Source organism: Streptomyces venezuelae, from assembly GCF_008642375.1.
Taxonomy (GTDB): domain Bacteria; phylum Actinomycetota; class Actinomycetes; order Streptomycetales; family Streptomycetaceae; genus Streptomyces; species Streptomyces venezuelae_G.
The window spans coordinates 6,349,483-6,750,000 of sequence record NZ_CP029194.1 but is presented as its reverse complement, the minus strand read 5'-3'; the positions used below and the strand labels follow the sequence as shown (position 1 = coordinate 6,750,000).

The window sequence follows — 400,518 nt, the reverse complement described above, 5'->3', positions numbered from 1 at the left end:
CCACAAGGGCTGGCAGGACTTTCAAAGGAACCTCGCCATCCGAAGATGGACGGGGTATCAACTAATCTGGCGTTGATTTTTGGCACGCTGTTGAGTTCTCAAGGTGCGGACGCTTCCTTTGTACTCACCCTCGCGGGCTTTCCTCCGGGCTTTTCCTTCGTTCCGAAGCTTATCAGATCTTTCCGATCCGATTTCCCCGGCGCTTTCCGGTCCCTTTCGCTTTCGCTCCGGGGCCTTTCGGCGTGGTCACTACTTTAGCTGATTTCTCGGGCGACTCATAATCGAGTCATTCGAATCAAATTTCGGAATACCGAAATAAGCCCCTGCTGGGGAATCATCGAGAGTAGTTGGGTGGCCACTACGGGGTGCTTGAACAAGCAGGCCCGTGTCTTGCGGCTCGGGCTACGTTAGTTGCTCGCAGGGCCGGAGTCAAGGCGGCGTTTCCGGGGCGTGTGGGGGCGGTACGGGCTGACGGTCGGGTCGTCGGTGATCCAGAAGCGCCAGGGGTGCGGGGCGCCGTCGCCGCCCACGCCCGTGCGGGGGCCGCTGCTGATGGTGTCGGGGGTCGGCGGAGTGCCGGTGAGGAGGGTCAGGGGGGTGTCCGGGTCGGCGGCGCAGGTGTCCGTGCCGTTCAGGGAGAGGGCGATGTCCAGGGCCGTGGCCAGGCGGGCCGGGCCCTTGGCCAGCTCCCTGTCCTGGCGGGCCGAGCGGCGGCGGGTGCGGGCCTGCTCCGCGCCGGTCAGGATCTCGCCGGCACGCAGGAGGACTCCGCTCGCCTCGCCCTCGGGGCCGCAGACCAGGTTGAGGCAGTGCCACATGCCGTAGGTGAAGTAGACGTACGCGTGTCCGGGTGGGCCGAACATGACGGCGTTGCGGGCGGTGCGGCCGCGGAAGGCGTGCGAGCCGGGGTCGATCGCGCCGGCGTACGCCTCCACCTCCGTGAGGCGCAGTTCCACCCGGCCCTCCGGGGAGGTGCGGACGAGGGTGCGGCCGAGCAGGTCGGGGGCGACCTCCAGGACGGGACGGTCGAAGAAGGCCCGCGGGAGGCGCGTACGGGAGGGGGTGTCGCTCATGGCGGCCGAGCGTAGTGGCGGGCGGCGGGGAACCGGCTACGGTCGTCGCGCGTATGTAGAGGTCAGTACCGAGAAGGAGTGGATGTCATGGGTTTCAAGAAGCTGCTCGCGAGCCTGGGTGCCGGTGGGGCCACCGTGGAGACCGTGCTCTCCGAGGCGAACGTGGTTCCGGGTGGTGTCGTCCAGGGTGAGGTGCGGATCCAGGGCGGCAATGTCGACCAGCAGATCGAGGCGCTTTCCGTCGGGCTGCAGGCGCGGGTCGAGGTCGAGGGTGGCGACCAGGAGCACAAGCAGGACATCGAGTTCCTCAAGGTGCGGCTGGGCGGTGCCTTCGAGGTGAAGGCCGGAGCGGTGCACGTGGTGCCGTTCGGTCTGGAGGTGCCGTGGGAGACCCCGGTGACGTCCGTCTCCGGTCAGCAGCTGCACGGCATGAACATCGGTGTGGTCACCGAGCTGGAGATCGCCCGGGCCGTGGACTCCGGCGACCTGGACCCGATCAACGTCCACCCGCTTCCGGCGCAGCAGGCGATCCTGGACGCCTTCATCGGTCTGGGCTTCCGCTTCAAGAGCGCCGACATGGAGCGCGGGCACATCCGGGGGACGCGGCAGAAGCTGCCCTTCTACCAGGAGATCGAGTTCTTCGCGCCGCAGCAGTACCGCGGTCTGAACCAGGTCGAGGTCAGCTTCGTCGCCGACGAGCGCGAGATGGACGTCGTCCTGGAGATGGACAAGAAGCCCGGTCTGTTCGGCGAGGGCAGCGACTCGTTCCGTGCGTTCAAGGTGGGGCTGCACGACTTCCACACGACCGACTGGGCGGCGTACCTGAACCAGTGGCTCGCCGAGGTCGGTGGCCGTCGCAACTGGCTCTAGCAGTAGGTACGGGCGATACGGAGGTTTCCACGTGTCCGAGGGCAAGAGTGCGCCGCTTCCTCATGACTTCCACCCGCCGGTGGCGGAGTTCACGGTCGTGAGTGACGACGTCACGCCGGGCGGAGTCCTGAAGGACGCACAGGTGTACGCGGCGGGGAACACCTCTCCGCACCTGCGCTGGGAGGGCTTCCCGGAGGGGACGAAGAGCTTCGCCGTCACGTGCTTCGACCCGGACGCCCCGACGGGCAGCGGGTTCTGGCACTGGGTGCTGTTCGACATCCCGGTGTCGGTGACGGAGCTGCCCGTCGGTGCCGGGTCGGGGTCGTTCGAGGGGCTGCCGGCCGGGGCCGTACACGTCCGGAACGACTACGGCGCGAAGGAGTTCGGCGGCGCCGCTCCCCCGGCCGGGGACCCCGCGCATCGTTATGTCTTCACGGTGTACGCCGTGGACAGCGCGAAGCTCGGGCCGGACGACGGTGCCTCGCCGGCGGTCATCGGTTTCAACCTGCGGTTCCACACGCTGGGCCGCGCCCAGTTGGTCGCCGAGTACGCCGCTCCCGAGGCAGTCTGATCGTTCGTTTGTTGTTTGCCCGCTTCTGGTCTTGGAGAGATCAGAAGCGGGCATCTTTTGTTGCACGGGAAATTACGTTGTCCGACCCCGGCCGGCCCGGCCATCGTTGATCCAGGCCCCACGCCCCGCTCCGGGGCGGGGCCGGCACACGGGAGGTGGGCACAATGCGGGACACGCTGGTACTGAACGCGAGCTTCGAGCCGCTTTCGACGGTCACACTCAACCGTGCGGTGGTGCTTGTCCTGCAGGACAAGGCCGTCGTCGAGCAGGCCCATCCCGAACTGCGGGTGCGAGGTGCCGCCGTCGATCTTCCGGTGCCGCGGGTGATCAGGCTCTGCCGGTACGTACGGGTGCCCTTCCGAAGACACGCCCCGTGGTCGAGGCGGGGGGTGCTGGTCCGGGACCAACACCGGTGCGCGTACTGCGGGAGGAGGGCGACGACCGTCGACCATGTCGTGCCGCGTGCCCAGGGGGGCGGGGACAGTTGGCTGAACACCGTCGCTTCCTGCGCCGAGGACAACCACCGCAAGGCCGACCGGACGCCGGAGCAGGCGGGGATGCCACTGCTGCACGAGCCGTTCGTTCCGTCGCCGGCGGACGCGATGCTGCTCGCGCTGCGGGCCGGTGAGCGGTCGGCGCTGCCGGAGTGGCTCGCGAACTCGGCCGCGTAGACCGTCTCGTACGGTGCCAGCCGTCTCGTACGGCTCGAGCCCGCCTTCCCTGTGGGGAGGCGGGCTCTTCCGTGGACCGGGCGGAGCCGGTTACTTCAGTGTCAGCTGGAGGATCGCGACGATGCCGACGGCGATGATCACCCCGCGCAGGACGGAAGGCGGCAGCTTGCGGCCGACCTTGGCGCCGATCTGGCCGCCGATGGTGGAGCCGACGGCGATGAGGAGGACGGCCGTCCAGTCGAACTCGGCGACGAAGAGGAAGAAGACGGCCGCGACGCCGTTGACGAGGGCGCCGAGGATGTTCTTGACGGCGTTGATCCGCTGCAGGGTGTCGTGGAGCAGCAGGCCCATGAGGGAGAGGTAGAGCACTCCTTGGGCGGCGCCGAAGTAGCCGCCGTACATGCTGGCGAGGCAGAGGCCGACGAGAAGGACGGGGCCGCCGTCGGGGTGGGCCACGGTGCCGGTCTGTTCGCGGCGCCGCTGTACGGCGGCGGCGATGCGGGGCTGGAGGAGGACCAGGACGAGCGCGAGGCCGATGAGGACCGGGACGATCGCGTCGAAGGCGTCGGACGGCAGGGCGAGGAGCAGGATCGCGCCGATGAGGCCGCCGAGGAGGGCCACGCCGCCGAGGCGGATGATGCGGGCCTTCTGGCCCTTCAGTTCGCGGCGGTAGCCGATGGCCCCGCTGATGGAGCCGGGGACGAGGCCCAGGGCGTTGGAGACGTTCGCGGTGATCGGGGGCAGTCCGGTCGCGAGGAGGACCGGGAACGTGATGAGCGTTCCCGATCCGACGATGGTGTTGATGGTGCCGGCGCCGATGCCGGCGGCGAAGACTGCCAGTGCTTCCCAGATGGACAACGCCATCTCCTTACATGGTCAGTGAGTCGCCTCCCCGCTCTGAGGTCGTCAGGGTCGAGGGGCTCGCACCGATCATGCACGAACTTTAGGTGTACGTGTCAGTCAACCGGGGGCTCTTCTCGCCTGGCGGCCGGTACGTCCTTGGTGTTGAAGCCGGGGACGCCGCCGCCCATGTTCCCGAAGGCGCCGGAGAGGCCCTTGAGGGCGTCGCCGATCTCGCTGGGCACGATCCAGAGCTTGTTGGCGTCGCCCTCGGCGATCTTCGGGAGCATCTGGAGGTACTGGTACGAGAGGAGCTTCTGGTCGGGGTCGCCGGCGTGGATGGCCTCGAAGACCGTACGGACGGCCTGGGCCTCGCCCTCGGCGCGCAGAGCGGCTGCCTTGGCCTCACCCTCCGCGCGGAGGATCGCCGACTGCTTCTCGCCCTCGGCGGTGAGGATCTGGGACTGGCGGGTGCCCTCCGCGGTGAGGATCGCGGCGCGCTTGTCGCGCTCGGCGCGCATCTGCTTCTCCATCGAGTCCTGGATGGAGGTCGGCGGCTCGATCGCCTTGAGCTCGACGCGGTTGACGCGGATGCCCCACTTGCCGGTGGCTTCGTCGAGGACGCCGCGGAGCGCGGCGTTGATGTCCTCGCGGGAGGTGAGGGTCCGCTCCAGGTCCATGCCGCCGATGATGTTGCGCAGGGTGGTGACGGTGAGCTGCTCGATCGCCTGGATGTAGCTGGCGACCTCGTAGGTCGCGGCCCGGGCGTCGGTCACCTGGTAGTAGATGACCGTGTCGATGTTGACGACGAGGTTGTCCTGGGTGATCACCGGCTGCGGCGGGAACGGGACGACCTGCTCGCGGAGATCGATCCTGTTGCGGATCGAGTCGATGAACGGGACGACGATGTTCAATCCGGCGTTGAGGGTGCGGGTGTAGCGGCCGAAGCGCTCCACGATCGCCGCGCTCGCCTGCGGGATGACCTGGATCGTCTTGATCAGGGCGATGAAGACAAGCACCACCAGAATGATCAGGACGATGATGACTGCTGACATCGTGTTCCCCGTGCCCTTCGCTACCGGTTGACTGCCGGACGGCTTTCGATGATCGAGTTTCCCAGACGGCGGAACGTCATGGGCGAGGTTCGGTCACATCACGACGGCCGTCGCGCCGTCGATCTCCACGACGTCGACCTGGTCGCCCGGTTCGAAGGTCAGTCCGCTGTCGAGCGCGCGGGCGGACCAGATCTCGCCGGCGAGCTTGATGCGGCCCCCGCCGGCTGCGTCGACCCGCTCCAGGACGACGGCCTGACGCCCCTTCAGGGCGTCGATGCCGCTGGCCAGTCGGGGCCTGTCGTCGCGGTGGCGGGCGGCGATCGGGCGGACCACCGCGATCAGGGCCACCGAGGCGACGGCGAAGACGATCACCTGCGGGGTGACGCCGAAGCCGAGCGCGGCGGTCACCGCCCCGGCGACCGCGCCGACGGACAGCATGCCGAACTCCGGCATCGCGGTCAGGACCAGCGGAATGCCGAGCCCCACCGCGCCGATCAACCACCAGACCCACGCGTCGATGTCCACGTGGTCATGGTAGGGCGGTGGGGTCCCTCCGGGACAGGGCGCGGGCGGCTGTGCGGGACGCCGGCGCTCCGGTCCGCTACTTCAGGGGCAGGCCCTGGGCGGTCCAGCGGTCGCCGACGCGCTCGACGACGAGCGGGAGGCCGAAGCAGAGCGAGAGGTTACGGGAGGTCAGCTCCATCTCCACCGGGCCGGCGGCGAGGACCTTGCCCTGACGGATCATCAGGACGTGGGTGAACCCGGGGGCGATCTCCTCGACGTGGTGCGTGACCATGATCATGGAGGGGGCGTACGGGTCACGGGCGAGGCGGCCGAGACGGCGGACGAGGTCCTCGCGGCCGCCGAGGTCGAGACCGGCGGCGGGCTCGTCGAGGAGGAGCAGCTCGGGGTCGGTCATCATCGCGCGGGCGATCAGGGTGCGCTTGCGCTCGCCCTCGGAGAGGGTGCCGAACTTGCGGTCCAGGTAGTCGTTCATGCCGAGGCGGTCGAGGAAGGCCTTGGCGCGCTGCTCGTCGACCGGGTCGTAGTCCTCGTGCCAGGTGGCCGTCATGCCGTACGCGGCGGTGAGGACGGTCTGGAGGACGGTCTGGCCCTTGGGCAGCTTCTCCGCCATGGCGATGCCGGCCATGCCGATGCGGGGGCGGAGTTCGAAGACGTCGGTGCCGACGCCGCCGAGCTGCTCGCCGAGGATCGTGGCGGATCCCTTGGTGGGGAAGAGGTAGCTGGAGGCGATGTTCAGAAGGGTGGTCTTGCCGGCGCCGTTGGGTCCGAGGATCACCCAGCGCTCGCCCTCCTTGACCGACCAGGAGACCTCGTCCACCAGAGCCCGTCCGTCGCGGACCACGGATACGTCCACCAGCTCCAGTACATCGCTCATGAGCGCGTTGTCTCCCCTTGCGGTCGAGTCGTGTCGTCGCCTTGCACCGATGGGCGCGGCGTCCAGGGGAAAACCTACGTTATCGACGGAGCGGGCCGGTCCCTAGGGCGTCCTTTGAGTCCTTAGTCTGGGGGGATGCTTTCGGAACCACGCTCAGGACGCCTGGCCGCCTGGGGCAATGCCCTGCTGGCCGGGGCGGTGTCGCCGGACGACGCGGCGCTGGCCATTGTCGGGGAGGACGCGGTGCACCGCGTGGAGGGGCTGCCGGGTGAGGCGGCGCCGGTGGGGCTGACGCTGGCGCTGGGCCGGCTGCGGCAGCTCGGGGTGACCGGGTGGCGGGTGGCACTGCCCGCGCCGGGGCATCCGCTGGGGTTGAGCGGGCCGCCGGATTTCAACGCGCGTGCCCTGGAGGCCGCGGAGGCCGTGGTCGGCTTCGGCGCACCGTACGGTCTCGTGCCGGAGGTCTCGGAGGCGGGGCCGGCCGGTGACGTGCACGTGGAGGTCGTCTGGCGCTGCCTCGCCGTGCGGGAGGCTCCGCCCGCGGACGTGCCGTCGCTCGGCGAGGCCGAGCGGGAGCTCGCCGAGGCGCTGCGGGATGCGACGGCCGTGCTGACGCGGCTGGACGTCGCGGCCTCGGGTCCGGCGGCCGACGCGGCACGCGAGGCGTACCGGGCGCGGGCGGAGGTGGGGCGGGAGGTGCTCGCCCCCGGCTATCCGCCGCGGGCCGTGCGGGTCCTTGAGCTGGCCCAGCGGATCGGTCTCCTTGTGGACCTGGCGTACGACCACGGGCACGGGGGTGCGGTCAGCGCCTCGGAGATGGCGGCTCGGGGGGAGGCGCTGCGGCCGGTGGAGCGGGTGGCGCGGCGGGCTCAGGTCGCCGCGTACAACTCTTATGTGGAAGAGAGGGAGCGCGAGAGGGAGCGGGAACGGGGGTTCTGAAACCCCGGCCCCCTCGTCGGGGCCCGAGCGCTTCGCGCGGAGGCTGGGGAAAAGGGGCCGGCCCCCGGGGGATCTTCCGGGGGCCGGTGGTTCTGGGGTGGCTCAGCCGTTGAGGGCGTGGTTGCCGAAGGCCGGGTTGAGCAGGCCGATCACGTTGACCGTGTTGCCGGAGACGTTCACGGGGACGTGGACCGGGACCTGCACCAGGTTGCCGGACGCGACGCCCGGCGAGTTGAGGGCCTTGCCGTTGGCCTCGGCGCCGTGGGCGGAGGCGACACCCGCACCGGCGGCGATGATGCCACCGGCGACCATGGTGACGGCAGCGGCCTTCTTGAGGTTCTTCACTTGGTACATCCTCCTGGTCATCGCTGCGGCCGGTCCGCCGCAGCACGCCATGGAGAACGCCGCCGCTCCCGTCGGGTTGCGCCGAACGGGGGATATACACACGACGGTATGAATGACTGAACGGTCGTGCGCCCCGGCGCGCTGGGGGGCGCGTCAGTCGGTGAGGCCGTGGCGGACTGCCCAGAGGGCGGCCTGGGTGCGGTCCGCCAGGTCGAGTTTCATCAGGATGTTCGAGACGTGCGTCTTGACCGTCTTCTCGGAGAGGACGAGCGCGCGGGCGATCTCTCGGTTGGACCGGCCGTCCGCGATCAGGCCGAGGACCTCGCGCTCGCGCTCGGTGAGGGTCGTGCCCCGCCCCGTACCGCTCGGCTGGTCCTCCTGGCTGAGGAGTGCCTCGGCGACCTCCGGCTGGAGCAGGACGTGTCCGGCGTGGACGGAGCGGATGGCACCGGCCAGGGCCTCGGGGTCGATGTCCTTGTAGACGTATCCGGAGGCTCCGGCGCGGAGCGCGGGGACGACCGTGCGCTGTTCGGTGAAGCTCGTGACGATGAGGACCCTGGCCGGGTTGGCGAGCTCGCGGAGCCGCTTCAGCGCCTCGATGCCGTCGGTGCCGGGCATCTTCACGTCCATGAGGACCACGTCGGGGCGGAGCTCCTCGGCGCGGGCGACGCCTTCGGCGCCGTCGGAGGCCTCCCCCACCACCTCTATGTCCTCCTGCACCTCGAGGAAGGTGCGCAGGCCGCGGCGGACGACCTGGTGGTCGTCGACCAGCAGGACACGGATCGGCTTGTCAGCCACCGGGAACCTCCATCTCGATCGTGGTGCCCTCGCCGGGGGCCGAGGTCACGGTGAGTCCGCCGCCGACGCCGCCCGCCCTGTCCCGCATGGAGACCAGGCCGAGGTGGCGCCCCGCGCTGCGGACCGTGCGCGGGTCGAAGCCCTTGCCGTCGTCGGTGACGGTGAGCCGCGCGCCCGGGCCGCTGCGGGCCAGGGTGACGGTGACGAGCTCGGCCTCGGCGTGGCGCAGGGCGTTGTGCAGGGCCTCCTGGGCGACGCGGAGCACCGCCTCCTCCTGGGCCGCGGGCAGGGCGCGGATCCCCGGGCTCTCGAAGGTGACCCGGGCCGTGTGCGCGCGGTCCATGACCTGGATCTGGGTGCGCAGGGTGTGGACGAGGCCGTCCTCGTCGAGCGCCGCCGGGCGCAGTTCGACGACCGCCGCTCGCAGCTCGTCGGCCGCCTCGGCCGCGAGGACGGCGACCTGCTGGAGCTCGTCCTTGGCCCGGGCCGGGTCGCGGTCGACGAGGGCTGCCGCCGCCTGGGCCGTGAGCCGGAGGGAGAAGAGCTTCTGGCTCACGGCGTCGTGGAGCTCGTGGGCGAGCCGGGAGCGCTCCTCCGCGATGGTGAGCTCGCGGCTGCGCTCGTACAGCCGGGCGTTGGTGAGGGCGATGGCCGCGTGCTGGGCGAGGATCGAGAGCAGTTCCTCGTCCTCCGCCGTGAAGCCGCAGCTTCCCGTCTCCTTCGGACAGCGCTTGTTGGCGAGGAAGAGGGCGCCGAGGATCTCGTCGCCGTCCCGCACGGGGAGGCCGAGGAAGTCGGACATCTCGGGGTGGGCCGCGGGCCAGCCCTCGAAGCGGGGGTCCTCGCGCACGTCGGCGAGGCGCTCCGGCTCGGCCTTGTGGAGCATCGCCGCGAGGATGCCGTGCTGCCTCGGCAGCGGGCCGATCGCCTTCCACTGCTCGTCGCTGACGCCGTCGACCACGAACTGGGCGAAGCCGCCGTGGTCGTCCGGGACGCCCAGCGCCGCGTATTCGGCGTCGAGGAGCTCGCGGGCGGAGGCGACGATCGTCTTGAGGACGTCGCGGACCTCCAGGTGGCGGCTCATCGCGAGGAGGGCGGTGCTCACGGCGGCGAGGCCGGAGCTCGGTCGGTGGCTCATGTGTTCACCGTACCGGCGGGGTGTGACCGTGCGTATCCGCCCGGGGACCGCGTGGGAGGGGGACCCGGGACCTAGGACCCATGGCCTCGGCGGGCCGGGCGCCCGGCCGAGGCGGCGGGGCCCGGTCGTGCCGGAGGGTGGGGTCCGGCGGCGTCCGCGGATCGTGCGGGGCGCCACGGATACATAGGGGGACGGGGTCATGGCTGTCGCGATCGTCACGGGGGCGTCGAAGGGGCTCGGCCGGGCGCTTGCCCACGCGCTTGCCGGACGGGGCTGGGACCTCGTCCTGAACGCCCGGACCGCGGGAACGCTGGCGGAGAGCGCGGCCGCTCTCCGCGCGGCGCACGGCGCGCGGGTGGTCGCTCTGCCCGGCGATGTCGGGGACGCCGCGCACCGGCGGGCGCTGGTGGCCGCGGCCCGGGACCTCGGCGGGCTCGATCTGCTGGTGAACAACGCCGGCGTGCTGGGCGCCGCTCCGCTCCCGCGCCTCCAGGACCAGCCGCTGGACGGTCTGCGGGCCGCCCTGGAGACGAACGTCGTCGCGGTGCTCGGTCTGGTGCAGGAGAGCCTGCCGCTGCTGCGGGCGAGCGACGCGGGGGCGGTGATCATGCTCAGTTCGGAGGCGGCCGTCGAGCCGTACGCGACGTGGGGCGGGTACGGGGCGTCGAAGGCCGCCGTCGACCTGCTGGCGGGCGTGCTCGCCGTCGAGGAGCCCGCGCTGCGGGTGTGGGCGGTCGACCCGGGTGACATGGAGACGGACATGTACGCGGCCGCGGAGCCCTCGGGGATCGGTACGCGGCCCTCTCCGGACTCCGTCGTGCCGGGCTTCCTCCGGCTGCTCGACCGGCGGCCGGCCAGCGGGCGGTGCGTGGCACCGGAGCTGGCGCGGGAGTCAGTGGGGTGAGGGTGTGAAGGGGTGAGGGGGTGAAGGGGCGCCTCCGGTCGTAGGCCGGGGGCGCCCCTTCTCCTCCCTGCGGAGGACCTGGCGAAGGCCTGTGGAGGGCCTACGGAGGACCTGCCTCACCGTCTGCATTGCTGTCGCAACGCGTGGTGAGTTTGTTACGTGCCCGATGTGAGCCCGCGCATAGGACCCACATCACTTACGAAGACCCCTAGTGGACGCCGCGAGGCCAGATAGACGTGGAGGAATCTGGCCACACAGGGCATTCCATGGCCCGTGCACGGGCCCCTGATCCACTACCCGGGATCGTACGTCACACCTTTGCCACACGTTTTTGCTGCCGCTAAGAATTGCCCCCGTCGCCGCCGAAGCAGGCGCAGCGCCGCCCCCGGCGAGCGACCCCCCAGCGATTCGAAGAGGTAGTCCTGATGTCTGCGAACACTCCCGGCCACAGTCGTGGTCTGAAGAAGACCCACAAGGCCACGATCGCCGGCGTCGCCGCTCTGGGCGCGGCCGCGCTCACCCTCTCCCTCGTACCGGGCAACGGTGGCTCCACCGAGACCGAGCCCCAGGCCCTCTCCCACACGCAGCAGGTCGCCTGGTCGTACGACGCCGCCAGCCCGCAGGCGAAGGCGCTGGCCGCCAGCGTCACCGAGCAGCAGACCACCATCGGCCTGAAGGCCAAGCAGGAGGCCGACGCCAAGGCCAAGGCCGCCGCGAAGGCGAAGGCCGACGCCCAGGCCGCCGCCAAGGCCAAGGCCGCCGCCAAGGCGAAGGCCGACGCCCAGGCCCGGGCCAAGGCCGCCGCGAAGGCGAAGGCCGCCGCCAAGGCCAAGGCGGACGCGAAGAAGCGCGCCGCGGAGAAGGCCGCCGCGAGCCGTTCCGTCGCCCGCACCCCGGTCTTCGCGAACAACCTCGACGGCTGGATCCGCGAGGCGCTGTTCATCATGGACAAGCACAACATCCCGGGCACGTACAACGGCCTGCACAAGAACATCATGCGTGAGTCCAGCGGCAACCCGCGGGCCATCAACAACTGGGACATCAACGCCATCAACGGCGTCCCGTCGAAGGGCCTGCTGCAGGTCATCTACCCGACCTTCAAGGCCTACCACATCCCGGGCACCAAGTTCGACCAGTACGACCCGGTCGCCAACCTCGTCGCCGCCGCCAACTACGCGGCCGACCGCTACGGCTCGATCGACAACGTCAACAGCGCGTACTGATCCGCTGTCGCACCTCCTGTACGCCGAAGGGCGGCACCCCCTGTGCGGGGTGCCGCCCTTCGGCGTACTGCCTCGGTCGTTACTTGCGCATGACCTCGGGCTCGTGGCGGCGCAGCAGCCGCGCCACGACGAAGCAGCAGACGACCGCCATCAGGAGCTGGATGCCGAGGTCCAGGCTCCACTGGCCGACCGTGTGCTCCCACAGGGGGTCGGTGTCGGTCGGGTTCTTGTGGTCCCACGGCGGCATGAGGCGGGCCAGGTCGAGGGTGGTGCCGGCGCCGGCGATGCCCCAGCGGGAGGGCATCAGCCAGGCGAACTGCTCCAGGCCGGGCGAGCCGTACACCTGGAAGAGGATGCCGGTGAAGACGACCTGGATGATCGCGAACATGACGAGGAGCGGCATGGTCTTCTCGGCGGTCTTCACGAGCGCGGAGATGACCAGGCCGAACATCATCGAGGTGAGGCCGAGGGCGATCACCTGGATGCAGAGCTCGACGGCCGGGGGCATGAAGAGGCCCTCCGCCGGCAGCGCGCGGGTGGAGAAGCCGATGCCGCAGATGATGACGCCCTGGAAGGCCGTGATGAGGCCGAGGACGATCACCTTGGACATCAGGTACGCCGAGCGGGAGAGGCCGGTGGCGCGTTCCCTCTCGTAGATGACCCGCTCCTTGATCAGTTCACGGACCGAGTTGGCGGCGCCGCTGAAGCACATGCCGACCGCGAGGATCAGCATGATCGTGCCCGCGTCGCCGTTGAAGCGGGACGGCGGCGTCGGCGAGCCGAGGCCGAAGTCCGCGGGGATGACGACCGAGACCGCGCCGAGGACGGCCGGCAGGATCACCATCAGGCCCAGGAAGCCCTTGTCGGAGGCGATCACCGAGACGTAGCGGCGGATCAGCGTCCACAGCTGGGAGCCCCAGCCCTGCGGCTTCGGCGGGCGGGCCATCGCCTGCTGCGGCATCTGGACGGGCTGCGCGGCGACGGCGTCGATGTCCGCGGCGTACATCTGGTAGTGCTGCGAGCCCTTCCAGCGGCCCGCCCAGTCGTAGTCGCGGTAGTTCTCGAAGGCGGAGAAGACGTCGGCCCAGGTGGAGTAGCCGAAGAAGTTCAGCGCCTCCTCCGGCGGGCCGAAGTACGCCACCGAGCCGCCGGGCGCCATGACGAGGAGCTTGTCGCAGAGGCCGAGCTCGGCCACCGAGTGGGTGACGACGAGGACCGTGCGGCCGTCGTCGGCGAGGCCGCGGAGCAGCTGCATGACATCGCGGTCCATGCCCGGGTCGAGGCCGGAGGTCGGCTCGTCCAGGAAGATCAGCGACGGCTTGGTGAGGAGCTCCAGGGCGACGGAGACGCGCTTGCGCTGGCCACCGGAGAGGGAGGTGACCTTCTTCTCCTTGTGGATGTCGAGCTTGAGCTCGCGCAGGACCTCGTCGATACGGGCCTCACGCTCGGCCTCGGCGGTGTCGCCGGGGAAGCGGAGCTTGGCCGCGTAGCGGAGCGCCTTCACGACGGTCAGCTCCTTGTGCAGGATGTCGTCCTGCGGGACCAGACCGATGCGCTGGCGCAGCTCGGCGAACTGCTTGTAGAGGCTGCGGTTGTCGTAGAGGACGTCGCCCTCGTTGGCCGGGCGGTAGCCGGTCAGCGCCTTGAGCAGCGTGGACTTTCCGGAGCCGGACGGGCCGATGACGCCGATCAGCGACTTCTCGGGGACGCCGAAGGTGACGTCGCGGAGGATCTGCTTGCCGCCGTCGACCGTGACCGTGAGGTGGCGGGCCGAGAAGGAGACGGAGCCGGTGTCGACGAACTCTTCGAGCTGGCCGCCGACGATACGGAACGTCGAGTGGCCGACGCCGACGATGTCCTGCGGGCCGAGGACGGCGGAGCCGCCCTTCGGGATCGGCTGGCCGTTGACGTACGTGCCGTTGTGCGAGCCGAGGTCGCGGATCTCGAAGCGGCCGTCGGGCGTCGCGTGGAAGTCGGCGTGGTGCCGCGAGACCTGGAGGTCGGAGACGACCAGCTCGTTCTCGAGGGCACGGCCGATGCGCATGACGTGGCCGAGGTTGAGCTGGTGGAACGTGGTGGGGCTGCGGTCTGCGTAGGCCGACGACGCGGCCACCGGTCCGCCGCCGGGAACCTTCTGCGCGAGCTGCTCGACGGGGCCACCCTGCCCCGGGTGCCCGGCCGGGCCCTGCTGGTGCGGGACCTGCTGGTGCGCGGGGGCGTGTCCGCCCTGCGCACCGTGCTGCGGCCAGCCCTGCTGCTGCGGGGGTGCCTGGTGCGTGGCCCAGTCGGCCTGCGCCGCGGCGGCGGGCTGATGGGCCGGGGCCTGATGAGCCGGGGCCTGCTGCTGCGGTACGGCGGCCGCGCCGGAGGCCGCGAGATTCAGCCGGGGGCCGTCGGTCGCGTTGCCGAGGTTGACGGCCGATCCGGGGCCGATCTCCATCTGGTGGATCCGCTGCCCGTGGACGAACGTGCCGTTCGTGGAGCCGTGGTCCTCGATGACCCAACTCCGGCCGCCCCAGCTGATGGTGGCGTGACGCCACGAGACCCTGGCGTCGTCGATGACCAGGTCGCCCTGAGGGTCCCTGCCCAGGGTGTACGACCGGGACGGATCGAGCGTCCAGGTCCTGCCGTTCAATTCCAGTACGAGTTCTGGCACTCCGAGCCCCACTACTTGTCCCCCGATGTACCCCCGTGTTCGGGAGTCCAGGGATGGCGAATCATCCTGGGGAACTATTTCAGGCCCGGTCCCGTATCGGAAAGTCGGGCCGTGTGAAGACCTTCGAGGCATGTCGTCGACCACTCGGGTGTCCGCTGGGCGGGACGGGGGGTCAGGTGGCACGCGGTGCCCGATACGGTGGAACCACCATGAGCGCATCGCAGACCTCAGACGTTCCCACCCTTCTCGTCAAGATCTTCGGCAAGGACCGTCCCGGGATCACCGCCGGACTCTTCGACACCCTCGCCGCCTACTCCGTCGACGTCGTGGACATCGAGCAGGTCGTCTCCCGCGGCCGGCTCGTCCTGTGCGCGCTCGTCACCGAGCCGACCGTCGCCTCGCAGGGCGAGCTGAGGGCGACCGTCCACAGCTGGGCCGAGTCCCTGAAGCTCCAGGCCGAGATCATCTCCGGTACGGGTGACAACCGGCCGCGCGGTGAGGGACGCTCGCACGTCACCGTGCTCGGCAACCCGCTCACCGCGGAGCAGACGGCGGCCATAGCGGCCAGGATCGCGGAGTCGGGCGGCAACATCGACCGTATCTTCCGCCTCGCGAAGTATCCGGTGACGGCCGTGGAGTTCGCCGTCTCGGGCTGCGAGACCGAGCCGCTGCGGACCGCGCTGGCGACCGAGGCCCACACCATCGGGGTGGACGTGGCCGTGGTCTCCGCCGGGCTGCACCGGCGGGCCCAGCGGCTCGTCGTCATGGACGTCGACTCGACCCTGATCCAGGACGAGGTCATCGAGCTCTTCGCGGCGCACGCGGGGTGCGAGGACAAGGTCGCCGAGGTGACGGCGGCCGCGATGCGCGGCGAGCTGGACTTCGAGCAGTCCCTGCACGCGCGGGTGGAGCTGCTGGCCGGGCTCGACGCCTCCGTGGTCGACAAGGTCCGCGCGGAGGTGCGGCTGACGCCGGGGGCCCGGACCCTGATCCGTACGCTCAAGCGGCTCGGCTACCAGGTGGGCGTCGTCTCCGGCGGGTTCACGCAGGTCACCGATGATCTGAAGGAGCGGCTCGGCCTCGACTTCGCCTCGGCCAACACGCTGGAGATCGTGGACGGCAAGCTCACCGGGCGGGTGACCGGCGAGATCGTGGACCGTGCGGGCAAGGCGCGGCTGCTGCGCCGGTTCGCCACGGAGGCGGGTGTGCCGCTGGCGCAGACCGTGGCCATCGGCGACGGGGCCAACGACCTGGACATGCTGAACGCGGCGGGTCTCGGGGTGGCGTTCAACGCCAAGCCGGTGGTGCGCAAGGCCGCGGACACGGCGGTGAACGTGCCGTTCCTGGACACCGTGCTCTATCTGCTGGGGATCACGCGCGAGGAGGTCGAGGTCGCCGACGGCGGCCAGGACCTGCTGCACTGAGCCATCGGTTCGCCCGTACGGAGAGGGCCCGGTCGTCGTCGGACGACCGGGCCCTTTCGCGTACGGAGCGGGGGTACGGCTCGTCAGTCGTGCGGGGCCCAGAAGTGCACGAGCCGCGCGGTGCCGAGCTCGACCGCCTTCCAGGAGCCGTCGAAGGTGAGGACGGCGAACGCGGAGGCGGGGAAGCCGCTGCGGTTCATGCGGGACTGGGCGTCGCCGTCCGCGTCGCCCGCGAGGGCGTCGGCGAGGCCGTGCATCCCGGGGTTGTGGCCGATGAGGAGGAGGTTGCGGACGTCTTCCGGGGTCTCGTTGAGCAGGGCGATGAGCTCGCCGATCGAGGCCTCGTACAGTCGCTCCTCGTACACGGTCTTGGGGCGCTGCGGCAGTTCGTGCACGGCCAGCTTCCAGGTCTCCCTGGTTCTGAGGGCGGTCGAGCAGAGGGCCAGGTCGAAGGCGATGCCGGTCTCGGCGAGCTTGCGGCCCGCGACGGGGGCGTCCGTGCGGCCTCGGTCGGCGAGGGGGCGCTCGTGGTCGGACTCCTGGTTCCAGTCTGCCTTGGCGTGGCGGAGCAGCACGATCCTGCGGGGTGTATCGACGCTCATGGTCAACAGCTTCGCACGGAACGGCCTGCGGTGACTCAGGGAGCGAGCGTTTGCTGGAGCTGCTGAAGGACCCGGCCGACCCCCTGGTCGTCAGCGGTCGCCTGGGCCCCACCCGGCCCCGCTATGAGCAGGAGCAGGGCGGCGAACGCGACCACGGGGAGGGCGAGCGCCCACCAGGGCAGCCGGGTGTCGACGCGGGTCGGCAGGGGCCGGGTGCTGGTGTGCGTACGGGCCGACATGGCCGCCTCCGAGGGGGTGGGAGAACCGTGCGCCGTCGTCTCCGACGGTTGTCTCCAACCTACGGACCGGGAGTCCGCCGGCCCATCAGGTGATCCACCCACTTCACCCTGACACTCGCCCCCTAGGGGATGCGGGGGTTAACCCCACCCCGGGGGGTCACGGGGAGGCGAGAGAGGCGATCACACCGATGACCACCGTGATGCCGAGCATCGCACCGAGCACGATGAGCAGCTTCTTCTGGCCGTTCTGGGGATTGGGTTCGAGGACTGGCATGGGACCAGTCTCGCATCTCAGCATTCGTCCTCGACGGTCCGGTCCCGCCCCGCGAGGGTTCCGATGATCATCTGCGGGACCATCAGGCCGCCCATGAGGGCGATGGGCAGTCCCCAGCCGCCGCTGTGCTGGTAGAGGACGCCGACGAGAAGGGGGCCGGGGATGGAGATGAGGTAGCCGACGCTCTGGGCGAAGGCGGAGAGGCGGACGACGCCGGCACCGGTCCGCGAGCGCATCCCGATCATGGTGAGGGCGAGCGGGAAGGCGCAGTTGGAGACGCCGAGCAGGACCGCCCAGATCCAGGCTCCGGCGGCCGGGGCGAAGAAGAGGCCGGTGTAGCCGGTGAGGCCGCACAGGCCGAGCGCGACGACGATCGGCCCCTGGGTCTTCATCCGGGTCGCGAGCCGGGGGATGACGAAGGCGAGCGGGACGCCCATGACCATGGTGACGGCGAGGAGCACGCCCGCGGTGGAGGCGGGGACGCCTGCGTCGCGGAAGATCTGCGGCATCCAGCCCATGGTGATGTAGGCGCCGGTGGCCTGGAGGCCGAAGAAGCAGCCGAGGGCCCAGGCGGTGCGGCTGCGGGTGACGCGCGGCGCGGGGGCCTGGGTCGCGGTGGTGGTCCTGGTCTCCTCGGGGGCGCGGTCCCGGTCGCGTACGAGCGGGATCCAGGGCAGGACGGCCAGTGCGGCGACGGCCGCCCAGACGCCGAGGCCGATGCGCCAGTCGCCGCCGAGGGCGGCGGTCATCGGGACGGTCGCGGCCGCGGCCATGGAGGTGCCGAGGGCGAGGGCCATGGAGTAGAGGCCCGTCATGCTGCCGATGCGGTCGGGGAAGTACCGCTTGACGATGACCGGCATCAGGACGTTGCTGACGGCGATGCCCATGAGGGCGAGGGCGCTGGCGGCGAGGAAGCCGACGGTGCCGCCGGCGAAGGGGCGCAGGATCAGGCCGGTGAGGATCGCGGCCATGCCCGCGCAGACGACGGCGGCGGGGCCGAAGCGGCGGGCGAGGCGCGGGGCCGTGATGCCGAAGATCGCGAAGCAGAGCGGAGGGACCGAGGTGAGGACGCCGGCGACGGTGCCGCTCATGTGGAGGTCCGCGCTGACCTCTTCGAGGAGGGCGCCGAGGCTGGTGATGGCCGGGCGCAGGTTCAGCGCGGCGAGGACGAGTCCGACGGTGACGAGGCCGAGGGTCCAGCGCTGCGCCCGACCCGCTGCGGGAGAACCGCCGGCCACGGCGGCTCCGGGCGGGACCGTGGTGGCCGCCGGGACGATGGTCGTGGCCGGTCGCGCGGTGGGGTCGAGGGTCTTCGGCTCGTCAGGCATGAGGCCATCATAGAATCATGGGATGATTGGTTGTCCAATCTCGAACGGTTCGCTGTCGAACGAATGGGAAGGTGTTCCATGGCCCTCGGTCATCCGCGGCGCGCAGGACTCTCCGATCAGGTGATCGCCGAGCTGCGGAACCAGATCACCTCCGGCGAGTGGCCGGTGGGTTCGCGCATCCCGACCGAGCCCGAGCTGGTCGAGCAGCTGGGCGTGGCCCGCAACACCGTGCGCGAGGCCGTCCGGGCGCTCGCGCACAACGGACTTCTCGACATCCGCCAGGGGTCGGGGACGTACGTCATCGCCACCAGCGAGCTGGCGGGCGTCATGCACCGGCGCTTCGCCGGCTCCGACCCCCGGCACGTCGCCGAGCTGCGCTCGACCCTGGAGTCCGCCGCCGCACGCTTCGCAGCCGAGCGGCGCACGGAGCGGGACCTGAAGCAGCTCGACGCCCTGCTCGCACGGCGCGAGGAGGCGTGGGGGTCGGGTGACGCGGAGCGGTTCGTGACGGCCGACGCGGCCTTCCACCACGCGGTCGTCGCCGCCTCGGGCAACGACGTGCTGACGGAGCTCTACGCGGACCTGGGCGATCTCCTGCGGGACTGGCTGCGCGACGACGTGGGGCAGGAGCTGCGGCCGGAGAACCACATGGACCACGCGCGCCTGGTGGACGCGATCCGCGAGGGCGACGCCGAGCGGGCGGGGACGGAGGCGGCCGGTTACCCCTTCATGTGCCTGAAGAGCCCGGCACCGGAGCCGGTTCCCGCGCCGGAGCCGGTTCCGGCTCCGCCGGCTGGTGCGTGACCCAGGCGGACCGGACCTCCTTCCAGCAGCGGCCGGAGACCTGGGCGTAGTCCGCCGGGCCGACGTCGACGGGGGCGCTGTCGGTGTCGACGTCCCACCAGCGTTCGCACTCGACGTGGAGCCGGACGCGGTCGGTGGCGGGGTACGGGTTCTGGCAGTACGCGGTGACGCGGGAGCCCTGGACGACGGTGCGGCAGGACGCCCCGAAGTTCTCCGGCTCGTCCGCGGGCGGGGCGGCCGCGGGGAGCTCCTCGGCCGGGGCGGGAGCGGCGCGCACCTCGGCGGCGACGGCGATCCCGGTGAGCAGAACGGCGACCGAGGCGAACGCGCCGAACCCGTGACGTATCGCGCGCATGCCCGTACCTCCTCCCCGTCAGCAGCAGAACATCACGCTCTGCCCCAGTCTGAGGTGATTCGCGCTACTTTTCGAGTCGGGGAGCGATCGGGCCTGGTCGGGGGCCGGATCGGGGCCTGCTCGCGGACATGGTCGCGAGCCTCGTCACGGGCTTGATCGGGGCCTGATCGCGGGCAGGTCGCCGGCCTCGTCACGGGCCTGGTCGCGGCACGGGAAAGGCCCGCGCGTCCGCCCCGGCAAGGGGGGACGCGCGGGCCTTCTGCCCAGCGGTGAGCAGCGGGCGCTTACGCGCCGATCGCGTGCAGACCGCCGTCGACGTGGATGATCTCGCCCGTCGTCTTCGGGAACCAGTCGGAGAGCAGGGCCACGACGCCGCGGCCGGCCGGCTCCGGGTCCTCGAGCTTCCACTCCAGCGGGGAGCGGCTGTCCCACACGGCGGCCAGCTCGCCGAAGCCCGGGATGGACTTCGCGGCCATCGAGCCGATCGGGCCCGCCGAGATCAGGTTGCAGCGGATGTTCTGCTTGCCCAGGTCACGGGCCATGTAGCGGCTGGTGGCCTCCAGGGCGGCCTTGGCCGGGCCCATCCAGTCGTACTGCGGCCAGGCGAACTTCGCGTCGAAGGTGAGGCCGACGACGGAGCCGCCCTCGCTCATCAACGGCAGCAGCGCCATCGTCAGCGACTTCAGGGAGAAGGCGGAGACGTGCATGGCGGTGGCCACGGACTCGAACGGCGTGTTGAGGAAGTTGCCGCCGAGGGCGTCCTGCGGAGCGAAGCCGATCGAGTGGACGATGCCGTCGAGACGGTCGCCCAGGTGCTCACGGACCTGGCCCTCGAGGCGGGCGAGGTGCTCGTCGTTGGAGACGTCGAGCTCCAGCACCTTGACCTTGTCGGGGTGGGGCAGCTTCTTGGCGATGCGCTCGGTCAGCGTCGGCCGCGGCCAGGCGGTGAGGATGATCTCCGCACCCTGCTCCTGGGCCAGCTTCGCGGTGTGGAAGGCGATGGAGGACTCCATCAGCACACCCGTGATCAGGATGCGCTTGCCCTCGAGGATTCCGCTCATGGTGATCAGTGACCCATGCCCAATCCGCCGTCAACCGGGATGACGGCTCCAGTGATGTACGAGGCGTCGTCGGAGGAGAGGAACTTCACCGCTGCGGCGATCTCCTCCGGCTGCGCGTAACGGCCCAGCGGCACCTGGGACACGATGCCCGCGCGCTGCTCGTCGGTGAGGACCGCGGTCATGTCGGTGTCGACGAAACCAGGGGCGACGACGTTGAACGTGATGTTGCGCGAGCCGAGCTCACGCGCGAGGGAGCGGGCGAAGCCGACCAGGCCGGCCTTGGAGGCGGCGTAGTTGGCCTGGCCCGCGGAGCCCAGCAGACCGACGACCGAGGAGATCAGGACGACGCGGCCCTTCTTGGCCCGCAGCATGCCGCGGTTGGCGCGCTTGACGACCCGGAAGGTGCCGGTCAGGTTGGTGTCGACGACGGAGGTGAAGTCCTCCTCCGACATGCGCATGAGGAGCTGGTCCTTCGTCACGCCGGCGTTGGCCACGAGGACCTCGACCGGACCGTGCTTCTCCTCGATCTCCTTGTACGCCTGCTCCACCTGCTCGGCGTCGGTGATGTCGCACTTGACGGGCAGGCAGCCGAGCTCGACCAGGGCGGCCGGGGGCTCGCCGGAGCGGTACGTGATCGCGACCTTGTCGCCGGCCTCGGCGAACGCGCGGGCGATGGCGAGGCCGATGCCCCGGTTTCCTCCGGTGACGAGAACCGAGCGGCTCAACGGATCACCCTTTCGATAGCGGTCTGGTAGCCGAAAACCTATCGGTATCGCCCCCGACATGAGGAATCGACCTCCGACAGTGGCGTAGGGGCGTCACTGTCGGATCCCTACAGCTCGGAGCGGGTAGGGGTCCACCGGGAAGGACCTGAGGAGCGGCCCGCGGGGAGCGCTCGTAATGGGCCCACTCGGCCGCCTTTCCCATGATTGACTTCCGGAACAGCTCAACCGACGTCTTCCGATCACCGAGAGCGAGGCCGCTCGTGGTCCATCAGATCGACCCTTCGTTCGTCGCGCTGCCCCTGCGGGCGCTCGCCGACGCGGCGCTCGCCCGGGCGCGTGCGCTCGGCGCCGAGCACGCGGACTTCCGCCTGGAGCGGGTGCGCAGCGCCTCGTGGCGGCTGCGGGACGCCAAACCGTCCGGTTCCTCGGACACCACCGACCTCGGCTACGCGGTGCGGGTGGTGCACGGCGGGGCCTGGGGCTTCGCGTCCGGGGTCGACCTGACCATGGACGGGGCGGCGAAGGTCGCCTCGCAGGCGGTCGCCATGGCGAAGCTGTCCGCCAAGGTGATCGCGGCGGCGGGCTCCGACGAGCGCGTGGAGCTGGCCGAGGAGCCCGTGCACTCGGAGCGCACCTGGGTCTCCTCGTACGAGATCGACCCCTTCTCCGTCCCCGCCGAGGAGAAGAGCGCGCTGCTCGCCGACTGGAGTGCGCGGCTGCTGCGGGCGGAGGGCGTGGCGCACGTGGACGCCTCCCTGCTCACCGTCCACGAGAACAAGTTCTACGCGGACACGGCGGGGACGGTCACGACCCAGCAGCGCGTCCGGCTGCACCCGCAGTTCACGGCCGTCGCCGTCGACGGGACGACCGGTGAGTTCGACTCGATGCGGACGATCGCGCCGCCGGTCGGGCGGGGCTGGGAGTACCTGACGGGCACCGGCTGGGACTGGGACAAGGAGCTGGACGAGATCCCGGGGCTCCTGGCCGAGAAGATGCGGGCGCCGAGCGTCGAGGCCGGGCGGTACGACCTGGTCGTGGACCCGTCGAACCTCTGGCTGACGATCCACGAGTCGATCGGGCACGCCACCGAGCTGGACCGGGCCCTCGGCTACGAGGCGGCCTACGCGGGCACCTCCTTCGCCACCTTCGACCAGCTGGGCAAGCTGGCGTACGGCTCGTCGATCATGAACGTGACGGGTGACCGGACCGCCGAGCACGGGCTCGCGACCATCGGTTACGACGACGAGGGCGTCGAGGCGCAGTCCTGGGACCTGGTGAAGGACGGCACGCTCGTCGGCTACCAGCTGGACCGGCGGATCGCGAAGCTCACGGGCCTGGGCCGGTCGAACGGCTGCGCGTTCGCGGACTCCCCCGCGCACGTGCCGGTGCAGCGGATGGCGAACGTCTCGCTCCAGCCGGATCCGGGCGGTCTGTCGACCGAGGACCTGATCGGCGGGGTCGAGCGGGGCATCTACGTGGTCGGCGACCGGTCGTGGTCGATCGACATGCAGCGCTACAACTTCCAGTTCACCGGGCAGCGCTTCTTCCGCATCGAGAACGGCCGGCTCGCCGGGCAGCTGCGGGACGTGGCCTACCAGGCGACGACGACCGACTTCTGGGGCTCGATGGAGCAGGTCGGCGGCCCGCAGACATACGTCCTCGGCGGCGCCTTCAACTGCGGCAAGGCCCAGCCGGGCCAGGTCGCCGCGGTCTCCCACGGCTGCCCCTCCGCCCTCTTCCGGGGTGTCAACATCCTCAACACGACGCAGGAGGCCGGTCGATGAACGCGCGCCACCAGATCTGCCGGGGGTCCGGGGGTCGTCCCCCGGGCAAGCACAGTCTCAACACGACGCAGGAGGCCGGTCGATGAGCCGCGTCAGCAAGCCGTACGAGATCGTCGAGCGGGCCCTTGAGCTGTCCCGTGCCGACGGGTGTGTCGTCATCGCCGACGAGGAGTCCTCCGCCAATCTGCGCTGGGCCGGGAACGCGCTGACCACCAACGGTGTCACCCGCGGGCGCACCCTCACCGTCATCGCGACCGTCGACGGCGCCCAGGGCACCGCCTCCGGTGTCGTCTCCCGGTCGGCCGTCACCGTGGACGACCTGGAGCCGCTGGTCCGGGCCGCCGAGGCCGCCGCGCGGGCCGCCGGGTCCGCCGAGGACGCGCAGCCGCTGGTCGAGGGCGTGCCCTCCTCCCCCGACTTCACGGACGCCCCGGTCGAGACCTCCTCCGCCGTCTTCGCCGACTTCGCCCCGGCGCTCGGCGAGGCCTTCGCCCGGGCCCGGGCCGGCGGCCGTGAGCTGTACGGCTTCGCCAACCACGAGCTGACCTCGACCTACCTGGGTACGTCGACGGGGCTGCGGCTCCGGCACGACCAGCCCAACGGGACGCTTGAGCTGAACGCCAAGTCGCCCGACCGGTCGCGCTCCGCCTGGGCCGGTCGCTCGACGCGGGATTTCAAGGACGTCGACCCGGCCGCGCTCGACGCGGAGCTGGCGACCCGGCTCGGCTGGGCGGAGCGGCGGATCGAGCTGCCCGCCGGGCGGTACGAGACGCTGCTGCCGCCGACGGCCGTGGCCGACCTGATGATCTACCAGCTGTGGTCGTCCACGGCCCGGGACGCGGTGGAGGGCCGTACGGTCTTCTCCAAGCCCGGCGGTGGCACCCGGCTCGGCGAGACCCTCTCCCCGCTGCCGCTGACCCTGCGCAGCGACCCGAACGAGCCGGGCCTGGAGTCCGCGCCGTTCGTGATCGCGCACTCCTCCGGCGACGACTCCTCCGTCTTCGACAACGGTCTGCCGGTCGGGCCGATCGACTGGGTGAAGGCCGGAAGCCTGGCCCACCTGATCACCACCCGGCACACCGCGGGCCTTACTCGGTTGCCCGTGGCGCCCGGGGCGGGGAACCTGATCCTGGACGCCGGCGGCGAGCGGTCGCTGGAGGAGATGGTGGCCTCGACCGAGCGTGGCCTGCTGCTGACCTGCCTCTGGTACATCCGCGAGGTCGACCCGGCGACGCTGCTGCTGACCGGGCTGACCCGGGACGGCGTGTACCTCGTCGAGAACGGCGAGGTCGTCGGCGAGGTGAACAACTTCCGGTTCAACGAGTCGCCGGTGGACCTGCTGTCGCGGGCCTCGGAGGCGGGCCGGACGGAGAAGACGCTGCCGCGCGAGTGGAGCGACTGGTTCACCCGGGCCGCGATGCCCGCCCTGCGGGTGCCGGACTTCAACATGAGCTCGGTCAGCAAGGGGGTCTGACCCACCTAGACTGAGTCGTCGTACCACCTACAACCTGAGGAGACTGACGGTCGTGACGGACATCGTCGACGAGCTGAAGTGGCGTGGGCTGTTCGCCCAGTCCACCGATGAGGACGCACTGCGCAAGGCTCTCGCGGACGGTCCGGTCACGTTCTATTGCGGGTTCGACCCGACCGCGGCCAGTCTCCACGTCGGTCACCTGGTGCAGGTGCTCACCGTCCGCCGGCTCCAGCAGGCCGGGCACCGTCCGCTGGCACTGGTCGGCGGGGCCACCGGGCAGATCGGTGACCCGCGGCCGACGGCCGAGCGCACCCTGAACGACCCGGAGACGGTCGCGAACTGGGTGAACCGGCTGCGCACGCAGATCGAGCCCTTCCTCTCCTTCGAGGGGGAGAACGCGGCGGTCATGGTGAACAACCTGGACTGGACCGCCGGGATGTCGGCGATCGAGTTCCTGCGGGACATCGGCAAGCACTTCCGGGTCAACAAGATGCTGACCAAGGACTCCGTCGCCCGGCGTCTGGAGTCCGAGCAGGGCATCAGCTACACGGAGTTCAGCTACCAGCTGCTCCAGGGCATGGACTTCCTGGAGCTGTACCGCCGCTACGGCTGCGTCCTCCAGCAGGGCGGCTCGGACCAGTGGGGCAACCTGGTGGCCGGTCTCGACCTGATCCACCGCATGGAGCCCGGCGCCGAGGTGCACGCGCTCGCGACGCCGCTGATGGTCAAGGCGGACGGCACCAAGTTCGGCAAGACCGAGGGCGGGGCCGTCTGGCTCGACCCGGAGATGACCACGCCGTACGCGTTCTACCAGTTCTGGCTGAACGTGGACGACCGCGACATCTCGACGTACATGCGGATCCTCTCCTTCAGGTCCCGCGAGGAGCTGGAGGAGCTGGAGGCGCAGACCGCCGAGCGGCCGCAGGCGCGGGCCGCCCAGCGGGCGCTCGCGGAGGAGCTCACCACGCTCGTGCACGGCGCCGAGCAGTGCGCGGCCGTCATCAACGCCTCGAAGGCGCTGTTCGGGCAGGGCGACCTGGCCGAGCTGGACGGGGCGACACTCGCCGCCGCCCTGTCCGAGCTGCCGCACGCGCGCGTGACCGAGCTCGGCCAGGTCGTGGACCTGTTCACCGAGGTCGGGCTCGCGCCGAGCAAGTCGGGCGCGCGCCGCACGGTGAAGGAGGGCGGGGCGTACGTGAACAACGTGAAGGTCACCGCCGAGGACGCCGAGGTGTCGGCGGACGAGCTGCTGCACGGCCGCTGGCTGGTGCTGCGGCGCGGCAAGAAGAACCTGGCGGCGATCGAGTTCGCCGGCGCGGAGGGCTGATCCGCCCGCACGCCGAAGAGGCCCGGTACGGCAGCTGAGCTGCCGTACCGGGCCTCCCGGTCTCACGGGGGTGTCACGCCCGCTGTCTGTTCCCCTTGATCGAGACCCAGATCATGTCGCCCACCCCGACCACGGCGACGGCGCCGATCAGCTGGAGCAGGTGGCGGGTCCAGTCGATGCCCTTGGTGTCGTTGACACCGATCCAGGTCGCGACCGCGTTGCCCAGCACGCTGCCGAGAATGCCGAACACGGTCGTCAGCCAGAGCGGGATCTGCTGCTTCCCCGGCAGGATCGCCTTCGCGATCAGGCCGAGGACGAATCCCACGATGATCGCCCACAACCAACTCATCGTCGCCTCCTCCTTTTGCGCATGTGGGCCCAGTCTCCGGCCGTCCGCCATTCGGCGCATGTCGGACAGCTCCATTCGTGCCCCGGTCTCGTCGGCGTGGAGGGCCGGGCGTACGGTGGAGCGAGGTCCGGGCCGGGGAGGGTCCGGCGCGACCGGTGGGTGGTGGACGACGATGCCGAAGCGTGGCGGAAGCGAGGTCTTCCGGATCACGGGGGCCCGTCAGGGGCTCGCCGACGACGTCCGGGGGCGACAACGGCGGTACATCATCTCGATGACCGTCCGAACGCTCTCCGTGATCGCCGCGGCGGTGCTGTGGAACGTCGAACGGCACGTGGCGATCGTGGCGCTCGCCCTCGGGATCCTGCTCCCCTATATCGCCGTGGTCATCGCGAACGCGGGCCGGGAGTCGGCTCCGTCCCTTCCCTCCACCTTCGTACCTGCTGCGGTGCGTCCCGCGCTCGGCGCGGCGGGGACGGTCGAGGCGGCCAAGGGTGCCGGGGCGGAGACTCCGCACGGCGGCCGGAACTGATCACGGACAGTGGCCGGAAACCTCAAGAAAAGCTCAGATCAATCGCGACGTTCCAGTGCACCGCACCCCGTGTGCCGTGACATACTGCCTACGCGCTCCGCATCCCCCGTCGGAGCGACGGACCGATGCCGGGCAGCTCCCCCCGTGGCTGCCCGGCATCGCCCTTGCTGGACAATGATCAGGTGAGTGAAGAGAAGCCGATCTGTTCCGCCAAGGGCTGCCGCGTCGACGCCGTCTGGGTCCTCGCGTGGAACAACCCCAAGCTGCACACGCCCGAGCGCCGGAAGACCTGGCTCGCGTGCGACGAGCACCGCGAGCACCTCTCCCAGTTCCTGGGGGTACGGGGTTTCCTCAAGGACGTCGTCCCGCTGAGCGAGTGGGAGCCGGCCGAGGGCTGACGGCCCCGGTCTCAGCCGCCGATCGCCGACATCGGGCGGTCGGGCTGGAGGAAGCTCGGGTCGTCGAGGCCCGAGCCGGCCTTCTTGCCCCACATGGCCTGCTTCCAGATCCGCGCGACCTCTTCGTCCGGCGCGTCCGAGCGGAGGGTGGCCCGCAGGTCCGTCTCCTCGGTGGCGAAGAGGCAGGTGCGCACCTGTCCGTCGGCGGTGAGCCGGGTGCGGTCGCAGGCCCGGCAGAACGGGCGGGTGACGGAGGCGATGACGCCGACCGTGTGCGGTCCGCCGTCGACGACCCAGCGCTCGGCGGGGGCGGAGCCGCGCTCGTCGGCGCCCTCGGCGGTCAGGGTGAAGCGGGTGCGGAGGGACTCCAGGATGTCCCCGGCGGTGATCATGCCGTCGCGCTTCCAGCCGTGCTGGGCGTCGAGGGGCATCTGCTCGATGAAGCGGAGCTCGTAGCCCTCTTCGATCGCCCAGGCGAGCAGGTCGGGGGCCTCGTCGGCGTTGAGCCCGGGCATCAGGACCGCGTTGACCTTCACCGGGGTGAGGCCGGCGTCCCGCGCGGCGGCCATGCCGTCGAGGACGTCGCGGTGGCGGTCGCGGCGGGTGAGGGTCTTGAAGACCTCGGGGCGCAGCGTGTCCAGGGAGACGTTGACCCGGTCCAGGCCGGCGGCCTTGAGGGCGGTGGCCGTGCGCTTGAGCCCGATGCCGTTCGTCGTGAGGGACATGCGGGGGCGGGGCTCCAGGGCGGCGCAGCGCTCGACGATCCCGACGAGGCCGGGGCGGAGCAGCGGCTCGCCGCCGGTGAAGCGGACCTCGGTGACGCCGAGGTCGGTGACGGCGATGCGGATCAGCCGGACGATCTCGTCGTCGGTGAGGAGATCGGGCTTCGCGAGCCACTGGAGGCCCTCTTCCGGCATGCAGTACGTGCAACGCAGGTTGCACCGGTCGGTGAGCGAGACGCGCAGGTCGGTGGCGACCCTGCCGTAGGTGTCGATGAGCACTGTGGGCCCCCTCCCCGTCTTGCGGATGCGTGTGGTCCGAGCCTACGTGAGGCCGCGGACAACGAGCAGGGCAGATTGTCACGGGACCGGCGCGGCCGCGTCGTAGAACCCTACGACGCGGCCGGTGGATCGCTGCGGAACGTATACGAGACGTCGCGCTCGGGTCAGTGCTTGACCGCCGCGGCGACCCCGACGCCGGTGAGGGACTTGACCTCCAGCTCCGCGTACTTGCCCGCGTCCGGCTCCTCCTTGGAGAGGAGCGAGCCGAGCCAGCCGAGGAGGAAGCCGAGCGGGATCGAGACGAGGCCGGGGTTCTCCAGCGGGAACCAGTGGAAGTCCACGCCCTTGAACATCGAGGCCGGGCCGCCGGAGACGACCGGCGAGAAGAGGACGAGCACGACGGAGGAGATCAGTCCGCCGTAGATCGACCAGAGAGCGCCCTGGGTGGTGAACCGCTTCCAGAAGAGCGAGTAGAGGATCGTCGGCAGGTTGGCCGAGGCGGCGACCGCGAAGGCGAGGGCGACCAGGCCGGCGACGTTGAGGTCGCGGGCGAGGGCTCCGAGGGCGATCGACACGATGCCGATGAGGACGGTGGACCAGCGGGCGGCCCGCATCTCCTCCTTCTCGGTGGCCTTCCCGCGCTTGATCACGTTCGCGTAGATGTCGTGCGCGAAGGACGAGGAGGAGGCCAGGGTCAGTCCGGCGACCACGGCGAGGATGGTGGCGAAGGCGACGGCGGAGATGACGGCGAGGAGGATCGCGCCGCCGGTGGAGCCGGCGCCGCCGCCGACCTCCAGGGCGGTGAGCGGGGCCGCCGTGTTGCCCGCCTTGTTGGACGCCCTGATGGTGTCGCCGCTGAGCAGGGCGGCGGCGCCGAAGCCGAGGACGATCGTCATCAGGTAGAAGGCGCCGATGATGCCGATGGCCCAGTTGACCGACTTACGGGCGGCCTTCGCGGTCGGCACCGTGTAGAAGCGGATCAGGATGTGGGGCAGGCCGGCCGTGCCGAGGACGAGCGCGATGCCGAGGGAGAGGAAGTCCAGCTTCGACAAGGCGCTGACGCCGTACTTGAGGCCGGGGTCCAGGAAGGCGTCGCCCTTGCCGCTGTTGGTGGCGGCCGCGCCGAGCAGCTCGGAGATGTTGAAGTTGAACTTGAGGAGGATGAGGAAGGTGATCAGGAGGGTGCCCGCGATGAGCAGGACCGCCTTGACCATCTGCACCCAGGTGGTGCCCTTCATGCCGCCGATCGTCACGTACACGATCATCAGGACGCCGACGAGGGCGACGATCGCGATCTTGCCGCCGTCGCTGGTGATGCCGAGCAGCAGTGAGACGAGCACGCCGGCGCCCGCCATCTGCGCGAGCAGGTAGAAGATCGAGACGACGATGGTGGAGGTGCCGGCGGCGGTCCTGACGGGCCGCTGGCGCATCCGGTAGGCGAGGACGTCGCCCATGGTGAACCGGCCGGAGTTGCGCAGGGGCTCGGCGACCAGGAGCAGGGCGACGAGCCAGGCGACGAGGAAGCCGATCGAGTAGAGGAAGCCGTCGTAGCCGTAGAGGGCGATGGCGCCGCTGATGCCGAGGAAGGACGCGGCGGACATGTAGTCGCCGGAGATCGCGAGGCCGTTCTGGAAGCCGGTGAACTGGCCGCCGCCGGCGTAGAAGTCGGCGGTGCTGCGGGTCTGGCGGCCGGCCCAGACGGTGATGATCAGGGTCGCGACGACGAAGGCGCCGAAAAGGGCGATGATCAGCGGCCGGTGCTCGCTGGTGGCGTTGCCCGCCGCGAGCAGGACGGTGGAGCTCATGCGTCGCCCTCCATACGGTTCCGGATGGCCTCGGCCCGGGGGTCGAGGCTGTTCGCCGCGTGCCGCGAGTAGAGCCAGGCGATGAGGAAGGTGGTCAGGAACTGGCCGAGGCCCAGGACCAGCGCCACGTTGATGTTGCCGAAGAGCCTGGTGCTCATGAAGTCGCCCGCGTAGTTGGAAAGCAGCACGTAGAGCAGGTACCAGGCGATGAAGGCGAGGGTGAGGGGGAAGGCGAAGGAACGGTAGGTACGGCGCAGTTCGCCGAACTCCTCGCCCTCCTGCACCTCGACGAACTGCTCCGTCGTGGGCGGCACGGGACCGTGGTCGGTGTCCGTTCCGTTTCTGGGCGGCGGCGGTGCTTCGGTAGCCACGGAATCTCCTCGTGACGCGGGGGCGGACGACATGCTCAAGGGGGCCTCACCAGGGGTGCGGGAACGGGGGCACCGATCGGAGCCCCTCCCCTGTCCAACGGCACGGAGCCGGATGCGAAGTGGTTCACGCGAGGGATTTATTCGCACAGATCTTCATGAAGTCTTCTCAACTCATTGAAGCGGCGCCAAGATCAGCGATAGCTTCACTCGTCATGCACCTGTCCGCGCGTAAACCCGCGCGTGGACAGTACATACGGATGATGTGGAGAACCCATGGCTCATCTGGGATCGAGGCGCGGCCGAGCTCTTGCTCTGCCTGCTGGTCTCGCGCTCACGGCCTCGCTCGGCTTCCTTCCCTCCGGCGCCGCCTCCGCCGCGGATCTGAGTGACGCTCCGGCTGCGGCCGTCGCCGCGACGAACGGGCCGAAGCTCTCGTACGTCGTCAACGTCGCGGGTGGTCGCTGGACCGCCGCCTCGGTGAAGAAGGCGATCGCCGCCGCCGGCGGAGAGGTCGTCATCTCGTACGACAAGATAGGCGTGATCGTCGTCCACTCGCAGAACCCCGAGTTCGCGAAGACGATCCGCCAGGCGCGGGGCGTGGTGTCGGCCGGTTCGACCCGTACCGCCCCGCTCTCCGTCCAGACCGACACCTCGGTCGACGAGGGCGCTCAGACGCTGTCCGCGGCCGAGGCCAAGGCCGCCGCGGCCACGGCCACGGACGACCAGGACCCGCTGGAGCCCCTGCAGTGGGACCTGCCCGCCATCAAGGCGGACAAGGCCCACGAGAAGACGCTGGGCAGCAAGCGCGTGACCGTCGCCGTCATCGACACGGGCGTCGACGACACGCACCCGGACCTGGCGCCGAACTTCGACGTCAACGCCTCCGCGAACTGCGTGTCCGGCAAGCCGGACACCACCGCCGGCTCGTGGCGCCCCAACCCGGGCGAGAGCGACCACGGCACGCACGTCGCCGGCACGATCGCCGCCGCCAAGAACGGCATCGGCATGACCGGTGTCGCCCCGGGCGTCAAGGTCTCCGGCATCAAGGTGTCGACCCCGGACGGCTTCTTCTACACCGAGGCCGTGGTCTGCGGCTTCATGTGGGCGGCCGAGCAGGGCGTCGAGATCACGAACAACAGCTACTACACCGACCCGTGGATGTTCGCCTGCAAGAACGACGAGGACCAGAAGGCCCTCATCGAGGCGGTCACCCGTGCGACCCGGTACGCGGAGAAGAAGGGCACGGTCAACGTCGCCGCGGCCGGCAACTCCAAGTTCGACCTGGCTGCCGACTCGATCGTCGACAACAGCAGCCCGAACGACACCACGCCTGGCGACCGGGTCATCGACCCGAAGGAGTGCCTCGACTACCCGGCCATGCTGCCGGGCGTCGTCACGGTCTCCGCGACCGGAGCCAAGGACCTCAAGTCGTCCTACTCCAACTACGGTCTCGGCGTGATCGACGTCGCCGCCCCCGGCGGTGACCGCACCGAGTACCAGACCCCGGACGCCCCGGCGGTCAACGGCCGCATCCTGTCGACCACGGTCAACGGCGGCTACAACTACAAGGCCGGCACGTCGATGGCCGCGCCGCACGCGGCGGGCGTCCTCGCGCTGATCAAGTCGACGCACCCCTACGCGAGCCCGGCGGCCCTCAAGGCGCTGCTGTACGCGCAGGCCGACGACCGCGCCTGCACCAACCCGTACGACATCGAGGGCGACGGCAAGATCGACGCCGTCTGTGAGGGTGGCAAGAACAAGAACGGCTTCTACGGGGCCGGTCTGATCGACGCGCTGGACGCTGTCCGCCGCTGATGATCCACGAGGGCCCTGGTGCGGTGTGCCGCACCAGGGCCCTTTTGCATGGCACTGAGTGCCACGTGCTGCCATGTGCCGTGCCATAGTGCCGCCATGGACAACACACCGCGTTCCGGTACGGAGTTGCTGTGGTCGGCCCTCGGCGGCGATCCCGCCCTGGTGGACCGCGTGGAGTACGGCGGGACCTCCGGGCTGCTGCCCGCGCGGCTGCCGGTGATGGACCTGGCGCGGGCCGCGGTCGCGGTCTGCTCGCTCGCCGCGGTGGAGCACGCGGGGCTTCCGGGGCCGGTGCGGGTGGACGACGGGGCGGTCGCCACGGCGTTCGTGAGTGAGCGTCATCTGCGGGTCGACGGGCGGGCGCCGGTGAACTTCGCGCCGTTGTCGCGGTTCTGGCGGGCGGCGGACGGTTGGGTCCGTACGCACGCCAACTATCCGCACCATCGGGCGGCGTTGCTCGCGGCGCTGGGAGTGGCGGACTCCGTCGGTGCCGTCGATGCCGTCGATGCCGTCGCGGCGGTGATCGGCGAGCGGAAGGCCGTCGAGGTCGAGAGCGCGGTGTACGCGGCCGGGGGCCTGGCCGTCGCCCTGCGCACGCCCTCGGAGTGGGCGGAGCACCCGCAGGGCCGGGAGGTGGCGGCGCGGCCGCTGCTGACCCGGGAGCGGCTCGACGAGGCCCCGCCGCGGCGCCGCTCCGGTCCGCTGCGGGTGCTCGATCTGACCCGGGTGATCGCCGGTCCCGTCGCGACGCGGACGCTGGCGCTGCTCGGGGCGGACGTGCTGCGGATCGATCCGCCGGGCAACCCCGAACTGCCGGACCAGCACGCGGACACGGGTGTCGGGAAGCGGACCGCGGCCCTCGACCTGGAGCGGCCGTCGGACCGGCGTACCTTCGAGGAACTCCTGGACTCCGCGGACGTGTTGGTCACGGGCTACCGGCCGGGCGCGCTCGACCGGTTCGGCCTCGACCGGCCGGGCCTGGTGACCGCGCGGCTTTCCGCCTGGGGCGACTACGGGCCGTGGGGCGGGCGGCGCGGCTTCGACTCGCTGGTCCAGGTGGCGACGGGGATCGCCGTGACCGAGGGCTCGGCGGAGGAGCCGGGGGCGCTCCCGGCGCAGGCCCTGGACCACGGGACGGGGTATCTGCTCGCGGCGGCGGTGCTGCGGTCGCTGACGGAGCAGCGCGCGGAGGGCGGCGGCCGGCTCGTACGTCTGGCACTCGCCCAGACGGGCCACTGGCTGACGACCGCGCTGCCGCGGTACGAGCCGGAGCGGTACCTCACGGAGTCGGAGGGCCCGCTCGGACGCCTCCGGCACGCGCTGTCGCCGGTCGCGTGCGAGGGCGGCCCGACGGGCTGGTCCCGGCCGCCGGGCCTGGCCGGGGCGGACGCTCCGGAGTGGCCGGGGGCCTGAGGCCTGAGGCTTGGGGCGGGTCGGGTCGGGGCGGGTCGGTGGCGGGTGCCGGGTGGTGCGGGCCGGTTCGTGGCCGGCGCCGGAGGGGGATCCCCCACCCCGCCCCTTCCCGAAACCCTGCCGGAGGCTGGTGGGGGTCGAGGTAGGTCCCGGGGGCCTGCGCCCCCGGACCCCCCTGACGGCGCTCGGCAGCTTCGCGCCGGGCTGGAGCCTGCCCGGGCCGGTCAGGACCGGGCCGAGCCGGGATGGGCCGGGCCGAGCTGGGCCGAGCCGGGCAGGGCCAGGCAGGGCAGGGCCAGGCCGAGCCGAGCTGGGCCGAGCCGAGCCGGGCAGGGCCGAGCAGGGCAGGGCCAGGCCAGGCCGGGCCGAGCAGGGCAGGGCCAGGCCGGGCAGGGCCAGGCCGAGCCGAGCTGGGCCGAGCCGGGCAGGGCCGAGCAGGGCAGGGCCAGGCCGGGCAGGGTCGGCTGGCCCTACCTAGGCCGGTCTGAGCTGCGCCATGCCGGGGCGGGCCGGCCGGGCACGGCCCCGTGGGGTTACGGCTTGATCAGGACCTTGAGGGCTGTGCGGTCTTCCATGGCCTTGTAGCCGGCGGGGACGCCGTCCAGGTCCACCGTCAGGTCGAAGACCGGGGACGGGTCGATCGTGCCCGCCAGGACGTCCGGGAGCAGTTCCGGGATGTAGGCGCGGACCGGGGCCACGCCGCCGCGGAGGGCGATGTTGCGGTCGAACATGACCGAGAGGTCGAGGCCGGTGCCGCTGCCGTGGGGGACGCCCACGTAGCCGATGGAGCCGCCGTCGCGGGTGATGGCCACCGCGGTGCGCATGGACTGTTCGGTGCCGACCGCCTCGATCACGCCGTGGGCGCCCTGGCCGCCGGTGAGTTCGCGGACCGCGGCCTCGGCGGCCTCACCGCGCTCGGCGACGACGTCGGTGGCGCCGAAGGCGCGGGCGATGTCCGTGCGGGCGGTGTGGCGGCCGAGCGCGATGATCCGCTCGGCGCCGAGGCGCTTGGCGGCGAGGACTCCGCAGAGGCCTACGGCGCCGTCGCCGACGACCGCGACCGTGGAGCCCTTCGTGACGCCCGCGCCGAGGGCCGCGTGGTGGCCGGTGCCCAGGACGTCGGAGAGGGCCAGGAGCGCGGTCAGGAGGTGGTCGTCGGAGGCGGCTTCGGCGGGCAGCTTGACGAGGGTGCCGTCCGCGAAGGGGACACGGACCGCTTCGCCCTGGCCGCCGTCGGAGCCGACCGAACCCCAGAAGCCGCCGCGCGGGCAGGAGGTCTGGAGGCCCTCGGCGCAGTACTCGCAGGTGCCGTCGGACCAGACGAAGGGCGCGACGACGAGGTCGCCGGCGGCGAAGCCGGTGACCTCCGGGCCGGCCGCCTCGACGATGCCGAGGAATTCGTGGCCGATGCGCTGGCCGGGCTGCCGCGCGGACTCGCCGCGGTAGGCCCACAGGTCGCTGCCGCAGACGCAGGCGCGCAGCACGCGCAGGACGACGTCGGTGGGGTCCTGGATCACCGGGTCGGGCACGTCCTCCACGCGCATGTCGAACGGGGCGTGGATGGTGGTGGCGCGCATGGGGGGCGGTCCTTGCTGTCAGATGGTTGTACGACGTTCACCGTACATCGCCGCCAGCACTCCCACCGTCAGCAGGTACTGCGCCGCGATGTAGGTCAGCATCACCCAGAAGTCGGGCGCCGGCAGCTGGGGCCACTCGGCGACGCCGGTGGCGATGAGGGTGTCGGACAGCAGGAACAGGGCGCCGCCGAGGCCGGCCAGGAGGCCGAGGGCGCTCGCGCGGTACGCCATCGCGGTGAGCAGCAGCGAGTACCCGGCGACGGGGATCCGCAGCTCGGCGGGAAGGTCGGGCCAGAGGAGCACGACGGTGGTGAGCAGCGCGACCGCATATCCGGCGCCGAGGAGCGGAGACGTACGCCTCCGTCCGAAGTGGGCCAGGTAGCAGACGTGTCCGGCGGCGAAGGAGCCCATCCCGACGAGGAAGGCCCAGTCGGCGTCGGAGAGCAGGAAGACGTCGCCGCCCCAGCCGAAGAGGAGCGCGGCGGTCAGGAGCTTCGGGGCGCCCCTGGTGACGGCGTACGCGGCGAGCAGGGGCATCAGGAGCGGCTTGGCCAGCTGGTGGCCGAGTTCGGCACCCGCGAGGAGCGAGCCCAGGTCGACGACCACGGCGAGGCCGAAGGCGGCGAGCAGGGCTTGGGAGGCGGGTGAGGGGGTCGAGGAGGGTGCTGGGGGTGCGGTGGTGGTGGTTCGGGTGGGTGTCCGGTCGGTGGTCATGCTGCCGCCTCCGGCGTCGCGGCGGGCTGCGCGGATCGCTCCGGCGCCGGTCCCGGTTGCCAGCCCGGGCCGCGGAAGACCCGGCCGGCCCGCTCTCGCCAGTCGTGCGCGGAGCGGACGTCGCGGGCGATGGCGGCGTACTCGTGGGTGGCGACGCGCAGGGGGTTGTACGTCTCGATGTTCTTGGTCAGCCCGTAGACGGGCCGGTCGGTCTCGCCGGCCCAGGAGCCGAACATCCGGTCCCAGACGATGAGGATCCCGCCGAAGTTCCGGTCCAGGTAGCCGCCCTGGGAGGCGTGGTGGACGCGGTGGTGGGACGGGGTGTTGAGGACGTACTCGAAGGGGCGGGGCAGCTTGCCGACCCGCTCGGTGTGGATCCAGAACTGGTAGACGAGGTTCACCGAGGAGCAGAAGGCGAGCGCACCCGGGTGGACTCCGAGCGCGATCATCGGCAGATAGAACGGCCAGGAGGTGAAGCCGGTCCAGGGCTGGCGCAGGGCGGTGGAGAGGTTGAACCTGCGGCTGCTGTGGTGCACGACGTGGCTGGCCCACAGGACGCGGATCACGTGGTGCCCGCGGTGCGACCAGTAGTAGAAGAAGTCCTGGGCGAGCAGCATCAGCGGGATCGTCCACCACAGGACGGGCACGCGGAGCGGAGTGAGCTCGTGGACGGCCGCGTAGATCGCGACGATCGGGATCTTCCACACGAGGTCGACGAAGAGGCTCCCGAGTCCCATGCCGATGCTGGTGGCGGCGTCCTTGGCCTCGTACCCGGCGGCGTCGTCGTCCGGGCGGAGGCGGTAGCTGACCATCTCGACGACGGTGAGCAGGACGAACGCCGGTATGGACCAGAGGACGACATCGGGCAGGTTCGGCATGCCGACGACGGTAGGGGTGACGGTCGGGGTGCGGATAGACGTGGTTACCAACAAGTATGCGAGACGAGTTGTCAGCAAGCCTTGGCACCTTCCGACAAGGAGCCCCGAGCGGCCTAGATTCCCGTCGCTCCCAGCAACGAACCGGCGCCGTAGGTGACCGCCATCGCCAGGGCGCCGCCCGCCACGTTGCGGAGGATGGCGGGGCCGGCCGGGGCCTCGCCCAGGCGGGCGCTCCACCAGCCGGTGAAGGTCAGGGCCGCGAGGACGGAGACGACCGTGACCCAGAGGCGGGCGGAGGCCGGGGGAAGGACGATCGCGAGGAGGGGCAGCAGGGCGCCGACGGTGAAGGCGAGGAAGCTCGCGGCGGCCGCGTGCCAGGGGATCGTGAGCCGGTCCGGGTCGATTCCCAGCTCCACGCGCGCGTGGGCGCGCAGGGCGTCCCGGGCGGTGAGCTGTTCGGCGGCCTCGCGGGCCACGTCGGCGGAGAGGCCGCGGGCCGCCAGGAGGCCGGTCAGTTCGGCGAGTTCCGCTTCCGGGTCCTCGCGCAGTTCGCGCTTCTCCTGGGCGAGGGCGGCCTCCTCGGAGTCGCGCTGGGTGGAGACCGAGACGTACTCCCCCGCCGCCATCGACATCGATCCGGCGAGCAGTCCCGCGAGACCGGCGGTGAGCAGCGCCGCCTGGGACTCGGTGGCCCCGGCGACGCCGACGACGAGGCCCGCGGTGGAGACGACTCCGTCGTTGGCTCCGAGCACGGCCGCCCGGAGCCAGTTGAGACGGGAGCCGAGGCCTCCGCCGTGGGCCTCGTGTGCGGAGGCTTCGGTGTCCTCGGGTGCGTCGGTCACGTCAGGAGCGTCGCACCCGTCGGGTCACCAGACGCGGACCGACCCGCCCGGGGCGAAGGCCGGGCTCGTGGCGCCCGCCGGCACCTCCTTCAGCGGTTCGGCGATCTCCGCGACGGTCGGGCCGTGGACGGCGGCGAGCCGGTCGAGGAGGGCGAGGTCGAAGCCGTAGACGCGGGCGGCGTTGCCCCCCACCATGGCGGCGACCTCCTCCTGGGGGAGACCGGCGTAGGCGATGCGGAGGCCTTCGCGGGAGTACGGGGTGGTGCCCTCGTCGTGCGGGTAGTCCGTGCCCCACATGATCTTGTCCAGGCCGATCCGCTCGCGCAGCGGCACCTCGTGGGGGCGCATGAAGCTCGCGCCGACGAAGCAGTTGTCGCGCCAGACCTCGCTGGGACCCTTGCCCATGGACTCCGCGAGCCCGGCGCCGAACTTGGACTCGGCGGTGGAGGCCTTCGTCGCGGCCGACACCAGACGCCCGTGGTAGTAGTCCAGCATGTCGAGCACGCCCGGGATCCATCCCGAGCCCTGTTCGGTCAGGACCAGCTTGAGCCCCGGGTGGCGCCGGAACGCGCCGCCGAAGACCAGGTGCCACAGGGCCCGGTGGGAGAACCACGTCGTCTCCACCATGAAGACGGCGCGGGCCGCGGGCTCCTCCCCGAGCGGCGGCGACGCCGAACCGCCGTGGTGGTTGACCGGCACGTCCAGCTCCGCGCAGACCGCCCAGATCGGGTCGTACGTCTCCGAGTACAGCTCCGGGACGGGCGAGCCCGGCGGGACGCCGGGGAGCAGGATGCCCCCGGTGAGCCCCGCCTCGCGGGTGCGGCGGATCTCCGCGGCCGCCGCGTCCACGTCGTTGAGGAGGATCTGCGCCACGCCCGCCCTGCGCCCCGGCGCGTCCGCGCAGAAGTCGGCCAGCCAGCGGTTGTGCGCCTGGAGCCCGGCCCAGCGCTGCTCGTACTCGGCGCGGGTGGGCGGCTGCGCCATCAGCGAGGCCTTGGGGAAGAACGGCGGGATGGTGTTGGGGAAGACGACCTCGGCGACGACGCCGTCCTCCTCCAGCTCGCGCAGCCGGCGCTGCGAGTTCCAGTTGCGGTCGGCGGTGTCGGCGAGGAGGTCCTCGTACGGATTGACGTACGTCGCCGCCCAGGCGTCGAAGTCGTCGTGGTGTCTCTTCTCCAGGTACGGCCGGTAGTCCAGCAGGTCGGCGCCCGCGTGGCAGTCGGCCGAGATGACGGTGTACCTGTCCTGGTCGTCCATCTCAGTTCGCCCCCAGCACCGGGAAGTCGTGGTCCGTCAGCCAGTGGCGGCCGACCTCGCGCGAGCGGGCCCAGGAGGCCTCCACGGCCGCCTGGTCGGCCGGCTGGCCGAGGTCGGCGGGGGTGGGGCCGATCCGGCGGGCGATGGGTTCGAGGGCGGGGAGGTCAAAGCCGAAGACCTCCGCCGCCGCCAGGCCGAGCATCCGCCGGGTCTCCTCGACCGGGATGTCGTGGAAGGTGTTCCGCAGCCACGCGCGCGTGGCGGGCCAGGTCCCCTCCGGGTGCGGGAAGTCCGAGCCCCACAGGATGTTGTCGACGCCGATCTCGTACCGCTGGGCGAGCTCGCGCCGCTTGGTGTTGGTCGCGCAGACGAAGACCTGCCGGTCCAGGTACTCGCTCGGCGGCCGCTTCATCTCCGCGAACGGGGACAGTTTCTTGCCGCCGTGGGCGCCGAGGTAGAGCCGGTCCATGAACCAGAGCAGGTTGGGCAGCCACCAGCAGCCGGACTCGGCGACGCCGAACCTCAGGCCGGGGTGGCGCTCGAAGACCCCGGACCAGAGCAGGAACCAGAGGGGCCTCGCCGGCCAGAAGGTGACCTCGGAGACGTAGATCCCGAGGTGGTCGCCGTACTCCTCGCGGGGCGCGGCGCCGGAGTGGGTGACGACCGGCATGCCGGTCTCGGCGGCGGCCTCCCACACCGGGTCGTACCGGCGGTCGTGGTACGGCTCCTTGTCCACCCACATGGAGGGGATCATGAGCGCGCCGAGCCCGGACTCCTTGGCCCGGTGGATCTCGGCGACGGCCTTGGCGGGCTCGGCCGTGATCGGCAGCAGCGCCACCCCGCAGTGCCGCTCGGGGTTCTGTCCCACGAACTCGGCGAGCCAGCGGTTGTGCGCCTGCGCGCCCGCCATGCCGAGCTCCGGGTCCTGGTCGCCGGAGAGACCGAGGCCGACGCCGAAGGGGGCGGCGGTCTGGCTGTCGACGGCGTCCGCGTCGGGGAACACGACCTCGGCGGCGACCCCGTCGCCGTCGAGCTCCTTGAGCCGCTGGGCGGCGTCCCAGCCGCCGCGCAGGCCCTCCTCGTTGTCGTGGAACCACTTGTCGGCGAAGGCCTCGTTGCGCACGCCGAGGCGGGTCATCGCCTCGCGGCGCGCCTCGCGCCCGGCGAGGAACTCGTCGAAGTCCCGGTGGAAGCGGCGGTCGAGATAGGGCCGGTACTGCTCGGTGGGCAGTCCGGCGTGGCAGTCGGAGGAGATGATCAGATAGGGGTCCTCGTACGTCATGTGTCGGCGTCCTCAGTCTCGGTCGGTCCGGTCGAGGATGAAGCTCTCCAGGTACGACGGGTTGGCGCGGTCGAGCATCGACCGCGAGCGCGCCCGGATCTGGTCGTCGCTGTGCTCGCTCTCCGGCAGCATCCAGAACCGGTCGGCGCGGATGCCCTCGACGACCAGCTCGGCGACGTCCTCCACCGGCGTGAAGGCGATCTCCTGCCCGGCCTCCTTCATCGCGGCCTCCCACTGGTCGAGGCTGCGGTACGGGCTCCTGCGCGGGCGCTCCTTCGCGAAGCGCTCGGGCCGGTTGCGGTGCGACTCCCACAGGCCCGTGCGGAGCATGTGCGGGCCGGGGAACAGTACGGAGGCGCCCACCCGCGCGTGCTCGGCCCGCAGGTGGGCGTAGAGCGACTCGGTCATCGTGACGACGGCCGCCTTGGTGACCGCGTACACGGAGGCGGTGGGCAGCGGGGCGATGCCCCCGTCGGCGGAGGAGGTGTTGACGACGTGGCCGGGCTCGCCGCTCGCGATCATGCGCGGGAGGAAGGCCTGGATGCCGTGGAAGACGCCCCAGATGTTGACGGAGAACGCCCATTTCCAGTCGTTCGGTTCGTGCTCCCACATCCGGCCCTCGGCGCCGGAGCCGACGCCGGCGTTGTTGCAGAGGACGTGGACCGCGCCGAAGGTGTCGAACGCCGCGTCCGCGAACGCCCGGACCGCGCCGGGGTCGGAGACGTCGACCGTGCGGGCGAGGATCTGCGCCCCGCCCGCCATCAGTTCGTCGGCGGCCTCCGCGAGGGCGCCCGGCTCGACGTCCCCGAGGACGACGGACATGCCCTCGGCGGCGAAGCGGCGGGCCATGGCGAGCCCGATGCCGCTCGCCGCGCCCGTGACGACGGCGACCTGTCCCGCGCGCAGCTCCATCAGACACTTCCTTCCGGGGGGCCGTCGAGGATCTGCAGCGGGTCGTCGTACCGCTGGTGGACGTAGGGCAGCAGCGCCTGCGCGGAGACGCGTTCGGCGACCGTGCCCCGCTGGTCGGTGGTCTTCTCGCCGATCGTGATCTCGACGAGCCGGCGTACGGGCAGGTCGGCCACCGGGTCGTACATGGACTCGCGCAGGACCACGTCACCGGTGACCCGCTCCAGCTTCCGCACCTTCTCGTTGCGGACGCAGTGGACGAGGACGGGGTCGGCGTCGAAGCCGGTGCCGTCCACCCCCGGCAGGAACTTGAAGTAGAAGTCGGTCTTCTCGACGGGCTCCGGCAGCGGCAGCGGGCCGGAGACGGCGCCGCGCACCTCGACGAAGGCGATGCCGTGCCGGGCGAGGGCCGCGCGGACGACGAGGCCTTCGCGCTCGACCGTGACCTCGCCCAGCTTCTTCGGCTCGCCGAAGACCTCCCGCCCGCCGATCAGGGCGCGCTCGTGGGTCATCGGCATGACCAGCGGGTACCAGCCCTCGCGGTCGCCGTGGGCGGCGGCGACCGCCACGGAGCCGGCGCCCAGGGGGTAGCCGGTGAGGTCGACCCGGCTGATGTTGGCGCGGACGAGGGGGCGTGCCGTGGGTTTCAGCGGGGGCGGCAGGATCGCCGCGACGACGTCGGGGTCGGTCTCCCAGACGGCGACCACTCCGGTGGACCAGATGTCGGGGAGCTTCGCGCTCTTCGTGCGCGCCGCCGCGATCTCGGCGTCGGTGCGGGCGCCGTACCGTACTCGTGCCATGACGTACCACCCTTCGGGAAGGTCCTCTGGACAGTCGGCCTGTAACACAGTTACACCGTCGCCGATGAAGGGTAAAGACCCGTGCACGCCGAGGAGTTGGGGGAGAGCGATGGCACGCTCGGCACTGAGCCGCGACGAAGTCCTGGACACCGCCGCCGCCCTGGTGAGGGAGCACGGCCCGGCCGCCCTGACCATGCGCAGGCTCGCCGCCGAGCTGGGCACGGCGGTCACCTCGATCTACTGGCACGTCGGCAACCGCGAGTCGCTCCTCGACGCGCTCGTCAGCCGGACGGTCACCGACCTCGGCACGATCCGCCCGCGCGGGAAGACCCCCGCCGAGCGGATCGTCTCGGTCGCCCGCTCGCTGCGGCGCGCCCTGCGCGAGCGCCCGCACCTGGTGGCGATGGTCCACGAACGGGGCCTGACGGAGCGGATGTTCCTGCCGGCCCAGCGCGCCCTGGCCCATGAGGCCCACGCTGCGGGGCTGCGCGGGGCGCACGCGGCGCGGGCCGTCCGCGCGCTGCAGTTCCAGGTCGTCGGCTACGTCCTGGTGGAGCGCAACCGCGAGCGGGCCCCCGCGCAGTCCCCCGCCGAGGAGGAGCTGTGGCGCGAGGAGACGGCCGGGTCGGACGCCGAGCTGGCCCGGGCCCTGGCCGCGCCGATCGACACGGAGGCGCTCTTCGTCGACTCGGTACGGGCGCTGGTGGACGGTCTGCTCGCCGGGGCCTCCGGGGACACCGGGGACGGGGCTGTCGGTCGCGGGCCGTATTCTCTTTGACCATGCTCGACGACCGTACGACAGCAGCGACGTGGCCGGCCGCCTACCCACAGGGGTACGCGGTCGTCGACGTGGAGACCACCGGCCTCGCGCGCGACGACCGGATAGTCTCTGCTGCCGTCTACCGGCTGGACGCCCAAGGGAACGTCGAGGACCACTGGTACACGCTCGTCAACCCCGAGCGCGACCCCGGGCCCGTCTGGATCCACGGGCTGACCAGCGACGTCCTGGAGGGCGCGCCGCTCTTCCCGGAGATCGCGGCGGAGTTCGCGGACCGGCTCGACGGCCGGGTCCTGGTCGCGCACAACGCGATGTTCGACTGGCAGATGATCGCCAGGGAGTACGCGCGCGCCGAGCGGACCGCGCCCGTGCGGCAGCGCCTGTGCACGATCGCGCTCGCCAAGGAGCTGTCGCTGCCGCTGCCCAACCACAAGCTGGCGACGCTCGCCGCGCACTTCGGCGTCGTCCAGCAGCGCGCGCACAACGCGCTGGACGACGCGCGGGTCCTCGCCGAGGCGTTCCGGCCGAGCCTGCACGCGGCGGCCGAGCGGAACGTCCGGCTGCCGCTCCTGGAGTGCCGGCCGCTGACGGAGTGGGCCGGGGCCCCGGCGCAGCCCCGGATCGGCCACCAGGGTTCGTACGCGGCGCCGTCGTCGTCCGCGTACCGCATGAACTCCTGGCGCCCCTCCCGGAAGCGCCCCGCCTGCCCGTACCCCAACCCCGGGCGGTACGAGACGGACCGGCCGCTCAAGCAGGGCATGCGGGTGGCCTTCTCCGGCGACACCTCCGTCGACCGGGAGCTCCTGGAGGACCGCACGGTCGAGGCCGGGCTCCATGTCGCCACCAGCGTCTCCCGGCTGACGAGCCTGCTCGTCACGAACGACCCGGACGCGCCCACCTCCAAGACGCTGAAGGCGAAGTCCTTCGGGACGCCGGTCGTCGACGAGGCGGCCTACACGCAGCTGCTGCGGGACGTGGCCCCGGCAGACGGGTGACGCGCGGGGCCGGGTGGGCGTGGCTCGCTGCGCCCGCCCGCCGGGAGCTCCACCCTGTGGCGCATGGCACGTTGTGAGGTCTGCGGAAACGATTACGGCATGTCCTTCGAGGTCCATGCCCAGGGCGCGATTCACGTCTTCGACTGCTTCGCGTGCGCCATCCACCGCATGGCGCCCATCTGCGAGCACTGTCGCGTCCAGATCATCGGGCAGGGCGTCGAGAGCGAGGGCAGCTGGTACTGCGGCGCCCACTGCGCCCGCGCGGAGGGAAAGGTGGGCATCGTCGACAGGGTGTGACCGGCCGGTCCACGACTCCAAACCGGCACATCGTTCTGAGGAAACGATCCTGGGCGCGCGGCCTCCCCGGGTCGGCCGAACCCCGCCGCACGCACCCCATGACCCCGGTTGTACCGTCATGGGGTGTACCGCTTCCTGTTGTCCCGGCAATGGGTGATCCTCACCCTCATCGCCCTCGTCCTCGTCCCCACGATGATCGAGCTGGGCTTCTGGCAGTTCCACCGGCACGAACGCCGTGTGGCCCAGAACGCCCTGATCGCCGACAACCTCAAGGCGAAGCCGGTCCCGGTCGAGGAGCTCACCTCTCCCGGCCACACCGTCCCGCGCGCCGACTACTGGCGGCAGGTCACCGCCACCGGCACCTTCGACACCGCCCACGAGGTGGTCGTCCGCCGGCGCACCTCCACCGACGACAAGGTGGGCGTGCACGTCCTGAGCCCGCTGGTCCTGAGGGACGGCCGGATCCTCCTGGTCAACCGCGGCTGGGTGCCGGCCGCCGCCGAGCAGCGCGCCTACCCGCCGGTGCCCCCCGCGCCCAAGGGCGAGGTCACCGTCACCGGCCGGCTCAAGGCGGACGAGACGACCGGCGCCAGCGGCATCAAGGACCTCAAGGGTCTGCCGGACCGCCAGGTGATGCTGATCAACAGCGAGCAGCAGGCCGCGCTCATCGGCCGCGAGGTCCTCGGCGGCTACCTCGAACTGATCACCCCCGAGTCGGCCGGCGGCACCCCCGAGCCGATCGCCGAGCCCGATCACGAATCGATCGGCGCGCACATGGCGTACGCGGTGCAGTGGTGGCTCTTCGCCGCCGGGGTGCCCGTCGGCTGGGTGATCCTCGTACGCCGGGAGAGGCAGGACCGGCAGGCCGCGGCCCGCGCCGAAGCCGCCGGTGACGGGGGTGGAGAAGGCGACGGAGAAGGTGACGGGGACGCGGCCGGGGACACGGCCGCGGTCCAGGCCACCCCGTCCCTCTGATTGACGGGCGTCACTTCCGGGAACAGCCCAAAGCGTGACGCAACGTATCGACGACTACGCCCTCATCGGCGATCTCCAGACCGCCGCGCTCGTCGGCCGTGACGGGTCGATCGACTGGCTGTGTCTGCCCCGCTTCGACTCGGCCGCCTGTTTCGCCGCGCTGCTCGGCGACGAGAACAACGGCCACTGGCGGATCGCACCCAAGGGTGCCACGACCTGCACGACCCGGCGCTACGCCGAGGACTCCCTCGTCCTGGAGACCTACTGGACGACCCGCACCGGCACCGTCAAGGTCGTCGACTTCATGCCCCAGCGGGACGTGTCCCCCGACGTCATGCGGATCGTGGAGGGCGTCAGCGGCACCGTCGAGATGAGCTCCGTCCTGCGGCTGCGCTTCGACTACGGCTCGATCGTGCCCTGGATGCGCCGCGCCGACGGCCACCGGGTCGCGATCGCCGGGCCCGACTCCGTCTGGCTGCGCAGCGAGCCGGCCGTGAAGACCTGGGGCCAGCAGTTCGCCACCTGCTCCTCCTTCACCGTCACCCCGGGCGAGAAGGTGGCCTTCGTCCTGACCTGGCACCCCTCGCACGAGCCGCGCCCCGACCTCGTCGACCCCTTCGAGGCCCTGGAGCTGTGCCTCGCGGACTGGCGGGAGTGGTCCGCCCGCTGCACCTACCGGGGCCCCCACCGGGAGGCGGTGCTCCGCTCCCTGATCACCCTCAAGGCGCTCACCTACGCCCCGACCGGCGGGATCGTCGCCGCCCCCACCACCTCCCTGCCGGAGGAGCTCGGCGGCGTACGGAACTGGGACTACCGCGCCTGCTGGCTGCGCGACTCCTCCCTCACCCTCGGCGTGCTGCTCGCCGCGGGGTACGTCGACGAGGCCGTCGCCTGGCGGGACTGGCTGCTGCGCTCGGTCGCCGGCGACCCGGCCGACCTCCAGATCATGTACGGCCCCGCCGGGGAGCGGCGGCTGCCCGAGACCACCCTGCCGTGGCTGCGCGGCTACGCCGACTCGATGCCGGTACGGACCGGGAACGCGGCCGTGGAGCAGTTCCAGCTCGACGTGTACGGCGAGGTCATGGACTCGCTCTTCCGCGCGCGGCAGGCCGGCATCCCCGCGAAGCGGCACGCCTGGAGCCTCCAGCTGAGCCTGCTCGGCTTCCTGGAGTCGACCTGGCGGGACCCCGACGAGGGGCTGTGGGAGGTGCGCGGGCCGCGCCGCCACTTCACCCACTCGAAGGTGATGGCCTGGGTGGCCGCCGACCGGGCGGTGCGCACCCTGGAGGCGCAGCCCACGCTGCCGGGTGACGCGGCGCGCTGGCGGGCGATGCGCGACGAGATCCACGCCGAGGTGTGCGCGAAGGCGTACGACCCCGTCCGGAACACCTTCACCCAGTCGTACGGCTCGCAGGAGCTGGACGCCGCCACGCTGCTCATCCCCCAGGTCGGCTTCCTGCCGCCGGACGACCCCCGGGTGGTCGGGACGGTGGACGCCGTACAGACGGAGCTGCTGCACGGCGGGTTCCTGAACCGCTACAGCACGGCCACCGGAGCGGTGGACGGGCTCCCGGGCCAGGAGGGGACGTTCCTCGTCTGCTCGTTCTGGCTTGCGGACGCGCTGCGGCTGACCGGCAGGACCGAGGAGGCGCGCAAGCTCTTCGACCGGCTCGTCTCCCTCCGCAACGACGTGGGGCTCCTCGCGGAGGAGTACGACCCGGTTGCCGGGCGCCAGCTGGGCAACTTCCCGCAGGCCTTCAGCCACATCGGGCTCGTGGGCACCGCCCTCGGGCTCGCCTTCGAGGAGGAGGCGACGGAGCCGGTGGCGAAGGAGGCGGAGGGGGCGCAGGAGGGGCCGCAGGAGGGCGCGGAGGCGGCGGAGTAGGTCAGGATGGGGTCCATGGATCTTGGACTGAAGGACCGTGTGTACGTGGTGACCGGCGCGACACGGGGGCTCGGCAGGGCCTCGGCGGAGGCGCTGCTCGCCGAGGGCGCGAAGGTGCTGATCACCGGGCGCGAGGAGAAGTCGGTCGCGGACGCCGTGGCCGAGCTGGGCGGGGGTTCGGACGGGGCCGTGGTCGCCGGTTTCGCCGCCGACAACGCCGACCCGGGGACCCCCGCCCGGCTGATCGCCGAGGCGCGGGCTCGGTTCGGCGGCTTCGACGGCATCCTGATCAGCGTCGGGGGCCCTGCGCCCGGCTTCGCGGCCGACAACACCGACGAGCAGTGGGCGGCCGCCTTCGACACCGTCTTCCTCGGGGCCGTACGGCTGGCGCGCGCCGCGGCCGAGACGCTGACCGAGGGCGGAGTGATCGGCTTCGTCCTGTCCGCTTCGGTCCACGAGCCGATCCCCGGCCTGACCATCTCGAACGGGCTGCGCCCCGGGCTCGCCGGCTTCGCCAAGTCCCTCGCCAACGACCTGGGCCCGCGCGGGGTCCGGGTCGTCGGGCTGCTCCCGAGCCGGATCGACACGGACCGGGTGCGCTCCCTCGACGCGCTCTCCGGAGACGCGGACGCGGCCCGCGCGGCGAACGAGGCCACGATCCCGCTGCGCCGCTACGGCACCCCGGAGGAGTTCGGGCGCACGGCGGCCTTCCTGCTGTCGCCGGCCGCCTCGTACCTGACGGGGCTGATGCTCCCGGTGGACGGCGGGGCGCGCGCCGGCTTCTGAGCCGACGAGCCGCTCCCCGGCTCAGGTGACCCTGCGGGCCCGGTGCTTCACGGCCCGCAGGCGGGCCTCCGTCGGCAGTGCCGCCAGCCCCGCGGACGTACGGGCGTGTCCGAGGGCCGCGGTGCCGAGGGTCCTGAGGGCGTCCTCCGGGGAGGCGTACGGTTCCAGGTCGAGGGCCACGCGGGTACGGGGTGCCCCGCGGCGCCCCGTGAGGGAGACCTTGGCCCGGGCCACGCCCTCCTGGGCGGCGGCGTCCGCCTCCAGGACGGTCTCCAGGGCCCGGCCGCGGAGGATCGCCTCCTCGCCGTCGCCGGTGTCGACGAGGACCTCGCGGAGCCGGGCCCGCCGGAACTGGACGAGCAGCCACCACAGGGCGAGCAGGACGACGAGCCCGAGGGCCGCGATGACCACCGGCCACCACCAGCTCTCCTCGCGCCACCGCTGCCGGTCCGCGGCGGAGAGCAGGACGTCGGAGGGGCCCGACCAGGGCCACCAGGACGGTACGGACAGGTCGAGGGCGGCGGCGAGGACGGCGCCGCCGCCGAGGACGAGGAGCAGCCCGGCGAGGCCGAGCAGGGCGCGGTTGACGCGCCGGAGGACGACCGTCACCGGCCTTCACCCCTTCCTGGGCGGTCGGGTCACCCGTACGGTCAGCGCGGGCGGGTGGGCGAGGCCGAGCTCGTCGACGCCGGTGGCGAGGACGGTCTCCACGTCGGTGCGGACCTCGTCGAGCGCCCGGAAGTGCGAGACCGCCCGGACGCCGACCTTGGAGCGGCCGACGCGGACCCGGACGGACTGGACGCCGGAGACCTCCATGGCGCGGTCGCGCAGGGTGAGGGCGGCGGCCTCGCGGTCGAGCCCGGCCCGTACGTCGGCGTGCTGGCGGCGCATGGGGAGGACGGCGCGCAGTCCGGGGGTGACTGCCAGGATCAGCAGCCAGACGCCCAGCAGGACGGCGATGACGGCACCGACGACGACGGTGGTGCCGTCGAGGGGATCGCTCGCGAGCGCCTCGGCGAACTCCCGCCGCCAGGCCATGGCGGAGCGCTCGGCCCGGACGGCCGCCACGTCGTACAGCAGCAGCCCGGCCCCGCCGAGGACGACGGCCGCGAGCAGGGCGGCGGGGATGCGCCGGACCGACCAGAAGCGGCGGACGCGCCCCCCGGCGGCGTCCGCGAGGACGGGCACGGAGTCGGCGGGCCCGGAGTCGGCGGGCCCGGAGTCGGCGGGCCCGGTCTCGCCGGAGGCCGGGGCCCCGGGGTGGGGTCCGGGGCCGTCGGGGTCCGGGGCCGGGGTGGTGGTCATGAGAGGCGGCCCCTTGGGGTGGTCTCGCGCGTGTGCGGGGAGTGGAGGCGTTCCACATGGACGGCGACCTCGTGGACCTCCATGCCGACGAGGCCCTCCACGCGGCTGCGAACCCTGCCCCGGACGGCCCCGCACTGGCGGCCGATGTCGGACGGGTAGGCGAGTTCGAGGCTCACCGAGACCCGGGCGACGTCCCGGTGGACGACGACCGAGGCGTGCGGAGCCGAGCCGCCCTCGGGGACGGCGTCCAGCGCCTCCCGTGCGGCCTGGGAGGCGATCTTCGCGACGACCCGGTCGGCGATCGTGGTCGCCCCGCGGTCACGTACCGGGTCCACTGCCACCCCGGGTCACCGCCGCCGGTCGCCGCGCTCGCGGCCCCGGAACAGATCGCCGGGTTCGAGGTCGCCGTCGAGGAACCGGCCGGCCACGAAGCCGATCGCGCCCAGGGCCGCGACCAGCAGGAACGCCCCGAAGCCGCCGAAGTACCCGGCGAAACCCAGGGCCATGCCGGCCACCAGGCCGACCACCGCCATGCTCATTTCCTGTCCCCTTCCGAGGATGTCCGAGGGCTACTGGAGTCTCGACTCCGGTTCGTCCTCCTCTTCGTCCGGGAGCTTCACGTCGCTGACCGCGATGTTGACCTCGACGACCTCGAGACCGGTCATCCGCTCCACGGCGGCGATGACGTTCTCCCGGACGTCGCCGGCGACGTCGGCGATCGAGACGCCGTAGTCGACGACGATCTCCAGGTCGAGCGCGGTCTGCACCTCGCCGACCTCGGCCTTCACCCCGCGGGTGACGCTCGCCTTGCCGCCGCCCCCGCCGGGTACGCGGTCGCGTACGGCGCCGAAGGTGCGGGAGAGCCCGCTGCCCATGGCATGGACGCCGACGACATCGCGTGCGGCGAGGCCGGCGATCTTCTCCACGACGCCGTCGGCGATCGTGGTCCGGCCCCGGGAGGCCGGGGCACCGCCGCCGCGCTTGGTCACGGAGGTGCGGCGCTGTTCTTCGGACGTGATGTCACCGGAGTGTGCACTGTCCACCATCAGATTTCGCCCCTTCTGGGATATTTCGGGGTTCTTTGCCCACACTAAGGGCGGCTGCCCGGTCTCGCCCCGGGGATACGGCAGGCTGGGGCAATGACGACGGCTGAGGGTTGGACGGCTTCGGTACGTGACCGGCTCGCGCCCGGTCGGCTGCTGCCGCTGGGCGCGCCGGAGGACGGGGCCTGGATCACGGAGCGCGCGGCGCGCACGGTCCTGGACGGGGCTGCGGCGGCGGTACGGGGAGTGGTGCCGGGCGAACTCCGCATCGGACCCGACACAGAGGCCGGCGCGGACGCCGGCGCGGGCGCCGGAGCCGAGCCGGGGGCGGCCTTTCCGGTGCCGCCCGGCGCGCTGCCGCCGGGGGCGCTGCGGATCTCGGCGGGCTTCGGGGCGGTGGCCGGGCGGGCGCTTCCGGAGCTCGCCGCCGAGCTGCGTACGGCCCTGCTCGGGGCGGCCGAGGACGGGCTCGGCCTCGTCGTGGCCGCCGTCGACCTGCGGGTGACGGAGCTGCTCGACGCGGCTCCGGAGAAATCCGGTCCCGCCGCTCCCCCACCCGGGCGAACCTCCCCCGCCACGGACGACCCCGCCGCGCTCGCGGTGCTGCGGGTCGACGGGGTCGCGGGGGTGACGGACACGCTGGGCCCGCCGGTCCACCGGGCCTCCGGCCGGGTGCGGGTCGAGCTGGCGGTGACGGCGGGCCGCCGCCCTCTGGACGTGGCCCGCGCCGCGCGGAACGCCGTGACCGCCGCGGCCGGTGAGGCGACGGCGGTCACGGTGCTGGTCTCGGAGCTGCGGTAGGAACCGCGGCGGGATGGGTGGCGTCAGTCGCCGAGGCCCGCGAGGTCGCGCAGACGGCGCGCCTGGGCGGCGCGCTCGGCGGTGCGCTGCTCCTCGTAGGAGCGGCCGGCGGCAGCCTGGAGGAGCGCCTTGGTCTCGTTGACCGCGGCGCGCGGCGCCCCGAGCAGGGCGGCGCTGAGGTCCCGTACCGCCGCGTCGAGCTCGTCCGCGGGCACGGCGATGTTGGCGAGACCGATGCGCTCGGCCTCCGCCGCGTGGACGAAGCGGCCGGTGGCGCAGATCTCCAGGGCGCGGGCGTAGCCGACGAGCGAGACGAGGGGGTGCGTCCCGGTCAGGTCCGGGACGAGACCCAGGCTGGTCTCGCGCATCGCGAACTGCACGTCCTCGGCGACGACCCGCAGGTCGCAGGCGAGGGCGAGCTGGAAGCCCGCGCCGATGGCGTGCCCCTGGACGGCCGCGATCGACACGAGGTCACTACGGCGCCACCAGGTGAACGCCTCCTGGTACTCGGCGATCTCCGCGTCGAGGTCCGCGTCGGAACCGCGCGCGAGATCGAGGAAGGACGGCTCTCCGTCGAAGCCCTCGGGCGTGAACGCCTGCCGGTCGAGCCCCGCGGAGAAGGACTTTCCCTCCCCGCGCAGGACCACGACCCGCACGCTGCCGGGCAACGACCGGCCGGCTTCTGTCAACGCCCGCCACAGAGCGGGAGACTGAGCGTTGCGCTTCGCCGGGTTGGTCAGGGTCACCGTGGCAACGGCGTCCTCGACGGTGAGCCGTACACCGTCCTTGTCGAATACGAGCTCAGAGTCGTCGAGCGTAGTCATGGGGCGCCTCCGGTTCCGGTGCAGCACTTGCGAGGATGCTAAGTGACTGCACAGTAACCACCTGGCCGACCGTGCGGTCGACCGGGTGGCCACCGAGAGACCCGGTGGCCGGTCGAGCCGCCCCGATGACTCAGACCGAGGCTGCCTTCTTGCCTCGTGTCGCTCCGCCGCGTCCACGCAGCGTGACTCCGGACTCACTCAGCATCCGGTGGACGAATCCGTAGGAGCGGCCGGTTTCCTCGGCCAGCGCCCGGATGCTCGCACCGGAGTCGTACTTCTTCTTCAGGTCTGCCGCGAGCTTGTCGCGCGCGGCGCCGGTCACCCGGCTGCCCTTCTTCAGAGTCTCGGCCACCCGTGCCTCCTCATGGGAAGTGCGCTCTGGACTTCTCATGATCACCCCTACCCGGCGTCCTGGCCACCCATTCGACAAGGTCCGTGCGGCCGGGTTGCGGGAGCAGCACGCGCTCGCCACGACCGGAGGCACAGATTCCGCACAGGGGGAAAGCGGGCCCCGCGCCGCCCGGGACGGGAAGTGCCAGGTCAAGGCCACAGAGGGAACGCACGTACGGCGCGGGTCTGCCGGAAGGATTCGGCAGAGCACCGCGCCGGGGTGTACGAGACGCCCTCACTCAGATGAAGGATCACCCATGAGCCGAATGATCCAGCCCTGAATGATCACGTCGGGCCCCGGAGCACGCCCGAGGGCGCTTCCGGAGCCTCGGGCCGGGTCAGGCCAGGGCCACGAGGTCCGCGTAGTCCGCGCCCCACAGGTCCTCGACACCGTCCGGGAGCAGGATGATCCGCTCCGGGTCGAGCGCCTCGACCGCGCCCTCGTCGTGCGTGACGAGGACGACGGCGCCCTTGTACGTCCGCAGGGCGCCGAGGATCTCCTCGCGGCTGGCCGGGTCGAGGTTGTTGGTGGGCTCGTCGAGCAGGAGCACGTTCGCCGAGGAGACGACGAGGGTCGCGAGCGCGAGACGGGTCTTCTCGCCGCCGGAGAGCACACCGGCCGGCTTGTCGACGTCGTCTCCGGAGAAGAGGAAGGAACCGAGCGTCTTGCGGACGTCGACGAGGTCGAGGTCGGGCGCGGCGGAGCGCATGTTCTCCAGGACGGTCCGCTCGGGGTCGAGCGTCTCGTGCTCCTGGGCGTAGTAGCCGAGCTTCAGGCCGTGGCCCGGGGTGACCTCGCCCGTGTCGGGCTGCTCGACACCGCCGAGGAGGCGCAGCAGGGTCGTCTTGCCCGCGCCGTTGAGCCCGAGGATGACGACGCGGGAGCCCTTGTCGATGGCGAGGTCCACGTCGGTGAAGATCTCGAGCGAGCCGTAGGACTTGGAGAGCCCCTCGGCGGTCAGCGGGGTCTTGCCGCAGGGCGCGGGGTCCGGGAAGCGGAGCTTGGCGACCTTGTCGGAGGCGCGCACGGCCTCCAGGCCGGAGAGCAGCCGCTCGGCGCGCTTGGCCATGTTCTGCGCGGCGACGGTCTTGGTGGCCTTGGCGCGCATCTTGTCGGCCTGCGAGTTGAGGGCGGCGGCCTTCTTCTCGGCGTTCTGGCGCTCGCGCTTGCGGCGCTTCTCGTCGGCCTCGCGCTGCTGCTGGTAGAGCTTCCAGCCCATGTTGTAGACGTCGATCGTGGAGCGGTTGGCGTCCAGGTAGAAGACCTTGTTCACGACGGTCTCGACGAGGTCGACGTCGTGGGAGATGACGATGAAGCCACCGCGGTAGGTCTTCAGGTAGTCGCGCAGCCAGATGATCGAGTCGGCGTCGAGGTGGTTGGTCGGCTCGTCGAGGAGGAGCGTGTCGGCGTCCGAGAAGAGGATCCGGGCGAGCTCGACGCGGCGGCGCTGACCGCCGGAGAGGGTGTGCAGCGGCTGGCCCATGACCCGGTCGGGCAGGCCGAGGGCGGCGGCGATGGTGGAGGCCTCGGCCTCGGCCGCGTAGCCGCCCTTGGTCAGGAACTCGGTCTCCTGGCGCTCGTACTGCCGCATGGCCTTGTCGCGGGTGCCGCCGGTGCCGGTCGCGATGCGCTCCTCGTTCGCCCGCATCTTCTTGAGGAGGGTGTCGAGGCCGCGGGCGGAGAGGATGCGGTCGCGGGCCAGGACGTCCAGGTCACCGGTGCGCGGGTCCTGCGGGAGGTAGCCGACCTCGCCGGAGCGGGCGATGGCGCCGGCGGCGGGCTGGCCCTCGCCCGCGAGGCACTTGGTGAGGGTCGTCTTGCCCGCTCCGTTTCGGCCGACGAGGCCGATGCGGTCGCCCTTGGCGACACGGAAGGAAGCGGACTCGATGAGGACGCGGGCGCCGGCGCGCAGCTCGATGCCGGTGGCGGTGATCACGGACAGACTCCAGGGCGATGGGAACGGCGGAAGGACGGTTGATGACGGGCTTCGACGCCGCTAATGCACGGGGAGAGTGGCCATACGGCCAGTCTAACGGGCTCCTGCAACTGGTTTTCGGCCATGTGGGTGTCCTATGGCGTGATCGGAGCTTTCTCACATTTCCTTGCATTTCGGCTGGATCTCTCAAAAGGGGCGAGAGATAGAAGATCGGCTGATACTCGGCGCAGGGCGGCGGCCACTGCCGCGGCAGTGACGCGGAGGGTGGTGGACCGTGCAGTTCGACGACGACGCCGACCTGGACACCTCGGAGGTCAAGGACGTCCGGAACAGCCGCATCCCCGGCGGCAGGGCGACGGTCGGCGGCGGCATCATCGGCCTCATCGCGCTGGTCCTGGGCGTGCTCTTCGGGGTCGGACCCGAGCAGTTCGGGCTCTCCGAAGGCGGCGAGGAGCCGGTGGCGACCTCGTCCTCCGCGGCCCAGGTGAACCAGGCCTGCAAGAAGGGCGCCGACGCGAACACCCGCGAGGACTGCCGGATCGTCGCCGTCGTCAACAGCCTCCAGGACTTCTGGCGGACCGAGTACGCGCGCCGGGGCGGTACCTACGGGAACGCCGCCACGGTGATGTTCACCCAGCGGGTCGGGACCGCCTGCGGCTCGGCGACCTCGGCCGTCGGGCCCTTCTACTGCCCCGGGGACCGCCAGGTGTATCTGGACCTGGGGTTCTTCGAGGAGTTGCGGACCAAGTTCGGGTCGAGCGGCGGACCCTTCGCCCAGGCGTACGTGGTGGCGCACGAGTACGGCCATCACATCCAGAACCTGATGGGCACCCTGGGCCGCGCCCAGGACGGACGGACCGGCGCGAACTCCAACGCCGTCCGGGTCGAGCTCCAGGCCGACTGCTACGCCGGGGTGTGGGCGCGGCACGCGACGACCACTCCCGACGACAGGACGGGCCGCCCGCTGCTGACCCGGCTCACGGACGCGGACATCCAGGACGGTCTCGACGCGGCGGCCGCGGTGGGCGACGACCGGATCCAGGAGAAGTTCCAGGGCCGGGTGACCCCGGAGAACTGGACGCACGGCTCGGCGGCGCAGCGGCAGCAGTGGTTCTACCAGGGCTACCGGACCGGCGACATGGCCCAGTGCAACACCTTCCGCTGAGATGTCGACACCGGCTGCCAGACTGAGATCCAGGTCACATTCGGCTGAATCGAGAGGAAGTGATCGGGATGGCTGAGGCACCCCACATCTGTCCGACGCTGACGTACGAGGACGCGAAGGGCGCGATCAAACTGCTCACGGAGGGCTTCGGCTTCACGGCGAGTGCCGTGTACGAGGCCGAGGACGGGCTGATCGCGCACGCGGAGCTGGCGTACGGGAACGGCATGGTGATGCTCGGCAGCAAGGGCACGGGCAGCGAGTTCGACAAGCTGATGGGCCGCGCGGGCCCCGTGGGCGTCTTCGTGCACGTGGACGACGTGGACGAGCACCACGCGCGGGCGGTCGCCCACGGCGCCGAGATCGTGATGCCGCCCACGGACCAGGAGTACGGCTCGCGGGACTACATGGCCCGGGACGCCGAGGGGAACATCTGGAGCTTCGGGACCTACACGCCCGGCGCCTCGGAGTAGCCGGGCGCCGGACGTCGGGCGGACACCGCGCTCCGGTCAGGCACCGCCGGTGTGGACCTGGAAGGCGGCCCTGCGGACCGCCTTGGACAGGGCCGGGTCGGGGTGGGCGGCGGCCAGGGCGACCAGGACCTGGACGGTCCGGGGGTGGCCGACGGCCCTGACCTCGTCGAGCAGCGCGGGGACGGTCCCCTGGACGGCGGATTCGAGGTGGCGGACGAGCAGCTCGCTCTCGCCGTGGTCGGCGACGGCCGCCGCCGTGTCCACCCAGAGCCAGGTGGCCTCCTCGCGGGTGAGCACTTCCTGCGCGTCGTCGGGGTCGGCGCCCTCGTACTCCGCCAGCCAGAGCAGTGCGTACGGACGCAGGGAGGGTTCGGCGACGGTGGCCCGGACCTCGGCCTCGGCGGGGGCTCCGACGACCCGGAGCGCCTCGAAGGCGAGGCCGCGCAGGAGGGCGTCCTCGCCGCGGGCGACGGCGAGGAGTTCGGCCACGGCGCTGGAGAGCGTGCGGGCCGCGAGCCAGGCGCGGTACTCGGCGCGGGCCGGTCCCGGGGTGAGCCGGGCGCAGCCGCGGAGCATGTCCTCGGCGGACTGCTCGATGTTGCCCGCGGGGCTCTGCGCGGCGACGCAGATCTGCTCCAGCTTGACCCAGACCGCCCAGTTCCCGAGCGGGGTCAGGGTGGCGTGCCGGGCGTCCGTGCCGGGGTCGAGGGTGAGCGCGCCGACGGCCGCGAGGCCCTCCAGGGCCCAGTCGAGGAGTGCGGGGAGCCCGTCCGTGCCGGGGGACGCCTCGGGGGCGCTCGCCGGGTCGGGCGTCTGCTCGGCGACCGGGACCTCGCAGCGCTCCTCGCGCAGCTCCTCGACGCGCTGGCCGAGCAGATCGAGGAGAACCGGAACGAGCACCGGGCCCTGGGAGAGCTGGAGCAGCGAGAGGACCTGCGGGACCGCCTCGACGACCTCGGCGACCGCGCTCGGCGCGACGCCCTCGGGGGCCGGGTGGACCAGCGACCAGGCGTCGAAGAGGGCGACCCAGCCGCGCAGGACGGCGGAGTCGTCCCGGTCCCAGGCGTGCAGCCGCCAGCCGGGGCGGGCGGTGTCGCCGTGGAGCTCGACGAGCCCCGCGAGCCGGGCGCGGTCCCAGCCGGCCCGGATCTGGCCGGGCGTCAGGTCCAGTGCGGCCGCGGCCCGTTCCTGGGCGGTGGCGGCTTCGCCACCGGCACGGAGGGCGGCTTCGGGTCCGCGCTCGACGGCGGCCCAGCGGGCGATCCGTACGGCGTCGGCGAGGACGTGCCGGGCCTGGCGGGCGAGTTCCGCGCGGGGCGGAGTGCCCTCGGGCGGCCGCGGCGCCGGCCGGGTGCGCCGGTTCGTCACGGCCCGTCGGGCGGTGGCCAGCGCCCGCGGGCGGACGAGTCGGAGTCTGGAGTTGCGCGCCAATGGTTCATCGGGCTTTCGAGACGTCACGGGGGCAGTCTTCCCGCTGACGGCCCGAAAGCCCAATCGGAATCCGCAGCCCCGTCAGAACGGCCGCCGCGGCGGCCGTCGGAGCAGGGGAATGTGCGCCGTCAGAGCAAGGGGGTGAGGAAGCGGCGCAGGGCCTCCTCGTAGCGGACGGGGCCGGCGTTCCACATCGCCGCGTGCGGGGCGTGCCGGACCGTCTGCAGGGAGACCAGGTCGGGGCGGCGGGCGGCGAGCTCGACGGAGGGCTCCCAGGGGGCGATCGTGTCGTCGGGTCCGTGCAGCAGGAGGACCGGGACCTGCAGGGCGCCGGGTTCCGACGCGGCCCGGAGGCGGTCCCCGTGCACCCCCGTCCGGCCCTGGGCCGCGCGGACGGCGAGCGGGAGCAGGGGTCCGGGGACGTGGCGGGCCGCGGCGAGGTTGCGGAGGGTCGCCTCCCAGTCGAGGACCGGGGAGTCGAGGACGAGGCCGCTGATCCGGTCCCGTACGCCCGACTCGGCGGCGGCGCGCAGGGCCATCGCGGCGCCGGTCCCCCAGCCGTGCAGGACGACCTTCTCGGCGCCGCGGCGGACGGCGTACCGGATGGCGGCGTCGGCGTCCCGCCACTCGGAGTCGCCGAGGTGGGCGAGACCGTCCGGGGAGGCGGGCGCCCCCTCGTCGCCGCGGTAGGTGGGGATGAGGACCGGGATCTTGCGCCGGTTGAAGAAGGGGACGAGGTTCAGGGGGTGCTCGCGGGTGGTGCCGAGGCCGTGCAGCGCGATCACCCATGTGCTGCGCGGGCCGGCCACGAGCCAGCCGGGCAGTGGACCCAGCTCGCCGGGGATCTCGACGTCCTCGTGGGCGATCCCGAGGGCGCTGACCGGTGTGCCCCGGTGGAGCTGGGGGGTGAGGCGGACGCGGACGCCGGGGCCGAGGGCGCCGAGCTCGACGCGTTCCAGGCGGCGGACGACGGTGTCGGCGGTGTGCGGGACGCGGTCGAGGACGGGGCCGAGGACGGCGTGCAGGCCGGGGGCCTCCATGCCGTACGTGCCGGGGCGCAGCGAGGCGAGGCTGCGGGTGAGGGTGATCCGTTCGGGTCCCGTGGCGTGCACGGTGAGTCTGGGGTCTCCCGGGAGTGGTCGTCCGGACGGCACCTTGAGGGCGACGTCGCTGGCGTACCGGCCGGCCGCTACCGCGGCCGCGCCGACACCGATCAGGGTGGTGACGGCCGCTGCCGTCGCTGTAGCCGGGCGCACGCTCCCAGTGTCGGCAGGTCCCGGGCGGCCTGCCACCGGGCGGACCCGGCCGGGGACTCCTCCGTCCACAGGGACGGCAGAGAGCTGCCCTGCACAGGGGACGGCAGAGAGCTGCCCGGAGAGACCCCTGGCATCCCTCCGGCGAGTGACGTGGGTCTCCTCTGCGGGGTCCCCCGGTCGGATGGTCCGGTCCAGAGAGCGGAACGGGGCGGCGAGGGGCGGGCCGGGCCGGAGCGCCGGTGGCCCGTGAAGGCCTGGATTACCCGGGGTTGCAGGGTGACCGCATCGTGGACACCCGCTCCGGCGGGGAGCTAAGCGGAATGGCTTGACACCGGTTGGGGACACCACGTCGCCCGCCCCAGTTCACCTTCCGTTCACTCAGGTTGCTTACGTTCGTCGAGCCACTGACGTCAAACGATTGCCTGGGTAAATGGAACACATCACGCTGCTGCTCGCCATTGTGGTCGTGACAGCTCTCGTGTTCGATTTCACGAACGGTTTCCACGACACCGCCAACGCGATGGCCACGACCATCTCGACCGGTGCCCTGAAGCCCAAGACGGCGGTGGCCATGTCCGCCGTGCTGAACCTCGTCGGCGCGTTCCTGTCCGTGGAGGTCGCCAAGACGATCTCCAAGGGGCTCGTCAACGAGGAGGGCATCCAACCCGAAGTCATCCTCGCCGCGCTCGTCGGCGCGATCCTCTGGAACCTGGTGACCTGGCTGGTCGGACTGCCGTCCAGCTCCTCCCACGCCCTGATGGGTGGCCTCATCGGCGCGACCATCGCCTCCATCGGCGTCAGCGGCGTCAACGGCGGGGTCGTCGTCAGCAAGGTACTCATCCCGGCGGTCGCCGCCCCGCTCGTCGCGGGCCTGGCCGCGATGTTCGCCGCCCGCCTGACGTACCGCATGGACAAGAAGGCCGACAAGAAGACGACCGAGAAGGGCTACCGGGCCGGTCAGATCGCCTCCGCCGGTCTCGTCTCCCTCGCCCACGGCACCAACGACGCCCAGAAGACCATGGGCATCATCACCCTCGCTCTGGTCGCCGGCGGCGTCCTCGCGCCCGGCTCCAACCCGCCGGTCTGGGTCATCGTCTCCGCCGGTACGGCGATCGCGCTCGGCACCTACCTCGGCGGCTGGCGCATCATCCGCACGATGGGCAAGGGCCTCACCGACCTCCAGCCGCAGCAGGGCTTCGCCGCCCAGACCAGCGCGGCCACGGTCATCCTCGCCTCCTCCAGCCTGGGCTTCTCCCTCTCGACCACGCACTCCTGCTCCGGCGCCGTCATGGGCGCGGGCCTGGGCCGCAAGGGCGGTGTCGTCCGCTGGTCGACCGCCACCCGGATGTTCGTCGCCTGGGGCCTGACCCTGCCGGCCGCCGGCCTGGTCGCCGCGGTCGCCGAGTTCGTCGCCCGCCAGGGCGACTGGGGCGTCTACACCGTCGCGGCCTTCCTGGTCGCCTCCTGCGTCGCCATCTGGGTCCTCTCCCGCCGCCAGGTGGTCGACCACACCAACGTCAACGACGTCGAGACCGAGCCCGCGGGAGTCGTGACCACCGCCATCGCGGCCGTCACCCCGCCGCCGGCCGCCGGTTCCGTCGCCGCCGTCGCGGACGAGGACCTCAAGACCACCATCCCGGCGCCGGTTCCCACGGACCCGGCCGCTCCCCCGGCCCCCGCCGCAGCGGTGTAAGGAACGAACGACATGAAGATCGACTGGGCAGCTCTCGGCTCCGTCTTCGGGGTCAGCCTCGTGGCGACCGTCGCCCTCGTGGGCCTCTTCACCCTCGGCATCATCGGCCTCTCCAGGCAGGAGCAGGCCGCGGCCCAGGGCGGTTCGGCCCTGATGGCCCGCACCGGCGCCTACGCCTGCTTCGCGCTGTGCGCGGCGGCCGTGGCGTACGGCATCTACCTGATCGTCGCCTGACGGTCCCCTCTTCTCACCGCGGCCGGGCGGTCCGCACCTTCGGGTGCGGACCGCCCGGCCGCGGCCGTCCCGTGGTCCGTGTCTGTGGTGCTTCGCACAGTGACCTGTCGCAGGTCAAGGGTGAGTTGACGGGTGTTCGCGGGCCGTGGTGGACTGCCGAGGCCATTACGGCGGCAGCAGAGGAAGTCCGGTGCGAATCCGGCGCGGTCCCGCCACTGTGACCGGATCCGAGAGGTCCGGGAGTCAGGAACTCTCGCCGCCGGTCACGTCGATCCAGGGCGCGGACCCTGAGTGAGGACATGCGCCCATGCCCGGCCGCATCAGAGCCAGCCGCCTCTCCCCGGGCGGATTCGCGTACGGCGCCGCCCTCGGGCTCGCCGTCGACCAGCTCGTCGGCGATCCCCGCCGCGGACACCCCGTCGCCGCCTTCGGCCGGGCCGCCGCCGCGGTCGAACAGCGCCTCCACCACGACCACCGCGGCTGGGGTGCCCTGCACACCGCCGTCTGCGCCGGCTCCACCGCCGCCCTCGGCGCCCTCGCCGCCCGGGCCGTCCGGGACCGGCCCGCCGCCGCCGTCGCGCTGACCGCCGCCTCCGTCTGGGCCGTCGTCGGCGGTACGACGCTGGGGCGGGAGGCCCGCGCGATCGGCGGGGCCCTCGCCGTCGGGGACCTGGAGGTCGCCCGGGAGCGGCTGCCGCACCTGTGCGGGCGCGACCCGCAGTCCCTGGACGGTCCCGCGATGGCCCGCGCGGTCGTCGAGTCCGTCGCCGAGAACACCTCCGACGCCGTGGTCGGCGCCCTCTTCTGGGGCGCGGTCGCGGGCGTGCCGGGCCTCCTCGCCTTCCGCGCCGTCAACACCCTCGACGCGATGGTCGGCCACAAGTCGCCGCGCCACCGGCGCTTCGGCTGGGCCTCGGCCCGCCTCGACGACGTGGCCGGCTGGCCCGGGGCCCGGCTGACGGCCGCCGCGGCGACGCTCGCCGGAGGGAACCCGCGGGGAGCCGTACGGGCCTGGCGGGCGGACGCGGCGAAGCACCCGAGCCCCAACGCGGGCCCCGTCGAGGCCTCCTTCGCGGGCGCCCTCGGCGTACGGCTCGGGGGGACGCTCTCGTACGGCGGGCGGGTCGAGCACCGGCCCGTGCTCAACGGAGAAGGGCGGCCCGTCGAGGTCGCCGACATCGACCGGGCGGTCCGGCTCTCGCGCCGGGTGACCGCACTGACCCTGGCCGCCTGTGTCGGCGGCCGCATGATCATCGGTGCCGTGAAGCGGAGGAACGCATGAGGGGTGGGGGTCTCCTTGTCGCCGGGACCACGTCCGACGCCGGCAAGAGCGTCGTGACGGCCGGCATCTGCCGCTGGCTGGTCCGCAAGGGCCTGAAGGTGGCGCCGTTCAAGGGGCAGAACATGTCCCTGAACTCCTTCGTGACCCGCGAGGGCGCCGAGATCGGGCGGGCCCAGGCCATGCAGGCGCAGGCCGCCCGCGTCGAGCCGACCGCGCTGATGAACCCGGTGCTGCTCAAGCCGGGCAGCGACCGCTCCAGCCAGGTCGTCCTGATGGGCAAGCCGGTGGGCGAGCTGAGCGCCCGTGGCTACCACGGCGGGCGGCAGAAGGAACTCTTCGAGCCGGTGATGGCGTGCCTGGAGGAACTCCGGGGCATGTACGACGCCGTGATCTGCGAGGGGGCGGGCAGTCCGGCCGAGATCAATCTGCGGCGCACGGACATCGTGAACATGGGCATCGCGCGGGCCGCGCGGCTGCCCGTCGTCGTGGTCGGCGACATCGACCGGGGCGGGGTCTTCGCCCAGTTCTTCGGGACCACGGCGCTGCTCTCCCCCGAGGACCAGCAGCTCGTCGCGGGATACCTCGTGAACAAGTTCCGCGGTGACGTGACCCTCCTTGAGCCGGGGCTCGACATGCTGCACGGGCTGACCGGGCGGCGGACCTTCGGTGTCCTGCCGTACGCGCACGGGCTCGGCATCGACGAGGAGGACGGGCTCCGTGTCTCGCTGCGGGGCACCGTCCGCGAGTCCGTCGTCGCGCCGCCGGTCGGCGCGGACGTGCTGCGGGTCGCCGTGTGCGCCGTACCGCTCATGTCGAACTTCACGGACGTCGACGCGCTGGCCGCCGAGCCGGGCGTGGTGGTGCGGTTCGTGGACCGGCCCGAGGAGCTCGTCGACGCGGACCTGGTCGTCGTGCCCGGGACCCGGGGGACCGTGAAGGCGCTCGCGTGGCTGCGGGAGCGGGGGCTGGCCGGTGAGCTGGTCCGGCGCGCGGCCGAGGGGCGGCCGGTGCTCGGGATCTGCGGCGGCTTCCAGGCGCTCGGTGAGCACATCGAGGACGAGGTCGAGTCGAAGGCCGGGGCCGTCGACGGGCTCGGGCTGCTGCCCGTACGGGTGCGGTTCGCGCGCGAGAAGACCCTGGCGCGGCCGGTGGGCGAGGCGCTCGGGGAGCGGGTCGAGGGGTACGAGATCCACCACGGTGTCGCGGACGTGCTCGGTGGCGAGCCGTTCCTCGACGGGTGCCGGGTCGGCTCCGTGTGGGGTACGCACTGGCACGGCTCGCTGGAGAGCGACGGCTTCCGGCGGGCGTTCCTGCGGGAGGTCGCGGCGGCGGCGGGGCGGCGGTTCGTGCCGGCCCCGGACACGTCTTTCGGCACGCTGCGGGAGGAGCAGCTGGACCGGCTCGGCGACCTGATCGAGGAGCACGCGGACACGGACGCGCTGCTGCGGCTGATCGAGGAGGGGGCCCCGGCGGGGCTGCCGTTCGTGCCGCCGGGTGCGCCGTGAGCGCGCGGCGGAGCCGCGCGGGGACTGCGCCCGGCCTCCGGCCGGGCTCGGGTTCGCACCCGCACCACCCGTGCGGCTCGACGAAGAAGGTGCGGGTGGCCCCTGTGGGTGGTCACCCGCCGTCGGCGGCTGCCGGCGAACGACGCGGGCTTGATGGAAGGAAGACTCGATGAGCACCCGGTATCCGTTCACCGCCGTCGTCGGCATGGACGATCTGCGGCTCGCGCTGCTGCTGAACGCGGTGAGTCCGGCCGTGGGCGGTGTGCTCGTCCGGGGTGAGAAGGGGACCGCCAAGTCCACCGCCGTCCGGGCACTCGCCGATCTGCTGCCGGTCGTACCGGTCGTGGCCGGCTGCCGGTTCAGCTGCGACCCGTCGGCTCCTGACACGGGCTGTCCTGACGGGCCCCACGACGCCCCCCACGGGGCCGAACGGGCCGCGCGGATGGTCGAGCTGCCCGTCGGCGCCTCCGAGGACCGGCTCGTCGGCGCGCTCGACATCGAGAAGGCGCTCGCCGAGGGCGTGAAGGCCTTCGAGCCGGGGCTCCTCGCCGCGGCGCACCGGGGCATCCTGTACGTCGACGAGGTCAACCTGCTGAGCGATCACCTGATCGACCACCTCCTCGACGCCGCCGCCATGGGCGCCTCCCACGTCGAGCGCGAAGGCGTCTCCGTGCGCCATGCCGCCCGCTTCCTGCTCGTCGGGACCATGAACCCCGAAGAGGGTGAGCTGCGGCCGCAGTTGCTCGACCGCTTCGGGCTGACCGTCGAGGTCGCCGCCTCCCGCGTGCCCGAGCTGCGGGTGGAGGTCGTCCGGCGGCGGCTCGCCTTCGAGGACGACCCGGCCGCGTTCGCCGCGCGCTGGGCGGACGAGGAGACCGCGCTGCGGGACCGGATCGTCGCCGCCCGCACGCTGCTGCCGAAGGTGGCCCTCGGGGACGCCGCGCTGCTCCAGATCGCCGCTACCTGCGCCGCGTTCGAGGTCGACGGCATGCGCGCCGACATCGTCATGGCGCGGGCGGCGACCGCCCTCGCCGCCTGGGCCGGGCGGACGGAGGTCACCTCCGAGGACGTGCGGCAGGCCGCGCTCCTGGCCCTCCCCCACCGTCGCCGGCGCAACCCCTTCGACGCGCCCGGTCTCGACGAGGACAAGCTCGACGAGACGCTGGAGCAGTTCAAGGGGGACGACGAGGATCCGGAGCCGGAGGGCCCTGGTGACGGCGGTCCCGGTGACGACGGTCCCGGCGGGGGCGGTCCTGACGGCGGCGGTCCCGACGGCGGGGGCATTCCGCCGCAGGGCGACGCGCCCGAGGACGTCCCGGCGTCCGGGGACACCCCCGCGCCCGCCGAGGCTCCCGCGTCCGCCCCGCAGGGCTCCGGCGCCGGTGAGCGCGGCGCCGTCAAGGCCGCCGAGCCCTTCCGTACGAAGATGCTGAGCGTGCCCGGACTCGGCGAGGGCGCCGCCGGGCGCCGTTCCCGGGCCCGTACCGAGCACGGCCGTACCACCGGGGCCACCCGGCCCCGGGGTGCGCTGACCAAGCTGCACCTCGCGGCGACCGTGCAGGCGGCTGCCCCGCACCAGCGGGCGCGCGGGCGGACCGGTCCCGGGCTCGTCGTCCGGCGGGACGACCTGCGGCAGGCGACCCGCGAGGGGCGCGAGGGGAACCTCGTGCTCTTCGCCGTGGACGCCTCCGGCTCGATGGCGGCCCGTCAGCGGATGAGCGCCGTGAAGGGGGCCGTTCTCTCCCTGCTCCTCGACGCCTACCAGCGGCGCGACAAGGTCGGTCTGGTCACCTTCCGGGGCCGTACCGCCGACCTCGCGCTGCCGCCGACCTCGTCCGTGGACGCGGCGGCCTCTCGTCTCGAACAGCTTCCGACGGGTGGCCGTACGCCGCTGTCGGCCGGGCTCCTCAAGGCCCACGACGTCCTGCGGATCGAGCGGCTGCGGGACCCCTCGCGCCGCCCGCTGCTCGTCGTCGTGACCGACGGCCGGGCGACCGGCGGCGGCGCCGACCCGGTGGCACTGGCCGCCCGGGCGGCCCGGCTGCACGCCGCCGACGGCACGGCGAGCGTGGTCGTGGACTGCGAGACCGGGCCGGTGCGGCTCGGGCTCGCCGGGAGCCTCGCACGCGAACTCGGCGGCACCGCCGTCACCTTGGACGAGCTGCGCGCCGACTCGATCGCCGGCCTCGTCAAGGACGTACAGGCAGCAGGACAGGCAACGCAGACACCATGGAGGGCCGCTTAATGCCGCAGGGACAGCCGACCGTCGTGCCCGACGACGGTCTCACCACCCGTCAGCGCCGCAACCGCGCACTCGTGATGGTGCACACGGGCGTCGGCAAGGGGAAGTCGACCGCCGCGTTCGGCATGGCGCTGCGCGCCTGGAACCAGGGCTGGCCGATCGGGGTGTTCCAGTTCGTCAAGTCCGCCAAGTGGAAGGTCGGCGAGGAGAACGCCCTCAAGGCGCTCGGCGAGACCGGCAAGGGCGGCACGGTCACCTGGAACAAGATGGGCGAGGGCTGGTCCTGGATCCAGCGCGAGGTCGCCGAGGGCGAGCAGTCGCACGAGGACAAGGCCCGCGAGGGCTGGGAGCAGGTCAAGCGCGATCTCGCCGACGAGCGCTACAAGTTCTACGTCCTCGACGAGTTCGCCTACCTGCTGCACTGGGGCTGGATCGACGTCAAGGAGGTCGTCGAGGTCCTCCGCGACCGTCCGGGGACCCAGCATGTCGTCATCACCGGCCGCAACGCACCGCAGGAGCTCCTCGACTTCGCCGATCTCGTCACCGACATGTCCAAGGTCAAGCACCCGATGGACGCCGGTCAGAAGGGCCAGCGGGGCATCGAGTGGTAGCACGTCTCGTCATCGCCGCGCCCTCCTCGGGCGCGGGCAAGACCACGGTCGCGACCGGCCTGATGGCCGCGTTCGCCGGCCGTGGGCTCGCCGTCTCCCCGCACAAGGTCGGGCCCGACTACATCGACCCCGGCTACCACGCGCTCGCGACCGGCCGCCCGGGCCGCAACCTCGACGCGTACATGTGCGGTACGGGGCAGATCGCGCCGCTCTTCCTGCACGGGGCGCGCGGCTGCGACCTGGCCGTCGTCGAGGGGGTCATGGGCCTGTACGACGGGGCCGCCGACCAGGGCGAGCTGGCGTCCACCGCTCAGGTGGCGAAGCTGCTCAAGGCGCCGGTGGTGCTCGTCGTGGACGCGTCCTCGCAGTCGCGGTCGGTGGCGGCGCTCGTGCACGGCTTCGCGTCGTGGGACCCGGAGGTGCGGATCGGGGGCGTGATCCTCAACAAGGTCGCCACCGATCGGCACGAGCATTTGTTGCGGGAGGCGCTCGGGGGGTCGGGGGTTCCCGTGCTGGGTGTGCTGCGGCGGGCGCCCGCCGTGGCGACTCCGTCGCGGCATCTGGGGCTTGTGCCGGTGGCCGAGCGGCAGGCTGCGGCCGTGGAGGCGGTGGCCGCGCAGGCGGAGCAGGTGCTTGCCGGGTGCGACATGGAGGCATTGTTGGCGTTGGCGCGGTCGGCGCCGTCGTTGGACGCCGAGCCGTGGGTGCCTGGGGCCGGGGCGCGGCTGCACGCCGGTGGTCCCGTGGTGCCCGCCCTCCCCCGGAACTCCGCCTGGGAGGTGCCCCCGGCCCTGCGGGACGACTGCCCACCACGGCGGGTGGCCGTCGCCGGAGGGGCCGCGTTCACGTTCTCGTACGCCGAGCATGCCGAGTTGTTGACCGCTGCCGGGGCCGAGGTCGTGACCTTTGATCCGCTGCGGGACGAGGCGCTGCCCGAGGGGACCTCCGGGCTCGTCATAGGTGGCGGGTTCCCCGAGATGTACGGGGCCGAGCTGTCCGCGAACGAGCCGCTGCGGAAGGCCGTCGCCGAGCTCGCCGCGGCGGGGGCGCCGATCGCCGCCGAGTGCGCCGGGCTGCTCTACCTCGCGCGGTCGCTCGACGGCAGGCCCATGTGCGGGGTGCTCGACGCGGACGCGCGGATGTCGGAGCGGCTCACCCTCGGGTACCGGGACGCCGTCGCCGTGAGCGACAGCGTGCTGGCCCCGGCCGGGGCGCGGATGCGGGGGCACGAGTTCCACCGGACCGTGATCGAGCCGGGCGCCGGGGCGCTCGCCGCCTGGGGGCTGCGGCAGCCGGAGCGGCGTGTCGAGGGCTTCGTGCAGGGCGGGGTGCACGCCAGTTACGTGCACACGCACTGGGCGGGGTCGCCGGAGGCCGCCGCGCGCTTCGTGGAGCACTGCACGTGAGATCAGCCGCCGGAGACGCCCACCACGAGCCAGATGAAGCCCACGCCCCCGACCGTGCAGAGCAGGGTCGAGCGGGCGGGGTGTTCATGGTGGGCCTCGGGCAGGATCTCGGCGGCGGCGAGGTACAGCAGAGCGCCGCCGAAGAAGCCGAGATAGGCGCCGAGAAGTTCCTCCGGAAGGGTGAACAGCAGGGTGGAGGCGGCGCCGAGGATCGGGGCGACCGCGTCGGCGACGAGCATCCCGACGGCCCTGCGGCGGGCGTTCCCGTAGAGGCTCGTGATCGTGTACGTGTTGAAGCCGTCGGCGAAGTCGTGGGTGATGACGGCGAGGGCGACGGTCGCGCCCATGCCTCCGCCGACCTGGAAGGCGGCGCCGAGGGCGATGCCGTCCATGAGGCTGTGCAGGACCATCGCGGCGGCCGCGGTGAGGCCGACCTGCGGGACCCGCTCGTCGGCCCCGACCCCGTGTGCCGCCTGGCGGACGGCGAGGAGGCGCTCCACCACGTGGGCGAAGAGGAAGCCGCCGACGAAGAGCAGCAGGGCCTCCGGGACGCCGAACACCTGCTCCCCCGCGGCCTCCAGGGCCTCCGGCAGGAGGTCGAGTCCGACGACGCCGAGCATCAGCCCGCCGGCCAGGCCGAGGACGAGGTGGCGGCGGTCGGTGACCCGCCCGGCGACCCACCCGCCGAAGAGCGTCATGAGGAACGCGCCGAGCGCGACGACCACAGCCATGGGCCTTTGCTACCGGATGCGGCGGTCTGCGCGCACCTCGGTGTCGGGGCCCGGCCGGGCGTTCCGGTGGACGACGTGCTGGCGCTGGTCGACGCCGTGCTGCGGGAGGCGGGGCTGACGCGGGCGGCCGTGCGGTCGCTGGCCACGCTGGACGCGCGGGCCGCGGAGCCGGGGGTCGCGGGCACGGGCGCGGAGCTGGGGGTGCCGGTGCGGGGTTTCCCGGCCGGCGAGCTGGCCGCCGTCCCCGTACCGCATCCGTCGGCGCTGCCGCGGGAAGCGACGGGGACGCCGTCGGTGGCGGAGGCCGCCGCGCTGCTCACGGCGGGGGCGGGGGCCGGCAGGCCGACCGGGGCCGCTGGGCGGGCTGATGGCGTGCGGGCCGTGTTGCTCGTGCCGAAGCGGAAATCGCGGAGTGTTACGTGCGCGATTGCCACGTGCATACCGGTTTGTCCGCACGAACATGCCCCAGGCGTACGGTTGTTGCACCTGACTCACGGGTACATCGCTCGCGAGCCTGGCTCACCCCCCACCATCCCCACCCCCCACACGACGGCGGCCATGGACATGCACACGCAATCCGACGCCCACGACCTGCGCCACCACGGTGACGCCGAGGTCCGGGACGAGAAGCTGATCGATCTCGCGGTGAACGTCCGGACGAACACTCCTCCGGACTGGCTGCGCAAGAGAATCGCCGATTCACTGACCGGCCTCGCGGCCTATCCCGACGGCAGAGCCGCGCGGGCCGCGGTCGCCGTGCGGCACGATCTGCCGCCCGGCAGGGTGCTGCTCACCGCCGGCGCCGCGGAGGCCTTCGTCCTCCTCGCGCGGGCGCTGCCGGTGCGGCGGCCCGTGGTGGTGCACCCGCAGTTCACCGAGCCGGAGGCGGCGCTGCGTGACGCCGGGCACGAGGTGGGCCGGGTGCTGCTCCGCGAGGAGGACGGTTTCCGGCTGGATCCGGCGGCGGTGCCCGAGGACGCGGACCTGGTGGTGATCGGGAACCCCACGAACCCGACCTCCGTCCTGCATCCCGCCGCCACGATCGCCGCCCTGGCCCGGCCCGGCAGGACGCTCGTCGTCGACGAGGCGTTCATGGACGCGGTGCCGGGCGAGCGGGAGTCGCTGGCCGGGCGGACCGACGTGCCCGGGCTCGTGGTGCTGCGCAGCCTCACCAAGACCTGGGGGCTCGCGGGCCTGCGGATCGGGTACGTGCTCGCCGACCCGGAGACCGTCGCCCTGCTCGAACGGGCGCAGCCGCTGTGGCCGGTGTCGACGCCGGCGCTGGTGGCGGCGGAGGCCTGCATGTCGCGGATGGCGCTGGCGGAGGCCGAGCACGCGGCGCACCGGATCGGTGTGGAGCGGGCGCATCTGCTCGCCGGTCTCGCGGAGTTCGACGAGGTGCGGACGGTCGCCGGGGCGGAGGGCCCCTTCGTCCTGCTGCGGATCGACGGGGCGGACGCGATACGGGACCGGCTGCGGCTCCTGGGATTCGCGGCCCGGCGGGGCGACACGTTCCCGGGTCTCGACCGGAACTGGCTGCGGCTCGCGGTCCGGGACCGGGCCACGACGAACCGTTTCCTCCAGGCCTTGGACCAGGCGCTCCTGCTGAACGGCTGAGGCCCGGCGTACGGGCAGAGGTACCCGGCGTACGGGCAGAGGTGCGGGAAGGGCTGCGGGGAGGGCGACGTCGTCACCGTCGCCCTCCCCGCAGCCCCGTTTCCCCTAGGGTTCCCGCTTCCCCTCCGGCGCCCCCCGGCGCCTCCCCCTCGGGCCGTCAGCCGCGGGAGCGGGCACGCGAGCGGGTGACCGCCAGCGCGCCGCCGCCGGCCACCAGAAGGGCGAGCGCGCCCGCCGCGATGTACGTGGTGGAGGAGCTGCCGCCGGTCTCGGCGAGGTTCTCGGTGGGCGTGGTGCCGCCGTTGTTGGTCTTCACGCCGCCGTCGCTGCTCGGCTCGGCAGTGGGCTGCTCGGAGGGCCGCTCGCCGGGCTCCTTCGTGGGCTGCTCGGTGGGCTTCTCCGTGGGCTCCTTCGTCGGCTCCTTGGTGGGCTCCTCCGTCGGGGCCGGACCGTCGGGCGTCTCGCAGGTGGCCTCGGCGAGCGTCACGGTGCCGTTGACCTCGGCCACGCCCAGCTTCAGCGGGTCGACCTCCACCTTGAGCTCGAGGGCCGTCGCGGCCGCCGTGCGGGAGGTCGTGGAGGTACGCGAGAGGTCCAGGGTGACCTGGCCGATGCCCGGCACGGCCACCTTCGTCTGTCCGCCGGTGGAGAGGGTGGTCTTCTTGCCGAAGACGATCACGTGCCCGAGGACGTTGGACTCGGCGACCGGCTCCTTCCCCACCTCGCACAGCGCCTTGGAGGTGACCTTCTCGACCTCGATGAGGGAGAGCAGCGGAATGCCGGGGACGTGGACCTGCGCCTTGACCAGGTTCACGTACCCCTCGGCCTTCGTCTCGTCGACGGTGGCCTTGGAGGTCGCGACGTCGGCGGCGAGGATGTCGATCGGCTCTCCGCCCTCGGCCCCCTTCACCTTCACGGTGAGCGCCGTCTTGTTCTCGGTCTCGGGCGCCTCGACCTCGTTGAGGGAGGTACGCACCGGCACGTCCACCGTCTTGCCGAGGAGGGAGACGTCGAGGCCGGCCCGCAGGACGACGGCGGTGGCACGCCCTTCGCCGCCCGTGGCGTGCGCCGGGGCCGCGAGGAGCACGGGGCCGACGGCCAGGGCGGCGACGGTCGCGGCGGCGGCGGTGCGGCGTACGGGCGTGCGGAAGGTGTTGCTGTTCAAGATGTGGAACCCCCACAAGAGACATGGCGTCGCCGGCCGCTCACCACGGGGACGGTGGGTCGGCGCGGCCTCGGCGACTTGAGACACCGGAATCTTTACGCACGGAGAGTGAACCGACAGTCGCCTGGCGTGAGTTCACTCCAAAGGGGGGTTTCCGCGTTCATATTCGATTTTTCTCTATACAACCGTTCCCGCACGCCCCGCGTCTTTCGTACGAGCGGACAAGTGCGGGCTCAGACGAGAGGTCTCGGGTGAAAGTGGAAAACGACCCGCTACGTCCCGAGGTAACGGACCGTCAACCCGACGCCCTGGAGCGAGGTCAGCTCGCGCGCCAGTAGCCGAGCGCGTGGACGCGCTCCTTGGGCAGGGCGAGCTCCTTGCGGGCGTACGCGGCGAGGGTGCGGGTCGTCGTCGTGTCGCAGGCGATCCAGACGTACGAGGCGGCGTCCGCGAGTTCGGGCAGCTCGGCCTTCACGCGGGCGACGAGATCGGCGCCGCCGCCCTGGCGCGGGACCCGGCGCAGCTCGTGGTGCGCGGGGTCGAGCCGGACCGGCAGCTCGTCGTCGGAGGCGTGCTGCGTCTCGAACCAGACGGTGGCGGGGACCCCGGGGAGCGCGTCGAGCAGGGAGTTGACCGCGGGCAGGGAGGCCGGGTCGCCGACCACGAGCAGGCGCGCGGGCAGCGGGTCGGGCGCCTCGAAGCCGGTGCCCTGGAGCGTGGCCTCCACGGTGTCGCCGGGGGCGCAGGTGCGGGCCCAGTGGCTGGCGACGCCGTCGTGGAGGGCGAATTCGAGGCTGAAGGTACCGGCGGCCGGGTCGGGGTCGACCAGGGTGTAGGCGCGCTGGTGCGGCTTTCCCGCGTCGTCGAACCAGAGGCGCACCCACATCGTCGGATGGACGCCGGCCGCGGCGAGCAGGCCTCCGTCCGTGAAGCCCACCCTGCGGTAGTCGTCGGTGACCTGCTCGGCCCCCGTCACCGTGAACGTGAAGTCCTTGCCTCGGAACAGCTTGAGGACCGCCCCCTGCCAGCCATGCCCCACCGTGATCTCCTCCCCTGGAGTCCTGTAGATTTACTTAGGTCAGCCTAACCTAAGGTTCCGGGGAAGACCGGAAGAGATACGGACGAGATCGGGGTCTCCGTGAGCATCGAGGTCTACCGGGACGCCTGGGGCGTCCCTCATCTGCGCGCCGCGGACCCGGAGGAACTCGCCTTCGCCCAGGGGCGGGTCACCGCCCGCGACCGCGCCTGGCAGCTGGAGGTCGAGCGGCACCGGGCCCAGGGCACCACGGCCGCCTTCCTCGGCGCCGCCGAACTCGGCTGGGACACCTTCGTCCGTCGGGCCCGGCTCGCCGACACCGCCCGCCGCTGCTTCGAACGGCTCGAAGCCTCCGACGCACCGACGGCGGCGTGGATCCGGGCGTACGTGGACGGGGTCAACGACGGCCTGGCGGACGGGGCCTCGCGCTCGCCCGAGTTCGCGGAGACCGGCCTCGTGCCCGGGCGGTGGGAGCCGTGGACCCCGCTGGCCGTCTGGCTCTCCACCCACATCCTCTTCGCCGGCCTCCCCACCAAGCTGTGGCGGGACGAGGTCGCCCGGCGGCTCGGCGAGGAGTGGACGGAGCTCTTCGCGACGGACGGCCCCGGCACCGCGGGCTCCAACGGCTGGGTGGTGTCCGGCGAGCGGACCGCGAGCGGCGCGGCCCTGGTGGCCGGCGACCCGCACCGGTTCATCGAGGCGCCGGGCGTCTACCAGCAGATCCGGCTCGCCTGTCCCGCGTACGACGTGGTGGGCCTCGCCGTGCCCGGCATCCCCGGGCTCGCCCACTTCGGCCACACCGGCTCGGTGGCCTGGGCGATCACCAACGCCATGGCCGACTACCAGGACCTGTACCGGGAGCGGCTCCGACGGCTGCCGGACGGGGGCGTGGAGGCGCTCGGCCCGGAGGGCTGGGCCCCGGCCGCCGCGCACACGGAGAAGATCGAGGTCGCGGGCGGGCAGCCGGTCGTGATCGAGGTGGTCGAGACGGACCGCGGCCCGGTGATCATCGACGGAGGCGGCGGGCAGCGGTCCCCGGACTCCGACACCTCGGACACGGACGCCTCGGGCTCAGATGCCCTGAACGCCGACGCCCCGGACGCCGACGCCCCGGACACCGAAGCCGGCGTCTGGGAGGCCGTCAGTCTGCGGCATCCGCCGCGCGTCACCGGGGAGCTCGGCTTCGGGGTGCTGCCCGCGCTGCTGCGCGCCCGGACCGTCGGGGACGTGGACGCGGCCGTCGACGGGTGGGTGGAGCCGGTGAACGTGCTCCAGGCCGCCGACACCCGCGGCGGGCTGCTGCACCGGGTCGCCGGGCACGTGCCCGTACGCGACCGGGCCAACTCCCTGCGCGTCGTGCCGGCCTGGGACCGGGCCCACGACTGGGCGGCCGAGCCCGCGCCGCTCCCCCGCGCCGAGGTCCGCGGGCACGCCGTCATGGCCAACGCCCGGGGGCTCGCCGCACCCCTCGGCATCGAGTTCGCGCCGCCGCACCGGGCGGTCCGGATCGGCGAGCTCCTCGACGCCTCGGCGGACTGGACCCCGGAGACCACGACCGCCGTCCACCGGGACACCGACAACCCCTCGGCGGCCCGGCTCCTCACGGCCGTGGAACGAGCGGCCGACGGTCTCTCTCCCGCCGCCTCCACCGTCCGCGGGCGGCTGCTCGGCTGGGACCGGCGGATGGAAGCCGAGAGCACCGACGCCGGGCTCTACGCCGCCGTGCGCGGGGCCGTGGTGCGCCGGCTCGCCGGGCACGAGGCCTTCGCTGCGCTGCGCGAACCCGCCCCGTACCCGGAGCTGTTCCGCCCCTGGCTGGCCCTCGGGCCCCGGGTCGCCTTCGCCCTGGAGACGCTGCTCACGGCCGGTCCCGTGCCCGCCGGGGACGTCGACCGGATCGTGCGCGAGGCCCTTGAGGAGGTCGGGGCCGGTGAGCCGCCCGCCGCCTGGGGCGTGACGCACCGCCTCGCGCCCTGGCAGGCGCTTCCCGACGCGGACGACGCGCGGTGGCCGGGGCTCGCCGGGGACCACGACTGCGTCCTGTCCACGTCGAGCGTGCCCGGTTGGACCGACCGCAGCGCCCGCGCCTCCGCCGCCCGCTACGTCTGGGACCTCGCCGACCGCGAACGGAGCGGCTGGATCGTGCCGTTCGGGGCGTCCGGGGTGCCCGGCGACCCGCACCACAGCGACCAGCTCCCCCTCTGGCTGCGCGGCGAACTCGCCCCCGTCACCACCGACTGGCAGAACCTCACCAAGGAACAGGGATGACCACCACCACCGCCGCCACCTACGTCCACACCGTCGAGGGCTTCGGGACCGTCACCGTCCGGCCCGTCGACCCCGACCGCGACGCCCCGCTCCTGCACGGCTGGGTCACCGAGGAGCGGGCCCGCTTCTGGGGCATGAACGGAACCACCGTCGAGCAGGTCAGGGACATCTACGCCCACCTCGACTCGCTCACCACCCACCACGGCTTCCTGGTCGACCTGGACGGGGAGCCGGTCGCGCTGTTCCAGACGTACGACCCCGAGGCGGACCGGGTCAGCGAGTGCTACCAGGTGGAGCCCGGGGACATCGGCGTCCACTTCCTGATCGCGCCGAGCGCGACCCCCCGGCCCGGCTTCACGGCCGGACTCATCGGCGCGCTCGTCGCCTTCTCGCTGCGGGACCGCACCCGGATCGTGGTCGAGCCGGACGCCGCCAACGAGAAGGCGATCGCCCGCATGGCGCGAGCCGGATTCGAGCTGGGCCCGGAGGTCGTGCTGCCCGAGGTGGACCTGCCGGAGGTCTTCATCCCGGAGAAGCGGGCCCGGCTCGCCTTCCTGAGCCGCTAGGGGGTGCCCGGCGCCCTGATCCGCCGGACAGGCCCTACGGTGTCCGGCCGGGTGGTCAGCCGATCACCCGGCCGTTGACGACGACCCGGCGCGGGGCCGCGAGCACGCGGACGTCCGCGCGCGGGTCCTCGCCGTAGACGACGAGGTCGGCGGGGGCGCCCTCCTCCAGGGAGGGGCGGCCGAGCCAGGCCCTGGCCCCCCAGGCGGTGGCCGAGAGCGCGTCGACCGGCGGGATGCCGGCCTTCGTCAGCTCCTCGACCTCCTCGGCGACGAGGCCGTGGGCGAGGGAGCCGCCCGCGTCGGTGCCGACGAAGACGGGGACGCCCGCGTCGAAGGCGGCGCGGACGGTGTCGTACCGCCGCTCGTGCAGCCGGCGCATATGGGCCGACCAGCGCGGGAACTTCTCCTGGCCGCCGTCGGCGAGGTGCGGGAAGGTCGCGATGTTCACCAGGGTCGGGACGATGGCGACGCCCCGCTCGGCGAAGAGCGGGATCGTGTCCTCGGTGAGGCCGGTGGCGTGCTCGATGCAGTCGATCCCGGCCTCGACCAGGTCGCGGAGCGAGTCCTCGGCGAAGCAGTGCGCGGTGACGCGGGCGCCGAGCCGGTGCGCCTCGGCGATGGCCGCCTCGACCTCGGGGCGCGGCCAGCAGGCGGTGAGGTCGCCCGCCTCGCGGTCGATCCAGTCGCCGACGAGTTTGACCCAGCCGTCGCCGCGCCGGGCCTCGCGGCCGACGTACGCGACGAGGTCGGCGGGCTCGATCTCGTGGGCGTAGTTACGGATGTAGCGGCGGGTGCGGGCGATGTGCCGGCCCGCGCGGATGATCTTCGGGAGGTCCTCGCGCTCGTCGATCCAGCGGGTGTCGGAGGGCGAACCCGCGTCGCGGATCAGGAGCGTGCCCGCGTCCCGGTCGGTGAGGGCCTGCTTCTCGCTGGTGGCGTCGTCGACCGGGCCGTGCCGGTCGAGCCCGACGTGGCAGTGGGCGTCGACCAGGCCGGGCAGGGCCCAGCCCTCGACGGTCACCGCCTCGGCGGCGGGCCGGTCGTAGGTGATCCGGCCGTCGACGCACCAGAGTTCGTCCCGTACGTCCTCAGGGCCGACGAGCACCCGCCCCTTCACATGCAGCACCGCGTGATCGCTCATGGCTGCACTGTACGAGGGCGGGTGCGCGGCAGGGACCCCCGATCGGGGGGTCACTCGTCGATCGCGCTCCCGTAGCGGGCGTCCAGGTAGGGCCCGCCGAAGGAGGCGACGCCGAAGCTCCACGAGCCGGTCGCGCCGAGCCCTCCCGCACGCGCGGGGAAGACCCAGACGTGGCCGTCCGAGGTGTTCTCGCCGGGGGCCGCCGCGAGCAGCGAGAAGCGGCCGTCGGCGTTGGGGTCGACGAGCCGGACCTGGCCGCCGAAGCGGTCGCCCCGCTCCACACCGCCCGGGACGGAGGGCGAGTCCTGCGTCCAGGAGGCGGCGCCGGTGCCGGTCAGACCCCGGGCGGTGCCGCGCAGGACGGTGACCATGCCCGCGTCGGCGACGGTTCCGACGTCCTCGCCGGGGGCGCCGATCGCGAGGTCGGCACAGCCGTCGCGGTCGGTGTCCCCGAGAGAGAGGTCGGCGCCCCAGCCGTCGCCGCGCTCGGAGACGCCCGGCACACCGGCGGAGTTCTGGGTCCACCACTGCGGCGGGGTGCCGACGCCGGTGGCTCCGGCGAGTCCGGTCCGGCCGCCCCGGTAGACGCCGACGAGGCCGCCGGTCATGGACTCGCCGCCGTCGTCGGGGCTGTGCGGCTCGCCGGTGACGAGGTCGTCGTAGCCGTCGCCGTCGATGTCGCCGGAGGCGGTGACCGGTCCGCCGCGCAGATCGCGCTGGTGGGTGAGGTGATCGCTCCGTCCGGCGAGGTACCAGGACCAGCCGTGGCCGGGTTCGGCGCCGGTGGTGACTCCGCCGATGACCAGGTCCGCGTAGCCGTTCCTGTCGTAGTCGCCGGTGGTGACGGACTTGGCGACGAGGTCCCGGAGCGGCGCCGCGGCGGCGCGCCCGCCGCTCCCCGCGAGGGCGGCGCGGTTCAGCGGCTCGGCGCTGTGCGCGCGGGGGCCGGTGGCGGCTCGCCGCTCGCCCGACAGGGCCGCGGCGCCGAAGAGATGCCGCTCCGCGGCCCGGCGGTCGAGGACGATGAGCTGGTCCCCGGAGGTCTCGGCGGTGAACCGCGCGGCGCCGAGGGCGGAGCCGAAGCGGTTCCCGGCGACCGCGCCGAGGAGGCTGTCGAGCCAGCGGCTGTCGGTGCCGACGAGTCCGTGCGGGGAGCCCCAGAGGACGATCACGCCGCCGACGTCCGCGCGGGTGCCGATGTCCTCGCCGGGGGCGCCGATCACGGCGTCGTCGTAGCCGTCGCCGTCGAGGTCGCCGGTGGCGACGGCGGCGCCGAAGGAGTCGCCCGCCTCGGCGCCGCCGGGCACCCCGCGGGTGTCCTGGCTGACGATCGTGGCGGCGCGGGTGTCGATGCCGTTCGGCGAGCCGTACTGGACGGTGACGAGTCCGGCGCCCCGCTTGCCTCCGACGGTCGCGCCGGGGGCTCCGATGAGGACGTCGTCGAAGCCGTCGCCGTCGAAGTCGTGGTTGCGGTCGTCGGCGCGGGTGCCGCCGGGCACGCCGGCCCAGGCGGCGGGGGCGGTGGCGATGCCCGCGCCGGTGACGAGGAGGAGCGTCGCCGCGGCGAGGGCGGCGGCGGAACGGTGCTTGCGCATGGAGCGTCTCCTGGAGTCGGAGGGTTCCGGGCGGCTGCGGGGGTGCGCCGGACGGGGCCCGTGCCCGGTCCGTCGTCCTGTTGGACACCTGATGTCCCTTGACGGTTGCACCGGGACGAAGATCCCTTTTGTACAGGTGGGACAAGGGGGTGCGGGGCCGTCCGTCGGTACCCTGATCGGAAGTTCCGCCCGCACGCACCGAGTCGAAGAAGGCACCGCCGTGACCGTGACACACCCGCTCCTGGACCTGGCCCCGCTGACCGCCGCGCACTTCGCGTCGATCGAGCGGCGGGTGGCCGCGCTGCTCTCCACGGAGCAGGACGTGGTGATCACCCAGGGCGAGGCGCTGCTCCCCCTGGAGGGGTGCATCCGGAGCGGGGCGCGGGCCGGTTCGACCGCGCTGAACGTCGTCACCGGTCCGTACGGGCAGACCTTCGGCAACTGGCTGCGGGACTGCGGGGCGACCGTGGTCGACCTGGAGGTGCCCTTCCACACGGCTGTGACGGCCGAGCAGGTCGAGCGGGCACTCGTCGAGCACCCGGAGATCGACTTCGTGTCGCTCGTGCACGCGGAGGCGGCGACCGGGAACACCAACCCGGTCGCGGAGATCGGCGAGGTCGTCCGGGCGCACGGCGCACTGTTCTACCTGGACGCGGTGGCGTCGATCGGTGCGGAGCCGGTGCTGCCGGACGCGTGGGGCGTGGACATGTGCATCATCGGCGCGCAGAAGGCGATGGGCGGCCCCGCGGGCGTCTCGGCGGTCTCGGTGAGCGCGCGGGCCTGGGAGCGGTTCGCCGCGAACCCGGCGGCGCCGCGGCGCTCGTACCTCTCCCTCCTGGACTGGAAGGAGCGGTGGATCGACGGTGGCCGGAAGGCGCTGCTTCACGCTCCGGCGCAGCTGGAGATGCTGGCCCTCGAAGCGTGTGTGGAGCGGATCGAGGCGGAGGGTCTGGACGCGCTGATGGCCCGGCACGCCTCGGCCGCGGCGGCGACCCGGGCGGGCGCGCTGGCCCTGGGCGGCGGCCTGGAGCCGTACGTGTACGAGGCGAAGGACGCGGCCCCGGTCGCGACGACGCTGCGCGCGCCGGCCGGCGTGGACGCCTCGGAGCTGGTCGCGAAGGCCCTCTCCGCGGATCCGTCGCTGCCGCTGATCGCGGGCGGCGGGGCGCTGGCCAAGGAGATGATCCGGGTCAACCACTACGGGGTGGACGCGACTCCGGGTGCCGTGCAGTCCTCGCTCGCGGCGCTGGGCGCGGCGCTCGGCGACACGGGCCGCGCGGTGGACCTGGAGGGCGCGCGGCGCGCGGTCACGGAGGCCTGGAAGTAGCGGGCGGGCGTAGGGGTACGCGAGAGGGGCGGGGTCCGGTGCCGGACTTCCGCCCCTCTCGCGTATCCCGCTTCCCGTACGCCTGTTACAGCGCGGGGTAGTCCGTGTAGCCGCGGTGGTCGCCGCCGAAGTACGTGGCGGTGTCCGGGGTGTTGTACGGGCCGCCGGCCTTGAGGCGGGCCGGCAGGTCGGGGTTGGCGAGGAACAGCGCCCCGTAGGCGACGAGGTCGGCGGTGCCGTCCTCGATGAGGGCCAGGGCGTCGGGGCCGGTCGGCCCCTCGGTGGCCGGGTTGAGGATGAGGGTGCCGGAGAAGGCCTTGCGCAGGGCGAGGGTCAGCTCGCGGACCTCGGGCGCGGGCTCCATGACGTGCAGGTAGGCGATTCCGATCGGGTCGATCGCCTCGACGAGTGCGGGGTAGATCTCCTCGGTGTCGGTCTCGGCGATGTCGTTGTAGGTGTTGGCCGGGGAGACGCGCAGGCCGGTGCGTTCGGGGCCGATCTCGGCGGCGACGGCCTTGACGACCTCGACGGCGAAGCGGATGCGGTTCTCGACCGGGCCGCCCCACTCGTCGGTGCGGTGGTTGGAGCCGGAGGCGAGGAACTGCTGGATCAGGTAGCCGTTGGCGCCGTGGATCTCGACGCCGTCGAAGCCTGCCTCCACCGCGTTGCGCGCGGCGGTGGCGAAGCCGGCGATCGTCTCCCGTACCTCGTCGGCGGTGAGTTCGCGCGGGGCGACGAAGTCGATGAGCCCGGAGCCGGCGAAGAGCTGTCCGGCCGGGGTGACCGCGGAGGGGCCGACGGGGTGGAGGCCGTCGCCGAGGACCTGCGGGTGGCTGATCCGGCCGGCGTGCATCAGCTGGACGAAGATCCGGCCGCCGCGCTCGTGGACGCCGTCGGTGACCTCGCGCCAGGCGGCGATCTGCTCGGCGCTGTGCAGGCCGGGGGTGTTGGGGTAGCCCTGGCCGATGGCGGTCGGCTGGGCGCCCTCGGTGATGATGAGGCCGGCCGAGGCGCGCTGGGCGTAGTACTCGGCGACGAGCGCGGTGGGGGTACGGCTCTCGGCCTCGGCCCGGCTGCGGGTCATGGGGGCCATGGCGATGCGGTTGGCGAGACGGGTGCCGGCGAGGTCTACGGAGTCGAAGGCGGTGGTCATGACGGGTCCCTCACATCATTATGTGGTCGGCCAACTAATGGGGCTGCCGCCACTGTAACGCATTCATTGGCCGACCAAGGTAATCTTGTGGGAGAGCCGTCCCGAGGAGCGCCCATGCAAGGAACCGACCCCGTCTGTACCGAGTCGGTACCGTCCGCCGCCCGCGGCGGACCCGTCAGCATCGCCCTGGCGCGGGTGGCCCGGATGCACCGGATCGCCGCCGGACGGCGGCTCAAGGAGCTCGGCCTCTATCCGGGCCAGGAGATGATGATGATGCGGCTCTGGGACTGCGGGCCCGTCCGCCAGTCCGAGCTGATCCAGTCCCTGGGCCTCGACGCCTCGACGGTGACCAAGATGCTCCAGCGCCTGGAGCAGTGCGGCCACGTCCGCCGCCGCCCGGACCCCGCCGACCGGCGCGCGGTCCTGGTCGAGCCGACGGACGAGGGGCGGGCCCTGCGCACCGGCGTCGAAGGCGTCTGGTCGGACCTGGAGAACCTCTCCCTCAACGGCCTCGGCCCGGACGACCGGGCCGAGCTGGCCCGGCTGCTCGGCCTCGTGTCGGAGAACCTGCGCGAGGAGGCGGGCGAGGAGGGCGCCTGCCCGCCGCTGCCGGGCGGCTGCTGACGGCGGGCGGGGGCCTGTCCGGCGGATCAGGGTCGGACCATGATCCGCCGGACTGGCCCCAGGGGTCCCTTCCGGTCGGCGGCGGGGCTCAGCCCGCCAGGATGTCCAGGGCCCGGTCGACGTCCGCCGCCGTGTTGTAGAGGTGGAACGAGGCCCGCAGGTTGCCCGCGCGCGCGGAGAGCAGCACGTCGGCGGCGCGCAGCGCGTCCGCGCGGTCGCCGAGACCGGGGACCGCGACGACCGTCGAGTCGTCCATGACCGGCGCGTGGCCGAGCTCGACGAGTCCGGTGCGGAAGCGGGCCGCGAGGCCCTTGTTGTGGGCCTCGATGCGGTCGATGCCGACCTCTTCGAGCAGCGCGAGCGACCGGGCCGCCCCGTGGTACGAGAAGAAGGCCACGGGCTCGTCGAAGCGGCGCGCGGAGCGGGCCAGTTCGCGGACGGGGCCGTAGCTGTTCACCCAGAGCTCCTCGCCCGTGACCCAGTTGGCGTGGATCGCGAGCAGCGAGTCCTGCGCCTCCTCGGTGACGGTGAGGAAGGACGCCCCGCGCGGGCAGAGCAGGTACTTGTACGCACCCGAGACCGTGTAGTCCCAGTCGCCCGCGTGCAGCGGCAGCCAGCCGGCCGACTGCGTCGCGTCCAGGAGCGTCCGGGCGCCGTGGGCGGCCGCCGCGGCCCGTACCGCCGCGAAGTCGGCCGTGCGGCCGTCCGCCGACTGCACGGCCGAGAAGGCGACGAGCGCCGTCTCGGGACGGACGGACTCGGCGAGCAGCTCCAGGGGCACGAAGCGGGTCTTGAGGTCGCCGCGGATCGTGAAGGGGGTGATGACGGAGGAGAAGTCCCCTTCGGGGAAGAGGATCTCGGAGCCCGAGGGCATCGACTGGGCGATCATCCCGCAGTGCACGGCGACGGAGCTGCCGACGGAGACGCGCTCGTGCGAGACGTGGGCGAGCCGCGCGAAGGCCGCCCTGGCCTCGTCGACGATGTCGAAGCTGCCCGCGCCGTCGGAACGGCCGTCGGCGGTCTGCTCGGCGAGGAGCGTGACGGCGTCGATCGTCCGGCGGGGCAGCAACCCGCAGGCGGAGGTGTTCAGATAGGTCTTCTTGGGTGCGAACTCGGCGCCGCCGAGCGGCTGGTGCAGGGAATCCATGTGCCCACCCTGGATTCCCCACGATCACCCGTCAATGGAGATCCGACCGTGGGGAATCCCCAAGAAGCGCTTATCTTCGCAGGTCAGACATGGTCTGACCGTCAGGCGCGCGGGACCTCGCAGCCGTCCGGGCCGCAGGCCTCGGCTTCGTCACCGCCGCCGACCGGCTGGAGGACGCGGCCCTGCCAGGCCTGCTCCAGGGCCTGCGTGAAGACCTCGGCGGGCTGGCCGCCGGAGACGCCGTAGCGGCGGTCCAGGACGAAGAACGGCACGCTGTTGGCGCCGAGTTCGGCGGCCTCGCGCTCGTCCTCCCGTACGGCGTCGGCATAGGCGGACTCGTCGGCGAGGACGGCCCGGACCTCGGCCTCGTCGAGACCGGCCTCGACGCCGAGCGTCGCCAGGGTCTCGGTGTCGAAGACGGAGCGCTCCTCCGCGAAGTTGGCGCGGTAGGCCAGGTCGAGCAGCTCGCTCTGGCGGCCGCGCGCCTTGGCCAGGTGGAGCAGCCGGTGGATGTCGAAGGTGTTGCCGTGGTCGCGGCCGTCGGTGCGGTATCCGAGGCCCTCGGCGTGCGCGTTGTCGGCGACGTGCTGCTCCATGGCGCGGGCCTCGTCGAGGGTCCGGCCGTACTTCTTCGCCAGCATCTCCAGGACCGGGCCCGTGTCGCCCTTGGCGCGGTGCGGGTCGAGCTCGAAGGAGCGGTGCACGACCTCGACGTCGTCGCGGTGGGCGAAGGCGGCGAGGCCCTTCTCGAAGCGGGCCTTTCCGACATAACACCAGGGGCAAGCGATGTCCGACCAGATTTCGACGCGCATGTGAGGGATCTCCGAGGGGGTTGCCTGTACGGGTGTTCGTCGATGGGAACGCCGCCGCCGGTCCGGTTCATTCCATTTCAGGCGCCGGTGTGAGGCGGCGCACCCGCCGCCACCCGGCTGAAGGAGGTCCGGTACGCGCTCGGGGTGAGGCCGGTGCGCCGCAGCAGGTGCTGCCGCAGCGAGTCCCCCGTGCCGAGGCCGCTCTCGCGGGCCACCCGCTCCATGCCGAGGGAGGTGGTCTCCAGGAGCTCCTTGGCCCGCTCGACGCGCTGGTGGAGCAGCCATTGGAGCGGGCTGACCCCGGTCTCCGCGTGGAAGCGGCGCGAGAGGGTGCGGACGGAGGTCCCGGCGTGCCGGGCGAGGTCGGTGAGGGTGAGCGGCTCGTCGAGGCGTCCCATGGCCCACGCGCGCGTGTCGGCGAAGGAGACCCCGCGCTCGGGCGGCAGCGGGGTCTGGGTGAACTGGGTCTGGCCGCCTGGCCGTACGGGCGCGACGAGGGCGAGCCGGGCGACGGTGTTGGCGACGGCGGCGCCGTGGTCGGTGCGGATGACGTGGAGGCAGAGGTCGATGCCCGCCGCGTATCCGGAGGAGGTGAGGAGGGGGCCGTCCTGGACGAAGAGGACGTCGTCCTGGAGGTCGACGGCGGGGTGCCGCTCGGCGAGCAGCTCCCGGTACGCCCAGTACGTCGTCGCCGCCCGGCCGTCGAGCAGTCCGGCCTCGGCGAGTGCGAACGCGCCGGTGCAGATGGAGGCGATCCGCTTGCCCGCGGCGGCGGCGCGGCGCAGCGCGTCGAGGATGCGCGGGTCGGGGTGGGTGTACGAGCCGCTGCCCGCGAGGACCACGGTGTCGGCCGCGTCCACGGCGTCGAGGCCGTGCGGGACGAGCAGGTCGAGGCCGCCGGTGGTGGCGACGGGACCGGGGTCGGGGGCGCAGATGACCGTCTCGTACCCGGGTCGGCCGTCGAGCTCGACCTTGCCGAACAGCATCTCCGGGATGGCCAGGTTGAACATCGAGACGGGCGGGGCGGCGATCACGGCGACGCGCCGGACACGGGAAGGGGCCGGCATGGCCAGAACCTCCGGGCATATGGCATTCGGGCCACTACTCTACGTCCCCACCGGTCACCAGAGTGGGGGACATGTCATCGCCCGAGCTCACCGCAGTCCCCGACGTCCGCCGCGGCACCCCCACCGGAAGCCCCTCCCCCGCCCCGGCGCTGACCGCCGCGACGCTCGGGTTCGCCCTCATCACCCTCGACACCTCGGTGGTCAACGTCGCCCTGCCCGCGATCGGCGCCGACCTCGGCACGGGCATGACCGGTCTCCAGTGGGTGGTCGACGCGTACACGCTGGTGTTCGCCGCGCTCCTGCTGTCCAGCGGGGCGCTCGCCGACCGGTTCGGGGCGGCCCGGGCGTACGGCGTCGGGGTCGTCGCCTTCACCCTCGCCTCGGCGGCCTGCGGTCTCGCCCCCGGCCTCCCCTCGCTGCTCGCGGCCCGGGCGGTGCAGGGTGCGGCGGCGGCCGTGATGCTGCCGGCCTCGCTGGCGCTGGTGCGCGAGGCGTACGGCGACCCGGGGCGGCGGGCCCGGGCGGTCTCGCTGTGGGCGGCGGGCGGGACGGTCGCGGTGGCGCTCGGCCCCGTCGCGGGCGGCGCCCTGACGACGGCCTGGAGCTGGCGCGGGATCTTCTTCGTCAACCTGCCGCTCGGGCTCCTGGCGCTCGCGCTGCTGACCCGGGTGGGGCGCTCGGAGCGGCGGCCCGCGCCGCTCGACCTGCCGGGGCAGCTGACGGCGGCGACGGCGGTCGGCGCGCTGACCTTCGCGGCCATCGAGGGCGGCACGGAGGCCTGGTGGGCGCTGGGGGTCGCGGCCGTCTCCCTGGCGGCCTTCCTGCTGATCGAGGCGCGGCGGCGCCATCCGATGGTGCCGCTGGGGCTGTTCCGGAACACGACGGTGGCGGTGGCGGTGACGGCGGGCGCCGCGAACAGCGTGGCCTTCTACGGGATGATCTTCGTCTTCGGTCTCTTCTTCCAGCAGGTGCTGGGCCTCTCGGCGCTGGGCGCGGGGCTGATGTTCCTGCCGATGACGGGGCTGCTCGCCGGGGTGAACCTCCTGTCGGCGAAGACCGCGGCCCGGTACGGGGCGAGGCTGCCGATCGTGGTGGGCCAGGCGGTCGCGGTGGCCGGCCTGCTCGGCCTGCTCGTGGTGGACGCGGACACCCCGCGGGTCGCACAGGCCCTGCTCCTCGTCCCGCTCGCCCTGGGCGCGGGCTTCTCGCTGCCGCCGCTGATCGCCTCGATGATGGAGGCGGTGCCGGCGGAACGCGCGGGCACGGCGGCGGGCCTGCTCAACGCGGTCCGCCAGACGGCGGGCGCGCTCGCCATCGCGGTCTTCGGCTCGCTGGCGGCCCGGGACACGGCCGCCATGGCGACGGCCCTCCGGACGAGCCTGCTGATCAGCGCGGGCCTGCTGACCCTGACGGCCCTGGCCTCGCTGCGCCTGCCCGGCCACCGCGCCTGAGACGCTCAGGGCCTGGCGCTCAGAGGCTCGGGCGCTGAGGTGCTCAGGGCCTCAGGAGGGGCTCTTGCGGTACTGCCCCGGCGCCACCCCGTACTCCCGCTTGAAGGCCTTGGCGAAGGCGAACTCCGAGGAGTAGCCGGAGCGTTGGGCCACCACGCGGAGAGGGAGGTCGTCCGAGCGCAGGAGGCGGCCCGCCGCCGTCATCCGCCACCAGGTGAGGTACGCGAGCGGGGGGCGGCCGACCAGGGCGGTGAAGCGGCGGGCGAAGGGCGCGCGGGAGAGGCCGGTGAGGGCGCCGAGTTCCTCGACCGTCCACGGCCTCGCGGGGTCGTCGTGAAGGGCGCGGAGGGCTGCCGCCACCGCCGGGTCGCCGAGGGCGGCGGACCAGCCGGTGGACCGGTCGGCGCGCTCGGACAGCCACCACGTGCGGAGCAGGTACAGGAGCAGGGTGTCGAGGAGGGCGGGGACGATGGCGTCGGATCCCGGCTGCGGCTCGGCGAGTTCCGCGCCGAGAAGGTCGACGGCGGCGCGCAGCCTGGGGTGGGCGCCGACCCGGGCGGGGAGGTGGACGTACGGGGGCAGTTCGGTGAGGAGCGGGTGCGCGCGGGCCCGGCTGAGCTGGTAGGCGCCGCAGAGCAGCAGGGTCTCCTCGGGGCCGGCCGGTCCCGGGCCGGACTCGCTCGGCCAGGTGCCGTCGGGGGCCGGCAGGGCGTCGACCAGCGGGGTGCCGGGCCGGTCGGCGAGGCCGTGGCCGGTGCCGTGGGCGAGGAGGACGACGTCGCCGGGGCCGAGCCTGACGGGGGCGCCGTCGTCCGGGGGCAGCAGCCAGGCGGTGCCCTGGAGGACGACGTGGAAGCCGGCGCCCTTGCTCGGGGGGAAGCGGAAGCCCCAGGGCGCGCAGCGGACCGTGCGGGAGGAGTGCGGCCGGCCGGTGCGCATGGCGGCGATGGCATCGCTCAGTACGTCCATCCCGGCACCGTACTCTCCGTCGCGGTGGCGAGACGACGGGACATCGTCGGGAGCCGGAGGGATATGGATCGTCTCGACGGCCCGGCCTACGGTCGAAGGCATGACGACGAACACGGCAACAGGCAGGACGACCAGGGCCGTTCTCTTCCACGAGCTCGGCGGCCCCGAGGTGCTCACGGTGGAGGAGGTGCCCCTGCCGGATCCCGGGCCCGGCGAGGTGCTCGTACGGGTCGAGGCGCTCGGGATCAACCGCGCCGAGGCGCTGTTCCGCGCGGGCACCTACTACTACCCGGCGGCGCTGCCCGGTTCGCGGCTCGGATACGAGGCGGCGGGGGTGGTGGAGGCCGTCGGCGCGGGGGTCACCGCGTACGCCCCGGGCGATCCGGTGATGGCGGCGGCCAACTTCGACTTCGGGACGCACGGCGTATACGCGGAGCGGGTGGTGCTGCCGGAGGAGTACCTGGTGGCCCGGCCCGAGGGAGCGGACGCGGTGACGGCGGCGGCCGTCTGGCTGACGCACTCCACCGCGTACGGCGGGATGGTGGCGACCGGCGGGCTGCGCGCCGGCGACCACGTGGTGATCACGGGTGCGTCGAGCGGGGTGGGGACGGCCGCGATCCGGACGGCGCTGCGTGTCGGCGCGGTGCCGATCGCCACCACGCGCGACGAGGCCAAGCGGAAGCGGCTCCTGGAGCTCGGGGCCGCGCACGTGATCACCACGGACACGGAGGACCCGGTCGCGGAGGTGCGCCGGATCACCGGCGGGGCGGGCGCGGACCTGGCCTTCGACGCGATCGGCGGGCCCGGCCTCGCCCGGCTCGGGGACGCACTGCGGCCCGGGGGCACCACGGTCCTGTACGGCTGGCTGGACCCTCGGCCGGTCGAGCTGTCCATGAACTGGCCGCAGACCGTGCACACCTACAACAACGGAGTGTCCGTGGGGACGGCGGAGGGGCGCCGCCGCACGGCCGGGTTCATCGGCCCGGGGCTGCTCGACGGCTCCCTGGCGCCGGTGATCGCCGAGACCTTCGAGGGCCTGGAGCGGATCGCCGACGCCCACCGGCTGATGGAGTCGAACACGCACGTCGGGAAGATCGTGGTGCGGGTGGAGCACTGAGCGTCAGCGCCTCGGCACTCCCAGCGGGTTGCCGTCGCGGAGCTCCGGCGGGAGGAGGTGGTCGGGGGTCGACTGGTAGGTGACCGGCCGCAGCCAGCGCTCGATCGCGGTCGCGCCGACCGAGGTGCTGGTGGAGGTGGTGGCCGGATAGGGGCCGCCGTGGTGCTGGGCGGCGGCCACGGCGACGCCGGTGGGCCAGCCGTTGACGAGGACGCGGCCCGCGAGCGGGGTGAGTTCGGCGAGGAGCGGCGCCGCGGCCACGTCCTCCTCGGCGATGTGCAGGGTGGCGGTGAGGTTGCCCGGCAGCAGGCCGAGGACGGCGGTGACCTCGTCCCCGGTGGAGTAGCGGGCGACGACGGTGACCGGTCCGAAGCACTCCTCCAGGAGGAGGCCGTGGCCGCTCCCGGCGTCGGTCCCGGCATCACCCCCGGTGAGCCGGTCGGCGTCGACGGCGAGGACACCGGCGCTGACCGTGTGCTCGCCGCCCGCGCCCGGGGTGACGGGGGTCCGCACCCCGTCGAGGGCGCCACGCTCGGCGACCCCGGCCACGAAGGCGTCCCGCATGCGGTGGTCGAGCATCACGGCCGGTTCGGTCTCGCTGACCCCCGCGGTGAGCGCGGCGAGGAAGCGGTCGCCCGCCTCGCCCTGGGGCGCCAGGACGAATCCGGGCTTGGTGCAGAACTGGCCCGCGCCCAGGGTCATGGAGGCGGCCAGACCGGCCCCGAGCTCCTCGGCGCGCTCCTCGGCGGCGGCCGGGGTGATCACGACCGGGTTGAGGGAGCCGAGTTCACCGTGGAAGGGGATGGGGACGGGCCGGGCGGCGGCGGCGTCGAAGAGCGCCCGTCCGCCGCGTACCGAACCGGTGAAGCCCGCCGCCGCGACGAGGGGGTGGCGGACGAGCTCCACGCCCGCGTCGAAGCCGTGGACGAGGACGACGACGTCCTCCGGGAGGCCTTCCTTGGCGGCGGCCCGGCGCAGCAGCGAGGCGCAGAGTTCGGAGGTGGCCGGGTGGTCGGGGTGGGCCTTGACCACGACGGGGCAGCCGGCCGCGAGGGCGCTCGCGGTGTCGCCGCCGGGGACGGAGAAGGCCAGCGGGAAGTTGCTGGCGGCGTAGACGGCGACGACGCCGAGCGGGATCTTCCAGCGGCGCATGTCGGAGCGGGGCGGGGTGGCGTCCGGGTCGGGGAGGTCGATCCGGACGTCGAGGAAGGAGCCCTCCGTGACGACCTCGGCGAAGCTCCGCAACTGGGCGGTGGTCCGGGCGAGTTCGCCGCCGAGGCGGACGGGTCCGAGGGCCGTCTCGGCGTCGGCGGCCTCGATGACGTGCTCGCGCGCCGCGTCGAGGAGGTCGGCCGCGGTACGGAGGAAGGCGGCCCGCACCGTGCGGTCGGCGAGCGCGGCCCGGGCGCCGTGCGCGGCGCTGACCGCGCGGTCGACCTCCTCCGCTGTGGCCTCCACCGCAACCTGCTCGCGCGGCTTCCCCGTCCGGGGGTCCACACTCCACACTGGTTCTGCCGCCACCGCCACGCCCCTGTTCGCTATTCTGAACAGCGTTCTCGTAGATGAACGCGTCTGCGAGGGACTCTATTGACGGCCCGACCGTCTCCACAAGGGGCCGGGGCGGCCACCGGGACGACCGGACAACGGAAAAAGGGGCGAGGGTCATGGCGACTGCCGACGCGGGTGGGGCACAGGTGAAGTCCGCGGTGCGGACCGTGGAGCTGCTGGAGTACTTCGCCGGGCGCCCCGGGATGCACTCGCTCGCCGCCGTCCAGGAGGCCGTCGGCTACCCCAAGTCCAGCCTGTACATGCTGCTGCGCACCCTGGTCGAGCTGGGCTGGGTGGAGACGGACGCCACCGGCACGCGGTACGGCATCGGGGTGCGGGCGCTGCTCGTCGGCACCTCGTACATCGACGGCGACGAGGTCGTGGCCGCCGCCCGGCCGACGCTGGACCGGCTCTCCGACGACACCACGGAGACCATCCACCTCGCGCGGCTCGACGGCACCAACGTGGTCTATCTGGCGACCCGTCAGTCCCAGCACTACCTACGGCCGTTCACCCGGGTCGGGCGCAGGCTGCCCGCGCACTCGACCTCGCTCGGCAAGGCGCTGCTCGCCACCCACACCGACGAGCAGGTGCGCAAGCTGCTCCCGGAGACGCTGCCGGCGCTGACCGAGCACACGATCACCGACCGCGAGGAGCTCATCGAGGAGCTGCGCGTCATCCGCGAGCAGGGCTTCTCGGTGGACCGCGAGGAGAACACGCTGGGGCTGCGCTGCTTCGGCATCGCCATCCCCTACCGGACCCCGGCGCGGGACGCGATCAGCTGCTCGGTGCCGGTGGCGCGGCTCACCCCGGCCCATGAGCAGATGATCAAGGACGCGCTCTTCGACGCGCGGGACCGGCTGACGCTGGCGACCCGCCGCCTCTGAGCCCCCGGGGGATTCAGCCGCGCTCGGCGAGGGCCTGCCGCCAGACCGGGCTGTCCACGTAGTGGTTGTCGTACTGCTCCGAGGACGCCTTGATCTCCTCGAAGCTCGCCTCGCCGCGCATGACCCGGCCGAGCAGGCGCAGGTAGTCGAATCGGGCCATGCCGGGCGTGAAGGCGAAGAGGACGTCGGCCTCGGCGCCCGGCGCCGCCGCGAAGGCGTGCGGGGTGTGCGGCGGGACCAGGAGGAAGTCGCCCTCCTCCAGGACGGTCAGCTCCTCGCCGACGAGGACCTGGAGCGAGCCGCCGAGGACGAAGAACATCTCCGAGGCCTTGGTGTGGAAGTGCGCCGGGGCGCCGACCGCACCCTTCGCGAAGGAGGAGCGGTAGCTGGTGAGCTGCCCGCCGGTCGTGTCGGAGTCGGCGAGGAGCGTCATCACGCTGCTCGGGTCTGCGGTGGTCTCCGCGGTGGCGGCACGGGTCAGGAGCGGGGCGAAGGTCGCGATCTCGTTCATGATCACAACTTTAGTGGGCCATTGACCGCCGCGAAGGGGTCAATTGATCATCAGAATCATGGGTCAATTCCGCTCCGGGCAGGAGAGCCTCTCCCCCGCGCGGCGGAGACGGTTCGCCACTGGGCAGGACGTGGCGCCGGTGCCCCTCGCGGGAGCGTGGAGCCATGACACCGACCGGGTACCGACCCTCCCTGCTCCGCCGCGTGCTGCGCATCGTCGCGATCGCCGCCTGCCTGCCGTACATCTCGCTCAAGGTCGTCTGGGTGGCGGGCGGCGAGCTCGGCATCCCGGCCGGGAGCGAGCTCCTGGAGCACCCGACCCTGCTCGCGGTCGCCAACTCGGTCTCGGTCCTCGCCGACGCCGTCGTCGTCGTCCTCGCCCTGCTGCTCACCCAGGAGTGGGGCCTGCGGGTACGGGCCTGGCTGCTCGCCTTCCCCATGTGGGCGGCGACCGGACTCCTCGCCCCGATCATGGCCGGGTACCCGGCGCAGCTCGCGGTCGCGCTGTTCACCGGCGACGAGCAGGCGGCCGCGCCCAAGGAGCCCTTCCTTGACGGCTGGGTCTTCGCCGTCGTCTACGGCGGCTTCATCCTCCAGGGCCTCGCCCTCGGCACCCTCTTCGTCCTGTACGCACGGGACCGCTGGGGCCACGTCTGGCGCGGGCGGCTCGGCGAGCTGTCCGCCCGCACCTCCGGGCCCGGCGTCCGGGCCGTCGCCCTCGCCGGCGCGGTGGTCGCGCTCCTCCCCGCGACGGTCCAGCTGATCTGGCTCTCCGGCTCGGCCACGGGCCTCTCCGCCCGGCGGGCCGCCGAACGCGACGCGGACTTCTACGTCCTGAGCGCCGTGCACCTCGCCTTCCTCGTCGCCGCCGTCGTCTTCACCTTCCTCCTCGTCCTGCGCCGGCCCGCGCGGCTGGGCGTGCGCCCCGTCCTCGCCCTCGCCTGGGTGTCCACCGGCGCGATGGGCTGCTGGGGCGCGTACATGTCGCTCGTCGCGCTCCAGCCCGAGAGCGATGTCGCCAAGCAGCTCCCGGCCCTCGCACAGCTGTCCTACGCTGGCCAGATGATCACCGGGTTCCTGCTGGCCGCCTCCGTGGCCGTCTTCCTGCGGCGGCGGAGCGCCGAGGCGTGAGGCGGTGCGCGGTCGCCCTGTTCGGGCAGCGGGCCAGGCTGCGCTGGCTCCATCTGATCCTGGGCGGCGCGCTGTTCATGCCGTACTGGCTGGTCGGCACCGTCTTCCTGGCGGCCTTGCTCGACTCCCCGGGGATGTTCGGGGGCAGCCTCGCCGTGCAGTTCGGGGCGTACGCGGTCGGGCTGCCGCTCGCCGCGGTCACCGCGCTGTTCCCACTGGCCCGGCCCATGTCGGTGGCGGTGGCGCGGGCGCTGTGCGGGGTTCCGGCCGACCGGTTCGCGGACGGTCCGGCCCGCGGCCGCGAGGCGAAGGCCCGGACGGCCGGCTGGTTCACGCTGCACGTGGGCGCCGGCGCGCTGATCAGCGGGGCGTCGCTGGCCGTGCCGCCGTTCGCGGCGTCGCTGGCGGCGCTGCCGTTCTCGGCGGCCCTGCGGGAGTCGGAGCTCGGCCGGTTCTGGGGGCTCGACCGGCCCTGGCTGCTCTGGGCGGCCCTCCCCGGCGGACTGCTCATGCTGCTCGCGCTCGCCGCCACCGCCGCCGCGACCGGGGCGCTGCTCGCCCGGCTGGCGCCCCGGCTGCTCGGGCCGAGCCCCGCGGACCGGCTCGCGGTGGCCGAGCGGCGCGTGGCGGAGGCGGAGTCGCGCAACCGGCTCGCCCGCGAGCTGCACGACTCGGTCGGCCACGCCCTCAGCGCGGTCACCCTCCAGGCGGGCGCGGCCCGCCGGGTCCTCGACACGGGCGACGCGGCCGACCTCGAGTTCGTCCGGGAGGCGCTGACCGCGATCGAGGAGACCACCCGGCGCACGGTCGGGGAGCTGGACTGGGTCCTCGGCCTGCTGCGGCGCGGCGCGGAGGTGGAGGAGGGGGTGGGCCCGGGGCTCGACGCCCTGGAGGCCCTCGTGCGCGGCGCCGGACCGCGGGTGGCGCTGACGGTGGATGGGGCCCTCGGCCCCGTACCGGAGGCGCTGTCCCGGGAGGCGTACCGGATCGTCCAGGAAGGGCTGACGAACGCGGCCCGGCACGCGGGCGGCACGCCCGTCAGCGTACGGCTCGACGCCCGTACCGAGGAGTTGGAGATCACCATGGAGAATCCCCTGCCCGAGCGGCCCCCGGTCGCCCGGCCGCACGGCGGACGCGGCCTGCGCGGGGTCGGCGAGCGGGCCCGGCTGCTCGGCGGCACCGCCGAGGCGGGGCCGGTGGACGGCGTGTGGCGCCTCGCGGTGAGGATCCCCCGGTGAGCGCGGCGAGCGCGGCGATTCGGGTGGTCGTCGCCGACGACGAGCGGATGGTGCGCACGGCCCTGCGGGTCATCCTGGACGCGGAGCCCGACCTGGAGGTCGTCGGCGAGGCGGCGACCGGCGCCGAGGCGGTGTCGGTGGTGCGGGCGGCGCGGCCGGACGTCGTACTGATGGACGTGCGGATGCCGGAGATCGACGGGATCCGGGCCACCGAGCAGATCCTCGCGGGGATGGCGGAACGGCCCCGGATCGTGGTCGTGACGACCTTCGAGAACGACTCCTACGTGTACGACGCGCTGCGCGTCGGCGCGGCCGGCTTCCTGCTGAAGCGGGCGGCGGCGGAGGAGCTGGTGAGCGCGGTCCGGCTGGTCGCCCGGAGTGACTCGCTGCTCTACCCGGCGGCGGTACGCGGCCTGGCGGCCGAGCACGCCCGCCGCGCGCCGGCGGCGGCGCCCTGGGTGGCACGGCTCACCGAGCGGGAGGCGGAGGTGCTGCGGCACGTGGCGACGGGCCTGACGAACGCCGAGATCGCCGAGCGGATCGGCGTGGGCCCGGCGACGGTCAAGTCGCACGTGGCGGCGCTCCTGGCGAAGCTGGGCGCCCGGGACCGCACGCAGGCGGTGATCCTGGCGTACGAGTCGGGATTCGTTCGGGCGGGGTGAGGCGGCGGTACGGCCCGGCGGCCGGGGTGAGGCGTGGTGCGGCCCGGCGGGCGGGACGAACCAGGATGAAGGTTCGCTGAGAAACCGAACACATCCGGAACGTCGGCCGCCGGCTCGTTCGTCCCCCTTGGTGCGATGAACAAGACGATCAGGCACACGTCGGTCTTCGTCCTCGTCCTGGTGCTCGCCCTCCTGGGCCGGGCCACCTGGGTGCAGGCGTACGAAGGCAAGGCGCTGGCGGACGACTCGAAGAACCGGCGGAAGACCATCGCGCAGTACGCGCAGCCGCTGGGCAACATCGTCGTGGCCGGTTCGCCGGTCACCGGCTCGAAGAAGACGGAGGGAGGCGATCTCGCGTACAAGCGCACCTACACGGACGGCGAGCTGTACGCGGCGGTCACGGGCTACAGCTCGCAGGCGTACGGCGCCACGCAGCTGGAGGGCATCTACGACGACGTCCTCGACGGCACCGACGACCGGCTGAAGAACCCGGTGGACGCGGTGACCCGCTCGCAGCAGAAGCCCGGCACGGTCGTCACCACGATCGACCCGGACGTGCAGAAGGCCGCCTACAAGGCCCTCGGGAACAAGAAGGGCGCGGCCGTCGCGGTCGACCCGGCCACCGGCCGGATCCTGGCCATGGTGTCCACCCCGTCGTACGACCCGTCGAAGATCGCCGGGACGGCGGACGGCGCCGCCTGGAAGGAGCTGATGGCCGACGAGGACAAGCCGATGGTCAACCGCGCCCTGCGCCAGCCCCTCCCGCCCGGCTCCACCTTCAAGCTGGTCGTCGCGGCGGCGGCCCTGGAGGACGGCCTGTACGGCTCGGTCGACGCGGCGACGCAGAGCCCCGACCCGTACACCCTGCCGAACACCCGGACCGTGCTGAAGAACGAGAACGCCTCCGCCCCCTGCGAGAACGCCACGATCCGTACCGCACTCCGGTACTCCTGCAACAACGTGTTCGCCAAGATGGCCGCGGACCTGGGGCAGGACAAGGTGAAGGCGATGGCGGAGAAGTTCGGCTTCAACGACGCCGAGCTCGACGTCCCGGTCCGCGCCTACGCGAGCGTCTACCCCTCGGGCATGGACTCCGCCCAGACGGCGCTCACCGGCATCGGGCAGTTCGACGTGACCGCCACCCCGCTCCAGATGGCCATGGTGTCGGCCGCGATCGCCAACGACGGCCTCCTGGCCGCCCCGCACATGGTCTCGGAGGTCGTCGACTCCGACGGCGACGCCCTCACCTCCTACGACGACGGGGACACCACGCGGGTCGTCTCCTCCTCGACGGCGGAGCAGCTGCGGAGCGCGATGCGGACGGTGGTGGACAAGGGCACCGGCACCAACGCGGCGATCTCCGGGGCCGAGGTCGGCGGCAAGACGGGCACGGCCCAGCACGGCGAGAACAACAGCAAGACGCCGTACGCCTGGTTCACCTCCTACGCGAAGGACCCCTCGACCGGGAAGCAGGTCGCCGTCGCGGTGATGATCGAGGACTCGGGCGCGGCCCGCTCCGAGGTCAGCGGCAACGGCCTGGCGGCCCCGGTGGCGCAGAAGATGATGGCCGCGGCGCTGAAGTGACACGAGGGGGGGTGTCCTGCCGATCAGGCCGCGAGCCCGGCCCGATCGGCAGGACACCCCCTGAGAGGGCCCGATTGGCTCAGGGCCCCCGCCACGCGATATGCAGGGGCACGCTCGTTTCCGAGCGCGCATTCGAATCACCGACGTGGTTCGTCGACCCTGCTTCCCCTCGCGGAGGACCGCCGTGCGCCTGCCCCGTTCCCTGTCCGGCTGGACCATGGCGGTCTTCGGCGTGCTCGCCGCCGCGCTCGGCGTCGTGGGCCTGGTCGCCCCGGACGCCCTGCTCACGGTCATGGGCTTCGAGCCGGTGCCCGAGGGCGGGCGGACGGACGGCGATCACACCCTGGTGTTCCTCACGGCCTCCTCGATGGCCGCGCTCAACATGGGCGTCTATTACGTCCTGGCCGCGCTCGCCGACTGGAAGCCCTTCTTCCGCTGGACGGTCCCCTTCCGGCTCCTCACCTGCGCGGTCTTCACCCTCGCCGTCGTCACCGGCCGCGCCCCGGCCGGCTTCCTCGGCGTGGGCCTGTGGGAGGGGCTCGGGGCCGTGGTGACGGGGGCCGCGCTGCGGTACGAGAAGCGGGGCGGCGCCGCCGAGCGCGGATGAGCCGAATAGGGCGGGTGACCGATCCGGAAGGGCCTCCTCAGAGGCCAGGCTGCGGCCATGCGTTGGTATCTGACAGGCACCGTCGTGTCCGGATTCGGTACGACGGCCCTATGGCTGGTCTCGGGGATCTGGGTCAAGTCCCTGACGGGTTCGGACAGCCTTGCGGCGCTCGCCGCCTTCGCCCTGTGGGCGCCCGTCCTCCTCGGGCCGCTGCTCGGCACGCTCGCCGACCGGGTGCGGCGGCGGCCGCTGCTCGTCGTCCTGAACACGGCGATGGCGCTCCTGCTGCCCGTGCTCCTGTGGGTGGAGTCGGCGGACCGGGTGTGGCTGCTGTTCGCGGTGCTCGTGCTGTACGGGGCCCAGGGCGCCGTCCACGAGGCCGCCGAGCAGGCCCTCGTCGCGACGACGCTCGACGAGGAACGGCTCGGCACCTTCAACGGGCTCCGGATGACCGCGAACGAGTCGGTGAAGCTGATCGCGCCGCTCGTGGCGGCGGGGCTCTTCGCCCGGTACGGAGGCGGCCCGGTCGCCCTCCTCGACGCGGCGAGCTTCGCGCTCGCGGCGGTCCTGTTCGCGCTGATGCCGGTCCGGGAGGAGCGTCCCGCGCGGTCCGCGAGGCGGCACTGGTGGCGGGAGACGGCCGAGGGCGTCCGGCTCCTTCGGGCCTCGCCGGTGCTGCGGCCGCTGGTGGCGACGGGCGGGTTCACGATGCTGCTCGCCGGGGTGAACGGGGCCGCGATCTACGCCGTGGTGGACAGCGGGCTCGGGCGCTCCCCCGCGTACGCCGGTGTGCTGTACACGGTCCAGGGCGCCGGCTCGGTCCTCGCGGGCCTGCTCGCGGGGCCGCTGCTGCGCCGGGTCCCGGAGCGGGTGCTCGCCGCCGCCGGTCTCGGGCTGTTCGCGGTGGCGGTGGGCGTGCGGGCGCTGCCGTACGGGGCGTCGGCGCTCGCGGCGAGCGCGGTGATCGGCCTGGGGATGCCGTGGGTCCTCGTCGCCGTCATGACGGCGGTCCAGCGGGAGGCCCCGGCGGAGGCCGTGGGCCGGCTGGCGGCGACCGCGAACACCCTGGTCTTCGCCCCGAACGCACTGGCCATCGCCTTCGGCGCCGGTCTGGTCGCGGTGGTCGACGTCCGGATCCTCCTGCCGCTCCTCGCGCTCGCGGGAACGGCCTGGGCCGCCGGCCTCGCGGCGGGGGGCCGGCGCCGCGAGGGCGGCTTCAGGCGCTTACGGGCCGACGGGCTCGCGGTGCGGGGTGGGCAGGGGGCGGGGAGCATGGAGGGAGGCGCGTAGGGCGGCGGGAGGAGGCAGTGTGACGGCCGGTTCCTTCCCGGAGACGGCGGGGCGGGCGGGTGTGCCGTTCGACGCCAAGGGGCTCCTCGACATCCTCGGGGTCGCGGCCATCGTCATCGACGCCCGCGGCCGGATCGTGCTGTGGAGCCCGCAGGCGGAGGCCCTCTTCGGCTACCGCGCGGACGAGGCCCTCGGCCGGTACATCGCCCGGCTGATCGTCGGCGCCGAGCACCGCGAGGAGGCGCTGCGCCTCTTCGGCGAGGTGTTGCGCGGCGGCGCGACCTGGGCGGGCACCTTCCCCGTACGGCACAAGGACGGCAGCAGCCGCGAGGTGGAGTTCCGGAACATGCGGCTCACCGACGACCTCGGGGGGCTGTACGCCCTGGGCATCGCCGCCGACCGCGCCGTCGTCGAGCGCGTCGAGACCCGCCTCGCCCTCTCCGACCGGCTCGTCTCCCAGTCGCCGATCGGTCTCGCCGTCCTCGACACCGACCTGCGGTACGTCCTCGTGAACCCCGCTCTGGAGCGGATCAACGGCGTCCCGGCCGAGCTGCACATCGGGCGCCGGATCGCCGACATGCTGCCGCGGATCGACGCGGCGGCGCTGGAGGGGGCGCTGCGCGAGGTCCTCGCCACGGGCCGGCCGCTGCTCGACCACCCGACGGCGGGGCGGACCCCGGCCGACCCCGAGCACGAGCACACCTGGTCGGTGTCCTTCTACCGCCTGGACGGGCCCGAGGGCCAGGTCCTGGGGGTCGCGACCTCGGTGATCGACGTGACCGCGCGGCAGGACGCCGACGCGGAGGCGGACCGGTCCCGTCGGCGGCTCGCGCTCGTCGCGGACGCCTCGGCGCGGGTCGGCACCACCCTGGAGGTGGACCGGACGGCCGACGAGCTCGCCGGGGTCGTGGTGCCGGAGCTCGCGGACATCGCGGCCGTCGACGTCCTGGACTCCGTCCTGGCGCTGCGCAGGCCCGGGGCGCCCGAGGCGGGCCCCGAGCTGTTCCGCGCGCTCGCGGTGAAGGCCTCGGGGCCGACGGAGGCGCTGCCGGCCGCGGACCCGCCCGGGGCGGTGGCGATGTACGGGGCGGACCGGCTGGTCACCCGCTGTGTGCACACGGGGCTGCCGGTCCTCGTCGAGCACGTCGGGCCCGGTGACCTGCCCCGGATCGCCCGGAACCCGGAGGCCGCGGATCAGCTCCGGCGGGCGGGGGTGCACTCGTACCTGGCGGTGCCGCTGATCGCGCGTGGGGAGGTGCTCGGCGCGCTCGACCTCAAGCGTGACCGCAATCCGCTGCCCTTCGACAGCGACGACGTGCTGCTCGCGACGGAGCTCGCCGCCCGCGCCGCGGTCAGCATCGACAACGCCCGCTGGTACCAGAGCGTGCGGAACTCGGCGGTGACGCTGCAGCGCAGTCTGCTGCCCGGCAAGCCGCCGGAGCGCGCGGGTCTTGAGGTCGCCACCCGGTACCAGCCGGCGCAGGCGTCGAGCGAGGTCGGCGGAGACTGGTACGACGTGATCGCTCTGCCCGGCGACAAGACGGCGCTGGTCGTCGGGGACGTGATGGGCAGCGGGATCGACGCGGCGGCGACCATGGGGCGGCTTCGCGCGGCCACCAGTGCGTTCACGGACCTCGGGCTGTCGCCGGCGCAGGTGCTGCGGCATCTGGACCGGATCACGGCGGGCCTTGAGCACTACATCGCGACCTGCCTCTTCGCGGTGCACGATCCGCGCCTGGGCCGGGTCCGGATCGCGAACGCGGGCCATCTGCCGCCCGTGCGGATCCCGGCGGCCGGCCCGGCCGAGCTGGTGCGGGTCTCGACCGGGGTACCGCTGGGGGTGGGCGGCGGCACCTTCCGGACGGTCCGCATCCCCTTCCGTCCCGGGGACGTGCTCGTGCTCTACACGGACGGTCTCGTCGAGACCCGTGACGCGGCGATCGACGACCGGCTCGCGGTGCTCGTGGGGCTGCTCGACGAGGCGCGCGGGCCTCTGGAGGAGACCTGCGACATGCTGCTCCAGGCGCTGCGGCGGCCGGGCGCACCGGACGACGTGGCGCTGCTCGTCGCGCGGAGCACGGCATGAACGCGCGGAAGGACCGGAAGCCGCGGGACGGCAGGACGGGGCTGCGGAGCGTCGCGGGCCAGGTCTTCGCCCTGGAGGCGCTGATCGCCCTCCTGGTCATCGCGGCGGCGGTCTTCGTCATCTTCCACCAGGCGCAGCGGGACACCGAGCGGGACGCCCGGATCCGGTCGCTCTCGGTCGCGGAGGCCTTCGCGAAGGCGCCGGGCGTCGACGAGGCGCTGACCTCGCCTGATCCGACGGCGGAGCTCCAGGCCCGGGCGGAGGCCACCCGCCTGGCGACGGGCGTCGACTTCATCGCCGTCCTGAGCCCGGCCGGGGTGCGGTACACGGACTCGGAGCCGGAGCTCATCGGCCGCGTCGCCACCGGGGACCTCACACGCGCCACGGTCGACGGCGAGTCCTTCACCGAGCTCTTCCGGGGCGCGCCGAACGACGCGGTACGGGCCGTGGTCCCGGTGGTGGACGAGCAGGGCAAGATCGTCGGGATGGTCAGCAGTGGCATCGAGGTGGAGAGCATCACGGACGCGCTGCAGGGGCGGCTGCCGCTGCTCGTCGGCGCGGCGGCCGGCGCGCTGGCGCTCGCCGTGGGCGGGGCGGGTCTGGTGAGCCGGCGGCTGCGGCGGCAGACGCACGGCCTCGGGCCCGCCGAGATGACCCGGATGAAGGAGCACCACGAGGCGGTCCTGCACGCCGTGCGCGAAGGAGTCCTGATCGTGGGCCCCGACCACCGGCTGCTCCTCGCCAACGACGAGGCGCGGCGGCTGCTCGCGCTGTCCGCGGACGCGGAGAAGCGGCACGTCTCGGAGCTCGGCCTCGATCCCCGTACGGTCGAACTCCTCACGTCGGGCCGGGCCGCCACCGACGAGGTGCACCGGGCGGGCGACCGGCTGCTCGCGGTGAGCGTGCGCCCCACGCTCACCGCCGGCGCCGAGTCCGGGAGCGTCATGACGATGCGGGACACCACCGAGCTGGCCGTCGTGACCGGCCGGGCGGCGGTGGCCCGCGGCCGGCTCCAGCTGCTGTACGAGGCGGGGGTGCGGATCGGGACGACACTGGAGGTCGTACGGACCGCGGAGGAGCTGGCGGAGGTGGCGGTGCCGCGGTTCGCGGACTTCGCGACGGTGGAGCTCCTCGAACCGGTGCTGCGCGGGGAGGAGCCCCCGGAGGACGCGGCCACGATGACGGAGATGCGGCGGACGGCGCTGAGCGGGCTGCGGCCTGACCAGCCGCTCCAGCCGGTCGGGGAGACCATCCACTTCGAGGTGACCGGCGCCCCGATGGCGGTCGCGCTGGCCGCGGGGCACGCGGTGGCGCAGCCGGAACTGGCGGCGGCGGAGGCCTGGCGGGCGCAGGACCCGGAGGGCGCGGCGCAGGCCCTCGCGTACGGGATGCACTCGCTGCTCACGGTGCCGCTGCTGGCCCGCGGGGTCGTCCTCGGGATGGCGAACTTCTGGCGGGCGGACACCCCGGAGCCGTTCGGGGAGGAGGACCTGTCGTTCGCGGAGGAGCTGGCGGCGCGGGCGGCGGTGGCGATCGACAACGCGCGCCGGTTCACGCGGGAGCACGCGATGGCGGTGACGCTCCAGCGGAGCCTGCTGCCGAGGGTGCTGCCGGAGCAGAGCGCGGTGGACGTGGCCTACCGCTACCTCCCGGCGAAGGCGGGGGTGGGCGGCGACTGGTTCGACGTGATCCCGCTGCCGGGGGCGCGGGTGGCCCTGGTGGTGGGCGACGTGGTGGGGCACGGGCTGCACGCGGCGGCCACGATGGGGCGGCTGCGGACGGCCGTGCACAACTTCTCGACGCTCGACGTGCCCCCGGACGAGCTTCTCGGTCACCTCGACGAGCTGACGGCCAGGATCGACCACCGCGAGTGGGAGGGCCCGGATGCCGAGGGGCGGCGGCGGGACGAGGGCATCACGGGCGCGACCTGCCTGTACGCGATCTACGACCCGGCTTCCGGGCGGTGCACGATGGCGAGCGCGGGGCATCCGGGACCGGCGCTCGTCGGCTCGGACGGGCGGGTCGAGTTCCCGGAGCTGTCGCCGGGGCTGCCGCTGGGGCTCGGCCTGGGGGACGTGCCGTTCGAGGCGACGGAGCTGCGGCTGCCGGAGGGGAGCAAGCTGGTGCTCTTCACGGACGGGCTCCTGGAGGACCGGGGGCGGGACCTGGACACGGGGCTAGGGCTGCTGCGGTCCACGCTCGCGCGCCCGGACCGGAGCCCGGAGCAGACCTGTGCGGACGTCCTGGCGACGCTGCTCACGCCCTCGCCGCGCGACGACATCGCGCTGCTCGTGGCGCGGACCCGGCTGCTCGACCGGGAGCGGATCGCGGAATGGGAGGTGGTGCGGGACCCGTCGGCGGTCTCGCCCGTACGGAACGCGGCGGCGGCGAAGCTGTCGGAGTGGGGGCTCGACGGGCTCGCGTTCACGGCGGAGCTGGTCCTCAGCGAGCTGATCACGAACGCGGTGCGGTACGGCGCCGATCCGGTCCGGGTGCGGCTGCTCCACGACCGCACGCTGATCTGCGAGGTCTCGGACGGCAGCAGCACGTCCCCACACCTGCGGCACGCGACGACGACCGACGAGGGCGGACGCGGGCTGTACCTGGTGGCGCAGTACGCGGAGCGCTGGGGCACGCGGTACGGCCGGCGCGGCAAGACGATCTGGGCCGAGCTGCGGGTGGACGACACGGACGAGGGTCCGATCGCGGCGACGGTGGTGCCGGACCTGGACGCGCTGGAGGACCTGGCCTGGTGAGGGGCGGGCCCGGCGCCCCCACCGGGAGGTTCGTGGTATACCAGGCAGTGGTATACCAGATGCCCCGGTACAGCAGCCCGCGAGGAGACCCCCGTGACCACCCCGCCCCAGCCGACCGGCACCGCGACCGTGTTCCACGACGTACGGCTGCCCTCCGGCGGCCCGGCCCGCGAGCTGATCGCCGTGGCCGGCCTGCTCGTGGACGAGGTCCCGCCGGGCGCTGTCGTCGAGCGGGTCGACGGGGGCGGCCGGCTGGCCCTGCCGACCCTGGTCGACGCCCACATCCACCCCGACAAGACGTCCTGGGGCGAGCCCTGGCACAGCAGGCGGCCGGCGCACGGCATCGCCGAGTACGTCGCCGGGGACGTGGAGCTCGCCCGCGCGCTCCCGACCCCGGTGGCCGAGCGGGCGCTGCGGCTGATGTCGCACGCGGCGGCCCAGGGCACCCGGGCGATGCGCGCCCACGCGGACGTGGCCCCGGCCTACGGCCTCTCCGGGATCGAGGGGGTCGCCGAGGCGGCCCGGAAGCTGGCCGGGACCGTCGACGTGGAGCTGGTCGCCTTCCCGCAGCACGGCGTGGTCCGCACCCCGGGGGTCGCCGAGCTCCTGGCGGAGGCCGCCGCGAGCGGTCTCGTCACGCACATCGGCGGCATCGACCCGGCGGGTTTCGACACGGCCGGCGGCCATGAGGGCGACCAGCTCGGCACGGTCTTCGCGCTCGCCGAGAAGCACGGCCTCGGGCTCGACATCCACCTCCACGACCGGGGCGAGCAGGGCCTCGCCCCGCTGCGGGACATCGCCGCCCGCACCCGGGCCCTCGGCCTCCACGGCCGGGTGAGCGTCGCGCACGCCTTCGCGGTCGCGGGCCTCGCCGCTCAGGAGCTGGACGGCACGGCGGACCTGCTCGCGGAGGCCGGGATCTCCCTCACCACGGTCGCCCTGTCGGAGACGACGATCCTGCCCTTCCGCCGCCTGGCGGAGCGCGGGGTACGGGTCGGGCTCGGCTCGGACGGGGTGCGGGACAGCTGGAGCCCGTTCGGCGACGCGGACATGCTGCACCGCGCCTGGCTCGCCGGCTGGGTCACGGACGCGCGGCTCGACGAGGACCTGGAGGCCTGCTTCCGCCTCGCGGCCGACGGCGGCGCCGAGCTGCTCGGTCTCCCGAAGGCCGACCTGGGCACGGGCTCCCCCGCCGACTTCATGCTCGTCGACGGCGAGTGCCTCCCCCAGGTGGTGGTCGACCGCCCCCGCCGCGACCTGGTGGTCCGTGCGGGCCGGGTCGTGGCGAGGGACGGCCGCCTGGTCTGACCGGCGCGGACTGCGCGCGGCCGGGTCGCGCGCCCGTCTGCGAAGATCGGGCGACGGCAGCCCCGACCCCGCCGGACTGGAGCCCTCCCCATGACCGCCTCTCGCCCCGACGCCCCCACGTCCCTGCGGGAGCAGGTGTACGTGGAGCTGCGCGAGCGGATCATCGAGGCGGAGTACCCGGCGGGGACGCGGCTCGTGGAGCGGGAGATCGCCGACGAGCTGCGGGTCTCCCGGGTGCCGGTGCGCGAGGCTATGCAGCGGCTGGAGTCGGAGGGGTTCCTCTCCGTGCAGCCGCGCCGGGGTGCGGTGGTGACGGACTTCGGCCCGGAGGACGCAGCGCACCTCTTCGACGTACGGGAGAACCTGGAGGGCCTGGCCGCCCGCCTGGCCGCCCGGCACGCGAGCCCCGAGGAGCTGCGCGAGCTGGAGGAGCTGCTCGCCCGGGCGAGACGGGCGGCGGAGTCCGGACGTCTCCGCGAGGCGGTCGCGTTCAACGCCGACTTCCACCGGGCCGTCGTCGAGCTCTCCGGCAACCCCCTGCTGGTGGACCTGATGGCCCCGCTCGACTCCCGGCTGCGCCGGCTCTTCCGGCTCACCTCGGCGCAGTCGGACGGCGAGCCCATGTGCGGGGCCCACGAGCAGCTCTACGAGGCCGTCCACGACCGCGACGAGGCCGCCGCGGAGTCCTTGGCCCGCGCCCACGTCGCGGCCACCCGCACCTCGGCCCTGCGGACACTCGAGAACCGCTGGAACCAGGCCGGTTGACCCGCTCGGCCAGGGTGCGCGGATCTCACACACACGGACGCACCCTCCTCAGGCGACCTGCCTCACCGGGAGCGGCAGCGTCTCGCGGCTGAACCCCGACCGGATCACGTCCCTGACGGCCCTGCCGGCCCTTCCCGCACTGGTCGCGGGGATCGGTCACGCGCCGGCCGTGCGCCGCCTGCGCGCGGAGCGCCGCACCCCCTGGCCCAGCTTCCGCAGGGCCGTGCGGACCGCGTCCAGGTCCGTGTCCGAGGCCAGTCCCGCGTGGTAGAGCCGCAGTTCGGTCGCGCCTTCGTCGCGGGCCCGTTCGGCGTCGCGGGCCAGGTGGTCGGGGGCGCCGCCCATGCCGGTGACGACGGACAGGTTGGCGGCGACGACCGTGCCGGGGCCGGCGTGGGCCGCGAAGGCGGCGACCTTCGGGGGGCGGGCGACCACGCCGTCCGCGAGGGCGAGGACGTGTGCCGGGTCCGTGCCGGCGTCGGCGCCGCAGCGGTACGGGTCCGGGTCGGCGTGCAGCAGGACGCGGAAGCCGGGCGGGGCGGCGGCCCGTACCGCGGCCACGGCGGCCTCCTGGAAGGAGCGGGCGGTCCCGGCGCGCCAGGCCAGGACGGGGGGCTCCAGGGCGCCGAGGCCGAGCGCCGGGCCTGAGCCGGCCCAGACGGGGGCGAGGGCCCGGCGGACGGCGGCGGCCAGTTCGTCGGGGTCGGCGCCGCCGTTCCCGTACCCCTCGCGGCAGGAGGGGCAGAAGCAGAGGGACATCAGGTACTGCTCGCGGTCGCCCAGCGGGACCCCGGAGGTCTTGTCGTGGGCGTGCAGATGGGCGAGGCCGTACCAGCCGCAGGACTCCAGCTCGGTGCCGGCCGTGCCGGGGCGCACGGCGGCCTCGGCCGCCAGGCCGACGAGCAGGGCGCGGACGTCGGGGCGGGCGATGCAGGGGGCCCAGGGGTAGCGGTCGCCGTAGGCGTTGACGACGGAGGTCTCGGGGTGTTCGGCGCCGAGCCGGGAGTTGTGGGCGAGGACGACCCAGCTGTGGACGTCGAGTCCGGTTCCGGCAAGCACCTCGGCGGCCCGGCCGTAGGAGTCGCCGGGGGCCCAGTCCCCCGCCGGGTACGGGCGGAGCGCGCGGCCCGCCCAGCGGTCCGGGTCCGGCGGGTAGAGCACGGCGGCGTGCTCGGCGGTGACGATCCGGTGGGCCGGGTGGCGGGGGCTCAGCGCCCGGGTGGAGTGGTAGGCGGCCGCGAGGGTGACCTGCGCGACGCCCAGCTCCGCGAGGAGCCCGGGCGCGGCGGGGTCGCCGTCGACGTCCCAGGGGTAGAGGAAGGCCGCCGCTCTCATGCGCCGGCCTCCTTCAGGAGGGTCCGGCCGCGCTCGACGAGCCGGGCGAGTTCGGCGAGGTGTTCGGGGGCGGGCTCGCTCAGCGGCGGCCGTACGCCTCCGACGTCCAGCCCCTCCATCCGTACCGCCGCCTTGACGAGCGAGACGGCGTAACCCCGGCCCTGGGCGCGGAGTTCGACGAGCGGCCGGTAGAAGCCGTCGACGAGCAGGTCCACCGTCGCGTCGTCGCCGGTGGTGAGGGCCCGGTGGAAGGCGAGCGCGAGATCGGGGGCGAAGCAGAAGACGGCGGAGGAGTAGAGGGTGATGCCGATGCCCCGGTAGGCGGCGCCGGTGAGTTCGGCGGTCGGCAGGCCGTTGAAGTAGAGCAGGTCGAGGCCCTCGGAGCGGACGGCGCTGACGATGCGCTGCATGAGGTCGAGGTCGCCGAGGCCGTCCTTGAGGCCGATGACGCCGTCGGTGCGGGCGAGGGCGACGGCCGTCTCGGGGGTGAGGATCGCGTTGTCCCGCTGGTAGACGATGACGTCGAGCGAGGTGGCGGCGGCGAGTTCGGTGTAGTGGCGCAGCAGTCCGGCCTGGTCGGCCACGACGAGGTACGGGGGCATGGCGAGGAGTCCGTCGGCGCCGGCCTCCTCGGCGAGCCGCGCGTACCGGACCGCGAGCGCGGTGCCGTAGCCGGTTCCGGCGACGACGGGGACGCGGCCCGCGGCCTCCTCGACGGCGGCGGCGACGCAGACCCGGAACTCCTCCGGGGTGAGGGCGTGGAACTCGCCCGTGCCGCAGCAGGCGAAGACGGCCGCGGCGCCCGCGTCGACGCCCGCACGGACGTGGGCGCGGAAGACGTCGAGGTCGAGGGAACCGTCAGGACCGAAGGCGGTGACGGGGAAGAAGAGCAGGCCGTCGAGCCGGCCGGCGAGCGAGGCAGTGGTCACGGGCGCTCCCAGGAAGTCCGTCGCGTACAGCCGCCCCTCTGCACGATCGTGCACAGTTCTGACTGTCATCCATATTCTTGAACACCGACGTGCTGCACGCTAGAACAGCCCGGAAGGGGCGGTCAAGAAGGGAACGCGCCGTATCGCGGAGTCTTGACGCTCCGTCGGACCGCTCCCTACCGTGTCCACGGTTGTGAACGACGCCCAGCTGTCTGGCAGTCAAAGCCAGTCGGCCACCCGACGGAGGAGAACCACTCCATGTCCGCACCCCGCACCGTCCTCCTCACCGGCGCCGCCGGCGGCGTCGGCACGCTGATGCGGGAGCTGCTGCCCCCGTACGGCTACGAGCTCCGCCTCCTGGACGTCGCCCCCGTGCAGGGAGCACCGGACGCGATCGTCGCCGACCTCGCGGACCGCGCGGCGCTGCGCGAGGCGGTCCGGGGCGTCGACGCGGTCGTGCACCTGGCGGGGATCTCCCTGGAGGCCGACTTCGACAAGATCATGGCCGCCAACATCGCCGGGACGTACCACCTCTACGAGGCCGCCCGCGAGGAGGGCGTCCGGCGGGTCGTCCTCGCCTCCAGCAACCACGCCGTCGGCTTCACCCGCCGCCCGCGCGAGGGCGAGCCGGTCGTCCCGGTCGACACCCCGCACCGCCCCGACACCTTCTACGGCCTCTCCAAGTGCTTCGGCGAGGACCTGGCCCAGCTCTACTGGGACCTGCACGGCATCGAGACGGTCTCCGTGCGCATCGGCTCCTGCTTCCCCGAGCCCACCTCGGTGCGGATGCTCTCGATGTGGCTCAGCCCCGCGGACTGCGCCCGCCTCCTGCACGCCTCGCTCACCGCCGGGTCCGTGGGCCACACCGTGGTGTACGGCTCCTCCGCCAACACCCGTGCGTGGTGGGACCTCTCGACGGCCCGGGCCCTCGGCTTCGATCCGCAGGACGACTCGGAGGCGTACGCGGAGAAGATCGTCGCCGACAAGGGCCTTCCCGAGGAGGGCAGCGCCGACGACCTCTACCTGGGCGGCCACTTCTGCGTGAACCCGCCGCGCTGGCCGCACTGACGGGGAGGGAGGACGTACGCAGGACCCGGCCGGACTTAAACGGGGGAGCCGGCCGGGGCCCGGGTCACGGGTTGCGCGCTGGCAGACCGGACATGTCCACGGTAAGCGCGCACGAAGATCATCGCGAGCCGTTGAACGCGGCCTCTGTCCGGATTGCGCGGCCCGCTCACGCGACGCCCCGCACGCCCCTCACCTGCGGCCCTCTCGCCTGCACGCGCTCCACCCGGACGCGCCGGGTCACTCGCCCGCCCGCAAGGTCCGGGACGGGGACTCGCCGTACTTCTCGCGGTAGCGCGCGGCGAACCGGCCCTGGTGGGCGAAGCCCCAGCGCCAGGCCACCTCGCTCACGGTCACCTCGTCCGGCGCGGCCGTCCGCAGCTCCTCGCGGACCCGGTCGAGACGGACCTCCCGGACGTACGCCATCGGGGACATCCCCACGTACTCCCGGAAGGACTCCTGGAGGCGCCGCACGCTCACCCGGGCCAGGGCCGCGAGTTCGGTGGTCGTGAACGGGTGCTCGGGGCGCTCCCGCACCGCGTCCATCGCGCGCTTGACCGGCGCAGGGCGGCGCGCCTCCCCCGGGTGGGCGAGCGCCTCGCGCCAGGGGTGCTCGGCGGCCAGGAGCAGGCCGTTGAGCAGCGCCTCCTGGAGCGGCCGCGCGACCAGCTCGTGGTGGGCGAGCCCCTCCCCCGCGAGCGCCTCGTAGGCGACCTGGCGGGCGAAGCGCACCCAGCTCAGACCGGGGCCCCGCGAGATGTCCAGGCGGGGCGCGAAGGCGAGCGGCCCGCTCGCCGGGCGCCCGAGGAGGCGCTCCAGGCGGTCACGGAGCTCGGCCGCGCCGATCTTCACGGAGAGGGTCCGGCAGTCCCCGCTCCAGCGGTCGAGGAAGGTGTCCCCCGCCGGGTCGAGGAGCAGTGCCTCGGTGGCCGTCGCGACGATCCCCGTGCGGCTGCCCTGACGCATCTCCATCCTGCCGCTGAGCGGGGCGTTGAGGTGGTACGCGCCGAGCTCGCCGAAGCTCATCCGCACGTCGGTCCCGCAGCTCAGGTCGCCGATGACCAGCGGTCCGAGGGCGACGGTGTCGAAGCGCGCAGCGAAGGGCCTCTGCCGGTCGACCACGTCCATGCGGTTCGCGTAGTAGCGCGCGTCGAGCTCCTCGCGCGCCTCGTCGACGTCCTCCGTGCGGAACGAACTCCCGCCCACTGTCCCCATGGGTCGAAAGAATATTCATATGACGGATCTGACCGGGAACGGCAGGATGCCCGGCATGCCGAGACCCCAGGGATTCACCTACGAGCGCCGCGGCGACGGCTCCGTCGTCCTCACCCACCACGGCCGCGCCGCGGGCGTGCTGCGCGGCGGGCGGGCGGAGAAGTTCCTGGCGGAGGTGGAGGCGGGGGACGCCCAGCTGGTCATGGCCCGGTGGACGGGCGCGTACCGCTTCGGCAACGAGCGGCAGGCCAGGAACCACCCTCGTAACCAAGGTGGCCCAACCCGCCGAGGGTAAGGGAACGGCAAAGCGGTCCGGATCGTTACCCCTGGCATGACCGCTATGACCCCCGGCTCGAACATCCCTCTCACCGCCGCGCGCGTGGCGGTGGACGTCGCCGCCCCGGTGCGGCTCGACGTCTCGGGCCTGCTGCTCGGCGCCAACGGCAAGGTGCGCTCGGACGACGACTTCATCTTCTACAACCAGCCCGCCGGGCCCGGTGTGACCTACCGCTCCGGCGGCGGCACCGCGCCCGACGCGATCGTGGTGGACACGGGCGCGGTCCCGGCCGGCATCGAGAGGATCGTCGTCACGGCGAGCCCCGACGCCGCGGGCCAGACCTTCCAGGGCATCGAGCCCACCGCGACCGTGCGGAACGCGGACGACGGCACGGTCCTCGCCACCTTCACCCCGCCGCGGCTCGCCACCGAGACCGCGCTGGTGGTCGTCGAGATCTATCTGCGCAACGGCGCGTGGAAGGCCCGGGCCGTGGGCCAGGGCTACGCGAACGGGCTTGCCGGCATCGCGACGGACTTCGGCGTCTCCGTGGACGACGAGCCCGCCGCCGCCCAGGCCCCCGCCCCGGCGCCCGTCGCCCCGCCGGCCCCGCCCGCGCCGCCCGTCGCCGCCCCGCTGGACCCGCGGATCGCGGCCTCGGCGCCCCCGGCTCCGGCCGCTCCCCCGGCAGCCCCCGCCGCCCCCGTCTCCACCGGCAAGATCAACCTCGACAAGGGCCGGGTCAGCCTCCAGAAGAACCAGACGGTGTCCCTGGTCAAGGGCGGCCGGCCGCTGCTCTCCCAGGTCAAGATGGGCCTCGGCTGGGAGCCGGCCTACCGCGGCAAGGACATCGACCTGGACGCCTCCGTCATCGCGTACGGGCCGCAGCGCAACCACCTGGACAGCTGCTACTTCGGCAAGCTGTCGATCCTCAACGGCTCGATCAAGCACTCCGGCGACAACCTCACGGGCGAGGGCGCGGGCGACGACGAGGTGATCGTCGTCGACCTCGGCCGGCTGCCCGCCGACGCCACCGGCCTCGTCTTCACGGTCAACTCCTTCTCCGGCCAGAAGTTCACCGAGGTCGCCAAGGCCTACTGCCGGCTGATGGACGCGGCCACCGGCGAGGAGCTGGTCCGCTTCGACCTCACCACCGCCGAGCCGCAGACGGGCGTGATGATGGCCAAGCTGATCAAGCAGTTCAGCGGCGAGTGGGAGATGACGGCGATGGGCGAGTTCGTGAAGTCCCGGACGGTCCGGGGCATGGTGAAGCCCGCCGCCCAGTCGCTCTGAGCGGCGGGCTCCGCCCCTGGGGGGTGCTGTCCTGCCCCTCCCTTACGAGAACAGCGCACTGTAACCGTTGAGGGCGGGCTGACCGCCGAGGTGGGCGTAGAGAACGGTCGAGTCCCGGCCGATCTCTCCCCGCTCCACCAGGTCGATCAGGCCCGCCATCGACTTCCCCTCGTACACGGGGTCGGTGATCATGCCCTCGGTGCGGGCGGCGAGCCGCATCGCGTCGAGGGTGGCCTCGTCCGGGAGGCCGTAGACGCCGGCGTGGTAGCGCTCGTCGAGCTCGACGTCGGCCGCCGTCACCTCGCGTTCGACGCCGATGAGCGCGGCCGTGTCGCGGGCGATCCGGGTGATCTGCTCGTGTGTCGGGCCGGGCTTCGCCGAGGCGTCGACGCCGAGGATCCGGCGGGCCGGTCCGCCTTCCTCGGCGAGCGCGGCGAAGCCCGCGACCATCCCGGCCTGCGTGGAGCCGGTCACCGAGCAGACGACCACCGTGTCGAAGTGGACGCCGAGCTCGCGCTCCTGCTCGGCCACCTCGTACGCCCAGTTCGCGAAGCCGAGCCCGCCGAGCGGGTGGTCGGAGGCACCCGCCGGGATCGCGTACGGCTTCCCGCCGCTCTCCTCGACCTCCCGCAGGGCCTGCTCCCAGCTCTCCTTGAAGCCGATGCCGAAGCCCGCCCGCACGAGGCGCACGTCGGCGCCGGCGAGGCGGCTGATCAGGATGTTGCCGACCTTGTCGTAGACGGGGTCCGGCCAGTCGACCCAGCTCTCCTGCACGAGGACGCAGGCAAGCCCGGCGCGGGCGGCGACGGCGGCGACCTGGCGGGTGTGATTGGACTGGACCCCGCCGATGGAGACGAGGGTGTCGCAGCCCTGGGCGAGGGCGTCGGCGACCAGGTACTCCAGCTTGCGGGTCTTGTTCCCGCCGTACGCGACACCGGAGTTGCAGTCCTCGCGCTTGGCCCAGAGCGTGGCGCCGCCGAGGTGGTGGGTGAGCCGTTCCAGGGGGTGGACCGGAGAGGGCCCGAAGAGGAGCGGGTAGCGTGCGAAATCGGTGATCGGCAAAACGGCTCCCGGTGGGTCCTGTGGGTGGGCTGCTGGTCGACGCCCCTGAAGGCGCTACACGTGGTCCTCGGGCGCCGGGATGCCGGTGACCTCGGCCACCTCGACGGCGTCGTCCGCGAGTTGTTCGAGCGCCGCCCAGATCTCGGTGGTGATCCGGACCGCGGCCTCCGCGTCCCCGCTCTCGCACGCGTCGATCAGCCGGGCGTGCAGCTCGGCGGAGCCGCAGCTGCCGGAGTCGCCGAAGAGCCGCCGCTCGACGCGGCGGATCAGCGGGGTGTAGCGCGCGATGGTGGCGGCGGCGGCGTGGTTGCCGCTGGCGACGACGAGGACCTGGTGCAGCTCGTCGTCGGCGCGGAGCGCGGCCTCGACGTCGGAGTCCCGGACGGCCGCGGAGAATCGCTCGTTGGCCTCGCGCATGGCCCGGACGCCCTCGGGGCCGAGCAGCGGGACCCCGGTGCGGGCGGCGAGTTCGTGCATCACGCGCACGACGGAGGCCGCGTCCCTGACCACCCGGCTGACCGGCCGGGTGACCCGGGTGTAGCTCTGCGGTTTGGTCTCGACGAGCCCCTCGATGCAGAGCCGGGCCAGGGCCTCGCGCACGGGCGCGCGCGAGAGCCCGAGGAGGCCGGCGAGGTCGGCGTCCTTCAGCGGGGCGCCGGGGGCGAGGTCGCCGCGCACGATGGCCTCGCGCAGTGCCTCGTACGCCCGGTCGCGCAGAAGGGTCCGACCCACGGGCCGCAGTGCGTCCATGGGCTGACATGTTAGATGTCAGCCCATGGACCTGACCAGGGGTCAGAGGGGCAGACCGGGTGGTCCGGAAGGGCAGGCCGGAAGGCCGGCCGGGGCCGGACCCGGAGGCCGGACCAGAGGGTCGGACCACAAGGCCTGCCGGTGGCTCAGCGGCGGGGCTGGCGGCGCCAGGGGCCGGTGATCGCGAGCAGGATGCCCGGCTCCTGGATGTTGGCGAAGAGCGTCCCGCCGTCGGGCGAGAAGCAGACCCCGGTGAACTCCGCGCCGTTGAAATCGTTGCGGGCGATCGGGTACGTCCGGCCGGAGTCGGTCGCGCCGAAGAGGTGCTGCAGGCCCCGGCCGTCCTCGGCGATCACGATCCCGCCGTGCGGGGAGACGGTGATGTTGTCGGGGCCGTCGAAGGCGCCGTCCTCGCCGGGCGCGGCGTTCACGCCGAACAGCACCTTGAGGGTGAGGGTGCGGCGCCTGGGGTCGTAGAACCAGACCTGGCCGTCGTGCGAGGGGCCGGGGCTCCACTCCTCGCGCGCGAAGGACGAGACGACGTACGCGCCGCCGTCGGCCCACCACATGCCCTCCAGCTTGCAGCCGCGGGTGACCCGGCCGTCCGCGAACTGCTTGCGGACGGGGACCGTGCGGGCGTCGCGGTCGGGGACGTCGACCCAGTCCACGCCGTAGACGGTGCCGATCCGGGTGGCCTGCGAGAGGTCCGCGACGAAACGGCCGCCGGAGTCGGTGCACTTGAAGGCCTGGAGCACACCGGCGTCGTCGGCGAGCGTACGGAGCTTTCCGCGCCCGTGCTCGAAGCCCTTCGGCGGCACCCAGCGGAAGAACAGGCCGAAGGGCAGGGCGGCGTCCTCGGTGAGGTAGGCGTGGCCGCGCTTCGGGTCGATGACGACGGCCTCGTGGTCGAAGCGGCCGAAGGCCTTGACCGGCTTCGGGTCGAGGTTGGCGCGCCGGTCGCGCGGGTCGACCTCGAAGATGTAGCCGTGGTCCCTGGTCATGCCGTTGACGCCCGCGAGGTCGGAGTTCTCCTCGCCGGTCAGCCAGGTGCCCCAGGCGGTGCTGCCACCCGCGCAGTTGGTGGAGGTGCCGGCGAGCCCGACCCACTCCGCGACGGTGCCGTCGCGGTGCACCTCGACGACGGTGCAGCCGCCGGGGGCGGCCGGGTCGTAGACGAGTCCCTCGGTGAGCGGGACCGGGTGCGGCCAGTTCGAGCGGGGGCCGTAGAGCTCGTGGTTGTTGACGAGGTACGTGGTGCCGCGCGGGCCGGCGAAGGCCGCGGTGCCGTCGTGGTTGGAGGGCGTTAACTCACCGCTCTCCAGGCGGGTGACGCCGCTGTGCGTGACGACGCGGTACGAGAACCCGGCCGGCAGGGCGAGGATGCCCTCGGGGTCGGCGACGAGCGGCCCGTACCCGAGCGCGTGGCCCGCGCCGTGCCCGGCTCCGTACACCTCCGGCTCGTCGGAGGCGAGCGCCTCGGGTGCGGTGGCGAGAGCACCGACGACTCCGGTGAGGGCGAGCCCCGCACCGGCGACGGCGGACTGCTTGGTGAACTCTCGGCGATTGAGGGGCATGGCGTAAGGGTCTCCCTAAGGCGGGTGGATCACATGGGCCACCCTCCCGTGCCCCCACGAACGCGAGCTAAACGCCACGGGAACGCCGGCCGGGCATCGCAGGAGCGGTCACCGACCGACACCCGCCGGACCCGACGCGGCGCCGCCCGGAAACGGGCCGGCGGCACCGCACGGCACCGCCCACCCGACCCGCGCCGCCCGGCCGGTCAGGCCGGGCCGCCCGACCCTCGCCGCCCGGCCCGGCTGCCAAGGCCCGGACCGTCAGGAGCCCGACCGCGAGCGGGCCTTGAAGGCCGACTTGCGGGCCTCCTTCGCGGCCGTCTTGTCCCGGTGCAGCCGGCCCATCGCCTCCAGGACCTCCGCCGTCGCCGGGTGCTCCACCCGCCACGCCGCCTCGAAGAAGCCGCTGTGCCGGCCGGTGAGCCCCTCGATCAGCTCCTGGACCTCCTCCAGGTCGCCGTCCGCGTCGAGCTGCGCCGCGATCGTGTCGATCGCCAGCCAGAAGATCATCGACTCCGAGGGCGCGGGCACGTCCGCCGCGCCCCGCTCCGCGAGCCAGACCCGCGCCAGGCCGCCGAGCTCCGCGTCGTCCAGGACCTCCCGGACCGCCGGCTCCGCCTCCGTGCCCACCAGGGAGAGCGCCTGCTGGCAGTGGAGGCGGCGGAGCGGCGAACCCGCGTCCGTGCCCCGCGCGGCGTGCAGCAGCTCCCGCGCCGCGGTCTCGACGTCGCGGCCGGAGAGCCACGCGGCGGTCTCGGCGCGCGCGGCGTCCTCCGGGTAGCCCGCGATCCCGCCGAGGAGCACGTCGGCGCCCTTGTCGGCGAGGTCGCCGACGGCGGGCGCGTCCACACCGGCGTCGAGCATCCGGGCCCGGACGCCGTAGAGACCGAGCGGGGTGAGCCGGACCATGCCGTAGCGCGAGACGTCCTCGTCGTCGAGCGGCGCGGCGGGCTCCTCACCCTCCTCGGCCATCAGGGCCTCGTCGACGGGCTGGTACTCGACGAGTCCGATGGCCTCCAGGAGGCGGAACTGCTCGTCGAGCCGCATCATCGCGTCCGAGACCTGCTCCAGGACGTCGTCGGTCGGTTCGCCCATGTCGTCGGGGACGACCATCGAGGCGGCGAGCGCGGGCAGCGGCACGGGCCCGTCGCCGGGTCCGCCCTCGCTGACGGTCAGCAGGTAGAGGTTGCCGAGCACGCCCTCCAGGAACTCGCCCTCCATCTCGGGGTCCCAGTCCAGCGACTCGAGGTCGATCTCGCCGTCCTCGCCGACGATCGTGTCCAGGTCGTCGAGGACCGGCACGACGGCGTCGGCGAAGACCGCGTCGAAGCCGTCCAGCCAGATCGTGAGGACGTCCTGGGGCGAACCGCCGGTGACCAGGGCCAGGTTCTCGCCGGGTCCCGCCTCGCCGGGCGTCTCGTCGTCCGCGCCGTCCTCGACCGACACGAGGCCGGTGTCGACGGCGAGCCGCCAGGCGTCGGCCGCCAGCATCTCGGCCTCCTCCACGGCTTCCTCGTAGGCCTCCGTGTCCGCGAAGGACCCGGCGCCCTCGTCGCCGTCCGCCTCGACGGTGAGGCCCAGGATCTCGACGGCGTCCTGCAGTTGCTCGTCGACGAGCTCACCGCCCGCGCCGACCCGCGTCTCGGGGCCGGCCCAGCGGGCGAGCCGCACGGCGCGGGCGAGGAGGGGCGCGGCCAGGGCGTCCCGCGCCAGCTCCGCGTCCGCGGGAAGCCGAACGGGGGGAAGGGTGGGCTGCTCCGCTGACATGTGGGGTGTCTCCTCGACGCGTACGGGTGGGACCCGGGGTGGGACCGGGGGGGGTGGGACAGGAGGGGGGACCGGAGGGGGACTCCGGGGAAAGAGCGGTACTCAGCGTAGACGCATCCGGGGGGTCGTCCGCCGGTTCACAGAACCGTCAGCCTTCGTACACCCGTCGACTCTTGACAAGTTCCCCCCTCTCGCAAGAGATTGACGCGCGTAGATTTATCTGCCGTTCCTCCAAGCACCCTCCGGAGCCCTTGATGCCTTCCTCCATACCGAGATACGCCGCCATCTCCGCCGTCGTCTCCGCCGCCCTCGCCGCCGGCCTGCTCGCCGGTTCGACGAACGCCGCCGCCGACGACAGCGCCACCGGCACGCGCATCCACGACATCCAGGGCACCACCCGCGTCTCCCCCCTCGTGGGCAAGCAGGTCACCGGCGTGACCGGCATCGTCACCGGCGTCCGCACCTACGGCTCGCGCGGCTTCTGGATCCAGGACCCCGAGGCCGACGCGAACCCGGCCACCAGCGAGGGCCTGTTCGTCTTCACCAGCTCGGTCCCGACCGTCGCCGTCGGCGACGCGGTCAGCGTGAACGGCACGGTCACCGAGTACGTCCCGGGCGGCCTGAACTCCGGCAACCAGTCGCTGACCCAGCTCTCCAAGCCTGTGATCACGGTGGTCTCGAAGGGCAACGCGGTCCCGGCCCCGGTGACGATCTCCGCCTGGTCCGTCCCCGACGAGTACACCCCGGCCGGCGACCCGGCCGCCGGCGGCTCGATCAACGGGCTGACGCTCGACCCGGAGACGTACGCCCTGGACTACTACGAGTCCCTGGAGGGCACCAACGTCCGGATCGGCTCCTCGCGGGTGGTCGGCGCCACCGACCCGTACTCCGAGCTCTGGGTGACGGTGAAGCCCTGGGAGAACCGCAACTGGCGCGGCGGCACGGTCTACGGCTCGTACGAGTCCCAGAACACCGGCCGGCTCCAGATCCAGTCGCTGACCCCGATCGCCCAGCAGCCCTTCCCGAAGGCGAACGTCGGCGACCGGCTGACGGGCACCACCGAGGGCCCGCTCGACTTCAACCAGTTCGGCGGCTACACGCTGACGGCCCGCACGCTCGGCACGGTCGAGGACAACGGCCTGGAGCGCGAGACCACGGACAAGCAGCACAAGAACGAGCTGGCCGTGGCGACGTACAACGTCGAGAACCTCGACCCGACCGACCCGCAGGAGAAGTTCGACGCCCTCGCGAAGGCGGTCGTCGACAACCTCGCCGCGCCCGACATCCTGGCCCTGGAGGAGATCCAGGACAACAACGGCGCGAAGAACGACGGCACGGTCGCCGCCGACCAGACGGTCAAGAAGTTCACGGACGCGATCGTCGCGGCCGGCGGCCCGGCGTACGAGTGGCGCTCGGTCGACCCGGAGAACAACAAGGACGGCGGCGAGCCCGGCGGCAACATCCGCCAGGTCTTCCTCTTCAACCCCGAGCGGGTCTCCTTCACGGACCGGGCGGCCACCGACGCGACCGCCGCCACCGCCGTGACCGGCCGGAAGGGCCACGCCGCCCTGACGGTCTCCCCCGGCCGGATCGACCCGGCGAACACGGCCTGGGACAGCAGCCGCAAGCCGCTCGCGGGCGAGTTCGTCTTCCGCGGCCGCACGGTCTTCGTGATCGCCAACCACTTCGGCTCGAAGGGCGGCGACGAGTCCCTCGTCTCGCACCACCAGCCGCCGAACCGTTCCTCCGAGGCGAAGCGACTGCTCCAGGCGCAGGCCGTCAACGCCTTCGTGAAGGACATCGTCGCCCTGGAGAAGCAGGCCGACGTGCTGGTCGTGGGCGACATCAACGACTTCGAGTTCTCCGGGACGACGCAGGCGCTGACGGACGGCGGCGCGCTGTACCCGGCCGTGAAGTCGCTGCCCCGCTCCGAGCGGTACTCGTACGTCTACCAGGGCAACAGCCAGGTCCTCGACCAGATCCTGACCAGCCCGGGCGTGCACCACTTCGAGTACGACAGCGTGCACATCAACGCCGAGTTCGCCGACCAGGACAGCGACCACGACCCGCAGGTCCTGCGCTTCCGCCCGTAGTACCGACCCGGTCGGTCACACGCCCGCGCTGAGGCTCAGCGCGGGCGTGTACTTTCGCACTCGGCTGCCGGCGATCCCGGGGTAGTTCGCCACCGCCGCCCAGGCCTCGCCGACCGGGCCGGTGGCCAGACTCATCAGCCACGCCGTGTGGGCCTGCTCGCTCTCCCACTCGGCGAGGTCGAGGGCGCGGGTGCCGTCGACGGAGAGGTGGAACTGGGCGCCGATCGCGCCCGGTATCCGCTGCGACCCCTCGTCCTGGGCCAGCGCGGTGAACACGCTGTCCACCCAGGCTCTCTGGCGTCCGGCGTCCGGCCCGTCGAACTCGACCTCGACGGCCGCGACCAGGCCCGGTACCGCCCCCGCACTCTCCTCGTTGAGGACGGCGGTCCTGTACGGCGGCGCGTAGCGGTGCGGCTCGACCCGCTCGATCCCGGGGACGGCCGCGTCGATCTCGGCGTCCCGGTCGTCACGGCGGGTGCGGACGAAGTCGTCGTAGGCCTCCTGGGTGGCCCACTGCGCGTAGTGGAGCAGCGTGTCGCCGTCCGCCCCGCGGTAGACGGTGTATCCGAGCAGCCTCGGGTCCGGCCACTCCCGGCTCTCCCAGGCCTTGCGGACGGCCTCGACCGCTGCGCGCTGGCGCTCGGGGGTGCCGACCGACCAGGTGTTGACGAGGACGGCTTCGACGCCGGGACGGTGGATCTCGGGACGGGCGTCGGGGTGTGCGACGGCGTTCATGGAGGGCTCCCTCTTTTCAGTTGGCCATACCGTCTCGCTTCGGCCATGAACGCGGCATGAAATCCCCTTGTGTGAGACTCGGCAGCATGATTCTCCGCCTCGCCACCCGCGCCGAACTGCCCGCCGTCCTCGCCCTCCTGGCAAACGAGGAGCAGGTCGTCGACCCTGCCACGATCGTCGTCACCGAGGCGTACGAGCGGGCCTTCGCGGACATCGGGGCGGATCCGCGCAACGAGATGCTGGTCCTCGTGGACGGCGAGCTCGTCGTGGGCTGCCTCCAGATCACGTACATCCCGGGGCTCGGCAAGGGCGGCGCCGAGCGCGCCCTGGTCGAGGCCGTGCGGATCCGGGCCGACCGGCGGGGCGGCGGTCTCGGGCGGGAGCTGATGGAGCGGGCCGTGGCGCGGGCCCGCGCGCGTGGCTGCGCGCTCGTCCAGCTGACCAGCGACAAACGGCGGACGGAGGCCCACCGCTTCTACGCCTCGCTGGGCTTCGCGCGCAGCCACGACGGTTTCAAGCTGCCCCTCTGAAGGAGAGGTCGGGGACGAGCCGGGTGACGGGCCTGGTGACGGGCCGGGTGGCGGCTCAGCCGAGCAGGTGCCCGCCGCCGTCCACGAGGAGCACCTCGCCGGTGATGTACGAGGCGTGGGCCAGGTCGAAGACCGCCCGCGCGATGTCCTCGGGGCGGCCGACCCGGCGCAGCGGGACGACGTCCGCGACATGGGCCTTGGCCGCGTCGGCGCCGTCGACCCCGTCGAACCAGGGGGTGTCGATGAGTCCGGGTGCGACGGCGTTGACCCGGACGTCGGGCCCGAGGGTCTTGGCGAGGAGCTTCGTCATGTGGTTGACGGCCGCCTTGGAGACCGCGTACGGGATGGAGCTGCCGCCCGGCCGGACGCCGGCCTGGGAGGAGATCGTCACGACGCTGCCGCGGGTCTTCCGCAGGTGCGGGACGGCGGCGGTGACGGTCTGCCAGACGCCGATGACGTTGACGTCGTAGAGGTGCCGCCAGACCTCGGGCGAGGCGGCTTCGAGGTCGTCGTGCGGGATGAACCGGGTGGTGCCGGCGCAGTTGACGAGGATGTCGAGGCGGCCGAGGCGCTCGACGGTCCGCTCGACGAGCTCCTTGGCCTGAATCTCGTCGGAGACGTCGGCCTGCAGGTAGACGGCGCCGGGCAGTTCGGCGGCGAGGCGTTCCCCCGCCTCGACGGAGCGGGCGGAGTTGACGACGACCCGGATGCCGGCCTCGGCGAGGCGGCGGGCGACGGCGGCCCCGATGCCCGAGGACGAGCCGGTGACGAGTGCGACGCGCTGTTCGCTCATGCTGTGTTGTTCTCCATGTCCCCCTGTCGCGCCCGCCGATCATGCCAGAGCGACCCACTCTTCAGCAGTGCTTATCTCTCGAACCAAGAAGAACTACGTGGACCTTCACGGTCATTCACGCCCAGACTGTCCGGATGAGCACTGAACGCCCCTTCGGCCGCGCGCTCTGCGCGATGATCACGCCCTTCTCCCGCTCCGGCGCGCTCGACCTCGACCGGGCCGGCGAGCTGGCCGCGCACCTGGTGGCGGAGGGCTGTGACGGCCTGGTCCTCAACGGCACCACCGGCGAGTCGCCGACCACCTCCGACGCCGAGAAGGCCGAGCTCGTCCGCGCCGTCCGGGCCGTGGTGGGACCGGGCCCGTCGCTGCTCACGGGCATCGGGACGGCCGACACCCGCCACACCGCGGAGCTGGCCCGCGAGGCCGAGAAGGCGGGCGCCGACGGGCTGCTCGTCGTCACCCCGTACTACAGCCGCCCTCCGCAGGCGGCCGTCGAGGCGCACTTCCTCAAGGTCGCGGACGCCACGGAGCTGCCGGTGATGGTCTACGACATCCCGGGCCGCACGGGCACGCGCGTCGAGCCGGCGACGATGCGGCGGCTTGCCGGGCACCCGCGGATCGTGGCGGTGAAGGACTGCTCGTACGACTTCCTGGCCTCGGCCCGGCTGATCGCGGAGACCGGGCTCGCGTACTACTCGGGCGCCGAGGAACTGAACCTGCCGCTGTACGCGGTCGGCGGCGCCGGCTACGTCAGCACGGTGGCCAACGTGGTGCCCCGGCAGCTGCGCGCGGTCCTGGACGCCTTCGACGCCGGCGACACCGCCGGGGCGGCCCTGCTCCACGCCCGCACGATGCCGCTGGCCGAGCTGATGATGGCCTCGGGGCTGCCCGGCACGGTGACCGCCAAGGCGCTGCTCGGAGGGCCGGTGCGGGAACCGCTGCAGCCCGCCGACCGGGAGACGGTCGACGGGCTGCGGGGTGCGCTCGAAGCGCTGCTTCAGGCGGAGTCGGTCGTGTAGGTCCGGCCGAAAATCGCGGCGTGCTCCAGGACGTCCTCCAGCGGGTCGTCGATCTGCCCGGTGTGGAGGGAGAGGCTGGGGCCGTTGGTGACGGTCGGGCCGTGGTGCGTGTGCGTCTCGTCCGCCTGGGCCGTGCCGGCGGGCAGCAGTACCGCCACCGCCGTGAGCACCCCGGCGACCGTGGGCTTCGTCCTCATGTCGACTCCTCGCCTTGTCTGCGTACAGTGACCCTGCGTCCTGCCTAACGTCGGCTGTTGACGCAGAGTCACCGCATCAGTTGTGGCTGTGGAGGATCTCGTTCAGTCCGCCCCAGACCGCGTTGTTCGGGCGGGCCTCGACGGCTCCGGTGACCGAGTTGCGGCGGAAGAGGATGTTCGAGCCGCCGGAGAGCTCGCGGGCCTTAACGATCTGGCCGTCGGGCATGGTGACCCGGGTGCCGGCCGTGACGTACAGACCGGCCTCGACGACGCACTCGTCGCCGAGGGCGATGCCGACGCCCGCCTCGGCGCCGATCAGGCAGCGCTCGCCGATCGAGATGACGACGTTGCCGCCGCCGGACAGGGTGCCCATGGTGGAGGCGCCGCCGCCGATGTCGGAGCCGTTGCCCACGACGACGCCGGCGGAGATCCGGCCCTCGACCATCGAGGTGCCGAGGGTGCCTGCGTTGAAGTTGACGAAGCCCTCGTGCATGACGGTGGTGCCGGCGGCGAGGTGGGCGCCGAGGCGCACGCGGTCGGCGTCGGCGATGCGGACCCCGGCGGGGACGACGTAGTCGGTCATCCGCGGGAACTTGTCGATCGAGGTCACCTGGAGGTGCAGGCCCTCGGCGCGGGCGTTGAGCCGGACCTTCTCGATGTCGTCCACGGCGACCGGGCCGAGCGAGGTCCAGGCGACGTTGGCGAGGAGGCCGAAGACGCCGTCCAGGCTCTGGCCGTGCGGCTTGACCAGCCGGTGGCTGAGCAGGTGCAGGCGCAGGTAGGCGTCGTGCGCGTCGAGCGGCTTGTCGTCGAGCGAGGAGATGACGGTACGGACGGCGACCACCTCGACGCCGCGGCGGGCGTCCACGCCGAGGGCCTTGGCGGCCCCGTCACCGAGGGCGTTCACGGCCTCGTCGGGGGTGAGCCGCTCGGTGCCGGCGGGGCCGGGCGCGTCGGTCAGCTCGGGGGCGGGGAACCAGGTGTCGAGAACGGAGCCGTCACCGGCGATGGTGGCGAGGCCGGCGGCGACGGCGCCGGTGGTGCGAGGAGCAGTGGTCATGACGGAAAACCTAACGGTCGGGCCCCCGCGCGGGCCAACCGGTCTCAGGTGTCGGTCGAGCGCGTCGGCGGGGAACGGGACCGGGGGGGAGCACCGGGGAGAGGACCGGGGAGGGGTTGAGAAAATATATAGATCGGTCTACTTTACAGCCATGGGACAGAAGGGCGCCGAGACGCGGGACCGACTCCTCGACGCGACACAGGAGTTGGTGGAGACGGCCGGGTACTTCGGCACGGGGCTCAACCAGGTCATCGCGGTCAGCGGCGCACCCCGCGGCTCGCTCTACTTCCACTTCCCCGGCGGCAAGGACCAGCTGGTCGGCGAGTCCGTCCGGCGGGCAGGGCAGGCGATCGGCGACGCCCTGGGCGAGCCGGCCGGCACCGACCCCTCACCGGCGGAGTTCGTCGAAGGCGTGCTGCGCCACCTGGGCGACCGGCTCGCGAAGTCGGACTGGCGCAAGGGGTGCCCGGTGGCCACGGTGGCGCTGGAGACGGCCGCCGTCAACGACCCGCTCCAGGAGGTGTGCTCGGAGGTCTACTCCTCCTGGGAGACGGCCCTGCGCGCACGACTGTCGAGCCGCCCGGACGCCGACGACCTCGCCGTCACGGTCCTGGCCCTGGTGGAGGGGGCGCTCCTGCTGGCCCGGGCGCACCGCAGCAGGGACCCGCTGGAGCGTGTCGCCCGCCAGGTCCACACTCTGCTGGGCTGACCGAGGCCCGCCGCGCGACGGCGGGCCTTCCTTCTGCCCAAAAAATATGTAGACCGATCTATTCAGTGTTCATCAACCTCTCCAAGGAGTCTCATGGACGCGATCGTCTTCGGCGCGACCGGCTTCGTCGGCCGCTCCCTCGTCGCCGAACTGCTCACCCGGGGCCTGCGGGTGGCGGCAGCCGTACGCAAGGACACCCTCACTCCCTGGCTGACCTCCCAGGGCGTGGACACCGCCGGTCTTGAGATCGTCACCGCCGACATCACCCGGCCGCTCTCGGGGCTGCCCGAGGCGCGGGACGTCTACAACGCCGCCGCCCGCTTCGCCTTCGGCCTCGGCGCGGAGGAGGCGCGGGCGACCAATGTCACCGGGGCGCTCCACGTCCTCGAATGGGCCGCCGCGCTGCCCGGGCTGCGACGCCTGGTGCACATCAGCGGCTACCGGGTGAGCGCGGCCGACGGCCTCGCCGACTACGCCGCTCTCGGCGCGTACGAGGCCTCCAAGTCCGAGGCCGACCTCGCGGTACGCACCCGGGCCCGCGAGCTGGGGGTCCCGCTCACGATCGCCAACCCCAGCACCGTGATCGGGCCGGGCCAGTACGTCGGCCTCGCCTCCCTCGTCGAGGACCTGTGGCGCGGGCGGCTCCCCGCGCTGCCCGGCGGCCGCGACACGTTCCTGCCGATCACCACCGTCGACTACTTCGCACGGTTCCTGGCGGAGGCCCCCTCCGCGCCCGCGGGCCGGCACTACTGGGTGCTCGACGACAGCACGCCCCTCCTGCCCGACCTGATCCGGACGATCGCCGAGCACACCGGCGTCCGCGCCCCCCGCCGCACCGTCCCCGCGGGCCTGCTGCGGCGGCTGCCGCCGACGCTGACCGGAGCCGATCCCGAAACGCTGTCCTTCCTGTCGAACGACCGCTATCCGACGGCGTCCGCCCGCGCCTTCGCCGCGAGCGTCGGCCTGGAGATGCCTCCGGCCGCCGACGCCCTGCGCGATTGGGCCGACGACCTGGTGGCGGCGCGGTTCGGCGGAGCCTCGCCCTGGCTCCGCCCGTACGGCTTCCACGCCGTGGCGGGCAGTCGCACCTGGGTGACCGGCGAGCGGCATCGCCCCGCCCATGTCCTGCTGCACGGCCTGCCGATGAACGCCGACCTCTGGGCGCCCCTCGCCGCCCTCCTTCCCGGTCCGGTCCTCGCCCCCGACCTGCCGGGCCTCGGCCGTTCGGCCGCGACGGACCGGCCGGTGGACGCGTGGCTGGCCGACCTGCTGAGCCCCGTGTCGACGCGCCCGGTGCTGGTCGCGCACTCCGCAGCCTGCGGGCCCGCGCTCCGTTTCGCCGCCGACCACCCGGACCGCGTCAGCGAGCTCGTCCTCGTCGCCCCGGCGTTCCTCCAGGCCCCCGCGGCGCGGCTCGCCCGCTCGGGCCTGGCGGCGCCGGTGCTCCGCCGCATGTCCGCCGCCCGGCTGGCCCGGACGCTGGGCGTTCCCGAGGGGGCGGAGGTGGAGAGCGCGGCGGCGGACCTGCGCCGTCGCGGGGTGGCGCGCCGGGTGGCCGCGGCGCTGCGCACGGACGCCGCCGAGCGCCGTCGCTCGCGGGCGCTGCTCGACCGGGCGGGCGTGCCGGTCCGGATCGTCGTGGGCGCGAAGGACCCGCTGGTCGCGGCCGTCGACCACCCGGTGACCGAGATCGCCGGAGCCGGCCACTACCCCCAGCTGACGCACCCGTCCCAGCTGGCGCACCACCTGGCCGCCGGCTCCGCCCCGGACGCCGGATGAACCGACGGCCGGGATCCCCTGCAGGCAGGCCCGCCTACCGGCCCGGCTCCAGCACCCGCGCCAGCATCTCGCGCGCGTACTCCTCGTCGTACGTGCCGCCGGTGAGCAGGACCTGGAGGCAGATGCCGTCCATGAGGGCGACCAGGGCGCGCGCGGTGGCGGGATCGGTCCGGGCGGAGAGCGCGGCGACGACGGACTCGGTCCACTCGGCGGCGACCGGGCGCAGGACGGGGCGGCGCAGGGCGGCGAGGTAGAGCTCGTACTCCAGCTCCACGCCGGTGCGTTCGCCGCCCAGCCACTCCGCCAGGAGCCGGGCGAGCGCGGTGGCGAGGCCGGTGGCCGGGTCGGCGAGGGCGGGGCTCTCGCGGAGCTGTCGCCCGAAGCCCTCGTTGGCCTCGCGGAGGGCGGCGACGAGGAGTTCGTCGAGGGAGGCGAAGTGGTACGTGGTGGAGCCGAGCGGCACGTCCGCCTCGGCGGCCACGGTGCGGTGGCTCAGTCCGGCGAGTCCGGACCGGCCGACGACCCGGAGGGCCGCGGCGACGATCCGCTCGCGCCGCCCGGGGTCGTGGCGGCGGGCGCGGGCCATCAGTGCGCGCCCCCGAGGTTGAGGACGGCCACCCCGGCGACGATCAGCACGATCCCGGCGATCTTGGCGAGGCTGAGGGTCTCGCCGAGGAAGAGGATGCCGATCGCGGCGACGGCGGCGGTGCCGACGCCGGACCAGATGGCGTACGCGGTGCCGACCTGGAGCGTCCTGAGGGCCTGCGCGAGGAGAGCGAAGGCGATCAGGTAGCCGGCGCCTGTGACGAGCGAGGGCCACAGCTTGGAGAAGCCGTCGCTGTACTTCATCGAGGTGGTGGCGAGAATCTCCGCCACGATGGCGCCCGCCAGGAGTCCGTATCCCATGCGTACGATCGTACCCATCGATGCGTACAGGCGTACACATGAAATACGTACGGGTGTGCGCATCGGCTGCGGATACGGTGTCCCGCATGACGTTCCCCCCAGTGCCGCCGTACGGCTACGGCTACCCGCCTCCGCCCCCGAGACCCGGGGTCATACCCCTGGCACCGCTCACCCTCGGGACGATCCTCTCCGGCACCTTCGCCGCCTTCGGGCGCCACTGGAAGCAGCTGCTCGGCGTCACCGCCGCCGTCTACGGCACGGCGCTCCTCTTCGTCGGCGCGGCCATCGGCATCGCGTACGCGGCCGTGAGCGACCTCTTCCCCGCGGTGTTCGACCTGCCCGCGGGCCAGGAGCCGCGGTGGGACGACGTCCGGCCGCTGATCGTCGCGTTCGTCCTCGTCTGGGTCGCCGCCCTGATCACGATCGTCTGCGCCAACGCCCTGATGGCGGCGGCCTGCCCCGCCGTGATCCAGGAGGCCGTCCTCGGCCTCCCGACCCGCTTCGGCGCGCTCTGGCGCCGGTCCTGGTCCCGGCTGCCGGCCGTCCTGGGCACCGTGCTCCTGACGAGCCTCGCCCTGATGCTGCCGTACGCGATCGTCCTCGCGGGCATGGTCGGCATGTTCCTGGCCCTGTTCGCGGCCGACTCGAGCGGCACCCCGGACGGCAGCTACCTCCTGCTGCCCTTCCTCGCCTTCCTCCTGGCCCTGCTCGTCACCCCGCTCGCGCTCTGGATCTGGGTGAAGTTCAGCCTCGCCCCGGCGGCGGCGGTCATGGAGGGCCAGGGCGCGATCGCCTCGATGCGCCGCTCCTCGGCCCTGGTCCGCGGCTTCTGGTGGCGCACCTTCGGCATCATGCTGCTCGTCGCGGTGGCGACCACCCTCGTCAGCTGGCTGATCCAGCAGCTGCTCTCGATGCTGGCCTCGGCACCGATCGCGGCCATCGACTTCTCCGGCGGCGGCGAGAGCGCGGTGATCGCCGCCTTCGCCGTGATCTTCGCCTTCGTGCTCGTCGGACAGCTGGTCAGCCAGCTCGTCGTCTCCGTCTTCCCCCCGCTGGTGACGTCCCTGATCTACGTCGACCTGCGCATCCGCAAGGAGAACCTGGCCCCGGACCTCGCCCGGGCCGCCGGCTTCTCCCCCGGGCCCGACATGGGCCAGCGCGCCGACTGGGGCCGGCGGCACTGACGCGGGCCCCGCGTACGCGAAACGGCCGTGCCCCGAAGGGCACGGCCGTTCACACGAGTCCGTCTCTCAGACGTTGAAGCCGAGCGCGCGCAGCTGCTCGCGGCCGTCGTCCGTGATCTTGTCCGGACCCCACGGCGGCATCCAGACCCAGTTGATCTTCAGCTCGCTGACGATGCCGTCCGTCGCGGACTTCGCCTGGTCCTCGATCACGTCGGTCAGCGGGCAGGCCGCCGACGTCAGCGTCATGTCCAGCGTCGCGACGTTCGAGTCGTCGATGTGGATGCCGTAGATCAGACCGAGGTTGACCACGTCGATGCCCAGCTCGGGGTCGACGACGTCGTACAGCGCCTCGCGGACTTCTTCCTCGGAGGCCGGCTTCATGGTGGCCCCAGCGTTCTCGGTCATGCCGACTTCCTCACAGACTTCTCGTCGTCACCCAGCGCCTGGGCGGTCGCGTCCTTCCACGCCATCCAGCTGAGCAGCGCGCACTTCACCCGGGCCGGGTACTTGGAGACGCCCGCGAACGCGACCGCGTCCTCCAGGACCTCCTCCATCGCGTCGTCCGGCTCGATCTGGCCCTTGGACTGCATCAGCTCCAGGAAGGTGCCCTGGATCTTCTGCGCCTCGGCCAGCTCCTTGCCGACGAGCAGCTCGTTCAGGACCGAGGCCGAAGCCTGGCTGATCGAGCAGCCCTGACCCTCGTACGAGACGTCCGCGATCCGCGAGCCCTCGTACTTCACGCGCAGCGTGATCTCGTCGCCGCACGTCGGGTTGACGTGGTGCACCTCGGCGTCGCCGTCCCGCAGACCGCGCCCGTGGGGGTGCTTGTAGTGGTCCAGGATGACGTCCTGGTACATCGAATCCAGCTTCACGACCGACCCCTACCCGAAGAAGTTCCGTACGTGCTCCAGACCCGCGACGAGGGCGTCGACCTCGGCCGGCGTGGAGTACAGATAGAACGACGCCCGCGTGGTCGCAGGAATTCCGTACCGCAGGCAGACCGGCCGCGCGCAGTGGTGGCCGACCCGGACCGCGATGCCCTCTTCGTCGAGCACCTGACCCACGTCGTGCGGGTGGATGTCGCCCAGCGTGAAGGAGATCGCCGCGCCGCGGTCCTCGGCCGTGGTGGGGCCGATGATCCGCAGGTCCGGGACCTCCTGGAGGCGCCGGACGGCGTACTCGGTGATCGCGTGCTCGTGGCGCGCGATGTTCTCCATGCCGATCGCCGACAGGTAGTCCACGGCCGCGCCGAGGCCGACGGCCTGGGCGATCGGGGGCGTACCCGCCTCGAACTTGTGCGGAGCCGGAGCGTAGGTCGAGGAGTGCATCGAGACGGTCTCGATCATCTCGCCGCCGCCGAGGAAGGGCGGGAGGTCCTCCAGGAGCTCCTGCCGTCCCCACAGCACGCCGATGCCGGTCGGGCCGCACATCTTGTGGCCGGTGAAGGCCACGAAGTCGGCCTGGAGCGCCTGCACGTCCAGGACCATGTGCGGGGCCGCCTGGGAGGCGTCGATGCAGACGAGCGCACCGACCTCCTGGGCGCGGCGGATGATCGTCTCGACCGGGTTGATCGTGCCCAGCAGGTTCGAGACCAGCGTGAACGAGACGATCTTGGTCTTCTCGGTGATGACCTCTTCGATGTTCGAGAGGTCGAGACGGCCGTCGTCGGTGAGGCCGAACCACTTCAGCTTCGCGCCCGTGCGCTGCGAGAGCAGCTGCCACGGCACGATGTTGGAGTGGTGCTCCATCTCCGTGATGGCGATCTCGGTCTCGTGGTCCACGCGGTAGGGCTCGTCGGCCCAGCCCAGCATGTTGGCCACGAGGTTGAGCGACTCCGAGGCGTTCTTGGTGAAGATCACCTCGTCGCGGCTCGGCGCGTTGATGAACGCCGCGACCTTGTCGCGGGCGCCCTCGTACAGCGCCGTCGCCTCCTCGGCGACGAGGTAGACGCCACGGTGCACGTTGGCGTTGTGGCGCTCGTAGTACTCGTTCAGCGCGTCGAGGACCTGGCGCGGCTTCTGCGAGGTCGCCGCGGAGTCCAGGTACACGATCTTCTTGCCGTCGTGGACCACGCGATCCAGGAGCGGGAAGTCCTTGCGGATCGCCTCGGTGTCGAGGAGGCCGGAGAGCCCCTGATGGGCAGATGTCACGCGGATGCGCCACCCTTCACGTACTTGTCGTAGCCCTCGGCCTCGAGCTGGTCGGCGAGCTCGGCGCCGCCGGACTCGGCGATGCGGCCGTTCGCGAACACGTGAACGAAGTCGGGCTTGATGTAGCGCAGGATGCGCGTGTAGTGGGTGATCAGCAGCGTGCCGACCTCGCCGGTCTCGCGGACGCGGTTGACGCCCTCGGAGACGATGCGGAGCGCGTCGACGTCGAGGCCCGAGTCGGTCTCGTCGAGGATCGCGATCTTCGGCTTGAGGAGCTCCAGCTGGAGGATCTCGTGGCGCTTCTTCTCACCGCCGGAGAAGCCCTCGTTGACGTTGCGCTCGGCGAAGGCCGGGTCCATCTGGAGCTGCTCCATCGCGGACTTGACCTCCTTCACCCAGGTGCGCAGCTTGGGGGCCTCGCCGCGGACGGCGGTGGCGGAGGTGCGCAGGAAGTTGGAGACCGAGACACCGGGGACCTCGACCGGGTACTGCATGGCCAGGAAGACGCCGGCGCGGGCGCGCTCGTCGACCGACATCTCCAGGACGTCCTCGCCGTCGAGGGTGACGGTGCCGCCGGTGACCGTGTACTTCGGGTGGCCGGCGAGCGAGTACGCCAGGGTCGACTTGCCGGAGCCGTTGGGGCCCATGACGGCGTGGGTCTCGCCCTGCTTGATGGTCAGGTCGACACCCTTGAGGATCTCCCGGGGGCCGTTCTCGGCCTCGACGGAGACGTGCAGGTCGTGGATTTCAAGCGTTGCCATGGGTGACTCAGGACTCCTGGGTGACGGAGACGAGCACATCGTCCCCTTCGATCTTTACGGGGTATACGGGCACGGGGCGCGTCGCGGGCAGGCCCGAGGGCTTGCCGCTGCGGAGGTCGAAGCTCGACCCGTGCAGCCAGCACTCGATGGCGCAGTCCTCGACCTCGCCCTCCGAGAGGGAGACGTTCGCGTGCGAGCAGATGTCGTTGATCGCGAACACCTCGCCCTCGGTGCGCACGACCGACACCGGCGTGCCGTCGACCTCGACCCGCTTCGGGGTGTCGGTCTCCAGCTCGCTCAGCGCACAGACTCGGACGAAGGCCATCAGACGGAGGCCTCCAGCTCGGCCTCGATCTTGGCGAGGAGGCGCTCCTGGACGTCCGGCAGACCGATCTGCTGGACCAGCTCGGCGAAGAAGCCGCGAACGACGAGGCGGCGGGCCTCGGTCTCCGGGATGCCGCGGGACATCAGGTAGAAGAGCTGCTCGTCGTCGAAGCGGCCGGTGGCCGAGGCGTGACCGGCGCCGGCGATCTCGCCGGTCTCGATCTCCAGGTTCGGCACGGAGTCGACCCGGGCGCCGTCCGTGAGGACCAGGTTCCGGTTGAGCTCGTACGTGTCGGTGCCCTCGGCGGCGGCCTGGATGAGGACGTCGCCGATCCACACCGCGTGCGCGTCCTGGCCCTGCAGCGCGCCCTTGTAGGCGACGTTGGACTTGCAGTGCGGGGTGTTGTGGTCGACGAGGAGGCGGTGCTCCTGGTGCTGGCCGGCGTCGGTGAAGTACAGGCCGAAGAGCTCGGCCTCGCCGCCGGGCGCCGCGTACGCCACGCGGGGGTGGATGCGGACGACGTCGCCGCCGAAGGTGACGACGACCGACTTGAAGGAGGCGTCGCGGCCGACCAGCGCGTTGTGCTGGGCGACGTGGACGGCCTTCTCGTCCCAGTCCTGGACGGAGACGACGGTCAGCTTCGCGCCGTCGCCGAGGACGTAGTCGACGTTGGCGGCGAGCACCGCGTCACCGGTGTGGTCGATGACCACGACGGCCTCGGCGAAGGCGCCGAGCTCGATCACCTGGTGGCCGAAGGCGACACCGCCCTCGCCGTGCACGGCGATGCGGATCGGCTCGGTGAGGACGGCCTCCTTGGCGACGGTGACGACCGAGGCCTTCTCGAAGGAGGAGTACGCCTGGGCCGCGACGCGGTCGACGGGCTTGCCGGCCTTGCCGAGCCGCTCGTCGTCACGGCCGACGGTCTCCACGGTGACGCCCTCGGGGGCCTCGATCTCGACCTTGACGCCCTCACCGGACGCGACGGCGGTGCCGTCGTGAAGGCCGCGCAGCCGCGCGAGCGGCGTGAAGCGCCACTCCTCCTCGCGGCCGTGCGGGACGGGGAAGTCCGCGACGTCGAAGGACGGGGGCGCGCTCATGCGCGTGGCGACGGTGGACTCGGCGGCCACCGCGATCGAGCCCGCGGTGGTGGAGCCCGCGGGGATGTTCTGAGCCTCAGCCATGGCTGTCGTGTTGCTCTCTTCCTGCGTAAAAGAAATCAGTCGCTGCGTTCGGTGGGGCGGGGCCTTTAGCCGACCGCGCCTTCCATCTGCAGCTCGATCAGCCGGTTGAGCTCCAGGGCGTACTCCATCGGGAGCTCCTTGGCGATGGGCTCCACGAAGCCGCGGACGATCATCGCCATGGCCTCGAACTCGGTGAGACCGCGGCTCATCAGGTAGAAGAGCTGGTCCTCGGAGACCTTGGAGACGGTGGCCTCGTGGCCCATGGAGACGTCGTCCTCGCGCACGTCCACGTAGGGGTACGTGTCCGAGCGGGAGATCGTGTCGACGAGCAGCGCGTCGCAGAGCACGTTGGACTTGGAGCCCGGGGCACCCTCGCCGATCTCGATGAGACCGCGGTAGGAGGTGCGGCCGCCGCCTCGCGCCACCGACTTGGAGACGATGTTCGAGGAGGTGTTCGGGGCCATGTGCACCATCTTGGCGCCGGCGTCCTGGTGCTGGCCCTCGCCCGCGAAGGCGATGGACAGCGTCTCGCCCTTGGCGTGCTCGCCCATGAGGTAGACGGCCGGGTACTTCATGGTGACCTTGGAGCCGATGTTGCCGTCGACCCACTCCATGGTGGCGCCCTCGTAGGCGACGGCGCGCTTGGTCACCAGGTTGTAGACGTTGTTCGACCAGTTCTGGATGGTCGTGTAGCGGCAGCGGCCGCCCTTCTTCACGATGATCTCGACGACGGCGCTGTGCAGCGAGTCCGAGGAGTAGATCGGGGCGGTGCAGCCCTCGACGTAGTGGACGTAGGCGTCCTCGTCGACGATGATCAGCGTCCGCTCGAACTGGCCCATGTTCTCCGTGTTGATACGGAAGTAGGCCTGGAGCGGGATCTCGACGTGCACGCCCTTCGGCACGTAGATGAACGAGCCGCCGGACCACACGGCCGTGTTCAGGGAGGCGAACTTGTTGTCGCCGACCGGGATGACGGTGCCGAAGTACTCCTTGAAGAGCTCCTCGTGCTCCTTCAGCGCCGTGTCGGTGTCGACGAAGATGACGCCCTGCTCCTCCAGGTCCTCGCGGATCTGGTGGTAGACGACCTCGGACTCGTACTGGGCGGCGACACCGGCGACGAGGCGCTGCTTCTCCGCCTCCGGGATGCCGAGCTTGTCGTACGTGTTCTTGATGTCCTCCGGCAGGTCCTCCCAGGACTCGGCCTGCTTCTCGGTGGACCGCACGAAGTACTTGATGTTGTCGAAGTCGATGCCGGAGAGGTCGGAGCCCCAGGTCGGCATGGGCTTCTTGCCGAAGAGCCGCAGACCCTTGAGACGCAGGTTCAGCATCCACTCGGGCTCGTTCTTCTTCGAGGAGATGTCGCGGACGACGTCCTCGTTCAGACCGCGCTTCGCGGTGGCACCGGCCGCGTCGGAGTCGGCCCAGCCGTACTCGTACCGACCCAGGCCCTCAAGCTCGGGGTGGCTGATCTCGGTGGTCATGCGGGGTTCCTCCCGGCCGTGCTGACAGATGCTGATGAGTTGGTCTGTGGGGCGCTGTGCGGGATGAACGTCGTACAGACGCCGTCACCATGCGCGATGGTGGCCAGACGCTGGACGTGCGTTCCCAGGAGGCGGGAGAAGAACTCCGTCTCCGCCTCGCACAGCTGCGGATACTGCTCGGCGACGTGGGCGACCGGGCAGTGGTGCTGGCAGAGCTGCTCGCCGACCGGCGCGTTCCGCGCAGTGGCAGCGTACCCGTCCGCCGTCAGGGCCTTGGCGAGCGCCTCGGTCCGCCGGGCGGGATCGGCCGTCTCGACGGCTTCCCGGTACGAGTCGCCCTGGGCCTCGATCCGGTCGCGGGCGAAGGCGGCGACGGCCGCCTCTCCTCCCGCGTTGCGCTCGATCCAGCGGAGCGCCTCGACGGCCAGGGAGTCGTACGACTGGTCGAACTCGTCCCGGCCGCAGTCGGTGAGCGCGAAGATCTTCGCGGGGCGGCCGCGGGCGCGGGTCCCGTAGACGCGCTTCTCGCGGGCCTCGACCACGTTCTCCGCGACCAGCGAGTCGAGGTGGCGACGGACGGCGGCCTGCGTGAGGCGGAGCCGTTCGGCCAGGTCGGCGACGGTCGAGGGGCCGTGGTCCAGGATCGACCGCGCGACCCGGTTGCGCGTGGAACGCTCTCGGGTCGCGAGTTCCTCCACCGGAGCCGCGCCAACGTTTTTCACAACGTCATTGTTGCGTAATTAATCGGCGACTGACAAGCGCCGTCGGCGGCGACGGCGGTGCCGTGCGTCACTCAGGTAAGGCTTACCTGACCTGCGGAAACGATCATTCGTAGGACGAATCCGCCCCGTGGGACAAGGCCGAGCGGGGTCCGACGGGCCCCATGCCGGGAGGACCTCCGCCCCCTCTCTAGACTTCCGCACATGGGAAATGAGTCCGTCGTCCAGGTACGTGGCCTGGTCAAGCGGTACGGAAACAAGACCGCCGTCGACGGCCTCGACCTCGACGTACGGGCCGGCACCGTCACCGCCGTCCTCGGCCCCAACGGGGCCGGCAAGACCACCACCGTCGAGACCTGCGAGGGCTACCGCCGGCCCGACGGCGGCACCGTCCGCGTCCTCGGCCTCGACCCGGTCGCCGACGCGGCCGCGCTGCGCCCCCGGATCGGCGTGATGCTCCAGTCGGGTGGCGTCTACTCGGGCGCCCGGGCCGACGAGATGCTCCGCCACATGGCGAAGCTGCACGCCCACCCCCTGGACGTGGACGCCCTGATCGAGCGGCTCGGCCTCGGCTCCTGCGGCCGCACCACCTACCGACGGCTCTCCGGCGGCCAGCAGCAGCGCCTCGCGCTCGCCATGGCCGTCGTCGGCCGCCCCGAGCTCGTCTTCCTCGACGAGCCGACCGCCGGACTCGACCCTCAGGCCCGCCGCGCCACCTGGGACCTCGTGCGCGAACTGCGCGCCGACGGCGTGACGGTCGTCCTCACCACCCACTTCATGCAGGAGGCCGAGGAGCTGGCCGACGACGTCGCCATCATCGACGCCGGCCGGGTCGCCGCCCAAGGCAGCCCCGAGCAGCTCTGCCGCGGCGGCGCCGAGAACACCCTGCGCTTCACCGGCCGCCCCGGGCTCGACCTGGGCTCCCTGCTCAAGGCACTGCCGGACGGCACGGCCGCCGCGGAACCCCTCCCCGGCACGTACCGCATCACCGGCACCGTCGACCCGCAGCTGCTCGCCACGGTCACCACCTGGTGCGCCCAGCACGGCGTCATGCCCGAGGGCATCTCCGTCGAGCGCCACACCCTCGAAGACGTCTTCCTGGAACTGACCGGCAAGGAGCTGAGGTCGTGAGCACGGGTACCTACTCCCCGAAGCCCGGTGCCGCCCCCGTCGGGCGGATGATCGCGGCGCAGACGGCCCTGGAGACCCGGATGCTGCTGCGCAACGGCGAGCAGCTCCTCCTGACGGTGATCATCCCCTCGCTGCTCCTCGTCCTCTTCTCCACGGTCGACATCGTCGACACCGGCGCCGGCGAGGCCGTCGACTTCCTCGCCCCCGGCGTCCTCGCGCTCGCCGTGCTCTCGACCGCCTTCACCGGCCAGGCCATCGCGACCGGATTCGAGCGGCGGTACGGGGTGCTCAAGCGCCTCGGCGCCTCACCGCTCCCCCGCTGGGCGCTCATGACCGCCAAGACGCTCGCCGTCCTCGTCACCGAGGTGCTCCAGGTCGCGCTCCTCACCGCCATCGCCCTGGCACTCGGCTGGTCCCCGCAGGGAAACCCGCTCTCCGTCCTCCTGCTCCTGGTCCTCGGCACGGCCGCCTTCTCGGGCCTCGGACTGCTCATGGCGGGCACCCTCAAGGCAGAGGCCACCCTGGCCGCCGCCAACCTCGTCTTCCTGCTGCTCCTGGTGGGCGGCGGGGTCATCGTGCCGCTGGACAAGTTCCCGGAGCCCGCCCGCTCGCTCCTGGAACTGCTCCCGATCTCCGCCCTCTCCGACGGCCTGCGGGACGTCCTCCAGAACGGCGCGACGATGCCCTGGGGCAACGCGCTGATCCTGACGGTCTGGGCGGTCCTCGGCCTCGGCGCGGCGGCGAAATTCTTCCGCTGGGAGTAGCCGAAGAGGTTCAGAGGGTGACGTTTCCCGACAAGCCACCCCCCTCGTGAAAGCGTGCACAAGCCCCGTCCTACGATGGGCCCGTGCTGACCCCCCTCGCCTACATCGCCCAGCGCTGGACCCCGTCCCCCCGGACGCTCCGGCGCGCCGCGCTCTCCGCCGTCGTGATGAGCGTCCTCATCATCGTCACCGGTGGCGCGGTCCGGCTGACCGGTTCCGGTCTCGGCTGCGACACCTGGCCGAAGTGCACGGAAGACAGCCTCATCGTCACGCCCGAGCAGGGCTACCGCGGCCTGATCGAGTTCGGCAACCGGATGCTGACGTACGTCCTGTCGGCGGCCGTCGGCTGGGCGATCATCGCCACCCGGTCCACCAAGCCGTGGCGCCGCAACCTCACCCGCTGGGGCTGGGCGCAGTTCTGGATCGTGATGAGCAACGCCGTCATCGGCGGCATCACGGTGTGGATGGGCCTCAACCCGTGGACCGTCGCCGGCCACTTCCTCGCAGCGAACGCCCTGCTCACCGTGGCCGTCATCACCTGGCACCGGACCGGCGAGGGCGACACCCCGCCCCGGCCGCGTGTGCCGGGACCGGTCCGCAAGCTGTCGTGGGCGATCACGATCACCTCGGGTCTGCTGATCGCGCTCGGTACGACCGTGACCGGCGCCGGCAAGCACGCCGGTGACAGCAGCGACGTCCCGCGCATGCCGTGGGACTGGACGAACGCCGCCCACCTCCACGCCATCGCCGCCTGGGTCGTCTGCGCGCTCGCGCTCGCCATGTGGCTGGTGCTGCGCGTGGTGGACGCCCCGGACGACACCCGGGCGCGCGCCCGCGACCTGCTGATCGTGCTGCTCGCGCAGGGCGCGATCGGCTACGTGCAGTACTTCAGCGGGGTCCCCGAGATCCTGGTCGCCGTCCACATGCTCGGCTCGTCGCTGATGTGGATCGCGGTGCTGCGACTCGCCCTGAGCCTGCGCGAGCGCCCGGTCCCCACGGCGGACATCCCGGCGCAGAACGACTCCGCGCTCGCGAGCGCCTGAGAACACCCCGGACCGCCCGGGCCCCCGCCGCACGGCGGGGGCCCGGGCGGTCCGGCTATGCGGACACCGGCGCGCGGAGCAGCGCCGCGGGCAGGTAGCCGGAGCGGACCGCCGGCTCCCAGCCGTGCGCCAGGTGGGCGAGGGCGGCCAGGGCGACGGTCCCCACCGGCAGCAGGCTCCTCGGCTCGGGATCGGCGCCGACGCCCGCCCGGTGGGCGTCGAGACGCTGCACGAGGGCCTTCTCGAAGGCCTCGCGGTCGTCGTCGAGCAGGACGCGCAGCAGCCGCTGGTCCGGGCTCAGCGCCCCGGCCGCGTCGAGTCGCGCCGCCGCGGCCGCCAGCTCCTCCGCACCGGGCCGGCGCACCGGTACCTCGCCGGGCACGGCGCCGGGCACCGGCCCGTGCTGCACCGTCAGGTAGGCGCACAGGGCGTCCATCTCGGCGAGGTCCGCCGGCTCCGAGACCGAGTCGAAGCGCGAGTACGGCACGCCGGAGCGGATCGCGGGCGCGTAGTCCTCGTGGAGCAGCGGCCCGATCACCCGTCGGCGCTCCCAGGCGAGCCCGCTGATCAGGCAGAGCGCGAAGGCGTCCGTCCAGGTCCGCGCGGTGGGCACCCGGTGTCCCCGGTCCCAGCTCTCGTCGAAGAGCTGGTCGTCGCTGCTCAGGGTCTCGTCGACGAGAGGCAGCGGGACGTCCCAGTCCCCTTCGGGGAAGCAGCCGAGCCCCAGGACGCCGAGTGCGCACTCCGCGGCGGTGAGCAGCGCCGCGCGGGACGGGTCGGCGGCGAGCTCGGGGTCCTCCAGGGTGCGGGCCCCGAGGTGGTCGAGGAGTTCGTCGCGGGTCTCCCCGAGACCGTTCAGCGACATGCCGCTGCCGTACCGGAGGTCGTGCCAGCGGCCGAAGATCCGCCCCCTGATGCCGTCGAGCGCCCGCTCGATCCTCGCTCCGTCGACCTCGTGCACGGTCGTCTCTCCCATGGTTGCCGCCTCCCCCATGATCGTTTCCATCTGCCGCGCACGCTACCAACGGCGACTGACAACGGGTCCGAGGCGGTAGACGCGGCGGGCGTTCCCCGCCGCGATCATCGTGGCGACGCGCTGGGCGTCCGCGGCCGACCAGGCGCCTTCCATCACCCACTCCCCCAGCACCCGCGTGAGCGCCGAGCGGAAGATGCCCGCCGCGACCACGTGGAGCTCGGGCAGTCCGTGGGCGCCGCTGGAGAAGAGCAGCTTGCCGAAGGGCGCCGCCTCCAGGACCTCGGCGAGGACGGCCGCCGCCCGGGCCCCGGTGTGGGCGAGGGCCGGGCCGAGGTCCGCGTACACGTGCGGGTGGACGACGGTCAGGTGTGCCGCCGCGCGGTGGTGCGGGTAGGCGTGCAGCAGGACGAGGTCGGTGCCGAGCCCCGTCGTGGCGGCGGCGAAGGCGCCGAGCACGGCCGGATCGAGGTCCCGGGCATGCAGCTGGAGCGGGCGTCCGGCGGTGACGGCGATCCAGAGGAGGTGCCGCAGCAGGACGGGGTCGGTGAGCGGCCCGCCGGCCGGACGTCCGGCCAGCCAGCGTCCGGCGGCCCCGCGCACCTCCCCCGGTCCGGGCGGCCCGGGCGCCGTCGCGAGCCCTCGGCGTACGCCCTCCACCGAGGTGAAGGCCACGGCGTTCACGGCGGCGCCGTGGACGGCCTCGGCGAGGTTGGCCAGGAACGCGTCGACGGTGCCCGAGGTGTCGGCGACCTGTTCGGCGAGGGATTCGAGGCGGACGATCTCGTGGGCCTCCGCGCCGGCCGCCGCGGCGATCTCCGCCGGCCGGGTCAGGTCACCGGCCGGCCCCGTGTCCACGAGGTACGTGGAGATCCCGGAGGCCCTGAGCAGCCGTCGGCCCGCCTCGACGACGCCGAGCTCACGGCGGCGGGCGAGGTAGCGGGCGGGCGGGCAGTGGGGTTCGAGGCCGAGGAGCGGCGGGCACCAGCGCCGTACCGCGAAACCGGTCTGCGTGTCGAAGAACGTCGTCCCGGCGGCGGGCAGCCCGGGCGGAGCGCCGCGCCGGTCGCCGAGGTGCGCGCCGAGGCGGGTCTCGAAGGTGCCCAGGCCGAGCTCCGTACGGAGCACTCCCTGGCAGTACTGGTCCACCAGGCTCGGCGTGTCGATCATCTCGGGGGGCTCCCTGTGTGGACGTGTCTCCACACGTCCTAACGGGTGAGCCCCGCGCGAGGTTGTTGCCTCAGCTGTTGGAGGGGCCGCCGATCTGGATACCGGCCATCCGGCTCCACTCGTACGGGCCGGTGACGACCTTCGCGGCGAACTCGCCGTCGAACTCCTCGTGGAGCGTCAGACCGGCCTTCTCGGCGGCCTGCTTCGCGATCTCGTAGCTCGGCGCGACGAGGTCGCCCCAGCCGCCGTCGGTGCCGACGAGGACGATCCGGGTGCCGGCCTGACCGATGTGCGCGAGGTGCCCCTCGGTGCCGCCGTGCTCCTTGGAGAAGGCCTTGATCTCCTTGGCGAGCCGGGCCGCCTTGCGCTCTTCCTGCTTCGTTTCTGCCATGAAAAGGATGCTACCGAGGGGTAGATCTACTGGCGACGGCCGGGTCACGTGGCCTATCCCACGTGACCCGGCCGCCGGCCGAGCAAATCATCTGAGCGGAATCCGCCGCCGGAGGGGCCTAGCGGAGGAAGGGATCCACCGCGACCGCCACGAAGAGCAGCGAGACATAGGTGATGGACCAGTGGAAGAGGCGCATCTCCTTGAGCTTCGCGCCGGTCGCTCCCGACTTCGCGCGGTTGAGCAGCCCGTGCGCCTCCCACAGCCACCAGCCGCCGGTGAGCAGCGCGACGGCCGTGTAGAACCAGCCGGTGTAGCCGAGCGGGGTGAGGAGCAGCGAGACGGCGACCATCACCCAGCTGTAGGCGACGATCTGCTTGGCCACGACCTTGTTGGAGGCGAGGACCGGGAGCATCGGCACGCCGGCGCGGGCGTAGTCGTCCTTCACCTTCATCGACAGCGGCCAGTAGTGCGGCGGCGTCCAGAAGAAGATGACGAGGAAGAGGATGATCGCGGCCCACGACATCGAGTTGGTCACGGCCGACCAGCCGATGAGGACCGGCAGGCAGCCGGCGATGCCGCCCCAGACGATGTTCTGCGCGGTCCGCCGCTTGAGGATCATCGTGTAGATGACCACGTAGAAGAGGAGCGCGCCGAGCGAGAGCGCCGCGGAGAGCCAGTTGACCAGCAGGCCGAACCAGAGCGTGGAGATCACCGCGAGGCTGAGGCCGAAGACGAGGCCCTCACGCGGCGTGAGCACGCCGGTGACGAGCGGACGCTGCGAGGTCCGGTCCATCAGGGCGTCGATGTCGCGGTCGATGTACATGTTCAGCGCGTTGGCGCCGCCCGCGGACAGGTAGCCGCCGAAGCAGGTGGCGAGTACCAGCCACAGGTTCGGCACGCCCTGTTCGGCGAGGAACATCACCGGAACAGTGGTGATGAGCAGCAGTTCGATGATCCGCGGCTTGGTCAGCGCCACGTATGCCTTGACGCGGGCCCCGAACGGCCGATGGCCCCCCGGGCTGGGAGTCAAGACGACCCCTGCGGGTCGGGACTCGACGGCCGTCACGCACACCCCTGACAGAGAAATTCCCAGCAAGCTCCCCGCATGAAGACGGGGTGAAGCTTGCGCGTACCACGCCACTGTAGACGTTGCCCAGACGCCGATCTTCGCGGGGGTGGGGTCGTGTTGGAGGGGTGTGTCCCAAGGCGTGGACACCGCTCGGGAGGCGAACTCACACGGCCACCGGCAGTCTTGCTCTGTCCGCTCATTTGAGGGGCCCACGCACGAAAAGAGGGGGCTTCTTCGGGGGTAGGCTCGACACCGCCGGTACACCCTCAGTCACCGGCTTCAGAACATGTGGAGAGGAGCCCTGACCCAGGGTGAGCACTAAGCCGACCACCACAGACCTCGAGTGGACCGAATTGGACCAGCGGGCCGTCGACACCGCCCGCATCCTGGCCGCGGACGCCGTACAGAAGGTCGGCAACGGCCATCCCGGTACGGCGATGAGCCTGGCGCCCGCCGCGTACACCCTCTTCCAGAAGGTGATGCGGCACGACCCGGCCGACCCCGAGTGGGTCGGGCGCGACCGGTTCGTCCTCTCCGCCGGCCACTCGTCCCTGACCCTCTACACCCAGCTGTACCTGGGTGGCTTCGGTCTCGAGCTGGACGACCTGAAGGCCTTCCGCACCTGGGGCTCCAAGACCCCCGGTCACCCGGAGTACGGCCACACGGCCGCCGTCGAGACGACCACGGGCCCGCTGGGCCAGGGTGTCGCCAACGCCGTGGGCATGGCGATGGCCGCCCGCTACGAGCGCGGCCTGTTCGACCCGGAGGCCGCCCCCGGCACCTCGCCGTTCGACCACCGGATCTACGCGATCGCCGGTGACGGCTGCCTCCAGGAGGGCATCTCCGCCGAGGCGTCCTCGCTCGCCGGCCACCAGAAGCTCGGCAACCTGATCCTGCTGTGGGACGACAACCACATCTCGATCGAGGGCGACACCGAGACCGCCGTGTCCGAGGACACGATGAAGCGGTACGAGGCGTACGGCTGGCACGTCCAGCGTGTCGAGCCGAAGTCCAACGGCGACCTGGACCCGGCCGCGCTGTACGCGGCGATCCGCGCCGCCGAGGCCGAGACCGAGCGCCCGTCGTTCATCGCGATGCGCTCGATCATCGCCTGGCCCGCGCCGAACGCGCAGAACACCGAGGCCTCGCACGGCTCGGCGCTCGGCGACGAGGAGATCGCGGCCACCAAGCGCGTCCTGGGCTTCGACCCGGAGCAGACCTTCGAGGTCACCGACGAGGTCATCGCGCACACCCGCTCGCTCGGCGACCGGGGCCGTGAGGACCGCGCCGCCTGGGAGAAGTCGCTCGCCGAGTGGCGTACGGCCAACCCGGAGCGCGCCGCCGAGTTCGACCGCATCCAGGCGAACGAGCTGCCCGCCGGCTGGGAGGAGAAGCTCCCCGTCTTCGAGCCCGGCAAGGGTGTCGCCACCCGCGCGGCCTCGGGCAAGGTCCTCCAGGCGCTCGGCGCGGTCGTCCCGGAGCTGTGGGGCGGCTCGGCCGACCTGGCCGGCTCGAACAACACGACGATCGACAAGACCTCGTCGTTCCTGCCCGAGGGCAACCCGCTTCCGGAGGCCGACAAGTACGGCCGCACGATCCACTTCGGCATCCGCGAGCACTCGATGGCCGCCGAGATGAACGGCATCGCGCTGCACGGCAACACGCGGATCTACGGCGGCACCTTCCTGGTGTTCTCCGACTACATGCGCAACGCCGTGCGTCTGTCGGCCCTGATGCACCTGCCGGTGACGTACGTCTGGACGCACGACTCGATCGGTCTGGGCGAGGACGGCCCGACCCACCAGCCGGTGGAGCACCTCGCCTCGCTGCGCGCGATCCCGGGTCTGAACGTGGTCCGTCCGGCCGACGCCAACGAGACGTCGATCGCCTGGCGCGAGATCATGAAGCGGCACACCAAGGTCTTCGGCAAGGGCGCCCCGCACGGCCTCGCCCTCACCCGCCAGGGTGTGCCGACCTACGCGCCGAACGAGGACGCGGCGAAGGGCGGCTACGTGCTCTTCGAGGCCGAGGGCGGCCCCGCCGAGCTCGTGCTGATCGCGACCGGCTCCGAGGTGCACCTGGCCGTCGAGGCCCGCGAGCAGCTCCAGGCCGCCGGCGTCCCGACCCGGGTGGTCTCGATGCCCTCCGTCGAGTGGTTCGAGGAGCAGGACCAGGCGTACAAGGACTCCGTCCTGCCGCCGTCGGTCAAGGCCCGCGTCGCCGTCGAGGCCGGCATCGGTCTCACCTGGCACCGGTACGTCGGGGACGCCGGCCGGATCGTCTCGCTGGAGCACTTCGGTGCCTCGGCGGACGCGAAGGTCCTCTTCCGCGAGTTCGGGTTCACGCCGGAGGCGATCGTCGCCGCCGCGCGGGAATCTCTCGACGCCGTCGCGCGCTGACGCGAATACGTACGACTTAATGGAGATGCAACTCTCATGACAGACGCTCTCAAGCGCCTCTCCGACGAAGGCGTCGCGATCTGGCTGGACGACCTCTCGCGTCAGCGGATCACGTCCGGCAACCTGGCCGAGCTCATCGACCAGAGCCACGTGGTCGGTGTGACGACGAACCCGTCCATCTTCCAGAAGGCGATCTCCGAGGGGCACGGCTACGACCAGCAGCTCGCCGACCTCGCCGCCCGCAAGGTGACCGTCGACGAGGCCATCCGCATGATCACGACGGCGGACGTCCGCGACGCCGCCGACATCCTGCGGCCGGTCTTCGAGGCGACCGACGGCCAGGACGGCCGGGTCTCCATCGAGGTCGACCCCCGTCTTGCCCACGAGACGGTCGCCACCATCGCCGAGGCCAAGCAGCTGGCCTGGCTGGTGGACCGCCCCAACACCCTGATCAAGATTCCGGCCACCAAGGCGGGTCTGCCGGCGATCACCGAGGTCATCGGCCTCGGCATCAGCGTCAACGTGACGCTGATCTTCTCGCTGGAGCGCTACCGCGCGGTCATGGACGCCTACCTGGCGGGTCTCGAGAAGGCCCGCGAGCGCGGCCTCGACCTGTCGAAGATCCACTCCGTGGCGTCCTTCTTCGTGTCCCGCGTGGACTCGGAGATCGACAAGCGCCTGGACGGCATCGGCACCGACGAGGCGAAGGCGCTCAAGGGCAAGGCCGCCCTGGCCAACGCCCGCCTGGCCTACGAGGCGTACGAGGAGGTCTTCTCCTCCGACCGATGGAGCGCCCTGGACAAGGCGCAGGCCAACAAGCAGCGTCCGCTGTGGGCCTCGACCGGCGTCAAGGACCCGGCGTACAAGGACACGCTGTACGTCGTGGACCTGGTCGCCCCCGGCACGGTCAACACCATGCCGGAGGCCACCCTGGAGGCCACCGCCGACCACGGCGAGGTCGCCGGTGACACCGTGCGCGGCACGTACGACCGGTCCCGTGAGGAGCTGGCGGCCATCGCGAAGCTGGGCATCAGCTACGACGAGGTCGTGCAGCTCCTGGAGGACGAGGGCGTCGAGAAGTTCGAGGCGTCCTGGAACGACCTTCTCAAGTCCACCGAGGCGGAGCTCTCGCGCCTCGCACCTTCGGAGGCGTAAGCACTTTGAGCGCAGTCCACGGAGCCAACCCGCTCCGTGACGCCGCAGACCGACGGCTCCCGCGTATCGCGGGGCCGTCGGGTCTGGTGATCTTCGGCGTCACGGGCGATTTGTCCCGTAAGAAGCTGATGCCTGCCGTCTACGACTTGGCCAACCGCGGCCTGCTGCCGCCGGGCTTCTCGCTCATCGGCTTCGCCCGCCGCGAGTGGCAGGACGAGGACTTCGCGCAGGAGGTCTACGAGGCCGTCAAGCAGCACGCGCGCACCCCGTTCCGCGAGGAGGTGTGGCAGCAGCTGATCCAGGGCATGCGGTTCGTCCAGGGCGACTTCGACGACGACGAGGCCTTCGAGAAGCTGAAGTCCACCGTCGAGGAGCTGGACAAGGCGCAGGGCACCGGCGGCAACTTCGCCTTCTACCTCTCCGTGCCGCCGAAGTTCTTCCCGCTGGTGGTCCAGCAGCTGAAGAAGCACGGCCTGGCCGACCAGAAGAACGGCTCCTGGCGCCGTGCGGTCATCGAGAAGCCCTTCGGCCACGACCTGGTCTCCGCCAAGGAGCTCAACGAGGTCGTCCACGAGGTCTTCCCGCCCGATGCGGTCTTCCGTATCGACCACTACCTCGGCAAGGAGACCGTCCAGAACATCCTGGCGCTCCGCTTCGCCAACACCCTCTTCGAGCCGATCTGGAACCGGTCGTACGTCGACCACGTGCAGATCACCATGGCCGAGGACATCGGCATCGGCGGCCGGGCCGGGTACTACGACGGCATCGGCGCCGCCCGTGACGTCATCCAGAACCACCTGCTCCAGCTGCTCGCGCTGACCGCGATGGAGGAGCCCGCCTCCTTCGACGCCGACGCGCTCGCCGCCGAGAAGACCAAGGTCCTCGGCGCGGTGAAGATCCCCAAGGACCTGGGCGAGTCCACGGTCCGCGGCCAGTACGCGGCCGGGTGGCAGGGCGGCGAGAAGGCCGTCGGCTACCTCCAGGAAGACGGCATCGACCCCCAGTCGAAGACCGACACCTACGCGGCCGTGAAGCTGGAGATCGACAACCGCCGCTGGGCGGGCGTCCCCTTCTACCTCCGTACGGGCAAGCGCCTCGGCCGCCGCGTCACCGAGATCGCGGTCGTCTTCCAGCGCGCCCCGCACTCCCCCTTCGACCACACCGCGACCGAGGAGCTCGGGCGGAACGCCATCGTGATCCGGGTCCAGCCGGACGAGGGCGTGACGATGCGGTTCGGCTCCAAGGTGCCCGGCACCCAGATGGAGATCCGGGACGTGTCGATGGACTTCGCGTACGGCGAGTCCTTCACGGAGTCCAGCCCCGAGGCGTACGAGCGGCTCATCCTCGACGTCCTGCTCGGCGACTCGAACCTCTTCCCGCGCGTCGAGGAGGTCGAGCTGTCCTGGAAGATCCTCGACCCGATCGAGCAGTTCTGGGACAAGCACGGCAAGCCCGCGCAGTACCAGTCCGGGACGTGGGGTCCGGTCGAGGCGGACGAGATGCTCGCACGAGACGGACGGAGCTGGCGCAGGCCATGAAGACCGACCTGACGGACACCACGTCCTCCAAGATCAACAAGGCGCTGGTGCTCGGGCGGCGGGCGATCGGCACGCCGGCCGTCGGCATGGTGCTCACCCTCGTCATCGTCACCGACGAGGAGAACGCCTACGACGCGCTGAAGGCGGCCAACGAGGCGTCCCGCGAGCACCCCTCGCGGACCCTCGTCGTCATCAAGCGGGTCTCGCGCTCCCCGCGGGACCGTGCCAAGGCGCGGCTCGACGCCGAGGTCCGCCTCGGCGCCGACGCCAGCACCGGCGAAACGGTTGTCCTCCGGCTGTACGGCGAGGTCGTCGACCACGCCCAGTCGGTGGTGCTGCCGCTGCTCCTCCCGGACGCGCCCGTCGTCGTCTGGTGGCCGGTGAACGCGCCGACCGACCCGGCGAACGACCCGCTGGGCGCGCTCGCCCAGCGCCGGGTGACCGACACGTACGCCGCCGAGCAGCCCATCCAGGAGCTGACGGCGCGGGCGGAGACGTACACCCCGGGCGACACGGACCTCTCGTGGACCCGGATCACGCCGTGGCGCTCGATGCTCGCCGCCGCGCTCGACCAGGTCGTGTGCGAGGTCACCTCGGCCGAGGTCGAGGGCGAGGAGTTCAACCCGAGCGTCGAACTGCTCGCGATGTGGCTGGCCGACCGGCTGAAGGTGCCGGTGCGGCGCTCGAAGTCGACGGGGCCCGGTCTCACCTCCGTACGGATGGAGACCAGCTCCGGGCCGATCGTGCTGGACCGGCCGGACGGCTCGCTCGCGACGCTCTCCATCCAGGGTCAGCCCGACCGGGGCGTGGCGCTCAAGCGCCGCGAGACGGCCGAGCTGATCGCCGAGGAGCTGCGCCGGCTCGACCCGGACGACACCTACGCGACGGCGCTCAAGTTCGGTCTCGAACGGCTCGACGAGGAGGCGGCGACCGTCGCTCCGGAGCCCGCTCCCGAGTCCGGTCCCGAGTCCACGGCCGAGGCCGTCGTGGAGTCGGCCCCGGCTCCGGCGAAGCCTGCCTCCAAGAAGGCCCCGGCCAGGAAGGCGGCGGCCAAGTGAGCACCCCCCAGCTGGTCGTCCACCGTGACAAGGAGCTGATGGCGCAGGCCGCCGCGGCCCGGCTGATCACGAAGATCGTCGACGCCCAGGCCGCCCGCGGCTCCGCCTCGGTGGTGCTGACCGGCGGACGCAACGGCAACGGTCTGCTGGCGGCGCTCGGTACGGCGCCCGCGCGGGACGCGATCGACTGGTCGCGGCTCGACCTGTGGTGGGGCGACGAGCGCTTCCTGCCCGAGGGCGATCCCGAGCGGAATGTCACCCAGGCCCGCGAGGCGCTGCTCGACCGGGTCCCGCTCGACCCGGCGCGGGTGCACGCCATGCCGGCCTCGGACGGTCCGTACGGCTCCGATGTCGACGCGGCCGCCGCCGCGTACGCGGAGGAGCTGGCCGCCGCCGCGGGTCCCGGTCCGTTTCGATCAGCGGCTGCCACCGCGGGCGGCGGGGTGCCGACCTTCGACGTGCTGATGCTGGGCGTCGGCCCGGACACGCACGTGGCCTCGCTCTTCCCCGAGCTGCCGGCGGTCCGCGAGACCGAGCGGACGGTGGTCGGGGTGCACGGCGCTCCCAAGCCGCCGCCGCTCCGGGTCTCCCTGACGCTGCCCGCGATCAGGGCGGCCAAGGAGGTCTGGCTGCTCGCGGCCGGCGAGGACAAGGCGAAGGCCGCGGCCATCGCGCTGTCGGGCGCGGGCGAGGTGCAGGCCCCCGCGGCGGGCGCCTACGGCCGCTCGCGCACGCTGTGGCTGCTCGACGCCGCGGCCGCCTCGGAACTCCCGCGGAGCCTGTACCCGCCGGCTTCCGCCTGATTCCGCCCGCTTGTTCGACCGCACGCCCCGGAGGCCCGGTTCACCCCTCGGTGGACCGGGCCTCCGGCGTCGGTACGGGCTCGATGAAGGGCGCGAGGAGGTCGGGTACGGCCTCGGCGGCGAAGGTCAGGCCCTGGCTCTCACCCGCGTCGTAGATGTCGTACGCGCCGTCGCCGGCCGCCGTCGTGGCGGTCAGCGTGAGGATGCCCGCGCGGCGCTGGAAGTACGACTGCTTGACGGTCCAGCCGATGACGCCGGAGCGCTGAAGGGCGACCGTGGTGCGCCGGACCGTGCCCGAACGGGTCACCAGATAGTCGCCGGTGACGCCGTGTCCGAGACTGCGGTACGCGTCGAGGGCGAGGAGCACGGCGAGCGGGGTGAGGACGACGGCGCAGCCCGCCGCCACGTACAGCAGGACCGGGGTGAGGAGGAGCCCGAGGCCGGCGAGGAGGACGACCGGGGCCGCCACGGTCCACAGGGCCCAGCGCAGCCGGCGGGTGCGGGCGGCGCCCGGGTGGGCGGCGAGCGGCGTCCCGGTGGGCGGCTCCGGCTCGCGCAGGACCCGGGCGGCGACGCGGTCGGCGAGCTCCCGGGGCACGGCCGGCAGCAGGGTCTTGAGGTCGGTGTGCTTGTCCCCGTCGTCCTTCGCGAGGCCGGTGGCGACGGCGTCGACGCGGGCGGCCCCGGCCAGGCGCACCCCGAGCGGCTCGACGACCTCGATCCCGCGCAGCCGACGCTCCTCGATGGAGACCGAGCGCGCGGTGAGGAGCCCGCGGCGGACGCGCAGGGTGCCGCCGGGCTCGCGCTCCAGGCGGTAGTTCCACCACATCTCGACCCAGAGCCCGAGGGCTCCGACGGCTCCGACGAGGGTGGCGACGAGGACCAGGTCGACGAGCATCCAGGCGAGGGAGACGTCCCGGAAGCGGTCCCCTATCCAGTCGATGACCTCGGCCTGGGCGCCGAACCACTCGCTGACCTGCATGACGGATCCGGCGGCCGCGCCGCCGAGGGCCGGGGCGACGAAGGAGAGCGGAGCGTAGCGGATCCAGCGCGGGTCGACGGTCGCGAGGGCGCCGTCGTCGGGCCGGCCGGCGGGGTCGGTGGCGGCGCGGGCGAGGAGTTCCTGGCGGAGGAGCTCGCCCTCGGCGCGGGTGACCAGGTCGAGTTCGAGCGTGGACTCGCTGCCGCCGGTGCTCTCGCCGGTGCCGATGCGGACCTTGACGAGGCCGAGGAGGCGCTGGAGGGGGTTGGCGGTGAGGTCGACGCTGCGGATGCGCTCGCGGGCCAGGGAGCGGCGCTTTATCAGGAGGAGCCCGGTGTGGAGTTCGACCCGCTCGGGGCCGATCCGGTAGCGGGTGCGGCGCCAGCGGACATAGTCGGCGGCGGTGCCGCCGAGGACGAGGAGGAGCGCCCCGGCGAGGACCCAGGCGAGGGCCTGCCACAGCGGCCTGGACCCGGCGAGGCCGACCGTCGTGGGCAGTCCGGCGCCGCCGGCCACACCGCACAGGACGGCGGCGGTGGCCAGCAGCATGCGCCGGTCGAGCCGCCGCCAGTCCTCGCCGGGTCCGGGCCCGTTCATGTGGCGTCCCCGGGGGTGGCCTGGGTGAGGGCCGTGAGCCGTTCGCCGAGTTCGGCGGCGAGCTCGTGGTCGAGGCCCTCGATCCGTAGGGCGCCCTTCGAGGAGGCGGTGGTCACCGTGACCGTGCCGAGCCGGAAGAGCTGCTCCAGCGGGCCACGTACGGTGTCGACCGTCTGGATCCGGGACATCGGGGCGATCCGCCACTCCTGCCACAGAGCCCCGGTGCGGACGTAGACGGCCTCGTCGGTGACTTCCCAGCGGTGAACCCGGAACCACCATGCGGGAAAGAACGCGGCGCAGCCGAGACCCAGGGCCGCGACGGCCCCGGCCGCGAGCAGCAGCCAGAGCCGGGCCGGCCCGATGAGCGCGCCGAGGACGGCGAGGACCACCACCGGCACGGCGGTGGTCACCAGGAGCTGGCTCCGCCACCAGGCGACGGCCCGCTCGTCCACGGCGTTCCTGGGCGGCCGCAGCCGCACCGCGTTCTCCCCCCTCATGCGATCAGCCCCGGTCGCGCAACGCGCGGTAGGCCGAGACGAGCCCGGCGGTCGAGCTGTCGAGCTGCTCGCCGCCCCGGACCCCGTCGGCACCCGTCAGGACCGGCTCGATCTTCTTGGCGAGGACCTTGCCGAGTTCGACGCCCCACTGGTCGAAGGAGTCGATGTTCCAGATGGCGCCCTGGACGAAGACCTTGTGCTCGTAGAGCGCGATCAGCTGGCCGAGGACGGACGGGGTGAGCGCGTCGGCCAGGATCGTGGTGGTCGGGTGGTTGCCCTGGAAGGTCTTGTGCGGGACGAGCTCCTCGGGGACCCCCTCGGCCCGTACCTCCTCGGGCGTCTTGCCGAAGGCGAGTGCCTGGGTCTGGGCGAAGAAGTTGGCCATCAGCAGGTCGTGCTGGGCGACGAGGCCGGGAAGCAGGTCGGCGACGGGCCGGGCGAAGCCGATGAAGTCGGCCGGGATGACCTTGGTGCCCTGGTGGATCAACTGGTAGTAGGCGTGCTGCCCGTTGGTGCCGGGGGTGCCCCAGACGACGGGGCCGGTCTGCCAGTCGACCGGGTTGCCCTCGCGGTCCACGGACTTGCCGTTGGACTCCATGTCGAGCTGCTGGAGGTAGGCGGTGAACTTGGACAGGTAGTGGGAGTACGGCAGTACGGCGTGGGACTGGGCGTCGAAGAACGCGCCGTACCAGACGCCGAGGAGGCCGAGCAGCAGCGGCGCGTTCTCCTCGGGCGGGGCGGTGCGGAAGTGCTCGTCGACGAGGTGGAAGCCGTCGAGCATCTCGCGGAAGCGCTCGGGGCCGATGGCGATCATCAGGGAGAGGCCGATGGCCGAGTCGTAGGAGTAGCGGCCGCCGACCCAGTCCCAGAACTCGAACATGTTCGTGGTGTCGATGCCGAACTGCTCGACCTTCTCGGCGTTGGTCGAGAGGGCCACGAAGTGCTTGGCGACGGCCTCCTGGCCGGCTCCGAGACCGGCCAGGAGCCAGTCGCGGGCGGAGGTGGCGTTGGTGATCGTCTCGATGGTGGTGAAGGTCTTCGAGGCGACGATGAAGAGGGTCTCGGCCGGGTCGAGGTCGCGGACGGCCTCGTGGAGGTCGGCGCCGTCGACGTTGGAGACGAAACGCAGCGTCAGGTCCCTCTGGGTGAAGGAGCGCAGGACCTCGTAGGCCATGGCGGGGCCGAGGTCGGAGCCGCCGATGCCGATGTTCACGATGTTCTTGACGGGCTTGCCGGTGTGGCCGGTCCACTCGCCCGCCCGGACCTTGTCGGAGAAGGCGGCCATCTTGTCGAGGACGGCGTGGACACCGGGGACGACGTTCTCCCCGTCGACCTCGATCACGGCCTCTCGCGGGGCGCGCAGCGCGGTGTGGAGGACCGCGCGGTCCTCGGTGGTGTTGATCTTCTCGCCGCGGAACATGGCGTCGCGCAGCTCGGCCACGCCGGTGGCGGCGGCGAGTTCGCGCAGCAGGGTCAGCGTCTCGTCGGTGACGAGGTGCTTGGAGTAGTCCAGGTGGAGGTCGCCGACCCGCAGGGTGTGGTCGGTGCCGCGGGCCGGGTCCGCGGCGAAGAGCTCGCGCAGGTGGGTGTCGCCCAGCTGCTCACGGTGCTTGCCGAGGGCGGCCCACTCGGGCAGCCGGTTCAGCCTGGTGCGGCCTTCGTTGTTCATCTCGGACATCGCCCACTTCTTCTCGTATGTCTGCCCCGCTGCCCCTCCAACCTAATTGATCAGAGGGGCCGACGACGCTATGGCGAGCACGAAGTGGTCCGCACGCCCCGGCGAGGGCCACGGCGCGTATCCGTCAGGTCCGGTCCGGTCCGCTCGGCGACGCGGCGGGCGAGAATGCCGGCGGCCCGGGGACGACGGAACGGGCCTTGTCCGCGAACTCGGTTCGCGGACAAGGCCCGTTCGTCACATCGTCACACCACGCTCAGATCTCGCCGCGCAGTTTGGCCAGCGCCTCGGCGAGGATCGCCTCGCCGTCCGCGTCGCTGCGCCGCTCCCGCACATAGGCGAGATGAGTCTTGTACGGCTCGGTGCGCGGCGGGTCCGGCGGGTTGTCCCGGTCCTGACCTGCCGGGAAGCCGCACCGTGGGCAGTCCCAGGTCTCCGGGATCGCCGCGTCGCTGGCGAAGCTCGGCTGCGTCTCGTGCCCGTTCGAGCACCAGAAGGAGATGCGGGCGCGCGGCGCCGATTCGCCCCGCTCGGCCTCGCCCATCGGCCCCGCTCCGACCCGGCTTCCCCGGATCGCGTTGCCACTTGCCACGGTCGTAACTCCCTGCGTGATGGTGCTCGAAGATGCCCCAGTCTACGTAAGGCCCAACGCGCGTCCAGTGATTGGAGTTACCCGTCCAACTTCATCAGAAGGCCAAGTACCACAATGCAGGCGAACCAGAGCAGACCGACCACAACCGTGATCCGGTCAAGGTTGCGCTCGGCGACCGAGGAGCCACCGACGGACGACTGCATGCCGCCACCGAACATGTCGGAGAGGCCGCCGCCCTTCCCCTTGTGCATCAGCACGAGCAGCATCAGCAGCGCGCTGAAGACGATCAGGGCGATCGAGAACCCCATAACCACGGCTGGACCAACTTCCTCGGACTTATACGGACGGGGGCCGGGCACCTGCCCGACCCCCGCAAGGGTACGACGTAACTCCGCTACCGCATACTCACCGGTGAGGTCACTGGTCGCGGAAGCGCACGATCTTGACGAACTCGTCGGCGTCCAGCGCCGCGCCGCCCACCAGAGCGCCGTCGACATCCGGCTGCGCCATGATCGCGGCGACGTTGCCGGCCTTGACCGAGCCGCCGTACTGGATGCGGACCTTCTCGGCCAGCTCCTGCGTGTACAGCTCCGCGAGACGGCCGCGGATCGCCCCGCAGACCTCCTGCGCGTCCTCGGGGGTGGCGACCTCGCCGGTGCCGATGGCCCACACCGGCTCGTAGGCGATCACGATGGTCTCGGCCTGCTCGGCCGGGACGTCCTTCAGGCCGCCGTCGATCTGGGCCAGGGTGTACTCGACCTGGTTGCCCGCCTTGCGGATGTCCAGGCCCTCGCCGACGCAGAGGATCGGGGTCACGCCGTGCTTGAAGGCGGCCTTCACCTTGGCGTTGCAGACCTCGTCGTTCTCGGCGTGGTACTGGCGGCGCTCGGAGTGGCCGACGGCCACGTAGGCGCACTTGAACTTGGCCAGCATCGAGCCCGAGATCTCACCGGTGTAGGCACCGGCGTCGTGCGCCGACAGGTCCTGGGCACCGTACTTGATCTTGAGCTTGTCGCCGTCGATCAGGGTCTGGACGGACCGCAGGTCGGTGAAGGGGACGAGGACCGCGACCTCACAGGCGTCGTAGTCCTTGTCGGTCAGGGCGAAGGCGAGCTTCTGGACGTGGGCGATGGCCTCGAGGTGGTTGAGGTTCATCTTCCAGTTGCCCGCCATCAGCGGGGTGCGAGTGCTCATTTAGGGGTCAGTCCTCCAGTGCGGCGAGGCCGGGCAGCGTCTTGCCCTCGAGGTACTCGAGGGAGGCGCCGCCGCCGGTCGAAATGTGGCCGAATGCCTTCTCGTCGAAGCCCAGCGTGCGCACGGCGGCGGCGGAGTCGCCACCGCCGACGACCGTGAAGGCCGGGGAGTCGACGAGCGCCTGGGCGACGGCCTTGGTGCCCTCGGCGTAGTCGGGGTGCTCGAAGACGCCCATCGGACCGTTCCAGAAGACGGTGCCGGCGTCGGCGAGCTTCGAGGCGTAGAGCTTACGGGTCTCCGGACCGATGTCCAGGCCCTCCTCGTCCGCCGGGATGGCGTTCGCGGCGACCGTGGTCGGGTTGGCCGGAGCCTTGGTCTTGAGGTCCGGGAACTCGGGCGAGACCAGGACGTCGACGGGGAGCACGAACTCCACGCCGCGCTCCTCGGCACGCTTCAGGTAGTCCAGGACGGCCGGGATCTGGTCCTTCTGGAGCAGCGAGATGCCCACCTCGTGGCCCTGGGCCTTGAGGAAGGTGTACGCCATGCCGCCGCCGATGAGGATGCGGTCGGCCTTCTCCAGGAGGTGGTCGATGACCCCGAGCTTGTCGGAGACCTTGGCGCCGCCGAGCACGACCACGTACGGCCGCTGGACGTCCTCGGTGAGCTTCTTGAGGACGCCGACCTCGGTGGCGATGAGGTAGCCCGCGGCGTGCGGGAGGCGCGCCGGGAGGTCGAAGACCGAGGCGTGCTTGCGGTGCACGGCACCGAAGCCGTCGCCGACGTACAGATCGGCGAGGGCGGCCAGCTGGTCCGCGAAGGCGCCGCGCTCGGCGTCGTCCTTCGAGGTCTCGCCGGCGTTGAACCGGAGGTTCTCGATCACGGCGACCTGGCCGTCGGCGAGGCCGGCGACGGTGGCGGTGGCGGACTCGCCGACCGTGTCGGTCGCGAAGGCCACCTCGGCGCCGAGCAGCTCACCGAGACGCGCGGCGGCCGGGGCGAGGGAGAACGCCGGGTCCGGGGCGCCCTTGGGGCGGCCCAGGTGCGAGGCGACCACGACGCGGGCGCCGGCGCCGGCGAGCGCCTTCACCGTGGGGACGACGGCGCGGATGCGGCCGTCGTCGGTGATGGTCGTGCCCTCGAGGGGCACATTGAGGTCGGCGCGGACGAACACCCGCTTGCCGGAGACGCCTTCGGCGAGAAGCTCGTCGATCGTCTTCATCTGTCACAGACTCCTTGGTACGCGGTGGAGCACACAAACAGGGCTCGCACAGCGCGGCATTGCGCTGCCCGAGCCCTGCTCACATCGAAAGCCTGCCCTGAACCCTAGAGCTTAGAGCTGGCCGCCGACGAAGACGGTGAGGTCGACGAGACGGTTGGAGTAGCCCCACTCGTTGTCGTACCAGCCGAGGATCTTGACCGTGTTGCCTTCCTGGACCATGGTCAGGGAGGCGTCGAAGGTGCAGGACGCCGGGTCGCTGACGATGTCCGAGGAGACGATCGGGTCCTCGGTGTAGTAGAGGATGCCCTTGAGGTCGCCGTCGTCGGCGGCCTTCTTGAACGCGGCGTTGACCTCGTCCTTGGTGACCTCGCGGTCCAGGGTGACGACCAGGTCGGTGGCGGAACCGGTCGGGACCGGGACGCGCATCGCGATGCCGTCGAGCTTGCCCTTGAGCTGCGGGAGGACCAGGGCGGTGGCCTTGGCGGCACCCGTCGTGGTCGGGATGATGTTCTCCGCGGCGGCGCGGGCGCGGCGCAGGTCCTTGTGCGGGAAGTCCAGGATGCGCTGGTCGTTCGTGTACGCGTGGACCGTGGTCATCAGGCCCTTGACGATGCCGAAGTTCTCGTCGAGAACCTTCGCCATCGGCGCGACACAGTTGGTGGTGCAGGACGCGTTCGAGATGACGTGGTGCTGGGCCGCGTCGTACTTGTCCTGGTTGACACCCATGACGATGGTGATGTCCTCGTCGGAGGCCGGAGCCGAGATGAGGACCTTCTTCGCGCCGCCGGCGATGTGCTTCTCCGCGTCGGCCTTCTTCGTGAAGATGCCGGTCGACTCGATGACGATGTCGACGCCCAGCTCACCCCACGGGATGTCGGCCGGGTTGCGCTCGGAGAGCACCTTGATGGTGTGGCCGTCGACGGTGATGGTGTCGGCGGTGTGGGTGACCTCGGCCTTGAGGCGTCCCAGGATGGTGTCGTACTTCAGCAGGTGTGCCGTGGTCTCGGTGTCACCCAGGTCGTTGACAGCCACGATCTCGATGTCAGCACCCTGATCAAGGAGCGCGCGGAAGTAGTTCCGGCCGATGCGGCCAAAGCCGTTGATGCCTACGCGGATCGTCACGAACCGATCTCCTCGTTAGCTACGCCGGTGTACTCGACGCCGGCGAGAATTTTGTTTTTTAGGGATGTCCCCGACCGCTTACGACCCTACCCCTCCAGGGGGCTCGGGGTGACATCGCGCGCATCCGCGCGTGCCCGGAAAGTGAGGGAAAATGGCCGACGGCCCGTACCTACCAACGGGTACGGGCCGCCATGGGACCTTTGTCCCCACTACTCTCCGTCAGCGCCGGAGCACGTCGAGGGCGCGCCCGACGAGCCGTCCGCGCTCGGTCGCGCCGGGCACGTGCTCCAGGCCGTAGCCGAGGAGGACGGTGTCGCGCGTGGTGACCGCGGCCTGGGAGTGGAAGAGCGCGGCGGAGCGCGTCCAGTCCGTGCCGTTGCCGGGGCTGCCCTCCGGTGCGCCCGGGACGGTCCAGGCGCCGAGGCCGGTCTCGAAGCCCTCCGCCTCCGTGGTGGCGCCGGTGACGAGCCGGGTGTCGTCGACGAAGGCGCCGGTCTCGCCCGTACCGGGGTCGGAGACGTACGAGATCGAGAGCTCGACCCGCTTGCCGGCCCAGGCGCTCAGGTCGACGGAGGCCTGCCGCCAGCCGTTGGAGGGGCCGGTGAAGGCGTTCCAGGTGCCGCTGGTGCCGTTGGGCGCGCAGCCGTCCTCGCCGACGGTGAGGTAGCGGGCGAGGAAGGGGTGGTCGCGGACGTAGTAGCCCTCGCCGCAGTCCGCCGGGGGCGTGGCGGAGGTGCCGCCGCCCAGGTCGGGCAGCGTCGTCCAGTCGTCCTGGCCGACGGTGTGGGCCTCGACGATCAGGTTGTCGTAGCCGGGCTCGGTGTCGTAGCTGACCTGGAAGTCGAGGCGCGGCGCGGCGCCGGCGGTGACACCGGTGAGGTCGACGGTCCTGCTGAGCCGGGCCCAGGTGCCGTCGGAGTGCTTGACGGCCGCGAAGGTCGCGCCCTCCGCGGGTTCGAAGGGGGTGCGGACGCCCGGGTAGTCACCGGCGGAGGCACTGCTCGCGAACTGCGGGAACTCGTCCGGCTTCAGGGTGTCCGAGGTGACGGTGTACGCGCCGGCGTTGTCCAGCGGGTTGTCGGCGGCGGCGCCGAGGCGCGCGCCGACGCCCGCGAAGGCTCCGGTACCGGCGAAGGCGGGCGGCTGCCCGAGGCCGGCCCGGTGGTAGGCGCCGAGGTAGTACTGGGCGAAGTCGTTGGTCTCGGCCCGGCCGACCACGGTGAGTCCGCCGGACTTCTCGCCGGCGTTGATCAGCTTGCCGCCCTCGTTGAGGTAGGCGCGGACGGCGAGCTGGGTGGGCCCGGAGGGCCGCTCGGCGCCGGTGTACCAGACGACGGTACGGAAGTGGGAGAGCACGCCGAGGGCGTCCGGGGCGCCCTGGGTGGCGACGTCCCAGACGGCGGCCTTGCGGCCGTTGTCGGCGAGCGCCTGCACGTAGGCGGCGGTGTGCTTCGCGGCGGTGGTGCCGCCCTCGTCGGCGAGGACGAGCACGTCGCCGCGGGGCCGCTCGGCCACCTTGTAGGTGAAGGGGGCGGAGGACGTGGCCCGGCCCTCGCGGGTGCGGGCGGTGAAGCGGACCTCGACGGTGTCTCCGGGCCGGGCGCCCTCGACCTCCGCGCGGTACTCGTCGAAGTAGAGGTTGTCCTCCCCGCCGTAGGTCTCGCCGCCCTTCCAGGCGTCGAGCTCCTCGCGGTGGGTGCGGCCGCCGTTGATCCGGTAGGTGAGCGTCTTGCCGCGCAGGGACTTGCGCGCGGTGACGGCGACCTCCTGCTCCCCGCCGCGGGCGTAGGAGGTGGTGAAGGCGGCCGGGGAGAAGTCGGGGGCCTCCGTGCCGACCGGGGAGACGGGCCGGTCCGGGCGGGCGGCGCTCTCGGCGACGGCGAGCGCGAAGGGGATGTTCTTGGCGAACTCGGCCTGGATCAGCTTCTCGTCGTCCGGGAAGGTGAAGACGGAGGCGCAGTCGGCCGGGTTCCAGGCGTCGTTCGGGTCGACGCGGGAGGCGGTGGCGCAGGTCGACATCTCCGGGGTGAACATCTGCATCCGGTTGACGTTGGCCGCGTGTCCGTCGGCCTCGCCGTTGGTGATGTACAGCTCCGAGGAGACCTGCGGCCGGTAGCCGGGCACGGCCGACTTCTGCGGGGTGCCGGCGAGCGCCTTGAGGGCGATGTCGTCGGGGGTGTCGGTGGCGACCTGCCAGCCGACGCCGTACAGGATGAGCTGGGCGGCCGAGTGGTAGTTGATGCCGTACGAGAAGCCGATCCGCTTCTGGAAGGCGTCCAAGGCCTTGGTCTCGGGCTCCGACATGGGGCCGGTGCCGCGGAAGGTCTCGTCGGCCGGGTCGGGGGACGAACCCTCGTTGTCGTAGCCCCACTTGTAGGCGAAGTTGCGGTTGAGGTCGACGCCGTCGCCCGGCGCGATGCGCCCGTCGCCGTCGTTGTCCCGGAGGTTCTTGCGCCACTGCCGGTTGCCGGGGTCGGCGTGGGTGAAGTCGTAGCCGTCCGGGTTGGCGGAGAGCACGAACCACAGTTCGGTGGTGTCGACGATCCGGGTGATCCGCTCGTCCTCGCCGTAGCCGTCGAGGTAGTGGTGGAGCAGCCGCCGGGTCATCTCGGGGGTGATCCACTCGCGCGCGTGCTGGTTGGACATGTACAGCGTGGCGGGCTTGGAGCCGTCCTTGGCGCGCTGGGCGCCCTTGCTGACCTTGAGGGCGAGGATGTCCTGGCCCTTGAGGGTCTTGCCGATGGAGACGACCTTGGTGATGCCGGGGTTGGCCCGGGCGGTGTCCAGGATCTCCTGCTTGAGGCCGTTCGGGCCGCTGTACGGGCGGAAGACGCCGTCGCCCGCGGCGGCGACCCGCTTCTCGGCCTGGGCGCTCAGGTCGTGCTCGGCGAGCTCGACGCCCTGGCCGCGCAGCTGCCCGGCCTGCCGGTCGGTGAGGAAGAGTTCGACCGTCGCGGAGCCCTTGTCGGGCACCTGCTCGGTCATCTCGTGGGCGTCGGCCCCGGCTTCGAGGAGCAGCGGAACCTGCTCCTTGGTGACCTCGGCCCGCCATACGGAGAGGGCGTCGCCGCCGTCCCGGTCGTTCGGCTGCGCTCCGGCGACGGGTGCCGCCGCCACTCCCGCGATCAGCAGTGAAGCCGCGGCGAGGATCGATCTCGCTCTGCGTCTCATGAGCCCCCCTTGCTGTTGCCTGCCACGAAGGTGAACAGACGCCAGGCTCATGGGCGCTCATGGGCCTGTCAAGGGTGCCTCGCGGGTGTACGAAAAAGCTGCCGGTGCCTCAGAAAGGCACCGGCAGCTCGGATTTCGGGATTCCGCACGATGAGACAGGCGGGACAGACGTGACGGGCGGGACGGCCCGTCAGCCGACCAGGCTGTCGTCGAGCTCCTCGGTCAGGTTGGACTCGGTCCCGGGGATACCCAGGTCCTGCGCCCGCTTGTCGGCCATCGCGAGCAGCCGGCGGATACGCCCGGCCACCGCGTCCTTCGTGAGCGGCGGGTCGGCGAGCGCGCCCAGCTCCTCCAGCGAGGCCTGCTTGTGCTCCATGCGGAGCCGGCCCGCGGCGGCGAGGTGCTCGGGCACCTCCTCGGCGAGGATCTCCAGGGCGCGCTGCACCCGGGCCCCCGCGGCGACCGCGGCGCGTGCCGAGCGGCGCAGGTTCGCGTCGTCGAAGTTGGCCAGGCGGTTGGCGGTGGCGCGGACCTCGCGCCGCATCCGGCGCTCCTCCCAGGCCAGCACCGACTCGTGCGCGCCGAGCCGGGTGAGCAGGGCGCCGATCGCGTCGCCGTCGCGGACGACGACCCGGTCCACACCCCGTACCTCGCGGGCCTTCGCCGCGATGGAGAGCCGGCGGGCCGCGCCGACCAGGGCGAGCGCCGCCTCCGGTCCCGGGCAGGTGACCTCCAGGGAGGAGGACCGGCCGGGCTCGGTCAGCGAGCCGTGGGCCAGGAAGGCGCCGCGCCAGGCCGCCTCCGCGTCACAGGTCGCACCGGAGACCACCTGCGGGGGGAGACCCCGGATGGGGCGGCCCCGGCCGTCCACGAGGCCCGTCTGGCGGGCCAGCTGGTCGCCGCCGGCCACCACGCGCACCACGAAGCGCGAGCCGCGCCGCAGCCCACCGGGGGCCATCACGATCAGTTCGGAACTGTGTCCGAAGATCTCCAGGATGTCCCGCTTCAGGCGGCGTGCCGCCATCGCCGTGTCCAGCTCCGCCTCGATCACGATGCGGCCGCTCACCAGGTGCAGCCCGCCCGCGAACCGCAGGATCGACGAGACCTCTGCCTTCCTGCAGCAGGTCCGGGTGACGGGGAGCCGGGAGATCTCGTCCTTCACCGCTGCCGTCATCGCCATGGGCCGATCCTTCCATGCATCCGAAAAATACGGTCGTACGCGGCGGCCAACAGCTCCGGGTCATGCTTCGCGGAGCCGTCGGGCCCGGCCACCGGCGCCAGCTCGACCGCGGCACCGAGCCGCTTGGCGGCATCGGCGAGGGACTCGCGATCGGGCACGGCTGCCTCGTCGGCGAGCACCACGTCCAGGGCGAGTTTAGGGGCGTGTCGTCCCAAAACCTCCAAATGACGCTGCGGAGAGAAGCCCTCTGTTTCTCCGGGTTGCGGAGCGAGGTTCAGCGAGAGCACCTTCCGGGCCTTCGTCTGCGCGAGGGCGTCGAGGAGTTCGGGGACGAGGAGATGCGGGATCACGGAGGAGAACCAGGAGCCCGGACCCACGACCACCCAGTCCGCGTCGAGCACGGCCGCGACCGCCTCGGGCACGGCCGGCGGGTCGTTCGGCACGAGGTGCACGGACTGCACGTCGCCCGGGGTGAGCGCCACCGTCGCCTGACCGCGCACGGTGTCCACGTCGTCCGGCCGCGCCGGGTCGTGCCCCTTGACCAGCGCCTGGAGCTCCAGCGGTACGGCGGACATGGGCAGCACCCGGCCCTGGGCGCCGAGCAGCCTGCCCACCAGGTCGAGGGCCTGGACGGGGTCGCCGAGCTGCTCCCAGAGGGCGACGATCAGCAGGTTGCCGACGGCGTGGCCGTTGATCTCGCCCTTGGACTGGAAGCGGTGCTGGATGACCCGGGCCCAGGTCTGGCCCCAGTCGTCGTCCCCGCAGAGCGCGGCGAGCGCCTTGCGCAGGTCGCCCGGGGGCAGCACGCCGAGCTCCTCGCGGAGCCGGCCGCTGGAGCCCCCGTCGTCGGCGACGGTGACGACGGCGGTGAGGTCGCCGGTGATCCGGCGGAGGGCGGCCAGCGAGGCCGACAGGCCCATGCCGCCGCCCAGCGCGACGACCTTCGGCTGGGCGCCGCGCCTGCGGAGCGTGCGTCGCGCGGTGAGGGTGGAGGCGCGACGACGGTACGGCTTCACTCGCGCCCCATGTCCCGGTGCACGACGACGGTCTCGACCCCTTCGGCGGCGATGCGGGCGGCGAGCCGCTCGGCGGTGGCGACGGAGCGGTGCTTGCCGCCCGTGCAGCCCACGGCGATCGTCACGTACCGCTTGCCCTCGCGGCGGTAGCCCGCGGCGATCAGCTGGAGGAGCTCCGTGTAGCGGTCCAGGAACTCCTTGGCGCCGGGCTGGTTGTAGACGTAGTTCGACACCTCTTCGTTGAGGCCGGTGAAGGGGCGCAGCTCGGGGACCCAGTGCGGGTTCGGCAGGAAGCGCATGTCGACGACGAGGTCGGCGTCGACCGGCAGGCCGTACTTGAAGCCGAAGGACATGACGGTGGCCCGGAGCTCGGGCTCCTCGTCCCCGGCGAACTGGGCGTCCATCTTGGCGCGCAGCTCGTGGACGTTGAGGCTGGAGGTGTCGATCACCAGGTCGGCGTCGCCGCGCAGCTCGCGCAGCAGGTCGCGCTCGGCGGCGATGCCGTCGGTGATGCGGCCGTCGCCCTGGAGGGGGTGGGGCCTGCGGACCGACTCGAAGCGCCGGACCAGGGCCTCGTCGGACGACTCCAGGAAGACGATCCGGCGGGTGACCTGCTTGGCGTCGAGGTCGGCGAGGGACTCCCGGAGGTTGTCGAAGAACTGCCGGCCGCGGACGTCCACGACGACGGCGATCCGGGCGACGTTGCCCTGGGAGCGGGCGCCTAGCTCCACCATGGTGGGGATCAGCGCGGGCGGCAGGTTGTCCACGACGAACCAGCCGAGGTCCTCCAGACACTTCGCCGCGGTGGAGCGGCCGGCTCCGGACATGCCGGAGATGATCACCAGTTCGGGAATGGCCGCCTCGGCGCCGTTGTCGCCGGGGGTCTCCTTCGTGCCCGTACTCACGTGTCCTGCTCCGTCTTCTCGGTCCTGCTCGTCGTGCTGCTCGTGCTGTTCGTGCTGTTCCTGCGCGGTCATGCCGTGCCGCCCCCGTCGTCTTCCATGATCTCTCCTGTCGCCGTGTTCACGGCGGGTGCGGCCGGGGCCGCCTGAGCGAGGGCCACGACGACCGCCTCCGCGGTTTTCAGGCCCATACCGGGGACCTCGCGGATCTGCTCGATTGTCGCCTGCCGGAGCCGCTTCACCGAGCCGAAATGCTTGATCAACGCCTGCTTCCGCGTCTCACCGAGGCCCGGGACGGCGTCGAGGGGGCTGGTCCGGATGCGTTTCGTCCGCTTGGAGCGCTGGTAGCGGATGGCGAAGTCGTGAGCCGTGTCACGTACCCGCTGGAGGAGGTAGAGGCCCTCGCTGGAGCGGGGCAGCACCACCGGGTCGTCGTCGCCGGGGAGCCAGACCTCCTCCAGCCGCTTGGCGAGCCCGCAGACCGCGATGTCGTCGATGCCGAGCTCGTCGAGGGCGCGCCGGGCGGCGGCGACCTGCGGCTGGCCGCCGTCGACCACCACCAGCTGGGGCGGGTACGCGAAGCGCTTGGGCCGACCGTCGTCCTGGGCGTCCTCCGCCGGGACCTCCCCGTCCCCGTCGACCCGTCCCCCGCCTTCGGCGGGGAGACCCCATTCGCCGGTCTTCTCCTTCTCGGCGAGGTAGCGCTTGAAGCGGCGGCTGATCACCTCGTGCATCGAGCGGACGTCGTCCTGCCCCTCGAAGCCCTTGATCTGGAAGCGGCGGTACTCGCCCTTGCGGGGCAGTCCGTCCTCGAAGACGACCATCGAGGCCACGACGTCCTCGCCCTGGAGGTGCGAGATGTCGAAGCACTCGATGCGCAGCGGGGCCGAGTCCAGGTCCAGGGCCTCGGCGATCTCCTCCAGGGCCCGGGAGCGGGTGGTCAGGTCGCTGGCGCGCTTGGTCTTGTGCAGGACGAGTGCCTGCTGGGCGTTGCGCGCGACCGTCTCCATCAGGTCCTTCTTGTCGCCGCGCTGCGGGATCCGCAGCGAGACGTTGGAGCCGCGGCGGCCGGCGAGCCAGGCGGTGACGGCCTCGGTGTCCTCCGGCAGCGCCGGGACCAGGACCTCCTTGGGGACCGTGTCGCCGCTCTCCTCCCCGTACAGCTGCTGGATCGCGTGCTCGACGAGCCCGGCCGTGTCGACGGCCTCGACCTTGTCCGTGACCCAGCCGCGCTGGCCGCGCACGCGCCCGCCGCGTACGTGGAAGATCTGGACGGCGGCCTCCAGCTCGTCCTCGGCGAGGGCGATCAGGTCGGCGTCGGTGGCGTCGGCGAGGACGACCGCGCTCTTCTCCATGGCCCGGCGCAGGGCCTCTATGTCGTCGCGGAGCCGGGCGGCCTTCTCGTACTCCATGTCCTCGGCCGCGATCATCATCTGCTTCTCGAGGCGGCGGATGTACGTGCCGGTGCGGCCGGCCATGAAGTCGCAGAACTCCTCGGCCAGTTCGCGGTGCTCGTCGGGCGTGACCCGGCCGACGCAGGGGGCCGAGCACTTGCCGATGTAGCCGAGGAGGCAGGGGCGGCCCGCCGAGGCCGCGTTCCGGAAGACGCCGGCCGAGCACGTGCGGACGGGGAAGACCCGCAGCATCAGGTCGACGGTCTCGCGGATCGCCCACGCGTGCGCGTACGGCCCGAAGTAGCGCACGCCCTTCTTCTTGTGGCCGCGCAGGACCTGGACGCGCGGGAACTCCTCGTTGAGCGTGACCGCCAGGTACGGGTAGCTCTTGTCGTCCCGGTACTTCACGTTGAACCGGGGGTCGTACTCCTTGATCCAGGAGTACTCCAGCTGCAGCGCCTCGACCTCGGTCGAGACGACGGTCCACTCCACGGAGGCGGCGGTCGTCACCATGGTGGCCGTGCGCGGGTGCAGGCTCACGAGCGGCTGGAAGTAGTTCGCCAGCCGCTGACGCAGGGACTTCGCCTTCCCCACGTAGATCACCCGGCGGTGCTCGTCGCGGAATTTGTAGACCCCCGGCGAGTCGGGGATCTGCCCCGGCTTGGGGCGGTAGCTGGAGGGGTCTGCCATGGTCCCCACCCTACTGGCGGGGACCGACACTCCGGCCTCGCACGCTCGTTGGCGAAGCATGGCGAACCAGGTGACGGGACGGGCCGCGGGGCGGCTGGCGGACCGGGTGTGCGTGATCACGGGAGCGGCGAGCGGGATCGGCCGCGCGACGGCGGAGCGGTTCCTCTCCGAGGGGGCGCGCGTGGTGGCCGCGGACCTCGACGGGAAACGGCTGGCGACGCTGGAAGGGGTGGTTCCCGTGATCGGCGACGTCTCCGTCGCACAGGACGCCCGGCGGATGATCGACACGGCGGTGGAGCGCTACGGACGGCTCGACGTGCTCGTGGCCAACGCCGGCGTCATCCCGCTGCTCGACATCACCGAGGCCGAGCCGGCCGACTTCGACGCGGTCATGGCCGTCGACGGCCGGGGCATGTTCCTGACCTGCAAGTACGCGATCGAGGCCATGCTCGTCTCGGGCGGCGGGGCGATCGTGTGCACGTCGTCGATCTCGGGGGTCGCCGGGCAGGCGCGGCAGGCGGTCTACGGCCCCGCGAAGTTCGTCGCCACCGGGCTGACCAAGCACCTGGCGGTGGAGTGGGCGGAGCGCGGGATCCGGGTGAACGCGGTGGCCCCGGGCACGATCGAGACGGAGCGGGTCACCGCCGCCCGCGTGGAACCCGGCGGCCCCGAGTACCTCTCCGAGGTTCTCGGCGCCCATCCGATGGCCCGCTTCGGCACCCCGGAGGAGGTGGCCGCCGCCATCCTCTTCCTGGCCTCGGACGAGGCGTCCTTCATCACAGGTGCGATCCTCCCGGTGGACGGCGGCTACCTGGCCCGCTGAGCGGGCCACCCGCCGGGGCGCCGCTCACGGCGCGTGTGCGACGATCACGCGTCGCACACAACACCCTGGGGGTTGCACACCGTGAAACTCGGCAGAATCAAGGGGCTGGGCCGGGCGGTGGGCGCCCTCCTCGCGCTCGCTCTGGGCGGCTCGTTGCTCGGCGCCGCTCCCGCCACCGCCGCGTCGGCGGACTTCGAGTACAAGGTGACGCGCAACGCCGACACGTACCTCGACGTGCCGGGTACGGAGATCGCGTTCGACGCGCTCGCCGGCGAGCGGTCGGTCCTGTGGTCCCGGTACTTCTCCACGGGCCCGGTCTCGGCGCTCGCGGCCGGTGACAACATCGGCAACACCTTCGCCATCCGCTGCCGCAACGCGGACGGCACGGCCCTGCCGGCCGAGACGGAGGCCGGGGCCTTCTGGGCGGCGAACCTGGTGCCGCCGAACGAGACCTCGCTGACCGCGGGCCTCCGCTGGATGTTCATCGCCCCCGCGGACGGCAGCTACACCTGCCGTCTGTCGATCCTCTCGTACTCCTCGATCATCACCGGCGGCCGCACCGTCACGATGCGCGTGCCGGCCGGGGCCGAACTGGCCAGGGCCACCTACTCCTCGATGTCCCGCTGGACGCTGCTCGCCGGCAGCGGCACCACGGTCGCCCGCGGCTCCACCGTCTCCACCCTCGGCTCCACGAACACCCCGACGGGCGAGGACATCATCGTCTACCAGGACGCGGAGCTGACGACCTGCGTGGCCGACTCCGGGATCTGCTCGGGCGGCACCGACGACTACACCTTCACCCGCGCCGAGACCTGGGTCGAGGCGCAGCCCAAGAACGCGGACGGCGCGCTGTGCGGCGGCCCGGTCAAGGGACCGGTCGCGGTGTGGAACATCACCGACGCCAAGCACCACCAGACGGCGGCCAACACCCTGCGCCTGACGAAGGCACAGCTCGGCGGCTGCACCCAGATCCGGATGACGCTGAAGGTGCGGAACGTCGACGGCAACCCGCTGAAGATCCACGACGGCCACGCCTCGGGCCGGATCGCCGCCACGCACGGCGCGGCCTACAGCTACTGACCCACACCCCGCCAGGGCCTGCCCCGAGAGGGGGCAGGCCCGGCGCGCCGGCGACCGGGTGGCGGCTCAGGACTCCCGTGCGGCGCGCCGGCGGCGTATCGCCGTCGTGCCGATCAGGGCGAGCGCCAGGACCGCGCCCGCGCCCGCCGCGGTGGAGGCCGTCGTGACGGCGGGGTCCTCGTGCGGCGCCGGTGCGTCCGCCTGCGGCCTCGCCGGTACGGCCGCCTGGGGCGCGTACCCGCCCGCCGCGCCCTTCTTCGCGTACGCCGAGCCGGGGAGCTTGTCCCCGTACGCCTCGGCGACCCGCTCCCGGTAGGCGGCCAGGCTCGTCCCGTTCTTCCCGACGGCCCGCACCGCGTCCTCGTCCAGCGGCAGCACCTTCGCGCCCTTCTGGACGTACCAGGCGTCGATCTGCGGCTCCCGGAAGACAAGGCCGCCGGGCAGCACGCGCCCGCCCTGCTCGGCGTACCGGATCTCGTCGTCGCCGGTGGCGATGTTCACGACCTGCCAGCCGGCCGGCTGCTTCACGGTCCACAGCGAGGCCTTCCGGCCGTCCGCGGCGACGGCCCGGCTGGCCCGGAACTCGACGCGGGCGACGGGCGCCCCCGCCTTCCCCGCGACGAAGTCCGGGGAGAGGATCCGGACCGGCACGGATCCGCCCTCGACGCTCGGGGCGGCCGCCGAGCGGGCGAGCGCCCCGTCCCGGGCGAAGAACCGGGACAGGGTGTCCAGGGTCTGCGGCGCGGAGGCGGCCTGCTCGGGGGTCGGCGCGGCCGGCAGACCCTCCGCGGCGGCGGCCGGGAGCGCCCCGAGGGCGACGAGGGCGGCGGCGGTCAGGAGACCGGCGCCGATGGCACGTCCGTTCATCGTCGTCACGCCCCGATCCGGTAGAGCGAGTGGGTCCAGGAGAAGGAGTTGTTGTTGACGTACCAGGAGTGCGAGGCCCAGTTGTAGCGGTCGCTGGAGGGCCAGGGGTCGCCCCAGTAGACCCAGCTGTCGGCGTCGTCATAGCCGTAGATCACGTGCATGTGGCCACCGCCGCTCGACCACTGGATGCGGGTCTCGATCGGCCGGTCGGCGTTGATCTCGGTCTGCACGGTCGGGTAGCGCAGCCAGCCGGTCACGTACGAGCCGGGGTTGACGCCCGCCCACCGGAGTCCGGTCTGGACGTTGCCGAGGGTGGCCTGGTTGTTGGGGCAGTCGTAGCCCTGCTGGCGGTTGAAGGCGGCGTTGCAGAACTGGTTCTGGCTGTAGTTGCGGCCGAACCAGGTGGCGATGGTGTTGCCGCCCGCCGCCCAGCACCAGTTGGTCTTCTGCTGGGCCTGCATGGTGATGTTCAACCGCTTGGATCCAAGGGCGGCGACGTCCTCACCGGCGGGCGCGGCGGACGCCGAGGTGGTGGGGACGAGGAAGAGGGCGGCTGCGGCGAGTGCCGCGAAGGACGGTTTCCTGCTGCGCATCGCGTTCCTCCCGTGGAGGGGGGTGGGGATGTGGGGAGTGGAGGAGCGCGTCCGGACGCTGGTCAGGAGCATCGGCCGTTGTCGGGAGCTGGTCAACACGCTTCAATGCGGGGTGACATCGGACTGTGAACGGTGTGACCCGGGTGTGAACGGACGCCCTCGGCCCACCTGCCCGCCCACCTCTCGCGGCGCGACGGTCCGCTCCCCCGTCGTGAACGTTCACTGAGGAGCCCTCGTGAGCCACACCGAGGCCGATCTGGTGCAGCTGCTGCACACCGGCCCCTTCCATCTGGCGCTGCGCACCGCGCTCGCCGTGCGCGGGCTGCCTCTCCAGCGGGTCCAGCATCATCTGGCGCACCGGGGCGTCAGGGTCGGCGTGACGAGCCTGAGCTACTGGCAGCAGGGCGCCCGACGGCCGCAGCGGCCGGAGTCCCTGAAGGCCGTGCGCGCTCTGGAGGAGGTGCTCCAGCTGCCCGGGAACTCGCTCCTGCGGCTCCTGTCGGACGACGCGGCCGGCCGGGCCGAGGTGGAGCGCCCGGCGGGCCGCGCGTACCGCTCGTTGGTGGAGGTGTCCGGCTCGGTCGAGGAGCTGCTCGCGGAGCTGGAGTCCCCGGCGGACGGGGGGCTGCACACGGTGGGGCACCACGAGCGGGTGCGGATCGGGGCGGCGCGGGAGCTGGTGGGGCGCGAGTCGCAGCACGTCGTGCGGGCGCACCGGGACGGGGTCGACCGCTATCTGGCCATCCACCACGGGGATCCGGGGTGCGATCCGTCGCGGGTGGTGGTGCGGGCCGTGGAGAACTGCCGCACCGGGCGAGTGCGGTGGCACGCGGAGACGGGCCTGGTGGTCGCGGAGCTGCTCTTCGACGCGCGGCTGCGGGCCGGGGACACGCACCTGTTCTCGTACGGGTTCGAGGACGGCACGGCGGGGCCGAGCGGGGAGTACATGCGCGGCTTCAGCTTCGCCGGCGGGCAGTACGTGCTCCAGGTGCACTTCGACGAGGCGGCGCTTCCGGTGCGGTGCCGGAGGTTCGCCCAGACCTCGGCGGGCGCGCCGCGCGGCGGCCGTGCGGAGCTGACGCTGAGCGGCCGGCACCGGTCCGTGCACCTCGTGGAGCAGGGGGTGCGCCCGGGGATCCTGGGGATCGACTGGGACTGGTCCTGAGGGCCGGGGGCTGGGGGCTGGGGCTGGGGCTGGGGCCCAGGGCTGGGGGGCGGGGCTGGGGGCGGGGCTGGGGGGCGGGGCTGGGGGGCGGGGCTGGGGGGCGGGGCGCCGTTTCGGTGTGCCCGGCTCCGGGGCTCAGGCCTCGGGTCCGGCGACCAGCTCGCCGTTCTCCACCCGGACCGGGACCTCGGGGAGCGGGACCGTGGCCGGGCCCTTGAGCGCCTTGCCGGTCGTCACGTCGAAGCGGCTGCCGTGGCACGGGCAGTTGCCTTCGTTGTCCTCGATCTTGTCGAGGACGCAGCCGGCGTGGGTGCACTGGGCGCTGAAGGCCTTGTACTGGCCCTTGGCCGGGCAGCTCACCAGGAGCCGCTGCTCGCGGTAGAGCTTGGCGCCGCCGACCGGGACCTCGTCCGGGGCACCGAGGGCGACGGGGGCGGTCGGGGTCGGGACCACGGCGTGGCCGAGCTTCGACTCGGTGGAGCAGGCGGCGACTCCCAGCCCGGCGGCGCCGGCGAGGGCGGCACCCTTCAGTACGGTGCGGCGGCTGGACTGGCCGGACATGAGCGCTCCACGGTGGGATCGGGGCAAGGCGTGACCGAACCGACGATACCGGCGCGCCTTCGCGGGCTGTCGGCCGGGCCGGACCTGAAAGGCGGGGCCCCGGGTGGGGCCCCGCCTCCGGGTCAGGCCTTGCGGGCCCGGGTCGTCGCCTTCTTGGCGGTGGCCTTGGTGGCCGCCGCCTTGGTGGCGGTGGACTTGACGGCGGTGGACTTCGCCGCTGCCGTCTTGGCGGCCGCCTTCTTCGCCGGGGCGGCGGACTTCTTGGCGGGCGCCTTCTTCGCCGCCGCCTTCTTCGCTCCCCGCGGCGCAGGGACGGACCCGCCGGCGTCGCTGATCCGGTCGGCGTCGAGGATCTCGCGGAGGAACTTGCCGGTGTGGCTCGCCGGAACCGAGGCGACCTCCTCCGGCGTGCCCTCGGCGATCACCAGGCCGCCGCCGCTGCCGCCCTCGGGACCCATGTCGATGACCCAGTCGGCGGTCTTGATGACATCGAGGTTGTGCTCGATGACGATCACCGAGTTGCCCTTGTCGACCAGGCCGGAGAGGACCTTGATCAGCTTCGAGATGTCCTCGAAGTGCAGACCCGTGGTCGGCTCGTCCAGGACGTAGACCGTGCGGCCCGTCGAACGCTTCTGGAGCTCGGAGGCGAGCTTCACGCGCTGGGCTTCGCCGCCGGAGAGCGTCGGGGCGGACTGTCCGAGGCGGACGTAGCCCAGGCCGACCTCGTTGAGCGTGCGGAGGTGGCGCGCGATGGTCGGGACGGCCTCGAAGAAGTCGAGGGCCTCCTCGATCGGCATGTTCAGGACCTCGGCGATGGACTTGCCCTTGTAGTGGACCTCCAGGGTCTCCCGGTTGTACCGGTCGCCGTGGCAGACCTCGCACGGGACGTAGACGTCCGGGAGGAAGTTCATCTCGATCTTGATCGTGCCGTCGCCGGAGCAGTTCTCGCAGCGGCCGCCCTTGACGTTGAAGGAGAACCGACCGGGCAGGTAGCCCCGGACCTTGGCCTCCATCGTCTCCGCGAAGAGCTTGCGGACGTGGTCGAAGACCCCGGTGTAGGTCGCCGGGTTCGACCGGGGGGTGCGGCCGATCGGGGACTGGTCGACGTGCACGACCTTGTCGACGAGGTCGTCGCCGTCCACGCGCGTGTGCCGCCCGGGCACCGACTTGGCGCCGTTCAGCTCACGCGCCAGGTGCGTGTAGAGGATGTCGTTGACCAGGGTCGACTTGCCGGAGCCCGAGACGCCCGTGACGGCCGTGAGGACGCCCAGCGGGAAGGAGACGTCGATGTCCCGCAGGTTGTTCTCGCGGGCCCCGTGGACGGTGAGCCGACGCCCGGGGTCCACCGGGCGGCGGATGTCCGGGGTGGCGATCACGCGGCGGCCGGACAGGTACTGCCCGGTCATGGACTCCTCGTTGGCGAGGAGCTCCTTCAGGGAGCCGGAGTGGACGACCTTGCCGCCGTGCTCGCCGGCGCCGGGGCCGATGTCGACGACCCAGTCGGCGACCTTGATGGTGTCCTCGTCGTGCTCGACGACGATGAGCGTGTTGCCCATGTCCCGGAGCCGGACCAGGGTCTCGATGAGGCGGTGGTTGTCGCGCTGGTGGAGGCCGATGGACGGCTCGTCGAGCACGTACAGCACGCCGACCAGGCCGGAGCCGATCTGGGTGGCGAGCCGGATGCGCTGGGCCTCGCCGCCGGAGAGCGTGCCCGCCGCCCGGTTGAGGGAGAGGTAGTCGAGGCCGACGTCGACGAGGAAGCGCAGCCGCTCGTTGACCTCCTTGAGGACCCGCTCGGCGATCTTCTTGTCGCGGGCGTTGAGCGTCAGCCGGGAGAGGAACTCGGCGCAGTCGCTGATGGACATCGCGGAGACCTCGGCGATGGACCGGTCCATGACCGTGACCGCGAGGACGATCGGCTTGAGGCGGCTGCCCTCACAGGTGGGGCAGGGCACCTCGCGCATGTAACCCTCGAAGCGCTCGCGGCTGGAGTCGCTCTCGGCCTCGGAGTGGCGCCGCTTGACGAAGGAGACCGCTCCTTCGAAGGCGGGGCTGGTCCAGGCGCGCTCGCGCCCGTACCGGTTGCGGTAGCGGACCTCGATCTGGGTCTTGTGGCCGTACATGAGGGCCTTCTTGGCCCGCTGCGGAAGGCCTGCGAAGGGGATGTCGGTGCGGAAGCCGAGGGCCTGGGAGAGGCCGTCGATCATCCGGCCGAAGTACTCCTTGGTGTGCCCGTGCGACCAGGGGTGGATGGCGCCCTCGTCGAGCGACTTGTCCTCGTCCGGGACGATCAGCTCGGGGTCGACCTCCATGCGCGTGCCGATGCCGGTGCAGTCGGGGCAGGCACCGAAGGGCGAGTTGAAGGAGAAGGAGCGCGGCTCCAGCTCCTCGAAGGACAGGTCGTCGTACGGGCAGTAGAGGTGCTCCGAGTACATCCGCTCGCGCTCGGGGTCGTCCTCGGGGAGGTCGACGAAGTCGAGCACGACCATGCCGCCGGAGAGGCCGAGCGCGGTCTCGACGGAGTCGGTGAGGCGGCGCTTGGCGCTGTCCTTCACCGTGAGGCGGTCGATGACCACCTCGATCGTGTGCTTCTCCTGCTTCTTCAGCGTCGGCGGCTCGCTCAGCTGCACGGTCACGCCGTCGACCCGGGCGCGGCTGTAGCCCTTGGTCTGGAGGTCGGCGAAGAGGTCGACGAACTCGCCCTTCCGCTCGCGCACGAGCGGCGACAGGACCTGGAAGCGGCTGCCCTCGGGGAGGTCCAGGACCTTGTCGACGATGGCCTGCGGCGACTGGCGGGAGATCGGCCGACGGCACTCGGGACAGTGCGGCTTGCCGATGCGGGCGAAGAGCAGACGGAGGTAGTCGTAGACCTCCGTGATGGTGCCGACCGTCGAGCGCGGGTTGCGCGAGGTCGACTTCTGGTCGATGGAGACGGCGGGCGACAGACCTTCGATGAAGTCGACGTCCGGCTTGTCCATCTGTCCGAGGAACTGCCGGGCGTAGGAGGAGAGCGACTCGACGTAGCGGCGCTGCCCCTCGGCGAAGATCGTGTCGAACGCGAGGGAGGACTTGCCCGATCCCGAGAGCCCGGTGAAGACGATGAGGGAGTCACGCGGGAGGTCGAGCGAGACGTTCTTGAGATTGTGCTCGCGAGCGCCACGAACGATGAGACGGTCGGCCACGCCGGTCCGCACCTTTCTTGAGAGAGCGGATGTCCTGACACACCCAACAACCAAGGATGCCGGATGCTTCCACCGAGCCTATAGCACGCACATTCGATTTCCGGCCGCGTGGAGACCGCTTCACCCGAACGAGTGGCGGCGCTAGGGTCGGCGCCATGATCGACCACGAACGTGATCTCGCCTCTGTCAAAGCAGCGACCGACCGACTCCTGGACGACGCCGCCTCCTGGGACAACGCGGCGACGGCCGAGCCGTCACGGCTTCCCGGCTGGACGCGCGGCCATGTCCTCGCCCACATCGCCCGGAACGCCGACGCTCTGGTGAACGTCCTCCAGGGCCGTCCCATGTACGCCGACGCCGCCACCCGCGACGCCGACATCGAGCGCGACGCGGACCGGCCGCTCGCCGTCCAGCTCGCCGACGTGCGCGAGAGCGGCGACGGCTTCCAGGCCGCGGGCGCCGAGCCCGCCGACTGGAGTCGCACCGTCGAGCTCCGCAACGGCGTCACGGACAGCGCCTCCCGGATCCCCTTCCGCCGCTGGGCCGAGGTGGCCCTGCACCACGTCGACCTGGGTGTCGGCTACGAGCTGGAGGACCTGCCCGAGGAGTTCGTCCAGCGGGAGATCGACTTCCTCGCGGAGCGCTTCACCGGCCAGGCGACCGTGCCGCCGACCCGGATCGTGGCGACGGAGGGCACGGGCACCTGGACCACCGGCTCCGTCGAGGGCGCCGAGGTGACCGTGACCGGCCCCGCCCCCGAGCTCCTCGGCTGGCTCGCCGGCCGCCGCGACGGCTCCGCGCTCAAGACCGAGGGCGGCCCGCTCCCGGCGCTCCCGCCGCTGTAGCACCCCCTGGTGCCGGTGGGCGGAGCTAGGCTGAGCCCATGACGTACAGCGGAAGTGTGAAGGTCGGCGGACCGGCGGACGTGCACGAGCTGACGGACCTGATGATCTCGAAGGTCGCTGTCGGCCCGATGGACAACAACGCATACCTGCTGCGCTGCCGGGCGACCGGCGAGCAGCTGCTGATCGACGCGGCCAACGACGCCGACACGCTGCTCACGCTGATCGGTGACGACGGCATCACCGCCGTCGTCACCACCCACCGGCACGGCGACCACTGGCAGGCCCTGGCGGAGGTCGTCGCCGCGACCGGCGCCCGGACCTACGCGGGGGCGGACGACGTGGAGGGCATCCCGGTCGCCACCGACGTGCCGGTCGCGGACGGCGACACGATCCGGGTGGGCCGGGTCGAGCTGACCGCCCGCAGGCTGGTCGGGCACACGCCCGGCTCGATCGCCCTCGTCTACGACGACCCGCACGGCCACCCGCACGTCTTCACCGGCGACTGCCTCTTCCCCGGCGGGGTGGGCAACACCTGGAAGGACCCTGAGGCCTTCGCGAGCCTCCTCCACGACGTGGAGACCAAGCTCTTCGGCGTCCTCCCGGACGAGTCCTGGGTCTACCCGGGCCACGGCAAGGACACCACGCTCGGTGACGAGCGGCCGCACCTCGCGGAGTGGCGCGAGCGCGGCTGGTGAGCGGCCGTCGTACCGACAGCGCGCGGCTCACCGGCCGCGCGCTTCCGTACGCCCCCGTAACCGGGACGGCCGCCGGGTAGTTGGCGCCACATGCGCCCCAGTCACGCTCCGTCCCCACCCGCTCCCCCGGCTCCACCCGCTCCGCCGTCGATGCTCCGGCTCGCCACCGCCTCGCTCGTCGGCACCGCCATCGAGTTCTTCGACTTCTTCGTCTACGGGACCGCCGCCGCCCTCGTCCTCGGGCCGCTCTTCTTCCCGACCTTCTCCCCGCTCGCCGGGACCCTGGCCGCCTTCGGCACCTTCGCCATCGGCTTCGTCGCCCGCCCGCTGGGCTCGGTCCTCTTCGGGCACGTCGGCGACCGGTACGGCCGCCGGCCGGTCCTCTTCGCCTCGTTGCTCCTGACCGGCTGCGCCACCGTCGCGGTCGGCTGCGTCCCCGCGTACGAGACGCTCGGCATCGCCGCGCCCCTGCTCCTGCTCACCCTCCGCTTCCTCCAGGGACTCGGCCTCGGCGGCGAGTGGGGCGGCGCCGTCCTGCTGACCGCCGAGCACGCGCCGCCGAACCGGCGCGCGCTGTGGGCGAGCTTCCCGCAGATCGGCCCTGCGGTCGGCTTCCTCCTCGCGAACGGGGTGATGCTGGCGCTCACGGCGGGCCTGAGCGACGCGGACTTCCGCTCCTGGGGCTGGCGGGTGCCGTTCTGGGCGGCGGGGCTGCTCGCGGCCGCCGGGCTGCTGCTGCGTTCCTCGCTGGCGGAGACCCCGCAGTTCGAGGAGCTGTCCGCGTCGGGCCGGCGGGCGAGCGCCCCGCTGGCCGAGGTCGCGCGCGACCACTGGCGTCTCGTGCTGCTGACGGCCGGGGCGCTCGCCGTCGGGTACGCGGTGTTCTACACCGTCTCCACCTGGGCCCTGACCTACGGCACCGAGCGGCTCGGGGTGAGCAGCACGGTCATGCTGACCTGTGTGATGGCCGCGGTGGCGGTCAAGGGCGCGGCCACGCCCTTCGTGGCCCTCCTCGCCGACCGCTGGGGCCGCCGCCCGCTGTGCCTCGCGGGGTGCGCGGCCTCGGCGCTCTGGATGTTCCCGATGGTGGCCCTGCTGCACACCGCGGAGCCGTTCCTGATGTTCCTCGGCTTCCTGGGCTCGCTGCTGGCCTTCATCACGATGTTCGCGGTGATCGCCGCGTACCTCCCGGAGCTCTACGAGCCCCGCGTCCGCTGCACGGGCGCGGCCGTCGGCTACAACCTCGCGGGCGTCCTCGGCGGCGCCCTCACGCCGATCGTCGCCACCGCCCTCTCGGCGGACGGCGGCTCGGGCCCGCCCTGGGGTGTAGCCGCCTATCTGACCGTGGTGGCCCTGATCAGCCTGGGCTGCTTCGCGCTGCTGCCGGAGACGCTGCCGGAGCCCTCCGAGGCGGTGGAGGCCGCACCGGCCTGAAGGCCGGGAACACAGGAGCACGAAACGGCGACGGCCGGCCGGGGGCGGGTGCCCCTGGCCGGCCGTCGCCGTGGGTGACGCGTCAGGCGTCGATGCTGTCCTTCTGGACGCCGTCCGCGTCCTCGACACCGTCGGTGCCGGCCGCGCTCTCGGCAGCGGCTCGCTCCGACTGCTTCTTGGAGGCGATCAGGCTGGTGATCGTGGTGACGACCAGGACGCCGCCGATGACCGCCAGCGAGAACCCGATGGAGATCTCCGGGACGTGCACCCCGGACTCGTGCAGGGCGTGCAGGACGAGCTTCACGCCGATGAAGCCGAGGATCACCGACAGGCCGTAGCTGAGGTGGACCAGCTTCTTGAGCAGGCCGCCGATCAGGAAGTACAGCTGCCGCAGGCCCATGAGGGCGAAGGCGTTGGCGGTGAAGACGATGTACGGGTCCTGGGTCAGGCCGAAGATCGCCGGGATGGAGTCGAGGGCGAAGAGGATGTCCGTGGTGCCGATGGCGATCATGACGACCATCAGCGGGGTCAGGACGCGCTTGCCGTTGACGCGGATGAAGAGCTTGGTGCCGTGGTACTTGTCGGCGACGCCGAACTTCTTCTCGACGGACTTGAGGAGACGGTTCTCCTCCCAGTCCTCCTCTTCCTCGTCGGCACGCGCCTCCTGGATGAGCTTCCAGGCGGTGTAGATCAGGAACGCGCCGAAGATGTAGAAGACCCACGAGAAGTTCGCGATGACCGCGGCGCCCGCGACGATGAAGACCGTGCGCAGGACCAGGGCGATCACCACACCCACGAGCAGCACGCGCTGCTGGAGGTGGGACGGGACCGAGAACTTCGCCATGATCAGGATGAAGACGAAGAGGTTGTCGACACTGAGCGACTTCTCGGTGACGTAGCCGGCGAAGAACTCCCCGGCCGCCTGGCTGTTGCCGAACACCAGCAGACCGACTCCGAAGAGCACGGCGAGCACGACCCAGACGATCGTCCAGATTCCGGCTTCCTTGACCGAGACGTCATGGGGCTTCCGCCCGATGAAGAAGTCGGCTCCGATGAGGGCGACCAGACCGAGAATGGTCAGCACCCACAGGGTCATTGAAACGTCCACTGCGCCTCCGGCGTCGTACGGCTACTTGATCAGCGTCGTCGCTGCCGGAGGTCTCTTCCACCCGGGCGGTTCGCACCACGTCCGGGCCGACGCCCCGGGATCGGATCACCGAGGATCCGTCCGTATTGACGGGTACGCCGCGCATGGGGAGTACTCCCCTCCGCACCACGAACACTACCCGAAAGACCAAGAGAAGGTAAAGGGCAGGGTAAAGAGCCACCAAAAGGCCAGGTCAGAGCCAGGTCGAGGCGTGGCCGGAGCCAGGTCAGGGCCGCTTTGCCGGACGGGCCTCCGCGACCTGGGCGAGCACCTGACGGAGGACCCGGCTGCCCGGCGGCAGGAGCGGGGGCTCGTACGACCACGCGTGACCGACCCAAGGATCGGCGAGGTGGTCGTCGGGGACGGGGGTGAGGCGCAGCAGTGAGCGCCACAGGGGATCGAGCACGGGGCCGTACTCGGCGGCGTCCTCCCGGTCGGCCACGATCAGCAGATGGACACCGACGCCCGGGCCCTCGTCGGCCAGGTACCGGAGCCGGGTGACCGCCCGGTCGTCGAAGCCGTGCGGGAAGTCGTGCACGATCAGGAGCTGCCGGGCGTCGTCCAGACCGGGCGGCAGCGCGTCGACCGCGCCGTTCCGCAGGGCCATCTGGAGAAGGTCGACCCGCTCGGTGAGCTGGTCGAGGACGGCCGTGACGCCCGCCGCGCCCCGGGCGGGCGGGGCGGCGAGCACGCCGGTGTCCACGAGCGGCGCGAGCGCGGCGGCGCCGGCCCCGGCCGCGTCCACGACATGGACCGCGAAGCCGCCCGGCGGGTGGACGGCGAGCAGTCTGGCCGCGTGCGCGACCGCGCTGTCGAGGGCGAGCCGCCGCAGCTCCGTCTCGTCGAGGAGGCCGGCCGCCTCCGAGCGGCCGCGCCCGCTGTCCACCCAGAGCCCGCGCTCCATCGGGAGCCGGACGAGCATGGGGATCCGCAGCTCGGTGCGCTCGGGCAGGTGGAGGTCGCCCAGGCGCACGGCCATCGGCTCCTCCGCCGGCGGGCGGTAGGCGTGCCAGGCCGGGTTGTCCCAGCGGGCGTAGGCGGGCGGCAGTGCCGGTTCGACGACCTCTGACTCGACGGCGAGCTGGGCGAGGTCCCGGTCCAGGACCTCCCGTGCCCGCTCCACGAGCTCGTCGTGACGGGCGCGGGCGGCCGACCGCGCGGCGTCGTTCGCGCCGCCGACCCGGGAGCGGTAGTCGGAGAGCGTCTCGTCGAGCTCCCGGTCGAGCCGGGACTCGGCGAACTCGCAGGCGCTGCGGTAGGCGGCGGCGGTACGGGCCAGGTCCTCGAACATCCCCCACACCTGGTTGTACAGGCGCTCGTCCATGGACCAGCCGGCCGCGTCCCCGGCGACGGGGGTGGGGGCGGACTGCCCCTGCGACGCCTGCGGAACGGAAGCAGGGGCGGGCGTGGGAGCCGGCTCCGGCGTGGCGGGCCGGCGCCGGGGGTGGGTGTAGCTGATCGGGCCGCCGGAGGTCTGGGCCGGCCCGGGAACGGCGGGGGTGGGCTCGGAGGCGGGAGCCGGAGTCGCGGTCGGAGCCGGAGTCGCGGTCGGAGCCGACGCCGGCGCCAGGATCGACGCGGCCAGGTCGGCGGGGCGCTCCAGGCCCTGGTCGCCGAGGAGGGCGGCGAGGCCGCCCTCGTACCCCTGGCCCATCGCGCGGACCTTCCAGGCGCCCTGGCGGCGGTAGAGCTCCAGGGCGACGACGGCGGACTCGCTGTCGAGCCCGGTGATCGTGTAGCTGGCGATCTCGGTGCCGTCGGGGCCGGTGACGGCGACGAAGGGGGCGGCGGCCTTCCCGAAGGAGGTCGGTCCGCCGGCGCCCACGGGCAGTGCCAGGAGGACGGAGACGCGGTGGACGGCGTCCGGGACGGCCGCCAGGTCGACGGCGAGGCGCTGATCGGCCCCGGCCTGCCGGGGGACGTCCACACCGGGGAGCGAGGGGGCGACGGGGTGGGCGATCCACTCCACGCCCGGGACCCTGCCCTGCTCGTCGCCGAGGGCGGCTCCGGCGACGACCGGGTGACCGGCCGACACCCTGATCTCCAGTCGGGTGTCGGGCAGGGGGTGGTTCTGCCCCCGGACCAGCTCGGCCGTCATCGGCTCTTTCCCCTCAGCGGTTCCCGGTACGAAGTGGTGCGGACGTGCTGTCATGCGGTGGCGCGGGCGTGCGGTGGTGCGGGCGTGCAGTAGCGCGGTCGTGCGGTGGTGCGGGACAGCTCCCGGCGGCCTGGTGCCTCCGGGAGCTGTGGGTGCGTCCTGCGCGGCCCTGACTACAGGTGCGGCAGGATCGCCGGCATCAGGTCCTGGAACGTCCGGCCGTTGGCCGGGTTGCCCAGGGCGGTCATCTGCCAGCCGGAGCCGACCCGGTGCACCTTCGCCATGATCTGCGCGGTGTAGTTGCCACCGCCGTCCAGGGTGTAGCGCGCGAGCTCCTGGCCGTTCGTCTCGTCGACGATCCGGCAGAAGGCGTTCTGCACCTCCTGGAACGTCTGACCGGTGAAGGAGTTCACGGTGAAGACGATCGTGTCGATGTGGACCGGGACCCGCTGGAGGTCGACGAGGATCGCCTCGTCGTCCCCGCCCTGGCCCGCGCCGCCGACGAGGTTGTCACCGGTGTGCTTGACCGAGCCGTCGTCGCTGACCAGGTGGCGGAAGAAGACCACGTCCACCGGCTGCTTGTCCGCGAAGAGGACGGCCGAGGCGTCCAGGTCGATCTCCTGCGTGCGCTTGCCGAAGAGACCGCGGCGCGGCGCCGCCTGCCAGCCGAGCCCCATCCGCACCTGGCTGAGGCTGCCTCCGCCCTGCTTCTCCAGGCTGATGGCCTGACCCTTGGTCATGTTGACCGTCACGCGCTTGCCCCTCTCGTTGCGTTCCCCGCGCCCGCTGTCCGGTGCGTGCGGTTGTCCAGCACCCTACGCAGAGGCACTGACACCGCAGAGCCGCGGTCCGGATTTGTGTCGGTCTTGCAACACACCGGACCGCGTCCGGTCAGGCGAGACCCGCCTCCTTCATCTGGCGCAACTCCTTCTTCAGCTCTCCCACTTCGTCACGGAGCCGGGCCGCGACCTCGAACTGCAGCTCGGCGGCGGCGGCGCGCATCCGGTCGGTCATCTCCTCGATGATCGCGGCCAGTTCGGTGGCCGGCCGGCTTCCGAGCTCGACCGTCGAGCCCGCCGCACCGGACTTGCCGGCCTTGCCCCGGCCCTTGGGGCCGTGCGCGGCGAGCGAGGGAACGGGCGCCTTCGCGGCCTTCCCGTCCTTCGTCTGGCGGTAGCCGCTGCCCAGGAGCTCCTCGGTGTCGACCTCCTCGCGGGCGATGGTCGCGACGATGTCGTTGATCTTCTTGCGCAGCGGCTGCGGGTCGATGCCGTGGGCCGTGTTGTACGCGACCTGCTTCTCGCGGCGCCGGTTGGTCTCGTCGATGGCCTGCTCCATCGCCGGGGTGATCCGGTCCGCGTACATGTGGACCTGGCCCGAGACGTTTCGCGCGGCACGGCCGATGGTCTGGATGAGGGAGGTGCCGGAGCGCAGGAAGCCCTGCTTGTCGGCGTCGAGGATGGCGACGAGGGAGACCTCGGGGAGGTCGAGGCCCTCCCGGAGGAGGTTGATGCCGACGAGGACGTCGTACTCTCCGGCGCGCAGCTCGCGCAGCAGCTCGATGCGGCGCAGGGTGTCGACGTCGCTGTGGAGGTAGCGGACCTGGATGCCGAGCTCCAGGAAGTAGTCGGTGAGGTCCTCGGCCATCTTCTTGGTGAGGGTGGTGACGAGGACCCGCTCGTCCTTCTCGGCGCGCAGCCGGATCTCGTGGACCAGGTCGTCGATCTGGCCCTCGGTCGGCTTGACGACGACCTCGGGGTCGACGAGCCCGGTGGGGCGGATGATCTGCTCGACGAAGCCGTCGCCCCGGGAGAGTTCGTAGGTGCCGGGGGTCGCCGAGAGATAGACGGTCTGGCCGATCCGCTTCTGGAACTCCTCCCACTTCAGCGGGCGGTTGTCGAGGGCGGAGGGGAGCCGGAAGCCGTGGTCGACGAGGGTCCGCTTGCGGGAGGCGTCGCCCTCGTACATGGCGCCGATCTGCGGCACGGTGACGTGCGACTCGTCGATGACGAGCAGGAAGTCCTCGGGGAAGTAGTCGAGGAGGGTGTTCGGCGCGGAGCCGGGCTCGCGGCCGTCGAAGTGCATCGAGTAGTTCTCGATGCCGGAGCAGGAGCCGATCTGCCGCATCATCTCGATGTCGTACGTGGTCCGCATGCGCAGGCGCTGGGACTCCAGGTGCTTGCCCTGCTTGTCGAGCTCGGCGAGGCGGACCTCCAGCTCGCGCTCGATGTCGTTGACCGCCCGCTCCATGCGTTCGGGGCCCGCGACGTAGTGGCTGGCGGGGAAGACGTACAGCTCGCGGTCCTCGCTGATGACCTCGCCGGTGAGCGGGTGGAGGGTGGAGAGCGCCTCGATCTCGTCGCCGAACATCTCGATGCGGACGGCCAGCTCCTCGTACACCGGGAAGATCTCGATGGTGTCGCCGCGGACCCGGAAGGTGCCGCGGGTGAACGCCAGGTCGTTCCGGGTGTACTGGATGTCGACGAAGCGGCGGAGCAGCTGGTCGCGGTCCATCTCCTCGCCGACCTTGAGCGGGACCATGCGGTCCACGTACTCCTGGGGCGTGCCGAGGCCGTAGATGCAGGAGACGGAGGCGACCACGACGACGTCCCTGCGGGTGAGCAGGGAGTTCGTCGCGGAGTGGCGGAGGCGCTCCACCTCCTCGTTGATCGAGGAGTCCTTCTCGATGTACGTGTCCGACTGGGGGACGTACGCCTCGGGCTGGTAGTAGTCGTAGTACGAGACGAAGTACTCGACCGCGTTGTTCGGCAGGAGTTCGCGGAACTCGTTCGCCAGCTGGGCGGCCAGGGTCTTGTTCGGCGCCATCACGAGGGTGGGGCGCTGGAGCTTCTCGATCATCCACGCGGTGGTGGCCGACTTGCCGGTGCCGGTGGCGCCGAGGAGCACGACGTCCTTCTCGCCCGCGCGGATGCGCCGCTCGAGGTCGGCGATGGCCGTCGGCTGGTCGCCGCTGGGCTGGTAGGAGCTGACGACCTCGAAGGGCGCCACCGAACGTTCGATCTTGGAAACGGGCCGCATGGAACCACCGTACGACCCGGCACCGACACTCGGGCGGTGATCCGCTCACCGCCCGTCGCGGAGGTGTCCCGTCACCGGTCCCGTCACCAGTCCTGGGAGCGGTGGCCGCCGCGGGGGACGCTCCGGCGGGCGGCGCGGCCGGCGGGGCGGGCCGACCAGTTGGCGGGCTCGCCGTAGGACGGCACGTGGCGCGGGGCCGGCACGCCCGGGCGGTGCACGCTCTGCGCGGCGGGCCGCTGCCAGTCCGGGTCGCCCATCACGAGCAGCGGGTCGAACATGACGACCACGGCGGCCAGGATCAGGAAGACCGCCGGGCCGATCAGCATCGGCAGGAGCAGCGAGGTCGCGGTGTCGCCGGTGCCGACGGGCGTCTCGGTGCCCTGGATGTGGACGCTGACCGCCGCCATGGCGGTGTAGTGCATACCACTGACGGCTCCGCCCATCACCAGGCTCGCGCCGAGGCTGGCCAGAAATCCATGGACGGATACGGCCGCCCAGAGGGCCGCGGTGGCGGCCACGACGGCGATGACCACGGAGAGGGCGACGGTGAGCGTGTCGTACTCGATGCGGCCGTGGAGGCGCATGCCCGCCATGCCGAGGTAGTGCATCGTGGCGACGCCGAGGCCGGTGATCGTGCCGCCGGTGACGAGTGTCAGGGCGGTCGCCCCGCGGTAGCCGACGATGAAGATCCCGATGCCGACCATGAGGACGGCCACGCCCAGGCTGGCGAAGGTGATGGGGCGGTCGTAGCTGATCGGGGCCTGCTGGACGGAGAAGCCCATCATGGCGATGAAGTGCATCGTCCAGATGCCGGTCCCGATGGAGGTGGCGCCGAGGGCGAGCCATCCCGCCTTGAAGGTGTCGCGGTGGCGGAGCGACCTCGTGGTGCACCTCAGGCCGAGGGCGCCGCCTAGGCAGGCCATGATGAAAGCGGCCACCGGAGTGACGAGCCCGTAGCTGAATCCGTCGACCGTGCCCTGCATGAGCGTGTGTCCTCCACCCCTGGTGCCACGTCGTCCGAAAACAGTCGGTACCGCTGGGTAGTACTACCGGGGCGAGATTATGGCGCGCCGGGGGCCTCTCGACCATGTGACCGGGGAATTTCCACTCGTGAGACCGGAGCGAGACCGGTCCGTGATCTCCGCAGTGGCCCGGCGCCCCTTCGTGACGCCTCCCGCCCCGGTCCCCGAGCTGGTCGGGCCCGCTCCGGTCGCTTGTCGGTGGCGGGTCGTACCGTGGGCGTCATGGACATCGAAGCGGAGCCGACGGGCGGCGAACCGGCCGTCGCAGTGGAGTGGACGGTCGTGGAGAGCGACATCGGTCCGCTCTTCCTCGCCGCGACCGGGCGGGGGCTGGTGCGGGTCGAGTTCCACGCCGACGCGGCGCGGCGGGTGCAGATGCTCGACCGTCTGCGCGGGCGGTTCGGGGTGGAGCCGGTGGAGTGCGCCTCGGGGCTGCTCGCCGAGGCGATACGCCGGCTCGACGCGTACTTCGCGGGCGACCCGCGCGCCTTCGACCTGCCGCTGGACTGGAGCCTGACATCCGGCTTCAACCGGCAGGTGCTGCGCGAGCTGACGACCGTCCCGTACGGCACGGTCGTGGGGTACGGGGAGCTGGCGCGGCGCGTGGGGCAGCCGGGCGCGGCGCAGGCGGTCGGAGCGGCGATGGGCGCCAATCCGCTGCCCGTGGTGGTGCCGTGCCACCGGGTGGTGGAGAGCGACGGCGGTCTCGGGGGCTTCGGGGGCGGTCTGGAGACGAAGCGGCAGCTGCTGGCGCTGGAGGGGGTGCTGCCCGCGCCGCTGTTCTGAGGGGGACGTTCCCATCGGATGGGACGACTGGCACACTCACGTAAGTGACCAGCTCCCCCGACGCCCCTGACGTCACCTTGCCTGACGGGATATCCGCTCCCGTCACCGCGGCCGAACTTCCCGCGCTGCGCCGACGGGTGCAGGCCGTGCTCATCGCCACCCAGATCCTCGGCGGCCTCGGCATCGCCATCGGCGTCGCGCTCGCCGCCGTCCTGGCCAAGGACGTCAGCGGTACGGAGGCTCTGTCCGGGCTCGCCTCCACGGCGACGGTGGCCGGTCCCGCGCTGCTCGCCATGCCGCTGGCCGCGCTGATGGCCTCGCGGGGGCGCCGGGCGGGGCTCGTCCTGGCGTACCTGCTCGGGGCGCTCGGTGCCGTGGTGGTGGTGCTCGGCGCGGCCGTCGAGAGCTTCCCGCTGCTCCTTCTCGGCCTCGTCGGCTTCGGCGCCGGCTCCTCGGCCAACCTGGCGGCCCGCTTCGCCGCCGCCGACCTCGCCGAGCCCGACCGCAGGGCCCGGGCCATCTCCACCGTGGTGTGGGCGACCACGATCGGGGCGGTGCTCGGGCCGAACATCGCCGCACCCGCCGGGGAGAGCGTGTCCGGCCTGGGCATCCCCGCCACCGCGGGGCCCTTCGTCTGGGCCGCCGGCGTCTTCGTCGTCTCGGCGGCGGTCGTCGCCCTCCTCCTGCGCCCGGACCCGCTGCTCACCGCCCGCGCCCTCGCGGATCCCGGGGCGGCCGAGCGGCCGGAGGGCCGCTCCCTGCGCGCAGGGATGCGGGCGGTACGGGAATCGCCGCAGGCCCGGCTCGCCCTGGTCACCGTCGCCGCCTCGCACACCGCGATGGTCTCGATCATGTCGATGACCCCGGTCGCACTGACCCACCACGGCGCGGGCATCCAGCTGATCGGCCTCGTGATCAGCGGGCACATCGCGGGCATGTACGCCTTCTCGCCCGTGATGGGCTGGCTCTCGGACCGGCTGGGCCGGCTGTCGGTGATCGGGCTCGCCGTCGGGCTGATCGCCGTGGCGGCGCTCATCGCGGGCACGGCGGGACCGAGCCACGGCCGGACGGCCCTGGGGCTCTTCGTCCTCGGCCTCGGCTGGTCCGCCGGTCTGGTCTCCGGCTCGGCGCTGCTCACCGACTCGGTGCCGCAGGCCGCGCGGGCGGCCGTCCAGGGGCTCTCCGACTTCGTGATGAACACGGCCGCCGGTGTCGGCGGGCTCGCGGCCGGTCTGATCGTCTCGCAGGCGGGCTACGGGCCGCTCAACGCGATCGCCGCGTGCCTGCTGCTGCCGATGGCGGCGCTCGCGGTCCGCGGCGCCCTCCGGAAGGCCTGAACCGAGCACGGCGGCCGGCGGTACGGCGGCCTGCCGCACGGCGGCCGGCTGCACGGCGGTCAGCGCGGCAGCGCGGGTGACGAGGCCCCGCGCGCCAGCCGCCGTGGCTCCCCCGTGCCGTCGGCCGGTACGGACCAGACCGCTCCCCCGTATCCGTACGCGAGGGTCCCGGGGTCCGTCCACAGAGCCTGGTCGTCGATGCCTCGCCGCTCGGCGACGGGGTGCTCCCGTCCGGAGCGCAGGTCGTACACGTACAGCCGCCACGGCTCGCGCGGGCCTTCGGAGACCCGCTTCTTGAAGGCGAGACGGGTTCCGTCCGGGGAGAGCGACGGGCATTCGACGTTCTCCCGCAGGGTCCGGGCCGACCAGTTCGCCATGTCTCCCTCGACGAGATGGGTGCGCCCGCCCGTCGAGACGGTGGCGTAGAAGCGGTTGTCGTCGGCGGCGAAGGAGACGCCCCAGTAGTTGACGTCGGGGGCGTGGTACCGGCGTCCGTCGAGGGTCAGCGGAATCTGCTCCATGTTCTTCACCAGGTATCCCGTGCGCAGGTCGAGGATGGACGTGCGGGTGGAGAAGGACGAGCGCGCGTAGGAGTCGCCGGTCGCGAACATCGTCCAGGCGAGCATCCGCCCCGAGGCGGAGACCCGGGCCCGGCTGGGGATGCCCGGGAGCGCGATCCGGCGTGTCTCGCGCAGCCGGTCGTCGAGCACCAGGGCGTACGAGCGGGCCGGGACGCCCGGCCGGCGCACCAGGCAGAGCGCGGTGGGCCCGGCCGCGTGGAAGCGGTCGCAGGCCGGCCCGCCGGCGACCCGGCCGCCGGACGCGGAGGGGTCCAGGCGGGCGACGCGCCCGGTCGCGGTGTCCCTGAAGTGGAGCGCGCCGGGACGGGCCCCGTCGAGGGTGAAGCCGGCCACCGGGGTGCCGGTGGCCCCGGTCTGCCGCCCGGAGGCCGCCCGCAGGGTGTAGGCGGTCGCGCCGCCGCCGAGCAGCACGAGCGCGAGGACGAGGATCCACGCGCGCGCGTGGCGGGACAGGCGGACGTCGGTCTCGGCGTGCATGGGTCAGTCCTCTCGGAGGGGCGTGGGTTCGGCGGGCCGGTCGCTCGCGGGCAGGAATCCTGCGGCGCAGCACAGGGCGGCGGCGAGGGCCAGGCCCGCCGCCACGAGCGCCGTGCGCGGCCCGCTCGCCGTCCAGACGGCGCCGAACGCGACGGCGGCGCCGAGCCGGGCCAGCGCCTGCGCGGTCTGCACGAGCGCGAGGCCGCCCGCCTGGCGCCCCTCGGTGAGGAAGGGGCCGGTCAGGGCCATCAGGACGCCGTCGGTGGCCGCGTAGAAGATGCCGATGAGTACGAGGACTCCCCCGAGGAGGAGGACGTCCGTCACGGGGGCGAGGAGCAGCCCGTACGCGAGGAGCAGGGCCCCGTGGCCGTACAGGAACGGCCGGCGGCGGCCGATTCGGTCGGCGAGGCGGCCCGCCGGGACGGCGAGCAGCAGATAGACGCCGGCGGCGCCGAGCGGCAGGAACGGGAACCAGGTGGCGTCGAGTTCGAGCCGCTGCTGGAGCAGCAGGTAGAGGAAGGCGTCGCCCACCGTGGTGGCTCCGAGGAGGGCGGCGCACAGGAGGATCCGCCGGTACGCGGGCGAGCGCAGCGCGCTGAAGACCCCGCCACGCGCGCGTGGCGCCGCTTCTGCGCCGGGGCGGGGACCCGGCGACGCCGGCCGCAGCGGCGGCTTCGGGCTTCGCCGACGCCCCGGGACGCACAGCACCCACAGCAGGACGCCGAAGGCCCCGACGCAGAAGCTGACGGCGAAGACCGCCTCGTAGGCCTCCGCCGTGGCCCACAGGAGGGCGAAGGCGGCCAGCGGGCCGAGGAGGGCCCCGGTGGTGTCCATGGCGCGGTGGGTGCCGAAGGCGCGGCCCAGCTCCTCGGGCGGGCTGTGCAGAGTGATGAGCGCGTCGCGCGGAGCCGTGCGGACGCCCTTGCCGAGCCGGTCGGCGGCGATGGCCCCGGCGATCCCGGCGGCCGAGCCGCCCGCGAGGAGGAGGCCGAGCCGGGAGCAGGCGGAGAGGGCGTAGCCGAGCCCTCCGACCTGTTTGTGGCGTCCTCCTCGGTCGGCGGTGGCTCCGCCGAGGATCCGTACGAGCGCGGTGGCGCCGGTGGAGAGCCCGTCGAGCAGCCCGAACTGGAGCGGGGAGAGGCCGAGTCCGACGACGAGGTAGAGCGGCAGCACGGCGGTCACCATCTCCGAGGAGATGTCGGTGACCAGGCTGACCGCGCCGAGCGCGAGGACGGTGCCCGGGACGCGCCGCCTGCCCCGCGAGGGGGTGGGCGGCGCGTCGCGGCGACCGGTGGTCGCGAGGTACATCAGTGGCAGGTGTAGGTCGGGCCGGAGTCCTTGACCTGGTTGTCGGTGCCGACGTACTGCCAGGTGTAGGTGGTGTCGGTGAGGTCCAGTTTCAGGACGCCGTACGGACCGCTGATCCGCTTCTGGCTGTTGGGCTGGACCGTCTCGATGTCGTAGGGCTCGGCGCCGCCCATGCCGCCGACGATCTCGACGATGCCGTCGGCGGTGGCCCGGCCTTCGGGGTCCTGCGGGGCGAAGCGCTCGTAGTGGTGGTCGTGTCCGTTGAGCACCAGGTCGGCCTTGGCGCCGTAGAGGATCTTCCAGACGGGCTTGGAGACCGGGTCGTTGCCGTGGCCGCCGGAGGAGTACAGCGGGTGGTGGAAGTAGGCGGCGAGGCAGCCCTTGGTGTTCCGCGCGAGGTCGTCCTTGAGCCACTGGATCTGCGCGGGGTCGTCGAAGGAGTTGGAGTCGAGGGCGACGAAGTGCCAGTTGCCCTGGTCGTAGCTGTAGTAGGGCTTCCCCTGGGGGTAGGCGATCGCTCCGAAGTACGACTTGTAGCCGGCGAGCGGGCCGGCCGGGTCGTAGGTCTCGTGGTTGCCGGGCACGGGCCGGGTCTTCGCCTTGAAGGCGCCCCACGTCTTGTCGTAGTAGGCGCGGAAGTCGGAGAGCAGGGCGTCGTCGTACTGGTTGTCGCCCATGGTCAGGTAGAAGGACGGGGCGATCCGCTGCGCGAGGGCCGCCGTCTTGGGGTGGGCGCAGGAGCTGCTGGAGGCCGTGCACTGGGCGGCGATGTCCCCGGCCGCGACGACGGTGAAGGCGCCGGTGGGCGGGGGCGTGGTGCTGGTCGTGCCGTAGACCTCGACCGTGAAGAGGGAGTAGCCGTACGAGGTGCCGCGGGCGGTCCCGTAGACGCGCAGGTAGCGGCCCTGGCCGGTGAGTCCGGTCCAGTCGTCCGAGGCGCCGTTGCCGGCGGTCTCGGTGGCGAGGCGGGTCCAGGTGGTGCCGTCGGCGGAGATCTCGACGCGGTAGGCCTTGGCGTAGGCGGCCTCCCAGACGAGCTTGACGCGGGAGACGGTGGCCCCGGCGCCGAGGTCGACCCGGATCCACTGCGGGTCGACGCCCTCGGCGCTGGCCCAGCGGGTGGTGGAGACGCCGTCGAAGGCCTTCTCCGGGCCGAAGGTGCTGTCCTCGACGGAGGAGGAGGTGGCCGGCCGGCCCTGGGAGATCAGTGTGTCGGCGGCGGCGCCGGCCCGGTCCGGATGGGCGAGCAGGAGTCCGCCGACGAGCAGCAGGACGGCGGTGAGGACGAGGGTCAGACGGGTGGTGGTGAAGGAGGTCGTGAGGGTGGTGGTGGGGGTGCTGCGCGGTGGTGTGGAGGCGAACAGGCGCATACCTGGGCTCCCTGGCCTGAGGGGTCGGCGAGAGCTGGACACCGGTGCGGAGCACGACGGCCCTGCCGCGTGGCGATGCGGGCGCCACGCGGCGGGGTGGTGCTCGGCGGCCGGGTCAGAGCTCTCGCTGAGCGCGTCACACCCGTAGGGTCGGGCGCCGCGCCAAGCCGCTGGCCGGGATGCTAGCCGATAGGAAGGTTTCCTACCAGACTTTCAACTCCCACTGCCCGCAAGGCCGTCGGAGCCGCCGCCGCGGGCACCCCAGGAGGCCTCAGAGGCTGATGTGGTACGCCTTGCGGAGGGTCTCGTGCACGGTCCAGGTCGTCCGGTCGCCCTCGCGCAGCACGCATGCGTCGCCGGGTCCGATCTCCAGGGTCTCCCCGCCCTCGACGACGACGGTCGCCCGTCCGCTGACCACCACGAAGAGCTCGTTGGCCTCGGTGTCGGTGACGACGCCGGGCGTGATCTGCCAGATGCCGCGCAGCTGCTTTCCGTCAGCGGACTCCCACAGCACCTTGCCCGTCACCTCGGGCGTGCCGGAGACGATCTGGGCGGGGTCGAGCGGGTCCGCCTCGAGCTCCGCGTCGGGGATGTGCACGGCGAAGGAAGGCACGTCATGTGTCGTCATGGGCGGTGACTGTAGCGGGGGTCCGGAGCCGCCCGAGGACCGGGATCTGATGGAACAGATCACTCCGCTTCGCCTCCTACCAGGCGACTTACCCGAATACGCCGACGGCGACGGATTCCGCACCACGCTCCCGGTGAGGCGCGCCGGGGCCCGTGGCGGTCCCCGGCCGCCGGAGCGGCGCCGCCGTCACGGATTCCGCAGCCGTGGCCGAAGGTGCCGCGGTGTGTGGCAGGAGCTCGCCAGCGAGGTTTGCGGGACCCGTGGTCGCGCCAGGAATGGGACATGTCCACACAGGTGTCCGAAGAGGTACGGGAGGCGCTCCACGAGCGGCGTCCCGTCGTCGCGCTGGAATCGACGATCATCGCCCACGGCCTGCCCCGCCCGCGCAATCTGGCCGTCGCCCTGGAGCTGGAGGAGCTCGTACGGGCCGGGGGCGCCGTCCCCGCCACCGTCGCCGTGATCGACGGCACCGCCCGGGTCGGCCTGGACCGCGCGGCGCTGGTCCGGATCGCAGAGGACCCCGCGGTGCGGAAGCTGGGCCACCGCGATCTGGCCCCGGCCCTGGCGACCGGGGTGACCGGGGCGACGACGGTCTCGGCGACGGCATGGCTCGCGGACGCGGCGGGCCTACGGGTCTTCGCGACCGGCGGCCTCGGCGGCGTGCACCGCGAGTGGAGCGAGACGCAGGACGAATCGGCCGACCTGCGCCTGCTCGCCGAGGTCGGGATCACGGTGGTGTGCGCCGGGGTGAAGTCGATCCTCGACGTGCCGGCGACGCTGCAGCGCCTGGAGACGCTGGGGGTGACGGTCGTCGGGTACGGCACCGAGCACTTCCCCGGGTTCTATCTGTCCTCCTCGGGCGAGCCCGTCGACTGGACCCTGCGGAGCCCGGAGGAGGTGGCGGCGGTCATACGGGCCCAGGACGCGCTCGGCGGGCGGCAGGCCGCGCTCGTCGTGGCCAACCCGGTGCCGGAGGCGGAGCAGTTGGACCCGGCGCTCCACGACCGGGTCCTCGCACGGGGGCTCGCGGCGGCGAAGGAGAAGGCGATCACGGGGCAGGCGGTGACGCCGTTCCTGCTCGAATACCTGACGGTGCACACCGAAGGGGCGTCCCTGGAGGCGAACCTCGCGGCGGTCCGGGGCAACGTCCGGCTCGCCGCCCGGATCGCGACGGCGTACCGCTCGGGGATACCGAGCGCGGGGGCGACCGGCGCGGGCGGCCGGTGAGGCGGCCGGGGCGCGCGCTGCTGGTCGTCGGGGACGTGGTGACGGACGTCGTCGCCCGGCACCGGACGCCCCTCGCCGCCGCGACGGACACGGCGGCGGAGATCCGGACCCTCCCGGGCGGCGCCGGAGCCAACGCGGCCTGCTGGGCGGTGCGTTCCGGCTGCGAGGACGTACGGCTGCTCGGCCGGGTCGGGACGGACGCGGCGGAGTGGCACGAGCGGGCGCTGAGACGGGCCGGGGTGCACCCCTTGCTGGTCCGGGACACGGAGGTCGCGACGGCCACCGTGATCGCGCTCGTCGACACCTCGGCCGAGCGGACCTTCCTCACCGACAGCGGCGCCGCGCTGCGCCTCTCCCCCGGCGACTGGACGGCCGGCCTGCTCGACGGAGTGGCCGCTCTGCATCTGTCCGGCTACCTGTTCTTCGCCGCGACGAGCCGCGAGACGGCCCGGCGTGCGCTGCGGGACGCACAGGAGGCGGGCGTCCCGGTGAGCATCGACCCGGCCTCGGCGGGGTTCCTCGCGGAGCTGGGGGTGGACGGGTTCCTGACGGCCACGGCGGGCGCCGACGTCCTGCTGCCCAACGCCGACGAGGCCCGACTGCTGGCCGGGGGCCGTGAACCGGAAGCGGCGGCCGCGGAGCTGAGCCGGCGCCACCCGCTGGTCGTGGTCACTCTCGGAGCGGCGGGCGCGCTGGTCGCCGAGGACGGCGCGGTCACGGCACGAGTGGCGGCGCCTCCGGTGCCCGCGGCGCTGCGGGTGGACTCGACGGGCGCGGGCGACGCCTTCACCGGGGCGTTCCTGGCGGCCCGGCTCGCGGGCGCGGACGCCGCGAAGGCCGCGGAGGCCGGATGCCGTGCGGGCGCGGAGGCGGTCACTCTCGTGGGAGGCCGCCCCCCGGACTCCCCTTAGCCCCGGACTCCCCTCGGCCCCGGTCAGCTCCTTGGCCCCGGCCAGCTCCTTGGCCCCGGTCGGTCCTCGTCGGTCGCTGTCAGCCCCTGCCGCCCAGCCCGGTCCAGGCCGGGTGGCGCGGGTCGTCGGCGCGCACGACGGCGTCGGCGGTCGCGACGGGGTCTACCTCCGTCTCGTACCGCGCGAACGCGGGCAGCGTCCAGGACTCCTCGGTGCGCCGGGCGAGTGCGCCGGGCGAGAGACGCAGGTGCACGGTGAGATCGAAGGGGAACCAGTGGCCGAGGAGGAACGGCCCGTGGAGCAGCAGCACCCCGCCGGGCGGCAGCGTCACGTACGGGCTGCGGGTCGCCCGGTCCGTGGCCGGGTCCCACAGGTCGGGCAGCACACGTCCGGTGCCGCCGGGCTCCAGCGGGGCGAAGACCTCGCGCCAGAGGGCCCCGATGTCGGTCCACCCGTCGTAGTACGCGTCGGGGTCCCTCTTCCCGTACTCGTACCGGAGGGAGGCGGGCCGCAGGAAGCCGCCGGTGCCGGCCACGTGGACGGCTCTGCCGCGTGCCCGGAGTGCCTCGGCCAGGAGTCCGGCGAGCTCGCCGCCGGGTGCGGCGGGCGGCCCGTCGATGCCGACCTTGAGCCATGGCCCGCCGTCGCCGGGCGTGGCCGCGTCCAGGTGCCCGGCGAGCGTGCCGGCCAGCCGTTCCCAGGTGATCGCCTCGTATCGCATCCCGCTCATCCTGCCCGCCACTTCCCGCATCCCGGCACATTCCGCGTCGTCACGGCTTGACCTTGTCACTGGCGTCACTGTTCGACCATCGGATTCATGGACACCACCACACCCACCAGGGTCGTCGTCGTCACGGGCGCGGGCACCGGCATCGGCCGGGCCACCGCGCGCGCCTTCGCCGGACAGGGGGCGACGGTCGTCGCCGTCGGCCGCAGGAAGGAGCCACTGCGGGAGGCCGCCGAGGGACACCCCGGGATCCACCCGTTCGTCGCGGACGTGACGGCGGAGGGGGCCGCCGAGGAGATCGTCGAGGCGGCCGTGACCGCCCACGGCCGCCTCGACGTCCTCGTCAACAACGCCGGGATCTCCTCCGGCGGCCCCCTCGGCACCCTCGACCGCTCCGTGATCACCCCGCTCCTGGAGACGAACCTCGTCGCCCCCGTCCTCCTCACCCAGGCCGCCGTCCCCGCGCTCAAGGAGTCCCGGGGCGTGGTGGTGAACGTGTCGACGGCGGTCGGGCAGCGCGGCTGGCCCGCCAACTCCGTCTATCCGGCGACCAAGAGCGCCCTGGAGACCCTGACCCGGTGCTGGGCACTGGAGCTCGCGCCCGCCGGAGTCCGCGTGGTGGCCGTCGCCCCCGGCGCGATCGACACCCCGATCGCCGACCACATGGGCCTCTCCCCCGAGCGGTTGGCGGCGCTGCGGGCCTGGCAGCTCACGCACACCCCGCTGGGGCGCCTCGGCAGGCCCGAGGAGGTCGCACGGGTGATCACCTCGCTCGCCGCGCCCGACTCGGGTTTCGTGACCGGCGTCATCCTGCCCGTCGACGGGGGCGCGCTGGTCACGTGATACGACTGCGGGCGGAGGTGGCGTCCTTGCGCATCGGTGAACTGGCCCGGCGGACAGGGGTGTCGCCGCGCGCGCTGCGCCACTACGAGCAGGCGGGACTGATCGCGTCGACCCGGGCGGACAACGGATACCGGGTGTACGGGGAAGGCGCCGTCGCGCGCGTGTCCAACATCCGCTACCTGCTGGCCGCCGGGCTCACGCTGGACGACGTGTCCGCGTTCCGCTCCTGCCTCGACGGCGACATGCCCTCGGCCGTGCCGTCCGCCCGCGGGCTGGAGATCGCCCGCGAGCGACTGGCCGTCCTCGACGCGCGGATCGCGGCGCAGACCGCGGCCCGGGACCGGCTGGCGGCCGCCCTGGCGGACGCTCAGCCCTGGTCTCAGGCCGGGGCGCAGGCCGGGGCCGGCTCGTCGATCGAGAGCGGTGCCCCCTTGGGCAGCAGGTAGGTCACGTACAGGACGACGGGCTCGCTGCCGAGGTTGCGGCCGACGTGGACGTGCTCCCCGCCCGAGGCTTCGACGAACGCCCCGCCCGCCGAGGTCACTTCGACCGAACAGTCGTCGAGGGTACGGGTGAGCGTGCCGGCCTGGACGACGGCGATGACCTGTCCGGGATGGTGGTGCCAGCCGGTCGAACCACCGGGGGCGATGGTGATGGTCCGGACGACGACATCGGTGTCGCCCTCGGGCGGCTCGACCTTCAGCTCGCCGTCCGAGGTGCCCTTGGCGAGCACGGTTCCACTGACGCCGCTGCCGGGCGAGGCCACCGTGGCGGACGGTACGACCGCCACCGCGGCGCCCGTGCCCGCGACGGGACGACTTCTGCGGCGGCGCGCGACGCGCGCCGCCTCGCCTATGTCCAGCCCCAGCCCCATGGAATCGCCCTCCGAGTTCGCGGGGCGGCCGTACGTTCCACGACCGCCGAAACGGCCATACGCTACCCGGAGGCGGGAGGTCCGGGTCGGGAATTCGATCAAGGAACGCGGGTCAGCGCGCCTGCACGGCCGATGCGGTACGTTCGAGGGTTGCCCGCCCCGACTCGATCGCCGCGGCGAGCGTCAACTCCCCCTCGGCGAGGGCCCGGCAGGTCGCCACGTCGGTCCGCAGCCGGGCATCGGGGGCGCCCGTCGCCCCGTCCCCGTACGTCCCGTCCCCGTACGCCACGCTCCCGTCGCCCCCGATCCGTACATGGAACTCCCCCTCGTCCAGGCTCACCTGGACGACCCCGGGGCCCAGTTCCGCGAGCGGTCCGAGGAGCGGGATCGCGTACCAGTGCGCACGGACGGCGTCGGTCGGCCGCGGTTCGCCCAGCTCGGGCGCCCCCCACGCGGCGAGCGAGCGCAGGACGGGCAGCAGGTCCCGGCCGCGCGGGGTGAGTTCGTACACGGACGCCGAGGCGGGCGGGGGCAGTCGGCGGCGGGTGACGAGCTCGGCACCCTCCATGTCCTTGAGGCGTCCGGCGAGCATGTCGGTGCTGACGCCCGGGAGGTCGGCGTGGAGGTCGGTGTAGCGGCGCGGACCGGCGAGGAGTTCGCGGACGACGAGCAGGGTCCAGCGGTCGCCGACGAGGTCGAGGGCGCGCGCTGCGGCGCAGTGCTGGTCGTAGCTGCGGCGGCGTGGCTGACGTGGCATGCGACGCAGTCTAGACATGTTGTTGGACTTTCCAAGCTCTAACTTGGTAAAACCAAGCAACACTGATTCCGGGGACCTGGGGAGGTCGGACATGGAGTTCCGGCAGTCGAGCAAGCTGAGCGAGGTCTGCTACGAGATCCGCGGTCCGGTGATCGAGCACGCCAACGCGCTGGAGGAGGCGGGCCACAGCGTCCTGCGCCTCAACACCGGAAACCCGGCGCTCTTCGGCTTCGAGGCGCCCGAGGAGATCGTCCAGGACATGATCCGGATGCTCCCCAAGGCCCACGGCTACACGGACTCCCGTGGCATCCTCTCGGCCCGCCGCGCCGTCGCCCAGCGCTACCAGGCCATGGGCCTGCCCGAGGTCGACGTCGACGACGTCTTCCTCGGCAACGGTGTGTCGGAACTGGTCTCCATGGCCGTCCAGGCCCTCCTGGAGGACGGCGACGAAGTCCTGATCCCCGCCCCTGACTTCCCGCTCTGGACGGCGGTCACCACCCTCGCCGGCGGCAAGGCGGTGCACTACCTCTGCGACGAGTCGGCCGACTGGTACCCGGACCTCGACGACATGGCGTCGAAGATCACCGACCGGACCCGGGCCGTCGTCATCATCAACCCCAACAACCCCACCGGGGCGGTCTATCCGAAGGAGATCGTCGAGGGCATCCTCGATCTCGCCCGCCGCCACGGCCTGATGGTCTTCGCCGACGAGATCTACGACCAGATCGTCTACGACGAGGCCGTCCACTACCCGGCCGCCTCCCTCGCCCCCGACCTGGTGGTCATGACCTTCGGCGGGCTCTCGAAGACGTACCGGGTGGCGGGCTTCCGCTCCGGCTGGCTGGTCGTCAGCGGACCGAAGCAGCACGCCAGGAACTACCTGGAGGGCCTCACCATGCTGGCCTCCATGCGGCTCTGCCCCAACGCCCCCGCCCAGTACGCCATCCAGGCCGCGCTCGGCGGCCGGCAGTCGATCCACGAGCTCACCGCCCCCGGCGGCCGGCTGCGCGAACAGCGCGACCGGGCCTGGGAGAAGCTCAACGAGATCCCCGGCGTCTCGTGCGTGAAGCCGAAGGGCGCGCTGTACGCCTTCCCGCGCCTCGACCCCGCCGTGCACAAGATCCACGACGACGAGAAGTTCGTCCTCGACCTGCTGCTGCGGGAGAAGATCCAGGTCGTCCAGGGAACGGGCTTCAACTGGCCGCGCCCGGACCACTTCCGCATCCTGACCCTGCCGTACGCCGACGACCTCGACGCCGCCATCAGCCGCATCGGCCGCTTCCTGAGCAGCTACCGCCAGTGACGTCCCGCCCCCCGGCTGTCATGATCTGAGGGTCCGAAGGATCTTCGGACGCGGACGAGCGAATCGGCCGAGGACTGCGGCCGGAGAATCGGGGAGGGTCGGCCGGTCATGGATGTGGCGCTGATAGCCGTGATGGGAACTCTGCTGGGCGTGGTCGCCACGCACTGGTTCCAGGGCCGGACCACGGAGCGGACAGCCGCGCTCGCCCGGAACGAGCAGTTGCGCCAGGAGCGGATCGAGACGTACAGCGCCTTCGCGGGCGCGGTCGTCGACTACCGGCACAGCCAGAACGACCGCTGGTTCCGGGCGGCCATGAAGCCCGGCTCGAAGGAGGCGGAGGAGTCCCGCCACGCCTCGTACCGGCAGCGCACCGCCGCCCGACAGGCACTCTTCCGCGTCCAGTTGGTCTGCGACGACCCGGAGACCCGACGGCTCGCCGAGGCGGCCTTCGTGGAGTCCCACTGCATGCACGACGCGGTCGACGAGGCGGATCGCGCCCGCCGTTCGGAGAGGGCCAAGGAGTCGCTCGCCACGTTCATCGCCGCCGCCGCGCCCGGCGTCCGCTGAGGGGAGGCGGGACGTGGACCTCGTCGCACCCGTCGTCGTGGAGCCGCTGCGGCGGCGCCGCTGCTCGGAGTGCCTCCAGGGGCCGCTGGAGCGGATGGTCGTCGAGTTCAACACACTGGTCTGCCTGGACTGCGCCGACCTGGGCCATCTGGTGTTCCTGCGCAGGGGGGACGCGGCGCTCACCCGGCGCGCCAGGGAGGGCAGCACCCTCTGGGCGGTGGTGGTACGGCACAACAAGCGCCGTACGCGGTACGAGCGTCAGGGCCTGCTCGTAGAGGAGGCGGCGCTGGCACGGGCGGAGGCGGCCTGCCTGGCGGACGCGGAGGCACGGGCCAGGCGACGGGCCCGGGACGCGGCGCGGCGGGCGGCGGTCGACGCCGAGATCACCGCGACCCTGCGGGCCGAGATCCTCCGCCTGTTCCCGTCCTGCCCGGGGGACCGGGCCACGGAGATCTCCGAGCACGCCTCGGCGAAGGGCAGCGGGCGCGTGGGGCGCACGGCCGCGGGCCGGTCGCTCGACCGGGGCGCCGTCACCGCCGCCGTACGCGCCTCCGTACGGCATGTCGACACACCGTACGACAGCCTGCTGATGCAGGGTGTTCCCCGGCACCAGGCCCGGACGAGGGTCGCTCCCGCCATCGAGGCGGTGCTCCGGGCCTGGCGCCACGGCGCCGAGGACACGCGCGGCCCGGGACGCGGCTGACGGCTCGGGTGTCAGCGCGCGTCGGTCGGGGCGCGCAGGGCGGACCCTGGGTCCGGTCCCCGGCGCGGGGAGGGGACCGTCAGGCCTGGTCCCCGGCGCGGCGGGCGCGGCGGTACATCAGGGCGCCGCCGAGCAGCAGCGCGGCGCTCCCCGCGGCGGCGTAGCCGACGGTCTCCGAGCCCGTCGCGGCCAGCGCGACGTCGTCGGACTCGCTCTGCGGTGCGTGAGCGGGGGCGGGCACGGGCGCGGGGGCGGGCTTCGGGGTCTCCTCGGCGCGCGGAACCGGCACGTTCCTGACGGGGGTCTGCGGGCGCGGCGTCGGCTTCTCGATCGGCTGGGCGGGCTTGCCGGGGCCGTTGACCGCGGTGTTGCCGACGGCCGGGTTGCCGATGCCGACGACGTTGACCGAGTTCCCGCTGACGTTCACGGGAAGGTCGATCGGCAGCTGGAGGCCGTTGCCCGAGAGGATGCCGGGGGAACCCTCGGTGTGGGTCTCGGCGGTGGCGCCACCGCCGTTGGAGGAGCCGCCCCCAGCGGAGCCGCCCTCGGAGCCGCCGCCCTGCTCGCCGCCGCGCGGGGTGCCGGGCAGGTCCTTGTGCGACCGGCCGCCGTCCTCCTCGCCGTAGCCGCCCGGCTCGGGCGCGGCCGACTTGTTGGCACAGCTGTTGCCGGCCGCCGGGTTGAGCAGCCCGATGACGTTGACCGTGTTGCCGCAGACGTTGACCGGTACGTGCACGGGCAGCTGGACCGTGTTGCCGGAGACCACCCCCGGCGAACCGACCGCGGCGCCCTCGGCACCGGCGTCTGCATGGGCGGCGCCCGCCGAGAGCGCGAGCGCCCCACCCGTGACCATCAGTGTGGCCAGACCACTTCGGCGAATCTGCCTCATGGCTTCCTGCCTTCCGGAGGTGTAAACGGGCAAGCGCCCGTACCGGAATCAACGCGACAAACACGGGTGCCGGATCCGGCCGTTGGCGTGATTCACTCCTTCGAGTGGGGTGCCTTGGGGAGCCGTTCGAGTGTCGGCCCCCTTCCCGTCACCTTCCCAGGAGGTCGGTGAGGGCGCCTACCGGGTCCGGATCGGGCTCGCCGCGCGGCCACCAGTCCTCGCGGCCCGCGTCCGACTCGTAGCCGTACCAGAGGCCGTCCCGGCCCAGCCTGAGCTGGAGGGATTCCGTCGAAAGCCGGTTGCGCCAGGGGCGGAAGGCGGGGAAGTCGGCGGCGAGCAGCGCGGGTCGGGCCCGGTCGAACGGGCCGGCCGGCGGGTCCCAGGGCTCCTCCAGGACCGCGAGTCCGGCGGCGCCGCCCTGCCGCCAGGCGGCGACGGCCCGGGCCAGGTCCGTGGGTGTGCGGTCCAACGCGTAGGCCAGGTCGCGGTAGAGAGCGCGGGTCGAGGCGGTGAGCCCGGAACCGGGGTGCGCTGCGGCCAGCCGGACCGCGTCCTGCCACGGGGTGAGCGCGGCGACCGGGTCGTGTCCGGTGGCGAGGAAGGTGTGGGCGCGGACCGCGGCCTCGCTCGCCAGGAGGTCGAGGGCGAGCGGATCGGGGGCCTCGGGATCGGGCGGGAAGACGGCCGGACGGCCCGGCCGGTCGGGAAGCGCCAACGGCCGGGGAAGCGGCAGGAGTCCGGCCGCCGTCGCGGCGAGCGCGGCGCGGGCGGGGACCGTCGGCATCGGCGGCGCGGCGGCGGTCGTCTCGGCGGCGGACCGGGCGGCGTTGCGCCGGGTGAGCTCGGCGAGCAGCTCCTGCTCGCCGCGACCGCGCATCAGGAAGAGGACGAACGGGTCCTCGTCGAGGAGTCTCGCCGCCTGGTAGCAGAGCGCGGCGGCGTGCTTGCAGGGGTAACCGTCGTCCGGGCAGGAGCAGTCGGGGACGAGGTCCCCCGGCGCGGGCAGCAGGCCGGTGACGGCCTCCAGGGCGTGCGGCACGTCCTTGTCGAGGAGGGCGGCGATGTGATCGGGGCGGGCGGTGGCCTCGTCGAGGAACCGCTCCCAGCCGTCGTCGCCGAGGGTCCGCATCCTGATCTCGGTGCGGTACGGGCGGGTGCGGCTGCCGTGGACGTAGGCGACGACCCGGCCGGGGGTGACGGTGATCGCATCGACGTGGCCGCGCCCTGCGTACGCCTTCCCGCGTGCGAGGCGCGCCGGGTCGAGGGCGGTGCCCTCCAGCGCCTCGACCCAGGCGTTCCCCCACCATGTGGCGGCGAACCGTCCGTCGGGCGCGTCGCGGGGCGCGACCTGCGGGAAGCTCCGGCGGCGGTCGTCGTGACGGGGCAGGCCCCCGCGGGCGGAGCGCAGGTGGTTCACGCGTGCCTCCTCAGGGACACCAGGTCGGCCAGCTCGCGGTCGGTCAGCTCGGTCAGGGCGGCCTCGCCGGAGCCGAGGACGGCATCGGCCAGGGCCCGCTTGGCGAGCAGCATCTCGGCGATGCGGTCCTCGACCGTGCCCTCGGCGACGAGGCGGTGGACCTGCACCGGCTGGGTCTGTCCGATCCGGTAGGCCCGGTCGGTGGCCTGCTCCTCGACGGCCGGGTTCCACCAGCGGTCGTAGTGCACGACGTGGCCGGCGCGGGTGAGGTTGAGGCCCGTCCCCGCGGCCTTCAGGGAGAGCAGGAAGACGGGGATCTCGCCGGCCTGGAAGCGGTCGACCATCCGCTCGCGCTCGGCCACCGGGGTGCCGCCGTGGAGCAGTTGGGCCTGGATGCCGCGCGCGGCCAGGTGATCGGCGAGGAGCCTGGCCATCGACACGTACTGGGTGAAGACGAGCACGGAGCCGTCCTCGGCGAGGATCGTGTCGAGGAGCTCGTCGAGCAGGGCGAGCTTCCCGGAGCGGCCGGCCAGCCGGGCGGTGCCGCTGCCGCGCGGCGCCTGCTCCTTGAGGTACTGCGCGGGGTGGTTGCAGATCTGCTTGAGGGAGGTCAGCAGCTTCATGACGAGCCCGCGGCGGGCCATGCCCTCGGCGGCCTCGATCTGCGCCATCGTCTCGCGGACGACCGCCTCGTACAGCGAGGCCTGTTCCCGGGTGAGGGACACGGGATGGTCGGACTCGGTCTTGGGCGGCAGCTCGGGGACGATCCCGGGGTCGGACTTGCGGCGGCGCAGCAGGAAGGGCCGTACGAGCCGGGCGAGCCGCTCGACGGCCTCCGCGTGCTCGATCTCCTCGTTGTTCTCGACGGCACGGGCGTGGCGGGAGCGGAAGGCCTTGAGCGGGCCGAGGAGACCGGGGGTGGTCCAGTCGAGGAGCGCCCACAGTTCGGAGAGGTTGTTCTCCACGGGGGTGCCTGTCAGGGCGACCCGCGCCGGTGCCGGGATCTCGCGCAGCGCCTTCGCGGTCGCGGAGAACGGGTTCTTGACGTGCTGCGCCTCGTCGGCGACGACCATGCCCCACTCCCGCTCGGCGAGTTGGGCGGCGCTGGTGCGCAGGGTGCCGTAGGTGGTGAGGACGAAACCGCCGTCCACGCCGTCGAGTCCGCGGTCGGCGCCGTGGAAGCGGCGCACCGGGGTGCCGGGGGCGAACTTCTCGATCTCCCGCTGCCAGTTGCCGAGGAGGGATGCCGGGCAGACGACGAGGGTGGGGGCGCGGCGGGCGCGGCGCAGGTGGAGGGCGATGAGCGTGACGGTCTTGCCGAGGCCCATGTCGTCGGCGAGGCAGCCGCCGAGGCCGAGCGAGGTCATCAGGTCCAGCCAGGCGAGGCCGCGGAGCTGGTAGTCGCGGAGGGTGGCGGTCAGGCCGGGCGGGGCCTGCACGGTCTCGGGGCCGGCCATGAGCCGGTCCCGGAGGGCGGCGAGCGCCCCGACGGGGACGGCGGGGACGGTCTCGCCGTCCACCTCCGCGGTGCCGGTGAGGGCGACGGCGAGCGCGTCGACCGGTTCCAGCAGGCCCAGCTCGCGCTTGCGGGCCTTGCGGACGAGGTCGGGGTCGACGACGACCCACTGGTCGCGGAGGCGCACGACGGGCCGGTGGGCCTCGGCGAGGAGGTCCATCTCCCGCTCGGTGAGGGGATCGCCGTCGAGAGCCAGCTGCCAGTTGAACCGCAGGAGCTCCTCGCTGTCGAAGAAGGCCGTGCCGTCGGTCGCGGAGCCGGGCGCGGAGAGGGCGGGGCGGACGACGGCGGAGGCGCTCAGCGAGCGGGCCAGCTCGCGCGGCCAGTGGAGGGCGATCCCGGCGTCGGCGAGCCGGGCCGCCGCCGGGCCGAGCAGTTCGTACAGCTCGTCCTCGCTGACGGCCAGGACGTCGGGCACGTCCCGCTCCAGGAGCCGGGCCAGCGGGGGCCAGACGCGGGCGGCCCGGCGCAGGGCGAGCACCGCGTCGATCCGGGCGCGCGGCCCGAAGTGCTCGCCTTCCCCCGCCCACAGGGCCAGGGCGTCGATGACGAGGGTCGGGTCGGCGAGGCTGTGGATCTGGAGGACCGCGGCGGCGGCCTGACGCTCGGCGCCGCCCTCCTCCCCCGCGGCGGTGTCGGCGATGTCGAACAGCTCGTACCCCGACAGGTCGAGGCGGAGCGAGACCCGTACCCCCGCGTCCATCCCGGCTGCGGCCTCCGCCGCCCAGGCACGCGCGCGGGGCAGGTGCTGCGGCGCGCGGGCCGCGAACGGCGCCCCGACCGCGTGGGCGGCGGCCGGCGTACGGGGCAGGGTGTCGGCGACCGCGTCGAGGAAGGCGCGCACGAGCGCCTCGGGATCGGGCAGGCGGAGCGGGCCGGGTCCGGGGGCGGGCACGGCGTGCGCCTCGTACGGCATGGCCGCGGCGACGGCCCGCAGGTGGGCGATGTCGTCGGCGTCCAGCGGGCCGGCCCGCCAGGCGTCCATGTCGTCGGCGGTGAGGCCGGGCAGCAGCCTGCCGCGGGCGACCAGCTGGAGGGCGTGCAGGGCGGCGGCCCCCCAGCAGGCGGTGGCGGGGTGCGCGGCGGGGTGGCGGCGGGCCGCGACGAGATGGGGCAGCGCGGCGGCGACGGGGAGGGTGACGGCGGGCACGGCCCGTGAGCGGGCGCCGCTTCCGTGCCTCCGGACGACGGTCAGCTCGACGCGCTCCGCGCCGCTCTCCGCCGGGTCCGGCAGCGCGTCGCCGTCGGGGGCCCAGAAGGCGACGCGGCCCTCGCGGGGCAGGGCGGCCGACAGGAAGACGGCGGCGCTGGTCGTCCAGGTGTGTGCCACGGCTCCGCGCTCCTTCCCACCGGGTGACGAGTGTCCGACCGGATCTCCGACCTTACGGCGGGGGTCTGACAACGGCCGTCAGTCGGGTTCGCCCGAGCGGCCCAGCAGCGGATGACACGGGCCTCCGGGGGCGCGAGGGTGGCTTGGACCGGGTGCACCCGAGGTGCCGCCGGAGCAAGACCCGGACTCCGACAGAAGAGGAACCGCCATGTCCGTTCGCCGGCGTCTCACGACCGCCACCGGGGCCGTGCTGCTCACTCTCTCCGTCGCCGGCTGTTCGAGCCTGGACCGCACCATGGTCGGCACGCTCTCGTACGAGACGGAGCGCGACGTCGTGGTGACCGTGACGAGCCCCTCGGTGAACGGCTGCCACCGCCTTCTCGTCCCGAGAGGGGCGACCAGGGTCGAGAACGACACCCTCGTCGACATCAGGCTGTACCCGACGCGCGACTGCAAGGGGAAGCACAACATCTACCTCCCCACCAGCACCAGCAACGAGATCGCGCCGGGCGCCTTGCCGTGGCGCAGCTACAGCGTCATCCACTGACCGGTTCCCCGCACCCCTCCGCAGGGTCCATCCTGGAAGAGCCCCCTTCGGGGCTCGGACGGGAGATGGTGACCGTCATGCGTTCCGGGAACGAACCGGCGACCGCGCGCAGTCCCCTGCGCATGCGGTTCTGGCTGGCTGTGTGGGGACTGCTCTGGGCCGTCTTCGGCACGACCGTCTTCTCACTGGTGGGCCGTCCCGGCTGGGCGGCGGCATGCGGGGTGCTCTTCCTCGTGGTGGTGTGCGACCTGGCGATGGTGCTGCACCACATCCACCAGGGCCCGCACTGGCAGCCGGGCCGGAACATCCCGCCGTACGAACCCGATCACGGCGGCACGGGCCGCTGAACGGCGGCCGTCAGTTCCGCGTGTCGAACCCCGCCGCCTGGAGGTACTCCGGCTTCGGGTCGAGCGCGGCGGCGAGCCGGAAGTGCCGGGTGGCCTGCGCGGTCTGCCCGGAGCGCTCGAAGGTGCGGGCCAGGGCGAAGTGGGCGAACGCGTTGTCCGGCTCGCGCTCCAGGACCAGCTCGAACTCCAGCTGGGCCGGACGGAGCTGGGCGGCGGCGAAGAACGCCCGGGCCCGCAGCAGTCGCGCGGCCGTGTTCTCGGGGTGGGCGGCGATCACCGAGTCCAGCAGCTTCACGGCGCCACGCGGGTCCCGCGCGGCCAGCAGATGCTCGGCGGCGCGGAAGTCGATGACGTGCGTTTCCGGGTTCGTGTCGGCCACGATGGCATCCTTCCCTCGATGAGGTGAGGGAACACCGAACCCGGCGGGCGCATTCCGCCGACACTCCGCCCCGCACCGGCCCGGGCGCCGGGGGACGGGCCTCAGGCCGGGGCGGCGGCCCGCCGCTCCAGCTCGTCCCAGACCTTCCGCACCTGCGGTTCCAGCGACTCCAGCGGACCGTCGTTGTCGATCACGAGGTCCGCGATCGCCAGCCGCTGAGCACGCGCGGCCTGGGCGGCCATCCGGGCGCGGGCCTCGGAGGCGTCCATGCCCCGGAGGCGTACGAGCCGGTCGAGCTGGGTCTCGGGGGACGCGTCCACGACCACGACCAGGTCGTACAGCGGCGCGAGTCCGTTCTCGGTGAGCAGGGGTACGTCGTGGACGACGACGTCTCCGGCGCCCGCCCGGCTCTCCAGCTCCGCCGACCGGGCCCCGACCAGGGGGTGCACGATGGCGTTCAGGGTGGCCAGCCGGTCGGCGTCGGCGAACACGATGGAGCCGAGCTTCGGACGGTCGAGCGTCCCGCTCTCGGTCAGGACGCCGTCCCCGAACGCCTCCACGACGGCCGCGAGCCCCGGTGTCCCGGGTTCGACGACCTCGCGGGCGATCCGATCCGCGTCGATCAGCACGGCCCCGTACGAGACGAGCAGCCGCGACACTTCGCTCTTGCCGGCGCCGATCCCGCCGGTCAGGCCCACCTTCAGCATGAGCGGCAGCTTAGGGCCTGGCCGGCGAGGACGGCGCGTCGCCCCCGGAGAGGGCTATGCGTCGCCCTCCCGCTCGGCGAGGAAGCGCTCGAACTCGCGGCCCAGCTCGTCGGCCGACGGCAGGTCGACCGGCTCGGCGACCAGGCTGCCGCGGGTCTCGGCGCCGGCCACCGCGTCGTACTGGTGCTCAAGGCCCTGGACGAGCGCGACGAGCTCCTCGTCGCCCTCGCCGATCTGGCGGTCGATCTCGGTCTGGGTGCGGCGGGCCTCCGTCCGCAGCGCGTGGGCGACGCCGGGGAGCACGAGGCCGGTGGCGGCCGTGACGGCCTCCAGGACGGTGAGGGCGGCGTCCGGGTACGGCGAGCGGGCCACGTAGTGCGGGACGTGGGCGGCGACCCCGAGGGTGTCGTGGCCGGACTCCGAGAGCCGGTACTCGACGAGGGACTCGGCGCTGCCGGGGACCTGGGCCTCGTCGAAGGGGCTGGCGTGCCCCGGCATCAGGTCCGTGCGGGTGCCGTGCGGGGTGAGGCCGACGGGGCGGGTGTGCGGCACGCCCATGGGGATGCCGTGGAAGTTGACCGCGAGGCGCACGCCGAGCCGCTCGACGATCTGCCCGACGGCGGCGGCGAACCGCTCCCACTCGACGTCGGGCTCGGGGCCCGAGAGGATCAGGAAGGGTGCCCCGGTGGCGTCCTGGACGAGGCGGACCTCGATGGACGGCGTCTCGTACGCGGTCCAGCGGTCGCGCCGGAAGGTCAGCAGGGGGCGGCGGGCGCGGTAGTCCACGAGCCTGTCGTGGTCGAAGCGGGCCACCAGCTGGTGGGGAAGGGTGTCGAGCAGCCGCTCGACGATCTGCTCGCCCGCCTCGCCCGCGTCGATGTAGCCGTCGAAGTGGTACAGCATGACCAGCCCGGCCGACTCCTGTGCCAAGGCCAGGTCCACGACGGCCAGGCCCTTCGGGTCCCATTCGTACAAATCCTGGGGATCAAGCACGATTACCGCTCCTCCTCGTGTTCTCTCTGGCAACGCCGTGAGCCGCACCACCATTCCCGCGCGGGCCGATCTTCCGGAGGAGGAGTCCGACGGGCCCCGGCGGGGGAGCGGAAACGACCGAGGCCCGCTCCCCCGAAGGGGAGCGGGCCTCGATTCGCTAGCGGCTAGCGCTCAGCGGAGAGCCTGTTCAGCTCTGGCCGCCGGCGAGCTTCTCGCGGAGGGCGGCGAGCGCCTCGTCCGACGCCAGGGCGCCGGAGTTGTCGTCCGACTCCGAGGAGTACGAACCACCCGAGATGCCCGCACCGGCGTTGCCGGCGGCCGGGGCGGCAGCGCCCTCGGCAGCGGCGGCCTCGTCGGCCTCGCGGGACTTGATGACCTGAGCCTGGTGCTGCTCGAAACGAGCCTGCGCCTCGGCGTACTGGGTCTCCCAGGCCTCGCGCTGGGTCTCGAAGCCCTCGAGCCAGTCGTTGGTCTCGGGGTCGAAGCCCTCGGGGTAGATGTAGTTGCCCTGGTCGTCGTAGGACGCGGCCATGCCGTACAGGGTCGGGTCGAACTCGACCGAGGCCGGGTCGGCACCGAAGGACTCGTTGGCCTGCTTCAGCGAGAGGCTGATGCGACGACGCTCGAGGTCGATGTCGATGACCTTGACGAAGATCTCGTCGTTGACCTGGACGACCTGCTCCGGGATCTCCACGTGGCGCTCGGCCAGCTCGGAGATGTGGACCAGACCCTCGATGCCCTCGTCCACGCGGACGAACGCACCGAACGGAACCAGCTTGGTGACCTTACCCGGGACGACCTGACCGATCTGGTGCGTACGGGCGAACTGCTGCCACGGGTCCTCCTGCGTCGCCTTCAGCGACAGGGAGACACGCTCGCGGTCCATGTCGACGTCGAGAACCTCGACGGTGACCTCCTGGCCGACCTCGACAACCTCGGACGGGTGGTCGATGTGCTTCCAGGACAGCTCGGAGACGTGCACGAGGCCGTCGACGCCACCCAGGTCCACGAAGGCACCGAAGTTGACGATCGAGGAGACGACGCCGGAGCGGACCTGACCCTTCTGCAGGGTGGTGAGGAACGTCTGGCGAACCTCGGACTGGGTCTGCTCGAGCCAGGCACGGCGGGACAGGACCACGTTGTTGCGGTTCTTGTCCAGCTCGATGATCTTCGCCTCGAGCTCCTTGCCCACGTAGGGCTGGAGGTCGCGGACGCGACGCATCTCGACGAGGGAGGCCGGCAGGAAGCCACGGAGGCCGATGTCGAGGATGAGACCACCCTTGACAACCTCGATGACGGTACCGGTGACGATGCCGTCCTCTTCCTTGATCTTCTCGATGGTGCCCCAGGCGCGCTCGTACTGGGCGCGCTTCTTCGAGAGGATCAGGCGGCCTTCCTTGTCCTCCTTCTGGAGAACCAGGGCCTCGATCTCGTCGCCGACCTTGACGACCTCGTTCGGGTCGACGTCGTGCTTGATCGAGAGCTCGCGGCTCGGGATGACGCCTTCGGTCTTGTAACCGATGTCGAGCAGGACCTCGTCCCGGTCGACCTTCACGATGACGCCGTCGACGATGTCGCCGTCGTTGAAGTACTTGATCGTCTCGTCGATCGCGGCGAGGAAGGCTTCCTCGTTACCGATGTCGTTGACCGCAACCTGCGGGGTGGTGCTGGTGGCGGTGGTCTCGGTGCTGCTCGTCATGTGGGAAAGGGCTCCGGTTACGGACAGAAAGTCGTAGGTACTGCTACGCCGAGAGCCCGTATCGCACCAAGAAGCCGGACAGCAATGAAGCCCCTGCCCGGAAACCGGAAGGCGCCTCGAAAACCGAGGGGACATACAACAGGTACGAGCGCGGCCTGCTCCGTCTGAGGCGCGCAGGCCCGCAGCGCAACCTTTAGCATACGGGGGCGGCCGGACAGGGTCAATGCGCGAAGCGCGCACCCGGGGCAGATCCGCGCAAACCCGGCACTATTTCTTGCCGCCACGCCGGATCCACGCCGCATCGACGGGGGCGGCCGCACGGCTGCACTGAGCGCAAACTACATCGGCGGGCGAGATGAACCAAGAGTACGAACAGCACGAGGGCCAGGACGCGGCCGAGGACGATGCCGAGGCCACCCGGCGTGACGCGGGGGACGCGGAGAGCAGCCGGGCGAGCCGCGGCTGGTGGGACCGGAACGCGGACGAGTACCAGAGCGAGCACGGGGCCTTCCTCGGCGACGACCGGTTCGTGTGGGGACCCGAAGGACTCGACGAGGCGGAGGCCGAGCTGCTCGGGCCGGCCGCTTCGCTGAAGGGGCGTGACGTCCTGGAGATCGGCGCGGGGGCGGCGCAGTGCTCGCGCTGGCTGGCGGCGCAGGGGGCGCGGCCGGTGGCCCTCGACCTCTCGCACCGGCAGCTCCAGCACGCGCTGCGGATCGGCGGGGACGTGCCGCTGGTGGAGGCGGACGCCGGGGCGCTGCCCTTCCGGGACGGCTCCTTCGACCTGGTCTGCTCGGCTTACGGCGCGGTGCCGTTCGTCGCCGATCCGGTACGGGTCTTCCGCGAGGTCCGCCGGGTGCTGCGGCCCGGTGGCCGCTGGGTCTTCTCGGTGACGCACCCGATCCGCTGGGCGTTCCCGGACGAGCCGGGGCCCGAGGGGCTGTCGGTGGCGGCCTCCTACTTCGACCGCACGCCCTACGTCGAGCAGGACGAACAGGGCCGGGCCGTGTACGTGGAGCACCACAGGACGCTCGGGGACCGGGTGCGGGACGTGGTGGCCGGCGGTTTCCGGCTCGTGGACCTGGTCGAGCCGGAGTGGCCGGCCTGGAACAGCCAGGAGTGGGGCGGCTGGTCCCCGCTCCGGGGCAACCTGATCCCGGGCACGGCGATCTTCGTCTGCGAACGCCAGGATTAGTCCTATGAACAGGTGGGTCCTGTGGACAACCGGACCCGGCTTTTCTCGGCTCGTACGAGACTGAGTGCGTGATCCGAAACGACGCACTCGACCTGCTCCCCGTCCGCCATGCCGTCCCCGAGCTGCTGGCCGCGCTCGCGGAGCGCGGCACGGCAGTGCTCCACGCGCCGCCCGGCACCGGCAAGACCACGCTGGTGCCGCTCGCGCTCGCGGGGCTCATAGGGGACGGACCGAAGCGGCGGGTGCTGGTGGCCGAGCCGCGACGGATGGCGGTGCGCGCGGCGGCCCGGCGGATGGCCTGGCTGCTCGGCGAGGAGGTCGGCGGCACCGTCGGATTCTCGGTGCGCGGTGAGCGGCGAGTGGGTCCCGCGACCCGGGTCGAAGTGGTGACCACGGGTCTCCTGCTCCAGCGGCTGCAGCGCGACCCCGAGCTGGCGGGCGTGGACGTGGTGCTGCTCGACGAGTGCCACGAGCGGCACCTGGACGCCGACACGGCCCTGGCCTTCCTGGTGGACGTGCGCACGGCCCTGCGGCCGGAGCTGAAGCTGATCGCGGCCTCGGCGACGAGTGACGCGGAGGCGTGGGCGGAGCTCCTCACGGTCGTGGACGGCGGTGGCCCCGCGCCGATCGTACGGAGCGAGGGCGAGGGGCACGGATACACGGTCCGGTTCGCGGCTCCCCCGGCCGGGATCCGGCCCGCGCACGGCACATGGGTGGACCCGGCGCTGCTGCGGCATGTGGCGGCGACGGTCCGGCTGGCGATGGAGCGGCACGAGGGGGACGTCCTCTGCTTCCTTCCCGGTACGGGGGAGATCGCGCGGACGGCGGGGCTGCTCGCCGGTCTGGACGCGGAGGTGCTCCAGCTGCACGGGCGGGCGCCGGCAGCGGTGCAGGACGCGGTCCTGAAGGGTGCCGGGCCGGGCGGGCGACGGCGGGTGGTCCTGTCGACCTCGGTGGCGGAGTCGAGCCTGACGGTGCCGGGGGTCCGGATCGTCGTGGACTCGGGGCTCGCGCGGGAGCCCCGGATGGACCACGCGCGGGGGCTGGGGTCACTGGCGACGGTGCCGGTGTCGGTCGCGGCGGCGACCCAGCGGGCAGGGCGCTCGATGCGTGAGGCCTTCGGCACCGTCTACCGGTGCTGGGCGGAGGCCGAGGACGGCAGCCGGGCGCGTTTTCCTTCGCCCGAGATCAGGATCGCCGATCTCGCGGACTTCGCCCTGCGGGTCGCGTGCTGGGGCGATCCGACGGCGGAGGGGCTCGCCCTGCTCGACGCGCCGCCCGCCGGGGCGATGGCCGCGGCCCGGTCCGTGCTGGCGGCGGTGGGCGCGGTGGACGAGGACGGCCGGGCCACCGAGCGCGGCGGACGGCTGTCGCGGCTCGGCCTCCACCCGCGGCTGGGGCGGGCCCTGCTCGACGGTGCCGCCGAGGTGGGCGTCCGGCGGGCGGCGGAGGTGGTGGCGCTGCTGAGCGAGGAGCCTCCCCGTGAGTACGGGGACGATCTGACGGCGGCCTGGCGGTCGGCGCGCCGGGGCGGGGACGGGTACGCGGCCCGGTGGAAGGCGGAGGCGCGGCGCCTGGAGCGTTCGGCCGGCGAGGTGGCCGAAGCGGGGAGGGAAGGAAGGGCGGGGGCCGGCTCGCGGGCGGGCGGTGAGGACGCCGTGGCCGGGCTGGTGACGGCGCTGGCCTTTCCGGAGCGGGTGGCGAGGGCCCGTGAGCAGGACGGCTATCTGATGGTGTCGGGCAGCGGGGCCCGGCTCACCGAGGGTTCGGGGCTGCGGTCCACTCCGTGGCTGGCCGTGGCGGTGGCGGACCGTACGGCTCGGGACGCCACGGCGCGGGTGCGGCTGGCGGCCGTGGTCGACGAGGGCACGGCCCTGTGGGCGGCGGGGCATCTGCGGGCCACGGGCGAGGAGGTCCACTGGGAGGACGGCGACGTGGTGGCGCGGTCGGTGGACCGACTGGGCGCGGTCGAGCTGACCGTGCGGCCCCTGGGGTCAGGGGCCGAGCCTGCTCTCGTGCGGGAGGCGCTGCTCGACGGGCTGCGGCGGGAGGGGCTCGGGCTGCTGCGGTGGAGCCGGGACGCCTCGGAGCTGCGCGAGCGGCTCGCGTTCCTGAACGGGGAGCTGGGCGGGCCCTGGCCTGACGTGGCGGACGGGGCGCTGGTAGACCGGGCCGAGGAGTGGCTGGAGCCCGAGCTGTCCCGGGCCGCGCGCCGGGCCGATCTGGGGCGGATCGACGCCGGGACGGCCCTGCGGCGGCTGCTGCCCTGGGCGACGGGGGAGGCGGGCCGGCTGGACGAGCTCGCACCGGAGCGGATCGAGGTGCCGAGCGGTTCGCGGATCCGGGTCGAGTACGGCGACGGGCGGCCAGTGCTCTCGGTGAAGCTCCAGGAGATGTTCGGCCTGGCCGAGACGCCCCGGGTGGCGGGCGTGCCGGTCCTGGTCCATCTGCTCTCCCCCGCCGGGCGGCCGGCGGCCGTCACCGCGGACCTGGCGTCGTTCTGGCGGGAGGGCTACCGCGCCGTGCGTGCGGAGCTGCGGGGCCGGTATCCGAAGCATCCGTGGCCGGAGGACCCTTCCGCGGCGGAACCGACCCGGCACACCAGCGCGCGGCTCAGACGGGAGCGGTGACGGGCCCGGGCGGCGGGAGCGGCGCCGCCGGCGCCGACGGGCGGCGGGAGCGGGCCTCCAGCCAGAAGGCGAGGGCGAGGAGGGCGAGGGCCAGGACGGTGAGGCTCCAGGGCATGTAGGAGACGAGCGTCATGACCATCAGACGGTTGGAGCCGACCATCTCGACGATGCTGTCGACGTAGTCGCCGCGCATCTTCACGTGGCCCTCGAAGACGGTGATGGTGTCCTGGCCCATCAGAGCCTTGGCGTTGCGGAGCTCCTCCCGGTGGATCTCCTCGCCGTTGACCGGGGCGCCGGTGACCGGCTCCACCCAGAACATGCGCTTGGTCGTGTACCAGCGGGTCAGGCCGGAGTCGGCGAGGACCTGCGGGGTGATGCCCTTGACCGGCATGGTCTTGGGCATGGGGACCTTGGTCCAGGGGACGGTCTGCTCGAAGTAGTAGACCTCCAGGCCGCGGAAGGTCTGCGTGCCCTTGTAGTGGATGGGGGCCGAGGTCCGGGTCTGGGCGTCGAAGTACTGGTAGTCCCGCTTCTCGGTGAGGAAGGGCCACTTGAACTCGATGCCCTCGCGCCGGACCGGGTCGCCGTCGACCGTCTCGCCGGTGGCGTTGACCGGGTCCTGGGTGTGGGCGTCGAAGATGTACCGCTCGGGGATCTTGGAGACCATCTTGCCGTCGGGGCCCGTGACGTAGGCGAGGGCGTCCCAGACGACGACGTCGCGCCCGGCGTCGCGTTCGATCCGCTTCGACTCCTCCACGTTGCCCTTGAGGGTCTGGATGATCGTGATCTTCTCGACCTTCTCGGCCTTGAGTGTGGAGTAGTTGAGGAGGGTCGCCGGCCGGGCCTCCAGGACGGTCTCCTGGTACTGGTTCGGGGGGATCTTCGCGAGGCGCGGGAAGGCGTACCACCGCAGGGTCGGGGCCATCGCGGCGCAGCAGACGGCGAGGGCGAGCAGGACGAGGCTGGCTCGGCGGCGCACGGTCGCCCCCTACTTCTTCGGGCCGGGATCGGCGGTCAGCATCGGTTTGGGCGAGGTGGGCCCGTCGGGCGGCAGATCGACCAGGGAGACGAGGAGGACGAAGAGGAGGACTGGGGCGAGTCCGATGGCGACGGCGACAAGGGCGCGCATGGTCGGCCTCCCGCTGCTCGATCTGATAGGGCGTCAGGGCTGGGGCACCGTAGCAACGCGGCCGTGAGATGAGAACACGTTGCACCCGGGTAACGCGGAGCGCCGCCCCTCGCGTCCGGTGCGGACGGAGGGGCGGCGCTGGAGGACGCGACGCGGGGAGCGGTCCTTCGGTCAGGCCGGGGTCGACGGGGAGGAAGTGGCCTCGGGCGAGTCGGTCGGAGATTCTGGCGTGGAGGGCGTGGGATCCGGGGTCGACGGCTCGGGGGTGGGCTCGGGCGCCGTGACCGTGAGCTCGACGAAGACGCTGCCGCCGCCGGGCGCCGTCAGCTTGAGGAAGTACGTGCCGGCCTTGTCGCCCGCGAGCAGGTCGCCGGGGGCGAGGGTGATCAGACCGTTCGCGTCGGTCGTGAAGGCCTTGGTCCTGGCCGTCGTGCCCGCCTCGCCCTTGAAGTACGGGCCCTCGGCGGCCGCGTCGGTCGCGGTCTTCGAGGTGACGACGAGTCCGGTGACGAGGACGCCAGGGGCGAGCGCACCCTTGTCGGTGGCCTTCACCCGCAGCTGCTGGGTGAACCCGGTGCCGGTGGTGGCGGGCAGGGCGGCCTCGCCGTCGAGCCGCGTGAGGGTGTCCGCCTGACGGGCGGTGACCGTCGCGGTGAACTCGACGGCGGCCAGGGTGCGGCTCACGACGGTGGCGCGGACCGTGAAGGAGCCGAGCTTCTCGCCCGCCCGCAGCGCGGGAGAGGAGGCGAGGCCGCTGGAGCCGGTGGTGACGGTGGCCGTGGTCGTACCGCCGGCGAAGCGGGCGTCGGTGGTTCCGACGATCTCGAAGCGGATGCCCGCTCCGGTGACCGGCGCGCCCGAGGCGTCCAGCGCCGCGACCCTGGGAGCCTTGGCGAAGACGTTTCCGGTCGTGGCCGTCAGCGCACCGGTCGCCACGGGAGCGATCCGCGCGACCTTGACCGCCGGCGGGACGGTGGGGTTCGTCGTCGGCGGGTCGGTCGGCTTCGTGGGCGGGACCGTGGGCGGAGTGGTCGGCGTCGGGGTCTCGCCCGGATCCGTCGTCGTCGGCGGGGTCTTCGGGGGCGCGCCCGTCTCGGACGGCTTCGGGTCCGGCGTCACCGACTCCGGCGCGGACGTCGTCGGCGCGGGCGTCGTCGGGAGGGGCGAGTACGGCGGGTTGGTCGCGGGGCGGTTGCCCCGGCCGCGGTTGTCGCTGCGGTCGACCGGCAGCACTCCCGTGCCGTCCGGGACCTGGTGGGTGCCCCGCTTGTAGTACTCGAACCAGGACAGGACCGTGTTCAGGTACTCCCGCGAGCGGTTGTAGCTGAGGACGGCGCGGTCGAGGTCGGCCTTGAGCGCGAGGTTCCGGTCGTTGGCGCAGAGGTAGAGACCGGCGGCCTGCGCGGCGTCGTAGATGTTGTTGGGGTCCTTCTTGCCGTCGTTGTTGGCGTCCTGACCCCAGGTCGCCCAGGTCGACGGGATGAACTGCATCGGGCCGACGGCACGGTCGTGGATCTTGTCGCCGTCGTAGGCGCCGTCGTCGGTGTCCGAAATGTTGGCGAAGCCGACACCGTTGAGGGCGGGGCCGAGGATCGGCGACAGGGTCGTGCCGTTGGCGTCGACCCGGCCGCCGCGCGCCTGCCCGGACTCGACCTTGCCGATGCCGGCGAGCAGCTGCCACGGCAGGTTGCAGGCGGGGTCGGTCGAGCGGATCGACGCCTCGGCGCGCTTGTAGGCGGCGAGGACGGACGCGGGTATGCCGGCCTCCGCGGGCCCGGTGATCACCGGCAGGTTGGTGGGCAACCCCGGCTTGTTCGGGGTGTTCAGGGGCGGCAGTTCGGTGAAGTACGGGGAATCACCCGTCGCGGAACCGTCGGACGGCGGCGTCGTGGTGTCCCCGGCGCCGATGGCCCGGTCGCCTCCGGCGTTGTCCGCGGGCGGCGGGATCATCTCCGGCGCCTGCGAGGCGGCGAGCGCCGCGACCGCCGCGGCCACCACCGCACCGCTCGTGGCCCCCTTGCGCAGCCGGCGGCCCAATTGCGCTGCCATACCTGTGGTCCCCTCCCCATCGACTGCGTCCCACGCTCCCCGCGTGTGACCTCCGGCGACCTTATGCCAACTCCGTACCGCCGGGTACTGACGCCTGACCGTGTTTCACGCTTTCGTCACCTCTCGGCCTCCTGTCCATCGGAGCCGGACCGGTGACCTCCGCACACATACGGGCCGAACGGCCGGAAACGGGAACCGACCTGCGGCTCCTGCACCTCTTGCACTGCGGCCGTCGCCCGCCCCGGCCGGCGCCACCGGAATCGAGTGGGAGTCCCGTTGCCGTTCACGCTGAGCCATGCCGCCGCCGTCCTGCCCGGGCTGCGACGCGACGGGACCGCGCGCGGACCGCTGGTCGCCTCCGCGCTCGTCGCGGGCTCCTTCGCGCCCGACATGACCTACTTCGCGGCCACGGCGGTGCCCGGGGCGATGGTCTTCGGCGACGTCACCCACTCCCCCGTCGGGATCGTCACGGCCGACGTGCTGATCACCGCGGCGCTCGTGGGCCTGTGGCTGATCGTGCGCGAGCCGCTCGTCGCGCTGCTGCCCGCCCGGTGGCGCGGGCGGTTGTACGAGCTCCTCCGGGGACGTCCCTGGCGGGACCGGCACACGGCGGTCCTCGCGGGCTGGTTCTTCCTCTCGGCGGTGCTCGGTTCGACGACCCACGTGGTCTGGGACTCCTTCACCCACCTCGACCGCTGGGGCACGCGGGCGATCCCCGTCCTCGGCGACGTCGTGGCCGGGTTCCCCGTCTATCTCTACGCGCAGTACGGGGGTTCCGCCCTGGCCCTCGGGCTCCTCTGCTGGTTCGTGCTCCGGGCGCTGCGCTCCACCGCGCCGGGCACGGAGCTGCCCGCCCGGGTGCCGGTCCCGGGCCCGCGGGGACGGCTCCTCGCGGTCGGCCTCATCGGCGGCTGCGTCCTCGCCGGTGTCGCGCACCGGGTGCTGCGGTGGGCGGCGTACTGGGGCTGGGGCCGGATCGAGACGCCCCTGGACGTCATTCCGACGGCCTGCTTCGGGGCCGGCGCGGGGCTCGCCGTCGGTCTCGTGCTGTACGGGACGGGGGCACGGCTCCTGGGGACGTCCCCCACTGCTGCGGAGGGTGCGCCGGGGCCGGAGGGTGAGGTCCCGGTGCACCGGACGGAACGCTCCCGTCCGAGGTCTCGCTGATCCGGTACCCGGGAGTGAAGCCACGGGCCGCCGTGCTGCCGGCGAGTCCGCGGTGCACGGCGAGGGCGACGCCCTCCAGGGTGCGCACCCCGTACCGCATGGTGGGGTTGTCGTGGCTGAGCAGGGCCAGCCGGTAGTCGAGTGTGGCGGTGGTGCCCGTGCCGTTGCTCAGGGCGATGCCGATGCTGTGGACGCGCCACCCGTGGGTGGCGCGGGGCAGCCATCCGTTCTTGAGGTGCACCTTGACCGAGCCGGGCGCTCCGGCGGTGACGCCCCAGGCCTGGCTGCTGACGACCTGGCCCATCAGGTCGAGTGCCTCGGTACGGCGGGAGACGGCGGCGAGCATGGCCAGCTGGTCACGGGCGGTGGTGCGGGTGAGGCCCCAGTAGCGGTCGTGGCCGAGGACGGTGTCCTGGGCGCCGGCCTCGCGCAGCACCCTGTTCAGGCGGGCGCGTGAGAGGCCTTGCCAGAGGTCGGTGGCGGCGGTGTTGTCGGAGCGGGTGATCATGGCCTTCATCCGCTGGGCCTCCAGCCGGGTGGGGGCGCGGCCCAGTTCCTCGGCCCGGCCGAGGACGGCCTGCATGATGAGGACCTTGGCGATGCTGGCGGAGTCGTAGAGCCGAGTGTCTCCGAGCCCGCAGCGCAGTGCGCGCCCGGGGGCGTGGACGGCGACCGAGACCGTGCCGTCGCGCCCCTTGAGCGCCGCGGCGATGTCCTGGGACATGCGGGCGGCGAGGGCGGGTTCGCGGGACGAGGTGCAGAGTGCGGGCGCCCGGTGTGCCTCGGCGGGCCAGGCGGTGCCCGTGGCTCCGAGGAGGGCGCCGAGGAGAGCCCAGGCGCGGAGGTGGGAGCGGCGGCGCGTGATCATGCTTCCCAGTCTTGGGAGCGGGGGTGCGTGGGCGCGCCCTGAGTGGTCCACCTGGCGCACGCCCTTCGGGGCCGGTCCCGCACGTGCACCGCGCACGGTGGTGCGGGCTCAGGCACCGGGAGCCTAGGCCCGGCAGGGGGCGCCGTCCCGTGTGCCCACCCTCCCCCAGAGGGGGACCCCCAGCCCAGCGGGACGATTGCCCACACGGGGGTGGGTACGGGGAGGGGTACGCATCGGCGCCGCGCGCACCGGGGTGTACGACAAGAGCGCCGCCCGTGGTGGGCGGCGCTCCTGGTGGTGCGTGTCAGTGGGCCGCCGAGTCCCAGTTCGGGCCTACGCCTACCGAGACGTCGAGCGGGGCTCGGAGGTCGGCTGCGGCGGACATCTGGGCGCGGACGAGGGTCTCGACCTGGTCCCGCTCGCCGGGGGCCAGTTCGAGGACGATTTCGTCGTGGACCTGGAGGAGCATCCGGGAGGCGAGGCCGGCCTCGGTGAGCGCGCGGTCGACGTTCAGCATGGCGACCTTGACGATGTCGGCGGCCGTGCCCTGGATCGGTGCGTTGAGCGCCATCCGCTCGGCGGACTCGCGGCGCTGCCGGTTGTCGCTGTTGAGGTCGGGCAGGTAGCGGCGGCGGCCGAGCATCGTCTCCGTGTACCCGGTGGCGCGGGCCTCGTCGACGACCCGGCGCAGATAGTCCCGGACCCCGCCGAAGCGCTCGAAGTAGGTGTCCATCAGGCCGCGGGCCTCGCCCGGGTCGATGTTCAGCTGCTGCGCGAGGCCGAAGGCGGAGAGGCCGTAGGCCAGGCCGTACGACATGGCCTTGATCTTGCGGCGCATCTCGGCGTCGACGGCGGACCGCTCGACGCCGAAGACCTGGGAGGCGACCGTGGTGTGCAGGTCCTCGCCGGAGGCGAAGGCCTCGATGAGGCCCTCGTCCTCGGAGAGGTGGGCCATGACGCGCAGCTCGATCTGGCTGTAGTCCGCGGTCATGAGGGCTTCGAAGCCCTCGCCGACGACGAAGCCGTGCCGGATGGCCCGGCCCTCGTCCGTGCGCACCGGCACGTTCTGCAGGTTCGGGTCGGTGGAGGAGAGGCGTCCGGTGGCGGCGACGGTCTGGCTGAAGGTGGTGTGGATGCGGTCGTCCGCCGCGATCGTCTTGATCAGGCCCTCGACGGTGGAGCGCAGGCGGGCCTGCTCGCGGTGGCGGAGCATGATCACGGGCAGGTCGTGCTCGGTCTGGGCGGCCAGCCAGGCGAGCGCGTCGGCGTCCGTCGTGTACCCGGTCTTGGTCTTCTTGGTCTTCGGCAGGTTCAGCTCGCCGAAGAAGACCTCCTGGAGCTGCTTGGGCGAGCCGAGGTTGAACTCGTGGCCGACGGAGGCGTGCGCCTCCTTCACGGCCTGCTGCACGGCCCCGGCGAACTGCTGCTCCATCGCCTCCAGGTGGTCGCGGTCGGCGGCGATGCCGTGCCGCTCCAGGCGGGCGAGGAGGGCGGAGGTGGGCAGCTCGACGTCGTGGAGGAGCTCGCGCGCCCCGACCTCGCCGAGCCGCTCGTCGAAGGCCTCGGCGAGGTCGAGGACGGCCCGCGCCTGGGTCATGAGGGCCTCGGCCTCGGCGGTGTCGTCGGCGCCGAAGGCGAGCTGGCCGTCGGCGGCGGCGGCCGGGGCGAGCTCGCGGTGGAGGTACTCGACGGAGAGCGCGTCGAGCGCGAAGGAGCGCCGGCCGGGCTTGACGAGGTAGGCGGCGAGGGCGGTGTCCATGGTGACGCCCGCGATGCTCCAGCCGTGCTCGGGGAAGACCCGCATGGCGCCCTTGGCGTTGTGCATGACCTTGGGGCGGTCCGGGTCGGCGATCCACGCGGCCCAGGCCCGCTCGTCCGTCTCGTCGAGCGCGCTGGGCTCGAACCAGGCGGCAGCCCCGCCGGCGGCGGCGAGGGCGATCTCGCTCACGTTCCCCGTGCCGAGGGCCCAGCTGTCGACGGTGGCGATGCCGAGGGGCTCGGTGCCGTGCTCGGCGAGCCAGGGGGCGAGCTCGCCGGCGCCGAGGACGGTGCCGTCGATCTCGACGCCCGCCTCCGGGGCCGGGGCGGTGGCCTCGGCGGCACCCGGGTCGACGGCGAGGAGCCGCTCGCGCAGCGAGGGGTTGCGGATCTCCAGGGTGTCGAGGACGAGCGCGACCGCCCCGCGGTCGTACGGCTCGCGGGCGAGGTCCGTGACGCCCTTCGGCAGCTCGACGTCCGTGACCATCGCGGTCAGGCGGCGGTTGAGCTTGACCGACTCCAGGTGGTCGCGGAAGTTCTGCCCGGCCTTGCCCTTGACCTCCTCGGCGCGCTCGACCAGCTCGGCGAAGGAGCCGAACTGGTTGATCCACTTCGCGGCGGTCTTCTCGCCGACGCCGGGGATGCCCGGGAGGTTGTCGGACGGGTCGCCGCGCAGGGCGGCGAAGTCGGGGTACTGCGAGGGGGTCAGGCCGTACTTCTCCTGGACCTTCTCCGGGGTGAAGCGGGTCAGCTCGGAGACGCCCTTGGTGGGGTAGAGCACGGTGGTGTGCTCGCTGACCAGCTGGAACGAGTCGCGGTCACCGGTGACGATCAGGACTTCAAAGCCCTCGGCCTCGGCCTGGGTGGCGAGGGTCGCGATGACGTCGTCGGCCTCGAAGCCGTCGACCGCGAAGCGCGGCGCGTGCATCGCGTCGAGGAGCTCGCCGATCAGCTCGACCTGCCCCTTGAACTCGTCGGGGGTCTTCGAGCGGTTCGCCTTGTACTCGGGGAACTCGTCGGACCGCCACGTCTTGCGGGACACGTCGAACGCGACGGCGAAGTGCGTGGGCGCCTCGTCGCGCAGGGTGTTCGCCAGCATCGAGGCGAAACCGTAGATCGCGTTCGTCGGCTGGCCCGTCGCGGTGGTGAAGTTCTCCGCGGGCAGCGCGAAGAACGCGCGGTACGCCAGGGAGTGCCCGTCCATGAGGAGGAGTCGCGGGCGGTCCGCTTCGGTCTTCTCGGTCTTCTTCGATGCTGTCTCGGCCACGGAACGATCCTCCCACGCCCCACTGACATTCCCGGTCGCACGTGCCCCGCCGCCCCGCCCGGCCCCCCGCGCCGTCGGTGGCGCGTGACAGGATCGGAGGCGTACGCCGCAGGATTACCGCTCAAGGGAGAGCGCGATGGTCAGCAAGCCGCCGGCCGGTGACCCGGTACAGGACGCACCGCAGGTCACACCGCCGCAGCACGCCGCAGCAGGCCTGCCCGCCATCGGGCACACCCTGCGGATCGCGCGGGAGCAGATGGGGCTCGGCCGCACCGCCCGGACCCTCCTCAAGGTCAACCAGAAGGACGGCTTCGACTGTCCCGGCTGCGCCTGGCCCGAGGAGGACAAGCGGCACGTCGCGGAGTTCTGCGAGAACGGCGCGAAGGCGGTCGCCGAGGAGGCGACGCTGCGCCGGGTGACCCCGGAGTTCTTCGCCGCGCACCCGGTGGCGGACCTGGCGACCCGCAGCGGGTACTGGCTGGGCCAGCAGGGCCGGATCACCCAGCCCATGCTCCTGCCGGAGGGCGGCGAGCGCTACGAGCCGGTGACCTGGGAGCGGGCCTTCGCGATCATCGCCGAGGAGCTCCGGGCCCTGGGCTCCCCCGACGAGGCGCTGTTCTACACCTCGGGCCGGACCAGCAACGAGGCCGCGTTCCTGCTCCAGCTCTTCGCCCGTGAGTTCGGCACGAACAACCTCCCGGACTGCTCCAACATGTGCCACGAGTCCTCGGGTTCGGCGCTGACGGAGACCATCGGGATCGGGAAGGGCAGCGTCTCCCTGGAGGACCTGCACCGGGCGGACCTGATCGTCGTGGCGGGGCAGAACCCCGGCACGAACCACCCCCGGATGCTCTCGGCCCTGGAGAAGGCGAAGGCTGCGGGCGCGAAGATCATCTCGGTCAATCCGCTGCCCGAGGCCGGTCTGGAGAAGTTCAAGAACCCGCAGACCCCGCAGGGCATGCTCAAGGGCGCCGCGCTCACCGACCTCTTCCTCCAGATCCGGATCGGCGGCGACCAGGCCCTCTTCCGGCTCCTCAACAAGCTGGTCCTGGAAACTCCCGGGGCGGTCGACGAGGAGTTCGTACGGGAACACACCCACGGGTACGAGGAGTTCACGGCGGCGGCGCGGGAGGCCGACTGGGACGAGACGCTCGCCGCGACCGGGCTGACGCGCGCCGAGATCGGGCGGGCCCTGGAGATGGTGCTCGCCTCGGAGCGGACGATCGTCTGCTGGGCCATGGGGCTCACGCAGCACAAGCACTCCGTGCCGACCATCCGCGAGGTGGTCAACTTCCTTCTGCTGCGCGGGAACATCGGGCGGCCGGGCGCGGGCGTGTGCCCGGTGCGCGGCCATTCGAACGTGCAGGGCGACCGCACGATGGGCATCTTCGAGCGCCCGGCGCCGGCCTTCCTGGACGCCCTGGACAAGGAGTTCGGGATCGTCTCGCCGCGTCATCACGGCTTCGACGTGGTCCGCTCGATCCAGGCGCTGCGCGACGGCGAGGCGAAGGTGTTCTTCGCTATGGGCGGCAACTTCGTGGGGGCGACGCCCGACACGGAGGTGACGGAGGCGGCGATGCGCAACGCCCGTCTGACCGTCCACGTGTCGACGAAGCTGAACCGCTCGCACGCGGTCACGGGCACGCGCGCGCTGATCCTGCCCACGCTCGGGCGCACCGACAAGGACGTGCAGAAGAGCGGCCGCCAGATCGTGACGGTCGAGGACTCGATGAGTCTGGTGCACGCCTCGCGCGGCAACCTGCCGCCGGCGAGCCCGCACCTGCTGTCCGAGCCGGCGATCGTGGCGCGCATGGCCCGGGCCGCCCTCGGGGCCGGATCGGCCACGCCCTGGGAGGAGTTCGAGGCGGACTACGCCACGATCCGGGACCGCATCGCGCGCGTGGTGCCCGGCTTCGAGGACTTCAACGCCCGCCTCGCGGCGAACGCGGGCGGTTTCGCGCTGCCGCACGGCCCGCGCGACGAGCGCCGCTTCCCCACGAAGACCGGCAAGGCCAACTTCACGGCCGCGCCCGTCGAGCACCCGAAGGTGCCGGAGGGCCGGCTGCTGCTCCAGACGCTCCGCTCGCACGACCAGTACAACACCACGATCTACGGCCTCGACGACCGCTACCGGGGCATCAAGGGCGGCCGCCGGGTCGTCCTCGTCCACCCCGAGGACGCGGCGGCCTTCGGGCTCGCCGACGGGGCGTACACGGACCTGGTGAGCGAGTGGACGGACGGGACCCAGCGGCGGGCGCCCGGGTTCCGGGTGGTGCACTACCCGACGTCCCGGGGCTGCGCGGCCGCCTACTACCCGGAGACGAACGTCCTCGTGCCGCTGGAGTCCACGGCGGACGTCAGCAACACACCCGCCAGCAAGTCCGTGATCGTCCGTCTGGAACAATCACAGTCAGCCTAAGCGTTTGCTCAGGCGCTCAAGCGATTGCCGTACGAAGACGAACGGAGCCGGGCCATGGGTGAACAGCAGCACGTGAAGTTCCCGCAGGAGGTCATCGACGAGTACGCGGTACTCGGCGTCGACCTGCCGGCGCTCTTCTCCGCCGGGCACCTCGGCAACCGGATGGGCGTGCAGATCGTGGAGGCCTCGGCCGAGCGGGTCGTCGGCACGATGCCGGTGGAGGGCAACACGCAGCCGTACGGGCTCCTCCACGGCGGCGCCTCTGCGGTGCTCGCCGAGACGCTGGGATCCATCGGTTCGATGCTGCACGGCGGGGTGTCGAAGATCGCGGTCGGCGTCGACCTGAACTGCACCCATCACCGCGGGGTGCGCAGCGGCGTCGTGACCGGAGTGGCGACCCCGGTGCACCGCGGGCGGTCCACCGCCACGTACGAGATCGTCATCACCGACGAGCAGGACAAGCGGGTCTGCTCGGCGCGGCTGACCTGCCTGCTGCGCGAGGTCACCGCGAAGGACGCGGGGATCGTCGCGGGCGGCTGACGGGCAGGACGGACGATCAAGGGGCGGCACCCACGGGTGCCGCCCCTTCGCCGTCCCACCCTTCACCGCCCCCTCTTCGATTCCACCCATTGTTACTCTCCGTGATCTTCATTCGGGAGGTGAACGGGGGAAATTCGGGCGGAACGGAAGGGCCGATTCGTCCGCTGAGCTTTCTGCCACTGTCCGATATCCGGAGAGTCCGCTGAGCGGACCGTCAGTACCAAGAATCGCTCAAGCCCCTTAGCGGAACTGCGCGTTCTCACTATGTGAACACTGCATTACCGGCTGCTATGCCCCGATATTCCCCCCCGCCGCGCACACTCTTTCCCCGTCGGCATAACAAGACAGTCACATCCTGTCCTCGGTCCTCCCCGACCCTCCCCACCTGCGCTTAGAGTCACCGCCAGTCACCGCGCCGCCGGGCGCGTCCTACGGCACGGCCCTAGTACCACCCCAGTACGGCCCGGCGTTCGACAACGGCACCCCTCGCTCCGCAGCTTCACGGCACCGCCTCATCCGAGGGGGCCGCGCCAGGGAAAGGACCCTTCGTGCGAAACCGTTCGATGCTCATACTCACCACCGCGGTCACCGCGGGAGCCCTCACTCTCACCGCCTGTGGTTCGCGCGACGACAAGGGCGGCGAGAAGGGCGGCAGCGACGGCGGCAACGTCACCGTGACCATCGGTCTCGACGCGCCCCTCACGGGTGAGCTGTCCGCCCTGGGCCTCGGCATCAAGAACTCGGCCGACCTCGCGGTCAAGACGGCCAACGAGAAGTCCTACGTCAAGGGCGTGACCTTCAAGCTGGAGTCCCTGGACGACCAGGCCCAGCCCTCCGCCGGCCAGCAGAACGCGACCAAGTTCGTCGCCGACAAGTCCGTCCTCGGCGTCGTCGGCCCGCTGAACTCCTCCGTCGCCGAGTCGATGCAGAAGGTCTTCGACGACGCCAAGCTGGTGCAGGTCTCCCCGGCCAACACCAACCCGGCGCTGAGCCAGGGCATCAACTGGAGCAGCGGCGACAAGAAGCGCACCTACAAGTCGTACTTCCGCACCGCCACCACGGACGCCATCCAGGGCCCGTTCGCCGCGCAGTACGTCTTCACCGAGGCCAAGAAGACCAAGGCCTTCATCATCGACGACAAGAAGACCTACGGCGCCGGCCTCGCGGGCACCTTCAAGGGCGAGTTCGAGAAGCTCGGCGGCAAGGTCCTCGGCACCGAGCACATCAACCCGGACACCAAGGACTTCTCCGCGGTCGCCACCAAGGTCAAGAGCTCCGGCGCCGACGTCGTCTACTACGGTGGCGAGTACCCGGCCGCCGGCCCGCTGGCCAAGCAGATCAAGGAAGCCGGCGCGAAGGTCGTCGTCGTCGGCGGCGACGCGATCTACAGCCCCGAGTACGTGAAGCTCGGCGGCGCGGCCGCGACCAACGGCGACATCGCCACCTCCGTCGGCGCGCCGATCGAGTCCCTCGACTCCGCCAAGGAGTTCCTGGCCAACTACAAGGCCAAGGGCTACAAGGAGGCCTACGAGGCCTACGGCGGTTACGCCTACGACTCCACCTGGGCGATCATCGAGGCCGTCAAGAAGGCCACCGAGGGCAACGGCGGCAAGGCCCCCGAGCGCGCCGCGGTCGTCGAGGCCATGCAGGGTGTCTCCTTCGAGGGCGTGACCGGCAAGGTCTCCTTCGACGAGTTCGGTGACACCACCAACAAGCAGCTGACGGTCTACAAGGTCGAGGGCGGCGCGTTCAAGCCGGTCAAGTCCGACACCTTCGGCGGCTGATCCGCCACCCCACTCCGCACCACCACCAGCACCACTCAGCACCACTTTCACCGCGCGGGGGGCCGCACCAGGCTCCCCGCGCGGTGTCACATCCGTCGAAAGTCTCGGAGGACAATGCGGTGAACGAACTGCCGCAGCAGCTGGTCAACGGCCTGCTACTGGGATCCATGTACGGGCTCGTCGCCGTCGGCTACACGATGGTCTACGGCATCGTCCAGCTCATCAACTTCGCCCATGGCGAGATCTTCATGACCGGCGGCTTCGGGGCGCTCACGGTCTGGCTCATCCTGCCCGGCGGCACCAGCATGTGGGTCGCGCTGCCCGTCATGATCATCGGTGCCGTGATAGTCGCGACCACCATAGCCGTCGGAGCGGAACGGTTCGCCTACCGTCCGCTACGGGGCGGCCCCCGCCTCGCCCCGCTCATCACGGCCATCGGCCTCTCGCTCGCCCTGCAGTACGCGGTGTGGGTGTGGTACCCGGAGGCGAAGTCCGCCCGGACCTTCCCGCAGATCCCCGGCGGTCCGATCGAGCTCGGCCCCGTCACCATCCAGACCGGTGACGTCTTCCTGCTCATCGCCGCCCCGATCTGCATGGCCGTCCTCGCCTTCTTCGTCATGCGGACCCGTGTCGGCCGCGGCATGCAGGCCACGGCGCAGGACCCGGACACCGCGAAGCTCATGGGCGTCAACACGGACCGGATCATCGTGATCGCGTTCGCCCTCGGTGCCGCGATGGCCGCCGTCGGCGCGGTCGCCTACGGCCTCAAGTACGGCGTCGTCGACTACAAGATGGGCTTCCTCCTCGGACTCAAGGCCTTCACGGCCGCCGTCCTCGGCGGTATCGGCAACATCTACGGAGCCATGATCGGCGGAGTCGTCCTCGGTGTCGCCGAGACCATGGCGACGGCGTACGTCAGCCACATCCCCGGTATGGAGCAGCTCGGCGGCCAGTCCTGGGCCGACGTCTGGGCCTTCGTACTCCTCATCGTCGTACTCCTCGCCCGGCCACAAGGCCTCCTGGGCGAGCGCGTCGCGGACAGGGCGTGAGCACCATGACCACCATCTCCGAGAACACCCAGGCGGCATCCGTCGCCAAGCAGGACGAGGCGACCGGCCTGATCGGCTTCCTGCCGGCCAAAGCCGCCCGCGCCCTCGTCCTGGGCGGCTCCGTCCTCACCGTCGCCAGCTGCTTCCTCGCCTGGACCTGGACGGACACGTTCCCCGGCGACCTCACGTACTACGGCTCCCCGGCCGGCCTCCAGCTCCAGGTCCTCGTCCTGGGTCTGCTCACCGCCCTCTTCGCCCTCTCCTCCTACGGCGTCAAGGGCACCCGCTGGCTGACCCCGGCCGGCGCCGACGCGGCCGTCAAGGTCGCCGCGCTCGCCACCTTCGGCACCACCTGGTACACCGTCGCCGCGATCAGCATCTCGCTGGGCGGTCCGGTCAACCTGGAGCCGGGCGGCGCGATCGTCGCGCTCACCTCCCTGCTCACCCTGCTCGGCGCCCTCGCCCTTCCCTTCGTGCGGCCCTCGGTGCACCCCGTGGACCCCGAGGACACCGGCTGGGACCAGTTCAAGCACCGCGCCGGCAACGGCTGGACGGCCTTCAAGGGCGCCTTCGCCTCCACCGGCACCGCCCGCAAGCTGCCCCCGATGCACTCCTCGGTCGAGATCCTGATCATCACGGGCATCCTCGCCGTGGCGCTCGGCGTCTTCACCTACGGCGTCGGCACCGAGTACGACGAGCTGTTCGTCGGCTTCCTGATCACGGCCGGCCTCGGCTTCGCCGCGGTCAACAAGTCGGGCCTCATGCAGCAGGCCACGCAGCTCACCAAGAAGCACCAGAACCTCACCATCGCGGGTGCGTTCATCGCGGCGGCGCTCTTCCCCTTCACCCAGACCGACGACCAGTACGCGACGCTCGGCGTCTACATCCTGATCTTCGCCACGGTCGCCCTGGGCCTGAACATCGTCGTCGGCCTCGCCGGTCTCCTCGACCTCGGTTACGTCGCCTTCCTCGGCGTCGGCGCCTACGCGGCCGCCCTCGTCTCGGGCGCCCCGACCTCCCCGTTCGGCGTCCACCTCCCCTTCTGGGCCGCCGTCCTGGTCGGCGCCGGAGCCTCCCTGGTGTTCGGTGTCCTCATCGGCGCCCCGACCCTGCGGCTGCGCGGCGACTACCTCGCCATCGTGACGCTCGGTTTCGGTGAGATCTTCCGCATCGCGGTGATGAACACCGACGGCACCTCCGGTCCGGACATCACCAACGGCTCCAACGGCATCGCGTCCATCCCGAACCTGAACATCTTCGGGTTCGACTTCGGCGCGGAGCACGCGATCGCCGGCTTCACCATCGGCCGCTTCGCGAACTACTTCTTCCTGATGCTGCTGATCATGGCGGTCGTCGTGCTGGTCTTCCGGCGCAGCGGCGACTCCCGTATCGGCCGCGCCTGGGTCGCCATCCGCGAGGACGAGACCGCCGCGCTCGCCATGGGCATCAACGGCTTCCGGGTCAAGCTCATCGCCTTCGCGCTCGGCGCCTCGCTCGCCGGTCTCGCCGGCACCGTGCAGGCCCACGTCACCTACACGGTGACCCCGGAGCAGTACCTCTTCGCCGGTCCCATCCCGCCCAACTCCGCCTTCCTGCTCGCGGCCGTCGTCCTCGGCGGCATGGGCACGATGAGCGGTCCGCTGGTCGGTGCCTCGCTGCTCTTCCTGATCCCCAACAAGCTGCAGTTCATGGGCGAGTACCAGCTCTTCGCCTTCGGCGTCGCGCTGATCCTGCTCATGCGCTTCCGCCCGGAGGGCATGATCGCCAACCGGCGCAACCAGCTGGAGTTCCACGAGAACGACGAGACGCCCGCCACGCCCGCCAAGGCAGGTGCCTGAACCATGACGACCACCACGAAGACCGCCGACGCCACCACCGCGCCGACCGCAGGCGAGGCAGTTCTCGACGCGCGCGGGGTCACCATGCGCTTCGGCGGCCTCACCGCCGTACGCGATGTGAACCTGACCGTCAACAGCGGCGAGATCGTCGGCCTCATCGGCCCCAACGGCGCCGGCAAGACCACCTTCTTCAACTGCCTCACCGGCCTCTACGTCCCCACCGAGGGTGAGGTCCGGTACAAGGGCACGGTCCTGCCGCCCACGTCGTACAAGGTCACCGACGCCGGCATCGCCCGTACCTTCCAGAACATCCGTCTGTTCCACAACATGACGGTCCTGGAGAACGTCCTCGTCGGACGCCACACCCGGATGAAGCAGGGCCTCTGGTCGGCGCTTCTCCGTCTGCCCGGCTTCAAGAAGGCCGAGGCGGAGGCGACCGAGCGGGCCATGGAGCTCCTGGAGTTCATCGGCCTCCAGGACAAGGCGCAGCACCTCGCCAAGAACCTCCCGTACGGAGAGCAGCGCAAGCTGGAGATCGCCCGCGCCCTCGCGAGCGACCCCGGTCTGATCCTGCTCGACGAGCCCACCGCCGGCATGAACCCGCAGGAGACGCGGGCGGCGGAGGAACTCATCTTCGCCATCCGGGACATGGGCATCGCCGTGCTCGTCATCGAGCACGACATGCGGTTCATCTTCAACCTCTGCGACCGGGTCGCCGTGCTCGTCCAGGGCCAGAAGCTGATCGAGGGCGACAGCCAGACCGTCCAGAGCGACGAGCGGGTCATCGCCGCGTACCTGGGCGAGCCCGTCGCGGAGAGCACGCCGGAGGTGGAGGCCCCCGCCGAGGAGGCCCCCGCGAAGGACGCGCCCTCCAAGGACGCGCCCGCCGAGGAGGACGCGCCTTCGGACGAGGACGCTCCTTCCGAGGAGGACGCGCCTTCGGACGAGGACACGGCTTCCGAGGAGGACGCCGACGAGGCCCCCGCCGAGGACGCCCCCGAGGCCGCCGACGCCCCGGAGTCCTCGGAGGACACCCCGCACGACCCTGCTTCGGGCAAGGAGAACGACGCATGACCGCACTGCTCGAAGTCGAGGACCTGCGCGTCGCCTACGGGAAGATCGAGGCCGTCAAGGGCATCTCCTTCTCCGTCAACGCCGGTGAGGTCGTCACCCTCATCGGCACCAACGGCGCCGGGAAGACCACCACCCTGCGGACCCTCTCCGGGCTCCTCAAGCCGGTCGGCGGCCAGATCAAGTTCGAGGGCAAGTCCCTCCGCAAGATCCCCGCACACAAGATCGTCTCGCTGGGTCTGGCCCACTCCCCCGAGGGCCGGCACATCTTCCCCCGCATGACGATCGAGGAGAACCTCCTCCTCGGCGCCTTCCTCCGGAAGGACACCGCGGGCATCGCCAAGGACGTCCAGCGCGCCTACGACCTCTTCCCGATCCTGGGTGAGCGTCGCAAGCAGGCGGCCGGCACGCTCTCCGGCGGCGAGCAGCAGATGCTCGCCATGGGCCGGGCGCTGATGTCCCAGCCGAAGCTGCTCATGCTCGACGAGCCCTCCATGGGTCTCTCGCCGATCATGATGCAGAAGATCATGGCGACGATCGCGGAGCTGAAGGCCCAGGGCACCACGATCCTGCTCGTCGAGCAGAACGCCCAGGCCGCGCTCGCCCTGGCGGACCAGGGTCACGTCATGGAGATCGGCAAGGTCGTGCTCTCGGGCACGGGACAGAACCTGCTCCACGACGAGTCCGTCCGCAAGGCATACCTCGGCGAGGACTGACCGGACCGGTCCGCACCACAGACGGAAGGCCCGCCCCACAGTGACGTGGGGCGGGCCTTCCTTTCGTACGAGTACGAGTACGAGTACGAGTACGAGTACGAGTACGGGGCTACTGCCCCTTGGCCGCCTTCTTCTCCTCGGCGTCCTCGATGACCGCCTCGGCGACCTGCTGCATCGACATGCGCCGGTCCATGGAGGTCTTCTGGATCCAGCGGAACGCGGCCGGCTCCGTCAGCCCGTACTGGGTCTGCAGGATCGACTTGGCGCGGTCCACCAGCTTGCGGGTCTCCAGGCGGAGGGAGAGGTCGGCGACCTCCTTCTCCAGGGCGCGCAGCTCGGCGAAGCGGGAGACGGCCATCTCGATGGCGGGCACCACGTCGCTCTTGCTGAACGGCTTGACCAGGTACGCCATGGCGCCGGCGTCCCGGGCGCGCTCGACGAGGTCGCGCTGCGAGAAGGCGGTCAGCATGAGGACCGGGGCGATGGATTCGCCGGCGATCTTCTCGGCGGCGGAGATGCCGTCGAGGACGGGCATCTTGACGTCGAGGATGACGAGGTCGGGGCGGTGCTCGCGGGCGAGCTCGACGGCGGTGGCGCCGTCTCCGGCCTCACCGACGACCGTGTAGCCCTCCTCCTCCAGCATCTCTTTGAGGTCGAGGCGGATGAGCGCCTCGTCCTCGGCGATGACGACACGGGTCGTCAGCGGCGGGACGTGCGACGGCTCGGCGTCGTCGGCGGGCTGGGGCGACTCGGGGGCGGTCACGCGGGCTCCTCGTTCGATGGCCTCGTTCCGGAGGCGGATACAGCTCCCCATGAGCCTACCCACCTCCTGTAAGGTAGGGGCACGGCGGGTGATCACCGACCTTCGTTTCGAAGGATGCCCCGGTAGCCCAGCGGAAGAGGCAGTGGTCTCAAACACCATACAGCGTGGGTTCGAATCCCACCCGGGGCACTTTACCTTTGATTCCAAGGTTCGAGACGAAGAGGTCCGCGCTCCGCCGGACGGCCTATGTCAGGGGCTCGCCGATGTGGTGGACCCGCACCAGGTTCGTCGAACCGGCGACACCTGGCGGGGAACCGGCCGTGATGACCACGATGTCGCCCGGACGGCAACGCCCGATCCTCAGCAGCTCCTCCTCGACCTGGGCCACCATCGCGTCCGTGGAGTCGACGTGCGGGCCGAGGAAGGTCTCGACGCCCCACGTGAGGTTGAGCTGCGAGCGCGTGGCCGGGTCCGGGGTGAAGGCGAGCAGCGGGATCGGCGAGCGGTAGCGGGAGAGCCGCTTGACCGTGTCGCCGGACTGCGTGAAGGCCACCAGGAACTTGGCCCCGAGGAAGTCGCCCATCTCGGCTGCGGCCCGGGCGACGGCGCCGCCCTGGGTGCGGGGCTTGTTGCGCTCCGTCAGCGGCGGCAGCCCCTTGGCGAGGACGTCCTCCTCCGCGGCCTCGACGATCCGGCTCATGGTGCGGACCGTCTCGATCGGGTAGCGGCCGACGCTGGTCTCGCCGGAGAGCATGACGGCGTCGGTGCCGTCGATGACCGCGTTCGCCACGTCGCTCGCCTCGGCGCGCGTGGGGCGGGAGTTGTCGATCATCGAGTCGAGCATCTGGGTGGCGACGATGACCGGCTTCGCGTTGCGCTTGGCCAGCTTGACCGCCCGCTTCTGGACGATCGGCACCTGCTCCAGGGGCATTTCGACGCCCAGGTCGCCGCGGGCGACCATGATGCCGTCGAAGGCGGCGACGATCTCGTCGATGTTCTCGACGGCCTGCGGCTTCTCGATCTTGGCGATGACGGGCAGCCGGCGGCCCTCCTCGTCCATGATCCGGTGGACGTCCACGATGTCCCGGGCGCTGCGGACGAAGGAGAGGGCGATGACGTCGGCGCCGGTGCGCAGGGCCCAGCGGAGGTCCTCGATGTCCTTCTCGGACAGCGCGGGCACGGAGACGGCGACACCGGGGAGGTTGAGGCCCTTGTGGTCGGAGACCATGCCGCCCTCGATGACCAGGGTGTTCACCCGGGGGCCTTCGACGGAGGTGACCTCCAGGGTGACGCGGCCGTCGTCGACGAGGATGCGCTCGCCCGCGGTCACGTCCGCGGCGAGGCCGGGGTAGGTCGTCCCGCAGCAGTGGCGGTCGCCCTCCATCGGCTCGACGGTGATGGTGAACTCGTCGCCGCGTTCAAGGAGTACGGGACCTTCACGGAAGCGGCCGAGGCGGATCTTCGGGCCTTGAAGGTCGGCGAGGACACCGACGCTGCGGCCGGTCTCGTCGGAGGCTTTGCGTACGCGCTGGTAGCGCTCCTCGTGCTCGACGTACGTGCCGTGACTGAGGTTGAAGCGGGCCACGTCCATCCCGGCCTCGATCAACGCCTTGATCTGGTCGTATGTTTCGGTGGCGGGCCCAAGGGTACAAACGATTTTCGCTCGGCGCATGAGTCGAGCCTAGGCCTTACCCATCAGTAGGAAATTGGTGCGGCATGACTACTCAACAACCTTTCCATGAAAGGTTGTTGACAAGTCTTGAATCTGTGCACCGGGGTGCTCCGATGAGCGATTTTCGTGCCTCCGCGCCCCTTGTCTCAGAGTGCGGGCGGCACCATCGTGAAGCGCGCGACGACCTCCGCCGTGACCGTCTGGCGCTGCGGTTCGAGGTCCAGCGGAGGAGCCTCGCCGGCCCGCTCCGTCGCGAAGCCCGCCGGTGCCGCGGCGAAGACCGGGGACATCGGCGACAGGCCGGCGCCCGCGAGTCCGGCGTCCGAGAGTTCGAGGAGTGAGGCCAGCGAGGTGCCAAGGGCCGACGCGTAGGCCCGCGCCCGCTGCACGGCCTCCGTCACCGCGAGGCGCCGCGCCTCCGCGTAGGCCGGGGAGTCCGGCCGCAGCTCCCACCACGGGCCGTCGACCCCCGTCATCTCCACGTCGGCGAGCCGGGTCACCAACTCCCCGAGAGCCGTGAAGTCGGTCAGCTCGGCCGTCAGGCGCACCCGGCCCACGTAGGCGTGCACCCGCTCGCCGCGCCCGCGCCTGCCGAGCTCCGGCGAGAGGGAGAACCGGCCCGTCTCCAGCTTCTCGACCGCATCCCCCTGCGCCTTGACGAGGTCGAGTACCTGCCCGTTCCGCCGGGTCAGCTCGGCGAGCGTCGCCGAGCGGTCCGTACCGCGCGCGGAGACCGTCACCCAGATCCGGGCGAACTCGGGATCGACCTCCAGCCGCCCCTCGCCACGCACCGTCACCTGCGGGGCCTGCGAGGTCGCGTGTTCCTGCGTCACGTCCTGACTCCTCCATGTTCGGCAACGATCGTCCACCGAACACTTTCCCACTCCGTAACCCGAAAGGGCTGTTGCCGACGTGCCGCCTGAGCCAGAATCTACGCGCGTTGTGCGTGCCGATCGTGCGCCGTGAGCAACGCCGTCGAACCAAGGAGAAACACATGCCGTTGAACCGCCGGACGTTCCTGGAGAGCTCCGTGGCCGTCGGGGCCGGAGCCGCCCTCACCGCGGGTGTCGCCGCCCCCGCCGAGGCCCACGAGCGCCGTCCCAAGCCGGCGAAGCGGTACGCGTTCACCGTGATGGGCACGACCGACCTGCACGGCAACGTCTTCAACTGGGACTACTTCACGGACAAGGAGTTCGACGACAAGGCGCACAACGACATCGGTCTCGCCAAGATCTCCACCCTCGTCGACCAGGTCCGCGCGGCGAAGGGCCGTCGCAACACCCTCCTCATCGACGCCGGCGACACCATCCAGGGCACCCAGCTGTCCTACTACTACGCCAAGGTCGACCCCATCACGAAGGCCGGCGGCCCGGTCCACCCGATGGCCCAGGCGATGAACGCCATCGGCTACGACGCCGCCGCGCTCGGCAACCACGAGTTCAACTACGGCATCCCGGTGCTCCGGAAGTTCGAGGAGCAGTGCGACTTCCCGCTGCTCGGCGCCAACGCGCTCGACGCGAAGACCCTGCGCCCGGCCTTCCCGCCGTACAGCATGCACCGGATGTGCACCCCGCACGGCAGGGACGTCAAGGTCGCGATACTCGGCCTGACCAACCCGGGCATCGCCATCTGGGACAAGGCGAACGTCTCCGGGAAGATGGTCTTCCCCGGCCTGGAGGAGCAGGCCGCGAAGTGGGTGCCGAAGCTGCGCTCGATGGGCGCGGACGTGGTCGTCGTCTCGGCGCACTCCGGCTCCAGCGGCACCTCCTCGTACGGTGACCAGCTCCCCCACATCGAGAACGCGGCCGGGCTCGTCGCCGAGCAGGTCCCGGGCATCGACGCGATCCTCGTCGGCCACGCGCACACCGAGATCGCCGAGTACCGGGTGAAGAACAAGGAGACCGGCAAGGACGTCGTCCTGTCCGAGCCGCTCAAGTGGGGCCAGCGCCTCACCACCTTCGACTTCGACCTGGTGTGGGAGAAGGGCCGCTGGGTCGTCGAGAAGGTCGCGGCGCAGGTCCTCAACTCCAACACGGTCGCCGAGGACCCGAAGATCACCGGGCTGCTCGCGGACGAGCACCGGAAGGTCGTCGCGTACGTCAACCAGGTCATCGGCACCTCCACGGCGGTCATGACCACGGCCGACGCGCCGTGGAAGGACGAGCCGATCATCGACCTGATCAACGTCGTCCAGGCGGAGACGGTGAAGGCGGCCCTCGCGGGCGGCGCGCACGCGGCGCTGCCGGTGCTCTCACAGGCCTCCTGCTTCTCGCGCACGGCGCGCATCCCGGCCGGCGCCATCTCCATCAAGGACGCCGCCGGGCTCTACCCCTTCGAGAACACCCTGGAGGCCCGCCTCCTGACGGGCGCCCAGCTGAAGGAGTACCTGGAGTACTCGGCGAAGTACTACGTCCGGACGGCGGCGGACGCGCCCGTGGACACCGCGAAGCTGACGAACGCGGACGGCACGCCGGACTACAACTACGACGCTGTGTCGGGTCTGACGTACGAGATCGACATCGCGAAGCCGGCCGGGCAGCGGATCGTCGGTCTTTCCTTCGAGGGCAAGCCGCTCGACCCGGCCGCGAAGTTCGTCCTCGCCGTCAACAACTACCGGGCGAGCGGCGGCGGCGCGTTCCCGCACATCGCGAACGCCCAGCAGCTGTGGGCGAACTCGGACGAGATCCGCAACACCATCATCCAGTGGGTGCAGGCGAAGGGGACGGTCGACCCGGGTCTGTTCGCGTCGGTGGACTGGAAGCTGACCCGGGACGGCGTGCCGGTCTTCTAGTCGTCACACGTTCTGAGTGAGAGGCGTCAGCTTCCGGTCCTGGGCCGGGATGCTCGGCGCCTCTCGCGCTTCCAGGCCGAAGCTGGTGAAGGCGGTGCGGCGCGGCAGCGGGTAGGGCTCCTTGCCGGTGACCGCATTGAGGATGACCGCGCTGCGCCAGGCGGCGAGGCCGAGGTCGGGGGCGCCGACGCCGTGGGTGTGCTTCTCGGCGTTCTGGACGTAGACGGAGCCGGTGACGGAGGCGTCGAGGACCAGTCGGTACTTCTCGTCGATCCGGGCCCGGCCGGAGGCGTCGTGCCGCAGGTACGGGTCGAGTCCGGCGAGCATCCGGTCCACGGGGCGCTCGCGGTAGCCGGTCGCGAGGACGACGGCGTCGGTGGTGAGCCGGGAGCGGCTGCCCTGCTGGAGGTGTTCCAGGTGCAGTTCGACCTGGGTGGTGGCGACGCGGCCGGCGGTGCGGACCCGGACGCCGGGGGTGAGGACGGCGTCGGGCCAGCCGCCGTGCAGGGTGCGGCGGTAGAGCTCGTCGTGGATGGCGGCGATGGTGTCGGCGTCGATGCCCTTGTGCAGCTGCCACTGGCGGGGCACCAGTTCGCCGCGTACGGGCTCGGGCAGCGAGTGGAAGTAGCGGGTGTAGTCCGGGGTGAAGTGCTCCAGGCCGAGCTTGGAGTACTCCATGGGCGCGAAGGCCTCGGTGCGGGCCAGCCAGTGGATCCGCTCGGCTCCGGCGGGGCGGGCGCGCAGCAGGTCGAGGAAGACCTCGGCGCCGGACTGGCCGGAGCCGATGACGGTGACGTGCCCGGCGGCGAGGAGCGTCTCGCGGTGGGTCAGGTAGTCGGCGGAGTGGATCACGGGGACGCCTGGGGCCTCGGCGAGCGGCCGGAGGGGCTCGGGGACGTACGGCTCGGTGCCGACGCCGAGGACGACGTTCCGGGTGTAGGCGCGGCCGAGGGCCTCGGCCTCGCCCTCGGGGTCGATCTGGGTGAAGTCGACCTCGAAGAGGCGGCGCTCGGGGTTCCAGCGGACGGAGTCGACCTGGTGGCCGAAGCGGAGGCCGGGGAGCCGCTCACTGACCCAGCGGCAGTACGCGTCGTACTCGGCGCGCTGGATGTGGAACTTCTCCGCGAAGTAGAAGGGGAAGAGGCGCTCGCGGCTCTTCAGGTAGTTGAGGAAGGTCCAGGGGCTGGCGGGATCCGCGAGGGTCACCAGGTCGGCGAGGAAGGGGACCTGGAGGGTGGCGCCCTCGATGAGGAGGCCGGGGTGCCAGTGGAAGGCGGGACGCTGCTCGTAGAAGGTGGTGGCGAGGCCGCCGGGGATTCCGTGCGCGAGGGCGGCGAGCGAGAGGTTGAAGGGGCCGATGCCGACGCCCACCAGGTCGTGGGGGCGGTCGAGGTCGTCCTTGGAGGTGCTGCCGGTCATCGGTGCGCGCTGCCTTCCACGAGGGTGATGAGCTGGGCCAGGTCGCCGGGGGTGGCGTGGGGGTTGAGCAGGGTGGCCTTGAGCCAGAGGCGGCCGTCCGCCTCGGCGCGGCCGAGGACCGCGCGGCCCTCGGCGAGGAGGGTGCGGCGGATCGCGGCGACGGCCTCGTCGTCGGCCTCCGCAGGGCGGAAGAGGACGGTCGTGAGGGTGGGCCGGGCACGCAGGTCGAGGCCGGGGGTCTTCTCCACGAGGTCGGCGAGGTCCTGGGCGAGGGCCATGCACACGTCGACGAGGGCACCGAGGCCGGAGCGGCCGAGGGCGCGGAGGGTGACGGCCGTCTTGAGGACGTCCGGGCGGCGGGTGGTGCGCAGGGAGCGGCCGAGGAGGTCGGGAAGGCCGGCCTCGGTGTCGTCGTCGGCGTTGAGGTAGTCGGCGGTGTGGCCGAGGACGGCGAGGTCGGCGGCGTCGCGTACGGCGAGGAGTCCGGCGGCGGCCGGCTGCCAGCCGAGCTTGTGCAGGTCGACGGTGACGGTACGGGCCCGGTCGAGGCCGTCGAGGAGCCGGCGGTGGGTGCGGCTGAGGAGGGCGGGGCCTCCGTAGGCGGCGTCGACGTGGAGCTCGGCGCCGTGGGCCGCGCAGACGTCGGCGAGCTCCGGGAGCGGGTCGATCAGGCCCTCGTCGGTGGTGCCGGCGGTGGCGGCGACGAGGACGGGGCCCTCGGTCTGCGCCAGGGCCTCGGCGAGGGCGGCCGGTTCCAGGACGCCGTGGGGGGTGGGGACGGTGACGGGGGCGGGGAGGCCGAGGAGCCAGGCCGCGCGGTGGAAGGAGTGGTGGGCGTTGGCGCCGACGACGGTCCGGACGGGACGGTCGTGTCCGGCGTGGCGTTCGCGCGCGAGGAGCAGGGCGAGCTGGTTGGACTCGGTGCCGCCGGTGGTGACGAGGGCGTCGGGGTGCCGCGCCGCCGGGAACGCCTCGGCGGCGAGGGCGGCCGTGACCAGGGCTTCGAGGGCGGAGGCGGCGGGGGCCTGGTCCCAGGAGTCCATGGACGGGTTGAGCGCGGAGGCGGCGAGGTCGGCGGCGGCGGCGAGCGCGAGGGGCGGGGTGTGGAGGTGGGCGGCGCAGAGCGGGTGCGCGGGGTCGGCGGCGCCGGCGGCGAGGGCGCGGACGAGGGAGCGGAGGGCTTCGTGGGGGCCGGTGCCGGTCTCGGGGAGTACGGCCCCGAGGGCCCCCACCCGTGCCGCGACGGCCTCCGGGCCGCCGGCCGGAAGGGGGCCGCCCCGCTCCTCGGTGCCGACGCGCAGGGCGTCGAGGACGGTGTCCAGGAGGGGGCGGAGGGCGTCGGCGCCGGGGGTTCCTCCGGCGAGGGGTGGGGGTGCGGCACACATGGACGACAGGGTGCCGGGGGTTGTCGGGGTTTGTCCGAGGAGTCGGTCCTTGTGACCCGAACGGGGGACAAGGGCCTGGACGGGGCGGCGCGCCGGTGTGCGGGCGGTGGGGCCGGGTGCGGCCCGGTGGTGGGTCGTGCCCACCCTCCCCCGGAGGGAGGACCCCCAGCCCCTGCGGAACGACTGGCCACAACCCGGGGGCACCGCGGGGCGGCCGGTGCGGGCCGCCCCGCGTGGTGGCGGCCCGCGTCGGTCGGTTGTCAGGCCCCCCGGGCCCTCAGGGCTCGGCGGAGGTCGTCGAGTTGGTCGGCGAGCTTGCGGTGGAGGGCCGGGATCATTTCGTCCTCGGCGAGGTGGCGGTCGCCCAGGGCCAGGGACTCCGCGTCGATCGCGTACGACGGGAAGGCGTACCGGCCGGCGGCCTCGGCCATCGCGGGGCCGCGCCGGGCGCCGAGGGCGGTGGCGGCGGGGTAGAAGCGGGGCACGTACTCGCGGACGAGCTCGGTCTGTTCGGGCTGCCAGAAGCCCACGGCCGTGGCCGTGAAGAGGTAGTTGGACAGGTCGTCCGTGTCGAAGAGCGCCGACCAGGCCGCGGCCTTCGCCTCCGGGGTCGGGAGGGCGGCCCGGCAGCGGGCCGCGCCCTCCTGGCCGGTGGCGCTCGGGTCGCGCTCCAGCTCGGCGGCGATCACCGTCTCGTCGGTGGCGCCGAGGACGGCGAGGCGGGCGAGGATCCGCCAGCGCAGCTCGGGGTCGAGCTCGGGGCCGCCGTGGACGGTGCCCTCCTCCAGCCAGGAGGCGATCTTCTCGGGGGTGGCGGCGCTGTCGACGAAGGTGCGGACGGCCGTGAGGCGCAGGCCCGGGGCCTCGCCGTCCTCGGTGCGGCGCAGCAGCGCGCGGGCGATCTCGCCGATCGTCGCGAGGGCGGCGGGGCGCTCGTCCTCGGCGACGTACCGGTCGGCGATCTGGGTGCGGGCGAAGGACAGGACGCCCTGGACGAGGGAGAGTTCGGTCTCCTCGGGGAGGTGGGCGAGGGCGGTCCGCAGGTACTCGGCGGGGGCGAGGTCGCCGTCGCGGACCATGTCCCGCAGCGCGTTCCAGATCACGGCGCGGGTCAGCGGGTCGGGGACGGCGGAGAGGCCCCGCAGCACGGTCTCCGCGGAGACCTCGTCGAAGCGCAGCTTGGCGTAGGTGAGGTCGCCGTCGTTGAGGGTGACGAGGGCGGGGCGCGGGCCCGTCAGTTCGGCGGGGGCGGCCTGCGGGACGTCGAGGGCGAGGCGCTCGCGGAGGGTGAGCTCGCCGTCGGGCCGCCGGTCGTAGACGCCGGCCTCGATGCGGTGCGGGCGGCTGCCGTCGCGGTCGACGGTGAGCCGCCAGCGGGTGCCCTCGCCGTCGAGGCGGGGGGTGAGGGTGTCGACGCCCGTGGTGCGCAGCCACTGCTCGGCCCAGCCGTGGACGTCGCGGTCGGTGGCGGCGGCGAGGTTGTCGATGAAGTCGGCGAGGGTGGCGTTGCCGAACCTGTGCCGCTTGAAGTGGATGTTGATGCCGGCGAGGAAGTCCTTCTCGCCGAGCCAGGCGACGAGCTGGCGGAGGGCGGAGGCGCCCTTGGCGTAGGAGATGCCGTCGAAGTTGAGGAGCGCGGAGGCGGTGTCGGGGACGGCCTCGGGGTCCGGGGCGACAGGGTGGGTGGAGGGCCGCTGGTCGGCCTCGTAACCCCAGGCCTTGCGGGTGACGCCGAAGTCGACCCAGGTGTCGGGGAAGAGGTCGGCGCAGGCTTCGTTGACGGTCTGGAAGCCCATGTACTCGGCGAAGGACTCGTTCAGCCAGATGTCGTCCCACCAGCGCAGGGTGACGAGGTCGCCGAACCACATGTGGGCCATCTCGTGGGCGATGACCATGGCCCGGGTCTGGCGCTCGGTGACGGTGACGGCGGAGCGGAAGACGAACTCGTCGCGGAAGGTGACGAGTCCGGGGTTCTCCATCGCGCCGGCGTTGAACTCGGGGACGAAGGCCTGGTCGTACGAGTCGAAGGGGTACGGCTCGTCGAACTTCTCGTGGTAGCGGTCGTAGCAGGCCTTGGTGACGGCGAGGATCTCGTCGGCGTCGGCGTCGAGGTGGGGGGCGAGGGAGCGGCGGCAGTGGATGCCGAAGGGGAGCCCGGCGTACTCGGTGCGGACCGAGTGCCAGGGGCCGGCGGCGACGCAGACGAAGTAGGTGGAGAGCAGCGGGGTGGGGGCGGCCTGCCAGCGGCCGTCGGGCTGCTGCTCGGTGATGCCGTTGGAGAGGACGGTCCAGCCCTCGGGGGCGGTGACGCCGAGCTCGAAGACGGCCTTCAGGTCGGGCTGGTCGAAGGCGGCGAAGACGCGCTGGACGTCCTCCATGAAGAGCTGGGTGTAGACGTACGCCTCGCCGTCGGTGGGGTCCGTGAAGCGGTGCATGCCCTCGCCCGTGCGGGAGTACCGCATGGTCGTGGTGACGCTCAGCTCGTGCTCGCCCTCGGTGAGGCTCAGCGGGAGCCGGTTGCCGTCGAGGGCGGCGGGGTCGAGGGCCTCTCCGTCGAGGGTGGCGGAGTGCAGGATCTCGGGCTTGAGTTCGACGAAGGTGTCCCCCGCGGCGCGGGCCGTGAAGCGGATGCTGCTCTGCGAGTGGAAGGTCTCGTCGCCGGTGGTGAGGTCGAGGTCCACGCGGTAGTGGTGGACGTCGAGGAGCTGGGCACGGGTCTGCGCTTCGTCGCGCGTCAGTACGGACATGGGCCCTATGCTGCCCGATGCCTTCCGCATCGGGCAGGGGTGGTGCGCTTCCTCGTGATCAGGCGAGTCCGGAGCCGTTCAGGTGGGCGAAGGCGGCGGTGAGGCGGGGGCGGTCGTAGCCGGCGGGGCCGGCCGCGCCGCTGGAGAGCAGCGTCTGCAGGAGGATCCGGGCCTTGGCGGGGTCCAGGGGGCCCGCGGGGATCAGTCCGTGGTGCAGGAGGTCGTACTCGGAGCCGGGGCCGCGGTAGGTGTGCGAGAGGGTCGCGCCGCCGCCCGTGCGGGAGGCGAGGACGACCGGGATGCGGCGGGCGAGCTCGGCGAGCGGGTCGACGAACCAGGCGGGGACGTGGCCGGCGCCGAAAGCGGCGACGACGAGGCCCTGGAAGCGGTCGTCGACGGCTTCGAGGAGTTCGCCCCGGTCACCCTGGGAGAGCGTCAGGAGGGCCACCCGTACCGACGGGTCGAACTTCAGCGGGCAGGCCGCGGCGGGGACGGCCGGGCGGAGCAGGATCCGGGGCTCGCCCTCGACCACGGTGCCGATCGGGCCCGCGCCCGGCGAGGCGAAGGTGGTGACCGAGGTCGTATGGGTCTTGCGGGCGAGGCGGGCGGCGTGGATCTCGTCGCCGAGGACGACGAGGACGCCGAGGTTCCGGCAGGCGGGGTCGGCGGCGACGGCGAGCGCGGCGGCGAGGTTGGCGGGGCCGTCGGCGCCGGGCAGGTCGGGGCGGCGCATGGCGCCGGTGACGGCGATCGGCTGCTCGGTGGTGCAGAGCAGGTCGAGGAGGAAGGCGGTCTCCTCCAGGGTGTCGGTGCCCTGGACGACGACCACTCCGGAACCCTCGGCGACGGTCTTGCGGACCTCCTCCGCCAGCGCGGCGAGGTCCTCGTGGGTGATCGAGGAGCTGGGGACGCGCCGGAAGTCGCGGAGGACGACGCCCTCGGGGGCGCCCAGCTCGGCGAGGACCTCCTGGCCGGTCATGCGGGCCGCGTCACCTCCCCGCGCCGAGATGGTGCCGCCGAGGGTGAAGACCGTGACGCGTGCCATCAGCGTGCTCCGTCCGCGATCGTCTCGTGGTGGCGGATGACCTCGGCGATGACGAAGTTGAGGAGCTTCTCCGCGAAGGCCGGGTCCAGTTTCGCGCTCTCGGCCAGTTCCCGCAGCCGGGCGATCTGGCGGGCCTCGCGGGCGGGGTCGGCGGGCGGCAGCTTGTGCTCGGCCTTGAGGACGCCGACCTGCTGGGTGCACTTGAAGCGCTCGGCGAGCATGTACACGACCGCGGCGTCGATGTTGTCGATGCTCTCGCGGAGCCGGGTCAGCTCGGCCCGTACGGAGTCGTCGACCGGGCGGGGCGGGGTGGAGTCACTCATGATCTGCGAGCTTAGACGGATCTTGGCAGGATCGTGGGCGGGTGTTCGGGATCCGGTACGCGGTTGCTCCAGCCGCCGTGGACGGACCGCCCCTGCTGCTCGCGGAAGCGGATGGGCGCGGTGCCGACCCGGCGGGTGAAGAGCCGGGAGAAGTAGGCGGGGTCGTCGTAGCCGACGCGGCGGGCGACGGCCGCGACGGGGAGCTCGGTGGCGGCGAGGAGCTCCTTGGCGCGGCCGAGGCGGACGGTGAGCAGGTAGTCCTTGGGGCTGCAGCCGGCGGCGCGGCGGACGGCGGTGCGCAGTTCGGCGGGGGTCATGCCGTGCCGGGCCGCGTGTTCGGCGACGGAGAGCGGCTGGAAGGCGTCGCGGGCGAGCGCGGCGAGGACGGGGTCGCCGTCGGCGTTGGTGTCGGCCCGGGCCCGGCGCAGGGCGACGAGCAGCTCGTGGACGGCGGCGCCGGTCTCGACCTCCAGGAGGGGGTTGCCGGGGCGGGCGGCCCTGGCTATGCGGCCGATGGCGGCGCGGGCGGGGGCGGCGTCGGAGAGGGGCACGACGGGCCGGTCGGGTTCGATGTAGCCGAGCTCGGTGTAGGTGGCGGTGGCGGGTCCCGAGAAGTCGACGAAGGCCTCGTCCCAGCCGGTGCCGGAGTCGGCGGCGTAGTGGTGGGGGGTGCCGGGGGTGAGCCAGATGAGGGCGGGGGCGGTGACGGCGGTGCGGCGGCCGTCGGCGCCGAGGTACCAGCCGCTGCCGGCGGAGACGACGACGGCGACGTGGTGGTCGAGGGTGCGCGGTCCGACGGTGGGGAGGGTGCCGTGCTGGAGGCCGACGCCGAGGCAGACGAGGCCGAGGCGGTGGTGGACGGGGCTGGGCGTGAAGTAGCGCATCCAGGTGTGGTACATGCGGCTTTCCCTCTCCTGGGCCCGGCCCGTCGGGCCCTCCCTAACGTCCAAACTGCGACGATCTTTGTCCATGGACCGGTCCGCCGCCAGAGGGCGAGGGTGAGGCCATGAGCACGTTCGCTGTGGGTGACGAGGACTTTCTGCTCGACGGGCGGCCGGTGCGCCTCCTCTCGGGAGCGCTGCACTACTTCCGCGTGCACGAGGCGCAGTGGGAGCACCGGCTCGGGATGCTGCGGGCGATGGGCCTCGACTGTGTCGAGACGTACGTCCCCTGGAACCTGTACGAGCCGGAGCCCGGCCGGTACGGGGACGTGGAGGCGCTCGGCCGGTTCCTGGACGCGGTGCAGCGGGCCGGGATGCGCGCGATCGTGCGCCCGGGTCCGTACATCTGCGCCGAGTGGGAGAACGGCGGACTGCCGCACTGGCTGACGGGGCCGCTGGGGCGTCGGGTGCGGACCCTCGACCCGGAGTTCCTGGCGGCGGTGGACGTCTGGTTCCGGCGGCTGCTTCCCCAGGTGGTGGAGCGGCAGATCGACCGGGGCGGCCCGGTGATCCTGGTGCAGGTGGAGAACGAGTACGGGAGTTACGGCAGCGACCAGGGCTATCTGATGTGGCTGGCGGAACTGCTGCGCGCGTGCGAGGTGAGCGTGCCGCTCTTCACCTCGGACGGGCCTGAGGACCACATGCTGACGGGTGGTTCGGTGCCGGGGGTGCTCGCGACGGCGAACTTCGGCTCGGGGGCGCGGGAGGGCTTCGCGGCGCTGCGGCGCCATCGGCCGTCGGGGCCGTTGATGTGCATGGAGTTCTGGTGCGGCTGGTTCGACCACTGGGGCACGGAGCACACGGTGCGGGACGCGGTGGACGCGGCGGCGGCGCTGCGGGAGATCCTGGAGTGCGGGGCCTCGGTCAATGTGTACATGGCGCACGGCGGGACCAACTTCGGCGGCTGGGCGGGGGCGAACCGGACCGGTGAGCTGCACGACGGGGCGCTGCGGGCGACGGTGACCTCGTACGACTACGACGCTCCGGTGGACGAGGCGGGGCGGCCGACGGAGAAGTTCTGGCGCTTCCGCGAGGTGCTCGCACCGTACGCCGAGGGGCCGCTGCCCGAGGTGCCCGAGCCGCCGGCGCGGCTCGCGGCCCCGGTGCGGGGCGTCCTCGGTGAACGGGCGCCGCTCGACGAGGTCCTTGAGGTGCTCGGCGACGAGGAGTCGCGGGCGCCGCTGCCGCCGACCTTCGAGGAGCTGGGCGTGGACCGGGGTCTGGTCCGCTACCGGGTGGAGGTCCCGGGGCCCCGGCAGCCGTACGCGCTGGGGGTGACGGGGCTGCGGGACCGGGCGACGGTGTACGTGGACGGGGTCCCGGCGGGAACGCTCGGCACCGAGAACGGCGAGGACGTGACGCTCGCCGGGCCGGTCGCCGGGCCCGCCGTGGTGGACCTGTGGGTGGAGTCGCTGGGGCGGGTCAACTACGGGCCGCGGCTCGCGGAGCCGAAGGGGATCACGGGCGGGGTACGGCACGAGCGGCAGTACCTGCACGGCTTCCGGGCCCGGGCGCTGCGGCTGGACGCCTTCGAGGCGGCGGCGGTGGCGAAGGTGCCGTTCGGGGAGGTGACCGGGGAGACCGGGCCGGACGCCGGGGGTCCCGGTCTGTACCGGGCGGTGGTGCAGGTGACGGGGCCGGGTGACGCGGACCTCTCCCTCCCGGGCGGGACCCGCGGCTTCGTCTGGGTGAACGGCTTCTGCCTGGGCCGGTACTGGAACGCCGGCCCGCAGGAGTCGCTGTTCGTGCCCGGCCCGGTGCTGCGCGAGGGCGCCAACGAGGTGTGGGTCCTGGAGCTGGAGGGCGGGGCGGCGCCCTCGGTCGAGCTGGCCTGAGACGGGTCGGCGGGACAGGCCGGCGAGACGGGAGGGCCCCGGGGCGCACCGCCCCGGGGCCGTCCCTTTCACGGGTTACAGCGCGGCTTTCACCGGTTACAACGTGGCCGCGGCCGACTTGATCGCGGCGGCGAAGGTCGAGACCTCCGTGTAGACACCGGGGTAGCCGGCCCGCGCGCAGCCCTCGCCCCAGCTCACGATGCCGACCTGGATCCAGGCGCCGGCGTTGTCCTTGCGGAACATCGGGCCGCCGGAGTCACCCTGGCAGGTGTCGACCCCGCCCTGCTCGTACCCGGCGCAGATCTCCTCGGCGGGGACGAGGGAGCTGCCGTACGAGGCCTGGCAGGAGGCGTCCGAGACGAACGGGACGTTCGCCTTGCGCAGGTAGCGCTGCTGCGCGCCGCCCTCACGGGTGCCACCCCAGCCGGCCACGGTGAACGTGCCGCTGTTGTACGCGGTCGTCTCGGCGATCTTGAGGGTGGGGACCGAGGTGATCGGCGAGGCGAGCTTGATCAGGGCCCAGTCCTTGCCCGTGCCGTTGTAGCCGGGGGCCTGGAGGACCTTGGTGGACTTGACCTTGATCGCGCTGCTGCTCTGCAGGTCCACGACTCCGGCGGTGGCGGTGATGCTGGTGTTGTTGCCGGAGCCGCTCACACAGTGGGCGGCGGTGAGGACGATCTGCGGGGTCAGCATCGAGCCGCCGCAGCCCATCGAGAGCCTGACCATCCAGGGGAACTCGCCCTGGGCGGCGCGGACGCCGCCGACGACGGGCGCCGGGGCGGCGGAGGCGGTGGTGGGCTGGAGGCTGACGGCGGCCAGGACGACGGCGCCGGCGGCCGCGAGTTTCTGGAGGGCGCTGACCAGACGGTTCTTCTTCACGCGTGCTCCTTTTTTTCATGGGGGGTTGGACCCGACGGGGATGACATGCGCCCGTCAAGCCATGCCCGGATTATGGACAGCGCTCAACTGCCGCCACAAGAAAGCCTTTTCGGCCAGAACCGGTGAGGGGACCGTACAGTGGACGGGAGGGGGGATCCGGTATGCCGAACCGTCAGGGGGCCGACCGTGTCGGCCACGGCTTCCCGCACCGCGCGGCGGTCCGGGCGTCGCTCACCGCGCTCTACCGGCGCCTCTCCACCGACGGTGTGCACCGGTTTCCGGTGAGCGTGCCGGCCGCCGACGTGGCCATCGGCGACGACGAGGACCTCCATCTGGGCACGCAGCGGGTGGCCCGCGCCCTGGTCCACCACCTCCGGCTCCCCGACGCCCGCATCGTGGCGACTTTCCGCCCCATGGAGCACGCGGCGACCGTCGAGCTCGCCGCCGGACCCGAGTACTTCGTCGAACTCAACGACCGCTTCAGGACCCGCCGCCGGGACATCGGCGCGGCCCTCGCCCACGAGGTCACCCACGTCCTGCTGCACCGGCTCGGACTCGGCTTCCCCGGCACGCCGGAGAACGAGATCCTCACCGACGTCGTGACCACCTACCTGGGCGCGGGCTGGCTGCTCCTCGACGCGTTCCGCCAGGACGGGGTCGAGAGCCAGAAGCTCGGCTATCTGACCCCGGAGGAGTTCGGCTACGTCCTCGCCAAGCGGGCCGAGGTCTTCGGGGAGGACCCCTCGCCGTGGTTCACGAGCGCCGTGGCGTACGAGGCGTGGGTACGCGGCCGTGCCGAGGCCGCGAAGGAGCTGCGGCAGCCGCCGCTCGCCGCGGCGGGCTGGGCGGAGCGGCGGCGGTACGGCAGGGAGCGGCGCCACGGCGGGGCAGCGGCGGGAGCCCCGTACGCCTTCGACGGCGGCGCCCCGGCGGCCGGGGTCTCCTTCGCCTGCCCGGTCTGCCTCCAGCGGCTGCGGGTCCCCACGGGGCGGAGCCTGCGGGCGCGGTGCGGGGTGTGCGGCTCCGTCCTGGAGTGCGCGGCCTGACGGCCGTACGGGGAATGGATTTGCGCCATGTGCGGACGGCGCGTCAGGGTCGGCGCATGAGTACGTTGTTCGACGCCATCCGAGCCGGGGACGAGGACGGGGCCGTACGGGCCCTGCGGAGCGGGGCGGACCCCGAGAGCCGGGAGGACGGGGAGACCGCGCTGTACCGGGCGGCCGTCGGAGACGAGCCCGGGATCGTCCGGGTGCTCCTCGCCGCCGGGGCCGATCCGGGGCGCCGCAGCGGGGAGGAGGAGAGCGACCTGCCGCTGTGCGGGGCGGCCTGCGGCGGGCACGCCGAGGTGGTCAGGGCGCTGCTCGCGGGCGGCGCGGAGGCCGACCAGGAGGAGGAGTTCGGCTTCACGGCGCTCGCCTGGGCGCTCCGGCTCGGGCACGCGGAGACGGCGCGGGTGCTCCTGGAGCACGGGGCCGATCCGGACCGGCCGGGGCCCGACGGCTTCCTCCCGCTGGTCGCCGCCGCCCGGCGCGGCTCCACCGCCTGCGTCCGGGCGCTGCTCGACCACGGGGCGGCTGCCCCGGAGGCCGCGCTGCGGGAGGCCCGGCGGTGGATCGGCACGGACATCGCGGCCGAGCTGCGGCGGGGGCTCGTCGCGGGGAACGACGGCGGGCAGACGTACGAGGCGGTCGTCCGCCGGGTGCGGGAGGACGGCGGGGTGACGGTCGTCGTGGAGCTGCTGCGGGAGGACGGCGCGCCCACGCGCGGCGACGAGCGGCAGACCGGTCACGCGGCGATCGCCACGCTCCTGGAGGCGGCGATCGGGCTGCGCACCCCGCACGAGGAGCTCGCGGCGCGGGCGCTGCGCTGCGGGGACCCGGAGCTCGACGCCTGGACGACGGCGGTGGCCGAACTGGCCGGCCGGGCGGACGAGGAGACCTTCGTGACGGCGGCGGGCTGGTGCGCCTACCGCGATCCGCTGCGCCGGGCGCTCGGCGCGCGGGTGCTCGGCGCACTGCCGGGCTTCGGGGCGAGCGCGCTGCCGGTGCTGCGGCGGCTGGCCGCGGAGGCCGTGCCCACGGCGCGGGAGCCCCTGCTGTCCACGGTGGTCGCGCTCGGGGAGTGCGGGGACCCGGCGGCCGTACCGGAGCTGCTCGCGGCGGCCGGGCATCCCGAGGCGGCCGTGCGGCGCGCGGTCGCGGGGGCGCTGGCCGGGATCGTGCCGGCGGGGCACACCGAGGCCCTCGGGGTGCTCCTGGCGCTGAGCCGGGACGGCGACTCCCGGGTGCGGGACTGGGCGACGCTCGCGCTCGCCGAGCTGCCCGACGACACCCCGCTCGTACGGGAGGGGCTTGCGGAGCGGCTCGGCGACGACGATCCGGAGACGGCGGCGGAGGCGGCCCGGGGTCTGGCGATCCGCCAGGACCCGCGGGCCGTGGACGCGCTGGCGTCCGCCCTGGCGGACGGCGACCCGGACGGCGCGGCCCGCGAGACGGCCCTCGCCGCCCTCGAACACGTCCGGGACCCACGGGTCAGGACCCGCCTGGAGTGGACGGCCCCGCGCCGGGGCTGAGTCTTCCCGGCTCGCGGGGCCCGAGGCGGCCCGACGCCGAGGTTGGAGCGGCCCGACGCCGAGGTTGGAGCGGCCCGACGCCGAGGTTGAAGCCTCCCAGCGACGGGGCTGGCGCGCCCCCGCAGCGGGGCTGACGCGGCCCCGCGGGCGCGTTTTCGCGTGCGCGGTTCATCCCCGTGCGAGCACGACCCTCCCGTACGGCCCCGGCGGCTGCTACCTTCCTCCCGAGTCGCCTAACAAACGTTTGGTGGGCCCGTCCGCCCGTCAGTCGTACGCCCGTCAGTCCGTACGTCCATGAGGGAGTCCCGCCATGCCCCTGTCCCGACGCACGCTGCTCACCACGACCGGCGCCGCCGCCCTGTTCACGGCGCTGCCGACGAACGCCCAGGCCCACGCGCATCCGCGAACGCCCCGCACCGCCATCCGCCAGATCCCGCTCCAGGGCGCGGTCAACGTCCGCGATCTCGGGGGGTACGTCACCTACGACGGCGGCCGGGTCCGCCACGGCCTCGCCTACCGGGGCGACCACCTCGCGAAGCTCACCGACGCCGATCTCGCCACGCTCGCCGGGCTCGGCCTCGGCACGGTCGTCGACCTGCGGATCCCGCTGGAGGTCTCGTACGACGGCGCCGACCGGCTCCCCGCCGGCGCCGTCGCGGTCGCCCGGCCCGTCACCGACAACGGTCTCTTCGGGCGGCTGACGGCCGCGATCGGCTCCCGCGACCCGGTGCGGCAGGAGGAGATGCTCGGCGGCGGGCGGGCAGCCGCCTTCATGAGCGAGGTGTACCGGACCTTCGTCACCGACGCCGCGAACCGGGCCGCCTTCGCCCAGACCCTGCGGGACCTCGGCGACCGCCGCCGGGGGCCGCTGCTCCTGCACTGCACCTCGGGCAAGGACCGCACCGGCTGGACCGGCTATCTCCTGCTCACCCTGCTGGGCGTGCCGACGGCGGCGGCCCGCGCCGACTACCTCGCCTCGAACACCATCCGCGCCGCCCACGACGCCAAGGTGCGCGAGGGGCTCCGGCAGGGCGGGTACATGCAGAACCCGGACCTGATCGTGCCGCTCCAGGAGGTGCGTCCGGAGTACCTCGACACCGCCCTCGACCAGGTCCGGGCCTCGTACGGAAGCCTGCTCCGTTACGTGTCCGTCGGCCTCGGCCTGGAGTTCCGCGACGTGCTGGCACTGCGGGAACGGCTCGTGCTCGACGCCTGACGTCCGCCGCGGGCGGCTCCGGCCCCGGCCACGGCACCGCGCCCGGCACCCGCGCCGGAGCCGGAGCCCCGGCCCGCGCCGGAGCCGCGACCCGCACCGGAACCGCGGCCCGTGGACGTGCCGCCGGAGCCGGAGGCGCGCCCCGATCCCGTCGACGCGGCCGTGGCCGTGCCCGTACCGCCGCCGGCCGCGGGACGGCGACGACGGCCGCGGCCGCCCCCGCTCCCGGTGCCGCCGGCACCCGTCGCCTTGCGCGGCGGGGTCGGCTGCGGCGTCTCGATGACGACCGGGACGCCGGAGGGCTCGCGGGCGCCGGTGAGGTCGGTCAGGTGCTGGTCGCTGGACTTGATCTGCGCCGTGCGCGGGCTGATCCCGGCGTTCGACATCAGCCGGCCCATGTCCCGCTTCTGCTCGGGCAGGACCAGGGTGAAGACGCTGCCGGACTCGCCGGCGCGGGCGGTACGGCCGCCGCGGTGCAGGTAGTCCTTGTGGTCCATCGGCGGGTCGACGTTCACGACCATGTCGAGGTCGTCGACGTGGATGCCGCGGGCCGCCACGTTCGTCGCGACGAGCGTGGTGACCTGGCCGGTCTTGAACTGGTCCAGGGTCCTGTTGCGCTGCGGCTGCGAGCGGCCGCCGTGCAGGCCGGAGGCCCGTACGCCGTTGGCGAGGAGCCGCTTGACCAGGCGGTCCACGGACCGCTTGGTGTCGAGGAAGAGGATCGTCCGGCCGTCGCGGGCCGCGATCTTCAGCGTGACGGCCTTCTTGTCGGTCTCGTCCATCACGTACAGGACGTGGTGCTCCATGGTGGTCACCGCGCCGGCCGAGGGGTCGACCGAGTGGACGACCGGGTCGTCCAGGAACATCTTGACGAGCTTGTCGATGTTCCGGTCGAGCGTCGCCGAGAAGAGCAGCCGCTGGCCGCCCGGCTGGACCTGCTTGAGGAGCTTGGTGACCTGCGGCAGGAAGCCCATGTCGGCCATCTGGTCGGCCTCGTCGAGGACCGTGATCGCCACCTGGTCGAGACGGCAGTCGCCGCGGTCGATGAGGTCCATGAGGCGGCCGGGCGTGGCGATGAGGACCTCGGCGCCGCGGCGCAGCGCGGAGGACTGCCGGGAGATCGACATGCCGCCGACGACCGTGGTGATCCGCAGGCGCAGGGCGCCGGCGTACGGGGTGAGGGCGTCGGTGACCTGCTGCGCGAGCTCGCGGGTGGGCACCAGGACCAGCGCGAGGGGCGCGGTCGGCTCGGCGCGGCGGCCGGCGGTGCGGGCGAGGAGCGCGAGGCCGAAGGCGAGGGTCTTGCCGGAGCCGGTGCGGCCCCGGCCGAGGACGTCGCGCCCGGCGAGGGAGTTCGGCAGGGTCGCCGCCTGGATCGGGAACGGCTCCGTCACACCCTGCTCGCCCAGAATCCGCAGGAGGCCCTCGGGCATGTCCAGGTCGGCGAAGGAGGCCACCGCGGGGAGCGCGGGCGTCACCGTCTCCGGCGGGGTGAACTCGCTCGGCGGCGGGGGCGCCGTGGGACGACGGCCGCCGCGGGCGCCCTTCGGCTGCGACGTGGACTTCGCCTGGGTGCTGCGGGGGCTGCGCTTGGGGCGTTCGGAGCGGGTCATGCGTGCCTTCCTGGCCGGTGCTCGCGGCACAGCCGGGGCCCGCACCTGCGCGATGCGGGCCCCGGCTGTTCGTTCCGGAACACGCGAACGGGCCCCGGCTGCTTCTCCCGGAACACGCGATACGCACTCCGGATGTCTCTACCGGAACAATAGTGCGCCTCAGGACCTTCCCGCCCCGCCCGACCGATGCCCGGACGGATCAGCCCAGGCCCGGACGCCCCGACGTGGGCGACCTCACAGTCGTCACGCGCGTACGGCGACTCCGTCCAGCACCATGGTCAGGTACTGGCGGGCGATCTCCTCCGGGCGGTGCTGTCCGCCGGGCCGGTACCAGGACGCCGCGACCCAGACGGTGTCGCGCACGAAGCGGTAGGTCAGCCGGATGTCGAGGTCGGCGCGGAACACGCCGGCCGCGACGCCGCGCTCCAGGGTGCCGAGCCAGGCCTTCTCGAACCTCTCCTGCGACTCCACGAGGTACTGGAAGCGGGGCAGGTCGGTGAGGTGCCGGGACTCCTTCTGGTAGATGGCGACGGCGGCGCGGTGCCGGTCGATCTCCCGGAAGGACTCGGTGACGAGGGCCTCGATGGTCTCGCGGGGCCCGAGCCCGGCGTCGAGGACGGCGTCGTATCCCTGCCACAGCTCGGTCAGGAAGGTGGAGAGGATCTCGTCGAGCATCGACTCCTTGGAGTCGAAGTGGTAGTAGAGGCTGCCGGCGAGCATGCCGGCGGCGTCCGCGATCTTGCGGACGGTGGTGGCGTTGTACCCCTGGGCGGCGAAGACCTCGGCCGCCGTCTCGAGGAGCTCACGACGCCGCTCGGGCCCGGCGCTCACCGGGGTCTTCTTCTTGCTGGCAGTGTTCGGCACCTGTCCATTCTGGACCCGGCGCGGTGCGCCGGGTTCCCGCCCTGCCCAGGAGGCGGCGGCGTCAGGAGGCGACGGCGCGCTCGGCCGCGCTGCGCTCGACGCAGAACTCGTTGCCCTCCGGGTCGGCGAGGGTCGCCCAGCCGGTGCCGTCGGCGTTCCGCCGGTCGTCGAGCAGGGTGGCGCCGAGGGCGAGCAGGCGCTCGACCTCCTGGTCGCGGGTACGGTCCTGCGGCTGGAGGTCGAGGTGGACGCGGTTCTTGACCGCCTTGACCTCGGGGACCTGGATGAAGAGGAGGTTCGCGCCGGGCGACTCGACGGCGGCCTCGGGGTCGCCGGGCAGGTCGTCGTCGGCGAGCTTCGCGTCCAGGGCGGCGGCCCAGAAGCTCGCCAGGGCGTAGGCGTCGGTGCAGTCGATGGTCACGTGGCGTACGAGAGAGGTCATGGTTCCATGATCCCCCGGGCGGCCGGGAGTCGACCAGCGGATGTCCCCTGCGCCCGCTCTGCGGTGGCGAGTTGACGACCCTCGCACCGGTGACGGGGCCCGCGGCTCAGGAGCGGACGATGCCCTGGGCCCGGGCGGCGGCGAGCCAGGCGGGGAAGTCGGAGACGAGCCGGTCGTACAGCTCCGCGTCCGGGACCCGGTGCGGCTCGCGGCCCGCGTGGAAGAAGCCGGCGTTGTCGACGGGCCGCTTCGCCGGCACGTCCAGCTCGTCCAGCTTGCGGAGGAAGTCGAACTGCCGGCTGCCGGGGTCGCCGAAGCCGATGAACTGCCAGAAGATCGGCAGCCGGGCCGCCTTGCACACGTACCGCTCGGCGGCCGGTTTGTTGATCGGCCCTCCGTCGGTCTGGAAGACGACGAGCGCGGGCGCGGTGGAGCCGCTGTCCAGGTAGTGGTCGATGACGGCGTCCATGGCGAGGTGGTAGCTGGTCTTGCCCATGTGGCCGAGTCCGGCGACGATCCGGTCGATGCTGCCGGCGTGGTCGTCGAGCCGGATGTCGGTCTCGGCGTCGATGTCGGTGGAGAAGAAGACGACCGGCACACGGCCGTCGTCGTCGAAGTGCGCGGAGAGCCCGAGGACCCGGTCGGCCAGGGCCTGGACGGTGCCGTCGGCGTAGTACGGCTTCATCGACCCCGAGTAGTCGACGACCAGGTAGACGGCGACCCGCTGCCCCCCGATGCCGTGCCGGCGGAGCGACTCCCCCGCCGACTTGTAGAGGCTGACCAGCGCGGGCGCGGTCGCCTCGACCTTCTGCAGGCTCATGGCCATGGGCGCTCCTTCTCCAGGCGTTCGATGTCCGCGAGCATGGCGTCGGCCAGGTCGCGCTCGGCCGCGTAGTACCGCTCGGCCCAGGTGAGGGTGAGCCGGGGGTACTCCCACGCCTCGTCGGTCCCGGCGTCCGCCGCGTCGGCCTCGGCGCGCAGCCGCATGGACTCGGCGTACTCCCGGTGTCCGGCCAGGATCTCGCGCATCCGCTCGGGTTCGAGGAGGTGGCCCAGCCAGAGCCGCAGCATCGGCCCGTGCTTGAGGACGGGCGGGTCGAGGGGGACGGTGCCGGCCCAGGTGCGGACGGCGGCGAGGCCCTCGTCGGTGATCCGGTAGACGCGCTTGTCGCGCGTGCCGGTCTCCGGTGCGACCAGGCGGGAGGTGGCGTAACCGGTCTTCTCCAGCCGTTTGAGCTCGCCGTAGATCTGGCTGAACGACGGGCTCCAGTAGAAGAGGCCGAGGGACCGGTCGGACCACTTCTTGACGTCGTAGCCGGACAACTCCCGCCCGAAGGAGAGCAGTCCGAGGACGGCCCAGCTGGTCGCGGGAAGCCCCGGCACGGTCTCGTCATCCACCACGACGGGAAGTCTACGGCCCTTCCCTCCTCCGAATATGCCTGCTAGAAGTATTTCGATTAGGCATAGACGTCTGGCCGCCGCCTCGGGAGGAGCCCCGGTGAAGTTCTCCATGATCTTCGAAGCGCAGCTCGTCGACCCCACCCCCGCACGCGAACGCGCGGTCATCCACGACTGCGTCGAACAGGCCGTCCTCGCCGAGGAGATGGGCTTCGACCGCGTCTGGGCGGTCGAGCACCATTCCCTCACCCGGTACGCCCACATGAGCGCGTCCGAGATCTTCCCGACCTGGGTCGCCGCCCGCACGCGGACGATCCGCGTCGGGCACGGCGTGGTCACCATGCCCTTCGGCTACCAGCACCCGGTCCGGGTCGCCGAACGCGCCGCCATGCTCGACGTGCTCTCCGGCGGGCGCCTCGACGTCGGCGCCGGCCGGGGCGCGACCCGCCAGGAGATGCGGATGTTCGGGGTGGACCCCGCCGACACCCGGCCGCAGACGGAGGAGGCCCTGCGGATCTTCGCCGCCGCGTGGCGCGAGCCGGAGTTCGAGTGGCACGGCTCCCTCGACATCGGCCCCGGCGCGGTCCTCCCGCGCCCCGTGCAGCAGCCGCACCCGCCCCTCTTCATGGCCTGCTCGCAGCACGCCTCCCTGCGCCAGGCGGCCGAACTCGGCATCGGGGCCCTGGTGATGGGCTTCGCCGGCGCCGAGGACGTCCGGGCGATGCGCGCGGTGTACGACGAGACCATCGCCACCAGGGACGGCTCGCGCTTCGTCTCCACCGAGGTCAACGACCACTTCTCGGCGCTCTGCCCGACGGTCGTCCTGGACGATGCCGACCGCGCCCTGCGGCTCGGCACGCGCGGCCAGCGCTTCTTCGCCGAGTCGATCGCCCACTGGTACGGGGGCGCCCCCGCGCCCACCGGATACGCGGAGGACGAGGACCACACGGGCGCGCTGGCGGAGGAGCGGCGGAAGCTGGTGGCCCGGCTGCACGAGGCGAGCGTCCCGGCCCGGCCGGTCGACACGGGCACGTACAACACCGACCACGCCTACGGGGACGCCGCGACCGCGATCGCCTACGTGGAGCGGCTGCGGGAGATCGGCGTCGACGAGGTGATGTGCCTGATCCAGATGGGCACGGTGCCGCAGGAGGTCTGCCTGGAGACCATCCGCCAGTGGGGCACGAAGGTCATCCCCCACTTCCGCGCACCGTCCGAGTGATCCTCGCCCGCCCGGACACCACGAACACTGGGCAGCGCCCACCAAGGCGCACCGAATCACAGCGAGCAACCGTACGCGCCGCCGAACCCACGACGTGTCCCACGACGGACAGCTGCGGACCTGCAATGGGAGCACCGCGGCGCCCACCCAGTCGTCCGGTCGGGGACATTCGGGGGGCGCCGCGCTCAGTTCCGCACGTCGTTGTACGGGACGTTCTCAGGGTGATCCGGCGGGATCAGACCGTCAGCGAACGGTCCGTCGGACGGATCGGGGCCGGCAGGGAGCTGGCTCCGGTCAGGTAGCGGTCCACGCCACGGGCGGCGGAGCGGCCCTCGGCGATGGCCCACACGATGAGGGACTGGCCGCGACCGGCGTCACCGGCGACGTACACGCCATCGACGTTGGTGGCGAAGTCCGCGTCACGGGCGATGTTACCCCGCTCATCGAGGTCCAGACCAAACTGCGCGACCAGGCCGTTCTCCACGTCCGTGCCGGTGAAGCCCATCGCGAGCGTGACCAGCTGGGCGGGGATCTTGCGCTCCGTGCCCGGCTTCTGGGTCAGCTTGCCCTCGACGAACTCGACCTCGACGAGGTGCAGGAACTGGACGTTGCCGTCCTCGTCGCCCTCGAAGTGGGTGGTGGAGACGGAGTAGACCCGCTCGCCGCCCTCCTCGTGCGCGGAGGTGACCTTGTACAGCATGGGGAAGGTCGGCCAGGGCTGGCCGGCGTTCCGGTCCTCGCCCGGCTTGGGCATGATCTCCAGCTGCGTGACCGAGGCCGCGCCCTGGCGGTGCGCCGTACCGACGCAGTCCGCGCCGGTGTCGCCGCCGCCGATGACCACGACGTGCTTGCCCTCGGCGGTGATCGGCGGGGCCACGAAGTCGCCCTCGACGACCTTGTTGGCCAGCGGCAGGTACTCCATGGCCTGGTGGATGCCGCCCAGCTCGCGGCCCGGGACGGGCAGGTCGCGCGCGGTGGTGGCACCGGCGGCGATGACCACGGCGTCGAACCGCTTGCGCAGGTCCGTCGACGTCAGGTCGCGGCCGATCTCGATGCCCGTGCGGAACTTGGTGCCCTCCGCGCGCATCTGCTCGATGCGGCGGTTGATGTGCCGCTTCTCCATCTTGAACTCGGGGATGCCGTAGCGCAGCAGGCCGCCGATGCGGTCGGCACGCTCGTACACGACCACGGTGTGGCCGGCCCGGGTCAGCTGCTGGGCGGCGGCGAGACCCGCCGGGCCCGAGCCGATGACGGCGGCGGTCTTGCCGGACAGGCGCTCGGGCACCTGCGGCTTGACGTCGTTCGCGTCCCAGGCCTTGTCGATGATGGAGACTTCGACGTTCTTGATGGTGACGGCCGGCTGGTTGATGCCCAGCACGCACGCCGACTCGCACGGAGCCGGGCACAGGCGGCCGGTGAACTCCGGGAAGTTGTTGGTGGCGTGCAGGCGCTCCTGCGCCGCCGACCAGTCCTCGCGGTAGGCGAAGTCGTTCCACTCGGGGATGAGGTTCCCGAGGGGACAGCCGTTGTGGCAGAACGGGATGCCGCAGTCCATGCAGCGGCCGGCCTGCTTGCTGATGATCGGCAGCAGGGAACCGGGAACGTAGACCTCGTTCCAGTCCCTGACTCGCTCGCCCACCGGGCGGGTCTTGGCGACCTCGCGTCCGGTGGTCAGGAAGCCCTTGGGGTCAGCCATTGGTCGCCGCCTCCATCATCTTCTCGGTGGTCTCGGTCTCGGAGAGACCTGCGAGCTCAGCGGCGTCCTTGGCGGCGAGCACTGCCTTGTACGTGGTGGGGATGATCTTGCTGAACCGGGCCGCCGCGGCGTCCCAGTCGGCGAGGAGCTTCTCCGCGACCGTCGAGCCGGTCTCCTCCTGGTGGCGGCGCACGACATCGTGCAGCCAGTCCTTGTCGGCGTCCGACAGGCTCTCGATCGCCCCCAGGTTCCCGGAGTTGACGTTGTCCCGGTCGAGGTCGACGACGTAGGCGACACCGCCCGACATGCCGGCCGCGAAGTTGCGTCCGGTTTCGCCGAGGACGACCGCCGTACCGCCGGTCATGTACTCGCAGCCGTGGTCGCCCACGCCCTCCGAGACGACCAGGGCGCCGGAGTTGCGGACGCAGAAGCGCTCGCCGGTGCGGCCGCGCAGGAACAGCTCGCCGCCGGTCGCGCCGTAGCCGATGGTGTTGCCCGCGATGGTCGAGTACTCGGCCAGGTGGTCGGCGCCACGGTCCGGGCGGACGACGACGCGGCCGCCGGAGAGGCCCTTGCCGACGTAGTCGTTGGCGTCGCCCTCCAGGCGGAGGGTGACACCGCTCGGCAGGAAGGCGCCGAAGGACTGGCCGGCGGAGCCGGTGAAGGTGATGTCGATGGTGTCGGCGGGCAGGCCCGCGCCACCGAACTTCTTCGTGACGTGGTGGCCGAGCATCGTGCCGACGGTCCGGTTGATGTTCCGGATGGCGACCTGGGCGCGGACCGGCTGCGCCTCCTCGGCGGAGGCGGCGTTCAGGGCCTCGGCGGCGAGCTGGATCAGCTCGTTGTCGAGGGCCTTCTCCAGACCGTGGTCCTGCTCGATGAGGGCGTGGCGGACCGCGCCCTCGGGCAGCTCCGGCACGTAGAAGAGCGGCTCCAGGTCGAGACCCTGCGCCTTCCAGTGGGTGACGGCGCGGCTGGTGTCGAGCAGCTCGGCGTGGCCGACGGCCTCTTCGATCGTGCGGAAGCCCAGCTCGGCGAGGAGCTCGCGGACCTCCTCGGCGATGAACTCGAAGAAGTTGACGACGTACTCGGCCTTGCCGGAGAACCGGTCGCGGAGCGCCGGGTTCTGGGTGGCGATGCCGACCGGGCAGGTGTCCAGGTGACAGACGCGCATCATGACGCAGCCGGAGACGACGAGCGGCGCGGTCGCGAAACCGAACTCCTCGGCGCCGAGCAGCGCGGCGATGACGACGTCGCGGCCGGTCTTGAGCTGGCCGTCGGTCTGGACGACGATGCGGTCGCGCAGGCCGTTGAGCAGCAGGGTCTGCTGGGTCTCGGCGAGGCCGAGCTCCCAGGGGCCGCCCGCGTGCTTCAGCGAGGTCAGCGGGGAGGCGCCCGTTCCGCCGTCGTGGCCGGAGATGAGGACGACGTCCGCGTGGGCCTTGGAGACACCGGCGGCGACCGTGCCGACGCCGACCTCGGAGACCAGCTTCACGTGGATGCGGGCGACCGGGTTGGCGTTCTTGAGGTCGTGGATCAGCTGAGCCAGGTCCTCGATGGAGTAGATGTCGTGGTGCGGCGGCGGCGAGATCAGGCCGACGCCGGGCGTCGAGTGACGCGTCTTGGCGACCCACGGGTAGACCTTGTGGCCGGGCAGCTGGCCGCCCTCGCCGGGCTTGGCGCCCTGGGCCATCTTGATCTGGATGTCGTCGGCGTTGACCAGGTACTCGCTGGTGACGCCGAAGCGGCCGGAGGCGACCTGCTTGATCGAGGAGCGGCGCGCCGGGTCGTACAGGCGGTCCGGGTCCTCGCCGCCCTCACCGGTGTTGGACTTGGCGCCCAGCTGGTTCATGGCGATGGCGAGGGTCTCGTGCGCCTCGCGGGAGATGGAGCCGTACGACATGGCGCCCGTCGAGAACCGCTTGACGATCTCGCTGACCGGCTCGACCTCGTCGATCGAGATCGCCTCGCGGTCCGAGGTGAAGCCGAAGAGGCCGCGGAGCGTCATGAGGCGCTCGGACTGCTCGTTCACCCGGTCCGTGTACTTCTTGAAGATGTCGTACCGCTTGTTGCGCGTGGCGTGCTGCAGGCGGAAGACGGTCTCCGGGTCGAACAGGTGCGGCTCGCCCTCGCGGCGCCACTGGTACTCGCCGCCGATCTCCAGGGCGCGGTGCGCCGAGGGGACGCCGGAGACGGGGTACGCCTTGGCGTGGCGGGCGGCGACCTCCTTGGCGACGACGTCGAGACCGGCGCCGCCGATCTTGGTGGCCGTGCCGTTGAAGTACGTGGCGACGAAGCCGGCGTCGAGGCCGACGGCCTCGAAGACCTGGGCGCCGCGGTAGGAGGCGACGGTCGAGATGCCCATCTTGGACATGACCTTGAGGACGCCCTTGCCGAGCGCGTAGATCAGGTTCCGGATGGCCTGCTCGGGCTCCAGGCCCTCGATGAAGGTGCCGGCGCGGACCAGGTCCTCGACGGACTCCATGGCGAGGTACGGGTTGACCGCCGCGGCGCCGTAGCCGATGAGCAGGGCGACGTGGTGGACCTCGCGGACGTCACCGGCCTCGACCAGCAGACCCACCTTGGTGCGCTGCTTGGTGCGGATGAGGTGGTGGTGGACGGCCGCGGTGAGCAGCAGCGAGGGGATCGGTGCGTGCTCGGCGTCGGAGTGCCGGTCGGAGAGCACGATCAGGCGGGCGCCGCCCTCGATCGCGGTGTCGGCCTCGGCGCAGATCGCCTCGATGCGGGCGGCGAGGGCCTCGCCGCCGCCGGAGACCCGGTAGAGACCGGAGAGGGTCGCGGCCTTCATGCCGGGCATGTCGCCGTCGGCGTTGATGTGGATGAGCTTGGCCAGCTCGTCGTTGTCGATCACCGGGAAGGGCAGGGTGACGCTGCGGCACGACGAGGCGGTGGGCTCCAGCAGGTTGCTGCCGGGGCCGAGCGAGGAGCGGAGGCTCGTCACGAGCTCCTCGCGGATGGCGTCCAGCGGCGGGTTGGTGACCTGCGCGAAGAGCTGGGTGAAGTAGTCGAAGAGCAGCCGCGGGCGGGCGGACAGGGCCGCGATCGGCGAGTCCGTGCCCATGGAGCCGAGGGGCTCGCCGCCGGTGTTGGCCATCGGGGCGAGGATGACGCGGAGCTCTTCCTCGGTGTAGCCGAAGGTCTGCTGGCGGCGGGTGACCGAGGCGTGGGTGTGCACGATGTGCTCGCGCTCGGGGAGGTCGGAGAGCTCGATCTCGCCGGTCTCCAGCCACTCCGCGTACGGGTTCTCGGCGGCGAGGCCGGCCTTGATCTCGTCGTCCTCGATGATCCGGTGCTCGGCGGTGTCGACGAGGAACATCTTGCCGGGCTGGAGGCGGCCCTTGCGGACGACCTTGGCGGGGTCGATGTCGAGGACGCCGACCTCGGAGGAGAGGACGACGAGGCCCTCGTCGGTGACCCAGTAGCGGCCGGGGCGCAGACCGTTGCGGTCGAGGACCGCGCCGACCTGGACGCCATCGGTGAAGGTGACGCAGGCCGGGCCGTCCCAGGGCTCCATCATCGTGGAGTGGTACTGGTAGAAGGCGCGGCGGGCCGGGTCCATGGAGTCGTGGTTCTCCCACGCCTCGGGGACCATCATCAGGACCGCGTGCGGCAGGGAGCGGCCGCCGAGGTGGAGCAGCTCCAGGACCTCGTCGAAGGAGGCCGAGTCGGAGGCGTCCGGGGTGCAGATCGGGAAGATCCGGTCCAGCGAGCCCTCGCCGAAGACCTGGGATTCGAGCTGCGCCTCGCGGGCGGTCATCCAGTTCCGGTTGCCCTTGACGGTGTTGATCTCACCGTTGTGGGCGACGAAGCGGTACGGGTGGGCCAGCGGCCAGCTCGGGAAGGTGTTGGTGGAGAACCGGGAGTGGACCAGGGCCACGGCGGAGGCGCAGCGGCGGTCCGACAGGTCCGGGAAGAAGGGCTCGAGCTGGCCGGTGGTCAGCATGCCCTTGTAGACGATCGTGCGGGCGGAGAGCGACGGGAAGTAGGTCGCGGCCTCGCGCTCGGCGCGCTTGCGCAGCACGAACGCCTTGCGGTCCAGCGCGATGCCCGTGTTCTCGCCGTCGGCCACGAAGACCTGGCGGAAGACCGGCATGGTGGAGCGGGCGGAGGCGCCGAGCAGCTCGGGGGCGACGGGGACCTCGCGCCAGCCGAGGACGGTGAGGCCCTCTTCGGCGGCGATGGTCTCGATCTTCGAGACGGTCTCGTCCGTGCCGTCCTCGGGGAGGAAGGCGATGCCGACGGCGTACGCGCCGGCCTCGGGGAGCTCGAATCCGGCGACCTCGCGGAGGAAGGCGTCCGGGACCTGGAAAAGGATGCCGGCGCCGTCTCCGGAGTCGGGCTCGGAGCCGGTGGCGCCGCGGTGCTCGAGGTTGCGCAGTACGGTCAGCGCCTGCTCGACCAGCGCGTGGCTGGCTACACCGGTGAGGGTGGCCACGAACCCGACACCACAGGCGTCGTGTTCGTTACGGGGGTCGTACATCCCCTGCGGAGCAGGGCGACCGTCCATGGGCGACCAGGCGTCGGAACGCATCGGCTCTCCCGTCGTCGTCGTGGCTGGGGGCACCTCCCAGAGCACGTCTGGGAGAGCTACTGCCGAGGGACGACGTTGGCCCTCCGCGAAATTTCGTGCAGGTTACATGATGGCTGGCTTCTCGCGAAGTGGATAGCTCGTTCCAACATGCGGACACCACCGACACGCAGTGGTGGTGTGTTCTCACCTGTGGGGTGCGGGAACAGGGGCTGTTCCACGGGGGACGGGCCGGGGGAGCCGGAGGGATCTCCGGGCTTCCGGCGGTCCGTCGCTGAGCGGGCACCGTTGCCCGCCTGGGTGGGCCTCATTGCCCGACGACGCTCATGCCTCATTCCCGTTGGTCACGAGTTCGAAACCGCCGAGTAACCGGCTACTTATGTGGCGTCGTGCATAGTGTCTCATCGCGGCGACGGATCGAGCCAGGGATATACGTCACAGCCGATTCATGCCCTACGTCCCGAAAAAGTGCCCTGAAATGCCGGAAAGGCCCCTTGAAGGGGCCTCCCGGCGGTCTCTACGGGTACGGAATCCGTTCCGATGCCCGGAGGCGGCGCCACCGCCGTCGGGGCGGCGGCACCGTCACCACGACGCCACCACGACCCCGCTGTCACTCCGCTACAGCGCTGCCCCGAAGAGCATCCCGAGCCCGTAGGTGACGGCGGCCGCGGCCCCGCCCAGGGTGAGCTGCCGCATCCCGCTGAAGAGCCAGCCGCGGGCGGTCACCCGGGCCACCAGCGCCCCGCAGGCGAAGAGCCCGAGGAGCGCGAGCAGCACGGCGGGCCAGAGCGCGGTCGCCCCGAGCAGGTACGGCAGCACGGGGAGCAGGGCACCCAGCGCGAAGGAGCCGAAGGACGAGACCGCGGCGACCATCGGCGACGGGAGGTCGTCCGGGTCGATGCCGAGCTCCTCGCGGGCGTGGATCTCCAGGGCCTGCTCGGGGTCCTTCGACAGCTGCATGGCGACCTCGCGGGCGAGCGCGGGCTCGACGCCCCGGGAGACGTAGAGGGCGGCGAGCTCCTCCATCTCGTCGATCGGGTGCTTGCGCAACTGGCGGCGCTCGACATCCAGTTCCGCCTGGACGAGCTCCCGCTGCGAGGCCACGGAGGTGTACTCGCCGGCCGCCATGGAGAAGGCTCCGGCGGCGAGCCCCGCGACGCCGGTGATGACCACGGTCTGCGTGGACACCGCGCCGCCGGCGACGCCGGTCATCAGGGCGAGGTTGGAGACGAGACCGTCCATCGCGCCGAACACCGCCGGGCGCAGCCAACCGCCGTTCACGTCGCGGTGCGTGTGGTTGTCGCGGTGCGCCTCGTGCAGTGGTGCCTGAGCTTCGATGATGGACATGGCTCTCCCCTCGTTCCGGCGGGCCGGGTTGCACCCGCCGCCCCCAACACCCTCGAAAATACGCGCGATGTAAGGGGTCCGCCAGCAAGGCAGGCCGTACTTACTAAGGCCCGCCTCACCGGGTGCACCGGATTTCGACGTGGCGTCAGCCGGGTGACAGAACCGTTTCTTCGGCGAGTTCGCGGCCGTCGGTGGCACAGATCCAGGCATCGGGGCGCCGAACTGCTGCGTCCCCACCGAGGAAGGGGCCGCGACAATGACGACCACGGCATGCGACACGCGTGAACGGGCGAGGGGGGCGCTCCTCGGCCTCGCCGTCGGCGACGCCCTGGGAGCCCCCGCCGAGAACATGCGCCCTTCGGAGATCCGCCGCCGATGGGGCCGCATCGAGGGCTTCGTGACGGACCGTCCGGCGGGCACCGACGACACCGAGTACGCGATCTTCTCGGCCCTGCTCCTCGCCCGGCACGGCTCGGCGCTCACCGTCCACCACGTCGAACGGGCCTGGCACCACTGGATCGCCGACCTCGACGAAGGCCCCTTCCGCGGCGCGGGCTTCTCGGAGCGCGGCACGCTGGAGAACCTCCGCCGGGGGCTCGCCGCGCCCATCTCCGCCCAGCACCGCCACGCCTGGAGCGACGGGCTCGCGATGCGCGCCGCGCCGTTCGGGGTCTTCGCCGCCGGCCGCCCGGCGGAGGCGGCGCGCCTCGTCGCGATCGACGGCAGCGTCAGCCACGAGGGAGAGGGCATCTACGGGGGCCAGGCCGTCGCGGCGGGCGTCGCGGCGGCGATGGCGGGCGCGGGCGTGACCTCGGTCATCGCGGCGGCGCTCTCCGTCGTCCCGATGGACTCCTGGACGGCCCGCTCCCTGCGCCGCGCGGTCGTCGCCGCCCAGCGCGTCCAGCCGGACCCGCTCACCCGCGAGCGGCAGGTCCGCTCGGCGGTCGTCATCGGCGGCTACCCGTGGACGGACCTGGCCCCGGAGGCGGTGGGCCTGGCCTTCGGCGCCTTCGCGGCGGCCCGCGGGGACTTCCGTACGGCGGTCCTGACCGCGGTCAACATGGGCCGCGACGCCGACACGACGGCGGCGGTGGCGGGCGCCCTGGCCGGCGCGGCGGGCGGCCTGAGCTCCATCCCGGACGACTGGGCCACGGCCATCGCCCCGGTGACGGGCAGCTGCCTGCCCTCCATGCGCGGCTACCACATCCTGGACGTCGCGGACCTGCTGACCCCGGAGGGGGAATCCTGATGAGCGGAAACACGACGAGCAGCCGTCCCACCGCTGTGGGCAATCCTCCCGGAGGGCATGGTGGTCCCCCCTCCGGGGGAGGGTGGGCACAGCCCCCGATGCCGGGTTCCGGCCCCCTGCTCGCCGCCCACCAGGACCTGCTGGTGCCCTTGGAGCCCGGCGCCGAGTCACCGGACCTCACCGCGCAGGACCAGCCCCCGGTGCGGGTCACCGGGTCGTGGGGCGGCGCCCACGAGGCCCCACAGCCCGACGCGCCGCGCAGGGCCACGCGCGACGCGGTCGAGGGCCTCCTCCTCGGCCTCGCCGCAGGCGACGCCGCCGGCTGGCCCGCCGCCCGCCACAGAGCCGCCCGCATGCCCGAGTGGACCCGCCGCCTCACCCGCGAACTCGACACCTTCGCGGAGCAGAACGCGACGACCACCCTCCCCGTCCCCATCGCCCTCAACCAGCCCCCCGAGCCCCTCCGCCTCGGCCCCTCCGACGACGCCGAGTGGGCGGCCTTCACCGCCGAGGCGGTCCTCGCCGCCGCCGGCCCCGTCTTCGCCGGCCTCCCCCCGGACCGCCGCCTCCGCGCCGCCGTCGACCTCGCCTGGAACGCCCTCGCCGGCCAGGTCGCCGCCGCCGCCGACCGCGCCCCCGAGGTCGAGTCCGCCGTCCTCCCTCTCCGCGCCCGGATCTCCGTACGCGCCGGCCTCGGCAATCTCGCCACCGGACTGCGCCCGCCCGCCACCGGCCACGACAACCCGCACTACTTCGACGACGCCGCCTGCGTCCGGGCCGCCGTCCTCGCCGTCGTCCACCCCGGCGACCCCCGCGCCGCCGCCGAACTCGCCGAGTTCGACGCCCGGTACACCCAGGACGGGGACGGCGTCCACGGCGCCCGCGCGACAGCGGCGGCCGTCGCCGCGGCCCTCGGCGGGGCGACCGTCGACGAGGCCGTCGGCGCGGCCCTCGCCGAACTCCCGCCCGTCACCGAGATCGGCCGCAACGCCCGCTACGCGGTGAAGCTGGCCCGGACCGCCGGTTCGGCCTTCGAGCTGGTCCCGCTCCTGGAGCACCAGATCGTGGACCACGTCTACAGCTACGGGATCGCCGCCGCCGAGACCGTCCCGGTCGCCCTCGCCCTCGCCACCGCCGCCCGGGGCGAGATGACGGCCGCCGTCCCGGCCGCCGTCTGCCTCTCCCGGGTCGCGGACTCCGCCCCCGCGCTCGCGGGCGCGCTCACCGGCGCGCTGGGCGGCGGCCGTTCGGTGCCGCCGACCTGGCGCGAGGCCTGCCGGACGCTCGCGGGGTGCGCGCTGCCCCGGCTCGCGGGGACGGATCTGGTCGAACTCGCCGGGCTCCTGGGAGCCACGGAACCGGCCTCCCCAGGTGGACAATTCCGGCATGACACCCACACTGGATGTATCCACCCTGGATGACCGGATCACCGGCAGCCTCCTCGGGGCCGCCGTCGGCGACGCGCTCGGCGGCCCCGTCGAGGGCTACACCCCCCAGCAGATCCTGGAGCGGCACGGCGGCCGCGTCACCGGGATCGTCGGCCCCTGGAACGGCGACGACTGGCGCACCGCCCGCCCCATCGCGCCGTACCACAAGGGCGACGGGCACGTCACCGACGACACCTTGATGACCCACGCCCTGGTCCGGGTGTACGAGAAGGTCCGCGGCCACCTCGACGCGTACGCGGTCGCGGACTTCCTCGTCCCCGAACTCATGGGCTCCCCGATCTGGATCCCGGAGCTGGAGGCCGAGGCCCTCCCCCTCCAGCGGATCTTCCTCGCCGAGAAGTGGCTCGTGGCCCGGCTCCACTACGGCCACGTGGACCCACGCGAGGCCGGCGACGGCAACATCGTCAACTGCGGCGCCGCGATGTACATGGCGCCGGTCGGACTCGTCAACGCCGCCCACCCCGCGGCCGCCTACGCCGAGGCCCTCGACGTCGCCGGCGCCCACCAGTCCTCGTACGGCCGGGAGGCGGCCGGTGTGTTCGCGGCGGCGGTCGCCACGGCCTGCGCGCCGGGCGCGACGCCCTCCTCGGTCGTCGAAGCGGCCCTCTCCCTCGCCAAGGACGGCACCCGGTCGGCGATCGAGGCCGTCGCCGAAGTGGCCGTCCGGCACACGGACTTCGAGTCCGCCCTCGCCCCGCTCCGCGCGGCGGTGGCCCCCTTCGACACGGTCGGCCCCGACTACCGCTCCCCCTCCCTCGGCGCCCGCCGGCCCTCCCGGCTCCACGCCATCGAGGAGCTGCCGATCGCCCTGGGCATGCTGCTCGTCGGCGAGGGCGACTTCCGGCGTACGGTCCTCGGTGCCGTCAACTACGGCCGGGACTGCGACTCGATCGCCACGATGGCGGGCGCGATCGTGGGCGCGCTGCACGGCGAGGCGGCCGTCCCCACCGACTGGGCGAAGCAGGTCGCGGAGGCGAGCCGGCTCGACCTGCACGCCCCGGCGACCGCGCTGGCCCGGGTGGCCCGCGAGGTCTTCGCCCGGGACGTGGAGCTCCGCCGGGCGCACGAGTCGGCGTTCGCGACGCTGACGAGCGCGGACCGGTGAACCTCCGGCTGACCTGGGTGCAGCCGGAGGACCTGGTGGGCCACGAGCTCCGCCAGGCCGCGGAGGACGGCCGCGACGCCCACGCCCTCGCGGCCCGCTGGTACGAGGCGGGCGGCCCGCCGGCCCCGGAGACGGCCGGCGCCTCCGAACTCCCCCGCCCGGACCTCCGCCCCCTGGCGGAGGAACTCCTCGACTCCCTGGCGGCCCTCCCCACGCCCGTGTCGGGCGAGGAGCCGACCGCCCTCCCCGAGATCCAGTCCTTGACGGCCCCCCACAGCCTCCCTCCCCCGGACTCCGAGGCGACCGGGGGCGACGCCCTCCGCGACCGTCTGCACGCCGCCTGGCTCGGCCGGGCCGCCGGGTGTCTGCTCGGCAAGCCCGTCGAGAAACTGCCCCTCCCCGCCATCCGCGCCCTCGCCCGCGCCACCGGCAACTGGCCCCTCTCCAGCTGGTTCACCGCCCGCGGCGTACCGCCGGAGCTGCTCGCCGCCCACCCCTGGAACCGTCGCTCCGCCACCACCTCCCTCGCCGAGAACATCGACGGGATGCCCGAGGACGACGACCTCAACTACCCCCTCCTCAACCTGCTGCTCCTCCAGCGGTACGGTCGCGACTTCACCACCGCCGACGTCGCCCGCCTCTGGCTCGACGAACTCCCCGCCGGCCGCACCTTCACGGCCGAGCGCGTCGCCTACCGCAACCTCCTCGACGGCGTCGAGCCCCCGCTGACCGCCGTCCACCGCAACCCCTTCCGCGAGTGGATCGGCGCCCAGATCCGAGCGGACGTCCACGGCTGGACCCACCCGGGCGACCCGGCCGCCGCCGCCGCGCAGGCGTACCGGGACGCGGCCCTCACCCACACCGCGAACGGCGTCTACGGCGCCATGTTCGTCGCCGCCACCCTCGCCACCGCCGCGACCGGCACCGCCGACGTCCACCGCTCGCTCGCCGCCGGGCTCGGCGCGGTCCCGCCCCGCTCCCGCCTCGCCGCGGCCGTCCGGCTGGGCATCGCGTCCGCCCGCGAGGAGCGCGACTTCGACACCGTCGTCGACCGTCTGCACACCGAGTTCGGCGGGTACCACTGGGTCCATGCCGTCCCCAACGCCGCGCTCCTCGCCGCCGCCCTCACCCACGCCGACGGCGACTTCTCCCGCTCCGTCTGCGCGGCGGTCTCCGGTGGCTGGGACACCGACTCCAACGGCGCCACCGCCGGTTCGGTCGCCGGGCTGCTCGCCGGTCACCCCGACCGGCTGCCCGAGCGGTGGACCGCCCCTCTCAAGAACCGGCTCGCGACCTCGGTCCCGTCCTTCGACGGCATCGGCTTCGACACCCTGGCCGAACTGACACACCTGGAGGCTGTACGCCCATGACCAGCATCGTCGTACTCGGCAGCACGAACATGGACCTCGTCGCCTACGTACCGAGGGCCCCCGCCCGCGGCGAGACGGTCACCGGCCGCGCGTTCCGCACGGTCCCCGGCGGCAAGGGCGCCAACCAGGCCGTCGCCGCCGCCCGCGCGGGCGCCGAGGTGGCGATGATCGGTGCGGTCGGCGCGGACGACTTCGGCGTACGCCTCCGGACCAACCTGGAGCACTGCGCCGTCGACACCGACCTCCTGCGCACCGCCGAGGGCCCCTCCGGCACCGCCCACATCGTCGTCGACGACGAGGGCGGCAACGCGATCGTCGTCGTCCCCGGGGCCAACGCCACCGTCACCTCCCTCAGCCACGGCGACGAGGCCCTCATCGGCACCGCCGACACCCTGCTCCTCCAGCTCGAACTCCCCCTCTCCGTCGTCACCGAGGGCGCCGCGACCGCCCGCCGCCTCGGCGTCCGCACCGTCCTCACGCCCGCACCGGCCCAGCAGCTCCCTCCCGAACTCCTCGCCGCCACCGACCTGCTGGTCCCCAACGAGCACGAGGCCGCCGCGCTCACCGGGCACACCGACCCGCGCGCCGCCGCCCAGGCCCTGCTGCGGGACGTCCCCGAGGTCGTCGTCACCCTGGGCGCGTCCGGCAGCCTGTACGCGGCGCGCGGCGCCGAACCGGTCACCGTGCCCGCCCCCCGCGTCACGGCCGTGGACACCACCGCGGCCGGCGACACCTTCGTCGGCGCCCTCGCGGTCGCCCTCGGCGAGGGCCGCCCCGTCCCGGAGGCGCTGGCCTGGGCGCAGGCCGCCGCCGCGCTCTCCGTCCAGCGCGAGGGCGCGTCGACCTCGATGCCGTACCGGACCGAGATCGAGGCGGCCTTCGGCTCCCTCGGCGACCTGGAGGCCGACCCCGCATGACCACCACGCAGCACGCCCCCACGCCCCCCGCCCCGGCCGCGCCTCCCCTGCGCGGACTGCGTGTCCTGGACCTCGCGACCCTCTTCGCCGGCCCGCTCGCGGCCACGATGCTCGGGGACTTCGGCGCCGACGTCGTCAAGGTCGAGCACCCCCGCAAGCCCGATCCGTCCCGCGGCCACGGCCCCGCGAAGGACGGTGTCGGCCTGTGGTGGAAGGTCCTCGGCCGGAACAAGCGGACGATCACCCTCGACCTCTCCGCGCCGGGCGGCCGCGACACCCTCCTCGGACTGGCCGCCGACGCCGACGTGATCGTGGAGAACTTCCGCCCCGGCACCCTGGAACGCTGGGGTCTGGGCTGGGAGGAGCTCTCCACCGTCAACCCGCGTCTCGTCCTCGCCCGCGTCACCGGCTTCGGCCAGTTCGGCCCGTACGCCCACCGCCCCGGCTTCGGCACCCTCGCCGAGGCGATGAGCGGCTTCGCCGCCATCACCGGCGAGCCGGACGGCCCGCCCACCCTTCCCCCCTTCGGCCTGGCCGACTCGATCGCCGCCCTCGCCACCGCGTACGCGGTGATGACCGCGCTCACCGCCAGGACCACGACCGGCCGCGGCCAGGTCGTCGACATGGCGATCATCGAACCGATGCTCTCCGTCATCGGACCCCACCCCCTCTGGTACGACCAGCTCGGCTACGTCCAGCCCCGCACCGGCAACCGCTCCCGCAACAACGCCCCGCGCAACACCTACCGGACCGCCGACGGCTCCTGGGTCGCCGTCTCCACCTCGGCCCAGTCGATCGCGGAGCGCGTGCTGCGCCTCGTCGGCCGTCCGGAGCTGACCGACGAGCCGTGGTTCGCCGACGGCACGGGCCGCGCCGAGCACGCGGACGTCCTGGACGAGGCGGTCGGCACCTGGATCGCGCGCCACACCCGCGACGAGGCCATGGACGCCTTCGAGAAGGCCGAGGCCGCCATCGCCCCGGTCTACGACGTCCGGGACGTCCTCGACGATCCGCAGTTCCGGGCGCTCGGCACCGTCACCGAGGTACAGGACCCGGAACTGGGCCCGATCAGGATGCAGAACGTGCTCTTCCGGCTCTCCGAGACGCCCGGGGCGATCCGCTGGCCCGGCCGCCCGCACGGCGCCGACACCGAAGCCGTCCTCACCGAGCTCGGCCTCACCCCCGCCGAGATCGACGCCCTCCGCGCGCAAGGAGCGGTATGAACGGTATGGAGCGCCTGCGCACTCCCCTCACCTGGCTGTACGCGCCCGGCGACCGCCCCGAGGTCGTCCGCAAGGCCCTGGCCTCCGGCGCCGACGTCGTCATCGTCGACCTGGAGGACGCGGTCGCCCCGCACCGCAAGGCGTACGCCCTCGACGCCACGGTCGATCTGCTCGCCGACGCCCACCCCGTCCCGGTGCACGTCCGCGTCCACTCCCCGCTCGACATCCCCACCCTGGCCCCCCTCCCCGGCCTCTGCGGTCTCCGTGTACCCAAGGTGACACACGCCACTGACATCCACCGGATCGCCGGCCTCGCCCCCGGTCTCCCCCTCTACCCGCTCCTGGAGAACGCCCTCGCCGTGGAGCACGCCTACGCCATCGCCACCGCCCACCCGGCCGTGCGCGGCATCGCGCTCGGCGAGGCAGACCTCCGCGCCGACCTGGGGATACGGGACGACAGCGGCCTCGACTGGCCGCGCGGCCGTGTGGTGGTCGCGGCCCGCGCCGCGGCCCTGCCGCCCCCCGCGCAGTCGGTCCATCCCGACATCGGCGACCTGGACGCCCTGGCCGCCGGCTGCGCCCGGGGCCGGGCGATGGGCTTCCTCGGCCGGGCGGCGATCCACCCCCGCCAGCTCCCCGTCATCGAGCGGGCCTACCTCCCCACTCCGGAGGAGGTCGACGCGGCGCGGGAGGTCATCGCGGCGGCCGGGACGGACCGGGGCGCCCTGGCCCTCTCCGACGGCCGCTTCGTCGACGCGGCGGTCGTGGAGGGCGCACACCGGGTCCTCGCCCTCGCCTCCCGCACGGCCTGACCTCCCGCGCCACCGCCGTACACGTGAAAGGGCCGCCGGAACCTCTCGGTCCCGGCGGCCCTGCGACGACTGAGGATCAGCCCTTGGTGGCCGATCCGGCGCCGTTGCCGGCGCCGTGGTCCACGTCCTCGTCGGAGTCCGGGACCGCGCCGGAGACGGCGTCCTCGGACGCGTCGGAGTCGAAGTCCGCGTCGAAGTCGGCGTCGACATCGGCGTCGACGCCCGTCGCGCCCTCCCCGGCCGTCCCCGCCTTCTCGGCCCTGGGCTCCACGATCTCCTCGCGGCCCGGCCGGATCCGCGCCGAGATCACCATGTAGGTCACCGCGAGCAGGAAGACGATGATCGCCGTCCACACGTTCAGCCGGAGGCCGAGGATGTGGTGCGCCTCGTCGACGCGCATGTACTCGATCCAGCCGCGGCCCGCGCAGTACGCGGCGACGTACAGCGCGAAGGCGCGCCCGTGGCCGAGCTTGAAGCGGCGGTCGGCCCAGACCACGAGGACGGCGACGCCGACGCACCAGAGCGACTCGTAGAGGAAGGTCGGGTGGTAGAGCCCGGCCTCGCGGTTCGCGCTCTCGGTGATCTTCAGCGCCCAGGGCAGGTCGGTCGGCTTGCCGTAGAGCTCCTGGTTGAACCAGTTGCCCCAGCGGCCGATGGCCTGGGCGAGAGCGATACCGGGCGCGATGGCGTCCGCGTACGCCGGAAGCGGGATGCCCCGGCGTCGGCAGCCGATCCAGGCACCCACCGCGCCGAACGCGATGGCGCCCCAGATACCGAGGCCGCCCTCCCAGATCTTGAAGGCGTCGACCCAGTTCTCACCCTCGCTGAAGTACAGCTGGTAGTCGGTGATCACGTGGTAGAGGCGTCCGCCGACGAGGCCGAAGGGCACCGCCCAGACGGCGATGTCGGCCACGGTGCCGGCGGTGCCGCCCCGGGCGATCCAGCGCTTGTTGCCGTACCAGACGGCGACGAAGACACCGATGATGATGCAGAAGGCATAGCCGCGCAGCGGGATCGGTCCGAGGTTGATCACGCCGGTCGACGGGCTGGGAATGTAGGCAAGGTCCATGGCAGGACCGACGCTACCCTGCCGGGCGGGCGTGACGGCAGCCCACCCGGCAACGTATGGGTAACTAACCCGCCGGGGAAGCCGCGGGAGCGGAGGGGGCGGCGGGGGCCGAGGGAGAGGCCGTGCCGGGCTTCTTGCCCTTGTTGGCCTCGGCGACCCACTTCTTCAGGTTCTCCGGGGAGATCTGCTCGTTCCCCTTCGTCGGGAAGATCGATTCGCCGTTGAGGAGGACGGACGGCGTGCCGCGGAAGCCGCCGTTCCGGAAGGCCTCGTTGGACTTCTCCACCCAGCTGTCGTGCGTGCCGTCCTCGACACAGCTGCGGAACGCGGGCGTGTCGAGCCCGGGCACCTTCGCGGCCAGCTCGATCAGCTCGGCGTTCTTCCCGAAGGCGTCGTCCGTCTCCGGCGGCTGGTTGATGTAGAGCGTGTCGTGGTACGCGGTGAACTTCCCCGCGTCCTGCGCGCACGCGGCCGCGTTCGCCGCGCGCAGCGAGCCGCTGCCGCCCATGTTCCCGTCGATGAGGGTGGCGAGGTGGTACTCGGCCTTGAGCGCGCCGGCGGCCTCCAGCTCGTGGATGGTGTCCCGCATGACGTTCTCGAACTGGGCGCACGCCGGGCAGCGGAAGTCCTCCCAGATCGCCAGCGTCGACGGGGCGTCCGCCTTGCCCGTGGGGATGGCGGGCTTGTCGCCCTCGACGGACCCCGTCGGCGCCACCACGGGCCCCGCCTTGTCCGATCCGCCGTCGTCGCCGCTGTTGGCGGCGATCACCCCGACGACCGCGGCCAGGCCCAGGACGCCGACCACCGCCGTCGACACGATGAGGACGCGCCGCTGCTTCTCGCGGGCCTTGTCACGCTCGCGCTGCTGCTGGAGGCGCTCCCGCGCGCTCCGGTTACCGTCACCACGGTTCTTCTCGCTCACGCCCACAGCAACGAACCGGGGAGGCACGTACGTGCCTCCCCGGTCCCAGATCCACCCAAATGGGTTACGAAACGCGACGCACGCCCGCCGCGAGTTCGCCCGCCAGTTCCCTTACGGCGGCGAGCCCGGCGGCCTCGTCACCATCGGCGTCGAGGATCCGCTGCACGAAGGCGGAGCCGACGATGACGCCGTCGGCGAAGGCGGCGACCTCCTTGGCCTGCGTGGCGTTGGAGACGCCGAGCCCGACGCACACCGGCAGCCCGGAGGTGGCGCGGGTGCGGCGGACGAGGTCGGCGGCCTGCTCGCCGACCGACTCGCGGGTGCCGGTGACACCCATGAGCGAGGCGGCGTAGACGAAACCGGAGCCGGCCGCCGTGATGGTGGCGAGGCGCTCGTCCTTGCTGCTGGGCGCGACGACGAAGACGGTGGCGAGACCGTGCTTGTCGGCGTGCTCCCGCCAGACGGCGGACTCCTGGACCGGCAGGTCGGGCAGGATGCAGCCAGCGCCGCCGGCCGCGGCGAGCTCCTCGGTGAAGCGCTCGATGCCGTAGCGGTCGATCGGGTTCCAGTACGTCATGACGAGGACGGGCTTGCCGGTGGCCTCGTGGGCCTCCTTGACCGTCCGCATCACGTCGGCGATCTTGACGCCGCCGCGCAGGGCGATGTCGTCGGCGGTCTGGATGACGGGCCCGTCGAGGACCGGGTCGCTGTGCGGGAGCCCGACCTCGACGACATCGGCGCCGCCGTCGAAGACGGCCTTGATCGCCGCGATGCCGCCGTCGACGGTCGGGAAGCCGGCCGGCAGGTACGCGATGAGCGCGGCCCGGTTCTCCGCCTTGGCCTTGGCGAGGGTCTCGCTCAGCAGCTGGATGTTTCCGCTCGTCACTTGGAGCCCTCCCCGTCGTACAGGCCGAAGTAGCGGGCGGCCGTGTCCATGTCCTTGTCGCCGCGCCCGGAGAGGTTGACGAGGAGCAGCGCGTCCTTGCCGAGCTCCTTGCCGACCTCCAGGGCTCCCGCGAGGGCGTGTGCCGACTCGATGGCCGGGATGATGCCCTCGGTGCGGGAGAGCAGGCGCAGTGCCTGCATGGCGGCGTCGTCGGTGACGGCGCGGTACTCGCCGCGTCCGCTGTCCTTGAGGTACGCGTGCTCGGGGCCGATGCCCGGGTAGTCGAGGCCGGCCGAGATCGAGTACGGCTCGGTGATCTGGCCCTCCTCGTCCTGGAGGACGTACGAGCGCGAGCCGTGCAGGATGCCGGGCTCGCCGGCCGTCAGGGTGGCCGCGTGCTCGCCGGTCTCGACGCCGTGGCCGGCCGGCTCGCAGCCGATCAGGCGCACGCCCGCGTCGGGGACGAAGGCGTGGAAGAGGCCGATGGCGTTGGAGCCGCCGCCGACGCAGGCGATCGCCGCGTCGGGGAGGCGGCCGGCGCGCTCCAGGATCTGGCGCCGGGCCTCGACGCCGATGACCCGGTGGAAGTCGCGGACCATGGCGGGGAAGGGGTGCGGTCCCGCGACGGTGCCGAACAGGTAGTGCGTCCTGTCGACGTTGGCGACCCAGTCCCGGAACGCCTCGTTGATGGCGTCCTTGAGGGTGCGGCTGCCGGACTTCACGGCGACGACCTCGGCACCGAGCATCCGCATCCGGGCCACGTTGAGGGCCTGGCGCTGGGTGTCGATCTCGCCCATGTAGATGGTGCATTCGAGACCGAAGAGGGCGCAGGCGGTGGCGGTGGCCACGCCGTGCTGACCGGCGCCGGTCTCGGCGATGACCCGCGTCTTGCCCATGCGCTTGGTCAGCAGGGCCTGACCGAGCACGTTGTTGATCTTGTGGGAGCCGGTGTGGTTGAGGTCCTCGCGCTTGAGGAAGATCCGGGCACCGCCGGCGTGCTCGGCGAACCGGGGGACCTCGGTGAGGGCGCTCGGGCGGCCGGTGTAGTTGACCATGAGGTCGTTGAGCTCGCGGGCGAACTCGGGGTCGGACTTGGCCTTGTCGTACTCGACGGCGACCTCGTCGACCGCGGCGACGAGCGCCTCCGGGATGAACTTGCCGCCGTAGGCACCGAAGTAGCCCTCGGCGGTCGGAACCTGACCCTCCGGGTCCGGAATGAAGAACTCGCTGGACATGCGGATGCTCCTCGCGGGGCGGATGCCCCGGGATACGTGTGGTTGATGGTCACGGTATGCGCGCGAGCCCCTCACGTACGGCACCGCCATAGCCGGTACTGCGCCCGTTGCGGGCCGCCACCCGCCCGTTGTGGGCAGTCGTTCCGCTGGCTGGGGGTCCCCCCTCTCGGGGAGGGTGTGGCCCACACGGGGGTGGGCAGCGGCGCAAGCGATGCGGCCACACGGGAGTGGGCAGCAGGGCGGGCGGCGCGACCACCCAGAGGTGGGCACGGGCAGAAGCAGAGGCGGAAGCTCGGACCGGGTTCGGGCCCATGCTGCTCGGGCTCGGCTCGGGGGTCGGCTATGCGTCGTACGTGAAGGTGCGCGCGAGGCGCGGGCGCCATCGCATGCCGTTGACCTGGCCCGGCTCGTCGCCGATCACGTACCGGACCCGGCGGCCGTGGACACGGCGGGCGGGTGCGCGGCAGCCACGCGGTCGGCAGCCCCTGGCCAGCGGGGCGTGCTTGGAGACGGGGGCGGCGGCCGTACGGAGACGGCCGCGGCGCCCCGAGGCGTCCGCGGGCACGACCGGGCCGCCCGGGGCGGAGCCCAGGGCGGTCGGCGTGGCGCGGACGAGGGTCATGGCGGGGTCAGCTCCGGCCGTGGCGGAGCGCCGGGTGGGCGCCGGCGGCGACCAGGTCGGCGACGGCGGCCTTCGGGTCGCGGCCGGTGACGAGGGACTCGCCGACCAGGACCGCGTCGGCGCCGGCGTTGGCGTACGCGATCAGGTCGTGCGGGCCGCGGACACCGGACTCGGCGATCTTGACGATGCCCGCCGGGATCTCGGGGGCGACGCGCTCGAAGGTGGAGCGGTCGACCTTGAGGGTCTTGAGGTTGCGGGCATTGACGCCGATGATCCGGGCGCCCGCGTCGACGGCACGCTCGACCTCGTCCTCGTCGTGGACCTCGACCAGCGGGGTCAGCCCGATGGACTCGGCACGCTCGATGAGGGAGACGAGCGCCTCCTGCTCCAGGGCGGCGACGATGAGGAGCGCGAGATCCGCTCCGTACGCCCGGGCCTCCCAGAGCTGGTACGCGGTGACGATGAAGTCCTTGCGCAGGACGGGGATGTCGACCCGGGCGCGCACGGCCTCCAGGTCGGCGAGGGAGCCGCCGAAGCGGCGCTCCTCCGTGAGGACGGAGATGACGGCCGCGCCGCCCGCCTCGTAGTCCGCGGCGAGTCCGGCCGGATCGGCGATCGCGGCGAGCGCACCCTTGGACGGGCTGGAGCGCTTGACCTCGCAGATCACCTTGACGCCGTCGCCACGCAGCGCGGCGACGCCGTCCTTGGCCTGCGGCGCCTTGGCGGCGCGCTCCTTGAGCTCGTCGAGGGTGACCCGCGCCTGCCGCTCTGCGAGGTCGGCGCGTACGCCTTCGATGATCTCGTCGAGCACACTCACGCGAGGGGCCCCCTTCCGGGACGGTGATGGTGATGATGAACCAGGTTCAGCCACATCGATCCTATCCGCAGGACGGCCCCGGACTCGCATCGGCCGGAGCGGCGTCCCACCTGCTGGGACTCCCGCAGGGGTCTGACCGGGAGCGCGCGGACCCCTCAGGGGGCCAGTGCCGAGCCGAAGGGGAGGTTCCGGACCAGGGTGAAGAGGGCGAGTGCGGCCCCGATCCCCCACCACCAGACCGGGGAGATCGCGAGGCGCATCGGCACCCCGCGCACGGCGCGAACCAGCCACAGGACCATGACGACGGCGAAGACGCCGTAGCCGACGACGGCGAGGGCGTTCGCGCCCAGGGCCGCCGGGAGATCGCCGTGGACGAAGGCGTGGGCGCTGCGGAGTCCGCCGCACCCAGGGCAGAGGACGCCGGCGAAGCGGAGCATGGGGCAGACGGGGTAGTGCCCGGGTTCGTTGGGGTCGACGGCCCCGACGTAGGCGAAGGCGGCGGCGACCCCGGCGAGGGTCGCGACCGGCGCGAGGAGCCGCCGGGCGAGCGGCCGTGGCGGGGGCGGAGCGGGAAACGCGTGGAGTGCCGGGGGGCCGGGGAGGACCGGGAGACCGGGAGGTACCGCCGGTCCTGTGGGCGCGGCCGGGCCCGGAGCATCCGCCCGGGCGGATTCACCCGGTCGGGCGAGAGGTTCGTCGGTCTCGGCTTCGGCCGTCGGCTGCGGGTCCACCCGGTGATTCTCGCCCCTGACGCGCGAGAGCGCAGCCCGGCACGGCCGGACTGCGCTCTCGGGTGCTGCGTGTCGCGTCAGGCGCGGGCCCGCGCGGTCGCGGTCGCGGCCTCGCGGGCGGCGGCGACGGCCGCCGACTCCTTCGGCATGCCGAGGCCCGCGATCTTCATCGCTCCGCCGACGATGCCGCCGAGGACGATGACACCCACGCCCGCCCAGAATCCGGGCTGGTTGGCGGCCACCATGAAGACGCCGGCGATGCAGAAGCCGATGAAGGAGATGATGACACCGGTCCAGGCGGCCGGGGTGTGTCCGTGGGCGCTGCCCGCCATGAGTTGCTCCTCGTTGCAGTTGCTCGATGGTGAGGTCTCGCGTGCGCGGACACTCGGTGCCCATTGTCCCGCACACGGGCGCGCGAGGATGAATCGGGGGTCCCCGGACGATCACGCGTCGCGGAGCGCCCCTCCGGCCGAACTCTCCGACCGGCCTGCGGTCGGTCACACGGGTGGGTCACACCGGTGGGTCAGACCGGTCGGTCACACCGGTCGGTCACACCGGTCGGGCGCTCCGGTCGGGCGCTCCGGTCGGGCGCTCCGGTCGGGCGCTCCGGTCGGGCGCTCCGGTCGGGCGCTCCGGTCGGGCGCTCCGGTCGGTCACTCGCCCCGGGTGGGGTCCTCGCCGCGGTCCAGGGCCTTCCAGAGGTCCTCGGGCCGGTCCGGGTCGACGGTGGGGGCCTTGCGCGCGGCGCGCGGGGTGCCGGACCGCTCGTAGCGGCCGCCCATCGCCGGCCAGATCGTGCCGAAGCGCAGCGCGAGGAGGCCGGCGAGCAGGATGAGGACGGCGCCGGCGGCCGTGACGTACGGCCAGGCGGTGTGGGTCAGACCGGCCACGGCGGCGGCCGTGTCGCCACTGATCCGGGCGGCCTCGGCGTCGAGCGCGGCGCTGTCGGAGGCGCCGAGGACGGCGGCGAGCGCGGCGCCCGCGCCGCTCAGGGCGAGGAGCGCGGCGACGAGGGTGCGGCCGGTGCGCCGGACGGCGAAGACGGCGAAGAGCGCGGCGAGTCCGACGATCGCGAGGGCGGTCGGCACTCCGGTGACGGCGCTGCCGTCGGCCTCGACGGGGACGGTGCCGCCACCGACGGACGCGGTGCCCTCCGCCCAGATCTGGCCGGCGGAGAGCAGGACGACGGTGGCACCGAGGGCGCCGAGGAGGAGGGCCGCGGCCAGGCTGCGGCGGCCGCCGGTGGGGACGGCCACTCGGGCGGCCCGGGGCTGGGGTACGGGAACGGCACTCACGTACCCCACTATCCCCTACGGACTCAGGAGCCGTTCATCCGGTTGGCGGTGTGTACGGCGCGGAGCACGGCGGCGGCCTTGTTGCGGCACTCGTTGTCCTCGGCGACCGGATCGGAATCCGCGACGACACCCGCTCCGGCCTGCACGTACGCCGTTCCGTCACGGAGCAGCGCGGTGCGGATGGCGATGGCCGTGTCGGCGTCTCCGGCGAAATCGAGATAACCGACACATCCGCCGTAGAGGCCACGCCGGGAGGGTTCGAGCTCCTCGATGATCTGCATCGCGCGGGGCTTGGGCGCGCCGGAGAGCGTGCCCGCCGGGAAGCAGGCGGTGAGGACGTCGAAGGCGGTCCGCCCCTCGGCGACCCGGCCGGTCACGGTGGAGACGATGTGCATGACGTGCGAGTAGCGCTCGACGGACATGAAGTCCACGACCTCCACCGAGCCGGGCGCACAGACCCGGCCGAGGTCGTTGCGGCCGAGGTCGACGAGCATGAGGTGCTCGGCGCGCTCCTTGGGGTCGGCGAGCAGCTCCTCTGCGAGGTCGTGGTCCTCCTGCGGGGTGGCGCCGCGGTGCCGGGTGCCCGCGATGGGGTGGAGGAGGGCATGGCCGTCCTCGACCTTGACGAGGGCCTCGGGGCTGGATCCGACGACGTCGAAGCCGTTCTCGAAGCGGAAGAGGTACATGTACGGGGAGGGGTTGGTGGCCCGCAGCACCCGGTAGACGTCGAGCGCGGAGGCCGCGCACGGGGTCTCGAAGCGCTGCGAGGGGACGACCTGGAAGGCCTCGCCGGCCCGGATCCGCTCCTTGATGTCCTCGACGGCGTCCTGGTAGGCCGGGCCGCCCCAGAGCGCCGAGAACTCGGGGAGCTCGGAGGGCGGGAGCGCGGCGGGGACGGTGGCGACCGGGCGGGCCAGGTCGGCCTCCATGGCGTCGAGGCGGGCGACGGCGTGTGCGTACGCCTCGTCGACGCCGGTCTCCAGGTCGTTGTGGTTGATCGCGTTGGCGATCAGCAGGACCGTGCCGTCCCAGTGGTCGAGGACCGCGAGGTCGCTGGTGAGGAGCATGGTGAGCTCGGGGAGCTCCAGGTCGTCGCGGGTGGAGTCGCCGATCTTCTCCAGGCGGCGGACGATGTCGTAGCCGAGGTAGCCGACCATGCCGCCGGTGAAGGGGGGCATGCCGGGCTCGGGGCTCCGGGGCGTGTGAAGAGTCTCGACGGTGGCGCGCAGGGCCTGGAGCGGGTCGCCGTCCGTGGGGACGCCGACGGGCGGGGTGCCGAGCCAGTGGGCCTCGCCGTCCCGGACGGTGAGGGTGGCGTCGCTGCGGACTCCGACGAAGGAGTAGCGGGACCAGCTGCGGCCGTTCTCCGCGGATTCGAGGAGGAAGGTGCCGGACCGTTCGGCGGCGAGCTTGCGGTAGAGCCCGACCGGGGTGTCGCCGTCCGCGAGGAGCCTGCGGCTGACGGGGATGACGCGGCGGTCGGCCGCCAGCTTGCGGAAGGTCTCGAGATCCATGGCGCCAGACCTTACTGGGAGAGCGGGAGCACGTCGGCGTCGAAGCAGGTGCGGTCGCCGGTGTGGCAGGCGGCTCCGACCTGGTCGACCTTGACGAGGACGGTGTCGGCGTCGCAGTCGAGGGCGACGGCCTTGACGTGCTGGACGTGCCCGGAGGTGTCGCCCTTGACCCAGTACTCGTTGCGGCTGCGGGACCAGTAGGTGGCGCGGCCGGTGGTGAGGGTGCGGTGGAGTGCCTCGTCGTCCATCCAGCCGAGCATCAGCACCTCGCCGGTGTCGTACTGCTGGGCGATGGCGGGCACGAGCCCGTCGGGGCTGCGCTTGAGGCGGGCGGCGACGGCCGGGTCGAGATTGCTGCTCATGGGGCCATTGTGCCGCGCGCGGGGGCGGTGTCCGGCGCGGTGTCCACTGGGCGGACCGGCGGCCCCGGTCGTACGCTGGCGGGCATGTCGACGCATGCGAAACGTGAACGGCTTCTGCTCGCCGATCTGTTGGAGGCGGCGGGCCCGGACGCCCCGACGCTCTGCGAGGGCTGGCGGACCCGGGACCTCGCCGCCCATGTGGTGGTGCGCGAGCGGCGGCCGGACGCGGCGGCGGGTGCGGTCGTGCCGGCGCTGAAGGAGCGGATGGACCGGGTGACGGCGGAATACGCCGAGAAGCCGTACGAGGAGCTGATCCAGCTCATCCGCACGGGGCCGCCGAAGTTCTCGCCGTTCACGATCAAGCAGGTGGACGAGGGGGCGAACGTCGTGGAGTTCTACGTCCACGCGGAGGACGTACGGCGTGCCCAGTCCGACTGGTCGGCGCGCGAGCTCGACCCGGTCTTCGCTGACACCCTCTGGTCCCGTCTGGAGAAGACGGCCCGCCTGATGGGCCGGAAGGCCCCGGTGGGCCTGGTGCTGCGCCGCCCGAACGGCCAGACGGCGGTGGCCCACCGCGGTACCCCGGTGGTGACGGCCTCCGGGGAGCCGGGCGAGCTGCTGATGTACCTGTACGGGCGCCAGGACTCGGCGAAGGTGGCCCTGGAGGGTGAACCGGACGCGATCGAGCGGCTGCGGGAGACGAAGCAGCTGGGGATCTAGTCCCGGCTCACTTCGGCAGTTCGGCGCGGCGGAGGGACTTCACCGAGAGGCCGTAGATCCCGCCGAGGGCGCAGACCGCGGCGCTGGCCGTGAAGACCGGTGCGGGGCCCCACAGGCCGACGGCCGCGCCGGTGAGCGGGAAGCTCAGCGGGGCGATGCCGATGCTGAAGAAGGTGGACACCGAGGTGACCCGGCCCAGGTAGGCGGGGTCGCACTCGGTCTGGGTGAGTGCTCCGCACAGGGCGCCGCTGAGGCCGGCGAGCAGGCCGACCGAGACGGAGACGGCGACGGCCACCGGCAGCGTCGGCACGTACGCGAGGGCGGCGATCGACACCGCGCCGAGGGCGATGGTCCAGGAGAGGACCCACCCGGCGCGCGGGACGCGGCCCCGTACGGTCAGGAGCAGGGACGCGGCCCCCGCGCCCGTACCGAATCCGGCCAGGATCCAGCCGATGCCGGCGGCGCCCCAGCCGCGCAGGTCGGACAGGAGCGCGAGACCGACGTTGAGGGGGCCGACGAAGCCGAGGTCGCTGAGGGCGACGACGATCATCAGCGGGCCGAGGACGCGGTGGCGGCGGATGTAGCGCAGACCGTCGGTGAGGTCGCGCAGGACGGTGGTCTTCTCGCGGGCCCCTTCGCCGGTCGGCAGCGGCCTGAGCCGGAGCGCCAGGAGCAGGGGCAGCGAGAAGGCGAAGAGCAGCCCGGCGGCGGCGAACGCGGCGGCCGATCCGCCGAGGGCGACCGCGAGTCCGCCGAGCGGGGCGCCGACGAGGACCGAGATCCGGTAGGCGAGGCCGCGCATCCCCTGGACCCTGGCGAGCTGCCCGGAGGCGGCGATCCTCGGCGGCAGGGCGCCGACGGCGGGCATGAACAGGGCGTCCACGGCTCCGAAGACGAGCGCGACGGCGGCGAGGACCCAGAGGCCGGGGGTGGCGAGCGCCAGTGCCGCGGCGACGCCGAGGACGACGACGCAGCGGACCGCGTCGGAGGATATGACGACCCGCCAGGGGCCGAAGCGGTCGGCGACGACTCCCCCGCCGAGCATGAGCAGGGCGCGCATCACGGCGCTGAGGGCGAGGACGATCCCGGCCTGCGCCGGGGTGCCGCTCTGCACGGCGGCCCAGGAGAGGGCCAGGTGGTAGACCATGTCACCGGTGGCGGAGGCGGTGTACGCGCCGAGCCAGCGCAGGACGTTGGGGTCGCGGTAGGCGGGGCGCTCGACGGGGGCGAGCGCGGTGGCCGTCATGAGCGGTAGGGGAACGCGTGGAGGTGGACGGCGACCTTCTCGCGGCCCTCGGTGTCGCCGGCGGCTTCGGCGGCGCGGGCCTTCTGGTCGTACTTCTCGCAGACGGCGCCCAGTTCCTCGCCGAGCGCGGCGAGTTCCTCGGCGGTCAGCCGCGGCAGCCATTCGGAGCTGATCGAGGCGGAGCGCCAGGCCTCGGACCAGGTCAGCCGCTCGTCGAGGTAGCGCCGGTGGAGCTCGGTGCGCTGCTCGTTGATGGTGCGGCCGAGGGCGTCGCTCGCGGCGGCCAGCTCGGGGGTTCCCCGGACGTCCTCGTCGCGGATCTCGACCCCGTACGAGCTCGTCTGCCACCAGCGCTCGCGGCCGTCCGCCGACCGGTTCTCGGCCTCCTCGATGAGGCCGTGGTCGGCGAGTTTGCGCAGGTGGTAGCTGACGAGCGAGACGGCCTCGTCGACCTGGTCGGCGAGCTGGGAGGCCGTGGCCGTGCGGGCCACGAAGAGGGCCCGGTAGAGGCGCATCCGCAGTGGGTGCGAGATGGCCTTGAGGGTGCCGAGGTCGGTGATCCGACGGTTCTCCTGCGAGGTCATGACACTGACCCTAGATACGAAAGAAAACTTGCACAACAGAAATTGCACAAATAATCCTGTGCATCTGGGGAAGAGGAAGGGGCTCCCGAAGGAGCCCCTTCCGGCCACGGCTCAGCGGACCGGGTGGCCCGCCTCCCGCAGCGCGTCCTTGACCTGCGAGATCCGCAGGTCGCCGAAGTGGAAGACGGAGGCCGCGAGCACCGCGTCCGCGCCCGCCGCGACCGCCGGCGGGAAGTCGGCGAGCTTGCCGGCGCCGCCGGAGGCGATCACCGGGACCGTGACGTGCTTGCGCACGGCCGCGATCATCTCGGTGTCGTAGCCGTCCTTCGTGCCGTCGGCGTCCATCGAGTTGAGGAGGATCTCCCCCGCGCCGAGCTCGGCGGCCCGGTGCGCCCACTCGACCGCGTCGATGCCGGTGCCCTTGCGGCCGCCGTGCGTCGTCACCTCGAAGGAGCCGGAGGCGGTACGCCGGGCGTCGACCGACAGAACGAGCACCTGGCGGCCGAAGCGCTCCGCGATCTCCCGGATGAGCTCGGGGCGCTCGATGGCGGCGGTGTTGACGCCCACCTTGTCGGCCCCGGCCCGCAGCAGCTTGTCGACGTCCTCCGCCGCGCGGACGCCGCCGCCGACCGTGAGCGGGATGAAGACCTGCTCGGCGGTGCGGCGCACCACGTCGTAGGTGGTCTCCCGGTTCCCGGAGGAGGCGGTGATGTCGAGGAAGGTCAGCTCGTCGGCGCCCTCGGCGTCGTACAGCTTGGCCATCTCGACGGGGTCGCCCGCGTCGCGGAGGTTCTGGAAGTTGACGCCCTTGACGACCCGGCCGTTGTCCACGTCCAGGCAGGGAATCACGCGTACGGCGAGGCTCATGCCGCACCACTCCTGTAGGCCTCGACCTCGACCTCGACGACCAGGCTGGGGTCGACGAAGCCGGAGACGATGATCATCGAAGCCGCCGGGCGGACGGCGTCGAACAGCTCCTTGTGGGCACGCCCGACCTCGTCCACGTCCCGGGCGTGGGTGATGTACATCCGGGTGCGGACGACGTCCTCCGGGCCCAGACCGAGCTGCTTCAGGGCGCCGAAGGCCACGTTGAAGGAGTTCACCGTCTGGTCGTACGGGCCTCCGCCGGCGATCTGGCCGCCGACCACCGACGTACAGCCGGCGACGAGGACCAGGCCGTTCGGGAGCTCCACCGCGCGGGAGTAGCCGAACTGCTCCTCCCAGGGGGCGCCGGTGACGACCTTCTTCACGCCGTCGGTCATACGGCAGCCACCGCCCCCAGCGCCTCTTCGAGGGTGAAGGCCTTGGCGTAGAGCGCCTTGCCGACGATCGCGCCCTCGACGCCCAGCGGGACCAGCTCCGAGATGGCCCGCAGGTCGTCCAGGGAGGAGACGCCGCCGGAGGCGACGACGGGCTTGTCGGTGGCCGCGCAGACGTTCCTCAGGAGCTCCAGGTTGGGGCCCTGGAGCGTGCCGTCCTTGGCGATGTCGGTGACGACGTAGCGGGAGCAGCCCTCGGAGTCGAGGCGGGCGAGCGTCTCGTAGAGGTCGCCGCCGTCGCGGGTCCAGCCGCGGCCGCGCAGGGTCGTGCCACGGACGTCGAGGCCGACGGCGATCTTGTCGCCGTACTCGGCGATGACCTTGGCGACCCACTCGGGGGTCTCGAGGGCCGCGGTGCCGAGGTTGACGCGGGTGCAGCCGGTGGCGAGGGCCGCCGCGAGGGAGGCGTCGTCGCGGATGCCGCCGGAGAGCTCCACCTTGATGTCCATGGCCTTGGCGACCTCGGCGATCAGCTCCCGGTTGTCACCCGTGCCGAAGGCGGCGTCGAGGTCGACCAGGTGCAGCCACTCGGCGCCCGACCTCTGCCAGGCGAGGGCCGCCTCCAGCGGGGAGCCGTAGGAGGTCTCGCTGCCGGACTCGCCGTGGACGAGACGGACGGCCTGACCGTCGCGGACGTCGACGGCGGGGAGGAGTTCGAGAGTGCTCACAGGGTTCCGATCCAGTTGGTGAGGAGCTGGGCTCCGGCGTCGCCGGACTTCTCGGGGTGGAACTGGGTCGCCCACAGGGCGCCGTTCTCGACGGCCGCGACGAACGGCTCGCCGTGGGTGGCCCAGGTGACCTTGGGGGCGCGCATGTTCTTGTTGCCGACCTCCAGGGTCCACTCGCGCACCGCGTAGGAGTGCACGAAGTAGTACCGGGCGTCGGCGTCGAGGCCGGCGAAGAGCTCGCTGCCCTCGGGCGCGTCCACCGTGTTCCAGCCCATGTGGGGCACGACGGGGGCGTTCAACGGCTCGACCGTACCGGGCCACTCGTCGAGGCCCTCGGTCTCCACGCCGTGCTCGATGCCCTGGCCGAAGAGGATCTGCATGCCGACGCAGATGCCCATGACGGGGCGGCCGCCGGAGAGCCGGCGGCCGATGATCCACTCGCCGCGGGCCTCCTTGAGTCCGCTCATGCAGGCGGAGAAGGCGCCGACGCCGGGGACGAGGAGTCCGTCGGCGTTCATGGCCTTGTCGTAGTCGCGGGTGATCTCGACGTCGGCGCCGACCCGGGCGAGCGCGCGCTCGGCGGAGCGGACGTTGCCGAAGCCGTAGTCGAAGACGACGACCTTCTTGGGGCTGCCGGTCACGGTCATGACCACACGTCCAGCCGCAGCACGCCGGCGCCGAGGGACATGGCGGCGCCGATGGCGACGAGCACGATGACGCCCTTGGGCATCTGCTGCTTGACGAAGGAGTAGATGCCGCCGAGCAGGAAGAGCCCGACGACGATGAGAATGGTGGAGAGGCCGTTCACGGTCAGAGCGCGCCCTTCGTGGAGGGGAGGATTCCGGCGGCGCGCGGGTCGCGCTCGGAGGCGTAGCGGAGGGCGCGGGCGAAGGCCTTGAACTGGCACTCCACGATGTGGTGGGCGTTACGCCCGTACGGGACGTGGATGTGCAGCGCGATCTGGGCCTGTGCGACGAAGGACTCGAAGATGTGCCGGGTCATCGTCGTGTCGTACGAGCCGATCATCGGTGCCATGTTCTCGGGCTCGGTGTGCACGAGGTAGGGGCGGCCGGAGAGGTCGACCGTCACCTGGGCGAGGGACTCGTCCAGCGGGACGGTGCAGTTGCCGAAGCGGTAGATGCCGACCTTGTCGCCGAGGGCCTGCTTGAAGGCGGCGCCGAGGGCGAGGGCGGTGTCCTCGATGGTGTGGTGCGAGTCGATGTGCAGGTCGCCGTCGGTCTTGACCGTCAGGTCGAAGAGGCCGTGGCGGCCGAGCTGGTCGAGCATGTGGTCGTAGAAGCCGACCCCGGTCGACACGTCGACCTTTCCGGTGCCGTCGAGGTCGATCTCGACGACGACGGACGTCTCCTTGGTGGTGCGCTCAACGCGGCCTACGCGGCTCATCGCTTCTGCTCCTTCATCAGTTCACGGACCGCGTCGAGGAACGCGTCGTTCTCTTCGGGGGTGCCCGCGGTGACCCGCAGCCAGCCCGGTACGCCGTTGTCCCGGACCAGGACGCCCCGGTCGAGGATCCGCTGCCAGGCCCCGTGCGTGTCGGCGAACCTGCCGAACTGCACGAAGTTGGCGTCGGACTCGGTGACCTCGCAGCCGAGGGCACGCAGCTCGGTGACGAGCCGGTCGCGCTCGACCTTGAGCTGCTCGACGTACCCGAGGAGGGTGTCGGTGTGCTCCAGGGCGGCGAGCGCGGTGGCCTGGGTGACGGCGGAGAGGTGGTACGGCAGGCGGACCAGCTGGACGGCGTCGACGACGGCCGGGTGCGCGGCGAGGTAGCCGAGGCGCAGCCCGGCGGCGCCGAAGGCCTTGGACATGGTCCGGGAGACCACCAGGTTCGGCCGGCCTTCGAGGAGCGGCAGCAGCGAGTCGCGGTGGCTGAACTCCACGTACGCCTCGTCCACGACCACCATCGAGGGCCTGGCCGCCTGGGCAGCCTCGTACAGGGCGAGGACGGTGTCGGCCTCGACCGCGGTGCCGGTGGGGTTGTTGGGAGAGGTGATGAAGACGACGTCCGGCGTGTTCTCCGCGATGGCCTGTCCGGCCGCCGCCACGTCGATCGTGAAGTCCTCGTTGCGCGGGCCGGAGATCCAGCCCGTGCCGGTGCCGCGGGCGATCAGGGCGTGCATCGAGTACGAGGGCTCGAAGCCGATCGCGGTACGGCCGGGGCCGCCGAAGGTCTGCAGGAGCTGCTGGAGGACCTCGTTGGAGCCGTTGGCCGCCCACACGTTCTCGACGCCGACGCGGTGCTTGCCGGTCCGGGTGAGGTAGGCGGCGAGCTCGGTGCGCAGCTCGATCGCGTCGCGGTCGGGGTAGCGGTTGAGGCCGCGGGCGGCCTCGGCGACCCGCTCCGCGATCCGGGCCACCAGGGGCTCGGGCAGCGGGTACGGGTTCTCGTTGGTGTTGAGCTGGACGGGGACGTCGAGCTGGGGCGCGCCGTACGGGGACTTGCCGCGCAGCTCGTCGCGGACGGGCAGGTCGTCGATGCGGACGGTGTCGTTCGCGGTCACTTGCTCTCGGGAACCTTCCATCCGAACCTTGCCTTGATCGCCGCGCCGTGCGCGGGCAGGTCCTCGGCCTCGGCGAGCGTCACCACGTGGTGGGCGACGTCGGCGAGGGCGGCCCGCGTGTAGTCCACGATGTGCACGCCGCGCAGGAAGGACTGCACGGAGAGGCCCGAGGAGTGGCAGGCGCAGCCGCCGGTGGGCAGGACGTGGTTGGAGCCGGCGCAGTAGTCGCCGAGCGAGACCGGTGCCCAGGGGCCGACGAAGATCGCGCCCGCGTTGCGGACGCGGTCGGCGACGGCGGCGGCGTCGGCGGTCTGGATCTCCAGGTGCTCGGCGCCGTACGCGTCGACGACCTTGAGGCCGTCGGCCAGGTCGCGGACGAGGACGATCGCGGACTGGCGGCCGGCGAGGGCCGGGACGATCCGGTCGTCGACGTGCTTGGAGGCGGCGACCTGGGTCTTCAGTTCGGCCTCGGTGGCGGCGGCCAGCTCGTCCGAGTCGGTGACGAGGACGGAGGCGGCCATCGGGTCGTGCTCGGCCTGGCTGATGAGGTCGGCGGCGACGTGGACCGGGTCGGCGGTGGAGTCCGCGAGGATCGCGATCTCCGTCGGACCGGCCTCGGCGTCGATGCCGATGCGGCCCTTGAGGAGCCGCTTGGCCGCGGCCACGTAGATGTTGCCGGGTCCGGTGACCAGGTTGACGGGGGCGCAGCCGCGCTCGGCGTCCGTGTCGGCGGTTCCGTACGCGAACATGGCGATGGCCTGGGCGCCGCCGGCCGCGTACACCTCGTCGACGCCGAGGAGGGCGCAGGCGGCGAGGATCGTCGGGTGCGGCAGGCCGCCGAACTCCTTCTGCGGGGGCGAGGCGACGGCCAGGCCCTCGACGCCGGCCTCCTGGGCCGGGACGACGTTCATCACGACGGAGGACGGGTAGACGGCGCGGCCGCCCGGCACGTACAGACCGACGCGCTCGACGGGGATCCACTTCTCGGTGACCGTGCCGCCGGGGACGACCTGGGTGGTGTGGGTGGTGCGGCGCTGCTCGCGGTGGACGAGCCGGGCGCGCCGGATGGACTCCTCCAGTGCGGCGCGGACGGCCGGGTCGAGCTCGTCGAGGGCGCGGCTGATCGCCTCGGCGGGGACGCGCAGGCTCGGGACGCGGACGTGGTCGAATTTCTCCCCGTAGTCGATCACCGCGGCCGCGCCATGATGCCTGACGTCCTCGCAGATCGGCCGCACCGTCTCCAGGGCGGCTTCCACGTCGAACTCGGCACGGGGCAGCAGGTCGCGCAGGGCGGAACCCTCGGGGAGGGTCTCACCGCGCAGATCGATTCGAGAGATCACGGGTCAATTCTCGCAGACGGCCTAGAACGACGATCGCCCGTATCAACAGCTGATACATGCCAATCACTGACTGATACCCGCCACACTGGCGTCTTGTCGCCACAGCTGACCGTTAGCGTTCAGCCCGTCACTCAGCGGGAAGAACGGCTGTACGAATCCACTGATCCCGGCGAGGGAAATCGTGGGAGCGGACGTGGGAAGCGAGGGGGGGGCGGCGTGACCGAGCCGCACGACGACGGGATGCCCGACGGGCTCACGGGCCCGGAGCGGGCCGTGTGGCGGGCGTTCCGGATCGGCAGGACCTGTGATCTGACGGAGGGGATCGCCGAGCGGGACGACCCGTTCGGATCACGGGAGTGGGGACCGGAGCGGAGCGTCCGGGCGGACGTGGTGGCCCTTCTGCTGCTCGACGGGCCGCAGCCCCGGTCGGGACGGGTGGCCGCGCTGAAGCTGCGCGGCGTGCGGATCACGGGCGTGCTGAACCTGGCGGGCGGGACGATAGGACCGTACGTGGAGCTGCACGGCTGCCGGTTCGACGGCGAGGTCGTGCTCCCCGAGGCACAGTTCGGCACCCTGCGGATGGTCGCCTGCTCGATCCCGCGCCTGGAGGCCGCCCGGCTGCACACGACGGGCGATCTGCACCTGCCGCGCTGCCGGGTGGGCCACGGCATCCGGCTCACGGACGCGCAGATCGGCACGGACCTGCTCATCAACCAGATCCAGGTCTGGCCGGACCGGCGCGGACGGGCGATCGCGGCGGACGGGATGGTGGTGGCCCAGGACCTCCAGGCCGAGCTGATCGAGACGCACGGCGAACTGAGCCTGCGCGGGGCGAAGGTCGGCGTCTCGCTCAGCCTGCGGGGCAGCGTGCTGCGCGGGGCGCAGCAGCGGCGCGCGCTCAACGCCCCGCAGCTGACGGTGGAGCGCTCGCTCTACCTGAACGCGGCGTGGGTGTACGAGGAGACGGGGAGCCTGGGGAGCTCGGGCAGCGCGACGGCCACCCCGCCGTACGGCGTGACGCAGGCCCAGGGCACCCGGCGCAAGCCCGTGGAGTGCCACGGCGGCGTCCGGCTCGACGACGGCCGGTTCGGCGACGCGGTGGACCTGCATTCCGCCCGGTTCCTGCTGAACGGCTCGCGCCGGGAGGAGGTGTCGCTGCGCCGGATCGCCACCCCGGAGCTGCGGTTCAACGGCGAGCGCCCGGAGGAGGGGCGGGTGGTGCTCAACGGCGCCAGGATCGTGACCCTGATCGACCTGTCGACCAGCTGGCCGGGGCCCGGCGGTCTTGCGATGGGCGGGTTCGTCTACGAGAACCTCGTGCCGTACGGGCACTTCCCGCTGGCCCGGCGCCTGGAGTGGGTGGCGGCGGCGACCCCGGAGTACGCCCCCGAGCCGTACGAGCGCCTGGCGACGGTCCTGCGCAACAGCGGGGAGGACGCCGACGCGCGCGAGGTGCTGCTCGCCAAGCAGCGGCGCCGGCGCGAGACGCTGCCGGTGGCGGGAAAGCTGTGGGGGTTCGTCCAGGACTGGACGGTGGCGTACGGCTACCGGCCGGGCCGGGCGGCGCTGTGGATGGCGGTGCTGTGGGCGGCGGGGACGGTGGCCTTCTCGCGCTACCGCCCGATCCCGCTCAAGGCGGAGGAGGCCCCGGCGTGGAACGGCACGCTGTACGCGCTGGACCTGCTGCTGCCGGTGATCAACCTCGGGCAGGAGGGCTACTGGCGCCTGGAGGGCGTCTGGCAGTGGGCGGCGGCCGTGCTGATACTCCTCGGCTGGATCCTGGCGACGACCGTGGCGGCGGGTGCGACCCGCCTTCTGCGCCGCGGCTGACCTGCCGGAACCGCCTCCGGCACGGTGCTGAGGGGGCGGCGGCGCGGGCGCCCGGGGCCGCGTCGCGGCGGCGATGTGAGGGGGCCGGGTGAGGTGGGGGTGAAAGGGCTGGGCAGAAGGGCGCGAAACAGCACGACCCGGTGGGAAAATACGTCGCACCATGTCCTTCCTCCGCGCCCTGATCGGCGCCGTCCGTTCGGCCGGGCACACCCCGCGGTTCACCGCCGGGCTCGTGCCGGACGACGACGTGCTGCTCGACGCCCCGGACGAGCGGCTCGCCCCCGCCCTGGTCGCCGCCGCGCTGGCCGACCCGGAGCCCGCGGCGAAGCTGCTCGCCACCACCCGGGACGCCGCCGAGTGGGAGGACCGCGACCGGTACGTCACCCGGCTCGCCACCTTCGCGTACAACCGCGGCGACTGGCTGGCCCACTGGCTCGCCGTCGCCCCCGACGACCCCGACGCCCTGCTCGTCTCGGCCCAGCTCGCCGTCCGCAGGGCCTGGGAGTCCCCCGCCCGGGCCGAGCGGCTGCGCGAGCTCGACCCGCTGATCCGGAGGGTCACCGAGGAGGCACCGCACGACCCGGTGCCGTGGCGGCTCGCCCTCGACCACGCGCGCGGGGCGCACGCCGGACACACCGTCTTCGAGACGCTGTGGGAGCAGGCCGTGCGCCGCTCCCCGCACCACTACGGCAGCCATGTCGCGGCGCTCAAGTACCTGTCCGCGCAGTGGTACGGCTCGCACCGGGCCGCCTTCGACTTCGCCGAGCAGGCCGCCGACGACGCCGGCCCGGATTCGCTCGTGCGGGCTCTCCCGGTCCGCGCGGCCTACGACCGGCTCCGGTCGATGCCCAGGCCGGACCGTTCCGCCGCCGCCGTGCGGCTCGACCGGGCGGCCGACCGGGCGCTCGCGCTGTCGGCCGCCTTCCCGGCCGGCGACCCGTGGCCCGCCGAGGTGCGCAATCTGCTCGCGTACGTGCTGGTGGAGCGGGCGCGGTGGACGGACGCGCTGGACGAGTTCCGGCGGATCGGCCCCCACGCGACCTCCTTCCCGTGGGGTGCGCCGCGGGGCGCCGTGCAGGAGGATCCTCTCCGCCGGTTCCTGGCCGTACGGGACGTCGTGCGGGCCGAGTCGGCCGGCCGGACGCCCCTGTGGAGGCCCGGAGACGGACGGGCCGGACGGGGCGGTCGCGGCGGCCATTAGGCTTGCCGCCGTGACCACCGCTCGCCTGCCTCTCTTCCCGCTCAACGCGGTGCTGTTCCCTGGCCTCGTGCTGCCGCTGAACGTCTTCGAGGAGCGCTATCGCGCCATGATGCGGGAGTTGCTCACGATCGACGACACGGAGCCGCGCCGCTTCGCCGTCGTCGCCATCCGCGACGGGCGCGAGGTCGCGCCCACCGCTCCCGGGATGCCCGACCAGACCGCGCTGCCGGAGAAGGGCCCCGCGGCCGGCTTCGGCGCCGACCCGATCCAGGCCTTCCACCGGGTCGGCTGCATCGCCGACGCGGCGAGCATCCGCGAGCGCTCCAACGGCAGCTTCGAGGTCATGGCCACCGGGACGACCCGGGTCAAGCTCCTCTCGGTCGACGCGAGCGGGCCGTTCCTGGTCGCCGAGGTCGAGGAGATCCCGGAGGAGCGGGGCGAGGACGCGGGCACCCTCTCCGAGGGCGTGCTGCGGGCCTTCCGGAACTACCAGAAGCGGCTGGCGGGCGCGCGGGAGCGGTCGCTGACGACGAGCGAGCTGCCGGACGACCCGTCGGTCGTGTCGTACCTGGTCGCGGCGGCCGCGGTGCTCGACACCCCGTCGAAGCAGCGGCTGCTCCAGGCCCCGGACACGGCGACACGGCTGCGCGAGGAGCTGGCGCTGCTGCGCGCGGAGACGGCGGTGCTGCGGCATCTGCCCTCGCTGCCGGCGGTCGACCTGACCCAGGGTCCGACCAACCCGAACTGAGGAAGGGCGAGGAGCGCGTGGCGAAGAAGCAGAAGAAGAACAGCGGGGGCACTCCGGCGACGGTCGCGCTGACCACGGCCGGGACCCCGTACACCCTGCACGCGTACGAGCACGACCCGGCCTCCCCCTCGTACGGCGAGGAGGCGGCGGAGGCGCTGGGCGTCTCCCCCGACCGGGTCTTCAAGACGCTGGTGGCCGACGTCGACGGCGAACTGACGGTCGCGGTGGTCCCGGTCGCGGGGCAGCTGGACCTGAAGGCGCTGGCCTCGGCGGTCGGCGGGAAGCGGGCGGCGATGGCGGACCCCGCCGCCGCGGAGCGCACGACGGGGTACGTCCGGGGCGGCATCTCCCCCCTGGGCCAGCGCAAGCGGCTGCGTACGGTCCTCGACGCCTCGGCCTCGGGCCACGCGACGATCTGTATCTCGGCGGGCCGCCGCGGCCTGGAGGTCGAGCTCTCCCCCGCCGACCTGGCGGCCCTCACCTCGGCGGTCGTGGCCCCGATCGGCCGCGGCTGACGCTCAGAGGGACTTCTGCCCGGGCTCCGGGTCCGGCTGCGGCCCCCAGTGCTCCGGCTCCGGGTCGCGGGGGCCGAAGAGCGCCGTCAGCGCCAGGTGGACGATCATCGCCGCCAGCGGCCAGGCCAGCATGGCGGCAGCCGCCATGTTCAGTTCGAGGGGCGCCTCGAAGACGACGCCGGGGCCGACCGACTTCGCGTGGGCGACCACATCCCGGGTCGGGCCGAAGGAGGTCCCCACGCCCCAGGCGACCAGCGAGCCCAGGACCCCGCCGAGCGCCAGGCCCAGCACGAACGGGACCCCGCCCTTGCGGCGCAGCAGGAAGACGACGAGCGCGGCAACCGCCCCGAAGGCGAGGGCGAGGAGGACGAACGTCCCGTCCGCGCCGATCGCCGACTCGCCCTCGGAGTCGCGGAGGAAGACGCCCTTGCCGTCCGAGATCAGCAGGACCCTCGGGGACAGCCACAGCCACAGCACCCCGAGCAGCGCGCCCACCGCCGTCGAGACGAGGGCCACGACTCCCCCCAGCACGACCTCCGCCGACGTGATCGGGTCCCCGACGGGGCCCGGCTGCGACGGGGGCGGCGGGGGCCAGTCGGAGTCGTGCGGGGGCTGGTGAGGCGGAGTAAGAGGTGCGGTCACCCCGCCATCGTGCCAGGTGTGACTGTGGCCCGCCTCAGCGGACGGCCGCCCGCCGGTAGGCCCAGGTGGCGACCGCCAGGGACACCACGCCGACCGCCCCGCAGACGGCGAGGTCGAGGCCGACGGCCGCCCAGTCCGGGCGGGGGTCGAAGGTACGGGCCAGGGCCTCCACGCCGTACGTCGACGGCAGCAGGTCCCGCGCCCAGCCGATCGGCTCCGGCAGCCGCTCGGCCGGGAGCACACCGAGGAGCAGCGCCGCCGACATGCCTAGCTGGCCGAGGAGCGTGGCGAGCTCCTGCCGCGGGGCGAGCAGTCCGAGGGCGGCGCCGAGTCCGGCGAGCGCCGCCCCGGCGAGCGGGACCACGGCGCCGAGGATCCACAGCTGGCCGAGGGGCAGCCCGAAGAGCAGGGACCCGGCGACGGCGGTGACGACGGTCCCGGGCACGGTGAAGGAGGCGTACGCGCCGGCCGCACCGAGCACGACGGCGGCCGGCGGCACGGGCAGGGTGGCGTAGTGGTCGAGGCCGCCGCTCGCCCGCAGCTGCCCGAAGTACTGGGCGAGCAGGTTGAGCGCGACGAAGGCGACGACGAGGACGGTGGAGCCGGCCACGACGGCCCGCGCCTCGGAGCCGCCGTCGACGACCCCGCGCATCAGGACCATGATCCCGATCGACTGGAACGTGGCCACGAAGAGGAGCGGGATGCGGGCCACGCGGGCGCGCGAGAGCTGCGCGCGGTAGACGGCCGCCATGGCGGGCAGCAGCCGGGCGCGCGGGGCGAGCGGCGCGGCGCCGTCCCCGGCGTCCTGCGACCGGAGGGGAAGCGCGCCGGTCGGCAGGGCCTCGGCGGGCACGGTGCTCACTGCGTACAGCTCCTGAGGGTCACGTGCGGAACGTGGGGGGTCACGTGCGGAACGTGGGGGGTCACGTGCGGAACGTGGGGGGTCACGTGCGGAAGTTCGGGGCTCATGCCTTCACCAGCCCCCCGGACGCGCCGCCCAGCGCGAGGTAGACGTCCTCCAGGCTGGGCGTGGCCAGCGTGAAGTCGTCGAGCGCGGCGAAGGCGGCCCCGCCGGTGACGGTGGCGACGGCCGCGCGGGCGGCGTCGGGGGCGAGCCGGAGGCTCCAGCGCCGTCCGGTCTCCTGGGCGAGTGCGCGCAGGGCGGCGATCTCGGGCAGCTGGAGCGGCGGCGCCTCGCGCCACACCAGCTCGACGCGGACCTCGCCCGCGACGCGCTCCTTGAGTCCGGCGGGCGTGTCGCAGGCGATGACCCGGCCGCGGTCGAGGACCGCCACGCGGTCGAGGACGGTCTCGGCCTCGATGACGTTGTGGGTGACGAGCAGGACGGTCGTGCCGTGCTCGGCGCGCCGCCGGTCGACGGCGGCCCAGACGGCCCGGCGGGCGACGGGGTCCATGCCGGTGGTGGGCTCGTCGAGGACGAGGACCGACCGGTGGCCGACGAGCGCGGTGGCGAGGCAGGCGAGCCGCCGCTGGCCGCCGGAGAGCTTCTTGAGGGGCCGGCCGGCGAGCTCGGTGAGGCCGAGCTCCTCCAGGACGGCGTCCCGCTCGGCGCGCGCTTCGTGGGCGCCGAGCCCGCGCAGGCGTCCGGTGGTCTCGGCGGCGAGGGCGACGGTCAGCTCGTCGAGGGCGGTGGACTCCTGGCCGAGGTAGGCGAGGAGCCGGGACGCGCGCTCGGGGTGGCGCACGAGGTCGTGGCCGAGGAGCTCGACCGTGCCGGAGTCGGGGCGCATCAGCCCGGTGAGCTGGCGGACGAGGGTGGACTTGCCCGCCCCGTTGGGTCCGAGCAGGCCGAAGATCTCGCCGCCGCGCACGTCGAGGCTGATCCCGTCGGTGGCGCGCACCTCGGGGGTCGCGGGCGCACCGCGCCTGCCGCGCGTGGCGGGGTACGTCTTGACCAGATCCCGCACCACGCACACCGTATTCACGGGGCAAGAGCCTACGTGGTCGCCGGGCCCGCTCCGGGCGCGGGGGCTTGTTCGGCGGCGGCCCGGACGTCGATCTCCCGCCAGAAGCCGGCCCTGATGGCGTACCGGTCGTGCTCGTCGATCTGGTCGTCCTTGTGGGCGAGCAGACCGAACCGTGCCGCGTAGCGGAGGAGTTCGCCGTCGATGCGGTGCGGGATGCGGGGATAGAGGGTGGAGAGCTTCTGGACGTGGCTCTGCTCGGGGAGCCGCTCCATCCAGCGGCGGGCGAACACCTGCCCGACTTCGAAGGGGTCGCCGCCGACGGTCGTGATGTCCTCTTCGCGGTCCGCCCAGCGCTGCTCGGCGCTGGTGAGCAGGGCGAGGGTGGGCAGGGTCGCGGTCTCGGCCGGTTCCCCGAGGGCGGAGGTGGCGGGGCGGTCGATCCAGCCGCGGTCGGAGGACCAGCGGAGCGCGCTCGCGCCCTGTGGCACCGGGGTGAGCGGCCCGCCCGAGCCGTTGGCGCCGCCCGGTCCGCGCAGTCCCGCGAGGTCCTTGGGCGTGGGGACGCCCTTGCCCGTGCCGGGGGCGGGGACGCCGTGGGCGTGGCCGTTGGAGGGGGCGGGCGCCTCGGCCGGGGCCGGTCCGCTTCCGTTCCGCTCGGCCGACGCGGCCTCGGCGGCCCGTTCGGCGGAGGCCGCGAGGGCCGCCTCGGGCAGCGGCGCCGAGAGGATCGCGGCGATCTCGGGGCGCGGGGCGGGCGGGGGCGCGCAGATGCCGGTGAGGTCCCTGGCGCGGACGGCCCGGGTGATCCACGTCCGGTCGAGGACCCGCCGCTCGTCGGCCTCGGCGACGAGGTCCTCGGACTGGTTGTAGTCGCCGTCGGCGGCCTGGACGGCCCACAGGTGGACCGCGACGCCGTGTTCCTTGGCGGACATGAGGCCGGGCAGCAGATCGCCGTCGCCGGTGACGAGCACGATGTCGGAGCAGGCCCTGTTGCGGGCGAGCTCGGTCAGCTCGGTGTGCATGGCCGCGTCGACGCCCTTCTGCGCCCAGCGTCCGTCGCTCCTGGTCAGGGCACCGAGCCGGACGGTGACCCGGGGCATCACGCGCAGTCTGCGGTGCTCGGGCTGCGGCACCCGGTCGGGTGCGCCGTCGAACCAGTAGATCCGCAGGAGGGGCAGCGCGGTCTCCGCCTCGGCGCGCTCACGCAGCTGCTGGATGAGCGCGGCGTGGTCGACAGAGATTCTGGAGCGGGCCGGTTCCCCGGCGAGGAGACTGGCGGCGGCGCCCAGCAGGTAGCCGGCGTCCACCAGGACGACGCAGCGGTCCACGTGTTCCACCCTCTTTCGGGAACCTCGGGGTCGGACTCGGGGGTCGGAAGGTGCTCCGTGTCTTCGTTCTCTTCGAGTCTGCCCGACCGCCGCGGGCTTGACGGTCGGAACTGGATCATCGGCGTGGCGGATATCACGTCCGCCCGGCCCTTACGTTCCGTAATGATCCAAAATGCGGCCCCTTCGTGCGTGTGTGAATCTGACAGCGGCCCTGGCCCCTAGGTCCCTTTGAGGAGGCATCATCCCCATGGCCAAGAACCGCAAGCAGGACCGTATGCAGCAGAAGGCATCGGCAGCAGAGCGTGGCACCCAGCAGGCGCAGCAGTCCGCGATGGAGTCGCAGGCGGAGCAGCGCGCCACCCAGGTGACCCCGGGTGACATGGCACGGAAGGGCCGTCAGAAGCGCTTCGGCCACAACTGACGCGATCCACGGCAAAGGGGCGCGCCCGTGACGACGGGCGCGCCCCTTGCGCGTGCGTGCGGAGGACCCCGGCTGACGAGGGCCGGCCGACGAAGGTCAGCCGGCCAGGCAGGACGGGCCGAGCAGCACCTTCAGGTCGCCGAAGAGGGCCGGATCGGCCGTCACCCGGTGCCGGTCGAGCCGGAGCACGGTCGTGGTCCGGGGGCCCTGGAGCTTGATCCGCACCTCGGTGTTGCCCTTGTGGTGCTTGAGGATCTCGCCGAGCCTGCTGACCATCGGCGGGGTCACCTTCACCGTCGGGATGGTGAGGATCACCGGCGCGTTTGTCCCGGCGTTCGACAGGTCGGGGACCATCAGCTCCATGGCGACGAGCCGGGGCACGTCCTCGCGCTTGTCGAGCCGGCCCTTGACGAAGACGACCGTGTCCTCGACGAGCTGGGTGGAGACCAGCTGGTAGGTGGCCGGGAAGAACATGCACTCGATGGAGCCGGCCAGGTCCTCGACGGTGGCGATCGCCCAGGCGTTGCCCTGCTTGGTCATCTTGCGCTGGAGGCCCGAGATGATGCCGCCGATGGTGACGACCGCGCCGTCGCTGTGCTCGCCGCCGGTGAGCTGCGAGATCGCCGCGTCCGTCTTGTCGGAGAGGACGTGCTCGATGCCGAAGAGCGGGTGGTCGGAGACGTAGAGGCCGAGCATCTCGCGCTCCTGGGCGAGCAGGTAGGACTTCTCCCACTCGACGTCGGAGAACTCGACGTCGAGACCGAAGCCGGGTTCGTCGTTCGCCTCCTCGCCCATGCCGCCGAAGAGGTCGAACTGTCCCTCGGCCTCCTTGCGCTTGACCGCGACCACGTTGTCGATCATCGGTTCGTGGTGGGCGACCATGCCCTTGCGGGTGTGGCCCATCTCGTCGAAGGCGCCGGCCTTGATCAGCGACTCGATGGTCCGCTTGTTGCAGACGACGGCCTCGACCTTGTCGAGGAAGTCCGGGAAGGAGCTGTACTTCCCCTTCGCCTTGCGCGACTTGATGATCGACTCGACGACGTTGGTGCCGACGTTCCGCACGGCGGAGAGACCGAAGAGGATCACGTCGTCGCCCTGGGCGGCGAAGTTCGACTCGGACTCGTTCACGTTCGGCGGGAGCACCTTGATGCCCATGCGGCGGCACTCGTTGAGGTAGACGGCGGACTTGTCCTTGTCGTCCTTGACCGAGGTGAGCAGACCGGCCATGTACTCGGCGGGGTAGTTCGCCTTGAGGTAGGCGGTCCAGTAGGAGACCAGGCCGTACGCGGCGGAGTGCGCCTTGTTGAAGGCGTAGCCGGCGAAGGGGACCAGGACGTCCCAGAGCGCCTGGATGGCCTCGTCGCTGTAGCCGTTCTTCTTCGCGCCCTCCTGGAAGATGACGAAGTTCTTCGCCAGCTCCTCGGGCTTCTTCTTGCCCATGACGCGGCGCAGGATGTCGGCCTCGCCGAGCGAGTAGCCGGCGATGATCTGCGCGGCCTTCTGCACCTGCTCCTGGTACACGATCAGGCCGTAGGTGACCGCGAGCACCTCTTCGAGCGGCTTCTCCAGCTCGGGGTGGATCGGGGTGATCTCCTGCTGCTTGTTCTTGCGCAGGGCGTAGTTCGTGTGCGAGTTCATGCCCATCGGGCCCGGCCTGTACAGGGCGGACACGGCGGAGATGTCTTCGAAGTTGTCGGGCTTCATCAGCCGCAGCAGTGACCGCATGGGGCCGCCGTCGAACTGGAAGACGCCGAGGGTGTCACCGCGGCAGAGCAGTTCGTACGTCTTCGGGTCGTCCAGCGGGAGGGCCAGCAGGTCGAGCTCGATGCCCTTGTTGGCCTTCACCATCTTGACGGCGTCGTCCATGATCGTGAGGTTCCTGAGGCCCAGGAAGTCCATCTTGATCAGGCCGAGCGACTCGCACTGGGGGTAGTCCCACTGCGTGATGGTGACGCCGTCCGTGTGCCGCACCCAGATCGGGGCGTGCTCGACGATGGGCTCGCTGGACATGATCACGCCGGCCGCATGCACGCCCATCTGCCGGACCAGGCCCTCGACGCCCCGGGCCGTGTCGATGACCTTCTTGACGTCGGGCTCGTTCTCGTACATCGCGCGGATCTCGCCGGCCTCGCTGTAGCGCGGGTGCGAGGGGTCGGTGATGCCGTTGAGGTCGATGCCCTTGCCGAGGACGTCGGCGGGCATGGCCTTGGTGAGCCGGTCGCCCATGGCGTAGGGGTAGCCGAGGACGCGCGCGGAGTCCTTGATGGCGTTCTTCGCCTTGATCTTTCCGTAGGTGCCGATCATGGCGACCTTGTCGGAGCCGTACTTCTCCGTCACGTACCGGATCACCTCGACGCGCCGGCGCTCGTCGAAGTCGATGTCGACATCGGGCATCGAGATGCGCTCGGGGTTGAGGAAGCGCTCGAAGATCAGTCCGTGCGGGATCGGGTCGAGGTCGGTGATGCCCATGGCGTACGCGACGATCGAGCCGGCCGCGGAGCCCCGGCCGGGGCCCACGGCGATGCCCTGCTTCTTCGCCCACATGATGAAGTCGGCGACGACGAGGAAGTAGCCGGGGAAGCCCATCGAGATGATCGTGTCCATCTCGTACTCGACCTGCTTCAGGCGGTCCTCGGGGATGCCGCCGGGGAACCGGCGGTGCATGCCCCGCATGGTCTCCTCGCGGAACCAGGTGACGTCGGTGTAGCCCTCCGGGATGTCGAACTTCGGCATGAGGTTCTTCTCGACGAACATGCCGTCGGTGTTGATCTGCTCCGCGACCAGGAGGGTGTTGCGGCAGCCCTCCTGCCAGGCGTCCGACGAGTCGATGGCGTACATCTCGTCCGTGGACTTGAGGTAGTAGCCGGTGCCGTCGAAGCGGAAGCGGTCCGGGTCGGAGAGGTTCTTGCCGGTCTGGATGCACAGCAGGGCGTCGTGCGCGGCCGACTCGTGCGCGTACGTGTAGTGCGAGTCGTTGGTGACGAGCGGCGGGATGCCGAGCTTCTTGCCGATCTCCAGGAGCCCGTCGCGGACCCGGCGCTCGATCTCGATGCCGTGGTCCATCAGCTCCAGGAAGTACCGGTCCTTGCCGAAGATGTCCTGGTACTCGGAGGCGGCCTTGAGGGCCTCGTCGAACTGGCCGAGGCGCAGCCGGGTCTGGAGCTCTCCGGAGGGGCAGCCGGTGGAGGCGATGAGCCCTTCGGACCACTGGGAGATGGTCTCCTTGTCCATCCGGGGCCACTTCTGCAGCCAGCCCTCGGCGTACGCGTCGGAGGAGAGCTTGAAGAGGTTGTGCAGCCCGGTGGAGTTCGCCGCCCAGATCGTCTTGTGGGTGTAGCCGCCGGAACCGGAGACGTCGTCCCGCTTCTGGTGCGGCTGGCCCCACTGGATCTTGCGCTTGTTGCGCCGGGACTCGGGGGCGACGTACGCCTCGATGCCGATGATCGGGGTGACCCCGGCCTTCTTCGCCGAGTGGAAGAAGTCGTACGCCCCGTGCAGGTTGCCGTGGTCGGACATGGCGATGTGGGTCATGCCCATCTCGTTGCACGCGTTGAACATGTCCTTGAGCCGCGCGGCACCGTCCAGCAGCGAGTACTGGGTGTGGACGTGGAGGTGCGTGAAGGGCGGCTTGGTCACGGCGGGGGCCTCCAAAAACACGGAGTGACAGGCTGCGGACAGTCTGGGGGGACAGCGTGGAAGTCTACGTCGCGCGACTGACAGACGACGGGCACTCGGGGCTAGGGTCGCGCGTTGAGAGACACGGAACACCTGTCCAAATTGTCATGAACAGTCTTGCAGCACGTCCGGTACCAGGAGGCACCTCGATGTCGGTCCCCCAGCCCACCGTCGCGGAGCGCGGTGAGCACATCCTCGCCGTCTTCGACACCGCCTTCGGCGAGCTCCTCGCCGCCGACCCCGCCGCCTTCCGCGTCAAGTTCCGGAAGATGGCCGGCTCCGCCTTCGCCTTCTACCGGGGGACGGCCTGCCTCTTCTACTCGGACCTGGAGAAGGAGAGCGCCGGGCAGGTGGGCGGGAGCGCAGGTGTCGGCCCCTACCTGGACGAGCGCACCGGCCGGGTCTGGATCCACGGCGATCTGCACGCCGAGAACTTCGGCACGTACATGGACGCCAACGGCCGGCTGATCTTCAATGTCAACGACTTCGACGAGGCCTATGTGGGGCCCTTCACCTGGGACCTGAAGCGGCTCGCCGCCTCGCTCGCCCTGATCGGCTACGCGAAGGCGCTCAGCGACGAGCAGATCACCAAGGGGGTCCGCATCTGCGCCGCCGCCTACCGCGAGCGGATCCACGCGCTCGCGACCGGCGCGGGCGAGGACGAGGTGCCGCCCTTCACCCTGGAGACCGCCGACGGCGCGCTGCTGAGCGCCCTGCGCGCCGCCCGGGCACAGACCCGCTTCGGGCTGCTCGACTCGATGACGGAGATCCGCGACTTCGAGCGCCGCTTCGCGGGCGGCGGGGGCACGATCGACCTGGACGCGGCCACCCGGTACAAGGTCCTGGCCGCCTTCGACGGCTATCTGGAGACCCTGCCGGAGGCCAGCCTGGTCCGGCCCGACTCGTACCGGGTGAAGGACGTCGTCGGGCGGCGCGGGATCGGCATCGGATCGGCCGGCCTCCCCTCGTACAACATCCTGCTGGAGGGGCACAGCGACGCCCTGGAGAACGACGTCGTGATCTATCTGAAGCAGGCGCAGACCCCGGCGGTCTCCCGCCATGTCACGGACCCGGCGGTACGGGACTACTTCAAGCACGAGGGCCACCGCACCGTGATCTCGCAGCGGGCGCTCCAGGCGCACGCCGACCCCTGGCTGGGCTGGGCGGAGCTGGACGGCGCCGGGCAGCTGGTCGCGGAGGTCTCGCCGTACGCGGTGGACCTGGACTGGTCGGACATCGACGACCTCGACGAGATCGCTGCGACCGTCGCGGACCTGGGCAGGGCGACGGCGACCATGCACGCGGCGGCGGACGAGTCGAGCGGGCATTCGCTGGTGCCGTTCTCGACGGAGCGCGCCATCGACGCGGCGATCGCGGCCGACGAGGAGGGCTTCGCCGAGCTCCTGGTGGACTTCGCGCACACGTACGGGGCCCGGGCCCGGGCCGACCACCAGATCTTCGTGGACCTCTTCCGCAACGGCCGGATCCCGGGGCTGTAGGCACCGGGGCGGCAGGGGCCCGAGGGGCAGGGTGGGGCGGTTCACAGACTGCCTTTAGCGACCCCTTACGGCACGACATGGCACACTCCACGACGATGGACATGGCAGGGACGCAGCTGAGAGCGCTGCGGGCGGCGTTCTTCACGGCACTGGTCGTGACGCTGTCCGTGGCGTCCCACGTGCTGCTCTCCGGCGTGCCGCTGCCCCTGGGGACGGTCGTCCCGGTCGCGGCCGGCGTCTTCGCCGTCGCCTACGCGCTGGCCGGCCGCGAGCGCGGCTTCGGCCCGATCGCCGGTCTCCTCGTCCCGCTGGAGCTGGCGGCCGACACCCTCTTCACCAGCGGGCAGGTGGTCTGTTACGGCGCCGCCGGCGGCCCGGTCACCGGTTCGCTGCGCGCGGTCGGCGTGGAGGTCTTCTGCGGCGGCGCGGTGGGCGCTCCGCTGCCCGGCGTGGCCGCCCCCGAGAGCGGTACCGCGGCCGCCCTGCTCGACTCCCCCGACCCGGCGCTGCCGTGGCTGCTGCTCCTGGCGCACGTCGGTGTCGGGCTCGCGGCGGCTTCCTGGCTGCGCGGCGGGGAGCGGGCGCTCGCCCGGCTGCTCGGCGCGGTGGCCGCCTTCGCGTTCCGGCCGCTGCTGCTCGTGGCGGCCTTCTTCCGCGGCGGCGGTACGGCTCCGAGCCCGGCCGGCCGGCCCACGGAGCGGACCCGGTCGTCCCGTGTCCGTCTCCTCGTGCACTCCGTGGGGCGGCGGGGGCCGCCGTTCCCGGGCTTCGCTCTCGTCTGAGCGACCCCGGCACAGCGGTCCCCCCTCTCTTCCTCACACTTTTCACGGAGATCACGATCATGAGCGCACGCAACAGCCAGTCCAACAAGGCCGCCGCCCGCGAGCGGCTGCGCGTCGAGCGCGAGCGCCAGGCGAAGAAGGACAAGGCGCGCCGACAGCTCGTCGTCGCCGTCTCGGCCGTGGCCGTCCTGGCCGCCGCCGGCGGCATCGGCTACGCGGTCGTGCAGTCCAACAAGCCCACGCAGTGGGAGGCGGCGGCCGAGGCGACGACCGTGAAGGCCCCGAAGAACACCTCGGGCACGAACGGCACGACGGTCGTCATCGGCAAGTCGTCCGCGGAGAAGACCCTGGAGCTGTACGAGGACTCGCGCTGCCCCGTCTGCGCGACCTTCGAGCAGGGTGTGGGCGCGACGATCGAGAAGGACGTCGAGGCCGGCAAGTACAAGATCAAGTACGTCGGCGCCACCTTCATCGACAACGGCGTCCCCGGCGAGGGCTCGAAGAACGCCCTGTCGGCCCTCGGCGCGGCCCTGAACGTGAGCCCCGAGGCCTTCCTGAAGTTCAAGTCGGCGCTCTACTCGACGGAGTTCCACCCGGAGGAGAGCCAGGACAAGTTCGCCAAGGACTCCTACCTCCTGGAGATCGCGGACTCGGTCCCGGCCCTCAAGAGCAACGCCGAGTTCAAGAAGGACGTCGAGAACGGCACGTTCGACGCCTGGGCGATGAAGATGTCCAAGGCCTTCGACGCGAGCGGTGTGCAGGGTACGCCGACGCTGAAGATGGACGGCAAGACCGTCACCGCGCAGGGCACCGACAGCCCGCCGATGACCGCCGACCAGTTCACGACGGCGATCGACGCGGCCCTCAAGGCCTGATCCGCGAGACCCCTCTCGCCCGTCGCCCGGCCCCGGACCTCCTGAGGTCCGGGGCCGGCGGCGTACAGGCGAGGGACGGGCAAGGGACAGGCAAGGAATGGGTGAGGGACTGGCGAGGTACGGGCGGCATACGGGGCGGGACACGTCCTGTGGGCGACAAGTCGACGAACTTCCGGAATTCACCTGACCAACAGGCCTACCCGTCAGTAATCTGACTGCCCGTGACCAGTCAGTTCATATCTCCTGCCCCCAGTCGTCGCACGGTCGTCAAGGCCGCCGCCGTCACCGCCGTCGCCGCGCCCGCCCTGCTGGGCGCCGCCTCCCCCGCTCTCGCGGACTCCGGGGCACCCGCCTTCCTCCACGGTGTCGCCTCCGGCGACCCGCTGCCCGACGGCGTCCTCCTCTGGACGCGCGTCACCCCCTCCGCCGAGGCCGTGCCCGGATCCGGGCTCGGCCCGGACGTCCCGGTCGGCTGGGAGCTCGCCGAGGACCGCGGCTTCGCCCGTGTCGTCGCCTCCGGTTCGACCACGGCGAGCGCCTCCTCCGACCACACCGTGAAGGCCGACGTGCGGGGCCTGCGCCCGGCGACCGCCTACTGGTTCCGCTTCACGGCGGGCGACGCCGTCTCGCCGGTCGCCCGCACCCGGACCGCGCCGGCCGCCGACGCCGCCACCCCCGGGGTCCGCTTCGGCGTGGTCTCCTGCGCGAACTGGGAGTCCGGCCACTTCTCCGCGTACCGCCACCTCGCCGGCCGCGCCGACCTGGACGCCGTCCTCCATCTCGGCGACTACGTCTACGAGTACGCCAGCGGCGTCTACCCGGAGGCGAAGGACACCGTCCGGCAGCACGAGCCGCGCCACGAGATCGTCTCGCTCGCCGACTACCGCACCCGTCACGGGCACTACAAGACGGACGCCGACCTCCAGGCCCTGCACGCCGCCCACCCGGTGGTCGCGATCTGGGACGACCACGAGTTCGCCAACGACGCCTGGACCGGCGGGGCCGAGAACCACACCCCCGGCGCCGAGGGCGAGTGGGCTGCCCGGGTGGCCGCCGCCAAGCAGGCGTACTTCGAGTGGATGCCGGTCCGCGCCTCCACCGAGGGCACGGTCTTCCGGCGGCTGCGCTTCGGCAGACTGGCCGATCTGCACCTGCTCGACCTCCGCACGTTCCGCTCCGCCCCGGCGAAGACCGGCAGCGGCACGGTCGACGACCCGGAGCGGTCGATCACCGGCCGCGCCCAACTGGACTGGCTCAAGGCCGGTCTCGCGGGTTCGGACGCGACCTGGCAGCTGGTCGGCACCTCGGTGATGATCTCGCCCATCGCCTTCGGCGCCCTGCCGGCCAACCTCCTGGAGCCGCTCGCCGAGCTGATGGGCCTGCCGAAGGAGGGGATCGCGGTCAACGTCGACCAGTGGGACGGCTTCACCGACGACCGCAAGGAACTCATCGGACACCTGACCTCGCGGGCGATCCGCAACACGGTCTTCCTGACCGGCGACATCCACATGGCCTGGGCCAACGACGTACCGGTGAAGGCGGCGACGTACCCGCTGTCGGCCTCGGCGGCCACCGAGTTCGTCGTCACCTCGGTGACCTCGGACAACCTGGACGACATGCTCAACGTGGCCCCGGGGACGCTCTCGGTCGTCGCCGCCGGCGCCGTGAAGGCCGCCAACCGCCATGTGAAGTGGGTGGACATGGACCACCACGGCTACGGCGTGCTCGACGTGACCTCCGAGCACTCGCAGATGGACTACTACACGGTCTCCGACAAGACGGATCCGGCGGCGACGAGCGCCTGGACGCGCTCGTACCGGACCAAGAACGGAACCCAGCGTGTCGAGCGGGTGTACCAGCCGGTTCGCTGACGGGTTCCTAACGGCGATTTTCAGCCATGATCTCTTCTGTTAACGGGAGATCACATCGCTACGGCGGGTGGCGAGTTTCGGAGATCGAATCCGGACACACCACCCGCCACCGCCACCTCATCCGTTACGTCGAGGTCTCAAACTCCGGAACGGGCACAAGAATTTTTTCCCGATGTACCGAATTGCCCCACGAATGATTGGGCTTGATCACTCCTCAACTACGTCTGACATGGCCGCGTAATCTCCGGGCCGTGGCGAGGAAGTTCCTCTCCCACCCTCCCCCACGAGGAGTCACCGTGCGTGCTCTTGCCCGTATATCGCCCCGTATGTCACGTCGTATTTTCGGTACCGCCGTCATGGCCGGAACGTTGGCCCTGGCTCCGCTTTCCGCCCCCGTCGCCACCGGCGCGTCGACCGCCACGCTGGCCGGCGCCTCCGCCGAGGAGTGCGTCGACGACCACTCCGACCACGCCGGCGTCTCCGGCGCCCGCAAGGCGCGCGGTGCCGACAGCCACGCCGCCGAGCCCAACGAGCTCTCGGCCGCCAAGGCCAAGGCCATGGACGACGACCTGAAGAAGAAGCTGGCCTCGGCCGCCGTCCAGGGGCGCCTCAGCGCCGCCGCGGACGCCGCCGCCGTGGTCAACATCCCCGTCTACTTCCACGTCATCCACAGCGGCACGACGGGCAAGCTGTCCGCCACCCAGATCAACAACCAGATGGCGGTCCTGAACGCGGCGTACGCCGGCCAGGGCACCGGCAACGTGAACTCCAACTTCCAGTTCACGCTGGCCGGTACCGATTACACGGACAACGCCTCCTGGTACAACCTGGCTTCCGGCTCCACCGCCGAGAAGACGATGAAGCAGACCCTCCGCAAGGGCGGCGCCGGCGCGCTGAACTTCTACACCGCCAACCTGAGCGGCGGCCTCCTCGGCTGGGCGACCTTCCCGTCCTCGTACGCCTCGAACCCGTCCATGGACGGTGTCGTCGTCCTGGACTCCTCCCTCCCCGGCGGCTCCTCGGCCAACTACAACGAGGGTGACACCGCGACCCACGAGGTCGGCCACTGGATGGGCCTCTACCACACCTTCCAGGGCGGCTGCAACGGCGCCGGTGACTCCGTCGCCGACACCCCGGCCGAGAAGAGCCCCGCGTACGAGTGCCCGACCGGCCGTGACTCCTGCGCCTCCAAGGCCGGCGTGGACCCGATCCACAACTTCATGGACTACACGTACGACGCGTGCATGTACCAGTTCACCGCCGGTCAGGTGACCCGGATGAACCAGTTCTGGACCTCGTACCGCGCGGGCTGACCCACCCCGGACAACACCGAGGGCGCGACGGGAGGAGACTCCCGCCGCGCCCTCGGGCGTGCTTCCTACAGGCTGTCCAGGAAGGACAGCGCCACCGACCAGGTCCGCTCGGCCGCCTCCGCGTCCCAGTCGGGCAGCTCCGGGTCCGTGTACACGTGCCCCGCGCCCCGGTAGCGGTAGATCTCCACGTCCGCCCCGGCCTTGCGCATCTGGAGGTACCAGGACGACAGCCAGTCGTCCGTCTCGAAGGGGTCCGGCTCCGCCACGTGCAGCTGTACGGGCAGCTCGTCCACCGACGCGGACTCCGCGAGGTCCGAGGTGCCGTGGAACAGCAGCAGCCCGCGCGCCTTCTCGTCACCGAGCGCCAGGGTCTGGGCGATCGAGGCCCCGAGCGAGAGGCCCATGTAGACCAGGCCCCGCTCGGAGTAGGGGGCGGCGGCCAGGACCGCCCGCTTCAGCAGCTCGTCCTTGCCGATCTCGTCCCGGAGCGCCACGCCCTCCTCGACGGTCCCGACCGTCTTGCCGTCGTACAGGTCGGGCGTCCAGACCTGGTGCCCGGCGGCCCGGAGCCGCTCGGCGGCGGCCTCGACGGAAGGGGTCAGCCCGTAGGCCGAGTGGAAGAGCATGATGTCCATGCGTCCCATCCTGCCACCCGGCCCGGACCGCACCGATCACCCGGTCCGCCGGCCTCACCGCATGCTGCGCACGTCCAGCTGACGCAGCACCCGGTCCACCACCTCCGGGTCGGCACCCGGCTCATTGCGCGCCGAGAGGACCTCGTGCCGGGCGGCCGACATCAGCTCCCGCTGGATCCGCTGCACCGCCTTGAACCGCTTCGTCCGCTCGACGAAGGCGGCCCTCCGCTCCTCGTCGACCATGTCCGGACTGATCCGCGCCCCGATGTCGTACGCCCCGCGCAGCAGCCGCTCCTGGACCTCCTCGGGCAGCTCCTCGACCTCCTCGATCTCCTTGAGCCTGCGCTTGGCGGCCTTCGCGGCCCGGATGGCGAGATCCCGCTCAAGGGCCCGCTCCGCGTCGGCATCGGCCCGGACCCCGAGCTTCCGGACCAGCCACGGCAGGGTGAGCCCCTGGAAGACGAGCGTGGCGATGATCACGCAGAAGGCGATGAAGACGATCTCGTCCCGGCCGGGGAAGGGGTCGCCGTCGTCGGTACGGAGCGGGATGGCGAGCGCCAGCGCCACCGAGGCCACCCCGCGCATCCCCGCCCACCACATGACGACGGTCTCCCGCCAGCTCATCGGGATCTCCTCGTCGATGTCCCGGCGCGTGTGGAGCCGCTTGGCCAGCCAGGTGGCGGGCAGCAGCCACAGCAGCCGGACCCCGACGACCACCGCGACCACGGTGGCGCCCCAGCCGAGCATCTCCCAGCCACGCCCCTCGGCCACCCCGAAGACGTGGACGAGCTCCAGACCGATGAGCCCGAAGGCGATGCCGGTGACGAGGGTGTCCACGATCTGCCAGAAGGTCTGTCCGGCGAGCCGGCCCATGACGTCGTCGGCGTCGGCCGCGTGCTCGGCGAGGAAGAGCGCGGTGATCAGCACCGCGAGGACGCCGGAGCCGTGCAGCTCCTCGGCGAGGACGTAGCTCACGAAGGGGACGAGGAGGGTGAGCCCGGTCTGCAGCGTGGCGTCCCCCAGGAGTCCGATGAGCTTGTTGGTGAGCCAGCCGAGCACCAGGCCGAGGATCGTGGCGACCACCGCGGACAGCACGAACTGGCCGATCGCCTCGGGCCAGGAGAAGGAACCGCTGACGACGGCGGCGATCGCCACGTGGTAGAGCACGATCGCGGTGACGTCGTTGAAGAGGCCTTCGCCCTCCAGGATCGACACGAGCCGCCGCGGCAGCCCGAGCGAGCCGGCGACGGCGGTCGCCGCGACCGGGTCCGGCGGCGCGACGAGGGCGCCGAGCGCGATCGCGGCGGCCAGCGAGATGCCCGGCACGAGCACGTGCGCGACCGCGCCGACGGCGGCGGTGGTCACGAAGACGAGGGCGACCGCCAGCAGGAAGATGGGCCGTCTGTTCGCCGCGAACTGACGCCAGGAGGTGCGCTGCACGGAGGCGTACAACAGAGGCGGCAGCACCAGGGGGAGGATGAACTCCGGCGGGATCTCGACGCTCGGCACGAACGGCAGGAAGGCCAGCACGATCCCGATGAGGGTCATCAGGACGGGAGCGGGCAGTCCGAGCCGATCACCGAGGGGCACGGTGAGCAGAGCGCCGAGCAGCAGCAAGAACAACAGGGCCAATTGATCCACGGACACACCCTGTCACGTATGTCCGTTTTCACAGCGACTGCCCCCTGTGGACGCCCGCGCGCGGCGGGTGTGACAGGGGGCAGGGGACGCCCTCGGTGAGGCGGGGTCCTACAGCGAGCGCCGCATGGCCCGGTGCGGCATGTCCGCGTCCTGGAACTCGGGGCCGTACGCCTCGTAGCCGAGCCGCTCGTAGAAGCCCAGCGCGTGGGTCTGCGCGTGCAGGTCGACGGCGGTCAGACCGCGCTCGCGCGCCGCGTCCTCGATGCCCCGCACGACGGCCGCGCCGATGCCGAGGCCGCGCGCGGCCTCGGAGACCGCGAGCCGGCCGAGCGAGCCCACCGAGGTGTCGGCGCCTGTCCTGCCGACCGCGTCCGCACCGAACAGAAGCCGGCCGGTGCCCAGCGGCAGCCCGTCCTCGCGCACCGCGAGCACGTGCACGGCGGTGGCGTCGTGCACGTCGTACTCCAGCTCCTGCGGAACACCCTGCTCCACCACGAAGACCTCACGGCGGACCAGGAAGCAGGCCTCGCGGTCCTCGGGGGCGAGCGCCTCACGGACGCTGTACGCGGTGGTCACCGGCTCTCCGAGGCGATCCGGTCCAGGGCCTTCTGGAGGTCCTCCGGGTAGGTGCTGGCGAACTCGACCCACGAACCGTCGCCGGGGTGCTCGAAGCCGAGGCGGACGGCGTGCAGCCACTGCCGCGTCAGGCCGAGGCGCTTGGCGAGGGTCGGGTCGGCGCCGTAGGTGAGGTCGCCGACGCAGGGGTGGCGGTGGGCGGACATGTGCACCCGGATCTGGTGGGTGCGGCCCGTCTCCAGCTTGATGTCGAGCAGCGAGGCCGACCGGTACGCCTCGATGAGGTCGTAGTGGGTGACGGAGGGCTTGCCCTCGGCGGTGATCGCCCACTTGTAGTCGTGGTTCGGGTGCCGGCCGATCGGCGCGTCGATGGTGCCGCTCATCGGGTCGGGGTGGCCCTGGACCAGCGCGTTGTAGCGCTTGTCGACCGTGCGCTCCTTGAACTGGCGCTTGAGCGAGGTGTACGCGTACTCGGACTTGGCGACCACCATCAGGCCGGAGGTGCCGACGTCGAGGCGGTGCACGATGCCCTGGCGCTCGGCGGCGCCGGAGGTGGAGATGCGGTACCCGGCGGCGGCGAGGCCGCCGATGACCGTGGTGCCGGTCCAGCCGGGGCTGGGGTGCGCGGCGACGCCGACCGGCTTCATGATGACGACGATGTCGTCGTCGTCATGGACGATCTCCATGCCCTCGACGGGCTCGGCGACGATCTGCACGGGCGCGGGCGCCCCCGGCATCTCGACCTCGAGCCACGCGCCGCCGCTGACCCGCTCGGACTTGCCGACGACGGAGCCGTCGACCTGGACCTTCCCTGAGGCGGCCAGCTCGGCCGCCTTCGTGCGGGAGAACCCGAACATCCGGGCGATGGCGGCGTCGACTCGCTCGCCCTCCAGGCCATCGGGAACGGGCAGCGTGCGGATCTCGGGACTCGTACTCACCCGTCGAGTATGCCTTGCGCGGGAGGTGCTCCGTACTGGCCGGGCTCCCCGCCCGCTCCCGCTCAGTCCTTGTGGACGGTCCCGTCCGGGTCCACGCCCCGGAAGGAAAGGAACACGATGAGGATGCCGCCGCAGACGATCGCCGAGTCGGCGAAGTTGAAGACGGCGAAGTGCGCGGGGGCGATGAAGTCCACGACCGCGCCCTCGAAGACGCCCGGCGAGCGGAAGATCCGGTCCGTGAGGTTGCCGAGCGCGCCGCCGAGCAGCAGACCGAGGGCGATGGCCCAGGGCAGGCTGTAGAGCTTCCGCGCCAGCCGGAAGATCACGATGATCACGACGGCGGCGATGCAGGTGAAGACGATCGTGAAAGCCTCGCCCATGCCGAAGGCGGCGCCCGGGTTCCGGATCGCGTCGAGGCGCAGCAGATCGCCGATCAGCGGAATCGCCTCACGGCCCTCCAGCTTGGCGACGACCAGCATCTTGCTGCCCAGGTCGAGCAGATAGGCCAGCACGGCCACCACGAGCAGCGCGACGATCCTGCGCCTGCCCTTGGGCTGCTCCTCGGGAGCGGCCGTGCCGTCGTCGGAGGCGGCCGACTCGTCGGCCCCTGCTGAATCCGGCGTACCGATGATGCGCTCCGCCTCTGCCACGTGAGTGAGTCCCTCGACCTCGATGCCTGACCGTGCCCCGAGGGTACGGCACAGGCGTACGAGACCGGCAGCCGAGATCGTCAGCCGCGCCGCTCCTGGCGCTGCTTGTCCTCGACGCAGAGGGTGGCCCGGGGGAAGGCCTGCATCCGCGCCTTGCCGATCGGCTTCCCGCACACCTCACAGAGGCCGTAGGTGCCCGCGTCGAGCCGCTCCAGGGCGTGCTCGGTCTGCTCCAGCATCTCCCGGGCGTTGGCGGCGAGCGCGAGCTCGTGCTCGCGCGTGATGTTCTTGGTGCCGGTGTCGGCCTGGTCGTCGCCCGCGCCGTCGCCCGAGTCCCGCATGAGGCCGGTGAGCTCCTCGCGCGAGTGGACGAGCTCGCTGCGCAGCCGCAGGACCTCCGCCTGGAGCGAGCTGCGGGCCTCCTCGACCTCCTCCGGCGTCCAGGGGTCCTCGCCGGGGCGCACCGCGAGCTCACCGGTACGGGCCGAGGGCACCGCGGCCTCGTCCTCTGCGGTCGTCACGCCACCCGCGGTCTTCTTCGCTGCCACCGTCCTGGCTCCTGTCTGCTTCTTCGCGGCGGTCGCCTTCCTGGCGGCCGTCTTCCTCGCCGCGGCCTTCTTGGCCGGGGCGTGCGCGGCGGGGGTCTCCTCGGCGGCCTCCGCGACCACGGCCGCCGCCTCGGGGGCAGGGGCCGCCTTACCCGCCTTCTTCGCCGTGACCTTCCTGCCGACCGCCTTCCCGGCGGTCGACTTCTTCCCGGCCACGTCCTTGCCGTCCAGGGCCGCCGCACCGGTGGAGACGGCGGTCGAGGACTTCTTCGCGGCGGTCTTCTTCGCCACCATGTCGCGGCCCCTTCACATTTTGTGATCTTGCTCGCGAATCGTGCTGGGACGATAAATCGGCCCAAGGCCCGCGGCAACGGGGCACGCCGCCGTTCCCACCCGCCCCCGCTCCCTGCGGGGCGGGCCTGCCTCCGTTGTGCCCAGCTCCCCGCCGGGTAATCCGACCCGCCCCTCCCCCACATGGCCGTAACGGAACTCCGCCGCGGCTCGTATGGCCATTCGGGTGGCGGTCCGGGCCGCCGACCGGGGCTCGGGAAACAGGGTCGGCCACCCCCCGTCGCGGCCCGTACACTGGGCACAGCGAAAGGCTTGGATGGGGACGAGTAGCGTCGTACGCAGCCATGAGCGACCCGGGGACGGTGAGAGCCCGGGGGCGAGCCCGATGTGAAGCATCACCCCGGAGCCGTCGGAAGAAAGCCGTGCGAGAGCGCGGTGACTAGACCCGGCGTCGCGACCCCAATGAGGGGGCTCAGGGCGCGTGCCTGCCCGGAGCCAAGGAGGGTGGTACCGCGGGAGCAGCGCTCTCGTCCCTCCGACGGAACGACGACAGTCCGCCGGAGGAATCTCGATGACACCGCCGCAGTACCGCCAGGTGCCCGCCCAGGTCGACCTGCCCGCGCTGGAGCACGACGTGCTCGACTTCTGGCGCGACAACAAGGTCTTCGCGAAGACCCTCGAGCAGTCCGAGGGACGCCCCGAGTGGGTCTTCTACGAGGGCCCGCCCACCGCGAACGGCATGCCCGGCGCGCACCACATCGAGGCCCGCGTCTTCAAGGACGTCTTCCCCCGCTTCCGGACCATGCGCGGCTACCACGTGGCCCGCAAGGCCGGCTGGGACTGCCACGGCCTGCCGGTCGAGCTCGCCGTCGAGAAGGAGCTCGGCTTCTCCGGCAAGAAGGACATCGAGGCGTACGGCATCGCCGAGTTCAACGACAAGTGCCGCGAGTCGGTGACCCGCCACACCGACGCCTTCGCCGAGCTGACGACCCGCATGGGCTACTGGGTCGACCTCGACGACGCCTACCGGACCATGGACCCCTCGTACATCGAGTCGGTCTGGTGGTCGCTGAAGCAGATCTTCGACAAGGACCTGCTGGTCCAGGACCACCGGGTCGCCCCCTGGTGCCCGCGCTGCGGCACGGGCCTGTCCGACCACGAGCTGGCGCAGGGCTACGAGACGGTCGTCGACCCGTCCGTCTACGTCCGCTTCCCGCTCACGTCCGGCCCCCTCGCGGGCAAGGCCGCGCTCCTGGTCTGGACGACGACCCCCTGGACCCTGGTGTCCAACACGGCGGTCGCCGCCCACCCCGAGGTCACCTACGTGGTCGCCACCGACGGCGACGAGCGGGTCGTCGTCGCGCAGCCGCTGCTGGAGAAGGCGCTCGGCGAGGGCTGGGTGACCACCGGCGAGTCCTTCACGGGCGCCGAGATGGAGCGCTGGACCTACCAGCGCCCGTTCGAGCTGGTCCCCTTCGACGCCCCGGCCCACTACGTGGTGAACGCCGAGTACGTCACGACCGAGGACGGTACGGGTCTGGTCCACCAGTCCCCCGCCTTCGGTGAGGACGACCTCAAGGTCTGCAAGGCGTACGGCCTGCCGGTCGTGAACCCGGTCCGCCCCGACGGCACCTTCGAGGAGGACGTGCCGCTGGTCGGCGGCGTCTTCTTCAAGAAGGCCGACGAGGCCCTGACCGCCGACCTGGACGCGCGCGGCCTGCTCTTCCGCCACATCCCGTACGAGCACAGCTACCCGCACTGCTGGCGCTGCCACACGGCCCTGCTCTACTACGCGCAGCCGTCCTGGTACATCCGCACGACGGCGGTCAAGGACCGCATGCTGGCGGAGAACGAGCGGACGAACTGGTTCCCGGACTCGGTCAAGCACGGCCGCTTCGGCGACTGGCTCACCAACAACGTCGACTGGGCGCTCTCCCGGAACCGCTACTGGGGAACCCCGCTGCCGATCTGGCGCTGCGAGGACGACCACCTCACCTGCGTCGGCTCCCGCGCCGAGCTCACCGAGCTGACGGGCACCGACCAGTCGGAGCTCGACCCGCACCGCCCGTACATCGACGCGGTCACCTTCCCGTGCCCGTCCGAGGGCTGCGGGAAGACCTCGACCCGCGTACCGGAGGTCATCGACGCCTGGTACGACTCGGGCTCGATGCCGTTCGCGCAGTACGGGTACCCGTACCAGAACAAGGAACTCTTCGAGTCCCGCTACCCGGCGCAGTTCATCTCCGAGGCCATCGACCAGACCCGCGGCTGGTTCTACACGCTGATGGCGGTAGGCACCCTGGTCTTCGACAAGTCGTCCTACGAGAACGTGGTCTGTCTGGGCCACATCCTCGCCGAGGACGGCCGGAAGATGTCCAAGCACCTGGGCAACATCCTGCAGCCGATCCCGCTGATGGACCAGCACGGCGCCGACGCGGTCCGCTGGTTCATGGCGGCCGGCGGCTCGCCGTGGGCGGCGCGCCGGGTGGGCCACGGCACGATCCAGGAGGTCGTCCGCAAGACCCTCCTGACGTACTGGAACACGGTGGCCTTCCAGGCGCTGTACGCCCGCACGTCCGGCTGGGCCCCCTCGGCCGCGGACCCGGCCCCGGCCGACCGCACGGTCCTCGACCGCTGGCTGCTCTCCGAGCTGAACACGCTGGTCGCCGAGACGACCGAGGCGATGGAGTCCTACGACACCCAGCGCACCGGCAAGCTGGTCTCGGCGTTCGTCGACGACCTCTCCAACTGGTACGTCCGCCGCTCGCGCCGCCGGTTCTGGCAGGGCGACAAGGCGGCCCTGCGCACCCTCCACGACGTGATCGAGACGGTCACGCGCCTGATGGCCCCGCTGACCCCGTTCATCACGGAGCGGGTCTGGCAGGACCTGGTGGTGCCGGTGAGCCCGGAGGCCCCGGAGTCGGTCCACCTCGCCACCTGGCCGGAGGCGGACGCCGCCCTGATCGACAAGACGCTCTCCGAGCAGATGCTGCTGGTCCGCCGCCTGGTGGAGCTGGGCCGGGCTACGCGCGCGGAGTCGGGCGTGAAGACCCGCCAGCCGCTCTCCCGGGCCCTGGTGGCGGCGACGGGCTTCGCGGCCCTGTCCCCGGCCCTCCAGGCCCAGATCACGGAGGAGCTGAACGTCTCTTCCCTGGCCTCCCTCTCCGAGGTCGGCGGCTCGCTCGTCGACACGACGGCGAAGGCCAACTTCCGGGCCCTGGGCAAGCGCTTCGGCAAGGGCGTCCAGGACGTGGCGAAGGCGGTCGCGGCGGCGGACGCCGCGGCGCTGTCCCTCGCCCTCCGCTCGGGCGAGGCGACGCTCTCGGTGAACGGCGAGGAGATCACCGTCACCCCCGAGGAGATCATCATCACGGAGACCCCCCGCGAGGGCTGGTCGGTGGCCTCGGACGCGGGCGCGACGGTCGCCCTGGACCTGGAGATCACCCCGGAACTGCGTCGCGCCGGCCTCGCCCGTGACGCGATCCGCCTGATCCAGGAGGCCCGCAAGAACAGCGGCCTGGACGTGGCGGACCGGATCGCCCTGCGCTGGACGTCCACCTCCCCGGAAACGACGGAGGCGCTGGCGGCCCACGCCGAGCTCATCGCGGACGAGGTCCTGGCGACGGACCACGCCGAAGGCGAAGCGGACGCCACCTACGGCACCCCGTTCACGGACGACTCCCTCGCCCTGACGTTCCGCCTCCGCAAGGCGTAACCACCCCGAAAAGGCCCGGCCCCTCCTGGGAGCCGGGCCTTTTCCGTTCCCCCACCCCACCCCTTCCCGAAACCCTGCCGGGGGCGGGCGGGGGGAGCGGGGCTGCCGTCACGGCGGGGAGGCCGGGTGGGGGGCGGGACGGGGCCGCGGACGACGCGAAGGTGCACGCCCGGGGCGCCTGCGGCGCGAAGGGGCCCTCTGGGCACTGGGGGCGGGGCCCCGGGAGGCACCTGGGCCCGGCGTGGAGCCACCCGGATCCCTCTCCGGATCCGGGGCGGAGCCCCGTGCTTCGTCGGGGTCCGGGGCGGAGCCCCGGTTTCGGGAAGGGGCGGGGTGGGGGAAGGCCCGCCGCAGGCGATTCGGCGCGGCCCCCTGGCCACCCGCACCCACGTGCTGCCGGCCCGGGTCCGGGTACGGCGAAGGGCCGGGCCCGGTGTTACCCGGGCCCGGCCCTTGCAGCCTGCCGACGGCTACGCGCTCATCGCGCGACCGCCCGCCGTCAGTTGTCGTCCTCGTCGATCAGGAAGCCCCGCATCGGCGCCGGCGCCTGCTGCATCGGCTGGGGAGCCTGCGGCCGGACCGGAGCCATCGGCTGCGTCATCGCCGGGGACATCTGCTGCTGGCCGCCGTAGGAGGGCCCGCCGCCCATGGACGGCGCACCGCCCATGCCGCCGTTGCCACCGTAGGACGGGGCGCTCGCGCCGGCCGAGGCCATCGAGGGCGCCGGCGGCAGGGAGGCCGTCGCCGGGGTCCGCGGCGGGGCCAGCGAGTCGTCGGCCTGGGTCTCCAGCTGACGCAGCTGCGACTCCAGGTACGACTTCAGGCGCGTGCGGTACTCGCGCTCGAAGCCGCGCAGGTCCTCGACCTTGCGCTCCAGCGTGGCGCGGGCGGACTCCAGGGAGCCCATCGCGACGCGGTGCTTCTCCTGGGCGTCCCGCTCAAGAGCGTCCGCCTTGGCGCGGGCGTCCCGCTCCAGGCCCTCGGCGCGGGAGCGCGCCTCGCCGACGATCTTGTTGGCCTCGGAGCGGGCCTCGGCGATCGCCTGGTCGGCGGTCTGCTGGGCCAGCGAGAGGACACGCGCGGCGCTGTCGCCGCCCGGGGCCTGCGGAGGCTGCTGCTGCATCTGCTGCTGCTGCGGGTGACCCATGGGGCCGCCCTGCATCGGGCCGGGACCCATCGGTCCGCCCTGCATGGGGCCACCCTGCATCGGGCCGGGGCCCATGGGCCCACCCTGCATGGGGCCACCCTGCATGGGGCCGGCGGGAAGCTGCGGGGCACCGGAAGGCAGCTGCGGCGGGCCCATCTGCGGCGGCTGCTGCTGGACCGGCGGTCCGGATATGGCCGCGGGCACGGGCGCGCCGGGACCGACGGGACGATCCTGCGGCTCCGGGGGCTTGCGCATCCCCTGCTGCTGCTGGTTCTGCGCGGCGGCACGCGTCGCGGCGGCCAGCTTGGCGCGCAGGTCCTCGTTCTCCCGGAGCAGGCGGGTCAGCTCGGCCTCGACCTCGTCGAGGAAGGCATCGACCTCGTCCTCGTCATAGCCTTCTCGAAGGCGGACGGTCGTGAACTGCTTGTTCCGCACGTCCTCGGGGGTCAACGGCATCTCTTCTTCACCTCTACGTAGTCGTCGGCAGTCGGCAAGACCGTATCGTCCACTTTCACCTTCACCCGGCGAACCTGCTCACGAGGGAGATCAGGATGTAGACGATGATCATCAGAACGAAGAAGGACAGGTCGAGTGCCACGCCCCCGAGACGCAGCGGCGGGATGAGTCGCCGCAGAAGCTTGAGCGGTGGATCGGTGACAGTGTAAGTGGCCTCCAGAACGACCACCATCGCCTTACCGGGTTGCCATGAACGTGCGAACTGGAAGACGTAGTCCATGACCAGCCGGACGATCAGGAGGACGAGGAAGCACATCAGCACGATGTAGACCACCTGTAGTGCGACGCCCATCCCGCGTTTCCCTCTCCCCTGGCTTACGTGCTCTCACTTTTCCGGCCGCGTAGCGGCCGGTCCGTCCGGTTCCGTTCTCAGCTCTGGTTGAAGAATCCGCCCTCTGCGATCCGGGCCTTGTCCTCCGCCGTGACATCGACGTTAGCAGGCGACAACAGGAACACCTTCTGCGTCACGCGCTCAATGCTGCCATGGAGCCCGAAGACGAGTCCGGCGGCAAAGTCGACAAGTCGCTTCGCGTCCGTGTCGTCCATCTCCGTGAGGTTCATGATCACCGGAGTGCCCTCACGGAAGTGTTCCCCGATGGTACGGGCCTCGTTGTAGGTCCGGGGGTGCAGCGTGGTGATGCGGTAGGGCTCCCGCTCGGACACGACCTTGGGCATGATCACCGGTGCGTTCTTCTCCAGGCTCGGGCGTTCGGGTGTGATGGATGCCACGGGGGCAATTCGGGCCGGACGTCCGCTTTCGGCGAGTACCGGGACAGAATGAGCGATCGGCTCCCGGGGTGCCGGGGGCTGCTGCACCACACGCACCGGTTCCTCGCGCTCGATCTGTCGCGGAGGGGTGTGGCGCCGCTCGGGCTCCGGCTCCAGCTCGGGTTCGAAGTCGTCGTCGGGGTCGAAGCCCCGGCCGTCGTACCCATCGTCCTCCACGAGGCCGAGGTAGACCGCCATCTTGCGCATCGCGCCGGCCATTCTCTGAGTCCTCCGCTCTGTGGTGGATCGCCGTACAGGCCAATGTCGCAGCGTCACGAAGTGCCCGCGATCCACAGGCCACCCCGCCGTTCTGCGGAATGACCATATTTTCTGCTGTGGTCCGACTTGCTTCGCGACGTTACCCGAGCTTCGGGCGGACGCCGAGTACCGCCGTACCGACGCGTACGTGTGTCGCCCCGGCAGCGACGGCCTCCTCGAGGTCCGCACTCATCCCTGCTGACACCATGTTCGCAGCCGGACGGGTCGCGCGCAGGGCAGTCGACAAATCCATCAACCGGTCGAAGGCGGCGCGCTGTCTGCCCGCGTACGGACCGGAGAGCGGCGCGACGGTCATCAGGCCGTCGAGCCGCAACCCGGGAGCGTCGTCCACCGCGGCCGCCAACTCCTCGACGCCTTCCGGTGAGACGCCGCCTCGGGCGCCGCGCTCCCCGGACTCGGCGTCGAGTGCGACCTGGAGCAGGCAGCCGAGCTCCCGCCCCTCCTTCTCCGCGGCCGCGGAAAGAGAGGAAACGAGCTTCAATCGGTCGACCGACTGCACCACATCGGCATAACCCACCACGGACCGGACCTTGTTGGTCTGCAACTGGCCCACGAAGTGCCAGGTCAGATCAAGGTCCGCACACGCGGCGGCCTTGGGAGCCGCGTCCTGGTCCCGGTTCTCGGCGACGTGCCGCACGCCCAGTCCGTGCAGCAGCCGTACATCGCTCGCGGGGTAGGTCTTGGTGACCACGATCAGGGTCACCTCCTCCCGCGGACGCCCGGCGGCGGCGCAGGCAGCGGCGATGCGCTCCTCCACGTGGGCCAGATTCTCGGCGAGTTGCGACTTCCGGTCCGTCATGTCTCTTCCTGGGTCAACCAGACATATCCCGCGAGTCGCCCTGTGCTGCGGTCGCGGCGGTACGAGTAGTGGTCACCGGATTCCCGGGTGCAGACGTCACTGGCCTTCCGGTCCGTGACCCCGAGCCGTTCGAGCTGGGCGTGCACCCCGGCCGTGACGTCGACGGCGGGGGTGCCCCAGCTCGTCTCGGCCCAGGCGGCGGGCTCGATGTCCGCGACCTCGGCGCGCATCGCCTCCGGCACCTCGTAGCACCGCCCGCAGACGGCGGGGCCGGTGCGGGCGACGATCCGGGCCGGGTCGGCGCCGAGGCCGATCATGGCCTCCACGGCGGCGGGGACGATCCCGGCGACCATTCCGGGCCGCCCGGCGTGGGCCGCGGACACGACCCCGGCGACGGGATCGGCGAGCAGGACCGGGACGCAGTCCGCGGTGAGGACGGCGAGGGCGAGTCCGCGGGCCGCGGTCACGAGACCGTCGACCGCCGGGACGGACTCGCCGGTCCACGGGCCCTCGACCTCGGCGACGTCGGCGCCGTGCACCTGGTTCATCCAGACGACCCGCGCCGGGTCGAGCCCGAGGGCGCCGGCGGCCAGCGCCCTGTTGGTCCGTACGGACTCGGGGTCGTCCCCGACCGCGCCGCCGAGGTTGAGCTCCTCGTACGGAACGGCGCTCACCCCGCCCCACCTGTCGGTGAAGGCGAAGTGCGCGCCGTTCGCGTCGAAGTACTGCCCTATCACTTCAGGAAGTCCGGGACGTCCAGCTCTTCGGCCTGGGAGTCCGCGTACGGACGGGCCGGCGGGACGACGGGCGGGGCCGGCGTCAGCGGGGTCTCGTTGACGACCGGGACCGGCTCGACCGGGACGGAGACCGGCTCCTCGCGGGGGGCCACCGTGCCGAGTCCGCCCATCGGGCGGGAGGGCTCGCTGACGCGGGGCGCCGGAGCCGGCTCCTCGCGCTTGGCCGAGACCGAGCCGATGATGTTGTCCCGGCGGGCCGGCGGCTGGCCGCCGTCGAAGCCGGCCGCGATGACCGTGACCCGGACCTCGTCACCGAGCGCGTCGTCGATGACGGCGCCGAAGATGATGTTGGCCTCGGGGTGGGCCGCCTCGCTGACCAGCTGCGCGGCCTCGTTGATCTCGAAGAGACCGAGGTCGCTGCCGCCGGAGATGGAGAGCAGCACGCCGCGGGCGCCGTCGATGGAGGCCTCGAGGAGCGGCGAGGAGATCGCCATCTCCGCGGCGGCCACCGCGCGGTCGTCGCCCCGGGCGGAGCCGATGCCCATGAGGGCCGATCCGGCCTCGGACATGACCGACTTGACGTCGGCGAAGTCGAGGTTGATCAGACCCGGGGTGGTGATGAGGTCCGTGATGCCCTGGACGCCGCTCAGCAGCACCTGGTCGGCCGACTTGAACGCGTCGAGCACGGAGACCTGGCGGTCCGAGATCGAGAGCAGTCGGTCGTTCGGGATGACGATGAGGGTGTCGACCTCTTCGCGGAGCTCGGCGATGCCGTCCTCCGCCTGGTTGGCGCGACGCCGGCCCTCGAAGGTGAAGGGTCGGGTGACCACACCGATCGTCAGGGCGCCGAGCGAGCGCGCGATGTTGGCGACGACGGGGGCGCCGCCGGTGCCGGTGCCGCCGCCTTCGCCGGCGGTGACGAAGACCATGTCGGCCCCCTTGAGGACCTCCTCGATCTCCTCACGGTGGTCCTCTGCCGCCTTGCGACCGACGGCCGGGTTGGCCCCGGCGCCCAGGCCGCGGGTGAGTTCACGGCCGACGTCGAGCTTGACGTCGGCGTCGCTCATCAACAGCGCTTGCGCGTCGGTGTTGATCGCGATGAACTCGACGCCCTTGAGGCCGACCTCGATCATTCGGTTGATGGCATTGACACCACCGCCGCCGACACCGATGACCTTGATGACTGCGAGGTAGTTCTGCGGTGCTGCCACGTCGAAGGCCTCTCGCCTCGAGTTACGTGTCGCCGCTACGCGGTGGTTGGTCGCGCTGCGACGACGGATGCCGATTGGGGCGGTCCGGAACGCCGACCCAAACCCTAACGTTGAAGTTTAGGGTTACCAGTGTCGCTGTTCGCTGGACTCTTCCGAACAGGACACTAAGTCGACAAGCGGCGCACGTTCAACGAACACGCCGAACCTCCCGTTTTTCTTTTCACCCTATGTGATCACCCGGAGCGCTGGCCAACCAGGGTGCTGGCCAGGGCTGATACCCGTCAACTGGCGGACGACGCGGGCGCCGTGGGGGCACTTACATCGAAGTGCCCCGCTTTGGGCGAGGCCTTCATCAGAGCGGTCAGCACCCTGGCTTTCACCGGGCCGTGCTCGGCGCTCCCCCAGAAGACGCTTCGCCCCTCGGTCAGCTCCAGAGTGACGGAGTCGTACGAAGTGACGCGGACGACACGAGTCCTCCGGGCGATTTCGTCCGGGAGTTCACCCCTGACGCGGACCGCCTCCGCCAGCAGCCGGTCCGCGTCGAAGCGGCGCAGACTGGGCGAGGAGGCCACGTCGAGGACGAGCCGGGGGATGCCCTTGGGGGCGGTGTCGACCGTGGCGAACCGGACGCCGGTCGCGTCCACTTCGATGAACTTCGTGCCCTTTTCCAGCAGGAGAACGGGCTTCCGTTCCGTCACTTTCAGACCGATTCCGTGCGGCCAGGACCGCACGACGTCGACCGACTCGATGCGCGGGAGCGCCTGCCGGAGCCGCACCTCGATCGCCTCGGTGTCGACGGAGACGAGCGGCGCACCCGTCGGGACGGCGGCGATCGCCTCGACCTCACCGGGGGTCAGGACCCCGGTGCCGGAAGTCTTCACACGTTCCACACGGAACCAGGACGACCCGTAGAGCGCCCAGATCACTCCGGCCGTGAGCAGGGCGACGCCCAGCACGGCGAGGAGCACACGGGGGGCGGGCACCCGGAATCGACTATTCCGGGTGCCCGTGCGGGACGGCCGCTCCGACTTCGGCTTCTTCGCGCCGCTCTTCTCGGCGGTCGTCGATCCGGCTGCCACGCTTCCGCCCTTCGCCGCCGCTACGCCTGTCGGCGGGCGGCGATCGCCTCGTACACCATGCCGACGAGCAGGTCGTCGGCGTCCCGGCGGCCGAACTCGGCGGCGGCGCGGGACATCTCGTACAACCGGTGCGGATCGGCCAGTACGGGCAGGACGTTGCCCTGCACCCACTGCGGCGTCAGCTCCGCGTCGTCGACGAGGAGTCCACCGCCCGCCTTGACCACCGGCTGGGCGTTGAGCCGCTGTTCGCCGTTGCCGATGGGCAGCGGGACGTACGCGGCCGGCAGCCCGACGGCGGAGAGCTCGGCGACGGTCATCGCGCCCGCGCGGCAGAGCATCATGTCGGCCGCGGCGTACGCGAGATCCATCCGGTCCACGTACGGTACCGGCACGTACGGCGGCATACCGGGCATGTTGTCGACGCGCGGCAGTTCGTTCTTCGGGCCGACCGCGTGCAGGATCTGGATGCCGGAGCGCTGGAGCACCGGAGCGATCTGCTGGACGACCTCGTTGAGCCGCCGGGCGCCCTGCGAGCCGCCCGAGACGAGCAGCGTCGGCAGGTTCGGGTCGAGCCCGAAGGCGGCGCGCGCCTCGGGACGCACCCGCGCCCGGTCGAGGGTCGCGATGGTGTGCCGCAGCGGGATGCCGATGTAGCGGGCGTTGCGGAGCTTGCTGTCCGGGGTGGCGACGGCGACCCCGGCCGCGTACCGCGAACCGATCTTGTTGGCCAGGCCGGGCCGGGCGTTGGCCTCGTGGACCACGATCGGCACGCCGAGCCGCTTGGCCGCGAGGTAGCCCGGCAGTGCCACGTAGCCGCCGAAGCCGACGACGCAGTCGGCCTTCGTGCGCTCCAGGATCTGCTCGGCGGCCTTGATGGTGCCGCGGAGCCGTCCGGGGACGGTGATCAGCTCGGGAGTGGGCTTACGGGGCAGCGGTACGGCGGGGATGAGCGCCAACTCGTAGCCCCGCTCGGGCACGAGCCGGGTCTCCAGACCCTTTTCCGTGCCCAGCGCTGTGATCCCCACGCTGGGGTCCTGCCTGCGCAGGGCGTCCGCGAGGGCCAGCGCGGGCTCGATGTGGCCGGCGGTCCCCCCGCCGGCGAGTACGACATGCACCGAAATTCACCGCTCTCCGGACGGGCGCTTCTTGACGCGCCGTCGCATCGACTTCCATCTCACCCCGGCCCGCTTGCCCCAGCCGGGGCGGCGCAGTGCCAGGGCCGCTTTCGCGGCGGGTTCCTGTCGCGCGAAGGCGATGAGGAGCCCGACGGCGAACATGGTCGGCAGCAGGGCCGACCCCCCGTACGAGAACAGCGGGAGCGGGACTCCGGCGATCGGCAGCAAGCCGAGCACCGCACCGATGTTGATCACGGCCTGCGCCGTGATCCAGGTGGCCACGCCTCCCGCGGCGTACCTCACGAAGGGGTCCTCCGTGCGTCCGGCCACGCGGATACCCGCATAGCCTAGAGCCGCGAACAGGGCGAGTACCGACAGCGTCCCCGCGAGGCCCAGTTCCTCACCGGTGACCGCGAAGATGAAGTCGGTGTGCGCTTCGGGGAGTTGGCCCCATTTCTCCACACTGGCACCAAGTCCGGAACCGAACCATCCGCCCGAGGCCAGAGCATAGATTCCGTGCGCGGCCTGGAGGCAGGGGGCTCCCTCGCCGCCGGGGTCGGTCGCGCCGATGCAGTCGAAGCGCTTCATCCGGTTGTCACTCGTCTTGATCAGCAGCACGCCGATCGCGCCGGCGACGGAGAGCACTCCGACGAAGAGCCGGGTGGGCGCGCCGGCCGTCCACAGCAGACCGAAGAGGATCGCGGCGAGGATGATCGAGGTGCCCATGTCGCCGCCGAGCATGATCAGACCGAGCAGCATGAAGGCCACCGGGACCAGCGGGACGAGCATGTGCTTCCACTGGGACAGCAGCCGCATGTCCTGTTTGCGGGCGAGCAGGTCGGCTCCCCACAGGATCAGTGCCAGCTTGCCGAACTCGCTGGGCTGGAGCTGGAAGGGGCCGCCGAGCGAGATCCAGTTCTGGTTGCCGTTGACCGAGTGCCCTATCCCGGGGATCTGCACGAGCACCATCAGGAAGACGGCGCCGACCAGGATCGGGTAGGCCAGTGCCCGGTGCAGCTTCACCGGCATCCGGGAGGCGGCCAGGAGCAGTCCGGTGCCCAGGAGCGCGGCGAAGAACTGCTTCCGGAAGAAGTAGGAGGGCACGAGGTCGTAGCGGAGCGCCGTGATCATCGAGGCGGAGAAGACCATCACCAGGCCGAGCATGGTGATGAGCAGGGCCGCGCCGATGATCACGTAGTACGCGGTGAGGGGCCGGTCCCAGGCCTTCAGCGCCCGCTCGTACAGCCGCCGTACGCCCCCGCCACGGGGCCGCCGCGGGGTCGCCGGTGACCGCCCTCCGCCGCGTACGGCGGAAGGACGGCGTGTCCCGGCGATCTTGCTCGGCATGGTCGCTGCCCCCTCCAGTCGTGCCCGGTCCGGCCGGACCCTCCCACTGGTCAGGTCAGGCGTCCCCGGTGGCGGCGAGGGCGCGGACCGCGTCCGCGAAGGCCTCGCCCCGCTTGTTGTAGTTGGTGAACATGTCCATCGAGGCGCAGGCCGGGGCGAGGAGCACCGTGTCCCCCGGGCGGGCCAGCCGGGCCGCCTCCCTGACCGCCTCGGACATCGCCCCAGTGTCGGTCCGGTCGAGGTCCACCACCGGTACCTCCGGGGCGTGTCGCGCCAGGGCTTCGCGGATCAGCGCGCGGTCGGCGCCGATCAGGACGGCCCCGCGCAAGCGCTTCGCCGACTTCTGCACGAGCTCGTCGAAGGCGGCGCCCTTGGCGAGGCCGCCGGCGATCCAGACGATCGGGTCGTAGGCCGCCAACGAGGCTTCCGCGGCGTGGGTGTTGGTGGCCTTGGAGTCGTCGACGTACGTGACTCCCTGGACCTCCTCGACCAGTTCGATGCGGTGCGGGTCCGGCCGGAAGGCCTTCAGTCCGTCCCGTACGGCCTTCGCGTCGACGCCGAAGGCGCGGGCGAGGGCGGCCGCCGCGAGGGCGTTGGCGATGTTGTGCGGGGCGGGGGGCTGGACGTCGGCGACCTCGGCGAGCTCCTGGGCGTTCTTCTGCCGGTTCTCGACGAAGGCCCGGTCCACGAGGATGCCCTCGACGACGCCCAGTTGGGACGGGCCGGGGGTGCCGAGGGTGAAGCCGATGGCACGGCAGCCCTCCTCGACGTCGGCCTCGCGGACCAGGTCCTCGGTGGCCTTGTCGGCGACGTTGTAGACGCAGGCGATCTGGTTGCCCTCGTAGATCCGGCCCTTGTCGGCGGCGTACGCCTCCATCGAGCCGTGCCAGTCGAGGTGGTCGGGCGCCAGGTTGAGCACGGCGGCCGAGTGGGCGCGGACCGAGGGCGCCCAGTGGAGCTGGTAGCTGGAGAGCTCGACGGCGAGTACGTCGAGATCGCGGTACGTCTCGTCGCAGACGGCGTCGAGGAGCGAGACCCCGATGTTGCCGACGGCGGCGGTGCGCAGACCGGCCGCCTCCAGGATCGAGGCGAGCATCCGCACGGTCGTGGTCTTGCCGTTGGTGCCGGTGACCGCGAGCCACGGGGCCGCCCCGGGGCCGCGGAGGCGCCAGGCCAGCTCGACGTCGCCCCAGATCTCCACGCCCGCCTCGGCGGCGGCCGTGAAGAGCGGCTTGTCGGGCTGCCAGCCGGGGGTGGTGACGATCAGCTCGGTGCCGGACGGCAGGGTGGCCCCGTCGCCGAGGCGGACGGTGATGCCCTCCGCCTCCAGGTCGGCCGCCTGGGCCCGGGAGCGCTCGTCGTCGCCGTCGTTGACGACGGTCACGAGCGCGCCGAGGCCGTGCAGGACTCGGGCGGCCGGGATGCCGGACACCCCGAGCCCCGCGACGGTGACCTTCTTGCCGTTCCAGTCGAGCTGTTCTGTCACTTCTCTGCTGCCCATCCCGCGTAGAAGAGGCCCAGGCCCACGATCACGCACATGCCCTGGATGATCCAGAACCGGACGACGACCAGGACCTCGGACCACCCCTTGAGTTCGAAGTGGTGCTGGAGGGGTGCCATCCGGAAGACGCGCTTGCCGGTCATCTTGAACGAGCCGACCTGGATGACCACGGACATCGTGATCAGCACGAACAGGCCGCCGAGCAGGGCCAGCAGGAGCTCCGTACGGGAGCAGATGGCGAGACCGGCGAGGGCGCCGCCGAGGGCCAGCGAGCCGGTGTCACCCATGAAGATCTTGGCCGGCGAGGTGTTCCACCACAGGAAGCCGAAGCAGGCACCCATCAGCGCGGAGGCGACGACCGCGAGGTCCAGAGGGTCGCGCACCTCGAAGCAGGCGTTGGGGTTGGTCAGGGTCATGGCGTTCGCACAGGACTCCTGGAACTGCCAGAGCCCGATGAAGGTGTACGCGCCGAAGACCATCACCGAGGCACCGGTGGCCAGGCCGTCCAGACCGTCCGTCAGGTTCACGCCGTTGGACATGGCGAGAATCATGAAGAGCGCCCAGATCACGAAGAGCACCGGGCCGATGGTCCAGCCGAAGTCCGTGATGAACGAGAGCTTCTCGGACGCCGGGGTGAGACCGCGCGAGTCGGAGAACTGGAGGGCGAGCACCGCGAAGGCGATGCCGACGATCAGCTGGCCGGCCATCTTCGCCTTGGCCCGCAGGCCCAGCGAACGCTGCTTGACGATCTTGATGTAGTCGTCGAGGAAGCCGACCAGGCCCATGCCGGCCATGAGGAACAGCACCAGGACGCCCGAGTACGTCGGGTCCTCACCGGTGATGACCTTGGCCAGGGCGTACGCGATGAGCGTGGCCAGGATGAAGGAGATACCGCCCATGGTGGGCGTGCCCTTCTTCCCGGCGTGGCCGCGCGGGCCGTCGTCCCGGATGAACTGCCCGTACCCCTTGCGGGCGAGGAGCTTGATGAGCAGCGGGGTGCCGATCAGGGTCAGGAAGAGCCCGATGGCCCCCGCGAAGAGGATCTGCCTCATCGTCCGGCAACCTTTCCCCTACCTTCGGCGGGGATGCCCCTACCCTCGGCTGTGTCGAGGAGGGCCAGCGCGACCCGTTCGAGACCGACCGACCTGGAAGCCTTCACAAGGACGACGTCCCCCGGGCGCAGCTCACTGCGCAACAGGTCGACAGCCGCCTGCGCGTCGGACACGTGCACCGACTCCTCACCCCACGAACCCTCGTTATATGCGCCCAGTTGCAGCCAGGACGCTTCCCTGTCCCCGACCGCGACGAGCTTGCTGACGTTGAGCCGGACGGCGAGCCGTCCGACCGCGTCGTGCTCGACGAGCGATGCGTCACCGAGCTCGGCCATCTTGCCGAGCACCGCCCACGTACGAGCCCCTCGGGCCTGTGCGGCCCGGCCCATGGACGCGAGCGCGCGCAGGGCGGCTCGCATGGACTCGGGATTCGCGTTGTAGGCGTCGTTGACGATCGTCACGCCGTCCGGACGCTCGGTGACCTCCATGCGCCAGCGCGACAGGGTGCCGGCCTCGGAGAGCGCGGTGGCGATCTCTTCGACAGGCATGCCCAGCTCGTGCGCGACGGCGGCCGCGGCGAGCGCGTTCGACACGTGGTGCTCACCGTACAGGCGCAAGGTCACGTCGCTGCACCCGGTGGGTGTGTGAAGCCTGAAAGAAGGCTGTCCGCTCTCTGTGAGGAGGACGTTCTCGGCCCGTACGGCCGCTTCGTCCGCTTCGCCGAAGAGGATCACGCGGGCCTTGGTGCGGCTTTCCATGGCGCGGACGAGCGGATCGTCGGCGTTGAGGACCGCGACACCGCCCTCCTCGGCGGACGGCAGGCACTCGACGAGCTCGCCCTTGGCCTCGGCGATCTGCTCCCGGCCGCCGAACTCGCCGATGTGGGCGGTGCCCACGTTCAGGACGAGGCCGATACGGGGTGGGGTGAGGCCGGTGAGGTAGCGGATGTGCCCGATGCCGCGGGCGCCCATCTCCAGGACCAGGTGCCGGGTCTCGTCGGTGGCCTTCAGCGCGGTGAGCGGCAGGCCGATCTCGTTGTTGAGGGAGCCGGGCGTCCACACGGTGGGCGCGTGCCGGTCGAGGACCTGGGCGATCAGGTCCTTCGTGGAGGTCTTGCCGGCGGAGCCGGTGAGAGCGACGACATCGGTGCCGAGCCGCTGCACGACCGCGCGGGCGAGGGCCCCCAGCGCGGCCTGGACGTCGTCCACGACGATCGCGGGGACGCCGACGGGCCGGGCGGCGAGTACGGCCGCCGCTCCCGCCTGCACGGCGCGCTCCGCGTAGTCGTGGCCGTCGACGTGCTCGCCGGCGAAGGCGACGAAGAGGCTGCCGGGCCGCACCTCGCGGGAGTCGATGACGACGGGCCCGGTCGCCCGGGCGGCCGGATCCGGTATGTCGTGCGTCTGCCCGCCGACGATTTCGGCGATCTCGGCGAGGGAGAGGGCGATCACTGCTTCATCCCTGACTGTTCTGGTGGCTGTCTGTGTCCTTGCCGCCCAGGGCGGCCCGGCCGTGCTGTTCGAGGATCGCCGCGCGCAGGACCTCGCGGTCGTCGAAGGGACGTACGACCCCGGCGATCTCCTGGCCCTGCTCGTGGCCCTTGCCCGCGACCAGGACGGTGTCGCCCGGCTGTGCGCGGGCCACGGCGGCGGCCACGGCGGCGGCGCGGTCGGCGAGGACGAGGACCTCGCCGCGCTCCTCCGCGGGGACCTCGGCGGCGCCCGCGAGCATGGCGGAGAGGATCACGAGGGGATCCTCGGAGCGGGGGTTGTCGGAGGTCAGGACGGCGGTGTCGGCGAGCCGGGCCGTGGCGGCGCCCATCGGGCCGCGCTTGGTGGTGTCCCGGTCTCCGCCGCAGCCGATGACCACGTGCAGCTTGCCCTCGGTGACCTCGCGCAGGGAGCGCAGGACCGATTCGACGGCGTCCGTCTTGTGGGCGTAGTCGACGACCGCGAGGTACGGCTGGCCGGCGTCGACCCGCTCCAGGCGGCCCGGGACGCCGGGGACGGCGGCGACGCCCTCGGCGGCGCTCTTCGCGTCGATGCCCGCGGTGGCCAGGGTGGCGATCGCGGCGAGGGTGTTGGCGACGTTGAACGGGCCGGGCAGCGGGGCCGTGGCCGAAATCCGCTCCCCCTCGGGGCCGACGGCGGTGAACGTCGAGTCGTGGGAGCCGAGGACGAGGTCCTCGGCGCGCCAGTCGGCGTCGGCGCGGCCCTCGGCGGAGAAGGTGACGATCGGGACGGTCGCCTCCCCGGCGAGCCGGCGGCCGTAGGCGTCGTCGATGTTGACCACGCCGAGGCGGCTGCGCTCGGGCGTGAAGAGCCCGGCCTTCGCCCGGTAGTAGTCGTCCATGTCGGAGTGGAACTCCATGTGCTCCGGGCTGAGGTTGTTGAAGACGGCGACGTCGAAGACGCAGCCGTCGACCCGGCCGAGCACGAGGGCGTGGCTGGAGACCTCCATGGCGACCGCCTCGACGCCCCGCTCGCGCATGACGGCGAAGAGGGCCTGGAGGTCGGTGGCCTCGGGGGTGGTCCGCTCCGACTTGATGCGCTCGTCGCCGATGCGCATCTCGACGGTGCCGACGAGGCCGGTGCTCCGCCCGGCGCCGCGCAGGCCGCCTTCGACGAGGTAGGCCGTGGTGGTCTTGCCGGAGGTGCCGGTGATGCCGATCTGGAGGAGGTCGGCGCCCGGCCGCCCGTAGATCTCGGCGGCGAGCTCGCCCATCCGGCCGCGCGGGTTCTCGACGACGAGGACCGGCAGGCCGGTCGCGGCGGCGCGCTCGGCGCCCGTCGGGTCGGTGAGGACCGCTGCGGCTCCGAGCCCGGCGGCCTGGGCGACGAAGTCGGCGCCGTGCAGGCGGGCGCCCGGCAGGGCCGCGTACACGTCCCCGGGGCGTACGGCCCGGGAGTCGTGCGTGATGCCCGTGATGTCCACGGGGCCGGGGCCTGCGCCGAGGATGTCGGCGCCCAGCTGTGCGGCCAGGTCGCCCAGGGGTGTCGGGCGGGCCTGCTCCGGCCGGGGCGGGGTGGTTCGGTACTGATCAGCGTGTGGCACGGCGGTGAGCGTACCGGGCCCACCCTGTGCGGGGCCAAAAGAGCCCGGGGCGTCGCCGGAGTTCGATTTCCGGTTCCCGGAATGGGGGGTGATCGTTGTCACTGGTGCTCCCGGAGTGTCACGGGGTGGGGTCGAAGTCGACCGGCAGGCGGGCGGGCTCGGCGCCCGTGGGGGCGACGTGGAGGGTCTTGAGGGCGAACTCCATGACCTTCTTGTAGATGGGGCCGCAGATCTGGCCGCCGAAGTAGCTGCCCTTGGTGGGGTTCTGGATCGCGCAGTAGACGGTGACCTGCGGGTCGTCGGCGGGCGCGAAGCCCGCGAAGGAGGCGGTGTACCCCTTGTAGCGGCCGAGCTCGGGGTCGACCCGGTTGGCGGTGCCGGTCTTGCCCGCGACCCGGTAGCCGGGGATCGCGGCCCTGGTGCCGGTGCCCTCCCGGTCGTCGACGACGGACTCCAGCATCTTGGCGAGGGTGTCGGCCGTCTTCTCGCTGACGACCCGGGACTCCTTGGGCGCGGGGGCCGGGGTGAAGCGGCCGTCGGGGCCCTTGGTGCCGCGGACGAGGCTCGGTTCGACGCGTACGCCCTTGTTGGCGATGGTCGAGTACACGGAGGCGGCCTGCATGGCGTTCACGGAGAGGCCCTGGCCGAAGGGGATCGTGTACTGCTGCGAGGTGGACCAGTCCTCGGGCTTGGCGAGGATGCCCGGGGTCTCCCCCGGGAAGCCGAGGCCGGTGGGGCTGCCGATGCCGAACTTGCGCAGGTAGGAGTGGAGGACCCGGTTGGACTCGGGCTGGGTGGCGCCCAGCTGGCCGGTGGCGAGGATGGTGCCGATGTTGCTGGACTTGGCGAGGACGCCGTTGAGGGTCAGGTACCAGGTCTTGTGGTCGACGTCGTCCTTGAAGAGCCGGTCGCCGCGGTGGAGCCGGTTGGGGACCGTGACGTGGGTCTGGGGGGTCGCCTTGCCCTCCTCCAGGACGGCGGCCATGGACATGACCTTGCTGGTGGAGCCGGGCTCGTAGGCGTCCTGGAGGGCGGCGTTGCCCATGGAGGCGGCGTTGGCGGCGGAGAGGTCGTTGGGGTCGAAGCCGGGGGCGTTGGCCATGGCGAGGACCTCGCCCGTCCTCGTGTTCTGCACGACGACGTACCCGCGGTCGGCCTTGGACTTCTTCACCTGCTCGGTGATGGCCTGCTGGGCGGCCCACTGGATGTCCCGGTCGATCGTGAGCTCGATGTCGGAGCCGGGGACGGCGGGGGTGCCCTGGGAGCCCGCGGTGGGCACCTGGCGGCCGCCGGACTCGGTGAAGCGGACCTTGCCGTCCTTGCCGGCGAGCTCCGGGTCGAGCATGGACTCGACGCCGCCTGCGCCCTTGCCCTCGGCGTTGACGTAGCCCAGTATCCCGGCGGCGAGCTCGCCGTTCGGGTACACGCGCTTGGTGCTGGGCTCGCTGAGGATGCCGCCGAGCAGATTGACGCCGGTGCCGCCGGCGGCGCGGGCCTTCTCCCCGTAGACCTTCCTGAGGTCCTTGATCTGGTTCCAGACCTGCGGGGTCTGCTTGCGCGCGAGCAGGGTGTAGCGGGACTTGGGGGTACGGAGCTTCTTCGCGAGCTCGGCGGGCTCCTTGCCCAGGATCGGGGCGAGGAGGGCCGCGGCCTGCTCGGGCGCGTCGGGGACCTTGGACTCCTCGGGCGTGAAGAGCTTGGGGTCGGCGGTGATGTCGTACGCGTCGACGCTGGCGGCGAGCGCGATGCCGTTGCGGTCGGTGATCTCGCCCCGCTCGGCGGAGAGCGTGTGGTCCTGGAAGCGGTACTTGTCGGCCTTGGCCGCGTACGCGCTGGCGTCGACGGCCTGGACCTGGAGCAGCCGGACCACGAAGACCAGCATGACGAGGGTCAGGCCGAGGGAGATCAGCCGGAGCCGGGGCCGGGGGCTGCCGAGCCGGATGGTGCGGGGCTGCCGGGCCGGGGGGCGGGGGCCGGGGCGCTTCGCGGCCGGGCGCGGCGCGGGGCGCGAGGCGGCGGGACGCGAGGGGCGCGCTCCGGCGGAGGCGGGCCGGGGGCGGGCGGGCCGGGCGGGTCCGGGGACGCGGCGGCGGGGTGGCTCCTTGGAGGGCACTGCGCGGTCACCTGCCGGAGGGGGGTCGGGTTGCTGCTGCGGGCTCTGTCCGTGCGGGGTCGGGGCCGGAGGGCTCCTGCCCTGTTGCCACCGGCGGCGTCTGGGCCTGGCCGGTGCCGGTGCTCGCGCCCTGAGCTGTGCCGGTGCTCGCGGTGGCGGCGCCGGCGGTGTTCTGGCTGCCGGTGGTCGGCGGTGGCTTCGGGGACGCCGTGGTGGCGGGCGGCGTCGGCTTCGCGCTCGGGGTCGGGGTCGGCTTCGGGGCGACCGCGACCGAGGGCTCGCCGAGCACCTTGCCGTCCGGGCCGAGGAAGGCAGGGCTGCCGCCGGGGACCATGCCGAGCTCGCGGGCCCGCCGCTCCAGGGCGTCGGGGGCCGCGTAGTCGTCCACGTCCCGCTGGAGCGCCTGCTCCTCGTCGGTGAGCTCGGTGGTCCTGTCCTTGAGCTCGCGCAGTTTGAAGGAGCCCTGGTTGAGGGCCGAGTTCAGCAGGAGCAGGGCGATGAGCCCGCCGCCGAGGAGCACGAAGACGAGCAGGACGAAGGGGGTCCGGGCGGCCGAGCTGGGCCCCGACGGCATGAGCCGTCCGAGCCGCGCGGCCCGCCCTTTGAGGGGCCCCTTCGCCGTGCTCACAGCACGTCCTCCCGGATGCGCTGCGCGCCGCGGAGCCGGGCGGGCGCGGCGCGCCGGTTCTCGGCGACCTCTTCCTCGGTGGGGAGCTCGGCGCCCCGGGTGAGCAGCTGGAGGCGCGGCTGGTACTTCTCCGGGACCACGGGGAGTCCGGGCGGCGCGGTGGTCGCGGCGCCGGCGGCGAAGACCTGCTTGACGATGCGGTCCTCCAGCGACTGGTACGAGAGGACGGCGACCCGGCCGCCGACGGCGAGGGCCTTCACGGCCGCCGGGATCGCCCTCTCGACGCTCTCGAGTTCGCGGTTGACCTCGATGCGCAGGGCCTGGAAGGTCCGCTTGGCGGGGTTGCCGCCGGTGCGCTTGGCCGCCTGGGGCAGGGCGTCACGGATGAGTTCGACGAGCCGGGCGCTGTTGGTGAACGGCTCCTTCTCGCGCTCGCGCACGATGGCGGAGACGATCCGCTTGGCCTGCTTCTCCTCGCCGTACGCGCGCAGGATGCGGACCAGCTCGCCGGCCGGGTAGGTGTTGAGGACCTCGGCCGCGCTGATGCCGGTCGTCTGGTCCATGCGCATGTCGAGCGGGGCGTCCTGCGCGTAGGCGAAGCCACGGTCGGCCTCGTCCAGCTGCATGGAGGAGACGCCCAGGTCGAAGAGGACGCCGTCCACCTTGGGGATGCCGAGCCGGTCGAGGACCTCGGGCAGCTCGTCGTACACGGCGTGGACGAGTGTGGCGCGCTCCCCGTAGGGGGCGAGGCGCTCGCCGGAGAGGCGCAGCGCCTCCTTGTCGCGGTCGAGGGCGACGAGCCGCACCTCGGGGAAGCGCTGGAGCAGGGCCTCGCTGTGGCCGCCGAGGCCCAGGGTGCAGTCGACGACGACCGCGCCGGGGCGCTCCAGTGCGGGGGCCAGCATGTCCAGGCACCGCTGGAGCATCACCGGGACGTGGCGGTCGTTGCTCAATGCGCCCTCTCAGATCCGGCGCGGTGGGACGTACCGCCGGGCTCTCGCCCCGCGCCGGCCGCCGCGCGAGCGGGAGCAGGCCGAGTCGTGGGTACCGCCGCGCACACGGGGGAGAAACCGCGGAAATCGCTCGATGTCTCCGTGAACTTCGCGTCACTTTAGTCCACGTGACCCGCCGGTCAATCAACCGGCTGGCGCGTCGCCCGGGTCCGGTGGCGGGCTCGGACATTCCGGGCGGCTCACCCGTTCGGGGCCGCCCGGCCGGTGCCTGTGGGTTAGCTCACAACAAGGCTCGTTGTGGTTCTTTGTCCCCTCTCACAGCGGGCCGCGCGGGACTGTGACCATTACCGTCGGAACCATGTCGACCTCCGCGCACCCCTCCGCCGACGTCATCACCGCCGACTCCACCGTCACCGACCGTCTCGTACAGGCGAACGAGCAGTACGCCGCCGCGTTCACCGATCCCGGGATGGACGCGCGGCCCGTGCTGGGCGTCGCCGTGGTCGCCTGCATGGACGCCCGTCTCGACCTGCACGCAGCGCTGGGCCTCGAACTCGGCGACTGCCACACCATCCGCAACGCGGGCGGCGTGGTCACGGACGACGTGATCCGCTCCCTCACCATCAGCCAGCGGGCCCTCGGGACCCGCAGCGTGGTGCTGATCCACCACACCGGCTGCGGCCTGGAGTCCCTCACCGAGGAGTTCCGGCACGAGCTGGAGATGGAGGTCGGCCAGCGGCCCGCCTGGGCGGTCGAGGCCTTCCGCGACGTGGACCAGGACGTCCGCCAGTCGATGCAGCGGGTGCGGACCTCCCCGTTCCTCCTGCACACGGGCGACGTCCGGGGCTTCGTCTTCGACGTGACGACGGGCCTGCTCCGCGAGATCGACCCGACGTAACCGACCAAACCCCGGCATTTCCCTCGCACTTGTCCACGGGCGAGTGACACGACGCGGCCACGCCAACAAGAATGCTCAGGTGACACCCCCCGAAACATGTCCCCGGGGGCAGGTGTCCGTGTTCCGGAAGGCCGAGGAGGGCCGGGTGACGACCTATGACGATCGAGCGAGCCTCACTGATCTGACCACGACCGCGGAGCGTGTCCGCGGGTCGGTGGAGAGTGTGATCGAGGGCAAGCCCGAGGTCGTACGGCTTTCTCTGACCGTGCTGCTCGCCGAGGGGCACCTCCTCATCGAGGATGTGCCCGGCGTCGGCAAGACCATGCTCGCCAAGACCCTGGCGCGGTCCATCGACTGCTCGGTGCGCCGCATCCAGTTCACCCCCGACCTGCTGCCCTCGGACGTCACGGGCGTGTCGATCTTCGACCAGCAGCGACGGGAGTTCGAGTTCAAGCCGGGCGCGATCTTCGCGCAGATCGTGATCGGCGACGAGATCAACCGCGCCTCGCCGAAGACCCAGTCCGCGCTCCTGGAGTCCATGGAGGAGCGGCAGGTCACGGTGGACGGCCAGACCTACGAGCTGCCCAGCCCGTTCATGGTCGTCGCCACCCAGAACCCGGTGGAGATGGAGGGCACGTACCCGCTGCCCGAGGCCCAGCGCGACCGCTTCATGGCCCGGGTCTCCATGGGCTACCCGAGCGCCGAGGCCGAGCTCCAGATGCTCGACGTGCACGGCTCGGTGTCCCCGCTGGACGACCTCCAGCCGGTCGCCCACGCCCACGACATCATCAAGCTGATCGAGGCCGTGCGTGCGGTGCACGTCGCCGACGCCGTCCGCCGGTACGCGGTCGACATCGTCGCCGCCACCCGCACCCACCCCGACCTGCGGCTCGGCGCCTCGCCCCGGGCCACGCTCCACCTGGTGCGGGCCGCCAAGGCCTCCGCCGCGCTCAGCGGCCGCGAGTACGTCCTGCCGGACGACCTCCAGGCACTCGCCGCGCCCGTCCTCGCCCACCGGCTGCTGCCGACGGCGCAGGCCCAGCTGAACCGGCGCACCGCCGAGCAGGTCGTCCAGGACATCCTCCAGCGCACCCCCGTCCCGGCCGCGGCCCCGCCCGCCGGACCTCTCTACGGCCAGCAGCAGCCCGGCGCCCGGCGGCTGTGATGGGAGGCGCTGCCGTACCGGACGGGCAGCGGCGCGACGACGACCGGGGCGGTCTGCGGGCCGCCTTCGGCGGTCTCACGACCCGCGGCCGGTCCTTCCTCGCCGCCGGGGTGGCCGCCGCCGTCTGCGCGTACGTGCTCGGCCAGGCCGATCTGCTGCGCGTCGGGCTGCTCCTCGCCGCCCTGCCGCTGATCTGCGTCTTCGTGCTGCACCGCACGCGCTACCGGGTCGCGGCCTCCCGCCGCCTCACCCCGCAGCGGGTCGAGGCGGGCTCGGAGGCCAGGGTCCAGCTCCGGATGGAGAACGTCTCCAAGCTCCCCACCGGGCTGCTCATGCTCCAGGACCACGTGCCGTACATGCTGGGCCCCCGCCCGCGCTTCGTCCTCGACCGGGTCGAGGCGGGCGGCCGGCGCGAGGTCTCCTACCGGGTCCGCTCCGACCTGCGCGGACGGTTCCCGCTCGGCCCGCTCCAGCTCCGGCTCAACGACCCCTTCGGGATGTGCGAACTGACCCGTGCCTTCAGCGCGTACGACACCCTCACCGTCGTCCCGCGCACGGAGCCGCTGCCCCCGGTGAAGCTCGCCGGCGAGGCCGCGGGGTACGGCGACGGGCACCAGCGCTCCCTCGCGCTCGCCGGCGACGACGACGTCATCCCGCGCACCTACCGGCACGGCGACGACCTGCGCCGGGTGCACTGGCGCTCCACCGCCCGCTACGGCGAGCTGATGGTCCGCCGCGAGGAGCAGCCGCAGCGGGCCCGCTGCACCGTGCTCCTCGACACCCGCCGGGTCGCCTACCAGGGCACGGGCCCCGACTCCGCCTTCGAGTGGGCGGTCTCCGGCACCGCCTCCGCCCTGGTGCACATGCTGGAGCGCGGCTACGCGGTCCGGCTGCTCACCGACACCGGCAGCGCGGTGCCCGGCGAGGGCTCCGACGGCTTCGCCGGCTCGGCGCAGGACTCGGCCGACACGGCCGGTCTGATGATGGACACGCTCGCGGTCGTCGACCACTCCGAAGGGGCCGGGCTCTCCCGCGCCTCCGACGTGCTGCGCGGCGGGAACGAAGGGCTTCTCATCGCCTTCCTCGGCGACCTCGACGAGGAGCAGGCGGCCCTGGCCGCCCGGATGCGCGGGCGGACCGGCGCGGCCGTCGCCTTCGTCCTGGACTCGGGCACCTGGCTGACCGGCGCCGCCGCCGGCGGGCGGGTCGAGAAGCGCGTACGGCAGCTGCGCGAGGCGGGCTGGACGGCGCTGGCCGTGCCGTCCGGGGCGCGGATCGCCGACGTGTGGCAGCAGGCGGCCGGAGCCCGTACGGAATCCGCCGCCGACACCTACGGAGGTTGGTCATGAGCGGCCGCGCACGGCTGACCCTCGCCTCCTGGGGCGCCACGCTGATGGCGGCCGGGGCTCTGCTCCCGCTGGTCAAGCCGGCGAACTGGATCTTCACGGCTGCCTTCGTGCTCGCCCTGGTGAGCGGCGTGGGCACGCTGGCCCGGCGGGTTCCGCTGGCCCGGCCGCTGACGCTGCTCGCGCAGGTGGCCGTCGTGCTGCTCGCGCTCACGGTGGTCTTCGCCCGGGAGCAGGCCGTCCTGTGGCTGATCCCCGGTCCGCAGGCCGTGACGCACGCCGTCGAGCTGTTCCAGGCGGGCGCGGAGGACGTCGGCCGGTACGCGATACCGGCGCCGGACACCGAGGGCATCCGGCTCATGCTCGTCGGCGGTGTGGTCGCGATCGGGCTGCTGGTGGACGCCCTCGCGGTCACCTTCCGCAGGGCTGCCCCGGCCGGTCTTCCGCTGCTCGCGCTGTACTCGGTGGCCGCGGGTCTCTCCGGCGGCGGCGCGGGCTGGCTGTGGTTCCTCCTCGCGGCCTCCGGCTATCTGCTGCTGCTCCTCGCGGAGGGCCGCGACCGGCTCTCCCAGTGGGGGCGGGTCTTCGGCGGCGCCCAGCGTTCCGGCCGGCCGGGCTCGGCGGCCGGGCTCGGCGGCCGAGCCTTCGCGCCGGCCCGCACCGGTCGCCGGATCGGCGCCGTCGCGATGGGTGTCGCCCTGGTGGTGCCGCTCGCGCTGCCCGGTCTCTCCGGCGGTCTGTTCGGGAACGGCGGCGGTGAGAGCGGCGGGGGCTCGGGCCCGGGCGGCACGATCTCCGCCGTGAACCCGCTGGTCTCCCTCCAGGACAATCTGCGCCAGCCCGAGGACCGGGAGGTCCTCCGCTACCGGACCAACGCCCGCGACACCAGCGGCCTCTACATGCGGCTCGTCGCCCTCGACCAGTTCGACGGCGCCTCCTGGAAGTCCTCGGTCCGTCCGATCGAGGACGTGCCGAAGCAGCTGCCGTGGCCCGAGGGGCTCAGCCAGGACGTCAAGGTCAGCGAGGTGACCACCAATCTCGTCGCCTCCGAGGCGTACCAGCAGCGGTGGCTGCCGATGCCGTACCCGGCGGGCCGGGTCGACATCAGCGGGAAGTGGCGCTTCGAGCCGGCCGGCCGGATGCTCGTCGGCGACGACAAGCAGACCACCGGCGGCGTCCGCTACCAGGTCTCCAGCCTGGACGTGCAGCCCACGTCCGGGCAGCTGGCCGCGGCCGGGAGCGCCCCGGAGAAGCTGCGCGCCGAGTACACGAAGGTCCCCGCCTCCCTGCCCGCCGATGTGAAGGCGACGGCGCTGGAGGTCACCGAGGGAGCGCGCAACGACTACGAGAAGGCGGTCAAGCTCCAGAACTGGTTCGCCGATGACGGCGGCTTCCGCTACGACGTCGAGGTGACCTCCGGCACCGGGGCGCAGGCGATCTCCCGCTTCCTGAAGGACAAGGAGGGCTTCTGCGTCCACTTCTCCTTCTCCATGGCGGCGATGGCCCGCTCGCTCGGCATCCCCGCGCGGGTGGCCGTCGGCTTCATGCCGGGCACGCCGCAGACCGACGGCTCGGTCTCGGTGGGCATCCGGGACGCGCACGCCTGGCCCGAGCTGTACTTCGACGGGGCGGGCTGGATGCGGTTCGAGCCGACGCCGTCGCGGGGCTCCACCCCGGCCTACACGCGGCAGGACACGCCGTCGGGCACGGCCACCGGTCCCGCGCAGCCCGAGCAGAGCGCCTCGGCGCAGCCGTCCGCCGCGCCGAGCGCCTCGGAGAGCTGCACGCCGCAGATGAAGAAGCTCGGCGACTGCGGTCCGGACGCGGCGATGGCCGGCGCGGAGTCGGACGGCTCCGGCCCGAACCCCCTGACGGTCGTCCTGGTGACGCTCGGGGCGCTCGTGGTGCTGGCGCTGCCGTTCCTGCCGGCGCTGTGGCGGACCCGGGTGCGGGCCCGGCGGCTCGGTCCGGGCGGCGGCCGCGGCCCGGAGGACCTGGCGGCGCGGACGCTCGCGGTCTGGCGGGAGATCACCGACACGGCCTGGGACTACGGGGTCGAGCCGGACGACTCCATGACGCCGCGGAAGACGGCGGCGCGCATGGTCCGGCTGGGTGAGCTGCACGGTGAGCCGGCGGACGCGGTGCATCGCGTGGCCCGTGCGGTGGAGGAGGTGCTCTACGCGCCCCGGCCCGTGCCGGCGGCGGGTCTCGCCGAGGAGGCCGCCCGGGTCAGGGCCGGTTTCCACGCGAGCGCCGACCGCCGTGGGCGCCTGCGCGCGGGGCTGGCCCCGCGCTCGGCGGTCCGCCTCCGCTGGGCGGCCTCGGACCGCTGGTCGTCCGTGACGACGGTGTGGGCGGTACGCCGCCGGACGCTGGTCTCGCGTGCGGCCTCGCTCCTGCGCCGTACGCCTCGCGAGGCGGGCTGACGGCCCTGGTGGACCGCCGCTCCGGCGGAGCGGCGGTCCACGGGCGGCGGCAGCGGTGACGACGAAGCCCCGCAGGGCATCGCGCCTGATGGCGCGGGCCCTGCGGGGCTCGGTCGTGTAAGGGTGCGGGGCTACCGCTCAGGGGGCCGTCAGTGGCCGCCGCCCTGCTGTTCGTCGCGGCGGCGCTGCCACCGCTCTTCGATCCGATTCATGGTGGAGCGTCGCTGCCGGGTCTGGCGACCACCGGTCGCCGTCCCTCCCCTGGCCTGCTGTTCGCCCGGCTTGGGCGCCTTGCGCCATCCGGTGACCGCCAGGACCGCGCAGCCCAGCATGACGAGGAATCCCACCACGCTGATCCAGATCTGCTGTGCGACCATTCCGGCCATGAGGAGCGCGATACCCACCAGGAAGCCGGCGACTGCCTGGTAAACCCGTCGGCGGGTGTACGTACGCAGCCCGCTTCCCTCGAGCGCTGTCGCGAACTTGGGATCTTCGGCGTACAGCGCTCGCTCCATCTGCTCGAGCATTCGCTGCTCGTGCTCCGAGAGCGGCACGGAGTCCTCCTAGTCGTCGGTCGCGGGGGCGACCGGTTTGCGGCCCTTTCAGGATAGGCAGGGAATCGCCCCCGTGAAACCCGCCCACAATGCCGAATAGCCAATCCGGGCCGCCATGCGGATCGGTTGCTGAGGCGTTGATTCCCCAGCGCCATCTCCGTCATGCCGGATGGTGTCCCCCGATCATACGGGGCGGAACCCCACATGGGGCGGGCTGTGGCGTACTCCATCGCCGTCTGCGGCCCGCACCGCCGAACGGGTGCCGTCGGCTGTCAGGCGCGCTTCTCGCCGAGAACGTGCAGCTGGGTGGCGATGGCGTGGAAGGAGGGCAGCTCGGCGGCCGCGGCCTCCAGCTTGAGGAGAGCCTCCGCGGCGCCCGGCTCGGTGTCCACGAGGACGCCCGGAACCAGGTCGGCGAAGACCCGGACGCCGTGCACGGCGCCGATCTCGAGACCGGCCTCCGCCGTGAGCTCGGTGAGCTGGTCGGCGGTGAAGCGGCGGGGGACGGGGTCGCCCGTGCCCCAGCGGCCGTCGGGGTCGGTGAGCGCGTGCCGGGCCTCGGTGAAGTGCCCGGCGAGCGCGCGGGCCAGCACGGCGCCGCCGACCCCGGCGGCGAGCAGGCTGAGGCTGCCGCCGGTGCGGAGCGCGGCGACCGCGTTCCGCACGCCCTCGGCGGGGTCGTCGACGTACTCCAGGACGCCGTGGCAGAGGACGGCGTCGTATCCCTCGCGCTCGACGACGTCGAAGAGACCGCGGACGTCTCCCTGGACACCGGTGACGCGGTCCGCGACCCCGGCCTCGGCGGCCCGGCGCTCCAGCGCGAAGAGGGCGTTGGGGCTGGGGTCGACGACGGTGACGCGGTGCCCGAGGCGGGCCACCGGAACGGCGAAGTTCCCGGAGCCGCCGCCCGTGTCGAGGACATCGAGGCTGTCCTTCCCGGTGGCCTTGACCCGGCGGTCGAGGGCGTCCTTGAGGACGTCCCAGACGACGGCGGTACGCAGGGAGGCGCGCGACGGTCGCGACGACGTCTCTCGACCGAAGACAGGGGAAGGGTCCGGCACGGCTGTTGACTCCTCGGTGACGGGTACGGACGGTCCCCACCCTATGGCCTCGGGCCTGCGTTTCGGATCAGCCGTCGGCCTCTCCGGCCCCCGGCTGACGGGGCAGCACCGGCTGGAGGACGAGCAGCCTCTCGACCAGCCGTAGGAACAGGGCCGCGTCCCGGAGCAGGTCGTCGGCCTCGCGCCGGCTCGCCGCCGTCGTGATCCCGGCCTCGGCGCGGGCCCTGCGCTGGGCACCGGAGGCGAAGAGGGCGCTCCACTCGGTCAGCTCGGGCGCGAGCCGGGGCAGCAGCTCCCAGGCGCTCCTTATGCGCTGCCGGTGCCGGGGCGCGGTCTCGGGCCTGGCCCGGGCGGCGAGCACGGCGGCCGCGGCCCGCAGGGCGGCGAGGTGTGCGGTGGCGTACCGCTCGTGGGGCCGGTCGAGCACGGCGGCCTCGGCCAGTCCGGCGCGGGCCTTGGCGAGGAGGTCGAGCGCGGCGGGCGGGGCGCCGGCGCGGCGCGGGACGGGGTGGACGTCGGAGGCTGGTCCGGACCGTGCGGGAACGGCGGTGCCGCCGGGGCGGGGGCGGGGCGCGGCTGCTGCGGAAGGGCTGGCCATGACGTGCCTCCTGTCGTCGCGTGACGGCGCTGTGGCCGTATGTGTCCATCGTGCAGGGCCCCACTGACAACGCGGGCTGACCTGGGCTTTTGCGTGATCCACTACCCCGGGGTAACTTTTGGACTGACCAGTCAGTTCAAAATGGGGAAGTGGGGGGTGGGCCCGTGGGAGCGGAGGCAGAGGAGCAGCCGCACGGCGCCGCCGTCGTCGCGGACGGCTTCGGATTGAAGGGACCGCGCGGCTGGGCCTTCCGGGAGGTCTCCTTCCGGGCCGAACCGGGCGCGCTGGTGGCGATCGAGGGCCCGTCCGGCTCCGGTCGCACGTGCCTGCTGCTCGCCCTCACGGGCCGCATGAAGGCCACGGAGGGACACGCCGAGGTCGGCGGGGTGCGGCTGCCCCGCAAGCTGGGCGCGGTGCGCCGCTTCAGCGCGCTCGGGCAGGTGCCCGGTGTGAGCGAGCTGGACCCCGCCTTCACGGTCGCCGAGCACCTGCGCGAGCGGGCGCTGCTCCAGCGCCGCTTCGACGGTTCCGTACGGGCGTTCCTGCGGCGCCCCGCCGAGCGGGCGGCGGAGGCCCGGTCCAGGATCGACGAGGCCGTCGCGGCCTCCGGCCTCGACATCGCCGCCCTGCCGAAGGGCGAGCGGACCTCCGTACGCGATCTGGAGCGGCTCGAAGCGCTGCGCCTCTCCATCGCGCTGGCCCTCGTCGGCCGGCCCCGGCTGCTCGCCCTGGACGACACGGACCTGAAGCTCTCGGACGCCGACCGGGCCGAGGTCTGGACGCTGCTGCGCTCGGTGGCCGAGGCCGGGACGACCGTCCTCGCCGTCTGCGCCGAGGCCCCGGCCGGCGCCCAGCGGATCACGACGACCACCGACGCGGCGGAGCTGCCGGAGGACCCGGAGCAGCCGGAGGACCCGGAAGAGCCCTCGAAGGCCGAGAAGGTCACCACGCTCGAGAAGCCCGAGAAGGCCGAGAAGCCCGGGAAGGCCGAGAAGCCGGGGAAGGCCGCGGAGCCCGAGCCGGGGCCCGAGCAGGGATCCGAGCCCGACGAGGCCGAGCCCGCCACCACCGAAGCCGACGCGGACGACGACGCGGACGCCGGCACCGAAGACGACACCCAGGACGACACCGAGGAGGGGACGGCCGATGCGCTCGCCGAAACTGGCCGCTCTTGAGCTGAAGCGCTTCGGCAGGGGCAAGCTGCCGCGCGCCGCGCTCGTCGCGATCCTGCTGCTGCCGCTGCTCTACGGCGCCCTGTACCTGTACTCGTTCTGGGACCCGTACAGCAGACTCGACAAGATCCCCGTCGCCCTCGTCAACGAGGACCGGGGCGCCACCGCCGACGGCAAGAAGATCAACGCCGGTGACGACATCGCCGAGGGGCTCCTGGAGAGCAACACCTTCGCGTGGCACCGGGTGAGCGACGCCGAGGCGCGCAAGGGCGTCGAGGACGGGACGTACTACCTGTCGCTCACCATGCCCGGCGACTTCAGCTCGCGGATCGCCTCCAGCTCCGGCGACTCCCCCGAGACCGGCGCCCTCCGGGTCCGGACGAACGACGCCAACAACTACATCGTCGGCCAGATCTCCCGCACGGTCTTCTCCGAGGTGCGCACGGCGGCCTCCACCAAGTCCTCCCGCACCTTCCTCGACAAGATCTTCATCTCCTTCTCCGACATCCACGAGGCCACCGCGAAGGCCGCCAAGGGCGCGGACGACCTCAAGGACGGTGTGGACAAGGCGAAGAAGGGCTCCAAGGACCTGGCCGCGGGCCTCAAGGACGCCAAGGAGGGCAGCGGCGACCTGTCCGCCGGCCTGAAGAAGCTCGACAAGGGTGCCCGGGACGTCGAGAACGGTGCCCGCAAGGTCGCGAACGGCACGCAGAAGCTCGCCGACAAGGTCAACGGCACCGCCGACAAGGTCCGCCCGTACCTGGCGAACAACGGCACGTCGATCCGCGACAGCGCCCGTCTCGCCTCGGACTCCATCGAGGCCGTCCGCAACAACCTCGACGACGTCGTCAAGCGCGCCCCGGTGGTCCGGGCCGGCGCGCACGCGGCGAACGACGGACTCGCCGCCCTCCACCGCGACGAGTGCGAGAAGAACCCGGAGCCCGACGCGAAGGTGTGCGGGGTGCTCAAGAAGGCCACGGTCTCCGCGAACGACGTGGCGACCATCGCCGACGACGTGCACGCCCTGACCAAGAACAGCACCGGCGACCTCAAGACCCTGGACGCGCGGCTCGTCAAGCTCAAGAAGCAGGCCGACGAACTGGCCGTCCGCGCCCCGCACCTCGACGAGGACGTCGAGGACGCCATCAGGAAGATCAACGAGCTCAACGCGGGCGCCAAGAAGGTCGCCGACGGCGCGGACAAGCTCCACACCGGCATCAGCGGCGCCAAGAGCGGCTCGGCCGACCTCGACACGGGCATCGGCAAGCTCAAGAAGGGCGCGGGCGAGCTCGACGGCGGGCTGTTCAAGCTGGCCGACGGCTCCGGCGCACTGGCCGTCGGTCTGCACGACGGGGTCAAGCAGATCCCCGACTACGACGAGAAGGACCGCGACCGGCGTACGGAGGTCATGGCCGACCCGGTGCAGCTGGCCTCCCAGTCCCTGCACAAGGCGCCGAACTACGGCACGGGCTTCGCCCCGTACTTCATCCCGCTCTCCCTGTGGGTCGGCGCGATGGTCGCGTACATGATCATCCAGCCGCTCAACAGGCGCGCCCTCGCCGCCGGCGGTTCGGCCTGGCGGATCGCGCTCGCGGGCTGGCTCCCGGTGGCGGCGATCGGCATCCTCCAGGTCGGGGCCCTCATGTCCGTCCTGCACTGGGGCCTCGGCCTCCAGATGGCCAGGGCCGCGGGCACGATCGGCTTCCTCGCCCTGGTCACCTGCTGCTTCGCCGCGATCATCCAGTGGCTCAACGCCCGCTTCGGCGCGGCGGGCCGGATCCTCGTGCTCGCGGTGCTGATGCTCCAGCTGACCTCGGCGGGCGGCACCTACCCCGTCCAGACCAGCCCGGGCTTCTTCAACGCGATCCACCCCTTCCTGCCGATGACGTACGTGGTCGAGGCGCTGCGCCGGCTGATCACGGGCGGCGGGATCGAACCGGTCTGGCAGGCCTGCGCGGTGCTGACCGCCTTCACCCTGGGCGCCCTGGCCCTGACCGCCGTCTCCGCCCGGAAGCGGCAGGTCTGGACGCTCGACCGACTCCACCCCGAGCTGACCCTGTGAGACAGGGCCGGTGACACCCCCGACACCTGTGAGAATCGACCCCATGGACAGCAGCAGCACCCGACGCCAGGCCACGCGCGCGAAGCTCTACGAGGCGGCCGTCACGCTCATCGCGGAGCAGGGCTTCTCCGCGACGACGGTGGACGAGATCGCCGAGCGGGCCGGGGTGGCCAAGGGCACGGTCTACTACAACTTCAAGAGCAAGACCGAGCTCTTCGAGGAGCTGCTGCGGCACGGGGTCTCGCTGCTCACCGCCTCGCTGCGGGCCGCGGCGGAGGAGACGGACGAGCGGGGCGGCAGCCGGATCGACGCGCTGGACGCGATGATCCGGGCGGGACTCGTCTTCATCGACCGCTACCCGGCCTTCACCCAGCTGTACGTGGCCGAGCTCTGGCGCACCAACCGGGCCTGGAACTCGACGCTCCTGGTGGTCCGCCAGGAGGCCGTCGCGGTGGTCGAGGGGGTCCTGCGGGACGGGGTCGCGGCCGGTGAGCTGAGCGAGGACATCGACGTCCAGCTGACGGCGGCGGCCCTGGTCGGGATGGTGCTCGTGGCGGCGCTCGACTGGCAGGCCTTCCAGAGCGAGCGTTCGCTCGACGACGTGCACGCGGCGCTCTCGCGCCTGCTCCACGGCCGGGTCGGCGGCCGGTAGGCCCGTACGCGAAAGGCCGGTGCGGTGAGGCTCGTTCCCCCCCGAGCCCCACCGCACCGGCCTTCTTTCTTCGCGTGCACCCCCGTGCACCCCCGCGGCACATCCCCCGTGCCCCGGAGTCGGTAGGCGCGCGGCCCCGTTCCGCAGCCCCGTGCCGGCGGTGCCGGAGCCGCGCCCCTTCCGTGGTCACCACTCTTCCGTCCCGGCGGCTCCGGGCCCATCCGCGAACCTACTCATCTCGCCCTCTAGGTACGGATACTCAGTCCTGGTTACGATCGCGGGCGTGTCGGTACTCCCCCTGGTGTTCACCAGCGGCTGGGCTAGCGGGATCAACGCGTACGCGGTGGTCCTGCTGCTCGGCGTCTTCGGCGCGGCCGGGCTGACCGACGAGGTGCCCGAGTCCTTGCAGCGCACCGATGTCCTCGTCGTCGCGGGCGTGCTGTTCCTGTGCGAGGCGGTGGCGGACAAGATCCCGTACGTCGACTCGGCCTGGGACTCCGTCCACACGGTGATCCGGCCGATCGCGGGTGCCGTGGTGGCCGCTCTCCTCGCCGGTCAGGACGGTTCGCTGCCGCAGCTGGCGGCGGGCGCGGTCGGCGGCTCGACGGCCCTCCTGAGCCACTTCGTCAAGGCCGGGACGAGGATGGCGGTCAACACCTCGCCGGAGCCGTTCTCGAACGTCGCGCTGAGCCTGGCGGAGGACCTCGGGGTGGCCGCGATCGTCACCTTCGCGATCTTCAACCCGGTGGCGGCGTCGATCATCGCGGCCGTCCTGCTCGCCCTCGGCCTGGCCATACTGTTCTTCCTCGCCCAGAAGATCCGTCGCTTCCTGCGCCGCCGGTCCCAGCGGCGTGAGGAGAAGCAGCTGGCGTACGCGGAGAGACGCGCCGCGCGGACGCAGCCCCCGCCGGACGAGTCCGACCACTTCTGAGCGGTGTCCGACCCGCCGGATAGGGTCGCTGACATGGCACGGATTGTGGTGATCGGCGCGGGACTCGGCGCCATGGCGACGGCGGCCCGACTGGCCGTGGCGGGCCACCGGGTGACGGTGTACGAGCGGACGGCGACATACGGCGGGGCGGTCGGCCGCTTCGCCCGCGAGGGCTTCGCCTTCGACACCGGCCCGGGGCTGCTGCACCTGCCCGCCGTCTACCGGGACCTGTTCGTGAAGACGGGCAAGGAGCCCCTGGAGGAGTGCGTCGCGCTGACCCAGGTCGACCCGGCGAGCCGTCATGTCTTCGCGGACGGCACGCGCGTCGACCTGCCGAACGCCTCCCGGGCCGGCACGGTCTCCGCTCTGGACGCGGCGCTCGGCGCGGGCGCGGGCGAGCGCTGGGGCGAGTTCCTGACGCGGGCCCGCGAGGCCTGGGACCGGACGCGGCGCCCGCTCCTGGAGGAGCCGCAGCCGGCCGACCCCGCGCCGCTGGCCCGCGAGCCGTACCCTGCGCTGAAGGCGGGTCTGCTGCGCCGGCCGACGACGACGCTCGCCCAGGTCGGGGCGCGGGAGCTGGGCGATCCCCGGCTCGCCGCCCTGCTCGACGCGTACGCGTGGTCGTACGGCTTCGACCCGGCGACCGCTCCGGCCTCGGCCGCCGTCCTGCCCTACATGGAGCAGACCTTCGGCAGCTGGTACGTGGGCGGGGGCCTGCGGGCGCTCGCCGACGCGGTGTACGAGCGCTGCCGGAAGCGGCGGGTGGATTTCGTCTTCGGCACGGCGGTCGAGGACGTCCTGGAGGAGCGCGGCCGGGCGACCGGAGTCCGGCTGGCCGGGGGCGAGACGGTCGAGGCCGACCACGTCGTCTCCGGCGCCCCGGTGCCGTCGCTCTACCGCGAGCACGTCGTGGCGTGGGACCGGGAGGACGACCTGCCACGCCACCAGGAGGCGGCGACGAGCCGGGTGACGGTCTGTCTGGCCCTGCGCGGGCCCCGGGAGCCGGCGGCCGTCCACCGCACGGTCGTGCACGCGGCGGGCGAGCGGCCGGCGGTGACGGTGCTGCGGCCGGACGACCCGGCGCTGCGGCCGGACGCGGAGCACGAGTCGGTGACGGTGACGGCGACCGTCCGCACCGCTCCGGAGCGGGACGGTCAGGGCTGGGAGGCCTTCGCCGACCTCATGGTCGAGGCGGCCGCCCAGGCGGTGCCGGGGCTGCGGGAGCGGCTGCTGTGGCGGCACGTCCGCACCCCGGAGGACGTGCGGCGGGAGACCGGGTCGGCCGAGGTGCCGGGCCCGGCCCTCGGCGGCGGGCGCGGCCTGCTGCTCCCGGCCGCCAACCGCTCGCCGCTGCCGGGGCTCTGGTTCGCGGGCGGCTGGTCCCACCCTGGCGGCGGGCTCGCCCACGCGGGCATGTCGGGCGCGCTGGTGGCGGGCCTGATCGTGGAGGGCGCGGACTTCCGCGGCTCGCGCTGACGAGGGCGCGCCCGGTCAGTAGCGGTAGTGCTGCTCGTCCGGGTGCTGCTCGTAGCCGTACGGACTCTGCTGCGGCGCCTGCTGCGGGGGCTGTTCGGTGTCGCGCTGCTGCGGGACCCAGACGCCGCCGGGCGGGGTGTCGTAGGTGTAGGAGGGGGCGTAGGGGTCGCCGTAGTACGAGGTGTACTGCTGGCCGTCCGTGCCCGGGCCGATGTACGGGTCGGAGTAGGCGGCGTACTGCTGCTGCGCGGCGGGCGCGCCGTAGTCGTAGGCCGGCTGCTGCTCGTAGGCCGGGGCGTACGGGTCGTAGGCGGGCTGCTGCGGCTGCTCGTACCCCGTGCCGTAGCCCGCGCCCTGACCGGTGTCGTGGTGACCCGAGTCGTGGTGGCCGGTCTCGTGGTGGCCGGTGTGGCCCGCGTCCTGGCGGCCGATGTCGTAGATCCCGTACTGGCCGGTCTCGTCCGGCAGCGGCTGGGGCTCGTAGACCGCGGTGGTCTCGGCGGCGGTGACGGCCGGGTCGTCGTGGCGGTGGCCGTCCGCCGTGTCATAGGCGTCGGTGGTGTCGTACGAGAGCTCGGTGACCTCCAGCGTCGGCCCCGCCTGGGCACCGGCCTTGCGGCGGCGGCTCGCGCCCGGGTTCCCGCCGATCGCCCAGCCGGTGGAGAAGCCGCGGCGGAAGGAGAGCGTCACATAGGTCTGGCCGACGGCGAAGGCGACCGCGCCGGCGATGATGACCGCCACCGAGGGCAGCAGGACGCCCAGGACCACGCCGAGGAAGCCGGTGAAGGCGAGCAGTCGCCAGCGCAGCCGCGCCTTGTACTGGAGGAGCACCTCCCCCAGCAGCCACAGCGCGACCACGCCGAATGCGATGTAGAGGACCGTCCACCCCATGCCCCGCCGCCCCTCTCCACGGTCACCGCCGCGGGTCGGGGCGGGTACGACCGGTCACGACTGCTGGTGCAGTCCGAGATTCTCGTAGATCTCGAGCGTCGCGGTGGAGCTGTTCAGCGTGATGAAGTGCAGTCCGGGGACACCCTCGGAGAGCAGACGCGCGCAGAACTCCGTCGCGAACTCGATACCGATGGAGCGTACAGCGGCCGGATCGTCCTTGACCGCGAGGATCCGGTCTTTCACATGCGCCGGGAAGGCGGCGTTGCTCAGCTGCGGCAGCCGGTCGAGGGTCTTCACGTTCACAACGGGCATGACCTCGGGGATGATCGGGGTCTCGCAGCCCGCCTTCGCCACGCTGTCGCGGAGTCGCAGATAGTTCTCCGGATCGAAGAACATCTGGGTGATCGCGTAGTCGGCGCCCGCGCGGCACTTGTCCACGAAGTGCCGGATGTCCGTGTCCCAGTCGGTGGAGCGCGGGTGCATCTCGGGGAAGGCCGCGACGCCGACGCAGAAGTCGCCCGACTCCTTGATGAGCCGGACCAGGTCGGCGGCGTACAGGACGCCTTCCGGGTGCTCGACCCACTCCCCCAGCGGGTCGCCGGCCGGGTCGCCGCGCAGCGCGAGCATGTTGCGGATGCCGGCGTCGGCGTACTGTCCGAGGACGTTGCGCAGTTCGGCCACCGAGTGGTCGACGGCGGTGAGGTGCGCGACGGGGGTGAGCGTGGTGTCGGAGGCGATCTTCTGGGTGGCCTTGACCGTGCCGCCCCGGGTGGTGCCGCCGGCGCCGTAGGTCACGGAGACGAAGCTGGGGCCGACGGCCTCGACCCGGCGCATCGCGTTCCAGAGGACCTGCTCGCCCTTCGCGGTCCGCGGCGCGTAGAACTCGAAGGAGTACGACGTGCCGCCGGAAGCGAGGATCTCGCGGACCGTGCGTGCGCGGTCCGAGCGGACGGAAGCGGTACCTAGGGCCATACGGGCAGGTTAGACGGGTGTCGAGGACCCGCGTAGAAGGCGTCCGCGTTGTGGACAATTTTTCGGACATTCTCCCGGGACGCGGTTCGGGGCGCCCAGGAGAACACCGTCCACGAGGCCCGCTCAGGCCGCGGCACGCTCACGGACGCGCTTGGCGAGGGCGGCGGTGGCGGCCGCCGGGTCCGCCGCCTCGGTGATCGCACGGACGACGACGATCCGGCGGGCGCCCGCGTCCAGGACCTCGTCGAGGTTGGTCTCGTCGATGCCGCCGATGGCGAACCAGGGGCGGTTCTGAGCCAGACCCGCCGTGTACCGCACGAGGTCGAGCCCCGGTGCGTACCGCCCCGGCTTGGTGGGGGTGGGCCAGCAGGGCCCGGTGCAGAAGTAGTCCACGCCCGGTTCGACGACGGCCGCGGCCGCCTCGGACTCGGCGTGGCAGGAGCGGCCGATCAGGACCTCCTCGCCGAGGATGGCGCGGGCGGCGGGGACGGGCAGGTCGCCCTGGCCGAGGTGGAGGACGTCGGAGCCGATGGCGTGGGCGACGTCCGCCCGGTCGTTCACCGCGAGGAGCTTGCCGTGCCGGCGGGCGGCCTCGGCGAAGACGGCGAGGTGCTCCAGCTCCTCGCCGGCCTCCATGCCCTTGTCGCGGAGCTGCACGATGTCCACCCCGGAGGAGAGCACGGCGTCGAGGAAGGCGGGCAGGTCGCCCTGGCGCTTCCGGGCGTCGGTGCACAGGTAGAGCCGGGCGTCGGCGAGCTGCTCACGAGGCGTGGGCATGGGTGGGTTCCCCCCGTCGGTGTCGCCGGTGCCGCGGCGGCCGGCCCGTGAGGGGCCGGTCGCCGCGACACCCGCTGGTGGTGTCTTCGGTGCGTGCGGGCGTCAGATGGCGAGCGCCTGGGCGCGGCGCTTCACCTCCGTGCCGCGATTCTCGTTGAGCGCCTGCGCGGGCGTGCCCGGCAGGCTCTCGTCCGGAGTGAAGAGCCACTCCAGCATTTCCTCGTCGGTGAAGCCGTCGTCCCGCAGGACGGTCAGGAGGCCGACGAGGCCCTTGACGATCTTGTCGCCCTGGATGAAGGCGGCGGGAACCTGCAGGGACCTGTTCTCGCCGCGGCGCACGGCGATGAGCTGGCCGTCCTTGATCAGCTGTCGCACACGCACCACGTCGACATCGAGCGCCTCCGCGATGTCGGGCACGTAGAGCCAGGCGGGGACGAGCGCATCGATCTTTACGTCAATCTCGGTCACAGGACAAGCCTGCCATCCCGGACTGACAGCCGGTAGCCGGGCCCTACCTGACTGCCGCCTTCAGGGGGACGGACGGGTCCGCGGCCCGCTCGGGATCGACGGCGGTGGCCGTCTCGATGAGCTTGCGGCCCTGGGCCAGGTCGCGGGGGCGGCCGACGGCGAGGAGGGCGACCGGGACGTCGGAGCGCAGCCAGAGCACGGACCAGGTGTCGTCCGCCGGGTCGCCGCGCCACAGGAGCTCGTCGGCGTCCGCGTGGTGCCCGGCGTACTGGACGAACCGGCCGAACTGCTCGGACCAGAAGTACGGCACGGGGTCGTACGGGCCGGTGTCGGCGCCCGTGATCGTCGCGGCCACGGTGCGCGGGCCCTGGAGGGCGTTGTCCCAGTGGTGGACGAGGAGGCGCTCGCCGTAGCGCGCGGAGGGGTAGGAGGCGCAGTCGCCCACGGCGTACACGTCGGGCAGGGAGGTGCGCAGCCGCTCGTCGGCCGTGACGGCGCCGCTCGGGTCGAGGGCGATGCCGGATCCGGCGAGCCAGCCGGTCGCGGGGCGGGCGCCGATGCCGACGACGACGGCGTCGGCGGGCAGCTCGCGGCCGTCGGCGAGGACGACGCGGCCGGGTTCGACGGTGTCCACGCGCGCGTGGGTGAGGAGTTCGGCGCCGTGCGTCCCGTACCAGCCGGCCATGGGGGCGGCGACCTCGGCGGGCAGGGCCCCGGCGAGGGGGCGGTCGGCCGCCTCGACGACGGTGACGGCGCAGCCCGCCTCGCGCGCGGCGGTGGCGAACTCGGCGCCGATCCAGCCCGCGCCGACGACCACGACGGTGTGGCGGCGCTCCAGGACGGGGCCGAGGCGCACGGCGTCGTCGAGGGTGCGCAGGAGGTGGACCCCCGGGACGCCCTCGGCGCCGGACAGGGTGATCGGGTGGGCCCCGGTGGCGACGACGAGGACGTCGTACGGGACGGGTCCGGCCTCGGTGTCGATCTCGTGGTCGGCGGCGCGCAGCCCGGTGACGTCGAGGCCGAGGCGGAGTTCGACGCCGAGGGCCTCGAAGTCGACGTCGAAGGCGGAGTCCTCGGCCTTGCCGAGGAGGATCGCCTTGGAGAGCGGGGGCCTGTCGTAGGGCTGGTGGGGCTCGGCCCCGATGAGGGTCACGGTGCCGGTGAAGCCCTGTTCACGCAGGGCGACGGCGGTCTGCACACCCGCCATCCCGGCACCGACGATCACGACCTGCTGCTGGGCCTGCTTCTGCTCGCTCACCCGCCCACCTTACGCATCTGACGAACCGTCAGGAAGAGAGGGGCGCGGCGCCGGTCCGGGGAGCGTCCGGGGAGGGGTCTGTGTCCGGCCGGAGGCGGAAGCTAGTCTGGCGGGCGTAAAGCACTCGCGGGAGCCCGGACGCACCGGGCTGAGAGGGAGGCTGGGCGGCCTCCGACCGTACGAACCTGATCCGGGTCATGCCGGCGAAGGGAGGGGCTGGACGCCCATGCGTTCTTCCGATGTCCTCGTGGTCGGGGGCGGCATCATCGGCCTGGTCACGGCCTGGCGGGCCGCGCGGCGCGGGCTGCGCACCGCCGTGGTCGACCCGGACCCGGGCGGCGGCGCCGCGCGGGTCGCGGCCGGGATGCTCGCCGCCGTCACCGAGCTCCACTACGGCGAGGAGACCCTGCTCGGGATCAACCTCGCCTCCGCCGCGCGCTATCCCGCGTTCGTCGCCGAACTGGAGGAGTCCACCGGTCACGACGTGGGCTACCGCGCCTGCGGGACCCTCGCCGTCGCCCTCGACGCCGACGACCGGGCCCATCTGCGCGAGCTCCACGCCCTCCAGACCCGCTGCGGCCTCGCCTCGGAGTGGCTGAGCGGGCGCGAGTGCCGGCGGCTGGAACCGATGCTCGCCCCCGGTGTGCGCGGCGGGCTGCGCGTGGACGGCGACCACCAGGTCGACCCGCGCCGGCTGGCCGCCGCGCTCCTGCTCGCCTGCGAGCGGGCCGGGGTGGCCTTCCACCGCGTCCTCGCGGAGCGCCTCACGGTCGTCCGCGACCGGGCCCGCGGGGTCCTGCTCGCCGACGGCGAGGAGCTGACGGCCGACCAGGTCGTGCTGGCCGCGGGCAGCCTGAGCGGGCGGCTCGCGGGCGTGCCGGACGAGGTGCTGCCGCCGGTCCGCCCCGTGAAGGGCCAGGTCCTGCGGCTGCGGATCCCGGCCGCGTACGCCCCCTTCCTCTCCCGCACCGTCCGGGCCGTCGTCCGCGGCAGCCACGTCTACCTCGTACCGCGCGAGAGCGGCGAGCTCGTCGTCGGCGCGACCAGCGAGGAGCTCGGCTGGGACACCACGGTGACGGCCGGCGGGGTGTACGAGCTGCTGCGCGACGCCCACGAGCTCGTCCCCGGCATCACCGAACTGCCACTCACCGAGACGCTGGCCGGACTGCGCCCCGCGTCCCCGGACAACGCGCCGCTGCTCGGCCCCAGCGCCCTGCCCGGCCTGCACCTGGCCACCGGCCACTACCGCAACGGGGTGCTGCTCACCCCCCTCACCGGCGACGTCATGGCGGAGCTGCTCACCACGGGCACCCTCCCCGAGGAGGCGCGCCCCTTCACCCCCCGCCGTTTCTCGCCCATCCGTCTGGAGCAGCCCGCATGAACGTGTCCGTGAACGGAGAGGCGCGCGAGCTCCCCGGCCCCGTCTCCCTCGACGCCCTCGTCGCGACCCTGAGCACGGCCCCGTCCGGTGTCGCGGCCGCCGTCAACGAGGCGGTCGTCCCGCGCAGCGAGTGGGCGGCGACGCTGCTCGGCGAGGGCGACCGGGTCGAGGTCCTGACCGCGGTGCAGGGAGGCTGAGCGCGATGTCCGACGACCTGTTCGTCCTCGGGGGTACGGAGTTCTCCTCCCGCCTGATCATGGGCACCGGCGGCGCGCCGAGCCTCGACGTCCTGGAACGCTCGCTGGTCGCCAGCGGCACCGAGCTGACCACCGTCGCGATGCGGCGGCTCGACCCGACGGTGCAGGGCTCGGTCCTCTCCGTCCTGGAGCGGCTCGGCATCCGGGTCCTGCCGAACACGGCGGGCTGTTTCACGGCAGGCGAGGCGGTCCTGACCGCCCGGCTCGCCCGGGAGGCGCTCGGCACCGACTGGATCAAGCTGGAGGTCGTCGCCGACGAGCGGACGCTGCTGCCGGACGGCGAGGAGCTCCTCGCCGCGGCCGAGACGCTCGTGGACGACGGCTTCACCGTCCTGCCCTACACGAACGACGACCCGGTCCTCGCTCGGAAGCTGGAGGACGTGGGGTGCGCGGCGATCATGCCGCTCGGCTCCCCGATCGGCTCGGGGCTCGGCATCCGCAATCCGCACAACTTCCAGCTGATCACGGAGCGGGCGGGGGTGCCGGTGATCCTGGACGCCGGGGCGGGCACGGCCTCGGACGCGGCGCTCGCGATGGAGCTGGGGTGCGCGGCGGTGATGCTGGCCTCGGCGGTGACCCGGGCGCAGGAGCCGGTGCTCATGGCGTCGGCGATGCGGCACGCGGTGGAGGCGGGCCGCCTCGCCCACCGCGCGGGCCGCATCCCCCGCCGCCACTTCGCGGAGGCCTCGTCCCCGGTGGAGGGCCGTCCCCACCTGGACCCGGAACGCCCCGCGTTCTGACCGCTCCGGCCGCGGCGCTCGTCACAGCTGCGCTGCAGACCGGGACATCCGCGCAGGGGCCGTGTCCACGGCTCGTAGACTCGTCGCCGTGGACACGACCCTTCAGGACCCCCTCGTCGGGCGGCTGCTCGACGGCCGCTACCGCGTCGACGCGCGCATCGCCGTCGGCGGGATGGCCACGGTCTACCGGGCCGTCGACACCCGCCTCGACCGCGTCCTCGCGCTCAAGGTGATGCACCCCGCCCTCGCGACGGACGCCGCCTTCGTGGAGCGGTTCATCCGCGAGGCGAAGTCCGTCGCCCGGCTCGCCCACCCGAACGTCGTGGGCGTCTTCGACCAGGGCGCCGAGGGCGCGTACGTCTACCTGGCGATGGAGTACGTCGCCGGCTGCACCCTCCGCGACGTCCTGCGCGAGCGCGGCGCCCTCGCGCCCCGCGCCGCGCTCGACATCCTGGAGCCGGTCCTCGCCGCGCTGGGCGCCGCGCACCGGGCCGGGTTCGTGCACCGGGACATGAAGCCCGAGAACGTCCTGATAGGGGACGACGGCCGGGTCAAGGTGGCCGATTTCGGTCTCGTACGGGCCGTGGGCTCGGCGACCGCCACCACCGGCTCGGTCCTCGGCACGGTCTCGTACCTGGCGCCGGAGCAGATCGAGCACGGCACGGCCGACACCCGTGCCGACGTGTACGCCTGCGGTGTCGTGCTGTACGAGATGCTGACCGGCGGCAAGCCCCACGCGGGCGACACCCCGGCCCAGGTCCTCTACCAGCACCTCCACACCGATGTGCCCGCCCCTTCCGCCACCGTCCCCGGGCTCGCCCTGGAGCTGGACGAGCTGGTCGCGGCGGCCACCGCCCGCAACGCCGACCTCCGTCCGCACGACGCCGTCGCGCTGCTCGCCCTGGTCCGGGAGGCCCGCGCGGGGCTCGGCGACGAGCAGCTGGACGCCGAGCCGCCGCAGGCGCGCTCCGAGACCCGGGACACCGCCGAGGACCGGACGAGCGTGATCGCCCGCGTCGTACCGGTCGCGTCGGACGTCCAGGACGTGCAGCACACGAACCGGCTGCCGGCCCCGGAGGCGCCCCCTGCCGCGCCCCGCCGGCGAGCCCCCCTCGTCGCGCGAGCCCCCCGCGGCCCGCTCCTGATCGTCCTCGGCGTCCTGCTCGCGCTCGGTCTCGGCACCGGTGTCTGGTACATCAATTCCGGCCAGTTCACGCGCGTCCCGGCCGTCCTCGGCCAGACCGAGGCCGCCGCGACGCAGCGGATCAAGGACGCCGGTCTGGACGTCGGCACGACGAAACGTGCCTTCAGCGACGTGTACGAGCGCGGCACGGTCATGGCCGTCACCCCCGCCCCCGGCGAGCGCGTCCGGGGCAACGCCACGGTCACCTTCACGCTCTCGCGCGGCCCCGAGATCGTGAAGGTGCCGAACCTCAGGAACAAGCCGCTCGCCGAGGCCAAGGCCATCCTCAAGAAGGAGGGGCTGGCCCCCGGGGTGGTCACGAACGAGTTCAGCGACTCCGTCGCCCAGGGCGCCGTGATCGGCTCCGACCCCGAGCCCGGCACCGAGCGCCGCCCCGATTCGGCCGTCGCCCTGGTGGTCAGCAAGGGTTCCCCGATCGACGTGCCCGACGTCACCGCCGAGACCGTCGCCGACGCCACGGCCACGCTCCAGGAGGCCGGCCTCACCGTGCGGGTCGCGCCGGAGCGGATCCACTCGCCCGAGGACGCCGGCACGGTCGCCGCCCAGTCCCTCGCCGAGGGGAGCCGGGCAGCCGAGGGCGACACGATCACCCTCACCGTCTCCAAGGGCCCGAAGCTGATCGAGGTCCCGGACGTCACGGAGGAGAGCACCGAGGACGCCCGGACGATCCTGGAGGACGCGGGCTTCGAGGTGGAGGTCAAGAAGTCCTTCCCCTTCCTCGGTGACACGGTCGCGAGCCAGTCCGTGGAGGGCGGCGAGACCGCCCCCGAGGGCTCCACCGTCACCATCACGATCAAGGGACTCTAGAGCTCATGCGCAACCCCGTCGGCGGTCACGTCCCCGTGGCCGGTGGCCTCGCCACGACCGGCCTCGCCTACGCCCGCGTCCTCGGCGCCGAGACCGTTCAGGTCTTCGTCGCCAACCCGCGCGGCTGGGCCACGCCGGTCGGCAACCCGGCCCAGGACGAGCGCTTCCGGGCGGAGTGCGAGGCCGAGTCGATCTCGGCCTGGGTCCACGCCCCGTACCTGATCAACTTCGGCTCCCACACCGAGGCCACCGTGGAGAAGTCGGTCGAGTCGCTGCGGCACTCGCTGCGCCGGGGCCGCGAGATCGGCGCGAAGGGTGTGGTGGTGCACACCGGTTCGGCGACCGCGGGCCGCCCGCGCGAGGTGGCCCTCGCCCAGGTACGGGAGCGGATGCTGCCGCTCCTCGACGAGCTGACCCACGCGGACGACCCGTACCTGCTCCTGGAGTCGACGGCCGGCCAGGGCTTCTCGCTCTGCTCACGCGCGGAGGACTTCGGCCCGTACTTCGACGCGCTCGACCACCACCCGAAGCTCGGCATCTGCCTCGACACCTGCCACATCTTCGCGGCGGGCCACGATCTCACGGAGCCGGGCGGCGCGGTGCGGACGCTCGACGAGCTGGTGGCGACCGTCGGCGAGGGCCGGCTGAAGCTGATCCACGCCAACGACTCGAAGGACGTCGTGGGCGCCCACAAGGACCGTCACGCCAACATCGGCGCCGGTCACATCGGCGAGGACGCCTTCCGCGCACTGCTGCGCCACCCGGCGACGGACGGGGTGCCGCTGATCATCGAGACCCCGGGCGGCACGGAGGGACACGTCGCCGACGTGGAGCTCCTGAAGAAGCTGCGGGGCTGACCGGGGCGCGCATTCCCTGTTGAGGAATACCCCAGGGGGGTATACGGTTCCTGTATCGGCAGGAACCGCTACCCGAGCTTGGGGGCACCCATGCAGCACGAAGCGCACGCCCGTCACGACCACAGCACCCACGAGGGTCACGCAGGCCACGAGAACCACGGCGAGCAGCACGGCGAGGACCAGGACCGCAGCGGTCACCACGGCCACCACGGCCAGGGGCACAGCCCCGGCAAGGCCTCCTGGGCCATGGCCGCCAAGGCCACGCTGCACTGCCTCACCGGCTGCGCCATCGGCGAGGTGCTCGGCATGGTCATCGGCACGGCGCTCGGCTGGGGCAACGTCCAGACGATGATCCTCGCGATCAGCCTGGCCTTCTTCTTCGGCTACGCGTTCACCCTGCGCAGCATCCTTGCCGCCGGCGTCGACTTCAGGACGGCCTTCAAGGTCGCGCTGGCCGCCGACACCCTCTCGATCACCGTCATGGAGATCATCGACAACGGCGTCATCGCCCTCTGGCCGGGCGCCATGGACGCGCATCTGAACGCGCCGCTGTTCTGGATCGTGCTGGCCATCGCGCTGGCCGCCGCGTTCGTGATCACCACCCCGGTGAACAAGTGGCTGATCGGCCGCGGCAAGGGCCACGCGGTGGTCCACCAGTACCACCACTGAACGAACCGGCCGAGACGCACCCCGGCGGTCCGGAGCACTACAGCTCCGGGCCGTCTCCCGGTTCCTCCTGGTACGAGTAGCGCTGCTCCGTCCACGGGTCACCGAGGTTGTGGTAGCCGCGCTCCTCCCAGAAGCCCCGGCGGTCGGCGGCCATGTACTCCACGCCCCGGACCCACTTGGGCCCCTTCCAGGCGTACAGGTGCGGGACGACGAGCCGCAGCGGGAAGCCGTGCTCGGCGGTGAGCAGCTCGCCGCCCTTGTGGGTGGCGAAGATCGAGCGGTCCGCGGCGAAGTCGGCGAGCCGCATGTTGGCGCTGTAGCCGTACTCGGCCCAGACCATCACATGCGTGACCTGCGGCGCGGGCGGAGCCAGTTCGAGGATGGTCCGGGCGGGCACCCCACCCCATTCGGCCCCGAGCATGCTGAATTTCGTGACGCAGTGCAGATCGGCCACGACCGTGGAGAACGGCAGGGCCGAGAACTCCTCGTGGTTCCAGCACCGCTTGTCGCCGTCCGCCGTCGCGCCGAAGACGCGGAACTCCCAGCGGTCCGGCTTGAACTTGGGGACGGGCCCGTAGTGCGTGACCGGCCAGCCGCGCTGCAGCCGCTGACCCGGCGGAAGATCCGGCGAACGATCCGGCTCCCCCGCTTCCCCTTCCCGGCGTTCTCCGCTCTCCGGCTGACCCATGTCATCCATGGTGACAGACGGCGAGGGGTGGTCATGACCAGCCAACCTCCCACCTGTCCGAGATTCGGGCAACTCCCACTAAGCCTGCACTTACTGGACGCCCCCCATTCGGGGTGCGAGGATGCGGCCATCCTGCCCAGTGACGGCACAGACACGCAACGTGGAAGTGGAAGGAGCCTCTGCGATGCAGGGCGACCCCGAGGTCCTCGAGTTTCTCAACGAGCAGCTGACCGGCGAGCTGACGGCCATCAACCAGTACTGGCTGCACTACCGCATCCAGGACAACAAGGGGTGGACGAAGCTCGCCAAGTACACCCGCGAAGAGTCCATCGATGAGATGAAGCACGCGGACAAGATCACCGAGCGCATCCTGATGCTCGACGGTCTGCCCAACTACCAGCGGCTCTTCCACGTCCGGGTCGGACAGACGATCACCGAGATGTTCCAGGCGGACCGCCAGGTCGAGGTGGAGGCGATCGACCGCCTCAAGCGTGGGATCGAGGTCATGCGCGCCAAGGGGGACATCACGTCCGCCAACCTCTTCGAGGAGATCCTCGCCGACGAGGAGCACCACATCGACTACCTGGACACGCAGCTGGAGCTGATCGAGTCCCTGGGCGAGGCGCTCTACATCTCGACCCTGATCGAGCAGCCGAGCTAGCAGACCCCTAGGCGGCCTCGTCGAGCTCCGTGTAGGTCTCCGCGGTCAGCGCCGGCATGCCCTGGTCCAGGAGCTCGCGGCGGGGGCAGTTGCCACGCCCGAGGATGGCCTGAATGCGGCGGACGCAGGAACCGCAGTCCGTCCCGGCCTTGCAGGCCGAGGCGATCTGGCGCGGCGTGCAGGCGCCCGCGTCCGCGTGCTCCTTGACCTGCTTCTCCGTGACACCGAAGCATGAGCAGACGTACACGCGGTTCACCTCCCGCCGAGATCGATAAGGCTAACCTAACCTTACCCGGCGGGCCGGAGCCTCAAAAGCCCTGGATACGACGATGGGGCGCGGATCACATGGATCCGCGCCCCATCGTCGTAGATACCTACCGACTGATCACATCACTGGTCGCGGTACATCTCCGCCACCAGGAACGCCAGGTCGAGCGACTGGCTCCGGTTGAGGCGCGGGTCGCAGGCCGTCTCGTAGCGCTGGTGCAGGTCGTCGACGAAGATCTCGTCGCCGCCGCCCACGCACTCGGTGACGTCGTCACCGGTGAGCTCGACGTGGATGCCGCCCGGGTGGGTGCCGAGCTCCTTGTGGACCTCGAAGAAGCCCTTGACCTCGTCGAGCACGTCGTCGAAACGGCGCGTCTTGTGGCCGGAGGCGGCCTCGAAGGTGTTGCCGTGCATCGGGTCGGTGACCCAGGCGACGACCGCGCCCGAGGCGGTGACCTTCTCGACGAGCTCGGGGAGCTTGTCGCGGACCTTGTCGGCGCCCATGCGGACGATGAAGGTCAGCCGGCCCGGCTCGCGGTCCGGGTCGAGGCGGTCGATGTACGTCAGCGCCTCGTCCACCGTGGTGGTCGGGCCGAGCTTGATGCCGATCGGGTTGGCGATCTGCGAGCAGAACTCGATGTGCGCGTGGTCCAGCTGGCGGGTGCGCTCACCGACCCAGACCATGTGGCCGGAGGTGTCGTACAGCTTGCCGGTGCGCGAGTCCGTACGGGTCAGGGCGCCCTCGTAGTCGAGCAGCAGCGCCTCGTGGGAGGCGTAGAACTCGACGGCCTTGAACTCGGCCGGGTCGGTGCCACAGGCCTTCATGAAGTTCAGCGCGTTGTCGATCTCCCGCGCCAGCTGCTCGTAGCGCTGGCCCGAGGGGGACGACTTCACGAAGTCCTGGTTCCAGGCGTGCACCTGGCGCAGGTCGGCGTAGCCACCGGTGGTGAAGGCTCGCACCAGGTTGAGCGTGGAGGCGGAGGCGTTGTACATCCGCTTCAGGCGCTCGGGGTCCGGGATACGGGACTTCTCGTCGAAGCCGAAGCCGTTGACCGAGTCGCCCCGGTACGTCGGCAGGGTCACGCCGTCGCGGGTCTCGGTCCCCTTGGAGCGGGGCTTCGAGTACTGGCCGGCGATGCGGCCGACCTTCACCACGGGCACGGAGGCCGCGTAGGTGAGGACGGCGCTCATCTGGAGCAGCGTCTTGAGCTTGGCCCGGATGTGGTCGGCGGACACGGCGTCGAAAGCCTCGGCGCAGTCGCCGCCCTGGAGCAGGAACGCCTCGCCACGGGCGACGGCTCCCATCCGGGCGCGCAGCTGGTCACACTCGCCGGCGAAGACGAGCGGAGGATACGACTCGAGGTCCGCGATCACATCGCGCAGAGCCTCGGCATCGGGGTACTCGGGCTGCTGCGCCGCGGGCAGGTCTCGCCAGGTCGCCTTGGCGACGGCGTGGGTATCAGCGTTCACGGTCACGCTCACTACATTACGGGGTCCTTCGCCCCATCTCGGCCCCCTGCCCAGTGACTGAGACGCGCGCCCGAAATGTCCGCCGGCGATCTTCACGCCTTCAGGTGGTGTTACCCTCTGGCCCGTTTCACTAGTTGACAGTCGAATCACAGGGGTGGGCGTGACCCGGAGTCACCGCAGGGACCTTAAGAAGAAACGTCTCATGTACGGAGCGGCGGCCGCGGTCGTCGCCACTGCCACGCTCGGCACCATCGCGGTCGCGTCCCCGGGCCTCCTCGGCGGGACGGGCGACGCCAAGGCTGCTGCTGGTGACGTTTCCCTCCAGTCGCAGTTCGCAAACGCGGCGCGCGAGTTCGATGTGCCGCAGAGCGTGCTGATGGCGGTGTCGTACCGCCAGACGCGCTGGGAGTCGCACGACGGGCTGCCGAGCACGACCGGCGCTTACAACGTCATGGGCCTGACGGACGTCGATGCCGAGGACGTCGAGCAGCACGACGTGAAGGAGCGCCTCGCGCACCTGAACGCGAGCGGCAAGGCCGAGATCGAGAAGACCTTCGACGAGGCCAAGGCCCTGGCGGCACTGCCGAAGGAGACCGTCGACACCGACGACCCGCGGCTGCACACCCTGGACAAGGCCGCCGGGCTGATCGACAGCTCCGCCGACGCCGTGAAGAACGACACCGCCGCCTCGATCCGTGCCGGTGCCGCGCTGCTCGCCGAGTACCAGAAGCAGGCCGGCGCCGAGCTCTCCGAGGACCCGGCCGACTGGTACCCGGCCGTGGCCCGCTACAGCCAGTCCCCCGACCGGAAGGGCGCCGACCTCTTCGCGGAGCGCGTCTTCGAGTCGATCAAGACGGGTGAGCGCGCGCTCACGACCGAGGGCCAGCCGGTCACGCTGCCGGCCGCGCCCGAGGTGGAGCCCGCCAAGCCGTCGAACGTGCCGCTGGCCGCGAGCTTCGCGAGCACCACGGACACCCCGACGCCCGAGTGCCCGCCGACCGGCCTGGTCTGCGACTACCGCCCGGCCGAGGTCCCGAGCACCGGGCAGCGGAACTACACGCTCGCCAACCGGGCCAAGAACACCCAGCTGGACGTCCGCCGGATCGTGATCCACGACACCGAGGGCAGCTACGAGGGCACCATCGCGACCTTCCAGAGCGCGACGGCCAAGGGCAGCGCCCACTACCTGATCCGCGCGAGCGACGGTCTGGTCACCCAGATGGTCGAGAACAAGAACATCGCGTGGCACGCGGGCAACTGGACCGACAACATGCACGCCATCGGCGTGGAGCACGAGGGCTACGCCATCAAGGATGGCAAGTGGTACACCGAGCCCCAGTACGAGTCCTCCGCGAAGCTGGTGAAGTTCCTCGCGACCGAGTACGGCATCCCGCTGGACCGTGAGCACATCATCGGCCACGACGAGGTCCCGGGCCACGTCAACGCCAAGGTCGCGGGGATGCACTGGGACGCCGGTCCGTTCTGGGACTGGAACCACTACATGTCCCTCCTCGGCGCCCCGACCGGTGCCGGCGGCGCCGGCGGTCTGCTCCAGCCCGGCCAGCTGGTCCGTGTCGTCCCGCCCTACACCTCGGCGAACCAGCCGAAGATCACCTACGGCGGCAGCACCGTCCCCGCCCAGCCGGCCAACTTCGGCTACCTCTACGAGACGCCGTCGACCACGACGCCGATCAAGGACGCGTACATCCCCAACGTCCTGTGGAGCGACGGCCCCAACTGGGGCAACAAGGTCCGCGCGGGCGGCACCTACGTCGTGTCGGCCGTCCAGACCAACTGGACGCAGATCTGGTACGGCGGCCAGAAGGCCTGGTTCTACAACCCGGGCGGCCAGTACACGTCCGTCGTCAAGGACACCTCGCAGCGGGTCCTGAAGGCCGCGGCCGGCAAGACGCCGCTGATCTACGGCCGCGCCTTCCCCGAGAAGGCCGCGTACCCCGGCACCAACGGCGTCACCGCGCCCACGGACAACCCCAACTACCTGTCGCTGTACTCCTTCGGCGCCGGCGGCGCGTACGTGAAGGCCGGCCCGGCGGTGAAGGGCGACGACTACTTCGGCTCCGCCCAGACGAACGTCGTCGGCACCGACATGTACATCCCGATCCGCTACAACCACCGCATGGCGTGGGTGAAGGCCTCGGACGTCGTCGAGTCCGCCCCGGCCCCGGCGGTGAACGCCACCAACCGCTACAACGTCCTCGCCCGTGACGCCTCCGGTGTCCTCTGGCAGTACCAGGGCACCGGCAACGCCTCCGCGCCGTTCCTGAACCGGTACCGGGTCGGGTCCGGGTGGCAGGTCTACAACGCCATCACGCCCATGACCGCTCTCCGTGCCGACGGCACCGGGGACGCCGTGGCCCGGGACGCCTCCGGTGTCCTCTGGTACTACCAGGGCAGCGGCAACCCGGCCGCGCCGTTCAAGGCGCGGCTGCGGACCGGTGGCGGCTGGGGGATCTACGACCGGATCATCGCCGTCCGGGACGTGACCAACGACGGCAAGCCCGACCTGATCGCCCGCGAGAAGTCGGGTGTCCTGTGGCTGTACAAGGGCACCGGCGTCCCGGCCACCCCGTTCGCGACCCGGCTCCGGGTCGGCGGCGGCTGGCAGACGTACAACGCCATCGTCTCCACCGGTGACCTGTCCGGCGACGGCAAGGCCGACCTCATCGGCCGCGACACCTCCGGTGTCCTCTGGTCGTACCAGGGCACGGGCAACGCCACCACGCCGTTCGCCACGCGGTACCGGGTCGGCGGCGGCTGGGGTGCGTACAACAGCATCGTCGGTCCGAGCGACCTGAGCGCCGACGGCAGGGGCGACCTGATAGCCCGCGACGGCTCCGGCACGCTCTGGTCGTACAAGGGCACCGGCAGCCTCACCGCGCCGTACGCCACGCGCGTGAACGTCGGCCCCGGCTGGCAGATCTACAACCTGATCTTCTGATCGGGTAGCTCGCACAGAGCGGCCTCGGGGCCCGGCTCGCACCGTCCACGGTGCGGACCGGGCCCCGTTTTCGTGGCCCCTCGGCTTCCCGCTGGGTTACAGTGCTCGACATGTTCGCGCCTCAGATCCAGAACTCCCAGATCCAGAACTGGTGGTGGACCGCTCATCCGGCGGCCCACTGATCGCGCGTACACCGAACGACACGCGAAGGCCGCCCGAGGGGCGGCCTTTTCTCGTACCCGGGGCCGTTCCTCCTCTCCGTACTCCACCCGGAAGGAACGACACACCCCATGGACCCCTTGGACCTCTCCCGTCTCCTGGACGACTCCTGCCCGCCCTTCGCCCTGCTGCGCAGGCGGACCCCCGGTCGTGACCACGACACCGTCGAGGTGCTGATCGGCCGGGTCCACGAGGCCGAGCGGCTCGCCGAGCTGCCCGTGGGCCCGCTGCCGACGCTCGCGCTCGTGCCCTTCCGGCAGATCCGGGAGCGCGGCTTCGACGTGCGGGACGACGGCACCCCGCTCTCCGTGCTCGTCGCCGATGAGTCGTACGAGCTGCCGCTGGACGAGGCGCTCAGCCGGCTGCCCGCGCACGACGTGCGCGTCGAGGGCGGCGCGTTCGACGTCTCGGACGAGGAGTACGCCGGGACCGTGCGCCGGGTCATCGACGAGGAGATCGGCTCCGGCGAGGGCGCGAACTTCGTCATCCGGCGGACGTTCACGGGTGAGATCCCCGGCTTCGGGCGGGCCGACGCGCTCGCCCTGTTCCGGCGGCTCCTGGCGGGCGAGCGGGGCGCGTACTGGACCTTCGTCGTGCACACGGGCGAGCGGACGCTCGTCGGGGCGAGCCCCGAGGTGCACGTGCGGATGTCGGGCGGCACGGTCGTGATGAACCCGATCAGCGGCACCTACCGCTACCCGGCCGGGGCCTCCCCGACCCCCGAGGACCTGCTGGCCTTCCTCGCCGACCGCAAGGAGACCGAGGAGCTGTCGATGGTCGTCGACGAGGAGCTCAAGATGATGTGCACCGTGGGCGACATGGGCGGGGTCGTGATCGGGCCCCGGCTGAAGGAGATGGCCCATCTCGCGCACACCGAGTACGAGTTGCGCGGGCGCTCCTCGCTCGACGTGCGGGAGGTGCTGCGGGAGACGATGTTCGCGGCGACCGTGACCGGTTCGCCGGTGCAGAACGCCTGCCGGGTGATCGAGCGTCACGAGACCGGCGGGCGCGGCTACTACGCGGGCGCGCTCGCGCTGCTCGGTACGGACGCGAGCGGGGCGCAGACGCTGGACTCGCCCATTCTGATCCGTACCGCCGACATCGACGCGGGCGGGCGGCTGCGGGTGCCCGTCGGGGCGACCCTCGTCCGGCACTCGGACCCGGCGGGCGAGGTGGCCGAGACGCACGCCAAGGCGGCCGGGGTGCTGACCGCGCTCGGGGTGCGGGAGGGCCGGCCGACGGGCGGCGCCTCGGCTCCGGCGCCGGCGCGCCTCGCCGACGATCCGCGCGTGCGGGCCGCCCTGGACGCGCGGCGGGCCGATCTCGCGCCGTTCTGGCTGCGGATGCAGGTGAAGTCGGCGGAGCTGTCCGGCCACGCGCTGGTGATCGACGCCGAGGACACGTTCACGGCGATGCTCGCGCACGTCCTGCGCTCCTCGGGCCTCGAGGTGTCGGTGCTCCGCTACGACGAGCCGGGGCTGCGGGAGCTGGCCCTCGCCCACGAGGGGCCGGTGGTGCTCGGGCCCGGCCCCGGCAACCCCTCGGACGCCGCCGATCCGAAGATGCGCTTCCTGCGCGGTCTGACGGCCGAGCTGGTGCGGGACCACCGGCACGGTCTGCTCGGGGTGTGCCTGGGGCACGAGCTGATCGCCGCCGAGCTGGGCCTGGAGATCGTCCGCAAGCGGACCCCGTTCCAGGGGGCGCAGTTGCGGATCGACCTCTTCGGGCAGGAGCAGACGGTCGGCTTCTACAACAGCTTCACGGCCCGCTGCGACGACCGGACGGCGACGGAGCTCGCCCTGCACCGGATCGAGGTCAGCCGCGACCCGGGGACCGACGAGGTGCACGCGCTGCGCGGGCCCGGCTTCGCCGGCGTGCAGTTCCACCCGGAGTCGGTGCTCACGATGGACGGGGCGACCCTGACCGCCTCGCTTCTCGCGGGAGTGCTGGTCTAGGGCCTGTCCGACCCTGATCCGTCGGACAGGCCCTAGGAGGCTAGGAGGTCCTCGGCACCAGGACGTTCTCGCTGCGCCGCCCGGCGGTGTAGTCGAGGACGTTCCGGACCGTGGTGTCGATGATCTGGCTGACGGCGTCGACGGTGTAGTACGCCTGGTGGGAGGTGACCACCACGTTCGGGAAGGTGACCAGGCGGGCCAGGGTGTCGTCGTCGACGGCCTCCAGGGACCTGTCGACGAAGAAGAGCCCGGCCTCCGCCTCGTACACGTCGAGGCCGACCCCGGCGAAGCGGCCCTTCCTGAGCTCGGCGACCAGCGCCTCCGTGTCGATGAGGCCGCCGCGGCTGGAGTTCACCAGGATCGCGTCGTCCTTCATGGCCCGGAGGGCGGCGGCGTCGATGATGCGGTGGGTGGACGGCAGCAGCGGTACGTGAAGGCTGATGAGGTCGGCCTCGGCGAGGATCCGCTCCTTCTCCACGTACGTCATGCCGAGCTCGACGCAGGCGGGGTTCTCGGCGACGTCCCAGCCGAGCAGCTTCATGCCGAAGCCGTGGGCGATCCGGGTGAAGGCCTCGCCGATCTTGCCGGTGCCGAGGACGCCGACGGTGCGGCCCCGGAGGTCGCGGCCCATCAGCCCGTCGAGGCGGAAGTCGAAGTCGCGGGTCCGGTTGGAGGCGCGGACGATCCGGCGGTTGACGGTCATCGCGAGCGTCCAGGCGAACTCGGCGACGGAGTACGGGGAGTAGTACGAGACCCGGGCGACGGTGAGGCCGAGCCGCTCGGCGACCTCCAGGTCGATGTTGTTGAAGCCCGTGGAGCGCTGGGCGATCATCTGGGTGCCGCCGGCGGCGAGGGTCTGCAGGACCTTGTGGTCGAGGCTGGCGTTGACGCTGGTGGAGATGACCTCGTAGCCCGCCGCGATCGGCGCGGTGTCCTCGTTGAGGAAGACGTCCAGGCAGCGGACGTCGTGGTGCCCGGCGAAGGCCTTCTCGAGCATGGGCTTCTCGTCCGCCTGCACGCCGAATGCCAGGATTTCCACGGGATTCCCCCAGAAGCGGTGAAGGGCCGTATATGCGCGGTCCTCGCGAATATACGGCCCCTCACGTCACCGCGCCCGGTACCGCGGGCCGGTCCTGCTCCTTACGCGTCGTCGAGACCGCGCTCGATGGCGTACCGGACGAGCTCCACGCGGTTGTGCAGCTGGAGCTTGCCGAGCGTGTTCTGGACGTGGTTCTGGACGGTGCGGTGCGAGATCACCAGGCGCTCGGCGATCTGCTTGTAGCTGAGCCCCTTGGCGACGAGGCGCAGGACCTCGGTCTCGCGCTCGGTCAGCTGCGGGGCCTTCGGCTCGTCGGCGCCGGGCGCCGGGGCGGGCTCGGCGGCCAGCCTGCGGTACTCGCCGAGGACCAGGCCGGCGAGCCCCGGCGTGAAGACGGGGTCGCCGACGGCCGTCCGGCGGACGGCGTCGATGAGCTCCTCGGTACTGGCCGACTTGAGGAGATAGCCGGTGGCACCGGACTTGACCGCCTCCAGGACGTCGGCGTGCTCGCCGCTCGCCGAGAGGACCAGGACCCGCAGCGCGGGGTGCGCGCCGACGAGCTCCTTGCAGACCTGGACGCCCGGCTTGACCGGCAGGTTCAGGTCCAGGACGAGGACGTCGGGACCGACGGCCGTGGCCCGGCGCACGGCCTGCTCGCCGTCGCCCGCCGTGGCGACCACGTCGAAGTCCGCCTCCGCGAGGTCGCGGGCGACCGCGTCCCGCCACATCGGATGGTCGTCGACGACCATCACCCTGATCCGCTGCCGCTCGGCCTGCTGCTCGCTCATCTTTCCTGTCCTGCCTTCCCCCGAGGGACCTTCAACTCGACTTCCGTGCCCTGCCCGGGGACCGAGATCAGCTCGGCCGAGCCGCCCAGGTCCCGCAGTCTGCCCCGGATGGAGAGGGCGACCCCCATCCGGCCCTCGCCCCAGGCCTCCGCGAGGCGGCCCTCCGGGATGCCGGGGCCGTCGTCCCGGACGGTGACGATCACCTCGTCCGGCCAGTCCTCGATCAGGACCCAGGCCTGGGCGTCCTCCCCCGCGTGCACCCGGACGTTGTCCAGGGCGGCGCCGACGGCGGCGGCCATCTCGCGGGCGGCGGGCGGCGGCAGCAGGACCGGGGCGCCCGGCTCGGAGAGGGTGACCCTCGCCCCGGCGCGCGGGGCGAGCAGGAGGCGCAGATCGACGGGGGTGTCGTCGTCCGGCTCGTCGTCCACGTCGACGACCCGGACCACGGCCCCCTCGGACTCGTCCTCCGAGACCAGGCTGGGCCGGGTGAGCCCGCCCGCGACGAGCGTACGGAGCGCCACCTCCTGCTCCCCCGCCATCCTGGCGATCTCGGCGGCCTCGCCGCCCATCGCCGTGCCGCGCCGCTGCACCATCGCGAGGACCTGGAGGACGCTGTCGTGGATGTCCCGGGCGAGCCGCTCCCGCTCCCGGGTCGCGGCCTCGATCTCCAGGGCGCGGGCGAGGGTGCGCTCGGAGGCGCGGGCCACCTCGACGACGTATCCGATGGCGATGGAGGCCACCCAGACGAGCACCACGTTGTGGACGGTGTCCCGGCTGGGGTGGCCGCGCTCGACGATGTTGGCGACGGCGACGAGGGAGGAGGCGACCCCGGCCCAGCGCCAGCCGCCCTTGAGCGCGTACGCGAGGACGGAGCCGGCGGTCCATATCGTCGGCAGGGTGGGGCCGTCGAAGGTCTGGGCGTCGGCGTCGGCGAGCGGGGTGAGCAGGATCCCCACGAGGGCGATCGTGAGGTCGGCGCCGAGGAAGGGCTTGGTGCAGCTGGCCGCGTTCGCCACCCTGGGGAGGGTGGCGAGGGTCCAGACGCACATCACCGCCAGATAGCCGACGCCGATCCAGGGGCGCTCGTACTGCTCCCGCCCGACGGCGAACACCATGACGGCGTAGATCATCGTCAGGACGCGGTAGCCGGTCAGCGCCCGCCACAGCGGCTGCTCGACCGACATGCGCACGACACGCTCACGCTTGGCCATTCCCCCACCCCCCGAACACCCCTAGGGGTGCTGACCTGCCGGACCGCTTACGCGCCGGACTCTTCCCGCGCCGCGATCTCGGCCTTGACGGCCTCCTTGGCCGCCTTCTCCGCGTCCGCGATCTGCCGCTTGGCGGCGGTCGCGTAGATGTCGACGTACTCCTGGCCGGACAGCTTCATGATCTCGTACATGACCTCGTCGGTCACCGAGCGGAGGATGAAGCGGTCCCCCTCCATGCCCTGGTAGCGGGTGAAGTCCAGCGGCTTGCCGATCCGGATGCCCGGGCGCATCAGCTTGGGGACGACCTTGCCGGGCGGCTGGATCTTCTCCGTGTCGATCATGGCGACCGGGATCACGGGAGCGCCGGTGGCCAGGGCCACCCGCGCCAGACCGCCGGGCTTGCCGCGGTAGAGGCGGCCGTCGGGCGACCGGGTGCCCTCGGGGTAGATACCGAAGAGCCCGCCGCTCTCGATGACCTCGATGCCGGCCTTGATCGCCGCCTCGCCGGCGCCGCGGGCGCCCGACCGGTCGACCGGGAGCTGGCCGACGCCCTTGAAGAAGGCGGCGGTGAGCTTGCCCTTCACGCCCGGGGAGGTGAAGTACTCGGCCTTCGCGATGAAGGTGACCTTGCGGTCCAGAACGGCGGGGAGGAAGAAGGAGTCCGAGAAGGAGAGGTGGTTGCTCGCCAGGATCGCGGGACCGTCGGCCGGAACGTTCTCCAAACCCTCGACCCAGGGCCGGAAGGCAAGCTTCAGGGACCCTCCGATGGAGAACTTCATTGCGCCGTAGATCAACTCGCCATGCCTTCCGTGTGCCGTCGCGACGACTTTATCCCGTACCTGGCCACGGCCCCCGCTGCGGCCCTGGTCGGTGTCGGTCCGGTCGCGTACCGTGAAGGTCCTTCCCCATTTTCCGTCGCTTCGGCGCACCCGCAGCCGCCGAAGTCGCAACCGAACAGGAGACCCCGGTGCCGGTCCTTCCCGGAGCCGAGCCGTACCGCCACGAAGGCGGAGAGGTCGGCGTCCTTCTCTGTCACGGATTCACCGGTTCCCCGCAGTCGATGCGCCCGTGGGCCGAGTATCTGGCCGCCCGCGGGCTCACCGTGTCGCTGCCGCTGCTGCCGGGCCACGGCACCCGCTGGGAGGACATGCAGCTCACCACCTGGCGCGACTGGTACGCGGAGGTGGACCGGGCCCTGCGCGAGCTCCTGGACCGGTGCGAGACCGTCTTCGTCTTCGGTCTCTCGATGGGCGGCGCGCTCTCGCTGCGCCTCGCCGCGCAGCACGGGGACGCCGTGCGGGGCCTCGTCCTCGTCAACCCGGGAAACAAGGTGCACGGCCTGGCGGCGCACGCGCTGCCGGTCGCCCGGCACTTCGTCCGCACGACGAGCGGCATCGCCAGCGACATCGCCAAGGAGGGCGTGGCGGAGATCGGCTACGACCGGGTCCCGCTGCACGCCGCGCACTCGCTGCGCCAGTTCTTCCGCACGGTGGACGCGGAGCTCCCGCAGGTCACGCAGCCGCTGATCGTGCTGCACAGCCCGCAGGACCATGTGGTGCCGCCGGCCGACTCGGCGCGGATCCTCAGCCGGGTGTCCTCGACGGACGTCCGGGAGATCCTGCTGGAACAGAGCTACCACGTCGCGACGTTGGACCATGACGCGGAGCGGATCTTCGAGGAGAGCTGGGCGTTCGTCGAGCGTCTCGCCCCGAGTCCGGTCGACGGGAAGAGGAGCACCAGCGGTGGCTGATCAGCAGGACGGCGGCGAGCGGGAGCCGCAGCCCATCGACGAGGAGGCGGCCTGGGCCGCGATCGTCGCCGGGTACGGGGACGAGCCCGCGGATCCCCCGGGGGCGAGGCCGTTCCGGCCGATCGAGACCCTCTCGCTGCCCGAGCCGGAGGACGAGCCCGCGCAGCCGGACACCAGGACCGGCCCGGGGCCGGCGTCCGGTACGGGTGCCGGGTCGGGTACGGGTACGGGTACGGCGTCCGGTACGGGTACGGGGTCGGGGTCCGCGTCCGGATCCGGAGCCACGTCCGGTGCCGAGGCGGGCCCCGCGTCCGGCGGCGAGTCCGGAGCGACCGGGCCGACCGGGGCGGACGGCGAGCCGCCGGCCGATCCCGACAAGCGGCCGGAGGCCGGAGCGGAGAAGCCCGCACTGGGCAGCTCTATCGTCTTCGCGCCCGGGGTCCGCCCGAGCGGTCCGCGGGACTACTCCCCGGCCGAGCCGGAGGAGGGCCCGGACGGCGGCGAGGAGGGACACTTCGTCCCGCCGGAGCCCCCGCCGCTCCCGGAGGCCGACGCGACGACCAAGTTCGCCTGGCTCGGCGTGGTCGGCGGTCCGGTGCTGATGCTGCTGGCCGTCCTGCTCCAGTGGGACATGACCTGGTGGCTGACGACGCTCTGCGTGGGCGGCTTCCTGGGCGGCTTCGCGACCCTGGTGGCGCGCATGAAGCACGACGACGACGATGACGACGGCTTCGGAGACCCCGGCCGCGGGGCGGTCGTGTAACCGCCCCGACCGCCCGCCCGAAGAAGCACTCCCCGCCCCACGAGGCGGATACCCCGCCCCACGAGGCGGAATCCCCGCCCTACGAGGCGGGCACACGGACCGCCGCCAGCACTGGCAGGTGGTCCGTGGCCGTTCTCAGGTCCGTGGGGTCGAGGTGGGGCGGGACCCCGCAGCCGAGGAACTCGATGCCCGGGGTGGCCAGGATGGCGTCGATGCGCTGGTGCGGGTCGGCCGGGGTCGAGGTGTGCTCACCGCCCCAGGGGCTGACCGCCCAGCCGTCCCGGAGCTCCGTGGCGAGCCGGGTGAAGGCGGGGCCGCCGGGCCGTTCGTTGAGGTCTCCGCCCACGAGGGTGTACGGGGTGCCCAGCGCGGCGACCCGGTCGAGGACCATCCCGGCCTGGGCGTACCGCTCGTCCTTCCGCAGGCTCAGGTGGCAGCTGATCAGCCCGACCCTGGCCCCGGCGAAGCGGACGACGGCGGTCGCGAGGCCGCGGCGGTGCAGGCCGGGGGTGAGCGGCAGCAGCACGTCCTCGGTGCGTTCCACGGTGGCCCGCAGGGAGCAGAGGAGCATCGGCCCCGCCGCGGTGGCGCCGCCGCTCAGCATCACGAGCTCGCTCTTGGCGGCGAGCCGGGCCGCGTGCCTGCGCCAGCGGAAGAAGCGCGGGGCCTCCTGGACGAAGACGAGGTCCGGGGCGCAGGCCCGGATCACCCGGGCGAGGGCGTCCTCGTCGTCGCGCATCGAGCGGACGTTGTAGCTCAGGACCCGGAGGACGGCCGAACCGTCCGCCTCGGTGCGGGAGTTGGGCAGCTCACTGATCGCCATGCCGGTCAAGATACGACGACCGCCCGCCGTGTCCGAGAGGACGCGGCGGGCGGTCGTCGTATGCCTTCGTACGGGGGTCAGCCCTGGCGGGCCAGGTCGGCCGCGCCGACCAGGCCGGCCTTGTTGCCGAGCTGGGCCGCGAGGACCTGCGCGTGCGGGCGCCACTGGCCGCCGATCAGCCAGCGCCGGAAGGACTTCCGGATCGGGTCGAGGACGAGGTCGCCCTCGTCCGAGACGCCGCCGCCGACGATGAACGCCGAGGGGTCGAAGAGCGAGGCCAGGTCCGCGAGACCGGCGCCCGCCCAGCGGGCCAGCTCGCGGAAGGAGTCGACGGCGACCGGGTCGCCGGCACGGGCGGCCTGGCTGACGTGCTTGCCCTCGATGCCCTCGGGGGTGCCGTCGCCGAGGCCCAGCAGGACCGCCGCGCGCTCCGGCGTGGCGTTGGCACGCTGCTTGGCGTACCGGACGAGCGCGCGCCCGGAGGCGTACTGCTCCCAGCAGCCCTGGCTGCCGCAGCCGCACAGCAGACCGTCCGGGACGACCCGGATGTGGCCGAACTCGGCGGCCACGCCGAAGCGTCCGCGGCGCAGCTTGTTGCCGATGATGATGCCGCCGCCGAGGCCGGTGCCGAGGGTGATGCAGATGACGTCCTCGTGGCCCTGGCCGGCGCCGAACCTGTACTCGCCCCAGGCGGCCGCGTTGGCGTCGTTCTCGACGACCACGGGGAGGCCGACGCGCTGCTCGACCTTGTCCTTCAGCGGCTCGTGCCGCCAGTCGATGTTCGGCGCGAAGAGGACGGTGGCGCGCTTGTCGTCGACGTAGCCCGCGGCACCGATGCCCACGGCCTCGATCGAGTGTCCCTTGCCCGCCTCGGAGACCGCGGCGCTGATCGCGTCGACGATTCCCTCGGGGGTCGGCGGGGTGGGCACCTTGTGCGTGTCGAGGATGTTGCCCTCCTCGTCGACCACGCCGGCCGCGATCTTGGTGCCGCCGATGTCGACGCCGATGGTGAGTCCCATGTGTCCCTCAGTATTCGGTCGAGCCCCGCTACGGCCCACCGTACCCGAGGGGAGGGGTCGTCCCGATCAGTCCCGATCAGTCGAGGTCGATCTGCTGACCCGTTCCCGGCCCTTCGTCGTCGCGGCGCGGCTCGTCCCCGCCGTCCTCACTGTCCCGGTCGTCGCGGGTGTGGGCCTCACGGCGCGGGTCGTCGTCGGCGACGGTCCCGCCGCGGGTCCAGCGGGTCTCGTGGCCCTCGACGGCGGAGCGGTAGGCGGCGAGCAGTTCGTTCCCGGCGGCGGCGAGGTGGTCGAAGACCTGCGGGTTCCGCTCGATGACGGGCTCGACGACGGCCTTCGCCTGGCTGACGAACTGCTGGACGGTCTGCCCGCCGAGACCGCCGAGCAGCGGGCCCCCGAGTCCCCCGGAGACCTTGTCGGCGACGGCGTCGAAGAGCTTGCGGAGTTCCTCGGCGGCCGAGCCGGGCTCGGCACCGCGCTCGGCGCGGCGGCGGGCCTTCTCCGCCTCCAGGTCCTCGGCGCACGCCTTGGCCCAGGCATCCGAATCGCTCATGGCGTACTCCTCAGTGGCTGGTACTTCGACGGTACACGCCCTCAGGGGGTCCGTGGCCAGAGTCCCGGGTCGGGGGTGAAACGGACCCTGAGGTCCCCTTCGACGAGCCCGGCGCCGGTCACGGTGCAGCGGCGCAGGACGGACGGCAGGGGCAGGTGGCGGCGGAACGGGCCGACGGTCAGGAGCAGTTCGTCGCCGCGGCGGACGAGGGCGAGCTCCTCCTTGACGGCGCCGGGCAGCGCGATGTGCCAGACGAGGACGCCGTCCTCCTCCCGCCGGTCCTCGACCTCACGGCCGGGTACGGGGACCGGGGCGGGGGCGGCGGGAGGGACGGGCGCCAGGAGGGCGAGGTCCTCGGCGCCGCGCGGGTCGCGGCCGAGGTGCGGCAGCTCGCGCACGAGGCCCGCGGCGGTACGGAGCTCCACCAGGTGCCGGTGCTGCTGGGCGGTGAGCCCGGCGAGCCAGGGGTCCTCGGAGTCGGCGGGGAGCAGCCGGTTGGCGACGACGGCGTCGAGGGTGAGGCCCTGGAGGGCGAGGCCGAGCCGGGCGGTACGCAGCGCGCGCACGGCGGCGGGTCCGGGTTCGAGGACGAGCCGGACGCTGGTGGTGGGGGCTTCGGCGACGGCCTGGGCGGCGGCCAGCTCGGCCTCCCAGCGGGCGGTGGTCTCGTACAGCCACTGCGCGGGCATGGGGACACCGGCGAGCTGGGCGAGCATGGGGCGCAGCGCGCGGGCGGCCTGCCGTTCCGGGGGCAGGAGGCGGCGCAGATAGCGGCGGAGCTGCTCGGGCAGGGCGAGGAGGGCGAGGGCCTCGGGGAGCGGGGGCAGGTCGACGACGGCGAGGTCGTGCTCGCCCTGGGCGGCGTCGCGCAGGGCCCTCAGCAGGGCGAACTGGCGGCTGCCGGGGAGTTCGGTGAGCTCGGCGTCCTCGAAGGGCGCGGCGCCGAGGAGGTCGAGGGCGGCGGCGGAGCGGGCCTGGAGCGCGAGGAACTCGCGCCGGAAGTCCGCGGCGGGATCGGGGCGCAGGATGCTCAGGCCGCCCCCTGCGAGCCCCGGGTCGGCCTCCTCGGAGACGAGCAGGACCCGGCGCCCGGCGCGCGCCTCGGCCAGGGCGGTCGCGGCGGCGACGGTGGTGCGTCCGGCGCCGCCGGGGCCGGTGACAAGGATGATCCGCATGCGGAGGACGTTACCGCCGCCCTCCGCAGGGGTGTGCCGTCGGTCGGCCCCCGCGGGCCCGGCCCGGCGGGCGGCAGGCCCGCCGGGGGTTCACACGCCGGATTCGACGCGCTTCTTCAGGCCGGCCAGGGCGCGGTCGATGATGACCTTCTCGGCCTTGCGCTTGATCATGCCGAGCATGGGGATCTTGACGTCGACGGTCAGCTGGTACGTGACCTCGGTGCGGGTGCCGCCGCCGAGCGCGGCGAGCCGGTAGGAGCCGTCGAGGGAGCGGAGCATCTGGGACTTGACCAGGGTCCAGCTGACCTCGTCGGCGCCGGTCCAGGTGTACGCCAGGGTGTGGTCGTCCTTGATGGCGCCGGCGTCGAGGAGCAGCCGGACCTTCTCCGCGCGGCCGGACGCGTCCGTCGCCAGGACCTCGGCCTCCTTCACCTCGCCCGTCCACTCCGGGTAGCGGGCGAAGTCGGCGATCACACCCATGACGTCGGCCGGCGCCGCCTCGATCGTGATGCTGGAGCTGGTGTGTTCGGCCATCGCGGTGGCTCCTCCACTGTGCGGTCCGGCGAGAACTCGAAGGAAAACAAGGGCACAAACGTACAGATGTGCCGACGGAAGGCTATCGCGCCGCGGCTCCGCGCCTTTCACCACTCCAGGGCGAAGGGCCTGCCGGTCGAGGCGAAGTGGCCGACGTTGACGCACTCGGTCGCGGCGATCCGCATCCGCCGGGCGAGCGGCTGGTGGACGTGGCCGAAGAGGGCGTACCGGGGCCGGGTGCGCCGGATCGCGTCGAGCAGCGCGCGGCTGCCGCGCTCGAAGCGGCGGGCCACGGTGTCGTAGGTCAGCTCGGGGACGTCCGGCGGGATGTGGGAGCAGAGGACGTCGACGTCCCCGAGGGCCTCGACCTTGGCCGCGTACTCCTCGTCCGAGATCTCGTACGGGGTGCGCATCGGGGTGCGCAGTCCGCCGCCGACGAAGCCGAAGGTGAGGCCGCCCAGCTCGACGCGCTGCCCGTCGAGGACGGTCGTGCCCGGTGTGGCGTACTCGGTCCAGAGCCGGGGGATGTCGACGTTCCCGTAGGTGGCGTAGGTGGGGGCGGGGAAGGCGGCGAAGAGCTCGGCGTACTGACGGCGGACGGCGGCCTCGATGGCGGTGTCGCGGTCGACGTCCAGCTCGGCCCAGAGGCGGCGGCCCAGGTCACGGGCCTCGTCGAAGCGGCGGGCGGTGCGCAGCTCCACGAGCCGGTCGGCGTTCTCGACGCCGAAGAGGTCGGGGAAGATCCCCCGGCTGTGGTCGGCGTAGTCGAGGAAGAGGACCAGGTCCCCGAGACATATGAGGGCATCGGCACCCTCCCCCGCCTTGGCGAGGTCTTCGGCGTTGCCGTGCACGTCACTGACCACATGGACTCGCATGAGCCCACCTTAGGGGGTGTCACCTGCGGTTACTTCCGAGTCGCGAAACCCGTGGATTACTGTGCGCACAGCATCGTCATGCATGTGTGACGCACGGAACATCTGGCCGGGACCCCCTATCGGAACCAACTACTGATGGGTAACGTCCGGTCGGTCCAGTCGTGCTCACCCCCACTGAGCACCTGCCCGATCATGGACCACACCGGTGCATCACACAGAGCCGTGGCGCCGGCGCCCGATGAGGAGCAGCAGTCTTGCGCGAGTTCAGCCTTCCGGCCCTGTACGAGGTCCCCACGGACGGCAACCTGACGGATCTCATCCGCCGCAACGCCTCCCGTCACCCAGACGTCGCCGTGATGGGACGCAAGGTCGACGGTGTCTGGACCGACGTGACGGCCACGCAGTTCCTCGCGGAGGTCCGCGGGGTCGCCAAGGGCCTGATCGCCTCGGGCGTCGAGGCGGGCGACCGGGTCGCGCTGCTGTCCCGTACGCGGTACGAGTGGGTGCTCCTCGACTTCGCGATCTGGAGCGCGGGCGGCGTGACCGTGCCGGTCTACGAGACGAGCTCGCCGGAGCAGATCCAGTGGATCCTCGGCGACTCGGGCGCCTCGCTGGCGCTCGTGGAGAGCGCGGCCCACGAGGCGTCGGTGGAGTCCGTCCGGGCGGAGCTCCCGGGGCTCAAGGGCGTCCGGCAGATCGACGCGGGCGCGGTCGAGCGGCTCACCGCCGAGGGCGCGGACGTCTCCGACGAGCTGCTCGACGCGCGGATGTCGGCGGCGAACGCCGACGACCCGGCCACGATCGTCTACACCTCGGGCACGACGGGCCGCCCCAAGGGCTGCGTCCTGTCCCACCGGGCCTTCTTCGCCGAGTGCGGCAACATCGTGGAGCGGCTGAAGCCCCTCTTCCGTACCGGCGAGTGCTCGGTGCTGCTCTTCCTGCCGGCCGCGCACGTCTTCGGGCGGCTCGTCGAGGTCGCGTCCGTCATGGCGCCGATCCGGCTCGGCTGCGTCCCCGACATCAAGAACCTCACGGACGAGCTGGCCTCCTTCCGGCCGACGCTGATCCTGGGCGTGCCGCGGGTCTTCGAGAAGGTCTACAACTCGGCCCGGGCCAAGGCGCAGGCCGACGGCAAGGGCAAGATCTTCGACAAGGCCGCGCACACGGCGATCGCGTACAGCCGGGCGATCGGGACCCCCGAGGGCCCGTCCTTCGGCCTCAAGCTCAAGCACAAGCTCTTCGACAAGCTCGTCTACGGCAAGCTGCGGGCGGTCCTCGGCGGGCGCGGCGAGTACGCGATCTCGGGCGGCGCGCCGCTGGGCGAGCGGCTCGGCCACTTCTTCCGGGGCATCGGTTTCACCGTCCTGGAGGGCTACGGCCTGACGGAGTCGTGCGCGGCGACCGCGTTCAACCCCTGGGACCGTCAGAAGATCGGCACGGTCGGGCAGCCGCTGCCGGGCTCCGTGGTCCGGATCGCCGACGACGGCGAGGTGCTGCTGCACGGCGAGCACATCTTCTCGCGGTACTGGAACAACGAGGCCGCGACGGCCGAGGCGCTGGCGGACGGCTGGTTCCACACGGGCGACATCGGCACGCTCGACGAGGACGGCTACCTCGCGATCACGGGCCGCAAGAAGGAGATCCTGGTGACGGCGGGCGGCAAGAACGTCGCGCCGGCGGTCATCGAGGACCGCATCCGGGCGCACGCGCTGGTCGCGGAGTGCATGGTGGTCGGCGACGGCCGTCCGTTCGTGGGCGCGCTCGTCACCCTGGACGAGGAGTTCCTCGGCCGCTGGGCGTCCGACCACGGCAAGCCGGCCGGCTCCTCGGCGGCCTCCCTGCGCGAGGACGTCGACCTCCTGGCGGAGGTCCAGCGCGCTATCGACGACGGCAACGCCGCGGTCTCCAAGGCCGAGTCGGTCCGCAAGTTCCGGGTGCTCCCCGCCCAGTTCACGGAGGAGGCGGGCCACATCACCCCGTCCCTGAAGCTGAAGCGCAATGTCGTGGCGCGGGAGTTCGCGGACGAGATCGAGGCGATCTACCAGGGCTGAGCCCGGCCGGTCGTCCGTACGACGCAACGGAGAGGGGCCCCGGGCGGACACATCGCCCGGGGCCCCTCCGCGCACTTCCTCCCGCGCACTTCCTCCCGCGGTGTCAGAGCAGCTCCCTGAGCCGCTCCGCGAGAAGGTCCCAGCGCCACTTCTCCTCGACCCAGGCGCGCCCGCGCTCGCCCATGCGGGCGCGGAGCTCGGGGTCGAGGAGGAGCGTCGCGACGCGGTCGGCGGTCTCCTCGGCGGATTCGCCGCGGACGACCCAGCCGGTCTCGCCGTCGAGGACGGCGTCGGGGGCGCCGCCGGAGTCGCCGGCGACGACGGGCAGGCCGGTGGCCGAGGCCTCCAGGTAGACGATGCCGAGACCCTCGACGTCGAGGCCGCCGCGGCGGGTGCGGCAGGGCATCGCGAAGACGTCGCCGGCTCCGTAGTGGGCGGGGAGCTCGGCCCAGGGGACGGCGCCGGTGAAGCGTACGGATCCGGCCACGCCGGTCTCGTGGGCGAGGCGGCGCAGGTCCTTCTCGTACGGGCCGCCGCCGACGATCAGGAGGACCGCGTCCGGGACCCGCCGCAGGATCGCGGGCAGGGCCCGGATCAGGGTGTCCTGGCCCTTGCGCGGGACGAGGCGGGAGACGCAGACGACGACGGGCCGGTCGCTGAGCCCGAGGCGGGCGCGGACCTCGGCGCCACCCGAGTCGGGGTGGAACGTCTTCTCGTCCACGCCCGGCGGGAGCTGGACCATCCGCGCGGCCGCGGCGGGCGTGAGCGCCTCGGCGATCCGGGAGCGGGTGTACTCGCCGAGGTACGTGACGGTGTCCGTGCCCTCGCCGATCCGCCCCAGGAGCTGCCGGGCCGCGGGCAGCTGGGCCCAGCCGGCCTCGTGCCCGTGGGTGGTGGCGACGAGCCGCTTCGCGCCCGCCCGGCGCAGCGCCGGGGCCATCAGGCCGAGCGGCGCGGCGGCACCGAACCACACGGACCGGCAGCCGTGCTCGCGCAGCAGGGCGGTGGCGCGGGCGGTGACCCGAGGGGTGGGCAGCAGCATGGTGGTGCGATCGCGGACAACCGTGAAAGGCTGTTCGGCGTCAAACAGGGCGGTCGCCTCGACTCCTTCGCGGCTTCGCTTCCACGTGGAGGCGTAGACCACGATCTGTTCGGGGTCCAGGCGCAGCGCCATGTTGTGCAGGAACGCCTGGATTCCGCCGGGTCGTGGCGGGAAGTCGTTGGTTACGATCAGGGTCTTGTCCATCGTGGCCGACAGTACGCGATGGCATTCACCGCCCGGCACCACCACTTCTCCGCGTGAGCGGAACGACAGGACAAGGACGATTCAGCGATGACGGGCGGCGTAGTGAAGAACGCACTCATGAGCCTGCGGCTTCCGCTCGGTCTCTGGGCTCTCACCAGGGTCGTCCTGCTGATCGGTGTCTTCAAGATCGTGGTGGTCCCCGGGCCGGACATCACCTTCGACGTCTCGAACATCTACCAGGGCTGGTACGAGGTCCTGCGGACCGGCACGTACCCGCTGGACGACGTCACCTGGCAGTACCCGCCGGCCGCGGCCCTCGCGATCCTCTCACCGGGGCTGCTGCCGTTCCTCGACTACTCGTCCGCCTTCTTCGTCCTCGCCTTCCTCTGCGACGCGTTCGTCTTCGGGCTGCTCGTGCGCACGGGCCGCCGCGCGGGCCGGAGGCTCGACGGCGCCTGGATGTGGATCGCGGGCGTCCCGCTGCTCGGTCCGACCGCGTACGCCCGGTACGACGTGATGGTGACCGCCGTCGCGGTGGCGGGGCTGCTCGCGGCCGGCCGGAGCCCGCGCGTCCTCGGCGCCCTCGCCGGCTTCGGCGCGGTCCTGAAGGTGTGGCCCGCGCTGATCCTCGTGGGCACCGCGAAGGGCCGCGCGACCTTCCGCGCCTGGTCGACGGCGGCGGGCGCGGCGGCCGCCGTCCTGCTGCTGTGCGTGCTGTGGATGCCGGGGGCGCTGGCCTTCCTCTCCTTCCAGCGGGACCGCGGCACGGAGGTCGAGTCGCTGGGCGCGATGGTCTTCCACGTCATCCGGCACTTCGGCTGGGAGGGCGAGGCGCGGATGAACTACGGCTCGATCGAGTTCCTCGGCCCGTACGTCTCCGCGGTCTCCACCGCCGCGCTCGCGCTCACCATCGCCGCCTTCGCCTGGCTCCTGCTGTGGCGGATCCGCTCCCGCCGCTTCGTCTCGTCGACGGTCGCGGACGCGGCCTTCGTGGCGGTGCTGCTGTTCACGGTGACGAGCCGGGTGCTCTCCCCGCAGTACATGCTGTGGCTGGTCGGCCTGGGCGCGGTCTGCCTCGCCTACCGGTCGAGCCGGATGCGGGTCCCGGTGTACCTGGTGATCTGGGCGACGGCGGTGACGCACTTCGAGTTCCCGGTGTGGTTCTCGCACGTGACGCGCAGCGACCCGCTGGGCATGGCGGTGCTGTTCACCCGGAACGGCATGCTGATCGCCGCCGCGCTCATCGCCTGCCGGATCCTGTGGCGCCAGACGGTGACGGAGCCGCGTCTCGTCGAGGCGGCCATCCCCGCCCAGGCGGCTCAGCCGGAGCGCGAGAAGGCCCTGTCCGGCTCCTTCTGAGCGTCGGTGCCCCGGCGGTGCAGCAGGCCGAGAGCGGCGCACTGCACGGCCATGGCGAGGGCCATGGCCAGACAGATCCCGGCGAGTCCGAGTCCTGACAGGGCGTAGGCGAGCGGCAGTTGGACGAGGACGCCGGCGACGGTGATCCGGGCGAGGTACGGACCGGCCCCGCTGCCCTCGAAGACCCCGGCGACCCCGATGAAGCAGGCCATGAGCACCAGGTAGGGGCCGAGGCAGCGCAGGAAGAGCGCGCCCGACTCCGCCACCGCCGGCTCCGCGCCGAAGGCCCGCATGACCGGTCCCGCGCCGAGGAGCAGCAGCACGGCGGCGGTCGCGCCGAGGCCGGCGGCGAGGACGAGGGCCTGCCGTGCGACGGCCTTCCGCTCCTCGTGCCCCCGGGCGCCGGGCCGCAGTCGGCCGGCCGGTGCCTCCAGGGCGCCGAGGAGGTGCGCCGTGTGGATGGCGGCGGCCTGCCGCACGGCGTAGAAGGCCATCGTCGCGACGTACATGGCCTTGGTGGCGATGCCGTAGGCGGCGATCTCGGTGACGCCGAGCCGGGCGACGACGGAGACGAGCGCGAGCGCTCCGGCCATCCGTACGGTGAAGTCGACGGACATGGGCAGCCCTGTGACGGCGGTACGGCGCACGGCGGCGGCGGTCGACAGGGCGGGGCGGGTGGTGCGCGCCGCCTTGAGCAGGGCGGTGCGGCGCAGGACGAGCAGCCCGACCGCGAGGGCGACGGTCCGGCCGATGACGGTGGCGAGGGCGGCACCCGGCACCCCGTAGGCGTGGATGAGCAGCGGATCGAGGACGAGGATCAGTCCGTTGGCGAGGAAGGCGAGCCGCATGGGGGTGCGGGTGTCCCCGGCGCCCTTGAGGATTCCGTCGAGGACGTTCGTGGCGAAGAAGACGGCCGTGCCGGGGAGCGAGATCGCGAAGTAGGCGGTGGCCAGGGCGTGGGCGGGATGCCCCTGGCCGCCGAGGAGCAGGGCGGCGAGCGGTTCCCGAAGCAGGTAGCCGCCGAGCGCGACGGGTGGCACGAGGAGCGCGCAGAGGGCGGTGCCGCCGCGGACGGCGGCGCGGACGCCTGCCGGATCTTCGGCGCCCCGGGCGCGGGCGACGAGCACGGTGGTGCCCGAGCCGGCGAGGAGGACGACGCCGAGGAGGAGGTTCTCGACGTTGGTGGCGACGGCCACGGCGGCGACCGCGTCCCCGCCGAGCCGGGCGACCCAGACCATGTTGATGATGCCGGCGGCGACCCCTGCGAGGAGTTCCAGGTAGACCGGGCGGGCGAGCCGGACGAGGGTCCGGCGGTGTGCGGGCATGCGAAAGAGTCCCCCCTCTTTTCGATGTACCTCGAATAGAGGCACATCGAAAAGAGGTAGCATGGCGGCCGGTCCCACGACAAGCGCGAAGGAGGCACCCGGTGCTGGAGCTGTCGATCCTGGGCTTCCTGTACGGGAAGCCGCTGCACGGGTACGAGCTGAAGGAGCGCATCCACGGCCTGAGCGGCCACGTCCGCCCGGTCAGCGACGGCGCCCTCTACCCGGCGATCACCCGCCTCGTGAAGAGCGGTCTGGTCGACAGCCGTACGGAACCCGGCGCGAGCGCCGCCCCGCGCCGCACGCTCTCGCTCACCCCGGAGGGCCGCCAGGAGCTGCTCGCCCGGCTGCGCGCCCCCAAGGACGCCGAGATCACCGACGGCCAGCGCTTCTTCACGCTGCTCGCCTTCCTCGGCCACCTCCCCGACCCGGCGGACCAGGCGGCCGTGCTCCGCCGCCGCCAGGAGTTCCTCACCGCCCCGGCCAGCTTCTTCTACGAGGGCGGGACCCCGGTGCGCGCCGAGGAGGAGGCCGACCTCTTCCGCAAGGGCATGCTGCGGATCGCCCGCGCGACGGGCACGGAGGAGAAGGCGTGGCTGACGGAGGCCCTCGCCGAACTGGACGCGCGCGCGGAGCGCGTCAGCCGAGCCGCTCCCCCAGATACGTCCGCCACGCGGCCGTGAACTCCTCCGGCGTGGTGTCCAGGACCTCCTGGAGCGCCTCCTCCACCGCACCGTCCCGGCCCGGGTGCGCCCCCACCGCGCGGTAGAACTCCGTGAGCTCCTTCTCCCCCCAGCGCTCCGCGATCAGCGCGCACGCGAGCCAGCCGCCCTCGTAGGCCCGGGCGAGCGCCTCCGTGTCGCCGCCGAAGCCGAAGTCCGCGTCCTCCGGGAGCCGCGCGGGCGGCTCGCCCGCGCGGACGGCTCGGGCGAGCTCGGGTGCCGCCTGTGCGGGCGTCCGGCCGGTGCCCCGGTAGGCCGCCCAGTCGGCGAAGCCTTCGGAGAGCCAGACCGGGGTGGACCCTGAGGTGTGGGCCCGGGTGGCGACGTGCACCGTCTCGTGGGTGAGGACCAGCTGCCTGCCGAAGTCCCCGAGTGCGCCGTACGCCTCGGGGTTGACGATGACCCGGTCCGCGGGAGCGTTCGCCCCGCCCGCCGTCTCCCCCGTGGTGACGGCGGCGATGCCCCGGTAGGAGCTGCCCGGCGCCCCGAGGAGTCCGCCCATCGCGTCCAGCGAGCCGGGGACGAGGACGACGACCTCGCGGGCCCACTCCGAGGGCCAGGCCGCGCTCACGGCGGGGACCGCCCGGTCGGCGGCCGCGGCGATCTCCCGGAGCCGCTCCGGATCCTGGCCGACCCCGAGGACGAGCGAGCGGGCTCCCCGGACCGTGGTGACGTCCCCCTGCTCCCAGAGCTGCCGGGGCGCGCCCTCCGCGGGCCGGTCGCCGGTGACGTACCAGCGTCCGTCCCGCTCGGTCAGGTCCAGGACGCGCCCGCTGGTGACGGGCCCCCGGTCGTGGCCCCGGAGGCGGTAGCCGAACTCGGTGCGGGCGGTGACCCGGTCGTCGCCGGTGCGGTCGATCCCGGTGACCCGGTACGTCCAGTCGTCGAGCGGCACCTGCGCGAGCCGCCGGAACCCGGTCAGCGCGGCCGGCGCGTACCCGGGGTCGAGGGCCGCCCGGAAGGCGGCTTCGTCACGGTCGAGGAGCGCCCTGGCGTGCGTGTCGAGGAGCGTCTGTATCTCCCGGGACACCACGGCCGCGGCCGGGCCGCCGGAGCCGCCCGCCGAGCAGCCGGCGAGCGCCGTGAGCGTGAGCAGCAGGGCGAGCAGGCAGGCCACGGCCGGCCGCCTCGCTCCACACCCCTGACCTGCCACGCCTCCGATCGTACGGTCGGACCGGCCGGTGCCGCTCCCGGTCCGGCGGGATCGGCGCCCCGCTCGGCCTCAGACCCGCGTCACCGTCACGTTCGACATCATGTTCACCGGGTCGTAGCGGACCCGCGCACCGGGGTAGGGCGCGTGGATGACCTGACCGTTGCCGGCGTAGATGCCCACATGGCTGGCGTCGCCGCGGTACGTGACCAGGTCGCCGGGCTGCGCCTGCGAGAGCGGCACCTGCCGGCCCGCGTGCCGCTGCGCGGAGGAGGTGCGCGGCAGGCTGATCCCGGCCTGCCGGTACGACCAGACCATCAGGCCCGAGCAGTCGAAGCCGGAGGGCCCGGTCGCCCCCCACACGTACGGCTTGCCGACCGCGCTGCGGGCGGCGATCACCGCGGCGGAGGCCCGGGAGGAGCCGACAGGGATGTCGGCGAGGGGCGGCAGCTCCTCCGCGCGCCCGCCGGAGCGGGAGGCACGGTCGTAGTCGGCGCGCTCCTCGACGGTGAGGGAGGCGAGGAGCCGGCGGGCCTCGGCGAGCTTGCGCTCGACGGCGCGCTTGTGGCGGGCGACGTCGGCCCGGCTGCGCTCCAGCTCGGCGAGGGCGATGCGCGCCTCGTCCCGCTTCTGGTTCAGCCGGCGCTGCTCCCGCCGCAGTTCGGCGAGCGCGGCGCCCTGCCGGGCGGTGACGCGGTCGAGGGCGGAGGCGCGGTCCAGGTAGCTGTCCGGGTCGGAGGAGAGCAGCAGCGCGAGGGCGGGGTCGATGCCGCCGGAGCGGTACTGGGCCCCGGCGACCGAGCCGAGGGCGCCCCGCATGTGGTTGATGCGGTCCTGGCCCCGGGCGAGTCCGTCCTGCGCCCGGGAGACCGTCCTGCGCAGCGCGTCCGTCTTCTCGTCCGCCTGGTTGTAGCCCTCGGTGGCCTTCTCGGCCTCCTCGAAGAGGCGGTCGACCGTGGCCTTGGTGGCGGCGGTGCCGCCGGTTCCCGGGTCGGCGCTCGCGGGGACGGCCCCGAGGGACGCCGCCGCGGTGGCCGCGGCGGCTGCGGTCAGGACGGTGACCCTCGCGGGTCGGCGGTGGGACGCCACTAATCGCGCTCCGTTCGGCTCGACGCAGACTGGCGCGGCAGACAGTAGCCGCTGATCACTCCGTGTCCAACGAAGCCGACGGGCACACAAAGTGACGCCCCGCCGGAGAACACAGGTCACCGGCGGGGCGTCAGGTCAGCGCGGGTCCGGGCGAACCACCCGTTTGGGCGGCGTACCCGAGCGGGGCGTGTCAGCCTCCGATGCGGACACCGAACTGGAACGTGCCCATGTAGCTCATCGACTCGTAGCGCACGCTGGCGCCCGGCTTGGGAGCGTGGAGGATCGTGTTGTTGCCCGCGTACAGACCCACGTGCGACAGGCCGTTGAAGAAGACCAGGTCGCCCGGCTTGAGCTGGCTGCGGCCGATCTTCGTGCCGTCGTTCTGCTGGGTGTAGGTGGTGCGGGTGAGACCGGCGCCTGCCTGGCCGTAGGCCCACTGGGTCAGGCCGGAGCAGTCGTACGCGTTGGGCCCCTCGGCACCGGAGACGTACGGCTTGCCGATCTGGGTGGCGGCGGCGGAGAGCGCGGCGGCGCCGAGGCCGCTCGCGGGGGCCTCGTTGCCGAGGTCGATCCGCTCGCCGGCGGCGCGGCTGGCGCGCTGCTCCTTCGCCCGCTCCTCCTGCTCCAGCTTGGCCTTCTCGGCCGCCGTGAGGGTGTTGAGGAGCTTCTGCGCCTCGGCGAGCTTGCCCTGGTACTTCTTCTTCTTCGCGCCGAGGGTCTTGCGGACGTCCTCGAGGTCGGCGAGCTTCGTGGTCGCCTCGGCGCGCTGCTGCGCGAGGGTCCGCTGCTTGGCCTGGATCGAGGTGAGGACGTCGGCCTGCTGGGCGCTCAGCTGGTCGATCGCGGACGCCTTGTCGAGGTAGCTGTCCGGGTCGGCGGAGAGGAAGAGCTGGAGCGCCGGGTCGATGCCGCCGGAGCGGTACTGGGCGCTGGCGACCGAACCGATCTGGTCGCGCAGGGTGTTGAGCTCCTGCTGACCGCGGGCCACCTTGTCCTGGAGGTTGCCGATCTCGTCCTGCAGCTTGCCCCGGCGCTCTTCGGCCTGGTTGTACTGCTCCGTGGCCTCTTCGGCCTCGTGGTGCAGGTCGTCGACCTTGGCCTTGACCTCGTCGATCTTGGGCTTGGGGGCCGCCTGGGCTCCGGTCTGGGACGAGAGCGCGACGGCGGCGGCCGCGGCCGCGGTGAGCACGGTCACACGGGCACGGCTCGGCTGCTTGGGTCGACGGTGGGACGCCACGAAGGCGATCTCCTTCTTCCTCAGAGCCGCCCAACCGGTTGAGAGGCAGGCGGTTCCTCCGCCGCCACCCCGGATGAGTGATCGACCGTGCGAAGGTTCGAGCCCTGACCCTAGTGACCAAGTTGTGATCAGTTCAAATCCCACTGGCAAAAATATCGCCCACGCGGCACTTTGTTTACACACACCACACGGCCAGTGATGGCAACTTGACGGTGCGCCATCCATAATTCGGGCATAAAGCCCAGGAGTTACGAGGTCGCTACGAGAGCCGCGAAAGCCGCTTCAGCAACAAGGCGGACGCCACCGGCCGCGCCCCCGCCTTCGCGACGCCGTCGGCCACCTCACGGTCGGTCGACACCACCACGACGGGCCGCCCCGGCGGCTCGGCCCGCACCAGCTGCCGGATCAACTCGTCCGCCGTGACACCGGGCTTGGAGAAGAGCACCCGCACGCCGCGCGGCGGCGCGAGCAGCACCGGGGCCGCCAGCTCCGCCCCGTCGAAGACACAGGTGACCTCGGCGCCCGAACGGGCCGCGAGGGCCGAGAGACTGCCGAGCAGCCGCAGCCGCTGCTTCTCCAACGGCATCGTCGGATAGCCGGTCTTCGTGACGTTGTAGCCGTCCACGACCAGATGCGCCTGCGGCAGCGCGAGCAGCTGGTCGAGCAGCGCCGGGTCGGTCTCGGAGAGCGCCCGCGCCGCGATGTCCTTCGGGGACATCCGCCCCGGCTCCACCGCGTCCACGGTGTCCGCCGGGTGCACGGAGACGGGGGGCAGGGCGAGTTCGCGACGCAGCCCCTGAGCGGCGTCGAGCACGGTGTCGAGCAGCAGCCGCAGCCGCATGTCCTCCACCGAGCGCCCCTCACGGGCGGTCCTGCGACTCGCCTCCAGCGCCGCCTCGACCTCTCCGAGCCGGGCCTTGAGCCGCCGGGTCTCGCTCTCCGCGGCCGACACCTGGGCCGCCGCCTCCGCCCGCGCAGCGTCGATCTCGCCCTGCGCGCGGCGCATCGCCGCCTCGCCCCGCTTCACATCGCTCTGGGCGCTGCGCAGCTTGCGATGAAGCGATTCCGCTTCCTTCCGGGCGGCTTCCAGATCGTGGCGCAGCTGTTCCGTCTCGCCGCGCGAGCGGTCCTTGGCGGCGGCGAGTTCCTCGCGCAGCCGCTCCAGCTCGCGCCGCCCGGCCTCGTCGGCCCGCTCGGCGTCCGCCCGCTGGGCCTCCTCGCCCGCGGCGGCCACGAGCTTGACCCAGCCCACCGGGCGCAGCACATAGGCGGCCGCGGCCACGTCGACCGGGTCCGCGGCGGCGGGCGGGGTGCCCGTCTCGACGGCCCCGGCCAGTTCGGGCTGGGCCTGCTTGAAGCGCTCGCCGATCCGCTGCCGGAAGAGCGGGTCGCTCTCCAGGGCGGCCGCCATCGCGTTGCCGGCAAACTTGGCCCGCCGGCTCGCGGTGAAGCGGGCGTACTGCCGCAGGGGTGCCGGCAGCTCCGCGACGGTCAGCCCGCCGAAGGCGTCCGCGACCAGCGCGACGACCCGCCGACGTACGCCTTCCGTCAGTGGGTGGTCGAGCGTCTCGGCAGCGTCACCTGCCGCGCCGGCCGGCTCTCCACCGTGCGCGGGCTGCTCCACGATCCGTCACCCCTATGTCGTCCGCGCCGTCCCTCAGGAGGCGGCGCCCGGCCTGTCCACCAGTTCGATCTGGTCCACCGCGTTGCACCAGCGGCAGCGGACCGACTCGATGGTCTCACTGACCACCTGCCGCTCCTCGACCGTCGGCTCGCCCGCGAGGTCCAGATGGACGTACTCCACGACCTTCGAGGAGCGGGTCACGTCGAATCGGGTCAGGTTGCCGCAGAGCGTGCAGCGCCAGCGGGTCTCGGCGGTCGGCAGGGGAACCGTCGTCATCGTGCCGTCCTTCTTCCTGTTGCGTGTACCAGGTGCGGGAGCCGCGGTGCGCCGTCGAACTGCGGTCGTACTGCCCGTTACCCTACGGCCTCGCCGGTGCGCCGGAGCACGGCGAGGCACTCTGTCCAGTTCGGCCCCGGTACGCCATGATCTGTCCATGATCGACTGGCGAGCGGCGGCTCTCGGCGCCTGGCGGGGCACCCGCGGCGGCCCCACGGTGACCTACGGCCTGATCGCCGCCTGCTGCCTGCTCTTCGCGGTGAGCCCGGTCTCCGGTCTCAACCCGGTGTACGGCACGGGCGACGCGCTCCTCGCGGCCCAGGGCACGTACTTCCGCCGCTGGGGCGTGATCCCCGCCGAGCTGATGAGCGGCGAGCCCCGCGCCCTGCTCACCCCGTTCACCGCGCTCTTCGTCCACGGCAGCTGGCTCCACCTCCTGGGGAACATGCTGTTCCTCTACGTCTTCGGCGCGATGGCCGAGGAACGCATGGGCCCGGCGGGCTTCGCCCTCTTCTACCTGGGCACCGGCTACCTCGCCCTCGTCGGGTACGCGGTGGCGCACGCGAACAGCGAGCAGACGCTGGTCGGGGCCTCCGGGGCGATCTCCGGGGTGCTCGGGGCCTTCCTCTTCCTCTTCCCCCGCTCCCGGGTGACCAGCCTCTTCCCCTTCCTCTTCTTCCTGCCCCTGCGCTTCCCCGCCTGGATCGTACTGATCTTCTGGTTCGTGCTCCAGTGGCTGGCGGCGCGGGCCGCGGGACCGGGGCCCGGCGTCGCCTATCTCTCCCATGTGGTGGGCTTCTCCGTCGGCTTCCTCTACGCCTGGGGCCGCTACCGGGGTGGGGATAGAGTGAAGACTCCAGCCGCGGCCACCGAGGGAGAAAGCCAGCCGTGATCACCGCGATCGTGCTCATCAAGACCAGCGTGGACCGCATCCCCGAGATCGCCGAGTCGATCGCCGCGCTCGACAGCGTCAGCGAGGTCTTCTCGGTGACCGGCACCTACGACCTGATCGCCATGGTGCGGGTGCCGCGCCACGACGACCTGGCGGACGTGATCCCGGGAAGCATCAGCAAGATCCCCGGCGTCGAGGCCACGGACACGCACGTGGCGTTCCGCACGTACTCCCAGCACGACCTGGAGGCGGCCTTCGCCATCGGCCTGGAGTCCTGAGGCCGCGCACGCGTCATGAGTGAAGGGGGTCTCCCGTCCGGGAGGCCCCCTTCACCCGTACGAGTGACCGGTCAGCCGCGGTCCGGGACGCAGCGGCCGTCCTCGGTGCGGTACTTCCACTGCGCGCCGTCCCGCACGAGCTCCTTCACGGCGCCGACGAACCGCTCCACGTGCTCGTCCGGCGTACCGGCGCCGAAGCTCACCCGGATGGCGTTGAGCGAGCGCTCGCCGGGCGCGGCCTCGGGGGCGCCGCACTCGCCCGGGTCCTGCGGCTCGCTGCCGAGGAGGGTGCGGACCAGCGGGTGGGCGCAGAAGAGGCCGTCGCGGACGCCGATGCCGTACTCGGCGGAGAGCGCGGCGGCGAAGTGGGAGCTGTTCCAGCCCTCCACGACGAAGGAGATGACGCCGACGCGCGGCGCGTCGTCGCCGAAGAGCGAGAGGACCTTCACCTCGGGAACCTCCGCGAGGCCCGCGCGGACGGTGTCGATCAGGTGCTGCTCGCGGGCGACGAGCCGGTCGAAGCCGGCCTCGGTGAGCGCCTTGCAGGCGGAGGCGATGGAGTAGACGCCGATGACGTTCGGGGAGCCGGCCTCGTGGCGGGCCGCGGTGGTGTGCCACTCGACGTCGACGCCGCCGTCGGCGCGGCGCGCCACCTTGCGGGAGGCACCGCCCCCGGCGAGGTACGGCTCGGCCTCCTGGAGCCAGTCGGAGCGGCCCGCGAGGACGCCCGAGCCGAAGGGCGCGTACAGCTTGTGTCCGGAGAAGGCGATCCAGTCCACGTCCAGTTCCTGCACGGAGACGGGGTGGTGGGGCGCGAGCTGGGCGGCGTCGAGGACGATCCGGGCACCGTGGGCGTGGGCGGCGGCGGCGAGCTCCTTCACCGGCCACAGCTCACCGGTGACGTTGGACGCGCCGGTGACGCAGACCAGGGCGGGACCATAGGGGTCGCGGTCGGCGAGCGCCCGCTCCAGGGTCTCGACGGCCTGGGCCGGGGTGCGGGGCGCGTTGAGGCAGGTGACGCGGGCGTCCTGCCAAGGAAGGAGGGAGGCGTGGTGCTCGGTCTCGAAGACGAAGACCTCGCAGCCGGCCGGGACGGCCCGGGCGAGCAGGTTGAGCGAGTCGGTGGTGGAACGGGTGAAGACGACCTGGTCACCGGGGCGGCAGTCGAGGAACTCGGCGACGGTGGCGCGGCTGTTCTCGAAGAGGTCGGTGGAGAGCTGGGAGAGGTAGCCCGCGCCGCGGTGGACGCTGCCGTAGTAGGGGGCGTACGCGGCGACGTCGTCCCACACCCGCTGGAGCGCCGGGGCGCTGGCGGCGTAGTCGAGCGCCGCGTAGGTCACTTCGCCGCCGGTGACGAGCGGGACGGTGACGTCCCGGCCGAGGACCGGCAGCGGGGCGGCGCAGCAGGGGTCGGCGGACCCGGAGGTCTCGACGGAGGTCTCGGCGGAGGCGGTGTCGACGGCGGCGTTCGGGTATGCGGACATGGCGGTATCTCCCGGCGGGCGGTGCGGATCGGCTTCGGTGATCCCGTACGCGGCCGGACACGGCGGGGTACGGGTGATGCCTCGGAGACGACAGGGGCGCACACGGGTACGCGGAAGTGACCCTGTTTCCGAGGGTGAAGTAGGGGCGGATTCGCCCTATCGCATTCGCTTGCTCACGGAAAACGCTCCTCGAGAGACCAGGACCCCTGGTGTGTCGAGGGGTCCGCGCTTGCCGTGGACCTTGCTGTCCACGGCCTGGTCTTCACCCGGGGCACCCCGCCACGGACGGAGGGTTGCCGGACAGCAAGCCGGGGCTTCGTAGCTGTCACTCATGACCTGGCATGCATCCTGCCACATGATCGCGGATGCGCAAGACCCCGGTCCGCATGCTGGACCGGGGTCTGAGCGGGTCACCCGCCAGGGGTGAACTACGCGTTGCTGGCGGCGATCCAGCGCTCAAGCGCCCGGCCGGCCGCACCGGAGTCGATCGCCTCGGCGGCCTTCGCGATACCGGCCCGCAGCTGCTCCACAAGGGTGCCGTCGCCCGGTTCGAGGGCGGTGAGCGCCGCCGCCGAGTTGAGGAGCACCGCGTCCCGTACGGGTCCGGTCTCCCCCGCGAGCAGCCGTCGGGCGACGTCTGCGTTGTACGAGGCGTCGGCGCCGCGCAGGGCCTCCACCGGCACGATCTCGATGCCCACGTCCCGGGGGTCGAAGGCCTCCTCCCGCACCGAACCGTCCCGGACGATCCAGACCCGCGAGGTGGACGTGGTGGTCAGCTCGTCGAGGCCGTCGTCGCCGCGGAAGACGAGCGCGGAGGAACCACGGTCGGCGAGGACGCCGGCGACGATCGGGGCCATCCGGGGGTCGGCGACACCGGTCGCCTGGGCCTTGACCCGGGCCGGGTTGGTGAGCGGGCCCAGGAAGTTGAAGACGGTCCGGATGCCCAGCTCCTTGCGGGCCGTGGCGACGTGCCGCAGCGCGGGGTGGAACTTCACCGCGAAGCAGAAGGTGATCCCCGCCTCCTCCGCGACCTCGACGACCCGCTTCGGGGTCAGCTGCAGATTGACGCCGAGCTTCTCCAGGACGTCGGAGGCGCCGGACGCGGAGGACGCGGCCCGGTTGCCGTGCTTGACGACCTTGGCTCCGGTGCCGGCGACGACGATCGCCGACATGGTGGAGATGTTGACGGTCTTGGCGCCGTCGCCTCCGGTGCCGACGATGTCGACGGAGGGGCCGGGGACCTCGATCGTGTTGGCGTGCTCGTACATGGTCCGGACGAGACCGGTGATCTCCTCCACGGTCTCGCCCTTGGCGCGCAGGGCGACGACGAAACCGGCGATCTGGGCGTCGGTGGCCTCGCCGCGGAGGATGCGGTCCATCGCCCAGGCCGTGTCGTCGGCGCTCTGGTCACGACCGGAGAGGAGACCGTCCAGGACGACGGGCCAGGAGCGGCCCGCCGCGAAGTCGCCTCCAGCGGGGTGCACAGCGCTCATGGCCGCTCCTCAGGTCTGTTGCGTGCGTAACAGGTAACGACACTCACCCTATCGACCCCCGGGGACGGCGAAGAGCCCCGTCCATCGAATGGACGGGGCTCTCACCGTGGCGACCTGCTTCAGTGGGAGGTCAGGTGATCAGTGGTGGCCGTGGCCGCTCTGGATCTCCTTGTACTCCTCCGAGGTGGGCTTGGCGACCTGGTTGTCGGCGCCGTAGTAGCCCTTGTTGAGCTTGACCCGGAGCTTCTCCATGGCGCCGATCTTGCGCTCCACGCCGTTCTCGTCGACGGCCGGCGGAAGCTCCGCGGGCTCGTACTGCTCGTGCGCCGTGAGGCGGTGCAGCTCGCCCTGGCTGAGCGGCTCGTGGACCTCGACGAACTCACCGTGCGGCAGGCGCTTGATGATGCCCGACTCGCGGCCGTGCAGCACCTTGTCCTTGTCCCGGCGCTGGAGGCCGAGGCAGATCCGCTTGGTGACGATGAACGCGATGACCGGGCCGACGAAGAAGAAGATCCGCACGAACCAGGTGATCGAGTTGATCGACAGGTGGAAGTGGGTCGCCCAGAGGTCGTTTCCACCACCCACGAGCATGATCATGTACGCGGTGATCCAGGCGACACCGAAGCCGGTGCGCGTCGGAGCGTTGCGCGGGCGCTGCGCGATGTGGTGCTCGCGCTTGTCGCCGGTGATCCAGGACTCGATGAACGGGTACACCGCGATCGCGCCGAGCACCGCCGGGAAGATCGCCAGCGGGATCATCACGCCCAGGACGAGCGTGTGGCCCCAGAGGTTGATCTCCCAGCCCGGCATGACACGGATCAGGCCTTCGGCGAAGCCCATGTACCAGTCGGGCTGGGCGCCGGTGGACACCTGGTCCGGGCGGTACGGGCCGAGGGCCCAGATCGGGTTGATCGAGGCGACCGCCGAGATGACCGCGATGACACCGAAGACCAGGAAGAAGAAGCCTCCGGCCTTCGCCATGTACACGGGCAGCAGCGGCATGCCGACGACGTTCTTGTTCGTGCGGCCGGGGCCCTCGTAGTGCGTGTGCTTGTGGACGACCACCAGGATGAGGTGCGCGACCACCAGGCCCAGCATGATGCCGGGCAGCAGGAGCACGTGCGCCGAGTAGAACCGGGCCACGAAGTCGCCGCCGGGGAACTCCCCGCCGAACAGGAACATCGAGAGGTAGGTGCCGACGATCGGCACCGACAGGATCGCGCCCTGCATGAAGCGGACACCGGTGCCGGAGAGCAGGTCGTCCGGGAGCGAGTAACCGGTGAAGCCGGTGAACATGCCCAGGAAGAACAGCAGGAAGCCGAACAGCCAGTTGATCTCACGCGGCTTGCGGAACGCACCGGTGAAGAACACGCGCATCATGTGCACGAACATGCCGGCGAGGAAGATCAGCGCCGCCCAGTGGTGGATCTGCCGGATCAGCAGACCACCGCGCACCTCGAAGGAGATGTGCATGGTCGAGTTGAACGCCTCGGACATCAGCTGTCCCTGGAGCGGGACGTACGGTCCGACGTACTCCACCTCGTTCATCGACGGGTGGAAGAACATCGTCAGATAGACGCCCGTCAGGATGATGATGAGGAAGCTGTAGAGGCAGATCTCGCCCAGCATGAAGGACCAGTGGTCCGGGAAGATCTTCCGCATGTTGGCCTTGGCCAGCGTGTAGATCCCCAGGCGACCGTCGGCCCAGTCGGCGACCCGCTCACCGGCGGGCGCCTTCTTCGTCGTATCGGTCACGGTGCTCATCCGCGCTCCCAGAAGGCAGGACCGACGGGCTCGTCGAAGTCGCCGAGCGCCTCCAGGAAGCCCTTGTCGTTCACGCCGATCCGCAGCTGCGGGAGGGCGTGACCGGCCGGGCCGAAGATGACGCGGGCGCCGTCGGAGAGGTCGAAGGTGGACTGGTGGCACGGGCAGAGCACGTGATGCGTCTGCTGCTCGTACAGGGAGATCGGGCAACCCACGTGGGTGCAGATCTTCGAGAAGGCGACGACGCCCTCGTGCGACCACTCGAGCTCGCGCTTGTCCTTGATGTCCTCCGGCTGGATCCGGACGATCATCAGGGCGGCCTTGGCGATCTCGACCTGGAAGTCGTGGTCGTGCTCCGTCATGCCCTCGGGCATCGCGAAGGTCAGCGAACCGACCGCGACGTCCTCGGGACGCAGCGGCTCGTGCGTGTTCATGTTGATCAGCTGCTTGCCGCGGGCCCACTTGGTGGTCCGGAGCTTCTTCTCGGGCAGCGGACCCATGTCACGCAGGAGCATCACGCCGGAGAGCGGGACGAGCGCGAGCGCACCGAACATCGTGTTGCGGATGAGCTTGCGGCGGCCGAAGCCGGACTCGGCGGCACCGGCCGCGAAGTCCGCCATGACCTGCGCCTTGACCTCGGGCGACGCCGCGATCGGGTGACGCTCGTCGGCGACCTCGACGTCGGACATCAGGGTGCGGGCCCAGTGGACCGCCCCCGCGCCGATGAAGAAGAGGGCGAGGCCGAGGGTCCAGCCGAGGGCGAAGTTGAGCGCGGACACCCGGCCGAAGGGCCAGATGTACACGATCTTGTCGACCGGGAAGATCACGTACGAGGCGATGAAGCCGACAGTGGCCAGCATCGACAGCACGAACATGAAGGCGACCGCACGCTCGGACCGGCGGGCGGCCCGCTCGTCGATGTCCTGGATACGCGGCTTGTGGGGCGGAAGGCCCGGGTCGGCGAACGGGTCGTCGGCGACCATCACCGCGCCGTGCGCGGTGTCCTGCCCTGCCGGCAGGTTCTCTTCTGGAATCTCTTGGCTACTCATGACTTCTTGGCCTTAGCGGTGTGGGCCGCGACCCAGACGGCAACTGCGATCAGCGCACCCAGACCGAAGACCCAGGCGAACAGGCCCTCGGAGACGGGGCCGAGGCCACCGAGCGAGAGACCGCCCGGGTTATCGGCCTTCTCGCCGTTGACGGCCTGGACGTACGCGATGATGTCCCTCTTCTCCTGCTCCGGCATGGTCGTGTCCGGGAAGGAGGGCATGTTCTGCGGGCCGGTCTGCATGGCCTCGTAGAGGTGCTTCGGGCTCACGCCTTCGAGGCTGGGGGCGTACTTGCCGTTGCTCAGCGCGCCGCCCTCACCGGTGAAGTTGTGGCACTGGGCACAGTTACTGCGGAACAGCTCGCCACCCTTGGCGATGTCGGCCCCTGCAGGGTTGTACTGGCTCTCGGTCGGCGTGATCGCACCGGCACCGAGGGAGGCCACGTACGCCGCAAGCTGATCGATCTCGGCCTGCGAGTAGATGTTCTTCTTCTTCGGGACCTGGGCGCCCGGCTGCTGGGCCGGCATGCGGCCCGTGGCGACCTGGAAGTCGACGGCGGCCGAACCGACGCCGACCAGGGACGGGCCGTCAGAGGTGCCCTGACCGCCGGTTCCGTGGCAGCTGGCGCAGCCGACGGAGTAGAGCTTCTTGCCCTCCTCGATCGCGAGGGACTGGGCGGTTTCATCGGCCTTCGCCGTGCCCGCGGGCGCGAACGCGGCGTACAGCCCCCCAGTGGCCGCCAGCGCGAGTAGGAGGACGACGACCGCCGCCAGCGGATGGCGTCGTCGTGCGGAGAGCTTTTTCACGGATTACCCCGGTGTCAGGATCTTCTGCGTCGATGCTTGCTGGATGTCTCGGTCCGCCATGAGGCGGTGACCGATTACTTGATCATGTAGATCGTGGCGAAGAGGCCGATCCAGACGACATCGACGAAGTGCCAGTAGTAGGACACGACGATGGCGGCGGTTGCCTGCTCGTGGGTGAACCTCTTGGCGGCGTACGTCCGGCCGAGGACCAGCAGGAAGGCGATGAGACCGCCCGTCACGTGCAGGCCGTGGAAGCCGGTGGTCAGGTAGAACACGGAGCCGTAGGGGCCGGACGAGAGCGACATGCCCGCGTCCTTGACCAGCTCGGTGTACTCGAAGACCTGGCCGCCGATGAAGATCGCACCCATCACGAACGTGATGATGAACCACGTCCTGAGCTTCTTCACGTCGCCCCGCTCGGCGGCGAAAACGCCGAGCTGGCAGGTGAGGGAGGAGAGCACCAGGATCGTGGTGTTGGTCGCCGAGAACGGGAAGGCCAGGTGTTCCGCCTGAGCCTTCCAATAGTCGGGACCGGTCACCGATCGCAGGGTGAAGTACATCGCGAAGAGGGCCGCGAAGAACATCAGCTCGGAGCTCAACCAGATGATGGTTCCGACGCTGGTGAGGTTCGGTCGATTGACCGACGGGTGCGCGTGCCCTGTTTCTACTGTCGTTACTGTCGCCACGACCGACATTATGTCGGTCGCTTATCCCGCCCTCACTCCGGGGGGTGCCGTTCGGAGTGTCAGGGGGGCGTGTCCAGCCCGAACGGCCCATCGGAAGGCCCTTCGAACAGGTGCTGAACGGGTGTTGACGGGGTGTGGACCGGAGTAGCATCCCGCGCATCGATCGACGACCTTCCCACGGACTTCCCCACGGAGGAACGATGCAGTCGAGTGCCACGGTCCTGGTCTACAGCGACGACGCGAACACCCGCGCACAGGTGCGCCTCGCCGCCGGGCGCAGGCCCGCGGCCGACGTCCCCCCGGTCGAGTTCGTGGAGTGCGCGACGCTGCCCGCGGTGCTGAAGCGCCTGGACGAGGGCGGAGTCGACGTGTGCGTCCTGGACGGCGAGGCGGTGCCGGCCGGCGGCATGGGCGTCTGCCGGCAGATCAAGGACGAGATCTTCCGCTGCCCGCCGGTGCTGCTGCTCATCGGGCGCCCCCAGGACGCCTGGCTGGCCACCTGGAGCCGCGCGGACGCCGCGATCACCCTTCCGGTGGAACCGGTGGAGTTCGCGGCGTCCCTGGCGTCCCTGCTGCGTTCCCGCCTGTCGCTCGACGCGTAGCTATATCGAGGGCCGCAGGCGGGCCTTGGCGTCCTCGGTGGCTGTCGGGTCCCCGGACTCCGCCACCAGGGCGCTGCCCTTGCGCCACTTGTCCCACGGCAGGTTCCAGTCGCCGAAGCCGTTGCCGAAGGTGTCCATCGTGTCGCCGTAGCTGTTGACGGTCTTGACGATGTCGCCGGGGCGCACGGTCTCGTAGAACCAGGCCGCGTTCCCGGTCGACATGCCGACACAGCCGTGGCTGACGTTCGCCACGCCCTGCGAGCCGACGGACCAGGGCGCGGCGTGGACGTATTCACCGCTCCATGTCACCCGGGTGGCGTAGTAGACCGGCAGGTCGTACGACTCCGAACTGCCTTCCGCGATGCCGATGCTGGTGCCCCGCATCCGGACGTAGTACTCCTTGCCGAGCACGACCTTGATGCCGTTTCGGGTGGAAAAGCCCGGTTTGCCGGTGGTCACCGGAATGGTGTTGATCACTTCTCCGTTGCGCCGGACGGTCATGTAGTGCGACCCGGCGTCCGCGACCGCCTCGATCCGGTCGCCGATGGAGAGCTTCAGCGGCTTGGACGCGCCGCCGTAGAGCTTGTCCCCCACCTTGAGGCCGTCCAGGTTGGCGGTGGCCGTCACACGGGTGCCGGTGGGCCAGTACTCCTTCGGGCGAAAGTGCAGCTTCTTGTCGTCCACCCAGTACCAGGAGCCCTCGACGGCGGGGGTGGAGCGGACCTTGAGGGCCCGCTCGACGACCACGCGGGCCGCCCTGTCCTTCACGGGGAGGCTCAGGTCGGCGGTGATGGGCTGTCCGACGCCGTACGTGCCCGCCTCGGGCCCGAAGGTGACGGTCAGGGCCCGTTTGGCCGGTGACGTCTCGAACGTGTACGTACGGGCCCCTGGGGCGCCGTCCTCGTCCTCGGTGGCCACCCGGACCGTGTAGCGCGTGCCGGCCGCCAGGGAGGCCGTGGAGCGCCAGCGCTGCCCGTCGGCGGTGAGTTCGCCCGCCAGATGGCGTCCTGCGGCATCGGTGGCGGTGACGTCGGTGATACGGCCGTCCTCGCCCTTGGCCGAGATCTCCAGGGGCTTCTCCGGGTTCACCTTGGCACCGCCGCTGTCGGCGCTGATGGCGAGCTGGTCCGCCGCGTCGTAGGGCTTCACCGACAGCGGATGGCCGTCGGAGCCCGCGCACGCCGTGGCGGTCGCGGTGACGGTGACGGCCAGAAGAGTGCAGCTCAGAACAGTCCGAATGCGCGGCGTGTCGTTCATGACTTCACGCTAAGGACAATCCTCCGCGCCAGCGCGCCGAGTGCTGCAAACGAGGGGCCCGGACACTTCGGTGACGAAGTGTCCGGGCCCCTCGGGGTGCTCCGTGCGGAGCGGGGTACCGCTAGTGCGTTGCTGCTACTGGTTCTGGTTCTCGCCGCGGTAGAACTCGAAGACCCAGCCGAAGAGGCCGACCAGGATCAGCGGGGCGGAGAAGTACAGGATCCACCAGCCCATCGCGACGGCGAGGAAGGCGAGCGCACCACCGACGGCCAGCGAGAGCGGCTGCCAGCTGTGCGGGGCGAAGAAGCCCACCTCACCGGCCTCGTCCGCGACGTCGGCCTCCTTGTTGTCCTGCGCCATCGCGTCGACACGCTTGGCCGTGAAGGCCAGGTAGTAGCCGATCATGATGGACAGGCCGAACGCGAGGAACAGTGCCGTGGTGCCGACCGGCTCCTTCGACCACACGCCGTACAGGACGGCCATGGCGAGGATGAAGACGCTCAGCCAGATGAACATCTTGCCTTGGATCTTCACTTGCCGGCCTCCTTGCCGCTCGTGAGGGCCTCGGCCACGTGCCCCTTGTTCTCCAGCTGGTCGACAGCGGCGATCTCAGGGTGGTGCAGGTCGAAGGCCGGGGACTCGGAGCGGATCCGCGGCAGGGTGAGGAAGTTGTGCCGCGGCGGCGGGCAGGAGGTCGCCCACTCGAGCGAACGGCCGTAGCCCCACGGGTCGTCGACCTCGATCTTCTTGCCGTACTTGGCGGTCTTCCAGACGTTGTACATGAACGGCAGGATCGACAGACCGAGCAGGAAGGACGAGATCGTCGAGATCGTGTTCAGCGCGGTGAAGCCGTCGGCGTCGAGGTAGTCCGCGTAACGACGCGGCATGCCCTCGGCACCGAGCCAGTGCTGCACCAGGAAGGTGCCGTGGAAGCCGATGAACAGCGTCCAGAACGTCATCTTGCCGAGCCGCTCGTCCAGCATCTTGCCCGTGAACTTCGGCCACCAGAAGTGGAAGCCGGCGAACATCGCGAAGACCACGGTGCCGAAGACGACGTAGTGGAAGTGCGCGACGACGAAGTACGAGTCGGAGACGTGGAAGTCCATCGGCGGCGAGGCCAGGATGACACCCGTCAGACCACCGAAGGTGAAGGTGATCAGGAAGCCGATCGTCCAGAGCATCGGTGTCTCGAAGGACAACGAGCCCTTCCACATCGTTCCGATCCAGTTGAAGAACTTCACGCCTGTCGGTACGGCGATGAGGAACGTCATGAAGGAGAAGAACGGTAGGAGCACGCCGCCTGTGACGTACATGTGGTGCGCCCACACGGTCACGGAGAGGCCGGCGATCGCGATGGTCGCGGCCACCAGACCGATGTAGCCGAACATCGGCTTGCGGCTGAAGACCGGGATGATCTCGGAGACGATGCCGAAGAACGGCAGCGCGATGATGTACACCTCTGGGTGTCCGAAGAACCAGAAGAGGTGCTGCCAGAGCAGCGCTCCGCCATTGGCCGCGTCGAAGATGTGCGAGCCGAACTTGCGGTCCGCCTCCAGGGCGAACAGCGCGGCGGCGAGGACCGGGAACGCGAGCAGGACCAGGACACCGGTCAGCAGGACGTTCCAGGTGAAGATCGGCATACGGAACATCGTCATGCCCGGAGCGCGCATGCAGATGATCGTGGTGATGAAGTTGACCGAACCGAGGATCGTGCCGAAGCCGGAGAAGGCCAGACCCATGATCCACATGTCGGCGCCGACACCCGGCGAGCGGACGGCGTCCGACAGCGGGGAGTAGGCGAACCAGCCGAAGTCGGCCGCACCCTGCGGGGTGAGGAAGCCGGCCACCGCGATGATGGAGCCGAAGAGGTACAGCCAGTACGCGAACATGTTCAGCCGCGGGAACGCCACGTCGGGCGCGCCGATCTGCAGCGGCATGATCCAGTTCGCGAATCCGGCGAACAGCGGCGTCGCGAACATCAGCAGCATGATCGTGCCGTGCATCGTGAACGCCTGGTTGAACTGCTCGTTCGACATGATCTGCGTACCCGGACGGGCCAGCTCGGCGCGCATGAAGAGCGCCATGAGGCCGCCGATGCAGAAGAACGCGAACGACGTGACCAGGTACATCGTCCCGATCGTCTTGTGATCGGTGGTGGTCAGCCACTTGACCACGACATTGCCGGGCTGCTTGCGCCGTACGGGCAGCTCGTTCTCGTACGAGTCCTCAGCTGCGGCGGCACCCTGGGTTTCGTTGTGGATGCTCACAGTTGGTTCTTCTCCGCATTCCTGGCCGGGTCCGTCTGCTCGATGCCAGACGGGATGTAGCCGGTCTGCCCCTTCTCGGCCAGCTCCTTCAGGTGCGCCTGGTAGCGCTCCGGAGAGACCACCTTGACGTTGAAGAGCATCCGGGAGTGGTCGACACCGCACAGCTCGGCGCACTTGCCGAGGAAGGTGCCTTCCCGCGTCGGGGTCACCTCGAAGGAGTTGGTGTGACCCGGGATGACGTCCTGCTTCATGAGGAAGGGGACCACCCAGAAGGAGTGGATGACGTCACGCGAGGTCAGGACGAACCGGACCTTCTCGCCCTTCGGCAGCCACAGGGTCGGACCCGGGTTGCCGGTCTGCGGGTTCCGGTCGCCGGGGATACCGGCGTCGTAGACACCGCCCGCGTTCTCCGGGAACGCGTCCAGGAACTTGTCCGGGATCGAGGCGAGGTTCTTGTCCGTCTTGGCGTCGCCCTCAACACCGGGCACGTTCTCGACGTAGTTGAAGCCCCAGCTCCACTGGTAGCCGACCACGTTGATCGTGTGCGCCGGCTTGGGGGAGAGCTCGAGGAGCTTCGACTCGTCGCGCGCGGTGAAGTAGAAGAGCACCGAGACGATGATGAGCGGGGTGACCGTGTACAGCGCCTCGATGGGCATGTTGTACCGGGTCTGCGGAGGTACCTCGACCTTGGTCCTGCTGCGCCGGTGGAAGATGACGGACCAGATGATCAGGCCCCACACCAGGATTCCGGTGATGAGCGCGGCGGCCCACGATCCCTGCCAGAGGGAGAGGATCCGAGGCGCCTCTTCCGTGACGGGGGTGGGCATACCAAGGCGGGGGAAGTCTTCCCAGTTGTACGAGCAGCCCGTGGCTGTCGCCAGGATCAGGCCCGCAGTCAGCACCTGCGGCAGCTTCCGCCGCATCGGGCGCCGCGACGAGCGGTCGGAGCCGTTGGGACTCACGTAGCGCCTTCCCGAGAGTCTCGGCCCGCAGTGGTCGGCCACGGCCGTCCGTCTCGCTGGTCGGTCGCCGCCCCGGCCGCGGGCAGGGGTTTGGATGTTTATGCGGACCAAACCCTACTGGACGCTATTTGGGGTCGCGCGGGGAGGGTGCCCAACGCGCCGTCCGAGTCCCCGAAGGGGTGGACTCCAAGGTTCCGGAGGGGGGTCCAGGACCGCCGTTCGGCGGTCTGGCATCGTGCCTGGGGGGCCTTCTGACGAGGGCTCACGAGTGACGCACGGATGTGCGGACGGATGTGTGGACGGCGGTGCGGGCCGGGCGCGTCGGGCGTGTCGGGCGGGCCGCGGGGCGGGCCGGTCCGGCGGGTCGGGGAGGGGTGCCTCGGCGGGTCGGGGCGGGGCGGCCCTACCGTGGGCGGATGCCGTACTTCGACGCCGCGTCCGCCGCACCCCTGCATCCCGTCGCCCGCCAGGCGCTGCTCGCCTCCCTGGACGAGGGCTGGGCCGATCCGGCCCGGCTGTACCGGGAGGGGCGGCGGGCCCGGCTGCTGCTCGACGCGGCGCGGGAGGCCGCGGCGGAGGCGGTGGGGTGCCGTCCCGACGAGCTCGTGTTCACTCCTTCGGGGACGCGCGCGGTTCACGCGGGAATCTCCGGGGCCCTCGCGGGGCGTCGGCGTGTCGGGACCGGCCTCGTCGTCTCGGCGGTCGAGCACTCCTCCGTCCTGCACGCGGCCGAGCGGCACACGGCGGCGGGCGGCACCGTGA

365 protein-coding genes, 1 tRNA gene, 1 pseudogene and 3 riboswitches (1 of these 370 only partly in view) are annotated in these 400,518 nt (G+C 72.3%); of the genes and pseudogenes, 147 read left to right on the top strand and 220 right to left on the bottom strand.

Features of this window, described 5'->3' with window-relative positions; genetic code table 11:
• Positions 1–407 precede the first annotated feature (407 nt).
• Positions 408–1,073, bottom strand: coding sequence for a DNA-3-methyladenine glycosylase (locus DEJ46_RS30865; RefSeq protein ID WP_150271636.1), 666 nt, complete (start codon positions 1,071–1,073; stop codon positions 408–410).
• Between the two features lie 87 nt (positions 1,074–1,160).
• Between DEJ46_RS30865 and DEJ46_RS30860 the strand changes: the two genes are divergently transcribed.
• From DEJ46_RS30860 to DEJ46_RS30850, 3 genes are all read left to right on the top strand, one after another.
• A complete protein-coding gene (locus tag DEJ46_RS30860; protein WP_150271634.1) occupies positions 1,161–1,943 on the top strand; it encodes a sporulation protein in 783 nt (260 codons plus the stop codon).
• Between the two features lie 31 nt (positions 1,944–1,974).
• On the top strand, positions 1,975–2,514 hold the full coding sequence (locus DEJ46_RS30855; RefSeq protein ID WP_150271632.1) for a YbhB/YbcL family Raf kinase inhibitor-like protein: 540 nt from the start codon (positions 1,975–1,977) through the stop codon (positions 2,512–2,514).
• A gap of 164 nt (positions 2,515–2,678) precedes the next feature.
• Positions 2,679–3,185, top strand: a complete 507-nt coding sequence (locus DEJ46_RS30850; protein ID WP_055644289.1) for an HNH endonuclease — start codon at positions 2,679–2,681, stop codon at positions 3,183–3,185.
• A gap of 90 nt (positions 3,186–3,275) precedes the next feature.
• On the opposite strand, the gene DEJ46_RS30845 is transcribed toward DEJ46_RS30850, so the two are convergent.
• The 4 genes from DEJ46_RS30845 to DEJ46_RS30830 all read right to left on the bottom strand — a co-directional run bounded on the left by DEJ46_RS30845 (position 3,276) and on the right by DEJ46_RS30830 (position 6,479).
• The gene (locus DEJ46_RS30845) at positions 3,276–4,049 is read right to left on the bottom strand and encodes a sulfite exporter TauE/SafE family protein (RefSeq protein ID WP_190622974.1); all 774 of its coding nucleotides are present in this window, start codon (positions 4,047–4,049) and stop codon (positions 3,276–3,278) included.
• Between the two features lie 92 nt (positions 4,050–4,141).
• Positions 4,142–5,080 (bottom strand): SPFH domain-containing protein, encoded by a 939-nt coding sequence (locus DEJ46_RS30840; RefSeq protein ID WP_150271628.1) that lies wholly within the window; start codon positions 5,078–5,080, stop codon positions 4,142–4,144.
• A 93-nt stretch (positions 5,081–5,173) separates the two neighbouring features.
• On the bottom strand, positions 5,174–5,605 hold the full coding sequence (locus tag DEJ46_RS30835; RefSeq protein ID WP_150271626.1) for an NfeD family protein: 432 nt from the start codon (positions 5,603–5,605) through the stop codon (positions 5,174–5,176).
• Positions 5,606–5,681: 76 nt separating this feature from the next.
• Entirely contained in the window at positions 5,682–6,479 is a 798-nt protein-coding gene (locus DEJ46_RS30830) for an ABC transporter ATP-binding protein (RefSeq protein WP_150271624.1), read from the bottom strand.
• 135 nt (positions 6,480–6,614) lie between these two features.
• Here DEJ46_RS30830 and DEJ46_RS30825 point away from each other — a divergent pair, with 135 nt between their 5' ends.
• Positions 6,615–7,418, top strand: a complete 804-nt coding sequence (locus DEJ46_RS30825) for a hypothetical protein (RefSeq protein WP_150271622.1) — start codon at positions 6,615–6,617, stop codon at positions 7,416–7,418.
• Between the two features lie 102 nt (positions 7,419–7,520).
• Here the strand turns inward: DEJ46_RS30825 and DEJ46_RS30820 are convergent, their stop codons facing one another.
• The 3 genes from DEJ46_RS30820 to DEJ46_RS30810 form a co-directional block, all read right to left on the bottom strand.
• The gene (locus tag DEJ46_RS30820; RefSeq protein WP_150271620.1) at positions 7,521–7,763 is read right to left on the bottom strand and encodes a chaplin; all 243 of its coding nucleotides are present in this window, start codon (positions 7,761–7,763) and stop codon (positions 7,521–7,523) included.
• 153 nt (positions 7,764–7,916) lie between these two features.
• Entirely contained in the window at positions 7,917–8,561 is a 645-nt protein-coding gene (locus tag DEJ46_RS30815) for a response regulator (RefSeq protein WP_150271618.1), read from the bottom strand.
• The gene (locus tag DEJ46_RS30810) at positions 8,554–9,699 is read right to left on the bottom strand and encodes a GAF domain-containing sensor histidine kinase (RefSeq protein WP_150271616.1); all 1,146 of its coding nucleotides are present in this window, start codon (positions 9,697–9,699) and stop codon (positions 8,554–8,556) included. Before DEJ46_RS30810 ends, DEJ46_RS30815 begins: the two co-directional genes overlap by 8 nt.
• Before the next feature lie 199 nt (positions 9,700–9,898).
• On the opposite strand from DEJ46_RS30810, the gene DEJ46_RS30805 reads away from it, so the two are divergent.
• Together DEJ46_RS30805 and DEJ46_RS30800 are read left to right on the top strand one after the other, a co-directional pair.
• The gene (locus DEJ46_RS30805) at positions 9,899–10,603 is read left to right on the top strand and encodes an SDR family NAD(P)-dependent oxidoreductase (RefSeq protein WP_150271614.1); all 705 of its coding nucleotides are present in this window, start codon (positions 9,899–9,901) and stop codon (positions 10,601–10,603) included.
• A gap of 425 nt (positions 10,604–11,028) precedes the next feature.
• A complete protein-coding gene (locus tag DEJ46_RS30800) occupies positions 11,029–11,826 on the top strand; it encodes a transglycosylase SLT domain-containing protein (protein ID WP_190622972.1) in 798 nt (265 codons plus the stop codon).
• Between the two features lie 79 nt (positions 11,827–11,905).
• Here the strand turns inward: DEJ46_RS30800 and DEJ46_RS30795 are convergent, their stop codons facing one another.
• Positions 11,906–14,494, bottom strand: a complete 2,589-nt coding sequence (locus tag DEJ46_RS30795; protein ID WP_150271612.1) for an FHA domain-containing protein — start codon at positions 14,492–14,494, stop codon at positions 11,906–11,908.
• Between the two features lie 197 nt (positions 14,495–14,691).
• On the opposite strand from DEJ46_RS30795, the gene serB reads away from it, so the two are divergent.
• Positions 14,692–15,906: a phosphoserine phosphatase SerB gene (gene serB, locus DEJ46_RS30790; protein WP_150271610.1), complete on the top strand. Its 1,215-nt coding sequence runs from the start codon at positions 14,692–14,694 to the stop codon at positions 15,904–15,906.
• Positions 15,907–15,989: 83 nt separating this feature from the next.
• Here the strand turns inward: serB and DEJ46_RS30785 are convergent, their stop codons facing one another.
• The 4 genes from DEJ46_RS30785 to DEJ46_RS30775 form a co-directional block, all read right to left on the bottom strand.
• Entirely contained in the window at positions 15,990–16,508 is a 519-nt protein-coding gene (locus DEJ46_RS30785; RefSeq protein ID WP_150271608.1) for a SixA phosphatase family protein, read from the bottom strand.
• Between the two features lie 35 nt (positions 16,509–16,543).
• Positions 16,544–16,747, bottom strand: a complete 204-nt coding sequence (locus DEJ46_RS30780; RefSeq protein WP_150271606.1) for a hypothetical protein — start codon at positions 16,745–16,747, stop codon at positions 16,544–16,546.
• Between the two features lie 157 nt (positions 16,748–16,904).
• The gene (locus DEJ46_RS40575; RefSeq protein WP_099054269.1) at positions 16,905–17,021 is read right to left on the bottom strand and encodes an SGM_5486 family transporter-associated protein; all 117 of its coding nucleotides are present in this window, start codon (positions 17,019–17,021) and stop codon (positions 16,905–16,907) included.
• A 17-nt stretch (positions 17,022–17,038) separates the two neighbouring features.
• The gene (locus DEJ46_RS30775) at positions 17,039–18,349 is read right to left on the bottom strand and encodes a CynX/NimT family MFS transporter (protein WP_150271604.1); all 1,311 of its coding nucleotides are present in this window, start codon (positions 18,347–18,349) and stop codon (positions 17,039–17,041) included.
• 78 nt (positions 18,350–18,427) lie between these two features.
• On the opposite strand from DEJ46_RS30775, the gene DEJ46_RS30770 reads away from it, so the two are divergent.
• Positions 18,428–19,153: a FadR/GntR family transcriptional regulator gene (locus DEJ46_RS30770; RefSeq protein ID WP_150271603.1), complete on the top strand. Its 726-nt coding sequence runs from the start codon at positions 18,428–18,430 to the stop codon at positions 19,151–19,153.
• Here the strand turns inward: DEJ46_RS30770 and DEJ46_RS30765 are convergent.
• The 3 genes from DEJ46_RS30765 to fabG form a co-directional block, all read right to left on the bottom strand.
• Complete coding sequence (locus tag DEJ46_RS30765; protein ID WP_150271601.1) at positions 19,077–19,508, bottom strand: hypothetical protein; 432 nt, start codon at positions 19,506–19,508, stop codon at positions 19,077–19,079. The genes DEJ46_RS30770 and DEJ46_RS30765 overlap by 77 nt on opposite strands.
• A 284-nt stretch (positions 19,509–19,792) precedes the next feature.
• Positions 19,793–20,569 (bottom strand): enoyl-ACP reductase FabI, encoded by a 777-nt coding sequence (fabI, locus tag DEJ46_RS30760; RefSeq protein WP_150271599.1) that lies wholly within the window; start codon positions 20,567–20,569, stop codon positions 19,793–19,795.
• 5 nt (positions 20,570–20,574) lie between these two features.
• On the bottom strand, positions 20,575–21,294 hold the full coding sequence (gene fabG, locus DEJ46_RS30755; protein WP_150271597.1) for a 3-oxoacyl-[acyl-carrier-protein] reductase: 720 nt from the start codon (positions 21,292–21,294) through the stop codon (positions 20,575–20,577).
• Positions 21,295–21,554: 260 nt separating this feature from the next.
• Between fabG and DEJ46_RS30750 the strand changes: the two genes are divergently transcribed.
• From DEJ46_RS30750 to tyrS, 3 genes are all read left to right on the top strand, one after another.
• Positions 21,555–23,078, top strand: coding sequence for a TldD/PmbA family protein (locus tag DEJ46_RS30750; protein ID WP_055644275.1), 1,524 nt, complete (start codon positions 21,555–21,557; stop codon positions 23,076–23,078).
• Between the two features lie 82 nt (positions 23,079–23,160).
• Positions 23,161–24,552: a metallopeptidase TldD-related protein gene (locus DEJ46_RS30745; RefSeq protein ID WP_150271595.1), complete on the top strand. Its 1,392-nt coding sequence runs from the start codon at positions 23,161–23,163 to the stop codon at positions 24,550–24,552.
• 52 nt (positions 24,553–24,604) lie between these two features.
• Complete coding sequence (gene tyrS, locus DEJ46_RS30740; RefSeq protein WP_150271594.1) at positions 24,605–25,879, top strand: tyrosine--tRNA ligase; 1,275 nt, start codon at positions 24,605–24,607, stop codon at positions 25,877–25,879.
• Positions 25,880–25,952: 73 nt separating this feature from the next.
• On the opposite strand, the gene DEJ46_RS30735 is transcribed toward tyrS, so the two are convergent.
• On the bottom strand, positions 25,953–26,228 hold the full coding sequence (locus DEJ46_RS30735; protein ID WP_150271592.1) for a GlsB/YeaQ/YmgE family stress response membrane protein: 276 nt from the start codon (positions 26,226–26,228) through the stop codon (positions 25,953–25,955).
• 172 nt (positions 26,229–26,400) lie between these two features.
• Here DEJ46_RS30735 and DEJ46_RS30730 point away from each other — a divergent pair, with 172 nt between their 5' ends.
• Both DEJ46_RS30730 and DEJ46_RS30725 read left to right on the top strand, forming a co-directional pair.
• The gene (locus DEJ46_RS30730; RefSeq protein ID WP_150271590.1) at positions 26,401–26,757 is read left to right on the top strand and encodes a DUF3099 domain-containing protein; all 357 of its coding nucleotides are present in this window, start codon (positions 26,401–26,403) and stop codon (positions 26,755–26,757) included.
• A gap of 182 nt (positions 26,758–26,939) precedes the next feature.
• Complete coding sequence (locus DEJ46_RS30725) at positions 26,940–27,155, top strand: hypothetical protein (RefSeq protein WP_150271588.1); 216 nt, start codon at positions 26,940–26,942, stop codon at positions 27,153–27,155.
• Positions 27,156–27,166: 11 nt separating this feature from the next.
• Here DEJ46_RS30725 and moaA read toward each other — a convergent pair whose 3' ends face one another.
• The 3 genes from moaA to DEJ46_RS30710 form a co-directional block, all read right to left on the bottom strand.
• Positions 27,167–28,156 carry a GTP 3',8-cyclase MoaA gene (gene moaA / locus DEJ46_RS30720; protein ID WP_150271586.1) on the bottom strand — a complete coding sequence of 330 codons (990 nt, stop codon included), beginning with the start codon at positions 28,154–28,156 and terminating at the stop codon, positions 27,167–27,169.
• Positions 28,157–28,320: 164 nt separating this feature from the next.
• Entirely contained in the window at positions 28,321–29,961 is a 1,641-nt protein-coding gene (locus DEJ46_RS30715; protein ID WP_150271584.1) for a cation acetate symporter, read from the bottom strand.
• Positions 29,958–30,332, bottom strand: coding sequence for a DUF485 domain-containing protein (locus DEJ46_RS30710; protein WP_150271582.1), 375 nt, complete (start codon positions 30,330–30,332; stop codon positions 29,958–29,960). The genes DEJ46_RS30715 and DEJ46_RS30710 overlap by 4 nt, the downstream gene beginning before the upstream one ends.
• Positions 30,333–30,605: 273 nt before the next feature.
• Here DEJ46_RS30710 and DEJ46_RS30705 point away from each other — a divergent pair, with 273 nt between their 5' ends.
• Positions 30,606–32,147, top strand: coding sequence for a S8 family peptidase (locus tag DEJ46_RS30705; protein ID WP_150271580.1), 1,542 nt, complete (start codon positions 30,606–30,608; stop codon positions 32,145–32,147).
• Positions 32,148–32,243: 96 nt separating this feature from the next.
• Positions 32,244–33,560 (top strand): CoA transferase, encoded by a 1,317-nt coding sequence (locus tag DEJ46_RS30700; protein WP_150271579.1) that lies wholly within the window; start codon positions 32,244–32,246, stop codon positions 33,558–33,560.
• Positions 33,561–34,093: 533 nt separating this feature from the next.
• Here DEJ46_RS30700 and DEJ46_RS30695 read toward each other — a convergent pair.
• The 8 genes from DEJ46_RS30695 to DEJ46_RS30660 all read right to left on the bottom strand — a co-directional run bounded on the left by DEJ46_RS30695 (position 34,094) and on the right by DEJ46_RS30660 (position 41,819).
• Positions 34,094–35,137 carry a zinc-dependent alcohol dehydrogenase family protein gene (locus DEJ46_RS30695; protein WP_150271577.1) on the bottom strand — a complete coding sequence of 348 codons (1,044 nt, stop codon included), beginning with the start codon at positions 35,135–35,137 and terminating at the stop codon, positions 34,094–34,096.
• Positions 35,138–35,155: 18 nt separating this feature from the next.
• Positions 35,156–35,851, bottom strand: coding sequence for a lysoplasmalogenase (locus tag DEJ46_RS30690; RefSeq protein WP_150271575.1), 696 nt, complete (start codon positions 35,849–35,851; stop codon positions 35,156–35,158).
• Positions 35,848–36,729, bottom strand: coding sequence for a sterol desaturase family protein (locus DEJ46_RS30685; protein ID WP_150271573.1), 882 nt, complete (start codon positions 36,727–36,729; stop codon positions 35,848–35,850). The genes DEJ46_RS30690 and DEJ46_RS30685 overlap by 4 nt, the downstream gene beginning before the upstream one ends.
• Before the next feature lie 113 nt (positions 36,730–36,842).
• Positions 36,843–37,571, bottom strand: a complete 729-nt coding sequence (locus DEJ46_RS30680; RefSeq protein ID WP_150271572.1) for a VIT family protein — start codon at positions 37,569–37,571, stop codon at positions 36,843–36,845.
• Between the two features lie 24 nt (positions 37,572–37,595).
• A complete protein-coding gene (locus DEJ46_RS30675; RefSeq protein ID WP_150271570.1) occupies positions 37,596–38,828 on the bottom strand; it encodes an amidohydrolase family protein in 1,233 nt (410 codons plus the stop codon).
• 1 nt (position 38,829) lies between these two features.
• Positions 38,830–40,110, bottom strand: coding sequence for an amidohydrolase family protein (locus DEJ46_RS30670; protein ID WP_150271568.1), 1,281 nt, complete (start codon positions 40,108–40,110; stop codon positions 38,830–38,832).
• A 12-nt stretch (positions 40,111–40,122) separates the two neighbouring features.
• The gene (locus DEJ46_RS30665; RefSeq protein WP_150271566.1) at positions 40,123–41,022 is read right to left on the bottom strand and encodes an SDR family NAD(P)-dependent oxidoreductase; all 900 of its coding nucleotides are present in this window, start codon (positions 41,020–41,022) and stop codon (positions 40,123–40,125) included.
• Positions 41,022–41,819, bottom strand: coding sequence for an acetoacetate decarboxylase family protein (locus DEJ46_RS30660; RefSeq protein ID WP_150271564.1), 798 nt, complete (start codon positions 41,817–41,819; stop codon positions 41,022–41,024). The genes DEJ46_RS30665 and DEJ46_RS30660 overlap by 1 nt, the downstream gene beginning before the upstream one ends.
• Before the next feature lie 109 nt (positions 41,820–41,928).
• Between DEJ46_RS30660 and DEJ46_RS30655 the strand changes: the two genes are divergently transcribed.
• The 6 genes from DEJ46_RS30655 (at position 41,929) to DEJ46_RS30630 (ending at position 47,535) form a co-directional block, all read left to right on the top strand.
• Positions 41,929–42,597, top strand: coding sequence for a TetR/AcrR family transcriptional regulator (locus DEJ46_RS30655; protein WP_150271563.1), 669 nt, complete (start codon positions 41,929–41,931; stop codon positions 42,595–42,597).
• The gene (locus tag DEJ46_RS30650) at positions 42,594–43,592 is read left to right on the top strand and encodes a DEDDh family exonuclease (protein WP_150271561.1); all 999 of its coding nucleotides are present in this window, start codon (positions 42,594–42,596) and stop codon (positions 43,590–43,592) included. Before DEJ46_RS30655 ends, DEJ46_RS30650 begins: the two co-directional genes overlap by 4 nt.
• 63 nt (positions 43,593–43,655) lie before the next feature.
• On the top strand, positions 43,656–43,889 hold the full coding sequence (locus tag DEJ46_RS30645; protein WP_055644255.1) for a hypothetical protein: 234 nt from the start codon (positions 43,656–43,658) through the stop codon (positions 43,887–43,889).
• A 123-nt stretch (positions 43,890–44,012) separates the two neighbouring features.
• Positions 44,013–44,864, top strand: coding sequence for an SURF1 family protein (locus tag DEJ46_RS30640; protein ID WP_150271559.1), 852 nt, complete (start codon positions 44,013–44,015; stop codon positions 44,862–44,864).
• A 34-nt stretch (positions 44,865–44,898) separates the two neighbouring features.
• Positions 44,899–46,749, top strand: a complete 1,851-nt coding sequence (locus DEJ46_RS30635; protein ID WP_150271557.1) for a glycoside hydrolase family 15 protein — start codon at positions 44,899–44,901, stop codon at positions 46,747–46,749.
• 15 nt (positions 46,750–46,764) lie between these two features.
• A complete protein-coding gene (locus DEJ46_RS30630) occupies positions 46,765–47,535 on the top strand; it encodes an SDR family oxidoreductase (protein WP_150271555.1) in 771 nt (256 codons plus the stop codon).
• A 21-nt stretch (positions 47,536–47,556) separates the two neighbouring features.
• Here DEJ46_RS30630 and amaP read toward each other — a convergent pair whose 3' ends face one another.
• Genes amaP through DEJ46_RS30605 form a run of 5 tightly spaced genes read right to left on the bottom strand, consistent with a single transcriptional unit; the run spans position 47,557 to position 49,886 of the window.
• Positions 47,557–48,144: an alkaline shock response membrane anchor protein AmaP gene (amaP, locus tag DEJ46_RS30625; protein WP_150271553.1), complete on the bottom strand. Its 588-nt coding sequence runs from the start codon at positions 48,142–48,144 to the stop codon at positions 47,557–47,559.
• A 6-nt stretch (positions 48,145–48,150) separates the two neighbouring features.
• Complete coding sequence (locus DEJ46_RS30620) at positions 48,151–48,840, bottom strand: DUF6286 domain-containing protein (protein ID WP_223835203.1); 690 nt, start codon at positions 48,838–48,840, stop codon at positions 48,151–48,153.
• Entirely contained in the window at positions 48,837–49,181 is a 345-nt protein-coding gene (locus DEJ46_RS30615) for an Asp23/Gls24 family envelope stress response protein (protein ID WP_150271551.1), read from the bottom strand. The genes DEJ46_RS30620 and DEJ46_RS30615 overlap by 4 nt, the downstream gene beginning before the upstream one ends.
• A gap of 6 nt (positions 49,182–49,187) precedes the next feature.
• Positions 49,188–49,379 (bottom strand): hypothetical protein, encoded by a 192-nt coding sequence (locus DEJ46_RS30610; RefSeq protein ID WP_024756245.1) that lies wholly within the window; start codon positions 49,377–49,379, stop codon positions 49,188–49,190.
• A gap of 30 nt (positions 49,380–49,409) precedes the next feature.
• Positions 49,410–49,886, bottom strand: coding sequence for an Asp23/Gls24 family envelope stress response protein (locus DEJ46_RS30605; protein WP_150271550.1), 477 nt, complete (start codon positions 49,884–49,886; stop codon positions 49,410–49,412).
• Between the two features lie 93 nt (positions 49,887–49,979).
• Between DEJ46_RS30605 and DEJ46_RS30600 the strand changes: the two genes are divergently transcribed.
• The gene (locus tag DEJ46_RS30600; protein ID WP_150271548.1) at positions 49,980–50,684 is read left to right on the top strand and encodes a hypothetical protein; all 705 of its coding nucleotides are present in this window, start codon (positions 49,980–49,982) and stop codon (positions 50,682–50,684) included.
• A gap of 23 nt (positions 50,685–50,707) precedes the next feature.
• On the opposite strand, the gene DEJ46_RS30595 is transcribed toward DEJ46_RS30600, so the two are convergent.
• From DEJ46_RS30595 to DEJ46_RS30585, 3 genes are all read right to left on the bottom strand, one after another.
• Positions 50,708–51,508, bottom strand: coding sequence for an enoyl-CoA hydratase/isomerase family protein (locus DEJ46_RS30595; protein WP_150271546.1), 801 nt, complete (start codon positions 51,506–51,508; stop codon positions 50,708–50,710).
• Between the two features lie 130 nt (positions 51,509–51,638).
• Positions 51,639–51,860, bottom strand: a complete 222-nt coding sequence (locus tag DEJ46_RS30590; protein WP_024756249.1) for a helix-turn-helix domain-containing protein — start codon at positions 51,858–51,860, stop codon at positions 51,639–51,641.
• A gap of 376 nt (positions 51,861–52,236) precedes the next feature.
• Entirely contained in the window at positions 52,237–53,835 is a 1,599-nt protein-coding gene (locus tag DEJ46_RS30585) for an ABC-F family ATP-binding cassette domain-containing protein (RefSeq protein ID WP_150271544.1), read from the bottom strand.
• Between the two features lie 274 nt (positions 53,836–54,109).
• On the opposite strand from DEJ46_RS30585, the gene DEJ46_RS30580 reads away from it, so the two are divergent.
• Together DEJ46_RS30580 and DEJ46_RS30575 are read left to right on the top strand one after the other, a co-directional pair.
• Positions 54,110–55,000 carry a neutral zinc metallopeptidase gene (locus tag DEJ46_RS30580; protein WP_150271542.1) on the top strand — a complete coding sequence of 297 codons (891 nt, stop codon included), beginning with the start codon at positions 54,110–54,112 and terminating at the stop codon, positions 54,998–55,000.
• Positions 55,001–55,068: 68 nt separating this feature from the next.
• The gene (locus DEJ46_RS30575; protein ID WP_150271540.1) at positions 55,069–55,470 is read left to right on the top strand and encodes a VOC family protein; all 402 of its coding nucleotides are present in this window, start codon (positions 55,069–55,071) and stop codon (positions 55,468–55,470) included.
• Between the two features lie 36 nt (positions 55,471–55,506).
• Here the strand turns inward: DEJ46_RS30575 and DEJ46_RS30570 are convergent, their stop codons facing one another.
• Together DEJ46_RS30570 and DEJ46_RS30565 are read right to left on the bottom strand one after the other, a co-directional pair.
• Positions 55,507–56,928, bottom strand: coding sequence for a hypothetical protein (locus DEJ46_RS30570; RefSeq protein WP_411757791.1), 1,422 nt, complete (start codon positions 56,926–56,928; stop codon positions 55,507–55,509).
• Between the two features lie 101 nt (positions 56,929–57,029).
• Positions 57,030–58,157 carry an alpha/beta hydrolase gene (locus DEJ46_RS30565; RefSeq protein ID WP_150271539.1) on the bottom strand — a complete coding sequence of 376 codons (1,128 nt, stop codon included), beginning with the start codon at positions 58,155–58,157 and terminating at the stop codon, positions 57,030–57,032.
• Between the two features lie 430 nt (positions 58,158–58,587).
• Between DEJ46_RS30565 and DEJ46_RS30560 the strand changes: the two genes are divergently transcribed.
• From DEJ46_RS30560 to DEJ46_RS30530, 7 genes are all read left to right on the top strand, one after another.
• Positions 58,588–59,850, top strand: a complete 1,263-nt coding sequence (locus DEJ46_RS30560; protein ID WP_150271537.1) for an inorganic phosphate transporter — start codon at positions 58,588–58,590, stop codon at positions 59,848–59,850.
• Positions 59,851–59,862: 12 nt separating this feature from the next.
• Positions 59,863–60,084: a hypothetical protein gene (locus DEJ46_RS30555; protein WP_150271536.1), complete on the top strand. Its 222-nt coding sequence runs from the start codon at positions 59,863–59,865 to the stop codon at positions 60,082–60,084.
• A gap of 140 nt (positions 60,085–60,224) precedes the next feature.
• Positions 60,225–60,357, top strand: a riboswitch (cobalamin riboswitch).
• A 34-nt stretch (positions 60,358–60,391) separates the two neighbouring features.
• Positions 60,392–61,366 (top strand): cobalamin biosynthesis protein, encoded by a 975-nt coding sequence (locus DEJ46_RS30550; RefSeq protein WP_190622971.1) that lies wholly within the window; start codon positions 60,392–60,394, stop codon positions 61,364–61,366.
• A complete protein-coding gene (locus tag DEJ46_RS30545; protein WP_150271534.1) occupies positions 61,363–62,871 on the top strand; it encodes a cobyric acid synthase in 1,509 nt (502 codons plus the stop codon). Before DEJ46_RS30550 ends, DEJ46_RS30545 begins: the two co-directional genes overlap by 4 nt.
• A 169-nt stretch (positions 62,872–63,040) precedes the next feature.
• Positions 63,041–65,116, top strand: a complete 2,076-nt coding sequence (locus DEJ46_RS30540; RefSeq protein WP_150271533.1) for a putative cobaltochelatase — start codon at positions 63,041–63,043, stop codon at positions 65,114–65,116.
• Positions 65,116–65,724, top strand: coding sequence for a cob(I)yrinic acid a,c-diamide adenosyltransferase (gene cobO / locus DEJ46_RS30535; RefSeq protein ID WP_150271531.1), 609 nt, complete (start codon positions 65,116–65,118; stop codon positions 65,722–65,724). Before DEJ46_RS30540 ends, cobO begins: the two co-directional genes overlap by 1 nt.
• Complete coding sequence (locus DEJ46_RS30530) at positions 65,718–67,130, top strand: cobyrinate a,c-diamide synthase (protein WP_150271529.1); 1,413 nt, start codon at positions 65,718–65,720, stop codon at positions 67,128–67,130. Before cobO ends, DEJ46_RS30530 begins: the two co-directional genes overlap by 7 nt.
• A 2-nt stretch (positions 67,131–67,132) precedes the next feature.
• On the opposite strand, the gene DEJ46_RS30525 is transcribed toward DEJ46_RS30530, so the two are convergent.
• Positions 67,133–67,861: a ZIP family metal transporter gene (locus DEJ46_RS30525; protein WP_150271527.1), complete on the bottom strand. Its 729-nt coding sequence runs from the start codon at positions 67,859–67,861 to the stop codon at positions 67,133–67,135.
• A 6-nt stretch (positions 67,862–67,867) separates the two neighbouring features.
• Between DEJ46_RS30525 and cobC the strand changes: the two genes are divergently transcribed.
• The gene (gene cobC / locus DEJ46_RS30520; RefSeq protein ID WP_150271526.1) at positions 67,868–69,478 is read left to right on the top strand and encodes an Rv2231c family pyridoxal phosphate-dependent protein CobC; all 1,611 of its coding nucleotides are present in this window, start codon (positions 67,868–67,870) and stop codon (positions 69,476–69,478) included.
• Positions 69,479–69,635: 157 nt separating this feature from the next.
• Here cobC and DEJ46_RS30515 read toward each other — a convergent pair whose 3' ends face one another.
• Both DEJ46_RS30515 and DEJ46_RS30510 read right to left on the bottom strand, forming a co-directional pair.
• The gene (locus DEJ46_RS30515) at positions 69,636–70,643 is read right to left on the bottom strand and encodes an SCO1860 family LAETG-anchored protein (protein WP_150271524.1); all 1,008 of its coding nucleotides are present in this window, start codon (positions 70,641–70,643) and stop codon (positions 69,636–69,638) included.
• A 319-nt stretch (positions 70,644–70,962) separates the two neighbouring features.
• Positions 70,963–71,682, bottom strand: coding sequence for a siderophore-interacting protein (locus tag DEJ46_RS30510; RefSeq protein ID WP_150271522.1), 720 nt, complete (start codon positions 71,680–71,682; stop codon positions 70,963–70,965).
• Between the two features lie 99 nt (positions 71,683–71,781).
• Here DEJ46_RS30510 and DEJ46_RS30505 point away from each other — a divergent pair, with 99 nt between their 5' ends.
• Both DEJ46_RS30505 and DEJ46_RS30500 read left to right on the top strand, forming a co-directional pair.
• The gene (locus DEJ46_RS30505; protein WP_150271520.1) at positions 71,782–73,947 is read left to right on the top strand and encodes a penicillin acylase family protein; all 2,166 of its coding nucleotides are present in this window, start codon (positions 71,782–71,784) and stop codon (positions 73,945–73,947) included.
• Positions 73,944–74,513, top strand: coding sequence for a GNAT family N-acetyltransferase (locus DEJ46_RS30500; RefSeq protein WP_150271519.1), 570 nt, complete (start codon positions 73,944–73,946; stop codon positions 74,511–74,513). The genes DEJ46_RS30505 and DEJ46_RS30500 overlap by 4 nt, the downstream gene beginning before the upstream one ends.
• A gap of 55 nt (positions 74,514–74,568) precedes the next feature.
• Here the strand turns inward: DEJ46_RS30500 and DEJ46_RS30495 are convergent, their stop codons facing one another.
• Entirely contained in the window at positions 74,569–75,654 is a 1,086-nt protein-coding gene (locus DEJ46_RS30495; protein ID WP_150271517.1) for an amidohydrolase family protein, read from the bottom strand.
• A 50-nt stretch (positions 75,655–75,704) separates the two neighbouring features.
• Positions 75,705–77,249, bottom strand: coding sequence for an FG-GAP repeat protein (locus DEJ46_RS30490; protein ID WP_150271515.1), 1,545 nt, complete (start codon positions 77,247–77,249; stop codon positions 75,705–75,707).
• A gap of 226 nt (positions 77,250–77,475) precedes the next feature.
• Here DEJ46_RS30490 and DEJ46_RS30485 point away from each other — a divergent pair, with 226 nt between their 5' ends.
• Entirely contained in the window at positions 77,476–78,576 is a 1,101-nt protein-coding gene (locus tag DEJ46_RS30485; protein WP_150274900.1) for a pyridoxal-phosphate-dependent aminotransferase family protein, read from the top strand.
• Positions 78,577–78,661: 85 nt separating this feature from the next.
• Here the strand turns inward: DEJ46_RS30485 and DEJ46_RS30480 are convergent, their stop codons facing one another.
• A complete protein-coding gene (locus DEJ46_RS30480) occupies positions 78,662–79,729 on the bottom strand; it encodes an alkene reductase (protein ID WP_150271513.1) in 1,068 nt (355 codons plus the stop codon).
• Between the two features lie 114 nt (positions 79,730–79,843).
• On the opposite strand from DEJ46_RS30480, the gene DEJ46_RS30475 reads away from it, so the two are divergent.
• Positions 79,844–80,353, top strand: a complete 510-nt coding sequence (locus DEJ46_RS30475) for a MarR family winged helix-turn-helix transcriptional regulator (protein ID WP_150271511.1) — start codon at positions 79,844–79,846, stop codon at positions 80,351–80,353.
• 88 nt (positions 80,354–80,441) lie between these two features.
• Here the strand turns inward: DEJ46_RS30475 and DEJ46_RS30470 are convergent, their stop codons facing one another.
• The 3 genes from DEJ46_RS30470 to DEJ46_RS30460 all read right to left on the bottom strand — a co-directional run bounded on the left by DEJ46_RS30470 (position 80,442) and on the right by DEJ46_RS30460 (position 83,379).
• Positions 80,442–81,500 carry an aminotransferase class V-fold PLP-dependent enzyme gene (locus DEJ46_RS30470; protein WP_150271509.1) on the bottom strand — a complete coding sequence of 353 codons (1,059 nt, stop codon included), beginning with the start codon at positions 81,498–81,500 and terminating at the stop codon, positions 80,442–80,444.
• Positions 81,501–81,601: 101 nt separating this feature from the next.
• Positions 81,602–82,312: a DsbA family oxidoreductase gene (locus tag DEJ46_RS30465; RefSeq protein WP_150271507.1), complete on the bottom strand. Its 711-nt coding sequence runs from the start codon at positions 82,310–82,312 to the stop codon at positions 81,602–81,604.
• Positions 82,313–82,389: 77 nt separating this feature from the next.
• The gene (locus DEJ46_RS30460) at positions 82,390–83,379 is read right to left on the bottom strand and encodes a GlxA family transcriptional regulator (RefSeq protein ID WP_150271505.1); all 990 of its coding nucleotides are present in this window, start codon (positions 83,377–83,379) and stop codon (positions 82,390–82,392) included.
• A gap of 71 nt (positions 83,380–83,450) precedes the next feature.
• Between DEJ46_RS30460 and DEJ46_RS30455 the strand changes: the two genes are divergently transcribed.
• The gene (locus DEJ46_RS30455; protein ID WP_150271503.1) at positions 83,451–84,830 is read left to right on the top strand and encodes an MFS transporter; all 1,380 of its coding nucleotides are present in this window, start codon (positions 83,451–83,453) and stop codon (positions 84,828–84,830) included.
• Between the two features lie 51 nt (positions 84,831–84,881).
• On the opposite strand, the gene DEJ46_RS30450 is transcribed toward DEJ46_RS30455, so the two are convergent.
• Positions 84,882–85,799: an AraC family transcriptional regulator gene (locus DEJ46_RS30450; protein WP_150271501.1), complete on the bottom strand. Its 918-nt coding sequence runs from the start codon at positions 85,797–85,799 to the stop codon at positions 84,882–84,884.
• A 100-nt stretch (positions 85,800–85,899) separates the two neighbouring features.
• On the opposite strand from DEJ46_RS30450, the gene DEJ46_RS30445 reads away from it, so the two are divergent.
• Positions 85,900–86,916: a zinc-dependent alcohol dehydrogenase family protein gene (locus DEJ46_RS30445; protein ID WP_150271499.1), complete on the top strand. Its 1,017-nt coding sequence runs from the start codon at positions 85,900–85,902 to the stop codon at positions 86,914–86,916.
• A 3-nt stretch (positions 86,917–86,919) separates the two neighbouring features.
• Here the strand turns inward: DEJ46_RS30445 and DEJ46_RS30440 are convergent, their stop codons facing one another.
• A complete protein-coding gene (locus DEJ46_RS30440) occupies positions 86,920–88,437 on the bottom strand; it encodes an aldehyde dehydrogenase (NADP(+)) (RefSeq protein WP_190622970.1) in 1,518 nt (505 codons plus the stop codon).
• A 143-nt stretch (positions 88,438–88,580) separates the two neighbouring features.
• Here DEJ46_RS30440 and DEJ46_RS30435 point away from each other — a divergent pair, with 143 nt between their 5' ends.
• Positions 88,581–89,351: an IclR family transcriptional regulator gene (locus DEJ46_RS30435; RefSeq protein WP_055644221.1), complete on the top strand. Its 771-nt coding sequence runs from the start codon at positions 88,581–88,583 to the stop codon at positions 89,349–89,351.
• Between the two features lie 13 nt (positions 89,352–89,364).
• On the opposite strand, the gene DEJ46_RS30430 is transcribed toward DEJ46_RS30435, so the two are convergent.
• The gene (locus tag DEJ46_RS30430; protein WP_150271497.1) at positions 89,365–89,862 is read right to left on the bottom strand and encodes a cupin domain-containing protein; all 498 of its coding nucleotides are present in this window, start codon (positions 89,860–89,862) and stop codon (positions 89,365–89,367) included.
• 164 nt (positions 89,863–90,026) lie between these two features.
• On the opposite strand from DEJ46_RS30430, the gene DEJ46_RS30425 reads away from it, so the two are divergent.
• From DEJ46_RS30425 to DEJ46_RS30380, 10 genes are all read left to right on the top strand, one after another.
• Positions 90,027–90,992, top strand: a complete 966-nt coding sequence (locus tag DEJ46_RS30425; protein ID WP_150271495.1) for a hypothetical protein — start codon at positions 90,027–90,029, stop codon at positions 90,990–90,992.
• Entirely contained in the window at positions 90,989–92,230 is a 1,242-nt protein-coding gene (locus DEJ46_RS30420; protein ID WP_190622968.1) for a sensor histidine kinase, read from the top strand. Before DEJ46_RS30425 ends, DEJ46_RS30420 begins: the two co-directional genes overlap by 4 nt.
• Positions 92,231–92,247: 17 nt before the next feature.
• Positions 92,248–92,892, top strand: a complete 645-nt coding sequence (locus DEJ46_RS30415) for a response regulator transcription factor (protein WP_150274895.1) — start codon at positions 92,248–92,250, stop codon at positions 92,890–92,892.
• A 135-nt stretch (positions 92,893–93,027) separates the two neighbouring features.
• The gene (locus DEJ46_RS30410; protein ID WP_150271493.1) at positions 93,028–94,476 is read left to right on the top strand and encodes a peptidoglycan D,D-transpeptidase FtsI family protein; all 1,449 of its coding nucleotides are present in this window, start codon (positions 93,028–93,030) and stop codon (positions 94,474–94,476) included.
• A 217-nt stretch (positions 94,477–94,693) separates the two neighbouring features.
• On the top strand, positions 94,694–95,083 hold the full coding sequence (locus DEJ46_RS30405) for a hypothetical protein (protein WP_150274893.1): 390 nt from the start codon (positions 94,694–94,696) through the stop codon (positions 95,081–95,083).
• 57 nt (positions 95,084–95,140) lie between these two features.
• Positions 95,141–96,373, top strand: coding sequence for an MFS transporter (locus tag DEJ46_RS30400; RefSeq protein WP_150271491.1), 1,233 nt, complete (start codon positions 95,141–95,143; stop codon positions 96,371–96,373).
• Positions 96,374–96,392: 19 nt separating this feature from the next.
• The gene (locus DEJ46_RS30395) at positions 96,393–98,459 is read left to right on the top strand and encodes a SpoIIE family protein phosphatase (RefSeq protein WP_150271489.1); all 2,067 of its coding nucleotides are present in this window, start codon (positions 96,393–96,395) and stop codon (positions 98,457–98,459) included.
• Positions 98,456–101,215, top strand: a complete 2,760-nt coding sequence (locus DEJ46_RS30390; RefSeq protein WP_150271487.1) for a SpoIIE family protein phosphatase/ATP-binding protein — start codon at positions 98,456–98,458, stop codon at positions 101,213–101,215. Before DEJ46_RS30395 ends, DEJ46_RS30390 begins: the two co-directional genes overlap by 4 nt.
• A gap of 93 nt (positions 101,216–101,308) precedes the next feature.
• Positions 101,309–102,523, top strand: coding sequence for an amidohydrolase (locus tag DEJ46_RS30385; protein ID WP_150271485.1), 1,215 nt, complete (start codon positions 101,309–101,311; stop codon positions 102,521–102,523).
• Between the two features lie 90 nt (positions 102,524–102,613).
• Complete coding sequence (locus tag DEJ46_RS30380; RefSeq protein WP_150271483.1) at positions 102,614–103,288, top strand: GntR family transcriptional regulator; 675 nt, start codon at positions 102,614–102,616, stop codon at positions 103,286–103,288.
• Between the two features lie 156 nt (positions 103,289–103,444).
• On the opposite strand, the gene DEJ46_RS30375 is transcribed toward DEJ46_RS30380, so the two are convergent.
• Both DEJ46_RS30375 and DEJ46_RS30370 read right to left on the bottom strand, forming a co-directional pair.
• A complete protein-coding gene (locus DEJ46_RS30375; RefSeq protein WP_150271481.1) occupies positions 103,445–104,623 on the bottom strand; it encodes a hypothetical protein in 1,179 nt (392 codons plus the stop codon).
• Complete coding sequence (locus tag DEJ46_RS30370; RefSeq protein WP_150274891.1) at positions 104,620–105,552, bottom strand: 5-dehydro-4-deoxyglucarate dehydratase; 933 nt, start codon at positions 105,550–105,552, stop codon at positions 104,620–104,622. Before DEJ46_RS30370 ends, DEJ46_RS30375 begins: the two co-directional genes overlap by 4 nt.
• Before the next feature lie 258 nt (positions 105,553–105,810).
• Here DEJ46_RS30370 and DEJ46_RS30365 point away from each other — a divergent pair, with 258 nt between their 5' ends.
• Entirely contained in the window at positions 105,811–106,620 is an 810-nt protein-coding gene (locus DEJ46_RS30365) for an NAD-dependent epimerase/dehydratase family protein (protein WP_150271480.1), read from the top strand.
• 237 nt (positions 106,621–106,857) lie between these two features.
• Here the strand turns inward: DEJ46_RS30365 and DEJ46_RS30360 are convergent, their stop codons facing one another.
• On the bottom strand, positions 106,858–107,832 hold the full coding sequence (locus DEJ46_RS30360) for an AraC family transcriptional regulator (protein ID WP_150271478.1): 975 nt from the start codon (positions 107,830–107,832) through the stop codon (positions 106,858–106,860).
• Positions 107,833–107,887: 55 nt separating this feature from the next.
• On the opposite strand from DEJ46_RS30360, the gene DEJ46_RS30355 reads away from it, so the two are divergent.
• The gene (locus DEJ46_RS30355; RefSeq protein WP_150271476.1) at positions 107,888–108,127 is read left to right on the top strand and encodes a hypothetical protein; all 240 of its coding nucleotides are present in this window, start codon (positions 107,888–107,890) and stop codon (positions 108,125–108,127) included.
• Positions 108,128–108,163: 36 nt separating this feature from the next.
• Complete coding sequence (locus DEJ46_RS30350; RefSeq protein ID WP_190622966.1) at positions 108,164–109,399, top strand: TerD family protein; 1,236 nt, start codon at positions 108,164–108,166, stop codon at positions 109,397–109,399.
• A gap of 42 nt (positions 109,400–109,441) precedes the next feature.
• Here the strand turns inward: DEJ46_RS30350 and DEJ46_RS30345 are convergent, their stop codons facing one another.
• From DEJ46_RS30345 to DEJ46_RS30330, 4 genes are all read right to left on the bottom strand, one after another.
• Positions 109,442–110,461: a 1-aminocyclopropane-1-carboxylate deaminase gene (locus DEJ46_RS30345; protein WP_150271474.1), complete on the bottom strand. Its 1,020-nt coding sequence runs from the start codon at positions 110,459–110,461 to the stop codon at positions 109,442–109,444.
• A 54-nt stretch (positions 110,462–110,515) separates the two neighbouring features.
• Entirely contained in the window at positions 110,516–111,211 is a 696-nt protein-coding gene (locus DEJ46_RS30340) for a GntR family transcriptional regulator (RefSeq protein ID WP_150271472.1), read from the bottom strand.
• Between the two features lie 146 nt (positions 111,212–111,357).
• On the bottom strand, positions 111,358–112,785 hold the full coding sequence (locus DEJ46_RS30335) for an alkaline phosphatase PhoX (protein WP_150271470.1): 1,428 nt from the start codon (positions 112,783–112,785) through the stop codon (positions 111,358–111,360).
• A gap of 261 nt (positions 112,786–113,046) precedes the next feature.
• Entirely contained in the window at positions 113,047–114,552 is a 1,506-nt protein-coding gene (locus tag DEJ46_RS30330) for a hypothetical protein (protein ID WP_150271468.1), read from the bottom strand.
• Positions 114,553–114,806: 254 nt separating this feature from the next.
• On the opposite strand from DEJ46_RS30330, the gene DEJ46_RS30325 reads away from it, so the two are divergent.
• A complete protein-coding gene (locus DEJ46_RS30325) occupies positions 114,807–116,645 on the top strand; it encodes an endonuclease/exonuclease/phosphatase family protein (protein ID WP_150271466.1) in 1,839 nt (612 codons plus the stop codon).
• 15 nt (positions 116,646–116,660) lie between these two features.
• Here DEJ46_RS30325 and DEJ46_RS30320 read toward each other — a convergent pair whose 3' ends face one another.
• Entirely contained in the window at positions 116,661–117,380 is a 720-nt protein-coding gene (locus DEJ46_RS30320; RefSeq protein WP_150271464.1) for an antibiotic biosynthesis monooxygenase, read from the bottom strand.
• A gap of 86 nt (positions 117,381–117,466) precedes the next feature.
• On the opposite strand from DEJ46_RS30320, the gene DEJ46_RS30315 reads away from it, so the two are divergent.
• Positions 117,467–117,910, top strand: a complete 444-nt coding sequence (locus DEJ46_RS30315; RefSeq protein ID WP_150271462.1) for a GNAT family N-acetyltransferase — start codon at positions 117,467–117,469, stop codon at positions 117,908–117,910.
• 55 nt (positions 117,911–117,965) lie between these two features.
• Here DEJ46_RS30315 and DEJ46_RS30310 read toward each other — a convergent pair whose 3' ends face one another.
• Complete coding sequence (locus tag DEJ46_RS30310; protein ID WP_150271461.1) at positions 117,966–118,703, bottom strand: SDR family NAD(P)-dependent oxidoreductase; 738 nt, start codon at positions 118,701–118,703, stop codon at positions 117,966–117,968.
• A 134-nt stretch (positions 118,704–118,837) separates the two neighbouring features.
• On the opposite strand from DEJ46_RS30310, the gene dapA reads away from it, so the two are divergent.
• Entirely contained in the window at positions 118,838–119,722 is an 885-nt protein-coding gene (dapA, locus tag DEJ46_RS30305) for a 4-hydroxy-tetrahydrodipicolinate synthase (protein ID WP_150271459.1), read from the top strand.
• Here dapA and DEJ46_RS30300 read toward each other — a convergent pair.
• Together DEJ46_RS30300 and dapD are read right to left on the bottom strand one after the other, a co-directional pair.
• A complete protein-coding gene (locus tag DEJ46_RS30300; RefSeq protein ID WP_150271457.1) occupies positions 119,701–119,919 on the bottom strand; it encodes a hypothetical protein in 219 nt (72 codons plus the stop codon). The two genes, dapA and DEJ46_RS30300, sit on opposite strands and share 22 nt — an antisense overlap.
• Before the next feature lie 76 nt (positions 119,920–119,995).
• A complete protein-coding gene (gene dapD / locus DEJ46_RS30295; protein ID WP_150271455.1) occupies positions 119,996–120,979 on the bottom strand; it encodes a 2,3,4,5-tetrahydropyridine-2,6-dicarboxylate N-succinyltransferase in 984 nt (327 codons plus the stop codon).
• A gap of 151 nt (positions 120,980–121,130) precedes the next feature.
• Here dapD and DEJ46_RS30290 point away from each other — a divergent pair, with 151 nt between their 5' ends.
• Entirely contained in the window at positions 121,131–121,688 is a 558-nt protein-coding gene (locus DEJ46_RS30290) for a TetR/AcrR family transcriptional regulator (protein WP_150271453.1), read from the top strand.
• A 93-nt stretch (positions 121,689–121,781) separates the two neighbouring features.
• On the top strand, positions 121,782–123,467 hold the full coding sequence (locus DEJ46_RS30285; protein WP_150271451.1) for an alpha/beta fold hydrolase: 1,686 nt from the start codon (positions 121,782–121,784) through the stop codon (positions 123,465–123,467).
• A 34-nt stretch (positions 123,468–123,501) separates the two neighbouring features.
• On the opposite strand, the gene DEJ46_RS30280 is transcribed toward DEJ46_RS30285, so the two are convergent.
• Complete coding sequence (locus DEJ46_RS30280; protein ID WP_150271449.1) at positions 123,502–124,053, bottom strand: TetR/AcrR family transcriptional regulator; 552 nt, start codon at positions 124,051–124,053, stop codon at positions 123,502–123,504.
• The gene (locus tag DEJ46_RS30275) at positions 124,053–124,391 is read right to left on the bottom strand and encodes a DMT family transporter (protein WP_150271447.1); all 339 of its coding nucleotides are present in this window, start codon (positions 124,389–124,391) and stop codon (positions 124,053–124,055) included. Before DEJ46_RS30275 ends, DEJ46_RS30280 begins: the two co-directional genes overlap by 1 nt.
• A gap of 68 nt (positions 124,392–124,459) precedes the next feature.
• On the opposite strand from DEJ46_RS30275, the gene DEJ46_RS30270 reads away from it, so the two are divergent.
• Positions 124,460–125,557, top strand: a complete 1,098-nt coding sequence (locus DEJ46_RS30270; RefSeq protein WP_150271445.1) for an oxidoreductase — start codon at positions 124,460–124,462, stop codon at positions 125,555–125,557.
• 66 nt (positions 125,558–125,623) lie between these two features.
• Here the strand turns inward: DEJ46_RS30270 and DEJ46_RS30265 are convergent, their stop codons facing one another.
• The 8 genes from DEJ46_RS30265 to DEJ46_RS30230 all read right to left on the bottom strand — a co-directional run bounded on the left by DEJ46_RS30265 (position 125,624) and on the right by DEJ46_RS30230 (position 132,177).
• On the bottom strand, positions 125,624–125,962 hold the full coding sequence (locus DEJ46_RS30265; protein WP_055644196.1) for a metal-sulfur cluster assembly factor: 339 nt from the start codon (positions 125,960–125,962) through the stop codon (positions 125,624–125,626).
• Positions 125,959–126,429 (bottom strand): Fe-S cluster assembly sulfur transfer protein SufU, encoded by a 471-nt coding sequence (gene sufU, locus DEJ46_RS30260; protein ID WP_150271443.1) that lies wholly within the window; start codon positions 126,427–126,429, stop codon positions 125,959–125,961. Before sufU ends, DEJ46_RS30265 begins: the two co-directional genes overlap by 4 nt.
• A 9-nt stretch (positions 126,430–126,438) precedes the next feature.
• On the bottom strand, positions 126,439–127,707 hold the full coding sequence (locus DEJ46_RS30255) for a cysteine desulfurase (RefSeq protein WP_125750129.1): 1,269 nt from the start codon (positions 127,705–127,707) through the stop codon (positions 126,439–126,441).
• Complete coding sequence (gene sufC / locus DEJ46_RS30250; protein ID WP_150271441.1) at positions 127,704–128,468, bottom strand: Fe-S cluster assembly ATPase SufC; 765 nt, start codon at positions 128,466–128,468, stop codon at positions 127,704–127,706. The genes DEJ46_RS30255 and sufC overlap by 4 nt, the downstream gene beginning before the upstream one ends.
• Before the next feature lie 7 nt (positions 128,469–128,475).
• Positions 128,476–128,793: a non-heme iron oxygenase ferredoxin subunit gene (locus DEJ46_RS30245; protein ID WP_150271439.1), complete on the bottom strand. Its 318-nt coding sequence runs from the start codon at positions 128,791–128,793 to the stop codon at positions 128,476–128,478.
• Positions 128,793–129,974 carry a Fe-S cluster assembly protein SufD gene (gene sufD, locus DEJ46_RS30240; RefSeq protein WP_150271437.1) on the bottom strand — a complete coding sequence of 394 codons (1,182 nt, stop codon included), beginning with the start codon at positions 129,972–129,974 and terminating at the stop codon, positions 128,793–128,795. The genes DEJ46_RS30245 and sufD overlap by 1 nt, the downstream gene beginning before the upstream one ends.
• A 65-nt stretch (positions 129,975–130,039) precedes the next feature.
• The gene (gene sufB / locus DEJ46_RS30235) at positions 130,040–131,455 is read right to left on the bottom strand and encodes a Fe-S cluster assembly protein SufB (protein ID WP_150271436.1); all 1,416 of its coding nucleotides are present in this window, start codon (positions 131,453–131,455) and stop codon (positions 130,040–130,042) included.
• A complete protein-coding gene (locus DEJ46_RS30230; RefSeq protein WP_150271434.1) occupies positions 131,452–132,177 on the bottom strand; it encodes a helix-turn-helix transcriptional regulator in 726 nt (241 codons plus the stop codon). Before DEJ46_RS30230 ends, sufB begins: the two co-directional genes overlap by 4 nt.
• A gap of 201 nt (positions 132,178–132,378) precedes the next feature.
• Between DEJ46_RS30230 and DEJ46_RS30225 the strand changes: the two genes are divergently transcribed.
• The 3 genes from DEJ46_RS30225 (at position 132,379) to DEJ46_RS30215 (ending at position 135,112) form a co-directional block, all read left to right on the top strand.
• On the top strand, positions 132,379–133,305 hold the full coding sequence (locus DEJ46_RS30225) for an ABC transporter ATP-binding protein (protein ID WP_150271432.1): 927 nt from the start codon (positions 132,379–132,381) through the stop codon (positions 133,303–133,305).
• The gene (locus tag DEJ46_RS30220; protein WP_150271430.1) at positions 133,302–134,069 is read left to right on the top strand and encodes an ABC transporter permease; all 768 of its coding nucleotides are present in this window, start codon (positions 133,302–133,304) and stop codon (positions 134,067–134,069) included. The genes DEJ46_RS30225 and DEJ46_RS30220 overlap by 4 nt, the downstream gene beginning before the upstream one ends.
• 83 nt (positions 134,070–134,152) lie before the next feature.
• Entirely contained in the window at positions 134,153–135,112 is a 960-nt protein-coding gene (locus DEJ46_RS30215; RefSeq protein WP_150271428.1) for a COX15/CtaA family protein, read from the top strand.
• Positions 135,113–135,167: 55 nt separating this feature from the next.
• Here the strand turns inward: DEJ46_RS30215 and DEJ46_RS30210 are convergent, their stop codons facing one another.
• The 4 genes from DEJ46_RS30210 to DEJ46_RS30195 all read right to left on the bottom strand — a co-directional run bounded on the left by DEJ46_RS30210 (position 135,168) and on the right by DEJ46_RS30195 (position 138,712).
• Positions 135,168–136,088: an immunity 49 family protein gene (locus DEJ46_RS30210; protein ID WP_223835201.1), complete on the bottom strand. Its 921-nt coding sequence runs from the start codon at positions 136,086–136,088 to the stop codon at positions 135,168–135,170.
• 42 nt (positions 136,089–136,130) lie between these two features.
• The gene (locus DEJ46_RS30205) at positions 136,131–137,255 is read right to left on the bottom strand and encodes an amidohydrolase family protein (RefSeq protein ID WP_150271424.1); all 1,125 of its coding nucleotides are present in this window, start codon (positions 137,253–137,255) and stop codon (positions 136,131–136,133) included.
• 70 nt (positions 137,256–137,325) lie between these two features.
• Entirely contained in the window at positions 137,326–137,646 is a 321-nt protein-coding gene (locus DEJ46_RS30200; RefSeq protein WP_055644185.1) for a hypothetical protein, read from the bottom strand.
• 118 nt (positions 137,647–137,764) lie between these two features.
• Complete coding sequence (locus DEJ46_RS30195; protein ID WP_150271423.1) at positions 137,765–138,712, bottom strand: heme o synthase; 948 nt, start codon at positions 138,710–138,712, stop codon at positions 137,765–137,767.
• 314 nt (positions 138,713–139,026) lie between these two features.
• Between DEJ46_RS30195 and tkt the strand changes: the two genes are divergently transcribed.
• From tkt to pgl, 5 genes are read left to right on the top strand one after another with little or no spacing between them, the layout of a single operon-like run.
• A complete protein-coding gene (gene tkt, locus DEJ46_RS30190; RefSeq protein ID WP_150271421.1) occupies positions 139,027–141,114 on the top strand; it encodes a transketolase in 2,088 nt (695 codons plus the stop codon).
• Positions 141,115–141,150: 36 nt separating this feature from the next.
• A complete protein-coding gene (tal, locus tag DEJ46_RS30185; RefSeq protein ID WP_150271419.1) occupies positions 141,151–142,269 on the top strand; it encodes a transaldolase in 1,119 nt (372 codons plus the stop codon).
• A gap of 5 nt (positions 142,270–142,274) precedes the next feature.
• A complete protein-coding gene (gene zwf, locus DEJ46_RS30180; protein ID WP_150271417.1) occupies positions 142,275–143,807 on the top strand; it encodes a glucose-6-phosphate dehydrogenase in 1,533 nt (510 codons plus the stop codon).
• Entirely contained in the window at positions 143,804–144,865 is a 1,062-nt protein-coding gene (opcA, locus tag DEJ46_RS30175) for a glucose-6-phosphate dehydrogenase assembly protein OpcA (protein ID WP_150271415.1), read from the top strand. Before zwf ends, opcA begins: the two co-directional genes overlap by 4 nt.
• Positions 144,862–145,668 carry a 6-phosphogluconolactonase gene (gene pgl / locus DEJ46_RS30170; protein ID WP_150271413.1) on the top strand — a complete coding sequence of 269 codons (807 nt, stop codon included), beginning with the start codon at positions 144,862–144,864 and terminating at the stop codon, positions 145,666–145,668. The genes opcA and pgl overlap by 4 nt, the downstream gene beginning before the upstream one ends.
• Positions 145,669–145,708: 40 nt before the next feature.
• Here pgl and DEJ46_RS30165 read toward each other — a convergent pair whose 3' ends face one another.
• The 13 genes from DEJ46_RS30165 to uvrC all read right to left on the bottom strand — a co-directional run bounded on the left by DEJ46_RS30165 (position 145,709) and on the right by uvrC (position 161,899).
• A complete protein-coding gene (locus DEJ46_RS30165; protein ID WP_150271411.1) occupies positions 145,709–147,247 on the bottom strand; it encodes a PH domain-containing protein in 1,539 nt (512 codons plus the stop codon).
• Positions 147,244–147,744 carry a PH domain-containing protein gene (locus DEJ46_RS30160; RefSeq protein WP_150271409.1) on the bottom strand — a complete coding sequence of 167 codons (501 nt, stop codon included), beginning with the start codon at positions 147,742–147,744 and terminating at the stop codon, positions 147,244–147,246. The genes DEJ46_RS30165 and DEJ46_RS30160 overlap by 4 nt, the downstream gene beginning before the upstream one ends.
• Before the next feature lie 4 nt (positions 147,745–147,748).
• The gene (pgi, locus tag DEJ46_RS30155) at positions 147,749–149,413 is read right to left on the bottom strand and encodes a glucose-6-phosphate isomerase (protein ID WP_150274887.1); all 1,665 of its coding nucleotides are present in this window, start codon (positions 149,411–149,413) and stop codon (positions 147,749–147,751) included.
• Positions 149,414–149,675: 262 nt separating this feature from the next.
• A complete protein-coding gene (locus tag DEJ46_RS30150) occupies positions 149,676–150,011 on the bottom strand; it encodes an RNA polymerase-binding protein RbpA (RefSeq protein WP_071891222.1) in 336 nt (111 codons plus the stop codon).
• Positions 150,012–150,088: 77 nt separating this feature from the next.
• Positions 150,089–150,319, bottom strand: coding sequence for a preprotein translocase subunit SecG (gene secG, locus DEJ46_RS30145; RefSeq protein WP_030205174.1), 231 nt, complete (start codon positions 150,317–150,319; stop codon positions 150,089–150,091).
• 109 nt (positions 150,320–150,428) lie between these two features.
• Positions 150,429–151,205: a triose-phosphate isomerase gene (gene tpiA, locus DEJ46_RS30140; protein ID WP_150271407.1), complete on the bottom strand. Its 777-nt coding sequence runs from the start codon at positions 151,203–151,205 to the stop codon at positions 150,429–150,431.
• Between the two features lie 7 nt (positions 151,206–151,212).
• Entirely contained in the window at positions 151,213–152,424 is a 1,212-nt protein-coding gene (locus DEJ46_RS30135) for a phosphoglycerate kinase (protein ID WP_150271405.1), read from the bottom strand.
• A gap of 111 nt (positions 152,425–152,535) precedes the next feature.
• The gene (gene gap, locus DEJ46_RS30130) at positions 152,536–153,546 is read right to left on the bottom strand and encodes a type I glyceraldehyde-3-phosphate dehydrogenase (protein ID WP_150271404.1); all 1,011 of its coding nucleotides are present in this window, start codon (positions 153,544–153,546) and stop codon (positions 152,536–152,538) included.
• 219 nt (positions 153,547–153,765) lie between these two features.
• A complete protein-coding gene (locus DEJ46_RS30125) occupies positions 153,766–156,717 on the bottom strand; it encodes a M14 family metallopeptidase (protein ID WP_150271402.1) in 2,952 nt (983 codons plus the stop codon).
• A 190-nt stretch (positions 156,718–156,907) separates the two neighbouring features.
• Positions 156,908–157,897, bottom strand: coding sequence for a DNA-binding protein WhiA (whiA, locus tag DEJ46_RS30120; RefSeq protein WP_017238652.1), 990 nt, complete (start codon positions 157,895–157,897; stop codon positions 156,908–156,910).
• Positions 157,888–158,913 carry a uridine diphosphate-N-acetylglucosamine-binding protein YvcK gene (locus DEJ46_RS30115; protein ID WP_150271400.1) on the bottom strand — a complete coding sequence of 342 codons (1,026 nt, stop codon included), beginning with the start codon at positions 158,911–158,913 and terminating at the stop codon, positions 157,888–157,890. Before DEJ46_RS30115 ends, whiA begins: the two co-directional genes overlap by 10 nt.
• Complete coding sequence (gene rapZ / locus DEJ46_RS30110; RefSeq protein ID WP_150271398.1) at positions 158,910–159,890, bottom strand: RNase adapter RapZ; 981 nt, start codon at positions 159,888–159,890, stop codon at positions 158,910–158,912. Before rapZ ends, DEJ46_RS30115 begins: the two co-directional genes overlap by 4 nt.
• Entirely contained in the window at positions 159,887–161,899 is a 2,013-nt protein-coding gene (gene uvrC, locus DEJ46_RS30105) for an excinuclease ABC subunit UvrC (RefSeq protein WP_150271396.1), read from the bottom strand. Before uvrC ends, rapZ begins: the two co-directional genes overlap by 4 nt.
• A 58-nt stretch (positions 161,900–161,957) precedes the next feature.
• Here uvrC and DEJ46_RS30100 point away from each other — a divergent pair, with 58 nt between their 5' ends.
• The gene (locus tag DEJ46_RS30100) at positions 161,958–162,722 is read left to right on the top strand and encodes an SDR family NAD(P)-dependent oxidoreductase (protein WP_150271394.1); all 765 of its coding nucleotides are present in this window, start codon (positions 161,958–161,960) and stop codon (positions 162,720–162,722) included.
• A gap of 81 nt (positions 162,723–162,803) precedes the next feature.
• Positions 162,804–163,802, top strand: a complete 999-nt coding sequence (locus DEJ46_RS30095) for a hypothetical protein (RefSeq protein ID WP_223835200.1) — start codon at positions 162,804–162,806, stop codon at positions 163,800–163,802.
• Positions 163,803–163,868: 66 nt separating this feature from the next.
• Here DEJ46_RS30095 and DEJ46_RS30090 read toward each other — a convergent pair whose 3' ends face one another.
• A complete protein-coding gene (locus DEJ46_RS30090) occupies positions 163,869–164,678 on the bottom strand; it encodes a hypothetical protein (protein WP_411757790.1) in 810 nt (269 codons plus the stop codon).
• A complete protein-coding gene (locus tag DEJ46_RS30085) occupies positions 164,675–165,262 on the bottom strand; it encodes a papain-like cysteine protease family protein (protein WP_150271392.1) in 588 nt (195 codons plus the stop codon). The genes DEJ46_RS30090 and DEJ46_RS30085 overlap by 4 nt, the downstream gene beginning before the upstream one ends.
• A 235-nt stretch (positions 165,263–165,497) precedes the next feature.
• Here DEJ46_RS30085 and DEJ46_RS30080 point away from each other — a divergent pair, with 235 nt between their 5' ends.
• Positions 165,498–166,427, top strand: coding sequence for a hypothetical protein (locus DEJ46_RS30080; protein WP_150271390.1), 930 nt, complete (start codon positions 165,498–165,500; stop codon positions 166,425–166,427).
• Positions 166,428–166,562: 135 nt separating this feature from the next.
• On the opposite strand, the gene DEJ46_RS30075 is transcribed toward DEJ46_RS30080, so the two are convergent.
• Both DEJ46_RS30075 and uvrA read right to left on the bottom strand, forming a co-directional pair.
• The gene (locus DEJ46_RS30075) at positions 166,563–166,988 is read right to left on the bottom strand and encodes a Rieske (2Fe-2S) protein (protein WP_150271389.1); all 426 of its coding nucleotides are present in this window, start codon (positions 166,986–166,988) and stop codon (positions 166,563–166,565) included.
• A 122-nt stretch (positions 166,989–167,110) separates the two neighbouring features.
• Entirely contained in the window at positions 167,111–170,170 is a 3,060-nt protein-coding gene (gene uvrA, locus DEJ46_RS30070) for an excinuclease ABC subunit UvrA (RefSeq protein WP_150271387.1), read from the bottom strand.
• A gap of 155 nt (positions 170,171–170,325) precedes the next feature.
• Between uvrA and DEJ46_RS30065 the strand changes: the two genes are divergently transcribed.
• From DEJ46_RS30065 to DEJ46_RS30055, 3 genes are all read left to right on the top strand, one after another.
• Positions 170,326–171,015 (top strand): maleylpyruvate isomerase family mycothiol-dependent enzyme, encoded by a 690-nt coding sequence (locus DEJ46_RS30065; RefSeq protein WP_150271385.1) that lies wholly within the window; start codon positions 170,326–170,328, stop codon positions 171,013–171,015.
• Between the two features lie 38 nt (positions 171,016–171,053).
• Positions 171,054–171,710 carry an MBL fold metallo-hydrolase gene (locus tag DEJ46_RS30060; protein ID WP_150271383.1) on the top strand — a complete coding sequence of 219 codons (657 nt, stop codon included), beginning with the start codon at positions 171,054–171,056 and terminating at the stop codon, positions 171,708–171,710.
• Between the two features lie 150 nt (positions 171,711–171,860).
• Positions 171,861–173,144, top strand: a complete 1,284-nt coding sequence (locus DEJ46_RS30055) for an MFS transporter (protein WP_150271382.1) — start codon at positions 171,861–171,863, stop codon at positions 173,142–173,144.
• A gap of 82 nt (positions 173,145–173,226) precedes the next feature.
• Here the strand turns inward: DEJ46_RS30055 and DEJ46_RS30050 are convergent, their stop codons facing one another.
• The 5 genes from DEJ46_RS30050 to DEJ46_RS30030 form a co-directional block, all read right to left on the bottom strand.
• Positions 173,227–174,252, bottom strand: coding sequence for a TerC family protein (locus DEJ46_RS30050; protein ID WP_150271380.1), 1,026 nt, complete (start codon positions 174,250–174,252; stop codon positions 173,227–173,229).
• Between the two features lie 265 nt (positions 174,253–174,517).
• The gene (locus DEJ46_RS30045) at positions 174,518–176,389 is read right to left on the bottom strand and encodes a TerD family protein (RefSeq protein ID WP_150271378.1); all 1,872 of its coding nucleotides are present in this window, start codon (positions 176,387–176,389) and stop codon (positions 174,518–174,520) included.
• Between the two features lie 173 nt (positions 176,390–176,562).
• Entirely contained in the window at positions 176,563–177,141 is a 579-nt protein-coding gene (locus tag DEJ46_RS30040) for a TerD family protein (protein WP_024759482.1), read from the bottom strand.
• A 139-nt stretch (positions 177,142–177,280) separates the two neighbouring features.
• The gene (gene uvrB, locus DEJ46_RS30035; RefSeq protein ID WP_150271376.1) at positions 177,281–179,428 is read right to left on the bottom strand and encodes an excinuclease ABC subunit UvrB; all 2,148 of its coding nucleotides are present in this window, start codon (positions 179,426–179,428) and stop codon (positions 177,281–177,283) included.
• Positions 179,429–179,511: 83 nt separating this feature from the next.
• On the bottom strand, positions 179,512–180,411 hold the full coding sequence (locus DEJ46_RS30030; protein WP_150271374.1) for an MHYT domain-containing protein: 900 nt from the start codon (positions 180,409–180,411) through the stop codon (positions 179,512–179,514).
• Between the two features lie 261 nt (positions 180,412–180,672).
• On the opposite strand from DEJ46_RS30030, the gene DEJ46_RS30025 reads away from it, so the two are divergent.
• Both DEJ46_RS30025 and DEJ46_RS30020 read left to right on the top strand, forming a co-directional pair.
• Positions 180,673–181,236 (top strand): methylated-DNA--[protein]-cysteine S-methyltransferase, encoded by a 564-nt coding sequence (locus DEJ46_RS30025; RefSeq protein WP_150271373.1) that lies wholly within the window; start codon positions 180,673–180,675, stop codon positions 181,234–181,236.
• Positions 181,237–181,280: 44 nt separating this feature from the next.
• Positions 181,281–182,573 carry an MFS transporter gene (locus DEJ46_RS30020; RefSeq protein ID WP_150271371.1) on the top strand — a complete coding sequence of 431 codons (1,293 nt, stop codon included), beginning with the start codon at positions 181,281–181,283 and terminating at the stop codon, positions 182,571–182,573.
• A 59-nt stretch (positions 182,574–182,632) separates the two neighbouring features.
• Here the strand turns inward: DEJ46_RS30020 and DEJ46_RS30015 are convergent, their stop codons facing one another.
• The 4 genes from DEJ46_RS30015 to DEJ46_RS30000 form a co-directional block, all read right to left on the bottom strand.
• Positions 182,633–183,631, bottom strand: coding sequence for a PD40 domain-containing protein (locus DEJ46_RS30015; protein ID WP_150271369.1), 999 nt, complete (start codon positions 183,629–183,631; stop codon positions 182,633–182,635).
• Positions 183,632–183,634: 3 nt separating this feature from the next.
• Positions 183,635–184,939: an MFS transporter gene (locus DEJ46_RS30010; protein ID WP_150271367.1), complete on the bottom strand. Its 1,305-nt coding sequence runs from the start codon at positions 184,937–184,939 to the stop codon at positions 183,635–183,637.
• A complete protein-coding gene (locus DEJ46_RS30005; RefSeq protein ID WP_150271365.1) occupies positions 184,939–186,309 on the bottom strand; it encodes a discoidin domain-containing protein in 1,371 nt (456 codons plus the stop codon). Before DEJ46_RS30005 ends, DEJ46_RS30010 begins: the two co-directional genes overlap by 1 nt.
• A gap of 271 nt (positions 186,310–186,580) precedes the next feature.
• On the bottom strand, positions 186,581–186,937 hold the full coding sequence (locus DEJ46_RS30000) for a cupin domain-containing protein (RefSeq protein ID WP_150271364.1): 357 nt from the start codon (positions 186,935–186,937) through the stop codon (positions 186,581–186,583).
• Between the two features lie 282 nt (positions 186,938–187,219).
• Between DEJ46_RS30000 and DEJ46_RS29995 the strand changes: the two genes are divergently transcribed.
• Together DEJ46_RS29995 and DEJ46_RS29990 are read left to right on the top strand one after the other, a co-directional pair.
• Positions 187,220–188,164, top strand: coding sequence for a pseudouridine-5'-phosphate glycosidase (locus tag DEJ46_RS29995; RefSeq protein ID WP_150271362.1), 945 nt, complete (start codon positions 187,220–187,222; stop codon positions 188,162–188,164).
• Positions 188,161–189,075 (top strand): carbohydrate kinase family protein, encoded by a 915-nt coding sequence (locus tag DEJ46_RS29990; RefSeq protein WP_150271360.1) that lies wholly within the window; start codon positions 188,161–188,163, stop codon positions 189,073–189,075. Before DEJ46_RS29995 ends, DEJ46_RS29990 begins: the two co-directional genes overlap by 4 nt.
• A gap of 79 nt (positions 189,076–189,154) precedes the next feature.
• On the opposite strand, the gene DEJ46_RS29985 is transcribed toward DEJ46_RS29990, so the two are convergent.
• Positions 189,155–189,796 carry a uridine kinase gene (locus DEJ46_RS29985; protein WP_150271358.1) on the bottom strand — a complete coding sequence of 214 codons (642 nt, stop codon included), beginning with the start codon at positions 189,794–189,796 and terminating at the stop codon, positions 189,155–189,157.
• 96 nt (positions 189,797–189,892) lie between these two features.
• On the opposite strand from DEJ46_RS29985, the gene DEJ46_RS29980 reads away from it, so the two are divergent.
• Both DEJ46_RS29980 and DEJ46_RS29975 read left to right on the top strand, forming a co-directional pair.
• Complete coding sequence (locus DEJ46_RS29980; protein ID WP_150271356.1) at positions 189,893–190,645, top strand: SDR family NAD(P)-dependent oxidoreductase; 753 nt, start codon at positions 189,893–189,895, stop codon at positions 190,643–190,645.
• A gap of 26 nt (positions 190,646–190,671) precedes the next feature.
• Positions 190,672–191,091 carry a MerR family transcriptional regulator gene (locus DEJ46_RS29975; protein ID WP_190622964.1) on the top strand — a complete coding sequence of 140 codons (420 nt, stop codon included), beginning with the start codon at positions 190,672–190,674 and terminating at the stop codon, positions 191,089–191,091.
• Here DEJ46_RS29975 and DEJ46_RS29970 read toward each other — a convergent pair.
• Both DEJ46_RS29970 and DEJ46_RS29965 read right to left on the bottom strand, forming a co-directional pair.
• Positions 191,025–191,519 carry a cupin domain-containing protein gene (locus DEJ46_RS29970; protein ID WP_150271353.1) on the bottom strand — a complete coding sequence of 165 codons (495 nt, stop codon included), beginning with the start codon at positions 191,517–191,519 and terminating at the stop codon, positions 191,025–191,027. The two genes, DEJ46_RS29975 and DEJ46_RS29970, sit on opposite strands and share 67 nt — an antisense overlap.
• Positions 191,520–191,631: 112 nt before the next feature.
• Complete coding sequence (locus tag DEJ46_RS29965; RefSeq protein ID WP_150271351.1) at positions 191,632–192,276, bottom strand: winged helix-turn-helix transcriptional regulator; 645 nt, start codon at positions 192,274–192,276, stop codon at positions 191,632–191,634.
• Between the two features lie 91 nt (positions 192,277–192,367).
• Between DEJ46_RS29965 and DEJ46_RS29960 the strand changes: the two genes are divergently transcribed.
• The 3 genes from DEJ46_RS29960 (at position 192,368) to DEJ46_RS29950 (ending at position 194,849) form a co-directional block, all read left to right on the top strand.
• Complete coding sequence (locus DEJ46_RS29960) at positions 192,368–193,579, top strand: pyridoxal phosphate-dependent aminotransferase (protein ID WP_150271349.1); 1,212 nt, start codon at positions 192,368–192,370, stop codon at positions 193,577–193,579.
• A 108-nt stretch (positions 193,580–193,687) separates the two neighbouring features.
• Positions 193,688–194,146, top strand: a complete 459-nt coding sequence (locus DEJ46_RS29955; RefSeq protein WP_150271347.1) for a hypothetical protein — start codon at positions 193,688–193,690, stop codon at positions 194,144–194,146.
• A 13-nt stretch (positions 194,147–194,159) separates the two neighbouring features.
• The gene (locus DEJ46_RS29950; protein WP_150271345.1) at positions 194,160–194,849 is read left to right on the top strand and encodes a DUF2293 domain-containing protein; all 690 of its coding nucleotides are present in this window, start codon (positions 194,160–194,162) and stop codon (positions 194,847–194,849) included.
• Between the two features lie 79 nt (positions 194,850–194,928).
• Here the strand turns inward: DEJ46_RS29950 and DEJ46_RS40785 are convergent, their stop codons facing one another.
• The 3 genes from DEJ46_RS40785 to DEJ46_RS29935 all read right to left on the bottom strand — a co-directional run bounded on the left by DEJ46_RS40785 (position 194,929) and on the right by DEJ46_RS29935 (position 200,001).
• Entirely contained in the window at positions 194,929–195,738 is an 810-nt protein-coding gene (locus tag DEJ46_RS40785) for a chaplin (RefSeq protein WP_150271344.1), read from the bottom strand.
• Between the two features lie 148 nt (positions 195,739–195,886).
• Positions 195,887–197,155, bottom strand: coding sequence for an SWIM zinc finger family protein (locus tag DEJ46_RS29940; protein WP_150271342.1), 1,269 nt, complete (start codon positions 197,153–197,155; stop codon positions 195,887–195,889).
• Entirely contained in the window at positions 197,152–200,001 is a 2,850-nt protein-coding gene (locus DEJ46_RS29935) for a DEAD/DEAH box helicase (protein WP_150271340.1), read from the bottom strand. Before DEJ46_RS29935 ends, DEJ46_RS29940 begins: the two co-directional genes overlap by 4 nt.
• A 208-nt stretch (positions 200,002–200,209) precedes the next feature.
• On the opposite strand from DEJ46_RS29935, the gene DEJ46_RS29930 reads away from it, so the two are divergent.
• A complete protein-coding gene (locus DEJ46_RS29930) occupies positions 200,210–200,548 on the top strand; it encodes a hypothetical protein (protein ID WP_150271338.1) in 339 nt (112 codons plus the stop codon).
• A 77-nt stretch (positions 200,549–200,625) separates the two neighbouring features.
• The gene (locus DEJ46_RS29925) at positions 200,626–200,895 is read left to right on the top strand and encodes a DUF6343 family protein (RefSeq protein ID WP_150271337.1); all 270 of its coding nucleotides are present in this window, start codon (positions 200,626–200,628) and stop codon (positions 200,893–200,895) included.
• Positions 200,896–200,905: 10 nt separating this feature from the next.
• On the opposite strand, the gene DEJ46_RS29920 is transcribed toward DEJ46_RS29925, so the two are convergent.
• The 4 genes from DEJ46_RS29920 to rpsA form a co-directional block, all read right to left on the bottom strand.
• Entirely contained in the window at positions 200,906–201,274 is a 369-nt protein-coding gene (locus tag DEJ46_RS29920; RefSeq protein ID WP_055644140.1) for a tetratricopeptide repeat protein, read from the bottom strand.
• A gap of 101 nt (positions 201,275–201,375) precedes the next feature.
• Positions 201,376–201,981 (bottom strand): dephospho-CoA kinase, encoded by a 606-nt coding sequence (gene coaE / locus DEJ46_RS29915; RefSeq protein ID WP_150271335.1) that lies wholly within the window; start codon positions 201,979–201,981, stop codon positions 201,376–201,378.
• 54 nt (positions 201,982–202,035) lie between these two features.
• A complete protein-coding gene (locus DEJ46_RS29910; protein ID WP_150271333.1) occupies positions 202,036–202,974 on the bottom strand; it encodes a PAC2 family protein in 939 nt (312 codons plus the stop codon).
• A 187-nt stretch (positions 202,975–203,161) separates the two neighbouring features.
• Positions 203,162–204,673 carry a 30S ribosomal protein S1 gene (gene rpsA / locus DEJ46_RS29905; RefSeq protein ID WP_015032828.1) on the bottom strand — a complete coding sequence of 504 codons (1,512 nt, stop codon included), beginning with the start codon at positions 204,671–204,673 and terminating at the stop codon, positions 203,162–203,164.
• A gap of 355 nt (positions 204,674–205,028) precedes the next feature.
• Here rpsA and DEJ46_RS29900 point away from each other — a divergent pair, with 355 nt between their 5' ends.
• Entirely contained in the window at positions 205,029–205,868 is an 840-nt protein-coding gene (locus tag DEJ46_RS29900; protein ID WP_150271331.1) for a class I SAM-dependent methyltransferase, read from the top strand.
• Positions 205,869–205,936: 68 nt separating this feature from the next.
• On the top strand, positions 205,937–208,498 hold the full coding sequence (gene hrpB, locus DEJ46_RS29895; RefSeq protein WP_150271329.1) for an ATP-dependent helicase HrpB: 2,562 nt from the start codon (positions 205,937–205,939) through the stop codon (positions 208,496–208,498).
• Here the strand turns inward: hrpB and DEJ46_RS29890 are convergent.
• The 3 genes from DEJ46_RS29890 to DEJ46_RS29880 form a co-directional block, all read right to left on the bottom strand.
• Complete coding sequence (locus tag DEJ46_RS29890) at positions 208,482–209,477, bottom strand: DUF3068 domain-containing protein (RefSeq protein ID WP_150271327.1); 996 nt, start codon at positions 209,475–209,477, stop codon at positions 208,482–208,484. The two genes, hrpB and DEJ46_RS29890, sit on opposite strands and share 17 nt — an antisense overlap.
• A gap of 9 nt (positions 209,478–209,486) precedes the next feature.
• Positions 209,487–209,627 (bottom strand): SPW_0924 family protein, encoded by a 141-nt coding sequence (locus DEJ46_RS29885; RefSeq protein ID WP_150271325.1) that lies wholly within the window; start codon positions 209,625–209,627, stop codon positions 209,487–209,489.
• A 171-nt stretch (positions 209,628–209,798) separates the two neighbouring features.
• Positions 209,799–211,676 (bottom strand): lytic transglycosylase domain-containing protein, encoded by a 1,878-nt coding sequence (locus DEJ46_RS29880; protein ID WP_150271324.1) that lies wholly within the window; start codon positions 211,674–211,676, stop codon positions 209,799–209,801.
• Positions 211,677–211,952: 276 nt separating this feature from the next.
• Between DEJ46_RS29880 and DEJ46_RS29875 the strand changes: the two genes are divergently transcribed.
• Positions 211,953–212,843, top strand: a complete 891-nt coding sequence (locus DEJ46_RS29875) for a DUF4184 family protein (protein ID WP_150271322.1) — start codon at positions 211,953–211,955, stop codon at positions 212,841–212,843.
• A gap of 214 nt (positions 212,844–213,057) precedes the next feature.
• On the opposite strand, the pseudogene DEJ46_RS40155 reads toward DEJ46_RS29875, so the two are convergent.
• Positions 213,058–213,351 (bottom strand): annotated as a pseudogene (locus DEJ46_RS40155) (serine hydrolase); the annotation flags it as partial.
• Between the two features lie 664 nt (positions 213,352–214,015).
• Positions 214,016–216,736 (bottom strand): DNA polymerase I, encoded by a 2,721-nt coding sequence (polA, locus tag DEJ46_RS29865; RefSeq protein WP_150271318.1) that lies wholly within the window; start codon positions 216,734–216,736, stop codon positions 214,016–214,018.
• A 136-nt stretch (positions 216,737–216,872) separates the two neighbouring features.
• On the opposite strand from polA, the gene DEJ46_RS29860 reads away from it, so the two are divergent.
• The 7 genes from DEJ46_RS29860 (at position 216,873) to DEJ46_RS29830 (ending at position 226,153) form a co-directional block, all read left to right on the top strand.
• Entirely contained in the window at positions 216,873–219,155 is a 2,283-nt protein-coding gene (locus DEJ46_RS29860) for an FdhF/YdeP family oxidoreductase (protein WP_150271316.1), read from the top strand.
• Between the two features lie 54 nt (positions 219,156–219,209).
• Positions 219,210–219,695, top strand: a complete 486-nt coding sequence (locus DEJ46_RS29855; protein WP_150271314.1) for a PaaI family thioesterase — start codon at positions 219,210–219,212, stop codon at positions 219,693–219,695.
• Positions 219,696–220,258: 563 nt separating this feature from the next.
• On the top strand, positions 220,259–221,479 hold the full coding sequence (locus tag DEJ46_RS29850) for a branched-chain amino acid ABC transporter substrate-binding protein (protein ID WP_411757839.1): 1,221 nt from the start codon (positions 220,259–220,261) through the stop codon (positions 221,477–221,479).
• 119 nt (positions 221,480–221,598) lie between these two features.
• Positions 221,599–222,528: a branched-chain amino acid ABC transporter permease gene (locus DEJ46_RS29845; RefSeq protein WP_055603621.1), complete on the top strand. Its 930-nt coding sequence runs from the start codon at positions 221,599–221,601 to the stop codon at positions 222,526–222,528.
• Between the two features lie 5 nt (positions 222,529–222,533).
• Positions 222,534–224,366 carry a branched-chain amino acid ABC transporter permease gene (locus DEJ46_RS29840; RefSeq protein WP_150271311.1) on the top strand — a complete coding sequence of 611 codons (1,833 nt, stop codon included), beginning with the start codon at positions 222,534–222,536 and terminating at the stop codon, positions 224,364–224,366.
• A gap of 3 nt (positions 224,367–224,369) precedes the next feature.
• The gene (locus DEJ46_RS29835; protein ID WP_150271310.1) at positions 224,370–225,440 is read left to right on the top strand and encodes an ABC transporter ATP-binding protein; all 1,071 of its coding nucleotides are present in this window, start codon (positions 224,370–224,372) and stop codon (positions 225,438–225,440) included.
• Positions 225,437–226,153 (top strand): ABC transporter ATP-binding protein, encoded by a 717-nt coding sequence (locus DEJ46_RS29830; protein WP_030325214.1) that lies wholly within the window; start codon positions 225,437–225,439, stop codon positions 226,151–226,153. Before DEJ46_RS29835 ends, DEJ46_RS29830 begins: the two co-directional genes overlap by 4 nt.
• A 109-nt stretch (positions 226,154–226,262) precedes the next feature.
• On the opposite strand, the gene DEJ46_RS29825 is transcribed toward DEJ46_RS29830, so the two are convergent.
• Entirely contained in the window at positions 226,263–226,916 is a 654-nt protein-coding gene (locus tag DEJ46_RS29825) for an ANTAR domain-containing response regulator (protein WP_055646376.1), read from the bottom strand.
• Positions 226,917–227,032: 116 nt separating this feature from the next.
• Here DEJ46_RS29825 and DEJ46_RS29820 point away from each other — a divergent pair.
• A tRNA-Leu gene (locus DEJ46_RS29820) sits at positions 227,033–227,105 on the top strand.
• Positions 227,106–227,160: 55 nt separating this feature from the next.
• Here DEJ46_RS29820 and pyk read toward each other — a convergent pair.
• Together pyk and DEJ46_RS29810 are read right to left on the bottom strand one after the other, a co-directional pair.
• Positions 227,161–228,588 (bottom strand): pyruvate kinase, encoded by a 1,428-nt coding sequence (gene pyk, locus DEJ46_RS29815; RefSeq protein ID WP_150271308.1) that lies wholly within the window; start codon positions 228,586–228,588, stop codon positions 227,161–227,163.
• A 146-nt stretch (positions 228,589–228,734) separates the two neighbouring features.
• Entirely contained in the window at positions 228,735–229,421 is a 687-nt protein-coding gene (locus DEJ46_RS29810; RefSeq protein ID WP_223835199.1) for an SIMPL domain-containing protein, read from the bottom strand.
• A 161-nt stretch (positions 229,422–229,582) separates the two neighbouring features.
• On the opposite strand from DEJ46_RS29810, the gene DEJ46_RS29805 reads away from it, so the two are divergent.
• Positions 229,583–231,379, top strand: coding sequence for a 5'-nucleotidase C-terminal domain-containing protein (locus DEJ46_RS29805; protein ID WP_150271304.1), 1,797 nt, complete (start codon positions 229,583–229,585; stop codon positions 231,377–231,379).
• A gap of 3 nt (positions 231,380–231,382) precedes the next feature.
• On the opposite strand, the gene DEJ46_RS29800 is transcribed toward DEJ46_RS29805, so the two are convergent.
• From DEJ46_RS29800 to DEJ46_RS29775, 6 genes are all read right to left on the bottom strand, one after another.
• Positions 231,383–232,798: a lysine N(6)-hydroxylase/L-ornithine N(5)-oxygenase family protein gene (locus tag DEJ46_RS29800; protein ID WP_150271302.1), complete on the bottom strand. Its 1,416-nt coding sequence runs from the start codon at positions 232,796–232,798 to the stop codon at positions 231,383–231,385.
• Entirely contained in the window at positions 232,795–234,183 is a 1,389-nt protein-coding gene (locus DEJ46_RS29795; RefSeq protein ID WP_150271300.1) for a pyridoxal phosphate-dependent decarboxylase family protein, read from the bottom strand. The genes DEJ46_RS29800 and DEJ46_RS29795 overlap by 4 nt, the downstream gene beginning before the upstream one ends.
• Positions 234,184–234,443: 260 nt before the next feature.
• Positions 234,444–236,930, bottom strand: a complete 2,487-nt coding sequence (gene pepN / locus DEJ46_RS29790; RefSeq protein WP_150271298.1) for an aminopeptidase N — start codon at positions 236,928–236,930, stop codon at positions 234,444–234,446.
• 58 nt (positions 236,931–236,988) lie between these two features.
• Positions 236,989–237,975 carry an asparaginase gene (locus DEJ46_RS29785; RefSeq protein WP_150271297.1) on the bottom strand — a complete coding sequence of 329 codons (987 nt, stop codon included), beginning with the start codon at positions 237,973–237,975 and terminating at the stop codon, positions 236,989–236,991.
• Positions 237,975–238,298 (bottom strand): chorismate mutase, encoded by a 324-nt coding sequence (locus DEJ46_RS29780; protein ID WP_150271295.1) that lies wholly within the window; start codon positions 238,296–238,298, stop codon positions 237,975–237,977. The genes DEJ46_RS29785 and DEJ46_RS29780 overlap by 1 nt, the downstream gene beginning before the upstream one ends.
• A gap of 11 nt (positions 238,299–238,309) precedes the next feature.
• Positions 238,310–239,197: a helix-turn-helix transcriptional regulator gene (locus tag DEJ46_RS29775; protein WP_150271293.1), complete on the bottom strand. Its 888-nt coding sequence runs from the start codon at positions 239,195–239,197 to the stop codon at positions 238,310–238,312.
• A gap of 107 nt (positions 239,198–239,304) precedes the next feature.
• Here DEJ46_RS29775 and DEJ46_RS29770 point away from each other — a divergent pair, with 107 nt between their 5' ends.
• Complete coding sequence (locus DEJ46_RS29770) at positions 239,305–241,074, top strand: glycoside hydrolase family 35 protein (protein ID WP_150271291.1); 1,770 nt, start codon at positions 239,305–239,307, stop codon at positions 241,072–241,074.
• Between the two features lie 96 nt (positions 241,075–241,170).
• Here the strand turns inward: DEJ46_RS29770 and DEJ46_RS29765 are convergent, their stop codons facing one another.
• Positions 241,171–241,953, bottom strand: coding sequence for a S1 family peptidase (locus tag DEJ46_RS29765; protein ID WP_150271289.1), 783 nt, complete (start codon positions 241,951–241,953; stop codon positions 241,171–241,173).
• A 161-nt stretch (positions 241,954–242,114) separates the two neighbouring features.
• On the opposite strand from DEJ46_RS29765, the gene DEJ46_RS29760 reads away from it, so the two are divergent.
• From DEJ46_RS29760 to DEJ46_RS29750, 3 genes are all read left to right on the top strand, one after another.
• On the top strand, positions 242,115–242,999 hold the full coding sequence (locus DEJ46_RS29760; protein ID WP_150271287.1) for a hypothetical protein: 885 nt from the start codon (positions 242,115–242,117) through the stop codon (positions 242,997–242,999).
• 56 nt (positions 243,000–243,055) lie between these two features.
• On the top strand, positions 243,056–244,525 hold the full coding sequence (locus DEJ46_RS29755; RefSeq protein WP_190622962.1) for an ankyrin repeat domain-containing protein: 1,470 nt from the start codon (positions 243,056–243,058) through the stop codon (positions 244,523–244,525).
• A 310-nt stretch (positions 244,526–244,835) separates the two neighbouring features.
• A complete protein-coding gene (locus DEJ46_RS29750; RefSeq protein WP_150271284.1) occupies positions 244,836–245,741 on the top strand; it encodes a tyrosine-protein phosphatase in 906 nt (301 codons plus the stop codon).
• Here DEJ46_RS29750 and DEJ46_RS29745 read toward each other — a convergent pair.
• The 5 genes from DEJ46_RS29745 to DEJ46_RS29725 all read right to left on the bottom strand — a co-directional run bounded on the left by DEJ46_RS29745 (position 245,666) and on the right by DEJ46_RS29725 (position 250,061).
• Positions 245,666–247,354, bottom strand: coding sequence for a DEAD/DEAH box helicase (locus tag DEJ46_RS29745; protein ID WP_150271282.1), 1,689 nt, complete (start codon positions 247,352–247,354; stop codon positions 245,666–245,668). The two genes, DEJ46_RS29750 and DEJ46_RS29745, sit on opposite strands and share 76 nt — an antisense overlap.
• Positions 247,355–247,597: 243 nt before the next feature.
• The gene (locus DEJ46_RS29740; protein ID WP_150271280.1) at positions 247,598–248,218 is read right to left on the bottom strand and encodes a TetR/AcrR family transcriptional regulator; all 621 of its coding nucleotides are present in this window, start codon (positions 248,216–248,218) and stop codon (positions 247,598–247,600) included.
• A 61-nt stretch (positions 248,219–248,279) separates the two neighbouring features.
• Positions 248,280–248,660 (bottom strand): VOC family protein, encoded by a 381-nt coding sequence (locus DEJ46_RS29735; protein ID WP_150271278.1) that lies wholly within the window; start codon positions 248,658–248,660, stop codon positions 248,280–248,282.
• A gap of 106 nt (positions 248,661–248,766) precedes the next feature.
• Complete coding sequence (locus DEJ46_RS29730) at positions 248,767–249,486, bottom strand: vWA domain-containing protein (RefSeq protein WP_150271276.1); 720 nt, start codon at positions 249,484–249,486, stop codon at positions 248,767–248,769.
• Positions 249,477–250,061 (bottom strand): PadR family transcriptional regulator, encoded by a 585-nt coding sequence (locus DEJ46_RS29725; RefSeq protein WP_223835197.1) that lies wholly within the window; start codon positions 250,059–250,061, stop codon positions 249,477–249,479. Before DEJ46_RS29725 ends, DEJ46_RS29730 begins: the two co-directional genes overlap by 10 nt.
• 97 nt (positions 250,062–250,158) lie before the next feature.
• Here DEJ46_RS29725 and DEJ46_RS29720 point away from each other — a divergent pair, with 97 nt between their 5' ends.
• Positions 250,159–251,280, top strand: a complete 1,122-nt coding sequence (locus DEJ46_RS29720; protein WP_150271272.1) for an LLM class flavin-dependent oxidoreductase — start codon at positions 250,159–250,161, stop codon at positions 251,278–251,280.
• 235 nt (positions 251,281–251,515) lie between these two features.
• Here the strand turns inward: DEJ46_RS29720 and DEJ46_RS29715 are convergent, their stop codons facing one another.
• From DEJ46_RS29715 to DEJ46_RS29705, 3 genes are all read right to left on the bottom strand, one after another.
• On the bottom strand, positions 251,516–252,976 hold the full coding sequence (locus DEJ46_RS29715; RefSeq protein WP_150271270.1) for a glutamate synthase subunit beta: 1,461 nt from the start codon (positions 252,974–252,976) through the stop codon (positions 251,516–251,518).
• Entirely contained in the window at positions 252,969–257,528 is a 4,560-nt protein-coding gene (gene gltB / locus DEJ46_RS29710) for a glutamate synthase large subunit (RefSeq protein WP_150271268.1), read from the bottom strand. The genes DEJ46_RS29715 and gltB overlap by 8 nt, the downstream gene beginning before the upstream one ends.
• Positions 257,529–258,143: 615 nt before the next feature.
• Entirely contained in the window at positions 258,144–258,872 is a 729-nt protein-coding gene (locus DEJ46_RS29705) for a VIT1/CCC1 transporter family protein (RefSeq protein WP_150271266.1), read from the bottom strand.
• A gap of 256 nt (positions 258,873–259,128) precedes the next feature.
• On the opposite strand from DEJ46_RS29705, the gene DEJ46_RS29700 reads away from it, so the two are divergent.
• The 7 genes from DEJ46_RS29700 to DEJ46_RS29670 all read left to right on the top strand — a co-directional run bounded on the left by DEJ46_RS29700 (position 259,129) and on the right by DEJ46_RS29670 (position 266,996).
• Complete coding sequence (locus DEJ46_RS29700; RefSeq protein WP_150271264.1) at positions 259,129–260,121, top strand: ADP-ribosylglycohydrolase family protein; 993 nt, start codon at positions 259,129–259,131, stop codon at positions 260,119–260,121.
• 98 nt (positions 260,122–260,219) lie between these two features.
• On the top strand, positions 260,220–261,542 hold the full coding sequence (locus DEJ46_RS29695; RefSeq protein ID WP_150271263.1) for an ADP-ribosylglycohydrolase family protein: 1,323 nt from the start codon (positions 260,220–260,222) through the stop codon (positions 261,540–261,542).
• A complete protein-coding gene (locus DEJ46_RS29690) occupies positions 261,508–262,674 on the top strand; it encodes an ADP-ribosylglycohydrolase family protein (protein WP_150271261.1) in 1,167 nt (388 codons plus the stop codon). Before DEJ46_RS29695 ends, DEJ46_RS29690 begins: the two co-directional genes overlap by 35 nt.
• Entirely contained in the window at positions 262,671–264,044 is a 1,374-nt protein-coding gene (locus DEJ46_RS29685; RefSeq protein ID WP_150271260.1) for an ADP-ribosylglycohydrolase family protein, read from the top strand. The genes DEJ46_RS29690 and DEJ46_RS29685 overlap by 4 nt, the downstream gene beginning before the upstream one ends.
• Positions 264,041–264,961: a ribokinase gene (gene rbsK, locus DEJ46_RS29680; protein WP_150271258.1), complete on the top strand. Its 921-nt coding sequence runs from the start codon at positions 264,041–264,043 to the stop codon at positions 264,959–264,961. The genes DEJ46_RS29685 and rbsK overlap by 4 nt, the downstream gene beginning before the upstream one ends.
• Positions 264,958–266,184: a CaiB/BaiF CoA transferase family protein gene (locus DEJ46_RS29675; RefSeq protein WP_150271256.1), complete on the top strand. Its 1,227-nt coding sequence runs from the start codon at positions 264,958–264,960 to the stop codon at positions 266,182–266,184. The genes rbsK and DEJ46_RS29675 overlap by 4 nt, the downstream gene beginning before the upstream one ends.
• The gene (locus tag DEJ46_RS29670; RefSeq protein ID WP_190622961.1) at positions 266,181–266,996 is read left to right on the top strand and encodes an HpcH/HpaI aldolase/citrate lyase family protein; all 816 of its coding nucleotides are present in this window, start codon (positions 266,181–266,183) and stop codon (positions 266,994–266,996) included. Before DEJ46_RS29675 ends, DEJ46_RS29670 begins: the two co-directional genes overlap by 4 nt.
• Before the next feature lie 76 nt (positions 266,997–267,072).
• Here DEJ46_RS29670 and lgt read toward each other — a convergent pair whose 3' ends face one another.
• The 11 genes from lgt to hisI all read right to left on the bottom strand — a co-directional run bounded on the left by lgt (position 267,073) and on the right by hisI (position 276,449).
• Complete coding sequence (gene lgt, locus DEJ46_RS29665) at positions 267,073–268,065, bottom strand: prolipoprotein diacylglyceryl transferase (RefSeq protein WP_150271255.1); 993 nt, start codon at positions 268,063–268,065, stop codon at positions 267,073–267,075.
• 64 nt (positions 268,066–268,129) lie between these two features.
• Complete coding sequence (locus DEJ46_RS29660; RefSeq protein WP_150271253.1) at positions 268,130–268,987, bottom strand: DsbA family protein; 858 nt, start codon at positions 268,985–268,987, stop codon at positions 268,130–268,132.
• 64 nt (positions 268,988–269,051) lie between these two features.
• A complete protein-coding gene (gene trpA / locus DEJ46_RS29655) occupies positions 269,052–269,873 on the bottom strand; it encodes a tryptophan synthase subunit alpha (protein ID WP_150271251.1) in 822 nt (273 codons plus the stop codon).
• Positions 269,870–271,108: a tryptophan synthase subunit beta gene (trpB, locus tag DEJ46_RS29650; protein ID WP_055644092.1), complete on the bottom strand. Its 1,239-nt coding sequence runs from the start codon at positions 271,106–271,108 to the stop codon at positions 269,870–269,872. Before trpB ends, trpA begins: the two co-directional genes overlap by 4 nt.
• A 340-nt stretch (positions 271,109–271,448) precedes the next feature.
• Positions 271,449–271,730, bottom strand: a complete 282-nt coding sequence (gene trpM, locus DEJ46_RS40960; RefSeq protein ID WP_150271250.1) for a tryptophan biosynthesis modulator TrpM — start codon at positions 271,728–271,730, stop codon at positions 271,449–271,451.
• A gap of 7 nt (positions 271,731–271,737) precedes the next feature.
• Positions 271,738–272,547 carry an indole-3-glycerol phosphate synthase TrpC gene (gene trpC / locus DEJ46_RS29640; protein WP_150271248.1) on the bottom strand — a complete coding sequence of 270 codons (810 nt, stop codon included), beginning with the start codon at positions 272,545–272,547 and terminating at the stop codon, positions 271,738–271,740.
• A 155-nt stretch (positions 272,548–272,702) separates the two neighbouring features.
• Complete coding sequence (locus DEJ46_RS29635; protein WP_150271246.1) at positions 272,703–273,278, bottom strand: DUF2752 domain-containing protein; 576 nt, start codon at positions 273,276–273,278, stop codon at positions 272,703–272,705.
• A gap of 77 nt (positions 273,279–273,355) precedes the next feature.
• The gene (locus DEJ46_RS29630; RefSeq protein WP_150271244.1) at positions 273,356–273,610 is read right to left on the bottom strand and encodes an HGxxPAAW family protein; all 255 of its coding nucleotides are present in this window, start codon (positions 273,608–273,610) and stop codon (positions 273,356–273,358) included.
• Between the two features lie 321 nt (positions 273,611–273,931).
• Positions 273,932–274,582 carry a TIGR02234 family membrane protein gene (locus tag DEJ46_RS29625; protein WP_150271242.1) on the bottom strand — a complete coding sequence of 217 codons (651 nt, stop codon included), beginning with the start codon at positions 274,580–274,582 and terminating at the stop codon, positions 273,932–273,934.
• Between the two features lie 14 nt (positions 274,583–274,596).
• Positions 274,597–276,087: an anthranilate synthase component I gene (locus tag DEJ46_RS29620; RefSeq protein ID WP_150271240.1), complete on the bottom strand. Its 1,491-nt coding sequence runs from the start codon at positions 276,085–276,087 to the stop codon at positions 274,597–274,599.
• A gap of 11 nt (positions 276,088–276,098) precedes the next feature.
• Entirely contained in the window at positions 276,099–276,449 is a 351-nt protein-coding gene (hisI, locus tag DEJ46_RS29615) for a phosphoribosyl-AMP cyclohydrolase (RefSeq protein WP_055644087.1), read from the bottom strand.
• Between the two features lie 84 nt (positions 276,450–276,533).
• On the opposite strand from hisI, the gene DEJ46_RS29610 reads away from it, so the two are divergent.
• Complete coding sequence (locus DEJ46_RS29610; RefSeq protein ID WP_150271238.1) at positions 276,534–277,169, top strand: TIGR03085 family metal-binding protein; 636 nt, start codon at positions 276,534–276,536, stop codon at positions 277,167–277,169.
• Positions 277,170–277,176: 7 nt separating this feature from the next.
• Here DEJ46_RS29610 and DEJ46_RS29605 read toward each other — a convergent pair whose 3' ends face one another.
• The 10 genes from DEJ46_RS29605 to hisD form a co-directional block, all read right to left on the bottom strand.
• Positions 277,177–278,415 (bottom strand): MFS transporter, encoded by a 1,239-nt coding sequence (locus tag DEJ46_RS29605; protein WP_150271236.1) that lies wholly within the window; start codon positions 278,413–278,415, stop codon positions 277,177–277,179.
• The gene (locus tag DEJ46_RS29600) at positions 278,412–278,999 is read right to left on the bottom strand and encodes a winged helix-turn-helix domain-containing protein (RefSeq protein ID WP_150271234.1); all 588 of its coding nucleotides are present in this window, start codon (positions 278,997–278,999) and stop codon (positions 278,412–278,414) included. Before DEJ46_RS29600 ends, DEJ46_RS29605 begins: the two co-directional genes overlap by 4 nt.
• A gap of 111 nt (positions 279,000–279,110) precedes the next feature.
• Positions 279,111–279,866, bottom strand: coding sequence for an imidazole glycerol phosphate synthase subunit HisF (hisF, locus tag DEJ46_RS29595; RefSeq protein ID WP_150271232.1), 756 nt, complete (start codon positions 279,864–279,866; stop codon positions 279,111–279,113).
• Entirely contained in the window at positions 279,863–280,261 is a 399-nt protein-coding gene (locus DEJ46_RS29590; protein ID WP_150271230.1) for a RidA family protein, read from the bottom strand. Before DEJ46_RS29590 ends, hisF begins: the two co-directional genes overlap by 4 nt.
• Positions 280,258–280,986, bottom strand: coding sequence for a bifunctional 1-(5-phosphoribosyl)-5-((5-phosphoribosylamino)methylideneamino)imidazole-4-carboxamide isomerase/phosphoribosylanthranilate isomerase PriA (gene priA, locus DEJ46_RS29585; protein WP_150271228.1), 729 nt, complete (start codon positions 280,984–280,986; stop codon positions 280,258–280,260). Before priA ends, DEJ46_RS29590 begins: the two co-directional genes overlap by 4 nt.
• On the bottom strand, positions 280,983–281,633 hold the full coding sequence (gene hisH, locus DEJ46_RS29580) for an imidazole glycerol phosphate synthase subunit HisH (RefSeq protein ID WP_150271226.1): 651 nt from the start codon (positions 281,631–281,633) through the stop codon (positions 280,983–280,985). The genes priA and hisH overlap by 4 nt, the downstream gene beginning before the upstream one ends.
• Positions 281,630–281,794: a hypothetical protein gene (locus DEJ46_RS39335; RefSeq protein ID WP_189505976.1), complete on the bottom strand. Its 165-nt coding sequence runs from the start codon at positions 281,792–281,794 to the stop codon at positions 281,630–281,632. The genes hisH and DEJ46_RS39335 overlap by 4 nt, the downstream gene beginning before the upstream one ends.
• Before the next feature lie 2 nt (positions 281,795–281,796).
• Positions 281,797–282,390: an imidazoleglycerol-phosphate dehydratase HisB gene (hisB, locus tag DEJ46_RS29575; protein WP_015032911.1), complete on the bottom strand. Its 594-nt coding sequence runs from the start codon at positions 282,388–282,390 to the stop codon at positions 281,797–281,799.
• Positions 282,387–283,508 (bottom strand): histidinol-phosphate transaminase, encoded by a 1,122-nt coding sequence (locus DEJ46_RS29570; protein WP_223835195.1) that lies wholly within the window; start codon positions 283,506–283,508, stop codon positions 282,387–282,389. The genes hisB and DEJ46_RS29570 overlap by 4 nt, the downstream gene beginning before the upstream one ends.
• Positions 283,505–284,848, bottom strand: a complete 1,344-nt coding sequence (hisD, locus tag DEJ46_RS29565) for a histidinol dehydrogenase (protein ID WP_150271223.1) — start codon at positions 284,846–284,848, stop codon at positions 283,505–283,507. The genes DEJ46_RS29570 and hisD overlap by 4 nt, the downstream gene beginning before the upstream one ends.
• A 216-nt stretch (positions 284,849–285,064) precedes the next feature.
• Here hisD and DEJ46_RS29560 point away from each other — a divergent pair, with 216 nt between their 5' ends.
• The 4 genes from DEJ46_RS29560 to ybaK all read left to right on the top strand — a co-directional run bounded on the left by DEJ46_RS29560 (position 285,065) and on the right by ybaK (position 289,142).
• Positions 285,065–286,678, top strand: coding sequence for an oxidoreductase (locus DEJ46_RS29560; RefSeq protein WP_150271221.1), 1,614 nt, complete (start codon positions 285,065–285,067; stop codon positions 286,676–286,678).
• A gap of 160 nt (positions 286,679–286,838) precedes the next feature.
• Complete coding sequence (locus DEJ46_RS29555; protein ID WP_150271219.1) at positions 286,839–287,879, top strand: hypothetical protein; 1,041 nt, start codon at positions 286,839–286,841, stop codon at positions 287,877–287,879.
• A 10-nt stretch (positions 287,880–287,889) separates the two neighbouring features.
• Complete coding sequence (locus DEJ46_RS29550; protein WP_150271217.1) at positions 287,890–288,627, top strand: LON peptidase substrate-binding domain-containing protein; 738 nt, start codon at positions 287,890–287,892, stop codon at positions 288,625–288,627.
• A gap of 17 nt (positions 288,628–288,644) precedes the next feature.
• Positions 288,645–289,142 (top strand): Cys-tRNA(Pro) deacylase, encoded by a 498-nt coding sequence (gene ybaK / locus DEJ46_RS29545; protein ID WP_150271215.1) that lies wholly within the window; start codon positions 288,645–288,647, stop codon positions 289,140–289,142.
• Between the two features lie 3 nt (positions 289,143–289,145).
• Here ybaK and DEJ46_RS29540 read toward each other — a convergent pair whose 3' ends face one another.
• From DEJ46_RS29540 to DEJ46_RS29525, 4 genes are all read right to left on the bottom strand, one after another.
• The gene (locus DEJ46_RS29540; RefSeq protein WP_150271213.1) at positions 289,146–289,784 is read right to left on the bottom strand and encodes a DUF2567 domain-containing protein; all 639 of its coding nucleotides are present in this window, start codon (positions 289,782–289,784) and stop codon (positions 289,146–289,148) included.
• 34 nt (positions 289,785–289,818) lie between these two features.
• Positions 289,819–290,646 (bottom strand): ABC transporter permease, encoded by an 828-nt coding sequence (locus tag DEJ46_RS29535; protein WP_150271211.1) that lies wholly within the window; start codon positions 290,644–290,646, stop codon positions 289,819–289,821.
• 103 nt (positions 290,647–290,749) lie between these two features.
• Positions 290,750–291,721 carry an ABC transporter ATP-binding protein gene (locus tag DEJ46_RS29530; protein ID WP_190623284.1) on the bottom strand — a complete coding sequence of 324 codons (972 nt, stop codon included), beginning with the start codon at positions 291,719–291,721 and terminating at the stop codon, positions 290,750–290,752.
• Between the two features lie 20 nt (positions 291,722–291,741).
• On the bottom strand, positions 291,742–293,049 hold the full coding sequence (locus DEJ46_RS29525; protein ID WP_150271210.1) for an NYN domain-containing protein: 1,308 nt from the start codon (positions 293,047–293,049) through the stop codon (positions 291,742–291,744).
• A gap of 238 nt (positions 293,050–293,287) precedes the next feature.
• On the opposite strand from DEJ46_RS29525, the gene DEJ46_RS39330 reads away from it, so the two are divergent.
• On the top strand, positions 293,288–293,461 hold the full coding sequence (locus tag DEJ46_RS39330) for a hypothetical protein (protein ID WP_190622960.1): 174 nt from the start codon (positions 293,288–293,290) through the stop codon (positions 293,459–293,461).
• Between the two features lie 96 nt (positions 293,462–293,557).
• Here DEJ46_RS39330 and dnaE read toward each other — a convergent pair whose 3' ends face one another.
• Positions 293,558–297,097, bottom strand: coding sequence for a DNA polymerase III subunit alpha (gene dnaE, locus DEJ46_RS29520; protein ID WP_150271208.1), 3,540 nt, complete (start codon positions 297,095–297,097; stop codon positions 293,558–293,560).
• A gap of 188 nt (positions 297,098–297,285) precedes the next feature.
• Between dnaE and DEJ46_RS29515 the strand changes: the two genes are divergently transcribed.
• The 5 genes from DEJ46_RS29515 (at position 297,286) to DEJ46_RS29495 (ending at position 303,476) form a co-directional block, all read left to right on the top strand.
• Positions 297,286–298,635: a DUF2252 domain-containing protein gene (locus DEJ46_RS29515; protein ID WP_150271206.1), complete on the top strand. Its 1,350-nt coding sequence runs from the start codon at positions 297,286–297,288 to the stop codon at positions 298,633–298,635.
• A 95-nt stretch (positions 298,636–298,730) separates the two neighbouring features.
• Positions 298,731–299,417 carry a hypothetical protein gene (locus DEJ46_RS29510; RefSeq protein ID WP_150271204.1) on the top strand — a complete coding sequence of 229 codons (687 nt, stop codon included), beginning with the start codon at positions 298,731–298,733 and terminating at the stop codon, positions 299,415–299,417.
• 59 nt (positions 299,418–299,476) lie between these two features.
• Positions 299,477–300,292 (top strand): DsbA family protein, encoded by an 816-nt coding sequence (locus DEJ46_RS29505; RefSeq protein ID WP_150271202.1) that lies wholly within the window; start codon positions 299,477–299,479, stop codon positions 300,290–300,292.
• Positions 300,293–300,513: 221 nt separating this feature from the next.
• The gene (locus DEJ46_RS29500; protein WP_150271200.1) at positions 300,514–302,163 is read left to right on the top strand and encodes an alkaline phosphatase D family protein; all 1,650 of its coding nucleotides are present in this window, start codon (positions 300,514–300,516) and stop codon (positions 302,161–302,163) included.
• 356 nt (positions 302,164–302,519) lie between these two features.
• Positions 302,520–303,476, top strand: coding sequence for a zinc metalloprotease (locus tag DEJ46_RS29495; RefSeq protein WP_150271199.1), 957 nt, complete (start codon positions 302,520–302,522; stop codon positions 303,474–303,476).
• A 65-nt stretch (positions 303,477–303,541) separates the two neighbouring features.
• Here DEJ46_RS29495 and DEJ46_RS29490 read toward each other — a convergent pair whose 3' ends face one another.
• From DEJ46_RS29490 to DEJ46_RS29465, 6 genes are all read right to left on the bottom strand, one after another.
• Positions 303,542–304,111 carry a dienelactone hydrolase family protein gene (locus tag DEJ46_RS29490; RefSeq protein WP_150271197.1) on the bottom strand — a complete coding sequence of 190 codons (570 nt, stop codon included), beginning with the start codon at positions 304,109–304,111 and terminating at the stop codon, positions 303,542–303,544.
• Between the two features lie 54 nt (positions 304,112–304,165).
• Positions 304,166–305,752 carry a Na+/H+ antiporter gene (locus tag DEJ46_RS29485; RefSeq protein WP_150271195.1) on the bottom strand — a complete coding sequence of 529 codons (1,587 nt, stop codon included), beginning with the start codon at positions 305,750–305,752 and terminating at the stop codon, positions 304,166–304,168.
• Positions 305,753–305,860: 108 nt separating this feature from the next.
• Positions 305,861–306,328 carry a GNAT family N-acetyltransferase gene (locus tag DEJ46_RS29480; protein WP_150271193.1) on the bottom strand — a complete coding sequence of 156 codons (468 nt, stop codon included), beginning with the start codon at positions 306,326–306,328 and terminating at the stop codon, positions 305,861–305,863.
• Positions 306,325–307,266: an RluA family pseudouridine synthase gene (locus tag DEJ46_RS29475; RefSeq protein ID WP_150271191.1), complete on the bottom strand. Its 942-nt coding sequence runs from the start codon at positions 307,264–307,266 to the stop codon at positions 306,325–306,327. Before DEJ46_RS29475 ends, DEJ46_RS29480 begins: the two co-directional genes overlap by 4 nt.
• Before the next feature lie 62 nt (positions 307,267–307,328).
• The gene (gene lspA, locus DEJ46_RS29470) at positions 307,329–307,916 is read right to left on the bottom strand and encodes a signal peptidase II (protein WP_150271189.1); all 588 of its coding nucleotides are present in this window, start codon (positions 307,914–307,916) and stop codon (positions 307,329–307,331) included.
• A gap of 80 nt (positions 307,917–307,996) precedes the next feature.
• Entirely contained in the window at positions 307,997–308,758 is a 762-nt protein-coding gene (locus DEJ46_RS29465) for a TraR/DksA family transcriptional regulator (protein WP_150271187.1), read from the bottom strand.
• Positions 308,759–309,326: 568 nt separating this feature from the next.
• Here DEJ46_RS29465 and ileS point away from each other — a divergent pair.
• Positions 309,327–312,470 (top strand): isoleucine--tRNA ligase, encoded by a 3,144-nt coding sequence (gene ileS, locus DEJ46_RS29460; protein WP_150271185.1) that lies wholly within the window; start codon positions 309,327–309,329, stop codon positions 312,468–312,470.
• Positions 312,471–312,969: 499 nt separating this feature from the next.
• On the opposite strand, the gene DEJ46_RS29455 is transcribed toward ileS, so the two are convergent.
• The 16 genes from DEJ46_RS29455 to rsmH form a co-directional block, all read right to left on the bottom strand.
• Positions 312,970–314,073 carry a DivIVA domain-containing protein gene (locus DEJ46_RS29455; protein ID WP_150271183.1) on the bottom strand — a complete coding sequence of 368 codons (1,104 nt, stop codon included), beginning with the start codon at positions 314,071–314,073 and terminating at the stop codon, positions 312,970–312,972.
• A gap of 61 nt (positions 314,074–314,134) precedes the next feature.
• Complete coding sequence (locus DEJ46_RS29450; protein ID WP_055644055.1) at positions 314,135–314,425, bottom strand: YggT family protein; 291 nt, start codon at positions 314,423–314,425, stop codon at positions 314,135–314,137.
• A gap of 77 nt (positions 314,426–314,502) precedes the next feature.
• Positions 314,503–315,120 (bottom strand): cell division protein SepF, encoded by a 618-nt coding sequence (locus DEJ46_RS29445; RefSeq protein ID WP_150271181.1) that lies wholly within the window; start codon positions 315,118–315,120, stop codon positions 314,503–314,505.
• 139 nt (positions 315,121–315,259) lie between these two features.
• The gene (locus DEJ46_RS29440) at positions 315,260–315,979 is read right to left on the bottom strand and encodes a YggS family pyridoxal phosphate-dependent enzyme (RefSeq protein WP_150271179.1); all 720 of its coding nucleotides are present in this window, start codon (positions 315,977–315,979) and stop codon (positions 315,260–315,262) included.
• Positions 315,976–316,716, bottom strand: coding sequence for a peptidoglycan editing factor PgeF (pgeF, locus tag DEJ46_RS29435; RefSeq protein ID WP_150271177.1), 741 nt, complete (start codon positions 316,714–316,716; stop codon positions 315,976–315,978). Before pgeF ends, DEJ46_RS29440 begins: the two co-directional genes overlap by 4 nt.
• Entirely contained in the window at positions 316,713–317,927 is a 1,215-nt protein-coding gene (gene ftsZ / locus DEJ46_RS29430; protein ID WP_150271175.1) for a cell division protein FtsZ, read from the bottom strand. Before ftsZ ends, pgeF begins: the two co-directional genes overlap by 4 nt.
• A 281-nt stretch (positions 317,928–318,208) precedes the next feature.
• Positions 318,209–319,006: a cell division protein FtsQ/DivIB gene (locus DEJ46_RS29425; protein WP_150271173.1), complete on the bottom strand. Its 798-nt coding sequence runs from the start codon at positions 319,004–319,006 to the stop codon at positions 318,209–318,211.
• Positions 319,007–319,026: 20 nt separating this feature from the next.
• Positions 319,027–320,121 carry an undecaprenyldiphospho-muramoylpentapeptide beta-N-acetylglucosaminyltransferase gene (gene murG, locus DEJ46_RS29420; protein WP_150271171.1) on the bottom strand — a complete coding sequence of 365 codons (1,095 nt, stop codon included), beginning with the start codon at positions 320,119–320,121 and terminating at the stop codon, positions 319,027–319,029.
• Between the two features lie 6 nt (positions 320,122–320,127).
• On the bottom strand, positions 320,128–321,468 hold the full coding sequence (ftsW, locus tag DEJ46_RS29415) for a putative lipid II flippase FtsW (RefSeq protein ID WP_150271169.1): 1,341 nt from the start codon (positions 321,466–321,468) through the stop codon (positions 320,128–320,130).
• 55 nt (positions 321,469–321,523) lie between these two features.
• Positions 321,524–322,969 carry a UDP-N-acetylmuramoyl-L-alanine--D-glutamate ligase gene (gene murD / locus DEJ46_RS29410; RefSeq protein ID WP_150271168.1) on the bottom strand — a complete coding sequence of 482 codons (1,446 nt, stop codon included), beginning with the start codon at positions 322,967–322,969 and terminating at the stop codon, positions 321,524–321,526.
• Positions 322,951–324,021, bottom strand: coding sequence for a phospho-N-acetylmuramoyl-pentapeptide-transferase (gene mraY / locus DEJ46_RS29405; RefSeq protein ID WP_150271166.1), 1,071 nt, complete (start codon positions 324,019–324,021; stop codon positions 322,951–322,953). Before mraY ends, murD begins: the two co-directional genes overlap by 19 nt.
• On the bottom strand, positions 324,018–325,472 hold the full coding sequence (locus tag DEJ46_RS29400; protein WP_150271164.1) for a UDP-N-acetylmuramoyl-tripeptide--D-alanyl-D-alanine ligase: 1,455 nt from the start codon (positions 325,470–325,472) through the stop codon (positions 324,018–324,020). Before DEJ46_RS29400 ends, mraY begins: the two co-directional genes overlap by 4 nt.
• Before the next feature lie 4 nt (positions 325,473–325,476).
• Entirely contained in the window at positions 325,477–327,177 is a 1,701-nt protein-coding gene (locus DEJ46_RS29395; RefSeq protein ID WP_150271162.1) for a UDP-N-acetylmuramoyl-L-alanyl-D-glutamate--2,6-diaminopimelate ligase, read from the bottom strand.
• A gap of 16 nt (positions 327,178–327,193) precedes the next feature.
• Positions 327,194–329,188 (bottom strand): peptidoglycan D,D-transpeptidase FtsI family protein, encoded by a 1,995-nt coding sequence (locus DEJ46_RS29390; RefSeq protein ID WP_150271161.1) that lies wholly within the window; start codon positions 329,186–329,188, stop codon positions 327,194–327,196.
• A gap of 7 nt (positions 329,189–329,195) precedes the next feature.
• On the bottom strand, positions 329,196–329,816 hold the full coding sequence (locus tag DEJ46_RS29385; RefSeq protein WP_150271159.1) for an FtsB family cell division protein: 621 nt from the start codon (positions 329,814–329,816) through the stop codon (positions 329,196–329,198).
• Positions 329,813–330,769, bottom strand: coding sequence for a 16S rRNA (cytosine(1402)-N(4))-methyltransferase RsmH (rsmH, locus tag DEJ46_RS29380; protein WP_150271157.1), 957 nt, complete (start codon positions 330,767–330,769; stop codon positions 329,813–329,815). The genes DEJ46_RS29385 and rsmH overlap by 4 nt, the downstream gene beginning before the upstream one ends.
• A gap of 358 nt (positions 330,770–331,127) precedes the next feature.
• Between rsmH and DEJ46_RS29375 the strand changes: the two genes are divergently transcribed.
• From DEJ46_RS29375 to DEJ46_RS29360, 4 genes are all read left to right on the top strand, one after another.
• Positions 331,128–331,667: a beta-class carbonic anhydrase gene (locus tag DEJ46_RS29375; protein WP_150271155.1), complete on the top strand. Its 540-nt coding sequence runs from the start codon at positions 331,128–331,130 to the stop codon at positions 331,665–331,667.
• Between the two features lie 145 nt (positions 331,668–331,812).
• Positions 331,813–332,832, top strand: coding sequence for an AAA family ATPase (locus DEJ46_RS29370; RefSeq protein WP_150271153.1), 1,020 nt, complete (start codon positions 331,813–331,815; stop codon positions 332,830–332,832).
• Positions 332,832–334,181 carry a DUF58 domain-containing protein gene (locus DEJ46_RS29365; protein ID WP_150271151.1) on the top strand — a complete coding sequence of 450 codons (1,350 nt, stop codon included), beginning with the start codon at positions 332,832–332,834 and terminating at the stop codon, positions 334,179–334,181. Before DEJ46_RS29370 ends, DEJ46_RS29365 begins: the two co-directional genes overlap by 1 nt.
• On the top strand, positions 334,178–336,604 hold the full coding sequence (locus DEJ46_RS29360; protein WP_150271149.1) for a DUF3488 and DUF4129 domain-containing transglutaminase family protein: 2,427 nt from the start codon (positions 334,178–334,180) through the stop codon (positions 336,602–336,604). Before DEJ46_RS29365 ends, DEJ46_RS29360 begins: the two co-directional genes overlap by 4 nt.
• A 149-nt stretch (positions 336,605–336,753) precedes the next feature.
• On the opposite strand, the gene DEJ46_RS29355 is transcribed toward DEJ46_RS29360, so the two are convergent.
• From DEJ46_RS29355 to DEJ46_RS29345, 3 genes are all read right to left on the bottom strand, one after another.
• The gene (locus DEJ46_RS29355; RefSeq protein WP_150271147.1) at positions 336,754–337,158 is read right to left on the bottom strand and encodes a DUF3040 domain-containing protein; all 405 of its coding nucleotides are present in this window, start codon (positions 337,156–337,158) and stop codon (positions 336,754–336,756) included.
• 272 nt (positions 337,159–337,430) lie between these two features.
• The gene (locus tag DEJ46_RS29350; protein WP_150271145.1) at positions 337,431–338,219 is read right to left on the bottom strand and encodes a methyltransferase; all 789 of its coding nucleotides are present in this window, start codon (positions 338,217–338,219) and stop codon (positions 337,431–337,433) included.
• A gap of 67 nt (positions 338,220–338,286) precedes the next feature.
• On the bottom strand, positions 338,287–338,817 hold the full coding sequence (locus DEJ46_RS29345; protein WP_150271142.1) for an SAV_6107 family HEPN domain-containing protein: 531 nt from the start codon (positions 338,815–338,817) through the stop codon (positions 338,287–338,289).
• Between the two features lie 164 nt (positions 338,818–338,981).
• On the opposite strand from DEJ46_RS29345, the gene DEJ46_RS29340 reads away from it, so the two are divergent.
• From DEJ46_RS29340 to DEJ46_RS29320, 5 genes are all read left to right on the top strand, one after another.
• A complete protein-coding gene (locus tag DEJ46_RS29340) occupies positions 338,982–339,992 on the top strand; it encodes an ATP-binding cassette domain-containing protein (protein ID WP_150271141.1) in 1,011 nt (336 codons plus the stop codon).
• Positions 339,964–342,051: a YhgE/Pip domain-containing protein gene (locus tag DEJ46_RS29335; RefSeq protein WP_150271139.1), complete on the top strand. Its 2,088-nt coding sequence runs from the start codon at positions 339,964–339,966 to the stop codon at positions 342,049–342,051. The genes DEJ46_RS29340 and DEJ46_RS29335 overlap by 29 nt, the downstream gene beginning before the upstream one ends.
• 43 nt (positions 342,052–342,094) lie before the next feature.
• On the top strand, positions 342,095–342,703 hold the full coding sequence (locus DEJ46_RS29330) for a TetR/AcrR family transcriptional regulator (protein WP_150271138.1): 609 nt from the start codon (positions 342,095–342,097) through the stop codon (positions 342,701–342,703).
• Positions 342,704–342,986: 283 nt separating this feature from the next.
• Complete coding sequence (locus DEJ46_RS29325) at positions 342,987–343,634, top strand: DUF4126 domain-containing protein (protein WP_150271136.1); 648 nt, start codon at positions 342,987–342,989, stop codon at positions 343,632–343,634.
• Positions 343,635–343,667: 33 nt separating this feature from the next.
• On the top strand, positions 343,668–345,110 hold the full coding sequence (locus DEJ46_RS29320) for a phytoene desaturase family protein (protein WP_190622958.1): 1,443 nt from the start codon (positions 343,668–343,670) through the stop codon (positions 345,108–345,110).
• 15 nt (positions 345,111–345,125) lie between these two features.
• On the opposite strand, the gene DEJ46_RS29315 is transcribed toward DEJ46_RS29320, so the two are convergent.
• From DEJ46_RS29315 to DEJ46_RS29295, 5 genes are all read right to left on the bottom strand, one after another.
• The gene (locus DEJ46_RS29315; protein WP_150271135.1) at positions 345,126–346,001 is read right to left on the bottom strand and encodes a DUF1129 domain-containing protein; all 876 of its coding nucleotides are present in this window, start codon (positions 345,999–346,001) and stop codon (positions 345,126–345,128) included.
• Positions 346,002–346,055: 54 nt separating this feature from the next.
• On the bottom strand, positions 346,056–346,973 hold the full coding sequence (gene metF / locus DEJ46_RS29310; RefSeq protein WP_150271133.1) for a methylenetetrahydrofolate reductase [NAD(P)H]: 918 nt from the start codon (positions 346,971–346,973) through the stop codon (positions 346,056–346,058).
• 123 nt (positions 346,974–347,096) lie between these two features.
• Complete coding sequence (thiE, locus tag DEJ46_RS29305; protein WP_150271131.1) at positions 347,097–347,750, bottom strand: thiamine phosphate synthase; 654 nt, start codon at positions 347,748–347,750, stop codon at positions 347,097–347,099.
• Positions 347,751–347,852: 102 nt separating this feature from the next.
• Positions 347,853–348,218: an Rv2175c family DNA-binding protein gene (locus DEJ46_RS29300; protein WP_055644029.1), complete on the bottom strand. Its 366-nt coding sequence runs from the start codon at positions 348,216–348,218 to the stop codon at positions 347,853–347,855.
• A gap of 43 nt (positions 348,219–348,261) precedes the next feature.
• Positions 348,262–349,476, bottom strand: a complete 1,215-nt coding sequence (locus DEJ46_RS29295; RefSeq protein WP_150271129.1) for an NAD(P)/FAD-dependent oxidoreductase — start codon at positions 349,474–349,476, stop codon at positions 348,262–348,264.
• A gap of 116 nt (positions 349,477–349,592) precedes the next feature.
• A riboswitch (TPP riboswitch) is annotated at positions 349,593–349,705 on the top strand.
• On the opposite strand from DEJ46_RS29295, the gene thiO reads away from it, so the two are divergent.
• From thiO to DEJ46_RS29265, 6 genes are all read left to right on the top strand, one after another.
• The gene (thiO, locus tag DEJ46_RS29290) at positions 349,703–350,857 is read left to right on the top strand and encodes a glycine oxidase ThiO (protein WP_150271128.1); all 1,155 of its coding nucleotides are present in this window, start codon (positions 349,703–349,705) and stop codon (positions 350,855–350,857) included. Its footprint overlaps the riboswitch before it by 3 nt.
• On the top strand, positions 350,854–351,054 hold the full coding sequence (gene thiS, locus DEJ46_RS29285) for a sulfur carrier protein ThiS (protein WP_150271127.1): 201 nt from the start codon (positions 350,854–350,856) through the stop codon (positions 351,052–351,054). The genes thiO and thiS overlap by 4 nt, the downstream gene beginning before the upstream one ends.
• Before the next feature lie 5 nt (positions 351,055–351,059).
• Entirely contained in the window at positions 351,060–351,854 is a 795-nt protein-coding gene (locus DEJ46_RS29280; RefSeq protein ID WP_150271125.1) for a thiazole synthase, read from the top strand.
• 88 nt (positions 351,855–351,942) lie between these two features.
• Positions 351,943–353,865, top strand: a complete 1,923-nt coding sequence (gene pknB, locus DEJ46_RS29275; RefSeq protein ID WP_190622957.1) for a Stk1 family PASTA domain-containing Ser/Thr kinase — start codon at positions 351,943–351,945, stop codon at positions 353,863–353,865.
• Positions 353,866–353,870: 5 nt separating this feature from the next.
• Positions 353,871–354,722 (top strand): deoxyribonuclease IV, encoded by an 852-nt coding sequence (locus DEJ46_RS29270; RefSeq protein ID WP_150271123.1) that lies wholly within the window; start codon positions 353,871–353,873, stop codon positions 354,720–354,722.
• A 90-nt stretch (positions 354,723–354,812) separates the two neighbouring features.
• Complete coding sequence (locus tag DEJ46_RS29265) at positions 354,813–355,391, top strand: DUF4396 domain-containing protein (protein WP_150271121.1); 579 nt, start codon at positions 354,813–354,815, stop codon at positions 355,389–355,391.
• A 37-nt stretch (positions 355,392–355,428) separates the two neighbouring features.
• On the opposite strand, the gene DEJ46_RS29260 is transcribed toward DEJ46_RS29265, so the two are convergent.
• Entirely contained in the window at positions 355,429–356,079 is a 651-nt protein-coding gene (locus DEJ46_RS29260) for a sulfite oxidase-like oxidoreductase (RefSeq protein ID WP_150271119.1), read from the bottom strand.
• A 184-nt stretch (positions 356,080–356,263) separates the two neighbouring features.
• Between DEJ46_RS29260 and bfr the strand changes: the two genes are divergently transcribed.
• Positions 356,264–356,740: a bacterioferritin gene (gene bfr, locus DEJ46_RS29255; protein ID WP_024755581.1), complete on the top strand. Its 477-nt coding sequence runs from the start codon at positions 356,264–356,266 to the stop codon at positions 356,738–356,740.
• Between the two features lie 7 nt (positions 356,741–356,747).
• On the opposite strand, the gene DEJ46_RS29250 is transcribed toward bfr, so the two are convergent.
• Positions 356,748–356,996 carry a bacterioferritin-associated ferredoxin gene (locus DEJ46_RS29250; RefSeq protein WP_150271117.1) on the bottom strand — a complete coding sequence of 83 codons (249 nt, stop codon included), beginning with the start codon at positions 356,994–356,996 and terminating at the stop codon, positions 356,748–356,750.
• A gap of 134 nt (positions 356,997–357,130) precedes the next feature.
• Positions 357,131–358,477 (bottom strand): class II 3-deoxy-7-phosphoheptulonate synthase, encoded by a 1,347-nt coding sequence (locus tag DEJ46_RS29245; RefSeq protein WP_190622955.1) that lies wholly within the window; start codon positions 358,475–358,477, stop codon positions 357,131–357,133.
• A 202-nt stretch (positions 358,478–358,679) separates the two neighbouring features.
• On the opposite strand from DEJ46_RS29245, the gene DEJ46_RS29240 reads away from it, so the two are divergent.
• From DEJ46_RS29240 to DEJ46_RS29230, 3 genes are all read left to right on the top strand, one after another.
• Positions 358,680–361,436 (top strand): N-acetylmuramoyl-L-alanine amidase, encoded by a 2,757-nt coding sequence (locus tag DEJ46_RS29240; RefSeq protein WP_223835193.1) that lies wholly within the window; start codon positions 358,680–358,682, stop codon positions 361,434–361,436.
• Positions 361,437–361,546: 110 nt separating this feature from the next.
• A complete protein-coding gene (locus tag DEJ46_RS40955; RefSeq protein WP_223835510.1) occupies positions 361,547–361,618 on the top strand; it encodes a trp operon leader peptide in 72 nt (23 codons plus the stop codon).
• Between the two features lie 108 nt (positions 361,619–361,726).
• A complete protein-coding gene (locus tag DEJ46_RS29230) occupies positions 361,727–363,610 on the top strand; it encodes an anthranilate synthase family protein (RefSeq protein WP_190622954.1) in 1,884 nt (627 codons plus the stop codon).
• A 40-nt stretch (positions 363,611–363,650) separates the two neighbouring features.
• Here the strand turns inward: DEJ46_RS29230 and DEJ46_RS29225 are convergent, their stop codons facing one another.
• The 4 genes from DEJ46_RS29225 to DEJ46_RS29210 form a co-directional block, all read right to left on the bottom strand.
• Positions 363,651–364,649 (bottom strand): 2-hydroxyacid dehydrogenase, encoded by a 999-nt coding sequence (locus DEJ46_RS29225; protein WP_150271109.1) that lies wholly within the window; start codon positions 364,647–364,649, stop codon positions 363,651–363,653.
• 101 nt (positions 364,650–364,750) lie between these two features.
• The gene (locus tag DEJ46_RS29220; protein ID WP_150271107.1) at positions 364,751–365,437 is read right to left on the bottom strand and encodes a response regulator; all 687 of its coding nucleotides are present in this window, start codon (positions 365,435–365,437) and stop codon (positions 364,751–364,753) included.
• Complete coding sequence (gene macS / locus DEJ46_RS29215) at positions 365,434–366,648, bottom strand: MacS family sensor histidine kinase (protein WP_150271105.1); 1,215 nt, start codon at positions 366,646–366,648, stop codon at positions 365,434–365,436. Before macS ends, DEJ46_RS29220 begins: the two co-directional genes overlap by 4 nt.
• Before the next feature lie 47 nt (positions 366,649–366,695).
• Entirely contained in the window at positions 366,696–367,427 is a 732-nt protein-coding gene (locus tag DEJ46_RS29210) for a lysophospholipid acyltransferase family protein (RefSeq protein ID WP_150271103.1), read from the bottom strand.
• Between the two features lie 188 nt (positions 367,428–367,615).
• On the opposite strand from DEJ46_RS29210, the gene DEJ46_RS29205 reads away from it, so the two are divergent.
• Together DEJ46_RS29205 and DEJ46_RS29200 are read left to right on the top strand one after the other, a co-directional pair.
• Entirely contained in the window at positions 367,616–368,398 is a 783-nt protein-coding gene (locus DEJ46_RS29205) for an alpha/beta hydrolase (RefSeq protein ID WP_150271101.1), read from the top strand.
• Positions 368,391–369,161 carry a hypothetical protein gene (locus DEJ46_RS29200; RefSeq protein ID WP_150271099.1) on the top strand — a complete coding sequence of 257 codons (771 nt, stop codon included), beginning with the start codon at positions 368,391–368,393 and terminating at the stop codon, positions 369,159–369,161. The genes DEJ46_RS29205 and DEJ46_RS29200 overlap by 8 nt, the downstream gene beginning before the upstream one ends.
• A 79-nt stretch (positions 369,162–369,240) precedes the next feature.
• Here DEJ46_RS29200 and DEJ46_RS29195 read toward each other — a convergent pair whose 3' ends face one another.
• From DEJ46_RS29195 to DEJ46_RS29170, 6 genes are all read right to left on the bottom strand, one after another.
• Positions 369,241–369,984: an endonuclease/exonuclease/phosphatase family protein gene (locus tag DEJ46_RS29195; RefSeq protein WP_150271096.1), complete on the bottom strand. Its 744-nt coding sequence runs from the start codon at positions 369,982–369,984 to the stop codon at positions 369,241–369,243.
• 77 nt (positions 369,985–370,061) lie between these two features.
• A complete protein-coding gene (locus tag DEJ46_RS29190) occupies positions 370,062–371,003 on the bottom strand; it encodes an ROK family glucokinase (protein WP_150271095.1) in 942 nt (313 codons plus the stop codon).
• A gap of 76 nt (positions 371,004–371,079) precedes the next feature.
• Entirely contained in the window at positions 371,080–371,556 is a 477-nt protein-coding gene (locus tag DEJ46_RS29185) for a DUF5304 domain-containing protein (protein ID WP_150271093.1), read from the bottom strand.
• A 41-nt stretch (positions 371,557–371,597) separates the two neighbouring features.
• A complete protein-coding gene (locus DEJ46_RS29180; RefSeq protein WP_150271092.1) occupies positions 371,598–372,731 on the bottom strand; it encodes an ArsA-related P-loop ATPase in 1,134 nt (377 codons plus the stop codon).
• Between the two features lie 90 nt (positions 372,732–372,821).
• Complete coding sequence (locus DEJ46_RS29175; protein WP_150271090.1) at positions 372,822–373,265, bottom strand: SRPBCC family protein; 444 nt, start codon at positions 373,263–373,265, stop codon at positions 372,822–372,824.
• Between the two features lie 107 nt (positions 373,266–373,372).
• Positions 373,373–374,140, bottom strand: a complete 768-nt coding sequence (locus DEJ46_RS29170; protein ID WP_150271088.1) for a metallophosphoesterase — start codon at positions 374,138–374,140, stop codon at positions 373,373–373,375.
• A 254-nt stretch (positions 374,141–374,394) separates the two neighbouring features.
• On the opposite strand from DEJ46_RS29170, the gene DEJ46_RS29165 reads away from it, so the two are divergent.
• The gene (locus DEJ46_RS29165; protein ID WP_150271086.1) at positions 374,395–376,191 is read left to right on the top strand and encodes an AMP-dependent synthetase/ligase; all 1,797 of its coding nucleotides are present in this window, start codon (positions 374,395–374,397) and stop codon (positions 376,189–376,191) included.
• A gap of 103 nt (positions 376,192–376,294) precedes the next feature.
• Here DEJ46_RS29165 and DEJ46_RS29160 read toward each other — a convergent pair whose 3' ends face one another.
• Positions 376,295–377,437: a glycosyltransferase family 4 protein gene (locus DEJ46_RS29160; RefSeq protein ID WP_150271084.1), complete on the bottom strand. Its 1,143-nt coding sequence runs from the start codon at positions 377,435–377,437 to the stop codon at positions 376,295–376,297.
• Between the two features lie 87 nt (positions 377,438–377,524).
• On the opposite strand from DEJ46_RS29160, the gene DEJ46_RS29155 reads away from it, so the two are divergent.
• On the top strand, positions 377,525–378,796 hold the full coding sequence (locus DEJ46_RS29155) for a glycosyltransferase family 87 protein (RefSeq protein ID WP_150271082.1): 1,272 nt from the start codon (positions 377,525–377,527) through the stop codon (positions 378,794–378,796).
• Here DEJ46_RS29155 and DEJ46_RS29150 read toward each other — a convergent pair.
• The gene (locus tag DEJ46_RS29150; RefSeq protein WP_150271080.1) at positions 378,757–380,121 is read right to left on the bottom strand and encodes an MATE family efflux transporter; all 1,365 of its coding nucleotides are present in this window, start codon (positions 380,119–380,121) and stop codon (positions 378,757–378,759) included. The two genes, DEJ46_RS29155 and DEJ46_RS29150, sit on opposite strands and share 40 nt — an antisense overlap.
• 101 nt (positions 380,122–380,222) lie before the next feature.
• Here DEJ46_RS29150 and DEJ46_RS29145 point away from each other — a divergent pair, with 101 nt between their 5' ends.
• Positions 380,223–380,801 carry a PadR family transcriptional regulator gene (locus DEJ46_RS29145; RefSeq protein WP_150271079.1) on the top strand — a complete coding sequence of 193 codons (579 nt, stop codon included), beginning with the start codon at positions 380,223–380,225 and terminating at the stop codon, positions 380,799–380,801.
• On the opposite strand, the gene DEJ46_RS29140 is transcribed toward DEJ46_RS29145, so the two are convergent.
• The 5 genes from DEJ46_RS29140 to DEJ46_RS29120 all read right to left on the bottom strand — a co-directional run bounded on the left by DEJ46_RS29140 (position 380,758) and on the right by DEJ46_RS29120 (position 386,216).
• The gene (locus DEJ46_RS29140; protein WP_150271077.1) at positions 380,758–381,993 is read right to left on the bottom strand and encodes a hypothetical protein; all 1,236 of its coding nucleotides are present in this window, start codon (positions 381,991–381,993) and stop codon (positions 380,758–380,760) included. The genes DEJ46_RS29145 and DEJ46_RS29140 overlap by 44 nt on opposite strands.
• 69 nt (positions 381,994–382,062) lie before the next feature.
• Positions 382,063–383,079 (bottom strand): C40 family peptidase, encoded by a 1,017-nt coding sequence (locus DEJ46_RS29135; RefSeq protein ID WP_150271075.1) that lies wholly within the window; start codon positions 383,077–383,079, stop codon positions 382,063–382,065.
• 190 nt (positions 383,080–383,269) lie between these two features.
• Positions 383,270–384,316, bottom strand: a complete 1,047-nt coding sequence (locus tag DEJ46_RS29130) for a C40 family peptidase (RefSeq protein ID WP_150271074.1) — start codon at positions 384,314–384,316, stop codon at positions 383,270–383,272.
• A gap of 259 nt (positions 384,317–384,575) precedes the next feature.
• Entirely contained in the window at positions 384,576–385,940 is a 1,365-nt protein-coding gene (locus DEJ46_RS29125; RefSeq protein WP_150271072.1) for an NYN domain-containing protein, read from the bottom strand.
• Between the two features lie 33 nt (positions 385,941–385,973).
• On the bottom strand, positions 385,974–386,216 hold the full coding sequence (locus DEJ46_RS29120) for a hypothetical protein (protein ID WP_015033005.1): 243 nt from the start codon (positions 386,214–386,216) through the stop codon (positions 385,974–385,976).
• A 157-nt stretch (positions 386,217–386,373) separates the two neighbouring features.
• Between DEJ46_RS29120 and DEJ46_RS29115 the strand changes: the two genes are divergently transcribed.
• Together DEJ46_RS29115 and DEJ46_RS29110 are read left to right on the top strand one after the other, a co-directional pair.
• Complete coding sequence (locus DEJ46_RS29115; protein ID WP_150271070.1) at positions 386,374–387,108, top strand: rhomboid family intramembrane serine protease; 735 nt, start codon at positions 386,374–386,376, stop codon at positions 387,106–387,108.
• Complete coding sequence (locus DEJ46_RS29110; RefSeq protein ID WP_030205672.1) at positions 387,105–387,386, top strand: Lrp/AsnC family transcriptional regulator; 282 nt, start codon at positions 387,105–387,107, stop codon at positions 387,384–387,386. Before DEJ46_RS29115 ends, DEJ46_RS29110 begins: the two co-directional genes overlap by 4 nt.
• Before the next feature lie 71 nt (positions 387,387–387,457).
• On the opposite strand, the gene DEJ46_RS29105 is transcribed toward DEJ46_RS29110, so the two are convergent.
• From DEJ46_RS29105 to DEJ46_RS29080, 6 genes are all read right to left on the bottom strand, one after another.
• The gene (locus DEJ46_RS29105; protein WP_190622951.1) at positions 387,458–388,870 is read right to left on the bottom strand and encodes an aminotransferase class V-fold PLP-dependent enzyme; all 1,413 of its coding nucleotides are present in this window, start codon (positions 388,868–388,870) and stop codon (positions 387,458–387,460) included.
• Positions 388,871–389,090: 220 nt separating this feature from the next.
• Positions 389,091–389,207: riboswitch (SAM riboswitch) on the bottom strand.
• A gap of 91 nt (positions 389,208–389,298) precedes the next feature.
• Complete coding sequence (gene trpD / locus DEJ46_RS29100; RefSeq protein WP_150271068.1) at positions 389,299–390,363, bottom strand: anthranilate phosphoribosyltransferase; 1,065 nt, start codon at positions 390,361–390,363, stop codon at positions 389,299–389,301.
• 138 nt (positions 390,364–390,501) lie between these two features.
• Positions 390,502–392,127 (bottom strand): cytochrome b, encoded by a 1,626-nt coding sequence (locus DEJ46_RS29095; RefSeq protein ID WP_150271066.1) that lies wholly within the window; start codon positions 392,125–392,127, stop codon positions 390,502–390,504.
• Entirely contained in the window at positions 392,124–393,176 is a 1,053-nt protein-coding gene (locus DEJ46_RS29090) for a Rieske 2Fe-2S domain-containing protein (protein ID WP_150271065.1), read from the bottom strand. The genes DEJ46_RS29095 and DEJ46_RS29090 overlap by 4 nt, the downstream gene beginning before the upstream one ends.
• Positions 393,173–393,982 (bottom strand): c-type cytochrome, encoded by an 810-nt coding sequence (locus tag DEJ46_RS29085; RefSeq protein WP_150271063.1) that lies wholly within the window; start codon positions 393,980–393,982, stop codon positions 393,173–393,175. The genes DEJ46_RS29090 and DEJ46_RS29085 overlap by 4 nt, the downstream gene beginning before the upstream one ends.
• A 74-nt stretch (positions 393,983–394,056) precedes the next feature.
• On the bottom strand, positions 394,057–394,677 hold the full coding sequence (locus DEJ46_RS29080) for a heme-copper oxidase subunit III (RefSeq protein ID WP_150271061.1): 621 nt from the start codon (positions 394,675–394,677) through the stop codon (positions 394,057–394,059).
• A 191-nt stretch (positions 394,678–394,868) separates the two neighbouring features.
• Between DEJ46_RS29080 and DEJ46_RS29075 the strand changes: the two genes are divergently transcribed.
• A complete protein-coding gene (locus DEJ46_RS29075; protein WP_055643994.1) occupies positions 394,869–395,270 on the top strand; it encodes a hypothetical protein in 402 nt (133 codons plus the stop codon).
• Here the strand turns inward: DEJ46_RS29075 and DEJ46_RS29070 are convergent, their stop codons facing one another.
• The 4 genes from DEJ46_RS29070 to coxB form a co-directional block, all read right to left on the bottom strand.
• Positions 395,271–396,527, bottom strand: coding sequence for an Ig-like domain-containing protein (locus DEJ46_RS29070; RefSeq protein WP_150271059.1), 1,257 nt, complete (start codon positions 396,525–396,527; stop codon positions 395,271–395,273). It abuts the gene before it with no gap.
• Positions 396,528–396,662: 135 nt separating this feature from the next.
• Positions 396,663–397,061, bottom strand: coding sequence for a cytochrome c oxidase subunit 4 (locus tag DEJ46_RS29065; RefSeq protein ID WP_150271057.1), 399 nt, complete (start codon positions 397,059–397,061; stop codon positions 396,663–396,665).
• On the bottom strand, positions 397,058–398,794 hold the full coding sequence (ctaD, locus tag DEJ46_RS29060) for a cytochrome c oxidase subunit I (RefSeq protein WP_150271055.1): 1,737 nt from the start codon (positions 398,792–398,794) through the stop codon (positions 397,058–397,060). The genes DEJ46_RS29065 and ctaD overlap by 4 nt, the downstream gene beginning before the upstream one ends.
• Positions 398,791–399,756 carry a cytochrome c oxidase subunit II gene (coxB, locus tag DEJ46_RS29055; RefSeq protein WP_150271052.1) on the bottom strand — a complete coding sequence of 322 codons (966 nt, stop codon included), beginning with the start codon at positions 399,754–399,756 and terminating at the stop codon, positions 398,791–398,793. Before coxB ends, ctaD begins: the two co-directional genes overlap by 4 nt.
• A 416-nt stretch (positions 399,757–400,172) precedes the next feature.
• Between coxB and DEJ46_RS29050 the strand changes: the two genes are divergently transcribed.
• On the top strand, positions 400,173–400,518 hold the 5' portion of the coding sequence (locus DEJ46_RS29050) for a cysteine desulfurase/sulfurtransferase TusA family protein (protein ID WP_150271051.1). The gene runs 1,043 nt beyond the window's last position; only the first 346 of its 1,389 coding nucleotides appear in the window; it begins with the start codon at positions 400,173–400,175; the stop codon falls past the right edge of the window.

Bases quoted from the DNA above. Each gene is read 5' to 3' on its own strand.
- DEJ46_RS30865 (WP_150271636.1), bottom strand. From the start codon at position 1,073: ATGAGCGACACCCCCTCCCGTACGCGCCTCCCGCGGGCCTTCTTCGAC.
- DEJ46_RS30860 (WP_150271634.1), top strand. From the start codon at position 1,161: ATGGGTTTCAAGAAGCTGCTCGCGAGCCTGGGTGCCGGTGGGGCCACC.
- DEJ46_RS30850 (WP_055644289.1), top strand. From the start codon at position 2,679: ATGCGGGACACGCTGGTACTGAACGCGAGCTTCGAGCCGCTTTCGACG.
- DEJ46_RS30845 (WP_190622974.1), bottom strand. From the start codon at position 4,049: ATGGCGTTGTCCATCTGGGAAGCACTGGCAGTCTTCGCCGCCGGCATC.
- DEJ46_RS30840 (WP_150271628.1), bottom strand. From the start codon at position 5,080: ATGTCAGCAGTCATCATCGTCCTGATCATTCTGGTGGTGCTTGTCTTC.
- DEJ46_RS30830 (WP_150271624.1), bottom strand. From the start codon at position 6,479: ATGAGCGATGTACTGGAGCTGGTGGACGTATCCGTGGTCCGCGACGGA.
- DEJ46_RS30825 (WP_150271622.1), top strand. From the start codon at position 6,615: ATGCTTTCGGAACCACGCTCAGGACGCCTGGCCGCCTGGGGCAATGCC.
- DEJ46_RS30810 (WP_150271616.1), bottom strand. From the start codon at position 9,699: ATGAGCCACCGACCGAGCTCCGGCCTCGCCGCCGTGAGCACCGCCCTC.
- DEJ46_RS30805 (WP_150271614.1), top strand. From the start codon at position 9,899: ATGGCTGTCGCGATCGTCACGGGGGCGTCGAAGGGGCTCGGCCGGGCG.
- DEJ46_RS30800 (WP_190622972.1), top strand. From the start codon at position 11,029: ATGTCTGCGAACACTCCCGGCCACAGTCGTGGTCTGAAGAAGACCCAC.
- serB (WP_150271610.1), top strand. From the start codon at position 14,692: ATGAGCGCATCGCAGACCTCAGACGTTCCCACCCTTCTCGTCAAGATC.
- DEJ46_RS30785 (WP_150271608.1), bottom strand. From the start codon at position 16,508: ATGAGCGTCGATACACCCCGCAGGATCGTGCTGCTCCGCCACGCCAAG.
- DEJ46_RS30780 (WP_150271606.1), bottom strand. From the start codon at position 16,747: ATGTCGGCCCGTACGCACACCAGCACCCGGCCCCTGCCGACCCGCGTC.
- DEJ46_RS40575 (WP_099054269.1), bottom strand. From the start codon at position 17,021: ATGCCAGTCCTCGAACCCAATCCCCAGAACGGCCAGAAGAAGCTGCTC.
- DEJ46_RS30775 (WP_150271604.1), bottom strand. From the start codon at position 18,349: ATGCCTGACGAGCCGAAGACCCTCGACCCCACCGCGCGACCGGCCACG.
- DEJ46_RS30770 (WP_150271603.1), top strand. From the start codon at position 18,428: ATGGCCCTCGGTCATCCGCGGCGCGCAGGACTCTCCGATCAGGTGATC.
- DEJ46_RS30765 (WP_150271601.1), bottom strand. From the start codon at position 19,508: ATGCGCGCGATACGTCACGGGTTCGGCGCGTTCGCCTCGGTCGCCGTT.
- fabI (WP_150271599.1), bottom strand. From the start codon at position 20,569: ATGAGCGGAATCCTCGAGGGCAAGCGCATCCTGATCACGGGTGTGCTG.
- DEJ46_RS30745 (WP_150271595.1), top strand. From the start codon at position 23,161: ATGAGCCGCGTCAGCAAGCCGTACGAGATCGTCGAGCGGGCCCTTGAG.
- DEJ46_RS30735 (WP_150271592.1), bottom strand. From the start codon at position 26,228: ATGAGTTGGTTGTGGGCGATCATCGTGGGATTCGTCCTCGGCCTGATC.
- DEJ46_RS30730 (WP_150271590.1), top strand. From the start codon at position 26,401: ATGCCGAAGCGTGGCGGAAGCGAGGTCTTCCGGATCACGGGGGCCCGT.
- DEJ46_RS30715 (WP_150271584.1), bottom strand. From the start codon at position 29,961: ATGAGCTCCACCGTCCTGCTCGCGGCGGGCAACGCCACCAGCGAGCAC.
- DEJ46_RS30705 (WP_150271580.1), top strand. From the start codon at position 30,606: ATGGCTCATCTGGGATCGAGGCGCGGCCGAGCTCTTGCTCTGCCTGCT.
- DEJ46_RS30700 (WP_150271579.1), top strand. From the start codon at position 32,244: ATGGACAACACACCGCGTTCCGGTACGGAGTTGCTGTGGTCGGCCCTC.
- DEJ46_RS30695 (WP_150271577.1), bottom strand. From the start codon at position 35,137: ATGCGCGCCACCACCATCCACGCCCCGTTCGACATGCGCGTGGAGGAC.
- DEJ46_RS30690 (WP_150271575.1), bottom strand. From the start codon at position 35,851: ATGACCACCGACCGGACACCCACCCGAACCACCACCACCGCACCCCCA.
- DEJ46_RS30685 (WP_150271573.1), bottom strand. From the start codon at position 36,729: ATGCCGAACCTGCCCGATGTCGTCCTCTGGTCCATACCGGCGTTCGTC.
- DEJ46_RS30675 (WP_150271570.1), bottom strand. From the start codon at position 38,828: ATGGACGACCAGGACAGGTACACCGTCATCTCGGCCGACTGCCACGCG.
- DEJ46_RS30670 (WP_150271568.1), bottom strand. From the start codon at position 40,110: ATGACGTACGAGGACCCCTATCTGATCATCTCCTCCGACTGCCACGCC.
- DEJ46_RS30665 (WP_150271566.1), bottom strand. From the start codon at position 41,022: ATGGAGCTGCGCGCGGGACAGGTCGCCGTCGTCACGGGCGCGGCGAGC.
- DEJ46_RS30660 (WP_150271564.1), bottom strand. From the start codon at position 41,819: ATGGCACGAGTACGGTACGGCGCCCGCACCGACGCCGAGATCGCGGCG.
- DEJ46_RS30655 (WP_150271563.1), top strand. From the start codon at position 41,929: ATGGCACGCTCGGCACTGAGCCGCGACGAAGTCCTGGACACCGCCGCC.
- DEJ46_RS30645 (WP_055644255.1), top strand. From the start codon at position 43,656: ATGGCACGTTGTGAGGTCTGCGGAAACGATTACGGCATGTCCTTCGAG.
- DEJ46_RS30630 (WP_150271555.1), top strand. From the start codon at position 46,765: ATGGATCTTGGACTGAAGGACCGTGTGTACGTGGTGACCGGCGCGACA.
- DEJ46_RS30620 (WP_223835203.1), bottom strand. From the start codon at position 48,840: ATGACCACCACCCCGGCCCCGGACCCCGACGGCCCCGGACCCCACCCC.
- DEJ46_RS30610 (WP_024756245.1), bottom strand. From the start codon at position 49,379: ATGAGCATGGCGGTGGTCGGCCTGGTGGCCGGCATGGCCCTGGGTTTC.
- DEJ46_RS30605 (WP_150271550.1), bottom strand. From the start codon at position 49,886: ATGGTGGACAGTGCACACTCCGGTGACATCACGTCCGAAGAACAGCGC.
- DEJ46_RS30600 (WP_150271548.1), top strand. From the start codon at position 49,980: ATGACGACGGCTGAGGGTTGGACGGCTTCGGTACGTGACCGGCTCGCG.
- DEJ46_RS30595 (WP_150271546.1), bottom strand. From the start codon at position 51,508: ATGACTACGCTCGACGACTCTGAGCTCGTATTCGACAAGGACGGTGTA.
- DEJ46_RS30575 (WP_150271540.1), top strand. From the start codon at position 55,069: ATGGCTGAGGCACCCCACATCTGTCCGACGCTGACGTACGAGGACGCG.
- DEJ46_RS30560 (WP_150271537.1), top strand. From the start codon at position 58,588: ATGGAACACATCACGCTGCTGCTCGCCATTGTGGTCGTGACAGCTCTC.
- DEJ46_RS30555 (WP_150271536.1), top strand. From the start codon at position 59,863: ATGAAGATCGACTGGGCAGCTCTCGGCTCCGTCTTCGGGGTCAGCCTC.
- DEJ46_RS30550 (WP_190622971.1), top strand. From the start codon at position 60,392: ATGCCCGGCCGCATCAGAGCCAGCCGCCTCTCCCCGGGCGGATTCGCG.
- DEJ46_RS30545 (WP_150271534.1), top strand. From the start codon at position 61,363: ATGAGGGGTGGGGGTCTCCTTGTCGCCGGGACCACGTCCGACGCCGGC.
- DEJ46_RS30540 (WP_150271533.1), top strand. From the start codon at position 63,041: ATGAGCACCCGGTATCCGTTCACCGCCGTCGTCGGCATGGACGATCTG.
- cobO (WP_150271531.1), top strand. From the start codon at position 65,116: ATGCCGCAGGGACAGCCGACCGTCGTGCCCGACGACGGTCTCACCACC.
- DEJ46_RS30525 (WP_150271527.1), bottom strand. From the start codon at position 67,861: ATGGCTGTGGTCGTCGCGCTCGGCGCGTTCCTCATGACGCTCTTCGGC.
- DEJ46_RS30500 (WP_150271519.1), top strand. From the start codon at position 73,944: ATGACCACCACCACCGCCGCCACCTACGTCCACACCGTCGAGGGCTTC.
- DEJ46_RS30495 (WP_150271517.1), bottom strand. From the start codon at position 75,654: ATGAGCGATCACGCGGTGCTGCATGTGAAGGGGCGGGTGCTCGTCGGC.
- DEJ46_RS30490 (WP_150271515.1), bottom strand. From the start codon at position 77,249: ATGCGCAAGCACCGTTCCGCCGCCGCCCTCGCCGCGGCGACGCTCCTC.
- DEJ46_RS30480 (WP_150271513.1), bottom strand. From the start codon at position 79,729: ATGACCACCGCCTTCGACTCCGTAGACCTCGCCGGCACCCGTCTCGCC.
- DEJ46_RS30475 (WP_150271511.1), top strand. From the start codon at position 79,844: ATGCAAGGAACCGACCCCGTCTGTACCGAGTCGGTACCGTCCGCCGCC.
- DEJ46_RS30470 (WP_150271509.1), bottom strand. From the start codon at position 81,500: ATGGATTCCCTGCACCAGCCGCTCGGCGGCGCCGAGTTCGCACCCAAG.
- DEJ46_RS30465 (WP_150271507.1), bottom strand. From the start codon at position 82,312: ATGCGCGTCGAAATCTGGTCGGACATCGCTTGCCCCTGGTGTTATGTC.
- DEJ46_RS30460 (WP_150271505.1), bottom strand. From the start codon at position 83,379: ATGCCGGCCCCTTCCCGTGTCCGGCGCGTCGCCGTGATCGCCGCCCCG.
- DEJ46_RS30455 (WP_150271503.1), top strand. From the start codon at position 83,451: ATGTCATCGCCCGAGCTCACCGCAGTCCCCGACGTCCGCCGCGGCACC.
- DEJ46_RS30450 (WP_150271501.1), bottom strand. From the start codon at position 85,799: ATGGACGTACTGAGCGATGCCATCGCCGCCATGCGCACCGGCCGGCCG.
- DEJ46_RS30445 (WP_150271499.1), top strand. From the start codon at position 85,900: ATGACGACGAACACGGCAACAGGCAGGACGACCAGGGCCGTTCTCTTC.
- DEJ46_RS30435 (WP_055644221.1), top strand. From the start codon at position 88,581: ATGGCGACTGCCGACGCGGGTGGGGCACAGGTGAAGTCCGCGGTGCGG.
- DEJ46_RS30430 (WP_150271497.1), bottom strand. From the start codon at position 89,862: ATGAACGAGATCGCGACCTTCGCCCCGCTCCTGACCCGTGCCGCCACC.
- DEJ46_RS30425 (WP_150271495.1), top strand. From the start codon at position 90,027: ATGACACCGACCGGGTACCGACCCTCCCTGCTCCGCCGCGTGCTGCGC.
- DEJ46_RS30410 (WP_150271493.1), top strand. From the start codon at position 93,028: ATGAACAAGACGATCAGGCACACGTCGGTCTTCGTCCTCGTCCTGGTG.
- DEJ46_RS30405 (WP_150274893.1), top strand. From the start codon at position 94,694: ATGGCGGTCTTCGGCGTGCTCGCCGCCGCGCTCGGCGTCGTGGGCCTG.
- DEJ46_RS30400 (WP_150271491.1), top strand. From the start codon at position 95,141: ATGCGTTGGTATCTGACAGGCACCGTCGTGTCCGGATTCGGTACGACG.
- DEJ46_RS30390 (WP_150271487.1), top strand. From the start codon at position 98,456: ATGAACGCGCGGAAGGACCGGAAGCCGCGGGACGGCAGGACGGGGCTG.
- DEJ46_RS30380 (WP_150271483.1), top strand. From the start codon at position 102,614: ATGACCGCCTCTCGCCCCGACGCCCCCACGTCCCTGCGGGAGCAGGTG.
- DEJ46_RS30375 (WP_150271481.1), bottom strand. From the start codon at position 104,623: ATGAGAGCGGCGGCCTTCCTCTACCCCTGGGACGTCGACGGCGACCCC.
- DEJ46_RS30365 (WP_150271480.1), top strand. From the start codon at position 105,811: ATGTCCGCACCCCGCACCGTCCTCCTCACCGGCGCCGCCGGCGGCGTC.
- DEJ46_RS30360 (WP_150271478.1), bottom strand. From the start codon at position 107,832: ATGGGGACAGTGGGCGGGAGTTCGTTCCGCACGGAGGACGTCGACGAG.
- DEJ46_RS30355 (WP_150271476.1), top strand. From the start codon at position 107,888: ATGCCGAGACCCCAGGGATTCACCTACGAGCGCCGCGGCGACGGCTCC.
- DEJ46_RS30350 (WP_190622966.1), top strand. From the start codon at position 108,164: ATGACCGCTATGACCCCCGGCTCGAACATCCCTCTCACCGCCGCGCGC.
- DEJ46_RS30340 (WP_150271472.1), bottom strand. From the start codon at position 111,211: ATGGACGCACTGCGGCCCGTGGGTCGGACCCTTCTGCGCGACCGGGCG.
- DEJ46_RS30335 (WP_150271470.1), bottom strand. From the start codon at position 112,785: ATGCCCCTCAATCGCCGAGAGTTCACCAAGCAGTCCGCCGTCGCCGGT.
- DEJ46_RS30330 (WP_150271468.1), bottom strand. From the start codon at position 114,552: ATGTCAGCGGAGCAGCCCACCCTTCCCCCCGTTCGGCTTCCCGCGGAC.
- DEJ46_RS30325 (WP_150271466.1), top strand. From the start codon at position 114,807: ATGCCTTCCTCCATACCGAGATACGCCGCCATCTCCGCCGTCGTCTCC.
- DEJ46_RS30320 (WP_150271464.1), bottom strand. From the start codon at position 117,380: ATGAACGCCGTCGCACACCCCGACGCCCGTCCCGAGATCCACCGTCCC.
- DEJ46_RS30315 (WP_150271462.1), top strand. From the start codon at position 117,467: ATGATTCTCCGCCTCGCCACCCGCGCCGAACTGCCCGCCGTCCTCGCC.
- DEJ46_RS30310 (WP_150271461.1), bottom strand. From the start codon at position 118,703: ATGAGCGAACAGCGCGTCGCACTCGTCACCGGCTCGTCCTCGGGCATC.
- dapA (WP_150271459.1), top strand. From the start codon at position 118,838: ATGAGCACTGAACGCCCCTTCGGCCGCGCGCTCTGCGCGATGATCACG.
- DEJ46_RS30300 (WP_150271457.1), bottom strand. From the start codon at position 119,919: ATGAGGACGAAGCCCACGGTCGCCGGGGTGCTCACGGCGGTGGCGGTA.
- dapD (WP_150271455.1), bottom strand. From the start codon at position 120,979: ATGACCACTGCTCCTCGCACCACCGGCGCCGTCGCCGCCGGCCTCGCC.
- DEJ46_RS30290 (WP_150271453.1), top strand. From the start codon at position 121,131: ATGGGACAGAAGGGCGCCGAGACGCGGGACCGACTCCTCGACGCGACA.
- DEJ46_RS30285 (WP_150271451.1), top strand. From the start codon at position 121,782: ATGGACGCGATCGTCTTCGGCGCGACCGGCTTCGTCGGCCGCTCCCTC.
- DEJ46_RS30280 (WP_150271449.1), bottom strand. From the start codon at position 124,053: ATGGCCCGCGCCCGCCGCCACGACCCCGGGCGGCGCGAGCGGATCGTC.
- DEJ46_RS30275 (WP_150271447.1), bottom strand. From the start codon at position 124,391: ATGGGTACGATCGTACGCATGGGATACGGACTCCTGGCGGGCGCCATC.
- DEJ46_RS30270 (WP_150271445.1), top strand. From the start codon at position 124,460: ATGACGTTCCCCCCAGTGCCGCCGTACGGCTACGGCTACCCGCCTCCG.
- DEJ46_RS30265 (WP_055644196.1), bottom strand. From the start codon at position 125,962: ATGACCGAGAACGCTGGGGCCACCATGAAGCCGGCCTCCGAGGAAGAA.
- sufC (WP_150271441.1), bottom strand. From the start codon at position 128,468: ATGGCAACGCTTGAAATCCACGACCTGCACGTCTCCGTCGAGGCCGAG.
- DEJ46_RS30245 (WP_150271439.1), bottom strand. From the start codon at position 128,793: ATGGCCTTCGTCCGAGTCTGTGCGCTGAGCGAGCTGGAGACCGACACC.
- sufD (WP_150271437.1), bottom strand. From the start codon at position 129,974: ATGGCTGAGGCTCAGAACATCCCCGCGGGCTCCACCACCGCGGGCTCG.
- sufB (WP_150271436.1), bottom strand. From the start codon at position 131,455: ATGACCACCGAGATCAGCCACCCCGAGCTTGAGGGCCTGGGTCGGTAC.
- DEJ46_RS30225 (WP_150271432.1), top strand. From the start codon at position 132,379: ATGGGAAATGAGTCCGTCGTCCAGGTACGTGGCCTGGTCAAGCGGTAC.
- DEJ46_RS30210 (WP_223835201.1), bottom strand. From the start codon at position 136,088: ATGGGAGAGACGACCGTGCACGAGGTCGACGGAGCGAGGATCGAGCGG.
- DEJ46_RS30205 (WP_150271424.1), bottom strand. From the start codon at position 137,255: ATGATCGACACGCCGAGCCTGGTGGACCAGTACTGCCAGGGAGTGCTC.
- DEJ46_RS30200 (WP_055644185.1), bottom strand. From the start codon at position 137,646: ATGGCAGAAACGAAGCAGGAAGAGCGCAAGGCGGCCCGGCTCGCCAAG.
- tal (WP_150271419.1), top strand. From the start codon at position 141,151: ATGACAGACGCTCTCAAGCGCCTCTCCGACGAAGGCGTCGCGATCTGG.
- opcA (WP_150271415.1), top strand. From the start codon at position 143,804: ATGAAGACCGACCTGACGGACACCACGTCCTCCAAGATCAACAAGGCG.
- DEJ46_RS30165 (WP_150271411.1), bottom strand. From the start codon at position 147,247: ATGAACGGGCCCGGACCCGGCGAGGACTGGCGGCGGCTCGACCGGCGC.
- DEJ46_RS30160 (WP_150271409.1), bottom strand. From the start codon at position 147,744: ATGAGGGGGGAGAACGCGGTGCGGCTGCGGCCGCCCAGGAACGCCGTG.
- pgi (WP_150274887.1), bottom strand. From the start codon at position 149,413: ATGAACAACGAAGGCCGCACCAGGCTGAACCGGCTGCCCGAGTGGGCC.
- secG (WP_030205174.1), bottom strand. From the start codon at position 150,319: ATGGGGTTCTCGATCGCCCTGATCGTCTTCAGCGCGCTGCTGATGCTG.
- tpiA (WP_150271407.1), bottom strand. From the start codon at position 151,205: ATGAGCACTCGCACCCCGCTGATGGCGGGCAACTGGAAGATGAACCTC.
- DEJ46_RS30135 (WP_150271405.1), bottom strand. From the start codon at position 152,424: ATGAAGACGATCGACGAGCTTCTCGCCGAAGGCGTCTCCGGCAAGCGG.
- DEJ46_RS30125 (WP_150271402.1), bottom strand. From the start codon at position 156,717: ATGAGACGCAGAGCGAGATCGATCCTCGCCGCGGCTTCACTGCTGATC.
- whiA (WP_017238652.1), bottom strand. From the start codon at position 157,897: ATGGCGATGACGGCAGCGGTGAAGGACGAGATCTCCCGGCTCCCCGTC.
- rapZ (WP_150271398.1), bottom strand. From the start codon at position 159,890: ATGACCGCGCAGGAACAGCACGAACAGCACGAGCAGCACGACGAGCAG.
- uvrC (WP_150271396.1), bottom strand. From the start codon at position 161,899: ATGGCAGACCCCTCCAGCTACCGCCCCAAGCCGGGGCAGATCCCCGAC.
- DEJ46_RS30100 (WP_150271394.1), top strand. From the start codon at position 161,958: ATGGCGAACCAGGTGACGGGACGGGCCGCGGGGCGGCTGGCGGACCGG.
- DEJ46_RS30085 (WP_150271392.1), bottom strand. From the start codon at position 165,262: ATGCGCAGCAGGAAACCGTCCTTCGCGGCACTCGCCGCAGCCGCCCTC.
- DEJ46_RS30075 (WP_150271389.1), bottom strand. From the start codon at position 166,988: ATGTCCGGCCAGTCCAGCCGCCGCACCGTACTGAAGGGTGCCGCCCTC.
- DEJ46_RS30065 (WP_150271385.1), top strand. From the start codon at position 170,326: ATGATCGACCACGAACGTGATCTCGCCTCTGTCAAAGCAGCGACCGAC.
- DEJ46_RS30060 (WP_150271383.1), top strand. From the start codon at position 171,054: ATGACGTACAGCGGAAGTGTGAAGGTCGGCGGACCGGCGGACGTGCAC.
- DEJ46_RS30055 (WP_150271382.1), top strand. From the start codon at position 171,861: ATGCTCCGGCTCGCCACCGCCTCGCTCGTCGGCACCGCCATCGAGTTC.
- DEJ46_RS30045 (WP_150271378.1), bottom strand. From the start codon at position 176,389: ATGACGGCCGAGCTGGTCCGGGGGCAGAACCACCCCCTGCCCGACACC.
- uvrB (WP_150271376.1), bottom strand. From the start codon at position 179,428: ATGCGGCCCGTTTCCAAGATCGAACGTTCGGTGGCGCCCTTCGAGGTC.
- DEJ46_RS30030 (WP_150271374.1), bottom strand. From the start codon at position 180,411: ATGCAGGGCACGGTCGACGGATTCAGCTACGGGCTCGTCACTCCGGTG.
- DEJ46_RS30025 (WP_150271373.1), top strand. From the start codon at position 180,673: ATGGACATCGAAGCGGAGCCGACGGGCGGCGAACCGGCCGTCGCAGTG.
- DEJ46_RS30015 (WP_150271369.1), bottom strand. From the start codon at position 183,631: ATGCACGCCGAGACCGACGTCCGCCTGTCCCGCCACGCGCGCGCGTGG.
- DEJ46_RS30010 (WP_150271367.1), bottom strand. From the start codon at position 184,939: ATGTACCTCGCGACCACCGGTCGCCGCGACGCGCCGCCCACCCCCTCG.
- DEJ46_RS30005 (WP_150271365.1), bottom strand. From the start codon at position 186,309: ATGCGCCTGTTCGCCTCCACACCACCGCGCAGCACCCCCACCACCACC.
- DEJ46_RS30000 (WP_150271364.1), bottom strand. From the start codon at position 186,937: ATGACGACACATGACGTGCCTTCCTTCGCCGTGCACATCCCCGACGCG.
- DEJ46_RS29995 (WP_150271362.1), top strand. From the start codon at position 187,220: ATGTCCACACAGGTGTCCGAAGAGGTACGGGAGGCGCTCCACGAGCGG.
- DEJ46_RS29985 (WP_150271358.1), bottom strand. From the start codon at position 189,796: ATGCGATACGAGGCGATCACCTGGGAACGGCTGGCCGGCACGCTCGCC.
- DEJ46_RS29980 (WP_150271356.1), top strand. From the start codon at position 189,893: ATGGACACCACCACACCCACCAGGGTCGTCGTCGTCACGGGCGCGGGC.
- DEJ46_RS29970 (WP_150271353.1), bottom strand. From the start codon at position 191,519: ATGGGGCTGGGGCTGGACATAGGCGAGGCGGCGCGCGTCGCGCGCCGC.
- DEJ46_RS29965 (WP_150271351.1), bottom strand. From the start codon at position 192,276: ATGCCACGTCAGCCACGCCGCCGCAGCTACGACCAGCACTGCGCCGCA.
- DEJ46_RS29960 (WP_150271349.1), top strand. From the start codon at position 192,368: ATGGAGTTCCGGCAGTCGAGCAAGCTGAGCGAGGTCTGCTACGAGATC.
- DEJ46_RS29955 (WP_150271347.1), top strand. From the start codon at position 193,688: ATGGATGTGGCGCTGATAGCCGTGATGGGAACTCTGCTGGGCGTGGTC.
- DEJ46_RS40785 (WP_150271344.1), bottom strand. From the start codon at position 195,738: ATGAGGCAGATTCGCCGAAGTGGTCTGGCCACACTGATGGTCACGGGT.
- DEJ46_RS29930 (WP_150271338.1), top strand. From the start codon at position 200,210: ATGTCCGTTCGCCGGCGTCTCACGACCGCCACCGGGGCCGTGCTGCTC.
- DEJ46_RS29925 (WP_150271337.1), top strand. From the start codon at position 200,626: ATGCGTTCCGGGAACGAACCGGCGACCGCGCGCAGTCCCCTGCGCATG.
- coaE (WP_150271335.1), bottom strand. From the start codon at position 201,981: ATGCTGAAGGTGGGCCTGACCGGCGGGATCGGCGCCGGCAAGAGCGAA.
- rpsA (WP_015032828.1), bottom strand. From the start codon at position 204,673: ATGACGAGCAGCACCGAGACCACCGCCACCAGCACCACCCCGCAGGTT.
- DEJ46_RS29900 (WP_150271331.1), top strand. From the start codon at position 205,029: ATGAACCAAGAGTACGAACAGCACGAGGGCCAGGACGCGGCCGAGGAC.
- DEJ46_RS29885 (WP_150271325.1), bottom strand. From the start codon at position 209,627: ATGCGCGCCCTTGTCGCCGTCGCCATCGGACTCGCCCCAGTCCTCCTC.
- DEJ46_RS29880 (WP_150271324.1), bottom strand. From the start codon at position 211,676: ATGGCAGCGCAATTGGGCCGCCGGCTGCGCAAGGGGGCCACGAGCGGT.
- DEJ46_RS29860 (WP_150271316.1), top strand. From the start codon at position 216,873: ATGGTCAGCAAGCCGCCGGCCGGTGACCCGGTACAGGACGCACCGCAG.
- DEJ46_RS29855 (WP_150271314.1), top strand. From the start codon at position 219,210: ATGGGTGAACAGCAGCACGTGAAGTTCCCGCAGGAGGTCATCGACGAG.
- DEJ46_RS29850 (WP_411757839.1), top strand. From the start codon at position 220,259: ATGCTCATACTCACCACCGCGGTCACCGCGGGAGCCCTCACTCTCACC.
- DEJ46_RS29840 (WP_150271311.1), top strand. From the start codon at position 222,534: ATGACCACCATCTCCGAGAACACCCAGGCGGCATCCGTCGCCAAGCAG.
- DEJ46_RS29835 (WP_150271310.1), top strand. From the start codon at position 224,370: ATGACGACCACCACGAAGACCGCCGACGCCACCACCGCGCCGACCGCA.
- DEJ46_RS29830 (WP_030325214.1), top strand. From the start codon at position 225,437: ATGACCGCACTGCTCGAAGTCGAGGACCTGCGCGTCGCCTACGGGAAG.
- pyk (WP_150271308.1), bottom strand. From the start codon at position 228,588: ATGCGCCGAGCGAAAATCGTTTGTACCCTTGGGCCCGCCACCGAAACA.
- DEJ46_RS29805 (WP_150271304.1), top strand. From the start codon at position 229,583: ATGCCGTTGAACCGCCGGACGTTCCTGGAGAGCTCCGTGGCCGTCGGG.
- DEJ46_RS29800 (WP_150271302.1), bottom strand. From the start codon at position 232,798: ATGACCGGCAGCACCTCCAAGGACGACCTCGACCGCCCCCACGACCTG.
- DEJ46_RS29795 (WP_150271300.1), bottom strand. From the start codon at position 234,183: ATGTGTGCCGCACCCCCACCCCTCGCCGGAGGAACCCCCGGCGCCGAC.
- pepN (WP_150271298.1), bottom strand. From the start codon at position 236,930: ATGTCCGTACTGACGCGCGACGAAGCGCAGACCCGTGCCCAGCTCCTC.
- DEJ46_RS29785 (WP_150271297.1), bottom strand. From the start codon at position 237,975: ATGGCACGCGTCACGGTCTTCACCCTCGGCGGCACCATCTCGGCGCGG.
- DEJ46_RS29780 (WP_150271295.1), bottom strand. From the start codon at position 238,298: ATGAGTGACTCCACCCCGCCCCGCCCGGTCGACGACTCCGTACGGGCC.
- DEJ46_RS29775 (WP_150271293.1), bottom strand. From the start codon at position 239,197: ATGTACCACACCTGGATGCGCTACTTCACGCCCAGCCCCGTCCACCAC.
- DEJ46_RS29770 (WP_150271291.1), top strand. From the start codon at position 239,305: ATGAGCACGTTCGCTGTGGGTGACGAGGACTTTCTGCTCGACGGGCGG.
- DEJ46_RS29760 (WP_150271287.1), top strand. From the start codon at position 242,115: ATGCCGAACCGTCAGGGGGCCGACCGTGTCGGCCACGGCTTCCCGCAC.
- DEJ46_RS29755 (WP_190622962.1), top strand. From the start codon at position 243,056: ATGAGTACGTTGTTCGACGCCATCCGAGCCGGGGACGAGGACGGGGCC.
- DEJ46_RS29750 (WP_150271284.1), top strand. From the start codon at position 244,836: ATGCCCCTGTCCCGACGCACGCTGCTCACCACGACCGGCGCCGCCGCC.
- DEJ46_RS29745 (WP_150271282.1), bottom strand. From the start codon at position 247,354: ATGACCCGCTCCGAACGCCCCAAGCGCAGCCCCCGCAGCACCCAGGCG.
- DEJ46_RS29735 (WP_150271278.1), bottom strand. From the start codon at position 248,660: ATGACCTCTCTCGTACGCCACGTGACCATCGACTGCACCGACGCCTAC.
- DEJ46_RS29730 (WP_150271276.1), bottom strand. From the start codon at position 249,486: ATGGCCATGAGCCTGCAGAAGGTCGAGGCGACCGCGCCCGCGCTGGTC.
- DEJ46_RS29715 (WP_150271270.1), bottom strand. From the start codon at position 252,976: ATGGCTGACCCCAAGGGCTTCCTGACCACCGGACGCGAGGTCGCCAAG.
- gltB (WP_150271268.1), bottom strand. From the start codon at position 257,528: ATGCGTTCCGACGCCTGGTCGCCCATGGACGGTCGCCCTGCTCCGCAG.
- DEJ46_RS29705 (WP_150271266.1), bottom strand. From the start codon at position 258,872: ATGTCCATCATCGAAGCTCAGGCACCACTGCACGAGGCGCACCGCGAC.
- DEJ46_RS29700 (WP_150271264.1), top strand. From the start codon at position 259,129: ATGACGACCACGGCATGCGACACGCGTGAACGGGCGAGGGGGGCGCTC.
- DEJ46_RS29695 (WP_150271263.1), top strand. From the start codon at position 260,220: ATGCCGGGTTCCGGCCCCCTGCTCGCCGCCCACCAGGACCTGCTGGTG.
- DEJ46_RS29690 (WP_150271261.1), top strand. From the start codon at position 261,508: ATGACACCCACACTGGATGTATCCACCCTGGATGACCGGATCACCGGC.
- rbsK (WP_150271258.1), top strand. From the start codon at position 264,041: ATGACCAGCATCGTCGTACTCGGCAGCACGAACATGGACCTCGTCGCC.
- DEJ46_RS29675 (WP_150271256.1), top strand. From the start codon at position 264,958: ATGACCACCACGCAGCACGCCCCCACGCCCCCCGCCCCGGCCGCGCCT.
- DEJ46_RS29670 (WP_190622961.1), top strand. From the start codon at position 266,181: ATGAACGGTATGGAGCGCCTGCGCACTCCCCTCACCTGGCTGTACGCG.
- lgt (WP_150271255.1), bottom strand. From the start codon at position 268,065: ATGGACCTTGCCTACATTCCCAGCCCGTCGACCGGCGTGATCAACCTC.
- trpB (WP_055644092.1), bottom strand. From the start codon at position 271,108: ATGTCCAGCGAGTTCTTCATTCCGGACCCGGAGGGTCAGGTTCCGACC.
- trpM (WP_150271250.1), bottom strand. From the start codon at position 271,730: ATGACCCTCGTCCGCGCCACGCCGACCGCCCTGGGCTCCGCCCCGGGC.
- DEJ46_RS29630 (WP_150271244.1), bottom strand. From the start codon at position 273,610: ATGGCGGGCAGCGCCCACGGACACACCCCGGCCGCCTGGACCGGTGTC.
- DEJ46_RS29620 (WP_150271240.1), bottom strand. From the start codon at position 276,087: ATGGATCTCGAGACCTTCCGCAAGCTGGCGGCCGACCGCCGCGTCATC.
- hisI (WP_055644087.1), bottom strand. From the start codon at position 276,449: ATGAGCAGCAATCTCGACCCGGCCGTCGCCGCCCGCCTCAAGCGCAGC.
- DEJ46_RS29610 (WP_150271238.1), top strand. From the start codon at position 276,534: ATGTCGACGCATGCGAAACGTGAACGGCTTCTGCTCGCCGATCTGTTG.
- DEJ46_RS29605 (WP_150271236.1), bottom strand. From the start codon at position 278,415: ATGACGGCCACCGCGCTCGCCCCCGTCGAGCGCCCCGCCTACCGCGAC.
- DEJ46_RS29600 (WP_150271234.1), bottom strand. From the start codon at position 278,999: ATGACCTCGCAGGAGAACCGTCGGATCACCGACCTCGGCACCCTCAAG.
- hisF (WP_150271232.1), bottom strand. From the start codon at position 279,866: ATGAGCCTCGCCGTACGCGTGATTCCCTGCCTGGACGTGGACAACGGC.
- DEJ46_RS29590 (WP_150271230.1), bottom strand. From the start codon at position 280,261: ATGACCGACGGCGTGAAGAAGGTCGTCACCGGCGCCCCCTGGGAGGAG.
- hisH (WP_150271226.1), bottom strand. From the start codon at position 281,633: ATGACCGTGACCGGCAGCCCCAAGAAGGTCGTCGTCTTCGACTACGGC.
- hisB (WP_015032911.1), bottom strand. From the start codon at position 282,390: ATGAGCCGCGTAGGCCGCGTTGAGCGCACCACCAAGGAGACGTCCGTC.
- DEJ46_RS29555 (WP_150271219.1), top strand. From the start codon at position 286,839: ATGTCCTTCCTCCGCGCCCTGATCGGCGCCGTCCGTTCGGCCGGGCAC.
- DEJ46_RS39330 (WP_190622960.1), top strand. From the start codon at position 293,288: ATGGCCAAGAACCGCAAGCAGGACCGTATGCAGCAGAAGGCATCGGCA.
- DEJ46_RS29515 (WP_150271206.1), top strand. From the start codon at position 297,286: ATGTCGGTCCCCCAGCCCACCGTCGCGGAGCGCGGTGAGCACATCCTC.
- DEJ46_RS29510 (WP_150271204.1), top strand. From the start codon at position 298,731: ATGGACATGGCAGGGACGCAGCTGAGAGCGCTGCGGGCGGCGTTCTTC.
- DEJ46_RS29505 (WP_150271202.1), top strand. From the start codon at position 299,477: ATGAGCGCACGCAACAGCCAGTCCAACAAGGCCGCCGCCCGCGAGCGG.
- DEJ46_RS29495 (WP_150271199.1), top strand. From the start codon at position 302,520: ATGGCCGGAACGTTGGCCCTGGCTCCGCTTTCCGCCCCCGTCGCCACC.
- DEJ46_RS29490 (WP_150271197.1), bottom strand. From the start codon at position 304,111: ATGGACATCATGCTCTTCCACTCGGCCTACGGGCTGACCCCTTCCGTC.
- DEJ46_RS29465 (WP_150271187.1), bottom strand. From the start codon at position 308,758: ATGGTGGCGAAGAAGACCGCCGCGAAGAAGTCCTCGACCGCCGTCTCC.
- ileS (WP_150271185.1), top strand. From the start codon at position 309,327: ATGACACCGCCGCAGTACCGCCAGGTGCCCGCCCAGGTCGACCTGCCC.
- DEJ46_RS29455 (WP_150271183.1), bottom strand. From the start codon at position 314,073: ATGCCGTTGACCCCCGAGGACGTGCGGAACAAGCAGTTCACGACCGTC.
- DEJ46_RS29450 (WP_055644055.1), bottom strand. From the start codon at position 314,425: ATGGGCGTCGCACTACAGGTGGTCTACATCGTGCTGATGTGCTTCCTC.
- DEJ46_RS29445 (WP_150271181.1), bottom strand. From the start codon at position 315,120: ATGGCCGGCGCGATGCGCAAGATGGCGGTCTACCTCGGCCTCGTGGAG.
- DEJ46_RS29440 (WP_150271179.1), bottom strand. From the start codon at position 315,979: ATGACGGACCGGAAGTCGCAACTCGCCGAGAATCTGGCCCACGTGGAG.
- ftsW (WP_150271169.1), bottom strand. From the start codon at position 321,468: ATGCCGAGCAAGATCGCCGGGACACGCCGTCCTTCCGCCGTACGCGGC.
- murD (WP_150271168.1), bottom strand. From the start codon at position 322,969: ATGGGCAGCAGAGAAGTGACAGAACAGCTCGACTGGAACGGCAAGAAG.
- mraY (WP_150271166.1), bottom strand. From the start codon at position 324,021: ATGAGGCAGATCCTCTTCGCGGGGGCCATCGGGCTCTTCCTGACCCTG.
- DEJ46_RS29375 (WP_150271155.1), top strand. From the start codon at position 331,128: ATGTCGACCTCCGCGCACCCCTCCGCCGACGTCATCACCGCCGACTCC.
- DEJ46_RS29365 (WP_150271151.1), top strand. From the start codon at position 332,832: ATGGGAGGCGCTGCCGTACCGGACGGGCAGCGGCGCGACGACGACCGG.
- DEJ46_RS29360 (WP_150271149.1), top strand. From the start codon at position 334,178: ATGAGCGGCCGCGCACGGCTGACCCTCGCCTCCTGGGGCGCCACGCTG.
- DEJ46_RS29345 (WP_150271142.1), bottom strand. From the start codon at position 338,817: ATGGCCAGCCCTTCCGCAGCAGCCGCGCCCCGCCCCCGCCCCGGCGGC.
- DEJ46_RS29335 (WP_150271139.1), top strand. From the start codon at position 339,964: ATGCGCTCGCCGAAACTGGCCGCTCTTGAGCTGAAGCGCTTCGGCAGG.
- DEJ46_RS29330 (WP_150271138.1), top strand. From the start codon at position 342,095: ATGGACAGCAGCAGCACCCGACGCCAGGCCACGCGCGCGAAGCTCTAC.
- DEJ46_RS29320 (WP_190622958.1), top strand. From the start codon at position 343,668: ATGGCACGGATTGTGGTGATCGGCGCGGGACTCGGCGCCATGGCGACG.
- DEJ46_RS29315 (WP_150271135.1), bottom strand. From the start codon at position 346,001: ATGGGGTGGACGGTCCTCTACATCGCATTCGGCGTGGTCGCGCTGTGG.
- metF (WP_150271133.1), bottom strand. From the start codon at position 346,973: ATGGCCCTAGGTACCGCTTCCGTCCGCTCGGACCGCGCACGCACGGTC.
- thiE (WP_150271131.1), bottom strand. From the start codon at position 347,750: ATGCCCACGCCTCGTGAGCAGCTCGCCGACGCCCGGCTCTACCTGTGC.
- thiO (WP_150271128.1), top strand. From the start codon at position 349,703: ATGCGTTCTTCCGATGTCCTCGTGGTCGGGGGCGGCATCATCGGCCTG.
- thiS (WP_150271127.1), top strand. From the start codon at position 350,854: ATGAACGTGTCCGTGAACGGAGAGGCGCGCGAGCTCCCCGGCCCCGTC.
- DEJ46_RS29280 (WP_150271125.1), top strand. From the start codon at position 351,060: ATGTCCGACGACCTGTTCGTCCTCGGGGGTACGGAGTTCTCCTCCCGC.
- DEJ46_RS29270 (WP_150271123.1), top strand. From the start codon at position 353,871: ATGCGCAACCCCGTCGGCGGTCACGTCCCCGTGGCCGGTGGCCTCGCC.
- DEJ46_RS29265 (WP_150271121.1), top strand. From the start codon at position 354,813: ATGCAGCACGAAGCGCACGCCCGTCACGACCACAGCACCCACGAGGGT.
- DEJ46_RS29260 (WP_150271119.1), bottom strand. From the start codon at position 356,079: ATGGGTCAGCCGGAGAGCGGAGAACGCCGGGAAGGGGAAGCGGGGGAG.
- bfr (WP_024755581.1), top strand. From the start codon at position 356,264: ATGCAGGGCGACCCCGAGGTCCTCGAGTTTCTCAACGAGCAGCTGACC.
- DEJ46_RS29240 (WP_223835193.1), top strand. From the start codon at position 358,680: ATGTACGGAGCGGCGGCCGCGGTCGTCGCCACTGCCACGCTCGGCACC.
- DEJ46_RS29230 (WP_190622954.1), top strand. From the start codon at position 361,727: ATGGACCCCTTGGACCTCTCCCGTCTCCTGGACGACTCCTGCCCGCCC.
- DEJ46_RS29220 (WP_150271107.1), bottom strand. From the start codon at position 365,437: ATGAGCGAGCAGCAGGCCGAGCGGCAGCGGATCAGGGTGATGGTCGTC.
- macS (WP_150271105.1), bottom strand. From the start codon at position 366,648: ATGGCCAAGCGTGAGCGTGTCGTGCGCATGTCGGTCGAGCAGCCGCTG.
- DEJ46_RS29210 (WP_150271103.1), bottom strand. From the start codon at position 367,427: ATGAAGTTCTCCATCGGAGGGTCCCTGAAGCTTGCCTTCCGGCCCTGG.
- DEJ46_RS29195 (WP_150271096.1), bottom strand. From the start codon at position 369,984: ATGGCGATCAGTGAGCTGCCCAACTCCCGCACCGAGGCGGACGGTTCG.
- DEJ46_RS29190 (WP_150271095.1), bottom strand. From the start codon at position 371,003: ATGGGACTCACCATCGGCGTCGACATCGGCGGCACCAAGATCGCGGCC.
- DEJ46_RS29185 (WP_150271093.1), bottom strand. From the start codon at position 371,556: ATGAGCGATTCGGATGCCTGGGCCAAGGCGTGCGCCGAGGACCTGGAG.
- DEJ46_RS29180 (WP_150271092.1), bottom strand. From the start codon at position 372,731: ATGCGGATCATCCTTGTCACCGGCCCCGGCGGCGCCGGACGCACCACC.
- DEJ46_RS29175 (WP_150271090.1), bottom strand. From the start codon at position 373,265: ATGGCCGAACACACCAGCTCCAGCATCACGATCGAGGCGGCGCCGGCC.
- DEJ46_RS29170 (WP_150271088.1), bottom strand. From the start codon at position 374,140: ATGCGAGTCCATGTGGTCAGTGACGTGCACGGCAACGCCGAAGACCTC.
- DEJ46_RS29160 (WP_150271084.1), bottom strand. From the start codon at position 377,437: ATGGACAAGACCCTGATCGTAACCAACGACTTCCCGCCACGACCCGGC.
- DEJ46_RS29155 (WP_150271082.1), top strand. From the start codon at position 377,525: ATGACGGGCGGCGTAGTGAAGAACGCACTCATGAGCCTGCGGCTTCCG.
- DEJ46_RS29150 (WP_150271080.1), bottom strand. From the start codon at position 380,121: ATGCCCGCACACCGCCGGACCCTCGTCCGGCTCGCCCGCCCGGTCTAC.
- DEJ46_RS29120 (WP_015033005.1), bottom strand. From the start codon at position 386,216: ATGACGACGGTTCCCCTGCCGACCGCCGAGACCCGCTGGCGCTGCACG.
- DEJ46_RS29115 (WP_150271070.1), top strand. From the start codon at position 386,374: ATGATCGACTGGCGAGCGGCGGCTCTCGGCGCCTGGCGGGGCACCCGC.
- DEJ46_RS29105 (WP_190622951.1), bottom strand. From the start codon at position 388,870: ATGTCCGCATACCCGAACGCCGCCGTCGACACCGCCTCCGCCGAGACC.
- trpD (WP_150271068.1), bottom strand. From the start codon at position 390,363: ATGAGCGCTGTGCACCCCGCTGGAGGCGACTTCGCGGCGGGCCGCTCC.
- DEJ46_RS29095 (WP_150271066.1), bottom strand. From the start codon at position 392,127: ATGAGCACCGTGACCGATACGACGAAGAAGGCGCCCGCCGGTGAGCGG.
- DEJ46_RS29090 (WP_150271065.1), bottom strand. From the start codon at position 393,176: ATGAGTAGCCAAGAGATTCCAGAAGAGAACCTGCCGGCAGGGCAGGAC.
- DEJ46_RS29080 (WP_150271061.1), bottom strand. From the start codon at position 394,677: ATGTCGGTCGTGGCGACAGTAACGACAGTAGAAACAGGGCACGCGCAC.
- DEJ46_RS29075 (WP_055643994.1), top strand. From the start codon at position 394,869: ATGCAGTCGAGTGCCACGGTCCTGGTCTACAGCGACGACGCGAACACC.
- DEJ46_RS29070 (WP_150271059.1), bottom strand. From the start codon at position 396,527: ATGAACGACACGCCGCGCATTCGGACTGTTCTGAGCTGCACTCTTCTG.